This window comes from Pectobacterium araliae, from assembly GCF_037076465.1.
In the GTDB taxonomy this organism is placed as follows: Bacteria; Pseudomonadota; Gammaproteobacteria; order Enterobacterales; family Enterobacteriaceae; genus Pectobacterium; species Pectobacterium araliae.
Map to the genome: position 1 here is coordinate 57,672 of NZ_AP028908.1, position 461,373 is coordinate 519,044.

Annotated in this window: 402 protein-coding genes, 9 tRNA genes, 3 rRNA genes, 9 pseudogenes and 1 riboswitch (2 of these 424 running past the window's edge); of the genes and pseudogenes, 269 read left to right on the plus strand and 154 right to left on the minus strand. The window is 51.6% G+C overall.

Annotated elements, in window-relative coordinates:
- Window positions 1-104: the end of a two-component system response regulator DcuR gene (gene dcuR, locus AACH44_RS00270; RefSeq protein WP_261847432.1), read on the plus strand. 619 nt of this gene lie to the left of the window's left edge; the window shows 104 of its 723 coding nt (coding positions 620-723); the start codon falls outside the window, past its left edge; the stop codon is at window positions 102-104.
- Window positions 105-214: 110 nt separating this feature from the next.
- On the plus strand, window positions 215-1,108 hold the full coding sequence (locus AACH44_RS00275) for a hypothetical protein (protein ID WP_261847433.1): 894 nt from the start codon (window positions 215-217) through the stop codon (window positions 1,106-1,108).
- A gap of 403 nt (window positions 1,109-1,511) precedes the next feature.
- Here AACH44_RS00275 and AACH44_RS00280 read toward each other — a convergent pair whose 3' ends face one another.
- Together AACH44_RS00280 and AACH44_RS00285 are read right to left on the minus strand one after the other, a co-directional pair.
- Entirely contained in the window at window positions 1,512-2,855 is a 1,344-nt protein-coding gene (locus AACH44_RS00280; protein WP_261847434.1) for a 2-hydroxycarboxylate transporter family protein, read from the minus strand.
- Between the two features lie 615 nt (window positions 2,856-3,470).
- The gene (locus AACH44_RS00285; protein WP_261847435.1) at window positions 3,471-4,154 is read right to left on the minus strand and encodes a hypothetical protein; all 684 of its coding nucleotides are present in this window, start codon (window positions 4,152-4,154) and stop codon (window positions 3,471-3,473) included.
- Between the two features lie 892 nt (window positions 4,155-5,046).
- Here AACH44_RS00285 and dppA point away from each other — a divergent pair.
- The 6 genes from dppA to AACH44_RS00315 all read left to right on the plus strand — a co-directional run bounded on the left by dppA (window position 5,047) and on the right by AACH44_RS00315 (window position 10,975).
- Window positions 5,047-6,654, plus strand: coding sequence for a dipeptide ABC transporter periplasmic-binding protein DppA (dppA, locus tag AACH44_RS00290; protein WP_261847436.1), 1,608 nt, complete (start codon window positions 5,047-5,049; stop codon window positions 6,652-6,654).
- A 193-nt stretch (window positions 6,655-6,847) separates the two neighbouring features.
- Entirely contained in the window at window positions 6,848-7,867 is a 1,020-nt protein-coding gene (dppB, locus tag AACH44_RS00295; protein WP_261847437.1) for a dipeptide ABC transporter permease DppB, read from the plus strand.
- A 12-nt stretch (window positions 7,868-7,879) separates the two neighbouring features.
- Entirely contained in the window at window positions 7,880-8,782 is a 903-nt protein-coding gene (gene dppC / locus AACH44_RS00300) for a dipeptide ABC transporter permease DppC (RefSeq protein WP_261847438.1), read from the plus strand.
- A 13-nt stretch (window positions 8,783-8,795) separates the two neighbouring features.
- Complete coding sequence (dppD, locus tag AACH44_RS00305; protein WP_261847439.1) at window positions 8,796-9,776, plus strand: dipeptide ABC transporter ATP-binding protein; 981 nt, start codon at window positions 8,796-8,798, stop codon at window positions 9,774-9,776.
- Window positions 9,773-10,783, plus strand: a complete 1,011-nt coding sequence (gene dppF / locus AACH44_RS00310) for a dipeptide ABC transporter ATP-binding subunit DppF (protein ID WP_261847440.1) — start codon at window positions 9,773-9,775, stop codon at window positions 10,781-10,783. Before dppD ends, dppF begins: the two co-directional genes overlap by 4 nt.
- Window positions 10,784-10,819: 36 nt before the next feature.
- Window positions 10,820-10,975 carry a type I toxin-antitoxin system SymE family toxin gene (locus tag AACH44_RS00315; RefSeq protein ID WP_261847441.1) on the plus strand — a complete coding sequence of 52 codons (156 nt, stop codon included), beginning with the start codon at window positions 10,820-10,822 and terminating at the stop codon, window positions 10,973-10,975.
- Window positions 10,976-11,039: 64 nt separating this feature from the next.
- Here the strand turns inward: AACH44_RS00315 and AACH44_RS00320 are convergent, their stop codons facing one another.
- The 12 genes and pseudogenes from AACH44_RS00320 to ycjG form a co-directional block, all read right to left on the minus strand.
- Window positions 11,040-11,372, minus strand: a complete 333-nt coding sequence (locus AACH44_RS00320; RefSeq protein WP_261847442.1) for a hypothetical protein — start codon at window positions 11,370-11,372, stop codon at window positions 11,040-11,042.
- Window positions 11,373-11,436: 64 nt separating this feature from the next.
- Window positions 11,437-12,208, minus strand: a pseudogene (locus AACH44_RS00325) (IS5 family transposase); the annotation flags it as partial.
- Between the two features lie 303 nt (window positions 12,209-12,511).
- Window positions 12,512-13,375, minus strand: coding sequence for a YicC/YloC family endoribonuclease (locus AACH44_RS00330; RefSeq protein ID WP_261847443.1), 864 nt, complete (start codon window positions 13,373-13,375; stop codon window positions 12,512-12,514).
- A gap of 98 nt (window positions 13,376-13,473) precedes the next feature.
- Window positions 13,474-14,382: a LysR family transcriptional regulator gene (locus tag AACH44_RS00335; protein ID WP_261847444.1), complete on the minus strand. Its 909-nt coding sequence runs from the start codon at window positions 14,380-14,382 to the stop codon at window positions 13,474-13,476.
- Window positions 14,383-14,586: 204 nt separating this feature from the next.
- Window positions 14,587-15,534 carry an isoaspartyl peptidase/L-asparaginase family protein gene (locus tag AACH44_RS00340; RefSeq protein ID WP_261847445.1) on the minus strand — a complete coding sequence of 316 codons (948 nt, stop codon included), beginning with the start codon at window positions 15,532-15,534 and terminating at the stop codon, window positions 14,587-14,589.
- Window positions 15,535-15,593: 59 nt separating this feature from the next.
- Window positions 15,594-16,415, minus strand: coding sequence for a M55 family metallopeptidase (locus AACH44_RS00345; RefSeq protein ID WP_040032283.1), 822 nt, complete (start codon window positions 16,413-16,415; stop codon window positions 15,594-15,596).
- Between the two features lie 26 nt (window positions 16,416-16,441).
- Window positions 16,442-17,518 (minus strand): P1 family peptidase, encoded by a 1,077-nt coding sequence (locus AACH44_RS00350; protein ID WP_425606615.1) that lies wholly within the window; start codon window positions 17,516-17,518, stop codon window positions 16,442-16,444.
- Window positions 17,519-17,526: 8 nt separating this feature from the next.
- A complete protein-coding gene (locus tag AACH44_RS00355) occupies window positions 17,527-18,426 on the minus strand; it encodes an ABC transporter permease subunit (RefSeq protein WP_261847446.1) in 900 nt (299 codons plus the stop codon).
- A gap of 8 nt (window positions 18,427-18,434) precedes the next feature.
- On the minus strand, window positions 18,435-19,355 hold the full coding sequence (locus tag AACH44_RS00360) for an ABC transporter permease (protein WP_261847447.1): 921 nt from the start codon (window positions 19,353-19,355) through the stop codon (window positions 18,435-18,437).
- A gap of 18 nt (window positions 19,356-19,373) precedes the next feature.
- Window positions 19,374-20,915, minus strand: a complete 1,542-nt coding sequence (locus AACH44_RS00365; RefSeq protein ID WP_261847448.1) for a glutathione ABC transporter substrate-binding protein — start codon at window positions 20,913-20,915, stop codon at window positions 19,374-19,376.
- A gap of 50 nt (window positions 20,916-20,965) precedes the next feature.
- Entirely contained in the window at window positions 20,966-22,837 is a 1,872-nt protein-coding gene (locus AACH44_RS00370; RefSeq protein ID WP_261847488.1) for an ABC transporter ATP-binding protein, read from the minus strand.
- A gap of 44 nt (window positions 22,838-22,881) precedes the next feature.
- Window positions 22,882-23,850 (minus strand): L-Ala-D/L-Glu epimerase, encoded by a 969-nt coding sequence (ycjG, locus tag AACH44_RS00375; RefSeq protein ID WP_261847449.1) that lies wholly within the window; start codon window positions 23,848-23,850, stop codon window positions 22,882-22,884.
- Between the two features lie 242 nt (window positions 23,851-24,092).
- On the opposite strand from ycjG, the gene rph reads away from it, so the two are divergent.
- Both rph and pyrE read left to right on the plus strand, forming a co-directional pair.
- Window positions 24,093-24,809 (plus strand): ribonuclease PH, encoded by a 717-nt coding sequence (gene rph, locus AACH44_RS00380; RefSeq protein ID WP_261847450.1) that lies wholly within the window; start codon window positions 24,093-24,095, stop codon window positions 24,807-24,809.
- Window positions 24,810-24,947: 138 nt separating this feature from the next.
- Window positions 24,948-25,589, plus strand: coding sequence for an orotate phosphoribosyltransferase (gene pyrE, locus AACH44_RS00385; RefSeq protein WP_039474577.1), 642 nt, complete (start codon window positions 24,948-24,950; stop codon window positions 25,587-25,589).
- A gap of 59 nt (window positions 25,590-25,648) precedes the next feature.
- Here pyrE and slmA read toward each other — a convergent pair whose 3' ends face one another.
- From slmA to coaBC, 3 genes are all read right to left on the minus strand, one after another.
- Entirely contained in the window at window positions 25,649-26,245 is a 597-nt protein-coding gene (gene slmA / locus AACH44_RS00390) for a nucleoid occlusion factor SlmA (protein ID WP_005967978.1), read from the minus strand.
- Between the two features lie 124 nt (window positions 26,246-26,369).
- Window positions 26,370-26,828, minus strand: coding sequence for a dUTP diphosphatase (gene dut, locus AACH44_RS00395; RefSeq protein ID WP_015842191.1), 459 nt, complete (start codon window positions 26,826-26,828; stop codon window positions 26,370-26,372).
- The gene (coaBC, locus tag AACH44_RS00400) at window positions 26,806-28,053 is read right to left on the minus strand and encodes a bifunctional phosphopantothenoylcysteine decarboxylase/phosphopantothenate--cysteine ligase CoaBC (RefSeq protein ID WP_425606616.1); all 1,248 of its coding nucleotides are present in this window, start codon (window positions 28,051-28,053) and stop codon (window positions 26,806-26,808) included. Before coaBC ends, dut begins: the two co-directional genes overlap by 23 nt.
- Window positions 28,054-28,235: 182 nt before the next feature.
- Between coaBC and radC the strand changes: the two genes are divergently transcribed.
- From radC to AACH44_RS00430, 6 genes are all read left to right on the plus strand, one after another.
- The gene (gene radC, locus AACH44_RS00405; protein ID WP_261847451.1) at window positions 28,236-28,901 is read left to right on the plus strand and encodes a RadC family protein; all 666 of its coding nucleotides are present in this window, start codon (window positions 28,236-28,238) and stop codon (window positions 28,899-28,901) included.
- 237 nt (window positions 28,902-29,138) lie between these two features.
- Window positions 29,139-29,375, plus strand: coding sequence for a 50S ribosomal protein L28 (rpmB, locus tag AACH44_RS00410; RefSeq protein WP_005967968.1), 237 nt, complete (start codon window positions 29,139-29,141; stop codon window positions 29,373-29,375).
- Between the two features lie 11 nt (window positions 29,376-29,386).
- Window positions 29,387-29,554 (plus strand): 50S ribosomal protein L33, encoded by a 168-nt coding sequence (rpmG, locus tag AACH44_RS00415; protein WP_002208990.1) that lies wholly within the window; start codon window positions 29,387-29,389, stop codon window positions 29,552-29,554.
- A gap of 137 nt (window positions 29,555-29,691) precedes the next feature.
- Complete coding sequence (locus AACH44_RS00420; RefSeq protein ID WP_338659451.1) at window positions 29,692-31,065, plus strand: DUF6880 family protein; 1,374 nt, start codon at window positions 29,692-29,694, stop codon at window positions 31,063-31,065.
- Window positions 31,066-31,090: 25 nt separating this feature from the next.
- A complete protein-coding gene (gene mutM / locus AACH44_RS00425; RefSeq protein WP_261847453.1) occupies window positions 31,091-31,900 on the plus strand; it encodes a bifunctional DNA-formamidopyrimidine glycosylase/DNA-(apurinic or apyrimidinic site) lyase in 810 nt (269 codons plus the stop codon).
- A 53-nt stretch (window positions 31,901-31,953) separates the two neighbouring features.
- Entirely contained in the window at window positions 31,954-32,943 is a 990-nt protein-coding gene (locus AACH44_RS00430; RefSeq protein WP_261847454.1) for a glycosyltransferase, read from the plus strand.
- Window positions 32,944-32,948: 5 nt separating this feature from the next.
- On the opposite strand, the gene coaD is transcribed toward AACH44_RS00430, so the two are convergent.
- From coaD to rfaQ, 10 genes are all read right to left on the minus strand, one after another.
- Entirely contained in the window at window positions 32,949-33,437 is a 489-nt protein-coding gene (gene coaD / locus AACH44_RS00435; protein ID WP_261847455.1) for a pantetheine-phosphate adenylyltransferase, read from the minus strand.
- A 39-nt stretch (window positions 33,438-33,476) separates the two neighbouring features.
- On the minus strand, window positions 33,477-34,754 hold the full coding sequence (gene waaA, locus AACH44_RS00440) for a lipid IV(A) 3-deoxy-D-manno-octulosonic acid transferase (protein ID WP_261847456.1): 1,278 nt from the start codon (window positions 34,752-34,754) through the stop codon (window positions 33,477-33,479).
- 146 nt (window positions 34,755-34,900) lie between these two features.
- Window positions 34,901-35,830 (minus strand): WavQ, encoded by a 930-nt coding sequence (locus tag AACH44_RS00445; RefSeq protein ID WP_261847457.1) that lies wholly within the window; start codon window positions 35,828-35,830, stop codon window positions 34,901-34,903.
- A gap of 1 nt (window position 35,831) precedes the next feature.
- Complete coding sequence (locus AACH44_RS00450; protein WP_261847458.1) at window positions 35,832-36,746, minus strand: hypothetical protein; 915 nt, start codon at window positions 36,744-36,746, stop codon at window positions 35,832-35,834.
- 21 nt (window positions 36,747-36,767) lie between these two features.
- Complete coding sequence (locus tag AACH44_RS00455; protein WP_261847459.1) at window positions 36,768-37,766, minus strand: glycosyltransferase family 8 protein; 999 nt, start codon at window positions 37,764-37,766, stop codon at window positions 36,768-36,770.
- Between the two features lie 18 nt (window positions 37,767-37,784).
- Window positions 37,785-38,807 carry a lipopolysaccharide 3-alpha-galactosyltransferase gene (gene waaO, locus AACH44_RS00460; RefSeq protein WP_261847460.1) on the minus strand — a complete coding sequence of 341 codons (1,023 nt, stop codon included), beginning with the start codon at window positions 38,805-38,807 and terminating at the stop codon, window positions 37,785-37,787.
- 18 nt (window positions 38,808-38,825) lie between these two features.
- Window positions 38,826-39,920 carry a lipopolysaccharide 1,6-galactosyltransferase gene (gene waaB, locus AACH44_RS00465; protein ID WP_261847461.1) on the minus strand — a complete coding sequence of 365 codons (1,095 nt, stop codon included), beginning with the start codon at window positions 39,918-39,920 and terminating at the stop codon, window positions 38,826-38,828.
- Between the two features lie 20 nt (window positions 39,921-39,940).
- Window positions 39,941-40,741 carry a lipopolysaccharide core heptose(I) kinase RfaP gene (gene rfaP, locus AACH44_RS00470; RefSeq protein WP_261847462.1) on the minus strand — a complete coding sequence of 267 codons (801 nt, stop codon included), beginning with the start codon at window positions 40,739-40,741 and terminating at the stop codon, window positions 39,941-39,943.
- Window positions 40,738-41,859 carry a glycosyltransferase family 4 protein gene (locus tag AACH44_RS00475; protein WP_261847463.1) on the minus strand — a complete coding sequence of 374 codons (1,122 nt, stop codon included), beginning with the start codon at window positions 41,857-41,859 and terminating at the stop codon, window positions 40,738-40,740. Before AACH44_RS00475 ends, rfaP begins: the two co-directional genes overlap by 4 nt.
- A 3-nt stretch (window positions 41,860-41,862) precedes the next feature.
- On the minus strand, window positions 41,863-42,933 hold the full coding sequence (rfaQ, locus tag AACH44_RS00480; protein WP_261847464.1) for a lipopolysaccharide core heptosyltransferase RfaQ: 1,071 nt from the start codon (window positions 42,931-42,933) through the stop codon (window positions 41,863-41,865).
- A 355-nt stretch (window positions 42,934-43,288) separates the two neighbouring features.
- Between rfaQ and AACH44_RS00485 the strand changes: the two genes are divergently transcribed.
- Window positions 43,289-43,513 carry a type II toxin-antitoxin system Phd/YefM family antitoxin gene (locus tag AACH44_RS00485; RefSeq protein ID WP_165707390.1) on the plus strand — a complete coding sequence of 75 codons (225 nt, stop codon included), beginning with the start codon at window positions 43,289-43,291 and terminating at the stop codon, window positions 43,511-43,513.
- A complete protein-coding gene (locus AACH44_RS00490) occupies window positions 43,510-43,884 on the plus strand; it encodes a type II toxin-antitoxin system death-on-curing family toxin (protein WP_261847465.1) in 375 nt (124 codons plus the stop codon). The genes AACH44_RS00485 and AACH44_RS00490 overlap by 4 nt, the downstream gene beginning before the upstream one ends.
- Before the next feature lie 2 nt (window positions 43,885-43,886).
- Here the strand turns inward: AACH44_RS00490 and AACH44_RS00495 are convergent, their stop codons facing one another.
- From AACH44_RS00495 to rfaD, 4 genes are all read right to left on the minus strand, one after another.
- Window positions 43,887-45,041 carry an O-antigen ligase family protein gene (locus AACH44_RS00495; protein WP_261847466.1) on the minus strand — a complete coding sequence of 385 codons (1,155 nt, stop codon included), beginning with the start codon at window positions 45,039-45,041 and terminating at the stop codon, window positions 43,887-43,889.
- Window positions 45,042-45,170: 129 nt separating this feature from the next.
- Window positions 45,171-46,154 (minus strand): lipopolysaccharide heptosyltransferase RfaC, encoded by a 984-nt coding sequence (gene rfaC / locus AACH44_RS00500; RefSeq protein WP_261847467.1) that lies wholly within the window; start codon window positions 46,152-46,154, stop codon window positions 45,171-45,173.
- Window positions 46,151-47,254 carry an ADP-heptose--LPS heptosyltransferase RfaF gene (gene rfaF / locus AACH44_RS00505; RefSeq protein WP_261847468.1) on the minus strand — a complete coding sequence of 368 codons (1,104 nt, stop codon included), beginning with the start codon at window positions 47,252-47,254 and terminating at the stop codon, window positions 46,151-46,153. The genes rfaC and rfaF overlap by 4 nt, the downstream gene beginning before the upstream one ends.
- 23 nt (window positions 47,255-47,277) lie before the next feature.
- Window positions 47,278-48,210, minus strand: coding sequence for an ADP-glyceromanno-heptose 6-epimerase (gene rfaD, locus AACH44_RS00510; protein ID WP_039474610.1), 933 nt, complete (start codon window positions 48,208-48,210; stop codon window positions 47,278-47,280).
- Window positions 48,211-48,452: 242 nt separating this feature from the next.
- On the opposite strand from rfaD, the pseudogene AACH44_RS00515 reads away from it, so the two are divergent.
- Window positions 48,453-49,009: pseudogene (locus tag AACH44_RS00515) on the plus strand (aminotransferase class I/II-fold pyridoxal phosphate-dependent enzyme); the annotation flags it as partial.
- A gap of 97 nt (window positions 49,010-49,106) precedes the next feature.
- Window positions 49,107-49,385: pseudogene (gene tdh / locus AACH44_RS00520) on the plus strand (L-threonine 3-dehydrogenase); the annotation flags it as partial.
- Between the two features lie 50 nt (window positions 49,386-49,435).
- On the opposite strand, the gene AACH44_RS00525 reads toward tdh, so the two are convergent.
- Entirely contained in the window at window positions 49,436-50,383 is a 948-nt protein-coding gene (locus AACH44_RS00525; protein ID WP_261847469.1) for a divergent polysaccharide deacetylase family protein, read from the minus strand.
- Between the two features lie 2 nt (window positions 50,384-50,385).
- Window positions 50,386-51,687: a murein hydrolase activator EnvC gene (gene envC / locus AACH44_RS00530; protein ID WP_261847470.1), complete on the minus strand. Its 1,302-nt coding sequence runs from the start codon at window positions 51,685-51,687 to the stop codon at window positions 50,386-50,388.
- Between the two features lie 244 nt (window positions 51,688-51,931).
- Here envC and AACH44_RS00535 point away from each other — a divergent pair, with 244 nt between their 5' ends.
- The 6 genes from AACH44_RS00535 (at window position 51,932) to AACH44_RS00560 (ending at window position 57,187) form a co-directional block, all read left to right on the plus strand.
- The gene (locus AACH44_RS00535; protein ID WP_011091810.1) at window positions 51,932-52,363 is read left to right on the plus strand and encodes a rhodanese-like domain-containing protein; all 432 of its coding nucleotides are present in this window, start codon (window positions 51,932-51,934) and stop codon (window positions 52,361-52,363) included.
- Between the two features lie 224 nt (window positions 52,364-52,587).
- Window positions 52,588-53,058, plus strand: a complete 471-nt coding sequence (gene secB, locus AACH44_RS00540) for a protein-export chaperone SecB (protein WP_014913761.1) — start codon at window positions 52,588-52,590, stop codon at window positions 53,056-53,058.
- Complete coding sequence (gpsA, locus tag AACH44_RS00545) at window positions 53,058-54,077, plus strand: NAD(P)H-dependent glycerol-3-phosphate dehydrogenase (RefSeq protein WP_261847471.1); 1,020 nt, start codon at window positions 53,058-53,060, stop codon at window positions 54,075-54,077. Before secB ends, gpsA begins: the two co-directional genes overlap by 1 nt.
- A gap of 221 nt (window positions 54,078-54,298) precedes the next feature.
- Window positions 54,299-55,120 carry a serine O-acetyltransferase gene (cysE, locus tag AACH44_RS00550; RefSeq protein WP_261847472.1) on the plus strand — a complete coding sequence of 274 codons (822 nt, stop codon included), beginning with the start codon at window positions 54,299-54,301 and terminating at the stop codon, window positions 55,118-55,120.
- Between the two features lie 282 nt (window positions 55,121-55,402).
- A complete protein-coding gene (gene pagP, locus AACH44_RS00555) occupies window positions 55,403-56,041 on the plus strand; it encodes a lipid IV(A) palmitoyltransferase PagP (protein ID WP_261847473.1) in 639 nt (212 codons plus the stop codon).
- Between the two features lie 246 nt (window positions 56,042-56,287).
- Entirely contained in the window at window positions 56,288-57,187 is a 900-nt protein-coding gene (locus AACH44_RS00560; protein WP_261847474.1) for a carboxylate/amino acid/amine transporter, read from the plus strand.
- Here the strand turns inward: AACH44_RS00560 and metR are convergent.
- Window positions 57,093-58,028 carry an HTH-type transcriptional regulator MetR gene (gene metR, locus AACH44_RS00565; protein ID WP_261847475.1) on the minus strand — a complete coding sequence of 312 codons (936 nt, stop codon included), beginning with the start codon at window positions 58,026-58,028 and terminating at the stop codon, window positions 57,093-57,095. The two genes, AACH44_RS00560 and metR, sit on opposite strands and share 95 nt — an antisense overlap.
- A 104-nt stretch (window positions 58,029-58,132) precedes the next feature.
- On the opposite strand from metR, the gene metE reads away from it, so the two are divergent.
- The 3 genes from metE (at window position 58,133) to AACH44_RS00580 (ending at window position 64,929) form a co-directional block, all read left to right on the plus strand.
- Window positions 58,133-60,397 carry a 5-methyltetrahydropteroyltriglutamate--homocysteine S-methyltransferase gene (gene metE, locus AACH44_RS00570; protein ID WP_338659452.1) on the plus strand — a complete coding sequence of 755 codons (2,265 nt, stop codon included), beginning with the start codon at window positions 58,133-58,135 and terminating at the stop codon, window positions 60,395-60,397.
- A 546-nt stretch (window positions 60,398-60,943) separates the two neighbouring features.
- Entirely contained in the window at window positions 60,944-62,566 is a 1,623-nt protein-coding gene (locus tag AACH44_RS00575; protein WP_261847477.1) for a methyl-accepting chemotaxis protein, read from the plus strand.
- A gap of 707 nt (window positions 62,567-63,273) precedes the next feature.
- On the plus strand, window positions 63,274-64,929 hold the full coding sequence (locus AACH44_RS00580) for a methyl-accepting chemotaxis protein (RefSeq protein ID WP_261847478.1): 1,656 nt from the start codon (window positions 63,274-63,276) through the stop codon (window positions 64,927-64,929).
- A 178-nt stretch (window positions 64,930-65,107) separates the two neighbouring features.
- On the opposite strand, the gene AACH44_RS00585 is transcribed toward AACH44_RS00580, so the two are convergent.
- Complete coding sequence (locus AACH44_RS00585) at window positions 65,108-65,935, minus strand: dienelactone hydrolase family protein (RefSeq protein WP_338659453.1); 828 nt, start codon at window positions 65,933-65,935, stop codon at window positions 65,108-65,110.
- A gap of 326 nt (window positions 65,936-66,261) precedes the next feature.
- On the opposite strand from AACH44_RS00585, the gene udp reads away from it, so the two are divergent.
- A complete protein-coding gene (gene udp / locus AACH44_RS00590) occupies window positions 66,262-67,032 on the plus strand; it encodes a uridine phosphorylase (protein ID WP_261847480.1) in 771 nt (256 codons plus the stop codon).
- Between the two features lie 150 nt (window positions 67,033-67,182).
- Complete coding sequence (locus tag AACH44_RS00595; protein ID WP_261847481.1) at window positions 67,183-67,965, plus strand: tyrosine-protein phosphatase; 783 nt, start codon at window positions 67,183-67,185, stop codon at window positions 67,963-67,965.
- Between the two features lie 74 nt (window positions 67,966-68,039).
- Here the strand turns inward: AACH44_RS00595 and ppc are convergent, their stop codons facing one another.
- Window positions 68,040-70,679 carry a phosphoenolpyruvate carboxylase gene (gene ppc, locus AACH44_RS00600; RefSeq protein ID WP_261846875.1) on the minus strand — a complete coding sequence of 880 codons (2,640 nt, stop codon included), beginning with the start codon at window positions 70,677-70,679 and terminating at the stop codon, window positions 68,040-68,042.
- A gap of 558 nt (window positions 70,680-71,237) precedes the next feature.
- On the opposite strand from ppc, the gene AACH44_RS00605 reads away from it, so the two are divergent.
- The 10 genes from AACH44_RS00605 to AACH44_RS00650 all read left to right on the plus strand — a co-directional run bounded on the left by AACH44_RS00605 (window position 71,238) and on the right by AACH44_RS00650 (window position 87,137).
- Window positions 71,238-74,987, plus strand: a complete 3,750-nt coding sequence (locus AACH44_RS00605) for a DUF4132 domain-containing protein (RefSeq protein ID WP_261846874.1) — start codon at window positions 71,238-71,240, stop codon at window positions 74,985-74,987.
- Window positions 74,988-75,056: 69 nt separating this feature from the next.
- The gene (locus AACH44_RS00610) at window positions 75,057-76,166 is read left to right on the plus strand and encodes an AAA family ATPase (RefSeq protein WP_338659454.1); all 1,110 of its coding nucleotides are present in this window, start codon (window positions 75,057-75,059) and stop codon (window positions 76,164-76,166) included.
- 184 nt (window positions 76,167-76,350) lie between these two features.
- The gene (locus AACH44_RS00615; protein WP_338659455.1) at window positions 76,351-78,915 is read left to right on the plus strand and encodes a DUF5682 family protein; all 2,565 of its coding nucleotides are present in this window, start codon (window positions 76,351-76,353) and stop codon (window positions 78,913-78,915) included.
- Window positions 78,912-80,051 carry a VWA domain-containing protein gene (locus AACH44_RS00620; RefSeq protein ID WP_338659456.1) on the plus strand — a complete coding sequence of 380 codons (1,140 nt, stop codon included), beginning with the start codon at window positions 78,912-78,914 and terminating at the stop codon, window positions 80,049-80,051. Before AACH44_RS00615 ends, AACH44_RS00620 begins: the two co-directional genes overlap by 4 nt.
- Window positions 80,048-82,120: an SWIM zinc finger family protein gene (locus AACH44_RS00625; protein ID WP_261846870.1), complete on the plus strand. Its 2,073-nt coding sequence runs from the start codon at window positions 80,048-80,050 to the stop codon at window positions 82,118-82,120. Before AACH44_RS00620 ends, AACH44_RS00625 begins: the two co-directional genes overlap by 4 nt.
- Window positions 82,121-82,414: 294 nt before the next feature.
- Window positions 82,415-83,602 carry a sugar transporter gene (locus AACH44_RS00630; RefSeq protein WP_261846869.1) on the plus strand — a complete coding sequence of 396 codons (1,188 nt, stop codon included), beginning with the start codon at window positions 82,415-82,417 and terminating at the stop codon, window positions 83,600-83,602.
- Window positions 83,603-83,633: 31 nt separating this feature from the next.
- Window positions 83,634-84,536: a CDF family cation-efflux transporter FieF gene (gene fieF / locus AACH44_RS00635; protein ID WP_261846887.1), complete on the plus strand. Its 903-nt coding sequence runs from the start codon at window positions 83,634-83,636 to the stop codon at window positions 84,534-84,536.
- 207 nt (window positions 84,537-84,743) lie between these two features.
- Window positions 84,744-85,706 carry a 6-phosphofructokinase gene (gene pfkA, locus AACH44_RS00640; protein WP_005976493.1) on the plus strand — a complete coding sequence of 321 codons (963 nt, stop codon included), beginning with the start codon at window positions 84,744-84,746 and terminating at the stop codon, window positions 85,704-85,706.
- 60 nt (window positions 85,707-85,766) lie between these two features.
- Complete coding sequence (locus AACH44_RS00645; RefSeq protein ID WP_261846868.1) at window positions 85,767-85,997, plus strand: hypothetical protein; 231 nt, start codon at window positions 85,767-85,769, stop codon at window positions 85,995-85,997.
- A gap of 210 nt (window positions 85,998-86,207) precedes the next feature.
- A complete protein-coding gene (locus AACH44_RS00650) occupies window positions 86,208-87,137 on the plus strand; it encodes a LysR family transcriptional regulator (RefSeq protein ID WP_261846867.1) in 930 nt (309 codons plus the stop codon).
- On the opposite strand, the gene AACH44_RS00655 is transcribed toward AACH44_RS00650, so the two are convergent.
- From AACH44_RS00655 to AACH44_RS00670, 4 genes are all read right to left on the minus strand, one after another.
- Window positions 87,124-87,855, minus strand: coding sequence for a DUF6250 domain-containing protein (locus tag AACH44_RS00655; protein WP_261846866.1), 732 nt, complete (start codon window positions 87,853-87,855; stop codon window positions 87,124-87,126). The two genes, AACH44_RS00650 and AACH44_RS00655, sit on opposite strands and share 14 nt — an antisense overlap.
- Entirely contained in the window at window positions 87,855-90,626 is a 2,772-nt protein-coding gene (locus tag AACH44_RS00660; RefSeq protein WP_261846865.1) for a Tat pathway signal sequence domain protein, read from the minus strand. The genes AACH44_RS00655 and AACH44_RS00660 overlap by 1 nt, the downstream gene beginning before the upstream one ends.
- Before the next feature lie 4 nt (window positions 90,627-90,630).
- Entirely contained in the window at window positions 90,631-92,901 is a 2,271-nt protein-coding gene (locus tag AACH44_RS00665) for a TonB-dependent receptor (protein WP_338659458.1), read from the minus strand.
- Between the two features lie 80 nt (window positions 92,902-92,981).
- Window positions 92,982-93,989 (minus strand): ABC transporter substrate-binding protein, encoded by a 1,008-nt coding sequence (locus tag AACH44_RS00670; RefSeq protein WP_261846863.1) that lies wholly within the window; start codon window positions 93,987-93,989, stop codon window positions 92,982-92,984.
- 445 nt (window positions 93,990-94,434) lie between these two features.
- On the opposite strand from AACH44_RS00670, the gene AACH44_RS00675 reads away from it, so the two are divergent.
- The 6 genes from AACH44_RS00675 (at window position 94,435) to AACH44_RS00700 (ending at window position 99,670) form a co-directional block, all read left to right on the plus strand.
- Window positions 94,435-95,295, plus strand: a complete 861-nt coding sequence (locus AACH44_RS00675; RefSeq protein WP_261846862.1) for an energy transducer TonB — start codon at window positions 94,435-94,437, stop codon at window positions 95,293-95,295.
- Window positions 95,296-95,305: 10 nt separating this feature from the next.
- Window positions 95,306-96,022 carry a MotA/TolQ/ExbB proton channel family protein gene (locus tag AACH44_RS00680; RefSeq protein WP_261846861.1) on the plus strand — a complete coding sequence of 239 codons (717 nt, stop codon included), beginning with the start codon at window positions 95,306-95,308 and terminating at the stop codon, window positions 96,020-96,022.
- A gap of 1 nt (window position 96,023) precedes the next feature.
- On the plus strand, window positions 96,024-96,425 hold the full coding sequence (locus AACH44_RS00685) for an ExbD/TolR family protein (RefSeq protein ID WP_261846860.1): 402 nt from the start codon (window positions 96,024-96,026) through the stop codon (window positions 96,423-96,425).
- 21 nt (window positions 96,426-96,446) lie between these two features.
- Complete coding sequence (locus AACH44_RS00690) at window positions 96,447-98,054, plus strand: ABC transporter permease (RefSeq protein ID WP_261846859.1); 1,608 nt, start codon at window positions 96,447-96,449, stop codon at window positions 98,052-98,054.
- Between the two features lie 17 nt (window positions 98,055-98,071).
- A complete protein-coding gene (locus AACH44_RS00695) occupies window positions 98,072-98,815 on the plus strand; it encodes an ABC transporter ATP-binding protein (protein ID WP_261846858.1) in 744 nt (247 codons plus the stop codon).
- 111 nt (window positions 98,816-98,926) lie between these two features.
- Entirely contained in the window at window positions 98,927-99,670 is a 744-nt protein-coding gene (locus tag AACH44_RS00700; protein ID WP_261846857.1) for a DUF2461 domain-containing protein, read from the plus strand.
- Window positions 99,671-99,679: 9 nt separating this feature from the next.
- On the opposite strand, the gene AACH44_RS00705 is transcribed toward AACH44_RS00700, so the two are convergent.
- On the minus strand, window positions 99,680-100,459 hold the full coding sequence (locus tag AACH44_RS00705) for a lysozyme inhibitor LprI family protein (protein ID WP_261846856.1): 780 nt from the start codon (window positions 100,457-100,459) through the stop codon (window positions 99,680-99,682).
- Window positions 100,456-101,346, minus strand: coding sequence for an HTH-type transcriptional activator IlvY (ilvY, locus tag AACH44_RS00710; protein WP_261846855.1), 891 nt, complete (start codon window positions 101,344-101,346; stop codon window positions 100,456-100,458). The genes AACH44_RS00705 and ilvY overlap by 4 nt, the downstream gene beginning before the upstream one ends.
- A 203-nt stretch (window positions 101,347-101,549) precedes the next feature.
- Here ilvY and ilvC point away from each other — a divergent pair, with 203 nt between their 5' ends.
- Window positions 101,550-103,028: a ketol-acid reductoisomerase gene (gene ilvC, locus AACH44_RS00715; protein WP_137740782.1), complete on the plus strand. Its 1,479-nt coding sequence runs from the start codon at window positions 101,550-101,552 to the stop codon at window positions 103,026-103,028.
- Window positions 103,029-103,124: 96 nt separating this feature from the next.
- Here the strand turns inward: ilvC and AACH44_RS00720 are convergent, their stop codons facing one another.
- Complete coding sequence (locus tag AACH44_RS00720) at window positions 103,125-103,778, minus strand: NADPH-dependent F420 reductase (protein ID WP_261846854.1); 654 nt, start codon at window positions 103,776-103,778, stop codon at window positions 103,125-103,127.
- Between the two features lie 101 nt (window positions 103,779-103,879).
- Between AACH44_RS00720 and AACH44_RS00725 the strand changes: the two genes are divergently transcribed.
- On the plus strand, window positions 103,880-104,767 hold the full coding sequence (locus AACH44_RS00725) for a LysR family transcriptional regulator (protein ID WP_261846853.1): 888 nt from the start codon (window positions 103,880-103,882) through the stop codon (window positions 104,765-104,767).
- A 41-nt stretch (window positions 104,768-104,808) separates the two neighbouring features.
- Here AACH44_RS00725 and putP read toward each other — a convergent pair whose 3' ends face one another.
- Window positions 104,809-106,293 (minus strand): sodium/proline symporter PutP, encoded by a 1,485-nt coding sequence (putP, locus tag AACH44_RS00730; protein ID WP_261846852.1) that lies wholly within the window; start codon window positions 106,291-106,293, stop codon window positions 104,809-104,811.
- A gap of 196 nt (window positions 106,294-106,489) precedes the next feature.
- Between putP and putA the strand changes: the two genes are divergently transcribed.
- Window positions 106,490-110,452 carry a trifunctional transcriptional regulator/proline dehydrogenase/L-glutamate gamma-semialdehyde dehydrogenase gene (gene putA / locus AACH44_RS00735; RefSeq protein WP_338659459.1) on the plus strand — a complete coding sequence of 1,321 codons (3,963 nt, stop codon included), beginning with the start codon at window positions 106,490-106,492 and terminating at the stop codon, window positions 110,450-110,452.
- 77 nt (window positions 110,453-110,529) lie between these two features.
- Here the strand turns inward: putA and ppiC are convergent, their stop codons facing one another.
- The gene (gene ppiC, locus AACH44_RS00740) at window positions 110,530-110,811 is read right to left on the minus strand and encodes a peptidylprolyl isomerase PpiC (protein ID WP_010294655.1); all 282 of its coding nucleotides are present in this window, start codon (window positions 110,809-110,811) and stop codon (window positions 110,530-110,532) included.
- 160 nt (window positions 110,812-110,971) lie between these two features.
- Between ppiC and rep the strand changes: the two genes are divergently transcribed.
- Window positions 110,972-112,993 carry a DNA helicase Rep gene (gene rep / locus AACH44_RS00745; RefSeq protein WP_261846850.1) on the plus strand — a complete coding sequence of 674 codons (2,022 nt, stop codon included), beginning with the start codon at window positions 110,972-110,974 and terminating at the stop codon, window positions 112,991-112,993.
- Window positions 112,994-113,011: 18 nt separating this feature from the next.
- Here rep and ppx read toward each other — a convergent pair whose 3' ends face one another.
- Together ppx and rhlB are read right to left on the minus strand one after the other, a co-directional pair.
- Window positions 113,012-114,508, minus strand: a complete 1,497-nt coding sequence (gene ppx, locus AACH44_RS00750) for an exopolyphosphatase (RefSeq protein WP_261846849.1) — start codon at window positions 114,506-114,508, stop codon at window positions 113,012-113,014.
- A 6-nt stretch (window positions 114,509-114,514) separates the two neighbouring features.
- Entirely contained in the window at window positions 114,515-115,804 is a 1,290-nt protein-coding gene (rhlB, locus tag AACH44_RS00755) for an ATP-dependent RNA helicase RhlB (RefSeq protein WP_039363256.1), read from the minus strand.
- A gap of 239 nt (window positions 115,805-116,043) precedes the next feature.
- On the opposite strand from rhlB, the gene trxA (AACH44_RS00760) reads away from it, so the two are divergent.
- The 18 genes from trxA (AACH44_RS00760) (at window position 116,044) to AACH44_RS00845 (ending at window position 132,795) form a co-directional block, all read left to right on the plus strand.
- Entirely contained in the window at window positions 116,044-116,370 is a 327-nt protein-coding gene (trxA, locus tag AACH44_RS00760; RefSeq protein ID WP_107168973.1) for a thioredoxin TrxA, read from the plus strand.
- Between the two features lie 488 nt (window positions 116,371-116,858).
- The gene (rho, locus tag AACH44_RS00765) at window positions 116,859-118,118 is read left to right on the plus strand and encodes a transcription termination factor Rho (RefSeq protein WP_025919665.1); all 1,260 of its coding nucleotides are present in this window, start codon (window positions 116,859-116,861) and stop codon (window positions 118,116-118,118) included.
- Window positions 118,119-118,332: 214 nt separating this feature from the next.
- Window positions 118,333-119,430 carry a UDP-N-acetylglucosamine--undecaprenyl-phosphate N-acetylglucosaminephosphotransferase gene (wecA, locus tag AACH44_RS00770; RefSeq protein ID WP_261846848.1) on the plus strand — a complete coding sequence of 366 codons (1,098 nt, stop codon included), beginning with the start codon at window positions 118,333-118,335 and terminating at the stop codon, window positions 119,428-119,430.
- A 21-nt stretch (window positions 119,431-119,451) separates the two neighbouring features.
- Window positions 119,452-120,498, plus strand: a complete 1,047-nt coding sequence (gene wzzE, locus AACH44_RS00775; RefSeq protein WP_261846847.1) for an ECA polysaccharide chain length modulation protein — start codon at window positions 119,452-119,454, stop codon at window positions 120,496-120,498.
- A 67-nt stretch (window positions 120,499-120,565) separates the two neighbouring features.
- Window positions 120,566-121,696 (plus strand): non-hydrolyzing UDP-N-acetylglucosamine 2-epimerase, encoded by a 1,131-nt coding sequence (gene wecB / locus AACH44_RS00780; protein ID WP_261846846.1) that lies wholly within the window; start codon window positions 120,566-120,568, stop codon window positions 121,694-121,696.
- A 43-nt stretch (window positions 121,697-121,739) separates the two neighbouring features.
- Window positions 121,740-123,002, plus strand: a complete 1,263-nt coding sequence (wecC, locus tag AACH44_RS00785; RefSeq protein WP_261846845.1) for a UDP-N-acetyl-D-mannosamine dehydrogenase — start codon at window positions 121,740-121,742, stop codon at window positions 123,000-123,002.
- Complete coding sequence (rffG, locus tag AACH44_RS00790) at window positions 122,993-124,066, plus strand: dTDP-glucose 4,6-dehydratase (RefSeq protein ID WP_261846844.1); 1,074 nt, start codon at window positions 122,993-122,995, stop codon at window positions 124,064-124,066. Before wecC ends, rffG begins: the two co-directional genes overlap by 10 nt.
- Before the next feature lie 37 nt (window positions 124,067-124,103).
- A complete protein-coding gene (gene wecD / locus AACH44_RS00795) occupies window positions 124,104-124,835 on the plus strand; it encodes a dTDP-4-amino-4,6-dideoxy-D-galactose acyltransferase (protein WP_261846843.1) in 732 nt (243 codons plus the stop codon).
- 4 nt (window positions 124,836-124,839) lie between these two features.
- Complete coding sequence (gene rffA / locus AACH44_RS00800; protein WP_261846842.1) at window positions 124,840-125,970, plus strand: dTDP-4-amino-4,6-dideoxygalactose transaminase; 1,131 nt, start codon at window positions 124,840-124,842, stop codon at window positions 125,968-125,970.
- Between the two features lies 1 nt (window position 125,971).
- The gene (gene wzxE, locus AACH44_RS00805) at window positions 125,972-127,222 is read left to right on the plus strand and encodes a lipid III flippase WzxE (protein WP_261846841.1); all 1,251 of its coding nucleotides are present in this window, start codon (window positions 125,972-125,974) and stop codon (window positions 127,220-127,222) included.
- Window positions 127,219-128,304, plus strand: a complete 1,086-nt coding sequence (locus AACH44_RS00810) for a TDP-N-acetylfucosamine:lipid II N-acetylfucosaminyltransferase (protein WP_261846840.1) — start codon at window positions 127,219-127,221, stop codon at window positions 128,302-128,304. Before wzxE ends, AACH44_RS00810 begins: the two co-directional genes overlap by 4 nt.
- The gene (gene wzyE / locus AACH44_RS00815; RefSeq protein ID WP_261846839.1) at window positions 128,301-129,692 is read left to right on the plus strand and encodes an ECA oligosaccharide polymerase; all 1,392 of its coding nucleotides are present in this window, start codon (window positions 128,301-128,303) and stop codon (window positions 129,690-129,692) included. The genes AACH44_RS00810 and wzyE overlap by 4 nt, the downstream gene beginning before the upstream one ends.
- Window positions 129,689-130,438 (plus strand): lipopolysaccharide N-acetylmannosaminouronosyltransferase, encoded by a 750-nt coding sequence (wecG, locus tag AACH44_RS00820; protein WP_261846838.1) that lies wholly within the window; start codon window positions 129,689-129,691, stop codon window positions 130,436-130,438. Before wzyE ends, wecG begins: the two co-directional genes overlap by 4 nt.
- Before the next feature lie 298 nt (window positions 130,439-130,736).
- Window positions 130,737-132,128, plus strand: a complete 1,392-nt coding sequence (gene thrP, locus AACH44_RS00825) for a bifunctional threonine/serine APC transporter ThrP (RefSeq protein WP_261846837.1) — start codon at window positions 130,737-130,739, stop codon at window positions 132,126-132,128.
- Window positions 132,129-132,267: 139 nt separating this feature from the next.
- Window positions 132,268-132,344, plus strand: a tRNA-Arg gene (locus AACH44_RS00830).
- A 116-nt stretch (window positions 132,345-132,460) separates the two neighbouring features.
- A tRNA-His gene (locus AACH44_RS00835) sits at window positions 132,461-132,536 on the plus strand.
- 52 nt (window positions 132,537-132,588) lie between these two features.
- Window positions 132,589-132,675: transfer RNA gene (locus tag AACH44_RS00840), tRNA-Leu, on the plus strand.
- Window positions 132,676-132,718: 43 nt separating this feature from the next.
- Window positions 132,719-132,795, plus strand: a tRNA-Pro gene (locus AACH44_RS00845).
- A 121-nt stretch (window positions 132,796-132,916) separates the two neighbouring features.
- Here AACH44_RS00845 and AACH44_RS00850 read toward each other — a convergent pair.
- Window positions 132,917-134,218, minus strand: coding sequence for a histidine-type phosphatase (locus tag AACH44_RS00850; RefSeq protein ID WP_261846836.1), 1,302 nt, complete (start codon window positions 134,216-134,218; stop codon window positions 132,917-132,919).
- 248 nt (window positions 134,219-134,466) lie between these two features.
- On the opposite strand from AACH44_RS00850, the gene purB reads away from it, so the two are divergent.
- The 6 genes from purB to AACH44_RS00880 all read left to right on the plus strand — a co-directional run bounded on the left by purB (window position 134,467) and on the right by AACH44_RS00880 (window position 139,988).
- Complete coding sequence (gene purB / locus AACH44_RS00855; RefSeq protein ID WP_261846835.1) at window positions 134,467-135,831, plus strand: adenylosuccinate lyase; 1,365 nt, start codon at window positions 134,467-134,469, stop codon at window positions 135,829-135,831.
- 9 nt (window positions 135,832-135,840) lie between these two features.
- Entirely contained in the window at window positions 135,841-136,383 is a 543-nt protein-coding gene (locus tag AACH44_RS00860; protein ID WP_261846834.1) for a GNAT family N-acetyltransferase, read from the plus strand.
- Complete coding sequence (locus AACH44_RS00865; protein WP_261846833.1) at window positions 136,380-137,171, plus strand: amino acid ABC transporter substrate-binding protein; 792 nt, start codon at window positions 136,380-136,382, stop codon at window positions 137,169-137,171. Before AACH44_RS00860 ends, AACH44_RS00865 begins: the two co-directional genes overlap by 4 nt.
- Before the next feature lie 139 nt (window positions 137,172-137,310).
- The gene (locus AACH44_RS00870) at window positions 137,311-137,982 is read left to right on the plus strand and encodes an amino acid ABC transporter permease (protein ID WP_261846886.1); all 672 of its coding nucleotides are present in this window, start codon (window positions 137,311-137,313) and stop codon (window positions 137,980-137,982) included.
- 9 nt (window positions 137,983-137,991) lie between these two features.
- Window positions 137,992-138,753, plus strand: a complete 762-nt coding sequence (locus AACH44_RS00875) for an amino acid ABC transporter ATP-binding protein (protein ID WP_261846832.1) — start codon at window positions 137,992-137,994, stop codon at window positions 138,751-138,753.
- A 77-nt stretch (window positions 138,754-138,830) separates the two neighbouring features.
- Entirely contained in the window at window positions 138,831-139,988 is a 1,158-nt protein-coding gene (locus tag AACH44_RS00880; protein WP_261846831.1) for a M20 peptidase aminoacylase family protein, read from the plus strand.
- 58 nt (window positions 139,989-140,046) lie between these two features.
- On the opposite strand, the gene AACH44_RS00885 is transcribed toward AACH44_RS00880, so the two are convergent.
- From AACH44_RS00885 to AACH44_RS00915, 7 genes are all read right to left on the minus strand, one after another.
- A complete protein-coding gene (locus tag AACH44_RS00885) occupies window positions 140,047-140,847 on the minus strand; it encodes an amino acid ABC transporter ATP-binding protein (RefSeq protein WP_338659460.1) in 801 nt (266 codons plus the stop codon).
- A 42-nt stretch (window positions 140,848-140,889) separates the two neighbouring features.
- Window positions 140,890-141,999 carry an amino acid ABC transporter permease gene (locus AACH44_RS00890; RefSeq protein ID WP_261846830.1) on the minus strand — a complete coding sequence of 370 codons (1,110 nt, stop codon included), beginning with the start codon at window positions 141,997-141,999 and terminating at the stop codon, window positions 140,890-140,892.
- A gap of 10 nt (window positions 142,000-142,009) precedes the next feature.
- Window positions 142,010-143,233 (minus strand): amino acid ABC transporter permease, encoded by a 1,224-nt coding sequence (locus tag AACH44_RS00895; RefSeq protein WP_261846829.1) that lies wholly within the window; start codon window positions 143,231-143,233, stop codon window positions 142,010-142,012.
- 122 nt (window positions 143,234-143,355) lie between these two features.
- Window positions 143,356-144,408, minus strand: coding sequence for an amino acid ABC transporter substrate-binding protein (locus tag AACH44_RS00900; protein WP_261846828.1), 1,053 nt, complete (start codon window positions 144,406-144,408; stop codon window positions 143,356-143,358).
- 270 nt (window positions 144,409-144,678) lie between these two features.
- The gene (locus AACH44_RS00905; protein WP_261846827.1) at window positions 144,679-145,440 is read right to left on the minus strand and encodes a sulfite exporter TauE/SafE family protein; all 762 of its coding nucleotides are present in this window, start codon (window positions 145,438-145,440) and stop codon (window positions 144,679-144,681) included.
- Window positions 145,441-145,515: 75 nt separating this feature from the next.
- Entirely contained in the window at window positions 145,516-146,841 is a 1,326-nt protein-coding gene (locus AACH44_RS00910) for an MmgE/PrpD family protein (protein ID WP_261846826.1), read from the minus strand.
- A gap of 76 nt (window positions 146,842-146,917) precedes the next feature.
- Window positions 146,918-148,270: an MmgE/PrpD family protein gene (locus tag AACH44_RS00915; protein ID WP_261846825.1), complete on the minus strand. Its 1,353-nt coding sequence runs from the start codon at window positions 148,268-148,270 to the stop codon at window positions 146,918-146,920.
- Between the two features lie 462 nt (window positions 148,271-148,732).
- Between AACH44_RS00915 and AACH44_RS00920 the strand changes: the two genes are divergently transcribed.
- Window positions 148,733-149,383 carry a GntR family transcriptional regulator gene (locus AACH44_RS00920; RefSeq protein ID WP_261846824.1) on the plus strand — a complete coding sequence of 217 codons (651 nt, stop codon included), beginning with the start codon at window positions 148,733-148,735 and terminating at the stop codon, window positions 149,381-149,383.
- A 591-nt stretch (window positions 149,384-149,974) separates the two neighbouring features.
- On the opposite strand, the gene hemY is transcribed toward AACH44_RS00920, so the two are convergent.
- Genes hemY through hemC form a run of 4 tightly spaced genes read right to left on the minus strand, consistent with a single transcriptional unit; the run spans window position 149,975 to window position 153,997 of the window.
- Window positions 149,975-151,168, minus strand: a complete 1,194-nt coding sequence (hemY, locus tag AACH44_RS00925) for a protoheme IX biogenesis protein HemY (RefSeq protein ID WP_261846823.1) — start codon at window positions 151,166-151,168, stop codon at window positions 149,975-149,977.
- Between the two features lie 2 nt (window positions 151,169-151,170).
- Window positions 151,171-152,295 (minus strand): uroporphyrinogen-III C-methyltransferase, encoded by a 1,125-nt coding sequence (gene hemX, locus AACH44_RS00930; protein ID WP_261846822.1) that lies wholly within the window; start codon window positions 152,293-152,295, stop codon window positions 151,171-151,173.
- A gap of 23 nt (window positions 152,296-152,318) precedes the next feature.
- A complete protein-coding gene (gene hemD, locus AACH44_RS00935; RefSeq protein ID WP_261846821.1) occupies window positions 152,319-153,059 on the minus strand; it encodes a uroporphyrinogen-III synthase in 741 nt (246 codons plus the stop codon).
- Window positions 153,056-153,997 (minus strand): hydroxymethylbilane synthase, encoded by a 942-nt coding sequence (gene hemC, locus AACH44_RS00940; protein WP_338659461.1) that lies wholly within the window; start codon window positions 153,995-153,997, stop codon window positions 153,056-153,058. Before hemC ends, hemD begins: the two co-directional genes overlap by 4 nt.
- A gap of 333 nt (window positions 153,998-154,330) precedes the next feature.
- On the opposite strand from hemC, the gene AACH44_RS00945 reads away from it, so the two are divergent.
- Both AACH44_RS00945 and AACH44_RS00950 read left to right on the plus strand, forming a co-directional pair.
- A complete protein-coding gene (locus tag AACH44_RS00945) occupies window positions 154,331-156,889 on the plus strand; it encodes a class I adenylate cyclase (protein WP_261846819.1) in 2,559 nt (852 codons plus the stop codon).
- 48 nt (window positions 156,890-156,937) lie between these two features.
- Window positions 156,938-158,110, plus strand: a complete 1,173-nt coding sequence (locus tag AACH44_RS00950; RefSeq protein WP_261846818.1) for an MFS transporter — start codon at window positions 156,938-156,940, stop codon at window positions 158,108-158,110.
- 34 nt (window positions 158,111-158,144) lie between these two features.
- Here the strand turns inward: AACH44_RS00950 and cyaY are convergent, their stop codons facing one another.
- The gene (cyaY, locus tag AACH44_RS00955) at window positions 158,145-158,465 is read right to left on the minus strand and encodes an iron donor protein CyaY (RefSeq protein ID WP_261846817.1); all 321 of its coding nucleotides are present in this window, start codon (window positions 158,463-158,465) and stop codon (window positions 158,145-158,147) included.
- Between the two features lie 77 nt (window positions 158,466-158,542).
- Between cyaY and lptM the strand changes: the two genes are divergently transcribed.
- From lptM to AACH44_RS01015, 13 genes are all read left to right on the plus strand, one after another.
- Window positions 158,543-158,710: an LPS translocon maturation chaperone LptM gene (lptM, locus tag AACH44_RS00960; protein WP_425606620.1), complete on the plus strand. Its 168-nt coding sequence runs from the start codon at window positions 158,543-158,545 to the stop codon at window positions 158,708-158,710.
- Window positions 158,711-158,787: 77 nt separating this feature from the next.
- Window positions 158,788-159,612, plus strand: coding sequence for a diaminopimelate epimerase (dapF, locus tag AACH44_RS00965; RefSeq protein ID WP_261846815.1), 825 nt, complete (start codon window positions 158,788-158,790; stop codon window positions 159,610-159,612).
- Window positions 159,609-160,313, plus strand: a complete 705-nt coding sequence (locus AACH44_RS00970; RefSeq protein WP_261846814.1) for a DUF484 domain-containing protein — start codon at window positions 159,609-159,611, stop codon at window positions 160,311-160,313. The genes dapF and AACH44_RS00970 overlap by 4 nt, the downstream gene beginning before the upstream one ends.
- Window positions 160,310-161,245, plus strand: coding sequence for a tyrosine recombinase XerC (gene xerC / locus AACH44_RS00975; RefSeq protein ID WP_261846813.1), 936 nt, complete (start codon window positions 160,310-160,312; stop codon window positions 161,243-161,245). Before AACH44_RS00970 ends, xerC begins: the two co-directional genes overlap by 4 nt.
- On the plus strand, window positions 161,245-161,961 hold the full coding sequence (gene yigB, locus AACH44_RS00980) for a 5-amino-6-(5-phospho-D-ribitylamino)uracil phosphatase YigB (protein ID WP_261846812.1): 717 nt from the start codon (window positions 161,245-161,247) through the stop codon (window positions 161,959-161,961). The genes xerC and yigB overlap by 1 nt, the downstream gene beginning before the upstream one ends.
- Window positions 161,962-162,039: 78 nt before the next feature.
- A complete protein-coding gene (gene uvrD, locus AACH44_RS00985) occupies window positions 162,040-164,202 on the plus strand; it encodes a DNA helicase II (RefSeq protein WP_338659462.1) in 2,163 nt (720 codons plus the stop codon).
- 246 nt (window positions 164,203-164,448) lie between these two features.
- On the plus strand, window positions 164,449-164,928 hold the full coding sequence (locus AACH44_RS00990; RefSeq protein ID WP_261846810.1) for an Hcp family type VI secretion system effector: 480 nt from the start codon (window positions 164,449-164,451) through the stop codon (window positions 164,926-164,928).
- 15 nt (window positions 164,929-164,943) lie between these two features.
- On the plus strand, window positions 164,944-165,666 hold the full coding sequence (locus tag AACH44_RS00995; protein ID WP_261846809.1) for a hypothetical protein: 723 nt from the start codon (window positions 164,944-164,946) through the stop codon (window positions 165,664-165,666).
- 68 nt (window positions 165,667-165,734) lie between these two features.
- Window positions 165,735-165,995: a DUF2645 family protein gene (locus tag AACH44_RS01000; RefSeq protein ID WP_338659463.1), complete on the plus strand. Its 261-nt coding sequence runs from the start codon at window positions 165,735-165,737 to the stop codon at window positions 165,993-165,995.
- A gap of 277 nt (window positions 165,996-166,272) precedes the next feature.
- Window positions 166,273-167,019, plus strand: coding sequence for a cyclase family protein (locus AACH44_RS01005; protein WP_261846885.1), 747 nt, complete (start codon window positions 166,273-166,275; stop codon window positions 167,017-167,019).
- A gap of 189 nt (window positions 167,020-167,208) precedes the next feature.
- Entirely contained in the window at window positions 167,209-167,265 is a 57-nt protein-coding gene (ysgD, locus tag AACH44_RS21135) for a YsgD/CorL family protein (protein WP_349814568.1), read from the plus strand.
- A gap of 166 nt (window positions 167,266-167,431) precedes the next feature.
- A complete protein-coding gene (corA, locus tag AACH44_RS01010; RefSeq protein WP_261846807.1) occupies window positions 167,432-168,382 on the plus strand; it encodes a magnesium/cobalt transporter CorA in 951 nt (316 codons plus the stop codon).
- 186 nt (window positions 168,383-168,568) lie between these two features.
- Window positions 168,569-169,627, plus strand: a complete 1,059-nt coding sequence (locus tag AACH44_RS01015) for an AbrB family transcriptional regulator (RefSeq protein ID WP_338659464.1) — start codon at window positions 168,569-168,571, stop codon at window positions 169,625-169,627.
- Here AACH44_RS01015 and rarD read toward each other — a convergent pair.
- Both rarD and AACH44_RS01025 read right to left on the minus strand, forming a co-directional pair.
- Window positions 169,593-170,522 carry an EamA family transporter RarD gene (gene rarD / locus AACH44_RS01020; protein ID WP_261846805.1) on the minus strand — a complete coding sequence of 310 codons (930 nt, stop codon included), beginning with the start codon at window positions 170,520-170,522 and terminating at the stop codon, window positions 169,593-169,595. The genes AACH44_RS01015 and rarD overlap by 35 nt on opposite strands.
- A 97-nt stretch (window positions 170,523-170,619) precedes the next feature.
- Window positions 170,620-171,108, minus strand: a complete 489-nt coding sequence (locus tag AACH44_RS01025; RefSeq protein WP_261846804.1) for a thioesterase family protein — start codon at window positions 171,106-171,108, stop codon at window positions 170,620-170,622.
- 238 nt (window positions 171,109-171,346) lie between these two features.
- On the opposite strand from AACH44_RS01025, the gene pldA reads away from it, so the two are divergent.
- From pldA to rhtC, 3 genes are all read left to right on the plus strand, one after another.
- Window positions 171,347-172,213, plus strand: coding sequence for a phospholipase A (gene pldA / locus AACH44_RS01030; protein ID WP_261846803.1), 867 nt, complete (start codon window positions 171,347-171,349; stop codon window positions 172,211-172,213).
- A gap of 82 nt (window positions 172,214-172,295) precedes the next feature.
- A complete protein-coding gene (gene recQ / locus AACH44_RS01035; RefSeq protein WP_261846802.1) occupies window positions 172,296-174,122 on the plus strand; it encodes an ATP-dependent DNA helicase RecQ in 1,827 nt (608 codons plus the stop codon).
- Between the two features lie 50 nt (window positions 174,123-174,172).
- On the plus strand, window positions 174,173-174,796 hold the full coding sequence (rhtC, locus tag AACH44_RS01040) for a threonine export protein RhtC (RefSeq protein WP_261846801.1): 624 nt from the start codon (window positions 174,173-174,175) through the stop codon (window positions 174,794-174,796).
- 56 nt (window positions 174,797-174,852) lie between these two features.
- On the opposite strand, the gene rhtB is transcribed toward rhtC, so the two are convergent.
- On the minus strand, window positions 174,853-175,473 hold the full coding sequence (rhtB, locus tag AACH44_RS01045) for a homoserine/homoserine lactone efflux protein (RefSeq protein ID WP_261846800.1): 621 nt from the start codon (window positions 175,471-175,473) through the stop codon (window positions 174,853-174,855).
- A gap of 132 nt (window positions 175,474-175,605) precedes the next feature.
- Here rhtB and pldB point away from each other — a divergent pair, with 132 nt between their 5' ends.
- Window positions 175,606-176,643, plus strand: a complete 1,038-nt coding sequence (gene pldB / locus AACH44_RS01050) for a lysophospholipase L2 (RefSeq protein ID WP_261846799.1) — start codon at window positions 175,606-175,608, stop codon at window positions 176,641-176,643.
- 48 nt (window positions 176,644-176,691) lie between these two features.
- Window positions 176,692-177,492: a sugar/pyridoxal phosphate phosphatase YigL gene (gene yigL / locus AACH44_RS01055; protein ID WP_261846798.1), complete on the plus strand. Its 801-nt coding sequence runs from the start codon at window positions 176,692-176,694 to the stop codon at window positions 177,490-177,492.
- A gap of 98 nt (window positions 177,493-177,590) precedes the next feature.
- Here yigL and glpT read toward each other — a convergent pair whose 3' ends face one another.
- Window positions 177,591-178,940, minus strand: a complete 1,350-nt coding sequence (gene glpT / locus AACH44_RS01060) for a glycerol-3-phosphate transporter (protein WP_261846797.1) — start codon at window positions 178,938-178,940, stop codon at window positions 177,591-177,593.
- Window positions 178,941-179,254: 314 nt separating this feature from the next.
- On the opposite strand from glpT, the gene glpA reads away from it, so the two are divergent.
- Genes glpA through glpC form a run of 3 tightly spaced genes read left to right on the plus strand, consistent with a single transcriptional unit; the run spans window position 179,255 to window position 183,382 of the window.
- Window positions 179,255-180,922, plus strand: a complete 1,668-nt coding sequence (gene glpA / locus AACH44_RS01065) for an anaerobic glycerol-3-phosphate dehydrogenase subunit A (protein ID WP_261846796.1) — start codon at window positions 179,255-179,257, stop codon at window positions 180,920-180,922.
- A complete protein-coding gene (glpB, locus tag AACH44_RS01070; protein ID WP_261846795.1) occupies window positions 180,912-182,174 on the plus strand; it encodes a glycerol-3-phosphate dehydrogenase subunit GlpB in 1,263 nt (420 codons plus the stop codon). The genes glpA and glpB overlap by 11 nt, the downstream gene beginning before the upstream one ends.
- The gene (gene glpC, locus AACH44_RS01075; protein ID WP_261846794.1) at window positions 182,171-183,382 is read left to right on the plus strand and encodes an anaerobic glycerol-3-phosphate dehydrogenase subunit GlpC; all 1,212 of its coding nucleotides are present in this window, start codon (window positions 182,171-182,173) and stop codon (window positions 183,380-183,382) included. The genes glpB and glpC overlap by 4 nt, the downstream gene beginning before the upstream one ends.
- Window positions 183,383-183,892: 510 nt before the next feature.
- Here the strand turns inward: glpC and AACH44_RS01080 are convergent.
- Window positions 183,893-184,678 carry an NAD(P)H-dependent oxidoreductase gene (locus AACH44_RS01080; RefSeq protein WP_261846793.1) on the minus strand — a complete coding sequence of 262 codons (786 nt, stop codon included), beginning with the start codon at window positions 184,676-184,678 and terminating at the stop codon, window positions 183,893-183,895.
- An 83-nt stretch (window positions 184,679-184,761) separates the two neighbouring features.
- Between AACH44_RS01080 and AACH44_RS01085 the strand changes: the two genes are divergently transcribed.
- The 3 genes from AACH44_RS01085 (at window position 184,762) to gntR (ending at window position 187,338) form a co-directional block, all read left to right on the plus strand.
- Window positions 184,762-185,133, plus strand: a complete 372-nt coding sequence (locus AACH44_RS01085; RefSeq protein ID WP_261846792.1) for a winged helix-turn-helix transcriptional regulator — start codon at window positions 184,762-184,764, stop codon at window positions 185,131-185,133.
- 349 nt (window positions 185,134-185,482) lie between these two features.
- Window positions 185,483-186,178: a pirin family protein gene (locus AACH44_RS01090; RefSeq protein ID WP_261846791.1), complete on the plus strand. Its 696-nt coding sequence runs from the start codon at window positions 185,483-185,485 to the stop codon at window positions 186,176-186,178.
- A gap of 164 nt (window positions 186,179-186,342) precedes the next feature.
- On the plus strand, window positions 186,343-187,338 hold the full coding sequence (gene gntR, locus AACH44_RS01095) for a gluconate operon transcriptional repressor GntR (protein WP_261846884.1): 996 nt from the start codon (window positions 186,343-186,345) through the stop codon (window positions 187,336-187,338).
- Window positions 187,339-187,347: 9 nt separating this feature from the next.
- Here gntR and AACH44_RS01100 read toward each other — a convergent pair whose 3' ends face one another.
- Window positions 187,348-187,860 carry a gluconokinase gene (locus tag AACH44_RS01100; protein ID WP_015842039.1) on the minus strand — a complete coding sequence of 171 codons (513 nt, stop codon included), beginning with the start codon at window positions 187,858-187,860 and terminating at the stop codon, window positions 187,348-187,350.
- Window positions 187,861-188,018: 158 nt separating this feature from the next.
- Between AACH44_RS01100 and AACH44_RS01105 the strand changes: the two genes are divergently transcribed.
- Entirely contained in the window at window positions 188,019-189,395 is a 1,377-nt protein-coding gene (locus tag AACH44_RS01105) for a GntP family permease (protein WP_261846790.1), read from the plus strand.
- A gap of 215 nt (window positions 189,396-189,610) precedes the next feature.
- On the opposite strand, the gene AACH44_RS01110 is transcribed toward AACH44_RS01105, so the two are convergent.
- Complete coding sequence (locus AACH44_RS01110) at window positions 189,611-190,204, minus strand: YhgN family NAAT transporter (protein WP_261846789.1); 594 nt, start codon at window positions 190,202-190,204, stop codon at window positions 189,611-189,613.
- Window positions 190,205-190,494: 290 nt separating this feature from the next.
- Here AACH44_RS01110 and asd (AACH44_RS01115) point away from each other — a divergent pair, with 290 nt between their 5' ends.
- Both asd (AACH44_RS01115) and AACH44_RS01120 read left to right on the plus strand, forming a co-directional pair.
- Window positions 190,495-191,598: an aspartate-semialdehyde dehydrogenase gene (asd, locus tag AACH44_RS01115; protein ID WP_261846788.1), complete on the plus strand. Its 1,104-nt coding sequence runs from the start codon at window positions 190,495-190,497 to the stop codon at window positions 191,596-191,598.
- A gap of 91 nt (window positions 191,599-191,689) precedes the next feature.
- Window positions 191,690-192,193: a GNAT family N-acetyltransferase gene (locus AACH44_RS01120; RefSeq protein WP_261846787.1), complete on the plus strand. Its 504-nt coding sequence runs from the start codon at window positions 191,690-191,692 to the stop codon at window positions 192,191-192,193.
- A 276-nt stretch (window positions 192,194-192,469) separates the two neighbouring features.
- Here AACH44_RS01120 and AACH44_RS01125 read toward each other — a convergent pair whose 3' ends face one another.
- The gene (locus AACH44_RS01125; RefSeq protein WP_261846786.1) at window positions 192,470-194,188 is read right to left on the minus strand and encodes a LytS/YhcK type 5TM receptor domain-containing protein; all 1,719 of its coding nucleotides are present in this window, start codon (window positions 194,186-194,188) and stop codon (window positions 192,470-192,472) included.
- A 366-nt stretch (window positions 194,189-194,554) separates the two neighbouring features.
- Between AACH44_RS01125 and glgB the strand changes: the two genes are divergently transcribed.
- The 5 genes from glgB to glgP all read left to right on the plus strand — a co-directional run bounded on the left by glgB (window position 194,555) and on the right by glgP (window position 204,136).
- A complete protein-coding gene (glgB, locus tag AACH44_RS01130) occupies window positions 194,555-196,732 on the plus strand; it encodes a 1,4-alpha-glucan branching enzyme (RefSeq protein WP_261846785.1) in 2,178 nt (725 codons plus the stop codon).
- Entirely contained in the window at window positions 196,733-198,709 is a 1,977-nt protein-coding gene (glgX, locus tag AACH44_RS01135) for a glycogen debranching protein GlgX (RefSeq protein ID WP_261846784.1), read from the plus strand.
- 159 nt (window positions 198,710-198,868) lie between these two features.
- Complete coding sequence (gene glgC, locus AACH44_RS01140; RefSeq protein ID WP_261846783.1) at window positions 198,869-200,146, plus strand: glucose-1-phosphate adenylyltransferase; 1,278 nt, start codon at window positions 198,869-198,871, stop codon at window positions 200,144-200,146.
- A 28-nt stretch (window positions 200,147-200,174) separates the two neighbouring features.
- Window positions 200,175-201,614, plus strand: a complete 1,440-nt coding sequence (gene glgA / locus AACH44_RS01145) for a glycogen synthase GlgA (RefSeq protein WP_261846782.1) — start codon at window positions 200,175-200,177, stop codon at window positions 201,612-201,614.
- A 74-nt stretch (window positions 201,615-201,688) separates the two neighbouring features.
- Window positions 201,689-204,136: a glycogen phosphorylase gene (gene glgP / locus AACH44_RS01150; protein ID WP_261846781.1), complete on the plus strand. Its 2,448-nt coding sequence runs from the start codon at window positions 201,689-201,691 to the stop codon at window positions 204,134-204,136.
- A gap of 88 nt (window positions 204,137-204,224) precedes the next feature.
- Here the strand turns inward: glgP and AACH44_RS01155 are convergent, their stop codons facing one another.
- The 8 genes from AACH44_RS01155 to glpD all read right to left on the minus strand — a co-directional run bounded on the left by AACH44_RS01155 (window position 204,225) and on the right by glpD (window position 212,189).
- Window positions 204,225-204,491 (minus strand): type VI secretion system PAAR protein, encoded by a 267-nt coding sequence (locus AACH44_RS01155; protein ID WP_261846780.1) that lies wholly within the window; start codon window positions 204,489-204,491, stop codon window positions 204,225-204,227.
- Window positions 204,492-204,579: 88 nt separating this feature from the next.
- A complete protein-coding gene (locus AACH44_RS01160; protein WP_338659465.1) occupies window positions 204,580-205,449 on the minus strand; it encodes a hypothetical protein in 870 nt (289 codons plus the stop codon).
- 12 nt (window positions 205,450-205,461) lie between these two features.
- On the minus strand, window positions 205,462-206,046 hold the full coding sequence (locus AACH44_RS01165) for a hypothetical protein (RefSeq protein ID WP_261846778.1): 585 nt from the start codon (window positions 206,044-206,046) through the stop codon (window positions 205,462-205,464).
- 21 nt (window positions 206,047-206,067) lie between these two features.
- Complete coding sequence (locus AACH44_RS01170) at window positions 206,068-206,655, minus strand: hypothetical protein (RefSeq protein ID WP_261846777.1); 588 nt, start codon at window positions 206,653-206,655, stop codon at window positions 206,068-206,070.
- A 123-nt stretch (window positions 206,656-206,778) separates the two neighbouring features.
- Window positions 206,779-207,150 carry a hypothetical protein gene (locus tag AACH44_RS01175; protein ID WP_261846776.1) on the minus strand — a complete coding sequence of 124 codons (372 nt, stop codon included), beginning with the start codon at window positions 207,148-207,150 and terminating at the stop codon, window positions 206,779-206,781.
- Between the two features lie 114 nt (window positions 207,151-207,264).
- Window positions 207,265-208,161 carry a DUF4123 domain-containing protein gene (locus tag AACH44_RS01180; RefSeq protein WP_338659466.1) on the minus strand — a complete coding sequence of 299 codons (897 nt, stop codon included), beginning with the start codon at window positions 208,159-208,161 and terminating at the stop codon, window positions 207,265-207,267.
- Window positions 208,154-210,121: a type VI secretion system tip protein VgrG gene (tssI, locus tag AACH44_RS01185; RefSeq protein WP_338659467.1), complete on the minus strand. Its 1,968-nt coding sequence runs from the start codon at window positions 210,119-210,121 to the stop codon at window positions 208,154-208,156. The genes AACH44_RS01180 and tssI overlap by 8 nt, the downstream gene beginning before the upstream one ends.
- Window positions 210,122-210,686: 565 nt before the next feature.
- On the minus strand, window positions 210,687-212,189 hold the full coding sequence (gene glpD / locus AACH44_RS01190; RefSeq protein ID WP_261846773.1) for a glycerol-3-phosphate dehydrogenase: 1,503 nt from the start codon (window positions 212,187-212,189) through the stop codon (window positions 210,687-210,689).
- Window positions 212,190-212,573: 384 nt separating this feature from the next.
- Between glpD and glpE the strand changes: the two genes are divergently transcribed.
- The gene (glpE, locus tag AACH44_RS01195) at window positions 212,574-212,897 is read left to right on the plus strand and encodes a thiosulfate sulfurtransferase GlpE (RefSeq protein WP_261846772.1); all 324 of its coding nucleotides are present in this window, start codon (window positions 212,574-212,576) and stop codon (window positions 212,895-212,897) included.
- 42 nt (window positions 212,898-212,939) lie between these two features.
- Here glpE and AACH44_RS01200 read toward each other — a convergent pair whose 3' ends face one another.
- From AACH44_RS01200 to rbsK, 4 genes are all read right to left on the minus strand, one after another.
- The gene (locus AACH44_RS01200; protein WP_261846771.1) at window positions 212,940-214,238 is read right to left on the minus strand and encodes an MFS transporter; all 1,299 of its coding nucleotides are present in this window, start codon (window positions 214,236-214,238) and stop codon (window positions 212,940-212,942) included.
- A 1-nt stretch (window position 214,239) separates the two neighbouring features.
- On the minus strand, window positions 214,240-214,722 hold the full coding sequence (locus tag AACH44_RS01205) for a YhcH/YjgK/YiaL family protein (protein ID WP_261846770.1): 483 nt from the start codon (window positions 214,720-214,722) through the stop codon (window positions 214,240-214,242).
- A gap of 84 nt (window positions 214,723-214,806) precedes the next feature.
- Window positions 214,807-215,730 (minus strand): dihydrodipicolinate synthase family protein, encoded by a 924-nt coding sequence (locus AACH44_RS01210; RefSeq protein WP_261846769.1) that lies wholly within the window; start codon window positions 215,728-215,730, stop codon window positions 214,807-214,809.
- Between the two features lie 44 nt (window positions 215,731-215,774).
- Window positions 215,775-216,986 (minus strand): ribokinase, encoded by a 1,212-nt coding sequence (rbsK, locus tag AACH44_RS01215; protein WP_261846768.1) that lies wholly within the window; start codon window positions 216,984-216,986, stop codon window positions 215,775-215,777.
- Window positions 216,987-217,308: 322 nt separating this feature from the next.
- On the opposite strand from rbsK, the gene glpG reads away from it, so the two are divergent.
- The 4 genes from glpG to malQ are packed head-to-tail and all read left to right on the plus strand — an operon-like array spanning window position 217,309 to window position 223,569.
- Complete coding sequence (gene glpG, locus AACH44_RS01220; RefSeq protein ID WP_261846767.1) at window positions 217,309-218,142, plus strand: rhomboid family intramembrane serine protease GlpG; 834 nt, start codon at window positions 217,309-217,311, stop codon at window positions 218,140-218,142.
- 24 nt (window positions 218,143-218,166) lie between these two features.
- Window positions 218,167-218,925, plus strand: coding sequence for a DeoR/GlpR family transcriptional regulator (locus AACH44_RS01225; RefSeq protein ID WP_005969330.1), 759 nt, complete (start codon window positions 218,167-218,169; stop codon window positions 218,923-218,925).
- 42 nt (window positions 218,926-218,967) lie between these two features.
- Window positions 218,968-221,472, plus strand: coding sequence for a maltodextrin phosphorylase (malP, locus tag AACH44_RS01230; protein ID WP_261846766.1), 2,505 nt, complete (start codon window positions 218,968-218,970; stop codon window positions 221,470-221,472).
- A gap of 12 nt (window positions 221,473-221,484) precedes the next feature.
- Window positions 221,485-223,569, plus strand: coding sequence for a 4-alpha-glucanotransferase (gene malQ / locus AACH44_RS01235; protein WP_261846765.1), 2,085 nt, complete (start codon window positions 221,485-221,487; stop codon window positions 223,567-223,569).
- 96 nt (window positions 223,570-223,665) lie between these two features.
- Here the strand turns inward: malQ and nfuA are convergent, their stop codons facing one another.
- Both nfuA and gntX read right to left on the minus strand, forming a co-directional pair.
- Window positions 223,666-224,241, minus strand: a complete 576-nt coding sequence (nfuA, locus tag AACH44_RS01240; RefSeq protein WP_039304954.1) for a Fe-S biogenesis protein NfuA — start codon at window positions 224,239-224,241, stop codon at window positions 223,666-223,668.
- Between the two features lie 60 nt (window positions 224,242-224,301).
- Window positions 224,302-225,003 carry a DNA utilization protein GntX gene (gntX, locus tag AACH44_RS01245; RefSeq protein WP_261846764.1) on the minus strand — a complete coding sequence of 234 codons (702 nt, stop codon included), beginning with the start codon at window positions 225,001-225,003 and terminating at the stop codon, window positions 224,302-224,304.
- Window positions 225,004-225,103: 100 nt separating this feature from the next.
- Between gntX and bioH the strand changes: the two genes are divergently transcribed.
- The 13 genes and pseudogenes from bioH to AACH44_RS01305 all read left to right on the plus strand — a co-directional run bounded on the left by bioH (window position 225,104) and on the right by AACH44_RS01305 (window position 237,045).
- On the plus strand, window positions 225,104-225,871 hold the full coding sequence (bioH, locus tag AACH44_RS01250) for a pimeloyl-ACP methyl ester esterase BioH (RefSeq protein ID WP_261846763.1): 768 nt from the start codon (window positions 225,104-225,106) through the stop codon (window positions 225,869-225,871).
- 305 nt (window positions 225,872-226,176) lie between these two features.
- A complete protein-coding gene (acrD, locus tag AACH44_RS01255; protein WP_338659468.1) occupies window positions 226,177-229,287 on the plus strand; it encodes a multidrug efflux RND transporter permease AcrD in 3,111 nt (1,036 codons plus the stop codon).
- Window positions 229,288-229,610: 323 nt separating this feature from the next.
- Window positions 229,611-230,090: an Hcp family type VI secretion system effector gene (locus AACH44_RS01260; protein WP_044205422.1), complete on the plus strand. Its 480-nt coding sequence runs from the start codon at window positions 229,611-229,613 to the stop codon at window positions 230,088-230,090.
- A 30-nt stretch (window positions 230,091-230,120) separates the two neighbouring features.
- Entirely contained in the window at window positions 230,121-230,822 is a 702-nt protein-coding gene (locus AACH44_RS01265; protein WP_044205425.1) for a hypothetical protein, read from the plus strand.
- 60 nt (window positions 230,823-230,882) lie between these two features.
- On the plus strand, window positions 230,883-231,221 hold the full coding sequence (locus tag AACH44_RS01270; RefSeq protein ID WP_226310964.1) for a hypothetical protein: 339 nt from the start codon (window positions 230,883-230,885) through the stop codon (window positions 231,219-231,221).
- A gap of 111 nt (window positions 231,222-231,332) precedes the next feature.
- Window positions 231,333-231,491: pseudogene (locus tag AACH44_RS21140) on the plus strand (efflux RND transporter permease subunit); the annotation flags it as partial.
- Between the two features lie 99 nt (window positions 231,492-231,590).
- On the plus strand, window positions 231,591-231,851 hold the full coding sequence (locus AACH44_RS01275) for a hypothetical protein (RefSeq protein WP_338659469.1): 261 nt from the start codon (window positions 231,591-231,593) through the stop codon (window positions 231,849-231,851).
- Entirely contained in the window at window positions 231,848-233,149 is a 1,302-nt protein-coding gene (locus AACH44_RS01280) for an alkaline phosphatase (RefSeq protein ID WP_338659470.1), read from the plus strand. The genes AACH44_RS01275 and AACH44_RS01280 overlap by 4 nt, the downstream gene beginning before the upstream one ends.
- A 12-nt stretch (window positions 233,150-233,161) precedes the next feature.
- Window positions 233,162-233,641: a hypothetical protein gene (locus tag AACH44_RS01285; protein WP_261846760.1), complete on the plus strand. Its 480-nt coding sequence runs from the start codon at window positions 233,162-233,164 to the stop codon at window positions 233,639-233,641.
- 8 nt (window positions 233,642-233,649) lie between these two features.
- Window positions 233,650-234,342, plus strand: coding sequence for an ABC transporter ATP-binding protein (locus AACH44_RS01290; protein ID WP_338659471.1), 693 nt, complete (start codon window positions 233,650-233,652; stop codon window positions 234,340-234,342).
- The gene (locus AACH44_RS01295) at window positions 234,339-235,736 is read left to right on the plus strand and encodes an FtsX-like permease family protein (protein WP_338659472.1); all 1,398 of its coding nucleotides are present in this window, start codon (window positions 234,339-234,341) and stop codon (window positions 235,734-235,736) included. The genes AACH44_RS01290 and AACH44_RS01295 overlap by 4 nt, the downstream gene beginning before the upstream one ends.
- 212 nt (window positions 235,737-235,948) lie before the next feature.
- On the plus strand, window positions 235,949-236,494 hold the full coding sequence (locus tag AACH44_RS01300) for a carbapenem self-resistance protein CarG family protein (protein ID WP_338659473.1): 546 nt from the start codon (window positions 235,949-235,951) through the stop codon (window positions 236,492-236,494).
- Window positions 236,491-237,045, plus strand: coding sequence for a carbapenem biosynthesis protein CpmH (locus tag AACH44_RS01305; RefSeq protein ID WP_338659474.1), 555 nt, complete (start codon window positions 236,491-236,493; stop codon window positions 237,043-237,045). Before AACH44_RS01300 ends, AACH44_RS01305 begins: the two co-directional genes overlap by 4 nt.
- Before the next feature lie 73 nt (window positions 237,046-237,118).
- On the opposite strand, the gene kduI is transcribed toward AACH44_RS01305, so the two are convergent.
- The 4 genes from kduI to AACH44_RS01325 form a co-directional block, all read right to left on the minus strand.
- Window positions 237,119-237,955, minus strand: a complete 837-nt coding sequence (gene kduI / locus AACH44_RS01310) for a 5-dehydro-4-deoxy-D-glucuronate isomerase (RefSeq protein ID WP_261846755.1) — start codon at window positions 237,953-237,955, stop codon at window positions 237,119-237,121.
- Between the two features lie 12 nt (window positions 237,956-237,967).
- Entirely contained in the window at window positions 237,968-238,924 is a 957-nt protein-coding gene (gene kdgT, locus AACH44_RS01315; RefSeq protein WP_261846754.1) for a 2-keto-3-deoxygluconate transporter, read from the minus strand.
- Between the two features lie 311 nt (window positions 238,925-239,235).
- On the minus strand, window positions 239,236-240,024 hold the full coding sequence (locus tag AACH44_RS01320) for an IclR family transcriptional regulator (RefSeq protein ID WP_261846753.1): 789 nt from the start codon (window positions 240,022-240,024) through the stop codon (window positions 239,236-239,238).
- A 356-nt stretch (window positions 240,025-240,380) separates the two neighbouring features.
- A complete protein-coding gene (locus AACH44_RS01325) occupies window positions 240,381-242,714 on the minus strand; it encodes a Tex family protein (RefSeq protein WP_338659475.1) in 2,334 nt (777 codons plus the stop codon).
- Between the two features lie 316 nt (window positions 242,715-243,030).
- On the opposite strand from AACH44_RS01325, the gene AACH44_RS01330 reads away from it, so the two are divergent.
- Window positions 243,031-244,314, plus strand: coding sequence for a citrate synthase (locus tag AACH44_RS01330; RefSeq protein WP_261846751.1), 1,284 nt, complete (start codon window positions 243,031-243,033; stop codon window positions 244,312-244,314).
- Between the two features lie 117 nt (window positions 244,315-244,431).
- On the opposite strand, the gene AACH44_RS01335 is transcribed toward AACH44_RS01330, so the two are convergent.
- Window positions 244,432-246,099, minus strand: coding sequence for a methyl-accepting chemotaxis protein (locus AACH44_RS01335; protein WP_261846750.1), 1,668 nt, complete (start codon window positions 246,097-246,099; stop codon window positions 244,432-244,434).
- A gap of 315 nt (window positions 246,100-246,414) precedes the next feature.
- Window positions 246,415-248,130, minus strand: a complete 1,716-nt coding sequence (locus AACH44_RS01340) for a lysophospholipid acyltransferase family protein (RefSeq protein WP_261846749.1) — start codon at window positions 248,128-248,130, stop codon at window positions 246,415-246,417.
- 174 nt (window positions 248,131-248,304) lie between these two features.
- On the opposite strand from AACH44_RS01340, the gene greB reads away from it, so the two are divergent.
- The 3 genes from greB to envZ all read left to right on the plus strand — a co-directional run bounded on the left by greB (window position 248,305) and on the right by envZ (window position 251,064).
- Window positions 248,305-248,787 (plus strand): transcription elongation factor GreB, encoded by a 483-nt coding sequence (gene greB / locus AACH44_RS01345; protein WP_261846748.1) that lies wholly within the window; start codon window positions 248,305-248,307, stop codon window positions 248,785-248,787.
- Between the two features lie 199 nt (window positions 248,788-248,986).
- Complete coding sequence (gene ompR, locus AACH44_RS01350; protein WP_005969424.1) at window positions 248,987-249,706, plus strand: two-component system response regulator OmpR; 720 nt, start codon at window positions 248,987-248,989, stop codon at window positions 249,704-249,706.
- Window positions 249,703-251,064 (plus strand): two-component system sensor histidine kinase EnvZ, encoded by a 1,362-nt coding sequence (gene envZ, locus AACH44_RS01355; protein WP_261846747.1) that lies wholly within the window; start codon window positions 249,703-249,705, stop codon window positions 251,062-251,064. Before ompR ends, envZ begins: the two co-directional genes overlap by 4 nt.
- 170 nt (window positions 251,065-251,234) lie before the next feature.
- Here the strand turns inward: envZ and pckA are convergent, their stop codons facing one another.
- The 5 genes from pckA to AACH44_RS01380 form a co-directional block, all read right to left on the minus strand.
- The gene (pckA, locus tag AACH44_RS01360; protein WP_261846746.1) at window positions 251,235-252,854 is read right to left on the minus strand and encodes a phosphoenolpyruvate carboxykinase (ATP); all 1,620 of its coding nucleotides are present in this window, start codon (window positions 252,852-252,854) and stop codon (window positions 251,235-251,237) included.
- 197 nt (window positions 252,855-253,051) lie between these two features.
- Window positions 253,052-253,921, minus strand: a complete 870-nt coding sequence (gene hslO, locus AACH44_RS01365) for an Hsp33 family molecular chaperone HslO (protein ID WP_261846745.1) — start codon at window positions 253,919-253,921, stop codon at window positions 253,052-253,054.
- Window positions 253,922-253,991: 70 nt separating this feature from the next.
- Complete coding sequence (gene hslR / locus AACH44_RS01370; RefSeq protein WP_261846744.1) at window positions 253,992-254,402, minus strand: ribosome-associated heat shock protein Hsp15; 411 nt, start codon at window positions 254,400-254,402, stop codon at window positions 253,992-253,994.
- Between the two features lie 12 nt (window positions 254,403-254,414).
- The gene (yrfG, locus tag AACH44_RS01375) at window positions 254,415-255,101 is read right to left on the minus strand and encodes a GMP/IMP nucleotidase (protein ID WP_261846743.1); all 687 of its coding nucleotides are present in this window, start codon (window positions 255,099-255,101) and stop codon (window positions 254,415-254,417) included.
- A gap of 98 nt (window positions 255,102-255,199) precedes the next feature.
- Window positions 255,200-257,392 carry an intracellular growth attenuator family protein gene (locus AACH44_RS01380; protein ID WP_261846742.1) on the minus strand — a complete coding sequence of 731 codons (2,193 nt, stop codon included), beginning with the start codon at window positions 257,390-257,392 and terminating at the stop codon, window positions 255,200-255,202.
- Window positions 257,393-257,830: 438 nt separating this feature from the next.
- On the opposite strand from AACH44_RS01380, the gene nudE reads away from it, so the two are divergent.
- On the plus strand, window positions 257,831-258,388 hold the full coding sequence (gene nudE, locus AACH44_RS01385; RefSeq protein ID WP_261846741.1) for an ADP compounds hydrolase NudE: 558 nt from the start codon (window positions 257,831-257,833) through the stop codon (window positions 258,386-258,388).
- A 99-nt stretch (window positions 258,389-258,487) separates the two neighbouring features.
- On the opposite strand, the gene mrcA is transcribed toward nudE, so the two are convergent.
- Window positions 258,488-261,043 (minus strand): peptidoglycan glycosyltransferase/peptidoglycan DD-transpeptidase MrcA, encoded by a 2,556-nt coding sequence (gene mrcA, locus AACH44_RS01390; RefSeq protein WP_261846740.1) that lies wholly within the window; start codon window positions 261,041-261,043, stop codon window positions 258,488-258,490.
- A 111-nt stretch (window positions 261,044-261,154) separates the two neighbouring features.
- Here mrcA and pilM point away from each other — a divergent pair, with 111 nt between their 5' ends.
- The 12 genes from pilM to trpS all read left to right on the plus strand — a co-directional run bounded on the left by pilM (window position 261,155) and on the right by trpS (window position 271,420).
- A complete protein-coding gene (pilM, locus tag AACH44_RS01395) occupies window positions 261,155-262,006 on the plus strand; it encodes a type IV pilus biogenesis protein PilM (protein ID WP_261846739.1) in 852 nt (283 codons plus the stop codon).
- Window positions 262,007-262,008: 2 nt separating this feature from the next.
- Window positions 262,009-262,578 carry a PilN domain-containing protein gene (locus tag AACH44_RS01400; RefSeq protein ID WP_261846738.1) on the plus strand — a complete coding sequence of 190 codons (570 nt, stop codon included), beginning with the start codon at window positions 262,009-262,011 and terminating at the stop codon, window positions 262,576-262,578.
- Window positions 262,571-263,158, plus strand: a complete 588-nt coding sequence (locus AACH44_RS01405) for a hypothetical protein (protein ID WP_261846737.1) — start codon at window positions 262,571-262,573, stop codon at window positions 263,156-263,158. Before AACH44_RS01400 ends, AACH44_RS01405 begins: the two co-directional genes overlap by 8 nt.
- The gene (locus AACH44_RS01410) at window positions 263,155-263,529 is read left to right on the plus strand and encodes a DUF2531 family protein (protein ID WP_261846736.1); all 375 of its coding nucleotides are present in this window, start codon (window positions 263,155-263,157) and stop codon (window positions 263,527-263,529) included. Before AACH44_RS01405 ends, AACH44_RS01410 begins: the two co-directional genes overlap by 4 nt.
- Before the next feature lie 61 nt (window positions 263,530-263,590).
- Window positions 263,591-264,865: a DNA uptake porin HofQ gene (gene hofQ / locus AACH44_RS01415; protein ID WP_261846735.1), complete on the plus strand. Its 1,275-nt coding sequence runs from the start codon at window positions 263,591-263,593 to the stop codon at window positions 264,863-264,865.
- A 351-nt stretch (window positions 264,866-265,216) separates the two neighbouring features.
- On the plus strand, window positions 265,217-265,738 hold the full coding sequence (aroK, locus tag AACH44_RS01420; RefSeq protein WP_005969451.1) for a shikimate kinase AroK: 522 nt from the start codon (window positions 265,217-265,219) through the stop codon (window positions 265,736-265,738).
- Window positions 265,739-265,789: 51 nt separating this feature from the next.
- Window positions 265,790-266,875 carry a 3-dehydroquinate synthase gene (aroB, locus tag AACH44_RS01425; RefSeq protein ID WP_261846734.1) on the plus strand — a complete coding sequence of 362 codons (1,086 nt, stop codon included), beginning with the start codon at window positions 265,790-265,792 and terminating at the stop codon, window positions 266,873-266,875.
- A gap of 149 nt (window positions 266,876-267,024) precedes the next feature.
- On the plus strand, window positions 267,025-268,041 hold the full coding sequence (locus AACH44_RS01430) for an SPOR domain-containing protein (RefSeq protein WP_261846733.1): 1,017 nt from the start codon (window positions 267,025-267,027) through the stop codon (window positions 268,039-268,041).
- 79 nt (window positions 268,042-268,120) lie between these two features.
- Complete coding sequence (gene dam / locus AACH44_RS01435) at window positions 268,121-268,933, plus strand: adenine-specific DNA-methyltransferase (RefSeq protein WP_261846732.1); 813 nt, start codon at window positions 268,121-268,123, stop codon at window positions 268,931-268,933.
- Window positions 268,934-269,044: 111 nt separating this feature from the next.
- A complete protein-coding gene (rpe, locus tag AACH44_RS01440; protein ID WP_261846731.1) occupies window positions 269,045-269,722 on the plus strand; it encodes a ribulose-phosphate 3-epimerase in 678 nt (225 codons plus the stop codon).
- Window positions 269,715-270,419 carry a phosphoglycolate phosphatase gene (locus AACH44_RS01445; RefSeq protein WP_261846730.1) on the plus strand — a complete coding sequence of 235 codons (705 nt, stop codon included), beginning with the start codon at window positions 269,715-269,717 and terminating at the stop codon, window positions 270,417-270,419. The genes rpe and AACH44_RS01445 overlap by 8 nt, the downstream gene beginning before the upstream one ends.
- On the plus strand, window positions 270,416-271,420 hold the full coding sequence (gene trpS / locus AACH44_RS01450; protein WP_261846729.1) for a tryptophan--tRNA ligase: 1,005 nt from the start codon (window positions 270,416-270,418) through the stop codon (window positions 271,418-271,420). The genes AACH44_RS01445 and trpS overlap by 4 nt, the downstream gene beginning before the upstream one ends.
- A 72-nt stretch (window positions 271,421-271,492) precedes the next feature.
- On the opposite strand, the gene AACH44_RS01455 is transcribed toward trpS, so the two are convergent.
- The 8 genes from AACH44_RS01455 to nirB form a co-directional block, all read right to left on the minus strand.
- Window positions 271,493-272,950, minus strand: a complete 1,458-nt coding sequence (locus AACH44_RS01455; RefSeq protein ID WP_261846728.1) for a M20 family metallopeptidase — start codon at window positions 272,948-272,950, stop codon at window positions 271,493-271,495.
- Window positions 272,951-273,043: 93 nt separating this feature from the next.
- Window positions 273,044-273,913, minus strand: a complete 870-nt coding sequence (locus tag AACH44_RS01460; RefSeq protein WP_261846727.1) for a transporter substrate-binding domain-containing protein — start codon at window positions 273,911-273,913, stop codon at window positions 273,044-273,046.
- A 100-nt stretch (window positions 273,914-274,013) separates the two neighbouring features.
- Window positions 274,014-274,778: an ABC transporter ATP-binding protein gene (locus AACH44_RS01465; protein ID WP_261846726.1), complete on the minus strand. Its 765-nt coding sequence runs from the start codon at window positions 274,776-274,778 to the stop codon at window positions 274,014-274,016.
- A complete protein-coding gene (locus AACH44_RS01470) occupies window positions 274,775-275,509 on the minus strand; it encodes an ABC transporter permease (protein ID WP_261846725.1) in 735 nt (244 codons plus the stop codon). Before AACH44_RS01470 ends, AACH44_RS01465 begins: the two co-directional genes overlap by 4 nt.
- Window positions 275,509-276,225, minus strand: coding sequence for an ABC transporter permease (locus AACH44_RS01475; protein ID WP_338659476.1), 717 nt, complete (start codon window positions 276,223-276,225; stop codon window positions 275,509-275,511). Before AACH44_RS01475 ends, AACH44_RS01470 begins: the two co-directional genes overlap by 1 nt.
- A gap of 537 nt (window positions 276,226-276,762) precedes the next feature.
- Complete coding sequence (gene cysG / locus AACH44_RS01480; RefSeq protein ID WP_261846724.1) at window positions 276,763-278,142, minus strand: siroheme synthase CysG; 1,380 nt, start codon at window positions 278,140-278,142, stop codon at window positions 276,763-276,765.
- A gap of 55 nt (window positions 278,143-278,197) precedes the next feature.
- Entirely contained in the window at window positions 278,198-278,566 is a 369-nt protein-coding gene (gene nirD, locus AACH44_RS01485) for a nitrite reductase small subunit NirD (RefSeq protein ID WP_261846723.1), read from the minus strand.
- Complete coding sequence (gene nirB / locus AACH44_RS01490; RefSeq protein WP_261846722.1) at window positions 278,563-281,133, minus strand: nitrite reductase large subunit NirB; 2,571 nt, start codon at window positions 281,131-281,133, stop codon at window positions 278,563-278,565. The genes nirD and nirB overlap by 4 nt, the downstream gene beginning before the upstream one ends.
- Window positions 281,134-281,767: 634 nt before the next feature.
- On the opposite strand from nirB, the gene AACH44_RS01495 reads away from it, so the two are divergent.
- The 7 genes from AACH44_RS01495 (at window position 281,768) to ppiA (ending at window position 289,352) form a co-directional block, all read left to right on the plus strand.
- On the plus strand, window positions 281,768-282,922 hold the full coding sequence (locus AACH44_RS01495) for a mandelate racemase family protein (RefSeq protein WP_261846721.1): 1,155 nt from the start codon (window positions 281,768-281,770) through the stop codon (window positions 282,920-282,922).
- Between the two features lie 101 nt (window positions 282,923-283,023).
- Window positions 283,024-284,634, plus strand: coding sequence for an ABC transporter substrate-binding protein (locus AACH44_RS01500; RefSeq protein ID WP_261846882.1), 1,611 nt, complete (start codon window positions 283,024-283,026; stop codon window positions 284,632-284,634).
- A 132-nt stretch (window positions 284,635-284,766) separates the two neighbouring features.
- Window positions 284,767-285,807 (plus strand): ABC transporter permease, encoded by a 1,041-nt coding sequence (locus AACH44_RS01505; RefSeq protein ID WP_261846720.1) that lies wholly within the window; start codon window positions 284,767-284,769, stop codon window positions 285,805-285,807.
- A complete protein-coding gene (locus tag AACH44_RS01510; RefSeq protein WP_261846719.1) occupies window positions 285,804-286,727 on the plus strand; it encodes an ABC transporter permease in 924 nt (307 codons plus the stop codon). Before AACH44_RS01505 ends, AACH44_RS01510 begins: the two co-directional genes overlap by 4 nt.
- Entirely contained in the window at window positions 286,699-287,586 is an 888-nt protein-coding gene (locus AACH44_RS01515) for an ABC transporter ATP-binding protein (RefSeq protein ID WP_425606621.1), read from the plus strand. Before AACH44_RS01510 ends, AACH44_RS01515 begins: the two co-directional genes overlap by 29 nt.
- Before the next feature lie 44 nt (window positions 287,587-287,630).
- Window positions 287,631-288,407 carry an ABC transporter ATP-binding protein gene (locus tag AACH44_RS01520; protein WP_261846880.1) on the plus strand — a complete coding sequence of 259 codons (777 nt, stop codon included), beginning with the start codon at window positions 287,631-287,633 and terminating at the stop codon, window positions 288,405-288,407.
- A 375-nt stretch (window positions 288,408-288,782) separates the two neighbouring features.
- Window positions 288,783-289,352, plus strand: coding sequence for a peptidylprolyl isomerase A (gene ppiA, locus AACH44_RS01525; protein WP_261846718.1), 570 nt, complete (start codon window positions 288,783-288,785; stop codon window positions 289,350-289,352).
- 84 nt (window positions 289,353-289,436) lie between these two features.
- Here ppiA and pelZ read toward each other — a convergent pair whose 3' ends face one another.
- From pelZ to AACH44_RS01550, 5 genes are all read right to left on the minus strand, one after another.
- Window positions 289,437-290,714 carry a pectate lyase PelZ gene (gene pelZ / locus AACH44_RS01530; protein ID WP_261846717.1) on the minus strand — a complete coding sequence of 426 codons (1,278 nt, stop codon included), beginning with the start codon at window positions 290,712-290,714 and terminating at the stop codon, window positions 289,437-289,439.
- A gap of 162 nt (window positions 290,715-290,876) precedes the next feature.
- Complete coding sequence (pelC, locus tag AACH44_RS01535; RefSeq protein ID WP_261846716.1) at window positions 290,877-292,001, minus strand: pectate lyase PelC; 1,125 nt, start codon at window positions 291,999-292,001, stop codon at window positions 290,877-290,879.
- A 704-nt stretch (window positions 292,002-292,705) separates the two neighbouring features.
- Window positions 292,706-293,833: a polysaccharide lyase gene (locus tag AACH44_RS01540; protein WP_261846715.1), complete on the minus strand. Its 1,128-nt coding sequence runs from the start codon at window positions 293,831-293,833 to the stop codon at window positions 292,706-292,708.
- Window positions 293,834-294,380: 547 nt separating this feature from the next.
- Entirely contained in the window at window positions 294,381-295,505 is a 1,125-nt protein-coding gene (gene pelA / locus AACH44_RS01545) for a pectate lyase PelA (RefSeq protein ID WP_261846714.1), read from the minus strand.
- A 926-nt stretch (window positions 295,506-296,431) separates the two neighbouring features.
- Window positions 296,432-297,607, minus strand: coding sequence for an MFS transporter (locus AACH44_RS01550; RefSeq protein WP_261846713.1), 1,176 nt, complete (start codon window positions 297,605-297,607; stop codon window positions 296,432-296,434).
- 83 nt (window positions 297,608-297,690) lie between these two features.
- Between AACH44_RS01550 and AACH44_RS01555 the strand changes: the two genes are divergently transcribed.
- Entirely contained in the window at window positions 297,691-298,191 is a 501-nt protein-coding gene (locus AACH44_RS01555) for an Lrp/AsnC family transcriptional regulator (RefSeq protein ID WP_261846712.1), read from the plus strand.
- A gap of 147 nt (window positions 298,192-298,338) precedes the next feature.
- Here the strand turns inward: AACH44_RS01555 and AACH44_RS01560 are convergent.
- A pseudogene (locus AACH44_RS01560) lies at window positions 298,339-298,422 on the minus strand (helix-turn-helix domain-containing protein); the annotation flags it as partial.
- Window positions 298,416-298,520 (minus strand): annotated as a pseudogene (locus tag AACH44_RS01565) (type II toxin-antitoxin system RelE/ParE family toxin); the annotation flags it as partial. The pseudogenes AACH44_RS01560 and AACH44_RS01565, both read right to left, overlap by 7 nt.
- A gap of 614 nt (window positions 298,521-299,134) precedes the next feature.
- On the opposite strand from AACH44_RS01565, the gene AACH44_RS01570 reads away from it, so the two are divergent.
- Together AACH44_RS01570 and argD are read left to right on the plus strand one after the other, a co-directional pair.
- The gene (locus AACH44_RS01570; protein ID WP_261846711.1) at window positions 299,135-299,710 is read left to right on the plus strand and encodes an aminodeoxychorismate synthase component II; all 576 of its coding nucleotides are present in this window, start codon (window positions 299,135-299,137) and stop codon (window positions 299,708-299,710) included.
- Between the two features lie 120 nt (window positions 299,711-299,830).
- Window positions 299,831-301,057 (plus strand): bifunctional acetylornithine/succinyldiaminopimelate transaminase, encoded by a 1,227-nt coding sequence (gene argD / locus AACH44_RS01575; protein ID WP_261846710.1) that lies wholly within the window; start codon window positions 299,831-299,833, stop codon window positions 301,055-301,057.
- A 122-nt stretch (window positions 301,058-301,179) separates the two neighbouring features.
- On the opposite strand, the gene crp is transcribed toward argD, so the two are convergent.
- Entirely contained in the window at window positions 301,180-301,812 is a 633-nt protein-coding gene (gene crp, locus AACH44_RS01580; protein WP_004090925.1) for a cAMP-activated global transcriptional regulator CRP, read from the minus strand.
- A gap of 374 nt (window positions 301,813-302,186) precedes the next feature.
- On the opposite strand from crp, the gene AACH44_RS01585 reads away from it, so the two are divergent.
- Window positions 302,187-302,594 (plus strand): OsmC family protein, encoded by a 408-nt coding sequence (locus AACH44_RS01585; protein ID WP_261846709.1) that lies wholly within the window; start codon window positions 302,187-302,189, stop codon window positions 302,592-302,594.
- A 113-nt stretch (window positions 302,595-302,707) separates the two neighbouring features.
- On the opposite strand, the gene AACH44_RS01590 is transcribed toward AACH44_RS01585, so the two are convergent.
- The 3 genes from AACH44_RS01590 to AACH44_RS01600 all read right to left on the minus strand — a co-directional run bounded on the left by AACH44_RS01590 (window position 302,708) and on the right by AACH44_RS01600 (window position 304,931).
- Window positions 302,708-303,577 carry a phosphoribulokinase gene (locus AACH44_RS01590; RefSeq protein WP_261846708.1) on the minus strand — a complete coding sequence of 290 codons (870 nt, stop codon included), beginning with the start codon at window positions 303,575-303,577 and terminating at the stop codon, window positions 302,708-302,710.
- A gap of 83 nt (window positions 303,578-303,660) precedes the next feature.
- Window positions 303,661-303,897, minus strand: coding sequence for a YheU family protein (locus AACH44_RS01595; RefSeq protein WP_261846707.1), 237 nt, complete (start codon window positions 303,895-303,897; stop codon window positions 303,661-303,663).
- Window positions 303,894-304,931 carry a hydrolase gene (locus tag AACH44_RS01600; RefSeq protein ID WP_261846706.1) on the minus strand — a complete coding sequence of 346 codons (1,038 nt, stop codon included), beginning with the start codon at window positions 304,929-304,931 and terminating at the stop codon, window positions 303,894-303,896. The genes AACH44_RS01595 and AACH44_RS01600 overlap by 4 nt, the downstream gene beginning before the upstream one ends.
- 106 nt (window positions 304,932-305,037) lie before the next feature.
- On the opposite strand from AACH44_RS01600, the gene AACH44_RS01605 reads away from it, so the two are divergent.
- The gene (locus AACH44_RS01605; protein WP_261846705.1) at window positions 305,038-305,640 is read left to right on the plus strand and encodes a LysE family translocator; all 603 of its coding nucleotides are present in this window, start codon (window positions 305,038-305,040) and stop codon (window positions 305,638-305,640) included.
- A 66-nt stretch (window positions 305,641-305,706) separates the two neighbouring features.
- Here the strand turns inward: AACH44_RS01605 and AACH44_RS01610 are convergent, their stop codons facing one another.
- A complete protein-coding gene (locus tag AACH44_RS01610) occupies window positions 305,707-307,620 on the minus strand; it encodes an ABC transporter ATP-binding protein (protein WP_261846704.1) in 1,914 nt (637 codons plus the stop codon).
- A gap of 125 nt (window positions 307,621-307,745) precedes the next feature.
- On the opposite strand from AACH44_RS01610, the gene kefG reads away from it, so the two are divergent.
- The 4 genes from kefG (at window position 307,746) to slyD (ending at window position 311,066) form a co-directional block, all read left to right on the plus strand.
- Complete coding sequence (gene kefG / locus AACH44_RS01615; RefSeq protein WP_261846879.1) at window positions 307,746-308,297, plus strand: glutathione-regulated potassium-efflux system ancillary protein KefG; 552 nt, start codon at window positions 307,746-307,748, stop codon at window positions 308,295-308,297.
- Window position 308,298: 1 nt separating this feature from the next.
- Window positions 308,299-310,110, plus strand: a complete 1,812-nt coding sequence (gene kefB / locus AACH44_RS01620) for a glutathione-regulated potassium-efflux system protein KefB (protein ID WP_010297021.1) — start codon at window positions 308,299-308,301, stop codon at window positions 310,108-310,110.
- Between the two features lie 62 nt (window positions 310,111-310,172).
- Window positions 310,173-310,367 carry a YheV family putative zinc ribbon protein gene (locus AACH44_RS01625; RefSeq protein ID WP_261846703.1) on the plus strand — a complete coding sequence of 65 codons (195 nt, stop codon included), beginning with the start codon at window positions 310,173-310,175 and terminating at the stop codon, window positions 310,365-310,367.
- 120 nt (window positions 310,368-310,487) lie between these two features.
- Entirely contained in the window at window positions 310,488-311,066 is a 579-nt protein-coding gene (slyD, locus tag AACH44_RS01630) for a peptidylprolyl isomerase (protein ID WP_261846702.1), read from the plus strand.
- A 91-nt stretch (window positions 311,067-311,157) separates the two neighbouring features.
- On the opposite strand, the gene AACH44_RS01635 is transcribed toward slyD, so the two are convergent.
- On the minus strand, window positions 311,158-311,376 hold the full coding sequence (locus AACH44_RS01635; RefSeq protein ID WP_261846701.1) for a SlyX family protein: 219 nt from the start codon (window positions 311,374-311,376) through the stop codon (window positions 311,158-311,160).
- Between the two features lie 282 nt (window positions 311,377-311,658).
- On the opposite strand from AACH44_RS01635, the gene fkpA reads away from it, so the two are divergent.
- The 6 genes from fkpA to AACH44_RS01665 all read left to right on the plus strand — a co-directional run bounded on the left by fkpA (window position 311,659) and on the right by AACH44_RS01665 (window position 320,416).
- Window positions 311,659-312,477, plus strand: a complete 819-nt coding sequence (fkpA, locus tag AACH44_RS01640; RefSeq protein ID WP_261846878.1) for an FKBP-type peptidyl-prolyl cis-trans isomerase — start codon at window positions 311,659-311,661, stop codon at window positions 312,475-312,477.
- Between the two features lie 362 nt (window positions 312,478-312,839).
- The gene (locus AACH44_RS01645) at window positions 312,840-315,380 is read left to right on the plus strand and encodes a TonB-dependent siderophore receptor (RefSeq protein ID WP_261846700.1); all 2,541 of its coding nucleotides are present in this window, start codon (window positions 312,840-312,842) and stop codon (window positions 315,378-315,380) included.
- Between the two features lie 127 nt (window positions 315,381-315,507).
- Window positions 315,508-318,222: a M16 family metallopeptidase gene (locus tag AACH44_RS01650; RefSeq protein WP_261846699.1), complete on the plus strand. Its 2,715-nt coding sequence runs from the start codon at window positions 315,508-315,510 to the stop codon at window positions 318,220-318,222.
- 53 nt (window positions 318,223-318,275) lie between these two features.
- A complete protein-coding gene (gene trxA, locus AACH44_RS01655; protein ID WP_261846698.1) occupies window positions 318,276-318,602 on the plus strand; it encodes a thioredoxin in 327 nt (108 codons plus the stop codon).
- Between the two features lie 17 nt (window positions 318,603-318,619).
- Window positions 318,620-319,489 carry a hypothetical protein gene (locus tag AACH44_RS01660; RefSeq protein ID WP_261846697.1) on the plus strand — a complete coding sequence of 290 codons (870 nt, stop codon included), beginning with the start codon at window positions 318,620-318,622 and terminating at the stop codon, window positions 319,487-319,489.
- 81 nt (window positions 319,490-319,570) lie between these two features.
- The gene (locus AACH44_RS01665; RefSeq protein WP_261846696.1) at window positions 319,571-320,416 is read left to right on the plus strand and encodes a hypothetical protein; all 846 of its coding nucleotides are present in this window, start codon (window positions 319,571-319,573) and stop codon (window positions 320,414-320,416) included.
- Window positions 320,417-320,695: 279 nt separating this feature from the next.
- On the opposite strand, the gene AACH44_RS01670 is transcribed toward AACH44_RS01665, so the two are convergent.
- Window positions 320,696-321,205: an RNA polymerase sigma factor gene (locus AACH44_RS01670; RefSeq protein ID WP_261846695.1), complete on the minus strand. Its 510-nt coding sequence runs from the start codon at window positions 321,203-321,205 to the stop codon at window positions 320,696-320,698.
- Between the two features lie 309 nt (window positions 321,206-321,514).
- On the opposite strand from AACH44_RS01670, the gene AACH44_RS01675 reads away from it, so the two are divergent.
- The 7 genes from AACH44_RS01675 (at window position 321,515) to AACH44_RS01705 (ending at window position 332,634) form a co-directional block, all read left to right on the plus strand.
- On the plus strand, window positions 321,515-324,085 hold the full coding sequence (locus AACH44_RS01675; protein ID WP_261846694.1) for a TonB-dependent siderophore receptor: 2,571 nt from the start codon (window positions 321,515-321,517) through the stop codon (window positions 324,083-324,085).
- Between the two features lie 24 nt (window positions 324,086-324,109).
- On the plus strand, window positions 324,110-326,815 hold the full coding sequence (locus AACH44_RS01680; RefSeq protein ID WP_261846693.1) for a M16 family metallopeptidase: 2,706 nt from the start codon (window positions 324,110-324,112) through the stop codon (window positions 326,813-326,815).
- A gap of 279 nt (window positions 326,816-327,094) precedes the next feature.
- Window positions 327,095-328,081, plus strand: a complete 987-nt coding sequence (locus AACH44_RS01685) for a FecR family protein (RefSeq protein ID WP_338659477.1) — start codon at window positions 327,095-327,097, stop codon at window positions 328,079-328,081.
- Between the two features lie 284 nt (window positions 328,082-328,365).
- The gene (locus AACH44_RS01690; RefSeq protein WP_261846691.1) at window positions 328,366-330,126 is read left to right on the plus strand and encodes an ABC transporter ATP-binding protein/permease; all 1,761 of its coding nucleotides are present in this window, start codon (window positions 328,366-328,368) and stop codon (window positions 330,124-330,126) included.
- Between the two features lie 280 nt (window positions 330,127-330,406).
- Complete coding sequence (gene exbB, locus AACH44_RS01695) at window positions 330,407-331,345, plus strand: tonB-system energizer ExbB (protein WP_425606622.1); 939 nt, start codon at window positions 330,407-330,409, stop codon at window positions 331,343-331,345.
- Between the two features lie 3 nt (window positions 331,346-331,348).
- The gene (gene exbD, locus AACH44_RS01700; RefSeq protein ID WP_261846689.1) at window positions 331,349-331,789 is read left to right on the plus strand and encodes a TonB system transport protein ExbD; all 441 of its coding nucleotides are present in this window, start codon (window positions 331,349-331,351) and stop codon (window positions 331,787-331,789) included.
- On the plus strand, window positions 331,786-332,634 hold the full coding sequence (locus AACH44_RS01705; protein WP_261846688.1) for an energy transducer TonB: 849 nt from the start codon (window positions 331,786-331,788) through the stop codon (window positions 332,632-332,634). Before exbD ends, AACH44_RS01705 begins: the two co-directional genes overlap by 4 nt.
- A gap of 159 nt (window positions 332,635-332,793) precedes the next feature.
- On the opposite strand, the gene pmrB is transcribed toward AACH44_RS01705, so the two are convergent.
- Genes pmrB through eptA form a run of 3 tightly spaced genes read right to left on the minus strand, consistent with a single transcriptional unit; the run spans window position 332,794 to window position 336,175 of the window.
- Window positions 332,794-333,867, minus strand: a complete 1,074-nt coding sequence (gene pmrB / locus AACH44_RS01710) for a two-component system sensor histidine kinase PmrB (RefSeq protein ID WP_261846687.1) — start codon at window positions 333,865-333,867, stop codon at window positions 332,794-332,796.
- Complete coding sequence (gene pmrA, locus AACH44_RS01715) at window positions 333,864-334,532, minus strand: two-component system response regulator PmrA (protein ID WP_261846686.1); 669 nt, start codon at window positions 334,530-334,532, stop codon at window positions 333,864-333,866. Before pmrA ends, pmrB begins: the two co-directional genes overlap by 4 nt.
- On the minus strand, window positions 334,529-336,175 hold the full coding sequence (gene eptA, locus AACH44_RS01720) for a phosphoethanolamine transferase EptA (protein ID WP_261846685.1): 1,647 nt from the start codon (window positions 336,173-336,175) through the stop codon (window positions 334,529-334,531). The genes pmrA and eptA overlap by 4 nt, the downstream gene beginning before the upstream one ends.
- A 178-nt stretch (window positions 336,176-336,353) precedes the next feature.
- On the opposite strand from eptA, the gene AACH44_RS01725 reads away from it, so the two are divergent.
- From AACH44_RS01725 to AACH44_RS01915, 39 genes are all read left to right on the plus strand, one after another.
- A complete protein-coding gene (locus tag AACH44_RS01725) occupies window positions 336,354-337,076 on the plus strand; it encodes a helix-turn-helix transcriptional regulator (protein ID WP_261846684.1) in 723 nt (240 codons plus the stop codon).
- A complete protein-coding gene (gene tusD / locus AACH44_RS01730; RefSeq protein WP_261846683.1) occupies window positions 337,076-337,465 on the plus strand; it encodes a sulfurtransferase complex subunit TusD in 390 nt (129 codons plus the stop codon). The genes AACH44_RS01725 and tusD overlap by 1 nt, the downstream gene beginning before the upstream one ends.
- A 9-nt stretch (window positions 337,466-337,474) precedes the next feature.
- The gene (gene tusC, locus AACH44_RS01735; protein ID WP_261846682.1) at window positions 337,475-337,834 is read left to right on the plus strand and encodes a sulfurtransferase complex subunit TusC; all 360 of its coding nucleotides are present in this window, start codon (window positions 337,475-337,477) and stop codon (window positions 337,832-337,834) included.
- Window positions 337,835-337,851: 17 nt separating this feature from the next.
- Window positions 337,852-338,139 carry a sulfurtransferase complex subunit TusB gene (tusB, locus tag AACH44_RS01740; protein ID WP_261846681.1) on the plus strand — a complete coding sequence of 96 codons (288 nt, stop codon included), beginning with the start codon at window positions 337,852-337,854 and terminating at the stop codon, window positions 338,137-338,139.
- Between the two features lie 131 nt (window positions 338,140-338,270).
- Window positions 338,271-338,645: a 30S ribosomal protein S12 gene (rpsL, locus tag AACH44_RS01745; protein WP_005969567.1), complete on the plus strand. Its 375-nt coding sequence runs from the start codon at window positions 338,271-338,273 to the stop codon at window positions 338,643-338,645.
- A 96-nt stretch (window positions 338,646-338,741) separates the two neighbouring features.
- The gene (gene rpsG / locus AACH44_RS01750) at window positions 338,742-339,212 is read left to right on the plus strand and encodes a 30S ribosomal protein S7 (protein ID WP_009111198.1); all 471 of its coding nucleotides are present in this window, start codon (window positions 338,742-338,744) and stop codon (window positions 339,210-339,212) included.
- Window positions 339,213-339,308: 96 nt separating this feature from the next.
- Complete coding sequence (gene fusA, locus AACH44_RS01755; protein WP_261846680.1) at window positions 339,309-341,423, plus strand: elongation factor G; 2,115 nt, start codon at window positions 339,309-339,311, stop codon at window positions 341,421-341,423.
- A 69-nt stretch (window positions 341,424-341,492) separates the two neighbouring features.
- The gene (gene tuf / locus AACH44_RS01760) at window positions 341,493-342,677 is read left to right on the plus strand and encodes an elongation factor Tu (protein WP_261846679.1); all 1,185 of its coding nucleotides are present in this window, start codon (window positions 341,493-341,495) and stop codon (window positions 342,675-342,677) included.
- 203 nt (window positions 342,678-342,880) lie between these two features.
- A complete protein-coding gene (gene bfd, locus AACH44_RS01765; RefSeq protein ID WP_261846877.1) occupies window positions 342,881-343,075 on the plus strand; it encodes a bacterioferritin-associated ferredoxin in 195 nt (64 codons plus the stop codon).
- 72 nt (window positions 343,076-343,147) lie between these two features.
- A complete protein-coding gene (gene bfr, locus AACH44_RS01770) occupies window positions 343,148-343,621 on the plus strand; it encodes a bacterioferritin (RefSeq protein WP_261846678.1) in 474 nt (157 codons plus the stop codon).
- Between the two features lie 308 nt (window positions 343,622-343,929).
- Window positions 343,930-344,241, plus strand: coding sequence for a 30S ribosomal protein S10 (gene rpsJ, locus AACH44_RS01775; RefSeq protein WP_001181005.1), 312 nt, complete (start codon window positions 343,930-343,932; stop codon window positions 344,239-344,241).
- Window positions 344,242-344,273: 32 nt separating this feature from the next.
- Window positions 344,274-344,903: a 50S ribosomal protein L3 gene (rplC, locus tag AACH44_RS01780; RefSeq protein ID WP_014701620.1), complete on the plus strand. Its 630-nt coding sequence runs from the start codon at window positions 344,274-344,276 to the stop codon at window positions 344,901-344,903.
- A 10-nt stretch (window positions 344,904-344,913) separates the two neighbouring features.
- Window positions 344,914-345,519, plus strand: coding sequence for a 50S ribosomal protein L4 (gene rplD, locus AACH44_RS01785; protein ID WP_005970278.1), 606 nt, complete (start codon window positions 344,914-344,916; stop codon window positions 345,517-345,519).
- Window positions 345,516-345,818 (plus strand): 50S ribosomal protein L23, encoded by a 303-nt coding sequence (gene rplW, locus AACH44_RS01790; protein ID WP_225085986.1) that lies wholly within the window; start codon window positions 345,516-345,518, stop codon window positions 345,816-345,818. The genes rplD and rplW overlap by 4 nt, the downstream gene beginning before the upstream one ends.
- A gap of 17 nt (window positions 345,819-345,835) precedes the next feature.
- Complete coding sequence (gene rplB / locus AACH44_RS01795; RefSeq protein WP_005970276.1) at window positions 345,836-346,657, plus strand: 50S ribosomal protein L2; 822 nt, start codon at window positions 345,836-345,838, stop codon at window positions 346,655-346,657.
- Window positions 346,658-346,673: 16 nt separating this feature from the next.
- A complete protein-coding gene (gene rpsS / locus AACH44_RS01800; protein ID WP_004929772.1) occupies window positions 346,674-346,952 on the plus strand; it encodes a 30S ribosomal protein S19 in 279 nt (92 codons plus the stop codon).
- Window positions 346,953-346,966: 14 nt separating this feature from the next.
- Window positions 346,967-347,299, plus strand: a complete 333-nt coding sequence (gene rplV, locus AACH44_RS01805) for a 50S ribosomal protein L22 (protein WP_005970275.1) — start codon at window positions 346,967-346,969, stop codon at window positions 347,297-347,299.
- A 17-nt stretch (window positions 347,300-347,316) separates the two neighbouring features.
- Window positions 347,317-348,018, plus strand: a complete 702-nt coding sequence (gene rpsC, locus AACH44_RS01810) for a 30S ribosomal protein S3 (protein ID WP_005970274.1) — start codon at window positions 347,317-347,319, stop codon at window positions 348,016-348,018.
- A gap of 12 nt (window positions 348,019-348,030) precedes the next feature.
- Window positions 348,031-348,441 (plus strand): 50S ribosomal protein L16, encoded by a 411-nt coding sequence (gene rplP / locus AACH44_RS01815; protein ID WP_005970273.1) that lies wholly within the window; start codon window positions 348,031-348,033, stop codon window positions 348,439-348,441.
- Entirely contained in the window at window positions 348,441-348,632 is a 192-nt protein-coding gene (gene rpmC, locus AACH44_RS01820) for a 50S ribosomal protein L29 (RefSeq protein ID WP_005970272.1), read from the plus strand. Before rplP ends, rpmC begins: the two co-directional genes overlap by 1 nt.
- On the plus strand, window positions 348,632-348,886 hold the full coding sequence (gene rpsQ, locus AACH44_RS01825) for a 30S ribosomal protein S17 (protein ID WP_005970270.1): 255 nt from the start codon (window positions 348,632-348,634) through the stop codon (window positions 348,884-348,886). The genes rpmC and rpsQ overlap by 1 nt, the downstream gene beginning before the upstream one ends.
- A gap of 163 nt (window positions 348,887-349,049) precedes the next feature.
- Window positions 349,050-349,421 carry a 50S ribosomal protein L14 gene (rplN, locus tag AACH44_RS01830; protein WP_000613954.1) on the plus strand — a complete coding sequence of 124 codons (372 nt, stop codon included), beginning with the start codon at window positions 349,050-349,052 and terminating at the stop codon, window positions 349,419-349,421.
- Window positions 349,422-349,431: 10 nt separating this feature from the next.
- On the plus strand, window positions 349,432-349,746 hold the full coding sequence (rplX, locus tag AACH44_RS01835; RefSeq protein ID WP_005970267.1) for a 50S ribosomal protein L24: 315 nt from the start codon (window positions 349,432-349,434) through the stop codon (window positions 349,744-349,746).
- 14 nt (window positions 349,747-349,760) lie between these two features.
- The gene (rplE, locus tag AACH44_RS01840; RefSeq protein ID WP_005970265.1) at window positions 349,761-350,300 is read left to right on the plus strand and encodes a 50S ribosomal protein L5; all 540 of its coding nucleotides are present in this window, start codon (window positions 349,761-349,763) and stop codon (window positions 350,298-350,300) included.
- 13 nt (window positions 350,301-350,313) lie between these two features.
- A complete protein-coding gene (gene rpsN / locus AACH44_RS01845) occupies window positions 350,314-350,619 on the plus strand; it encodes a 30S ribosomal protein S14 (RefSeq protein WP_010286114.1) in 306 nt (101 codons plus the stop codon).
- A 33-nt stretch (window positions 350,620-350,652) separates the two neighbouring features.
- Entirely contained in the window at window positions 350,653-351,045 is a 393-nt protein-coding gene (rpsH, locus tag AACH44_RS01850; RefSeq protein WP_005970261.1) for a 30S ribosomal protein S8, read from the plus strand.
- A 12-nt stretch (window positions 351,046-351,057) separates the two neighbouring features.
- Window positions 351,058-351,591 carry a 50S ribosomal protein L6 gene (rplF, locus tag AACH44_RS01855; protein ID WP_005970259.1) on the plus strand — a complete coding sequence of 178 codons (534 nt, stop codon included), beginning with the start codon at window positions 351,058-351,060 and terminating at the stop codon, window positions 351,589-351,591.
- 9 nt (window positions 351,592-351,600) lie between these two features.
- The gene (gene rplR / locus AACH44_RS01860) at window positions 351,601-351,954 is read left to right on the plus strand and encodes a 50S ribosomal protein L18 (protein WP_010286111.1); all 354 of its coding nucleotides are present in this window, start codon (window positions 351,601-351,603) and stop codon (window positions 351,952-351,954) included.
- Between the two features lie 14 nt (window positions 351,955-351,968).
- Entirely contained in the window at window positions 351,969-352,469 is a 501-nt protein-coding gene (gene rpsE, locus AACH44_RS01865; RefSeq protein ID WP_005970257.1) for a 30S ribosomal protein S5, read from the plus strand.
- Between the two features lie 5 nt (window positions 352,470-352,474).
- The gene (gene rpmD / locus AACH44_RS01870; protein WP_004846568.1) at window positions 352,475-352,654 is read left to right on the plus strand and encodes a 50S ribosomal protein L30; all 180 of its coding nucleotides are present in this window, start codon (window positions 352,475-352,477) and stop codon (window positions 352,652-352,654) included.
- 3 nt (window positions 352,655-352,657) lie between these two features.
- Window positions 352,658-353,092 carry a 50S ribosomal protein L15 gene (gene rplO / locus AACH44_RS01875; RefSeq protein ID WP_261846677.1) on the plus strand — a complete coding sequence of 145 codons (435 nt, stop codon included), beginning with the start codon at window positions 352,658-352,660 and terminating at the stop codon, window positions 353,090-353,092.
- A gap of 7 nt (window positions 353,093-353,099) precedes the next feature.
- The gene (secY, locus tag AACH44_RS01880) at window positions 353,100-354,431 is read left to right on the plus strand and encodes a preprotein translocase subunit SecY (RefSeq protein ID WP_005970255.1); all 1,332 of its coding nucleotides are present in this window, start codon (window positions 353,100-353,102) and stop codon (window positions 354,429-354,431) included.
- Between the two features lie 33 nt (window positions 354,432-354,464).
- The gene (rpmJ, locus tag AACH44_RS01885) at window positions 354,465-354,581 is read left to right on the plus strand and encodes a 50S ribosomal protein L36 (protein WP_002227352.1); all 117 of its coding nucleotides are present in this window, start codon (window positions 354,465-354,467) and stop codon (window positions 354,579-354,581) included.
- 146 nt (window positions 354,582-354,727) lie between these two features.
- Entirely contained in the window at window positions 354,728-355,084 is a 357-nt protein-coding gene (gene rpsM / locus AACH44_RS01890; protein ID WP_005970252.1) for a 30S ribosomal protein S13, read from the plus strand.
- A 16-nt stretch (window positions 355,085-355,100) separates the two neighbouring features.
- Window positions 355,101-355,490 carry a 30S ribosomal protein S11 gene (gene rpsK, locus AACH44_RS01895; RefSeq protein ID WP_002919257.1) on the plus strand — a complete coding sequence of 130 codons (390 nt, stop codon included), beginning with the start codon at window positions 355,101-355,103 and terminating at the stop codon, window positions 355,488-355,490.
- Between the two features lie 30 nt (window positions 355,491-355,520).
- The gene (gene rpsD, locus AACH44_RS01900; protein WP_010286047.1) at window positions 355,521-356,141 is read left to right on the plus strand and encodes a 30S ribosomal protein S4; all 621 of its coding nucleotides are present in this window, start codon (window positions 355,521-355,523) and stop codon (window positions 356,139-356,141) included.
- A gap of 25 nt (window positions 356,142-356,166) precedes the next feature.
- Window positions 356,167-357,156 (plus strand): DNA-directed RNA polymerase subunit alpha, encoded by a 990-nt coding sequence (locus AACH44_RS01905; protein WP_005970247.1) that lies wholly within the window; start codon window positions 356,167-356,169, stop codon window positions 357,154-357,156.
- A gap of 40 nt (window positions 357,157-357,196) precedes the next feature.
- The gene (gene rplQ / locus AACH44_RS01910) at window positions 357,197-357,589 is read left to right on the plus strand and encodes a 50S ribosomal protein L17 (RefSeq protein WP_261846676.1); all 393 of its coding nucleotides are present in this window, start codon (window positions 357,197-357,199) and stop codon (window positions 357,587-357,589) included.
- 207 nt (window positions 357,590-357,796) lie between these two features.
- Window positions 357,797-358,009: an alternative ribosome-rescue factor A gene (locus AACH44_RS01915; RefSeq protein ID WP_261846876.1), complete on the plus strand. Its 213-nt coding sequence runs from the start codon at window positions 357,797-357,799 to the stop codon at window positions 358,007-358,009.
- A 31-nt stretch (window positions 358,010-358,040) separates the two neighbouring features.
- Here the strand turns inward: AACH44_RS01915 and mscL are convergent, their stop codons facing one another.
- From mscL to def, 5 genes are all read right to left on the minus strand, one after another.
- Complete coding sequence (gene mscL / locus AACH44_RS01920; protein WP_261846675.1) at window positions 358,041-358,454, minus strand: large-conductance mechanosensitive channel protein MscL; 414 nt, start codon at window positions 358,452-358,454, stop codon at window positions 358,041-358,043.
- A 90-nt stretch (window positions 358,455-358,544) separates the two neighbouring features.
- Window positions 358,545-359,921: a Trk system potassium transporter TrkA gene (gene trkA, locus AACH44_RS01925; protein WP_261846674.1), complete on the minus strand. Its 1,377-nt coding sequence runs from the start codon at window positions 359,919-359,921 to the stop codon at window positions 358,545-358,547.
- A 56-nt stretch (window positions 359,922-359,977) separates the two neighbouring features.
- Window positions 359,978-361,267, minus strand: coding sequence for a 16S rRNA (cytosine(967)-C(5))-methyltransferase RsmB (gene rsmB, locus AACH44_RS01930; RefSeq protein ID WP_261846673.1), 1,290 nt, complete (start codon window positions 361,265-361,267; stop codon window positions 359,978-359,980).
- A 67-nt stretch (window positions 361,268-361,334) separates the two neighbouring features.
- On the minus strand, window positions 361,335-362,282 hold the full coding sequence (gene fmt / locus AACH44_RS01935; RefSeq protein WP_261846672.1) for a methionyl-tRNA formyltransferase: 948 nt from the start codon (window positions 362,280-362,282) through the stop codon (window positions 361,335-361,337).
- A gap of 23 nt (window positions 362,283-362,305) precedes the next feature.
- Window positions 362,306-362,818, minus strand: a complete 513-nt coding sequence (gene def, locus AACH44_RS01940; protein WP_107168834.1) for a peptide deformylase — start codon at window positions 362,816-362,818, stop codon at window positions 362,306-362,308.
- 128 nt (window positions 362,819-362,946) lie between these two features.
- On the opposite strand from def, the gene dprA reads away from it, so the two are divergent.
- The 6 genes from dprA to AACH44_RS01970 are packed head-to-tail and all read left to right on the plus strand — an operon-like array spanning window position 362,947 to window position 366,754.
- Entirely contained in the window at window positions 362,947-364,068 is a 1,122-nt protein-coding gene (gene dprA / locus AACH44_RS01945; RefSeq protein WP_261846671.1) for a DNA-protecting protein DprA, read from the plus strand.
- A complete protein-coding gene (locus AACH44_RS01950; protein ID WP_137742153.1) occupies window positions 364,040-364,513 on the plus strand; it encodes a DUF494 family protein in 474 nt (157 codons plus the stop codon). The genes dprA and AACH44_RS01950 overlap by 29 nt, the downstream gene beginning before the upstream one ends.
- A 20-nt stretch (window positions 364,514-364,533) precedes the next feature.
- Window positions 364,534-365,091 (plus strand): DNA topoisomerase family protein, encoded by a 558-nt coding sequence (locus AACH44_RS01955; protein ID WP_261846670.1) that lies wholly within the window; start codon window positions 364,534-364,536, stop codon window positions 365,089-365,091.
- On the plus strand, window positions 365,084-365,653 hold the full coding sequence (tsaC, locus tag AACH44_RS01960) for an L-threonylcarbamoyladenylate synthase type 1 TsaC (protein ID WP_261846669.1): 570 nt from the start codon (window positions 365,084-365,086) through the stop codon (window positions 365,651-365,653). Before AACH44_RS01955 ends, tsaC begins: the two co-directional genes overlap by 8 nt.
- Before the next feature lie 19 nt (window positions 365,654-365,672).
- On the plus strand, window positions 365,673-366,500 hold the full coding sequence (gene aroE / locus AACH44_RS01965) for a shikimate dehydrogenase (protein WP_261846668.1): 828 nt from the start codon (window positions 365,673-365,675) through the stop codon (window positions 366,498-366,500).
- Window positions 366,497-366,754 carry a DUF1488 domain-containing protein gene (locus AACH44_RS01970; protein WP_261846667.1) on the plus strand — a complete coding sequence of 86 codons (258 nt, stop codon included), beginning with the start codon at window positions 366,497-366,499 and terminating at the stop codon, window positions 366,752-366,754. The genes aroE and AACH44_RS01970 overlap by 4 nt, the downstream gene beginning before the upstream one ends.
- Here the strand turns inward: AACH44_RS01970 and AACH44_RS01975 are convergent.
- Window positions 366,739-367,287 carry a gamma carbonic anhydrase family protein gene (locus tag AACH44_RS01975; protein WP_261846666.1) on the minus strand — a complete coding sequence of 183 codons (549 nt, stop codon included), beginning with the start codon at window positions 367,285-367,287 and terminating at the stop codon, window positions 366,739-366,741. The two genes, AACH44_RS01970 and AACH44_RS01975, sit on opposite strands and share 16 nt — an antisense overlap.
- 489 nt (window positions 367,288-367,776) lie before the next feature.
- On the opposite strand from AACH44_RS01975, the gene AACH44_RS01980 reads away from it, so the two are divergent.
- From AACH44_RS01980 to aceK, 10 genes are all read left to right on the plus strand, one after another.
- Window positions 367,777-369,318, plus strand: a 16S ribosomal RNA gene (locus tag AACH44_RS01980).
- 73 nt (window positions 369,319-369,391) lie between these two features.
- Window positions 369,392-369,468, plus strand: a tRNA-Ile gene (locus AACH44_RS01985).
- Between the two features lie 42 nt (window positions 369,469-369,510).
- A tRNA-Ala gene (locus AACH44_RS01990) sits at window positions 369,511-369,586 on the plus strand.
- Window positions 369,587-369,796: 210 nt separating this feature from the next.
- Window positions 369,797-372,704, plus strand: a 23S ribosomal RNA gene (locus tag AACH44_RS01995).
- A 133-nt stretch (window positions 372,705-372,837) separates the two neighbouring features.
- Window positions 372,838-372,953, plus strand: a 5S ribosomal RNA gene (gene rrf, locus AACH44_RS02000).
- Together the 16S, 23S and 5S rRNA genes with 2 tRNA genes alongside form the textbook arrangement of a ribosomal RNA operon.
- Before the next feature lie 142 nt (window positions 372,954-373,095).
- On the plus strand, window positions 373,096-373,467 hold the full coding sequence (locus AACH44_RS02005) for a YjaA family stress response protein (RefSeq protein WP_261849440.1): 372 nt from the start codon (window positions 373,096-373,098) through the stop codon (window positions 373,465-373,467).
- 137 nt (window positions 373,468-373,604) lie between these two features.
- Window positions 373,605-374,534 carry a homoserine O-acetyltransferase MetA gene (gene metA / locus AACH44_RS02010; protein ID WP_261849439.1) on the plus strand — a complete coding sequence of 310 codons (930 nt, stop codon included), beginning with the start codon at window positions 373,605-373,607 and terminating at the stop codon, window positions 374,532-374,534.
- Window positions 374,535-374,819: 285 nt separating this feature from the next.
- Window positions 374,820-376,418, plus strand: a complete 1,599-nt coding sequence (aceB, locus tag AACH44_RS02015) for a malate synthase A (RefSeq protein ID WP_261849438.1) — start codon at window positions 374,820-374,822, stop codon at window positions 376,416-376,418.
- 31 nt (window positions 376,419-376,449) lie between these two features.
- Complete coding sequence (aceA, locus tag AACH44_RS02020; RefSeq protein ID WP_261849437.1) at window positions 376,450-377,757, plus strand: isocitrate lyase; 1,308 nt, start codon at window positions 376,450-376,452, stop codon at window positions 377,755-377,757.
- Between the two features lie 48 nt (window positions 377,758-377,805).
- Window positions 377,806-379,575: a bifunctional isocitrate dehydrogenase kinase/phosphatase gene (aceK, locus tag AACH44_RS02025; RefSeq protein ID WP_261849445.1), complete on the plus strand. Its 1,770-nt coding sequence runs from the start codon at window positions 377,806-377,808 to the stop codon at window positions 379,573-379,575.
- On the opposite strand, the gene AACH44_RS02030 is transcribed toward aceK, so the two are convergent.
- From AACH44_RS02030 to iclR, 4 genes are all read right to left on the minus strand, one after another.
- Complete coding sequence (locus AACH44_RS02030) at window positions 379,568-380,497, minus strand: phosphatidate cytidylyltransferase (RefSeq protein ID WP_425606640.1); 930 nt, start codon at window positions 380,495-380,497, stop codon at window positions 379,568-379,570. The genes aceK and AACH44_RS02030 overlap by 8 nt on opposite strands.
- Window positions 380,497-381,156: a lysophospholipid acyltransferase family protein gene (locus tag AACH44_RS02035; protein WP_261849435.1), complete on the minus strand. Its 660-nt coding sequence runs from the start codon at window positions 381,154-381,156 to the stop codon at window positions 380,497-380,499. Before AACH44_RS02035 ends, AACH44_RS02030 begins: the two co-directional genes overlap by 1 nt.
- A gap of 4 nt (window positions 381,157-381,160) precedes the next feature.
- Window positions 381,161-381,817, minus strand: coding sequence for a CDP-alcohol phosphatidyltransferase family protein (locus tag AACH44_RS02040; RefSeq protein ID WP_261849434.1), 657 nt, complete (start codon window positions 381,815-381,817; stop codon window positions 381,161-381,163).
- Window positions 381,818-381,914: 97 nt separating this feature from the next.
- Window positions 381,915-382,748, minus strand: coding sequence for a glyoxylate bypass operon transcriptional repressor IclR (gene iclR, locus AACH44_RS02045; RefSeq protein ID WP_261849433.1), 834 nt, complete (start codon window positions 382,746-382,748; stop codon window positions 381,915-381,917).
- Between the two features lie 241 nt (window positions 382,749-382,989).
- Here iclR and metH point away from each other — a divergent pair, with 241 nt between their 5' ends.
- The 3 genes from metH to foxA all read left to right on the plus strand — a co-directional run bounded on the left by metH (window position 382,990) and on the right by foxA (window position 390,417).
- A complete protein-coding gene (gene metH, locus AACH44_RS02050; protein WP_338659595.1) occupies window positions 382,990-386,625 on the plus strand; it encodes a methionine synthase in 3,636 nt (1,211 codons plus the stop codon).
- A gap of 550 nt (window positions 386,626-387,175) precedes the next feature.
- Window positions 387,176-388,132 (plus strand): helix-turn-helix transcriptional regulator, encoded by a 957-nt coding sequence (locus AACH44_RS02055; RefSeq protein WP_261849432.1) that lies wholly within the window; start codon window positions 387,176-387,178, stop codon window positions 388,130-388,132.
- Window positions 388,133-388,320: 188 nt separating this feature from the next.
- Entirely contained in the window at window positions 388,321-390,417 is a 2,097-nt protein-coding gene (gene foxA / locus AACH44_RS02060; RefSeq protein WP_261849431.1) for a ferrioxamine B receptor FoxA, read from the plus strand.
- A gap of 73 nt (window positions 390,418-390,490) precedes the next feature.
- On the opposite strand, the gene AACH44_RS02065 is transcribed toward foxA, so the two are convergent.
- A complete protein-coding gene (locus AACH44_RS02065; protein ID WP_261849430.1) occupies window positions 390,491-391,945 on the minus strand; it encodes an anion permease in 1,455 nt (484 codons plus the stop codon).
- A gap of 323 nt (window positions 391,946-392,268) precedes the next feature.
- On the opposite strand from AACH44_RS02065, the gene AACH44_RS02070 reads away from it, so the two are divergent.
- A complete protein-coding gene (locus AACH44_RS02070; RefSeq protein WP_261849429.1) occupies window positions 392,269-393,915 on the plus strand; it encodes a Na/Pi cotransporter family protein in 1,647 nt (548 codons plus the stop codon).
- Window positions 393,916-393,957: 42 nt separating this feature from the next.
- Here the strand turns inward: AACH44_RS02070 and lysC are convergent, their stop codons facing one another.
- Window positions 393,958-395,328, minus strand: a complete 1,371-nt coding sequence (gene lysC, locus AACH44_RS02075) for a lysine-sensitive aspartokinase 3 (RefSeq protein ID WP_261849428.1) — start codon at window positions 395,326-395,328, stop codon at window positions 393,958-393,960.
- Window positions 395,329-395,442: 114 nt separating this feature from the next.
- Window positions 395,443-395,635, minus strand: a riboswitch (Lysine riboswitch).
- Window positions 395,636-395,836: 201 nt separating this feature from the next.
- Between lysC and pgi the strand changes: the two genes are divergently transcribed.
- The gene (gene pgi, locus AACH44_RS02080; protein ID WP_261849427.1) at window positions 395,837-397,486 is read left to right on the plus strand and encodes a glucose-6-phosphate isomerase; all 1,650 of its coding nucleotides are present in this window, start codon (window positions 395,837-395,839) and stop codon (window positions 397,484-397,486) included.
- Window positions 397,487-397,529: 43 nt separating this feature from the next.
- Entirely contained in the window at window positions 397,530-397,877 is a 348-nt protein-coding gene (locus AACH44_RS02085) for a DUF4156 domain-containing protein (RefSeq protein WP_261849426.1), read from the plus strand.
- A gap of 49 nt (window positions 397,878-397,926) precedes the next feature.
- Here the strand turns inward: AACH44_RS02085 and epmB are convergent, their stop codons facing one another.
- Entirely contained in the window at window positions 397,927-398,973 is a 1,047-nt protein-coding gene (epmB, locus tag AACH44_RS02090; protein WP_261849425.1) for an EF-P beta-lysylation protein EpmB, read from the minus strand.
- Window positions 398,974-399,013: 40 nt separating this feature from the next.
- On the opposite strand from epmB, the gene efp reads away from it, so the two are divergent.
- The 3 genes and pseudogenes from efp to AACH44_RS02105 all read left to right on the plus strand — a co-directional run bounded on the left by efp (window position 399,014) and on the right by AACH44_RS02105 (window position 400,358).
- Window positions 399,014-399,580, plus strand: coding sequence for an elongation factor P (gene efp, locus AACH44_RS02095; protein WP_261849424.1), 567 nt, complete (start codon window positions 399,014-399,016; stop codon window positions 399,578-399,580).
- 178 nt (window positions 399,581-399,758) lie between these two features.
- Entirely contained in the window at window positions 399,759-399,890 is a 132-nt protein-coding gene (locus AACH44_RS02100; protein ID WP_261849423.1) for an entericidin A/B family lipoprotein, read from the plus strand.
- A gap of 162 nt (window positions 399,891-400,052) precedes the next feature.
- A pseudogene (locus AACH44_RS02105) lies at window positions 400,053-400,358 on the plus strand (DMT family protein).
- A gap of 32 nt (window positions 400,359-400,390) precedes the next feature.
- Here AACH44_RS02105 and blc read toward each other — a convergent pair.
- From blc to frdA, 5 genes are all read right to left on the minus strand, one after another.
- Window positions 400,391-400,975, minus strand: a complete 585-nt coding sequence (gene blc / locus AACH44_RS02110; RefSeq protein WP_261849422.1) for an outer membrane lipoprotein Blc — start codon at window positions 400,973-400,975, stop codon at window positions 400,391-400,393.
- A 122-nt stretch (window positions 400,976-401,097) separates the two neighbouring features.
- Window positions 401,098-401,454: a fumarate reductase subunit FrdD gene (gene frdD / locus AACH44_RS02115; RefSeq protein ID WP_005972985.1), complete on the minus strand. Its 357-nt coding sequence runs from the start codon at window positions 401,452-401,454 to the stop codon at window positions 401,098-401,100.
- Window positions 401,455-401,468: 14 nt separating this feature from the next.
- On the minus strand, window positions 401,469-401,864 hold the full coding sequence (gene frdC, locus AACH44_RS02120; protein ID WP_261849444.1) for a fumarate reductase subunit FrdC: 396 nt from the start codon (window positions 401,862-401,864) through the stop codon (window positions 401,469-401,471).
- 13 nt (window positions 401,865-401,877) lie between these two features.
- Window positions 401,878-402,615, minus strand: coding sequence for a succinate dehydrogenase/fumarate reductase iron-sulfur subunit (locus AACH44_RS02125; protein WP_261849421.1), 738 nt, complete (start codon window positions 402,613-402,615; stop codon window positions 401,878-401,880).
- Complete coding sequence (gene frdA, locus AACH44_RS02130) at window positions 402,608-404,404, minus strand: fumarate reductase (quinol) flavoprotein subunit (protein ID WP_261849420.1); 1,797 nt, start codon at window positions 404,402-404,404, stop codon at window positions 402,608-402,610. The genes AACH44_RS02125 and frdA overlap by 8 nt, the downstream gene beginning before the upstream one ends.
- A gap of 474 nt (window positions 404,405-404,878) precedes the next feature.
- Here frdA and epmA point away from each other — a divergent pair, with 474 nt between their 5' ends.
- Entirely contained in the window at window positions 404,879-405,856 is a 978-nt protein-coding gene (gene epmA, locus AACH44_RS02135; RefSeq protein ID WP_261849419.1) for an elongation factor P--(R)-beta-lysine ligase, read from the plus strand.
- 51 nt (window positions 405,857-405,907) lie between these two features.
- On the opposite strand, the gene mscM is transcribed toward epmA, so the two are convergent.
- From mscM to rsgA, 3 genes are all read right to left on the minus strand, one after another.
- A complete protein-coding gene (gene mscM, locus AACH44_RS02140) occupies window positions 405,908-409,222 on the minus strand; it encodes a miniconductance mechanosensitive channel MscM (RefSeq protein ID WP_261849418.1) in 3,315 nt (1,104 codons plus the stop codon).
- Between the two features lie 54 nt (window positions 409,223-409,276).
- Entirely contained in the window at window positions 409,277-410,233 is a 957-nt protein-coding gene (asd, locus tag AACH44_RS02145) for an archaetidylserine decarboxylase (RefSeq protein ID WP_338659478.1), read from the minus strand.
- Between the two features lie 144 nt (window positions 410,234-410,377).
- Window positions 410,378-411,427 carry a small ribosomal subunit biogenesis GTPase RsgA gene (rsgA, locus tag AACH44_RS02150; RefSeq protein WP_261849416.1) on the minus strand — a complete coding sequence of 350 codons (1,050 nt, stop codon included), beginning with the start codon at window positions 411,425-411,427 and terminating at the stop codon, window positions 410,378-410,380.
- Between the two features lie 184 nt (window positions 411,428-411,611).
- Between rsgA and orn the strand changes: the two genes are divergently transcribed.
- Entirely contained in the window at window positions 411,612-412,154 is a 543-nt protein-coding gene (gene orn, locus AACH44_RS02155) for an oligoribonuclease (protein ID WP_261849415.1), read from the plus strand.
- 193 nt (window positions 412,155-412,347) lie between these two features.
- Window positions 412,348-412,423, plus strand: a tRNA-Gly gene (locus AACH44_RS02160).
- A 741-nt stretch (window positions 412,424-413,164) separates the two neighbouring features.
- On the opposite strand, the gene AACH44_RS02170 is transcribed toward AACH44_RS02160, so the two are convergent.
- Window positions 413,165-413,392: a hypothetical protein gene (locus AACH44_RS02170; RefSeq protein ID WP_261849443.1), complete on the minus strand. Its 228-nt coding sequence runs from the start codon at window positions 413,390-413,392 to the stop codon at window positions 413,165-413,167.
- A gap of 208 nt (window positions 413,393-413,600) precedes the next feature.
- On the opposite strand from AACH44_RS02170, the gene AACH44_RS02175 reads away from it, so the two are divergent.
- The gene (locus AACH44_RS02175; RefSeq protein WP_261849414.1) at window positions 413,601-413,762 is read left to right on the plus strand and encodes a YnfU family zinc-binding protein; all 162 of its coding nucleotides are present in this window, start codon (window positions 413,601-413,603) and stop codon (window positions 413,760-413,762) included.
- 335 nt (window positions 413,763-414,097) lie between these two features.
- Here AACH44_RS02175 and AACH44_RS02180 read toward each other — a convergent pair whose 3' ends face one another.
- On the minus strand, window positions 414,098-414,316 hold the full coding sequence (locus AACH44_RS02180; RefSeq protein ID WP_261849413.1) for a cold shock domain-containing protein: 219 nt from the start codon (window positions 414,314-414,316) through the stop codon (window positions 414,098-414,100).
- A 282-nt stretch (window positions 414,317-414,598) separates the two neighbouring features.
- On the opposite strand from AACH44_RS02180, the gene cspF reads away from it, so the two are divergent.
- From cspF to AACH44_RS02195, 3 genes are all read left to right on the plus strand, one after another.
- Window positions 414,599-414,811, plus strand: a complete 213-nt coding sequence (cspF, locus tag AACH44_RS02185) for a cold shock-like protein CspF (protein WP_261849412.1) — start codon at window positions 414,599-414,601, stop codon at window positions 414,809-414,811.
- Window positions 414,812-414,913: 102 nt separating this feature from the next.
- Window positions 414,914-415,057 (plus strand): YnfU family zinc-binding protein, encoded by a 144-nt coding sequence (locus tag AACH44_RS02190; RefSeq protein ID WP_338659596.1) that lies wholly within the window; start codon window positions 414,914-414,916, stop codon window positions 415,055-415,057.
- Between the two features lie 157 nt (window positions 415,058-415,214).
- Window positions 415,215-423,797 (plus strand): glycoside hydrolase family 94 protein, encoded by an 8,583-nt coding sequence (locus AACH44_RS02195; RefSeq protein ID WP_261849410.1) that lies wholly within the window; start codon window positions 415,215-415,217, stop codon window positions 423,795-423,797.
- 19 nt (window positions 423,798-423,816) lie between these two features.
- On the opposite strand, the gene AACH44_RS02200 is transcribed toward AACH44_RS02195, so the two are convergent.
- A complete protein-coding gene (locus AACH44_RS02200) occupies window positions 423,817-424,050 on the minus strand; it encodes a hypothetical protein (RefSeq protein WP_261849442.1) in 234 nt (77 codons plus the stop codon).
- Window positions 424,051-424,428: 378 nt separating this feature from the next.
- Between AACH44_RS02200 and AACH44_RS02205 the strand changes: the two genes are divergently transcribed.
- Window positions 424,429-424,683 carry a hypothetical protein gene (locus AACH44_RS02205; protein ID WP_261849409.1) on the plus strand — a complete coding sequence of 85 codons (255 nt, stop codon included), beginning with the start codon at window positions 424,429-424,431 and terminating at the stop codon, window positions 424,681-424,683.
- 99 nt (window positions 424,684-424,782) lie between these two features.
- On the opposite strand, the gene AACH44_RS02210 is transcribed toward AACH44_RS02205, so the two are convergent.
- Window positions 424,783-426,204, minus strand: a complete 1,422-nt coding sequence (locus AACH44_RS02210) for an MFS transporter (protein WP_261849408.1) — start codon at window positions 426,202-426,204, stop codon at window positions 424,783-424,785.
- Window positions 426,205-426,278: 74 nt separating this feature from the next.
- Between AACH44_RS02210 and AACH44_RS02215 the strand changes: the two genes are divergently transcribed.
- The gene (locus AACH44_RS02215; protein ID WP_261849407.1) at window positions 426,279-426,938 is read left to right on the plus strand and encodes a TetR/AcrR family transcriptional regulator; all 660 of its coding nucleotides are present in this window, start codon (window positions 426,279-426,281) and stop codon (window positions 426,936-426,938) included.
- Between the two features lie 45 nt (window positions 426,939-426,983).
- Here AACH44_RS02215 and AACH44_RS21145 read toward each other — a convergent pair whose 3' ends face one another.
- From AACH44_RS21145 to AACH44_RS02230, 3 genes are all read right to left on the minus strand, one after another.
- Entirely contained in the window at window positions 426,984-427,211 is a 228-nt protein-coding gene (locus AACH44_RS21145; RefSeq protein WP_425606623.1) for a hypothetical protein, read from the minus strand.
- Between the two features lie 25 nt (window positions 427,212-427,236).
- Window positions 427,237-427,512 carry a toprim domain-containing protein gene (locus AACH44_RS02225; RefSeq protein ID WP_425606641.1) on the minus strand — a complete coding sequence of 92 codons (276 nt, stop codon included), beginning with the start codon at window positions 427,510-427,512 and terminating at the stop codon, window positions 427,237-427,239.
- A gap of 419 nt (window positions 427,513-427,931) precedes the next feature.
- A complete protein-coding gene (locus AACH44_RS02230; RefSeq protein ID WP_261849406.1) occupies window positions 427,932-428,819 on the minus strand; it encodes a LysR family transcriptional regulator in 888 nt (295 codons plus the stop codon).
- A gap of 141 nt (window positions 428,820-428,960) precedes the next feature.
- Here AACH44_RS02230 and AACH44_RS02235 point away from each other — a divergent pair, with 141 nt between their 5' ends.
- Window positions 428,961-430,142, plus strand: coding sequence for an MFS transporter (locus AACH44_RS02235; RefSeq protein WP_261849405.1), 1,182 nt, complete (start codon window positions 428,961-428,963; stop codon window positions 430,140-430,142).
- Between the two features lie 257 nt (window positions 430,143-430,399).
- Window positions 430,400-430,475: transfer RNA gene (locus tag AACH44_RS02240), tRNA-Gly, on the plus strand.
- A 536-nt stretch (window positions 430,476-431,011) separates the two neighbouring features.
- Here AACH44_RS02240 and AACH44_RS02250 read toward each other — a convergent pair.
- Complete coding sequence (locus AACH44_RS02250; protein ID WP_261849404.1) at window positions 431,012-432,004, minus strand: AraC family transcriptional regulator; 993 nt, start codon at window positions 432,002-432,004, stop codon at window positions 431,012-431,014.
- 62 nt (window positions 432,005-432,066) lie between these two features.
- On the opposite strand from AACH44_RS02250, the gene AACH44_RS02255 reads away from it, so the two are divergent.
- Window positions 432,067-433,296, plus strand: coding sequence for an MFS transporter (locus AACH44_RS02255; RefSeq protein ID WP_261849403.1), 1,230 nt, complete (start codon window positions 432,067-432,069; stop codon window positions 433,294-433,296).
- A 679-nt stretch (window positions 433,297-433,975) separates the two neighbouring features.
- On the opposite strand, the gene AACH44_RS02260 is transcribed toward AACH44_RS02255, so the two are convergent.
- Together AACH44_RS02260 and AACH44_RS02265 are read right to left on the minus strand one after the other, a co-directional pair.
- On the minus strand, window positions 433,976-434,260 hold the full coding sequence (locus AACH44_RS02260; protein ID WP_425606642.1) for a TA system antitoxin ParD family protein: 285 nt from the start codon (window positions 434,258-434,260) through the stop codon (window positions 433,976-433,978).
- Between the two features lie 76 nt (window positions 434,261-434,336).
- Window positions 434,337-435,986 carry a YwqG family protein gene (locus AACH44_RS02265; RefSeq protein WP_261849401.1) on the minus strand — a complete coding sequence of 550 codons (1,650 nt, stop codon included), beginning with the start codon at window positions 435,984-435,986 and terminating at the stop codon, window positions 434,337-434,339.
- A 335-nt stretch (window positions 435,987-436,321) separates the two neighbouring features.
- On the opposite strand from AACH44_RS02265, the gene AACH44_RS02270 reads away from it, so the two are divergent.
- Genes AACH44_RS02270 through AACH44_RS02280 form a run of 3 tightly spaced genes read left to right on the plus strand, consistent with a single transcriptional unit; the run spans window position 436,322 to window position 438,936 of the window.
- Entirely contained in the window at window positions 436,322-437,341 is a 1,020-nt protein-coding gene (locus AACH44_RS02270; RefSeq protein ID WP_261849400.1) for an ABC transporter substrate-binding protein, read from the plus strand.
- 15 nt (window positions 437,342-437,356) lie between these two features.
- Complete coding sequence (locus AACH44_RS02275; protein ID WP_261849399.1) at window positions 437,357-438,121, plus strand: ABC transporter permease; 765 nt, start codon at window positions 437,357-437,359, stop codon at window positions 438,119-438,121.
- Complete coding sequence (locus tag AACH44_RS02280) at window positions 438,118-438,936, plus strand: ABC transporter ATP-binding protein (protein WP_261849398.1); 819 nt, start codon at window positions 438,118-438,120, stop codon at window positions 438,934-438,936. The genes AACH44_RS02275 and AACH44_RS02280 overlap by 4 nt, the downstream gene beginning before the upstream one ends.
- 208 nt (window positions 438,937-439,144) lie before the next feature.
- Here the strand turns inward: AACH44_RS02280 and AACH44_RS02285 are convergent.
- A pseudogene (locus AACH44_RS02285) lies at window positions 439,145-439,423 on the minus strand (LysR family transcriptional regulator); the annotation flags it as partial.
- Between AACH44_RS02285 and AACH44_RS02290 the strand changes: the two are divergent.
- The 10 genes from AACH44_RS02290 to AACH44_RS02335 all read left to right on the plus strand — a co-directional run bounded on the left by AACH44_RS02290 (window position 439,388) and on the right by AACH44_RS02335 (window position 450,486).
- Window positions 439,388-440,026, plus strand: coding sequence for a LysE family translocator (locus AACH44_RS02290; protein ID WP_338659480.1), 639 nt, complete (start codon window positions 439,388-439,390; stop codon window positions 440,024-440,026). The pseudogene AACH44_RS02285 and the gene AACH44_RS02290 sit on opposite strands and share 36 nt — an antisense overlap.
- A gap of 177 nt (window positions 440,027-440,203) precedes the next feature.
- Window positions 440,204-441,253, plus strand: a complete 1,050-nt coding sequence (locus tag AACH44_RS02295) for an NAD(P)-dependent alcohol dehydrogenase (protein WP_338659481.1) — start codon at window positions 440,204-440,206, stop codon at window positions 441,251-441,253.
- Between the two features lie 210 nt (window positions 441,254-441,463).
- A complete protein-coding gene (locus tag AACH44_RS02300; protein WP_261849395.1) occupies window positions 441,464-442,006 on the plus strand; it encodes a LemA family protein in 543 nt (180 codons plus the stop codon).
- Window positions 442,007-442,010: 4 nt separating this feature from the next.
- Window positions 442,011-444,071 (plus strand): DUF2207 domain-containing protein, encoded by a 2,061-nt coding sequence (locus AACH44_RS02305; protein WP_338659482.1) that lies wholly within the window; start codon window positions 442,011-442,013, stop codon window positions 444,069-444,071.
- A 63-nt stretch (window positions 444,072-444,134) separates the two neighbouring features.
- Entirely contained in the window at window positions 444,135-445,847 is a 1,713-nt protein-coding gene (locus tag AACH44_RS02310) for a DUF6138 family protein (RefSeq protein ID WP_338659483.1), read from the plus strand.
- A 64-nt stretch (window positions 445,848-445,911) separates the two neighbouring features.
- On the plus strand, window positions 445,912-446,838 hold the full coding sequence (locus tag AACH44_RS02315) for a D-2-hydroxyacid dehydrogenase (protein ID WP_338659484.1): 927 nt from the start codon (window positions 445,912-445,914) through the stop codon (window positions 446,836-446,838).
- Between the two features lie 447 nt (window positions 446,839-447,285).
- Window positions 447,286-447,361 (plus strand) — tRNA-Gly (locus tag AACH44_RS02320).
- Between the two features lie 229 nt (window positions 447,362-447,590).
- Window positions 447,591-449,399 carry a tyrosine-type recombinase/integrase gene (locus AACH44_RS02325; protein ID WP_338659485.1) on the plus strand — a complete coding sequence of 603 codons (1,809 nt, stop codon included), beginning with the start codon at window positions 447,591-447,593 and terminating at the stop codon, window positions 449,397-449,399.
- A gap of 152 nt (window positions 449,400-449,551) precedes the next feature.
- A complete protein-coding gene (locus AACH44_RS02330) occupies window positions 449,552-449,779 on the plus strand; it encodes a hypothetical protein (RefSeq protein ID WP_261849391.1) in 228 nt (75 codons plus the stop codon).
- A 224-nt stretch (window positions 449,780-450,003) separates the two neighbouring features.
- Window positions 450,004-450,486: a hypothetical protein gene (locus tag AACH44_RS02335; protein ID WP_261849441.1), complete on the plus strand. Its 483-nt coding sequence runs from the start codon at window positions 450,004-450,006 to the stop codon at window positions 450,484-450,486.
- A gap of 239 nt (window positions 450,487-450,725) precedes the next feature.
- Here AACH44_RS02335 and AACH44_RS02340 read toward each other — a convergent pair whose 3' ends face one another.
- The gene (locus AACH44_RS02340) at window positions 450,726-450,983 is read right to left on the minus strand and encodes a helix-turn-helix domain-containing protein (RefSeq protein WP_261849390.1); all 258 of its coding nucleotides are present in this window, start codon (window positions 450,981-450,983) and stop codon (window positions 450,726-450,728) included.
- Window positions 450,984-451,402: 419 nt separating this feature from the next.
- Between AACH44_RS02340 and AACH44_RS02345 the strand changes: the two genes are divergently transcribed.
- The 5 genes from AACH44_RS02345 to AACH44_RS02365 all read left to right on the plus strand — a co-directional run bounded on the left by AACH44_RS02345 (window position 451,403) and on the right by AACH44_RS02365 (window position 458,918).
- On the plus strand, window positions 451,403-451,921 hold the full coding sequence (locus AACH44_RS02345) for an Hcp family type VI secretion system effector (protein WP_338659294.1): 519 nt from the start codon (window positions 451,403-451,405) through the stop codon (window positions 451,919-451,921).
- A 112-nt stretch (window positions 451,922-452,033) separates the two neighbouring features.
- Window positions 452,034-453,884 (plus strand): type VI secretion system tip protein VgrG, encoded by a 1,851-nt coding sequence (locus tag AACH44_RS02350; RefSeq protein WP_338659486.1) that lies wholly within the window; start codon window positions 452,034-452,036, stop codon window positions 453,882-453,884.
- A gap of 25 nt (window positions 453,885-453,909) precedes the next feature.
- Entirely contained in the window at window positions 453,910-454,353 is a 444-nt protein-coding gene (locus tag AACH44_RS02355) for a DUF1795 domain-containing protein (protein ID WP_261850220.1), read from the plus strand.
- Window positions 454,346-458,599, plus strand: a complete 4,254-nt coding sequence (locus AACH44_RS02360) for an RHS repeat-associated core domain-containing protein (protein WP_338659487.1) — start codon at window positions 454,346-454,348, stop codon at window positions 458,597-458,599. Before AACH44_RS02355 ends, AACH44_RS02360 begins: the two co-directional genes overlap by 8 nt.
- A 1-nt stretch (window position 458,600) precedes the next feature.
- Window positions 458,601-458,918, plus strand: a complete 318-nt coding sequence (locus tag AACH44_RS02365; RefSeq protein WP_261850199.1) for a hypothetical protein — start codon at window positions 458,601-458,603, stop codon at window positions 458,916-458,918.
- A 69-nt stretch (window positions 458,919-458,987) separates the two neighbouring features.
- Here the strand turns inward: AACH44_RS02365 and AACH44_RS02370 are convergent, their stop codons facing one another.
- Both AACH44_RS02370 and AACH44_RS02375 read right to left on the minus strand, forming a co-directional pair.
- The gene (locus AACH44_RS02370; protein WP_261850200.1) at window positions 458,988-459,323 is read right to left on the minus strand and encodes a type I toxin-antitoxin system SymE family toxin; all 336 of its coding nucleotides are present in this window, start codon (window positions 459,321-459,323) and stop codon (window positions 458,988-458,990) included.
- Between the two features lie 78 nt (window positions 459,324-459,401).
- Window positions 459,402-459,734 carry a helix-turn-helix domain-containing protein gene (locus AACH44_RS02375; protein ID WP_100675298.1) on the minus strand — a complete coding sequence of 111 codons (333 nt, stop codon included), beginning with the start codon at window positions 459,732-459,734 and terminating at the stop codon, window positions 459,402-459,404.
- An 86-nt stretch (window positions 459,735-459,820) separates the two neighbouring features.
- On the opposite strand from AACH44_RS02375, the pseudogene AACH44_RS02380 reads away from it, so the two are divergent.
- Window positions 459,821-461,373: pseudogene (locus AACH44_RS02380) on the plus strand (CHC2 zinc finger domain-containing protein) (it continues 314 nt past the right edge of the window).

A 461,373-nucleotide genomic window follows, 5' to 3' on the forward strand; every position in this document is an offset into this window, starting at 1 on the left:
ATATTCTGACCACCAATATCCTGTACGGCTCAACCGGGAGACCGGTTTACCTGTATCGCCTGTTGCCGGAAAAGCAGGACTCGCTGCGTCAATACTGTGAATAAGTAGCGGTGAATAATTAGCAGTAAATAAGGTAAACAGAAACGAGGCGGGAGCGATCCCGCCTTGTGCTATACACAATTCAGTGACGATGAAACCAAATGGAGTTGGTTGAGTGGAACACGATAAATTTATGCAATATGGCCGTGGGTTGGGGTTATGGCGTAACCCACGGGAAAATATTAAGCCCGAACCAACAAATTACTTCAGGGATGACCCGATTTACCTCATGCCGTCAAAAGGGGAATGGGTTAATCAAATTCAAGAGTGTAAAAAAGAAAATAACCCATTAGAGAACGGTGTATTTATCTGGACAGAAATTAAGGGTACAGGTCACGCTTTTGTCTCAGTGCATGAGGGTAATAATGCTTCTGTGTTCACTTATGGTCGATTCGGTAGACGGTCTGGTGTTGCCGGGGCTGTCGGTGATGGCATCTTAAATTTTTTGCAGTTTGAAGATGCGCGGACATATTACCGAGAAGAGCTGTACAAGATGGAAGCGAAAGCATTCGTTATTACAGATGCAGATCCTAAGATTGCCCGATTGTACTTTGAAAAGCTATGGCGCTCAGGTGGCAAGGTGAAAGAAACCATCAAGATGGGGGAAAGCACTAAAAGAAACGGTCGAACAATCGATCAATATGATGTTACAGGCGTGAACTGTACAACCCATGCAACAAAAGGCGTGAAGATTGCGGGATCACAGGTATTTGAGGGAGGATATACGATTAACTCTCAGATACAGATTAATTACGAAGAAGATTTCGCCGTTCCGGTATCGCTACAGCGGTATTTAGAACGAAAAAACACTGAATCATCGATGCTTGTTGTTGATATGACCAGTGAATTTAGAAAGCAGTACCCGAATACCGACAACTACACATCGATAAGCGAAGATACTGCGTTAAGAGTCGTCTCCGAGACTGTTTCTGGTATAGGTAAAATTTCACCTTATTCTGGTGGTACTATCGGTGGGTTATTAGATGGGGCACACGATGTTAACAAGTAAATGCAAGACGTTTATTCGATGGTTTAGTATTTGCCTTGTCTCTTTTTTTTATTTGATAAGCATTGCTCTTTTTTCTTTTGGACATGTTCAAGATAAGGAAAGAATGGCTTTTTTATCTGATAAAACAGTGTCAGTTGAATACCATTTTGCGATACTGGCTGATATGAGAGAGTCTATGGATTCCATGTATTCAGCCACACTAATTGGTTTCCCAATTAGTGTGATCCTGATTCTGATCCTTTTCAAAAAGGTTAGGTAGTTGCGGTAAGCCAAACCATTACTAATGGCTGTTGCCAGAAAAGCAGGACTCGCTGCGTCAATACTGTGAATAAGTAGCGGTGAATAAACAAAAACGCTACGGCAATGACCGTGGCGTTTTTGTTATTGGGGGGTTGTGGTTGAGTTAAGCAACCCAGCCCAGTAGCAGCGTTGCGGCGATGACGGTAGAGGCACCGCCGATACGGGTGGCGATCTGTGCGAACGGCATCAGAGACATACGATTAGAGGCAGACAGAATGGCGACGTCACCTGTACCACCCAGCCCGCTGTGGCACGTGGTTACGATAGAAGCCTCAATCGGGTACATGTTCAGATAAGGTGCAACCAGGAAGCTCACCAGCGCCATGGACAGCACCACAGAACCACAGACGATGACGTAACCCACGGAGAATACCGCGACGACGCTCTCTAGTGGAATATACAGCATACCAAGCCCGATCATCAGCGGCCACACCAGAGAACTGGATACGAACTTGTAAACGCTGTGCGCACCCGTTTCCATAACGGCAGGGATAATGCGTCCATATTTGCAAAAGACGGCGATCAGAATCATCAGCACCGGACCAGGGATGTGTATCAGTCTTTCAAACAGGCCGCCGACGATGAAGAAGGCGCAAATCATCAGCAATCCACCGCCCATCAGGTGAAAATCGACCGGTTTTGGCGCGTCGTTTACGGTAAACATCGCGTTGTCTTCGTCACTGCGAACCAGACGGCCTTCACCGTTCAGATCCTTGCGACGCATCCCCAGGCGGGACAGCACACCCGCACACAGAATGGCGAAGATGTTACCAACGACGGCTGCGGGGGCTAACTGAGCGACATACACATCCGGGCTTTGTCCCAGGATCGCAGAATAGGCTAAGGATAACGGCAGGATGCCTTCGCCAATACCACCGCCGATGATGGGCACGATAATGAAGAAGAAGGTGTGATAAACGCTGTAGCCGCACAGTTTACCAACCAGCAAACCGGTTGCCAGCGCGGTTGCGGTGCCGATAACCAGCGGGACGAACATGCGCACCATTCCCTGAATCAGGATTTTGCGGTTCATGCCCAGAATACTGCCGACCACCAGACAGGCGATGACGAAATAGAGGAAGTTCGCCTCTTTCATCAGCAGGTGTACGGTTTTCATGGTGTTGTCATTGAATAAATTAAAATACACCATAATGGAAGGCACCATCAGGCACAGAATCGCCGGGCCGCCAATATCTTTGAATACGGGAATATTGCTGCCGATATGCGCCAGTAAAAAACCCATTGTCATGATGACGGCGAAACCGCCAATCATGTTTTTAGGCAAATATCCTTCATAGGCAGCGATAGCAACAACAGCGGTAATCGCCATAAAAAGTGCAACGGGAACGGAGCCAATTTTCTTTTTAAAGAAGTCGCCGATAAACGATGACGGTGTTTCCAGAGCGAGATCGTTCTCACATAAAATATCAGTTTCAGTTTTTTTCATTATATTCACCCTGTAGGACTGTTGGTACAGAAAGAAATTACATCCCTGCCGTGTCATACTGTTAAGATATTGATAGTGCGTCATTATCGACGTAGATTATTGCCTTTTTTATCACCCGTATCGGTGTGATTATCGAGCATTGCTCATGCCATTGGCGGTGGAATGTTTATTATCAGAAAGCAGAAAAATACACTTTTTTGTTTTTTATCAATCATTAACAAAAAATAAAGAATGATGGATATTATTTAACAATAAATGACTTCTGAGGGTAATCTAGCATGATGAAATGTTAAAAATAATACGTTAATTACGTATTTGTGAAGTTATCAGCAACTTCATTTTAAATAACTTACGTCATTTTTTTGTAATTAAAATTATTTTTATGAAAGAGAAGGGGAATTAAACCAGAGGAAAAGGTGAGTTATAACGTGAAAATATCACTTTATGAGAATAAGTAAATAGTGTGGTTTAATTTTGGTGAAAATATTTATTTAACTAAAATAGCCAATTAATTATTGAGCAATATCATTTTCTCGCAGGTATATAAAGGGGTAGCCCGTGAGGGCGGTGATGTCAGCAAAGCATGAAGGGACAACTGTCGGGTAGGTTGATACACTATATTTTCAGACGATAAACATCATTAAAACGGACGTTCATTCCACCGCATTGACCGTTATCCTCCACGATCAAATAGCCGTTAATCAGTTGCATCACGCCGCTACATTCAAACTCTTCACTTGAATCGCCCCATTGAAGCCGATTACCGTTTGGTATGGCAGTGGCTGAAATATTACCCAAATGAATAATCTCGCCACCATAACTTGATCTTCCGCCATACCAGGTGGTATTGCCTTTAAGACGGAGCGTATTATTTTTCCCGCGGGTAATCTTTATCGTGGTGTCATAATAACGCCACGATCCGAGCCAGGCATTGATGCCTGCCGTTTTTATCGCTTGTTTTTCAAGATAAGAGGAGCGCATCCAGCCAACAAATTCGGACTTCTGACCAAAATACCCTACACAGGACCAGCCGTTCTTTTCCTGTGCCACGAGCACCTTGTCACCATGGATCAGATAGGCTTTATTCTGGCAAACCGCTTTTTTCTCTGGGCATCCTTCCCTTAGGTAATCATCGTAGAAGTGTACTTTATCGCCATGCGGCGCAGTAATTTTAGCGACAGAGTATTGGCCTGGATAAGTAGAAAATCCGCCATTACGGCACGTTTCCATCTCATAATCCTCCCCCGCAAAACAGGAGAATGAGGTGTATAAAGACAAAACGGCCACCATTCCTTTCATCGCTCAGTTTTCCTTGTCAACAATACGACCAATACAACAATAGCTATTGCTGTTTTAACTCATTTTATCAAAAGCTACATCTGGTAGAGATACGTGTTGCACAGAATAATGTGTGTTTTTGGTTTGTCGAAAAGGGGAAAGCAAAGTTTTTTCATGTAGCGTAGATAGTCATTTTCCTACTTATGGCGTCATGCTAAATATCAGAATTTCTTATCATCCGTCAGAGTTTTTACCTGTCGTTAACGTTTTTAACAAAAAATAGTGCTCAGATCTTGGACATGTAAGACCAGATAACTATAGTTTTTTTAATGGTGATAATTTCTTTTAGTCGGCAATGTACTGGGTTTTATCACTGTTTTTTGAAGAAATGGCAAAATATAAACCTTTAATTATTTGATAAGACTGTATTTTTAATTTTAATAAAATGTAAGTAAATTTTGTAAATCCTTACACCTTATATTGACGTCACCGTCATCTGTTGAGAAATTGAAGTCGTCATAGGGATATAAGGAGGAAAGCAGCGGTTTGCCTGAATGATTCTACGTCTTCATCCAGCATCCGTGAGCGGGTTGTGGCGTTTCAAGGTATAGGTTGTAGTTATTATGACTCTATCCAATAGCGTGACGACGGCTTGTTCTGGTGACCATGATTCCTCCCCCAGTATTTTAATTTTGCCTTCGGGCGACAGGGTACAGACCGCAGCACATAAAAATACAGGTCTGGCCAACCATACCCCATTGATTTCGAGATGCAGGACAGAACATCTGCGTTGTTAATATCTGTGTTTTTAGCGATCGTGTTTTAACAATCGTGTTTTAACAACAGAGTTAACGCAATGCAGCTTGGCGTCGGACGGGTATAACACAACATCATCTACAATGGAGCATAAGTAATGGAAAAATCCCTGGTTAAATCAAGGGTGTTGAAGTTCGGCCTTGGCTTGCTCGCCATGTCCGTCGCGGCAGGTGTTCAGGCAAAAACGCTGGTTTACTGCTCAGAAGGCTCCCCAGAAGGCTTTAACCCACAGCTGTTCACCTCTGGAACAACCTATGATGCCAGCTCAGTACCGATCTATAACCGTCTTATTGATTTTAAGTCGGGGACTACCGAGCTTGAACCCAGTTTGGCAGAAAAATGGGATATTAGTGAAGACGAAAAAACCTACACTTTCCATCTGCGCAAAGGCGTGAAATGGCAAGACGGTAAGGATTTCAAACCTTCCCGCGAATTCAATGCCGATGACGTGATTTTTACCTTCATGCGTCAGCAGGATGCCAACCATCCGTACCATAAAGTGTCTGGCGGTAGCTATGAATACTACCAAGGTATGGGTATGCCGGAACTGGTCAGCAAAATTGAAAAAGTAGACGACTATACTGTCCGCTTCGTGCTGAACCGTCCTGAAGCGCCGTTCCTGGCAAACCTGGCCATGGACTTCGCCTCCATCATGTCAGCGGAATACGCTGATAACATGCTGAAAGCCGGTACGCCGGAGAAAATCGACCTGAGCCCGATCGGTACTGGCCCGTTCCAGCTACAGCAGTACCAGAAAGATTCCCGTATTCTGTACAAAGCTTTTGAAGGTTTCTGGGGCGCCAAGCCGAACATCGATCGTCTGGTCTTCTCTATCACGCCGGATGCTTCGGTACGTTATGCCAAGTTGCAGAAAAATGAATGTCAGGTCATGCCATATCCTAATCCGGCCGATATTGCGCGCATGAAGGAAGACAAGAACATTACGTTATTAGAACAACCGGGTCTGAACGTCGGCTATCTGGCTTACAACGTTGAGAAAAAACCGCTGGATAACGTGAAGGTTCGGCAGGCGCTGAACTACGCGGTTAACAAGTCAGCTATCATTGAAGCGGTCTATCAGGGGGCGGGGCAGGCGGCGAAAAACCTGATCCCGCCGACCATGTGGGGCTATAACGATGATGTGAAAGACTACGCCTACGATCCTGAGAAGGCCAAGGGCTTGCTGAAAGAAGCGGGCGTGGCTGACGGTTTCTCCATCGATCTGTGGGCGATGCCGGTACAACGTCCGTACAACCCGAACGCACGTCGTATGGCGGAGATGATCCAGTCCGACTGGGCGAAAGTCGGCGTGAAAGCCAAGATTGTGACCTACGAGTGGGGCGAGTACCTGAAGCGCGCCAAAGATGGCGAACACCAAACCGTGTTGATGGGATGGAGCGGCGATAACGGAGATCCAGATAATTTCTTCGCCACCCTGTTTAGCTGCGATGCCGCCAAGAATGGTTCTAACTATTCTAAATGGTGCTACAAACCGTTTGAGGATCTGATCCAACCGGCGCGTGCCATTTCCGAGCATGAAAAACGGATTGAGTTGTACAAGCAGGCGCAGGTGGTGATGCAGGATCAGGCACCGGCGTTGCTTGTCGGTCATTCAACCGTGTATGTGCCCGTGCGTAACAATGTCAAAGGCTATGTTATCCAGCCGCGTAGCGTACATGATTTCCAGCGTGTGACGTTGGATTAATTCAGCTACCAAATTTTCATGGATATTGAAAACCCCGACCTTGCGGTTTCTCGTTAGAGGAGCCGTGGAGGCGGGGTTTCTTGCCCGTTAAATTTACACGACGTTGAAAATCGCGCGTGGCGATTTTTTATCGGTGAGCAATGATAAGCCTGATGGCCAATGAGCCAACGGGCATGAATAGAGAGTTCGGGATATGTTGCAGTTCATACTCCGGCGTTTGGGGCTGGTTATCCCAACGTTTATTGGTATCACCCTGTTGACGTTTGCCTTCGTGCACATGATTCCGGGCGACCCGGTGATGATTATGGCGGGGGAACGTGGTATTTCCGCCGAGCGCCATGCGCAATTACTGGCTGAAATGGGGCTGGATAAGCCGCTTTGGCAGCAATACCTCCACTATATCGGCGGTGTGTTGCAGGGCGATCTAGGGATCTCCCTCAAGAGTCGCATCCCCGTGTGGGAAGAATTTGTTCCTCGCTTCAAAGCGACGCTGGAACTGGGTATTTGCGCGATGCTGTTTGCTATCGCGGTTGGGATTCCGGTTGGTGTGCTGGCTGCGGTTAAACGCGGTTCTATTTTCGATCATACCTCTGTTGGCCTGGCGCTGACGGGTTACTCCATGCCTATCTTCTGGTGGGGCATGATGCTGATTATGCTGGTCTCCGTTCAACTCAACCTGACGCCCGTCTCGGGGCGTATCAGCGATACGATTTTCCTCGACGACAGTATGCCGCTGACTGGCTTTATGCTGATCGATACCCTGTTCTGGGGTGAGGAAGGCGATTTTATCGACGCGGTTGAACACATGATCCTGCCTGCTATCGTACTGGGCACCATTCCTCTGGCGGTGATTGTGCGTATGACGCGCTCCGCGATGCTGGAAGTGCTGGGAGAGGACTACATTCGCACTGCTCGGGCTAAAGGATTGAGCCGCCTGCGCGTGATTGTCGTGCACGCGTTGCGTAATGCGATGCTGCCAGTGGTGACGGTGATTGGTTTGCAGGTCGGCACCATGCTGGCTGGGGCGATCCTGACGGAAACCATTTTCTCCTGGCCGGGGCTGGGACGGTGGTTGATCGATGCGTTGCAGCGTCGTGACTATCCGGTGGTTCAGGGCGGTGTGCTGCTGGTGGCAACCATGATTATTCTGGTTAACCTGCTGGTGGATGTGCTCTACGGCGTGGTTAACCCACGCATCCGTCACAAGAAATAAGGGGAGGCTAAGATGACACAAGTCACTGAACCGGTTGTAAACAGCGCGCCGAAGCCGATGACCCCGTTACAGGAATTCTGGCACTATTTTAAACGTAACAAAGGGGCGGTGGTTGGCATGGTGTATGTCGTGCTGATGCTGATTATCGCCATTGGCGCCAATGCGTTGGCTCCGCACTTACCTGCCGAGCAGTTCCGCGATGCGCTGCTTCGTCCGCCGGTCTGGCAAGAAGGTGGCAGTTGGCAGTTCATTCTGGGGACGGACGACGTCGGGCGTGATGTCCTGTCCCGCCTGATGTATGGCGCGCGCCTGTCGCTGCTGGTCGGCTGCCTGGTGGTGGCGCTGTCGCTGGTGCTAGGTGTGGTCTTTGGCCTGCTGGCCGGGTATTTCGGCGGTGTAGTTGATGCGCTCATCATGCGTATTGTCGATATCATGCTGGCACTGCCAAGCCTGCTGTTGGCGCTGGTGTTGGTCGCGGTATTCGGACCTTCGATTGTGAACGCCTCGCTGGCGCTGACCTTCGTGGCATTGCCGCACTATGTCCGGTTGACTCGTGCGGCGGTGCTGGTGGAAGTCAACCGCGATTACGTCACCGCTTCACGCGTGGCGGGGGCGGGCTCGGCACGCCAGATGTTCGTCAACATTCTTCCTAACTGCTTGGCACCGCTGATTGTGCAGGCATCTCTTGGTTTTTCTAACGCCATTCTCGATATGGCTGCTTTGGGTTTCCTCGGTATGGGCGCACAGCCGCCAACGCCAGAGTGGGGCACCATGCTGTCGGACGTTTTGCAGTTTGCGCAAAGCGCCTGGTGGGTGGTGACGTTCCCCGGTCTGGCAATCTTACTGACGGTATTGGCGTTTAACCTGATGGGGGACGGCTTGCGTGACGCTCTCGACCCCAAACTCAAGCAGTAGTAGAGGTAGAGAGATGGCGTTGCTCAATGTAGATAAACTGTCGGTTCACTTTGGCGATGAGGGTCTGCCGTTTCGTGCGGTCGATCGTATCAGCTACCAGGTTGAACAGGGTCAGGTCGTCGGGATTGTCGGGGAATCCGGCTCTGGTAAATCTGTCAGCTCGCTGGCAATTATGGGATTGATTGATTACCCCGGCAAAGTGATGGCCGACAAGCTGGAATTTAACCAGCGTGATTTAACAAAAATTTCTGAAAAAGAACGGCGTAATCTGGTGGGTTCTGAAGTCGCGATGATTTTCCAGGATCCGATGACCAGCCTGAACCCGTGCTACACCGTGGGCTACCAGATCATGGAAGCCATCAAGGTACATCAGGGCGGTAACCGTAAAACCCGTCGTCAGCGTGCGATTGACCTGCTGACGCTGGTCGGGATTCCCGATCCAGGTTCGCGCCTCGATGTATATCCACACCAGCTCTCTGGCGGGATGAGCCAGCGCGTGATGATCGCGATGGCGATTGCCTGTCGGCCGAAGCTGCTGATTGCCGATGAACCCACCACCGCGCTCGACGTGACCATTCAGGCGCAGATTATCGAACTGCTGCTTGAATTGCAGCAGCGCGAGAACATGGCACTGATCCTGATTACGCATGATTTGGCACTGGTGGCCGAAGCGGCACACCACATCATCGTGATGTATGCTGGGCAGGTGGTGGAATCAGGCAAAGCGGCGGATATTTTCCGTGCGCCCCGCCATCCGTACACTCAGGCGCTGCTGCGTGCGCTGCCGGAGTTTGCCGTGGATAAAGCCCGTCTGGCATCGTTGCCGGGTGTAGTGCCGGGGAAATATGATCGCCCGAACGGCTGTCTGTTAAACCCACGCTGCCCCTATGCACAAGACCGCTGCCGTCAGGAAGAACCTGCACTGCGCGATATTCCTGGTCGTCAGGTGAAATGTCATACACCGCTAGATGATGCGGGGAGGCCGACCCTATGAGTGAACTGAATGCCACATCGCAGCCGTACTTGCTGCATGCGATCGATTTGAAAAAGCACTATCCGGTGAAAAAGGGCTTTTTCGCGCCAGAGCGGATGGTAAAAGCGCTGGATGGCGTGTCCTTTACGCTGGAGCGCGGTAAAACGCTGGCGGTGGTGGGGGAATCCGGCTGTGGAAAATCCACGCTGGGTCGCCTGCTGACGATGATCGAAACCCCGTCAGAGGGCGAACTGTACTATCAGGGGCAGGATCTGCTGAAACCGGATCCGGCGGCGCAGAAATTGCGGCGGCAGAAGATCCAGATCGTCTTCCAGAATCCTTACGGATCGCTCAACCCGCGTAAGAAAGTCGGCCAGATCCTGGAAGAACCCCTCCAGATCAACACTGAACTGTCGAAAGCAGAACGCCGTGAAAAAGCGCTGGCGATGATGGCGAAAGTCGGGCTGAAAACGGAGCATTATGACCGCTATCCGCATATGTTCTCCGGCGGCCAGCGTCAGCGTATCGCTATCGCTCGTGGGTTGATGCTGGACCCAGACGTGGTAATTGCCGATGAACCGGTTTCGGCTCTGGATGTGTCGGTACGTGCGCAGGTACTGAACCTGATGATGGACTTGCAGCAGGATATGGGGCTGTCTTACGTCTTCATCTCGCACGATCTGTCCGTGGTCGAACATATTGCTGACGAAGTGATGGTGATGTATCTGGGCCGCTGTGTTGAGAAGGGCAGTAAAGATGCCATTTTCAATAATCCGCGCCACCCTTATACGCAGGCGCTACTTTCCGCAACGCCGCGCCTGAACCCAGATTTACGCCGCGAGCGCATCAAGCTGACCGGTGAGCTGCCTAGCCCGCTGAATCCACCGCCGGGCTGCGCATTCAATGCCCGCTGTCAGCGCTGCTTCAGCACCTGCACCCAGTTCCAGCCGCAGTTGAAAACCTACGGCGAACAGCAGGTTGCCTGCTTTGCTGTCGATCAGGACGAAGAAGGTATAGCAGTCGCCTAATTTGCCTTCGACTCACCCACGCTGCTTTTCTGGGGCGTGGGATACGCTTCGCATAATGGCAAGCCTAACCCGCCATCGGCGATTAACCTCAAAGGCCGCGGGCTGGAAGAGTCGGGTTTCATGACCGGGATGCCGATAACGGTGACGGTTGAGCGTGGAAGGATAGTGATTGAGACCGAGATTAACGTCTGATCGTTGAACTAAATAGCAGGTAAAAAATAGCCGGAAGGATCGTGGGATCACTTCCAGACTTTATCTATTTATTCATCAGATTATTAACTTCATCACTGGTTAGACTAAAAATATCTATAGATTTATCATTTATACTTAAATCAAAATCACTATTTAGATTAACTAACCATTTATAAAAATCGAGAAAATAAATTTCATTATCTTTTGTTAACTCCATAAATCCATTATCCATATGAGATAGTTCTAAAGATTCAAGAATACTAAAAAATTCATCTTTATTTTCGAGTAAATCAGACACCTCAACCCGCATTAACATTTTTATTAGGGATAGCTCATCTGATATATCCATTATTGTTGACATATTAGAGTAAACGCTTTTTATATCAATTAGTTTCATATAATTACGGTTTTGTTGAATAAATCAGAGTCAGCCGGTAGGATGGCTCCCGCTGGAACCCTTGTTATGCGATCCGAATGCTGTCCGGCATACCCAACAACGTCATCCGGTTTAGCGCTTTGACCATCGCCAGCGCTTCACCTACCTGTCCACAGGCTCAGATGACCACCCAGTAACGTTTTGATGCGGAACATCGCTGTTTCTGCCACTGAACGGCGGTGATAACCTACTTTCTTTTTCCAGACGTCATTGCTACCGCCCAGGTGCTGATTCGCCACGGCATGGTTACGTTCATGGTACTTGTCGGGCCAGTATTGTGCACCGTTTCTCGGTGGGATGAGCGGCCTGATTTTTTTCTTCATCAGGGCATCATGGCAGTAAAAGACATCGTAAGTTCCATCTACTGAGGCTTGTTTGACTTTGCGGTGAGTCTGGCTTATTAACGCGGGGAGTGCCTGCACGTCAGTAGTTCCACTGAGAGATAAATCGGCACAGATAATCTCATGCGTTACACTGTCTGTTGCCAGATGGAACTTTCTCCATACTCTGCGCTTATCTGCCCCATGTTGCCGAACCTTCCATTCCCCTTCACCGAATACCTTCAGTCCGATAGCGTCAATCACCAGATGTTCAATCTCACCGCGTGTTGGTGTTTTAATGCTGATATTAACGGTCTTTGCACGTTTGCTGACCAGTGAATAATCGGGGCAAGCGAGAGCCACTCCCATCAACTGAAAAATAGAGTCAACGAAGCCCTGCAACGCCCGTAACGAAAGGTTAAACACGCGCTTCATCATCAGAACAGTGGTGATAGCCATATCGGTGTAGTGGCGTGGGGGTTTTATCTGCTTCCCGGTATCTGAGGTAAAGCCCGTTGCCGTCCGAGCGTCCTTCAAACCGCTCTCCGGTCTTTATCCAAGCGCGGATCTGCATGTCGGTTAGTTTTGGCATTATGAGTACCTGAACGTTTAATAATGGGGTGTACCCAAAGCACTGCGAATTTTCTTTAATGGGTACACCTCTGTGTACACGGTAATCATGCGCTTTGTTGCTTCTTCATGATAGCCTGTGATAACAAAAAAGCCTGCAATATCGCAGGCTTCTTGGTTTTTTGATAGTGGGTGATTTTTCGTAAATTGTTACTCGATATTCTGGATCTGTTCCCGCATTTGCTCGATCAGTACTTTCAACTCAATGGCTGACGCGGTGACGTCGGCGTTGATGGATTTCGAGGCCAGCGTGTTCGATTCGCGGTTGAATTCCTGCATCATGAAGTCGAGGCGGCGGCCGACGGCTTCTTCTTTTTTCAGGATTTTGTAAGTTTCTTTGACGTGAGCGTCGAGGCGGTCGAGTTCTTCCGAGACGTCGACGCGCTGCGCCATCAGAACCAGTTCCTGTTCCAGACGGTTATTTTCCAGCTGTACCTGCGCATCTTCCAGCTTGCTTTGCAGACGCTCGCGCTGCCATAGCAGGATGTTCGGCATCTGGGCGCGCACTTTGACGACTTCGGCGCTGACGCCAGCCAGACGCTGTTCGATCATCCCTTTCAGCGCATCACCTTCGCTTTCACGGGCGGCGATGAAGTCATCCAGCGCACCTTCCAGTGCTTTCAGCAGTTCGGCGCTGATGGCGTCCAGATCCTGCTCTTCTGCTGACATCACGCCCGGCCAGCGTAGGATATCAACCGGGTTGATTTCCCCTTCGTCGCTCTGCATTTTGACCCAATTGGCGGCATTAACCAGCTGTTTCGCCAGCTTTTCGTTCAGGATCAGCGCACTTTGTGCGCTCGGGTCGAGCTCAAAACGCAGGTTGCATTCGATTTTGCCACGGGTCAAACGGGCGCGGATACGCTCGCGAGCGACGGGTTCGAGGCTGCGGAATTGTTCCGGTAAACGAAGATAGGTTTCCAGATAGCGCTGGTTAACGGAACGCAGTTCCCAGGCTGCGCTTCCCCAGTTGCCCTTGATCTCTCGGCGGGCGTAAGCGGTCATGCTGCGAATCATTGGTGCATACCTGTAAAGCAAATGATGAGAAGGATTATAGCGTTGAGTCCCGCGCAGGGGATAGGAAAAACCGTCCGTGGCGTAGCGTCTGTCGTGAATCAGGCGGCGTAAAGCAGGGTCTCGTGTTGTCTGGCGATGTCGCGACAGCGATTTTTCATCATCTGTTTCAGTTGCAGCGTCGCCTGTGACTGTGGGTTGTCGCGGCGGCTGATTAGCGTGACTTCAAAAGGCAGCGGCTGATCGATAGGGACGATCTTGAGCTGGTCGGCATAGCGACAGGCGGTAAAGAGATCGACAATGCCCGCACCGCCGCCCGCCAGCACCATGTCGGCAATCACCGAGTAGGTTTTGATGTAGAGCGAAGCGGCGGGCTGTAGTGCCTTATCGCGTAACGCACGGTGTACCACCTGACCGAGCGGATCCTGATGCTGCATCATCAGCAGATTGTTGTTGCACAGCCATTCCAGCGAGACAGGGCCATTTATCGGGCTGTCTTTCGGCAACAGGGCAACCATTGTGGACTGGAACAGCGGTTCTGCCAGCAGCTCAGGTGGCACCTGCTGACCAAAGATCAGCGCGAAATCGAGCTGGTTTTGCAGGATGTTCTGGCACAGCGTGCTGAAGTGTTCAGTAACCAGTTCGACGTTAACCGAGGCTGCCTGCTTATGAAATTCTACCAGCGTCGGTGCGACGACCATCTGCCCGAACGCATGTGCCGCGCCCAGCCGTACGGAGTGTGCCTTACTGGTTTTGATTTGTTCGGTGAGTGAACTGAGGCTTTGCAGATGGCTGAAAAGTTCCTGTACTTTCGGTATCAGGCGCAGCCCTTCTTCAGTGGCGATCATGCCCTGTGTGCGACGTTCAAACAGGGAAAAACCGAGTTGCTGTTCTGCGTGATTTAAGACCCGGCTGACATTGGGCTGAGAGACGTTGAGTAAACGGGCGGCACCGCTGATGGTACCTGCCTGAACAATGGCCTGGAAGATTTCAATATGGCGTAATCGCATGGTTGCAGGCTCCGGCTGATGCTTTCTGAAGAGCATCGTATGAGTAATAACCAAAAAGTCTGCAATTATTACGCCAGGTTATAAGGTCGTGATGAATGGTCGATAGATACGCGATGAGAGCACTTTTTGCACTATTCTGACGCCCGATTATGGTGCAATGCACCGATATCGGGCGTTTTGGTTCTGTTGCGATGCGCTGGCAAGTTAGCGATAGATATCGGCGACGGGGGCTTCTCCCACGTAGCCATAGCCGCGATACATGCCTTCGCTGTTAAACGGCAAGGCGATGTTGCCGACTTTATCGACGGCAATCATCCCGCCGCTGCCGTCCATTTGCACGAGTTTCTCCATGACTACGCGTTCGCTGGCTTGCTGTAGCGTGAGTCCGGCATATTCCATCAGCGCTGAGACATCATAGGCGGCGACGGCACGCATAAAGACTTCGCCTGTACCGGTGCAGGAAACGGCCACCGTCTGGTTATTGGCGTAGCAGCCTGCGCCGATGATGGGGCTATCGCCCACGCGTCCGGCCTGTTTGTTGGTCATGCCGCCTGTTGAGGTTGCCGCCGCGAGGTTGCCCGCGCTGTCGAGTGCTACCGCGCCCACGGTGCCGAATTTACGGTCGGGATCGATAGGGTCGTTCTGACCATCATGATCGAGGATGACGCGGCCTGAGCCTGCCTGTGCGTTATGAAGCTGCTGACGGCGTTCATCGGTGGAGAAAAATGTCGGATCAACCCTTTCCAGACCGTTCTGCTGTGCAAATGCCTCCGCGCCGTCGGCGGTAAACATCACATGGGGGCTGGCTTCAAGTACGGTACGCGCGGCCAGAATCGGGTTACGGATATGGCTGACACAGCTCACCGCACCCGCATCCAGCGAGCGTCCGTCCATGATGCTGGCGTCCAGTTCGTGGGTTTCCGCGTGGGTGAAGACCGAACCGTGCCCAGCATTGAACAGCGGGCATTCTTCCAGTAAACGGACGGCTTCTGTCACAGCATCCAACGCGCTGCCGTTTTCAGCCAGAATGCGTTGTCCGCTGGCGACAATCTCGGATAGCGCGGCCAGATAGCGCTGCTCTTTTTCAGCGCTCATGGCCGAGCGGGTCAGCGCACCTGCGCCACCGTGGATCACAATCACGGGTTTCGTCATGCGATAAAGTCTCTTTTCAAGCGGTTTACGCCCCGAAATAGGGGGCGGATAAACTGGAATCAGTTTTGCGTCGTCGCCAGATAGGAAAAGGCACCCAACAGGCTGGTGATTTCCCGCATGCTCTGCGCCGTATAACCTACGGTTATGGCATCCAAACGTTCAACGCTTGGCAGCAGACAGAATAGATCGGCCAGTACCGGTTTTGCCACCATCAGTTCAAGACGGTAGGGAGCCTGAATCCGTGAGTTCAGTGTCCGGTGCGCTTTTTCCACCGCCGCTTTGGCTGCATCACGAATCACCTGACGGGCCTGCTCGGTGCTGAGGGATTCCGCTGCATGCTGTGAAATGGCGCGTTTGACGCAAGCGTAGTCAGTTGCGGGGTAGTAGCGGGCGATCCAATTCTGGAGCGTGTCGTCTCCGCTGACCAGCCAGAGCGGTGTCTTCTGTTCCACGCCTGCGGCGGCGTAGATATCACTCTCACCCATGATTTCACCGTTGATGCGCACGCGGTAGAAAGCACGACCGTTGATGGTATGTGACAGCACGCCAAACTCACCCGCCGCGCTGTGATAGCCGATGAACATCAGGCCATCGAATTGCTGCTGCTCTAGCCCTTCAACCATCGAATAGCCGCGCGGTTTGCCCTGTACCAGCCGGGCACGGGCGTCGATATTCTCAGCGCGTAGGTTGACCATGGCCGCATGGCTGTCGGCGACCACCACCTCTGTTGCGCCACCCGCGAATGCGCCGTCGATGGCGGCATTCACTTCCTGTTCCATCAGGCCGCGTGCCAGTTGGTATTCCGCGGTGCCGGGGCTGCACTGTTCCGGGCGCATCACGCCAGCGATACCTTCAATATCAGCAGAGATAAACACTTTCATAGTCAGTTTCCTACGGGAGAATTTGCTTATGGATAAAGAGTTGCAGCCAACCGATCCAACGCCTGTGGCAGCGTCGGGCGATGATGGCCGCGAAAACCGGTCACGGCGTCAGCCTGAAGCATGGCGTCGAGCACCGCGTGTTCTGTGGCGTCGGCGGCGGCGCTTAACAGCGGTTCAAGCTGCGCATCCTCCGGCGGCTGTGGCTGTGGGCAGGTGGAGAACGCGACGGCGATGTCGCCGGAACCGTGTCCCCAGTAGCTGCCGAGCCGACCTAATCCTGCACCAGCACGCTTGGCGATGCGTTTAAGCTGGCGGGCATCGAGCGGCGCATCCGTTGCCATGATGATGATGATCGATCCCGCGTCTTTCTGCGGTGCGAGTTCTGGCAAAATAGGCGCGATGGCATTCCCCATCTGCACGCCGTCCAGCGTCAGCGCGGAAAGTGTGCCGAAATTTGCCAGCACCAGCAGGCCGAGCGTGGCGTTTAACTCGGGGATCAGACGCGATGCGGTGCCGATGCCGCCTTTCAGGCTAAAGCAGCTCATACCGCGCCCTGCACCGACGCTGCCGCGTGCGAAGCTATCCGCTGCGCCGTCCAGCGCTAGCCGCGCCATAGGTTCCGTCACGGCTAGCGCCTGAATGTCGTTCAGCCAGCCGTCATTGCACTCCAGCGCCAGCGGGTTAACCGTCGGCAGCGTGCGCCCTAGGTCGGGGTTACGGGAAATCGCGTCGCGCACCAGCGTGGTAAACAGTGTGCCAGTTGCCAGCGTGTTGCTGAGTAAAATGGGCGTTTGCAGCAGTCCCAGTTCCTCAATTTGCACCAGCCCAACGGGTTTAGCGAAACCGTTTAGTACCGCCGCGCCACAGGGCAGGGGCTGGGCGAACAGGTTCACGCCGGGCGGCACAATCGCTGTAACGCCAGTTTGTACTTCCCCTGCTGCCAGTGTGCAGTGGCCGACGCGCACGCCTGCCACATCGCTGATGCGGTTATGCAGTCCACTGGCTGAGCGCGGCGTACCCAACTGCCGCGTCATTTTCCAGCGTTGTAGCAACAGCGCCTGCTGCTGCTGGTGATAGTCATTCATCGGATGATCGCCGTGCATCGCCTTCCTCAGCTTTTTAATTTGGGATCGAGCGTATCACGCAGCGCATCCCCGAGCAGGTTAAACGCCAGCACGGTGAAGAAGATTGCCAGACCGGGGAACACGCTGACGTGCCACGCGCCAGCCATCATCAGGCTGCGGCTCATTGCCAGAATATTGCCCCATTCCGGTACGTCCGGCTCTGGGCCGAGGCCGATGAAGCTCAGCCCCGCGGCAGTCAGGATGCTGGTGCCAATACGCATGGTGAAATAGACGATCACGTTAGGCAGCGTGCCGGGCAGAATGTGGCGCATCAATATGATGCGATCGGGCGCACCGGCGCAACGCACGGCTTCTACATAGGCCGCCTGTTTCAGCGACAGCGTGGAGGCGCGCACGATGCGGGCGAAGACCGGTACGCTGAAGACGGCGACGGCGATAATCACGTTATTCAGGCCAGGACCGAGGATGGCGACGACGGCAATCGCTAGCAGCATGCCGGGGAAGGCGAATAGCACGTCGGAACCACGCATGATCAGCGTATCTACCCAGCGGCCGTAGTAGCCTGCCAACAGACCAAGCACGATGCCGACCAGCATGCCCAGCGTGACGGAAAAGATACCGATATATAACGAGATACGTGCACCGTAGATGATACGGCTCATCACATCGCGCCCCAGATCGTCGGTGCCCATCCAGTGCGCCGCCGAAGGTGGTGAAGCCAGCGCCATCCAGTCAGGCTCCATCGGGTTCCACGGTGCCAGCCAGGGGGCAAAAATGGCAACCAGTACCAGCAGCAGGACAAAGCTGCTGGACACCAGCGCCATCGGGTTACGGATAAAGACCTGAACGAAATCGCGCCACGGCGAACGTATCGTCTCTTCATCAAGCGTGGCAACGGCCACGACGGGTTCGGAAGGGAGGTTCATCGTGTCTCCTAACGTAGGCGAATCGCCGGATTGACCACCGCGTACAGCAGGTCCACCAACAGGTTAATGACAATAAATTCAAACACGAACAGCATGACCAGTGCCTGAATAACCGGCTGATCCTGCGTCTTGATCGATTCAATCAGCAGCCAACCCAGACCCGGCCAGCTAAACACGCTTTCGACCACGATGGAACCACCGAGCAGGAAGCCGAATTGCAGCCCAAGCATGGTGATGACTGGAATCAGCGCGTTACGCATCACGTGCTTCCAGGTGACTAGCCGATTGCGCAGCCCCTTGGAGCGTGCGGTGCGGACGTAGTCTTCCTGTGCAACCTCCAGAAACGCGGAGCGGGTGAAACGTGCCATAACGGCCGCTACCGATGCCCCGAGCGTCAGCGCGGGCAGAATGATGTCGCTGGGCTGATTAAAACCGCTGACGGAAAAGACGCCGAACGGCATAGCCACAAACTGAATCAGCAACAGGCCGAGCCAGAACGGCGGCATGGAAATTCCACCGACAGCGAAACTCATCAGCGTCCAGTCTTGCCATTTCCCCCGCTTGAGCGCGGAAACCACGCCAATAAGCAGGCCGAGTAGCACCGACCAGACAAATCCTGCCAGCGCCAGCCACATGGTGGGCATAAAGCTCTTGCTGATGACGTCGATGACGGGTTGCTGGGTGCGGTATGTCACACCCAGATCGCCGCTGAACAGGCCGCCGAGCCACTGGACATACTGCTGCGGCAGCGGATCGTTCAACCCTAGTTGCTGGCGGGCGGCTTCCACTGCCTCAATGGTCGCGTCAGCGCCAGCGTAAATACGTGCCGGGTCACCCGGCAGCAGTTTGATAAAACCGAACACTAACAGGGAGACCACCAGCAGAACCGGGATCATTTCCAGCAAACGTCGGACGATATAAGCAAACATGGCGTTCTCCCTGACCGATTACTTAAATTCAGCCTGATCGAAGATCAGTGAGCCATCTGCCAGCATGTACACGCCGTCGAGGTTCTTGGTTTTACCGACGATGTTGTCTGGTGAACCCAGGAAGACTACCGGTGCATCCTGCCAAATCTGACGTTGTGCATCAGCGTAAGCGGCGGCACGTTTGTCGGCATCGGCTGTCGCTAACCCGGCGGTAATCGCTTTATCCGTGACCGGATTGCTGTAGTAGGAAACGTTATACGCAACCGGAACCCAGGATTCTGTCGCGAACAGCGGACGCAGCGCCCAGTCAGCATCACCGGTAGACGGAGACCAGCCGTTATAGAACAGGTCAAATTCGGCATCTTTCGGGTCTTTCACGCCGAACAGTTTGGCGTTACGCATCCCAGAATCCATCGGGGTGACGGTGACTTTGACGCCGACCTGCTCTAACTGCTGCTTGAAGAACTGCGCGCTACGGATATAGTCGGTGCGGTTCGTCGTCCACAGTTTCAGGCTCAGACCGTTGGCGTAGCCCGCTTCTTTCAGCAGCGCCTTGGCTTTTTCCGGGTTATAGGTGTAGTTCGGTGAGGTCTGGCGTGCGAAGAACTGCACGTCTGGTGCCATCGCAGAGGAGGCCGGAACGCCCATGCCAGCAAAGCCCACTTTCAGCCAGATATCGCGGTTGATAGCGTAGTTGAGTGCCTGACGCACGCGGATATCATTCAGCGGTGGGCGCAGGTTGTTCATCGCCAGCCAGAATTGATAAATACTTGGGTCGCGCTGAATCGCCAGCTTGCTGTCACTTTGTACGGTGCCGATCAGGTCGGAAGGCAGCGGATACACCGCATCGACCTGACCGGATTTCAGTGATGCTACGCGGGTGGAATCTTCTGGCGTCGGGTAGAAGGTCACGCTGTCGACTTTCGGCCAGCCTTTCTGCCAGTAGTTGTCGAATTTCACCAGCTTCACGTCTTTACCCTGCTGCCATTCGGTGAACTTGAACGGGCCAGTCCCGACTGGATGCACGCGCAGCTGTGCTTCGTCTGGGTATTTCTTCAGCGCTTCTGGGCTGTGTATAACGGCAGACGGGTGCGCCAACGTGTTCACAAAGGCACCGAAAGATTTGTTCAGCTCGATTTTGACCTGCGTTGGCGACAGCACGGTAACGGTTTGCACCATGTTAAACAGGCTGTTGCGTTTTAAGCCTTTGCTCTGATCCGCCAAACGGTCGAGGTTGGCTTTAACGGCGTCGGCGTTGAACGGTGCGCCATCCTGAAAGGTGATGCCTTCGCGCAGCGTAACGACGAACTCGGTGGCGGTGTCGTTACTGGTATAACCCGTCGCCAGACGCGGCACCAGCTTCATTTTATTATCGAACTGGAACAGACGCTCGAAGATGCCGCTCTGAATGGAGTAGCTCAGCGTGTCCGACGTATCGTGCGGATCGAGCCCGGTGATATCGGCATAGATGGAAATGCGAAGGTCTTGCGCCTGGGCAACAGCCGCCAGACACAGTGAGAGCCCGAGGGCAACGGCGGAGCGGCGAACGAATGGCTTCATGGTTATCTATCCTGGTCAGCAATGAACGTGTGTTGTGAATATGTCGTGTTTCAGGCTGCCGATTCGTTGTCGGCGACCCAGTGCTGCGGCGCAACCTCTCGGTAGCGCGTTTTGGCGACGGTCTCGCCTGCTTTACGCAAAGGCGAGGGGATTTCGCTGTCGTCAAACTGGCGTGTGCCGCGACGGGTTGGATCGGCAATCGGGACCGAAGCCAACAGGCGGCGGGTATACGGGTGCTGCGGGTCGTTAAACACTGACTGGCGCGGGCCGATCTCTACAATCTGGCCGAGGTACATCACCGCAACACGGTTGGCGATGCGCTCGACGACGGCCATATCGTGCGAGATGAAAATCCACGACACGCCGGTTTTCTTCTGGAGATCCATCATCAGGTTGACAACCTGCGCCTGAATCGACACATCGAGCGCCGAAACGGCTTCGTCAGCAATGATGACCTGCGGCTGTAGCGCCATGGCGCGGGCGATCGCGATACGCTGGCGCTGCCCACCGGAAAATTCGTGCGGGTAACGACGAGCATGTTCTGGCAGTAGGCCGACGCTTTTTAACAGCGCCTGCACCTGTGGTGTGGCTTCTTCCAGCGATTTCACCAACCCGTGCAGCAGCAGCGGTTCCGCAATGGTGAAGCCGACCGTCAGGCGCGGATTGAGCGAGGCGTACGGGTCTTGAAACACCATCTGCATTTCCCGACGTAGCGGCTGGAAATCACGCTCTTTCATCTGGGAAATTTCGTTGCCCTGAAAATGAATGCTTTCGGCCTCGCTCTGTACCAGACGCAGTAGGGCACGTCCGGTCGTCGATTTGCCGCAGCCGCTTTCGCCGACGATCGCCAGCGTTTCGCCCGGCCAGACGTTGAAATCGATCTGCTCTACCGCGTGAACGTGGTGGGTCACCGTAGATAAAATCCCGCTGCGTATGGGGTAATAGACGCGCAGCCCGCGAATATCTAACAGCGGCTCGGCATCATAGCGGGCGGTGACTTGTTCAATATGGTCTGGGTCGGCGGCTTGTCCCAACAGCGGGAAACGTTTCGGCCACAGGCTATCGCGCATGTCGCCCAGTTTGGGTACGGCGGCCAGCAGCGATTGGGTGTATGGGTGCTGCGGTGCAGCGAAAATCTGTTCGACAGTGCCTTGCTCTACGATTTCGCCGCGATACATGACGACCACGCGATCGGCGATTTCTGCGACTACGCCCATATCGTGGGTAATAAATAGCACCGCCATGTCGCTCTGCTGTTGCAGGTCACGCAGGATTTGCAGAATGCGTGCCTGCACGGTGACATCCAACGCGGTGGTCGGTTCATCGGCTATCAACAACTGCGGATCGCAGGCCAGCGCCTGTGCAATCATCACGCGTTGGCGCATCCCGCCGGACAGCGAGTGCGGGTAGCTTTTCATCACACGATCGACATCGGCAATACGCACCTTGCGCAGCAGCTCACGGGCTTTTTTATCTGCGCTGGCGGCATCGCAGATTTTGTGGTCAAGCAGCGCTTCGGTAAGCTGATCGCCGACTTTCAGTACTGGGTTGAGTGAGGTCATCGGTTCCTGAAAAATCATCGCGAGATCGCGACCGCGCAGCTTACGGCGTGCTTCTGCTTTCATGCGCAACAGGTCATGCTGTTGACCATCGCGGGCGGTGAAACGGAGCGCACCGCGTTCAATGTTGGCAGAATCCGCCAGCAGCCCCATCACGGTAAGTGACGTCACGGACTTGCCTGAGCCACTTTCACCGACCACGGCGACCACTTCCCCTTTATTCACGGTAAAGGAAATGCCTTTTAGCGCCTGATGCGTGCCGGAACGGCCGCTAAAGCTGACGCTCAGATCGTCGATTTCCAGTACAGGTCTGGGGGCGTTACCGGGTGCTGTGGCGGCACCCGCGTGCATGATATCCGTCATGGTCACTCCGGTTGGTGGTTTTAGGGTCGCTTCGGTTGAGTGCGTCATAGCCAGATTCGGCCAAAGTTATAAGTCAGATAAGGCGAGCTGTCGGCTGCCAGCCAGATAGGGCCGTCAAGATCGACATGTTCGGCGTCTGCCGCGATCGGCAACGCGGCTTCCATTGCCATTGATGAACCCAGCATGCAGCCGACCATAATGCGCAGGCCATGGAATCTCGCCTCACGTACCATTGCCAGCGCCTCGGTCAGTCCGCCACACTTATCCAGCTTGATGTTGATCATGTCATAACGACGGCGCAGCCCGACGATGTCACCACTGTGGCGGCAGCTTTCATCTGCGCAGATGGGAATTGGATGGGCAAAGCGCTGTAAATCCTCATCCTTGCCGACAGGAAGCGGTTGTTCGATCATCGCGACCTGATAAGGCAGCAGAGCCTGGGATAGGCTGTGTAAATCTAACCCACTCCAGCTCGCTCTCGCGTCGATAATCAATCTGGCGTTGGGCGCAGCGGCACGAATGGCGGCAATCCGCTCCAGAATCAGTTCACGATCCAGCTTGATTTTCAGCAGCAGGGCGCCGTGGGAAACCGCATTGGATGCGGCGGCGGCCATTTTTTCCACGCTGTCGAGCGCCAACGTTTGCGCACAGACCACGGATGCCGGTGGACGAATGTCGAGGTGTTGCCACAGCGTCTGTTTTTTCAATGCGGTGTTGAGCCGCCACAGCGCACAGTCCAGCGCATTTCTGGCCGCACCCGGCGATAAGTCCTGCTGGAGCTGTTCGATGGTGAGGCCATGTTCTATCGCCTCATGGATCGCAGAGAGCTGGTGGCATACGCTGTCAGCGGACTCACCATAATAGGCGGCGGGCGTGCATTCGCCTTGGCCAATAAATCCTTTTTCTTCCAGCGAGACGCGGATAACGGTGACCACATGACGTGTGTCGTTATCGGCCGTGATGGGGCGAGCCAGTGGCAGATTGACGGTTTCAATGTGCATATGCCGCATCATGATCTTTTCTCATTCACGCTCAAGGGATGAACGGACTATTTCATGATGCATCATCACTGACGAATACTTGTTTATGAGTAGGGTATAACCTCAGGTTATACCATAAGGATAAGGTATGACTGGTGAAGAATTAACCGTTGATGTTGCAAATTTATCGCTACTGGCACAGGGTAAAATTAGGCAGCGCGCCGCCAAAGCCGTATAATGTGCGCCAGTTTTCATTGACCCGCCGGAGATGAGCCATGCGCCCAACAGGCCGAAGTGCACAGCAAGTACGCCCCCTTACATTCACCCGCCATTACACGAAGCACGCCGAAGGTTCCGTTTTGGTCGAGTTTGGCGACACCAAAGTGTTATGCAATGCTACGGTAGAAGAGGGTGTTCCGCGCTTTCTGAAAGGCCAGGGGCAAGGATGGGTCACCGCCGAGTACGGTATGTTGCCGCGTGCGACGCACAGCCGCAACGCGCGTGAAGCAGCCAAAGGCAAGCAAGGTGGGCGGACGCTGGAGATCCAGCGCCTGATTGCGCGTTCTCTGCGTGCAGCGATTGATCTGAAAGTGCTTGGTGAATACACCATTACGCTCGACTGCGATGTATTGCAGGCGGATGGCGGCACGCGTACAGCCTCTATCAGCGGTGCTTGTGTCGCACTGGCCGATGCGTTGAACCAGATGGTTGCCAACGGTAAGCTGAAAAAGAGCCCGATGAAAGGCATGGTGGCGGCGGTTTCCGTCGGCATCGTGAACGGCGAAGCGCTGTGCGATCTGGAATACGTGGAAGATTCTGCTGCGGAAACTGACATGAATGTGGTCATGACCGAAGACGGTCGTATGATTGAAGTGCAGGGGACGGCCGAAGGCGAGCCGTTCAGCCACGAAGAATTGCTCACCCTGCTGGCGTTAGCCCGAGGGGGAATTGATACCATCGTTCAGGCGCAGAAAGCGGCCTTAGCCGATTGATTTGTTTAAGCGATAAGCGACCAGATGGTCGCTTTTTTTATGGCGTGCCATCCTTGCGTGCCATCGCAAGCGATGTTGAAAATTTTTTATGTCTGACCAATTTTATTCTGAACAACAAGTAAGACGAGGAGATGCCGTATGAAAGCCTACCAGCGCCAGTTTATTGAGTTTGCACTCAGCAAACAGGTATTGAAGTTCGGCGAGTTTACGCTGAAATCCGGGCGTATCAGCCCCTATTTCTTTAACGCCGGGCTGTTTAATACCGGGCGCGATTTGGCTTTACTGGGGCGTTTTTATGCCGAAGCGTTGGTTGATTCCGGTGTGGCGTTCGATCTGCTGTTTGGGCCGGCTTACAAAGGCATTCCGATTGCCACCACCGCAGCGGTAGCGCTGGCAGAACACCACGATCGCGACCTGCCGTACTGCTTTAATCGCAAAGAAGCTAAAGACCATGGCGAGGGCGGTAGTCTGGTCGGTAGCCCATTGCAGGGCCGCGTGATGCTGGTGGATGACGTGATTACGGCGGGTACGGCGATTCGTGAATCGATGGAGATCATCGGTGCGCATGGTGCGACGCTGGCGGGGGTGATGATTGCATTGGATCGTCAGGAACGCGGTCGTGCTGACCTGTCTGCGATTCAGGAAGTTGAGCGCGACTACCAGTGCACGGTGATTTCGATTATTACGCTGACGGATTTGATCGCTTATCTGGCGGAAAAACCGGAGATGGCAGCGCACCTGGATGCGGTGAAAGCCTATCGTGAGCAGTACGGGATTTAACGTTGTGAGTCAGGAACCCGCCAGAAATATCGGGCGGGTTTTAATACCTAAGGGCGCGTTTAGTTCAGCTGTGCGGCTAACAGCGGCCAGCGGGTATCGAATTCCTGCGTCGGACGATAGCGGAATTCTGAGCGAATGAAGCGCGACAGCATCCCTTCGCAAAACGCTAACAGCTGGCTAGCCAACAGCGTTTCATCATGCTGGAAACCTTTGCCATCGCGTAGCTTATGCTCGCGCAACACCTGACGCAGTTGTGATTCAATACGCTCAAACAGCTGGTTAATACGCCCCTGCAAGCGATCCTGTTCAAACATCAGCGCGTGGCCGGTCATGATGCGCGTCAGACCTGGATTCCGTTCCGCAAACCCTAAAATCAGCAGCAAAATCAGACGAAGACGATTAAACGTTTCCTTTTCGTCTTGCAGAATCAGGTTAATACGGGTGGTCAGGCTATCCTCAATAAATTCAATCAGGCTATCAAACATCCGCGTTTTACTGGGAAAATGCCGGTAGAGTGCCGCTTCGGACACGCCGACGTTCGCAGCCAGTTTTGCCGTGGTGATGCGTTGGCTACCGTCGCTGGATTCCAGCATCTGCGCCAGCGCCTGCAAAATTTCCTCGCGGCGATTCCTTTTTGTATTTTCTTTTTCTGCCATGTCTGAAAAAACCCTTGCTAAATATTTGACTGACAAGCACCCGTTAGCGCCACAGTCGCCATTTCCTGTTGGATAGGTGCTGTGGCTTATAGGAATTTTTTAACTATAGGGTGGCTGGAGCGCGTTAGCTACGGCCAGAGTGGCCGAAGCCGCCTTCTCCACGTTCGCTGCTGACGAAATCTTCGACCAGATTAAATTCCGCCTGAACGACGGGCACAAAAACCATCTGTGCGATGCGCTCGCCCGGTTCAACCGTAAACGTTTGTTGACCGCGGTTCCAGACGGAAACCATCAGTTGCCCTTGATAGTCTGAATCGATCAAACCAACCAGATTCCCCAGCACCACGCCATGCTTATGGCCTAGCCCGGAGCGAGGCAGGATCACCGCCGCCAGTCCGGTATCGGCAATATGAATTGCCAGCCCAGTTGGAATCAGGGTTGTTTCCCCTGCTTTGAGTTCAATCGCCTGATCCAGACAGGCACGCAGATCGAGCCCAGCAGAACCCGGTGTAGCGTAGGTTGGTAACGGGAATTGTTGTCCAACACGTGGGTCAACAATCTTAACGTCGATTTTTTTCATCATAACGGCTGATAATCTCGTCGATTAATTTTTGGCCAAGAAGACGTTTGTCACACTGTGGCAACGGCGTGTCTCCATTTTGCCAAAAAAGGTGTAACGCATTGGTTTCACTGTTAAAACCATGCCCAGAAAGAGAGACGTTGTTCGCACAAATCAGGTCCAATTTTTTACGCACCAGTTTCTGCCGAGCGTATTCTTCCACATTCTGGGTTTCGGCAGCAAACCCGACAACATAAGGACGATTTTCCGTCATGGCTGCGACACCGGCGATAATATCTGGATTTTTGACCAAAGTGAGAGTCATTTCATCGCCCTGCTGATTCTGTTTTTTGATCTTCTCATCGGCGATATGTTTGGCGCGATAGTCGGCAACCGCAGCGCAGCCGATAACAATGTGCTGCTGGGCCGCGTGTTCCATCACTGCGTGTTCCATCTCCAACGCGCTACCGACATCAATACGCGTGACGCCCTGCGGGGTAGCGAGCGAAACCGGGCCGCTCACCAGTGTGACATTCGCGCCACGGGCTGCTGCGGCCTGTGCGATAGCAAAGCCCATTTTCCCAGAGCTGTGATTGGTGATAAAGCGAACCGGGTCCAGCGCTTCTCTCGTCGGCCCGGCGGTGACCAGAATGTTCAGATGTTGCAGATCGTTGATGGCAGAAAAATGACGCTGTGCTAACCCGACAATGTCCATAGGGTCGATCATGCGGCCCGGCCCAACATCGCCACATGCCTGACTGCCGCTATCTGGCCCCCAGATCGGTAAACCTCGGGCGGCCAGCGTGTGCAGGTTATCCTGCGTGGACTCTGCGCGATACATCTGCTGATTCATCGCAGGGACAACGGCGATAGGGGCGGATGTCGCCAGACAGATCGTGGTCAGCAGGTCGTTCGCCATGCCAGCGGCGACGCGGGCGATCAGATCGGCGGTCGCGGGAGCGAGAATGACTAAATCAGCCCATTTTCCCAGCTCGATGTGGCCCATTGAGGCTTCCGCGGCGGGGTCAAGCAGGTCGTCTGATACGGGATAGCCAGAGACGGCTTGTAGCGTCAGTGGCGTGATGAAAGCTTTAGCGGCAGATGTCATGACAACCCGCACATCGGCTCCGCCATCGCGCAGGCGTCGTACCAGTTCCGGGCACTTGTATGCAGCAATCCCGCCACTGATACCCAGTACGATTCGTTTGCCAGAGAGTGCATTCAGGCTGGAAAATTCCGTCATCATCATGGTCCGATTGAAAGTCAGAAGAGCCGCTATTTTACCATAACCTTGCGGTTAGATAAGAATCTTAAGGCTGTTGCTCTGTTTCCCTAAGAAGATTGCGAGGCGCCTCGCAGCCTGTTATCGCAGGCATCGTCCTGTTTTTACGGGTGTGACATGATGCCGTCGAGCGTTACAGGGAGAGGCTGATGGCGTGGGAAAAGGGGTTGGCACCGCGTGAAAAACTGGTGCGTTTAGGGGCGGAATCGCTGACGGATGCGGAACTGCTGGCAATTTTTTTACGCACAGGGCTACCCGGTGTGCATGTGATGCAGTTGGCAGAGAGTTTGTTGGCGCAGTTTGGGTCGTTATATCAACTGATGATGGCCGAACAATCTGCGTTTCATAGCGCTAAAGGCGTCGGAATATCAAAATATACTCAGCTTAAGGCGATAGCAGAGTTGTCGCGGCGGTTGTTTTTCTCTCGTTTGGCGAAAGAGGACGCGATGCTAAACCCAGAAGCAACTGGTCAATATCTGCAGTTGCTACTGTCGCGACGTGAACGCGAGGTTTTTTTAGTCCTGTTTTTGGATAATCAACACCATGTTATTCGCCATCAGGAGATGTTTGTTGGTACGATTAACAGCGTGGAAGTACACCCGCGTGAAATTGTGCGTGAAGCGCTAAAGGCGAATGCAGCCGCGCTGATTTTGGCGCATAATCACCCGTCGGGAAAAGCGGAGCCGAGTCAGGCTGACCGTGCGATAACCGAACAGATTGTCAAAGCGTGCTTGTTAATGGAGATCCGCGTGCTCGATCATTTAGTGATTGGGCATGGTGAATACGTTTCTTTTGCCGAGCGTGGCTGGATTTAACAGATATTTCCGCGATCCAATGGGATCTTTAGCTGTTCGGGACTTGAGCACATACGCTTCAGAGCGTATACTACGCCACCTTTGAGAATCTTGGGTGTGGCGTTAAGAGCCTATCTCAGCAGGTTTATCCTGATGACAGAGTCTTTTCAGTGAAGTTGCTGAGATGGGCTCTAAAGCCTGACGAGGCGGCCAAACCCTATACGAAGCTCGAGCTGATTTGATTTTTGGAGAATAGACATGTCCCGAGTCTGCCAAGTTACTGGCAAGCGTCCGGTGGCCGGGAACAACCGTTCCCACGCACTGAATGCGACCAAACGCCGTTTTCTGCCGAACCTGCATTCACACCGTTTTTGGGTTGAAGGCGAGAAGCGCTTTGTAACACTGCGTGTATCTGCTAAAGGTATGCGTGTTATTGATAAGAAGGGTATTGAGACGGTTTTGGCCGATCTGCGTGCCCGTGGTGAAAAGTATTAAGGAACTGAATCATGGCTAAGGGTGTTCGCGAGAAGATCAAGCTTGTTTCTTCTGCTGGTACTGGTCACTTCTATACCACTACGAAGAACAAACGTACTAAGCCGGAAAAATTGGAACTGAAGAAATTCGATCCCGTTGTCCGTCAGCACGTTCTCTACAAAGAAGCTAAAATTAAGTAATTTTTGCTCCTTTATGAAAAACCCAGCTAAGGCTGGGTTTTTTTTGAATTTATTTTCTCATTCTTCCTCTTGTATCCCTTTTTGCATTATGCCAATTTCCTGGGCTCTGGTTTCTACAACCATCCGGTAATTAAAATATGGACTCGACATTGCACCAGCGTTTGTTAGCGACACCACAGACGCAGCTTTTACTTTTGATCGAAGCGATTTATGGTTTAGATCCAAAGGTAGACCAGCGTATTGAAGCGCTGTTGTATCGGCAGGATACAGTGAAGCAGGAAAAATTGCTGAAAGAACGTATTGCATCTATTACTCGTGGTAAACGATTTATTGATTATTATCAGAGTCATGGTTTTGCTATGGAGCTTGAGGCACTGGTTGGTGATATCGCCTATCTGATCGACGACGCACCGAAAAAGGCATTTGCGCTGATTGATGCGTTGATGTCTACACACTCCCGGGTCTACGAGCGAGCGGATGACTCAAATGGGGATATTGGTGGGGCATATGCAGCAGCGCTGTCGGTATGGATTAAGGCTGCAAGCCAGTGGCGTTTGCAAGGCGGAAAGACACGGAATTGGCCTGATGAGGTAAAAAAACGACATGATGAGAATGATTATGCCGTGTGGGATGGTGTGATCGCACAAAGTGCAACGTTACTCACAGAGCCTGAGTTACAGCAACTGGCGCAGGATTTTGAACATGAATATGCTGCCGCTCTGATCAATGCGTCTCACGAGGAATATAACTTCCGTGCCGCGCACGCCACGATAGGCATTTCTGGCGTAGCAGAGGCGTTGAAAGACGTTGCGCTCTTTGAACGTTCCATACTTCTGGGCTCTCCAGAACCTAACGAACTACAAAAGCTCCACATTGTGGAGTTTTGTCTGTCGATTAATGAAGCACAATCGGCGCTGAAATGGCTACTGGAACCTTTCCAAAATCATACTGAAGTCCGACGTCAGGCTCTGCTGGATCAAGCTTACAGTCAGCTTGGCGATCAAGATGCGCTTCTGGCGCTACGGCGTGGAGCCTATCAGCAGCGCCCAGATTATCCGCGATTACAAGCGTTGCTTGCTGTCTTGCAAGATGAAACAGAGAAGAAAACCTTACTGGATAAGGCAAGTACCCATGCGTTGGCGATGGAAGATATTGAGGCCAAAATTGGCACGCTAATGGCACTGAATGACTATGAGCAAGCGGCGGCACAATTACTTGCTTATCGGGACTCACTCAATGTTTTCTTCGGTGTATTGTTAAATTGGGCAGATCAATTCCATGATGCAGAATGCGCTTTGGCTGAAATCATTTGCTATCGCTTATTGCTCGACGATATTTTATCTTCTGGGCGAAGTAAGGCCTATGATCATGCCGCGATATATTATCGTAAGTTGGATAAGCTGGCGTCTCGGGTAACGAGCCATGCACCATTATTGGAGTGGTCGGAGTATCAGGAACAGCTTAAACAGCAGCATGGCCGAAAATATTCATTTTGGCAGCGTTTGCAATAATTGAGAGACTCCCCAGAGAGAGAATATGCCTGAATTACCTGAGGTTGAAACCAGTCGTCGGGGCATTTCACCGTACCTTGTCGGTCATACCATCCTTTATGCAGAAGTGAGGAATACGCGCCTGCGCTGGCCGGTATCAGCTGAGGTTCTGTCACTAAGCGACGAGGCAGTGCTAAGTGTGCGTCGACGGGCAAAATACCTGCTGATTGAACTCACTCGCGGCTGGATTATCGTGCATCTTGGTATGTCCGGCAGCCTACGGGTGTTGCCGGAATATACCGAACCGGAAAAGCACGATCATGTTGATTTGGTGATGGACAGCGGTAAAGTGTTGCGTTACACCGATCCCCGGCGTTTTGGTGCCTGGTTGTGGACGGATAATCTAGAAACCTGCTCGGTCTTGGCGCATCTAGGGCCGGAGCCATTAGAGGCAGAATTCTCCGCTGATTATCTCTATCAGGCGTCACGAAATAAAAAAACGGCCATCAAACAGTGGATTATGGATAATAAAGTGGTCGTTGGCGTAGGCAACATTTATGCGAGTGAATCGCTGTTTGCTGCGGGTATCCACCCTGATAGAACTGCCGGATCGTTAAATGAAAACGATGCCGCTGTATTGGTTCGTGTGATTAAACAGGTGCTACAGCTTTCGATTGAGCAGGGTGGCACGACGCTGCGTGACTTTTTGCAATCAGATGGCAAACCCGGTTATTTCGCTCAGGAACTGCGAGTCTATGGCCGTAACGGTGAACCTTGTCGGACATGCGGAACGCCGATAGAAAGCGCAAAGCATGGACAGCGCAGCACATTCTTTTGCCGCCGATGTCAGCGTTAATATTATTTAATTCAGCTTTTTTCGCTTAAATATAAGGTGCTTTAGAGGGCATTATGAGTCGTGTGGATATTAGTGTCATTGTTCCTATTTATAACTGTGAAGAATACATCGAACCTCTTTTTTCATCGTTGCTTGCTCAAGATAATGTCGCTTTCGAAATTATTGCGGTAAATGATGGTTCCACAGATGACAGCCTTCTGAAATTGAATGAGATAGGCAAGTCGGTTACGAATTTGATTATTGTCAGTCAAGAGAATAAAGGGTTGTCTGAGGCGAGAAATACAGGAATTCGGCACGCCAATGGCGAGTGGATTGCATTCGTTGATGGTGATGACTGGTTGGAGAAAAGTACGCTATCGACATGGCTTGAAAAAGCGAGGGAACAACAGCTCGATCTCTTGATAGGCAACGGTTTTAAGTTTAATGAAAATCCAGAACAAGAAGTAAAAGAGCCTATTCAGACGAAGCAACCATGGGGCGAGGTAATCAGTGGAGAGGAGTGGATCATCCGCAGTGTAGAAAATAACGAATGGTGTCACTTTGCCTGGTTGCAACTGATACGTCACGATATCATTTCATTGAATAAGTTAAGTTTTATCTCGGATATGATGCATGAAGACATTCTATGGACGGCGAATTTAGCGCTGGTAGCTAAACGAGTGGGCTTCTGTGAGAAGGTTGGTTATGGTTATCGAATTGGTAATACGAATTCGATCACAAAATCAGTGTCGATTGAGAAAATATCACGCAGAGCAAAAAGTTATATCGACATCATGCAGGGTCTGATTGCTCTTGCTAACCTGAAAAAAGACAACGTTATTTTAAATAGAGCATTAATTCGTCATGCCAATCGAGAGAGTCGCCACTTGTTTGGGCTTTTACGTAAAAAAATATCATCTCATGCTATTCGGAAACAATTAGCCCAGAAATTTATTGCTACGGGCATTGGTCGAAATTTATTCAAGGAAATGGGCTCATTTAATGATTTTTGGTATGCCCTACGTTTTAATCTTACTGTTTGTCTATTTTCAAAGAAAAAATAGCTTCCCTACAGATCCTTCGATAATTTGCTGTGTAGTGCACTAACGATGGCGTCGGGTAAGAAATGTGATACATCACCGCCGTGACGAGCGACTTCTTTGACCAGAGAGGACGAAATAAACGACCATTCTTCCGATGGCATCAGGAAGACGCTTTCAAGTGTCGGCATCAGGTGGTGATTCATTTTCGCGAGCTGGAGTTCATATTCGAAATCGGCAACGGCTCGCAAACCGCGCACAAGAATATTCGCTTTTTGCTGCTGCGCGAAGTGCACCATGAGATCGCTAAAACCGATGACTTCGACGTTCGACAAATGTTGTGTTGCACCCTTTGCCAACGCCACGCGCTCATCCAGTGTGAAAAGCGTATGTTTGCTCGGACTGGCGGCGATAGCCAGCACCACATGATCGAACATCCGTGATGCACGCGTCAGTAAATCCAAATGACCATTGGTTAATGGATCGAACGTGCCAGGATAAATCGCTTTGGTCGTCATCGCGTTAGCCCTTCATTCACTGTCTTGGTGGTCACTGTTTTACTGGGCTCTCTGGGGCAAATAAGGTTCCAGCAGCGTTAGCAGCATCTGTAATGCGCCTTGGTTTTGGTGTAACACTTCCACGGCGTGTCGACCATAGTAGAGGCGATAGTCTTCGTCAGCGAGCAGTTTCCCGACTTCTTTTCCAAGTGAGTCTGCATCGGTAACGGTAATCAGTCCGTCAGCCTGGTCTAGTTTGTTGCAGATATCTTTGAAATTGAACGTGTGTGGCCCCATCAATACTGGGATAGCATGCGCTGCCGCTTCTAGCGGATTATGTCCACCTCGTTCAACCAAACTCCCACCGACAAAAGCCAGGTCGGCGATGCCGTACAACAGCATCAGTTCGCCCATGGTGTCCCCAATGACGACCTGTGTATTTGCTGGAGGCTGTTCACCGCTGCTGCGCAGCGTGTAGGTGAACCCCAAATTTTCTGCCAACATCTGTGTGGTGGAGAAGCGTTCTGGGTGACGAGGAACAAGAATCAGTAATAAATCGGGATAGGTACCAAGCAACTGGCGATGTGCGGCCAGAACAATGGCTTCTTCACCTTCATGCGTACTGGTCGCTATCCATACTGGACGGTGTGGTGCCCATTGTCGGCGTAATGTAATCGCTCGTGCAGCGAGCTCTGGTGTCACGGAAATATCAAATTTCAGGCTACCGGTTACTTTCAGGCTTGAGCGTTTCAGGCCAAGATCGATAAATCGATTCCCGTCTTCCTGATTTTGTGCGGCGACGAGCGTGATGCCTTGCAAGATATGCCGCGTTAGCTTACCGATCTTTTTGTAACCCGCAGCAGAGCGTTCTGATAGTCGGGCATTCGCAATGACTAGCGGAATTTCGCGTTTATGCAGCTCCGCGATCAGATTTGGCCATAGTTCGGTTTCCATAATGATGACGATTTTTGGACGAACCTGATCAAAGAAGCGTTTCAGCGCACAGGGCAAATCATAAGGCAGATAAACGTGATAGACCGTGTCGCCAAAAGCGGAACGCACGCGTTCAGAGCCCGTGGGTGTCATTGTCGTTACCGTGATCGGCAGATTAGGGTAACGATGACGCAGGGCTCTCACTAAGGGAATGGCGGCCAGCGTTTCACCCACCGAGACCGAATGCAGCATGATACCGTCTGGTTTAACCTTCTCTGCACAAAAACCGTAACGTTCACCCCAACGCCGACGATAGGCCGGTGCCTTTCGGCCACGAAGCCACAGGCGAAGCCAAATCAACGGCTGGATGAGGTACAGGATGATGGTGTAGAGAGTTTGTAACATAAGATCTACTGTTATCGGTTATCGGTTATCGGTTATCGCTGGGGGGATTTTATCGGGTTCGATGAGCTAGAGCTATATTTTATTGTTTCGTTACTAATCAGACTATGCTCAGCAAGTTACACTATCTTAATAACTATCGTTTAGTTTTATTTAGCTGAGCCAATGAGGTTATCATCGATATTAAAATAACTTTTTATTTCCCGCAGGCATATTTCAACATTTTTTTCACAATTACTATGTTCAGAAATAATATGTTCTAAAACTTTGTGTCGTGTTTCAATAGCCCATTGACGCTGTGCATCATTCAACCCATAAGCAATACCATATCGATCTGTTATATTTGGATACCACTGTTCAATAGATGTAGTGTCATCGGGAACGACTATCGACTCACACCCACATAATACTGCAAAAATCGAATAGGCAGTATAATCGTCATAACAAATGAATTTTTCAGAACGTCTAAATATTTTTGCTATTTCTTTGTGCGTTAATCCATCTAAGGGAATTGAGTTTTTATCATGAATGAATTTTTTATTTGTGCCTTTTCGGATCATATGACAGGACGGAATATCTCTTTCTTCATTGTTTTTAGAATTATATAAATCTATAGGGTAATAAATTACTTTTAGTTCATTTTGAGATGTTCTTGAACCGGGGTAGAAAAAATCATCAATGGCAGAGTTAAATTTGAAATAAAGCTCATTAGGAGAGTAATTTATTTCATTTGTATGGAATCCAGGTTGATGTAATAGCCAGCGGACTACATTTTTAATTCCTAGAGGGTTATCGTTTATTATTTCAGGATATATAACTACACTATTTTTCGGCATGCTGTATTTATGCCAAACTGGAGTATCCCAGATTTTATTTGTTTGATATTTTTCATCTTTTTTATTAGGGCATATTTTGCTGAAGATGTCTCTGAGAAAGGCTGCTTTACGCTTCTTGGTAGATATCTTAACAAGATAAGCATTGCATTTTTGGGTTTGATTTAGTAAATGGCACAAACGGTGAAGAACAATAGCTCCCCCATTATTCTCATCATAACTCGGTGCATAAATGAAGACTATCATTTTAGCTGTTTATCCTATACTGAGTATGTGTAGATTTAAAATTATCTAAAATATCTATTTTTGAACGTGGATGCGTACCCGTCAGTGTAAACTCAACAAGATTTTTTGTTTTTAAAAAACTATTTTTAAATCTAATTAAATCTTTTATGAGAATTAGTAATGTACTAAATACAGATTTTTTTTGATATTTTAATCGAATAAAATATTTAAAATAAAATATTTCCATATCTCTGAATTTATTGTTTTTTTCTTTCGGATCAAAATTTGAAAAAGAATGAATTATCTGGCTTTTACAATACATATTGATACTGATGCCTTTATCAATCATTAAGCCTATTTCTCTGAATAGATCAGAATCAATGCCATAGAACGCTAGTCTTTCCTCAAATGGGGCACCCCGAAATTTTATTATTTTTTTTATGAATTTTTGTGAAATTGTTACGCCGGACATCGCAGAGTTTATTTTATTTTTTACTTTCCCCTCTGAAATTATTTTTTTGCTACCGTCTTCATGAGGATAAATTTGAATAGGGTTACTTTCTATTTCTGTTACTATTTTAGGTATTAATATATCTGCATCATCATAATGTGATAAATTAGATAGAAATTCTTTTGGTAAGATTGAATCTTGATCAAGAATTGATATTAGATCAAAGTTATTTTTTTTAATAAAAAAATTATAAATTTTAGATAACGCTAAATTTCTAATGTCTTGATATATTTCCACGCTAACTTTTTTTTCCTGACATACCAGTAGGAAATGTGAAATATCTTTCTCATCCAATAATGTAGGACCATTATTCCAAATGCAAATATTCAATTCGACACTTTCAAGATGACACTCTAGTATCGATTTTAATGTATCAGACTCATTGAGTTTGGCATTGTATATGATCACTACGGATGTTATTTTCATATCTATTCCACTTAAATATTGTTAATGATTATTTTTCTTTTCTGTGACGTATTTTATTCGACTTATTATCCCTTTTATCCATTTTCCTTTCTTAAACTCGTGTTTAGATTTTTTCTTCCATTGGATCGGCGTGGCTGCCTTAACAAGAGGGATATCATGCCATGTTGATTGATTATATGCAGTGGTGAAGTAAATAGTGGAGGGATATTGTCCCCATTCGCTCCATGGCTTTGTTGTACCAACATAATGAATAAATATACTGTCATCATTAATTATTCTTTTATAAGCGCAATGACTTTTATCTTTTAATTCGCTTTTTATACTGTAAATGCAGTTGAATTTTCTAGGGAGAATAACCGTTTTTTCATAAAGCAAAATATTTAATGCATCTTGATCAGGATATTTTAGTTCTCTATTCTCTTTCAGAAAGAAAAGCGTTTTTTTTGTCAGACTATTTTCTGACCAATTTTTCAACTGAGTGAACATAACGCCAGAATTAAAATAGGATTCTTTTATTTCTGGTTTTCCCAATCTGACTGCACATTGTGTTCGGGTCTCTTCGATATCTGGAACAATAGCGCAAATAGCAGCATCAAAATTGAGTTGATACAGCGTTTTTATACTTCCCTTACATATAACATCGGCATCAAGATAAAGCAGTGTAGTGATCTTATCGTCCAGATAATCAAAGGCAACAAGTCGAAAATAGGCTGAGCATGGCCATTTGTTATCAGGTAAATCGTTCAGTAATTGCGTATTAATTTTATATAAATGAATGTCGACATGAAATTTATTCGCCATAGATTCAAATCTATGAATTATTTCATCATCAATATAATCGGTGAAAAAATGAAAGGCTAAGGGGATTTCATTATTAATAATCACAGATGTTGCAGAAATAGCTGCACCAAACATGAAGTTTTTGTCTATACCATAAGCAATATTAAACGTGTTTTCACCGTTCTTATGGATTATGAAACTTATCTCTTTGTCGATAATCGTTTCTTTATGGAAATACATATTCATTCTCTATTTATATTATCGATTAGATATTTTTTTTAAGAAATATTTAAAGTAAATAATTAATGATGAAAGAAATTTCCCTTTATGTGATATGTGTTTTGCACAATATCTTAATTGATTAGCCGAAGTCGCTTTTTCCAGTGGCAAATCACTCCATGGAGAAGACTCCTTCGCACTATAAAAATATCGTGAACTAGGATATACCGCCCACTCATGCCACGGCTTAGTTGGTCCGATGTAATGAATAAAAACCGTCGTGTCAGTTATGGGGTGGGGGTAGGTTTCGCCCGTCTTGCACTTCAATTCGTAATTAAGGCTAAACTGTGTATTGTATTTTTTATCCAGAAACAGAATATGGCCGGGCAAGAGCATGTTTAGAATATCTTGATCTGGATAAGAGATCCTGCTTGCGATTTTAGGATCTGACAGCATGGTCATTGTTTTGGTTGTGATGTTGCTGCGATGCCAATTATTCAGATTGATGAGTAAAAAGCCAGAGTTGAAATAACCATTTTTTATTGCTGGCGTTTCTAGACGATTAGCACATTTTTCCCACCACGAGCTTTTACCTTCAGTGACCGCGGCGATGATATAATCATCTATTTTGAGGGCGGATAACTCCTGAAGCGAACCATTACAAATGATATCTGAATCCAGGTAAATGATTTTATCGAGCTGATTATAAAAATAATCAGTGGCAATAAAACGAAAGTAAATAGCATAGGACCAGTTTTTTGTACTCGGTAGAGATTTTAACCAGTCACAATTAACCACGTAGAGTGTAATTGACGTATTGTATTGTTTAGCTAACGAATTAAATTTATCTCGATTATCGTCATCGAGGGTATCTGTGAAAATATGAAAAGCCAATGGCAGACTAGGATTCTTTAGCAAAATCGATGCTATCGATACTGCACAACCAAATAGAAAATTTTTATCCGTACCAAAAGCAATATTCAGCGGGGCTTTATCGGGATGTGAATGGGAGTGTGAAAAATCAACGGTTTTTTTTACCACATCATCTTTTTTGAAATACATAGCAGACCCAGCCGAAAATTAGTGGATAATCTGATGATTAATAACAGATTTGATGATTTTTTTTATCGATAGATAGTATGTTTCATCATAAAACGATTGTATGGATAATTTTATCTGTTCTGATGATGGGATCGGTCCCCGCTCAATAATAGTTTGCAGTGTATTGCGAAGGGCATCGACGCTACCTGGTGGGTAAAGTTCTCCATTCACACCATCGTTGATGATATCTTCTGGTCCGGAAGGGCAATCGCTGCTGATACAATAAATACCGTATGACATGGCTTCAAGCAACGTCATTGGGAGCCCCTCGAAAGAGGAGCTCATAACGAACGCTGAAATCTGTTTTATGTTCTGCTGAATATATTCCCATGGCTTTGCCTGCCATCCGTGCCAGTAAATATGGGCCGCTATTCCTTTCTCATGCACATAGCTTTTGCAGATATCCGCATCAGACCCATCACCAATAAAATGGCATTCCCAATCACCTTTCAGCCCAGAAAAAGTATCCAACATATCTTTGAGGCGTTTTTGCCCTTCAAATTTCAATCGTCCGACATAAATAAAAACGGCCTTTTCTGCCTCTGTGGGGCGGGGAATCACCACGGATTGTGGTGTCACTGGGTTGAAAATAACAGCGACACGATCAGCAGGAACGCCACGATCGACTAACTGTTGTTTGATGCCAGAGCTGATAGCGAGATGATAATCTGCGTTCAGTACCTGTTCTGAATGCTTTTTATGGTCAAGTGAGTAATGCATCCAGGAAATCAGAGGCAGCCTTTTCTTACTCGTGCGTATCGCTTGCGCCGCGATTCGGCATGAAGGAGAGTCAAAAGCGATGACGGCATCTGGCTGATGTTGCTTAATGTAATGCGCCAATGCGTTGGAATGGCTTAGGCGACGCAGAAATGAAATCTTGATACCTGAACGGTGGAAAACACATTTCTTTCCCGTCAGCCACGTTTTATCCATACGATCATCGCGGCACAAAAAATACAAGGTGGTGTCGTTTTTTGTCTCGGCATCATTTTCCAGAAAGCCGGTAACTTTTTTTAGTACGGTCTCAATTCCACCAAAGCCTGATACGGCTTCGCCAACAAAAAGTATGTTCATCACATTAACCTGACGGTGAATTACAGCGCTTTACGTTCCGTTCTTTCACGTATTTTTTCTGCTTTAGTACGCGCATGGTGGAATAAAGACTGCTCTTGTTGCAGCGTTGTTCGGAGTGCTTGCCGATCAAAATAGATCTTTAAAAAATACAACAGATCGTTTTTCGTTAGTCCAATGTCCAGCGAGGAAAAATAGAGACCAATAAGATCTTTATTCCGCCAGCGGAGAGGGACGCTATGGCGAATTTGTGCCCGGTGTAGATCAATGATAGAAATTTTAAACTGCGTGTCCGTTGGTTGATAAGGCAAATGCAGTAAAAAATGGCAGATATAACAGTCACGATGATTAACGCCGCTCGCGTGCATGCCACGTACCATTTCTGCCACGCGGCGAATGAGGCGACGTTTTTCCTGCACGGAGGGGGGGTTATCTCGCCAACCAGCGCAGTAGTCCTCCAGGCTGATTGTGGGATTCAGATCTTCTGTGATAATGAAGGAGTGTCGGCGTAGTGGATTGATTCCGCGTTGGCCGAAGCCGACACCTTTCATGGTGTCCACACCCCGTTCAGCCAGACGATGGATGGCGTTCCACTCGCGATCGGCACCGAGCACTGGCAATCTTAGCGAGAGTATGTTTTTTACAGCCTCTTTGAACGCGGTGCCACGGTGTATCTTGATAAAATATGTTCGTGATTCTAACGTGAAACGTAACGTCCTGCGGCTTTCCAGCGCACGAAATACCTCGCCATCCAGTTTCTCTACTTCCTCAAAAGGATCTTTATTTCGCCATAGAGAGGCGAAAGGTTCGCGTAATTCAATCATGACGGCTCACCTGTTATCAGTTCAGCGGCTTTCTCCGGCAAACTGTAAATATCTTCGTTATCCGCGAAATGGCGCGCCTGTTGCGCCCATTGCGATAGGGTATCCGGTTGATTGAGCGCATCCAGCAACGCGTTATTGAGCGTAGTTTGGCTGAACGGAGAGGGGATGACTCGCCCTGCCTGTGCCTTGTCGATGTAGAACGCGTAGCCGCAGACATCCGTCACGAGCACCGGCAATCCAGCCGCAATAGCTTCGAGTAACACGATCCCTGCGGCTTCCTGATAGGCAGGATGCAGTAGAAGATCTGCCGCAGCCATGAAATCGGGCACGTCGTCGCGTCCTGCAAAAAAGCGCACACGATCGCCAATACCGGATTGCTCAGCAAGCAACTGATAGCGCTTAGGTTTGTCCTGACCTACCACCAGAAAAACGACGCGCTGACGCAATGGTTCCGGCAAACTGGCAATCGCTAGCAGACTACGTTCTACGCCTTTACGTTTAAAATCGGAACCGACCTGAAGCAGGACGATGGCGTTTTCATCGATCTCCTGTGATTGGCGGAACGTGTGGCGAATCGTCGGGGGCTGATGATCGTATTTTCTGTCCAGTGCAATGCCCGGTGGCAGAATGAAGAAACGTTCGTCTTGTGTGCCGTAATGTTTTTTGAAGTCAGCAATTTGTCGCTGGGTCAACATTAGCATTTTTGTATGGCTATCGCGTTTGAATACGGCGTTTTCAAACGCGGCGTAGTGCCGATAGCGCGGCGTTAAGCGGTAGAACCCCCCTTTTTCTTGCGCCACTTTTTCCGCATAACACACATCGGCGGCGTAATAAAAATCCAATCCCGGCATTTTGTTGAAGCCAACCAGACGGTCAACGGGATGCAGCGCAAGATGGTGTTGTACCCACGTTACATAGCGCGCATGGCGTGTATGGTTACTTAGCCCAGATTGGGGAACGAGGATAATGTCCAGATTCGAAGGTTTATTGCCCTGCCATGACAGCACATAGACACGGACACGATGTCCTTTGCTTACGCAGGCCTGAGCAATATTTAGGAAATCACGCTGTAATCCGCCGAACGGGAAATATTTATACAGGCAGATGGCAATATTCATGGCTTATTCCTTATCTCCCGTACCAACCGCTGCGAGCTGTGCAGCTATTGCCTGAATGACATCGTGCGCAGGGATGCAAGAAAGGTACTGCTGTGTTCTGTCGAGGTGTCTTCTTTCCGGCATGGCTTGATAATCTCCTGCCCAGATGACAACGCTATCGTTTGACCAAGGGCGCCATTTTTTATGATCGGTTGGGCCAAACAGACATACCAGCGGCGTATTAAGCGCGGCGGCCATGTGCATGGGGGCGGAATCGACACCGATGTAAAGTGCCGCTTTGTCAATCAGCGCGGCCAGTTCTAAAAAGCTGGTTTTACCTGCTAGTGTGATATCCGGTTTGTGGCGGCTCTGAGCGTGGATATCATGCACGACACGAAGATCGTCCAGTGATGGGCCACAGGTGAGGACAACCTCGAATCCATGTGTTTTCAGGTAATCAACAACCTGAGCAAATTTGTCGTTATCCCAACATTTGAAGCGCTGTCTGGCGGTCGGCTGGATCACAATGTAGCGCTGATTTTGTAGTTGTGGGGCAAGGCTGAATACGCGGTCTGTATCTTCCTGTCTGTAGTACAACGACATCCGATCCGGTTGCTGTTGATCAGGTAGAGCTAATGGAGAGAGTACGGCGCGATTTTGCTCGATAATATGCTCTCCCTGCGGTTGCACGCAGGTGCTGAAAAACAAACGCCAGATTTTGCCTTTCAGTTTATTGCCGCGATCGAGAGCAATGCTACGCCCTCCTAGCGATTTTACTAATAACGCAATAGGCCACTGGTCAGCCAAATTCACGATCAAGTCATAGTTATTTTTCTTCAGCGCCCGCCTGATTGCCGCATAATTGCTGATTTTCTCTGCAAGCGTCTTCGTTTTTCTCTTCAGCCCGTAAAGCTGATGTATCTCCGGGTTTGCGGAGAGAATCGGCATCGTATCCTGATATAGCAATACGTCGATTTTGGCATCAGGATAATTGGCTTTTAGCGTGCTGATGAGCGGAGTGGTCAGCAGCATATCGCCATGATATCTGAGCTTTACTACAAGAATCCGGTGATAGGGGATGATGCGTTGACTCACTCGTTTTCCTTCATGTAATCAAAAGTTATGATTTTTACAGGCACGCTACCGCCTTTGGCTCAACAGCTACCAAAAGACTGATCTTATCCATGTGGCGCAACAGCATGGATAGCTAATTTTTCCGCTATGGTACTAAAACCCATCTCCCTCTCACAGTAGTAATTAATATTATACCCGTCATCTTGAAAGCTGTGCAGAGGTTGCCTGCCGCGTAGGTTTCCTACCACAACTGGTTTTTTGTTGTCATGGTCTCTCGTTTGTCGAAAAGATGTTTAACGCATTAAATTGACAGTTACATCAACTTAATTGTACAACTGAGTTGATATTAACCCGAGACAGTTTAAAGGAACATTCTATGTTGACCCTGACCTTCTCTGATGTTCGCCAGAAATTTGCCAAAGTACTGGATACGGCTATCACGCAGCCAGTGACCATTACCCGTCGTTCAGCGCCAGATATGGTGGTCATCACTGCGGCACAGTTTGCAGAGTTGCAGCAGGCTAAATTTGAGGCTTCTCTTGCCAAGGTAATGAGTAAGCCAAAGAATCAGGCGCTGTTTAAGGATCTTGCTGATAAATGATCTTCTTCTTAACCGTTGAGCAGGTCATCGCCATTCACGACAGTCAGTTAGAAACGTATGGTGGTTTGGCAGGGTTTAGGGATATTGGCTTGGTGGAAGGCATGGTTGCCCGCGTTGAGAACCTTCACACATATCAGAATGAGAACGATCTGTATGTGCTTGCCGCATCTCTGTTGCTTTCTATAGCACGCGGGCATGGCTTTAATGATGCCAACAAAAGAACCTCAGTCGCATCGGCTATGGTGTTTCTCGATATGAATGGTTCATCAATCACGCCATCAGAAGACTTTGCTGATTTCGTGGTAATGGCAGCGCAAGGGTTTTACGATGTGCATACCGTAGCGGAAACATTGAAAAAACTCGCCGATTAGGATCATCGCGGCTTTAGCCATTTTCCGGTTAGCGTTGTGCCGAGGCAAAACGCCATCAGCCACGCGATCAGCATGTCCCGTGAATAGAGAATGACGTCGCTAAGTCCATACATAATCAGGGCGAAAAGCAGAGCGGCGGAGAGATGGCTGCGTAGAACAAAAAATGAAAAATAAAATAAAGAGGCATAGAGCAACACAAGCAATATTGCTCCCGGTAATCCCTTAAGGGAGAAGGCATCAATCACTTCGTTATGCAGATGGATATCCAAATATCCGACGGCACCAGATAGCTCAGACTCTTGTTTTGCTTGTGCAATAATATGCTCCGCACGTTGTTCGGCAGATTGCCCCAATAATGCTTCTTCTCCTGCTTCGACACCGGATTGGTACATGGCGATTCGCGCACCCACTGATGTTTTGCTGTTATTCATGCTATAGCTGTGTACGTCGTTGAACAGGTCGTTGACGCGTTGATGAATCGTCTCCTGAAACAGGAATAAGCATAGAAGAAGTGTTGCCACTGAACCAATTAACGCTTTGACAAACAATTGTTTATTGTGTCTGACTTCTGACAATAAAATGGTTGCGCCAACAATAGGGTAGACAAATATAGCTGCCCGGGTTTCTGTCAGCAGAATGGCGACAGTGACTAATAGAAAATGTCCCAGATAGAGATAATATTTATAGGTTGAATCGAGCTTCAGCAGCGCCTGTGCACTTAACGCGCCAATAAAAGTAAGAAAATAGGCGGCGCTGGTTGCCGTGCCAAATACCAACCCAATGCGATGCATTCCACTGAACAGTGACTGATAGAACGCATAACCTAACGCTAATACACAAATCGCGATGATGCAGAAGAGCGACTGTTTTTGTTGTTTCTGCGTGATATGCAGTGCCGTCAGAAGGATAAATGCGCCCAAAATACCCGCGTGCGCAGATGTCTTGTAGGCGTTATACACATAGGGGAAAAGGCTATCGGGTTGATAATAGTGGTGATACCAAATGAGGTTGGTTATACCGATAGCGAGCAGGCAAAGTGGAATAAGTAAACGCCGCTTAGCGACTACGATAGTTCTTAGGTGTGTCGCTACATAAAAAACAGACAGCAAGCCAGTGAGATAAAAAAGCCACCCGGCAAGAATGCTACTAAATGGCATAATGGCTAATGTGAGTAAACAGCTGGGGAAAACCGCTTTAAGCGCGACAGCCGAACTTATGCTGGGCGTTTTTCCCAGTTCGTACCTTAATTCATTGAGCATGTATTTGTTCACAGTCGGGAGCGGATATCACTCGCCTGATGCAGGTAATTCTATCAGCTTCTCTAATTTCTGATGGATGAGACTAGCGGGAATTGTCTCCATTTTCTGTCTTTCAGACATTTCCACCACTTGGTTCATCCCGTAACCGCCAATCAGCCCTGGGTCGGTTGGCCCGTATAAGGTGATATTCGGACGATCTAGTGCTGCCGTCAGGTGGCTAAGCCCGGTATCGACGGAGACAACCGCGCTGGCGCCCGCGAGTACCTCGGCAACCTGTTGCAGCGTAAGACGTGGTAAGACTTCAACGTGCGGAAAGCCTTCCGCCAGCCGTAATGCACGCTGGTGCTCATGATCTGCTCCCCAGGGGAGTTTGATGCGTAGCCCGCTCGGTGCTAAGAGGGCAATCAGTTCACGCCAGTGCGCTTCCGGCCAGTGTTTTTCATCCCGCGTGGTGGCATGGAGAAACACCAGATAGCGATTGGCATCGGCGGGTAACTGGGAGAGAAAGCGCTGGGCAATCGCATAATCGCCGCGTTCGGTGGGTTTTCTATAGCCTAAACTCGCGGCAAACAATCCGCGTACGCGCTCGACGGCATGTTGTCGGCGGCTTATTGGGTGGCGATAGTTATAAAACCAGCTTGCCAGCGGCTCACGCGCGCTCTTGCAATCTAATCCGTGTTTCTTTCCGTTGGCGAGCCGCGTCACCAGCAGCGCGCTTTTAATCAACCCTTGTGCGTCAATGACCGCATCGTAGCGATATTGACGTAGCTGACGCGTAAACTCTGCACGTTCCTGACGTATCGGAGCGCTGAACCAGCTTTTGCGCCAGCGGCGGATCGCGACTGGAATCACGCAGGAAACCGCCGGGTGCCAACTGGGGATTTGCGCGAAACCTTCTTCAACCACCCAGTCAAACTGGATGCCGGGAATAGCCTGCATTGCGTCGGTTAAGGCTGGCAAGGTGTGCAGCACATCGCCCATTGACGACGTTTTTACGATCAGCACTCTCATGCCTCTGCTCCCGGAACCTGATTTTCTCCCGAGATGAGATTTTCTTTTGGAACAAGGCGTTCTCTCGAAACAAGATAGTTATCCAGTGCGCTGAGTACGCGTTCGGGCTGAATGTCGATCAAACTCTGGTGATAACCCTGTTCGGCATCCCCTTTGCGTACCCGGTGATAGCCGGTAATCAATCGAATCACCTCGGCTTGATGAGACAGCGGTGGGGTAAAATCAGGGCTGCTTGGACCGTAAAGTGCGACAAGAGGACGATGAAGCGCTGCGGCAACGTGCATGAGCCCTGAGTCATTGCTGACGATGGCGTGGCAGGCGGCAATGAGCACCACCGCCTGTTCCAACGAGGTTTTCCCCGCCAGATTAGCGCAATACTGACGTGCGTCTTCCGTCAATCCCTGAAGGATATCGTCACAGGCGGAATGATCATTGGCGGAACCGAACAGCGCTATCTGGTAGCCGCGTTCAATCAGTGTCTGTGCCAGCGCAGCATAGTGATAATGCGGCCAGCGCTTGGCGGGGCCGAATTCGGCACCGGGGCAAAAACCGATGATGGGGCGCGTATCGCTGAGATCAAAGGTCTGCGTCATGTCCGCAATTTCGGTCTGATTGACCTGTAATTGCGGCCACAGTAATGGTTGCGGCAGATCCTCAGCACGGCGGATACGGCTACGGTCATAGGCTAATGCAGCGTAACGCTGAACCATCAGCGGAAAGGCGGCTTTATCCAGCACGCGTATGTCGTTCAACAGCCCGTAACGCATCTCACCGCGCCAGCCCGTGCGCTGTGGAATATTGGCAAAGAACGGCACCAGCGCGGATTTAAAGGAGTTGGGCAGCACGTAAGCGCGATCGTAGCCTTCATCGCGCAGCGAGACGCCCAGACGGCGGCGTTCGCCTAGCTCAAGTGCGCCGTGACCTAACGGCATGGCTAACGCCTGATTGACTTCCGGCATTCGTGCCAGCAGAGGACGGCACCAGGCCGGCGCCATCACGTCAATGACCGCTTCCGGGTGTTCAGCCTTCAACGTGCGATAAAGGCTGTGCGACATCATCATATCGCCGACCCAGGAAGGGCCGATGACCAAAATTTTCATACCGCTTATGAATCCTTATCCGATTAAACGGTACGGTTCAGCCAGGCCATATATTCCGCCACACCTTCGGCGACGGTTTTGAACGGCTTGTCATAGCCTGCGGCACGCAAATTGGTGAGGTCGGCTTGTGTATAAGCCTGATAGCGGCCTTTCAGCTTCTCGGGGAACTCGATGTATTCCACGCTGCCTTTTTGATGGAAGGCGAGGGTGGCGTCCGCGACAGCCTGGAAGGATTCGGCACGACCGGTACCGCAGTTGAAGATGCCGGAAACCCCGTTTTGCCAGAACCACAGGTTGACGGCGGCGACATCACCGACGTAGATAAAGTCACGTTGGAAGTTCTCGCTACCGGAGAACAGCTTCGGATTTTCGCCCTGATTAATCTGGTTGTTCAGATGGAACGCTACGCTCGCCATGCTGCCTTTGTGGCCTTCGCGTGGTCCGTAGACGTTGAAATAGCGGAAACCGCAGATCTGCGATTCAGCTTCTGGGAGAATTTCACGCACGTACTGGTCGAACAGGAATTTGGAGTAACCATAGACGTTCAGCGGCTGCTCGTATTGACGCTCTTCGATAAAGTTATCGTTACGACCGCCGTAGGTGGCGGCAGACGAGGCATACAGGAACGGAATGTTGCGATCGAGGCAATAGTGCAGCACGTCTTTAGAATACTGATAGTTGTTATCCATCATGTATTTACCGTCCCACTCGGTGGTGGAAGAGCAAGCACCTTCATGGAATACCGCATCGATATCGCCCAGATCGTCGCCTGCAACGATGCTGGCGATGAAATCTTCTTTATCTACGTAATCTGCGATGTCCAGATCGACCAGATTGGCGAACTTGGTGCCGTCTTTCAGGTTATCGACAACCAGAATGTCCCGATATCCGATGTCATTCAGAGATTTTACGATATTGCTGCCGATAAAACCGGCACCGCCAGTAACGATAATCATGGGCGCGACCTTTATTAATCTTGCTGGTGAGGCACCGCGCCCCACACTGTTTATGACCGCTATAATAGCATTTCATTTTACCGCAAGCAGCCAGAGCTTAATTTATCCCGTGTTGCTCCCGCGTTTTTAAGATGATTCAGGCCGTGACGAAGCCAGCATTTTCAGACGGTTTACCCCGCATTTCTGACCACATCCGCTAGCTTAAAAACCATAAAGCGATCTTTTTATGGGAGAGTAACGCTATGCCTGCCGCGTTTTATCAACAAGTTACTACACAAATCATGGCTGCACGTACCGAGGGCGTATTCAAGGAAGAAGGCATCATTACCTCTGCGCAGCAGGCTGAAATCGAGGTGATGGGCAGCAACCGCTTGCTCAACTTCTGTGCCAATAATTATCTTGACCTGGCGGGCAGCCCTGAGCTGATTGCCGCGGCAAAAGCCGGATTGGACAGCCACGGTGTTGGCATGGCATCGGTGCGTTTCATCTGTGGAACGCAGGATATCCACAAATAGCTGGCGGATTTTCTGGGAATGGACGACGCGACCGCTATGCCAATAACGATATGAGCCAGTTGGAAGCACAGTTGCAACTGGCAAGAGCGGAAGGGGCAAGACACGTGATGATCGCCACCGACGGCGTGTTCTCGATGGATGGTGTAATTGCTGATTTGCGGGAGATTTGCGATCTGGCCGATCGTTATGATGCGCTCGTCATGGTTGATGATTCCCATGCGGTAGGAGTTGTCGGTGAACATGGGCGCGGCACGCATGAACGCTGCGGGGTGATGAATCGCGTCGCTCAAGGTGCTGGATTTGCTGGAAAAGAGCGGAGAACGGCGTGATCGTCTGCGGGCAAACGTCTGGGTGTGATCATCTAAGGAATCCGTCATGAAAGCGATGAATCACGGTGAGCGCATCGCCATGCTGGGCATCTCGCATGAATCGATGTCGATTGACTGGGGGGATATGATTTTTAATGGACTGTTTATCAAAGGGATCTATGGACGGGAAATGTTCGAAACCTGGTAAAAAATGTCGGCACTGATTCAGTCTGGACTCGATTTATCACCGATTATCACCCACCGCTTCCACATTGATGCGTTTCAGAAAGGGTTCGATGCGATGCGTTCGGGTCAATCAGGCAAGGTTATTCTCAATTGGGATGAAGAGTAATCTTGCCACAGTGAATCCGCGTGGCAGCAAAAGGGAACGTGCGCTGGAGATTACGGCTGTTTGTGCGTTTCGGTCTCGGCTGGGGCAATCCAGGTCTGCCAGCGGTGCTTAATAAACAGCACGGGTGCGCTTTCCTGAATACTGCTGCTCACCAGTTTGAAGAATACATCGTTCTTCACCGGTTCCGGCGGCTGTTTGACCCGACACTGCGGTATGCCACGGAACGGATTACGCGGTTTGGTTGGCGGCTGTGGCTGAGGTTCATACTGCCGTGTCGGCTCATTAAGCAACTGGCTGGGGCGGACTAAGACAATATCGGCATCCAGCGTGGGCAGCATCTGCTGCAAGACGCGGATGGTTGAAGGATGCGGATGTCCGATAGCGATGGCAGAACCACTGCGGCGGGCGATTTGCACCGCGCGGGTAAACTGTTTACGAATCTCGGCTTCGTTTTGCGAATCATCCAGAAAGACTTTGCGTTTGATGACTTTGACGCCGGTTCCCGCCGCAGCCTGACTCGATTGGCTGCTGCCGATCGTCATGCTGTCAAGGAAATAGAGTTGGTAGGCGCTCAGCGCCTGCATCACTTTTTGCATACCGGGCAGGCTGGCGGTCATCGCGCTGCCCATATGGTTATTTAACCCCACGGCGTAAGGCACGTTATTGACCGACTGGCGAATGATGCGCTGAATTTCGTCGCTGCTCATATCTGGGCGTAACGTGTCACGCTCCAGCGGTTGCTTGCTCATTGGCGCCATCGGTAGGTGGATTAGCACTTCGCGCCCTTGCTGGTGGGCTTTGGTTGCCATCTCACGGGCATACGGTGCGTTGGGCAATACTGCGACGGAAATTGCCGTAGGCATCGCCAGAATTTGGTTCTCATTATGCGGGCGATAGCCGAAATCATCGATCACGATGGAAAGCTTGCCAGCCAGCGCTAAAGGAGAAAGAGAGAACAGGCTCAACGCCAATAACGGTATTTTGGTTAAATAAGACAAGACTATCTTCCCAGCCAAGGTTGTGGATTGACCGCCTGACCTTGGCGACGAATTTCAAAATACAGTCCAGGCTTACTCTGCCCACCGCTGGTGCCGACTAGCGCAATGGCTTGACCGGCCTTGACCTGAGCGCCAACGGAAACCAATGCGCTTTGGTTATAGCCATACAGGCTCATATCACCTTTACCATGCTGCACAACAACGACCAACCCGTAGCCCTGTAGCCAGTCGGCCATCAGCACGGTGCCGTCGGCGATGGATTTCACTTCAGTCCCTTCCGGTGCGGTAATCACCAGACCTTTCCAGCGTAGTTCACCCTGTAACGGCTCGCCGAAGCGATGCTCGATACGGCCGTTAACCGGCCATATCGCTTGCCCAGAAGGCCGTCCTAAACCACCAGTGCGTGCCATAAGTGAGCGTTCACCTTCAGTGGGCTTGTAGCTGTTGCCGCTGCGTTTGGCTTGCTCTTCTTTGGCGCGAACCTTGGCGGCCTCGCGTGCTTCCCTTTCGGCGCGGGCTTTCGCTTCTCGCTCAGCGCGTGCAATTTGATCGCGTAAGCGGGTTTCATTCTGGCGCAGTTCCGTCAACTGCTGCTGATCTTTTTCCAGCGAGCTTTCCAGCGTCGACAGCGTTTTTTTCCGGTCGGACTGGGCCTGTTCCAGCGTTTGCTGTTGCTGTTGTTGGCCACTTAATAGCGTTTTTTGCTGCGTCTGTTTTTGTTCCAACTGACGTTTTTGGTTAGCCAGTTCCACGCGGGTTTGCTGCAATTCGTTGATAGATTTCTGCCGTGCTTCATTTAGGTAGCCGAAGTAAGCGAGAATGCGCTCATTGCGCTGGCTTTCTTCCCCGCTCAGCATGAGTTGCAGCGCACTGTGCTGGCCTTGTCGGAAGGCGGCATCCAACTGACGGGAGAGCAGCGTTTGTTGCTTATCTTGCTGAGCTTGCAGTTTGGCGATAGAGGCACTGAGGCTGGTTAATTCTTTATTGAGCGTAGACAGTGTATTGCGCGTTTCATGCAGTTGACGGCTGGCCTGAGAGATGGACTGTTCCTGCTTTTTCAACTGCTGAACTAAGGTATTGCGCCGTTGCTGCTGTTGTTGGACGCTTTTTTCTTTCGCGGCGATATCTTGTTGCAGGGTCTTAAGCTGAGCCTGATTGTCTTCCGCTTGGCCGAGCGCGGGCAACAGCAAAACGCCAACGCAGAACGCGCTGACGCAGCGGGTGAGTAGCCTGTGTAATGCGGATAACTGGCGATCGGCGCTACATGCTACTCGACTCTGTACAAATAACGCGTTTTTACTCATATCGATAAATTATTCCACGATGAACAGCGGCTTACCAGTTGTCTCTTGTCTGATTTCTATTTCCAGACGTGACAAGCATGGCACAAAGGCGCATGTCTATGCGCATCAATGATAGATAAATGGAAAGCGCGCCGCAGATTCGATACGCTATGTTGGCTTACTGGCTGTAATTGCCGTATCGCGCAGGTATACTCAGGAACCTTATATTTTTGTTGCTTAACTGATCCGGGAGTCGTTACACCCCATGCAAGAGATTATGCCATTCGTTAGCAAGAACCCTATTTTAAGCATCGCCTGGGTTGCGCTGTTGGTTGCGGTAATTGTACTTACTGTGAAGAGTAAACTGTCGAACGTGAAAGAAGTCGTTCGTGGTGAAGCGATCCGACTGATTAATAAAGAAGATGCTGTCGTCGTTGATATCCGTAACCGTGATGACTATCGCCGTGGCCATATTGCCAGCGCATTTAACCTGTTGCCGAACGACATTAAAAACGGCAGCGTAGGTGAACTTGAAAAACATAAGTCGCAGCCGATTATCGTGGTCTGCGCCAACGGCCTCTCTTCACGCGAAGCGGCCGATAATTTGCACAAAGCCGGTTTTGAGCGTGTGCAGGTACTGAAAGACGGTTTGGCTGGCTGGAGCGGTGAGAATCTGCCTTTAGTCCGCGGTAAATAAAACGGTTTGTGGTAAAACTATCCGCATCGTGCCATGTGCGTCAGTCTCATAGGCTGTGAAGATGGCAACGATTTGGCCGGATAACCGACAGGCTGATTGCAGTACGACATTGATTGCAAGTACAACAGTGATTGCAGTTCGACAATGACAAAAATGTGCTGACGTCCGCCCACTTATGACGACGGAAGACGTCAAGAAAATCTAACAAAAGGGTATTACTTAACATGTCTGAACAAAACAACACAGAAATGGCTTTCCAAATCCAGCGTATTTACACCAAAGACATCTCTTTTGAAGCGCCGAATGCGCCTCAGGTGTTCCAGCAGGAGTGGCAGCCAGAAGTAAAACTGGATCTGGATACGGCCTCTAGCCAACTGGCTGATGACATCTACGAAGTTGTTCTGCGTGTGACCGTAACCGCTTCTCTGGGTGAAGAAACGGCGTTTCTGTGTGAAGTTCAGCAAGGCGGTATCTTTACCGTTGGCGGTATCGAAGGTACCCAACTGGCGCACTGCCTGGGCGCATACTGCCCGAACATTCTGTTCCCTTACGCGCGCGAATGTATCACCAGCCTGGTTTCTCGCGGTACTTTCCCGCAATTGAACCTGGCACCGGTTAACTTTGATGCGCTGTTCATGAATTACCTGCAACAGCAGACCGAAGGTGAAGGCGCTGCGCAGCATCAGGATGCCTGATGAACGCGTCTGACGCTTCCATGACGGTCATCGGTGCCGGTTCATACGGCACCGCATTGGCCATTACGCTGGCGCGTAATGGCCATCGAGTCGTGCTGTGGGGTCACAACCCTACGCATATTCAGGCGTTACAAGCTTCTCGCTGTAATCAGGCATTTCTGCCAGATGTGCCTTTCCCTGATTCGCTACAGTTGGAAACCAACTTGGCGCAGGCGCTCGCCGCCAGCAGAAACGTGTTGGTTGTTGTGCCGAGCCATGTATTTGGTGATGTTCTGCGTCAGTTGAAACCTCACTTGCGTGCCGATGCGCGTATCGTGTGGGCGACCAAAGGGTTGGAAGCGGAAACGGGGCGCCTGTTGCAGGATGTCGCACGCGAAGCGTTGGGCGAAACTATCCCGCTTGCGGTGGTCTCTGGCCCGACATTTGCCAAAGAGTTAGCGGCGGGTATGCCAACGGCGATTGCGCTGGCATCAACAGACAGTGAGTTTGCTGACGACCTGCAACGGCTACTGCATTGTGGGAAGAGCTTCCGTGTTTACAGCAACCCGGATTTTATCGGGGTGCAGTTGGGCGGTGCGGTGAAAAACGTCATTGCTATCGGTGCAGGTATGTCTGACGGCATTGGGTTTGGTGCTAATGCACGTACCGCTTTGATTACTCGCGGATTGGCGGAAATGACTCGGCTTGGCACGGCATTGGGTGCGGACCCGACCACCTTTATGGGGATGGCAGGGCTTGGCGATCTGGTGCTGACCTGTACTGATAATCAGTCCCGTAACCGACGCTTCGGGATGATGCTGGGGAAGGGAATGGACGTGCAGAGCGCGCAGGATAGCATTGGTCAGGTTGTTGAAGGGTATCGCAATACGAAAGAAGTCTTGGCATTAGCACAGCGCTACGGCGTTGAAATGCCGATTACTGAGCAACTCTGGCAGGTGCTGTATTGTGGGAAAGATGCCCGAGAGGCGGCGCTGAGCCTGTTGGGGCGCACGCGTAAAGACGAAACCGCCAGGTTATAAACACGTCGTTCCATACTCTAAATAATTCGAGTTTCAGGAAAAAACGCTAGCGTTTTTAATAATGTACATGCAACTCTAAGTATGACGAATCTATGCTGGGCTTCCTAATCTTGGGGGCTCATAGTATCTTCATTTTCTTGTAGACGAGCGGTAGTGCTAATAAGCCTGTCGCTTTAGAACAGATAGGCGTTGTGGTGTGTGGTATCCCGGAGAGTAAGGCAATGTCGACAGAAGAATTGGAACTGGTCTGGAGTAATATCAAAACAGAAGCGCGCAATCTCGCGGACTGTGAACCGATGTTGGCCAGCTTTTTTCATGCCACACTGCTGAAGCACGAGAATTTAGGTAGTGCACTGAGCTACATGCTGGCGAACAAGCTAGCTAATTCGATTATGCCCGCGATCGCGATTCGTGAGGTGGTAGAAGAGGCCTATCGTGCCGATCCGCAGATGATTGTGTCTGCCGCTCGTGATATTCGGGCTGTCTGCCAGCGCGATCCGGCGGTGGATAAATACTCGACACCGCTGCTCTACCTGAAAGGGTTTCATGCATTACAGGCTTATCGCATTGGTCACTGGCTTTGGGCGCAGGATCGTAAGGCGCTGGCAGTTTATTTCCAGAATCAAATCTCAGTTTCTTTCGGTGTCGATATTCACCCGGCAGCCAGAATCGGCTATGGGATCATGCTCGATCATGCAACAGGCATTGTGATCGGCGAAACCGCTGTGGTTGAAAATGATGTCTCCATTCTGCAATCCGTCACGCTGGGCGGTACGGGTAAAACCAGCGGCGATCGTCACCCTAAAATTCGTGAAGGCGTAATGATCGGTGCAGGCGCTAAAATTCTGGGGAACATCGAGGTTGGCTGCGGCGCGAAAATTGGTGCTGGCTCTGTCGTGCTGCAATCCGTTCCACCACACACGACGGCGGCAGGGGTTCCGGCGCGTATCGTCGGTCGCCCGGAAAGCGATAAACCTGCGATGGATATGGATCAGTATTTCAACGGCATCAATCGCGGTTTCGAATACGGCGATGGTATCTAACCTCGCGGCATAGGTTTTTCATTACCCTCTGTTGAATATAAACCACCGACAAATAAGGTGGTTTTTTGTTATTCCAGCTAAGAAACGTCTGAAAGCAACGCGTGATTCTCTATCTATTTAAGCACTGCCGCTGTTTATCCCTTCATAATAGGTCGTTTTAGTTTTCCGTCTATATAGGCAGATTACGTGAACTAAACTATATATTTTGGTAACCATCAGAATAGTTTTGTCTGGATCACCTTTGTTTGAATGGAATCGTGACGCTGTTACAGAGAACCTTATATGCATTTGAAGCGAACGTTAATCACGTTGAGTTTGATTACACTACCCATTATCCCTTTTTCGAGTTACGCAGTAGAAAGCATAAATAATACCGGCAGCATGGAAAACCCTGCATCTGCCGCGGTGGGTTCTACTGATTCTGTGTCGAATAAGCAGGATGAAAGTTGGTGGCAGAGAAGTAAAAATAACCTGTCTACGACCTGGAATGCACCGCAGAGTCACGATATTTATATCCCTGCTATCACCTGGCATAACCGCTGGACGTACGATAAAGAAAAGACTGACAGATATAATGAAAGGCCGTGGGGCGCGGGTTACGGTGTTTCTCGCCTGGATCAGGATGGAGATTGGCACGGGCTTTATCTCATGGCGTTCAAAGACTCCTATAATAAATGGGAGCCTATCGGTGGCTATGGTTATGAAAAGCGTTGGCGACCCACCCGCGATCAGGATTTTCAACTAGGTCTGGGCTTTACGGCGGGTTTCACGATGCGTGATAATTGGAAATATATCCCGATCCCTGTATTGTTGCCTTTGGCGTCAATAAGTTATAGCAAACTTTCTTTCCAGGCGACATATATTCCCGGAACCTACAATAACGGTAATGTTTTCTTTGCCTGGTTCAGGTGGCAGATTTAATTCTTAGATTAACGAGCCTCTTTTTTTACAAAACGAGGCTCTGTTTATTCTGTAGAACACGGCATTAATGAAAGATATTGAATAGAGCGCGTGTTATCTGGATAAAGGTATTTAACGTCACATCTTTTCTTCTCTGAGCTTACTTTCTGTTTGCTTGTTATTTGTCCTGATGTAAACCATATTGACTGATGTTCATTCAGCCATCTCCGCTACAATGACGATACTTTTTTCTCAGTGGATGCTGTCGTGCCATTACTTATTATCACCACGATCTTGTGGGCATTTTCATTCAGTCTGATTGGCGAATATCTGGCCGGTCAGGTTGATAGCTGGTTTTCTGCGATGTTCCGCCTGACGGCAGCAGCAGTGGTATTTTTGCCGTTCTTACGCTGGCGAGGCTACGCGCCGCGCGTCATTTTCTTGTATATGTTAGTGGGCGCTTGCCAACTGGGTATCATGTACCTGTTCGTATTTCAAGCTTACCTGTACCTAACTGTACCTGAGTTTTTACTCTTTACGGTGATGACGCCGCTGTACGTCACGCTGATTTACGATCTGCTTGCCCGACAGCGCCTGCGCTGGGGCTACGCGATGAGCGCGCTTCTGGCAGTATTCGGTGCAGCCGTAATCCACTATCACGGCGTGAGTGAGCATTTCTGGTGGGGATTCCTGCTGGTGCAGGTCGCTAACGTGTGTTTTGCCGCAGGTCAGGTTGGCTATAAGCGTCTGATGGAGATTCACCCTGTGCCGCAACACTGCGCGTTTTCCTGGTTTTATCTGGGTGCGGCGATCGTGACGATCACCGCGTGGCTGCTCTTCGGCAATATGGCTAAGCTGCCCACCACAACTTTGCAGTGGGGTGTGCTAGCCTGGCTGGGAATTGGTGCTTCAGGCCTGGGTTATTTTATGTGGAACTATGGCGCAACCCAGGTGGATGCCGGAACTCTCAGCATAATGAATAACTTTCACGTGCCGGCTGGACTACTGGTCAACTTCGCTATCTGGCACAAAACGCCAGACTGGCTGAGCTTTATCGTGGGGACTGCAATCATTACGTCCTCGCTGTGGGTACACCAGCATTGGGTCGTGAAGCATCCTTCACGAACGGTAAATGATCACAAGCGTGCTGGCGCGCCGAACGAATAAACGCATCAATGACCGGTTGGCGCTGTTCTCCGTCGCGGACGGCGGCGTACAACCGGCTCCACAGCCCATCCCCCAACGATTTAGTTACAATCAGCCCCTGACGCTCGAAGCTTTCCACCACCCAGTGGGGTAGCGCGGCGATGCCCATACGGGCGGCGACCATCTGAATCAACAGCAGCGTATTGTCCACGCTTTTCAGCGCAGGACTGACGCCTGCGGGTTGTAAGAAGTGACGCCAGACGTCCAGCCGCTGCCGTTGTACCGGATAGATCATCAGGGTTTCTGCGCTGAAATCTTCCGGTTCGATTTTCTCTTTTCCTGCTAGCGGATGGTCAGGAGCCAGTACCAGTCTGACTTCAAAATCAAACAGCGGTGAATAGTGCAGCCCGCTGCGCGGCATGATGTCGGAGGTCATAACCAGATCTAATTCGCCTTGCTGGAGCGCTGGTTGAGGATCGAACGTGACGCCTGATTTAAAATCCATCGCCACCTGTGGCCAGTGCTGATGAAACTCGTCTAGCGCAGGCGTCAGCCACTGAATACAGCTATGGCACTCAATGGCCAGACGCAGCGTGGTTTGGTGCGGCTCATGGCACGACTGCAACGCCTGCTGGATTTGCGGTAACACCTGTTCTGCCAACTGCAACAGAATTTCTCCCTGAGGCGTAAAGCGCAACGGCTGGCTTTTACGCACGAATAGCCTGAACCCAAGGCGCTGTTCCAGATCGCTGAACTGGTGGGATAACGCCGATTGGGTTTGGTGAAGTGCAGCGGCAGCGGCGGCTAACGATCCGGTATTGCGCAGTGCTTGCAGCGTTCGCAGGTGTTTAAATTCGATCATGAGAGTCCTTCACAGTGACAGTGAATAAATTGCGCTTGTGATTACTACAGTACCTGCGGATTATGGATGTGTAAACATCTGGACGGCTAAATGAGGAATTAACGATGGCGATTGTGAATCACACACTGGGTTTTCCGCGTGTTGGACTACGCCGTGAACTGAAAAAAGCGCAGGAAAGCTATTGGGCAGGTAACGCGACACAGGAAGAGTTGCTGACCGTTGGACGTGAGCTGCGTGCGCGTCATTGGCAACAACAGAAGGATGCTGGCGTTGATCTGCTGCCAGTGGGTGATTTCGCCTGGTACGACCATGTGCTGACCACGAGTCTGCTGCTGGGTAACGTACCTGCGCGTCATCAGAATGAAGACGGCTCGGTCGATCTGGACACGCTGTTCCGTATTGGCCGTGGACGTGCGCCAAGCGGTCAGCCTGCCGCTGCGGCAGAAATGACCAAATGGTTTAACACCAACTATCACTACATGGTGCCGGAATTCACTCAAGGGCAGCAGTTCAAACTGACCTGGACGCAACTGCTGGATGAAGTGGATGAAGCGCTGGCATTGGGCCATAAAGTTAAACCTGTTCTATTAGGCCCGGTTACCTACCTGTGGCTGGGCAAAGTGAAAGGCGAACAATTCGACCGTCTATCACTGCTGCAAGACATTCTGCCAGTTTACCAACAGGTGTTGGCTGAGTTGGCGAAGCGCGGCATTGAATGGGTGCAGATTGATGAGCCTGCGCTGGCGCTGGAACTGCCGCAAGAATGGCTGGCTGCGTTTAAACCCGCTTACGACGCGCTGCAAGGTCAGGTGAAACTGTTGCTGACGACCTATTTCGACAGCGTTAGCCAGAATTTGGAAACGATCAAAGCGCTGCCCGTTCAGGGGCTGCATATCGATCTGGTTCACGGTAAGGATGATGCCGCTACGCTGAATGCTCAACTGCCTGCTAACTGGGTTTTGTCTCTGGGGGTGATTAACGGCCGTAACGTCTGGCGTGCTGACCTGAGCAGCTGGTTTGAGCGTTTGCAACCGCTGGTGGGAACGCGGGATCTGTGGCTGGGAAGCTCATGCTCACTGCTGCATAGCCCGATCGATCTGAGCGTGGAAGTACGTCTGGATGATGAAGTGAAGAGCTGGTTCGCCTTCGCGATTCAGAAATGTGCGGAACTGTCGCTGCTGTCTCAGGCACTGAATAGCGGTAATGGTCAGGCACTGGACGCCTACAGTGCACCGATTCGCGCTCGCCGTACCTCGACGCGCGTGAATAATGCCGCTGTTGCGCAGCGCTTGGCGGCTATCACCGCACAGGACAGCCAGCGTCAGAATGTGTATTCCGTGCGTGCCGATGCTCAGCGCGAGCGCTTTAATCTGCCAGCATGGCCGACCACCACGATCGGTTCTTTCCCGCAAACCACCGAAATTCGCGGCCTGCGTCTGGATTTCAAACAAGGTCGTTTAGATAGTAATAACTACCGCACCGGCATCGCCGAGCACATCAAACAAGCTGTAGCTGAGCAAGAGCGTCTGGGTCTGGACGTGCTGGTGCACGGTGAAGCTGAACGTAACGACATGGTGGAATATTTCGGTGAGCATCTGGATGGGTTTGTCTTTACCCAGAATGGCTGGGTGCAGAGCTACGGTTCTCGCTGTGTGAAACCGCCGGTTATCATTGGTGATGTGAGCCGTCCGGAAGCGATCACTGTTGAATGGGCGAAATACGCACAGTCTCTGACCGACAAGCCGATGAAAGGCATGCTGACAGGTCCGGTGACCATCCTGTGCTGGTCCTTCCCGCGTGAAGATGTGACGCGTGAAACCATTGCCAAGCAGATTGCGTTGGCACTGCGTGACGAAGTGGCCGATTTGGAAGCCGCAGGCATTGGTATCATCCAGATTGACGAACCGGCACTGCGTGAAGGTCTGCCGCTGCACCGATCTGACTGGGATGCTTATCTGGCATGGGCAGTGGACGCCTTCCGTCTGAATGCCGCCGTAGCGAAAGATGATACGCAAATCCATACTCACATGTGTTATTGCGAGTTTAACGACATCATGGATTCTATCGCCGCGCTGGATGCAGACGTGATTACGATTGAAACCTCTCGCTCCGATATGGAATTGCTGGAGTCGTTTGAAGAATTCGAATACCCGAATGAAATCGGTCCGGGCGTTTATGATATCCACTCTCCGAACGTACCGAGCGTGGAATGGATGGAAGATCTGCTGAAGAAAGCGGCGCAGCGTATCCCAGCGGAACGCCTGTGGGTGAACCCAGACTGCGGTCTGAAAACCCGTGGCTGGCCGGAAACGCGTCAGGCGCTGGCGAATATGGTTCAGGCAGCACAACGTCTTCGTGAAACCCGGTAATAGTTAATGGCTTATGACATCAGGGAGGCTATGGCCTCCCTGATTTTTTGTACACTATCACGAATAGATAAAATACACGCTATTTTGCTTTTTCTCCCGATGACTCATTATTTCTCACTGCAAATATCTTCCCTTCCTAAAAATTAACTATATTGTCTTTTCTTTAATAAAGTCGCCGCGTTATCCCCATTATTTCCTGCGTCAACTGGTAGGTTGTTTTTCAAAAATGAATATTCATCCACTATCTATGTCTCTATTTTTAGCAGGATTGAATCGACACGGTCATAAAGCTAGAGAATATTGTGCCGATAAGGTAAGCGGCATGGAGGCGGATCAGGATGTACCAATAGAGCGAAGGTTTTTTATTTTTAACGTTTTATTTATGTTGAAAGTGCACCTGTAATTACTCTCTTGTGGGTAGATTAAATATACTCATAAAGCATATATCTTTCCCCGGAAAAATATTATTTCCCCACGCTACGACGTTATTAAACGGCGTGCCGTGTGTAGTAGTCATTATTATTTATTACCTAAAAGGAGTGAGATGTGAACGTAGCGAATTGGCGTATTGGCTATCGATTAGGAGGCGGGTTTACCGTCCTGATTCTGATGTTATTTGCCGTGAGTCTATTTTCCCTGTCTAAACTATCCGGTTTTCAGGATGGTGCCAGAGAAATCGTCAAGGACGTTTATCCACAAACGGTAGATGCCAATAATCTTATCGATAATGTGAATGGTCATTTTGTCGCCTATTTGCAGATGATGTTGGTATCCGGTCAGGAACAGCGTCAGGGATATGTCGATCAGATTATGGCGTACCGCAAAGAAATTGGCCGCCTGCTCGACAATCTGGAAAAAAATGCCTCAGGAGAGCGTTCTCACAAGCAAGTTGACGCCATCCGCATTCTACGTGCCGAGTTCATCAAATCCGGCGATAAAATTATTAGTGATGCGCTGGCGGGTAATAACGATGTTGCGGTAGAGGAATTCAATACCAGGCTGAACGTGATTCAACGTAAGTACCGTGATTCTGTGAAGCAGTTGGTGAATTATCAGGATGATGCGATGAATACATCTGTCGAAGCCATGGCGGAGGTATACAGCAGTACTCGCATCATTTTGCTATTTATTTTAGCGTTGGGTGCAGCTTCTGGTGCATTGATTGCCTGGTTGATCACGCGCAGCGTAACCCGCCCAATAGAGCAGGCTTTGCAAGTGGCTGACCGGGTGGCGCAGGGCGATCTGACTTCACGCATCACGGTGGCTAGCAAAGATGAAACCGGATTGCTGCTGCAATCGTTGGATCGTATGAATACCAGCCTAAGCGCGATTGTCGGCCAGGTGCGTGACGGCGCAGAAACTATCTCGACAGCGGCATCGCAAATCACCGCAGGGAATCAGGATCTGTCATCGCGCACAGAGGAGCAGGCCAGCTCGCTGGAAGAAACGGCAGCCTCAATGGAACAGCTGACCTCTACCATTAAGAACACGGCGGAAAACACCCAGCAGGCGACGGAGATTGCGAATAAGGCCACGGGTGCCGCGAAAAAAAGTGGTGATGTCATGCTGTCCGTGACGCAGAAAATGCGCGGTATTCGCGATTCATCTCAGCGTATGGCAGAAATCATTGGGGTGATTGACGGTATTGCGTTCCAAACCAACATTCTGGCACTGAATGCGGCGGTTGAAGCCGCGCGGGCGGGCGAACAAGGGCGAGGTTTTGCGGTGGTGGCAGGAGAGGTTCGCTCGCTAGCACAGCGCAGCGCGACAGCCGCGCGGGAGATTAAGGATTTGATCGATGATTCCGTAAGCAAAATTCATGAAGGTATGGATCTTGTCGATACCGCCGAAGAAACCATGGGAGGGTTAACGTCCCATGTGAAGGACGTGCACAACATTATCACTGAAATTTCACAGGCCAGCCGCGAACAGAGTGATGGAATTAACCAGATGAATCTGGCGATTGGGCAAATTGATACTACGACCCAGCAGAATGCAGCGTTGGTTGAAGAATCAGCGTCTGCGGCCTTGTCTCTGCAAGCGCAGGCCTCCGTTCTGGCGCAAGCGGTAAGCGCGTTTAAAATACAGTCGTATAGCCGTGGTGATGCTGAGTCTTATGCACCAAAGACGGTGAGCACCCCAATGCTGGTGCTGGCAAATAAAGCGTAAATTTACGCTTATCGTTTGGCTGCTTGCAGCGGCCCCAACGGGACGAGGCTCATGGATGAGCCGGGTAACGAACGCAGCTAACGCACATGCAACTTGAAGTATGATGGGTATAGAGTAAATACGTTTTTTACTCTGCTTATTCAGGCGGTTGTCCTTTTTTAAGAAAAATTCCATCTGTTTATTTTTAATATCAAATAGGTCTGACTATCATTTAATGTAGTTGAGGCATTATTTTTGTTAATTATTGTTAAATTAATCTGTGATTTTTCCGATCGAAACTTAAATTTTGATAGTTTAAATCTATTTATTATATGTTTTTGAATGATTTAAACGATCAATTTGTAAAGTTCAGAAACATGTTGCCGATAAAGTGAATAACACAGGAACGGCTATGGATGCACGAATACGGAGAGGGAAGGTCATCATCTCACCTTGATAACGTCTCCGCAGTCTTATCAATCGTATTTGTACCACTGTTAGATTTATTGCCACTTTTGCACCTCAACACCTGAGGAAGATTATTTGACTTTTGATCGTACCTCTCATGCTGAGAGCGTGCGTAAAAATGCCTGCCTCAAGGTATCTCGGGTATGCCAGAAGGAACCGCTTTTTCCTTCGGATAGCCAGCCATTTTCTGCCCTGTGGTTCATCAAGTTGCGACATGCGCGCAACTGACCTTGCTATGCATTACCTAAAAGGAGTGAGACATGAATGTAGCAAACTGGCGTATTGGCTATCGATTGGGGGCTGGATTTGCCATCCTGATTCTGATGTTGTTTGCCGTAAGTCTTTTTTCCCTGTCTAAGCTATCCAGTTTTCAGGACGGTGCCAGAGGCATTGTCAAAGACGTGTATCCACAAACGATTGATGCCAATAACCTCATCGACAATGTCACGAGTATTCTGGTGGCGTATCAGCGGTTGATGCTGGTTTCGGGTGAGGAACAGATCCAGACCAACGTGACTCGCGTGAATGAGTTCCGTCAGGAAATTGGTCGCCTGCTGGATAAACTAGAAAGCCAAACGGTTGAAGATCGTTCGGTTAGCCAGATACGTGCGATACGTGTGATACGTAACGAGTTTCTGAAATCTGGCGATAAAATCATTAGCGATGTGGTTGCGGGCAATCGGGAAGCGGCGATCGAAGAGTTCAACAACAACCTGAACGTGGTTCAACGCCAATACCGTGATGCGGTGAAGCAATTAGTGAATTATCAGGATGATGCGATGGACACCTCTGTTGAAGCCATGGCTGAGGTATACGGCGAGACGCGTATTATTCTGCTGCTCATTCTGGCATTAGGTGCCTTATTTGGCGCATTGATTGCCTGGTCGATCACGCGCAGCGTAACCCGGCCAATACAGCAGGCTTTGCAAGTGGCAGACCGAGTCGCGCAGGGTGACCTGACCTCACGTATTACTGTTACCAGCAAAGATGAAACGGGACAACTGCTGCAATCGTTGGATCACATGAACACCAGTCTGAGCACGATTGTCGGGCAGGTACGTGACGGGGCGGAAACCATCTCGACGGCGGCTTCGCAGATTGCCGCAGGTAATCAGGATCTGTCTTCGCGCACCGAAGAGCAAGCCAGCTCGCTGGAAGAAACGGCGGCGTCGATGGAACAGCTGACCTCGACCATTAAGAACACGGCGGAAAACACCCAGCAGGCAACAGACATCGCGAACAAAGCCTCTGGTGCGGCGAAGCAAAGCGGCGACGTTATGGTTTCCGTGACGCAGAAGATGCGCGGTATTCGTGATTCATCCCAGCGTATGGCGGAGATCATTGGTGTGATCGATGGGATTGCCTTCCAGACCAATATTCTGGCACTGAACGCGGCGGTTGAAGCGGCGCGTGCGGGCGAACAAGGGCGTGGTTTTGCGGTGGTGGCAGGTGAAGTGCGCTCTCTGGCACAGCGTAGTGCAACGGCCGCGCGTGAGATCAAGGATTTGATCGACGATTCCGTGAGCAAAATCCAGGAAGGCATGTCGCTGGTGGATACAGCTGAAGAAACCATGGGCGGATTAACCGGCTACGTGCAGGATGTAAATGAGATCATCAGTGAAATCTCGCAGGCCAGTCGTGAGCAGAGCGACGGGATTAACCAGATGAATTTGGCGGTTGGGCAAATTGATACCACGACCCAGCAGAATGCGGCTCTGGTTGAAGAATCAGCCTCTGCGGCACTTTCCTTGCAAGCACAGGCTTCCGTGCTGGCGGAAGCGGTGAGTGCGTTTAAATTGCTGCCGTATGGCAACGACAAAACGGCTTCTTATGCAGCGGCTCCAACACGCACCCCAACGCTGTCTTTAGCACCTGCGAAAGATCAAGGCAACAATGGCGACTGGACGACGTTCTAAGGCGGCCTCTGTAACCAGGTAACGGTTAATGCCGATCGCGTCGATATGGATGCCGGAGGAAACACGGAGATGAGGTCCCCGCAGGGATGCCTCACTCCGTGGTAGCCCCGGTTTCTCGATGGCTAACATCGGCATGAACCGATCACCGATGGTTTTTTTTAGAAATAGTGTGATGGCGTTATGCTACGCCGTTTTTCTGGAACCATGCCAGCATCCGTTGCCAGCCGTCACGAGCGGATTCTTTATGATAGCTGGGGCGGTAATCGGCATGGAAAGCATGACCCGCATCGGGGTAGACGATGATTTCTGCCGTCGCATTCGCGGCGCGTAGTGCCTGTCGCATGATATCCACTTTTTCCAGCGGAATACTCGCGTCTTTTGCCCCATATAACCCCAACACGGGGGCTTCCAATTCCGTTGCGATATCGACCGGATGTTTGGGGCTATTCAGCGTTTTCTCTCCGGTAAGTTTGCCATACCAAGCTACGGCTGCTTTGAGCTGCGGATTATGCGCGGCGTAGAGCCAGGTAATGCGACCGCCCCAACAAAACCCCGTTATTGCCAGCTTACTGGCATCGCCGCCCTGTTTAATCGCCCAGTTGGCGGCGCGATCGAGATCGGATAACACCTGTGAATCGGGAACCTTATGTACCAGCTCAGTCAGAATTTGCTGAATATCTTTATAGTGGCTGGGGTTGCCCTGACGAAAATACAGCTCTGGCGCGATGGCCATATAGCCCTGCTTAGCCAGCCTGCGGCAAACATCCTGAATGTGTTGATGAACGCCGAAAATTTCCTGCACGACCAGGACGATAGGGAGCGGTCCATCGTGATTCACGGGTCTGGCGATATAAGCAGGTAGCTGTTCCCCCTGAGAAGGAATGGTGGTTTCACTGGCAACGATACCGACAGAATCCGTTGTAATGATGGAGAAGCCCTGTGGTTCTACCGCCGGGGATAACCCTTGAGGAAGGTGTTTGAAGGTCGTCTGTTCATCAGTCTTCATTACGCGCTCTCCTGTTACCGGTCTGCCGAGTTTCATGTGAAAGAGGAATGTCATGATAAATACCATCAATGATTAAAGAATCTACACTAGAAGACAATTAATCGGCAAAAATGAATTCCTCACCCAATAAATAGTGATTTAAATCACATCTTTTATGTATGTTGGTTATCGTTTCTTTTCCATAGGTGATAAGCATCACTTAAAAAAGCGCCATGATGCGCTAGAGTCTTTTATTAGACGGATGCTTACAGACTGCGACAAGCAGCATAGATGAGGCGTTCGGCACGATTTCTCTGAATACCCAATTGGTTGCCCGGGAGGCAGTTATGTCTACATCTGATGTGTTCCATCTTGGTCTGGTCAAGAACGATTTACAGGGTGCGACGCTGGCTATCGTGCCCGGCGATCCTGAGCGTGTTGAGAAAATTGCTCGCCTGATGGATAACCCGGTACATCTGGCATCACACCGTGAATTTACCTCCTGGCGTGCAGAGCTGGACGGCAAGGCCGTTATTGTTTGCTCGACCGGTATCGGTGGCCCATCAACGTCAATTGCGGTAGAAGAATTGGCGCAGCTCGGCATTCGCACTTTCCTGCGCGTGGGTACGACAGGGGCGATTCAGTCCGGCATCAATGTCGGTGATGTGTTAGTGACCACCGCCGCCGTCCGTCTTGACGGTGCGAGCCTGCACTTCGCGCCAATGGAGTTCCCTGCCGTGGCGGATTTCGGCTGTACTACCGCGCTGGTGGAAGCCACGAAAGCGTCGGGTGCCGCGTTGCACGTGGGCATCACGGCGTCTTCCGACACGTTCTATCCTGGCCAGGAACGTTATGACACCTTCTCTGGCCGCGTGGTACGTCGCTTCCGCGGTTCGATGGAAGAGTGGCAGAGCATGGGCGTGCTGAACTATGAAATGGAATCTGCCACGCTGTTGACCATGTGCGCCAGTCAGGGGCTAAAAGCGGGGATGATCGCGGGTGTGATCGTGAACCGTACCCAGCAGGAAATCCCGGATGCGGCGGCCATGAAACTGGCTGAAACCACCGTCATCAAGGTGCTGCTGGATGCGACACGCCGTCTGTTAGCCGCTGAATAAGCACAAAAAATTGGTGGTATTTTGGGCTGGTCATCGCAGAGGCCAGCCCTTATCCTAACAACTTGTTCTGGTTTATTGGGTTAACCTGCGACACGCTCTGCGTGTGTAATACGGTTGCCTTGCTCGCCTTTCAACCTCGCAAGGAGATGTATGACCGAACCAACGTTGCTTCACCCCTCTTTATTACCGCTGCATGGCGGAATCAATTTCCGTGATTTAGGTGGAAACCGGGCTGCTGATGGACGGCTTATCCGACACGGTAAACTGTTTCGCTCCGGTTCGCTGGATCTGCTGAGTCAGGCGGATTGTGAACACCTTGCTGGCGTGCCGATTTCTCACGTGGTGGATTATCGGGATGCTGATGAAATTGCGCAGAAGCCCGATGTACTGTGGACTGGGGCCAATTATCACGCTTATCCGGCCAATCCGTTACGCCACGAAGTGACGGCCAACCTGGATTCGCTGGGGTCCGATGTGCTGGCGGCATTTGATTCCCGTGCGTTTATGTTAGAACTCTATCGCCGTTTGCCCTTCAATAATTCTGCCTATAAGCAACTGGTGTCGCTGCTATTACGGCCAGATGAGGGCGGGCTGGTACAGCACTGCGCGGTGGGAAAAGATCGCACCGGTATCGGGTCGGCGCTGGTGATGTTTGCTCTGGGTGCCGATGAACAGACCGTGATGGAAGATTACCTGCTCACAGACACGACGCTGACGCCCTTCCGCCAGCAGCTACTGACACATCTGTCGGCAACGCTGAATGAGAAAGCGCTGGGACAGTTCTCTTATGTGCTGTCGGTGCAGGAAGAGTTCATTGTGACGGCATTGAAGGCCATCTACGAACGACACGGTTCGATCGATAGCTGGCTTGAAGTGGAATACGGTCTGGATAATCGTGCACGGAACTATTTGCAGGATAAATATCTGGCGTAAGGTTTTTGGTTTTAGGCCGGTCAAATGACCGGCCTGTGTTTTTGCTGTCTGTTTAGCTTTTGCTTCCTGCGCAACTAACCCGTATTACGCATGCCCGCTGCGACACCCGCGATGGTGACCATCAACGCCAGCTCCAGATCGGCATCCGGTTGTTCCTGTTGGCGTGAGCGATGCAGCAGCTCGGCTTGCAACACGTTCAGAGGATCGGTGTAGACGTTACGCAGTGCGATTGACTCGGCGATCCACGGCAAATCTGCCATCAGATGATCGTCGTTGGAGATCGCCAGCACAATACTGATGTCGGCGGCCAACTGATCGCGCAACTGTTTCCCTAACGGCCACAGCTTATCTTCTACCAGACGCTGATCGTAATACTCCGCCAGCCACAGGTCGGCTTTGGCGAACACCATCTCCAGCATGCCGATACGCGTCGAGAAGAATGGCCAGTTGCGACACATTTCTTCCAACTGCCCCTGCTTGCCGTCATCCACTGCTTTCTGCAACGCGGCACCTGCACCGAGCCATGCTGGCAGCATCAAGCGGTTCTGCGTCCAGGCGAAAATCCATGGGATTGCACGCAGGCTTTCCACACCGCCGTTCGGGCGACGCTTGGCCGGGCGTGAGCCCAACGGCAGTTTACCCAGCTCCAGCTCCGGCGTAGCGGCGCGGAAGTACGGAACGAAATCTGGGTTTTCACGCACGTATCCCCGGTACATATCGCAGGACACACGGGACAGCTCATCCATTACCTCGTGCCATTCCTGTTTTGGTTCCGGCGGCGGCAGCAGGTTGGCTTCCAGAATCGCACCGGTATACAGCGACAGGCTGCTGATGGTGACTTCCGGCAGGCCGTATTTAAAGCGGATCATCTCGCCTTGTTCCGTCACGCGCAGGCCACCTTTCAGGCTGCCCGGTGGTTGTGACAACAGTGCGGCATGAGCCGGTGCGCCACCGCGACCGATGGAACCTCCACGTCCGTGGAACAGCGTGAGTGCGATGCCGGCTTTCTCACAGGTTTTGATCAGCGCATCTTGCGCGCGGTACTGCGCCCAGGAGGCAGCCATCACGCCAGCGTCTTTCGCCGAGTCGGAATAACCGATCATCACCATCTGCTTGCCCTGAATAAAGCCGCGATACCAGTCAATGCTCAGCAACTGCGTCATGACATCGTCGGCGTTGTTCAGGTCATCCAACGTTTCAAACAGCGGGGCGACGGGCAGAGCAAACGGGCAGCCGGCTTCTTTGAGCAACAGTTGAACGGCCAGCACGTCGGAAGGCGTGCGCGCCATTGAAATAACGTAAGCGGCAATAGAACCCTGTGGCGCTTTCGCGATCACCCGACAGGTATCCAGTACTTCTTTAGTCTCTGCACTCGGTTCCCAGTAGCGCGGCAGCAGCGGGCGCTTGGAGCTAAGTTCGCGGATCAGGAATGCCTGCTTATCGGATTCTGACCAGCTTTCATAATCGCCCAGACCCAGATAACGGGTAATTTCGGCCAGCGCGTCGGTGTGGCGGGTGCTTTCCTGACGGACATCAATGCGTACCAGCGGTACACCGAAGCAGCGCACGCGGCGCAGCGTATCCAGCAGGCGACCGTCGGCGATGATGCCCATGCCGCAGGTTTTCAGCGATTGGTAACAGGCGTGGAGCGGTTCCCACAGCTGTTCGTTGGTAATCAGCAGATCTTTAGGCGGCAGGCGCTCTTCACCTGTCAGGCGCGCTTCCAGATAGCTCAGCGTACTGCTCAACTGTGAACGCAGTGACTTCATGATGGCGCGGTACGGTTCCTGTACCTCGCTCCCACCAGCCAGCTCCAGCAGCTCCGGTGTACACTCGGACATCGACAGCTCGGAAACCAGAACCTGAATATCACGCAGGAACAGATCGGCGGCTTTCCAGCGGCTGAGCAACAGCACATGGCGAGTGACTTCTGCTGTGACGTTCGGGTTACCGTCGCGATCGCCGCCCATCCAGGAGGTAAAACGCACCGGTACGGCATCAACGGGTAGACGGTAGCCGAAAGCCTGTTCCAACTGCTCATCCAGTTCACGTAAAAAGGCGGGTACGCCTTCCCACAGGCTGTTTTCCACTACGGCAAAACCCCATTTGGCTTCATCTACCGGGGTAGGGCGAATTTTGCGAATTTCATCGGTATGCCAGGACTGTGCGATCAGCTGGCGAAGACGGCGCATGATCTGATTGCGCTCATAATCAGCCAAATCGTTGTGGTCGAGCTGCTTGAGGCAGGTATTCACTTCCACCAGTTTGTGGATCAGCGTACGGCGGGTAATCTCGGTTGGGTGTGCGGTCAGCACCAGCTCGATCGACAGCGATTCTACCGCGTCACGGATATCGCGTTCGGTCAGATCTTTATTTTCTTTTAAGCGCGCAAAGGCGTTGGAAAGCTGTGCCGGATTACTCGCGGCTTCGCCGTGCGGTGAAATCGTATGATATTGCTCAGCGGTATTGGTCAGGTTAAGGAACTGGCTGAATGCGCGGGCAACGGGCAACAGTTCATCGTTAGACAGGTTTTGCAGTGTGGTCAGCAGTTCCTGACGATGTTTTTCATTACCTGCGCGAGATGACTTTGACAACTTGCGGATTGTTTCGACTTTATCAAGGATGTTTTCACCCAGTGCTTCCTTGATCGTATCGCCGAGTAGTTTGCCGAGCATACTGACGTTACTGCGCATTGCGGAATATTGTTCGTTCATAGTTACCCTGACCCATCCCTACCATTTTTGTAAGTTTATTTCACTTGACATATTTTGATGTACTGCCTCCATCTAGCCACGATAAGGCGGATTCGTCAATTGACGATTCTTTCTTCTCCCTATTCTTTGTACTTGCATTGAGGCGGACTTGGCAATTTGTGAAATTTAATTACAGCGGCGTGGATATTAGGTGAACTTATATCCTAAATAATCCGAGTTGCGTGACAAAACGTTAGCGTGTTGAACCACGCGATGTGTTGACCGTTTAGAGCCGCGTAACGCGGCAACTGAGCGCATCCTCAGAAGCATGCTGGGATCAGTGGCTGGGAGAGTGAGAGCAAAACCCACCCGAATTATTGAGGATATATTGCGCTATTTTAAATCTATTCTATTTTTATCTGAAATTTTTGATAAGAATTAGATTGACTGGTTTTATTCGCTATAAAAGTAATGATACGCAAAATAAATGTTGGTAGAAAAATATGAATTTTAAAATTGAGAATAATCACAATTCATGATAAAAAATCACTGTTTATCTATACATAATTAGGTGTCGGCATGATAAAGAAATTTTTTGATCTTTTGCCATTTTTTGGTAATAAGGATGTTTCACCAATGGAAAAATTGTTGCAAGAGTCTCTATTACCGCTTGGAGAGCTTAATAACACGTTGCCAAAAAAACTGTTTCATTATGTCATGACTGGCGCTGAACCTGAGGTGATTTATACCTTAAATCAGTTGGATGCCGATAACGCAGCGGTACTCTTGGATAAACCCGGTACGGTTGATTGGTGGTATGTTCAAAATAATAATTTTAATTCTAGTGAATATAATAAAATAATAAGACAAGCGATAAATTCACGCTATAAGCTCTATGCTGAAGTAGGTAAAGCACTAACCAATGAACAAGTTATACGCTTCGCTAAAATTTTATCTACGGCATGCCAAAATAAAAATATAAAAATCATAACGAGCGACGTGCCAAGCTGGATGCTTTACTTGCTGTGTGATGCGCTGTCTACGACGTTAAAAATCACCTCCAATGAGAAGTTAAAATTAACGCACCGAACGGGTTGGCGTATTCAGCTTCTTGCCGATCTGCTTGTTAGTGAGCAGGGCCATGATCAGGGTGAATCTATTTTATTTGCGATCTTTGATAGGGCGGAAATATCTGACTATTATAGTGCGCAATTGAATATTTTCTTTGAGCTTCCTGATTTGCATACCTATATTGAAGAGCATGCGCAATTTGTTCGCACGAAATTGGTGGAGAAACTGTCTGCATCTGGCCTGATTCAGTTCCTGAAGTATTTATCCGAGCGTGAAGCATTGCGTATTTTATTCTCAGATGTCATTGTTAAATCAGCCATAGATCAGCGAAAAACAATACGTAATGAAGCGGAACCGCTGCTGAATATTCTCCCTGCTAGCGATGTCAAAACGCACCTGAGTGATATCTTGTTTAACGGAACGCCAAAACAGCGATCTCAGGCTGCCGACCTCTTTGCTCGTCAGGGTAAAAATAAAGATATTTTAGCGCATGCGTTGCAGTTGGAAAAAAGTAAGGCGGTGATAAAAAGTATCGAAAGTGCCATTACACGTTTTGCCGTTGTTGATACGGCACAAAATATTGAATTCCCTGATGTACCTGAGTTAACACTGCTTGCCGACACGCCATTGCCTGAAAGTGCAAAAAACATTCTGGTTGAAAATCTGGCTGAAATGCTGGAAAAAGCAAAAATAAATGCAGAAAAAGAAATCGCAGAAAATAAACTGAGCGCAAACAAATACAAGTGGGCGCAAGAATATTATAAAAAAATAAACGCCGTCAGTGTTGAACATTGCCATGGTTTGGTTGATAGACTTAATCTGGGGAATAGTGGAAAAACGCTATCTAATGAAGATGTCAACATTATTAAGTATAAGAGTCGCCTTATTTCTCTTCCTGAGTTTACTTTTTATCATGCGATGAGAATTATTTTTGGCAACAGCCAGGCGAACTTCAATCTTAGCACCGCTCGAATAGAAAACGAAGCGCCAGCGCATGTTGTCGCCGCATTGGAGTTACGACAGATTGAAGGCGTTTTGCAAAAGTTGGGGTGCCGTGAATCCGCACGAATCGTCGCTTCACTCTGTTTAGAGTCCTATAACGATGGGGTGAAACTGTTCCCTAAACCGGAACAGCTGTGGCCTTTTTTCTCTCAATATCCAGAGTATATTGCCGAAGCATTGGGGCTGTTGCCGAATAAGAGCAAAAGTCAATATAGTCAATTTGAATTAAGCCATGCTTTCGCATTACTTGATAAATTCCCTATTATTCCCGCACAGTTTATTCCACGCATTATGGAACTGGCATTAGGTGAAAATAAAACCTTCCGCGTGAGTGCGCAGAAATTGCTTGAAAGATTACCGAATGTGCATGTGAATGCACAGGAAAGTTTGCATTCCGCGAAACAAGAAATCCGTATTACCACGATCGAATGGCTGGCGCGGATAAAAAGTAAAGACAGTATCGCTCCGCTGTATGCGTTGTTAAAAAAAGAGAAAAGAGAAACGGTTCGTGCAGCATTGCTGGCGGCATTAGAGCAGTTTGGTGAAGATATCTCGCCCTATTTGTCCGAAAAAATATTGCATGAAGAAGCCCTGAAGGGATTGAAAACGAACCCGCCTGCGAGCATGAGTTGGTTTGATTATAACGCGATACCGCCATTGAAATGGGAAAACGGCAAGACCGTTCATGCCGACATCATCAAATGGTGGATTATTCTGGCGGTAAAATTAAAAATGCCTGCGGGTAATACGTTATTACAGCGCTATGTCGGTTTATTAGCCAAAGAGAGTCAGCAGAAATTCGGTCATTTTATTTTACATACGTTTATTGCTCAGGATGTGAAGAACCCACCGCTGGAAGAAGCGATGTTGGAAGCGCATAAAGAGGCACCGGGACGTTTAAAATACTATCAACGTTATCTTGAACTTTACCCTGAGTATTACCAAAAGTATGCGAATTACACGCTGGAGCAGACGACAGAAGAAATAAAGAATGAAGTCTTGCGACGCTATTTAGGATCGGCAATCAGTGAGAAAGGCATGCTGGCGTTGACTTGCCATATTGAAGGCCATGTTGCCGTCTCGGCATTACGAAATTATATGCGCGATCATTACCAGCGCCGTTCACAGATTGAAGCGATGATCAGCGCGATGGCGATGAGTGACGATCCGCTCATTATTCAATTATTACTCTCACTGTCACGTCGCTACCGTACTGCGGCGATCCAGGACAAGGCGCGTGAATTAGTCAAAGAGATTGCCGAGCGCAATGACTGGACTGCCGACGAGCTGGCTGACCGCACGATCCCCACTGCTGGGATGGATGAAACAGGAACGTTAGTGCTGGAATATGGCGAGAGAACCTTTACCGCTCGCATGGATAGCAAGCAACGTTTGGTGCTCCTGAACCCAGAAGGGAAAGAAATTAAAGCCCTGCCTGCCGCACGTAAAACGGATAATGAAGAGCAGATAAAAGAAGCGAAAAAGCTGTTCTCGTCGAGCAAAAAAGAGCTGAAGCAGGTGATCGACCTGCAAACTGCACGTTTGTATGAATCGATGTGCGCCCAGCGGCAATGGCCAAGTGAGGACTGGCAGATGTACATCATGATTCATCCGGTGATGCGACCGCTGATCGAGCGCTTAGTGTGGCAAGAAGTGAAGGGGGAGCACGTGCTCAATACCTTCAGGCCAACGGATGACGGCTGTTTAATTAATCTTGAAGATGATGAGGTTGAATTATCAAGCGGTACAGTGATTCAGCTTGCTCATGCGGCGGTGGTGGATAACGACACGCGTGAAGCCTGGCTTGCGCATTTTAACGACTATAAAGTGACGTTCTTGTTCTCGCAGATGGTACATACCGTGCCAGAGCTCGATCTCAAACAGGTCGAAATTGAGGATAGAAAAGGGTGGTTGACCGATACGTTCACGCTGCGCGGCATCTTAACCAAGATGGGATATCAGCGTGCGCCAGCGGAAGATGGTGGGTCGTTTAGCCACTATTACAAACATTTCAGTAGCCTGGATTTGTACGTGAATATTGGATTTAGCGGCAGCTACGTGCCAGAGGAAAATATTCCGGCGGTATTGTTTGATTTGAGCTTTGAGAAAAATCAGCAAAACTACTGGGATCGCAATAATCTGGCATTGCAGGACGTTCCGCCTATCTTATTGGCAGAAAGCTATGCCGATTATCTGAAAGTCGCGCAGGCCTGCTCGGGGTACGATGCCGACTGGGAAAACAAAACGCCTTGGTAATCTGTTTATGGAGCCAGTACACATTGTGCTGGCTTCGTTCATTATTTTGTGGCGAACAGGGACACGAACATGGAAAAACACCCATCGACAGCCAACGATGTGCTGCGTCAGCATGCCGAAATTCGCTTTGCGGATGAATTAGCACGCCTGACTCAAGCGGACGAAAATAACCCGAAACCGCAGGGGTGGCTGCGCTCGCCCCGTGCGGTGCGTCAGTTTATTTTAGGTGATGAAGCCTTAGGGATTTCCGCGAAATTTTTTGGCGATAATGCACTGGTCGATCGCGCGATTGTGACGCTGTTGGGGAAACAGGGATTGATGCTGGTTGGTGAACCCGGAACGGCAAAATCCATGCTATCGGAGCTATTTGCTGCGGCCATTTCGGGTGATTCAGGCCTGACAATTCAAGGCACGGCGGGAACGACCGAAGATCATATTAAGTATTCATGGAACTATGCGCTGTTGCTTGCTGAAGGCCCTACTAAACGGGCGCTGATCGGTTCACCGCTCTATCAGGGGATGATGCAGGGCAGGATTGTCCGTTTTGAGGAGATCACCCGCTGCCCGCCGGAAATACAAGATGTCCTGGTCTCTTTGATGTCTGAAAAACAGCTGATGATCCCTGAAATGGGTGAACAAGGGCGGATCAGTGCTAAACCCGGCTTTAACCTGATTGGCACGGCGAACTTGCGCGATCGCGGCGTACATGAAATGTCAGCCGCATTAAAACGGCGCTTTAACTTTGAAACCGTGAGGCCGATTCAAGACCCTGAGTTCGAGATCGAATTGATTCAAACGCAACTGACGCGTGAATTGGGCGAACTGGCTGCGCTTGTCACTGTGCCGCCGAGCGTCATTGAACTGCTGGTGACCACCTTTCAGGAACTTCGCTCCGGTAATACGCGCGACGGTGGCAGCACCAAAACGCCGGATGCGGTGATGTCGAGTGCGGAAGCGGTCAATATTGCCTACGCCTCCGCGCTTGAGGCGCATTATCTGGGCAATAGCACGCTGAATGCGGGCGCCATCGCACGCCAGATTATCGGCGTGGTATTAAAAGATAACCCTGACGATGCGAAACGTATGCGCTACTACGTGGATAATGTGGCGCGGGAACGGGCAAAAAGCAGCGACGACTGGAAAGCGTTTTACGATGCCTCGCGGCAGTTTTGGAAGTAAGGCCGTGGCCTAATGCTCGTCACTCTTGAGCCTCATCGTAGGAGAAACACAGGGATGATATTCCCGCAGGGACCCCTCGCCCTGTGGTCGCTCCGTGTACCTCGGCTCTTAAACGATCGGCATTAGGCTGTAGTCCATTGTTACTGATTACTTCACGGACTCTTTTTCATGAGGAAACGCGCCAGTGAGTCTTTCGAACATCGTACTGCCCGCACGGATGAAACAGGCGCTGGCAACATGGGATTTTTTGCAGTCGCAGCAGATCTATTTTGCGCCGGTTCGCCACCATAGCCCCGCTTGTGCCTACGGCCTGCTGTCATTGATTGACGATATCCATCCCGATCACATTCTGATTGAGGCCCCGGTCAGTTTTAATCACCTGTTGCCCGATTTGCTTCACCCTGATGCGAAACCCCCTATCGCGGTGATGGGGCAGGCTGACGTTCAGTCCCGTGAGCCGCAAGAGGGCGAAACGCCGCAAGCGACCACGCGTAGCGCTTTTTTCCCTTTTTGTGACTACTCGCCCGAGTGGGTTGCGCTGCACGCCGGGCAGCGTCACAACGCGACACTGCGCTTTATTGATTTGCCGTGGGCTGAGCAAAGCGCGATTGAAGAACGTCAGAACGATGTCAGCCAAAGCCTGCAAGCAGAACGCTATCTCGCCCACAGCCAGTTTATTTCGGCACTCGCCAGGAAATGCTACTGCCGCGATCACGATGATTTATGGGAACATTTATTCGAATTACGTTCGATTGAGGCGCTGACCGACTGGCAAGCGCTGTTCCGCGATACGCTGGTCTGGTGTGCGTTGGCACGATTGGATTATGAGCCTCAGGTTTTGGAAGCAGAGGGATCGGCACAGCGTGAGGCGCATATGCTCGCCGCTATCATGCAGGTTCGTGCTGAACATCCAACGGGGAAAGTTCTGGTGGTGACCGGGGGTTTTCATTCGCTGGCGCTGCTCGAAGGGCTGTCTCACGATGGTCAATCACTCAATGCCTTCACGGATGCCGCGCAAAAGCAGTACCAAAAACAGTTGAAGCAGGCGGAAAACGATAGCGCGTGGTTAATCCGCTATAGCTTTGACCGATTAGATGCGCTCAATGGCTATGCCTCCGGCATGCCCGCGCCCGCGTACTATCAGCGAAGCTGGCAAATGCTCATGGCGCAGCGAGGCGATAGGCAGGCAGAAAAGGCGTTGCCGCCGCTCACGACTCAGGAATACCGCAATAACATGGGGATGCGTTTTTTGTCTGAGGTTGCCAGCATGCTCCGGGCTAAAGCGTTTGACGATCCCCCCAGCTATATCACGGTAAAAAATGCGGTAGAGCAGAGTGTTCGCTTAGCAGCATTGCGCGGGCATGAAGGCCCCGGTCGTTACGATCTGCTGGATGGGCTACAAAGTAGCTTTATCAAAGGCAGCATCGATGATGCGCAGAGTGAACTGTGGCTTGAAATTCAAAAAACATTTTCTGGCCATGCGCTAGGACAGATTCCGGCAGGTAGCGCGACGCCATCGCTGGTTGCTGAAACTTATCGGTTAGCGAAATATCACCGCTTTAAACTCGATGACACGCTGGTCAAACTAAGCCGCCTGGATATCTATCGCAACCCGCAGCATCGCGCACGTAGCCGTTTTCTGCATCTGCTGAGCTTCCTTGAAGTCGGCTTCGCGACGCGCAGTAACGGCCCTGATTTTTTGGGCGGTCATCATCTCGATCTGCTATTTGAAGAGTGGCACTATGCGTGGACTCCCTCGACCGAAGGGCGGTTGATTGCGCTCTCGGAGAAAGGAAGCCAGCTCGAAGCGATTGCGATCGATAAATTAGTCTATCTGGAAAAGCAGTTAGAGGAACAGGGGCAGAATCGGTCGAGTAAAAATGCGGTGCATGTGCTGATTCAGGCCGCGCTATTAGGGCTACAGTCACGTTTAGCCGGGCTATTTCGTTTATTACATGACGATATACACAACGATTTCCGCTTAGATTCACTCGTTGAATGTGGGCATAGCCTGATTCATCTCTGGCGCGGGCGTGATTTTCTTGGCTTACGCCATCAGCCTGAATTAACGCAACTCTTGTTTAAGCTGGTTCCACAGGCGCTGTTTTGTTTACCGACTCTCACCGCAGGCGATGAATCCCAGCAGGAAACGCATTTTACGGCACTGCTTGCCTTGCGTGAGCTGATTGAATTTATGCCTACGATCGACCCCTCCAGTACCGCCAACCGCGATTTTTACCACCAATTGAAGCAGATTGCCCCAGCGTTAAAAGGCGTGCCGTTATTAAAAGGGGCGGTTGATGCGCTGCGCTATCTCGGTGATGACATTGATGAGCGTGCCCTTGAGGACAACCTATCGAACGTCTTTAGCCAGGGGGGCGATCCTGAGCAGGCGGTTCGCTACTTTGTGGGGCTAATGCGCGCGGCGCCTGAGCTGATTATCAAGACGCCGCGTTTAGTCGATAAGCTAAATAGGCTGATTTCGCAGTGGGATGATGACCGTTTCCTGCATGTGTTGCCCGACCTGCGCTTTGCCTTCAGCCAACTGACCCCGAAGCAGAATGCGACATTAGCGAGTTATATCGCCGAGCAATGCGGTTTCTCTGAGCCGGATATGCACCTTTGGCAAGCGGATTTCACGGAGCGGGAGATGCTACAGACGATACAGTTAAATCAACAGCTGCAACAACAGCTGGCGGAAAACGAACTCCTGTCATGGTACGAAACCGAGAAAGGGCCAGCCCGATGAGTGCGCATGATGATAAAGAAAAAAATGGCAAACGTTGGCGCTTGATTCTGGGCCACTATGCCGATGAAGCATTAGGTCAGGCGGCGTTTGATGCGCAGGATCTGAAGGTGGAACGCACGCTGGATTACCTCTATCGCCGTGAATATCAGCGCCGTGGCCTCAAGCAGGAAGGTGGACGCCACGGCTCGTTGGATCAGTCTCAACTGACGGCGGTGAACTGGCTGAATCAGGCGCGTAAATTATTCCCCAGCAGCACGTTTGAGCGGATGCAATCGCAGGCGATTGAACGCTATGAAATAACACATTTATTCAACGACCCACAGGCTCTGCAAACGATGGAACCTACGCCCGTGCTGGCTAAGGCGTTATTGAGTTTACGTGGACGGATGAATGAACAGACGCGTGAAGCGGTACGCGACATTATTCGTAAGGTGGTAGATGAGATATTACGCACGCTGAGGCCAACCTTTACGAATGTGCTTACCGGCCGTCGTCATCGCTTCCGGCGTTCGCCGATCGCCAGCAGTCAAAATTTCGACTGGCGTGCCACGATTGCGGCCAATCTTAAGCATTTTGATCGTGATAAAAATCGTCTGGTCATTGAAACACCCCATTTTAATTCACGCATGCAGCGGCATATGCCGTGGGATGTGATTCTGTGCGTTGACCAAAGTGCGTCGATGTCCAGTTCAGTGATGTATGCGGCGGTCTGTGCCAGCATTCTGGCGGCATTGCCTGCGGTACGGGTATCGTTGATTGTGTTTGATACACAGGTGGTGGATTTGTCGCACCTTGCCCACGATCCGGTTGAGGTACTGATGACGGTTCAACTCGGAGGCGGGACGAATATTGCGAAGGCCATGCAGTATTGCGAACAGCGCGTACAAAACCCGAAACGTACTATCGTGGCGTTAATCAGTGATTTTGAAGAAGGTGGCGCGCTGAGTCACCTGCTCAGCTGCGTGCAGCGTATGCACAGCCAGCAAATCACGCTGTTAGGGCTGGCGGCACTGGATGATGCGGCACACCCGGTCTACGACGCCGCCATCGGGCAAAAATTGGCCGATCGCGGTATGCAGGTTGCCGCGTTAACACCGGAGCATTTTGCGCAATGGCTGGCGGAGGTGATGCGATGAACTGGCAACGCCTCTACCTGAATTATGATGAAGACGCGCTGAGCGTTTTTGCCAATGTCGGTTTACTGCGCCGAGCCAAAAAAGATCTGGCGGGTGATAAGGTGACGTTGGTGACTGACGCCGGGCAAGAAGGGCATTTTGCCAGCGATGGTCAGAAAGTGGTGCTTGATGCGCAGGGGATACACACTGCACGGTGCGATTGCCCGGCTACCGGCTGCTGTAAGCACATTTTGGCGGCGGTGCTGTGGCTACAAACCCATGCTGAACGGGATGCGGATCAAACAGCTGCCCTCTCTGAGGAAACGGTAACACCACCGATAGATGTGCTTGCCGAGATCTTACTGCTCGATCCTGCTGTCTTAATGAAGCAGGTCGGCAAAGTGCAAACGCGGCATGCGGCGCGATTTGTACAAATGTGGGCGGAAGAGTCGGTGAGGACGGAACTGCTGCCAAACCAGCTTAAAATTTACCTGCCAATGCTGGAAAGCCCCGTGATCTATCTGGCTGGAACGGGGTTGACTGGCATGCTGTCGGATTTCTTACGTGAGAAGCAGCCAGCCTTGCATCTTGCTGCCATTGCCCGTCTCTTTGCAGAAAATCAGCGCGTCTGGCCGTGGCCAGCGGAGTGTTTCGCTCAGGAATCAAATGAAAGGGCGTTAAATGCGGATGAGCAAGCGCTGATTGCTATGCTGAAGGCGTTTATCCATGACGTCCTGAATCAGGGGCTGTCGCACATCAGCAAAAGCAGTGCGCGGCAGCTTCATTTGCTGAATATGTCCGCCCGTGCAGAAGGATTACCGCGATTGGCGGGCTACCTGCGCACGCTGAGCGGACAGGTTAGTTTATTAGCGGAAAGGCATTACAGCCTGGAAGAACGTGATGTCCTGCTGTTTATTGCCCGTCTGTCGGCGTATTTATACCAGCTTGAGCAGGCGAGCCCTGAACGTTTGCTGTTGCTGCGTGGGCAGGTGCGGCGGCAGTATCAACAGCAGCCTGAGGCGTTATCGCTTGTGCCGTTAGGGGCGCAGTGGTGGGTGACTGAGGGCGGTGCGCGCGGTGCGACCTTTTCGTTTTGGGAGAGTGAAAACCAGCAATTATTGCATTGCACGCAAGCGCGAGCCGATTACCACGATGTGACGTTCAGCCAGCAGGGTGTGTGGCAGGGACAGGCCATGTGGAAACAACTGGGCGAGCAGATCATGCGTGCCCCGTTTACGCTGCACCACCCGCGTTTTTCTGACGAGGGTAAATTGGCCGCGGGCGGTGAAAGTTTCGCGAACCTTGAGGGCACGCCGTGGCCTGCTGCGTCATATGAGCAGTGTAAATCGACGGGAGGCATTGCCGATTGGTCGCAGCTGTTTCGCTACTTTGAGCAAGAGAATCAGGACTACCCATTGCCTCTGCTGCTGCATGTGCATCGCTATGAACCTGTCGTCTGGCATGAAGTTGAACAGCGTATCGTCTGGCCAGTTTTTGACGACGCGGGTAATGCTCTTTACCTGAGTCTCAACTGGAAAAAGGCACAGCACCAGCGGATAGATAGGCTCAAGCAAGCCACTCAGCAAAAGTGGGAGATTGTGGCGGTGTTGGTGCAGCCTCGCCGCCGTGGGAATGATATTGACCTACAGCCTTATTCTCTGTTGGTAAGGGATGGCGGCACGGTGAGGGCGTTCTGTCTGGACTTTCAGACCATCAAAAGCGAGAAGAAAGCACAGGGCTTTATTAGCTATATTCAAACGATGCTGGCTGAGAAGAAGCAGAAAAAAACGGTGCAGCGTCCACCGCTTACGCTGGCACAGCGAATTTGCCAGCCGATCCTGGATGTGTTGGACGCACAGGCTTGCACCGGGCGGCGGCAGTTAACCACAACGCAAAGAGAGCAGTTGCAACATGCCATGAAAACCGCCAATGAGCTGGGCTTAACGCTTGTTGAGCGTGCGTTGTCGCAGTATATCGTGCAGCCTCAACCGGAGGTTGATCGTCTGCTGCGGGTCGTCTTTCTTTGCGACAGGCTTCAGCGTTTTCAAAACGGGTTGCCGATTGTGTTACGTCACGCTTCATCGGCGTAACGCTCCTTCCCCCGACCGAGGCAGGATAGTAATAGAGCAAGAAAAGGCACGAAAAAAGACAGCGTAAGGGAGTGGTAACGCGTAGAATATGAGCATCAAAAATGATGCTCATGAATGTTCCCTTACCTGTCTTCAGGCTTTTGGCTGACATCCTCATAAAAGCACGCTGAAACATCGTTGGCCGCTCGCCATTACATGGCGATGTCATACTTTCCCTGTACCATTGCTCCACCGCGTTAGCCTCTGCCGTGACAGGGGGCGCATTCTTTTATTTTAACTTTTGATATCAATACCATGACCCGTTCTCCTCGTTCGACCGCCTGGTTACGTGTCGTCAGCCTTTCTCTGGCGGCATTCATTTTTAACACCGCTGAGTTTGCTCCTGTCGCGCTGTTGTCAGACATCGCCGCCAGCTTTTCCATGAGCGCCGCACAAGTTGGGCTGATCATTACGATTTACGCCTGGGTGGTTGGGCTGATGTCGCTGCCCTGCATGCTGTTATCCAGCGATATGGAACGACGCAGCCTGCTGATCAAAATCTTTATCCTGTTCGCCATCAGTAACGTGCTATCCGGCCTGGCCTGGAATTATTGGGTGCTGGTTATGGCTCGTATCGGCGTCGCGCTGTCGCATGCGGTGTTCTGGTCGATTACGGCATCATTGGTGGTACGTCTGGCGCCTGCGGATAAAAAAGCGCAGGCGTTGAGCCTGCTGGCGACTGGGACGGCGCTGGCGCTGGTACTGGGGTTACCGCTAGGGCGTGTGGTCGGGCAGTATCTGGGCTGGCGCGTAACGTTTGTCCTTATTGGCCTGATCGCTGCGGTGATTATGCTGGGTCTGATGAAGCTCCTGCCGGTGTTGCCGAGCAGTAATTCTGGTTCGCTAAAAAGCTTGCCTCTCCTGCTGAAGCGCCCTGCGCTGCTGTGTGTATACGGCCTGACGGTCATGATCGTAACGGCGCACTTTACCGCCTACAGTTATATTGAGCCGTTTATCCAGAAAGTGGCGTTGTTGAGTGAAAACTTCACCACCATCCTGCTACTGGTTTTTGGTGGTGCTGGCATCATTGGCAGCATGTTGTTTAGCCGCTACAGCAGTCAGTATCCGGCGGGTTTCCTGATTGTCTCGTTCGCGTTTCTGGCGGTGTGTTTGCTGCTCTTGCTACCGCTGTCATTCAGTGGCTGGAGCCTGTCGACGCTGTGTATCGTCTGGGGAATCGCCATTATGGCGCTGAGCCTGGGTATGCAGGTTAAGGTGTTGACGTTGGCATCGGACGCCACCGACGTGGCGATGGCGCTCTATTCGGGGATTTATAATATTGGGATTGGCGGCGGTGCGCTGCTCGGTAATCAGGTCATTATCCATCTTGGTCTGCCCGATATCGGTTACATGGGGGCGGCGATGGCGGTGCTGGCGACGATGTGCTGTATTTTCACGTTTGTTCGCTATTCCCGTGTGTTAAAAACGTCATTAACGAGCTGAATTCGGGCAACAGACCTTCTGTGAGGGCATGATGAATCCACACTATGCACGTTTGGTGACGCTGGCGGCGGTGAGTGCGACGGCTGTGGCGCTGGTGCTGTTTGTGATGAAAGTGTTCGCCTGGTGGCATACCGGTTCGGTAAGCCTGCTGGCGTCGCTGGTCGATTCGTTGGTGGATATTGCCGCGTCGCTGGTGAACCTGCTGGTGGTACGCTATTCGTTGCAGCCAGCGGATACGGAGCACGCGTTCGGTCACGGCAAGGCGGAATCGCTGGCTGCGCTGGCGCAGAGCATGTTTATTTCCGGTTCGGCGCTGTTCCTGATCCTGACGGGGCTGCAACATTCTCTGGAGCCGCAGGCGTTGCACGCGCCAGAAGTCGGCATGTGGGTGACGCTCATTGCGCTGTTGGCTACGCTGATGCTGGTCTCGTTCCAGCGCTGGGTGGTTAAATGCACGCATAGTCAGGCAATACGTGCGGACATGCTGCATTATCAGTCCGATCTGTTGATGAACGGTGCGATTCTGCTGGCGCTGGCACTCAGTTGGAAAGGCATTACGCGTGCCGATTCCCTGTTTGCGTTGGGGATCGGCGGCTATATTTTATATAGCGCATTACGTATGGGATATGACGCGGTGCAATCGCTGTTGGATCGCGCGCTGCCGGAGGACGAGCATCGCGCTATTGCTGAGGTGATTGCGAACTGGCCGGGCATTCGCGGCGCACATGCATTGCGCACCCGACGTTCTGGACCAACGCGCTTTATTCAGCTACATCTGGAAATGGATGACGCCCTGCCGCTGGTTCAGGCACACCAGATTGCCGCCGATCTGGAACAGGCATTACGTCAACAGTTTCCGGGAGCCGACATTATGATCCATCAGGATCCGGTTTCCGCCGTGCCGGAAAACCAGCGTGGTAGGTTGGCAATGTAGGTGACGGTATTTTCAGCATTTTGTGTTAAAAACGTGATAGGCCATGAAAATTTATGCACAATATAGCCTGACCTGAATCAATTCAGCTTCGGGTGTTTGTTATAATATGCTAATAAAAGAATAAGGCGTTGCTGCCTGCTTTAGGGCAGTGGTGAATTTACGATAGAAGAATCCTGCAAAATTACATCTACAAGTCCAGAGGTTGTCATGATTAGAAGAATCGGAGTGTTGACGAGCGGTGGCGATGCACCAGGTATGAATGCGGCAATTCGGGGTGTGGTTCGTGCTGCATTGTCGGAAGGGCTGGAAATTTACGGCATTTATGATGGCTATCAGGGCTTGTACGAAGATCGCATGGAGCAGTTGGATCGCTACAGCGTATCGGATGTGATTAACCGTGGCGGTACGTTCCTCGGTTCAGCGCGTTTCCCACAGTTCCGTGACGAGGCAGTGCGTCAGGTGTGTGTAGAAAACATGAAAAGACGCGGTCTGGATGCGCTGGTCGTTATCGGCGGTGACGGTTCCTACATGGGGGCCAAGCGTCTGACGGAGATGGGTTTTCCCTGTATCGGCTTGCCCGGCACGATTGATAACGACGTTGCGGGAACGGACTACACCATTGGTTACTTTACCGCGCTGGAAACCGTGCTGGAAGCGATTGACCGCCTGCGCGACACCTCTTCTTCTCACCAACGTATTTCCATTGTTGAAGTCATGGGACGCCACTGCGGCGACCTGACACTGGCGGCGGCAATTGCAGGTGGCTGTGAATTCATCGTCCTGCCGGAAGTGCCGTTTAGCCCGGAAGATCTGGTTTGCGAAATCAAAGCGGGCATCGAGAAAGGCAAAAAGCACGCGATTGTGGCGATTACCGAGCTGGTGTGTGACGTTGATGAACTGGCGAGATACATTGAAAAAGAAACGGGGCGTGAAACCCGTGCCACCGTACTCGGTCACATTCAACGCGGTGGCTCGCCGGTCGCGTATGACCGTATTCTGGCTTCTCGCATGGGCGCGTACTCTATTGAACTGCTACAGCAGGGCTACGGTGGCCGCTGTGTCGGTATCCAGAATGAAAAAATGGTGCACCATGACATCGTTGATGCCATCGAGAACATGAAGCGTCCGTTCAAAGGCGACTGGCTGGAGACAGCGAAAAAATTGTTCTGATCCCGAAAGTTAATGTTCTCTGTCTCTTAGTCCATTTTATGCGGACGCCGAGACGGTTTCGTGCGCGATAATGTCGTTATTTTCATGCTACCCCGTAGCACGCGCCCGACACGGGGCGGCTTAAGCGCCGCTCGCCCCGTGACCCCTTGGCTTTTGGCGCGAATTATGCCGCTACGCGGTGCCTTCGTCGGTATCTGGCTTAACGGACCGCTTGCGACACGTTCCCGACGTGGCGCAAGCTTTCGCCGCGTCCCTGCGGCTCATCCTAAGCCCGCTATCTCCTCAGCATAATTTTTTACGCCGGATAACGGCAAAACTCGCGATGCCTCTGGATTGGTGTGTAAGAGACTGAGCTAGGCACCGGAAATGAGTTATTTCCCCTAACATCGGCCGCTGTAGATATATAACTAGCAAGAATATAAACATCGGTTTTATTATTTTTTCTGCACGGCCAGACCTGTTAGCCTGAAAATTCCTTCCGTCCTGATGACACGCCGTGCCATGAATATCGATCTTCGCCAACTGCGTCACTTTATTGCCCTGATTGAGCATCGCAATTTTACGTCGGCGGCACAGGCGATGAAGCTGTCCCAATCCGCCTTTAGCCGTAGTATCCAATCTCTGGAACAGACGATTGGCACGCGTTTAATCGATCGCATGAACCAACTGGAGCCAACGCCGAAAGGGTTGGTGGTGCTGGAACACGCGCGTCGCCTGATTAACCAGACGCACGATCTGTTTAACGATATCCAGCAGTTCAATGAAAAAGAAGCGGGCGAAGTGAATTTTGGCTGCGGCCCGGCACCGGCCGCCTGGCTGATGCCGCAGGTGATCGGGGCTTTCTCTCAGCTGTACCCTAAAGTGCGGATGGTCTTTCGCGTTGATAACTGGCAGGCGCTGGGTCATCGCCTCATGGCCGAAGAGCTGGATTTTATCGTGGCGGATATGCGCAACTTTGAATTCGATACCCGCTATCGGGTACAGCCGTTGAGCCAGCATCGCTGGGGCTTTTGTTGCCGTAGCGGGCACCCGCTGGCCGCGCAGGAAGCGATTACCGTCGAGCAATTCTTCTCCTACCCGCTGGCGGCCACGATCCGCCCGCCCAACCTCCACCGTGCGCTGGTGCAACTGAGCGGTAAACTGGATATTCGCACCAATATTGAGTGTGAGAATGGTTACAGCCTGCTAGAGGTGGTGCGCCATTCTGATGCCATCGGAACAACCAATCATTTCAGTGAGCCCGATCGGCACGGCCTTCATATGTTGAAGATCGCGGGTCTGGACGACAACACCGACGAATTCTACACCCACTACGGCATCATTTATCTGGCGGATGCCCGGCTGTCTTTGCTGGCGCGTAAGCTGATCGACACCTTCGTGCAGGTCGATAGCGACCTGCACGGCGTGCCAGTGTCGCTTACAGCGGGGTAATGCTGAATTCGCTGATTTCCTGACGTGAAAATACCGTCCGAAAGCCGAAATAGCCCGGAGCGGGCGTGTTCGGGTAACTGGCGCGGAAATAGAGCACGTCATCGACCCAGAAACGCGTTTCCCGCCGATCCACTTCAATCACGATACGATAGCGATGATGAGGGCGCAGCAGATGCGCGGCATCGGTGTATTCGCCAAGCAGCAGGCGCTCGCCGTGGCCGTCGTAGTAACGAAAGCGCGTGGTGCTGTTCCAGTTGCCGCCCATGCCGACATAGTACAGATTCAGGCTGTCGTATTCGTTGAGCTTGCCGTGCCGGGTAAACAGGTTCGGATTATGCAGGTCGCGCGCGGCCCAGAACTGGTTGAGGTCGGACACGCGGTCATAGGGACAATCCGCGACCAAAATCTCCCGCGTAAAGGCGATGCGATAGGTGCCTGAGAGCGGCGCATCCAGCCAGATCGTCAGCCCGGCAGCGCTTTCCAGCGTCAGACGCTCAGGCGTGGTCTGGAGCGTCGTGCGGTCAGGATCTTCCTGCTCTATCTGCCAGCGTAACGGCTGACCCTCTGTATCGGTGGACCAGATAAGCGCTGAACGGTGGGGCGACGCGATGATAATGTTATGTGTGTCGCTTGTCTGTGGTGACAGCAGGAGCGTGTTTTCAATACAGCTAGGGTCAATCATGATGATGTCCTGTAACGTGCCGCCGGGTGGCGGCATTAAGAAGAAGCGGGAATGTCATCCAGCAGAGCCAGCAGGGCGATGGCGGTTAATCCCCATTGAGCGACGGCGTTGGTCGCCAGATTGGTTGCCTCGGTACTGCCGGAATGTTTATCAATGGTGGAATTGATCACCGGTTCGTTGATGGGGGAGAGCACGTCAGGCGGCGTCAGGCGTCGCTGCGTGAGCGTTGGGTTGGCTATGCCGCCGCTGCCCGCGGTAAATTCTGCCCAGGCGCGCTGCGCCAACGTGCGATCATTCAGTTGCCGCGCGGCATAAGCGGTCAGCCGGGCATGGCCTTGCGCTAAATTAAGTTTCCTCACTGTCTTGCCGAGCCGTGCGCTTAACGCAACGGGGTCGTTATAGAACCGACAGTAGTCGAGCCATGCGCGCGTAAAGGCCGGATCGGGCAGCACCTCAACCAGCTCACTACAGATCTCTGTCAGACCAAATACTGCGCTGAGGTGCGAAATCTCGATTTGCTCCGTAGGCGCGGGAATAAATCGCCCTGTATCGGGGTCGATGGCTGCGCTGCCAGTGAAAAAGCCGTGTGGCTGGGCGGCTAGCGTTTGCATGCTGTTGAGCAGGCGTTCACGTATGGCCGGATCGCCGTGGCGTTCCCAGGCTGTAAGCCAGGCCGCGGAGACGGCACCCCAGTCGGTGCCGAACCCTAGGCTGATATGATTGGGGCTGGCAGGATGTGTCTGGCCGATTTTGCGGCCGGGCAGCACCGTGTTTAGCGTGCGCAGCGCGTCAACCTGCTCATCCATCAGTTCACCGATGCGCTCATCGGCGGTGAGGTAGTAGAGAAAACGGCGGTTAGCGACGGTAGAAATACGCAACTGTTTGGCGCTGTCGCCCCAGTGGCGGACATTGTGCCGTGACCCCAGCGGGCTAAATTGCCCCAAATGGTGCACGTCAACTTCACCCGTGTGGCGCGTCATGGCTTCAGCCATGCGAAAGACCTCTGCGCGCCCGCTGTGCAGAAAGTAATACCAGAGCCACAGATCGGTACTCAGTTCCGAGTTATCCCACGCATAGCCGCCCACATCGTAACGCCAAACGTGACGGTCGCTGTCATAGGTATGCATGACATCGCCGAAATCCCAGAAGCCATACCATTTGCGCTGCTCGACCTCCTGCTGGTAGGCGTCGAAATACGCCCCCAACTGCTTCTCTAACTGGTTTCGGGCTGGTGTGGCGGCGGAGGCGGGCGCCCACATCGATCCAAATGCCTGTGCGCGGTACAAGTCCTGTGCGTCCGCGACCAGCAGCGGCGGTTGCTGCATACGTCGTGCTCGCGTCACCAGATTTTCCGCATCGGGCGTCGCGGGCAGCACATCAATAAACAGTTCGCTAGTGCGTGCCACGCCGACGGCCGAGCCGAAGTCCGGTTCGTAATCTTCATAAGTGATTGCCAGCCCTTCACGCTGTTTGTCATGGGTATCCTGACCCAGGCCGTCATGATAAAAGCGCATATCCATCGGTTCTGCCCACGGTGACCACAGCCAGAGAGTGACGGTTGCCACGTCGGTGTGGGCATTGTCGATTTCCAGACAGGCGGGGTAACTCTGCCAGAAATTGCGCAGGCCGAATGCTACGCCGCCGGTTGGCGTGCCCAGATAGCCGACGCCTGCTGCCCGTTCGCCCGTGGCGGAAAGCAACCAGCCTTGTCCGGCCTCGGTGCGTTTATGGATCTGAAAACCATCGGGATGGTGCTGGGTCAGGCGGTAGCTGCCAAACGCGGGAATGTAATCCAGACGTTTGCCAACCTCCGGCGAAAAATCGGCGATCGGCGGTGTCGCTCTCCCAGCGAGCTGTGCCGCGATAACGGCTGCACCGGGATCGCGGCGTAATCCGCTCAGACCGCGTACCGCTTCACGAAAAAGTCCACCGTGATCGGAAACGAAGCGTACATGGCGATCGTGCAGTTCCCCCTGTAGCGGCACATCGAACGCCAGCCCAAGCCCTTTCAGGCTAAGCCGATCGTCGTCGTTGTCATAGACAAGGGTATGGACCACGCGCAGCGAATCGGTATTTGCATAGCTATACAGCCGAATAATAAAGGGGATGCGCTTACCCCCCGGCTGTTGCGCATGGTGCGTACCGCGTAGCGCAATCACCGTGCGCTGCGACCCGCTTTGCTCTACGGTAGCCGTGTCGATCTCACCCTGATACGCTTCCTGTGTCAGCGTGCTATCCGTTTCCGTTCCACGCTGCATACGCAACACTAGCCTGCCGTTGGTTAACGCCAGCCGATTATCCCGCCAGATTTCTTCGATCAGGCGAGAGCCTGAACGTGGAATCACGCAACGAATATGGCCGGTATCGATTGTCCAGCCGCGCGCGTGTTCGCTGACCATCTCTAACCCTGTCGGCGTGTCCTTAGCGGAAATCGGGCGCAGCGTCAGGCCCTTTTCTGGCGCGGTATCGCCGCCCAGGGCATGCGCCGACCATTTAATCGAACCGTCTGGCCAATGGGCGAGCGGCCAGCTTTGCAGGTCATAGGCTTGCTGCTGTGCATTGTGCAACGCGAAATGGTTATCGTTATGCACCGCCCCTGGCGGCCAGGGAACGCCCCAGGTAACGCCCGTAAATGAACGGGGAGTCATCCCGTCCAGCCAGCGCAGGCTGACCTGCGGTGCGGCTCCGACAGCGCGGTTGGACGCCGCCGCCAAAGGCGCAGCGGCAGAGCTCCAAAACGGTGCCGACAGCGCCAGCAACGTGCTGTCACGCAGGAAGCGTCGGCGCGAGTAAGTCGTCTTGTCCATGACGTTAACCCTTGAAGTCGTAGCCGACGGATATGCCGACCATGCGCGGTTCGCCAATCACGCCCGTTGTGGCGCTGGAGCCTCTGACGGAACGGTAGTAATCCTTATCCAGCGCGTTTTTCACCCACAGCGACACGTTCCAGCGGTTGTCGCCTTGCTTGCCGCTCAGTCCGCTAGACAGGTTCAGTACACCATAAGCCGGAATTCGGTTGCTTTCGGAATCGTCCAGCGTGCCGTAGGCCCAGCTCCGCCATGACCATTGACCGGAAACCGAGGCTTGCAGATTGTTTGGCGTATCCCACTGATAACGCACGCGTGTGTTGTAGCTCAGCGTGGGGGATTTGAAGACGCGCTTTCCAGACATATCGCACGAGACCGCGGAAATTTCTGCCGGGCAGCGGGCGTTAGGGAAGTTCAGATAACTGGCATCCAACAGCGTACCGGCCAGACTGATGCTCAGGCCATCAAGCGGGCGCAGCGTCAACTGAGATTCCCCGCCGCGTGAGCGGAATTTCCCGGCGTTAATCAGGTAGCTGGTATCCGTTTCTTCGTCATAGGCGTTATTCTGGAAATCTTCGACAACGCTCCAGAACAACGCGGTATTCCATTCCACTTTACGCTGTAGCCAGTGGGTTTTGACCCCCAACTCCGCCGAGCGGGTTTTCTCTGGAGCGACGTACAGCGAGTCGATCCCCAGTTGCTTTGCCGCCCCAGATGACACGTTCAGACCACCGGATTTTTCCCCGTAGCCGAGTGTGAGGTAAGGGGTGACGTTCGGTGCCGCGAACCAGTTCAGACTGATAGAGCCAGAAGGCAGGTGGTTGGTTTGTGAGAGTGGGCCAGAGTCAAAGGTGGCGCGGTTTTTGCGAATGAACGTTCCTTCTTTTTTCTCATAGGTCTGGCGCAGGCCGACAATGACGTCCAACTTATCGGCAGCGTGCCAGGTTCCGCGACCATAGACGGAATAAACAGTGTCATCTAACGTGCCAAAGCGCTGAACGTTAATGCCCTGATAGCCATTGCCTACCCACGTCTGTACGCGATTGTCGTCGTAGTAGCGACTGTTTGCCTCGGTATCGAGGTTTTCTCCCCAGTAATCGACGCCCAGTGAATAATCAAACGTATTGCCTTTGGGTGAATCCAGCCAAAAACTTTGTGACCAGACGCGATCGCGCACGTCAGCGCCGCTATCGCGATAGAGTGGGATATTCCAGTTATCCGCCGTGCTGGGCAACACGCGGAAATAGCGCAGTGATGACAGAGAATTAACGCTATAGCTGCTTTTCAGCTTCCAGTTGGCCTCTACCGAGCCGCCGCCCTGTGCGACACGAATGACGTTTTCGTCATCCATCGCGACCTGACGACCACCGACGACCTTGAGGCCAGTTTGTTCTGCGCGAGTGCGAAAAGCATCGGTTGCGCTCACCAGCACCGAAACGGGGCGCTGGGTAGAATCGCTGTAATCGCCAGTGATTCTGAGGTTAAAACTGTCATTAGGCTGATAGAGCAACTGGCCGCGCACGCCGTTACTGGTACTGCCTCCGAGTTTATGGCCATTTTCGATATTCGTGACGTTTCCACCGCGTTCGGTACGGGACAGGTTGATACGGCCTGCCCAATGGTCGCTGAGTGGCCCGGAAGCCATCAGTTTGGATTGCAGGTAGTCGCGTTGTCCGAACGATTGCTCCAGTGAATATTCGGGTGTGAAAGTGGGTTTGCGGGTGCGAATGTCAATCGCGCCGCCGGTCGTATTAAAGCCATAGGCGGCGCCCTGTGCCCCTTTCAGTACGCGGGTGCTGTCGATATCCAGCAAATCGTTAGAGATGACACCGGGGCGGGATAAGTAGACGCCATCGACAAACAGCCCCACGCTACCCGGCATACCGATGTTGGTTCCGCTCTCGCCACCATCACCAATCCCACGAATGGTTACGGTCGTATCCATCACATCGACGGTATCGACATCCAGACCCGTTACGAGCTGTGACAGATCCTCAAAGCGATACACCCGCTCTTCTTCGAGCGTTTTGCCGTCGATCACCGATGCCAGCGTGGTCGGCGGTTGAACAGGCGCACGCTGGGCGTTAACTTTCACACGTTTCAGTTGGACGGGGGCGGCGGCGGCGGCTTCCGTGCGGGGCGCATTATCCGTTGCGATCTGCGGGTCGGCTGCTCGCGCCATCGCGGGGAGCGTTAAAACGCAGCTCATTACAATGCCCGATGTTATTTTATGCTGGTGTTTTTTTAAATACTGTTGGTGTCTTTTAAAATACATAGCGTTTTCCGAATTGAGTCAATAGGCTACCAATTGCCGTAAATTTCACGGCAATACGCGAGTTATAATTTGGGGGTAAATTACTGCGTTGCTTTTAGATAAGCATCATCCAGCCATTTATCGACATCAAACGGTTGTCGAATAAGACGCGATTCATAGGCCAAGGTGACAGCACGTTTTAATTTTTCCACGAAAGCGGTATCCAATTCTGGCGAAAGACGCTCAGTTAATGGCGGTAATGTATCCCACTCGACACGTAATATATTTTCCGGGTAACCTGACTGGGTCGCTAATAGCTGAATAAATTCATCCTTATTTTTATTGTCGCTGGCCCAGTTTGCCGCTTCTCGCTGAACCTTGACTAAGCGCCGCAGAATATCTTCGTTGCCTTTGGCAAATTTCTCATCCACCAACAGGAAGCCGCTGAGCTGGCCCGCCCCGTTCAGGTCGCTGCTGGAGAGTGGAATATCTGCCAGCCCTTTATCCCGCAAGGAAAGTGTATTGCTGCCGCCCCAGGTAGCATCAATCTGTCCGGCCGCTAATGCCGCGCTGGCGGCGGTGAAATCGAGATTAATTAGCTTAACGTCAGACGGTTTCAGGCCTTGCGAATCAAGCGCGCTGACGAAGGAAAGTTCACCTGCTGTTCCACGAAAGATCCCGATGCGTTTGCCTTTTAGGTCGGCAATTTTTCCAATGCCAGAGCCTTTTGCCACCGCCAGATAGTGATTGATGCCGCGTGACGCTGCCGCGATCACCCGGGTATCCAGACCGCGAGAACGACCGATAATACTGGCTAAATCGCCCAGATAGGCGACATCGACCTGATGGTTGCCAAACGCTTCATTAATGATGGGGCCAGCGCCTTTGATGAACGTCCAGCGCACGCTGATTCCATCTTTGCTAAATTCGCGCTCCAGCAGTTTTTGACTGTGGATGACATCAAGCAGACCACCGCCGCTGGGTTTTGTCCCCGCGCCAATGTCTGGCGCGGCAATACGAATTTCAGTGATTGCGGAGGTGATGCCTGACCAGGCCATACCCATTGCCAATACGCTGGTCACTAACCATTTTCGTCCTGATGTCGTCATTATTTTTACCCGCCAGTAATGAAATCGATGAATAGAAATTGTGTTATTGCGCCTGTTTCGAACGGCGTCATATGGTTGCAGAACCACATTTAAAGGCTTGGCAATAAACTGACTAATACAAAAAAAGCATTATTATTTTTAATAAATAGCTAAATCAGCATTCACCGTCTATTTCGCCGTTATGCAGCGAACGAAAAAAAACTATTCCAACTATGCATTAGCCTAGCAGGACTTATTGCCTTTAGTTTGTCATTAAACAATGGATGCGATTATCTTTCCGATGAAATAGATAATTAAATGAATATCGATATACAGATACATACGTTGACTTTATTAAGCTCTCGGGAAGAATCGATTATTCCACCGCTATTTCAGGTCATCTATCCATGACGCCTGCAATGTGAATTATGTCGGGTATAAATAAACACGGTCAGGAGCACTTACCATGACGGAATTACTCTATGCGGGAGCGGCGCCAGGATCCCGGTCTTATTCACCGGAGCCGACTCCGCATGCCAGCCGGGTGAGCGGCGTCGTGCAGCCGCGCTTGCCGACGTTGAATACGACGGTGTCATCCCAGCCAGAACGCTGGCTGGCGGTGATAGCGACGTTGCTATTGCATGCGGCAGTGCTGGCGTTATTCAACAGCGCGTCGACACCGCCCGTTACGGTGCCTGCTCGACCGCAGCCTGTCAGCGTTGAACTGGTTTCTACGGTAACAGAACCTGTGGTGCAAGAGGTTGTTCCGGTTGCCGAACCTGAGACACCGACGCCACAACCGCTAGACGCACCGACGATAACCGAGCCGCTCGTGGATGAAAGTGCATTACTGCCTCCTGCACCGGAAAAAAAAGTGCCGGAGAAAAAATCTGAACCTGTACCGAAAAAGACACCGGTGAAAAAGAGCGCTCCCGCGCCTAAACCGACGCTGCAACCCCAGACGGAAACCGCATCGACCGTTGTGCCAGCAACGCCTGCGCCGGTAGCGCAAAAGGCGGCGGTACAGCCCGTCGACGCACCGTTAACGCCGCCGCTGGCCAATGCTGATTACCTGCATAACCCTCCGCCGTCTTATCCCGACGTAGCGATTAGCCGTGGTTATGAAGGCACGGTGCTGCTGAATGTGCAGGTACGTGCTGACGGTAAGGTACAAACCATTCGTATTCATCAATCGAGCGGCTACCCGTCGCTGGACGAGGCGGCCAGAGACACGGTGGTGCGCTGGTCTTTCGTTCCCGCACGGCGCGGCAATCAGCCAGTTAGCGGCTGGGTGGTGGTTCCTGTCGATTTTTCGTTGAACTCATGAGGTATTGGTTATGACGCTCGGACACATTGAACTCTTTTCTGCAGAAGGCGCCGTGGTTCTGTTGCTGCTGTTATTTTCTCTCGTCACCTGGGGGCTGGGGTTGCTGAAGTTTGTCCAATACCGATTGGCACAACGGCGCGATCGGCGTTTCCGAGCGGCTTTCTGGCAGCAGGATGATGTCAGTCAAACGTTAGAAACCAGCGCTAAACAGCCCGGTTCGCTGGCTAATCTGGCACTGGCTGCCGTTAAAGCGCCGGAGCGGATTAGCAGCCAGCTGGCTTTGAATATTCATCTTCCCGATCGGGTTGAGCGCGCGCTGCAACAGCAGATTCAGCGCGAACGCCGCTCGCTGGAAAGCGGGTTGGCGGTGTTGGCCAGTATTGGCAGCACATCACCGTTTATCGGCCTGTTTGGCACCGTGTGGGGCATTATGGCAGCGTTGCAGGAGATTGGGCTTTCTGGTTCTGCCAGTCTCGACACGGTTGCGGGGCCGATTGGCAACGCGCTGATCGCCACCGGCATCGGGATTGCGGTCGCGGTTCCTGCCGTGCTGATCTACAACTACTTTTTACGCCGTCTCAAGCTGGCTGTCGCGGATATGGATGACTTCGCCCATGATGTCTACAGCGTGATGCAGGCGAACGATTTTCACGTCAGTGCGTTTCAGGCTAGCACGGAGCCACCTTCCGCGGCTTTCTCTGTAAAGAGTCTGAGAGAGGTGGTGTGAGATGGCGTTTACCTCGCGTAATGACGATGACGTCATGAGTGAAATGAATATCACACCACTCGTGGATGTCATGCTGGTATTGCTGGTGGTGTTTATCGTTACTGCACCGATGCTGACCAATGCCATTCCTATTCAGCTACCGAAAACGGCAGCGGTAGCCCCGGCCGATCGTGCCGATCCGATTGTTATTAGTATTGATGGTGCGCAGCGCGTCTTCATTAATAAAGAAAGCCTGGCACGCGAACAACTGGTGCCGCGCTTGCAGCAGGCGAAAGCGAGTAACACTGATTTAGTGGTGCAGGTACAAGCGGATAAAGAGGCCAATTACGGTGAGGTAGCGGCGCTGCTGGCTGATGTCGAGCATGCGGGGATTACGCGTTTATCTCTGCTGACGCAAAAATAACCTAGCCGGATATCGACGATCATGATGCCCAAATACGCACTGCGAATACGTTCCGCTTCTGATGCTTCGCTGACCGCCACGCTGTCGGCGGGATATTCCGCATTGGTCATTTCATTGATTGTGTCGCTCGTCGTGCCGCTGCTGGTTCTCGCTGGCTGGTGGCTTGCCAGTCGGCATGGATGGATGTCTGAGCAGATACTGCCTTCTCCGCTGGCGGTTATTGATAGTGCGCGGGATTTTATTCCCGAAGAACTGATTCACCAGTTACCTATTAGTCTGATGCGGCTTGCGATGGGGTTTAGCGGTGGGATCGCGCTGGGTCTGGTACTGGGCAGTCTGTTCGGCTTGCATCGACGCCTGAATGCGCTGTTTATGCCACTCTTCACCGTCATCGCTCAGATTCCGACATTGGCCTGGATACCGCTTTTGATGTTGTCACTAGGGATTGGTGAAGCGCTGAAACTGGTGGTGTTGGTGAAATCGGTAACGGTGCCAGTGACGCTTTATACCTGCGCCGGTATCCAACAAACACCACAAAAGTTGCATGAAATGGCACGTAGCCTGCGTTTACCGCCCGTCGCCTTCCTGCGTTACCTGATTCTGCCTGCCATGTTGCCGTATGTGATGACGGGGATTCGGCTGGCGTTTTCTACCGGATGGGTCGCCTTGATTGCGGTCGAGTTGCTGGCATCCAGCGAAGGGCTGGGCTATCTGCTGGTACAAAGCCGCCAACTGTTCATGCTCGATCTGGTGTTTGTCTGCATTTTGATTATTGGAATACTGGGATTTGCCGGGGAACGCGTGCTGCTGAAGCTGGAGCGCCGCTGGATTCACTGGCCTGCGCCGGTGCTGGGGCGCGATAGCCTGAGCACTGTGCTGCCGAGCCTGTCGCTGACGCCGTGGTTAGCGCCAGTGGTACTGGTTGCGTTGTGGCAGGTTAGCAGTACGCGCGAGTGGGTGAACGTGGCGTTTCTTCCCGCGCCGAGCGGTGTGATTGATGCACTGTGGTCGGGGTTGGCTCAGGGGGGGCTGTTGGCTGACCTGAATGCCAGCTTGCTGCGTGCGCTACAGGGCTTTGTGCTGGGAAGTGCGATCGGTGCGCTGGTCGGTGCGTTACTCGGCAATTGGCGTATTGCTGACAGGTTGTTTAATCCGGCACTGTCTGCACTGCGCTGTGTGGCGCTATTCGCCTGGTTGCCGCTGATCACGGCCTGGTTCGGTTTAGGGGAGAGCGCCAAAATCGTGTTTATCGCCGTGGCGGCGTTCTTTCCTGTGATGCTGGCAACCCGCCAGGGCATTGCGCAGCTTCCCCCTGCGCTATTGGAAGTGGCGCAGGTTCTGCGTCTGACGCCAGTGCAGACGCTTCGCACGCTGATACTGCCCAGCGTCTTGCCACCGCTGTTTTCCGGCCTACGGTTGGCGCTGATGCATGCGTGGACGGGCGCGATTGGCGCAGAATATTTCATGCCGTCGGGCGAGGGGCTGGGCGGCATGATGATTCGCGCACAACAGTTGCTTGAATCCGATCGCATCATGGCGGGTGTGGTGCTGATTGCGATCGTCGCCGCGCTCTTTTCCCGCTTGATGACCTTATCTGAACGGCGGCTGACCCGCTGGCGCTTTGCGTGACCGTTAACGGAGAATCTATGTCCCTGCATTTTCAGCATATTACCAAGTATTTTACCGTCAACGGCGCACCGCTGACGGTGTTACAGGACATCGATCTGTCGCTGCTCGCGGGCGAACTGGTTGCGGTCATCGGCGCCAGCGGCTGTGGTAAATCGACGCTGCTGCGCTTAGCGGCGGGGATTGATACCACCGAACGTGGGCGCATTCTGATTGGCGATCGGTCTGTGCGCGGTATTCCCGACGATGTCAGCCTGGTATTTCAGGAACCGCGCCTGTTTCCGTGGCTCACGGTGACGGACAATATCCGCCTCGGTATGCTTAACCTCAACCTTTCCGCTGCGGACGCGGCGCAGCGTATTACACACTATCTTCAGATTATGGGGCTGGAAGGCTTTGCCGACGCGTGGCCGCACCAGCTATCGGGCGGAATGGCGCAGCGTGTGGCGATCGCTCGTGGGCTGGTATCGACGCCGCGTATTCTCTTGCTGGATGAACCTTTCGGCGCGCTTGATGCGCTGACCAAACAGCAGTTGCAGGAACGTCTGGCGGAGATTCGCCGACAAACGGATTTGACGATATTACTGGTGACGCATGATGTGGAAGAGGCCGTTTTTCTGGCCGACAGGGTGGTGGTGATGTCACCTCGGCCGGGGCGGGTTAGTGCGATTCTGCCGGTCAATCTGGCTTATCCTCGCGATCGAACCAGCACCGCGTTATTGGAACAACGGCAAGCGGTTAGTCAGGCACTGCATCAGGCTTAACCGTTGGGAACACGTCAGGGCGGCGAAGTGACCTTTCCGCTGACGATGGCGTTTCGCTACTGACGGCGTTATCTTTATGCCATCTGACAGCAACCGAGATGGCATTTCTCTATGGCAACGCAGTTCACGGGTTTTTCTCAAACGGGTTTAACGTTTCTTCAGCAGGTGCGGCAGAACAACGATAAAGCGTGGTTTGACGAGCATCGCGTGGTTTACGATGAGCAACTGGTTGCGCCGTTCCGCACGCTGGTGGATGAACTCAGTCTGGCTATGTTGCAGATTGACGACCATTTTGAAACGCGTCCTGCCATCGGCAAAACGCTCTCTCGTATTCACCGCGATACGCGCTTTTCTCACGATAAATCACGCTACCGCAGCCACATGTGGTTGACGTTCAAACGGACACGCAAAGACTGGACGGACGCACCGGTGTATTTCTTTGAAATCACGCCGGATACCTGGCGCTACGGGTTGGGCTATTACAGTGCGACACGCAATACGATGGATCTGTTCCGCCAGACGCTGCGCGGTAATCCGTTGCAGTTTCTTGAGATGGCGAGCTGTCTGGGAAATACCTTCACGCTAGAAGGGGACAGCTATAAGCGCCCGTTGATTAAAGAGCAGGAGCCGGAACTGGCTGACTGGTATAACCGCAAATCGTTTGCGGCGATATGCACCCGACAGGATATGGAAGCGCTGTTTTCCGGTGACCTGGTGGCCGTTCTGTCACAGGGGTTTACCCAGCTTGAGCCGCTTTATCATTACCTGATGAACATCGAAACCATGAAGAAAGCCGCGCAGGAAGCGGAGTCCACTACGCGGGCGTTTTCGGCGGATAAATGGTTTGAGCGTTAGAGATAAGCGTTACTGCGTTTTCTCTCGTCCCAGTAAGTAATTAAACAGGTAACCTTCTTCCTGATTGCTGCCGAAGGTAGCGATTTGCAGATGATCATCGTCAACGCAGGTGAGCAGTATTTTCACCTGCTGGCCGAAGCTGCTCTCGCCTTTGCCAATCGCTTGCACATCACTCATCTGACGGGCGGTGAAGGAAGAATCATCCAGCTTGTTACCGTAGCGAAATGCAATGGAGGCGCCGCCCTCAATCTTGCCACGCTGATTGGTTATGGTCAGGCTGACGGCGTGGTAGGGCGCTTTCTGATCGTACATTTCCCGAAAATAATCCCCCAGATCGCGGTACTCCTCGGCGGAAAGCCCGGACATTACGTACTCATAGCTGAACGACCCATGGAAGCAGGCCGTGCTTTTCACGGGGGTAATCGGTGAAGGCAGCGCGTGCTGCGCGATGTCATTCAGGTAGCGTAGCCGATTTAACTGCTGCTGATAGCGCTGGCGCAGACAGTCTTCATCTTTGCACTGGTCGCGCGTGGTCAGCCAGCTGCGCTGAAACTGGTTGAGCGTTTTTCCCCACGGTGCGCTGTTGCTGTACGCCGTCAGGAACGCGCGAGAGGCTTTCCATGCTTGTGCCAGTTCTTCATCTAACTGCCCGAGCAACGGGCTGGCGCAAATCAACGTTTCCTGCGTCGAGGCGGCTTTTTCGCAAGGGAAACTGGCGGCGTGCGCAGGGTTGCTGAGTGAGGCGAGTGCCGCTCCTGCTGCGAGGATGGCAGTGAAAGCTGTCTTCATGGTGTGTCCTGTAATATGTCCCAAAAGGCGGCAATCAGCGGTTCGCCAAGCCGTTTTTTCTGTACGCAAACGCCCAGCTCAAGCGGCTCCATCACCTGTTCGACAAAGACAGAGACGCGGTTACGTACCGGCTCCGGGCTGTTTTCCAGCACCACATTGGGAATGAGCGCGATGCCACAGCCTAGCGCAACCATCGATACCATCGCTTCATGCCCGGAGATGGTGGCGTAAATCTGTGGGTTGGTGATGTGATTGCGGCGGAACCACTGATCGATGCGCTTACGCACCGGGCCGTGTTCCGGCAGGATGAACGGAATCTGCGACCAGTCCGGTTCGGATTGGCGTACCAGCGACTGAACCGGGCAGGGAAGCGCCGGGATAATCATCGCCAGAGGCAGTTCATCGAGCGGCATGAAGTCAACGCTTGCAGGCAGCGCTTCGGGGCGTCCTGCAATTCCCAAATCCCCATCGTTCGACTGAATTTTCTCAACGGCATCGGCGGCATCGCCGGTTGTCAATTTGATTTCCACCTGCGGATGCAGTGCCCGGAAGCGATCCAGAATCGGTGGCAGGTGGCTGTAAGCGGCAGTGACGGAACAGAAAATCCGCAGTTCACCGCTTAATGACGGTCCGTGCGGGTCTATCGTGTGGCGTAGCTGCTGGTATTGCAGCAGTGTTTGTTGAGCGAAGAGCTTAAGGTGATCTCCGGCATCGGTGAGCTGCACGGTACGGTTATCGCGCAGAAACAGCGTCTGCCCTAAATCCTCTTCTAACCGCTGAATTTGCCGCGACAGCGTGGACGGACTGATGTGCATTGCCTTGGCAGTACGACCAAAGTGTCGGCTTTCTGCCAGATGCAGGAATAATTTGAGATCACGTAAATCCATGCGATGCAGGCCTCGTTTTTTATCTTACAGCCGTTTTTTATCTTGCAGCCGTTTTTTATCTTGCAGATAGTGCAATATGACGTTGCTAATATATCAATTTAAGCAACGCAATTCCTGTCATATGATGGGGTCATAGTGAATTCCCATCTGGCGGGAATCCTTTTCTGAATAATAGACAAACAAAACCGTACACGGAGCACAACATGGCTAACTATTTCAACACATTAAACCTGCGTCAGCAGCTGGATCAATTGGGCAAGTGCCGCTTTATGGGGCGTGATGAATTTGCCGATGAGGCGAGCTACCTGAAAGGGAAAAAAGTGGTGATCGTCGGCTGTGGTGCTCAGGGTCTGAACCAGGGTCTGAACATGCGCGATTCTGGTCTGGATATCGCTTATGCCCTGCGTGCGGAAGCGATTGCCGAAAAACGTGCATCATGGCGCAAAGCGACCGAAAACGGCTTCACCGTGGGTACTTACGAAGATCTGATCCCGCAGGCCGATCTGATCGTTAACCTGACGCCAGACAAACAGCACTCTGCTGTGGTTCAGGCGGTACAGCCGCTGATGAAACAGGGCGCAGCGCTGGGTTACTCTCACGGCTTCAACATCGTTGAAGTGGGCGAGCAAATCCGTAAAGACATCACCGTTGTGATGGTGGCACCGAAGTGCCCAGGTACGGAAGTGCGTGAAGAATACAAACGTGGTTTCGGCGTACCGACGCTGATCGCGGTTCACCCTGAAAACGATCCGAAAGGCGAAGGCATGGCCATCGCCAAAGCCTGGGCGGCGGCTACTGGCGGCCACCGTGCTGGCGTTCTGCAATCTTCTTTCGTTGCAGAAGTGAAATCTGACCTGATGGGTGAGCAAACGATTCTGTGTGGTATGTTGCAGGCTGGTTCTCTGCTGGGCTTTGACAAACTGGTTGCTGAAGGCACCGATCCTGCGTATGCAGAAAAACTGATTCAGTTCGGCTGGGAAACCATCACCGAAGCGCTGAAGCAAGGCGGGATTACGCTGATGATGGATCGCCTGTCCAACCCAGCGAAACTGCGTGCTTACGCGCTGTCTGAGCAACTGAAAGGCATTATGGCTCCGCTGTTCCAGAAACACATGGATGACATCATCTCCGGCGAATTCTCCAGCGGCATGATGGCTGACTGGGCGAACGATGACGTGAAACTGCTGACCTGGCGTGAAGAGACCGGTAAAACGGCGTTCGAAAATGCACCGCAGTTCGACGGTAAAATTGCTGAGCAGGAATACTTTGATAACGGCGTGCTGATGGTCGCGATGGTGAAAGCGGGCGTTGAGCTGGCGTTTGAAACCATGGTCAGCTCCGGCATTATTGAAGAATCAGCTTACTACGAATCACTGCATGAGCTGCCGCTGATCGCCAACACCATCGCACGTAAGCGTCTGTATGAAATGAACGTGGTTATCTCTGATACCGCAGAATACGGTAACTACCTGTTTGCCAACGCCGCCGTTCCGTTGTTGAAAGGTGATTTCATGGATTCACTGCAACCGGGCGATCTGGGCAAAGCAGTCGCTGGCACCGAAGTGGACAACGCGCAACTGCGTGATGTTAACGAAGCCATCCGTAACCACCCAATCGAAACCGTAGGCCACACGCTGCGCGGCTACATGAAAGACATGAAGCGTATCGCTGTCGCAGGTTAATATTCGCTTCTACGTTTAGCGAAACGCGATAATTTCTATGCTGCCCCCTCTTCTGGGTGCAGCATTTTTTTATCCGCGGTTATCCCATAGCTTGCGTTATTTCCGTTGCGTATCGACGGTGCTTTCGCGTGAGGCAAGTGCCAACGCAGTGGTTAATTCCGCTTTTGTCATCCGTATACAGTAAGACGGCATGTTCCTTTCAAAACGCCATCCTTCAGACAATTTTCCCGCATCGACGGCATCAAACCCGAAGGCATCATAGAGTTCGGCCACAATGGTTTTATCCTGCTCGTCGTCACCCGCAAGTGGTAGCGCCCGGCGGTTGGCGGAGCCCGCAGGTAAACCATCACTTTCAAGCTGCGTCATGGGAATGGCATTAAACGCTTTGGTGATCGTTGTTCCGGGTAAATAACGGGACAGTAGTTCGCTGGTGGTGGTGGTGCGCGTATCAAGTGCGGCTACCTTACCATCTCGTTCGGTATAGTAGTTGACGGCATCGATGACGGATTTTCCCTGTAAAGCCTGTACAGGGAGTTTATCGATGGCGGTAAAGGGAACAGCGATAACGATAATATCGCCAAAGCGCGCGGCCTGAGTGGCGGTGCCGATATCGCAGCCGATCATGGGACGGAGACTGAATAGTGACTGGGGATCGCGCGAGTTGCTGAGCATGACTTGATGACCATTCTGAAGCGCTAATTTAGCGATTGCCCGCCCAACAAAGCCCGCACCAATAATGCCAATTTTCATCTTTTTCTCCTTAATGCTTTTGAGAAGAGAATCTTAATTGCCTACAATTTGAAGATAAATTGTGATTTTAAGCGAAAACAAACAACAAATATGAGTGAATCATGGATCGACTGACCAGCATGAACATCTTTGTCAAAGCATCGGAATTGGGGTCGTTTGCCGCTGCGGCAGAGGTGCTGGGCATCTCACCCCAGATGGTGGCGAAGCAGGTGGCATGGCTCGAAACGCGGCTTGGCGTTCGGTTACTGAACCGTACTACGCGGAGGCAAAGCCTGACGGATATTGGTCTGCGCTATTATGAGCGTTGTAAGGTTGTGCTTGCCGAAGCGGAAGATGCTGATGCCGTCGCCCGTGAAATGCAGGTGACACCTTCGGGCATTATTCAGGTTAACGCGCCCGTTACCTGGGGATCGCATCTGCTCGCGCCGTTTATCACGCACTATCTCGCACGCTATCCCGACACGCAAATTGCGCTGACGCTGAACGATCGTATGGTTGACCCGATAGAAGAGGGGTTTGAAGTTATCATTCGCATCGGTGAATTGGCTGATAGTTCAATGGTGGCTTGGCCACTTCAGCCTTACTCATTGATCGCTTGCGCATCGCCTGACTATCTGGCGCGTGAAGGCGTGCCAGATACGCCATCGAGTCTCGCACGTCACGCGTGCCTTATTTATGGCGTGCGCACGGCGGCGACGTCTTGTCGGTGGGTATTTCAGAAAGACGGTAAGACGGAAGAAATCAGGCCGGAAGGTCGGCTTTTTGCTAATGACTGGAATGCGCTGCTGCATGCCGCGATAGAGGGATATGGGATCACGCTTGGGCCAGAGGCCGTGTTACGTAAGGAAATTGACCGTGGGCGTCTGGTACAGGTGCTGTCTGACTATAATGGGCCTGCTCGCCCTGTTCATGTCATGGTGCCGATGGGACGGCGGGCCGCGGTTAAAATTAAAACCTTTGTCGATGCTGTCAGAATCCATTTTGGGTAAAGAAACCCGTGGCACAGGGAACGAGGCCACGGGCGTGATGACTAAACGGACTGGTATTCCGCTTCTGCCTGCTTGAAGCGGTCGGTAACCGCTTTTGATGGCGCTTTACCCAGCAGGCTGACGATGAAAATGGTCAGGCAGTTGAAGATAAAACCGGGGATGATTTCATACAGACCCAGCCAGGCATACTGCTTCCAGATCAGTACCGTTGCCGCGCCCACGATCATACCGAGCAGTGCACCGTTGCGCGTCATACGCGGCCACAGCAGAGAAATCAAAATCACCGGACCGAAGGCGGCACCGAACCCTGCCCAGGCATAGCTCACCAGACCGAGTACACGGTTTTCAGGATTAAGCGACAGCGCGATAGCAATGATTGCGACGAGTAGCACCATCGCACGTCCGACCCATACCAGCTCTTTCTGACTGGCATTTTTGCGCAGGAAGGGCTTGTATAAATCTTCGGTGATGGCGCTGGAACACACCAGTAGCTGGCAGCTCAGTGTACTCATCACGGCCGCTAGAATCGCAGACAGCAGCACGCCGGCAATCCACGGATTGAACAGCAGCATGGACAGTTCGATAAAGACGCGCTCGCTGTTTTGCGCCACGTTGCCCGCCTGATCCGGGTTATTATTAAAGTAGGCGATACCGAAGAAACCGACCGTCACGGCACCGGCCAGACACAGAATCATCCAGGTCATACTGATGCGGCGTGCGCTGTGAATGGTGTGGTGTGAATCCGCCGCCATAAAGCGCGCCAGAATGTGCGGCTGGCCGAAATAGCCCAACCCCCATCCCATTAACGAGATGATGGCAACAAAATTGAGCCCTTTGAACATATCCAAATTGGCGGGGTTTTTCGCTTCAATTACCATCAGCGAGCTATCGACGCCCCCAAGTGACAGAATGACCATCACCGGTGTCAGAATCAGAGCGAAAATCATCAGGCTGGCCTGAACGGTATCCGTCCAGCTTACCGCCAGAAAGCCGCCGATAAAGGTATAGGCGATGGTGGCCGCTGCGCCTGCCCATAATGCGGTGCCGTAGCTCATGCCAAAGGTGCTTTCAAACAGACGCGCTCCTGCGACCACGCCGGATGCACAATAAATGGTGAAGAAAACCAGGATCACTAACGCGGAGATGACACGCAGTAATTTACTGTTATCTTCAAAACGGTGGGTGAAATAGTCAGGCAGCGTGAGCGCGTTGTGGTTGATTTCGGTGTGTACGCGCAGGCGTCCGGCGACCCATTTCCAGTTCAGGTAAGCGCCTAACGTCAGGCCGATAGCGATCCAGCTTTCTGATATTCCAGAAATGAAAATGGCGCCCGGTAACCCCATGAGTAGCCAGCCGCTCATATCGGAGGCGCCAGCCGACAGCGCGGTTACCACGCTTCCCATTCGACGTCCGCCCAGAATGTAATCGCCAAAATTATTGGTGGCGCGATAGGCAAACAGGCCGATGAGAACCATCCCGAAAATATACACCAAAAAAGTCACCAGCATGGGTGTGCTAATTGTCATTCAACTCTCCACATTCTTTTTCGTGCCGCTGTCGCGGCGACGCTGTGTTTTATCGTCATCACTCAGGCCGGAACGAGGTCTGAAGGTGATAAGAGGTTGCAACCGTTCCATTTGTTAACAAGGTTGCACAAAGTTGCAACATGGTTGATATTGGCGCTATCCCGATGTGCATCTTCTCATAACAGGAGTGGATTCTATGGGCTCTACCACGATGGGTGTAAAACTCGATGAGGAAACGCGCGAACGCATCAAGGCGGCAGCACAGCGTATTGATCGTACACCGCACTGGCTGATCAAACAGGCTATTTTCCATTACCTCGAACGCCTCGAAAGTGGCCTCGACACTCCTGAAATACCGCAATGGGCGAACGTCAGCCACATTGAAGCGGAAGAGATTATGCCGCAATCTCAAGAAGAAGAAACCCACCCACCCTTTCTTGATTTCGCCGAGCAGGTGCTTCCCCAGTCCGTTATCCGCGCCGCCGTGACTTCTGCTTATCGTCGCCCCGAAAGTGAACTCGTACCTATCTTGCTGGAACAGGCAAGACTTACCGATGAATTGTCGCAATTAACGCAGAAACAGGCTTATCGGCTGGCAGCAAAAATACGTACTCAAAAAGCCGGAAGCGGGCGTGCGGGTATTGTGCAAGGGCTGCTACAGGAGTTCTCACTTTCTTCACAGGAAGGCGTGGCGCTGATGTGTTTAGCCGAGGCGCTGCTGCGTATTCCTGATAAATCTACACGCGATGTGCTAATCCGCGACAAGATCAGTCGGGGAAACTGGCAGGCGCATCTCGGCCACAGCCCGTCGCTTTTCGTGAATGCCGCAACCTGGGGACTGCTGTTTACTGGAAAGCTGGTGGCGACACACAACGAAGCGTACCTGTCTAATTCGCTGAACCGCATCATTGGCAAACGCGGTGAACCGCTCATTCGCAAAGGCGTAGATATGGCCATGCGGCTGATGGGAGAACAGTTTGTCACGGGGGAAACCATCGGTGAAGCGCTGGCGAATGCCCGTGAGCGAGAGGATAAAGGCTTCCGTTACTCTTACGATATGTTAGGCGAAGCGGCACTGACGGAACACGATGCTACTGCCTATCTGACAGCCTATCAGCAGGCGATTCATGCTATCGGCAAAGCCTCGAACGGGCGGGGTATTTATGAAGGGCCGGGTATCTCCATCAAGCTGTCGGCGCTGCACCCGCGTTATAGCCGGGCGCAGTACGATCGTGTGATGGAAGAACTCTACCCGCGTTTGTTGGCGCTGACGCTGCTGGCGCGCCAGTACGATATTGGGATCAATATTGATGCGGAAGAAGCCGATCGACTGGAGATCTCACTCGATCTGCTAGAAAAACTCTGCATGGAATCGCAGTTGGCGGGGTGGAACGGTATCGGGTTTGTCATTCAGGCTTATCAGAAACGCTGCTCGTATGTGATAGACGCGCTGATTGAGCTGGCACAACGTAGCCGCCGCCGGCTGATGATTCGTCTGGTGAAAGGCGCGTACTGGGATAGTGAAATCAAACGGGCGCAGGTTGACGGGCTGGAAGGCTACCCGGTCTACACGCGCAAGGTCTATACTGATGTGTCTTATCTGGCCTGTGCCCGTAAGCTACTGGCCGTGCCGAATCTGATTTACCCGCAGTTCGCCACGCACAATGCGCAGACGCTAAGTGCGATCTACCACATGGCGGGCAACAATTACTATTCCGGTCAGTATGAATTCCAGTGCCTGCACGGCATGGGGGAACCGCTCTACGATCAAGTAGTGGGTGCGGTTGCCGATGGTAAATTGAACCGACCGTGCCGCATTTATGCCCCGGTCGGAACCCATGAAACGCTGCTGGCCTATCTGGTGCGACGTCTGCTGGAAAACGGCGCGAATACCTCGTTTGTTAACCGCATTGCAGATAGCTCAATGGCGCTGGAAACGCTGATTGCCGATCCGGTTCGCGGCGTAGAGGCGCTGGCAAAAGTGGAATGGATCATGGGTGCACCGCATCCCAAGATTCCTCTGCCGCGCCAGCTATATGGGCAGGAAAGGCAAAATTCGAGCGGGCTGGATCTCTCGAATGAGCATCGACTGGCTTCGCTTTCCAGCGCGCTGCTGAATCATGCGTCACCGCCGTGGTTCGCCGCGCCGATGATTGAGGGGGAAAGCGGGGCAAGCGAAGAAAAATCTGTCGTGAATCCGGCGGATGTACACGATGTGGTGGGCTATGTCCGTGATGCTTCCGTGGCAGATGTTGAATTGGCGGTCGAAGCAGCGGTGCATGCCAGCGCCATCTGGTTTGCGACGCCCCCCACAGAGCGAGCCGCGATATTGAATCAGGCCGCTTCGCTGATGGAAGAGCAACTGCAAAGCCTGCTGGGGCTGTTGGTTCGGGAAGCGGGGAAATCCTTCAGTAACGCGATTGCGGAAGTGCGCGAAGCGGTGGATTTCTTGCGCTATTACGCGAGTCAGGTGCGAGACACTTTCACCAATGATACCCATCGTCCTCTGGGGGCAATCGTCTGCATTAGTCCGTGGAGTTTCCCGCTGGCAATCTTTACCGGACAAATTTCTGCTGCGCTGGCGGCAGGAAACAGCGTATTGGCGAAACCGGCAGAACAAACGCCGCTGATTGCAGCGCAGGCGGTGCGTATTTTACGGGAAGCGGGTGTCCCTCTGGGCGTGCTACAACTGCTGCCTGGACAGGGAGAAACGATTGGTGCGGCATTGGTGAACGACGAGCGGGTACGCGGCGTGGTGTTTACGGGTTCGACGGCCGTGGCAAAAATCCTGCAACGCAGCATCGCTGGCAGACTCGATCCACAAGGGCGTTTGACACCGCTGATTGCTGAAACGGGTGGTCTGAATGCCATGATTGTCGACTCTTCTGCACTGACGGAACAGGTAGTGAATGATGTTATTGCCTCTGCGTTTGACAGCGCCGGACAGCGTTGCTCGGCGCTGCGCCTTTTGTGTCTGCAAGACGATATCGCGGATCGCACGCTGGCTATGCTGCGCGGTGCGATGGCGGAATGTCGAATGGGGGATCCTGAACGGCTATCGACTGATATCGGCCCGCTGATTGACGCGGAAGCGAAAGAGAACGTGGAGCTGCATATCCAGACGATGCGGGAGAAAGGCCATACGGTATTTCAGGCAGCGTATCCGCAGGATGAGGAGACGTGGCGGCACGGGACGTTTGTGAAACCGACCCTGATCGAACTGGGCAAGATAGACGAGCTGAAAAAAGAAGTTTTTGGTCCAGTTTTACACGTCGTTCGCTATCAAAGCCAGCAGTTGGATGCCGTGATTGAGCAGATCAACGCGGCGGGTTATGGCCTGACGCTGGGCGTACATACGCGCATTGATGAAACTATTCAGCGTGTGACGAACAGGGCACAGGTGGGTAACCAGTATGTGAACCGCAATATGGTGGGTGCTGTTGTCGGCGTTCAACCGTTTGGCGGAGAAGGCTTATCGGGAACCGGGCCAAAGGCAGGCGGACCGCTTTACCTATACCGCTTATTGGCGCATCGGCCGGACAACGCGCTTGCAGCAGGATTCACCAAGCAGAATCGTGAGCAGGCTTCTGTCCGAACCTCGCTGCTGGCGGGACTACTGGCGTTGGAAGACTGGGCGATTAGCGGTGAACGTCACGATCTGGCAACGCTGTGTCAGCGCTATAAAGAGCATAGTGTTAGCGGAATAACGCGACAGTTGTCCGGTCCGACAGGGGAAAGTAATGCGTATACCTTGTTGCCACGTGAGCGGATTCTATGTCTGGCCGATAATGAGGAAGACCGTTTGATTCAGGCGGCAGCGGTGCTGGCAACGGGTGGAAAGCTGCTATGGCCGGAAGGCGAGCAGGAGAAAGCGCTCTATGCCCGTTTGCCAGAGGACGTTCAGTCGCGCATTCGGTTCACGCCTGACTGGCAACGGCATGATGAGGCGTCTTTTCATGGTGTGATTTATCATGGGGATGCCGATCGGTTACGGCAGGTAAGCGAAGCGCTTGCAGAACGTGATGGCCCGATTATCCTGCCGTTAGGCTATACGCAGGGCGACACCCACGTTCAACTGGAGCGACTGCTGACCGAACGTTCCCTGAGTATCAATACCGCCGCCGCAGGCGGTAACGCCAGCCTGATGGCGATAGGCTAATAAAACACTCAATAGAAAAAGCGCGCCAAACCAGAAGGTTGGCGCGCTTTTTATGTTCAGGGCGTCGATGTGACGACTTAGTTACGGTACAGCACTTTGATTACATGGTAGCCAAACTGGGTTTTTACTGGACCGAACGGTTTCAGCAATTCGCAGGAAAACACGGCCTTATCGAACGCTGGCACCATGTCGCCTTTACGAAACTCACCGAGATCGCCACCGTTACGTTTTGACGGGCAGGTTGAGTGCTTCTGTGCCAGTTTCTGGAAATCTGCACCTTTTTCCAGTTGCGCAAGAATGTCATTAGCTTCCTGCTCAGTATCGACCAGGATGTGTAGGGCTGCTGCGGTATTTGCCATGTTATTACCTTTTTTGCAAAAGAGATTCCTGCGCGCAATGTAACATTTGCAACGCAAGATGTGGACTGCGATGTGCTTTCCTTAATAACAAATCCGTGGTCAAGATCGATACGGCTTTCTGCTACAATCGCCTTCCGTTTTATGAGTGAGCAAGATCGTTATGCGCTTAAACCCCAGCCAACAACATGCCGTCGAATTCGTCACCGGACCTTGTCTGGTTCTGGCGGGCGCAGGCTCAGGCAAGACCCGCGTGATCACCAATAAAATTGCGCACCTGATTCGCCAGTGTGGTTATCAGGCTCGGCACATTGCCGCCGTGACGTTTACCAACAAAGCGGCGCGTGAAATGAAGGAACGCGTGGCACAAACGCTGGGGCGTAAAGAAACGCGTGGGCTAATGATTGCGACCTTCCATACGCTGGGGTTGGAGATCATCAAGCGTGAATACGCCGCGCTGGGGATGAAATCCAATTTCTCCCTGTTTGACGATCAAGACCAGATGGCGTTGCTGAAAGAGCTGACGGAGCAGTGGTTGGAAAACGATAAGGCGCAGCTGCAACAGCTGATCTCGACGATCTCAAACTGGAAAAACGATCTGATCGATCCTGCTGGTGCAGCGGCGACTGCGCGATCCGAACGCGACAAGCTGTTTGTGCATTGCTACGCGCTTTATCATGAACACCTGCGTGCCTGTAATGTGCTGGATTTCGACGATCTGATTTTGCTGCCCACGCTATTATTGAAGCGGAATGCCGAGGTGCGTGAACGCTGGCAGAACCGCTTACGCTACCTGCTGGTGGATGAATATCAAGACACCAACACCAGCCAGTATGAGCTGGTTAAGCTGTTGGTCGGCTCCCGTGCGCGTTTTACCGTCGTCGGGGATGACGATCAGTCGATTTATTCCTGGCGTGGTGCGCGCCCGCAGAATCTGGTGTTGCTACAGCAGGATTTCCCGGCGCTTGACGTGATCAAACTGGAACAGAATTACCGCTCATCCGGGCGTATTCTGAAAGCAGCCAATATTCTCATCGCCAATAACCCGCACGTCTTTGAAAAGCGCCTGTTCTCGGAGCTGGGTTACGGTGATGAACTCAAAGTCATTACCGCCAACAACGAAGATCACGAAGCGGAGCGGGTCGTGGGTGAATTGATTGCCCATCACTTTATTAAAAAGACCCAGTATGGCGACTATGCCATTCTGTATCGTGGCAACCATCAGTCGCGCCTGTTTGAAAAGATGCTGATGCAGAACCGTATTCCTTATCGCATTTCCGGTGGCACGTCTTTTTTCTCTCGACCTGAAATCAAAGATTTACTGGCTTACCTGCGCGTTCTGACCAACCCGGATGACGACAGTGCCTTCTTACGCATCGTGAACACGCCCAAGCGAGAGATTGGCCCAGCGACGATGAAAAAGCTGGGCGAGTGGGCAGGACAACGCAATAAGGGTCTGTTCAGCGCGAGTTTTGATCTCGGGTTGAGCCAGTCTTTGACTGGGCGTGGGCTGGAGTCCCTGCAACGGTTTACGCAGTGGCTGGCGGAGATTGCCCGTCTGGCGGAGCGTGAGCCTGTGGCAGCCGTGCGCGACCTGATTCATGGCTTGGACTACGAAAGCTGGCTCTACGAAACCTCGCCCAGCCCAAAAGCCGCAGAAATGCGGATGAAGAACGTCAATCAGCTATTTAGTTGGATGACGGAAATGCTGGAAGGCTCCGAGCTGGATGAACCCATGACGTTGACGCAGGTGGTGACGCGCTTCACGCTGCGGGACATGATGGAGCGTGGTGAAAGTGAAGAGGAACTGGATCAGGTGCAACTGATGACGCTGCATGCGTCCAAAGGACTGGAGTTTCCGTACGTCTTTTTGGTTGGGATGGAGGAGGGTCTGTTGCCGCACCAGAGCAGCATTGATGAAGACAACGTCGACGAAGAGCGCCGTCTGGCATACGTGGGAATTACACGCGCCCAACGCGAGCTGTTCTTCACGCTATGTAAAGAACGCCGCCAGTATGGCGAGCTGGTGCGCCCCGAACCGAGCCGCTTCCTGCTTGAACTGCCGCAGGATGATGTGGTGTGGGAAACGGAAAGAAAAGTCGTTAGCGCACAAGAGCGTATGCAAAAAGGTCAGACGAACGTCGCCAATATCCGGGCGATGCTAGCGAAGGCAAAAGGGGAATAACCCCCCCTTAACTATCTGTTAAATTGTCGTTTCTTCCAGCATCAGCGGCCAGTGTACGTAGCTTTGCCAGCGGCTTTCCTGTTCCAACATTTCTGCCCGTAACGGATGTTGAGCCAGCCAGCCAGTAGGCAGAATCAAACGCAATGTTTCACCTTCTACGCGCAACCGCACTGCTGGCAGCGTGTCATCGCGGCGGCGGCTGGCAAAAATAATTGCCAGACGCAACAGGCGGCACAGGCGCTGTGCCTGGTTGACCGATAGCGCATTTTGCTGACTGAGCGGCATTAAATCGACAGGGTTAATCTGGTTTTGCAGGAGTGTGGCTAACAGCTTTTTCTGGGCGGGCGTAAAGCCGGGGAGATCGCTATGGCGAATCAAATAGGCTGCATGCTGGGGTGACTGGCGAAAATCAATGCTCAAACCGATTTCGTGCACCAGACAGGCGCTGCGCAGTAACTCACGACATCGGTTATCTAACTGCCAGTCACGGGCAACCTGTTGCAGAAAGTTATCTGCCAGCGTACTGACGCGTTTAGCCTGTTCGGTATCCAACAGATAACGGCGTTGCAGCGTCTCTAGTGTGCGGTGGCGGATATCCTGATCGACAGGCAGATTCAACATGCCATAGACCAGCCCCTCACGCAGTGCGCCTCCGGCCAACGTCATCGTTTTGATGTCGAGTTCCTGAAAGATCGCCATCAGAATGGCTAACCCACTGGGGAAAACCAGTGCACGTTCCAGCGTTAGCCCTTCAATTTCCAATTCTTCCAGCTTATCGCATTGAATCGCATGCTCTTTAAGCTGTCTGAGCTTCGGCAGAGTAATGTATTCATCCATTCCCTGCGCGACCATAATTTCCTGTAGCGCTTGTACCGTACCGGAAGCACCGACGCAGATTTGCCACCCTTGCTCGCGTAGAGAAGCCGCGACAGGACGCAGCATTTCACGCGCCGCCTGTTCCGCGCGTTCAAAGTTACCGGCTTCGAGGTTGCGGTCGCTGAAATAGCGATCCAGCCACGTGACGCATCCCATCGGGAGGCTGAACAACTGAGTCGTTTTTGCACCGACGCCTGTTGCCAGTTCGGTGCTACCACCGCCAATATCCACAACCAGACGCGCATCTGGGCCGCCCGTGGTATGTGCTACGCCTTGATAAATCAAGCGTGCTTCTTCTTCACCGCTGATAACCTGAATCGGCAAGCCCAGAATTTCCTGAGCCCGTTGCAGAAACTCGTCAGCGTTCGTTGCCAGCCGCAGGGTTGCGGTCGCGACGACGCGCACCTGATCCTGCGGAATGTCCTGCAACCGTTCGGAAAACAGTTGTAGACACTGCCAACCACGCTGCATCGCTTCCTGCGAGAGCCGACTCTGCTTATCCAGCCCTGCTGCAAGGCGGACCTTACGCTTTATTTTCGCCAGCGTCTGAATGCTGCCTGCGGCTTCCCGGGTGACCAGCATATGGAAGCTGTTCGAACCGAGATCGATGGCAGCGTAAAGTGAAGAAGAGCTCAGCATCAACGGTTAGTCCGCTCGTTTACGGTTATTACGGGGCGCTCCGCTGCGGCGTGGCGCATTGTGTCTGCGCGGGCCATTATTAGAACGCGGTGGGCGTGTTAAACGCTTCGGCGCAGGTAAATCGCTCATTAGCGCGTCACTGTTGTATTTACTGACCGGGATACCGTGACCGATGTAAGTTTCGATAGCCGGGAGATTCAGTGCGTACTCTTCGCAGGCCAGGCTGATAGAGAACCCGCTTTGCCCTGCACGGCCAGTACGGCCAATACGGTGAACGTAGTCTTCGCAGTCATCCGGCAGGTCGTAGTTGAAAACGTGGGTCACCGAAGGAATATGCAAACCGCGTGCTGCAACGTCCGTTGCCACCAGAATATCCAGATTACCTTGAGTAAATTCTTCCAGAATACGCAGACGCTTTTTCTGTGCCACGTCGCCCGTCAGTAGCCCAACGCGATGGCCGTCGGCAGCCAGGTGACCCCAGATGTCTTCACAGCGATGCTTGGTATTCGCGAAAATAATGCAGCGGTCCGGCCACTCTTCTTCCAACAGCGTCTGGAGCAGGCGCATTTTCTCTTCGTTGGACGGATAAAATAGCTCTTCTTTAATGCGGTGGCCGGTTTTCTGTTCCGGTTCGACTTCCACGTACTCTGCGTTATTCATCTGTTCAAACGCCAGTTCACGCACCCGGTAGGAGAGCGTAGCGGAAAAGAGCATATTGAGGCGCTGTGCTGCGGCTGGCATACGACGGAACAACCAGCGAATATCTTTGATGAAGCCGAGATCGTACATGCGATCCGCTTCGTCCAACACGACTACCTGAATCGCGCCCAGATTAATATGGTTTTGTTTGGCATAGTCGATCAGACGACCAGTGGTGCCGATCAAAATATCAACGCCGCTTTCCAGCACTTTAAGCTGTTTGTCGTAGCCGTCGCCACCGTAGGCTAAACCTAATTTTAGCCCAGTAGCATGAGACAGCGCTTCTGCGTCAGAGTGAATCTGGACAGCCAGTTCACGCGTTGGTGCCATAATTAAGGCACGTGGTTGATTGGTTTGACGCTCTGCGTTTGCAGGGTGTGAAAGCAAATAATGGAAAGTAGACGCAAGAAAAGCCAGCGTCTTGCCGGTACCGGTTTGCGCCTGACCCGCAACATCACGCCCTGACAAAGCTAATGGCAGAGCTAACGCCTGAATAGGCGTACAGTTATGAAACCCTTTACTTTCAAGAGCTTCGATAACCTGCGGGTGCAGGGCGAAGTCGGAAAACTTCTGTTCAGTTAAGTGTGTTTTGCTCATAGTGTGGTAGAATATCAGCTAACTATTGCTTTACGAAAGCGTATCCGGTGAAATAAAGTCAACCTGTTGTTGGTTAATGCGAGACCAACAAGATATGCCCTTCATTTTTCAAGTTATAGGTGTATAGGTGTATAGGTGTGGTATTGAATGACTTGACGTTTCACTGGGCCTTGCTCTTGCACGTTTTGTCCTGCACCTTGAAATCTATTGGGTATATAAATAATCCTGTGGAGTAAAATATGAGCGATAAAATAATTCACCTGACTGATGACAGCTTTGGTACGAAAGTATTGCAGGCTGATGGCGCTATCTTGGTTGATTTCTGGGCTGAGTGGTGTGGTCCTTGTAAAATGATCGCTCCTATTCTGGATGAAATTGCCGAAGAGTTTGAAGGTAAACTGACGGTGACCAAGCTGAACATTGATGAAAATCCTGCAACTGCACCGAAATATGGTATCCGTGGCATTCCTACACTGTTGCTGTTTAAAAACGGCGAAGTCGCGGCGACAAAAGTCGGCGCACTGTCCAAAGGGCAACTGAAAGAGTTCCTGACGGCAAACCTGTAATTAGCTTGCCCCCTTGAAAGGGGGTTGCCGATGAGCGCGATCGGTCAATATGCAATTCTCATATTGACTGCTTGCTGCTCGTCGGGAAGCGTGTTAGATTCTTCACCACTGCATATCGTACTTGCCTATGTTTAAGTCCTTAGGCTTAAGCCTGAAAGTTAGAGTCTAAAGCATTATTCTGTGTCGAAATCGAAAGAACATTGTTTTACAAAGTCTTTTTTGCAAAATAATTGTTTAACACATTTGTGATCCGATTTGGGCAGTCTACGAGTTTTACAATAATTGGTTTTATGTGTCTTCGATCTCCTGCCGTTGATTTATGCGGATATCGTTTATGCGGATGTCGTTTTGCGCGGATTTAATGCGCTTCAGGTGTGAAACCAGACAGGAATCCGGTGGTTGAAGGCTGTTATAGAGGCACGGATGATCCTGCCATACCATTCACGTTACTAGTTCGAGATTTACCCCGAGTTAAAGAACCCACCACTATGAATCTTACCGAATTAAAGAATACGCCAGTTTCTGAGTTAATTACTCTTGGCGAAAATATGGGGCTGGAAAATCAGGCCCGCATGCGTAAACAGGATATTATCTTCGCGATTCTGAAGCAGCATGCCAAAAGCGGCGAGGATATTTTTGGCGATGGCGTGCTGGAGATTCTGCAGGATGGCTTCGGCTTTCTCCGCTCCGCAGACAGCTCCTACCTCGCAGGCCCCGATGATATCTACGTTTCTCCCAGCCAAATCCGCCGTTTCAACCTTCGCACTGGTGACACCATTTCTGGCAAGATTCGCCCGCCGAAAGAAGGTGAGCGCTATTTTGCCCTGCTGAAAGTTAACGAAGTTAACTACGACAGACCTGAAAACGCCCGTAACAAAATCCTGTTCGAAAACTTAACACCACTGCATGCAAACTCTCGTCTGCGTATGGAACGGGGTAACGGTTCGACAGAAGATCTGACGGCGCGTGTGCTAGATCTGGCTTCACCGATCGGCCGTGGTCAACGTGGTTTGATCGTTGCACCGCCGAAAGCGGGTAAAACCATGCTGCTGCAGAACATCGCGCAGAGTATTGCTTACAACCATCCTGACTGTGTGCTGATGGTGCTGCTGATTGACGAACGTCCAGAAGAAGTGACTGAGATGCAGCGTCTGGTGAAAGGTGAAGTGGTTGCATCAACGTTTGACGAACCCGCTTCCCGTCACGTTCAGGTTGCTGAAATGGTGATCGAGAAAGCGAAGCGTCTGGTTGAGCATAAGAAAGACGTTATCATCCTGCTGGACTCCATTACCCGCTTGGCGCGTGCTTATAACACCGTTGTTCCGGCGTCGGGTAAAGTGTTGACTGGTGGTGTGGATGCTAACGCCCTGCATCGTCCGAAGCGTTTCTTCGGTGCTGCGCGTAACGTTGAGGAAGGCGGTAGCCTGACCATCATCGCCACCGCGCTGGTTGATACCGGTTCTAAGATGGACGAAGTGATTTACGAAGAGTTTAAAGGTACAGGTAATATGGAACTGCACCTGGCGCGTAAAATCGCAGAAAAACGCGTGTTCCCGGCGATTGACTACAACCGTTCCGGTACGCGTAAAGAAGAATTGCTTACGACCTCTGAAGAATTGCAGAAGATGTGGATTCTACGCAAAATCATCCATCCAATGGGCGAGATCGATGCGATGGAATTCCTCATCAACAAGTTGGCGATGACGAAAACCAACGATGAATTCTTCGATATGATGAAACGTTCATAAATCCGGGCGTTCATCTATTACGGATAACTCGGGGAACGCCACGCTGGGTCGTGGCGTTTTTTTATCCCCTATCCCCTAATTGGTCGGATGTGAATGTGTTGTCTGCGGGAAAGGTGCAGCTACCACTTCAATTTGTACTGGCGATCAACATGGGCGATAGGATATAAGGCGTAAACCGAGTCTATACTGAACAGCTACAGCGCAGCTGTTAACGGTGAACTTACTCACTATGAGTACCGAATTACTATTTATTTTCTTGTTTTCTTTGGGCTTTCTTTTTTTTGCTCGCGGCATTGCGGGTAAAATAGGACTTGTCGATCGTCCCAATTACCGTAAACGCCATCGGGGTCTTGTGCCTCTGGTCGGCGGCATTTCTGTGTATGCGGGTATCTGTTTTACCTACTTTATTACCGATCAATACATCCTCAACTTCCGTCTTTATCTGCTATGCGCAGGTGTGCTGGTGTTTGTCGGCATGCTGGACGATCGTTTTGATATCAGCGTGAAAATTCGTGCCGTTGTGCAGGCGTTTGTCGCGGTGGTGATGATGGTCTTTGCTGGCTTGACGATACACAATCTAGGGCACATTTTCGGTCCATGGCAGATGGGGCTAGGGCCGTTTGGCTATCTGGTTACGTTGTTTGCCGTTTGGGCTGCGATCAATGCGTTCAACATGGTCGATGGGATCGATGGGCTGCTCGGTGGATTATCCAGTGTCTCATTTGGGGCGATGGGGATTTTGTTGTATCTGAGCGGCCATACGAATCTGGCATTGTGGTGTTTCGCCATGATCGCGGCGACCTTACCTTACATTTTGCTCAATCTCGGCATGTTTGGACCACGCTACAAGGTATTCATGGGCGATGCAGGTAGCACGATGATTGGCTTCACGGCTATCTGGCTCTTGATTCAGACGACGCAAGGCCCGCAGCATCCGATTAATCCGGTTACGGCACTGTGGATTATCGCTATCCCGCTGATCGATATGATCGCCATTATGTATCGACGTTTGCGTAAGGGAATGAGTCCGTTCTCGCCTGATCGGCAGCATATTCATCATTTAATGATGCGAGCCGGTTTTTCTTCCCGTCAGGCGTTTGTGCTGATTACGCTTGCTGCCGCCTTGTTAGCCGTGGTCGGCGTCTTGGGAGAATATTTCTTTTCCGTACCTGAGTGGGTCATGTTGGCATTATTCTTGCTTGTGTTTTTACTGTATGGCTACTGCCTGAAACGAGCATGGCGGGTCGCCCGTTTTATCAAGCGAGTCAAACGCCGTATGCGGCATTCCGATGAGCAAAAGCAGTCATCCTGACCAAATAACTTTGGGGAAGTAATGAAATCAGAGAACTTGTCTAGTGGGAATGCGTTGATTGATAACGAACTGGATATCCGTGGTTTATTTCGCCAGTTGTGGCGTGGGAAAGTTTGGCCGATAGCGATTGGTCTGCTCTTTGCCATCGTCGCATTAGGCTACTCCTACCTGGTGAAACAGGAGTGGAGTGCGACAGCGATTACCGACAAACCAACGGTCAATATGTTAGGAGGGTATTATTCGCAGCAGCAGTTCCTGCGTAACCTCGACGCGCGATCTTTTTCCACCCCTCCGGCTGAACAACCGCCTATTTCAGCAGATGCTTACGGTGAGTTCATTATGCAATTAGCGGCCTATGACACTCGCCATGATTTCTGGTTGCAGACCAACTATTACAAGCAACGTCTGGAAGGTGATGCCAAGGCTGATGCAGCCCTGCTAGATGAAATGGTCAACAATATTCAGTTTACGGCGCGCGATGATGGTAAAAAAACCAATGATTCCGTTAAGTTAGTGGCTGAAACTTCTGCGGATGCGAATACGTTGCTCCGCCAGTATGTGGCCTTTGCCAGCCTGCGTGCTGCCAGCCATCTGAATGAAGAAATTAAGGGGGCTTGGGCTGCCAGAACCATTTTCATGAAGTCGCAGATCAAGCGTCAGGAAGCGGTAGCAAAAGCGATTTACGATCGTGAAGTGCGCAGCGTTGAACTGGCGCTGAAGATCGCACAACAGCAAGGTATTAGCCGTAGTCAGACGGATACACCGGCTGATGAAGTCCCCGCATCGGAGATGTTTCTGCTTGGCAGGCCGATGCTCCAAGCCCGACTGGAGACGCTACAGACCAGCGGTCCTCACTACGAACTGGATTACGATCAAAACCGTGCGATGTTGGCAACGCTGAACGTTGGGCCAACGCTTGAAGCCGCTTTCCAGACGTATCGCTATTTGCGGACGCCGGAAGAACCGGTAAAGCGTGACAGCCCGCGCCGGGCATTTCTGATGGTGATGTGGGGTGCGATTGGTGCGCTCATCGGGGCGGGTATTGCCTTGGCTCGCCGTCCGCGCTAACTGGCTTGCTGATTTGCATTGGATGCTCAGTGAGCATCTGCGTCTAACCTGATTAAAGAGATTCAATGTGAAAGTGTTGACTGTTTTCGGCACCCGGCCGGAGGCCATTAAAATGGCGCCGCTGGTTCATGCCTTGGCTCAGGATGGAGCCTTTGAATCGAGAATTTGCGTAACAGCCCAGCACCGAGAGATGCTGGATCAGGTGCTGCGTTTGTTCGATATTACGCCGGATTACGATCTGGATATTATGCGACCGGGGCAGGGACTCAGTGAGATCTCCTGCCGGATTTTATCGGGGCTTGAACCCGTTATGGCGGAGTTCAAACCGGATCTCGTGTTGGTACACGGCGATACCACTACGACGTTGGCAACCAGTCTGGCGGCTTTTTATCAGCGTATACCGGTCGGTCATGTAGAAGCGGGTTTGCGCACGGGTAACCTGTATTCGCCTTGGCCGGAAGAAGCCAACCGTAAGCTGACGGGACACTTGGCGATGTACCACTTTGCCCCGACGGAGAATTCCCGACAAAATTTGCTGCGTGAGCACTTGTCCGATCGACATATTTTTGTCACGGGCAATACGGTGATTGACGCGTTGTTTTGGGTGCGTGACCGAATCGTCGGCGACGCGACGCTACGCCGCAGTCTCGATGAAAAATATGCCTTTTTGGATGACAACAAGAAGCTGATTCTGGTTACCGGGCATCGACGTGAAAGTTTTGGCGGCGGTTTTGAGCGCATTTGTAGCGCGCTGGCAGATATTGCCCTGCGACACCCCGAAGTGCAGATTGTGTACCCTGTTCACCTGAACCCTAACGTTAGTGAGCCGGTGAACCGTATCCTGAGCGGTATTGATAATGTGATGCTGATTGCACCGCAGGACTATCTGCCTTTTGTGTATTTGATGAATCGCTCTTACATGATTTTGACCGACTCGGGTGGCATTCAGGAAGAAGCCCCGTCGCTAGGCAAGCCGGTATTAGTGATGCGCGATACGACGGAACGGCCGGAGGCGGTGGAAGCGGGTACAGTTAAACTGGTCGGTACGGAAGTGGCGAGTATTGTCGATGCGGTGTCTATGCTGTTGACGGACGAAGAGGCGTATCAGGCAATGAGCCACGCTCATAACCCCTTTGGTGATGGTCAAGCCTGTCAACGCATCGTTGATGCTTTAAAAAATCGCCAGGAGCGATTTTAAACGTCGCTATGCGACGGCCCGACATAAAAATTATGGTGATACTATGAGCTTTACTACCATTTCCGTCATCGGTTTGGGCTACATCGGTTTACCCACCGCTGCGGCCTTTGCGTCACGCCAGAAAAAAGTCATCGGTGTCGATGTGAACAAACTGGCGGTCGAAACCATTAATCGCGGCGAAATCCATATCGTCGAACCCGATTTGGGTACGTTGGTCAAGGTCGCGGTAGAAAATGGTTACCTTCAGGCGATGACGAAGCCTGTACCGGCCGATGCCTTTCTCATTGCCGTTCCTACCCCTTTCAAAGGCGATCACGAGCCCGATCTGGCCTATGTTCAGGCGGCAGCGGCGTCCATCGCGCCTGTTCTGAAGAAAGGCGATCTGGTGATTCTGGAATCGACTTCCCCCGTGGGAGCGACGGAACAAATGGCCGAGTGGCTGGCCGATGCGCGCGCGGATTTGACGTTTCCGCAGCAGGCCGGGGAAACGGCGGATATCAATATTGCCTATTGTCCTGAACGTGTACTACCCGGTCAGGTTGTGGTGGAACTGATTAAGAACGATCGCGTTATTGGCGGTATGACGCCCGTGTGCTCTGCTCGCGCGAGCGAACTGTACAACATCTTCCTCGAAGGTGAGTGTGTGGTTACTAACTCCCGCACCGCCGAAATGTGTAAGCTGACCGAAAACAGCTTCCGCGACGTTAACATTGCTTTTGCCAATGAACTCTCGCTGATTTGTGCCGAACAAAACATTAACGTATGGGAACTTATCCGATTGGCAAACCGCCACCCTCGCGTCAATATCCTGCAACCCGGTCCTGGCGTTGGCGGGCACTGTATTGCGGTCGATCCTTGGTTCATCGTGGCGCAGAATCCGCAGCAGGCGCGGTTGATTCATACCGCTAGACTGGTGAACGATGGCAAGCCGCTCTGGGTGGTGGATCGCGTAAAAGCGGCTGTGGCGGATTATCTGGTGCAAACGGATAAACGTGCGAGTGAAGTTACGGTTGCCTGCTTTGGGTTGGCGTTCAAGCCCGATATCGACGATCTGCGCGAAAGCCCTGCGGTAGGGATTACCTCCATGATTGCACAATGGAATACGGGTGTGACGTTAGTCGTCGAACCGAATGTCAAACACCTGCCGTCCGTGTTGGCCGGGCAGGTAAAATTGGTCGATACCCTCAGCGCATTAAAAGAAGCCGATGTGCTCGTGATGCTGGTAGACCACCATCAGTTTAAAGCGATTAACCCAGAAGATGTGAAACAACAGTGGATCATTGATACCAAAGGAGTATGGCGTTGAAACGTATTTTAATTACCGGTGGAGCCGGGTTTATTGGTTCAGCATTGGTCAGAGTCATTCTGACTGAAACTCAGGACAGTGTCGTTGTGGTCGATAAACTGACCTATGCGGGGAACCTGTCTTCGCTGGCACCGGTTGCCGATAGTGAACGTTTTGCCTTCGAGCGGGTGGATATCTGTGATCGCGCTGAACTGGATCGCGTCTTTGCGGCCTACCAGCCCGCGCTGGTGATGCATCTGGCGGCAGAAAGCCACGTCGATCGCTCTATCGATGGCCCGGCGGCGTTTATCGAAACCAATATTGTTGGCACCTATACGATGCTGGAAGCGGCGCGCCACTACTGGCAGAACCTGGCTGATGCCGATAAGAAGGCGTTCCGTTTTCACCATATCTCTACCGATGAAGTGTTTGGTGACCTGCACGGGACGGACGATCTGTTTACCGAAACCACGCCTTATGCGCCAAGCAGCCCTTATTCCGCATCGAAAGCCTCCAGCGACCACCTTGTTCGCGCCTGGCTGCGTACCTACGGGTTCCCGACGGTTATCACCAACTGCTCGAATAACTACGGCCCTTACCATTTCCCTGAGAAGCTGATTCCGCTGGTGATCCTGAATGCGGTCGCGGGCAAACCGTTACCCGTTTACGGTGACGGCGCGCAAATCCGTGACTGGCTGTTTGTCGAAGACCACGCTCGCGCACTGTACAAAGTGGTGACGGAAGGCGAAATCGGTGAGACGTACAACATCGGTGGCCACAACGAACGTAAAAATATCGAAGTGGTGCAGACGATTTGTGCGCTGCTGGAAGAGCTAGCACCGAATAAGCCTGCTGGCGTGGCGCATTATCGCGATCTCATTACCTACGTGAAAGACCGTCCAGGCCACGATATGCGTTATGCGATCGATGCTGGGAAAATTGAACGTGAACTGGGCTGGCGTCCAGAAGAAACGTTTGAGACAGGCATGAAAAAAACGGTCAGTTGGTATCTGAATAACGAGAAATGGTGGCGCAGCGTGCAGGACGGTTCCTATACCGGCGAGCGCTTAGGGCTGAACGACTAAATTTCGTGGTATATGGCAGAAAAGAGAGGGCGAAACGATGACCCATCCGGTATCAGCAGGACAGGGAGAGATTCGCGCCACGGTTGAGCTGCTGGGCTGGGAGAGCGAGTTCTTTCAGATTGGCAGCGGTAAGCTGAATTTTTCGCCTTCTGCGCCTGTGTTGACGCCCGATGCACTGAATGCATTTGCGCTGACGCAGGCCAAAATTGCGGCGGACAATCTGGGATTGGCGGATGCATTGGCCGACCTCGGTTTCCGATTGGTGGAAGGCGAGGTCGATCTCAGTCTTTCACTGGAACGGGCTACCGTAGTGATGCCGCTACCGCGCTGGCGTGAAGCCTCGCTTGACGATATTCCTGTGCTGAGGGACGCGGCATCACGTGTTTTTGCACTGAGCCGCTTTCGTTCCCCGTGGTATCAGCCGGAAGATAGTGGGCGCTTCTACGCGCAGTGGATGGAAAATGCCGTGCGTGGCACGTTCGACCACTGCTGTTTACTGGTGGAAGATGCTGTCGGTACTCCACAGGGATGGGTCACGCTACGTAGAATGGATGACACGGATGCACGTATCGGGCTACTGGGCGTTTGGCCGGGTGTTACCGCACGGGGCATTGGTTCACAGCTGATGGCGTTGGCGGAAGCGTGGTGCCGACAACAAGGTTTGATACGTCTTCGGGTCGCGACGCAGGTTGGTAATGTGGCGGCGCTTCGTCTTTATCTTCGCCGTGGTGCCACGATTGAGGACACGGCGTATTGGTTATACAGGTAATTACATGATTCCATTTAATGCGCCACCGGTTGTTGGTACGGAACTGGATTATATGCAGGCTGCCATAAGCAGCGGTAAATTGTGCGGTGATGGTGGCTTTACCCGCCGCTGTCAGCAGTGGCTGGAGCATTACTCCGGCAGTAAAAAAGTCCTGCTCACACCTTCCTGCACGGCTTCGCTGGAGATGGCGGCGATTTTGCTGGACGTTAAACCCGGCGATGAAGTGATCATGCCGAGCTACACGTTTGTTTCCACCGCCAACGCCTTTGTGTTGCGCGGTGCGAAGATCGTGTTTGTCGATATCCGCCCGGATACCATGAACATTGACGAAACGAAGATCGAAGCGGCAATTACGGAAAAAACGCGCATTATCGTGCCCGTTCACTATGCAGGCGTGGCCTGTGAAATGGACGCGATTATGGCGCTGGCGAAGAAATACGATTTATATGTCGTGGAAGATGCCGCGCAGGGCGTGATGTCCAGCTACAAAGGCCGCGTTCTTGGCTCTATCGGCCATATCGGCTGTTTCAGCTTTCACGAAACCAAAAACTACACTTCGGGCGGTGAGGGCGGAGCCACGCTGATTAATGACGCCAGGTTGGTGGAACGCGCGGAAATCATCCGTGAAAAAGGCACCAACCGGAGCCAGTTTTTCCGCGGACAGGTGGACAAATACACCTGGCGGGATATCGGTTCAAGCTACCTGATGGCGGATATTCAGGCTGCCTACCTCTGGGCCCAGTTGGAAGCGGCGCGTCCGATCAACGAACGTCGGCTGAAACTGTGGCAGAACTACTACGCGGCCTTTAAATCGCTGGCTGATGCCGGGCGACTTACCCTGCCGACCGTGCCAGCTAATGGCATTCATAACGCGCACATGTTTTATATCAAACTGCGCGATCAGGACGACCGCAACGCGTTTATCAATTACATGAAAGAAGCGGAAATCATGACGGTCTTTCATTATATCCCGCTGCATAGCTGTCCGGCGGGTCTGAACTTCGGTCGTTTCTCTGGTGACGATCGCTACACGACGCAGGAAAGCGAACGGCTGGTGCGTTTACCGCTGTTCTACAACCTCTCGGACGTCAATCAGCGGACCGTTATCAATACCATTCTGAGCTTCTTCTCCTGATATGTCGTTGGCGAAAGCATCGATATGGACGGCAGGTTCCACGCTGATAAAAATCGGCGCGGGGCTGGTGGTCGTCAAACTGCTGGCGGTCACGTTTGGCCCCAGCGGTGTGGGAATGGCGGGGAATTTCCGCCAACTTATTACGGTGTTAGGTGTGTTAGCCGGTGCCGGGATCTTTAACGGTGTCACTAAGTACGTCGCAGAGTATCAGCAACAGCCGGAACGACTGAAGCCGCTGCTCGGTACGTCTGTCACGCTGGTGTTGGGGTTCTCCACCTTTCTGGCAATGCTCTTTCTGGTGGCCGCAACGCCTATCGCCAATCTGTTGTTTGGGCATGATGACTATCGCGATGTGGTACGTGCGCTGGCGTTTATCCAGATGGGTATCGCCTACGCCAACTTGTTTCTGGCGATCCTCAAAGGCTATCGGGATGCGATAGGCAACGCGCTGGCTGTTATCGGGGGTAGCTTGATTGGGCTGGCGGCCTTTTGGCTCTGCCTGCGGCTGGGTGGCTATGTTGGTGCGCTCGCAGGGCTGGCGCTGGTGCCTGCATTGTTGGTGATTCCGGCAGGCATTATGCTATTACGGCGTACACCGCTGGCGCTGGCATCGCTAAAACCGGCGTGGGATCGCGTCATCGCCGGACAGCTGGGCAAATTTACGCTCATGGCGTTGATGACGGCGGTGACGCTGCCCGTTGCGTACATCATGATGCGTAACCTGCTGGCGGCACATTACAGCTGGAACGAAGTGGGTATTTGGCAGGGTGTCAGCAGTATTTCCGATGCTTATCTGCAATTTATTACCGCTTCTTTTACCGTGTATCTGTTGCCGACGCTCTCGCGCTTGACGGATAAGTCTGCACTGGCGCAGGAAATTGTTCGTTCGCTGAAATTTGTGCTGCCCGTCGTGGCGGGCGTCAGCTTTTGTGTGTGGCTGCTGCGAGATGTTGCCATCTGGCTGCTGTTCTCCAGCGAGTTCACGGCAATGAGAGATCTCTTCGTTTGGCAATTGATAGGCGATGTAATGAAAGTGGGCGCTTACGTCTTTGGCTATCTGGTCATTGCGAAAGCGGCGCTGCGCTTTTATCTGCTCACGGAAGTGAGCCAGTTTCTCCTGTTGACCGGTTTTTCTCACTGGTTGATTCCGCTTTATGGCGCACAAGGCGCAGCGCAGGCCTATATGGCAACCTACCTGGTCTATTTTTTGCTTTGTTGTTGCGTATTCATTATTTACCGTAGGCGAGCATGACGACACTGATTCATGTATTGGGATCTGATATCCCGCATCATAACCAGACCGTTTTACGTTTTTTTAACGACGTACTGGCGACGGAACTCCCCGAGCATCAGGTTCGGCATTTTATCGTGGCTTCTCACGACGGCATTTCGCCGGCCGATTTTCCTGCATTGCGTATCGAAACCTGCGTGGATAAAAAAACGCTGGCTGAAGCGGTTATCGCCAGAGCGAAAGCGAACCGTAAGATGCGCTTTTTTCTGCATGGGCAGTTTAACCCCACGCTGTGGCTGGCGCTGCTGCGCGGGAAAATCAAATCTGAGCAGGTTTACTGGCACGTTTGGGGCGCGGATTTGTATGAAGAAGCGAGCAGCCTGAAGTATCGTCTGTTTTATCTGCTGCGACGGATGGCGCAAAAGCGTGTCGGACACGTGTTTGCCACGCGTGGCGATCTGGCGTGGTATCAGCAGCGTGCGCCTCGCGTGCCGACGTCATTGCTGTACTTCCCTACACGGATGGATCCAGCGCTAACAGGCATGCAGGTGGATAAACCACTTGCTGGGCCGATGACGATTCTGGTCGGCAATTCTGGCGATCGCACCAATCGTCATCAGGAAGCGTTGCAGGCGATTCACAAGCAGTTCGGGAGCAATGTGCGGGTTATTGTGCCAATGGGTTACCCTGCGAACAACGCGTCTTACATCGCACAGGTGGAAAAGGACGGTTTGGCGCTGTTCGGTGTGAAAAATTTCCAACTGCTGAAAGACCAACTGGCGTTTGATGATTATCTCAACATGCTGCGCACCTGTGATTTGGGCTATTTTATTTTCGATCGCCAGCAGGGGATCGGGACGTTATGCCTGCTCATTCAGTTTGGTGTGCCGTTCGTGATCAGTCGGCAAAACCCGTTCTGGCAAGACCTGACGGAACAAGGTCTACCCGTGCTGTTTTACGGTGACCAGATGGATGAAGCGTTGGTGCGCGAGGCGCAGCGACAACTGGCATCAGTCGATAAGCACCAGATTGCGTTCTTCAATCCCAATTATCTACAAGGCTGGCGCGATGCGCTGGCGTTGGCAGCGGGAGAACCGACATGACGTTGGGGCAATTTGGTGGGCTGTTTGTCGTCTACCTGATTTCCGTCATTTTTATCCTGAGCCTGACCTGGATGGAGTTTCGCCGGGTGCGTTTTAATTTTAACGTGCTATTTTCCCTACTCTATTTATTGACGTTCTATTTTGGTTTTCCGTTTACCTGTGTGCTGGCGTTCCGGTTTGGCGTTGACGTTGTCCCTGTGCAGTACCTGCTGCAGGCGATGCTGTCCGCGACGGCATTCTATGCCATCTATTACGTCAGCTATAAGACGCGACTGCGCCAGAAAAGCGCTGTGCCGCGCGCGCCACTCCTGACCGTGAATCGGGTTGAAGCTAACCTAACCTGGCTGCTGCTGGCGTTGATTGCGGTCGCGACCGTCGGTATTTTCTTTCTCAACAACGGTTTCCTGCTGTTTAAGCTGCGTACTTATAGCCAGATATTTTCCAGCGATGTGTCTGGCGTGGCGTTGAAACGCTTTTTCTACTTTTTCATTCCGGCAATGCTGGTGGTGTATTTTCTGCGTCAAACGCAGCGGGCGTGGTTCCTGTTCCTCGTTGGAACGGTCGCTTTTGGAATGCTGACGTATGTGATTGTCGGTGGCACGCGCGCGAATGTGATCATCGCCTTCGCTCTGTTTCTATTTATTGGTATCCAGCGCGGCTGGATTACGCTCTGGATGTTAGTCGCCGCTGGCGTGTTTGGGATTGTCGGGATGTTCTGGCTGGCGCTGAAACGCTATGGGCTGGATGTCAGCGGCGATTATGCTTTTTATACCTTCCTCTATTTAACGCGTGACACCTTCTCACCTTGGGAAAATCTGGCGCTGCTGTGGCAGAACTATGACAAGATTGAATTTCAGGGATTGGCTCCGATTGCCCGTGATTTTTACGTCTTTATTCCTTCCTGGCTCTGGCCGGACCGCCCGAATCTGGTGTTAAACAGCGCCAACTACTTCACTTGGGAAGTATTGAATAATCACTCTGGGCTAGCGATATCCCCCACGCTGTTGGGCTCGCTGGTGGTAATGGGCGGCGTATTGTTTATCCCGCTGGGGGCGATCGCCGTGGGGCTGGTTATCAAGTGGTTTGACTGGGTGTACGAGCTAGGGAAGAACGATAGCAATCGCTATAAGGCTGCTATCTTGCAGGCGTTCTGCTTCGGTGCTGTATTCAATATCATTGTGCTGGCGCGTGAGGGTGTCGATGCCTTCGTGTCACGCGTGGTGTTTTTCTGTCTGATTTTTGGCCTGTGTCTGCTCGTGGCGAAGTTGCTTTACTGGCTGTTGGAAAGCGCCGGACTCATCCGGCAGCGTCTGATGCGCGTACGTGCCACGCCGCTAGCACCGACACCCAGCACCGTACAGGATCCTGTGATAAAGGAGCAGATATGACAGTGTTGAAAACGACAGGGGCCATTCCTCGGTATACTATTCGTGGTTTGCCCATTCATGGTTTTCGTAATATGGCGCAGTTTGTTGACTATCTGTTTGCAGGCGAGCGGGTTGAAACGGGTACGCTCGTCGCGATTAACGCTGAGAAAGTGTTAACGGCGGAAAAAGACGTGGCGCTGCGCACGTTGCTCGATCGCGCAGAGTACAAGTATGCGGACGGTATCAGCATTGTGCGTTCCATACGGCGCAAATATCCAGAGGCTGACGTCGCACGTATTGCGGGTGCAGACCTGTGGGAAGCGCTGATGGAACGGGCAGGCAAACAGGGAACGCCGGTGTTTCTGGTGGGGGGCAAGCCTGATGTGTTGGCACAAACGGAAGCGAAACTGCGGGCACAGTGGAACGTGAATATTGTCGGCAGTCAGGATGGCTATTTTACGCCGGAGCAGCGCGATGCGTTGTTTGAGCGCATTCGTGACAGCGGCGCACAAATTGTTACCGTCGCGATGGGGTCACCACGGCAGGAAATCCTGATGCGCGATTGTCGCCACCACTACCCTGATGCGCTGTATATGGGTGTCGGTGGCACGTACGACGTCTTTACTGGACATGTGAAACGCGCTCCGCTCGTGTGGCAAAATTTAGGGTTGGAATGGCTGTATCGCTTGTTGTCCCAGCCGGGTCGTATTTTTAGGCAGTTTAAGTTATTGAAATATATTGTCTATCACTACAGTGGTCGCCTGTAGCTTCACTGAGTTGGTGCGTTTAACGCGCCAACCTTGCTCCACAACCTTTCCTCACAATATATAAACCTGATTTCTTATTCCTATTCGATTTTAATTGTCTGTTTACTCGTCAATCAGAAATACAGAATTCTATCTTTGGCGTATTCATCATCCTTGATATGTTATTCAAACCCACATTACGGTATTTTCATGGCCGCCAATTTGAGGCGAGGAACATTTTTTTCATAGATAGCATTTCTGAAATAAGAACAATAACCGACAACAGTCGGGATAAGCACAACATAAAGACAGAGGATATATGGCAGAAGATATAAAGCAGGAGAAACTCCATCGGGGGTTGGAAGCCCGGCATATTGAGCTGATTGCGCTGGGTGGCACGATCGGTGTCGGGCTGTTTATGGGCGCCGCCAGCGCGCTGAAATGGGCGGGGCCATCAGTCTTGTTGGCCTATATTGTTGCTGGGATTTTCGTTTTCTTCATCATGCGCTCAATGGGCGAAATGCTCTATCTGGAGCCGGTCGCGGGATCGTTTGCCGTCTACGCACATAAATACATGAATCCCTTCTTCGGTTATCTCACCGCGTGGGGCTATTGGTTTATGTGGATGGCGGTCGGGATTTCGGAAATTACCGCCATTGGCGTATATGTTCAGTATTGGTTCCCCGATTTACCGCAGTGGATACCCGCTATTGCCGCGGTGGCGCTGGTGGCGGGCGCAAACCTTGCGGCAGTCAGGCTGTATGGCGAAATCGAATTCTGGTTCGCAATGATAAAAATAACCACGATCATCGTGATGATCGTGGTTGGTGTTGGCATTATTTTCTTTGGCTTTGGTAACCACGGTCAGGCGACCGGATTCAGCAACTTGACTGAACACGGTGGCTTCCTGGCCGGAGGCTGGAAAGGCTTGCTGTTCGCACTCTGTCTGGTGGTAGCGTCCTATCAGGGTGTTGAGCTGGTGGGCATTACGGCAGGCGAGGCGAAAAATCCACAGGTGACGCTGAAGCGTGCGATCAATAACATTCTGTGGCGCATTCTGATTTTCTATGTCGGCGCGATCTTCGTTATCGTCACCATTTTTCCCTGGAATGAAATCGGTACGTCCGGTAGCCCGTTCGTATTGACGTTTGCCAAAATCGGTATCACGGCGGCGGCAGGTATCATCAACTTTGTGGTGCTGACGGCCGCGTTGTCTGGCTGTAACAGCGGCATGTATAGCTGTGGGCGTATGCTGTATTCGCTGGCTAACAACCGTCAGCTTCCTGCCTGGCTAGGTAAAGTGACGGCCAGTGGTGTACCGGCGGCAGGCGTCATGGTTTCTATTCTTTGTCTGGTGGCTGGGTCGCTCCTGAATTACGTTATCCCTAACCCGGAAAAAGTCTTTGTTTATGTGTATAGCGCCAGCGTGCTGCCAGGCATGGTGCCGTGGTTTGTGGTGTTGATCAGCCAACTGCGTTTTCGTGAGCAGCATCGTGCTGCGCTGGCCGCACATCCGTTTAAATCGATACTGTTCCCGTGGGTAAACTACCTGACGATGGCATTTTTGCTGTGTGTGCTGGTGGGAATGTATATAAATATCGATACGCGGATGTCTTTATTGGTCGGTATCGCCTTTTTAGCCGTGGTTAGTCTGTGCTATTTTGCGCTGGGATTGGGCAAAAAAACGTCGCTGGCAGGGGGTAAATCGTAGTGTTTAGGGGCGGGAAGCGCGGATTTGTACGTTATTTAGCTTGAAATGAACAAAGCATAAGCAAACGCATCATTTCGATAAAAAAGCACTAGACAGCCAGTCGCTAAGTCCGTAATATCCCGTCCCGCAACGGCGCTAAGCGCCCGTAGCTCAGCTGGATAGAGCGCTGCCCTCCGGAGGCAGAGGTCTCAGGTTCGAATCCTGTCGGGCGCACCATTATATTCTGTATGAAGTATGTTGTGTGCAAGAGCTGCGGTGGTACACTTTTTTTCGTAAAGAAAGTATCCCGTAAAAAGGAAGTACCGCGTAATAAGATGTAAAATGTGGTGATGGTGGCTATAGCTCAGTTGGTAGAGCCCTGGATTGTGATTCCAGTTGTCGTGGGTTCGAGTCCCATTAGCCACCCCAGATTTAGCAGTAAGTTAGCGATTTTTCGTTAATAAAATAGTTTGTGAGTTATGCGAAGGTGGCGGAATTGGTAGACGCGCTAGCTTCAGGTGTTAGTGTTCTTACGGACGTGAGGGTTCAAGTCCCTCTCTTCGCACCACACAAACTGAGAACATCAGTGATGTTCACAAAAGCAGTACATTCGGCGAGTAGCGCAGCTTGGTAGCGCAACTGGTTTGGGACCAGTGGGTCGGAGGTTCGAATCCTCTCTCGCCGACCAATTAAAAAAAAAGCACATCGAAGGATGTGCTTTTTTTTCGTTTGTAATTAGCCTTTTCTTGTAAAACCCTGGCGGGTTCACCCACCCGACAGGGTATTGCTGTTCCTGATGAGATCGTGAGCTATGGCGCGTAATACACCGTCGCTAACGCGCTGCTATCGATACTTTTCCGCATTGATTCCAGCGTGGTATCAAAAGGACACAGTGTGCCTTGTTCTGTCCGCTGACAGTGCTGAGCGGTAAACTCTTCTTTCAGTAATGGCTGTTGCTCGCCTAGCGGCGTCAGTGAACGAATCTGATCCAACGACTGTGTTTGGAAATAAATACGCACAAAACGCTGCTGAGTCGTGGTATCGCGCCAGCGTTCGAAGACCAGACTGCCCGCTGGCGGAATGTTATCGGCGGTATCACCGGGTAGCAGCCAGTGAAACTGCAACAGTGTGCGCAGATAGGCGACGTTGGTATCATGCGCAACATACAACAAATAAGGTGCTGTCGGCGGCTCGCCTTGTGCTGTGTCCTGTTCTTCTTGTGTCCCTTGCGCGAGTGCCTGTGCGATTTGCTGCATCAATAGCGAACCGCCGCGCTGTGCGATATAGGGAACATCATTAGTGACGTCGTATTTAGCGGTCATTGGAGCCATCAAGGGTGTGAGATCCTGCGTGTTGCGCGCATGACCGAAGGCAACCTGTGCTAGCGGCAGGTTTTCGCTATATTCCAGCAGGAAAACCTCGCTCATATTCGCCAGCGTATTGAGACCGCTGATAGACGTCGAACCGTCTTTATCCTGTTTGAGCGCCCACGGTTTATCAAACACCGGGCAGGGTTTGTCTGCTGCGCATACGACCTGCTTCAACAGTTTGATACTGGGCTGAAGACGCTGATAGGCGGTATCCAAGTCGCCTCCCATCGCTTTCAACACCTCGGCCTTTGCCCGTTCGGGGTCAAGTGTGCCAATCCCCATTTTATCGCCGTGGAACAGCGGATCGTGCTTTTCATCCACAACGGCATGGGTGACAACGCCACAACCGGGAAACATGCCGTCCATATAGGCCTGCGCGGTTGCGCGAGTGCGCTGTAGCGGGCTGGCAAGCACATAAATTTGCTGTTCTGGCGGGCAACCCGAAGCGAACAGATGCTGTTGACGATAATATTCGCCCTCATAGCGGCCTTTTAGCACGGTGGCGGCGTAGCCATGTCCGGTTAACTCGCCATCTCTTGTTACCCACAGCGGCCATTGTCGTGCCGTGCCGGATTCTAACGCGGTCGTGTTGGACTCTGTCGGGGGGCGAACGCCATGGCGGCTGACTTCAACCACCTTCTCCAACTGGTAGCGATCCTGAGCCTGGGTAGAGAACGTTGAAATAATAGGTATGACAATCAATAAAATACGGAGCATTCGCGATGAGTGGTGAGAAAGCATGATAATCCTTCGTCAGCAGTGATACGAACAGGGGATTTCATTGTAGAGAGGGGAAAGTGACAAGTGGGTTTCTTTGCCTAAGGAAGAGTGTTAGCGAACATTTCCAGATGCATACTTTGCAATCAAACTTTTCGTTCTAAGATAGACCCGAAAGGTATAAGGCGCATAATTTCCGCATGTTATATTTTTAAAAATTAAAAAGACGACATAAAACCCCGCCTGATAAATCCAACACTAACGAGTTAATTATGGCATCACATCTTATTGATTTTCTTCTTATAGGGAATAATTTTGGCACGCCTGAAATGCGCGGTGTTTGGTCTGAGCATAACCGCCTGACTAAACAGGTCGAAGTAGAAGTTGCCCTGGCGCTTGCCGAGGGTGAGCTGGGTGTCATTCCACTGGATGCGGCAAAAACCATTGCAGAGAACGCTGACGCAAGCACGCTTAACGTTGAAGAGATTGCAAAAGATGCCGCGCGCATGAAGCACTCTCTAATGCCGACGATTGCCGCGATTCAGAAACAGTGCGGCGCTGCGGGTGAGTTTATTCACTACGGCGTGACCACGCAGGATATTGTCGATACCGCAACCGTGTTACAACTGAAACAATCTTTTGATATTGTCGTCAGAGATACACAATTGTTGGCCGTTGAGCTGAAACGTCTGGCGAAGAAATACCAACATACGCTGATGGCTGGCCGTACCCACGGTATGCAGGCGCTGCCCACCACGTTTGGCTTCAAACTGGCTGTTTGGCTGGATGAGTTTATCCGTCACCTTGAACGTCTGGGTGAAATCAAAGAGCGTGTTTTGGTCGGCAACATCAATGGGGCCATTTGCACCTATGCCTCTTTTGGCGAACAAGGGCCGGAAATCGAGCGTTTGACGCTGGATAAACTGGGGCTGAATACGCCGAATATCGGCTGGCAGTCTGCCCGCGATCGCTTCTCCGAATATGCCTCCGTTACGGTTCTGATCAGCGGTACGCTGGGCAAAATCGGCAACGAACTGTATAACCTGATGCGCACCGAGATTAACGAAATCGAAGAGCCGTTCTCTGAAGGGAAGATCGGTTCTACCACGATGCCGCATAAACGTAACCCTGCCGCGTTGGAAGGGCTTGCGAGCCTGACGGCTCCGCTGTTTAAGAGCGCCGCGCTGATTCATGAATCCATGAAAGTTGAACATGAGCGTGATGCAATGAGCTGGCGTGCAGAGTGGATCGCGCTGCCGGAAATCAATATCTATCTGTCCGCTCAGCTTCAGAACGCGCTTGGCATTCTGCGTGGCATGTCTGTTAACGAGAAGCAGATGCTGGCGAACCTCGATTTGCAAAATGGCCTGCTGTTATCCGAGAAAGTGATGTTCGAGATTGGCAAACGTCTCGGTAAGCAGACCGCCCACCATTTGGTTTACGAATGCTCTATGCAGGCATTTGAGCAGAATCAGTCTTTTAAATCGGTACTGCTGGCTCATCCGGTGCTTTCCGAACAGGTGACGGCCGCCGATCTGGACGAATGGCTGAATCCGGCTAACTACGTCGGCAGTGCGCCGCAGAAGGTTGATGATGTGATTCGCTATGCGGATAACTCCGGCCTGTTGCCAGCATAAGGTGAAACCATGAGTATCGTATTTCGTCAGGCTACGCTTGCGGATGATGAAACTTTTTTGGCGCTGGCGCTGGCGGCGTTTGAGCCGATTCGTCAGTTAGGTATCAATTTTTCTGCTGCCCATGCGGATATTGGCATGGTGCGCACGCATATCGCCTCACACGGTGTGTATGTGATGGAAAAAGGCGGAGAGATGGTGTCGTCATTTACCATCCGCTATCCGTGGGGGCCGGAGCCAGGCCCGTTCGGTCTACCGCATTTGGGCTGGTTTGCGACGCACCCTGGCTATAAAAAACAGGGATTGGGTAAGCAAATGATGAGCTGGTTGGAAGAAGAAATTCTGATTAACCAGCTCAAAGCACCGGCGGTGTCGTTGGGCACTGCGCAAAACCACCCATGGCTGATTGAGATGTACAGAAATTATGGTTTCAAGGAAGTCGGGCAGACGAATCTGGGAAAAGGACACCTGACCATCTGGATGGAAAAAATCCTTGATAACCCATTATATGACCAGTGGAAAGATAAAAACTCAAAAAGAGAGGCAGTAAAATGATGAAAAAAGTAACGTTGTCTGTTCTGGCGCTGACGACCGCCTTTCTTGTTGCCGGCTGTGATTCTGGGAAGAGCGGCACCGAGCAGGAAAAAGTATTGAAAGTGGGTTCAACAGGCCAGAGTTATCCAAGTGGTTTTAAGCAAGATAACAAGTTGGTTGGGTTTGACGTTGAAGTGACAGAAGCGATTGCTAACGATCTGAACTACAAAGTTGAGTGGGTTACCGCTGATTTCAGTGGCTTGATGGGGCAATTGGAAGCGAAAAAGCTGGATACCGTGGCAAACGTGGTCGCCATTACCCCTGCGCGTCAGGAAAAATACAATTTTGCCCAGCCGTACAGTTTCTACGGCAGCCAGATTGTGACGCACAAAGACAACACAGACATTAATACATTGGCCGACCTGAAAGGGAAGACGGTTGCCGGGGTTCTGGGCTCTAACCACGTTAACAACCTGAAAAAAGCCTTTGCCGATGGCAGCGTAACTATCCGTACCTATGAAACGCGTGATGGCGCGATGAATGATGCACTGTCTAAACGTGTTGAAGGCTACGTGAATTCACGTCCGATTCTGTTGGCTGAAATCAATAAACGTAACCTGCCATTCAAGCTGGTTGGCGAACCGCTGGTGATTGAAAAAGTCAGCTTCCCGTTCCATAAAGACGAGAAAGGCGATGCGCTGCGTAAACAGTTCGATGCGCAATTGACGAAAATGCGTGAAGATGGACGTCTGAAATCTATCTCCGAGAAATATTTTGGCGAAGACATCACGGTATCACCGGCTAAATAACCTCGCGCTGTCATCTCGGTTGAGTTGTCATTTCGCTTGATGACTTGTTATGTCGCCAGATGATTCGTTATAGCGTCAATAGTCATAACCCCGTTCCACCGGCGCAGTATGGCCGGTGGAAGCATTAATGGTATTACTTATGAATATCGATCTTGCCTACCTGTTAAAGGTCTTTCCCCAGGTATTAATGTATCTGCCAACCACGCTGTTCCTTGCCGTGGTGTCGATGTTTTTTGCTATGATTCTCGGCCTTATTCTGGCGTTAGTCCGTGAAAGCAAGATCGTCGCGGTAGTAAAAATCGTCGAACTGTATATCTCGCTGTTCCGCGGCATTCCGTCGCTGGTTCAGTTGTTTATTATCTATTTCGGCCTGCCGCAGCTATTCCCCGGCTTATCCAATTTGGATGCGATGACGGCTGCGATTATCGGTTTTAGCCTGAAAACCTCCGCTTATATGGCAGAGATTTTCCGTGCGGGTCTGGCCTCGGTGGATTTCGGCCAGACGGAAGCGGGTCTATCCATTGGCATGAGTAAAGCGCAGGTCTATCGCCGCATTGTGTTGCCTCAAGCCATGCTGAATGCGCTGCCAGCGACAGGTAACACCTTTATTTCCCTGATTAAAGATACCTCGGTGGCCTTTGCGCTGGGCGTCTCCGAACTGTTCGCAGAAGGCAAAATGATTGCTGCTGAATCTCTGCGTTTCTTTGAGACCTTCCTGGTTGTGGGTCTGATTTACTGGATGGTGATTGTGGTTTACGCCTGGCTGCAAAAGCAGTTGGAGAAGAAACTGAATCACTCGCTACAGCGCTAAGGGGCTGACATGATCAGTGTAAAGAATCTTTCTAAACGCTTTGGCGATCAGGTGGTGTTGGACAACATTAGTCTGGATATCGCGAAAGGCGAAGTGGTGGCGATTATTGGTCCATCAGGTTCGGGTAAATCCACGCTGCTGCGCTGTCTGAACCTGCTGGAAACGCCAGAGTCAGGCACGATCGAGATTGGTGAGCAAACGCTGGATACGCGTCGTTACTCTTCTAAAGCGGCTTATGCGCTGCGTCGTCAGACGGCGATGGTGTTCCAGAATTACAATCTGTTTAAGAACAAGACGGCGCTGGAGAATGTGACGGAAGCGCTGATTGTTGTGAAAAAAATGCCGAAGAAGCAGGCGGATGAAATCGGTCTGGCGCTGCTGGAGCAGGTCGGCCTGTTGCCGCAGGCGGCACAGTATCCGGTGACGTTGTCTGGCGGGCAGCAGCAGCGCGTGAGTATTGCCCGTGCGCTGGCGGTCGATCCGAAAGCCATTTTGTTTGATGAACCGACCTCGGCGCTGGATCCGGAAAGGGTACACGAAGTGCTTCAGGTGATTCAGAAGCTGGCGAAGAATGACACCACGATGGTGATCGTTACCCATGAAATGCAGTTTGCGAAAGAAGTGGCCGACCGGGTGATCTTCATGGCGGATGGTCACATCGTTGAGGAAGGCCCCGCGGAGCAGGTGATTAGCTTCTCGGACAACCCGCAAACCCAGCGTTTCCTGCGTCAGTTGACCAAGCTGCCTGAGCCGCTTGAGTACGATATTTAACGCATACGTAGATACACCTGCACGCCTGAACAAGGCCGCCCTGCCAGACGGGGCACGATAATGTGGAGCAAGAATTGATGAGAACAGCACCTCAGCACGAGCCTCTGGCTCAGTTTATTCAGGCGTTTCGCCACGATTTACACCGCAACCCTGAATTGTCGAATCAGGAGTTCGAAACCACGAAGAAGATTCGTGCGGTATTGGAAAAAGAAGGGATTCGCGTCCTCGATTTGCCGTTGAAAACCGGTCTGGTCGCGGAAGTCGGTGGCCTACAGGATGGTCCACTGGTTGTGGTGCGTTCGGACATCGACGCCCTGCCGATTGAAGAAGAATCCGGCGTAGAGTTCACGTCACTCAACAAAGGGGTGATGCATGCCTGCGGCCATGATTTTCACTCTTCTGCTGCGTTGGGCGCGGCGATTCTGCTGAAGAAAATTGAGCCAGAGCTGAAAGGCACGGTGCGGATTTTGTTCCAGGCGGCTGAAGAAACAGGGCTGGGCGCACCGGAAGTGATTGCCGTAGGCGCGTTGGACAATGCGGTCGCGATTTTCGGTATTCACAATGATCCGACGCTGCCCGTTGGCGTCATCGGTGGGAAAGACGGTGCACTGACGGCGGGCGTTGACCGCTTTGAGATCAAGATCGCAGCGAAAGGCTGTCACGCCGCGAAGCCGCATGAAGGCAACGATCCGATTATCATTCTGGGTCAGCTGATTTCTGCTGTACAAACCATCATCAGCCGCACGGTGTCGTCCGACAATAACGCGGTGGTGTCGATTACGCAGGTACATAGCGGCAGCACCTGGAACGTTATCCCAGACACGGCCTATGTTGAAGGCACGGTCAGAACGTTCAATCAGGCCGCGCGTGATTTAATTGAACAGCGTTTCCGTCAGATCGTTGCGGGTATCGCCAGCACCTTTGGCGCGGAAATCGAGTTCCTGTGGCACGCAGGGCCGCCATCGGTGATTAATACGCCAGAGTGGGTTGAGTTTGCGCTGAATGTGGCAAGTGACGAAGGGTTTGAAGCGCGTCGCGTGGAAGCCAGTCCGATTGGTGAAGATTTCGCATTTTATCAGCAGAAACTGCCGGGTACGTTCATGATGGTCGGCTCCGGCGGACCGTATGCGCTGCATCATCCGAAATTCCGTGTCGATGACAGCGCGCTGTTCCCGACCGCGCACTATCTGTATCAGGTCGCAAAACAGAGTCTGGAACAGCTCTCTGCCCGTTAATCTCCTTATTCCTCACGTTATCCGCGTCGATTCCCTCGGCGCGGATATTTTTTGCCTATTAATGGCTCAGGATCTGATCCAGAAACTGGCGCGTGCGCGGGTGTGATGGCGTATTGAAGAAGTCCTGCGGTGGGGCGGATTCCACAATGCTACCGTCGGCCATCAGAATGACCTTATCGGCTACCGTCTTGGCAAAGCCCATCTCATGAGTGACGACGATCATCGTCATACCGGATTCCGCCAGATCGAGCATCACATCCAACACTTCTTTAATCATCTCCGGGTCTAGCGCAGACGTGGGTTCGTCAAACAGCATGATTTCCGGCTGCATACACAGCGCCCGAGCAATGGCCACGCGCTGCTGCTGACCGCCAGAAAGCTGGAGCGGAAATTTATGCGCCTGATTGGCGATATGCACTTTCTCCAGATAGTGCATCGCCAAATCGATGGCTTCCTGCTTCTTACGCTGTTTGACCAACGTTGGGCCGATCGTCAGGTTATCCAGCACGCTCAGGTGGGGAAACAAATTGAACTGCTGGAACAGCATACCGATACCGGAACGTATACGGTTGATGTTCTTGATGTTGTCGTTAACTTCGATGCCATTCACGCGGATATGGCCGTCGTGGTGCTCTTCCAGTCGGTTAATGCAGCGGATAAGTGTAGATTTGCCGGAGCCGGAAGGGCCGCAAATCACCACGCGTTCGCCTTTCTGCACGTTCAGCGTCACGTTATTCAGCGCCTGAAACGCACCGTACCACTTGCTGACAGCGTCGATCTCAATAATGACGTTGTTGTTTGTAACGATACTGTTTGTAACTGCATTGTCTGTAACGAAAGTGTCTGCGGATAAGCTCATGATAACAAAGCTCCTGTCGGTGTTTTCATCAACGGCTATCGCTTAACCGTGATACGTTTCTGGGTTACGGCTGGCATCGATGCGTTTTTCCACCCACAGCGCGTAGCGTGAGAGCAAGAAGCCAAACAGCAGATAGATAGCCGAGATGAAAAGGTACGTTTCAATGTAATAACGCCGCCATAGCGGGTCCTGCATCACCGAACTGGTGGCGGTGAGGATGTCGAACAGCCCGATAATGATGACAAACGACGTGTTCTTCATCGCGGCGATAATATGGTTGGTCATGGCGGGCAGGCAGATGCGCAGCGCCTGCGGCAGGATGATTTTGGTCGTGGTGTGCCAATAGCTGAGGTTGAGCGCCATCGCCGCTTCATATTGCCCGCGCGGAACAGACTGTAAACCGCCACGAATCACCTCAGCCTGATAGCAGGCGAAAAACAGCGCGATACCGATGATGATGCGCAGCAGCTTGTTGATTTCCATGCCTGCGGGCAGGAACAGCGGGAAGACATTAACGGCGACGAACAGAATCGTGATGAGCGGCACGCCGCGCAGACCCTCGATAAAAATAACCGACAAACCGCGCAGAAAAGGCAGTGGTGAACGCCGCCCCAGCGCCAGCAAAACCGAAACCGGCATACCGATGACAACCGTGCCGCTAAACAGCAGAATCGTCAGCGGTAAACCGCCCCATTCGCTGGAAGGTACATGAGATAAGCCAAACACGCCGCCGGACATCAGGATGGCGATGGCGGCCACTGCGACGACCCACAGCGGTAAGAGGATGCGTGAATGCCAGAAGCGCGGCATCAGCGACAGGCCAAGCGCCAGAAACCAGATTCCCATCGCCAGCACCAGACGCCCGTGTTGGTCGTAAGGATAAAGGCCAAACAGGATGGGGCGATGCTTTTCCACGATCACCGCCCAGCAGGCGCCCGCAGCCGCACGACACACCTCTGGGTCAGTGGTGTACCACACGGCATCGAGAATGCCCCAGTGCAGCAGTTTATTGCCGACGTTCCACATCAGCACAGCCAGTAGCAGCGTGAGTGCGGTTTGCGGCACGCTGCTGAACAGGTGACGACGCAGCCACAGCAGCGGCGTGCGCAAGCGGGTAGGAACGGCAGAGAGTGACAGTGCCGGAAATAACATACGGTGATCCTCAGCGCTCTTTGATGGCGACAACGCGGTTAAACAGGTTCATCAGCAGCGATGTCGCGACGCTGACCGTCAGGTAAACCACCATCATGATGGCAATCACTTCGAGCGCCTGACCGGTTTGGTTCATCAACGTGTTGCTGATATTCGCCAACTCTGGGTAACCGACCACGACCGCGATCGAGCTGTTTTTCGACAGGCTCACATATTGGCTGGTCAATGGCGGAACGATGACGCGCATAGCCTGTGGAATGATGATGTGGCGCATCATGTGCCACGGCGAAAATGACAGCGCGCGTGCCGCTTCCAGTTGGCCTTTGGGGATAGACTGAATGCCTGCCCGCACGATTTCTGCGATAAACGCAGAGGAATAGAGCGCAATGCCAAGCAGCAGCGCAGTGAATTCAGGGCTGACGGTAAAGCCACCGCGGAAGTTAAAGCCGCGCAGGATAGGTCGGTCAAGCTCTGCTGGAGCGCCAGAAAGCCACCAGACCAGAAGCGGTAATCCGATGAGCGCGGCCAGCGTCAGACGACCTGTAGGCAGAGAACGTCCTCGGCTTTCCCGAGCATAGCGTGCTGTGCGGTTCAGGATCAGACTAATCAGTGCGGCGGCGAGTAGGGCGATTCCACTCAATAACCAGCCGTGATGCGCGGCGGGGATGGAAAAAGATAGCCCGCGATTGGTCAGAAATCCCAGGCTACCCAGCTCAATGGCATCCCGTGGCGAGGGCAGGTTGCGGATCACTACTGACCAGAAAATCACCTGCAAGATCACCGGAATATTGCGCATCAGCTCGATGTAGCCCCCAGCGAGTCGCGCCAGCAGCCAGTTACGGGAGACGCGGGCGATACCGACGGAAAAACCCAGCAGCGTGGCAAGCACGATGCCGCATAACGTGACGTACAGAGTATTGAGTAAACCGACGCCAAGTGCGCGCAGATAGCTGTCTCGCGGGGTAAACGCGATGCGCTTTTCACCAATCTCAAACTGTGCAGCGTGGTCGAGAAAGCCAAAGCCTGTCGCGATATTCTGTGAACGCAGGTTTTCGACCACGTTGGCATACAGCCAGTAGCTGAAAGCGACAATCAGGAGGCCGAGCAGGCACTGATAAAGCCAGGCACGCAGCGTTTTGCTGTCAAACGCGTTCAACAGACGACGGGAATCAGATAGCGTTCCCAGCCACGGTGGTGCAGAGCCTGACGACAGCATCTTGTTTGGTGGTTTCATTACTGGCGGTCTTTTCTTCTGGTCATTACCGAGTGGAACACGCTGCCGATGACGGCGATGCGTGAATGCGGAGGCATGGCATCAGCCGACGATTGCCGCGCTGACGCCCGTTGCGTGGTGAATTAGCGAATAGGCAAGCCGTAGAGCAGTCCACCCTTCGTCCAGAGATTATTCAGGTCGCGCTCCAACGGTGCAGGTGTGTCTGGCCCGAAATGACGGTTATAAATATCGCCGTAATTCCCTACCTGCTTAATCAGGTTGTAAGCCCACTGGTTATTTAGCCCCAATTTCTGACCATAATCCCCGGTGACCCCAAGCAGCGCCTGTTCATCTGGGTCTATTGACTTGAGTTTGCTGTCCACGTTCTGCTGGCCGATGTCCATCTCTTCCGCGTTGAACGTGGCGTATACCACCCATTTCACAATGTCGTACCACTGGTCATCACCCTGACGAACCGCCATCGCCAGTGGTTCTTTTGAGTAAATCCCCGGTAAAATCACGTGATCAGCGGGTTTCTCTGCATCAAAGGTGCGCACGCCGGGCAAGGCCACTTTGTCACGGGCGATGACGTCGCAGCGCCCAGACAGGTAGGCCGCCACGTACTCTTTATTATTCTCGATGACCACCGGGGTGTAATGCAGATTGCGTGACGCAAAAATCTGCGCGACGTTGCGTTCGGTACTGCTACCCGGCGTGATGCAGACGGTCGCGCCATCTAAATCTTCAACCTTCTTCACATTGGCGCTGGTACGCACCATAAAGCCCGTACCGGTATAGAAGGTCGGCGGCGCGAAGTTCAGACCTAGCGAGGTATCGCGCGATAAATCAGCAGTGATATTGCGTGACAGCACGTCCACTTCACCCGACTGAATCGCCGGGAAACGCTGTGCGGTAGACAGGGCGGCAAAACGTACTTTGCTGGCATCGCCAAAAATAGCGGCGGCTAACGCACGGCAATAATCGACGTCCAGCCCGGTCCATTGCCCTTTACTATCAATCGCGGAAAAGCCGTGACGTGCCGGATGCACGCCGCACACCAGCTCGCCGCGTGCTTTAATCTTTTTGAGCGTCTCGCCGTTTCCTGCGTCAGCGGCATTGGCGTGTGCGATAGGTAGCAGAAGCCCCCCTAACGTCAGCGCTGTGGCGGTCGTCAACGAGAGTAATTTTCTCAGCATAAGTATCCTCAGAATAGTCGGTGTTGTTGTATACCCGTCAGATTTCAAGCTGCCTGCAACTCGAATGATCTATGGGCTAATTGGTTGTAATTATTTGTTTTTATTGTGATGCGTTCTTTTGTATACAAATGTTCTCAATGTTGCCTGCAAATGGCAAATAGCATATTTCTCTATCTAAAGCTGAATAGTGGATATAGCCCTGGCGGGGATGACGTGAAGGGGAAAAGAGAGCAGTGCCTTGCTGTGTCAGCAAGACACCGATGAAAGGGATTAGTGGGCGAGCAGACCTTGTACGCCTTGCCAAATGAGCTGGGCGCTGAGGATCAGCATGGTAAGGCGAAAGGTGGTGCGGAAGAGTTTTTCGGGCAAATTATCCAGCAGGCGTGTACCCAACCAGGTGCCCAATACACCGCTGATAATCATTGCAGCCAGCATTGGCAGCCAGTTGTGATAGGCAAATCCCATCATTCCGAATGCCACTATCTTTAGGCCATGTTGTAACACCATGCAGAGCGCATGCGTGGCAATAAGCGGCTTTTTAGTTACCCCTTGCGAACTGATCAACCCAGCGACCATTGGGCCTGTTGCGCCGACGATCATCGTGCCAAGGCTGGTGAGAGCCCCGCCCAGAATGAAGAACAGCCGATTAACCGGTTTTGGCGTGGTGCGTTTACGAAAAACCGACCACAGAATGAAAAGAGCCAGCGCGATTTTTGCCACGTTGTCCGGGATCCACACCGCAACAGGGGCACCCACTGCGATGCCAATGACGCTACCGATAAAAAACCACAGCGCCAGCGGCCAGACGATATACAGACGCTGGATCAGGCTACGGCTGAGGTTGGAGCCTAGCTGGACGATACCGTGAACCGGTAGCAGGCTGCTGACTGGCATACCCAGCCCCATAATGGCAAGCAGCGTGACGCCACCACCCAGTCCCAGCGCTGCCGTTAACGCCGATGTCAGAAAACTGCAAAAAATCAGCACGCCAGCAAAGAGCGGTGAGATGTCGGGTGGAACAAGATCTAGCATGGTGGAACCCATCGCGTGGTAGAGCACATGATCATGCCTGATGCGATCAATACGTATCAAGCATCCTTTCCGGCGTTAACGATAATTGTCGTGTAGCAGCCGTTGATATAATGCCAGTGCCTCGGCGTGCGGCAAAGCCTGACTGGCGCAGTCGATAAACTTCTCCGCAATCAAATTGTCCGGCAACGGATTCTCTGCACTGGAGCCTAGCGCACCCGCCACACGACGATGATAGGTATGTCCGTTGTGCGTCACCAGCGTGATGTGTGCGGTATGTGTGGTGTTTTCGTCATGACAGATCAGTTCAACGCGAGTCATTAGCGATTGTGTCGTGGGATCGTGCAGCGCCGCCTCGTCAATAAAATCGTCCAGTGTCAGTTTCCCTTGTACCCAGGCGCGAGCGATGCAGTAGTGCAGGCTGAATTTCCCTGCCAACGGCGTATCCGGCGCGGGAATGTTGATGTGTGGGAAGCGAATAGGGTGGATAGCAACCTGAATATGTTCCAGCGATTCGGGGAGCAAACTGGTTTCCTCGCGCAGTGCCAGCAGGCCATCTAGCGGGGCCAGAATGGCGTAGCAGCAAGGGAAATATTTAAAATTATTCCCTTTTACGGGATCGAGAATATGGGAGGGTGCAGACCATGGCTCGGTTAACGGCGTGGTGTCATAGTTCTCATTGGCACGGTTGTAGACGTTGAAATAGCCGTGGTGATGTTCAAACGCGGTATCACCCGCGCTGTATCCTTGACGTGCCAATAATACCGCCATGACGGCGCTGCGGTTGGCATGACCGACCGCCAGCGATTTCGTCTGGCTACCAAAGTTGGATTTGATGCCAGAAGCCAGTGATGCGGTAATCGCAAAGGCGGTCGCTGTTTCTGCTTCGCTAAGCTTCAACAGCACCGCACAGGCGGCGACGCCCGCGAAGATGCCGACTGAGGTTGTCGGGTGCCAGCCGTTGCGATATTGGAAAGGGCTGACGGCTTTGCCCATGCGTACCGCCGTTTCATAGCCGCACAGATAGGCGTGCAGGATGGCTTTTCCATCGGCTTCCTGCTCATCAGCCAGTGCCAGCAGCGCGGGAAGCACGGCAACGGAAATATGCCCGTGCAGCCAGGAATTGGAATCGTCGAAATCGAGTAAATGTGCGGATGTGCCATTTAGCAATGCGGCATCCAGCGCGTTGAGTGTGAGATCCGTACCGAAAACCCGACTTTTCCCCACGGCGGCGTAAGGGATTATCACCGCCCTGAGTTTTTGCGCCCCGTCCTGAATCCCCCCGGCGAGCGTGACGCCCAGCGTGTCAATCACCGCGGTTCGTGCGTGTGCCAATACGTCGGCAGGGAACGTCTGACGAGAAAATTCCAGCAGATTATGGGCAAGCTGGCGGGCAATGGTCATGAAAGTATCCTGTTATTATCGTGAGGCTTTTTATGTCGAATGGTTTATGGCGGACTTTATGGCGAACTACAGCGCGTCAGCCTGCCAGAAGCTCTGTGAGCACCGCGAGCGAACCCGGTTGCTCAAAGTGGAAGGCTGCCTGATAGAGCCGATCGCTACGGGCTTCCCCTAATACAGGAAGGGTCAGCGTGTCGAACTTGGCGCGCAGTTCGGCGTCGGTCAGCGGGTTTTGTGGATGGCCGCGATACACGTCGGTTTCTGCATGCAGTGTTTCTCCGTCCTCCAGTTCGATGTCGATAAACGCGGAGCTGGCCGATTGCCCCTCGACCGCGTCGATCTGCAAACGCGACAGCAATTGGCGCGGTGCTGGGTCGTCAACGGTGTGCTGTGTGAAGTCTGTATCACTGAGACGGTAACCGCTCAGTGCCAGCGCAATACAGTGCGGTATGCTGAATTTGCTCTCCAATGGCGTTTGTGGGTTGGCGATCCCCGCGTTCACCATCCCCATCGGGTGGACGTTGGCATGAATACGGGCGATAGCACGGCCTTTCAACTGCGGGTAGAGCTTCAGCGCCGTTTCGATGGACGCGTGGGTTCCCCGACAGCTGGCATACAGCTTGTAGCCGTTACCTAATAGCTCCCAACTGTCGCCAAAATCGAGTGGCGGGATGACGGCACTACCGTCCTGCACAAAGGTTTTCACCCAGCCATCGGTTTCATAAAAGTGATGGGCGGCGATAAAGCCTTCATCCGCCAGTTCTGCTGCGGTAATGCCGTCCATTGCTGCTTTGCCTGCATGGAACGGTTTACCGTGCGTACCGGATGATTTTTGCAAGCCTCCCATCATGGTTGCGGCTGCCCCCAGTGCATTGGCAATGGCGTTGGGCTCAAGACGCAGAATGGAAGCGGCGACGGCTGCTGCCCCCGCACGCCCAACAATTGACGTTGGGTGAAAACCGCGGCGTTGCAGGTTGCGGCCTACGCCGGGCACCCAGCCGCCTCCCAGTTTAGACATCACTTCAAACCCGGTGATGAAAGCGATAAGCGTGGTGCGTTCATCTGCGCCATAGTGTTGCGCCATTGCCAACGCGGTAGACCAGCAAGGGCCACTAGGATGCCCCGCACCCGCCGGATGGGTATCGTCATAATCGGCGGCATGAGAAAGTGTGCCGTTGATCAGCGCGGCCAGTGCGGGTGTGGTTTTCGTGCCGAGGATGACTTGCGCATGGCCCTGTGCCTGCCAGCGTTGTGCCACGCGCTGAACCGCGCTGGCCGCGTTGTCTCCTACCGCACCAATAGCGACGCCCAGATAATCAATGAGCGCTCGCTTAGCCTCATGCCAGACGGCATCGGGGATTGTCATCGTGGGTGCGGTGTGAATAAACTGGCTGAGCGTGTTGCCGCGAGGAAGCGTCGGTGTCGCTGACATCGTAGGGACTCCTTAGACAAAACGCGATGACATGGCCAGTACCGCCGAACGGGTCTTGGGATGCGCGTTTTGCCTTGTTGAATGCATTTGTATACAGTGTGTGACGAAAGCATATTCAATCGCTCATTCAGTGACAAAGACGCTTTTTCGCTAAGCTAAGCACAAAATATGCGATACGACCGCTTGATAAAGGCAGGGCGTCGGGCAAACTTGAATTTTTCTCAATACATGACGATCCGTGGCGCCGCGAGAACGCAAAAGTCGCCGTAAAGGTGGGGTAATGCCGATCGTTTACGCATCGAGATACACGGGGAAACACAGGGGTGAGGCCTCCCTGCGGGAACCTCCCCCCTGTGTTTCCCCTAACAACGGGCTTAAGTGACCAGTATTAGTAAAGGTGGGGGCGTTTTACCCACCTGCGCGTGGCTTCGTACTGACCGTCACACCATATATCAAGGGATTATGAACTTAACACTTAATGACAAAGCGCTGGCGCTGTCGCCGTTCGAGATACTGATTAGCGCAATCGAGAAAGGCGAACTGCTGCCTGGTGAACGTTTGCAGGAAACACGGTTGGCGCAGCAATTTGGGCTCAGCCGCACACCGATTCGTGAGGCGCTGCACCGGCTTGAAGCGCTGGGATTGGTGGAACCGGGTCCTCAGCGCGGGCTGATGATTGCGCAGATCAGCTATGAGCGACTGCGTCAGCTTTTTGCCGTGCGTGAAGGGTTGGAACGGTTGGCGATGGAACTGGCCGTGGCATCTGCTTCAACGGAAGAGCTGGAGCTGTTGCAGGATATGGTTGAGGTGGAAAAGACGCTCACAGACAGTCGGCAGTTGCACGATCACAACCGCCTTTTTCATCGGCAGATTTACCGAGCAACCCATAATCCCTATCTGAACGAGATGTTGGAAAATCTGCGTATTCATCTGTCGCTATTACGCGGAACCACCTATGAGTCGATGGAGCGTACCGCAGAGGCGCGGCGTGAACATCAGGCGATTGTGGAAGCATTAGTACGGCGTGATAAGGGTGCGGCACAAGAGGCAGCCTGCCAGCATATTCGTAACGGCTATCGCGCACGGTTAAGCATGCTAAATCAGCAGCTTTGACAGGACTGTCGGAAAAACACGACACGTGGGGGAATTTGCTGTCGCAAAAAAGAGACACTTAATTTATTGATTAATAGTGATTAATATTTTATTTGATAAATTCGTCTCTTAATGGAGACAGTTTTTGTGAGTTCGATCTCGTTTTTACTCCCCAGTACGTCTTTGATTTTCTCTCAGTGAATAAATAAAAATGGTATTTATTATTAGCGGGTTATCATGAATTCATGCTGTGTTTATAATAAAATTATGCATGTTGGCATAATTTGTGCTTAAATAAGCGGGTAGATGCTCATTCCACCTTCTATGTTTGCTTCGGCTTCATAATCCTGGGAATGACGCAGAGCCAATTTGAGGTGCCTATCGTCCAACTCCAGATGAAGATGCAAATCTCCATCGGGCTTTCCGGACATAACGTTGAGTGAGGCACCATTCTGTTGTCTGACAGACCTGATATTTTCAACGCTTACCGTTTATCGGTAAGCGTTTTTTTTCGTCTGGTGAAAATGCATGCTCACAGCAAACTATCGAAACATAAAAAGTCATAAAGCTCCAGAAAGGAGCTTTATGACAGGGGTTGGGAGCGAAATATGGTTAGTCGGCAGGTTGCTGTAGCGTGAGCAGCAGTCCTTCACGCCGCATTTGTGCCGCTTCATCCGGTAGACGCAACCGATCGAGTGCATCGGCACGCCAGGCGTAATCATAAGCGTCCGGGCGCAGTTCCAACGCGGTGCGGAAGGCATCGCTGGCCTGTTGCCATTCACCGTGTTTCATCAGCAGTTGGCCTAACGTGCTGTTTAACAGCGGCGTTGCGCCATGTTGCTTGATGTACTGATGCAGTATTTTTTCCAACTGCTCTGGATTTCCGGCTTTGAGACGCGGCATCAGCAAGATCAAACGTTCGTCATACTGACGTTTGAGTCCATCGAGAATGATCTTCTGAGCAGTATCATGGTCGTCACACTCGATCAGATGCTCAGCCATCGCGATCTGAAGTGGGATCTCATGACGTACTTTGCGGCTCTGATTATTCCACCATGATTTCAGCTCTTCGCTGCCGCCATCCGCCATCGCCTGGTTCATCAGGCCGATATAAGCTTGTTGTTGCAGGTCCAGCAAACGTGCTTCAGGGTATAGATTGGTCTTGCGCATCGCAGGCAGAATATCCAGCAGCGCGCCATAGGCGTGAGTGCGCAGGAAGGCCTGTTCTGCTAAACGCAGCACTTCAGGGTGGCGAGGTGCGACTTCCAGCAATTTGTCCACGCCGTGACGTGCAGCATGATCTTCATTGCGCGCGAGCTGAATACGTACTCGGGTAATCTCTACCGGAAGCTGGTCGGTATCTGCCACTTCGGCGGCGCGCTCCAGATATTGCTTGGTGCGGAATTCGTCACCGCGCTGCTGCGCGGCTTCGGCTGCCAGCAGGTAGTTAACCACGGGCTGCTCGGCATGGTCGGCATTGCGGGTCAGCAGTTTCTCTACCTGTAAATAATCCCCCTCGGCCAGCTTGAGTAGCGCGGCTTTGGTTTGTTTTCTGGCACGGCTGCGTTTGCGACCGAGGAACCAGCCGCGTGTGCGGGAGCCGGTGCGAAAGAGTCGACGCAGCACCCACTCCACGGCCAGAAAAGCGAGGAAAAATAGCACCAGCATGATAACCAGAGCGGTCACGCTGGTTTGAATGTCATAGTCCTCCGTCTGAATCAGGACGTAGCCTTGGTGACCTGCGACGATCGGACCGATCACAACGCCAGCGATCAGGATCAGGAAAAGCAATAAGACTTTCAGCATGCTCACTCTCCCTGCTGTGTGGCTGGCGCTTGAGCCAGTAGGTTACGAACGCGCGTTTGCATCAATTTTTCCAACAGCGCCTGACTTTGTAATTCGGCAGGGACATCCAGTGAAACCGACTGCTGGCTTAAGGTATCGAGCTGATCCAAAAAGGCCTGTGTCTCGGGGGCGGTGGTATCGAAGTAGGCGCGAACCCAAGTTGCGGCCGTTTCCAGTGACTGTTTGTACACTTCGTTCTGGTGACGAGGAATGGCCTGTGCGGCAACCAATAGGCGTGAACGGATGTTCTCACGCAGATACACGTCCTGATTCGGTGCCAGTAGGGGTTCTGCGGCGCTGTCACGGCGGCGAATGGTGATGAAATCAGCCATGAAGTTGTGCCAGCTTTTGCTCAGATTCTGGCGCCACTCGCTCAATGAAGCGGACAGCTCCGTGCTGTTAGCGTCCATCGGCGCTTCATCGGTGTTGTTGTCGGCGAGCGGCAAGTTGTCCAACTGGTCGGTGAGCTGGTTCACTTTCAGGATGATGCCATCAAAATCCACCTGGCTCACGCCTGCCAGTGTGCCGATATCGTTGGTTAATGCTCGGCGGATTTCTATCAGGCTGGGATCGTTCATTTCCGCGAGGCTGGCATCCGCGCTTTTCAGCAATGCGCCTGCGGTGGTGACATCTTTGTCGCTCCACAGCTTACGTCCTGCCAGTTTCACCAGAAAATCGGCCTGAGCGATCAGCCAGGTATTGGTGTCGTGGCTGGAAAGTGCTGCCAGCTTATCGCGTAGCGCGTCTGATTGGCGCGTCAGCGCCTCAAGACGTTGTGTGGCGGTGTCTTGCACTTTACTTTGCTGCTGTTGAGCATCCAGCCATTGCTGTTGTTCCTGCTTATGCTGCTGTTGCAAAGCGTTTAGCTGTGATTCCAGACGTTGAAGCGAGGCCGTTTCTCTCTGTGCCTGCTGGTGGCCGTGATAATACAAGCCAGCGCCTATTGCCAGTGCAATCACGATGGCGATCGCCCCAAGTATGGCACCACTGCGCTTGGGCTGTGGTACGGGATCTTGCTGCTGATGAGCGGGTTCAACCCGTTCAGCAACCTCGTCGGATGGAGCTGTGGGGGTATTGTGTTCCGTCATAATGGTACATCCCATGATCAGGTTTATTGTAGTGCGCGCACGAGCGCATCGTTATCGGCGTTATCGGCCACCCGGATAGCATGCCAGCCGAGCTGACGCGCCTGTTCTGCCAGTCGTTCGCTGACGACGATCAACTGGCAGCCAAGTAGCCAGGAAGCCCGATAGTAATCAGGTACTAAAGTATAGATCCGTTGTAGCATTTCTCCGCTGGTAATCACCAGTTTGTCGATGCCTATTTGCTGCCAGTGGCGGCTTTGTTCCAAGCCATCATAGTGAACATCTCTGCGCTGATAGCATTCACAGTAGGTGATCAGTGCGCCCCGCTCAGTTAACGTTTCTCCCAGTAATTCCCTTCCACCATTGCCCCGCAATAAAAGTGCACGTTTTCCTGCAACATCTTGCAGCTCAGGGAGTTGCAAGAGCGTTTCGCTGGTTTCACGTTCAGGCGGATAGGTGACTGGGTGTGCGCTTATTTTATGTAGCGCCAGTGCCGTGGTACGGCCAATGGCATAATAAGCGAGGTGGGCAGGCCAACTGATGCCCGTGCGTGCCAATATGGGATCGGCGTAATGGATCGCGTGTTGTGAAAGCGCAAACACCAGATCGTCGGCGCGTAGGGCTTGTAATTGTGCAGGCAGACCAGCGAGTTCTCGTCCCGGCGAAAACTCGATCAGCGGACTGTGCCAGGCGTGATAGCCGAGCTTTCTTAAACGGGTCACCAGTTGTTCGCCAGTTGGTGACGGACGGGTAACCAGAATCGTCATGATGAGCTTGACCCATGATAAACAGCCTGAAGGATGGCGCTGGCCCCTTTTGCTAACAGCTCTTCAGCCAGAGCAATCCCGACTTGTTCGGCGTCGGAAACGCTTCCTCTCCGTTCACCGACGATCATCTGGCTGCCATCCGGTGCGCCAACCAGCGCACGCAGCCACAGCGTATCGCCTTCCAGCTCGGCGTAGCTGCCAATTGGCACCTGACAGCCGCCTTCAAGGCGCACATTCATGGCACGTTCCGCCAGAACACGTGCCGCGGTAGCGGTGTGATTGAGTGGGGCAAGGAGTTGGCGAATACGCTCGTCATTCAAACGGCATTCGATGCCGATGGCACCTTGTCCGACAGCGGGTAGTGATGCTTCTGGGCTCAACGCACTGCGGATGCGCTCTTCAAGGCCGAGGCGTTTCAGACCCGCGACAGCAAGAATAATGGCGTCATACTCGCCGTTGTCCAATTTGGACAGACGCGTGCCGACATTGCCGCGCAAATCGCGAATCACCAGATCGGGACGTCGGGCGCGCAGTTGGCACTGGCGGCGCAGGCTGGAAGTGCCGACGCAGCTGCCTTCCGGTAATTGTTCGAGGCTGTCGTAACGGTTGGATACAAATGCGTCGCGTGGATCGTCGCGTTCGCAAATGGTGGTTAGGCCAAGGCCATCAGGAAACTCAACAGGGACATCTTTCATGGAGTGAACGGCGATATCGGCACGTCCTTCGAGCAGCGCTAATTCCAGCTCTTTAACAAACAATCCCTTACCACCAACCTTTGCCAGTGGCGTATCCAGAATGATGTCGCCGCGGGTTACCATCGGTACGAGCTCCACGAATAAATCGGGATAGAGATGGTTCAAACGTTGCTGAACATATCGTGCTTGCCATAAGGCCAGCGGGCTTTGTCGGGTGGCAATTCTAATAATATTGGCTAACATGCTTGATACCGTTTTTATCATTTTCCGCCATCGTATCACTGATGGCGCGTTGGTGTCAGGTTGTGGGCATTAGCGGCGCGCCTTTAAAACGGTCTGAAATTCGGGTGCCGCAACGATAGAGAGGAGACCGTGCTGATGCAGTCGGGTAGAGAAATTAATAATAAAGCAAGATAGGTAAGTCTAACTTTCTTTACTTTCTTTACGCCCAATCAGCAAGGTGTTAAATTGATCACGTTTCCAGCAATAACTTGCCAAACATTCTTCTAATTTTATCATTGGCGAGTTTGGAACACGGGGTTTTTCTAGGCACTGGGATAAATCAGGCGAAGCGTCTTGTACTTCTACATCGAGACTTTGAAGCAAAGACTGGATGCGATCAACCAACTGCGTGTTGACCGTGCTCTGGGAGCAATGAAACCCGCTTTTCAGCAGGTTTACAGTCTTCTGCCCATTTTATTACATCATCATCACCCGTTGATGCCCGGCTACCTTGAAGGCAAGGTGCCTCACGGTATCTGCACTCACACGCCTGATGAAAAGCAACAACAGTACCTTGATGGCATCGAATTGCGTTGGGGTCAGTTTGACCGCGTTCATCCACAGGGCGAACTGCCGATCACGGGCATCTATTCAATGGGGAGCACCTCGTCTATCGGGCAGAGCTGTAGCTCCGATCTCGATATCTGGGTATGCCACCAATCCTGGCTGGATAGTGAAGAGCGTCAACTCCTACAGAAAAAATGTACGCTGCTGGAGCAGTGGGCTGCGGCACAGGGCGCTGAGGTCAGCTTCTTCCTGATGGATGAAAGCCGCTTCCGCCATAATGAAAGCGGTAGCCTGAGTGGTGAAGACTGCGGCACCATGCAACACATCCTGCTACTCGACGAATTTTACCGCACCGCTGTGCGCATGGCGGGTAAACGTATTCTGTGGAATATGGTGCCAGTCGAAGAAGAATCCCACTACGACGACTATGTGCTGTCGCTGTACTCACAGGGAGCGCTGGCACCGAACGAGTGGATGGATTTAGGGGGCTTAAGTACGCTGTCGGCGGAAGAGTATTTCGGTGCGAGCCTCTGGCAGCTCTATAAAAGTATCGATTCCCCGTATAAAGCCGTGCTGAAAACGCTGCTGTTGGAAGCCTATTCCTGGGAATACCCGGATACCAGCCTGCTTTCGACTGAAATTAAAAAACGCCTGCATGACGGCGAGATCGTCTCTTTCGGTCTCGATCCTTACTGTATGATGTTGGATCGCGTCACGCACTATCTGACGGCGATCAACGATCCCACGCGTCTCGATCTGGCGCGTCGATGTTTCTACTTAAAAGTGTGTGAAAAGCTCTCCAGAGAAAAAGCCTGCGTTGGCTGGCGTCGCCAGATCCTGAGCCAACTGGTACAAGAGTGGGGCTGGAGTGATGAACATCTGGCGATGTTGGACAACCGCGCTAACTGGAAAATCGAACAAGTACGCGAAGCGCATAACGAACTGTTGGATGCGATGATGCAGACCTATCGCAACCTGATCCGCTTTGCCCGTCGTAATAATCTGAGCGTCAGCGCCAGCCCGCAGGATATCGGTGTGTTGACCCGTAAACTGTACGCTGCGTTTGAAGCGCTGCCGGGTAAAGTTACCCTGCTGAACCCACAAATTTCGCCCGATTTGTCGGAGCCGAATTTAACCTTCATTTATGTTCCGCCGGGTCGGGCGAACCGTTCGGGTTGGTATCTGTATAATCAGGCACCGTCGATGGATGCGATCGTCAGCCATCAGCCGCTGGAATATAACCGCTATCTGAACAAACTGGTGGCGTGGGCGTATTTTAACGGCCTGTTGACGCCAAGCACGCGTCTGTACATTAAAGGCAACGAGCTGTGCGACATCACGCGCCTGCAAGCGCTGGTGGACGACGTCGCCAGCCACTTCCCGCTGCGCCTGCCTGCACCGACGCCGAAAGCGCTGTACAGCCCGTGTGAAATTCGTCATCTGGCGATTATCGTTAATCTGGAACACGATCCGACCGCGGCTTTCCGTAATCAGGTCGTGCATTTCGATTTCCGCCATCTGGATGTGTTCAGCTTTGGCCAACAGCAGCAGTGCCTGGTTGGCAGCATCGATCTGTTGTATCGCAACTCATGGAATGAAGTACGTACCCTGCATTTCAGCGGCGAGCAGGCGGTGTTGGAAGCGCTGAAAACCATTCTGGGCAAAATGCATCAGGATGCGGCGCTGCCGGAATCACTGGAAGTGTTCTGCTACAGCCAGCACCTGCGCGGGCTGATTCGTACCCGTGTGCAGCAGCTGGTGTCCGAATGCATTGAACTGCGCCTGACCAGTACGCGTCAGCAGGAGCCAGGGCGTTTCAAAGCCGTGAAAGTGGCGGGTCAAACCTGGGGTCTGTTCTTTGAGCGGCTGAGTGTATCGGTGCAGAAGCTGGAAAATGCAGTCGAGTTTTATGGCGCGATTTCCAACAACAAGCTGCAAGGCCAGCCGGTTCAGGTTGAAACCAACCACGTGCATTTACCGCCGGTGGTCGATGGCGTCGCCAGCGAAGGGATCATCCAATTCTTTTTTGAAGATGTGGCGGAGAATCAGGGTTTTAATATCTATATTCTCGATGAGTCAAACCGTGTTGAGGTGTATCACCACTGTGAGGGCAGTAAAGAAGAGCTGGTGCGTGATGTCAGCCGTTTCTATTCGTCTTCACACGATCGCTTTACTTACGGTTCCAGCTTTATCAATTTTAATCTGCCGCAGTTCTACCAAATTGTACAATTGGATGGCCGCACGCAGGTCATTCCGTTCCGCAGCAGCGCGCTTTCTCATCTGTGCATTACGCCCGTAGTGGGGGATGAGGTAATGACAACGAAGCAGCGGCTACAAATCCTCTAGTAACGCTCTGATACTCGGCTTTCAGCGTATTCAGGAAGGGATGTATTGATGGATTCGTTGCAACGCCGAAATTTGATACTGCTGGCGCTCGGGCAAGGGCTGACCGGCAGTATTATTTCCCTGATGACGCTGTGTTCTACGTTGGTTGGCGTATCGATGACGCCTGTTCCTTTGTTGACCACACTACCGATTACCGCGACGGTGTGTGGCGCGGCGCTGATGATCTACGCCGTTTCCTCATTGATGACAAAATATGGCAGGCGCAATGCGTTCATCATCGGTACGCTGCTGGGGCTGGTGGGCGCGCTGTTGGCGGCGCTGGCGATTGTGCTACACAGTTTCCCCCTCTTTGTTTTTTCGACATTTGTTTTGGGGATGTCCTGCGCTTTCAATCAGTATTATCGTTTCGCCGCTGCTGAAATTTTTACCGATAATCAGCGGAAAAACCGCGCGATCTCATGGGTGATCAGCGGTGGTATTTTGGGGGGCTTTCTCGGTCCGTTCGCGGCTAGCCACTCTTCTCAGCTCTTTGCCTCGTACTCGTTTCTCGGCAGTTTTATTGCAGCGGCGTTCATCTGCATTGTGACATCACTGCTGTTACTTGGCCTTAAACTGCCCCCGATGCCGATTGTGACGCCCAGCGCCCAGCGTAGCGAACCGCTGGCGTCAATCCTGAAAAGCCGGGCATTTGTGTTGGGAACGGCAAGCTGTTCCGTCGGATTTGTGGTGATGACGTTATTGATGAATTCAGCGCCGCTGGCGATGCACCAGCACCATTTTTCCGTTGGTCATAGCGCGACGGTGTTGCAATGGCATTTTGTCTCAATGTACGCGCCAGCACTACTATTAGTGCTGCTAGCACAACGGTTGACGCCAGTTCAGGTGGTGGCGATCGGCATGGTGTGTAACGTGGTTGGTGTAGCGGTTGCGCTGAGTGGTTTGACGTTCTGGCACTTTCTTTTTGCGCTGATGTTGTTTGGCATCGGGTGGGCGTTTATGTTCAACGGCGGGACATTCATGCTGAACGCGTTTACCCATTCCGTGCATAAATCCCGTTTGCAGGGGATTAACTCGCTGGTGATTTACCTGCCTAACGCGCTGGCCTCGTTGTCTGCGGGTAGCCTAATGGCGCTGACCAGCGGCTGGCCTTTGGTCAATATGGTGGGTATCGGCATGCTGTTGTTGCTGGTTCTGGGGCTGATTGTTCTGGGGCGGCACTGATGTGTGGAGCGCCGCGAGGTCGTTGAAAAGGCCGTTACCCGAAGTGAACGGTTTCCCCGGCCTGTGCCGAGCAGGCGGATGATAACAATGTGAAAAAATCTTCACCGCTGCGATTACATACCCACCGTTCCGTCTGAAGGGTGAAGTGGTAGCCACCCGCTTTGGTCGCAAGCCAGATTTGGTGTAGCGGCTCCTGCCGATTAATCACGATTTTGCTGCCGTTCTCAAAACTTAGCGTCATCACGCCGCCGTTGATTTCGTAATCGATGTCGGCATCACCCTCAAACCGATCCAGCGTTTCTTCCAACTGAAGCATGAGTTCGTCGGCTAATTGGTGGAACTCGCTATCGTTCATTTTCGATTCCTATTGATTTTCATGATCCACCTGCGATTATAGAGAGCATAAGAGTATTAATGACAGGTCTTAACGTAATGAAAAACGTATTTCGCCCACTTCTTCTGGTGTTATCAGTGGTGAGTTTACTCGGTTGCGGCCTGAAGGGGCCGCTTTATATGCCAACCGATAGTCAGTCCGGCGCGTCAACGACTCAGCAAAATGAGAACCAGCCGCCACAAAAGAAACCGTCAATGCGTCCTTAATGTGTGACGACAACAAATAATAACAGGTCACGTATATGTTTATCGCGCCCGGTTAAGTAAGCGGGGGAGTCAGGATAATGCAGTTCGCTAAGATGCACGGATTAGGCAACGATTTCATGGTTGTTGATGCCGTTACGCAAAACGTTTATTTTTCACCCGAACTGATTCGCCGTTTGGCGGATCGGCATTGTGGTGTGGGGTTCGACCAATTATTGGTGGTCGAACCGCCCTACGATCCTGAACTGGATTTTCACTACCGCATTTTTAACGCGGATGGCAGCGAAGTGGCGCAGTGCGGTAATGGCGCCCGCTGCTTCGCCCGCTTTGTTCGCTTGAAAGGGTTGACCAACAAGCGTGATATCGCCGTGAGTACGCAGACGGGCCGGATGGTGCTGTCGGTGACGGACGATGAGCTGGTGCGCGTCAACATGGGTGAACCGAATTTTGAGCCGCAACAGGTGCCTTTTCGTGCAGTCAAAGCGGAAAAAACTTACATCATGCGTGCGGACGAACATACGGTGCTTTGTGGCGTGGTGTCGATGGGCAACCCACACTGTGTGATTCAGGTTGAAGATGTGGACACGGCAAAGGTGGAAACGCTGGGGCCGCTGCTGGAAAGTCACGAGCGCTTTCCTGAACGTGCCAACATCGGCTTTATGCAGATCGTCGATAGCCAGACAGTCCGTTTACGCGTATACGAGCGCGGCGTGGGAGAAACGCAGGCGTGTGGTAGCGGCGCGTGTGCGGCCGTGGCGGTCGGTATCCAGCAGGGATTATTGTCCGCGAACGTTCGCGTATCGCTGCTGGGCGGAGAGTTGGATATTCAGTGGGATGGGCCGGGACATCCGTTATTCATGACCGGACCTGCAACGCATGTCTACGATGGATTTATTCATTTATGAAGAATGTCGAGGAACAGGCAGAACGCGAGATCGCACTCAGTGACGAGATGGTTTTGCAGTTCCTGCAACAAAATCCTGATTTTTTTATCCGTAATGCGCGTCCCGTCGAACAGATGCGCATTCCTCACCCCGTACGGGGAACCGTGTCGCTGGTGGAATGGCAGCTGGCACGCCAGCGTAATCACATTACTCAGCTTGAGGAAGAAATCACGCTGCTGATGGAGCAGGCGGGCGCGAACGAAGTGCTGTTCAATCGCCTGCTTGGATTACAAACCGAGTTGGCATCGGCGGATAGCCTGACAGATATGTTGGATCGGTTGCAGCGCTGGGCGCGTCAGCTTGGTCTGGCGGGGGCAACGGTGCGTTTGTTTAGCGACAAATGGCGTATCGGTGCACCTTCTGGTTTTACTCACCTTGGGCTTAATCGCTCCACGTTTGAACCGTTGCGCATTCAGCGTTTCGGACAACAGAACCATTACCTTGGCAGCCTGAATGGGCCGGAATTGTTACTGTTGTTGCCACAGGCTCGTCAGGTTGGTTCGGTCGCACTGTCCTTGATGGGCAATCATCACGATTTAGGCGTGCTGATTTTCAGCAGTCGTGACAGCCACCATTATCAGGATGGCATGGGAACCGTACTGCTTCAGCAAATGGCCATGATGCTGCCAGCGATGCTGACGCGCTGGGTTGAGCGGGTATGAGCCGACAACCCGCAGCATCAGAGTCGCCTTCCTCTTCTCTTTTACAAACAGATGTTGATGCTTTCCTGCGCTATCTGAAGGTAGAACGGCAGTTAAGTCCGTTGACACTGACCAGCTATTCGCGCCAGTTATCTGCGGTTATCACGATCCTCTCCACTGCGGGTATGGTCGATTGGCACAAGCTGGACGCTTCTGGCGTGCGCGCTGTCGTGTCCCGCAGTAAGCGCGATGGGTTGCATTCAGGAAGCCTGGCGCTACGTTTATCGGCACTGCGTAGTTTTCTTGACTGGATGGTGTCACGCGGGGTGCTGGTAGCAAACCCGGCTAAAGGGGTATCCACGCCGCGTGCCGGACGCCCATTGCCTAAGAATATGGATGTGGATGAGGTGAATCGCCTGCTGGAGATCGATCTGGATGATCCCCTTGCGGTACGCGACCGCACGATGCTGGAAGTGATGTACGGCGCAGGGCTGCGTTTGGCGGAATTGGTTGGCATGGACTGCAAGCATATCGACTTGGCAAGCGGTGAAGTCTGGGTGATGGGGAAAGGCAGCAAAGAGCGCAAATTACCGATAGGAAAAACGGCGGTAACCTGGCTGGAACGCTGGCTGGCGCTGCGCGAACTGTTTGGTTCGCAGGATGACGCCGTGTTTGTTTCCAATCAGGGGCGACGCATTTCGATGCGCAACGTGCAAAAGCGTTTTGCTGAGTGGGGCGTTAAGCAGGGCGTTAATAGCCATGTTCACCCGCATAAGCTGCGCCATTCCTTTGCGACGCACATGCTGGAATCCAGCGGTGATTTACGAGCGGTACAAGAGCTGCTTGGCCACGCTAACCTGACCACGACGCAGATTTACACCCATCTTGATTTTCAACATTTAGCCTCCGTGTACGATGCCGCGCATCCACGCGCCAAACGAGGGAAACCCTGATGCATTTTTACCGATCTCTTGGTCCAATCCGTGCGATCACGTTTGATTTGGATGACACACTGTACGACAACGCGGACGTCATTCGGCGCACGGGACAAGAGTCAATCCTCTTCCTGCAACAGTACCATCCTGCACTTCATGACTTTCAGGCGGATGATTTTCAGAACTTACGCCAGACCTTGCTGGAGCGCGAGCCAGATATCTATCACGATGTCACCGAATGGCGTCGTCGTGCGGCAGAACTGGCAATGTTAGAACGTGGACTGAGTGCCGCAGAAGCTAAGGATGGCGCAAAAGCGGCAATGGAAAATTTTGCCCACTGGCGCAGTCAGATTACGATTACCGAAGAAACCCACCAGACGTTGGCGGCGTTAGCCGAGAAAGTGCCGCTGGCGGCGATCACCAATGGCAACGCGGAACCACAACGGTTTGGCCTCGATCGCTATTTTTCTTTCATCCTGCGCGCTGGCCCGCACGGTCGCGCCAAGCCGTTTGATGACATGTACCATCTGGCGGCGCAAAAACTCAACCTGCCTGTGCATGAGATCCTGCACGTGGGTGACGATCTCACGACCGATGTCGCAGGGTCGATCCGCTGCGGTATGCAGGCCTGCTGGATTAACCTGCGTGAAGGCAGCCTGACGCAGATTGGCGATGCCCGATTGCTGCCGCATATTGAAATTTCGCGGTTGGCATCGCTGTCGGCATTGTTATAATCACGGCATTAGTCTGTATAAATCACCAGTGGAAATGCCCCTTATGCGGTGTTTCCCGCCACCGGATAACCCGTACCTATGGACGTTTCTGATCTGCTCGATGGCCTCAACGACAAACAGCGTGACGCGGTAGCCGCGCCGCGCAGCAATTTATTGGTGCTGGCGGGGGCAGGCAGCGGCAAAACGCGGGTACTGGTACATCGCATTGCCTGGCTGTTGTCCGTCGAAAACTGTTCACCGTACTCCATCATGGCGGTGACGTTTACCAACAAAGCAGCGGCGGAGATGCGTCACCGTATCGACCACCTGATCGGCACCAGCCAAGGTGGTATGTGGATTGGTACTTTCCACGGGCTGGCACACCGCCTGCTGCGTGCGCACCATATGGATGCCAATCTGCCGCAGGATTTCCAAATTCTGGATAGCGACGATCAGCTGCGCCTGCTGAAACGGCTGATTCGAGCGCTGAATCTGGATGAGAAACAGTGGCCACCGCGTCAGGCGATGTGGTTCATCAACGGGAAGAAAGATGAAGGCCTGCGTCCGCAGCACATTGAAAGCTACGGTAACCCTATCGAGCAAACGTGGCAGCGTGTGTATCAGGCCTATCAGGAGGCGTGCGATCGCGCCGGGCTGGTGGATTTCGCCGAACTGCTATTGCGTGCGCACGAGCTGTGGCTGAACAAGCCGCATGTGCTGAACCACTATCGTGAGCGTTTTACCAATATTCTGGTGGACGAATTTCAGGATACCAACCGCATTCAATACGCCTGGATTCACATGCTGGCGGGTGATAGCGCCAAGGTGATGATCGTTGGGGATGACGATCAGTCAATTTACGGCTGGCGCGGGGCGCAGGTTGAAAATATTCAGCTGTTCCTGAAGGATTTTGCTGGTGCAGAAACGATCCGTTTGGAGCAGAATTATCGCTCGACCAGCAATATCCTGAAAGCGGCGAATGCCCTGATTGCCCACAACGGCGGGCGGCTTGGCAAGAATCTGTGGACGGACGGTGTCGAGGGCGAACCCATTTCGCTTTACTGCGCATTCAACGAATTGGATGAGGCGCGTTACGTCGTCAACCGGATTAAGGCCTGGCAGGAAAATGGCGGTGCACTGAGCGATAACGCCATTCTTTATCGGAGCAATGCCCAGTCGCGCGTACTGGAAGAGGCGCTGTTGCAGCAGAGTATGCCGTACCGCATCTACGGCGGAATGCGTTTCTTCGAACGGCAGGAAATTAAAGATGCGCTGGCTTATCTGCGCTTAATCGCCAATCGTAACGACGATGCGGCGTTCGAGCGTGTGGTGAATACGCCAACGCGCGGTATTGGCGATCGCACGCTGGACGTGGTGCGCCAGACGGCGCGCGATCGACAACTGACGCTGTGGCAAGCCACGCGGGCGCTATTGCAGGATAAGGTGCTGGCCGGGCGTGCGGCGGCATCGCTGCAACGCTTTATCGAATTGATCGATGCGCTGGCCTATGAAACGTCTGAACTGTCGCTGCATGTGCAAACTGATCGGGCGATTAAAGATTCTGGCCTGTGGAGCATGTATGAGCAGGAAAAAGGTGAAAAAGGGCAGGCGCGGGTAGAAAACCTGGAGGAACTGGTGACGGCCACGCGCCAGTTCAGCTATCAGGAAGAAGATCAGGATCTGATGCCGCTTCAGGCTTTCCTGTCGCATGCCGCGCTGGAAGCAGGCGAAGGTCAGGCTGACGCCAATCAGGACGCCGTGCAGCTTATGACGCTGCACTCGGCGAAAGGGCTGGAGTTCCCGCAGGTGTTTATCGTCGGCATGGAAGAAGGTATGTTCCCTAGCCAGATGTCGCTGGATGAAGGTGGACGTCTGGAAGAAGAGCGTCGTCTGGCTTATGTTGGCGTCACACGTGCGATGGAAAAGCTGACGATAACCTACGCTGAATCTCGCCGTTTATACGGCAAAGAAGCCTACCACCGACCTTCCCGGTTTATCGGCGAACTGCCGGAAGAGTGTGTTGAAGAAGTGCGGTTACGTGCCAGTGTTTCTCGTCCGGTCAACCATCAACGCCTTGGTACGCCAATCACGCAGAATGACAGCGGCTATAAGCTGGGGCAGCGGGTTCGTCATGCGAAATTCGGCGAAGGCACTATCGTGAATCTGGAAGGCAGCGGCGATCACGCCCGTCTTCAGGTGGCGTTTCAGGGGCAAGGTATTAAATGGCTGGTCGCCGCCTACGCCAGACTGGAAACGGTGTGATGATAATTTAGACAATATTGCAGAATAGGAATAGATAACAAGCTTGTTCATATCATTCTCGTTTTTTAGTGACATTCGAAATGTCAATTCCTCTTATTCCATATTGGGCAATGCTCGATGTGGAATAGAGAAATAATGTGAAATGATAAGCGAGTCTCAAGTAAATCCCTTTACTTTTATCCGAATAAAGAGTAATTGATTGTTATCGTTCAAGATGAACGAAATGAAAAAAGCTAAGGAATAGTTATGGCGAATAATATATACGTTACTATTAAAGGTAAAAGACAAGGTTTGATTTCTGGCGGTTGTGGTACAACTCATTCCATTGGTAATAAATATCAGATAGGACATGAAGATCAGATATTTGTGTTACAATTTGATCATACTATTACTCGTTCCGATAATGCACATCACCATCCTGCTAAATTTTGTAAACCCATTGATAAATCATCTCCATTGCTTGGTATTGCAATTTCTGAAAATGAAGAACTTGAGCTTCTGTTTGATTTTTACCGTACAAGCTCAAATGGTGCTCAGGAAAAATATTATTCCATTCAATTGATTGGCGCATCACTGACCAACGTAACAGTTTCTTATCCACATGCTTTGACTCATGCAGATAATCAACCAGAAGAAATGATCTCTATTGCTTATCGAAACATTGACTGGAAGCATCATAGTGCAGGGACGACTGGTTATAGTATTTGGGAAGAACGTATATATTAATGATGAGATAATTATATGCAGGAACAATTTCCTAAAAACGATAGGATTTGTAATATCTCTACGGTTCGGTTTAGAAAATGGGATGAAGTTGATGTGTTATTTTGGAAGCTAAGTAAGAACGATCCTGATAGGAGGAGTGGTGAATTCTACTCCAATGCTTACAAAGATGCTTATATTCAATACAATAAAGAATTAATTATACAAACTGCGAATTTTGTTGGAATTCCTCCTGAATTATTGGGGGGCGTTGCTTGGATTGAGGTGGGTGGGAAACCGGAGGAATACAAACCCATCATTATGAACTGGCGGGAGCAATTTAGCTTTGTGCCGGGGATAAAACCTGCGGATCATACCTCTGTTGGTTCCGTGGCTATGCAAATTCGAGTCGCAGCGAGAACGCTGGGGTTGGACCCCAGTGCATTAACAACTCGCGATCAGTTAGAGTTATCTGCTTGTTTGATGGAAGACGAGTTCAACCTTCGTCTTGTTGCTCTGCATCTAAGAGATGTGATCCTCTATGACTACCCTGAGGCGGCGAGCCTTCATCCAACAGATATTCAGTACAAGATGGCAGGAATTCGATATAACCGAGGTATTGAAAGGAATAAGGATGACTTTGTTAGGTACATCAATGCGAATACGCAAAGAGGTGATCCTGACTGGCACTACGTTTCCTATGGTGAACGGTTGCTACAGATTCGCCCCCATCTGCATCGCCTATTGGGTACGTATCAATGAAAGGACATAAAAGAAGACTGGTTGAGGTACTATCCGTCATAGGCTATTTTCTTATGGTGTGTTTCTTTATGAATATTCTCAATATTGGAGAATATGATTGGATGTTACATTCTGGTGAGTCTCTATGTAATTTGCCTTTAGATGACGATACGAAAGACATCACTGCTCCTGTGTTGATTATTTTTTTTGGAGCACCGCTTTTGATTGCGCTAATTCGTGATGTTTTTTTGAAGGATCTCTTCAAAGTGGCGATTTATTTCACAGGGTTGATTGCGGTGATTGGCTATTGGTGGTGGATTTTCTGGGGGAAATACAGTATTTGCATCTGATAGCCGTAATAATAACGTCTATACCCGCCATATTTTAAGTTGCATGTGCGTTGGCTGGGCAAATTCGTTGCCGACGAATTTATCCTTCGCTGGCCGTGTTATTCGGCCTGATGACCCCACCCCTTCGGGGTCAGCACAAGTGCTGTTCAAAAACGCCTTGCCGTTTTTGTCCTAAAACTTGAATTATTTAGGGTATATAACAGGGTGAATGGGGAAAGGTTGTTGGAATTCCATTGGGAATGGTCTGACAAACAGGATGCATTCATAATATGTAATGATGACACTAGACCAGATTATTGCCGAGTTACAGAAGAAAGAATGGGTCGATCTCACGCATACGGTGACGGAGTCGATCCCTATTTTTAGCGCGTTTGAAGGCGTGTTGCAGCGCAAAACCTTATTCAACGTTGAAGAGCATGGCTTTTTCGCTCAATCCGTGACGTTTGCCACGCAGACGGGGACGCATATTGATGCGCCGGGGCATTTCGTGGCGGGTAAGCGTTATCTGGATCGGATTGATAATAAAGAGCTGTTGCTGCCAATCGTGGTGCTTCATAAGCAAGACGCCGTTGCGCACGATCCCGATTATCGCCTGTCGGTTGATGACATTCTGGCGTTCGAGCGTGAACATGGGGAAATCCCCTCAGGAAGCTTCGTTGCGTTTGCCAGCGGCTGGAGCACGCGCTGGCCTGATCTTGATGCCTTTGCAAATAAAGACGAGCAGGGAAATAGCCATACGCCAGGGTGGTCGCTTGAGGCACTGACGTTCCTGTTTGAAGAGCGCGGGATTAGCGCGGTGGGGCATGAAACGCTGGATACGGATTCCGCCGCTGATTTCCGTCGCAATAACGGGCTTATCGGCGAGTTCTTCGTGCTGAACCAGAATGCCTGGCAGGTTGAGGTGCTGAATAATCTGCATCAACTGCCGTCTACCGGCGCTTATATTCACGTGAGCTACCCTAATTTCGCTGGCGCACCCGGCTTCCCCGTCCGCGCCATTGCCTATCTGCCAGACAACGCCTAATGTATAGACGCGGTTCCTTTTTGTTTCGGGGTAACCGCGCTTCTTATTGATTTAATGAATGATTTTCTTACTTTCACTTTATCCGTTTGGCCAATATTTTACAGCGTGTTTCAGCCACGGTTTTAAAGTTGAAGTCTTTTTCATCTCAGCGTAACATGCGCGCATCATTATTCTCGGAGGACTAACGCCTTGGACACACCCAGTCGATACTGGCTCACTAACCTGTTCATTAGGTACAACTTCTAAGGCTATCTTCCTCTGCTGATACCCTTCGTGGTTGTCAGCGATGCTGTTTTTGTCGCTACGAGTCAGATCCGTCGAACGGACTGAAACCTGCTGGTGACGCCTCACCTCTGTTTCTGTGCTTCAATCGCGTTGTCCATCTCTGCTACTGAAAGGGGAGCTATGGCCCATGCTGAGCGCATTTAAACTGGATAATTGCCGTTTATCTCGTCTGGAACTGGATGACTCCGATGATCTCACTACGTCAATTTGGGTCGATTTGATCGAACCGGAAGACGATGAGCGTGAAAAAGTACAAACCGAGCTAGGACAAAGCCTGGCAACCCGTCCGGAACTGGAAGACATTGAAGCGTCGGCGCGTTTTTTTGAAGATGAAGACGGCCTGCATATTCACTCCTTTTTCTTCTTTGAAGACGCGGAAGATCACGCGGGTAACTCGACCGTGGCATTTACCATTCGCGATGGCCGTTTGTATACCTTGCGCGAGCGTGAGCTACCTGCGTTCCGCCTGTACCGCATGCGAGCCCGTAACCAAACGCTGGTAGACGGCAATGCTTACGAACTGCTGCTCGATCTCTTTGAGACGAAAATTGAGCAGTTGGCGGACGAAATCGAAAATATCTACAGCGATTTGGAATCACTGAGCCGCATCATTATGGAAGGGCGTCAGGGAGACGAGTACGATGATGCGTTGTCTACGCTGGCGGAACAGGAAGACGTGGGCTGGAAGGTTCGCCTGTGTTTGATGGATACTCAACGTGCGTTAAACTTTCTGGTGCGTAAAGCCCGCTTGCCATCCGGCCAGTTGGAGCAGGCGCGTGAGATTCTGCGCGATATCGAATCTCTGCTGCCGCACAACGAATCGCTGTTCCAGAAGGTTAACTTCCTGATGCAGGCGGCGATGGGCTTTATCAACATCGAACAGAGCCGGATTATCAAGATCTTCTCGGTGGTCTCCGTGGTGTTCCTGCCACCGACGCTGGTGGCGTCCAGCTACGGGATGAACTTCGAATTCATGCCAGAACTGAAGTGGTCGTTTGGCTATCCGGGCGCGATTGTGCTGATGATTCTCGCTGGACTGGCGCCGTACCTCTACTTCAAACGTAAGAACTGGCTCTAAATCTGTCCGAATGCGCCTGATGGGATTGACCATCAGGCGCATCGCGTTTCTTCCCTTCAATGCAAAATTCCTTTCCTACTTGATAGTTTGCGACCTTACTATTCCTGTTTATTCTCCAACTATTCTGTTTAGAATGGTAAATCGCTCTTTTCTTCTTAATTTATCTTCTAAAAACAGGTCGTGTGCATGAAAGGGATGTCACCGTGGGTGCAATGGGGGATCCTGCTGTCGGTCTCATTAATTCTGGGGTTTGGGTTACAGATTTACCACGTTCCCGCCGCGCTGTTGCTGGGCCCGATGATGGTTGGCGTAGCGATGGGGCTAAATGGTGCGACGATTCGCATCCCGCCCGTCTGTTTTGCGGGCAGCAATGCGGTTCTCGGCTGTTTGGTCGCGCAAAGCCTGTCTTTTTCTATCCTGACCCCTTTACTGAACGAATGGCCGCTGGTGTTGTTCATTCTGTTGGCGACGCTGGCTGCCAGCGGATTATCTGGCTGGCTGTTGGTCAAATTTAGCGAGTTGCCAGGAACGACCGGAACCTGGGGGGCATCGCCGGGCGGTGCCTCTGCGATGGTCGCGATGGCTGGCGAATTCGGTGCGGATGTGCGGCTGGTCGCCTTCATGCAATATTTACGTGTGTTGATGGTGACCGCTTCTGCGGCGTTCGTGGCACGCCTGAGTTTGGGTGATGACGCGGCGGAGAATAGCGCGATGCTGGTCTGGTTGCCTGCACTGGACTGGCGCTTTCTGGCGACGCTCGGGGTGGCATTCGGTAGCGCCTGGCTAGCAAGGCGCTTACGTATTCCATCAGGGGCATTACTGGGGCCGATGATTATCGGTTCGATGCTGCATGCCAGCGGCACATTACAACTACAAACGCCGGAATGGCTGCTGGCATTGGCTTATGCTGTGATTGGTTGGAGTGTGGGTTTATGTTTCACCCGCCCGATCTTTTTGCTGGCGATACGCACGTTGCCTCACATGATGGCGTCGATTGTCGGATTGATGCTGTTGTGTGGCGGAATGGCATGGATGGTGACGAAAATGATGCCGATGGATATGCTGACCGCTTTTCTGGCGACCAGCCCTGGCGGGCTGGATTCGATTGCGATTATCGCCGCAGGCAGTCGAGTCGATATGGCGTTTGTTATTGCCATGCAGACGCTGCGGCTGTTTTCGACGTTGTTGTTCAGCCCGATCTTATCGCGCTTTATTTCCCGTCGTGTTGAGGCAGGGACGTTGTAGCTGGCGTGCGCCGTAGCTTACGCTGCGTATAAAGCGCATCCAGAATGAATAGCGCCAGCGCGCCCCAAATGAAGGCAAAGGTAATCAGTTTGTCACTGCTGAATGTTTCACCGTAGAACACCACTGCCAGTATGAACATGAGCGTGGGGCCGAGATACTGGAAAAAGCCGAGCGTTGACAGCCGCAGGCGCATCGCCGCTGAGGTGAAAAACAGCAACGGCACGGTGGTGACGATACCGGCAGAGAGTAGTAGCAGATTCAGCGACCAAGGGTTAGCAGTCAGATGGCTGCTTGGCGTATCGGCAATAAAAAACAGATAAATGACCGCTACCGGCAGCAGCCACAGCGTTTCGATCAGCATGCCGGTTTGCCCGTCGATGCCAATCTTTTTACGCAGCAAACCGTATAACGCGAAGCTGAATGCCAGCCCGAGCGCGATAATCGGCAGCGATCCGAATGTCCACAACTGAACCAGTACGCCAGTCACCGCGAGCAGTACCGCCAGCCATTGCAGACGACGAAAACGTTCCCCTAGAAAGATCATGCCTAGCATGACGTTGACCAGCGGGTTGATAAAATATCCCAGACTGGCTTCCAGCATGTGATGGTTGTTGACCGCCCAGATATACAACAGCCAGTTCCCGCCGATAAGTACCGCTGTTAATGCCAGCAGAAACAGATGCTTGACGTTGCGGCAGGCATGGTTCACCTGGCGCCATTTCCGACCGACCGTCAGCAGGATCAGCATAAAGAAGAATGACCAGATAATACGGTGCGTCAGTATTTCATTGGGTGGAACATGCTCAAGCAGCTTGAAATAAACGGGAGCAATTCCCCAAATGAAATACGCACCGAGGGCGAAAAATATCCCCTCACGGGTTTGTTGCGCGTTCATGGGTGACTCGATAAGGACGGCGGGAAAACACTAAGTCTACCCAAAACCGTGAGCGCTTTCACGTAAAGTGTTAATGACAATCTTTGCCAACGACATGCTATCCGACAATATAGGTTGCGGTGGCACTGGCCAGATGTGAACCCTGTTCGTTATGCAACTCTGCGCGCGCGACGGCGATTTTATTACCACCGCGCAGCAGCGTGCTGGTAATGGTGAAATGCTCCCCGTAGCCGGGGCGTAGATAATCGACCCGCATGTCAATGGTTCCCATGCGTGCGAGTCGGTGATGAAACTCCTGATCGCTGATCGTCTCATGGCGTAGCAGCGTGTTGCCAACGCACACCAATCCGGCAGCAACGTCCAACCCCGCCGCAATCACGCCGCCATGCAGAATTTTTTGTGCCGCATTGCCGATGAGCTTCTCCTGTCGGGCGAATGTCAGGACGGCTTTTTCAGCGTCAAAATGCTGTAGCTCAAGGCCTAGCTCAATGTTGAAGGGCATCTTGTAAATGAAGATCTCACCAACGAGCTGGCACACGGTATCTCTGGTTAAGGTCGTTCCCTGAAATGATGATGCGTTCGCCATAATCGTTCCCCGCCCGAAGAATAAGATATATGTGTTAAAGGTAGTTAATTTGATGCCATCGGGTTGTGTAAATGTTTATTTTATTCGCCTATTTTGTTTCTTGCCAGAAAAGGTCTGGAAACGTGTGCTTGGTGATTCAAATGTCACCGAACTGTGTAGAATGGCGGGCTGCATTGTGGAAATATCCATTACTCATTGGTTAAAACGAGCGTCGTATAAAAAATGTCGGAGAAAATGAATGCGTAAAATAGTACTCGTACTGGCGTCATTACTGACGGCACAGGCTCATGCTGAAGACACAACCAATGCGCCTGCGCCGAATCAACCGGCGGTACGTGGCAGTATTATCGCCAGTCTGTTACAAGAGCACGACACCCCGTTTATTCTCTATCCTTATGAAAGCAACTACTTACTGTATACCTATACCAGCAACATCAATAAAACGGCGATACAGAGCTATAACTGGGGCGATGAGGCACGTAAAGACGAAGTGCATTACCAACTGAGCCTTGGGTTCCCGATCTGGCGTGGCATTTTGGGGGGAAACTCGTTATTGGGGGCGTCTTATACGCAGCGCTCTTGGTGGCAGTTGTCTAACAAAAGTGAGTCTTCTCCGTTCCGTGAAACCAACTATGAGCCACAGGTCTTCCTGGGCTGGGCTACCAACTACACATTAGCAGGCTGGACGCTGCGGGATGTGGAAATGGGCTTTAATCACCAGTCTAACGGCCGTTCCGAACCGACGTCACGCAGTTGGAACCGCGCTTATATGCGCCTGATGGCACAGAACGGTAACTGGCAACTTGATGTGAAACCGTGGGTACGTCTCTCCGACAGTGAGGACGATAACCCGGATATCACCAAATACATGGGTCATTACCGCTTACGCGTCGGCTATGTGTGGGGTGACAGCGTGTTTAGCGCGGAAGGACGTTATAACTGGAACAGCGGCTACGGCGGTGGTGAACTGGGCTGGAGCTACCCGCTGACGCGTCATGTCCGTTTTTACACCAAGGTGTTTAGCGGCTACGGTGAATCCCTGATTGACTACAATCATCGTCAGACCCGCTTCGGTGTTGGGGTGACGCTGAACGACATGTTCTAACGTTCGTGTGATTTAGCGATTGCAGTTTTACCCGACGGCGCTGAAAATAGCGCCTGTTTGATTTCATTGAATTGGGGAAGGCGTGTCTACGGCGGAAGTATTGAATAAGGAAGCGCTGGCGGTTCAGGTTCTGCGGGACACGTTCGGCTACCAGCAATTCCGACCGGGTCAGCAGGAAATTATCAGCGCGACGCTCAGTGGGCAGGATTGTCTAGTCATTATGCCGACAGGTGGCGGTAAATCGCTGTGCTACCAAATCCCTGCGCTGGTGATGGACGGGCTGACGCTGGTGGTGTCTCCGTTGATTTCACTGATGAAAGATCAGGTCGATCAGCTTCAGGCCTACGGTGTTTCGGCAGCGTGCCTTAATTCGACGCAGACGCGCGAGCAGCAGCTTGAGGTGATGGCGGGTTGCCGTACCGGTCAGATCAAACTGCTTTATATCGCACCCGAACGCCTGACGACGGACAGCTTCCTCGATCACCTTGCCCACTGGCAGATCGCATTGATCGCCGTGGATGAAGCACACTGTATTTCCCAATGGGGACACGATTTTCGCCCCGAATATCGCGCACTGGGGCAGATTAAACAGCGTTTTCCTCACCTTCCTTTCATTGCACTGACCGCCACCGCCGATGAAACCACGCGGAATGATATCGTTCGTCTGTTGGATCTCCAGTCGCCGCTGATTCAGATTAGTAGCTTTGATCGCCCGAATATTCGCTACACGCTGGTGGAGAAATTCAAACCGCTCGATCAGCTCTGGATGTTCGTACAGGGGCAGCGTGGCAAAAGCGGCATCATTTACTGTAATAGCCGCTCCCGCGTGGAAGACATCAGCGCGCGTTTGCAGGCGCGTGGGCTGAGCGCAGGCGCTTATCACGCTGGGTTGGACAATGAACGGCGTGCTCAGGTGCAAGAAGCGTTCCTGCGTGACGATCTCCAGGTAGTGGTCGCGACCGTCGCCTTTGGTATGGGTATCAACAAACCTAACGTGCGGTTCGTGGTGCATTTCGATATCCCGCGCAACATCGAATCTTACTATCAGGAAACAGGGCGAGCCGGGCGTGATGGCCTCGCCGCCGAAGCCGCGCTGTTCTACGATCCGGCGGATATGGCGTGGTTGCGTCGTTGTCTGGAAGAGAAGCCCGCTGGGCCACAGTTGGATATCGAACGTCATAAGCTCAATGCGATGGGGGCGTTTGCCGAGGCACAGACCTGCCGCCGTCTGGTGTTGTTGAACTATTTTGGTGAAGGGCGTCAGCAGGCGTGCGGCAACTGCGATATTTGTCTCGATCCGCCGAAGCGCTACGACGGGTTGGTTGAGGCGCAAAAGGCGCTTTCCTGCGTATATCGAGTCGGGCAGCGTTTTGGTTTGGGGTATATCGTCGAGGTGCTGCGCGGCGCAAATAACCAGCGTATTCGTGACTTCGGCCATGACAAACTGCCGGTCTACGGCATTGGTAAAGATAAATCACAAGAACATTGGGTCAGCGTACTGCGCCAGCTGATTCATCTGGGTTTACTGAACCAGAATATTACGATGCACTCTGCCGTACAGCTTACCGAATCTGCGCGTCCGGTATTACGGGGAGAAGTACCGCTGCAACTGGCCGTGCCGCGTGTGATTAACCTGAAACCCCGTACGAATCAAAAATCGTATGGCGGAAATTACGACCGTAAGCTGTTTGCCAAATTGCGCAAACTGCGTAAATCCATTGCGGATGAAGACAATATTCCGCCTTATGTAGTGTTCAGCGATGCCACACTGCTGGAGATGTCGGAACTGATGCCGATCACCGCAGGTGAACTGCTGAATATCAACGGGGTCGGCCACCGCAAACTTGAACGCTTCGGTGCGCCTTTCATGAACATGATCCGCGATCATGTCGATAATGATGATGAGTGACGCTCTGGCGAGCGTCTTGTCTGAGTGTATTTAAAAACAGGAAAACTAACATGCTGATGCTATTTCTGACGGTGGCGCTGGTGCATTTCATTGCACTGATGAGCCCTGGACCAGATTTCTTTTTCGTTTCACAAACTGCGGCCAGCCGTTCGCGCCGTGAAGCGATGATGGGTGTGTTAGGTATTTCTCTGGGCGTGGTGGTCTGGGCGGCTATCGCGCTGTTGGGGCTACATCTGCTGTTGCAAAAAATGGCCTGGCTGCATACCGCCATTACCGTCGGCGGCGGGGTATACCTGTGCTGGATGGGCTGGCAGATGCTGCGTTCCGCACGGCGTAAAGCACAGTTGGAAACCACGCAGGAGACGGCGATTGTGCTGCCTCAGCGTGGTAAAACGTTCATGCGTGGGCTGCTGACGAATCTGGCGAACCCAAAAGCGCTGATCTATTTCGGCAGCGTGTTCTCGCTGTTTGTCGGCGACAGCGTCGGCAGCGGTGCGCGTTGGGGTTTGTTCGCGCTGATCTCGATTGAGACGCTGCTCTGGTTCAGCCTGGTCGCGATGGTTTTTGCTCTGCCGACAATGCGTCGCGGCTATCAGCGTTTGGCGAAATGGGTGGATGGCGTGGCGGGCGTGCTGTTTACCGGTTTCGGCCTGCACCTGATTTTCTCTCGCTAACTTTTCCCTTTGAATGATCGGTGTGCGCCGCTAGCCGATACGGCGCACTGCCTTAATCAGGCCTTTCTCGCGGTGGCAAGTAACGCGCCGACCAGCACGAACAGCGATCCAAATATCCGGTTGAGCGTCTTCATCTGCCGTGGGCCTTTCAGCCATCCGGCGATACGCGTGGCCAGCGTGGCGTAGCCAATCATCACGATGATATCGACCACCACGGTCGTGATGCCCAACACCAGATACTGCGCGGCCTGCGGTTGGTGGGGAATAATGAACTGTGGAAAGAGCGCCGCCAGAAACACGATGCTTTTCGGGTTGGTCAGATTCACCAGCACTGCGCGCTTAAACAGTTTGCGGCGTGGCATCGCGCTGGCGAGTGCCTGAAGATCCAATGCACCCGCGGCGCGCCACTGCTGAATCCCCAGCCAAATCAGATACGCCGCGCCCAGCCATTTCAGTATATCAAAAGCCAGTACCGACTGGTTCAGCAGTGCGCCTAGCCCGATGCCGACCAGCACGATATGAATCGCCAGCCCGACCTGCAAACCACAGATCGAGGCCGCTGCGCCGCGATAACCGTGGCTGATGCCAGTGCTCATGGTATTGATGGCACCTGAACCGGGCGACAGGCTAAGAATAAGCGTTGTGAGTAAGTAGGTTAACCACCAATCCAATGTCATGAAATGCTGCTCCTGAACCACGTTCTGTATTACGAGAGTCTGTCTGTTTTTTATGTCACAATACGCTCGTGCTCTACTGCTTGTCATGTTCTTCCGCTAGCTTTGTTTTCCCTGCGTCACCGGAGAGGTGTGATGATTCAACGCCCTAATACGTTGTTTACGTCGGAACGGTTAACGCCTGAATCGTTAGTGACAAATCTGCTCACGCGAGAAGCGCAGTTTGCCGCCTTTGCGACCGGAGAATTACTGGATTTCTGGCGTCAGCGCGAAGAGGGCGAGTTCTCTGGCGTAGACGATGTGCCGATCCGATTTGTTCGTTTTACCGCGCCTCAGCACGACAAGATTGTCGTTGTCTTTTCTGGCCGTATCGAAAGCTATGTCAAATACAGCGAAGTGGCTTACGATCTCTTTCATCGCGGCTATGATGTACTCATCATGGATCATCGTGGGCAAGGGCGGTCTGGACGGATGTTGCAAGACGGCCACCGTGGACACGTGCTGCGCTTCAGTGATTATGTCGATGATGCCGAAACACTGTGTCAGCAGCACATTGACGTTAAGCGATATACTCGGCGGTTTGCGTTAGCGCATTCAATGGGCGGCGCGATTCTGGCACAGCTTCTGGCTCGCCAACCTGCGTTATTTGATGCGGTGGCACTGTGCGCACCAATGTTTGGCATCCGTTTGCCGCTTCCTCACTGTGTGGCTGGATGGATCGTTGATTGGGCGGAGCGTCGCCCAGCGATACGTGATTATTACGCGATTGGCACCGGGCAGTGGCGTCCTTTGCCTTATCGGATGAATGTGCTGACGCACAGCCGTGAGCGGTACCAGCGCAGTATTCGCTTTTATGCGGATTCGCCGGATTTGCGCGTAGGCGGGCCGACTTACCATTGGGTACGTGAAGCGCTACAGGCGGGAAAGCAGTTACTGGCACAGGCGAGCGCCATCACTACGCCGCTCCTGCTATTGCAGGCGCAGGAAGATCGCGTGGTCGATAACCCTAGTCAGAAGACGTTTTGTCAGGCACTGGTGCAGAACGGAAACCCTAATTCTGACGGCGTGTTGCAAGTTATCGGCGGTGCGCGGCATGAAATTCTCTTTGAAACGGATAACCTCCGCGCTCAGGCATTTGCGCTGATTTTTTCGCACTTTGCGCGTTATCATTAATTTTTGCGGCGTGTGCCGCCAATACACCAGAAGTGAGATCTCATCGTTATGTACCATGTCGTTGCGTCCGATTTAGATGGCACACTGCTGTCACCCGACCACTCGCTGTCCCCGTATGCGAAAGAAACTCTCAGGCTGCTGACGGAGAAAGGGATTCACTTTGTGTTCGCTACCGGACGGCACCACATGGATGTCGCGCAGATCCGCGATAACCTCGGCATCAGTGCGTTTATGATTACCTCGAATGGCGCGCGTGTGCACAACTCGCAGGGCGAACTGATTTTCAGCCACAATCTGGATCAGGACATTGCTCGTGACCTTTACAGCGTCGTACACAATAACCCCGATATGCTGACGCACGTTTACCGTGATGATGAATGGTTTATGAACCGTCCGCGTGCGGAAGAAGAGCGTTTCTTCAAAGAGTCGATCTTTAAATACAAGCTGTTTGAACCTGCATTACTTGAGACCGATGGCGTCAGCAAGGTGTTCTTTACCTGCGATTCCCACGAGCAACTGTTACCGCTGGAAGAAGCGATCAACGCGCGTTGGGGCGATCGCGTCAACGTGAGTTTTTCGACGCTCACCTGTCTGGAAGTGATGGCGGGCGGCGTATCTAAAGGCCATGCGCTGGAACAGGTGGCGAAGATTATCGGCTTCTCGCTCAAAGAGTGCGTGGCGTTTGGCGATGGTATGAACGACTACGAAATGTTGTCGATGGCGGGTAAAGGCTGCGTGATGCAGAACGCGCATCAGCGCCTGAAAGATTTACTGCCGGATCGCGAAGTGATTGGCACTAACGCGGATAGCGCGGTGCCGAATTACCTGCGGGAATTGTTTCTGAAGTAATTCATCGCCAAGGCCGGTAGCGACGTACTGGGGGAGGCAGTTGGATAGGATGATGCGCGGCGTAGCAGGTACGCCGCGCAGACAATACACGTTAAAGGTTAAGCGCGGTTGGCTAATTCTGCTTTATGCTTTTTCTCATTCAGCATAACAACAACCAGCAGAAGTACCGCCATAATGCTGCCGCCGATCATCACCATGAAACCGCCGTCCCAACCGAAGAAGTCAACGGTGTAGCCAACGATGGCGCTGGCGGCAACGGAGCCACCGAGGTAGCCGAACAGACCAGTGAAGCCCGCTGCCGTACCTGCCGCTTTCTTCGGTGCCAATTCCAGCGCGTGCAGGCCGATAAGCATAACCGGGCCGTAAATCAGGAAGCCGATGATGATCATACACGCCATGTCCACACCCGGATTACCGGCTGGGTTCATCCAGTACACGATAGTTGCTATTGTCACCAGCGTCATGAAGAACACGCCCGTTGCACCGCGGTTACCTTTGAAGACCTTATCAGACATCCAGCCGCACAGCAGCGTACCCGGAATACCCGCATATTCGTACAGGAAGTAAGCCCAGGAAGACTTATCCAGCGCGAAGTGCTTAACTTCCTTCAGGTAAGTCGGTGACCAGTCGAGGATGCCGTAACGCAGCAAGTAAACGAAGACGTTGGCGATAGCGATGTACCACAGCAGTTTGTTCGGGAAAACGTACTGCATGAAAATCTGCTTAGCCGTCAGTTCTTCTTCGTCTTTTTCATTATAGTCAACTGGATAGTCGTTTTTATACTCTTCAACTGGCGGTAAACCACAGGACTGAGGAGTATCACGCATTAAGGCAAACGCAATCAGCGCAACCAGAATCGCGGCGAAAGCTGGCATGTAGAGTGCCGCTTTCCAGTCGTTAAACCAGGCCATACCCAGCAGGAACAGCAGAGGTGGCAGCCCGCCGCCGACGTTGTGAGCACAGTTCCATACCGACACAATGCCGCCACGTTCTTTTTGTGACCACCAGTGAACCATGGTGCGCCCGCACGGTGGCCATCCCATTCCCTGGAACCAGCCGCACAAGAACAGCAGGACGAACATGACGGCAATGCTGGATGTTGCCCACGGTACAAAACCCATGAACAGCATAACGGCAGCGGCCAGAATCAGACCAGCAGGCAAGAATACTCGCGGGTTGGAACGGTCAGATACCGAACCCATGATGAATTTGGAAAAGCCGTAGGCGATGGAGATACCGGACAGTGCAAAGCCAAGATCGCCGCGCGAGAAGCCCTGTTCAATCAGATAAGGCATTGCCAGGGTGAAGTTTTTGCGTACCAGATAGTAAGCGGCGTAGCCAAAAAAGATCCCCATGAAAATCTGCCAGCGTAAGCGGCGATAGAGGGGATCGACACGATCCTGCGACACGCGTGGCTGGTGGGCTGCGGGCCTAAAAATACTCAGCATAGATATCTCCAATGCGAAAAAAAACGATAGCTTTTTTGTTCTATTACGAACGTTATTGTAAGGGGATAGCGTGCAAATGAGTGTGATTCATGACGCTAATGTTACACTTTTATGAAACTGTGACGATTTTTGCGCTCATGTTAACAGAATTGGAAAATTACACTGTGTGGTTTTAGTGATGTAAATCACACTTATTGTTTTTAAACTCCCATTTATTTTCGTTTAGTGTTCGTTTTTGCTCTTTATCAAACATTAACCCTTCTTTTTGTGTCCCAATAGCAACATACATACCCTCCGCCTGAAGTGAGAGCAGAATGAAAAACACGGGGAACTGGCGTGAAACTGACGTGGTTGTCATCGGCGGTGGCGCAACGGGGGCGGGTACGGCACGGGATTGTGCCCTGCGTGGACTGCGCTGCCTGTTACTTGAACGTTATGATATTGCGACCGGAGCGACCGGGCGTAATCACGGCTTATTACACAGCGGTGCCCGCTATGCGGTAACCGATGGCGAGTCTGCCCGTGAATGTATTGAAGAGAACCAGATTCTCCGGCGGATCGCTCGCCATTGCATTGAACCTACTGATGGTCTGTTTATCACCTTGCCGGAAGACGATCTCGGCTGGCAGGCGCAGTTTATCACTGCCTGTCAACAGGCAGGGATTGGCGCTCAGGCGTTGGATCCGCAGGAAGCGCTACGGCTGGAGCCAGCGGCAAACCCTACATTGACTGGTGCGGTTCGCGTGCCGGATGGCTCTGTCGATCCTTTTCGCCTGACGGCGGCCAACATGATCGATGCCTGCGAGCACGGCGCGGAAGTGCTGACCTATCATGAGGTCATCGGGCTGATTCGTCAGGGCGATCGTATTACCGGTGTGCGCGTTTTCGACCATAAAAAAGGTGTAGAAACAGAAATCTATGCACAGGTGGTGGTCAACGCGGGCGGTATTTGGGGGCAACATATTGCGGAATATGCCGATCTGCGTGTGCGCATGTTCCCGGCAAAAGGCGCGCTGTTGATTCTTGGCCACCGCATCAACAACATGGTGATCAACCGCTGTCGCAAACCGGCGGATGCCGACATTTTGGTGCCGGGCGATACCATTTCGCTGATTGGCACCACTTCAACTCACATCGATTACGATCAAATCGACAACATGCTGGTGACGCCTGCTGAGGTGGAAACGCTGATGCGGGAAGGCTCAATGCTGGCACCGAAGTTGGCGAGCACGCGCATTCTACGTGCCTATGCAGGCGTCCGCCCGCTGGTTGCCAACGATAGTGACCCTAGCGGGCGTAGCGTGAGTCGCGGCATTGTGCTGCTTGACCATGCCAGCCGTGACGGGCTGGAGGGATTTATTACCATCACTGGTGGCAAGCTGATGACCTATCGTCTGATGGCAGAATGGGTGACTGACGCGATCTGCAAGAAACTGGGTCATGACGTAGCTTGCTCAACGGCACAGACGCCGTTGCCCGGTTCTGAATCGCTGGAGGATGTGAAAACCGCGCCTCATGCTTTATCTGCGTATCCTGCGGCAAAACCGCTCTCTGCGCCGTTGCGCGGTTCGGCGATTTATCGCCACGGTGAACGTGCCGGGCGAATGCTATCCGGTGAACGTTTGGATCGTAGTCTGGTGTGCGAATGTGAGGCCGTGACGGCAGGGGAAGTGCGCTACGCCGTGGAATCGTTGCAGGTGAACAACCTGATTGATTTGCGTCGGCGTACTCGTGTTGGCATGGGAACTTGTCAGGGTGAGTTGTGCGCCTGCCGCGCGGCGGGGTTGTTGTGCCGTCTGGGGACTGCGACGCCGGAGCAATCGCTCACGCAGCTCAGCCAGTTTTTGAACGAACGCTGGAAAGGGATTCGCCCGATTGCCTGGGGCAATGCGCTGCGCGAAAGTGAGTTTACCAGTTGGATTTATCAGGGATTGTGCGGCCTGACGGCCAGCGACAGTCAGGAGGATCGTCATGCGCTATGACGTTGTGATTATCGGTGGCGGACTGGCGGGATTGACCTGCGGCATTCGTTTAGCGGAGCAGGGAAAACGCTGTGCGATTGTCAGCGCGGGGCAGAATGCGCTGCATTTTTCTTCCGGTGCGCTGGATTTACTTTCCCATCTCCCTGACGGACAGCCCGTGAGCCAGCCGCTTGATGCGTTGAATGAGTTGGCGCGTCAGGCTCCTCATCACCCGTATTCCCGTATAGGCGCGACGGCGCTAGCGACTTTGTTGCCACAGGCTGAGGCGCTGCTGGAACGTAGCAACATCACTCTGCTGGGCGACCATCACCACAATCACTGGCGTATGACGCCGTTAGGTAAGTTTCGTGCATGTTGGCTAAGTCCGGTTGATGGCGTCACGCGTGGTCTGCCGGATTCCTGTTTTGGCGACAATCCACTCATCGCCGGGATTGAAGGCTTTCTGGATTTTCAGTCTCGTATTGTGGCTGGCACGCTTCAGACGCAGGGTGTTGCGGCACGTAGCGATGAGCTCAAGCTGCCGGTGTTGGATCGGTTACGTCAAAACCCCAGCGAATTCCGTGCGGTAAATATCGCCCGTGTGCTGGATCGACCGGAAAATCGCGCGACGCTGGTGGAAGAGTTGTCGCTTCTGGCCAACGGCAACGATGCCATCATCATGCCTGCCTGTCTGGGATTGGACAGCCCCGAGATCGTGCGTGAACTCGCTGATGCATTAGGTAAACCGGTGCTGCTGCTGCCGACCTTACCGCCGTCGGTACTCGGATTGCGCTTGCATCAGGCGCTGTCGCAGCGTTTCCGCCAACTGGGTGGCATGGTGATGCCGGGCGATCGCGCGGTGCGTGCATCGCTGTCGCCGCAGGAGATCGCTGTTCATAGCCACCACCACCGTGATATTCCGCTGCGGGCGAAGCATGCGGTGTTGGCGAGCGGGAGTTTCTTTAGCAATGGGTTGGTAACACAGTTCGATCGGGTGGCTGAACCCGTCTTCGGGCTGGACATTCGGTTTGCTGACCAGCGCGAGGGGTGGAGCCAGCAGGACGTGTTTGCGCCGCAGCCTTATATGCAATTTGGCGTGATTGTCGATGAGCATCTGCATCCGCATATCGGGGGAGAAACGGTCAATAATCTGTATGCGATGGGTGCGGTGCTGGAAGGTTTCGACCCTATTGTGCAGGGATGCGGGGCGGGGGTTTCCTTGCTCAGCGCACTTCATGTTGCCGAACAGATTCTGAAGGAGGGCAATCCATGAGCCTGCTTAGCGATAACAGTTTTGAAGATTGCATCAAATGTACCGTCTGTACCACGTACTGTCCGGTGTCGCGTGTGAATCCGCTTTATCCTGGCCCGAAACAGGCCGGGCCGGACGGTGAACGCCTGCGGCGTAAAGATCCGGCGCTGTACGACGATGCGCTGAAATACTGCACCAACTGCAAACGCTGTGAGGTGGCGTGCCCGTCGGATGTCAAAATTGGCGACATCATTCAGCGTGCGAAAGCGACGCACAGCAGTCACAAGCCAACGCTGCGCGATGCAATTCTGAGCCACACTGACTTCATGGGGTCGATAGCCACGCCGTTTGCACCGCTGGTGAATACGGCTACCAGCCTGAAGCCGGTGCGCCAACTGCTGGATAAGGCGTTGAAAATCGACCATCGTCGCCAACTGCCGAAATACTCGTTCGGCACCTTCCGGCGCTGGTATCGCCAACAGGCGGCAAAGCAGCAGACCTATGATGAACAGATCGCTTACTTCCACGGCTGCTATGTGAACTACAACCATCCACAACTGGGTAAAGATCTGGTTCAGGTCTTTAACGCGATGGGTATTGGCGTTCAGTTGCTGAATAAAGAGAAATGCTGCGGTGTGCCGCTGATCGCCAATGGTTTTCACGACAAGGCGAGGAAGCAGGCGCATGCGAATATCAAATCGCTGGATGAGGCGATCAATCAGAAATCCCTGCCGGTGGTCGCGACGTCATCCAGCTGTACGTTCACGCTGAGGGACGAGTACCCGCATCTGCTGGGCGTGGATAACAACCACGTGCGTGATGGCGTTGAACTGGTGACGCGTCAACTCTATCGCCTGTTGGAAGAAGAAGGGCGAACGCTGCCGCTGCGTAAATTGCCGCTGCGGGTGGCGTATCACACGCCCTGCCATCTGGAACGTATGGGCTGGACGGCGTATACCTTAGCGCTGCTGCAACGTATTCCCGGTCTTGAACTGGTGATGCTGGATTCCCAGTGCTGCGGCATTGCAGGCACCTACGGTTTTAAAAAAGAGAATTACGCGACCTCACAAGGCATTGGCGCTCCGCTGTTCCAGCAGATTGAAGAAAGCGGCGTTGATATTGTGGTGACGGATTGCGAAACCTGTAAATGGCAGATTGAGATGTCGACCAGCAAAAAGTGCGAACATCCGATCACCCTGTTGGCAAGGGCATTAGCGCAGCCAGAGTAGCAAACAGAAGGGGAGCAAAACGGGCTGTTCTTCCGTCCGTATTGAGAATAAGAATTTATCGCAAAAAGAACTTTACAAGTGCGAATGATAATGATTATTATTGCTGTGCGTTCTGGGGAACGGTGTCATGTGCCTGCGTTAATGGCGTTTATGACGATCCAGCTTCCCTGTGAAGGCACGACATTGCTCACATTGCTTCCAGTATTATTTAGCCAGCTCGGGTGCTGGCTTTTTTTTTGCCTGCCTTTCATCGACAAGCCTTCGTGATTATCTGAGCCTCGTTGTTTTTGTGGTCGACGCCATTAGCCTCTCTATTATTTAAACTATAAACAGCACTGGCGATGTCTATGAAGAGCGAGCATTGATGATTTCTTCCTGAATACGTGATCTGCGACTGCATCGCTAAGAAATCAATGAATTAGTGAAAAGCTGGCGATTGATGGGTGCCTCATACCTTTTTGAAACAAAATGCGGGTGTAGTGCTAAAAAATAATGGTCAGGCACCATTCTCTAAAAAGAACCCGTTTTCCAGTTATCTCGGGCGTGACGTACAAACGGGCTGTACTCTGGTGCGTCAGGTTTCAATGTCATATCATCATTAAAATCTTCTTTTTTATTAAAGGGAATGATCGGCCACTCACTCAGGTTGGTGAGCCTGTTTTCAAAGACCTGCACTTTCTTATTAAGGCTCTCCTGCTGTTTTTCTTTCGCTGTCCCATCCAGTCCTCCGCGCACGCCATGAATAAGGTAGGGTTCGAGCACGGTATAGCCTATATAGTGCAAGGCATGTATGGGGGGCCATAGCATTAAACGCATGTCACCATCTCGTCCGTTATACCCGCAAGCATTTGCAGAAGCGCCGGCTGAGACAGTAAGTAAAGCGCGTTTCCCCTTCATGACCCCATTTTCATGTCGATGCTGACTGTCATAAATTCCACCATAGACAAATATCCGATCCATCCACCCTTTCAGGATTGCTGGCATACCAAACCACCAGAAAGGAAAATGAAGCAGTAAAAGGTCGGAACGTTTTAATAGCTCAATATGCCTGGCGACGTCTTCTGGCAACTTCTGCATGTTCCAGTGATGCCGCTGTTCACGAAGCGTGTCAAACTTCTCGAATCCTTGGCGATCAGGGTAAAAGTTCTTCCCCTCGCATGGATCAAAATTTTCACTATATAAATTGATTGACTCAACAATAGAGCCTTGTTTTTCAAATATTCCAGCCGCTATTGAGGCCAAGTGAGTGTTAAATGAGTGAGATTCGGGATGGGCAGTGATAATCAGAACATTCATGATAATTCTCCGTGAATATGGTTCACTGCCATAATGTTTTCTTTAAATTCAGGATGCAATTACGCACCTTTAGGTAACCATATATGGCATATCCAGGAAATGTTTACTCAGATAAGTGCTCTGCACGTGATGCTCTGGCCCTGATTTCGGGAAAATGGGTGATGCTTATTCTCCCCGCATTAGCAGCGCATCCGATGCGCAACGGAGAACTGATGAGGAAAATTGAAGGTATTTCACAAAAGGTTCTAACTCAGACTCTACGGCAGCTTGAGCGGCATGGCTTAGTTAACAGGAACGTTTACGGTATAAAACCTGCCTGTGTGGAATATAGCCTTACCAAAGTTGCCGGTTCACTTGTCGACACACTTGCTGCGCTCGACCACTGGGCCGAAATTAACTTCCCTGAACTTGACACTGCTAGGATCAAATACGATCAAGAAAACAGTAGGATTTAATTACGAAGGTGTAAAACCAATACGAGCTCATATTGAGACTGCCAGAAACATGGAGCTAATTTACGACATAAAAATTAGCACGGGAAAATAGATTCGTTTTCGTTTGATAAAGAAAACATATATCTCTATTTCCGCTGGTAGCATTTATTGGTCTCTGGTGACAGCGAGAGTTAATCATTTGCTGATACCGTGCCCGTGTAAATTATCCCGAGTAAAGTTGGACGCCTGTACAACATTTCGTCGTGGGTTTTCCGTTCTGATTTTTCGAACAGCGCGGTGAGTTTTTTGCGCTATCTTATTTACCGTCGCCCGTTACACTTTCCTTATCAGAAACGCAGGAGGAAAGAACATGATCTATCTACGTCAAGCGCAAGATCGCGGGCATGCCAATCACGGCTGGCTCGACAGCTGGCATACATTTTCATTTGCCGATTATTACGATCCTGATTTCATGGGATTCTCAGCACTGCGCGTGATTAACGAAGACGTTATCGAAGGCGGTCAGGGTTTCGGCACACATCCGCATAAAGATATGGAAATTCTGACCTATGTGTTGTCTGGTGCGGTTGAACATCAGGACAGCATGGGAAATAAAGAACAAGTGCCCGCGGGCGAATTCCAGATTATGAGTGCGGGCACGGGCATTCGTCACTCGGAATACAATGCCAGCAAGGATGAACCGCTGCACCTGTATCAAATCTGGATTATCCCGGAAAAAACTGGACTGACGCCGCGTTACGAGCAGAGGCGCTTTGATGTGCAGCAAGGGCGTCAGTTGGTGCTGTCCCCGGATGCGCGTGAAGGCTCGCTGAAGGTCTTTCAGGATATGACGCTGTGGCGTTGGGCGCTGAAAGCACAGGAACAATCGGTGTATCAGATTCAGGCTGACCGTCGCGTTTGGGTTCAAGTGGTGCGCGGCAGTGTTGAGATTAACGGCCAGAAAGCGGAAAACGGCGATGCATTTGCGGTCTGGGATGAAGCGGCTATTTCTGTACACGCCAGTGCAGACAGCGAAATTCTGCTGTTTGATTTGCCGCCGGTATAACGACGACTAAGAAATCATAGAGAAGCCCACGTAAGAAAGGACGCGGGCTTTTTATTCTCTTCACATCCCCGCGTTATCCTTCAGATTCAACGCCTTTGTCTTTACTTTCTTTATGCTTTTTTTGCTAGACTTAGATTACTGTTTTTCTGGCATTTTTAGCGATGATGAAGAAGAAAAGACCCGTTCTCCAGGATGTTGCCAACCGCGTTGGGATTACCAAAATGACGGTAAGTCGCTATTTACGTAATCCTGATCAGGTGTCCGCCGCGTTGCAGGAAAAGATCGCGATTGCGTTGGATGAGCTGGGCTATATCCCCAATCTCGCGCCGAATATGCTCGCCAGCTCGACCAGCCGGGCGATTGGCGTGCTGCTGCCGTCATTAACCAATCAGGTTTTCGCTGAGGTATTGCGTGGGATTGAACACACAGCGGAAGCGCACGGTTACCAGACCATGCTGGCGCACTATGGCTATCATCCTGACAGAGAAGAACAGCGTCTGACTTCACTGCTGTCGTATCACATTGACGGGTTGATTCTCGCCGAACGTACCCACACGCCGCGCACGCGTCAGATGCTGGACGTTGCGGGCATTCCGGTAGTCGAGCTGATGGATTCTGTCTCCCCTTGTCTGGATATGGCGGTCGGGTTTGATAACGTTGAAGCTGCGCGCCAGATGACGCTGCGCATGGTGGCGCTGGGGCATCGTCACATCGTCTATCTCGGCGCGCGGCAGGATGAGCGTACCCTTATGCGCTGCCGAGGCTACGAGCAAGCGATGTGGGAAAGCGATCTCAAAAGCTATTGTGTGATGAGCGAACGAGCTTCTTCCTATTCGCTTGGTGGTGAGCTACTGCGGCAGACGCAGGCGGAATATCCGCAGGTCGATAGCGTATTTTGCACCAATGACGATTTAGCCGTCGGCGCGATGTTTGAATGCCAGCGGCAGGGGTTGCGCGTGCCGGAAGATGTCGGCGTCGCCGGTTTCCACGGGCATGACATTGGGCAGGCGATGGTGCCGAAGCTGGCTAGCGTGCTGACGCCGCGTGAGCACATGGGGCGCGTCGGCACTGAGCAACTGCTGGCTCGTCTGCGGGGCGAGCCAGTAGAGCAGGAAATGGTCGATGTCGGCTTTACTGTGCTGGACGGTGAAAGCCTCTAAGCGGCGGTGTTAGCCTGCCGCACGAAGTGCTTCAACGCAGCGCTGCACGACTTCCTCTCGGGTGCCGTCAATATCGACCTTCAGTACATCTGGCTCATCGCTGCCCGGTTCTTCCAGCGCATCGAACTGGCTTTTCAGTAGATCTGTCGGCATGAAATGGCCTGCTCTGGCCTTGTGACGTTCCAGAACCAGTTCAAAACTGCCTTTCAAATAGATAAACACCATCTTTTCGTTCCCTTCGCGCAGGCGGTCACGGTAACGCTTTTTCAGCGCGGAACAGACGATGATGCCCGTCTCGTTTTTGTGCGCCAGACTGTAGGCGACATCGCTCAGTCGTTCTAACCACGGCGCACGGTCGTCGTCATTCAACGGCGTGCCGCTGGCCATTTTCTGGATGTTGGCACGTGGGTGTAGATCGTCACCGTCGATAAATTTTGCCTGAATGGCGCGGCCAAGTTCAGCGCCAACTGAGGATTTTCCACTGCCTGATACGCCCATCAGAATAATGCTTCGACCTGACATAATTTGATCTCTATCTCAAAATGTAAATTAAATGGTGTTTGATAGTTCCTGATTTTAACATGTTACCCGTATCATGTTACCGGTATCAAATGATGATGTGATACGCCTCACAAACAATCAGCCAATTTTGGCCCGGTGTCTAAGAGAGATGATTAACGATGACAGAAATAACATCCGCCTATAGCGCCAGTGTGCTATTAACCATCGCCGCAGGTGCGGTCGCACTGTTACTGGTGCTGATTATGCGCTTCCGCATCCACGCTTTTCTGGCGCTAACGCTGGTGAGCCTGATCACGGCACTGGCAACGAACACCCCTTTTGAGAAACTCGTTCCTACTCTGCTCAGCGGTTTTGGTAGTACGCTGGCATCCGTTGCCCTGTTGGTTGGTCTGGGGGCAATGATTGGTCGCCTGCTGGAAGTGACCGGTGGCGCAAATGTGCTGGCGGATACGCTCATCAATAAATTTGGTGAGAAACGTGCGCCTTTCGCGCTGGGGCTTGCCTCTCTGCTGTTCGGCTTCCCGATCTTTTTCGACGCCGGATTAATCGTGATGCTGCCGATTATTTTCAGCGTAGCAAAACGTTTTGGCGGTTCAATACTGACTTATGCGTTCCCTGTTGCGGGCGCGTTTGCCGTTATGCACGCCTTGCTGCCACCGCATCCCGGTCCGGTTGCTGCCAGTGAACTGCTGGGTGCCAACATTGGCCTGCTGGTACTGGTGGGTGCCGTGATTGCTTTCCCCACTTGGTATTTTGGCGCTTATCTGTTCGGCCTGTGGGCAGGTAAAAAATTCCATTTGCCGTTGCCGTCAACATTCTTGACCGAAGTAAAGGCAGATGAGAACCATACGCCGCCCCCGTTCAGCGTGGTGATGTGGGTACTGCTGCTGCCGCTGATCCTGATTTTCCTCGATACCGGATTGAATACCCTGACGGTAATGGGCGTGATCAGTGGCGATAGCAGCTTGGTGCAGTTCCTGCGTATGTTGGGGAAAACGCCGATTGCGCTACTGATTACCGTCCTGTTCGCCATGATTATGTTTAGCGGCCAGCATAGCCGTAAACACCTTGAGAAAATCTGTGAAGGCGCACTGGGTCCGGTATGTTCGATTATTCTGGTAACGGGTGCGGGCGGGATGTTCGGTGGTGTGCTGCGTTCCAGTGGTATTGGTGACGCGCTGTCGGGCGCGCTGGCGGATACTGGCATGCCAGTGATTGTAGCGGCGTTTGTGGTATCTGCTGCACTGCGTGTGGCACAGGGTTCTGCGACGGTGGCACTGACGACCACAGCGGCGCTGATGGCACCTGCGGTGGCCGCGGCGCCTGGCCTTAGCCAATTCGATATTTGCTTTATCGTGGTGGCGATTGCGGGTGGTGCAACCGTGTTGTCGCATGTGAACGATTCAGGCTTCTGGCTGGTTGGCCGTTTCCTCGAAATGGATGAGAAAACGACCCTGAAAACCTGGACGGTGATGGAAACGTTGCTCGGCACCATCGCGTTCCTGATAGCGCTGGTGGGGAGTATTCTCCTCTAACGTTCCTGCGCGGAGGGCGTTAAGCAAGCCTGACGCGCGGTGATAATGGATAGATCGTAAAGACGCTGTAAATACATCCCTGTACGCTCGGATTGCGCCATCCCTGGCGCAAACGCTTTACTCTTCTATTCCATTATCACCGTTTTCATTCTGAGAATCGTTTTGTAATGATTAGAGTAGAGCTTCGTTATCTGCATGATGGCGAAGCGCTATTTCTATAACTTCATATAAGCCCGCACGCCGTCGAGGAACATCTGCGTCGATAGCATCACCAGAATTAACCCCATCAATTTCTCCAGCGCACTCACGCCTTTCTCACCCAGCAAACGCAAGAACACATCTGACATCAGCAGGATGATGAAAGAGATCATCCAGGCGATAAACAGTGCCAGCGTCAGGTGGGGTAACTGATCGGGATACTGGTGGGAAAGCAGCATTAGCGCCGCGAGAATCGACGGCCCCGCGACCAGCGGAATCGCCATTGGCACCAGAAACGGTTCTTCTCCGGCTGGCAGACCGCTGCTGTTGCCTTCCTGCGAGGGGAAAATCATCCGAATCGCGATAAGGAACAGCACGATACCACCAGAAATGGATACGGTTTCGGTACGCAGGTTCAGGAACGCCAGAATGTGTTCACCCGCGAACAGGAAAATCAGCATCAGCCCAAGCGCAATCAACATTTCGCGGATCAGCACCACACGTCGACGTTTAGGATCGAGGTGCTTGAGTACGGACATGAAAATAGGCAAGTTGCCGAGTGGATCCATAATGAGCAACAGTAGCACCGTTGCGGAGATCATTTCTGTCATGTTGGTTGTTGCTCCAGTTACCTGACGGTGGCAGCGATATGATGTATTGGTCGCGATCTTTATCGTGAGTCAGGTTGATGATATTAGAATGACTGCTGAAAAATGCCGTACTATCGAATAAATTCACTTGCGACTTGATGTACATTTTGTAAGGCTGAATGACACAATTATTTACGGGTTTACGACACGACACGCGCAACTTCTGCGGCAGATCACTGAGTCAGCAATAACCAAGCGCTATCGACGTTAGCCAGAATTCTTTTTGTTACCCCCAAAGCAGGACAGTTACCATGAAAAATGTTGGTTTTATTGGCTGGCGCGGTATGGTCGGCTCGGTTCTCATGCAGCGCATGGTGGAAGAACGCGACTTTGATGTGATTCACCCGGTATTCTTTTCAACGTCTCAGCACGGCGAACCGGCACCCGCACTGGGCGGTCATCAAGGCGTGTTGCAGGATGCTTATAATATCGAAGCCCTGCGCGCGCTGGACATCATCATTACCTGTCAGGGCGGCGATTATACCAATGAAGTTTACCCAAAGCTGCGAGAAAGTGGCTGGCAGGGTTACTGGATCGACGCCGCATCCTCACTGCGTATGAAAGACGACGCGATTATTATTCTGGATCCGGTGAACCACGGGGTGATTCAACAGGGTCTGGATAAAGGCATTAAAACCTTTGCTGGTGGTAACTGTACCGTCAGCCTGATGCTGATGTCATTGGGCGGTTTGTTTGCTAACAATCTGGTTGAGTGGGTTTCTGCTGCGACGTATCAGGCGGCGTCTGGCGGCGGTGCGCGTCACATGCGTGAACTGCTGGCTCAGATGGGCGCACTGTACGGCGAAGTGGCGAAAGAGTTACAGGACCCAGCTTCTGCGATTCTGGATATCGAACGTAAAGTGACCGCGCTGACCCGTAGCGGTTCGCTGCCGACGGATAACTTCGGCGTGCCGTTGGCGGGTAGTCTGATTCCGTGGATCGACAAACAGCTGGATAACGGCCAGAGCCGTGAAGAGTGGAAAGGTCAGGCGGAGACCAACAAGATTCTTAGCACCAGCAGCGTAATTCCGGTTGACGGTCTCTGCGTACGCGTCGGTGCACTGCGCTGCCACAGCCAGGCGTTCACCATCAAACTGAAGAAAGATGTGGCGCTGCCGGAAATCGAACAACTGCTTGCCACCCATAACGACTGGGTGAAAGTGGTGCCGAACGATCGCGATATTACCATGCGTGAACTGACCCCTGCTGCGGTAACGGGCACGCTCTCTACGCCGGTAGGTCGTCTGCGTAAGCTGAACATGGGGCCGGAATACCTGTCCGCCTTCACGGTCGGCGATCAGCTGCTGTGGGGAGCCGCTGAACCGCTGCGCCGTATGCTGCGCATCCTGCTGTAATTATCTTGCTATAGTTCTCCTGCTTTTCTGGCGCAACATCGGTTGATGTTGCGCTGGTTTTATACTCACGTTATATCGGAAACAGAAATGAATGAATACCGACAGTGAAGAGAAAATACCGCAGGTATTGACTTGGAGAAATCAGAAATTCGTTGTAACAACGAATAACGATCTACTGGATATTGATGCCATACATTGCTATTTAACGCGTTCAAGCTGGGCAACGGGCATTGATATTGATACCGTTCAGGAATCCCTTGCTAACAGCCTTAATTTCGGGTTATTCACTGAAAGTAAGCAGATTGGGTTAGCACGTGTAGTGACGGATTTTGCGACTTTCGGTTATCTCTGTGATGTTTATGTACTGGAAGAATATCAGCAGCAAAAATTGGGAAGCTGGTTAATGGAATGCTGCCTTGACCACCCAGTGCTTAAGCGGCTGCGGCGTATTATGTTACTGACATCAACTGCACCATGGCTCTATGAAAAAGCAGGATATTCTCCGGTTAACAAAGAAAACTATGTCTGGGCGATTACTCGTCCTGATATGTATCAATCAAAGATCCATCCGGCTTTAGTAAACCCGTCAGATTAAGAGTCGTACCCCTCTATTAAGCATTGTTTCAGGCAATGTTCTTATCTCTGTCAGACCCTGCTCCTCGCTACGGTAACGCGTTTATCGGCGAAATTAGCCCTGCAACTCTGTCGTACGATAAATAAATCTATAATATTGGGTGTTAAGTTCATTTTTATGGGATAAGCCCCAATATGACGGATTTAAGCGTACGTGATCGACTGCGCAATACGTGTTTTTCACCAATTGCGATGATTCAGTCTGACGTCACCAACCCGCAACGCCTTTATCTCCCCATCACGCTACACTATCCAACTGTTCCAACGCCTTACGCGCTGAGATCAACGGGACGCGTACTTCGACCCGCGTGAATTTATCCGCCTCGCTGACTACGGTGATGCCATAGCGGTTGCCATAACGCGCTTTGATTCGGCGATCGACCAAGTTCATGCCTAATCCATCGCCACCGCTGCGGGGTTGGTAGGTGCCTGCGTTATCTTCCACTGACAGTTCCAGCGTATTGGCGTGCAGGCGTCCGCTGATGTGGATATGCCCGTTTTCAATCATTTGCGAAGTGCCGTGCTTAATTGCATTTTCGACAATCGGTTGCAGAGAAAATGCGGGTAGTCGCGCCTCACGCAGCGCCTCCGGCAGCGAAATCTCTACCGTCAGGTGATCGGCAAAGCGCGCTTTTTCGATTTCCAGATAGGCGTTGACGTGCTCCAGCTCGTCATTGAGCGACACTTCATCATTACTGCGCTTAAGATTTTTACGGAAAAACGTCGACAGAGACAGCACCAGTTGGCGGGCGTGAGCAGGATCGCGTCGTATCACGGCGGACAACGTGTTCAGCGCGTTGAACAGAAAATGCGGATTGACCTGCGCATGCAGTAGCTTGATTTCTGACTGTGCCAGCAGCTGTTTCTGCTGTTCAAAACGCCCGGTCAGAATCTGTGCAGAAAGCAGGTGGGCAATCCCTTCCCCGAGCGTACGGTTAATGCTGGAAAATAGCTTATTTTTGGGCTCATAAAGCTTGATTGTGCCGACAATGCGCTGATCTTCGCCACGCAGCGGGATCACCAGCGTGGAGCCCAGTTTGCAGTGTGATGACACTGAACAGGTATAAGACACCTCGTTACCGTCCGCGTACACCACCTGATTGTTGTCTATCGCCCGACGCGTGTGTGATGACGTGATAGGGGCTCCGACGTTGTGGTGGTCATCGCCCAGCCCGATAAACGCCAGTAGTTTGTCGCGATCGGTAATCGCCACGGCACCCACACCCAGCTCTTCATACAAAATACGGGCTACGCGCATACTGTTTTGTGGGTTGAACCCCTGACGCAGCGCTCCTTCAGCGCGGGCGGCGATTTGCAGTGCTTTGGCGGAAAACGCAGAGGTGTATTTTTCAAAAATAGCGCGTCGGTCGAGCAGAATGCGCATAAACATGGCGGAACCGATGGTATTGGTGATCATCATCGGTAGCGCAATGTCTCTCACCAGTTCAGCGGCATTATCAAATGGACGGGCAACCAGCAGGATAATCGCCATTTGCAGTATCTCCGCAACCAGCGCGGTCAGGCCGACGACGAGGGGCTTAAACAGCAAATCGATACGGTTGCGGCGTGCCAGATAGCGATGCAGCAGCCCACCGAGCAGACCTTCGGCAATGGTCGATAACATACAGGCCAGCGCGGTCATGCCACCCATCGAATAGCGGTGTAATCCGCCCGTTAACCCGACGAGAAAGCCAACAGAAGGACCGCCCAGCATGCCACCGAGCACGGCGCCTGTCGCGCGAGTATTGGCAATGGAATCGTCTATATGCAGCCCGAAATAGGTTCCCATAATGCAAAATACAGAAAAAACCAGATAGCAGACCAGCTTGTGCGGCAGGCGGATAGTGACCTGCATCAGTGGGATGAACAGCGGGGTTTTACTGAGCAAATAAGCGATCACCAGATAAACACACATCTGCTGTAACAGGGAAAGAATCAGATCAACCTGGCTAACCATGGGCGGAGTCTCATCATACACAATCGCCAAATTGTACTGCTTTTTGCGAGTGGACGAATCGATCTTTAAACAAAAGATGCTAATTACTCCTGCCATAACTTATTCATATAAATATAAACAGAAAATGTCGAGCAATTCCCAGTTCTTTTCTGGTTTCTTGACTACGCTAAAGAACAGGGCGTAATGCGAGAACCCTTTCATAGTATTCATTATTTTTACATGTTGCCGTCATTCGTTAGCAAGCTAATAACTCATTATTTTTATTGGGTTTTATCGAAAGTAAAGTTTGGGAAAAATATAAGCGGCGCATAACGTTTTATATCGCTTATTTATTTAATTCAAATGGTTAATCAGAGGATGAATACCATGTCAGCGTTTTCTGATGCGATTAATTCACTTATTTCCGGGCATTATGCCGATCCATTTTCGCTGTTAGGTATGCATCATTCCTCCGAAGGTCTTGAAGTTCGAGCATTGCTGCCGGATGCGCAGGCAGCGTGGGTTGTGGATGCCAGCAATGGACGAAAAATCGTCGAGCTGGAACGTGTAGACGAGCGCGGTTTTTTTTGTGGCCAGGTGCCGCGCCGGAAACAGACTTTTCACTATCAATTAGCCGTGACCTGGCGTGAAGAAACCTGGGTGATTGAAGATCCTTATCGTTTTGGCCCGCTGTTGCAGGATATGGATATTTGGCTGTTGGCCGAAGGCACCCATCTGCGCCCTTATGAGCGGTTAGGCGCCCATCTGGAAACGCTGGATGGGGTTGAAGGCACGCGCTTTGCCGTCTGGGCACCCAATGCGCAGCGTGTTTCAGTGGTGGGAGAATTCAACTTTTGGGATGGTCGGCGGCACCCGATGCGGCTGCGCAGGGAAAATGGCATTTGGGAGCTGTTTCTGCCCAATGTGAAAGCGGGGCAGCTCTACAAATATGAAATGATCGACAGCCACGGCAGCGTCCGGCTGAAGGCCGATCCGTATGCGTTTGAAGCGCAGATGCGCCCAGATACCGCGTCGCTGATTACACCGCTGCCTGAGAAAGTTCCGACCAACGAGGTTCGCCGTGAAGCGAATAGCCTGCGTTCCCCTATCTCCATTTATGAAGTCCACCTCGGTTCCTGGCGGCGGCATGCGGATAACAACTTCTGGCTGAGCTATCAGGAACTGGCGAAGCAACTGATTGATTATGTGCAGTACATGGGCTTCACACATGTGGAGCTGATGCCGATTAACGAACACCCGTTCGATGGCAGCTGGGGTTATCAGCCGCTGGGGTTGTATGCGCCAACGCGCCGCTTCGGCACCGCGCAGGAGTTCAGGGCATTTGTTGATGCGCTCCATGATGCGGGTATTAACGTTTTGCTGGACTGGGTGCCGGGGCATTTCCCCGGCGACGAATACGGTTTGGCACAGTTTGACGGCACCGCGCTGTATGAATATGCCGATCCGCGCGAAGGTTATCATCAGGATTGGAACACGCTGATTTACAACTATGGCCGCCATGAGGTGCGTAATTATCTGGCGGGTAATGCGCTGTTCTGGATGGAACGTTATGGTATCGACGGGCTACGAGTCGATGCCGTAGCTTCTATGATTTACCGCGACTACAGCCGTAGCGAAGGCGAATGGGTGCCTAACCATTACGGCGGTAAAGAAAATCTCGAAGCGATTGCATTCCTGCGTTACACCAACCACATGTTGGGTCATGCTGCACCAGCGGCTATCACGCTTGCCGAAGAGTCCACCGATTATCCAGGTGTCACGCTGCCGCCGGACTGCAACGGCTTAGGATTTCACTACAAGTGGAACATGGGCTGGATGCACGACACGCTGGCCTATATGCAGCAAGATCCGGTTCATCGCAAATATCACCACGATTTGCTGACATTCGGTATGTTGTACGCCTATAGCGAGAATTTCGTGTTGCCGCTGTCTCATGACGAAGTGGTACACGGTAAACGTTCGTTGCTGGATCGCATGCCCGGCGATGTCTGGCAGAAATTTGCCAATTTACGCGCGTATTACGGCTTTATGTGGGCCTATCCCGGCAAGAAGCTGCTGTTTATGGGCTGCGAATTTGCGCAAGGGCGTGAGTGGAACCACGATGCTAGTCTGGACTGGCATCTGCTGGATGAACCGGAAGGATGGCACCGCGGCGTTCAGGCGCTGGTGCGCGATCTCAACCATTACTATCGCCAGCAGCCGTCGCTGTATCAGCTGGATTTTCAGCCGCAGGGCTTTGAATGGCTGGTGGTGGATGACAGGGAAAACTCGGTCTTTGCCTTTGTCCGGCGTGATGAACAGGGCAATGAAGTGCTGGTTGTTAGTAATTTTACGCCGGTTCCACGTCACGGCTATCGGATTGGCATCAACCAGCCAGGTGGCTGGCGTGAGGTCATCAATACCGATTCTGTCCACTACAACGGTAGCGATCAGGGCAATGTTGGGACGATTTACAGCGAGGAGTGGGGCAGTCACCAGCGCCAGCATTCCCTTGTTCTGACCATTCCACCGCTTGCCACGCTGTACTTGGTGAAGGAGGTGTAAATGGCGGAATTGCAGACGGGCAAGCCGACGCCGCTTGGAGCCAGTTTTGATGGGCAAGGCGTGAATTTCGCGTTGTTTTCGGCGGATGCCGAGCGGGTTGAACTGTGTGTGTTCGACGAGCGTCAGCAGGAACAGCGGCTCGAACTGACCGCACGCAGCGGTGATATTTGGCATGGCTATCTTCCCGATGCACAGCCGGGCTTACGCTACGGTTTTCGGGTCGATGGGCCGTTCGAGCCGTCACAGGGTTTACGCTTCAATCCGCATAAACTGCTGTTAGACCCGTGCGCTCGCCAGCTTGATGGCTGGGTGGTGGATGACGTTTGTCTGCAAGGCGGGATTGATCAGCGCGATGAACGCGATAGCGCTGAGATCATGGCGAAGTGCGTGGTCACGGTTGAGGATTACGACTGGCAGGGTGACCAACATCCGCAAACGCCCTGGCGTCAGACGGTAATTTACGAGGCACACGTTCGCGGGTTGACGCAACGGCACCCCGATATTCCCGAAGACATTCGCGGTAGCTATGCGGCGTTAGGCCACCCGGTGATGATTGACTATCTGACGTCGCTGGGCATCACGGCGCTGGAATTGCTCCCAGTGCAGCAGCATGCCGATGAACCACGACTTCAGCAACTGGGGCTGCGTAATTACTGGGGCTATAACGTGTTACTGCCGTTTGCGGTGGATAACAGTCTGGCTACTGGCGACGACGCGCTGAATGAATTTCGCGATGCGGTGAAAGCGCTGCATCGCGCAGGGATTGAGGTCATTTTGGATGTGGTGTTCAACCACAGCGCCGAACTGGACGTCAAAGGCCCCACGCTGTGCCAGCGCGGCATCGATAACCGCAGCTATTACTGGCTGAGCGAAAACGGCGAATACTATAACTGGACCGGCTGCGGTAATGTGCTGCGCCTGAATCATCCGGCGGTGATTGACTGGGTGATGGACTGCCTGCGCTTCTGGCGCGAGGTCTGCCACGTTGACGGTTTTCGTTTCGATCTGGCAACGGTGCTGGGGCGTACTCCAGATTTTACCGCTGCCGCACCGCTGCTGTCTGCCATGAAAAACGATAGCCGCTTACAGGGCTGCAAGCTGATTGCTGAACCATGGGATATCGGACATGGCGGCTACCAACTGGGTCAGTTCCCGACACCGTTTGCCGAGTGGAGCGACCGCTATCGTGATGACATGCGCCGTTTTTGGCTGCATGGTGATATTTCTCTCGGTGCATTTGCCCGCCGCTTTGCGGCCTCCAGCGATCTCTTCCAGCAGCATGACCGCCTGCCTTACGCCTCCATCAATAAACTGACGGCTCATGACGGCTTTACGCTACGTGATGTGGTGAGTTTCAACCACAAGCACAACGATGCTAACGGCGAGGGCAACCGTGACGGTACAGACAGCAATTTCAGCAACAACCACGGCACGGAAGGGCTGGAGGCGGATGACGACATCCTCCAACGCCGACTCGCTAGCCAGAAGGCGCTGCTGACGACGCTGATTTTGTCGCAGGGAACGCCGATGCTGCTGGCGGGCGATGAACAGGGTCACAGCCAGCAGGGCAACAACAACGCCTACTGCCAAGACAATGAATTGACCTGGCTGCACTGGGAAAACGTCGATCGGGGCTTGCGTGAATTTGTCGCTGGGTTGATCCAACTGCGCCGCACTATCCCGGCATTACAGCAGGAAACATGGTGGCAAGAAGGGGATGGCGCGGTGCAGTGGCTGAACCGAGAAGGGCAACCGTTGACGCCGCAGCAGTGGGAGCAAGGAGAGCATCAGCTACAGATTTTACTTTCCGGTCATTGGCTTGTGCTGGTCAACGCCAGCCTGCATGCCGGTGCGTTCATTTTGCCAGAAGGCCACTGGCAGGTTTCACCGCCGTTTGATGAGACGAACCCGCCTGAAGGCGGGGTGTGGCACGGACAAGCGCAGGCGGTAGGCGTCTTGATAAAACAGACCGCCTAAGCGCAATACTGGTCACTTAAGCCGGTTATTAGGGGAAACACAGGGGGAGGTTCCCGCAGGGATACCTCACCCCTGTGGTCGCCCCGTGTATCTCGATGCTTAAACGAGCGGTATTTCCGCCTGAGCGCAAGCCATTAAAAGAATAATCAGGAGATAGCCATGGTGAACAACGATAAGCATGACCCTCTGATGTTGGCAAGACAGCTCCCTCTGAAATCCGTGGCATTAATTTTGGCCGGAGGCCGTGGAACGCGGCTGAAAGGGCTGACGGCATTGCGTGCCAAGCCCGCCGTCCATTTTGGCGGCAAATTTCGCATCATTGATTTTGCGCTCTCTAACTGCCTGAATTCCGGCATACGTCGTATTGGCGTGATTACGCAATATCAGTCGCATACGCTGGTGCAGCACATTCAGCGCGGCTGGTCATTTCTGAATGCGGAAATGAACGAGTTTGTCGATTTACTCCCCGCACAGCAACGCCATTCTACCGATCACTGGTATCGGGGAACGGCGGATGCCGTTTGTCAGAATCTCGACATTATTCGGCGCTACCGTGCGGAGTATGTGGTGATCCTCGCGGGCGATCACATCTACAAGATGGACTACTCACGTATGCTGATTGATCACGTGGAGAAAGGGGCTGAATGTACGGTCGCTTGCCTGCCCGTACCGCTGGAAGAAGCCAATGCTTTTGGCGTCATGAGCGTGGACAAACAGCATCGCATCCTCGATTTTGCCGAAAAACCGGATAACCCGACGCCGATGCCGGATAACCCGGATATGGCGCTCGCGAGCATGGGGATCTATGTTTTTAATGCGGACTATCTTTATCAACTGTTGGAAGCGGATCGCAACGCACCGGATTCTAATCATGATTTTGGCCAGGATCTGATCCCGAAGATTGTCTCACAGCGTTTGGCCTGGGCGCATCCGTTTACCCTGTCGTGCGTCACATCGGGTGAAGATGAGCACCAGTATTGGCGGGATGTCGGCACGCTGGACGCTTACTGGCGCGCCAATCTCGATCTGGCGTCAGTGACGCCGGAACTGGATGTGTACGATCTGCACTGGCCGATTCGTTCCGCCATTGAATCGTTGCCGCCCGCCAAATTTGTTCAGGATCGCTCCGGCAGCCATGGCATGACGATGAACTCGCTGGTATCCGGGGGCTGCATTGTTTCCGGTTCGGTTGTCACGCATTCGGTGTTGTTCCCGCGGGTGCGGGTCAATTCATTTTGTAGTATCGATTCGACGGTGATCCTGCCGGATGTCAACGTGGGACGCTCCTGTCGTTTACGCCGTTGCGTGATTGACCGTGCCTGCCACCTGCCGGAAGGCATGGTGATTGGTGAAAATGCGGAAGAGGATAGCCGCCGTTTTTACCGATCGGAAGAAGGGATCGTTCTGGTCACGCGATCGATGTTGGAAAAGCTGTAAACGCCATCGGCATAAAATGGGAGTCATAATGCGGGTCTTACATGTTTGTTCAGAGCTGTTTCCACTATTGAAAACCGGCGGTCTTGCGGATGTGGCAGGTGCGTTGCCCAGCGCGCAAATTGCGGCGGGCATGGATGCCCGCGTCATCCTGCCTGCCTTCCCCGATTTAAAAAAAGGGATCGCCGATATACAAATTGTGCGTGAGCTGGATACGTTTGCCGGACATGTCACTCTCCTGTTCGGCCATTTTAACGGCGTCGGTATTTATCTGATTGATGTGCCTGAACTGTATGAACGCGCGGGCAGCCCTTATCACGATCCGGCACTTTATGCTTACGCCGATAACTATCTGCGGTTTGCGCTGCTGGGGTGGATGGGGTGTGAAATGGCGTGCGGGTTGGACCCCTATTGGCGGCCCGATATTGTGCATGCTCATGACTGGCACGCGGGGTTGACCTGCGCCTATCTGGCAGCACGTAACCGTCCGGCGAAATCGATCTTTACCGTTCACAATTTGGCTTATCAAGGGCTGTTTGATGCCCGACATATGGCGGATCTCCATTTACCGAGAGATTTCTTTCAGGTGTACGGGCTGGAGTTTTACGGCCAGATTTCTTACCTCAAGGCAGGGTTGTTCTACGCCGACCACATTACGACTGTGAGCCCGACCTACGCGCATGAGATTACGCTGCCAGCCTATGGTTATGGTATGGAAGGCTTGCTACAGGCGCGTGAAGAAGAAGGGCGGCTGTCTGGCATTCTCAATGGCGTTGATGAGACGATTTGGAATCCGGCGCACGATCCTTTACTCACCAGCCATTACAGCCGCGATGCGCTAGCGGACAAAGCCGAAAATAAACGACGCCTGCAAACGGCGATGGGGCTGAAAGTTGATGACAAGGCGCCGGTTTTTGCCATCGTCAGTCGCCTGACCAGCCAGAAAGGACTCGACATTGCATTAAGCGCGATACCCGATCTGCTAGAGCAGGGCGGGCAACTGGTGGTGCTGGGCGCAGGAGATGCTGATTTGCAGGAAGGTTTTCTGGCCGCCGCAGCCGAATATCACGGTCAGGTTGGTGTACAGATTGGCTATCACGAAGCCTTCTCGCACCGCATTATTGGCGGCGCGGATGTCATCATGGTGCCCAGCCGATTTGAGCCCTGCGGGTTAACGCAGCTCTATGGCCTGAAGTATGGCACGTTGCCGCTGGTGCGCCGAACGGGTGGGCTGGCGGATACGGTATCCGACTGCTCGCTGGAGAATCTGGCAGATGGTCTGGCAAGCGGGTTTGTCTTTAACGATTGCAACGTAGGATCGCTATCCCGCGCGATTCGTCGTGTGTTCGTGTTGTGGTCCCGGCCTACACTATGGCGCTATGTGCAGCGTCAGGCGATGGCGATGGATTTTGGTTGGCAGATTTCTGCTCAGGCTTATGGTGCGCTCTATCAACGCTTGTATACCCACTAGTTTCCTGTGGCGCGTCATCCGCGTGCAATCTGAAAACGACAGGGTAGGATAACACTCACTTGGGAATGAATATTATGAACTCGCCGTTTATCTATACTTCACCAACGATCAGTGTGGAAGCGCTGAAACACTCTATTGCTTACAAGCTCATGTTTACCGTGGGGAAAGATCCCTCGATTGCGAATAAACATGACTGGCTGAATGCCACACTGTTGGCCGTGCGCGACCGGATGGTCGAACGCTGGCTGCGCTCGAACCGCGCCCAGCTTTCGCAGGATGTGCGGCAGGTGTATTACCTGTCGATGGAATTTTTACTGGGGCGAACACTGTCGAACGCGCTGCTGGCGATGGGGTTGTATGAAGATCTGAAAGCGGCGCTGGATGGCATGGGGTTGGAACTGGACGATCTACTACAGGAAGAAAATGACCCCGGCTTAGGCAACGGCGGTCTGGGGCGTCTGGCGGCGTGCTTCCTGGATTCGCTGGCGACGATGGCGTTGCCGGGGCGCGGCTACGGTATCCGCTACGAATACGGCATGTTCAAACAGAATATCGTTAACGGCAAGCAGGCGGAATCGCCGGACTACTGGCTGGAATACGGTAATGCGTGGGAATTCCCGCGCCACAGCACACGTTATAAAGTGCGTTTCGGCGGCCGAATCCAGCAGGAAGGCAGCAAGCTACGCTGGCTGGAAACGGAAGAAGTTATCGCGTGTGCTTACGACCAAATCATTCCCGGTTTTGATACGGACGCTACCAATACACTGCGTCTATGGGGCGCGCAGGCCAGTAACGAAATCAATTTAGGTAAATTCAATCAGGGCGACTATTTTGCGGCGGTGGAAGATAAAAACCACTCGGAAAACGTGTCGCGCGTGCTGTATCCCGATGATTCCACCTATTCTGGCCGCGAGCTGCGTTTGCGTCAGGAATACTTTCTGGTTTCCGCAACGGTGCAGGACATCCTCAACCGCCATTGGATGATGCATAAGACCTATGCCAATCTGGCGGAAAAATTCGCCATCCACCTGAACGACACGCATCCGGTGCTGGCGATCCCAGAGCTGATGCGTTTGCTGATCGATGAGCATAAATTCAAGTGGATAGAAGCGTGGACCGTGGTGAGGAAGGTCTTCTCCTATACCAACCACACGCTGATGCAGGAAGCGCTGGAGACCTGGCCGGTTGATATGCTGGGTAAAATTCTGCCGCGCCACCTGCAATTGATTTTCGAAATTAACGAACATTTTCTGGAGTACGTGCAGAAAGAAGTTCCCGATGACAACGAACTGCTGGCACGGGTTTCCATCATTGATGAAAATAACGGGCGTAAAATACGGATGGCGTGGCTGGCGGTGATCGCCAGCCATAAAGTGAACGGCGTATCGGAACTGCATTCGGATCTGATGGTGCAGTCCTTGTTTGCTGACTTCGCCCGACTCTTCCCCAACCGTTTCTGCAATAAAACCAATGGCGTAACACCGCGCCGCTGGCTGGCGCTGGCCAACCCGCCGCTCTCTAAGCTGTTGGATGACACCATCGGGCAGACCTGGCGTACCGATCTGAGTCAGTTGAGCGAACTGAAACAACACATCGATTACCCAGCGTTTGTGCAGAAAATCCGTAAGGTGAAACTAAAGAACAAAGTACGGTTAGCGACCTATATGGCGGAAAGTCTGAACATTGTGGTTAACCCAGAATCGCTGTTTGATGTGCAGATTAAGCGTATTCATGAATACAAACGGCAATTGCTGAACGTGTTGCACGTCATCACGCTCTATAACCGGCTCAAGGACGACCCTGAGGTTGAACGTGTTCCGCGTGTTGTCATCTTTGCGGGCAAGGCGGCATCGGCCTATTACATGGCGAAGCACATCATTAACTTGATCAACGACGTCGGGAAAGTGATCAACAACGATCAGGCTCTACACGATAAGCTGAAGGTGGTTTTCATCCCGAACTATAGCGTGAGCCTGGCGCAGCTGATCATTCCGGCGGCGGATCTCTCCGAACAGATCTCGCTGGCGGGAACGGAAGCATCCGGCACCAGTAATATGAAGTTTGCACTGAATGGCGCGCTGACGATCGGCACGCTGGATGGGGCGAATGTCGAAATGCTGGAACATATTGGTGAAGAGAATATGTTTATCTTCGGTAATACGACTGAGCAGGTCGAAGCGCTACGCCAGAACGGCTATAACCCACGGCAATATTACGATCAGGATGAAGAGTTGCGCCGTGTGTTGACGCAAATTACCACTGGCGTCTTTAGTCCTGACGATAGTCGACGCTACAGCGATCTGTTTGATTCACTGGTGAATTTTGGCGATTACTACCAGCTATTGGCAGACTATCGCAGCTATGTGGATACGCAAGATCGGGTGGATGAGCTGTATGCGAAAAAGGACGAATGGGCGCGCTGTGCCGTCCAGAATATTGCCAACATGGGTTATTTCTCGTCTGACCGCACCATCGGCGAATATGCAGAAGATATCTGGAACATCAAACCGATACGGCTGTGATGAGAGAAGGGCTTCTCCATTGAGAGCGAATTTTTAAAAAGACAACAGGCGTTCAATGAACGCCTGATTACTAAGGCTGAGGGATACATCAGCCTATACTTACACTTCCTCCGCCAACTAATACGCCACCACAACTTACGCCATCCCCAGAACGTACCGCGGGTTTGCCATCAACGAATACCGTTGATGAACCGCCGATGATGCTCCTACTATGACCGTGAGGAGCCAGAGGATCGCCCTGACGAGCCAACGGCAAACCGTCAACCTTAACCGTTGATGAACCCGCGGCGACAGGTGTCGGTGGATGGCTCCCATGCCCAGTGTCGTTATCGCCTAATTTAACTGCATTGCCCATATTGCGTTCCTTTTCGTAGGGTACTTTCTATTGCAAATACGATTTTCTCATTCACCGCGGTGCTGTTTTTTTAGCTTCTCTGTGGCATTCAAACAGGGTTGATTACAGCGTCATGTTGCCTGCTTGCTATTCCTATATTTTCACTGTTTTTAACGTCATCATTTTTAGAAAATAACCGGTGCCATATTTTTCTATCGGGGATCTTGTTATATTTCTCTACGTTTAACTCGCTATCAGGAAATGGCGCGGGGATGGATTTTATATGCGGAATGTTATGAATGACTTTAAGTTCGCCGTCAAATTTATCTGCTTCTTTCTTTTCCTGTATACTTTCTGGGATTAACTCTGCGTGGCGTAATGCTTGCCATGTGAAATCGATACAGCTATTTGCTGCTCCGTTATAATAGAGACTAAAATAGTTATTAGATTTTTTAAATGCGGTTTCTCCAAATTCTTTTAATTTTTCGTATTGGTATTTTTTGACTTCTATTTCTCTACTGTAATAGGGGTTTTCGTAGTGAATATTATCATGTTTAGTAACAATTCCCTTTCCTATCACACCTGACTTTATGGGGGCAAATCCATAAGAATCAGGTTCTTGATTTTTATCAGAGATAATTGATATTTTAAACCACATATGACCAGCCATTGACACTATTCTTTCCTTAGTGGTTTTATCAAGATCTGGATTTCCATAATCATCATTTAATGGTGTTCCTGGATAGGCTGTATAAATCGTAACAGTATATCTAGGTTCTAAAGAATCAATGAGTTCATCTACAAACTCTTTCCTGGCATGCGGTGGCGGGCATGTGGCACAAGCCTGGCCCGCATTATAGTTCACGTTTTTATCAGGGGATGCAAACTGTTCAATTTCTTGTTTTTTTTGTTCTACAGTGAGCCCCTCTTTTTTTGAAATATATTCAAGTAGCTCTTCAGTTTTATTTTCTGGCTTCATATAAAATCCTTTTTATTTTAAAAATCGCTGCTCTATATATATAGAATAAGTTAAATCATTTTTCTTCAATTCATTGTCGTCATTTAACATGTTAATGTGAATTCGGTATTGTCCATACTGTTTTATTTGATCCGTGATATAAAAAAACAAACTCTCATTTTCTATGGTATAAAAATCGAAATTTATCATTGTTTTTCTTTCAATTAACTCTTCAGTAAGATCATTTCTTATTTTATATAATTCGAAGTTAATTATCGGATTTTTATTTTCTTTTAATGTGTCAATAATACTATCGATTCCATTTTTTAAATCTTCATTTTTTACTTTTAATAATATATGTGGTGATGGTGATGATGCAGGAAATAAATATAAGATCTTTGGTTTTTGTTGAGGGGTATCCCAAAATATGAAATCGAAAGTCTCACCTTTTTTAAATAAATTTATATCTTTTTCTATCGAGTAAGTCTTATCTCCAATATAATTTGGTTTGGGGTTAAGGAAAAAATAAGGGTCATAAGAAGATGGCTTCATCCACTGATATAGCCACGTTCCTCCTATGCCGAGTAGAATTCCGATAAGTAGTAATATTTTTTTCATTTTTATATCACACCTTTTTATCTATTTAACAAAATATGTTTTTATCGTTATAAAATAATGTAACCCGCTTATTTTTAATTCTGGCCAGTCTCCAAGTACTTTCACTTTCAATCTATATTGATCATATGTAAAATCATCGCCGCTTAGGTCAACAAGGTCAAATCCACTAGCAGACGCAGAATTGTTTTTTTTATGTATTTTATCAAAAACTAAGCTTTCTGATAGATCGCTATTTACTCTATATATTTTCACTTCAAAAATAGAGGTGTCACCAATGTCTCCAATTGGTCCTTCTTCTAAAAAAAGATAATGTTTGAAAAAGTTAATATTTTTATCTTTGTCTTTATCTATGCGTAATACTATATGGGATGATGGTGGTGAAATAGGGAATAAATAAAATAACTTTGGCTTGGGTAATGGTGCTTTCCAGAAAATAAAATCTATAGAATCCCCCTTTTTATATAATTCAATAGGGATGTCTATGGGGTGGCCCTCTGATATTTTAGGCGATAAGAAAAAATAAGGATCAGAAGATGGCTTCATCCACTGGTATAGCCACGTTCCGCCTATACCGAGTAGAATTCCGATAAGCAGTAATATTTTTTTCATTTTTTAACGACTCCATGTCTACAAATTACAGATAAAAACGATAATTAGTTGAGTTCGATGTAATAGAGTTATTTTAAGGTTTTCTAATGATCAGTATTAATGTTTATTTTCCTCACCGCAAGTTCACTCATGATGAGCTTGTTTTTTATGCAGATACCGTAAGGTCAATGAACCAAAGAGTGGAATGCTTAACATAATAAGAAAAAATAAAAACGAATATATATAATCAAAATCTGTGACTTTAATAGAAAATATGAAAATAATGATTGTGACCATAGCGATATAATACTTTTTCATTATTAAACGCAAGAAGATAGAAACAACACTACAAGTTATTGTGTAGCTTGCGAAAATAATCCATGCTGCAAAATCCCAGCTATTAAAAAAATACGTATCCACATCCCTCTCACCGCAAAAAAAAGCATATGCAAATGCTAACGATAACCAAAAAAGTGTGGGTATTAAAAATATCCCAATAGTAGATGATTTTTTCATTACATATCCCTATATGATAGAATGAGAGAAAAAAGTCCTTTCACCAAAATTACCACATTTCATATACCCACTCAACCATGGATAAATACGATGCTTCAGTCAAGCCGATCCCTCTCAGGAAGAATATTCGCCCAGAACACGTTTACATAAATCACTAACGCGATAGTAACCAGGCAAATCTTCACCGCTCAAAGTATCTGCCCAAAACGTAGGGGCTTGTTCTAATGAATAATAATCCTTTTCTATTAACAAATGAAGTAACTCACAAATTGAGCGGTCATCATCAATGTTATGCTCTTTACAAAAATAATAACACTCACTGACAATAGATTTTACTGAGAAAGTTGTAGAGTTTTCCTGAGCGTCTTTGTAAAAATAAAAATCCTGTTCAGGATCACGCTGGTTACTGTCGTGAGAAACGTGATGTATTTTTTCTTTATATTTAACAAGTGTTTTAGAAAATATTTCATTAATATATCTAACTTCAGAATAGTCATTGAGAATATCAAGCTGTGACTGACTAAATTTTAAAAATTTCATTCTGCTCTTAGCCGTGAGAGGAAACTGAGCACGAACGGAATGAAAAACCTCTTCTCGTATCACTCCATCATAAATGGTCGCAATTTTTTCAATTGGTCCCATGAAGCAGAATAACTCCCACTCCGTCATCACATCGCAAAAAGACCAAATATTTCTCGGATCATAAAAACGGAAAAATACGGGTTTTTCTTCATTAGGGATCTGTACATGTAGATATTTGCGTAAATGTTGCCGCAATGCTTTCATTTCAGATGTTGTTTCCAACAGGATACCCCAAGGCGTTCTCCGTCGATTCAGCCAGTGGAAGACCGTGTCATCGACTTGCACCAGATGCGGAGCCAATCGTCCAATCTCTTCCGGTACGGGCTCTGCGTATAAACTGGCATGTGGGGGATCGAATTGTTCCAGCATCGAAAATAATTCGGGTTCTACCGCAGCATCTACTATTGCCCAGCGTGTTATCTCACTCACTTTTTTTCTCCTTTGCCGGACAGTGCGCCACAAACATCGTCCCGGCGGCGGCGGCCGCTTTCAATATCGCCGGATCGGCAGGGAGCGATACATCGCCCGGGCTGCCGCCTGAATTCAGGTTAATAGCCGGTCCTTTGATGTCCACCCCTCCGGCGTGGATAACCACAAAGCTGCCTCCGACCCTGAGCGTTAATTTGCTGCCGCTTTGCAGTGTCAGATCGCCGTTGCTGTCTACGCTGAATACGCCGCTGATTTTTTGCGTCAAATCCCCTTTAACCTGTATGCCCCGATCGCCTTCGGTCAGTGATAAATGATTGCCTGTGGTTTTATGATCCTGATTGCCTTCCACCGTGACTTTACGATCGTTGGCGACCACCAGTTCTTCATCATGTCCGATGCTGGTCGTGCGGTTATAGTCCACGCGCTCATCTTTGGAATTGAGCACCCGCACTGCCATATTTTTCTGGGCGTGGAGGAAGATCTCTTCGTTATCGGTCGCATCCTCAAAGCTAAGTTCGTTAAACCCTTTTCCTTTGTGAGTTTTAGAGCGCAGCGTGGTACGCGTTTTGTTTGCGGGAAGGGGATAAGGCGTTGGGTTGGTAACATGGAAAGTACGTCCGGTCACAATCGGCTGATCCGGGTCACCTTCAAGGAAGCTGACGATCACTTCATGGCCGATGCGCGGGATCGCGATCATCCCGTACTGCCCACCGGCCCAGCCCTGACTCACCCGCACCCAGCACGAACTCTGGTCGTTGCTCGCGCCGTATCGGTCCCACGGGAATTGCAGTTTTACCCGACCGTACTGGTCACAGTAAATCTCTTCCCCTGCCGGACCCACCACCGTCGCAATTTGCGGGCCATCCACCATCGGTTTGTACGGCATCACGGCACGCCACGTTGTCGTGCCTTTCACCACTGCAAAGCTGTTGCTCATCGTCGTCGGTTCGCCGCCGCTTTCTTCTTCCAGCGCCTGCGGCTGCTGCCCGACGTGCGTCACGCTCACCGTCTGCCATACTGCGTTCAGCGCCGCATTCGGATGATCCGTCAGCGTGAAGGTGTTGCCCGGCATCAGCCCCGCACAATTGGATTCCCCTTCGCTCGTCACCGCCCCTGAACGCAGTGCATCCAGCCGGTATCCGCTGAACGCCTTGCCGCTCGGATCGTGCTTATAACGCCCCGGATAGTCGTAATGCTGATAACTTTCGCGCTGGTGCGCCAGCTCGCTGCTCATTTTCTTGTGCGACAGCCCGTAAGCCGGTGTCCTGAAACTGTAGTCTTTCAGCTCGACTTCGGCCGTACTCACCCGCTCTGCGTAGTGGAAACGCCGGACATATTCGCCCTCGCTCAGCCCCTGAGTCGCCAGATTGAAGAACAGCTCCGGGCCTTTACTGAGCGCCCCCGCATCATCGGCAAAGACCACGCGGTGTTTCCCCTCTTCGTATTCGTGGAAGAAATACAGCCCTTCTTCCGCCGCCAGACGGGTGATAAACGCTAAATCGCTTTCCCGATACTGCACGCAGTATTCCCGTGGCGCGTGTTCATGGCGCAGCGCAAAGGCGTAGTCGGTAATCCCCGCTTCTCCCAGCAGCGCACCGATAATCGCCTCCGGCTTTTGTGCCTGAAAGATGCGGGCATTGGTACGCAACCCCAGCCGCCACAGTGCCGGGCGGACGTCCATCTGATAGCGCGTGCGCCGGAATCCGGTATCACCCTGCGTGAAGCCGCTGACAATCCCGCTGACCCGGCGCTTCAGTTCGCCTTCATACCAAATCATCAGCTCGCACGGCTGATCCAGCACCGCGCCGAAATCGATATCCGGCAACGCGCTCGCCAGACTCAGCGACAGGCTGAAAGGCCGGTTCAGCCCCTCATCCAGCCTGAAATCCACTACCGCAAAGGTGCCTGCTTCTAAGGCACCGACCTTTACGGTGAACTGTAATCCTGTACTGTTTGCCACCGGTCCTCTCCTTCTTCCTTCTTCCTTCGCCGTTGCCATGGCTACCGCACACCCCGGATTCTCCCAGAGCGGCACATCACAATCCTGATTAAAATGAAAACCCGAGCTGTGGTCTGAGTCTGCGCGCACCACAGTTCATGTTGATAAAAACATCACGTCAGAGAAAAACGCAGAAAATTTAGGGTGAATTGAGATACGGTGTATTCACGTCGTGGGAGACAACAAAATTGTAGGGTTGAAGCGGTGTGAATAATGAAAACGTTCCATGTGGCATCCTTAGCGTTATTCCTTTTAAAAAAGTACGCGTAAAGGATAACAAGATATTCGCAGAGCGAATAGCACAAAAAAGAACCGAAAATAAGCAAGGTCATTGATTAATAATGAAATAATTAATTTATTATTAATTAGATAGAGAACTAAATGGTGATGTAATTATTTGATGGCTGGGTACGATAAGAATATGTTGCTGATGCTTGATGCCTACTATTCATTATAGCCGGAAGACTTTTATCATGGGAAAGCTTCTCGACCAGGAAGCCTGATCGAGAAGTAGAGGCTGGAACAATTAACCCGCTTTTGCCATTTGCTGTTGGCGGTAGCCTGCCAGCCAGTCGCTGATGCGTTGTTTCTGGGCGTCATCAAAGCGCATGCCCAGTTTGGTGCGGCGCCAGATGACGTCGTCCAGCGTAACAGCCCATTCTTTTTCGACCAGATAGCGCAGTTCCGCTTCGTACAGGTCGTATCCGAAATCTTCACCCAGATCGCTGAGGCCTTTTACGTTTGCCAGAATCAGTTCGCTGTTTGAACCGTAAGTGCGGCTGTAACGGCGCGTCAGTGATTCAGGCAGATTGAAGCGGCGACGCAGCGCGGCGGCGTAGTCATCACGCGTGCCAGCGATATCGCCACCCGGCAGTACCGCACCTTTCGTCCAGGCTTTACCCGCTTGCGGGTAGTATTTGTGCAGTTTGTCCAGCGCGTGCTCTGCCAGTTTGCGGTATGTCGTCAGCTTGCCGCCAAACACGGAAAGCAGTGGAGCCTGACCGTTATCATCATCCACTGACAGCGTGTAGTCACGGGTAATCGCCTGTGGAGAATCCGATTCGTCATCACACAGCGGACGCACGCCAGAGTAAGTCCAGACGATATCGTCACGCGTGAGCTGCTGTTTGAAATGGTCGTTATACACATCCAGCAGATAACCCACTTCGCTATCATCAATCTTCACATCATGTGGATTGCCTTTGTATTCCACGTCGGTGGTGCCGATGATTGAGTAGTCATCCTGCCACGGAATGACGAACACAATACGGTGATCTTTGTTTTGCAGAATGTACGCCTGCGGCTGGTTGTGGACTTTTGGCACCACGATGTGGCTGCCTTTGATCAAACGGATGCCGTAAGGCGATTTCAGCTGTAGGCCGTCATCAAAGAATTCTTTCACCCACGGACCCGTGGCGTTCACCAGACCTTTGGCGCGCCAGGTGAAGGTTTCACCCGTTAGTGAATCAACCGCATCCACAATCCACACGCCTTGCTCACGGCGAGCGCGGGTGACTTTGGTGCGGGTACGGACTTCACCGCCGCGTTTTGTCACTTCCTGCGCGTTTAACACCACCAGACGCGCATCGTCCACCCAGCAGTCCGAATATTCAAAGCCTTGCTTCAGCTCAGGCTTAAGCACCGAATCTGCGCCGAATTTCAGGCCTTTACTGGCAGGCAGGCTGACGCGTTTGCCAATGTTGTCGTACATGAACAGACCGATGCGAATCATCCAGGCCGGACGCAGGTGCGGCTGATGGGGCAAACGAAAGCGCATCGGGAAAATAATGTGCGGAGCCATTTTCAGCAACGTTTCACGCTCAGACAGCGCTTCGCTGACCAAACGAAACTCATAGTGCTCAAGGTAACGCAGGCCACCGTGAATCAGCTTGGAGCTGGCGGAGGACGTGGCACAGGCAAGATCCTGTGCTTCCAACAACAGGACCGATAAACCTCGCCCAGCCGCATCTGCGGCGATGCCTGCACCGTTAATTCCGCCGCCGATAACGATGAGATCTTTGGTTTCCACGTTTCTTCCTCCACCCTCGAATAAATCAAAATGTTCGTTTTCGAGCATTATAATAATCGAAAACAAACAAATCAGCCAATGGTTAACCAAATAAAAACATTTATGCGTGATGAAGCTAACAATATGATGATAATTGTCACATTAAAGTAAGGGGTATTAAGCTAATACAGACCACTTAAGCCCGTGTATCTCGGTGCGTAAACGATCGGCATCAGGGTATTGGGCTGGGATTGTGCTGTTTTGTCGTTATTATCCACATTAGCGAAGCCCCGCTTTTTCTTAATAACCTTATAATCATATAGGTTTTATGCCGCCAAAGGCGGGTTACAATGACGCCAGTTGTTACTAACATCCTGTCTATTATTAACAAGGTTGTCACTTTCGATGGAACAATTTGAAGCTATTAGTATTGAGCAAGCCCATTCCCGCTGGCAGGAAGGCGGCGTTGTCGTTGATATTCGTGATCCACAGAGTTTTTCCACTGCCCATGTTCCCGGTGCGATGCACCTGACGAATGAGAGCCTGACTGACCTTGTGCGCGGCGCTGACTTCGATGCGCCGGTCATGGTGATTTGCTACCACGGCATTAGCAGCCGCAATGCTGCGCAGTATCTGATTAGTCTGGGATTTGATTCGGTGTACAGCATCGATGGGGGTTTTGAAGCCTGGCAACACCGTTACCCGCAGGATGTGTTACCACCCGTGTGAAAGTGGAAACCTGCTGCGTTTGAAGGCGCAGCAGGCGAACCATTATTGTTCCGCTGGTAACGGTTTTTTGACAAATACGCCGTAGCTGATAGCACCTAGCATAAGTAAACTAGCGCCGAAGATAAACACGTTGGTGAAAGCGCCTGTCATATCAAGAATGATACCCGTGACGATGGGGGCACTGGCCGCGCCGAGAAAACCACCGAAGTTCTGGATAGCGCCAAGGGAGGCAACCTGTGCTTTTGGGGCGATATCGGTCGCGAGTGTCCAGATCACGCCAGAAGGCATCTGAGAAAAGAAATATCCCAGGGAAAGCAGCGCGATACATAATGTTGTGTCACTGACGAACGGCACGGGAGCGACGAAACACGCCGCGAGAGCTGCACCGCATACAATGGGGATTTTGCGCGCGGTAATGGTGTTGGTACCGCGACGAATCAGACGATCCGAAATTATCCCTCCGCACAGCACGCCCAAAATACCGGCCATGAACGGAATCGATGCGACCCAACCTGTTTTCATCAAGCTGAATCCAAGAGAACGCTCCAGATAACTGGGTAACCAGGTGAGATAGACCCAAATGGTAAACATGATGGAGAAATTGCCCAGAATCATGAACCAGGTTGTCCTGTGTTTGAATAGAGAGCCCCAGCTCGCTTTTGGCACGTCTGGCTTTTGCGTTTCTGCCGCTTCGACGGGGCCATGGATTTCAGCTTCTTCCTGTGGCGTGGGGTTGCGGTAGAGCTTCATCCAGACCAGCAGGAGCGGAATACCCGCCAACCCAATGGCGATAAACATGCCACGCCAGCCCAGCGTTAACAACAGAATGGTCAGAATCGGTGGTGCAATGGCGTTGGCGATTTGAGAACCCGTATTGATGATGGCGGTGGGTAGGCCGCGTTCATTACTTGGGAACCAACGGTGGGTGATTTTAATTCCAGAGGTGAAGAATGGTGATTCAGACACCCCGAGTAACATACGCAGGCCATAGAACATGGCGTAGCCATTGACGAACCCGGCCAGAATAGTGAACCCAGACCAGAGGCCGAGCGCCCAGGAGAACATTTTTTTCGGGCCGAACTTATCGACCAGCCAGCCAGCAGGCAGGTTAGCGATGGCATACGGCCATAAGAATGCAGAGAGCAGGAGTCCCATCTGTGTGGAACTGAAGCCAAACTCTTTTGAAATGGTGGTGTTGGCGATACTGAGATTAGCGCGGTCAAGATAATTCACCACGGCAGCAATCAGTAATATGAAGATAATATTCCAACGCAGACGAGATATTTTCTGCGAAGGTGGCGTCACCGCAGCAGGTGTAGATGAGGCAGTTGTCTGTTTCATTTTATTTATTTTCCGTGAACAGGCTGAGGTGAATCTTGATTACCGCTTTGCGGATAAAAGATTCGCCGTGCGTTTGACAACAAGGGCGATGTAAATCTTCGGGGAAAAATACGGCAAACATTCCGGGTAGCAGATGAATAAAGGATTCGTTTCGCGTGTCGGTATAAAACACAATGTCGTTTTGTGCCGCTTTATTTTCGATAACCGTATGCTCTTTGGCTCCACGCGCTACACCAATACTCTCTTCTCCAGAGATGAGGTATTGAATATCAACAAAATTAAAGTGTGACTCTGCACGCATTTGTGCAACTGGCACCGTAGCGGTTTCTTGCAGCAGGCAAAACATTTTGTCTGGAATAATATCGTATTTTCCAGGTGCTAATCTGGAGAAATCGGTTTGGTTAATATAGTTAATTCCTTCTTGAATAATAGGATGCAGGGCATGTTTTTCCTGCGCCCAATCACGCTGATCGCAAATAATCATGATAAAATATTCCCCTGTAAATGCGGTTTTTATATAGGGTAACGAGAAGCGCTATTTATTCCCGTTACCCCTAGACGCTTATTCTTATCGTGTAATTTTTTTCTGGTAGTGTTCTGTTCCGTGCCGAATTTGATCGAGAATGACGGTCAATCCCCAATATTTCTCCAGTACGTCATCTTTATTGACGCGACACTGAATGCTGGTAAAGGTGCCGAGGCGTTGGTGGTAAACCTTGGCATTTTTCGGGTAGCCTAAGGTTTCAGTCACGGCGGCCAGAGATAGGAAGTCGGCCAGTTCTTCTGCCAGCGCAGGGTTCTCTTGATGATGGTGATATAACCATACATAAAGTTCAGGATGGAAATTGGTGAACACGCCGCTAAAGCCGCGTGAACCCGCTTTCATCGCGGGGAACGCGATAGCGGCATTGGCGTTAATGATATTGAGCGGCGTTCCCTGCACCAAATCCACACGGCGGGTGACGGTAGCCAGGTCACAACTGACGTCTTTTAGCACCACAAAACGGCCTGTATTGGCGCAATAAGTCAGCTCTTCATCACTCAATAGCCGACGATAAGGTGCTGGGCATTCGTATAGGCCGAGTGGAAGCGTCTCCGGCAGGGCGTCCAACAGATGATTCAGATTGGCAAAGAAGGTATCGCTGCCCGCTTTCTGTGGATCGAGATGATTAGTGACCAGCACCAGTGCGTCGATGCCGGTTTCCGCCATCGCAGAAAGCTCTTCAACCTGTGCGTCGAGATCGTCGCTGATATGGCCGGAGGCAATCACCGGTATACGGCCTTGTACGTGTTCCACCACAAAGCGCGCCACGGCCACGCGTTCTTCTAACGAGAGAAACTGCATTTCGCTAGACTGACATACGGCGAACAGCGCATCGACGTTTTTGTCTATGTACCAGTCAATGAGCTTCGCCAGACCGGGATAATCGACGTCGTTCTGCTCGGTAAACGGAGTCAGCATGACAGGGACGATACCATCAATTGTTTTCATTTATTTATTCTCCAAAAAACAGCGGTTGCGGGCGGTTTTCCGCGTTAGCGTTGCGATAAACGTGCAATAACTTGTTGATGTTCAGGCATGTTAGAGGCTCCTTCACGCTCAACGGCAAGGGAGGCAAAAGCCGATGCGTATGTGGCGGCCTGCACCAGGTTCTGCCCATTAGCGAGCGCGGCGGCAAACGCGCCGTTGAATGCATCCCCAGCGCCGGTTGTATCGACCCCTAGCGCCGGAAAGGCAGGAATATGCTGGAACTGCTTGCCGTCCAATAACAGCGCACCGCGGGAACCCATAGTGATAATCACGCGTTTGGCTCCCATGGCCGCGATTTTCAGCGCCGCTTGTTTGGCATCGTCAACGTCGTGAATATCAATGCCGGATAAAAGCGAGGCTTCCGTCTCGTTAGGCGTGATGACGTCGAGATAATCCAGATAGGGCAGGATCTCGCTGGAGTAGGGCGCGGGGTTAAGAATCACTTTCTTGCCCAACGTATGGGCCAGCTTGATCGCGTTCAGTGTTGCAGAAAAGTTATTTTCTAACTGCACCAGCAGCACGTCTGAGGTGGTGAGCTCTGACGCAATGGCGGCCACTTCGTCATCAGTAATGGTTTGGTTAGCACCGGGGTGGATGGCGATCATGTTTTCGCCGTTTTGCTGCGAGACGTAAATGATCGCATTACCCGTGGGTTCGCTGTCTGACTGGTACAGCTTGAAGGAGTGAATGTCTGATGCCGTAAAATGATCGTAGGCAAACTGGCTAAATTGGTCGGTACCCACTTTAGCGATGAAATAAACCTGTGCACCTGCCCGACTGGCAGCCATTGCCTGGTTAGCGCCTTTGCCCCCTGGGCCGATCGCGCTGCCCTGAGCCATGATGGATTCGCCGCCCTTGGGAAAACGCATCACTTTGGCGACGATATCAACATTGAACGATCCTAAAATACACACCTTGCCGTTCATCGAGTTTCCTTTCTGTTTGCTGGTTTGATGTCTGTTCTGTTTTTCTAACCGCTTCAGCAGCACTTCGAAATTCTCGCCAGACGGGGCGATTAATTCGGACTGTAAGAGACGTCGTACGATGATGGCTCCGCCGTAGCAGCGCTGAATCAGGTTCAACCGTGCCAGTTGATTCAAATCACTGCGGATAGTTTCTTTGCTAACGGCAAAGGACGTTGCCAGATAATCGACGCTGGCGCGTTCATGTTTGGCCAGATAGGCCAGAATCTGATTACGTCTTTCTTCTAGAAACATGCTTACCTCAGTTGTTGGTTATGAGCCTAAAGGAGAGTCTGCGGCTAAAAAGTGACTACTGTCATAGGATAATAGGTGAATCGGAAGTAAACGGAAGTTAGTAGAATGTTATCAGTCAGGAAGGGTGTTTTTACTTTTTCGACTCGGTCATGATGGCGCTCGTTGGCTGCTTATTCTCTAACGATAGGGGTGAAAATCAGGGTCAGAGAGAGAGGAATCGCAGGAAGTCGAGTGAGTGCCAGTGTGACGCAAATTTTTCCGCCCCTGCCCGGGGGGCAATATGATATTTTTAGGTAAATCTATTCGCTACGGATACACACCCATGCCAATCCGCGTTATTGCTCTTTCCAACCCGCGTCTGGCTCAGGCATTTGTCGATTACATGCGTACGCAGCAGATCCATCTGGAGATGCGGTCTCAAGGGCATGAAGCTGAGCTGTGGCTAGACGATGAAACACAGCTGAGAAATGTTCAGGAAGCGCTGGAGATTTTTCTGCGTGACCCGACAAACCCACGTTATCTGGCGGCCAGTTGGCAAACGGGAACGATGGACTCCGGTATTCAATACCAACGCTATTCTTTCCTGCAAACGTTGAAACAAAAGGCTGGGCCGCTGACGCTATCCGTGATGGTGGTGACGATTGCGGTGTTTATCCTGATGCAGATTTCGGGCTATGAGAGCGTGATGACCTGGCTGGCATTTCCCGCCGAAGGGCAGCAGGCACAGCTATGGCGCTGGTTCAGTCATGCTTTGTTGCACTTTTCCCTGCTGCATATTTTGTTCAATTTGATGTGGTGGTGGTATCTGGGCGGGCCAGTTGAGAAAGTGTTGGGAACCGGCAAATTGCTGGTCATCACGCTGGTTTCCGCGCTGGTCAGCGGCTGGGCGCAGTCTTGGTTTAGCGGCACCTATTTTGGTGGCCTGTCTGGCGTCGTTTATGCTCTGATGGGCTACGTCTGGCTACGAGCGGAAAGAGAGCCTGACGGTTATTTGGCTATGCCGCGCAGCCTAATGGCCTTTGCTTTACTGTGGTTGGTTGCCGGATATTTCGATATTTTAGGGATGTCGATCGCGAATGCAGCGCATGTGGCAGGGCTGATTGTCGGGCTATTGATGGCCTTTTGGGACACGTATAATAAAACAAACCCCCGGTAAATCGGGGCGTCTTAGGGGATAAATGTGAAGCAGACACAACGGCATGACGCCATCATTGAACTGGTGCGTCGGCAGGGGTATGTCAGTACTGAAGAGCTGGTGGATCATTTTGCGGTGAGCCCGCAGACCATTCGTCGTGATTTGAACGATCTGGCCGAGCAAAATAAAATTCATCGCCACCACGGTGGGGCGGCCTTGCCGTCCAGTTCAGTGAATACGGCCTATCATGACCGTAAAATGATGTGGTCGGATGAAAAAGCACGCATTGCCCGTCGGGTGGCGAGCCAGATTCCAGACGGTGCGACTCTGTTTATTGATATCGGCACTACGCCCGAAGCGGTGGCCTATGCGCTGATGCAGCATAAGGATCTGCGCGTGGTCACCAATAACCTGAATGTGGCAACGCTACTGACCGCAAAAGAGGATTTTCGCCTGATTTTGGCCGGTGGCGAAGTCCGCACCCGAGATGGCGGTATTATGGGGGAAGCAACGCTCGATTTTATCTCTCAGTTCCGCCTGGATTTTGGCATTTTGGGCATCAGTGGTATTGACATGGATGGGTCATTACTGGAGTTTGATTATCATGAAGTGCGCACAAAACGGGCGATTATTGAAAATTCTCGCTGTGTGATGCTGGTGACGGATCATTCCAAATTTGGCCGTAATGCGATGGTGAATTTGGGCAACATGGACTTGATCGACTACCTTTTTACCGATCAGTCACCACCACCCAGCGTACTGAAAATTATTGAACAACATAAGGTACAGTTGGAGTTGTGTTGAACCCGATGTGCCTTTTCCATGACGGACAAAGGAGGAGGCACGATGTCAGATTCTGCAAAGAAATCAGGTTCTTCAACGCGTTCAGTGGCTGTAAATAAGTCAGATTTTTTGACTCAGCCTGCTTCTTTTAATCACTTTGCTCTCGCCTTTGATGCAGCACAGTTTGCCGCCGCGCTGCTTCGCCAACAGCGGCTCGGTGGCGTCGCTTCCCTGAAAGCGATGACACCGGTGCAGTGCTGGCGTGCCGTCAGCCTCGCGCTAGCGGAACAGCTGCTGATGCATCCTGCACCGCCAACCTCTTCTCCTGACCCTACGCCTCAGCGCCATGTGAACTACCTGTCGATGGAGTTTCTGCCTGGTCGTTTGACGGGCAACAATCTGCTGAATCTGGGATGGTATGATGCCGTAGCCGACGTACTGGCAGAGCAGGGGCTGAACCTGAGCGATGTACTGGAGCAGGAAACCGATCCGGGTTTAGGCAACGGCGGGTTAGGCCGGCTGGCATCCTGCTTTCTGGATTCGATGGCGACGGTGGGGCAGCCTGCAACGGGTTATGGTCTCAATTACCAGTATGGCCTGTTTCGTCAGCATTTTGCGCAAGAGCAGCAACAGGAAACGGCTGATGACTGGCAGCGTGATACCTATCCCTGGCTTTTACCGCGCGCTGAGCTGGCGGTAGAGGTTGGGTTTGGTGGACGCCTGCAACCCCAGACCGATGGTAGCCTGCGCTGGCTGCCGGATACGGTTTTCCGAGGTGAAGCCTGTGACCTGCCGGTGGTTGGTTATCAAAACGGCGCCGCGCAGCCGCTGCGTTTGTGGCGTGCGACGCATCGCGATCCGTTTGATTTATCCTTATTTAATGAAGGTCACTATTTGCGCGCGGCGCAGGCGGGGATTTCCGCTGCCAGTCTGACCAGCGTGCTATACCCTAACGATAATCATGCGGCGGGCAAACGTCTGCGTCTGATGCAGCAGTATTTCCACTGTGCCTGTTCGGTGGCTGACATCCTGCGTCGTCATCTTAGCGCGGGGCGTGCGCTGTCTGCGCTGCCAGATTATGAGGTCATCCAGCTTAATGATACCCATCCGACGCTGGCGATCCCGGAGTTGATGCGCCTGCTGCTGGATGAACATCAGCTATCTTGGGACGACGCTTGGTCGATAATCGGACGCACCTTTGCCTACACCAATCATACGCTGATGCCGGAAGCGCTTGAGCGCTGGGACGAACGGCTGTTTGGCCGATTGCTACCTCGTCACCTGTCGATTATCCGGCAAATTGATGCGCAGTTTAAGGTGTTGGTCGAGCAAAAATGGCCCGGCGATCGACAGATATGGGCGAAGCTTGCCATCCGCCACCAGCGCCAGATTCGCATGGCAAACCTGTGCGTCGTCAGTTGCTTTGCGGTCAACGGCGTGGCGGCGTTGCATTCGGAACTGGTGGTGAAAGACCTGTTCCCTGAATACCATCAGTTGTGGCCGACCAAATTCCACAATGTCACCAACGGTATTACGCCGCGTCGTTGGCTAAAGCAGTGTAACCCGGCGCTGTCTGCGTTGATTGATGACACGCTGCCTATCCCATGGGTGAATGATTTGCCTGCGCTGCAAGGGTTGGAGCCCTACGCGGATGATGCCGGTTTTCGTGAGCGTTATCGACAAATCAAGGCCGATAATAAAACGCAACTGGCGAGTTATCTCCGCCAACAGTATGACATTGTGGTCGATCCACTGGCGCTGTTTGATGTGCAAATCAAGCGATTGCATGAGTACAAACGCCAGCATTTGAATCTACTTCATATTCTCGCGCTATATCGTCAATTGCGTGACAATCCGCATCTGGATATAGTGCCGCACGTCTTTTTGTTCGGTGCCAAAGCGGCACCGGGTTATGTCTTAGCAAAAAATATCATTTATGCCATTAATCGGGTCGCTGCGGTCATTAATCAGGATCGCCGCGTTAACGATCGCCTAAAGGTGATCTTCCCGGCGGACTATCGTGTCTCTCTGGCTGAACGGATGATTCCTGCTGCGGATGTCTCTGAGCAGATTTCGACGGCAGGTAAGGAAGCATCTGGCACTGGCAATATGAAACTCGCGCTGAATGGCGCGTTGACCGTCGGCACGCTGGACGGGGCAAATGTAGAAATGGCGCAGCAGGTCGGTGAGGACAATCTGTTCATTTTCGGCCATACCGTAGAGCAGGTCAAAGCGTTACAGGCTCAGGGCTATGAACCGTCAGACTATCTTGCTGCGACACCTCTGCTACGCGAAATACTGAATGAGTTAGCGAGTGGTGCATTCAGCCGTGGGGATAAAAACGCGTTTGCCCCACTGTTGGATAGTCTGCTGAAGCTGGGCGATCCCTATATGTTAATGGCCGATTTTGCACCGTATTGTGAGGTGCAGCAGCGTGTTGATGCGCTTTATCGTGAGCCGGATGAATGGACGCGTCGCTGTGTGCTGAATACCGCCAGAATGGGGATGTTCAGTTCGGACAGGGCGATTCATGATTACCAGACGCGTATTTGGCAAGCGCATCATTAGGAAAAGGAGAGGATGTTCAAGGTGGATAAACTGGCAAGCCAGCAAACCGGCATCGCGGAAAGCTATACCGATGCCTATGGCAAAGAGCACATTGTTGCTGCCGCAGTCAGAAACCAGATTCAGGCGATGATGGATGTTTCTGATAGCGGCAATGCGCCCCTGCCGCCTGTCCGTGTCTTTTTGCAAGGCCGAGATGCGGTCATCGAGCTTGCTGGTCACGGTGAATTCTTCTGGACGTTGATGTATGAAAACGGCGGTCAAATTCAAGGGCAGATAACCGGTGGTTCAACGCTGGCTTTGCCGGGCGTGCTGCCGCTGGGCTACCACTACCTGACGCTGACTCAGGCAGACCAGCGCTGGAGTTGTCGGGTTATTGTTGCACCACATCGCTGCTATGAGCCTGAAGCTTTACAGCAGGGAAAACGCTGGTGGGGCGTGACCGTACAGCTTTACACCTTGCGCTCGCACAACAACTGGGGGGTAGGGGACTTTGGCGATCTACGCCAACTGGTAGAACAGATTGCCCGCCGTGGCGGTGCCTTTGTGGGGCTGAACCCACTGCATTCGCTGTACCCGGCGTTAGCAGAGGCGGCGAGCCCTTACAGCCCATCGTCCCGCCATTGGTTGAACATTATTTATATCGATGTCAATCGGATTGATGATTTCCAGCAGAGTGGGGAAGCGCAGGCGTGGTGGCAGCGTGAGGAGACGCAAAGCGCCATCGCAGCGCTGCGGGCGGGGCGCTGGGTCGATTATGAACCGGTTACGCAGCTTAAGCTGGCTGCTCTGCGGCTGGCATACCGCTATTTTACTACCCGCAGTACGCTGGACCCGCGCATTAGTGCGTTTCGTCAGTTTGTTGTCAGCGGTGGACAAAGTCTGCAACTTCAGGCGACGTTTGATGCGTTGCAGGCTTACCTGAAAAAACAGGGTGAAAATTATGCGGATTGGCACCAATGGCCTGCCAGTTATCATGATGTACACAGTGAAACGGTAAAAGCATTCCGCCGTGAAAACAGCGATGAGATTACGTTCTATAGCTGGCTGCAATGGGTAGCATATGAGCAGTTAGCAGACTGCTATGCGCACAGTAAACAGCTTGGCTTGCCGTTAGGCTTGTATCGTGATTTGGCCGTCGGTGTCGCACAAGGTGGTGCAGAAACTTGGGACGAACGACAGCTCTATTGCCTTGATGCCTCTATCGGCGCACCGCCCGATCCGCTTGGGCCACAGGGACAAAACTGGCAGCTTGCGCCGATGAACCCCACCATGATGCAGCTTCGAGGCTATCAACCTTTTATCGATGTCTTACGCAGTAACATGGCGCACTGCGGTGCGTTACGCATCGATCATGTGATGGCGCTCTTGCGCCTGTGGTGGATACCGAAGGCGGAGTCGGCGGGCAACGGGGCTTACGTACATTATCCGGTCGACGATCTGCTAGCGGTGCTGGCGCTGGAAAGTCAGCGTCATCGCTGCCTGATTATCGGCGAGGATTTAGGCACGGTGCCGCCGGAAATTGTCAGCAAACTGCATGATTACGGTATCTATTCCTACAAAGTGCTGTTCTTTGAAAAGGACGAGGAGAACCGCTTTCGCGCCCCTGAGGATTACCCGCGTCAGGCGATGGCAACCATCACTACCCACGACCTCCCGACGCTGCGCGGCTACTGGCAAACTGTGGATTTATCGCTGGGGAGAGAACTAGGACTTTACCCGGAAGAGGCGTTGTTGCAGGAGCAGATGCAGCAACGTGAGAAAGCGAAGCAGGGGCTGCTCAACGCGTTGCACGAATTTGGGCTATTGCCGCAGCGTGTTGGCCGCAACTCGGCGCTAACGACAATGGGCGCACCACTGAGCCGTGGCGTTCATCGCTATATTGCTGATAGCGCCAGCGCACTGGTCGGGTTTCAACTGGAAGACTGGTTGGATATGGCCACGCCAGTCAATGTACCTGGCACCCACCGTGAGTACCCCAACTGGCGACGCAAGCTCACGCGTCCGCTGGAATCGATCTTCGCCGATCGCTGCCTTGAACGACTGGTTCGGGATGTGGATTTACGTCGTGGCGCGCCGATGAAAGAACAAAAAGTGTAAAACAGAACAATGCAACGCCTCCTGTATTAGGGAGGCGTTGGCAGAATATATCAGTGGGGAAATGGGATGCAGGAAACTGAATAGTACGAGTGAAACTTAATAATAAGAGTGCTCGCCACGCTGGTGTTCGGTGAGGTCTCTCACGCCTTTCAGCTCTGGGAAGGTTTGCAGCAGTTCTTTCTCGATCCCTTCTTTCAGCGTGACGTCGACCATAGAACAGCCGTTACAGCCACCGCCAAATTGCAGAATCGCCAGACCGTCATCGGTAATTTCCATCAGCGTCACGCGGCCGCCGTGGCCAGCCAGCTGTGGGTTGATCTGCGATTGCAGCACATATTCCACACGTTCCATCAGCGGGGCGCTGTCGTCCACTTTACGCATTTTGGCGTTCGGCGCTTTCAGTGTGAGCTGGGAACCTAATTGGTCGGTCACGAAGTCGATTTCAGCGTCTTCCAGATAAGGCGCGCTAAGCTCGTCCACATAAGCGGAAATCTTTTCAAACTTCAGTACGGTATCGCTGGCTTCTACGGCATCCGGTGGGCAGTAGGAGACACCGCACTCGGCGTTTGGCGTACCTGGATTGATAACAAATACGCGAATCTGTGTGCCTTCTTCCTGTTTTGCCAACAGTTTCAGGAAATGCTCCTGAGCAGCATCGGTAATACGGATCATAATAGTAAGCTCGATAGTTGACTGCACTTATCGGTTATAATACGCCCATCCTCCCCTTAACTACAAGGTTCGGTACAAACACCAGACCTGAACGCCCACCGCACCCTGAGCGAGCAATAGCCTGCTAATTTCAGCGGCGGTACTGCCCGTCGTGACGACATCATCCAGTAAAACCACCTGCTGCCCGGACAGCGAGATATCGCAGGAAAATGCGCCCCGTAGGTTTCGTCGTCGTGCGCTGGCGTTGAGCGTTTGCTGCAACGGTGTGCGTCGGGTGCGCTGCAAGTCACGTGGATCGTAAGCGCAGTTCAGCCAACGGGCGAGAGGGCGGGCGAGCAACTCGGTCTGGTTAAAGCCACGACGCCACTGGCGGTTCCGGTGCAGAGGAACGGTGAACAGGCGGTCGGGGCGGAACAGCGGAACCTGCCCGGTGAGCTTTCGCTCGCGGTAGGCCATCTGCCAGCGTAATAACAACTGTCGCGCAAGTACCGCCGCCAGCTCGGTTTTACCCGTAAACTTGAAATGCTTAAGCAGCGCGTTGAGCGGCGGTGCGTAGTCGCTGACAAAAGTCATCGATTGCCAGGGCGGTGGATTTTGCAGGCAGCGCCCGCACTGACGCGTGGTGTCGCCTGCGGGCAAGCCACAGCGCGGGCAGCAGGTGGGCAAACGGGGTAAATGGCGCTGACAGTACGAACAAATTCCCTGCTGGTTGTGACGAAGCGGCAATAAACATAGCCAGCAGCGTGCGGAGATGGTTAACATTGTTTTCCTTAAAGATCATTTTCCCTAAATACGGTTTTCCCTGAAATATATTGACCCTCATGCAAGCGTTAAGGGGTTCCCTGAGAAAGGAAGATAACGGATGGCAGCGTTGTATTGGCAGACCGAAGGCGCAGGAAATACGGATCTTGTGTTGCTGCACGGATGGGGATTGAATGCGCAGGTATGGCAAAGCATTATTGCGCGACTCGCCCCGCATTTTCGCCTGCATATGGTCGATTTGCCGGGCTATGGCAGAAGTCAGGCATTCGGTCCGATGTCGCTAAGCGACATGGCGGACTACGTGCTGGCGCAGGCACCGGAGCGTGCCGTCTGGCTGGGGTGGTCGCTGGGCGGACTGGTTGCCAGTCAAATTGCGTTGATCGCCCCTGCTCGGGTGGAAAAGCTGATTACCGTGGCGTCGTCGCCCTGTTTCAGCGCACAAGAGGGCTGGCCGGGCATTAAACCGGACGTATTACAGGGGTTTCAGCAGCAGCTCAGTGAAGATTTCCAGCGTACGGTTGAGCGGTTTTTGGCGTTACAAACGCTGGGAACGGAGAGTGCACGGCAGGATGCTCGGTTGTTAAAAAGCGTGGTGTTGGAACAACCGATGCCGTCAGTCGAGGTGTTGAACGCTGGGCTGGCAATCCTGCGTGAAGCCGATTTACGCCAGCCGTTAGCCGATTTAGCTGTGCCGTTCCTGCGGCTTTATGGTGCGTTAGACGGGCTGGTGCCACGCAAGGTGGCTGGGTTGTTGGATGATCAGTGGCCGAACTCAACGTCGGTGGTGATGCCAAAGGCCGCACATGCGCCGTTTATCTCGCATCCTGATGCCTTCTCCGAGCAGATAATTGCGTTCGCTCAGGCGTAGCCGACGATAATTTACATTTTCTCCTCAATTTCTCCACGATTTAACCGATGTTGGCAGTTAAGGTAATTTGGCACCTTATGCGCTAATGCCGATCGTTTACGCATCGAGATACACGGGGCGACCACAGGGGTGAGGCCTCCCTGCGGGAACCTCTCCCTGTGTTTCCCCTAATAATGGGCTTAAGTGACCAGTATTATCCTGAGCGCAGGGTTTTTCTCTGGGGTTAGTGAATCTATTCCGGTTGATAATAAGTAGGCTGCTCGTGAAGCAGCCACGTCAAAATATGGCTGAGGAGTGTAGGAGAGATGGCGAATTTTTTTGTCGACCGTCCTATTTTTGCGTGGGTGCTGGCTATCCTTCTCAGCCTGTGCGGTATGTTGGCAATCAAATCATTACCGCTAGAACAGTATCCCGATCTGGCGCCGCCCAGCGTAAGGATCACGGCTAACTACCCCGGTGCATCGGCACAGACGTTGGAAAATACCGTCACACAGGTTATCGAGCAAAGCATGACCGGGCTGGATAACCTGATGTACATGTCCTCGGACAGCAGCAATACCGGGCAGTCTCGCATTATGTTGACCTTTGAGGCAGGCACAGACCCCGATGAAGCGCGTCAGCAGGTGCAAAACCAGCTTCAGTCCGCTACCCGTAAGCTGCCGCAGGATGTGCAGCAGCAGGGCGTCACCGTCAGTAAAACGGGTGATACCAATATCCTGATGGTCGCGTTTGTCTCTACCGATGGCAGCATGGACAAACAGGATATCGCCGATTACGTCGCAACAAATATTCAGGAGCCGATCAGCCGTATCAGCGGGGTGGGCGAGGTCGATTCCTATGGGTCGCAGTATGCGATGCGCATCTGGCTGGATCCAGCCAAACTGATGGATTATGCGCTGACGACCAGCGACGTGGTGCGGGCTATCGAATCGCAGAACAGTCAGGTCTCGGTAGGGCAAGTCGGCGGCGTGCCGTCGGTGGATAATCAGGCGCTGAACGCCACGATCAATGCACAATCTTTGTTACAGACGCCGCAGCAGTTTCGCGATATCACGTTGCGGGTCAATCAAGACGGTTCTGCGGTGACGTTAGCCAATGTCGCGGAAGTAGAGCTTGGTGCAGAGCGCTACGATTTTCTCAGCCGTTTCAACGGTCAGGCAGCCTCCGGTCTGGGCGTAAAACTGGCGTCTGGCGCGAATGAGCTGGAAACCGATAAACGCGTCAGAGAACGTATCGAGGAGCTGTCGCAGTACTTCCCACACGGGCTGGAAGCCAAAATCGCCTTTGAAACCTCCCCTTTTGTTAAAGCCTCGATCACCGATGTGGTGAAAACGCTGTTTGAAGCGGTACTGCTGGTCTTTCTGGTGATGTACCTGTTCTTACAGAATTTTCGCGCCACCCTGATTCCCACGATTGCCGTGCCGGTGGTGTTGCTCGGTACGTTTGCCGTGCTGTATGCCTTCGGCTTTAGCCTGAATACGCTGACGATGTTCGCGATGGTGCTGGCGATTGGCTTGCTGGTGGATGATGCCATCGTGGTGGTGGAAAACGTGGAGCGAGTGATGAGCGAGGAAGGGCTCTCGCCACGCGACGCGACGCGAAAATCGATGGGGCAGGTGCAAGGCGCGTTGGTCGGGATTGCGCTGGTGCTGTCCGCCGTATTTGTGCCGATGGCTTTCTTTGGCGGCACCACGGGGGCGATCTACCGCCAGTTTTCCGTCACGATTGTGACGTCAATGGTTCTGTCCGTGTTGGTGGCGATGACGCTGACGCCCGCGCTGTGTGCGACGTTGCTCAAGCCGCTCGCCAAGGGGCAACACCACGGCCGTAAAGGGTTCTTCGGCTGGTTTAACCGCAGCTTTACCCGCACGTCGCTGAAGTATGAACGCGGTGTCGGCAAGATATTGATCAGCAGCGGGCGATGGCTGCTGCTGTATATGGGTATTATCGGGATTATGGCTTTCCTGTTTTTCCGGCTGCCAACCTCATTTTTGCCGCAGGAAGATCGGGGCGTGTTCACGACGCAAGTGCAGCTTCCACCGGGTTCGACGCAGCAGCAGACCCTACAGGTGGTCAACAAGATCGAGCAATATTATCTCACGCAGGAAAAAGACACCGTGACGTCTGTGTTTTCCACCATCGGCTCGGGGCCGGGTGGAAATGGGCAGAACGTCGCGCGGCTGTTTGTGCGCCTTAAAGACTGGAATGAACGCACGACGCCGGAGAGCAGCTCGTTTGCTGTGATCGAACGCGCGACCAAAGCCTTTCGCAAGATTCAGGAAGCGCGGGTGTTCGCCAGCAGCCCGCCATCGATTAACGGGCTGGGGAGTGCCGCGGGTTTCGGTATGCAGCTACAGGATCGCGGTGGGCTGGGGCACGACGCACTGATGGCGGCGCGGGATCGGTTGTTAAGTATGGCCGACAGCAATCCTGAGCTGACGCGTGTGCGTCACAATGGTCTGGACGACAGCTCGCAGCTGCGGATTCATATCGATCAGCGCAAAGCGCAGGCGCTGGGCGTGTCGGTGGATGACATTAACAGCACGCTGAAAACGGGCTGGGGATCGACCTATGTGAATGACTTCCTTGACCGTGGTCGTGTGAAAAAAGTTTACGTTCAGGCGGCGGCGACGTTCCGCATGCTGCCGGACGACGTCAGTAAATGGTATGTGCGCAACAACAGCGGCGGAATGGTGCCGTTCAGCGCCTTTGCGCAAACCGTCTGGGAAACCGGATCGCCGCGCCTTGAGCGTTACAACGGTTATTCCTCGCTGGAGATTGTTGGCGAGGCGACGCCGGGCGTCAGTACCGGTACGGCGATGAATATTATGGAATCGCTGGTGGGGCAACTGCCGGAAGGCTTTGGATTGCAATGGACGGGCATGTCGTTGCAGGAGCGGTTGAGCGGGGCGCAGGCACCGGCGCTGTATGCCATTTCGCTGCTGGTGGTGTTCCTGTGTCTGGCCGCGCTGTATGAAAGCTGGACGGTGCCGTTCTCCGTCATGCTGGTGGTGCCGATGGGCGTGCTGGGGGCGCTGGTGGCAACCTGGGCACGCGGTCTGGAAAACGATGTCTATTTTCAGGTTGGGCTACTGACGGTGGTCGGGCTATCAGCGAAGAACGCCATCCTGATCGTGGAATTCGCCAACGAAATGAACCAGAAAGGGAAGGATCTGGTTGAGGCCACGCTGGAGGCCTCCCGCCAGCGACTGCGGCCGATATTGATGACGTCACTGGCGTTTATTTTCGGCGTCCTACCGATGGCGACCAGCAGCGGTGCAGGCTCAGCCAGTCAGCATGCGGTGGGGACGGGCGTGATCGGTGGCATGCTAGCCGCCACCTTCCTCGCCATCTTCTTCGTGCCGCTGTTCTTTGTCGTCGTGCGCCGCCGCTTTCCGCCGAAGGAGAAGGCATGATGGAGCTATAGTGGTTGCCTTCGTCATTAATAAAGACGAGTAATGCACTTGTCTGACTACTCTCTTAACGGTGCGTGGTCAGACAACAATTTTATCGTCTGTGTGTGATGCAATTAACCTGAAACTGGCGAGTACATTCATTACAGCGTGCTACCAAATAAATAGGTGTGAAATTATTTATTCAATATTTCATACTCATGATAATTAAATATGCGACTGCTAAGTAAAAGCAGTAATGATATTATCTTTGATCTTTAAAATATTCTATGATAGAAATTTATTTAGGATGTATTAACTTTCAATGGAATGAATAGGAGTCGTAAATGGCTAGTGTTATCTATTTAAAAATTAACGGTGAGAGACAAGGCCTCATATCGGCAGGCGCATCCTCGGTAGATTCGATTGGTAATAAATATCAATCAGGGCATGAGGATGAAATTTTCATATATGAGTTAATGAATCAATTTACGCGACTGGAAAATGTATCTCTTCATCCTGTTGATATAAGAAAACCAATAGATAAATCCACACCGCTTTTAGCTCAGGCTTTGAATGATAAAGAAAAATTAAATTGCGAATTTTTATTGTATAGAACGTCATCCTTGGGTGGGCATGAAGTTTTTTTTAAAATATCTTTAAAAGATGCGATTGTTAACGATATTCGTTATTTTTATCCCCACTCATTGACGGATAATGATGGTCAACCTCAGGAAAATGTATCATTTAAATTTTCATCAATAACATTGGAGCATGTTATTGCTCGTACGAGTAGTTATATGCTATGGAGTGATTCAATTTATTGATTTTTAGAAATCCAAGGACGGATAAAGTAAATGAGTAAGCGATCAGAAATATTGGATGTCAATCAGGTAATATCAGCGAAGTATGGTATCATTTACACCGAAATATTAGGTTGGATAGACTTGGGGCATGCATCAGGTGATGACATCAGGAGTGTTTTGTCTCAAATGGAATTAGGTGAAAGTAAGCTCGATAAGTTTTATCATATTCGTTATGAACAAAACATGTTCGTTAAACGAAAGCTGGCAGGTACTGCTAAGTACAGTCTTTGGAAAATACGCCGAGGACGCTTACTATCTGAACGCCATAGTATCGCTCTTGCTATGATGATGAGAACGGGCATAGCATTTGAAGGAATGCAAGATAGTTGGCCTTTTAGCTGGGCTACAGACAGTGGCTTTAGTGGAGAAGACCTCGTGTCTGATTTGCTTGGGTTTTATCGAGCAATCCATGGTAAAAATTATCTTTCTGACTTAAAACCTGTTAGCAAGAATGAGTCAATTAAACGATGGGATTATTATGGCGCTGTTGGCAACTTTAAGAATAAAGGGTTTAGGCCTTTGTTGTTTCCTGATCCATCAAAATCACCAAACGCAAGGCCTTATCTAGGTGAATTACCCAGTTTTATGAAATCAGTGAAGCCATATTCAAATTTCGATTCTGGTGATGTCGTAATTGTAAATGACAGTGATTTTGGAGTATATTTAAACAATAAGAGGGTCTATGGGGATTAATAAGGGTATTGTTTTTTTTTTGCTTTTATGGCGATGGCAATATGTGCATTAATTAAACTAATGACTATTGATAGTCTTTCTTATACAAAGGAAAATTGGTTTTATGACCATTTCTTCTCAATGGAAGTTATAAGGGAGGCTCCCCTTGTCTCTCAGAATTATTACATAACCTATTCAGCCCATGATGGTAACAAACCTGAGACAAATATAATATTTTTTATGGGTACAGTTGACCAATTAAAATTGGAAAGCTATTTAATAGCTAAAGGATTTATTCCTGAAAATATTGATGCTAATACTATCCGCTGGCGTTCGCTGTCTTATAGTGAATATGACGTTTATCTGAGTGTCTACCCTGATAAAAAAGAAATTATTATGGCGGCAGTCGCTCTTGATTAGGGGAAATATAACGACAGTGCTGGTTTTTGCTTTTATCCCCGTCATACTTGAAGTTGTCGGTTCTCTGAGTTTTCCTGCTTACCCTATATTCTAAATAATTTAAGTTACGCGATAGCGACCAGCAGCGGCGTGGGCTCAGCCAGTCAGCATGCGGTGGGGACGGGCGTGATCGGTGGCATGCTAGCCGCGACCTTCCTTGCCATCTTCTTCGTGCCGCTGTTCTTTGTCGTCGTGCGCCGCCGCTTTCCGTTAAAGGAAAGAGCGGAGTAGGTTAGATATAAGTGAAATAATTTATGGTGAAATTCATCAAACTGTAAAAAAAGATAACTACGTTATGTCCTGCTAAATGACGCAACCAAGGACATAACAATGAAAGCTCGCTGGTTACTGCCTTTACTGGTTTCTGCTGCTTTACCGGGGATGGTGAAGGCTCAGGCTATTTATCCCATTGACCGCGCCACCATGCTAGCAGGCGGAAAATTCGATTTTAAAGTCGAGTTTGATGAAGTACTTAAGCCAGAAGATATCCGTATTCTGATCAACGGCAAGGATTACCAGCAGGTGCTGGGCAAAACGGCATCGTTTGTTGAGCGTGAAGATGGCGGCAACGCATCCTGTCCAAAGGGGTGACGGAAGGGAAAGCCGACGGTCGTCTGGCAATTGATGACCTGCAATATATGGCGTTTGCCGGTACATCCAGTACCGACTCTATCGCGGCCGACAGCGCCAACACCATGAGCGCCTACATGACCGGTCACAAATCCGGTGTGAATGCGTTGGGTGTGTACGTCAGCCGTAGTAAAAATTCACTGGATCACCCGAAGCAGGAAACGCTGGGTGAGCTGCTGACCCGTTCGACCAAGATGTCTGTCGGTGTCGTCAGCGATGCGGAACTTCAGGATGCGACGCCAGCCGCTGTGGTTTCTCATACCCGCCGCCGTGCGGATAAAGCCGAAATTGTCGAGATGTTCTACAACGTGCAGCCGACAGTCATGCTGGGCGGCGGTTCAGCCTACTTCCTGCCGAAAAGTACACCGGGATCAAAGCGTAAAGACGAAACCAACTACGTTGAGAAATTCCAGCAGGCGGGTTACTCACTGGTGACCGATGCGGATTCACTGAAGAAAAACGCATCACAGGCCACCAAGCTACTGGGGCTGTTCCATACCGGCAACATGGATGGCGTGATAGATCGTCGTTTCCTGAAAAATGACGTCGCCAAGAAATTCCCGAACCAGCCTGACCTGACGGACATGACGCAGGCGGCGCTGGATGTGCTGTCCAAAAACCAAGACGGCTTTTTCCTGATGGTGGAATCCGCGCTGATCGACAAAGCCTCTCACCCGCTGGATTGGGAACGCGCTTTCACTAACACCATCATGCTGGATCAGTCTGTGGCGATCGCCAAGAAATTCGCCGAGAAAAACCCAGACACGATGATCATCGTAACAGGTGACCATACGCACGGCCTGTCTATTATCGGTACGATCGATGACAGCAAACCAGGCACTGAGATGCGTGAGAAAGTCGGCGTGTATGAAGACGCAGGCTACCCGAACTATAAAGACGCCAACAAAGACGGTTACCCGGATGACCTGAACGTTTCTAAACGTCTTGCCGTGTTCTTCAACAATTTCCCAGATTATTACGAAACGTTCCGTCCGAAGCTGGATGGCCAGTTCGTTCCTGCTATCAAGAACGAAAAAGATGAATACGTTGCCAACAAAGCCTACGAGAAAGTGCAGGGTGCGGTATTCCGCGAAGGGATTCTGCCACGTTCTTCCGATACGGGCGTTCATGCCGTTGACGATATGGTGATTCAGGCGAGTGGCCCAGGTGCCGAACGTATCCGTGGCTATATGGAAAACACCGATCTGTTCCGCGTGATTGTCGATGCACTGGCGGTAAAACCGCAAGACAAAAAGTAATCCTACGACGCTATGAATAATGCGAAATGCAGCAAAGCGGGGGCAACCCCGCTTTTATTCTCTTGGTTGCGTGCGGTGCTGGTGATCCTCCTCCTTGGTGGCATCGCACCCGTGAACGCCACGCAGTCTGAACTCTCCTTCGATAAGCTGTATGCCTCTTACGGCGTGCTGGGTCTGGAATTCTCCAATGACGTCAAAGCGCTCTCCGGTAAACGGGTCACGATGCGTGGCTTTATGGCACCGCCGCTCAAGGCGGAGTCACAATTCTTTGTATTAACCAAAATGCCGATGGCGCTGTGCCCTTTCTGTTCGTCTGATGCGGACTGGCCTGAAGATATCGTTGTTGTCTACCTCGCCAAACGTCAGACCTTCGTACAGAACAACACCATGATTGAAGTCGAAGGCGTGCTGGAGCACGGATCGTGGACCGATCCCGAAACGGGGTTCGTCAGCCTGTTGCGGCTGCGTGAAGCTACGTTTGATACCCTTTAGGAGTGCCGATGGCTGAGTTATTGATTCAACACCTGAGTGTGACCTTCCCTGATACGTCCGAGGCGGTGCTGGATATTCCCGCGCTGTCGATTCGTTCTGGCGAACGCGTGGCGGTGATGGGGCCTTCTGGCTCCGGTAAGACCACGCTGGTGAATGCCATCACTGGGATGGATCACAGTGGAACGGGCTGTGTGCAGTGGGAAAAGCAGGATATCTGGCAGATGAACGAAGCGGAACGGGATCGTTGGCGGGCACAATACATCGGGTTAGTGATGCAGGACTTCCATCTGTTCCCCGGTTTGAATGCGCTGGAAAATGTCCTACTGCCCGCGCAGTTCCACCACTGGCGGATCCCTGCGGCGCTCAGGCAGCGGGCAGCGGATTTGCTGACGCAGGTCGGGCTTGATACCGCGAAACGGCCGATTGAAGTGTTATCACGCGGTGAGAAGCAGCGGGTTGCCGTCGCAAGAGCCTTACTTAGCAAGCCAGACATCATCATTGCCGATGAACCCACCGCCAGTTTGGATGCACAGAGCGGTGAGCAAATTGCCGATCTGCTGGTGACGCTGGCGCGCGAAAGTCGCGCAACGCTTATCGCCATTACGCACGATGCGCGTCTGGCTTCACAGCTGTCGCGCTGTATTCAACTGGAAAAAGGACGCCTGGTGGCGGACAAGCCCTATCAGGAGGATCGTGCATGATTCCATGGCGTCTAATCTGGGTCGACTGGCGTCGGCTCTGGCCGGGTGTACTGGTTGTGGTGTTGCTGATCGCGGTGGCGACAGCGTTAAGTATTTCAGTAAGTTTGCAGGAAAGGGCGCTGCGCATGGGCAGCGCCAAGGCGGCTGACCGTTTCGATCTGGTGATTGGGGCTCCGGGAAGTGAAACCCAACTCGTGCTGTCGTCCGTGTTCCTGCAACCGTCGGCGCTGACGCTGATTCCCGCGCAGGTGCTGACCGATCTGGAAAAGAACCCGCTGGTTGCCTGGGCAGCACCAGTTGCGTTTGGTGATTTCTATCAGGGGATGCCGATTGTCGGTACCACGCCGCCGCTGGTCACGGATAACGGTAAGCGACAACTCACCGCCGGACGTGTGTTCAACGACGGCTTTGAAGCCGTGGTGGGGGCGCAAACGGGGCTGACGGTTGGGAGTACATTTAGCCCAATTCATGGTCAGGTGGGTACGGAAGGCGCGCACGCGCACGATGACGTTATCTATACCGTGGTTGGTGTGTTGCCTGCGGACGGCAGCGCATGGGATAAAGCGATTCTGGTTCCGGTGAACGCCGTATGGCGGGTGCATGGTATCCATCCACCGCATGGTGCGGACGATGATCACGACCATAATGAGCATGAGGGTGAGCATGACGGCCATGCACATGATCATGATGAAACCGCACATGCGGAAGGCGAGCAGCATGCCGATGAGCATCACAACAACGTTCATCCAGCGGAAGGCGCGGAAAATGATGATCATCATGCTGCTGTCGCTCAGCCGGTAACGGCTCCACACGATGACGAGCACGGCGAAGCAGAAGCTCACGGGCACGCGCATCAGGCTGGTTTGCCCGCGATTGTCGTTAAACCGAAAACGATCGCGGGAGCCTATCAACTGCGTTCGCTGTATCGCAGTAACTCGACGCTGGCAGTGTTCCCCGGTGAGGTGCTGGTGAAGTTATACTCGATGCTGGGTGATATCCGCGAACTGCTGACCTATGTTTCGCTGGGGACTCAGGGATTAGTGGGCGTGGCCGTGGCGATGGTGGCGGTTATCCACCTGCGGCAGCGGCAGAAACAGATCGGCGCACTCCGTGCCTTTGGCGCACCGCACTACGGTATTTTCACGCTGATTTGGAGCGGGTTGATGTCGCTGGTGAGCGTCGGCGTGCTGCTGGGCGTCGGTCTGGGCTACGTTGCCGCACGCGGTATTGCAGTGGTGATGAGCGAGAAAAGCGGCTTTGTGCTGCCAGTGACGTTGGAGTGGGAAGATATCCACTTCGTCCTGCTCCTGTTACTGGTTGCCGCTGTCGTCCTTACGATCCCGGCGATACTGTCTTACCGACAGTCTCCCGCAACGGCGCTGCGAGGGGAATAAATGCGTCGACTCATTAGCTAAGCTGTGTTGGCATCGGGCGCGTTGTTTTGGCGTTCGATGCTGTCTTTTCTCCCATCTATAGACCCCGCTTGAATCGCTAAGACGATGAAAAGTCTATTCTATGGCTAGCTCAAACCGTAGGCAGAGGCATATACTTCGGCGGCGAATAAATAAATGGTGTTCCCTCCTCAGTACGGTCAACACGGATTGTTATGTTAAAGAACGGTTTTATCTTTTCAGGGCTGTGTTTAGTGCTCTGTGCTATCAGCAGCACGGCTACTGCACTATCCCCAGTGGCATTGAAAGACGGCATCAACCGAGTAGATCTCAATCAGGACGGCGGGAAGGATTATGTCGTCGTCGCCCAGTTTGACAATAATACCTCGCACCCCAATCTCGGGATGACTTTCTTTGTACTACGCCCGGACGGCGGACACAGCATTATGCCAGTTACCAACAGCAATACGTTTACCTGGTTTGATTATCGGCTATCCGCTGCGGCGGATTTTTTAGTACAGGATAATCGGTTGTTCCTGTCTGGAAAGCATTACTTTCTGGTGACGGCAAAGAAGCAAGGGGAAAACGTCTTTGATCCCACGAAAGTCCTTTTAACGATTTACGACTTTAAAGCCTCGCGGGACGATCCGGGTGTACCGCTCTATGAATGGTCAGAACGAAAGCGAGTAATAACGCAAGATACCTACCAATCCGTTGATGAAGCTTACAAGGAAGTGGATGAGGTGATGTTGGCAAAATGAAAATGTCCTCACTAATCACATTAGGGCTACTGTTTCCCCTCGCTACACTGGCACAACTTAGCGAACTGGATTACCAGCAACGCGTGCAAGATTTTTTTGATGCGGAGTCGCCGCTGTGTCTGGGTGAGAAGCAGTGGCCGATACATAGTCCTAAAGGCGACGCGCCTTGGAACAGCGGACGTTTGCACGCATTGGTCGATGCGGGTCTGGCCTACGCCACGCCGGAAGGAACCAGCACGATATATCGTTTATCGCCCATAGGGGATAAAAACTGGCGTCAGTACGGTGACTTGTGTTACGGCAGGATGCAGGTGGCGAGCATTGAGAAAATCGATCGCGTGAATCAGGAATTGACGGTGGTGTATTTCACTTATCGTTTAACGCCACTGGAAGACTGGGCACATAACCGGGCGTTACGCTTTGCCTTTAGCGAGCTGGATAATCTGGTTGGTGGCGTAGGGACCACGCGCTATTCGGCTACCATTCGTGAAGCGTTGGGTGGGGCGGCGAAATTGCAGGATTACCCTGTGCCAGTAGAGCTGGATTACTGATATTAAATAAAAAAACAGGGTGAACGCGGTTCACCCTGCTGCATTTTCCGCTATCGGCGCAATGCCAGAGGGATTAGCGCAAATCCAACATCGCGATATGATCCATATCGTCAAACGTCAGATTTTCGCCGATCATGCCCCAGATAAAGGCGTAGTTTTTGGTACCGACGCCAGTGTGAATCGACCAACTCGGGGAGATCACCGCCTGTTCGTTATGCATCACCAGATGACGCGTTTCATGCGGTTCACCCATCATATGAAAAATAATGGTGTCTTCCGCCATGTCAAAATAGAAGTAAACTTCCATTCTGCGTTCATGGGTATGCGTTGGCATTGAATTCCAGTTGCTGCCTTCTGCCAGACGCGTTAATCCCATGCTCAGTTGGCAGGTCTCGACCACTTCCGGCACCAGATATTTGCAAATCGTCCGTTTGTTGCAGGTTTTGACGTCTCCCAACGGCGCTTTTATCGCGTCATCCTGTGTGATGATACGCGTCGGGTAAACGGCATGTGCCGGGGCGCTGTTATAATACAGTTTTGCTGGTTTAGTCTTGTCGAGGCTGCTAAAGGCTAAGGCCTTAGCACCCTTGCCAACATAGAGCGCTTCCTCATTGCCAACCTGATAGCTTGTGCCGTCGATAACGATTTTTGCCGGACCACCGATATTGATCAGCCCCAGTTCGCGTCGCTCAAGAAAATAGTTCACGCCAAATTGTTTGCCGATGCCGTCATCAAACGTTATCTCACCATCCACTGGCATGATCCCGCCTACCACAATACGGTCAATGTGGCTGTAAGTCATGGTGTAGTGGTTTGGCGTAAATATTTTCTCAATGAGAAATTTCTTCCTCAGTTCGGTGGTATCAAGCGTTTTCGCATGCTCACTGTGTACACTTTGTCTTACGTCCATTTTGCTACCTTTTTATGCGTGTTTAGGTGAAAAGCGTTTTGCCCATAATGCCGTAATGATGGGCACCAATACTGACGTCACGATCACACTGGTGGCGACCAACGCTGTCGCCTGTTGAGCGACTGGTGCGAATTCTGGCGCCATATTTGCGATCAACAGGGGCGTCGCGACGGAGGCACCTGCGCTGCTGGATGCGGCTATGCCTGCGGTTCCATTACCGCCGCCGATAAATTTGTCCGCCAGAATCAATGGAATACCGGTAACAATAATCACCAATACGCCGAGGAAAATACCAGCGAACCCCGTTTGTAGAATCACCGATAAATTAATCGTATTGCCCAACGCAAAGGCGAAGAAAGGGATCAGCGTTTGTACTGAGTTGCCGAACAGCTTTCTCAAGTCCGAGTCCAGATTACCCAACGTAAAACCAATCAGGAAAGGCAGTACGGCACCGACAAATAGCTGGGGTTCAAAGGTCGCGATACCGCTGGCACCCAGAATGACCATGGTCATTAACGGGCCGGATTCCAGAGACATCAGCACGAAGGCTCCCGCTTCTTCTTTCGAACCGTACTGGTTCATCAATGCGGCGTACAGCCCACCGTTCGTCATGTCCATTGACGCGACCAGCGCAAGCACGGAGATTCCGGCCAGCAAACCATTTTGGATGCCATCACCCGGTAAGAACGTACCCGCGATCAGCGCCACAATCCAGGCGGTGGCGAGTTTGGTCACCACCAGAACGCCCGATTTTTTCAGCATCGTTCCCGTCGCTTTAAGCTCAATAGACGCGCCCATGCAGAAAAACCAGACGGCCAGAATCGGGATCGTGCCAGTAATCATACCGTTGCTGAAAGAACCTAAATATTTCCCAGCCCCCGGCGTAAAGGTATTACAGAATGCGCCCAAAAAGAGCGGAACCAGCATTAATCCCCCAGGGATTTTATCAATAGCTTGTTTGATTTTCATAACAGTCCTGATTGTAAAAATAGAAATGTGTTCATCCCGCCGTCAATAAAGACAGAGATTGTTTGTATAACGTCATCAATAGAAGGGAAACTCTATTTCATTAATTATTGAAGATGGTCGTCCTTATTATAAAGTTGATCATTCATATTTTTCAGTATCTTAATATTTAGCGTTGTGATGTTTTTTTAGTGATAGAAAACCTTTCCGTAATGCTTAGCAAGCTTTTACAGATAATGATGTCGTGACTATCGCCATGAAAATCTCAATGAATTATGAATTGAAATTCACTATGGATATTTAATAAAAATATATTATCTACTATCAATATTCCTACTGTTGATATGAGCAGTGATCGCTTTGCTGGTTTTAATCAGGCTTGCCAAATGTTTCTCTTTTTTTCCATTAGCATATTGCGATTGCATCCCGTTAACGCCGATGGCGGCGATGACTTCACCGTCCTGATTAAAAATCGGTGCAGCCATACAACAAATTTCTTCTATATCTTCACCATCGTCTATTGCCCAGCCTTGTTCCTTAACGGTCTTTAGGTGTTGTAGAAAATCGTCTTTATTGGTAATTGTCCGAGGCGTTAAATATTCAAACGTACAATCGGTAATCAGTGATTCAATTCTTTCCTCTGGTAGCCACGCTACGAGTACTTTTCCGAGAGACATACGGTTAAAAATAATTTTCTTACCTTCCCAGGATGTTTTGACAATCGCTTTGGGAGATTCTACTTTACTCAGGAAGAAGCCATTATCGCCGTCCAGAATACCAAGATGGCAGGTCAATTCCGTCTCTTTGACCAATTCATGCATAAAATTAATCGTATCTTTACGCAGATCAATATTTTTTATTACCAGCCCGCCCAGCTCAAATAGTCTCAACCCCAAAACATAACGTCCGTCGGCGCGCTGGCGTAATAGCTGTGTGACCACCAGCACTTCCAATAGATGATGTACGCTGCTTTTGGGGATAGACAAATCAGTACATATCTCAGTGAAACTGGCTTCGTCATGTTTAGCGATGTAGTCAATAATCATCACTAAACGGACGGCTGCCGGCGCTTTACTGTGTTCGAGCTGTTGGAATATATTCATGATGTTCTATATATAAAACTATGGTTTCCTATATAGAACAATAATAATGCAACGGTAATTTATTTACCTAGATACAGATCACAAAACGATCTCAAATAGGTTGAATATTTCAATATAAATGAAATGTAGTTTTATTAGGGAAACAAAATAGCGATATTGGGGCGGGGAAAAGAAAGATTCCTGACCTTATTTTCATAAGACAAGGAATTTTTTAAATAATAATAGAATGGCGATTAGCTAATACGGGTCACTTAAGCCCGTTATTTGGGGAAACACACGGGGAGGTTCCCGCAGGGATGCCTCACCCCTGTGGTCGCCCCGTGTATCTCGATGCTTAAACGATAGGCATGAGGTGATTAACGTTTTTTAAAGGCGGCGGCCAGTGCATCACCCATTGCGCTGTTGCCTGTGACAGGAGTGCTAGCGGGACGAGGTCGTGATTTACCGGCTGGCTGACGCGATGAGGTATTGCTATCGCCACGCGGATTGCCACCGCCACGGCGCGACGCGGTGTCACCCGGTTGCTCATCAAGCCGCATCGTCAGCGCGATGCGCTTACGTTGCAGATCCACTTCCATCACTTTCACTTTCACGATATCGCCTGCTTTCACCACTTTGTGTGGATCGTCGACGAAATGGTCGGCCAGCGATGAAATATGGACCAAGCCATCCTGATGGACGCCGATATCCACAAACGCGCCAAAGTTGGTGACGTTGGTGACTGCGCCTTCCAGAATCATGCCCGGCAGCAGATCGTTTAAGGTTTCCACGCCGTCAGCGAAGCTGGCCGTTTTGAACTCAGGGCGCGGATCGCGACCCGGCTTTTCCAGCTCTTTGATGATGTCTGTCACCGTTGGTACGCCGAAACGCTCGTCGGTGAAATCCGACGGTTTCAGGTTACGCAGCGCATTGGGATTCCCCATTAGCTCCTGCAACGCCTGCTCGGTTGCAGCCAGAATACGCTCCACAATCGGATAGGCTTCCGGGTGAACGGTAGAGGCATCCAGTGGGTTATTGCCGTGGTTGATGCGCAGGAAGCCCGCGCACTGTTCAAAGGCTTTTGGCCCCAGACGGCTGACTTTCAGCAGTTGTTCGCGGTTATGGAAGCGGCCATTCTCATCACGCCAGGTCACAATATTTTGCGCCATCATGCGCGTCAGCCCGGCGACACGTGTTAACAGCGCCACGGACGCCGTATTGAGATCAACGCCGACGGCGTTTACGCAGTCTTCGACCACCGCATCCAGCTTCTTCGCCAGCAGGCTTTGGCTTACGTCATGCTGATACTGACCCACGCCGATGGATTTCGGATCGATCTTCACCAGTTCCGCCAGCGGATCCTGCAAACGACGGGCGATAGACACCGCACCACGCAGCGAGACATCCAGATCGGGGAATTCCAGCGCGGCTAGCTCGGACGCGGAGTACACCGATGCGCCCGCTTCGCTGACGATCACTTTCTGTGCGTTGATATTCGGGAACTGCTTCTGCGTGTCGAGGAAGAAGCGCTCGGTTTCACGCGAGGCGGTGCCGTTACCAATCGCCACCAGTTCAACCTGATGTTTGAGGCACAGTGCCGCGATGATTGGAGCCGCTTTAGCCGCCTGACCGGTATGCGGATAAATCGTGTCGGTCGCGACCAGCTTGCCAGTGGCATCCACTACCGCGACTTTTACGCCGGTTCGCAGGCCGGGATCGAGACCCATGGTGGCGCGCATGCCCGCCGGAGCGGCCATCAGCAGATCGTGCATGTTGCGGGCGAAGACGTTAATCGCCTCGTCTTCAGCTTTTTCACGCACGCTGCCCATCAATTCGGTTTCAAGGTGCAGCAGCACTTTAATGCGCCACGTCCAGCTAATGACGGCACGTCGCCAGCTGTCTGCCGCGGCATTTCCTAAACGCAGATTCAGGTGGTCGATAATAATCTGTTCGCAGTAGCTTTCACGCGGCGCTTCTTCGTGCTGTGGATCGGCATTCAACGCCAGTTGCAGCACGCCTTCATTACGACCGCGGAACATCGCCAGTGCGCGGTGTGAAGGTACCTGAGCAATCGGTTCGTGATGATCGAAGTAATCGCGGAACTTCGCGCCTTCTTCCTCTTTCCCTTCTACGACGCGGGAAACCAGATGGGCATTTTTCCACAGATAGTTACGCACTTTTGCCAGCAGCGTGGCGTCTTCTACAAAGCGTTCCATCAGAATGTAACGTGCGCCGTCCAGCGCCGCTTTCACGTCTGCCACGCCTTTATCGGCATCGACATAAGCCTGTGCCGTCAGCTCCGGCTCCTGGCTCGGGTCTTGCCATAGGCTATCGGCCAGTGGTTCCAAACCGGCTTCAATCGCGATTTGTCCACGCGTGCGGCGTTTAGGTTTGTACGGTAGATAGAGATCTTCCAGCTCGGTTTTGCTCAGCGTGCCGTTAATGGCGGTGGCGAGTTGTGCCGTTAACTTGCCCTGCTCATCGATGGATTTCAGAATCGTCTGGCGTCGGTCTTCCAGTTCACGCAGGTAACCGAGGCGTGTTTCGAGCTGGCGCAGTTGAGTGTCATCCAGTCCACCAGTCACTTCTTTACGGTAACGGGCGATAAAAGGGACGGTATTTCCTTCGTCCAGTAGGCGGACTGCCGCGTCTACCTGCTCCGTTCGCGCCTGCAATTCGCTGGCGATAATGTGGCTTAATGAATCATTCATAGGTCTGATATCAATCGTCATCAAGTGAATTAAATAAGTGGGGACAGTTATACGGATTGAGCGTGCAAAATGCCAGCCGCTGCCGTCTGGAAAACGCGGATGATCTCGCGTTGCTCAGTGCAACAAAATTTACCTATATCAATATTCCGTCAGATTCTTGCAATCCACTCACGATTTTAGCGTATGACATACATTGGTCTCATGTCGTTGTAAATTGAGCGTTGCTTTAATCAGGCTATGTAGCACGGAATGATCTATCCAGAAGGCCGTGAGAGCGAACGGGAACACCACCATGATTCAGGCAGGAGAAGAGTTCATGACAGTCAGAACGTACACGTTGACGGCAGAAGGGCAGGCGAGTATTGCGCTGGAAGTGCGTTCCGGCGTATTGGGGAAAGAGGCGGTGGATATTCGCCCACTCGGTGAACACGGGCTGTGCAGTTATGATCCTGGCTTTGCCAATACGGCAGGATGTGAGTCGGCGATTACCTATATTGATGCAGTGAATAGCGTGTTGCTACATCGGGGCTTCCCTGTCGAACAGCTTGCTGAGCAGTGTGATTTTACTGAAGTCTGTTACATCCTGCTGCATGGCGACGCGCCTTCGGCGGAAGCGTATGCGAAATTTGCTGACAACATCACCCGCCATACGCTGGTTCATGAGCAAATTAGCCGGATGTTCAGCGGCTTTCGTCGCGATTCCCACCCGATGGCGCTGATGTGCGCGGTGGTGGGCGCGCTGGCCGCGTTCTATCACGATGTATTGGATATTGATAACGCGGAGCATCGCGAGCTAGCGGCGGTGCGGCTGCTGTCGAAAATGCCGACGCTGGCGGCGATGTGCTACAAATATTCCATCGAACAGCCGTCCGTGTACCCCCGTAATTCGCTTTCCTATACGGGCAACTTCCTGCACATGCTGTTTTCGATTCCGGCAGAGAAATATGAAGTGAATCCGGTGCTGGAACGGGCGATGAACCGCATCCTGATTTTGCATGCCGATCATGGTCAGTGCCCGTCTACGATGGCGGTTAGAGCGTCTGGCTCTTCCGGTGCGAATCCATTTGCCTGCATTGCCGCCGGGCTGGCATCGATGTGGGGGCCGCTGCACGGCGGGGCGAACGAAGCCTGCATGCGCATGCTGGAAGAGATTAAAACGGTCGATCGCGTGCCTGAATTTGTACGACGCGCGAAAGACCGCTGTGATTCATTCCGCCTGATGGGGTTCGGTAACTCGGTCTACCAGCATTTCGATCCGCGTGCAGCGATTCTGCGTAAAACCTGTTACGAAGTGCTCAATGAACTCGGCACGGAAGACAGCCTGTTGCAGGTGGCGATGGAGCTGGAACATATCGCCATGACCGATGCCTATTTTCTGGAAAATAAACTCTACCCGAGCGTCGATTTCTATACGTCGGTCATTCTGAAAGCGATGGGACTACCGCCATCCATGTTTACGGTCATTTCTACCGTTGGCAGGACGATCGGTTGGATTGCGCATTGGGATGAGATGCATAAGCAGGAAGACATCAGCATTTATCGCCCGCGCCAAATTTATACCGGGCAGCCGCGTCGGGACTATGTTTCTAAAAAGGTGTAATGGTTTCCACAAAAACCCACAAAGTTTCCCAAAGTGACTCTTGTCGAGGAAAAAATGACGTGATTGTCACCATGATGCTAATACTGGCATCATGGTGAGTGCGGACAGGGAAAGGCGCTAGAATTTTTCCCAGTTATCCTGTGTGTTGCCGACTGGCGCAAGGATTAAACGGGTGGGCTGTGTCGTCTTCACCATCTGGGCGGGTCGCGCCGCTGGCATGTCTCGCAGGTGGAAATGGTTCATCAGTGTCACCAGATGGGACGACTGTTCGCGTAGGCTGGTTGCTGCATTGGCGGACTCTTCCACCAGCGTCGCGTTCTGCTGGGTAACCTGATCGAGTTGGTTGACGGCATCATGAATTTGCGCAATGCCGGACTCCTGCTCCTGCGTGGTTGTCCCGATCTCGCCGATTAACGTTGCGGTGTTGCGTGCCTGACTGACTAGCTCATCAATGGTGCTACCCGTTTCTTCGACCAGACGGTTGCCCGATTCGACTTTTTCGACGCTGGTATTGATCAGTGTCGCAATCTCTTTCGCGGCAGAGGCGGAGCGCTGTGCCAGTGAACGAACCTCTCCGGCGACGACGGCAAAACCACGACCCTGTTCGCCAGCGCGTGCGGCTTCAACTGCCGCATTCAACGCCAGAATATTGGTCTGGAAGGCGATACCGTCAATGACGCCGATGATATCCCGAATTTTATGCGAACTGGCGGAGATCTCTTTCATCGTCACGACGATATCGCTAATGGCTTCACCGCCTTTCGTTGCCGTTTCGCTGGTTTGGCTGGCGAGGCGGGTGGCGTTACGCACGGTATCTGCATTCTGCCGAATCGCCTGACTCATCTGCTCCATTGAGGCGGCGGTTTGCTGCAAACTGGCTGCCTGCTCTTCTGTGCGTTGGCTGAGGTTTTCACTGCCAGCAGCGATCTGGCTGGAGCCAGAAGCAATCGCTTCACTGCTTTGTCGTACCTGTTCGACGATATTGCCCAGGCTATGGCTCATGTGATGCATGGTGGCTAACAGGCTGCTGTGGTCACTCGGTTTTATATCGATGTCGACGGCAAGATCGCCCTCGGCTACCTGTCGGGCAACGTGGGTGGCGTACAGCGGTTCGCCGCCCAACTGTTTTTTCAATGTACGGGTGATCAGCCATGCCACGACAGCAGCCATCGCGGTGGCCGCCAGAGAGAGAATCAGCATGATAACGCTGCCGGATTGCGCATTATTCTGCGCACGGCTGACAATCTCATTGGTATCCTGCTGTTGTGAGGCTGTCATCGCATCCAGCACGTTGAATAGCGCGTTTTGCGCGGTTTGCATCTCGTTAAGAATAATGGCGCTACCCTGCTGGCGCAGTTGTGGGTCGGTGGATTGCACCAACTCCATGGCTTTCAAAAAAGCCGCAAGGTACGGTGGACGTGTGTCCTGAAATTGTTTCAGCAGTGCGCGGGTGCCTTCGGTATCTAACTGTTGGCCGAGTTTTTTCAGATTGACGGTGTTGCGGGCGATTTGTTCGTCAACAAACTGTTTTTCCTGCCGAATTTTCTCGGGGGCGGTGCTCAGTGCAATGTTGCGGATAAGACGGGCATTGGCATCAAAACCGGCTTTAACCTCTTGAATGAGCAGCATGTTGGCTAACGTGGTGCCGGAAAGCCGATTGATGTCGTTACCCAGCCCAACCAGCTGGAGTCGTCCGAAGAATGCGACCAGCAAACTGATGATGATAACCAGAGTAAATCCCATACCCAACATGTTACCGAGTTTGATTCTGTTCAGCATATTCATAAACATCCTTAATTTTTTGACATGCTATGAAGGCATAACGGAGGGGGCTTGCTATCGTAACCGATGCAAGTAATGACAAGGAATTATAGCTATGTTTCGCATTTTCGGGATACATCAATAACTCCCGTCCTCAAAAACATATCGATAAGAATATCTGTAATATCGGCAGGAAAAGCGTTCAGTTGATCACGTAAATTACGGCAAGTGGGATTTCGTATGAAATGTGTGATCTGAGAGACAAAATGTGTGCGGGTATGGTGTTGATGAATAGATGTGTGGTGCGTTAACCCCTTTAGAGGCTAACGCACCGAGCGATCAAGAAGCGCTATCGCTGGTAAAAGGGGCGATATAGCGCTGATAGCGTGACGCTTTCAACTGCTTCAGATCGACGAGCACCAGACCGTCGATGCAGTTATTGAAATCGGGATCGATGCCAAAGTCGATAAACCGCACGCCTCCCGGCTCACACAGCTCCGAATACTGCTTGTAGAGCGTGGGGATCGCACAGCCCATGTTGCTGAGCATGCTTTTCAACCGCGTGAGATCCTGCTGGTAGTCTGTGCCTTCAAACTGCTTCAGCACGTCAGGCAGCGAGGCCGGATACGGGCGACGCGAGGTTGCCAGCGGTTGATCGGGCGTGAAGTGCAGGCGATAAAAAGCAACCAGCAAATCGCGTGCATGCGGCGGCAAGGTGCCAGAAAGCGATACCGGGCCGAACAGATAGCGGTGTTCCTGATAGCGTGCCAGATAAGCACCAATACCCAGCCAGAGATAATCCAGTCCGCGTTTACCCCAATATTTGGGTTGAATAAAGCTGCGTCCCAGCTCAATGCCTGACGCCAATATCGGGTCCATTTCATCGCCGTACTGGAATAGACTATGGCTATAGAGGCCGCTTTTTCCTTTTTCGGCGATCAGGCTTGCCGTCGAGACAAAACGATAGGCACCAACAATCTCCAGTTCACGATCGTCCCACAGGATCAGATGCAGATAGTCATCATCGTAGCTGTCCAGATCGCGGCGCTGGCCGGAACCTTCGCCGACGGCGCGGAAGGCGATTTCCCGCAAACGTCCGAGTTCACGCAACAGCGGTACATAATCCTCTTCACCGCGCCGGTACAGATAGACCACTTTGCCATCCGGCGTGGTGCCCAGCGTTTCACACTCTGACAGCGCACGTTTCAACAGCACGCGATCTTCGGCCAGCGCGATGGGTTTTTCACTCGCAAAGCAGCCGGGTTTTCCTTGTCCTAATCGGTAAACGTGTCGTCGGAAGCGGGCAGCCAGATCGTTGGCGTTCCATTCGCCTTGGTTCCAGGACGTATAAGGAATTCTGGCACCGATGCGTAGTTTGAGGGTTTGGTCGCGCTGACCAAACATTTCTCTGACTAGCAGGAGGGTGGACAGCGGGCGATAAACCATGGAGGAGAGGTAGAACAGCGTACTATTGCGCCCGCCGATATGGATGGGCACGACGGGCGCGCGGGCTTTGCTCGCCATGCGGATAAAACCATTATGCCAGTGACCGTCGCGAATACCTTGCAGGCTGACGCGTGAAACCTCACCTGCCGGAAACACGATGATCGCGCCGTCACTTTCCAGATGTTGCTGGATGGCGCTGATTTGCTGACGTTTGGTGCGGTTATTGAAGTTATCGACGGAAAAAAACAGGTTTTTAAGTGAAGCGACATAAGAGAGGAGTTGGCTGGCGACGATGCGGACATCGGGCCTGACGCTGGCGACGGTACGCAGTAGCGCCAGACCGTCCAGCGAACCAATCGGGTGGTTGGCAACCAGTACCACTGGCCCCTGACTGGGGATATTTTCTAAATCCCCTTCGACCATTTCACAATTGAAGTTGAAGTAATCAAGAATCTGTTCGACCAGATCCAACCCTTTCAAATGGGGGTAACGCCGGGCAAATTGCTGCATTTCATTTTCAAATAGCAGAGAACGCAAAACCGTTTTCTGCCAGGGTGGTGTATGGCGATGCGGGGCAAGATCTTGCAGAATGGCGTCTAAGCTAAACATAAATCGTTCTCCGTAGCTCTCCGTGGCTAAAAGTACGGGATAGAAATGACATATTTATGTCTGTTGATAGATTATTAGCCAAAATTGTAAATCTGTGTAATGAACGTGTGATTTTTTGCGTGCGGAGAGAGTGAAGAACGTGGTACGCACTAAGCGCCTAACGGGGTTAACGACTTGAAAACCAATCTGATTACCCGCGAGGGGTATGACAAACTGCGGGCAGAGCATGAGTATCTCTGGAATGTAAAGCGCCCGGAAATTACCAAAATTGTCTCCTGGGCGGCCAGCCTGGGAGATCGCTCAGAAAATGCGGACTACACCTATAACAAGCGTTTATTGCGTCAGATCGACAGGCGTGTGCGTTACCTGAGAAAATGTCTGACGGAATTGAAAATCGTTGATTATTCGCCGCAGCAGGATGGCAGCGTGTTCTTTGGTGCCTGGGTTGAGATCGAGAATGAACAAGGTGATGTGAAGCGCTTGCGGATTGTCGGCCCGGATGAGATCTACGGTGATAATAAAGACTATATCTCGATTGACTCCCCGATGGCGCGTGCCATGCTGAAAAAAGCGGTTGATGAGGAGTTTACCGTGAATACCCCGCATGGCCCGCGCGAGTGGTTCGTCAATTCGATTGATTACGTTAAATCGTCATAAACGACAATCTTCGCTAACCACAACCTGTGTAAATCGCCGATGATTTTATGACTGACTGCACAGGAAATGATTGATTACACGAATTTTAATATGCTTTGTAACAATTTTGCCTAGAATGTATACCAGAAACGACTGTCAGTAATTCGTGTGTTTCTGAACAATAGCAGCGTCGGCGCTATTACGCCTTTGGAGAAAGAGAATGCAAGAAAACTATAAAATTCTGGTTGTAGATGACGACATGCGTTTGCGTGCGCTGTTAGAACGTTATTTGACCGAACAGGGTTTTCAGGTACGTAGCGTAGCCAATGCTGAACAAATGGATCGTTTACTGACTCGAGAATCCTTTCACCTCATGGTGCTGGATCTGATGCTGCCGGGCGAAGATGGGTTGTCCATCTGCCGTCGTTTACGTAGCCAGAGCAACCCGATGCCGATCATTATGGTGACGGCGAAAGGGGAAGAAGTGGATCGTATCGTTGGGCTGGAAATTGGTGCGGACGATTATATTCCTAAACCTTTCAACCCGCGTGAACTGCTGGCTCGCATCCGTGCGGTGCTGCGCCGTCAGGCAAACGAACTGCCGGGCGCGCCGTCGCAGGAAGAAGCGATTATCGCGTTTGGCAAATTCAAGCTGAACCTGGGCACGCGCGAAATGTTCCGCGATGACGAACCGATGCCGTTAACCAGCGGTGAATTTGCCGTGCTTAAAGCGCTGGTAAGCCATCCGCGTGAGCCGCTGTCACGCGATAAGCTAATGAATCTGGCGCGTGGTCGCGAATACAGTGCGATGGAGCGCTCCATCGACGTACAAATTTCTCGCCTGCGCCGCATGGTGGAAGAAGATCCGGCGCACCCGCGCTATATTCAGACCGTATGGGGTCTTGGCTACGTATTTGTCCCGGACGGCAGTAAGGCATGATGCAATGGCGCTTTTCTCCGCGCAGCTCATTTGCACGGACGTTGCTACTGATTGTCACGTTGTTGTTTGTTAGTTTGGTCACCACCTATCTGGTGGTGCTCAACTTTGCCATTTTGCCGAGTTTGCAGCAGTTCAATAAAGTGCTGGCATACGAAGTGAGAATGCTGATGACGGACAGTCTGCAACTGGAAGATGGCTCCACGCTTGAGGTGCCGCCTGCGTTCCGACGTGAGATTTACCGTGAATTGGGTATATCGCTGTACACCAATGCAGCGGCGGAGGAAAGTGGCCTGCGCTGGGCGCAGCACTATAAATTTCTGAGCGATCAGATGGCGCAACAGCTGGGCGGCCCGACGGATGTGCGGGTCGAGGTCAGCAAAAACACGCCCGTGGTGTGGCTGAAAACTTGGCTATCACCGGATATCTGGGTGCGTGTTCCTCTCACTGAAATTCATCAGGGCGATTTCTCGCCGCTCTTCCGCTATACGCTGGCGATTATGCTGCTGGTGATTGGCGGTGCCTGGCTATTTATTCGAGTGCAAAACCGACCGCTGGTTGAGCTGGAACATGCCGCTTTGCAGGTCGGTAAAGGCATTATTCCACCGCCGCTGCGTGAGTACGGGGCTTCTGAAGTGCGTTCCGTGACCCGCGCTTTTAACCAGATGGCCTCTGGCGTGAAGCTGCTAGCCGACGATCGCACGCTGCTGATGGCGGGCGTCAGTCATGATCTGCGCACGCCGCTGACGCGCATTCGTCTGGCAACTGAGATGATGGGCAAGGAAGATGACTATCTGGCGGAGTCGATCAATAAGGACATTGAAGAGTGTAATGCGATTATTGAGCAGTTCCTCGACTACCTGCGTACCGGTCAGGAAATGCAGACGGAAGTGGCTGACCTGAACGCGATTATGGGCGAGGTGGTGGCCTCGGAGAGCGGCTATGAACGCCAGATTGACAGCGAGTTTGCTACTGGGGAGTTACTGGTGCGCATCAGCTCGCTCTTAATAAAACGGGCGGCGCTGAATCTGGTGGTGAATGCGGCGCGTTACGGTAACGGCTGGATCAAGGTTAGTACCGGACGTGAGCTACAGCGTGTCTGGTTTCAGGTAGAAGATGACGGGGAAGGTATCGCGGCCGATCAATTACAGCATTTGTTCCAGCCATTTGTTCGCGGCGACAGCGCACGAACCACCAGCGGAACAGGGCTGGGCTTGGCGATTGTGCAGCGTATTATCGATGCGCACAATGGCGTGTTGGATGTTGGCACGAGCGAACGTGGTGGGCTGTGCGTCCGCGCGTATCTGCCGCTGCTTTCGGAAGCCGCGGTAGCGGATAACGGTGCCGCGAAAGAGTCATAAGTATTATGGGCAGTCTCAGTATTAAGAGGAAAGGCGTAATTCCGCGTCTTCAGACCGTTGACAATCTATTTTCCGAATGGAAACGGTTACTACTGCTCGACAGTCCCTGTAGCAATCTTAAAAGGCACGGATTCCGCGCCTTTTTCGTTATGCGTTTTCCTGCAAGCCGTTTACCGCTTCGGTCCGGCTTTCACCAGCGCTGCACCTGCTGGTGCATCGGTGTATTTATCGAAGTTGGTGATAAAGCGCTGTGCCAGATCGTCCGCTTTTTCCTGCCACTGTTCAACGCTCGCGTAGGTATCACGCGGGTCGAGAATGTCAGGGTTGACGCCGGGCAGCGAGGTTGGAATTGCCAAATCGAACACTGGCAGTGTCTGCATTTCTGCATCATCAATGCTGCCGTTCAGAATGGCGTCAATAATCCCGCGCGTATCCTTGATTGATATACGCTTGCCGCTGCCGTTCCAGCCCGTGTTCACCAGATAGGCCTGCGCGCCTGCCGCCTTCATACGTTTCACCAGCACTTCCGCGTACTGTGTTGGGTGCAGCATCAGGAAGGCGGCGCCGAAGCAGGCGGAGAAGGTTGGTGTGGGTTCCGTTACACCACGTTCAGTTCCCGCTAGCTTGGCGGTAAAGCCGGACAGGAAGTGGTACTGCGTCTGATCGGACGTCAGGCGGGAAACGGGTGGTAACACGCCGAACGCGTCCGCCGTCAGGAAGATCACTTTGGTCGCGTGACCCGCTTTGGAGACCGGTTTAACGATGTTGTGAATGTGGTAGATCGGGTAAGAAACGCGGGTGTTCTCGGTTTTGGAACCGTCGTTGAAGTCCACGTTGCCGTCTGCCAGCACGGTGACGTTCTCCAGCAGCGCATCGCGTTTAATGGCGCCGTAAATATCCGGCTCCGCTTCTTTGGATAGCTTGATGGTTTTGGCGTAGCAGCCGCCTTCAAAGTTAAAAACGCCGTCGTCGTCCCAGCCGTGCTCGTCATCGCCAATTAACTGGCGTTTCGGGTCGGTGGACAACGTGGTTTTTCCCGTACCGGACAGGCCGAAGAAGACCGCGACATCGCCTTTTTCGCCGACGTTTGCCGAGCAGTGCATCGAGGCGATGCCTTTCAGCGGTAGCAGGTAGTTCATGATGGAGAACATCCCTTTCTTCATTTCGCCACCGTACCAGGTGCCGCCAATCAGTTGGATGCGCTCCGTCAGGTTAAAAGCGACAAAGTTCTCGGAATTCAGCCCCTGTTCCTGCCAGTTCGGGTTGGTGCATTTTGCGCCGTTCATCACGATGAAATCCGGTTCGAAACCTGCCAGTTCTTCATCGCTCGGGCGGATAAACATGTTTTTGACGAAATGCGCCTGCCAGGCCACTTCCGTCACGAAACGCACGCTGAGACGACTGTCTGGATTGGCACCACAGAAGGCATCGATGATGAACAACCGCTTGCCGGACAACTGCGTGGTGACGAGCTGTTTCAGGTGTGTCCAGGTTTCCTGGCTCAATGGGTGGTTATCGTTCTTACCTTTGCCTTGATCGGACCACCACACGGTGTCGCGGGTCACGTCATCACGCACGATGTATTTGTCTTTCGGGGAACGGCCGGTAAAGATGCCAGTATCAACGGCTATCGCACCCAGTTGGGTTTCGATGCCGCGTTCATAGCCTTGTAGGGTAGGAGAGCGTTCTTCTTCAAAAAGCAGTTCATAGCTGGGATTGTAGACAATCTCGCGGACATCATGGATTCCATAAGCCGTCAGGGCTTGCGGGGTAATACCGTTGATCTGCATGTTGCTACTCCTCAAGTTATAGTCATACTACTGAACATTGTAGGGAGTGAGCTTATTTTAACCGCGATAGCAATCATAAAATTAAATAAATTCATTATTAACTTTGCTTATTTAGAGTGTTTTAAAAATAATCACGGTGGTTTACTGGTGGGAAAATAAGCAAAATAAAACGGATACTTCCGTACCCGTTAAAACGATTAATGCAACAGATTTCCTGATGAATCGTGCCGGATCGCGCGGATGTCCAGCGAATTAAACAGGTAGTGCGTACCGCAATAATCACAGTTCATGTCAATTTCACCGTCCTGCTCGATCATCTCATTTACTTCCTGATCGGACAGCGTCATTAATGCATCTGCGCAACGATCGCGCGAGCAGTGACAGCGGAATTCGACATCCTGCGGTTCATACACGGTCACCTCTTCCTGATGGTAAAGGCGGTACAGCACCTCGTTAGCAGGCAGAGAAAATAGCTCTTCGGCTTTGACCGTTGTGGTGAGCTGTGCCAGATGATCGAAATCATTGCGGTCGGCATCCTGCGCAGGTAATACCTGGAGTAACATGCCAGCGGCGGCCTGCTTGCCCTCGTGCTCGGCGGTACGGATAAACAACCGCGTTGGTAATTGCTCGGACTGCTGGAAATAGCTTTCCAGACATTCGGCAACGGTTTCTCCTTCTAAACCAACCACGCCTTGATAACGCTCACCGTCGGTTGGCGTAATCGTAATGACCAGATAGCCATTGCCGACCATCTCTTTCAGCGAACTCCCCGGTGCGATATCCCCTTGCAGACGGGCAACGCCGCGCATCTGCTGCTGGTGGTTGCCGTTAATCACCGCCAGTTTCAGCGGGCCATCACCCTGAAGCTGCACGGTAATATCACCACTAAACTTCAGCGTTGCCGTCAGCAGGCTGGTAGCAACCAGCATCTCGCCCAGCAGCGTTTGTACCGCAGAGGGATAGTCGTGGTTAGTCAAAATACGTTGATACGTCTCGTTAACTGTCACCAATTCGCCACGGACGGCATAATTTTCAAATAGATAACGATGTAGTTGGTCGTGAGCCATGATGTTTTTCTCGTTGTAGTACGCGATGAGTAGTACGGCGAGCGTCGAGTCTTCTTTGAAGGGCGGCGCATTATTCCTGATCGCTGTATTTAAATTTAATCAGATCGCGGCGCTCTTTTTTATCAGGGCGGCGATCGGGGTGTGGCATCGTCAGCGCATTCATTTTTCGCGCCTGCGTCACCTTTTCTCGCTTCTCAATGCTGGCTGCCGTTTCCTGATATAGCGCCTGCGCCTCTGTCGCACTTCTGCGCTGGCCGCTGACGGCCATAATGATCACGGTGCGTTCATCATTGCCCTGACGCAGTTTAATCTCAGCATTCAGTTCGACCTGTTTGCTCGGCTTACCGCGTTGACCGTTATAGTGCACTTTGCCACCGTCGATCATCTCGCGGGCTATTGCTCGTGTTTTATAGAAACGGGCGGCCCAGAGCCATTTGTCCAGACGAACGGCGTCGTCGGCCTGCTCGGTAGCTTTCACCATAAATCCTCCTGATTACCCTGCGTTAACGGAGTGACGCAGAGCCGGTAGCAGCGCAAGATAGTCGTTCATTGACGGATGTTGCAGGAACGCCTTTTCCTGCTGGCCGGAGTCTGGGTTACGCACACCCAGACAGTAATGGATGCCGAAGGTTTTCGCAGCATCCAGAATCGGTTCGCTGTCATCCACGAACAGGGTTCTGGCAGGATTGAAACCAGTTTGCTGCTGTACGGCTTGCCACAAGCGCTGATTCTCTTTTGGATACCCATAAGTATGGGTGGAAAGCAATAAATCAAGGTGCTGATCCAGCCCGGTATGTTCGATTTTTACCGCCAGACTGTGTGGGTGGGCGTTGGTCAGCAGAATCGTCTCTTTACCGCATTCGCGCAGCGCCGCTAAAAATGGTGTGGTGTCATCGCGCAATCGAGCGCGTGTGCCGATATCCGTCGTCATTTGATAGATATCCAGCTCCAGACGCTCCGTCCAGTAATCAAAACAGTACCAGTTCAGCGTGTGTTGAACGGCCCGGTACTCCTGCTCGATAAGCTGATGCGCCTGTTCAAGGCTGATCTGACGTTTTTCACTGAGCGACTGCGGCACCAACTGAAGCCAGAAATAGCTGTCAAACGCCAGATCGAGCAGCGTGCCATCCATATCCAGTATCACTGTGTCGATGTCATGCCAGTTAACGTGAGGGTTCATAACGACTCCAGATGTCGCGCCGTGCTATAGGGATAATGCAGCAGAAGACGCGCAACGCTATTGTGACAACCGTCATTGTGACCATCGTGACGGGAAACCTATTCCGCTAGGTTAGCATAATCACAAGGAGGGCACGATGCCGTTAGTGGGGAAGCCGGGGGGGGATTATCCGCGGATGAATTCGTCATCATATTGAAGCGTGAGGCGTAATAGCGCTGAATATCAGTAACCCGTTTCTGGCTTCTGCGCATTTTAATACCGGTCAGAACTGCATTAACGATAAACATCACGGAAAAAAGCAGTAGCAGTAGGCAACTGCCGAGATAGCGCCAGACAGTAATGACATCGGGTTCGCTGTGCAGGCTGATGTGCTGCGTCCCGTTGGCATCGGTATTGAGCTGAGTGATGACGCCGGTGGCATTAAACGGCGTATGCAGCAGCATCGCCGAAAGCCGCTGGAGTTCCTGCCATTGCTCCGATGGACGATATTCATTGAGTGGCATCGGAGGGAGCGAGTGGTTAACGAACTGTCGGCCCTCATCGCTGCGAATCAGGAATCCACCGGGTGGTGGGCTGTTCAGCGACTCAGTTGCGTTATTGATTTCCTGATAGAAGAATTTATCGGTGGAACTGTTGACCAATGACTCCAGCGTTTCTGCGCTGACGGCGGGCAGCACCACATTCATGCCTTTCAACTTGCCGGAATCGGCATCTTTTACCAACGTATTCCAGTTTTTGACATCGCTCAGATTCACCAAGGCATTTTTCAAGCGGGAGCAATCATTTTCCTGTTTACATAAATCCTGTGTTCTCAGGACGACGTCAGAGAAGTTCTTCATCAGAATCAGCCCTGACTTCTGGATCGTGGACGCTAATTGAGAATTGACCTGACCTTCTTGATCCGCTTGCGGATGGAGCTGGCTGTTGACGGATTTAAGCAAGGCGGACGTTTTTTCGATCGTCTCGGATTCTGGCAGCGGTAACGGCGCGGCTTTGTTCCAGTAAATAGCGGAACAGTCGAAAGGACTGAAGGCATAGGACGATGGTGCGGAAACGGGGTGAATGCCTGCGGGCACATAGCACATCCCACTGCCGTGAACCGCCAGCGTGTCGCCAATGCGGAGCTGAGCTTTTTCCAGATCGCTGACCTGCGTGACCTCAATGCGCTGTGCGCCTTGAAGCCAGGCCAGGCTGAGTTTTAACGGTAGTTCGAGCGGCACGTTAGTGACGAGCAACATCAGGCTGAGCAGTGAACCCGCAGCCAGCACCAGATTCCTGCCCCAGCGCTGTAGCGGAAAACATTTCACTTCATCGTGCAGCGAAAGGTGCTCACCTTGACGAATCACCTGGCGGTTGAGATAGATATCTACGTCCGTTTTCCGCCCCAGATCCTGCGTGATATAAGGCTGCCAGTGCGGTGGGTAGATCAGATCGATATTGCCGAGTGAGATGTTGCCGAGTGGCCCCTGATTGGATTCGCCAAACAAACCCAAGCCTTGTGGCGTGCCATGAAAGCAATGCACATCCCGCAATTCCTGAGAGGACGGCGACCGGAAAAGTTGCCATAAGCTCCAACCTGCCAGCAATGTCGACGTGCCGATCAGCCAAGGGAGGAAGGCGATAGGGCTATTCAGGCTGATGAACAGGAGAAAAAAAGACAGGCAGAGCACGGCTGTTTCTTTCAGCCCTCTGGAGTGGTGTATGACGTGTTCTTCACGCGTTTCTTTGCGGATGGTGACCAGTTCCGAATGCTCACTGCCCTCCTGACGGATAGAGGCATTTGGCACGGGAATTTCAGCCGGTAACGGGGCTAGCGGACGATCGTCGAGGCATTCTGTTAGCGTATGGCCGTTTAGGGAAATGACCAGCGGGATCGAGCGTGTCTTAATCAGCTCGACGGTATTATTTTCGGTAATGAACTGTTCCCAACTGGGCGGCAGATGAATTTCTTGGGTATCAATATAGTAGCGCCACTTATTCTTAACATCGGAGCTCAGGCCGTAGCGTGTAATGGTGTGGGTGATAGGGTACACCCGATTACTTTGCAGAGATCGCGGCAGTTTTGGCTGCGCATTCGGGATATCAAGCGGTGTGGTTTGTTGACTGTTTTCCTGAGCCAGATAACGCTCAATAGCGATCCGTTCATCTTCAGTTAACCGACGGGGAAGCGATTGCGAAACAGATAAAGGCGGAGCGGGCAGGAAACGGCGTCGCATACGGTAGCCGACAAGACCTCCGATAACGATCAGACAGGCAAGCAATATCGCCAATAGGGTAAATATTGTGCTCATGTCATCTCCATTCCAAAACGCGATGCTCCTTGTTCCTCTCGGAGTTTAACAAAATTATACAATCGATGATAACCCGTATGGCATTGTTTTCTTAGATTAATAACGTAATTGTGAATGGAATTAATTGTATAAGGTGATGATAGTAACAAGCAAGAAGCACCTCTTGAATGAGGATAATCCTATTTTTTTTAAAATTATTGACTTGGGCGGTTGTTTCTCATATAGGATGTGTCCTGCATGTTGCCCACACGTAAATTCATCTTCACGATAGTTGCAGCGAAGGCGGCTGTTAACGCACAATGTGGGCAGAATCAAAAAAGAATATTTACGATCTCTTCTTATTCAACAGCATGTCGTGTTCAGGTTGCGATAAACGCAGTCCCTCATGCGTGTTGGGGGGGAAGGCGCCGTTCTGGTCGTAACTCTCTGGGGGCATCAATGAGTCATAACCTGAAAAAACCTAAAATCCTCAAGGTGGAAACGGTAGCGCGTTCGCGCTTGTTCAATGTGGAATCCGTCGATCTTGAATTTAGCAACGGGGTACGCCGGGTTTATGAACGGATGCGCTCAAGCGGTCGGCAGGCGGTGATGGTTGTCCCAATCATTGATGATGAACTGTTGCTGATCCGCGAATACGCCGTCGGCATTGAGGAATACGAATTGGGTTTCCCTAAGGGACTGATCGATCCCGGTGAAACGGTTTTTGAAGCGGCTAATCGCGAACTGATGGAGGAAGTCGGTTTTGGTGCGGAAAAGCTGGAACTGCTGGCGACGTTAACCATGGCACCCTCCTATTTTTCCAGTCAGATGAATATTGTAGTGGCGCACGGGCTATACTCGCAGAGCCTGGAAGGCGATGAACCGGAGCCCCTGCCGCAGGTTCGCTGCCCGGTAGGCAATATGATGTCGCTACTGCAAGAGCCCGATTTCCGCGAGGCACGTAATGTGAGTGCGCTGTTTCTGGCTCACGACTGGCTGCGTCGTACACCCCGCTAATTTTTAATAAACCAACCTGTTTTTCATAAGCCAACATAGCAAAAAAGAAGGCGCAGTTTCCTACGCCTTCTTTGCTTTGTCTGATGCTATCAACGTTGGCTAGAATAATTCTTCGCTTTGTCCGTTATCCATCAGTGTGGTACCGACTTCATGCACTTCATATTCTTTCGGCTGTGTACCGTCAATGAAGTATTCGGAACGGCTATTCCCGCCACCGTTAGACAACTTACCGCTGCTGCGGTCAATGACCACACTGACGATGCCTGGCGGCGGCGTCAACGGTTGCTCAGGTACACCATCCAGCGCGGCTTTCATGAAATCATCCCACGCAGGCTGCGCCGATTTCGCACCACCTTCATAACCGGAGATCTGGTCTTTGATGGCGCCAGATGCGCTGCTGGCCCCAAGATCGCGGCGGTGATCGTCGAAACCGATCCAGACCGAGGTCACCAGATTTGGGCCATAACCGGAGAACCAGGCATCTTTAGAACTGTTCGTTGTACCGGTTTTACCGCCGATATCACGACGTTTTAAATCACGACCTGCGCGCCAGCCTGTTCCCATCCAACCCGATTCACCAAAGACGTTACTGTTCAACGCGTCTTTAATCAGGAAAGACAGCGGTGTGTTGATCACGTGCGGTGCATACGGCTGCGCTGCGCTTTGCTGTGCGGCCTCTGGTGTGACCGGCTCCAGCTCTGGTTGTGGCAAGCCTGGTGGCGGCGTTTCGTTTGATGTGGCAACATCTTCAACGTTAGTGGTTGCCAACACCGGTGAGCGTGGCGTTTCACCGTAAACCAGCGGCAGATTACAGGTATCGCAAACCACTTTTGGTGCAGCGGTAAAGACTGTGCCGCCCGCTTCGCTCTCTATCTTACTAATCAGATAGGGATCGACCAGATAGCCGCCGTTTGCCATGACGGCATAACCACGTACAACCTGTAGCGGCGTAAACGAAGCCGCACCCAACGCCAGCGATTCGGTATGGACGATATTCTGCGCCGGGAAACCGAAGCGTTGCAGGTATTCTGCCGCATAGTCGACGCCCATCGCACGCATGGCGCGCACCATGACCACGTTTTTAGATTGACCTAACCCCTGGCGCAAACGGATTGGGCCGTCATAGGTTGCTGGGGAGTTTTTGGGACGCCAGTCAGATCCTGCGCCCGCATCCCAACGGGTGATCGGTACGTCGTTCAGAATCGTTGCCAGCGTTAAGCCTTTGTCCATCGCTGCGGTGTACAGGAACGGTTTGATGTTGGAACCAATCTGACGCAGTGCCTGTGTCGCACGGTTGAATTTGCTTTGGTTAAAGTCAAAACCGCCAACCAGTGCTTCTATCGCACCATTTTTCGGGTTAAGCGAGACGATAGCAGAGTTGACGTCCGGCACCTGCGCCAGCCACCAGTCATCGTTCACTTTACGCACCCAAATCTGCTGGCCTGCCTGCACCACATCCGTTACGCGTTTTGGCGTTGGTCCTTGTTGCGTATCAGAACGATATGCGCGCGCCCAGCGCATGCCCGTCATCGGCAAGGCAATGTTGCTGCCATCAGACAGGATCGCAATCGCGTTGTCAGCCGTGGTGCTGGTGACAATGGCCGGAGAGAGCGGGCCGTAGACTGGCAGCGCTTTCAGAGCCGCAATCATCTTCGCCTGATCCCAGACGCCTTCGCCTACTTTCCACAGGACTTTACTTGGGCCGCGGTAACCGTGGCGCATGTCATAGGCGAGAATATTATTACGCAATGCATCCTGTGCGGCCGTTTGCAACTTTTTGGTGACTGTCGTGTAGACCTTATAACCGTCGTTATACGCATCTTCACCGTAGCGTTTGACCATCTCCTGCCGTGCCATTTCCGCGACATACGGTGCGGAGAACGAAATTTCAGGCGCGTGATAATTCGCGACCAGTTTTTCGTTACGTGCCGCATCGTATTGCGATGGCGTGATGTAGTTTTCATCCTTCATTCGCGCAAGGACAACGTTGCGACGGGCAACGGCGCGGTCGTAGGAATAGAGCGGGTTGAACGTTGATGGCGCCTTCGGCAGGCCGGCGATCATCGCCATTTCGCTTAGCGTCAACTGGTCAACAGGACGACCAAAGTAAACCTGTGCCGCCGCGCCAACGCCATAGGCGCGATAGCCGAGGTAAATTTTGTTCAGATAGAGCTCAAGGATTTCATCCTTGGTCAGCAACTGCTCAATACGAATAGCCAGAAACACTTCCTTGATCTTACGAGTCAGGGTGCGTTCTGGGCTCAGGAAGAAGTTCCTGGCGAGCTGTTGCGTAATGGTACTCGCCCCTTGAGAGGCGTGACCAGAGGTGAGCGCGATAGAAGCGGCACGGATGATCCCGACGGGGTCGACACCGTGGTGATCATAGAAGCGGCTGTCTTCGGTCGCGATAAAAGCGTGTACCAACTCAGGGGGAATCTGGTTCAGCTTGAGCGGGATACGGCGTTTTTCACCAAATTGAGCGAGCAGCTCGCCATCGGCGCTGTAGACCTGCATTGGCGTTTGCAGCCGAACGTCTTTCAGCGTGGCGACATCGGGCAGTTGGGGTTCGATATAGCGGTACAAACCATATATCGAGGCAGCTCCCAGCAGAATGCAAGAGACTGCAAGGATGAATAGATACTTTACGAACTTCACCTGGGATTTTCCATTCAGTAGCGTTTGGACAGTTTATAAACAATCGGGCGCTAGTATAAAGGTAAGCCAGCACTGTGGATATGTTTATTGGATAAGGAAATCGGGTTGAACATGGCTTATCACATCTGGCGGGTTGGCGTAGATATACAAAACGGCTTCATACGTGCGCTGGCGGTTCAATGCCGTCGCGATGGCTGGCAGCTTCGCCACTGGTGGCAATGTCCGCTACCAGACGATACGTTGCGCTCAGGTAGTCTACACCATACTGAGACGCTTTGTGAGGTCTTACGAACATGGCGTCGTTTACTGCCTAGCCACATTTCGCTACGGGTGGGGTTTCCCGCTCAGCTGACTTTACAACAGCATTTACCGCTGCCTGACCGGCGTCTACAGGAGCCGGAGCGGAGCCTCTACATCGAAACCCTGGCGGCGCGTAAGCTACCGATCAGCAGTGAATCGCTGGCGATAGACTATCGGGAAGATCCGCAGATGCAGGGGGCGCTGCTAGTGACCGCCGCACGTCGACAGGAAATTGATAAATGGCTGGTATGCCTGAATAACGCAGAGCTGCGCCCTGATGTGCTTGAGATCTCAACCTGTGCGCTTCGAGCGATGGCGCAGCGATCTGGGCTTGACGCTAACCGTCTGTTGCTGCATCGCCTGGTGGATGGCTGGCTGTGGGTCTCTCCGTTGAACCACGCCTTTCACTCAGGCGTGATACACCTTGATGAGCTGAATGACGAGACAGATATCTTATCAGTAGTAAGCACTCGCTATCAGTATGATGTCGCTGATATAGCCTATTACTCTAGCGTCTCACCTGATTTACCCAGCCCGCAGACCGATGTACTACAGACGTGGTCGCCGTTAACGGTGTTTAACCACATACAGCCGCCTCTGCCGAGTTTCCCCTCGGCTTTTGCGATCGCGGGTGGGTTGGCGTTGCGTCCTGAGGATGTCTGACTATGCTGCTGATTAATCTTTTACCCTGGCGCAAAATCCGGATGCGCCAGCGGGCACGCCGTTGGTTAGGGCTATTGTGGCTACAGACAGGGTTGATGCTATGTCTTATCGCCGCGAGCTATCTGTTTTGGCAGCACAAACAGCAACGTGCACAGGATGAACTCAATGTAGCGGTGGCCCAGCAACAGCAACTGATGGCGCTGTATCAGCAAACACATCAGGCGCGGGAAACACTACGCCGCTATCAGGCGCAAGAACACGCTGAGGTGAGAGTCCGATATGACAATCGTCGTAACCTCCACTTGCTCGATCAGCTTGCAGGCATGATGCCTGCACGCCTGTGGCTGACGGAAATGGCCGACCGCGGCTCGCATCTGCTGCTTTCCGGCGTGAGTGAAAATTATCACGATATCATTACGCTACAGCACGCGTTATTACGCCATGCTTCCGTCGAACGCGTACAACTGCTCCAGACGTCCCGAGAGCGTGGTGTGAATACTGGGCTGCGCTTTTCCTTTCAGGCCAACTGGCGCGATGCAGACGCTTCCCCGCGGGAGGAAGGCCATGATTAATCAAACGATGTTGATTGACGTCGTGATGAATCAGCCTGGGCTAGTGAATAAACCACTCTGGCAGCAGTTGGCGCTTCAATTGGCGTTTGTCGCCGCTGCTGGGCTGCTATCTGGTTGGTTCCTCATCGGTGAAGTACGGCAGACGGTAATTGGCATAGAAGAGCAAACCGTTCAGGCGCGTCTGGATAGACAAGATGTCCAGCAAAAGCTTGACGCGATGCCGTTACTGTCGGTGCTACGCGAGCAATTAGCGGAGAAAACCGCGCAAGACGATCCCTTTCAGCCTGACAGACTGGCACAGCTTATCGTTGAGCCTCTGTCACAGGCAGGGGCTTCGCTTCTATCCTGGCAGCCCGCTCCGCCTCACGCAGGGGGCTCTCATCAGGAACGTTGGCAATTGGCATTTAGTGCGAATTACACGGGCGTGTTGCAGGTGCTTCGTGAACTGGCGGCGTTACCTTATGTGCTGCGAATAACGCAACTGACCGTAAAACCTGATGCCGTTCCAACGGCGGCGTCGTCAGAATTACCACGGTTACAGGTTGAGCTGTCGCTAATCAGGCCGGAGGGAATGCTATGAGTCATATCTCGATCCGTATCGCATTGATATTGCTCTTAGTGCCTCATGGCGTGCAGGCAGAAACGCTTGCAGAACGCATCGATCCTTTTCAACCTCTGGCGGCTGCGCGTTGTCTGCCCTCAGCGACGCCACCGTGGCAGCTAAAAGGCGTGATTGGCTCTGGCGAGCGCTGGGTTGGCTGGCTAACTCAGCCGGAGGTCGGTTGGATCAAGCTGACAAGTGGCGAAACGATTCCCCCTGGATACTGGCTAGTCAGCCAATTGGATAAATCAGGTGCCAGGCTTGTTCTGACCGCGAGGGAGGCCGGTTGTGACGGCCAGCAGGCGAGCCTGTTGCTGGCTTCACCATTTATTAATAAGCCAAAAGAATAGGTGAAATTTGCCTATCGACCCGAATTTTTAACAACCGCGTATCCCGATAACAAGGAAGGTTATGAACATAAAAATGTTATGTCGCGTGGCGACGTTGAGTTGGCTGCTGCTTCTCGCTGTGCCATGTCAGGTCGGTGCTGAGCCTTCAGTATCGATGGCTTTTGAGGATTCGCCACTATCCCGGGTGTTACAGGCGTTAGCCGATTACCAGCAACTTAATGTGGTGATTGCGCCGGGTGTGACGGGAAATCTTAGCCTGAGGCTGGCAGAGGTTCCCTGGCAGCAAGCGCTGGATATTGTATTGCGCATGGGGAAACTCAGCGTAGAGCGAAACGGTAACGTGCTGCTGGTTTTCCCTGCCGAACATCTTGCATCCCAACAGAGGGAAAAAGATGAACGCACGGCGGCGCTAGCGCAGAAATTGCCGCTGCACAACCTTTCTGTGGCATTGCAATACGCTGATGTCACCGATGTTGCGGCGAGCGTTCAGGCCCAACGTGGGACGCTGCTGTCTACACGTGGCAGCGTAACCGTGGATAAACGGACGAATACGTTATTGATTCGTGATACGGAAGACGCACTGGCACAGCTCGAACCGTGGGTGAAGGAACTTGATCTGCCCTTGGCGCAGGTACAGTTGGCAGCGCATATTGTCACTATCAGCAGTGAACATTTACAGGCGTTGGGCGTTAACTGGGGACTGGGGGAAGGTGACACGACGAACAAGGCGCTCAGGTTGAACAATTTTAATGTTAGCCTGCCAGTGGACACGCCAGCGGTCAATGCGGGGTTCCATTTGGCGCGACTGAATGGTCGTCTGCTGGATTTGGAGTTAATGGCGCTGGAGCAGGAAAGCCAGGTTGAAATTATCGCCAGCCCTCGCCTGTTTACCGCACACCAGCAGACCGCCAGTATTAAACAGGGAACGGAAATTCCGTATCAGGTCTCCAGCGGTGCCAGCGGATCGACATCTATCGAGTTCAAAGAAGCGGTACTCGGTATGGAAGTGACACCCGACATTCTGCGTGCTGGCCGGATTACGCTGAACCTGAAAATCAGTCAGAACATGCCGGGACAGACGATTAAGCAGGGCGATAACGGTGAAGCGTTAGCGATCGATAAACAAGAAATTCAAACGCAGGTGACCGTCACCGACGGAGAAACCATCGTATTAGGTGGTATTTTCCAGCAGCAAAAAAAGAACAGTGACAGACAGGTGCCAATATTGGGTGAGGTTCCCGTATTTGGTCATCTGTTCAGAAACCATACTCAGCAGCATACGCGACGAGAATTGGTCATTTTCATTACGCCGACGCTGATACCTGCCTCATCGTGAGCAAACCTAGGCTCGCTCTGATGTTATTGGGAGATTTTTTTCGGATAGGGAGCAATATTTTTGTCACGTTCAATGCTTATGAGTTTGACGCTGCGGCGGATTTAGCTTACAAGGGTTAGCGAATTGAGCACTGAAGTGTTGTTCCACCGAAAATGTCGATAAAACATACTGCATTGACCCTCTGTGGTCGATGTGACATTTTATTCGGTTGCCAAACTACCCTGAGTCTTGAGATAATTTTTTGTCTGATTCTCGCACTATCGCTCATGAGGTTTCAGTTTAGGTCCCGCCGCTGGGTTGATTGGCGGGGCGGGTTATCATTAACGAATTGTCTTAGTAATACCAAAAAACATGGCAGAGAAACGCAATATCTTTCTGGTTGGGCCTATGGGTGCCGGCAAAAGCACTATTGGCCGTCAATTAGCTCAGCAACTCAATATGGAGTTTTTCGACTCTGATCAAGAAATTGAGCGACGCACTGGGGCTGATGTAGGCTGGGTATTCGATGTGGAAGGCGAAGAAGGCTTCCGCGATCGTGAAGAGAAAGTCATTAATGAATTGACGGAAAAGCAAGGCATCGTACTGGCGACAGGCGGTGGCTCAGTCAAATCACGTGAGACGCGTAATCGTCTTTCCGCGCGCGGCGTTGTCGTTTATTTGGAAACGACAATCGAGAAGCAACTAGCTCGCACGCAGCGTGATAAGAAACGTCCGTTACTTCAGGTTGAAACCCCTCCACGTGAAGTATTGGAGGCGTTAGCGAAAGAGCGGAACCCGCTTTATGAAGAAATCGCTGACGTTACCATTCGGACTGACGAGCAAAGTGCCAAGGTCGTTGCTAACCAGATTATCAATATGCTGGAAAGCAACTAAGCGCATACCTTATCCGCATAGAGCGGACCCTGAACGGGTTGTTTAACGAGCATGGAAAGAATTACCGTAACACTAGGGGAACGCAGTTATCCCATTACGATAGCCGCCGGATTATTTGATGATTCGGCATCTTTTATGCCGTTGAAAGCGGGGGAACAGGCCATGCTGGTGACTAACCAGACGTTGGCTCCTCTGTATCTTGACCGCGTTCGTGGTGTGCTGGAAAACAATGGCGTGCATGTCGATCAGGTTATCTTGCCTGATGGCGAGCAGTACAAATCGTTGGCCGTACTGGATCAGGTTTTTACCGCGCTGCTGGCAAAGCCACATGGTCGTGATACGACGATTGTGGCGTTGGGTGGCGGTGTCATCGGCGATTTAGCTGGTTTTGCCGCAGCCAGTTATCAGCGCGGCGTCCGGTTTATTCAAGTGCCGACAACGCTGTTATCACAGGTAGATTCTTCCGTCGGTGGTAAAACCGCCGTCAATCACCCGTTGGGTAAAAACATGATTGGGGCGTTTTATCAGCCCGTATCGGTTGTGATCGATTTGGATTGCCTGAAATCCTTACCCGCACGGGAATTGTCATCCGGGCTGGCGGAAGTCATTAAATACGGCATTATTTTGGATCGCGAATTCTTCCTTTGGCTTGAAGACAATATTGAAGCCATGCGTGAGCTACGACATGACGCGCTGGCTTACTGCATTCGACGCTGTTGTGAAATCAAAGCGGCAGTGGTCGCCGCCGATGAACGTGAAAGTGGCATGCGTGCATTGCTCAATTTGGGCCATACTTACGGGCATGCCATTGAAGCTGAAATGGGCTACGGCAACTGGCTTCATGGAGAAGCGGTTGCGGCAGGCATGGTGATGGCTGCACATACTGCACGTCGCCTCGGGCAATTCTCCTCTGCGGACATCGAGCGCATCACGTCTCTGCTGGTTCGTGCTGGCCTGCCAGTGAACGGCCCGACGCAAATGACGCCTGAAGCCTATCTTCCTCACATGATGCGTGACAAGAAAGTGCTTGCCGGTGAGCTACGCTTGGTGTTGCCAACCGCGATTGGTCAATCAGAAGTTCGTGGTGGCGTTGCACATGACATGGTGTTGGCCTCAATAGCGGATTGCCAAGCCTGATGCGTAATGCTAGCCAGTTATGAAAGATAAGTATTAACGACAGACACGCCCTAATGGGTTATGGTTAATAGAATACAATGCGTTACGATTCAATGATTCGCCTTGACGACCGTATGGCGGATTCGAGTTTTTTAGTGGGGAGATGTTAAATGGATGAGTTCAAGCCGGAAGATGAGCTGAAGCCTGATACCAGTGACCGTCGCTCTACTCGTCAGCAAAAAAGCAGCAACTTCACGGTACCTAAAATCGCGCTTTCCAGACAGCACCTGATGATTGGCATCGGGATTGTTGTGTTGGTGCTGTTGATTGTGGGTATTGGCTCCGCTTTGCAGGCTCCTTCTCAGCCACAAACGCCACAGACGCAGAACCAAGCGGGTGGAGAGCGGAATATCGATCTCTCTTCATCGTCTTCTATGACACAGAACGCGCAACTTTCTTCACCGGGCGAGAATCCTACGGCGGTTCCCGGCGATGTGGGTCATGGTCAAACACCCGCGCAGGTCTCTTCCCAAGCGCCGATATCACCCCAAACATTAAGTGCCCCACCGATTGCTGGTACGCCGACAGATGCACACGTTCAACCACCGGTGGCTGGGCAGCAGCGTATTGAGCTGCCGGGTAATATCACCGATGCCTTGTCGCAACAGCAAGGGCACGTGAGCGAATTTTCTCAGGGAGCATCAGGAAATTCGACGTTGCCGACGGCACCTGCAACGGTAGCGCCAACGGGAAAAACACCTGCGGCGTCCTCAGTTAAAAATACGCACAATACGACGTCGACACATGCTAACAACGCTAAGCCCGCCGCGAACAGTGCGCCAAAAACGCCAGTAGTGAACAAGCCTGCTGCTAACGCAAAAGCGGCGCCAGCGACGGCTAGCCAGAACGTTTCCGTACAGAATGCGCCAGCCAGCCACTTTACTTTGCAACTGAGCAGCGCTTCACGCTCGGATACGCTGAAAGCCTACGCAAAACAACATAACCTCGCCCATTCATGGGTGTATGAAACCAAACGAGACGGAAAATCCTGGTATGTGTTAGTGACCGGAGTCTATGCTTCTTCTGGGGAGGCGAAACAGGCGATTGCCGCGCTACCCGCAGAGGTACAAGCGAAAAAACCATGGGTTAAGCCGATCCGTCAGGTGAAGCAGGACTTGAATAAGTAACACCAATTTTAGCCCTGATGTGCTGTCTGACACAGAGTACAATCCGCGGCTCTGAAACGTATGAGTAACTAACGACGGCATGAAGAAGAACCGCGCTTTTTTAAAATGGGCTGGTGGTAAATATCCGCTGGTAGAAGAAATTCGTCGCTATTTACCCGCAGGAGACTGTCTTATTGAGCCTTTTGTTGGCGCAGGTTCCGTGTTTCTGAATACGGAATACGAGCGCTACATACTGGCTGATATTAATAGCGACCTGATTAATCTCTACAATATCGTTAAATCGAATGCAGATGAGTTTGTTACCGACGCCCGTAAACTTTTTACGGATGAGGTCAACACGTCAGAGACATTTTATCTGCTGCGTGAAGAATTTAACCTTTGCGGCGATGCCTATCGGCGCGCGCTGCTGTTCCTCTATTTGAATCGCCACTGCTATAACGGCCTGTGCCGTTACAACATGCGCGGTGAATTCAATGTTCCTTTCGGGCGTTACAAGAAGCCCTATTTTCCTGAAGAAGAAATTCGCTGGTTCGCCTTCAAAGCGCAAAATGCCATTTTCGTCTGCGAGCATTATCAGGACACGCTGGAAAAAGCAGAGAAGGGATCGGTTATCTATTGCGATCCACCTTATGCACCGCTGTCTGCGACCGCGAATTTTACGGCCTATCACACCAATAACTTTAGCCGTGCCGACCAGCAAAGTTTGGCGCAATTGGCGCGTCGTTTGTCAGTAGAAAGCCAGATTCCCGTGCTGATTTCCAATCATGACACGGTGCTGACCCGTGAATGGTATCAGGAAGCCGTGCTTTATGTTGTTAAAGCGCGCAGAACCATTAGCCGTAATATTTTAGGGCGTAGTAAAGTAAACGAGTTATTAGCCCTATATCGGTAATACCGTTTGGGCAAACAGAGCGCGGTGAATCGGTTAATGCCGTCTGAAAGGCGTCATTAGCCGGGAAGAGGTTACCCGCAGGCATTCAGACTTTACCGTTTGGAGACATGAATGAAACCGTTTTTAATCGCGCCGTCTATTTTGTCGGCTGATTTTGCCCGTCTTGGTGAAGATACCGCTAACGTATTGGCTGCCGGGGCTGATGTGGTCCATTTTGATGTCATGGATAACCACTATGTGCCAAATTTGACGATTGGTCCGCTGGTTCTGAAATCTCTGCGTGATTACGGCATTACCGCGCCGATTGACGTTCACCTGATGGTGAAACCGGTTGATCGTATCATCCCGGATTTCGCCAACGCGGGTGCCAGTTTCATTACCTTTCATCCCGAAGCCACGGATCATCTCGATCGTTCATTGCAGCTGATTAAAGATCACGGCTGCAAAGCCGGCTTGGTGTTTAACCCCGCGACCCCGCTCAGTTATCTCGATTATGTCATGGACAAAGTGGACATCATTCTGCTGATGTCGGTTAACCCTGGATTCGGCGGTCAATCTTTTATCCCTGGTACGTTGGATAAGCTGCGTCAGGTTCGTCGCTTGATCGACGACAGCGGTTACGACATTCGACTGGAAGTTGATGGCGGGGTAAAAGTGGAGAATATCGGTGCGATTGCGGAAGCTGGCGCGGATATGTTTGTGGCGGGATCGGCTATTTTTGGTCATCCAGATTACCGTACCGTTATTGATCAAATGCGTAGTGAGATTTCAAGGACGAAACATGACTGACTTAACCGCGATTCGCGGGTTGGCTTTTGATTTGGACGGTACGCTGACTCACAGCGCACCGGGTCTGGCGGCGGCTATTGATCGGGCATTAGTGGCACAGTCATTGCCTGCTGCGGGCGAAGCCCGCGTGGCAACCTGGATTGGCAACGGTGCTGACATCATGGTTGAACGGGCGCTGCGTTGGGCGGGGGTTGAGCCGACGGGCGTGCGTTTGCAGGAAACGCGTGAGCGGTTTGATAGCTATTATGCGCAAACGGTGGATAGCGGCAGTACACTGTTCCCGCAGGTAAAAGAGACGCTGGCGCAGTTGGCACAGCAAGGCGTTCCGATGGCGGTGGTGACCAATAAACCCACGCCGTTTGTTGCGCCGCTGCTGTCAGGATTAGGGATCGGCGACTATTTTTCACTGATCATCGGTGGTGATGACGTCATCGTGAAAAAACCTCACCCCGCGCCGCTTTATCTGGTGCTGGGTAAGCTGGGATTACGCGCTAGCGAACTCTTGTTCATCGGTGATTCCCGCAATGATATTCAGGCCGCGCAGGCGGCGGGTTGTCGCAGTGTCGGCATGACGTATGGTTATAACTACGGTGAAGCGATCGAGCTGAGTCAGCCGGATGTCGTTCTGGATCGCTTTGCCGATATTTTGCCTCTGATCGGGCAGTCTTCTTTACACAATCAGGAACCCTTAGTATGAGCAAACCCATTGTATTTAGCGGTGCGCAACCGTCTGGTGAATTGACCATTGGTAACTACATGGGGGCGTTACGTCAGTGGGTCAACATGCAGGACGATTATGACTGCATCTATTGCATTGTGGATCTCCATGCCATCACGGTACGTCAGGATCCGAAGGCGCTGAGAAAAGCGACGCTGGACACGCTGGCGCTGTATTTGGCCTGTGGCATCGATCCGAAAAAGAGCACCATTTTCGTTCAGTCCCATGTGCCTGAGCACAGCCAACTGAGCTGGATACTGAACTGCTACGCGTATTTCGGCGAACTGAGCCGCATGACGCAGTTCAAGGATAAATCCGCGCGCTATGAAGAGAATATCAACGCAGGCTTGTTTGATTATCCTGTGCTGATGGCGGCGGATATCCTGCTGTATCAAACGAATCAGGTGCCGGTCGGTGAAGATCAGAAGCAGCATCTGGAACTAAGCCGTGACGTTGGCCAGCGCTTCAATAGTCTGTATGGCGACATTTTCAAAGTGCCGGAGCCATTTATTCCGAAATCGGGCGCGCGCGTGATGTCTCTGCTGGAACCGACCAAGAAGATGTCCAAATCTGACGATAACCGTAATAATGTCATCGGGCTGCTGGAAGATCCGAAAGCGGTGGTGAAGAAAATCAAACGTGCGATGACGGATTCCGATGAGCCGCCAGTCATTCGCTATGATGTGAAGAATAAAGCCGGAGTATCGAACCTGTTGGACATTCTGTCTGGCGTGACAGGAAAAACGATTCCTGAGCTGGAGCAAGAGTTTGACGGCCAGATGTATGGTCACCTGAAAGGCGCGGTGGCGGATGCCGTATCCGGTATGCTGTCTGAGCTGCAAGAACGTTATCATCGCTACCGTAACGATGAGGCTTTCCTGCAACAGATCATGCGTGAAGGGGCTGACAAAGCCAGCGCTCGCGCTCAGGAAACGCTGAAGAAAGTTTACGACGCTGTTGGTTTTGTTTCCCGCCCGTAAGTCTTAATCACCGTCAGGAGGGGAACCTCCTGACGGTGTCTTGTCACTTCTCAATCCCTTCGAATTCGCGTCTTACCCCTGTGGGATCGGCGGAAACACGTCGTCTGGAATCGGGTTCTCAAACGGTGTGTGCTGCAACCTTTCCTGATGGTCGGCTTTTGCCTGAGCAATCAGTTCAGGCGTGACCAGCAGATCGATAGCCAGTGATGCCATCGCTTTTGCCGCATATTCCATGCCTTTGTGTGCAGCACCGGTTTTCCCCTGCGCAACCAACTGCCACGAATGCGCCGGTGTACCGATAGCATAGGTAGCGCTGCGGATCTGCACGGTTGGCACCACCCAGCTAACCGTTCCCACATCGGTAGAGCCGATGAAGGCTTCATTCGGGCTATACAGCGGATAAATACCGTCGTGTAGCGTTAAGCCCGGTTGTGGTTTGACGCCGAAACGCGCGTAAGATTCGGCGATGTCTTCGGCGCTCAGCGCCGTCTGGAACATCGCGGCGACTTTCCGGTCTTCATCATCGAACGGTATCGGACCGAGCGCCAGCAGATGTTCGTGCATACGTGCTTCCAGCGGCGGATTTGCCAACAGGTTGGCATCTCCGCTAATCACTTCGCTGCTGACCTCCGTTTCCGTCATCAGCGCCGCGCCTTCGGCAATTTTCTTCACGCGTTTGACTAACTGGTGCAGTTCCGGCAATTGACGTGCACGTACAAGGTAACGCACGGTAGCATTAGCCTGTACAACGTTTGGCGCATGACCGCCGCTGTCGGTAATCGCGTAGTGAATGCGTGCGGAAGACGGCATATGCTCGCGCATGTAGTTCACGCCAACATTCATTAATTCAACGGCATCCAGCGCGCTGCGCCCCAAATGTGGGCTGCTGGCAGCATGAGCAGCGCGACCTTTGAAGTAAAAATTCAGTTCGTTGCAGGCCAGTGATACCGGGCTGTTAACACCCGTGAAGGTCGCTGGATGCCAGCAGAGGGCGATATCAACGTCATCAAAAACGCCTTCCTTGACCATAAAACCTTTAGACGACCCGCCTTCTTCCGCAGGGCAGCCATAAAAACGTATGGTTCCAGCCAGCGCGTGTTTTTGCAGGTAATCTTTCACTGCCGTCGCTGCCTGTAGCGCCGCGGTGCCGAGCAGGTTATGCCCACAGCCGTGGCCGTTGCCACCGTTTTCCAGCGGCTTTGGCTCAGCGACATTCGCCTGCTGGCTCAGGCCCGGCAGCGCATCGTATTCACCCAGAATGGCGATGATGGGTAGACCTTCGCCGAATTCCCCCAACAGCGCGGTCGGCATGTCGGCGATGCCTTTCGTCAGACGGAAGCCTTCTGCCTTCAGGATGGCCTCATGTTGTGCTGCTGAACGATGCTCTTCGTAGTTCAGTTCTGGCGTATCCCAGATACCATCGCTCAGCGTACAGAATTGCTGCCGTTTCGTGGCAATCAGGTCGCAGATCGCTTCCACGGTCTGGTGATTGACGGCAGGCAGCGTTCCTTCAGTGTGTGTTGCATTCATTCGTGGTGTGCTCGTTTGATTACTCTGATGTATTTGCGAGTGGCATGTCATAGCCAGTTGGCGATGACATGCGATTCAACTAAAGGGTCATACTCAGAGCGGTGTGGTGTCCATACCGAACCATTTTTCGCTCAGCTTTCTGATGGTGCCATCTTGCTTGGCCTGATCGATCGCCTTGTCGAACATGGCTTTCAGCTCAGGATCGCTTTTACGCAGGGCAACGGAGGAGCCACTACCCAGAATGCCGCCGATGAACTGTGGGCCTGGCGTTACTATGTCGGCATTACCCGATTTTTCCGAAATGCTTTTCAGGTAAGGTGCGGAAGCGATAACGAGATCCACTCGGCCCGCTTTCAGATCCAGATCGTGTTCTTGTGTGGTTTTATATTCGCGTACCTTCATCATACCTTTCATATGTTTATCTAAAAAGGCGCTGGCGATAGAAGCCGACTGCACGCCGATGGTTTTACCTTCCAGCAGCGGTTTCAGCTTATCAATCTCAGCCTTGGCTGTGGCTTCGTCAGCTGGGTTAATGGAGAAACGTTGGCCTGCGTCTGGGAAATCTTTGGCGAGTGAACTGGATTTCAGCACGGCGAAAGTCTGCCCTGACTGCGTGTACGGCTGGCTGAAATCGATCACCTCACGGCGTTTTTCCGTCGCAGACATACCAGAAATGATCGCGTCGAATTTACCCGCATTCAGTGCTGGAATGGTGCTGGTGAACGGCTGAACCATGATCTCGCATTTCACCTGCATGTTGTCGCAGAGCACTTTATACAGTTCGATCTCCATGCCATCGAGCGTACCGTCTGGCTTGGTGAAGTTATACGGGTGGTAAGCCCCTTCGGTTGCGATGCGGACGGTCGTCCATTTCTTCTCTTCTGCTGAAGCGGTGAATGAGGCAGCCAGCGTTCCTGCCATACACAGCGAGCAGGCGAGCAGTGTGAGTTTTGATTTGATCATGATGGTTTCTCCCGGCGTGTTATATCGTTATATTTTGTTTATTCCCGCCGAGTTTCGCGGCAGAGGTAGACGTCTGCGCACGAAATTAGCGGGGCAGTGTTTACCAACTGGCAATAAATTGCCGGAAGCGAGCCGACTGGCTGGCGGTGAAAACGTGTTCCGGCGTTCCCTGTTCTTCAATTTCCCCCTGATGGAGGAAGACGATGCGGTTGGAGACTTCACGGGCAAAATCCATTTCGTGAGTGACAACCAGCATGGTCATCCCTTCATCCGCCAGCGTGCGCATCACGCGCAGCACCTCGCCCACCAACTCTGGATCGAGTGCAGAGGTTGGCTCATCGAACAGCATCACTTTTGGCTCCATCGCGAGCGCACGGGCAATCGCGGCGCGCTGCTGCTGACCACCGGACAAATGTGCGGGATAGTAGTGGCGCTTATCCGCCAAACCGACCTTCTCTAGCAATTGCTCGGCGTGCTCTACACACTCCGCCTGTGGACGCTTTAAGACGTGCACGGGGGCTTCGATAATGTTTTCCAGCACGGTCTTGTGTGACCACAGGTTGAAATTCTGGAACACCATGCCTAGCTGAGTACGAATTCTGTCGATCTGTTTGAGGTTCGACGGACGGTTCTGTCCTTTACGGTTCGGCTTCATTTCAATCGCTTCTCCGCCGACGATAATCTCGCCCTGATCGGGAAGCTCAAGCAGGTTGCTACAGCGCAGTAACGTCGATTTACCTGAACCGGACGATCCCAGAATTGAGATGACCTCCCCCTGATTGGCCTCAATCGAAATCCCTTTCAGGACGTCCAGAGAACCGAAGCTTTTATGAATGTTGCGCAGGCTAATGGCGGCTGTCGTCATTGCAGATCTCCCAATTTCTTAATTTTTTTCGCTGCCGGTTGCGCACCCGGCGCACGGAGATGAGGGGTAAGCGTAAATTCTGTCCACATCAGTAAACGTGTCAGAATAAGGTTAATAAACAGATAAATAGCACCAGCGACCAGGAAGACTTCTAGCGCCCGGTAGGTTTCTGCGATGAGGCGTGCGGCGATCCCGGTGATTTCCATCAGCGTAATGATAGAAGCCAGCGAGGTCGATTTGACCATCGAAATCAGCTCATTGCCGTAAGCGGGAAGCGCCTGACGTATTGCCAGCGGGAACACGATACGCTTGAAAATCATGAACGATGGCATACCGCAGGCGCGTGCAGATTCGATCTGGCCGACGGGAACGGACTGCAATCCGCCACGGATAATTTCACTGGCATAGGCACCGGTACACAGGCTGAGCGACAGTAGCGCGCACCAGTGGGGTTCCCGCAGGAACGGCCAAAGCAGGCTTTCCCGAATCCAAGGGAATTGCCCCAGCCCGTAGTAAATCAGGAACAGCTGCACCAGCAGCGGTGTGCCGCGGAAAAACAGTACGTAGGTTCGGGCAATTGAGCGCAGTACGGCAAAAGATGATAGCTGCATCAGTGCTAAGCCCAGCGCCAGAAAGAAGCCCAGAAAGACCGAACTGACCGCCAGTTGCAGGGTTAACGGGATACCGGGAATAATCTCCAGAAACGTGTCGTACAGAAAAGGAAAATCCATCAGCGTTTCACACCCCGGGAATAATGAGATTCAGCACGGCGCATAATCCAGCCGGAACAGATTGAGATAAGTAGGTACAGCAGCGCGGCCGCCATGAAGAAATCGAATGGTTTACCGGTAGAACCGGCGCCGGTTTGCGACTGCGTCATCAGTTCTGCGACACCGGTAACGGAAACCAGCGCAGAGGTTTTCAGCACTAACTGCCACACGTTGCCGAGTGGGGGGATCGCGTGGCGCAGCAGGAGCGGTATGATGATACGGCGCAGGCGCAATAGCGTTGGCATTCCGCACGCTTTGGCGGCCTCAATTTCCCCTTTGGAAACGGCGTAGAACGCACCGCGATAGACTTCCGTCTGCTGCGCACCAGAGGAAATGCCGACGGCGAAGACGCCAGCGAGGAAACCCGGAAAGCCAAAGAACTCATTGCTGCCAAACAGCCTGGCGAGCAGGGTTAACGCGGAACTGCCGCCGAAATAAAGCAGATAGATGATGAGCAGATCGGGGATGCCACGGATGAGAGTGGTGTAGCCATCGGCCAGATAGCGCACGGGGCGATTGCCGCAAATTTTTGACCAGGCACCGATCGTGCCGATCACCGCCCCCAGCAGGAAGCCGCCGATCGCCAGTGCGAGCGTCATTCCTGCCCCAATCAGTAATAATTTTCCCCAGCCGTGTTCACCAAAACTGATGAGCTGCCAGAACGTAATGTCTTCCACAAGTGACTCCAAACTGCCTGTTTTTGGCAAATTTTATTCTTAGCAAATCGTGTTCTTAGCACGTTTTGTTGGTAATAAAAGATTGCTCCGTTATACAGAACGGTGTTTGTGATGAGAGGGCTACACACGCTGTTCAGGAACGAGAGCAGTAATGCACAATGGTATTAACTCGATGATGTACTCATTCTATGGAGTACGAATTCGATGAAACACGATGGTTTGACGATGAAATCGGTTCGATAAGAACGATTCAGAAGTCGTGTCGCGAATCTATTAGAAAGCTAAGCAATACTCGAGCCACGTTTCACGTAAACGATAATTGATTATTTATTCATATACTCTGCTTATTAATGGGTTTTACTTTAGTCAAAATAAGACAGATATGGCCTGTGGTAAAGCATTAAAGTGATATTTTGTAAGGGGGTGTGTTCAAAATAGTGCATTGTTATGCTATTTGGCGGGGCGTTGCATTATGATGGTGCAATAACCGCTATCCGGCAGGACGGATAGCGGGTGAGTAGGAGAATGGGGAGAGGATTATGCTGTCTGGTCAGAGAACCAGCTCAATTTTTCTCGTAGGCCGACGACGTTGCCGATGATGATCAAACTCGGGCTGCTGGCCTGTTGGGCTAATTCGCTCAGTTGTGAGAGCTGTCCACTCAGAACGCGCTGTTTGGTCGAGGTGCCGTTTTCGATAATCGCGACAGGCACGGTTTCCGGTAGTTGCTGCTCGATGAGCTTATTTTGAATGTGTTCAGCCTGCTGAAGCCCCATGTAAAACACCAGCGTTTGTTTTTCTGCTGCGAGGCTGGTCCAGTCCAGATCGGTGTCGTGCTTGACGTGTCCGGTGATCAATCTGACGCCCTGCGAGTGATCGCGATGGGTGAGTGGGATTCCGCTGTAGGCTGAGCAGCCTGACGCCGCAGTAATGCCGGGAACGACAGAGAAGGGTACGCCCGCCTGTTGCAGGTGTTCCAACTCTTCAGCACCGCGGCCGAAGATAAACGGGTCGCCGCCTTTTAGCCTGACGACGCGGTGGCCTGCGCGTGCCTTTTCTTCTAGCAACTGATTGATTTGATCTTGAGGAACGCTGTGATAGCCAGAGGCTTTACCGACGAAGATACGCTCAGCGTCGCGGCGTGACAGGTTGAGAATCTCTTTCGATACCAGCCGATCGTAAACGACGATGTCAGCCTGCTGGAGATGCTGTAGCCCTTTCAGCGTAAGTAATCCTGCGTCGCCCGGCCCGGCGCCGACCAGCGTCACCTCACCCCGGTCATCAAGCGGCGCGGAGAAAAGCAGTTCCGTGAGTTGTTGAACGCGTTCGTTGTTTTCATTGGCCAGCGCCTGTGCCAGCCTATCGTGTACGAAGAGCTTTTCCCAGAAGCGACGGCGCGCGCTCATATTGCGGAACCGGCTTTTGACCCGACTGCGCAATTCGCCTGCGTATGTCGCCAGCTTACCGAGATTTTGCGGCAGAATACTTTCCAGTTTTTCCCGTAGTAGTCGAGCCAATACTGGTGCGGCACCGCCAGAAGACACCGCGACCATCAGCGGTGAACGATCAATGATCGACGGCATAATGAAGCTGGCGCGTTCTGGTGAATCAACCACGTTACAGAAAATCCGGCGCTCACTGGCGCTGGCATAGACATGGTTATTGATGTCCTGATCGTCGGTGGCGGCAATCACCAGCCATACCTCGTTCAGCAAGCAGGGATCGAAGGTGCCGTGTACCAGCGTTAATTGCGCATCCTGCTCCCACGCTCGAAATTGATCGTTAAAATCGAGCGCATTGACGGTAACCACTGCGCCAGCATCCAGCAATAGCCGGGCTTTGCGCTCGGCTATTTCACCGCCTCCTACCAACAGACAGGGTTTATCATGCAACTGACAGAATATCGGTAGGTAATCCATGCAACGCCTCTTGAAGACTCAGATAGTGGTGTGCCCTGTGGTCCAGGGCACCGGCCTACGGTAATGGCTGGCTATTATTAACCGCTACATCACTGTTTGCGATGGATATTTGCACATTACCGTTTGTTACCTGAGTAGCATAAGTGGCAACAGAATAGGCTTCATCTTCCAGGCAGAAGCCGTCATAAAGGCGGAAATGCTGTTTTTTCAATGGGCTTGCGACCCAAAGATCGTCCTGATGCTCGGCCACTATCCCACGGCTTAATACACTCGCTTGGGCGAAGGGATCGATATTGCTGATGGCGTAAACTTGCTCGTCGTTACGTGGCCGGAATACGGCGATTTGCTGCCGATCGACCAGCGCACAAACGCCGGTGCCAGGCAGGATGTCGTCTAACTTACATACCGTCGTCCACTGGCTCATGCGTTTTCCTCCTCTAGCTCACTGTTTTTTTCCTGATTAATTTGTTTCACCGGAATACGCTCGGCAGGACGCGCCGGACGGTGTTGTTGACGTTCACTCACCATTTGCACGTTCGGGTCACGTACTGGGCTGTTAATGAAGTGGGCAAAGCGTTTCTGTGCTTCTGGATCTTCCAGCGTCGCCTGCCATTCGCAGAGGTAGCCTTCTCGCAGCCGTGCGATATCCGCTTCAAGCTGATCGTTAATGCCCAACTTGTCTTTCACAATCACATTGCGCAGATAGTCGATACCGCCTTCGAGATTATCCAGCCAGACGGACGTGCGTTGGAGCTTATCGGCTGTACGGATGTAGAACATCATGAAGCGGTCCAGATAGCGGACTACCGTTTCGCGATCTAAGTCGGCTGCCAGCAGGTCGGCGTGGCGTGGTTTCATCCCGCCGTTGCCGCAGACATAGAGGTTCCAGCCTTTTTCGGTGGCGATAATCCCCACGTCTTTACCCTGTGCTTCTGCACATTCCCGCGTACAGCCGGAGACGCCAAATTTCATTTTGTGCGGCGTGCGGATGCCTTTGTAGCGGTTTTCCAGTTCTACGCCAAAGCCTACGCTGTCGCCGACGCCAAAGCGGCACCAGGTGCTGCCGACGCAGGTTTTTGCCATACGTAGCGCCTTGGCGTAAGCGTGGCCGGTTTCAAATCCGGCTTCGATGAGCTGAGCCCACACGTCAGGCAGATCGTCTTTCTGTACGCCAAAGAGCGCCATGCGCTGAGATCCGGTCATTTTGGTGTACAGGTTGTATTGCTTCGCGATGCGTCCAATGGCGATCAGGCCATCCGGCGTGATCTCTCCGCCAGCAGAACGTGGGATCACGGAATAGGTGCCGTCTTTCTGGATATTGCCGAGGAAGTTATCATTGGAATCCTGCAACGGCGTGTGCTGTGGTTTGAGTACGTATTCGTTCCAGCAGGAAGCCAATAGCGATGCAACGGTTGGTTTACAGACTTCACAGCCGTAGCCTGAACCGTGTTTCTCCAGCAGTTGATCGAACGTTTTGATTTTTTCGATTTGGATCAGATGGTACAGCTCTTGGCGCGAATAGGCGAAGTGCTCACATAAATGATTGTTGACTTCAATCCCTTGCTTGCTGAGTTCCGCGTGCAGTACCTGTGTCAGCAGTGGAATACAGCCGCCGCAGCCCGTACCGGCTTTGGTGGTTTCCTTCAGTGCGGCAACGGTATGACAGCCGCCGTTAATCGCCTTGATGATGTCACCTTTGGACACGTCAAAGCAGGAGCAGATTTGTGCGCTTTCCGGCAGTGCATCGACACCCAGCGTCGGTTTCGCACTACCCGCCGTCGCAGGAAGAATCAGCGCTTCCGGGGAATCTGGCAGTGGGATTTTGTTCAGCATGAATTGCAGCAGGTTGCCGTAATCCCGCGTGTCGCCGACCAGTACCGCACCCAGCAGCGTTTTATTGTCAGCGCTGACGATCAGACGTTTGTAGGTTTCTTTGTTTTCATCCAGCCACATGTAGCTGCGTGCGCCCGGCGTATGGCCGTGTGCATCACCAATTCCGCCGACATCGACGCCCATCAATTTGAGCTTGGCACTCATGTCGGCACCCTGGAATCGGTTCTCATGCCCTAATAGGTGGTCGACGGTGACCTGTGCCATTTTGTAGCCGGGCGCAACCAGACCAAATGGTCTGCCCTGCCAGGCGGCACATTCGCCGATGGCGTAAACGTCAGGGTCAGAAGTTTGACACCAGTCGTTAATGGCGATACCGCCGCGTGGACCGATTTCCAGCGCACACTGGCGCGCCAGTTTGTCCTGCGCTCGGATACCAGTAGAGAACACGATAAAATCGACTTCCAGCGTACTGCCGTCGGCAAACACCATCGTCTTGCGACTTTCCAGACCGGAATGCTGAATGGCCTGCGTATTCTTGCTGGTATGCACACGCACACCCATGTTTTCAATCTTGCGTTGCAGCAGGGTGCCACCCTGTGCATCTAACTGCTCGGCCATGAGCACGGGGGCGAACTCAATGACGTGGGTTTCCACGCCAAGGTGTTTCAGCGCACCAGCCGCTTCCAAACCCAATAGACCCCCGCCGATCACCGCACCGCGTTTGCTACGGCGGGCGCAGTTTTCGATGGCGTTCAGATCTTCAATGGTGCGGTACACGAAACAGTCTTGCCCGTTTGATCCTTTAATGGCAGGAATCCAGGGGTAGGAGCCGGTGGCCATGATGAGCTTGTCGTAATACACGGTACGGCCGGAATTGGAGTGAATGGCTTTTTCACTGCGGTTGATGGTGATGGCGCGTTCACCAAGCAGGACGTTAACGCCATTCTTTTCGTAATAACCTTCTCGTACTAAAGACAGCTCTTCTACCGTATGGTGAGCGAAGTAAGAAGAGAGGTGGACACGATCGTAAGCGACGCGGGGTTCTTCACAAAAGACGGTAATCTCGTAGGTGGACGTTGGAGCTTTATCCAGCAACTCTTCGATAAAACGGTGGCCAACCATCCCGTTACCGATAACAGCGAGTCTGACTTTGTTCATTTTTGCCTCAAAATTGCTTCTTCTGAGGTTACCTTATCGCGCTACAAAGGCCGCTTATTGATGTATATCAAGTTGTCTTTTATATACTACTTTATGAGTATCTCGATGATTTTACTCATTTTTTATTAAGCCTTGGTTTTTGCTGGAGTTTTAGTTGCGGGTAAACATGAGATCTATAGCACGCTTTTGGTCAGAAGCCGACTGATTAGCGGCCAATCCGCTATCAGGGTAATCGTCCCCCTCATCAATCAGTCACGTTCCTGAAGGCGTAAAAATAAAACTAAGGGATTATCCATCCATTTAATAAGGATATGAAATTTTCTGGTGATAGTGCTCACAGCTTTATGTGCAAACGCACAGTTATCCGCGACATAATTTCTTCATATGAAAGAAATTGCCTAATGACTAACGGCGTCACAACCTTAATAATTAAAAATAAAACGCTATTTTTTTTTAATTAATACGATATTTCTTTTTGTGACGCCGATCGCCTTATAAGGTCGAACCAGAAAGCGTTATATGCTTTTTATCGACCCATCCCAGCATAGTCAGTGAAGTGATTCTTTAATAGTTATGTGGTTCACATTCGCAATCGTATACATGAGTTGTGTTAAACATCAAAGCAGGTAACAACGTGAAAATAGAATCAATTGATGTCACCGTCTTCACTTATCCCACACGTCGGGTTTCTGACAGTGCGGGCCATTCACACCCGGGAGCCGAGAACCAGGCCAAGATGGCGCTGTTGACCATCACAGCAGATGACGGCCAAAAAGGTTACGCTTTCGCTCCGCCGGAAGTGATTCGTCCCCATATCGTTAATGCTTTCTTCCGCAAAGTGCTGATCGGGCAGAACCCGTTCGATCGTGAGCGCCTGTGGCAGGATCTGGTGCACTGGCAACGCGGTAGCGCCAACCAACTGACCGACCGCGCGCTGTCGATTGTGGAATCCGCACTGTGGGATCTGCAAGGGCGTGTGTTGAACATGCCCGTGCATAAACTGCTCGGCGGCTACCGTGAAAAAGTCCCCGCTTACGGCAGCACCATGTGTGGTGATGAGCTGGAAGGCGGTTTATCTACGCCAGAGGAATACGGCCAGTTCGCAGAAAAGCTGGTGCAGCGCGGCTATAAGGCCATCAAATTACATACCTGGATGCCGCCAGTGTCATTCGCGCCTAGCCCGAAAATTGACGTACAAGCTTGTGCGGCAGTGCGTGAAGCGGTCGGCCCGGACATCTGCCTAATGCTGGATGGCTATCACTGGTACAGCCGCAGCGAGGCACTGTACATCGGCCGTGAACTGCAAAAGCTCGATTTCACCTGGTTTGAAGAGCCAATGGAAGAACAGAGCATGGCATCCTACAGCTGGCTGACCAAGAGTCTGGATATCGATGTTATCGGGCCGGAAAGCCTGTCAGGTAAATATTTCAGCCGTGCTGACTGGGTTAAGGAAGGCGCATGCGACATTTTACGCGCGGGCGTGCAAGGCGTCGGCGGTCTCTGGCCGTGTATGAAGGTCGCGAGTCTGGCTGAATCTTTCGGTATGGACTGCGAAGTTCATGGTAACGGTGCGCCAAACCTCAACGTTGTGGGAGCGATCAAAAACTGCCGCTGGTATGAGCGTGGGCTGCTGCATCCTTTCCTCGATTACGATGAACCTGCTGCGTATCTGAATTCGATTGTCGATCCGATGGATGACGAGGGCTTTGTGCATCTGCCGCAACGTTCGGGACTGGGCGAAGATATTAATTTTGACTGGATTGAGGAGCATACCCTAAGTAAAGAATAGCTTTGTGTTCTATATGGATAGTTTTGTTCGACCTGAAAGATAGCCTTACCTAAAAAATAAAAAGTTGTCGTCTTCCATGCTCCCACACCTGGAGAATAATGATGAAAGCACGCGCAATACTCCGTACCCTGCTGTTAGGTTCACTCTGTATGGCCGCAACGCCGGCCATTTTATCGGCAAAAACCCCTGACGATCAGCTGATCGTGGGGATGAACATGAACAACATGCTCTCACTCGACCCGGCCGCCATGACCGGTAACGAAGTGGTGGGCATCATAGTTAACCTCTATGACTCTCTGGTGGTGCTCGATCCTGCCAACCTGAGTAACATCCTGCCTTCTCTGGCGAAAACCTGGAGCGTCAATGATGCGGGCAACGTCATTACTTTCAATCTGGTCGATAACGCCAAATTCCATTCCGGTAACCCTGTAACGGCACAAGATTTCGCCTGGTCGATGAAACGTCTGCTTAGCCTCAACATGGCTCAGGCGACGACGTGGAAATCCTACGGCTTCACGGCGGAAAACGTGGAGAAAATGATCCGTGCCAAAGATGATCACACCGTTGAAATTGAGCTGCCGAAGCCAAACGACCCCAAGCTGGTGATCTATTCGCTGGCGACGTTAGGTAGCGGCTCGGTGCTGGACAGTAAAACAGTCATGAAGCATGAGAAAAACGGTGACTGGGGCAATGGCTGGCTAACTACGAACGAAGCGGGTTCTGGCCCATTCAAGCTGGACGTGTGGCAGGCGAAAGATGTGCTGCGCATCAGTAAGGTTGAGAACAGCTGGCAGGGCGACGCGAAAATGCGCCGCGTGATTTTCCGCCACATGACGGAATCACAGGCGCTGCGTCTGATGATTGAAAAAGGCGACATTGACGTGGCCTCTGGCATGTCGGTGCCAGATATTAATGCGTTGAAACAAGACAAAGACGTCGTGGTTGATGAGGTGAAAAAAGGCACGCTGTACTACGTTGCCATGAGCCTGAAAAACGAATACTTCGCTAAGTCAAAAGTGCGCGAAGCGGTTCGCTACTTGATTGACTACGATGGCGTTAATAAGACGGTGATGCCTGGCTATGGCTTCTATCATCAGCGCCCTATCCAGAAAGGGATGGATGCGACGTTGCCGGATCCTGGCTATAAGCTGGACGTGCCACGCGCTAAGGCGCTGCTGGCCGAAGCAGGTTACCCGAATGGATTTGAAATCACGCTACGTGTTCTTTCCGATCAGCCGTTCCTTAATCTGGCGACGTCGGTGCAGTCCACGCTGGCGCAGGCGGGCATCAAAGCCAAAATCATCTCCGGCACCGGTAATCAGGTTTACGGCGCGATGCGCGATCGTAACTTCGATATGCTGGTTGGCCGCGGCGGTGGCGGCGTCGATCCGCATCCTCACTCCAGCCTGCGTTCCGTTGTCTATAACCCCGATAACAGCGACGAAGCCAAACTGACCAACTTCCAGGGCTGGCGCACCTCTTTCTACGACAAACCCTTGAACGACATGATCGATCAGGCACTGTTGGAGAAAGATCCTCAGAAACAGAAGCAGATGTATATCAACGTGCAGAATCGTTATGAAGAACTGTTCCCGGCCATTATCCCGGTGTCGCAGATGATCGATTCTGTGGTGTTGCGTAAGGACGTAAAAGGCTATGTGCCGCATCCGTCCTCCACGACGCATCTGCGCGAGGTCTATAAGCAGCGCTAGTGTCCACACGTTAAACCGGATGATTAGCCGATACGTCCCCGGTTAATCATCCCGCTCAGATACGTTAAAAAGAGATGACCGCGTGAGTGGGGATTTGCTGTCGCCGCTCACCGGGATATCAGGAGAAAGAACATGGTTTTCTCTGATTGGATCAAGCCGGGTGGAGTACTGCGTCGTTTGGCAAAGCGTCTGTTTCAGGTGATCGTCACGCTGTTCGGGTTATTAATCCTGACCTTCGTGATCGGCCGAGTGATGCCAATCGATCCAGTCCTGGCTATTGTCGGGCAGGATGCTGACCAAAGTACCTATCAACAGGTTTACCAACAGCTGGGGTTGGATAAGCCACTGTATGTCCAGTTTTTTATTTACTTCAATTCACTGATGCATGGGGATTTGGGCAATGCTCTCCTGACTGGGCGACCGGTTATGGATGACATTATCCGTGTGTTCCCTGCCACCATCGAACTTGCCACCATGGCGATTATCGTGGGAGCAGGTCTGGGTGTACCGCTAGGCGTGCTGGCTGCGGCGCGACGTGGTAAGTGGGCGGATTATGTGGTGCGTTTTATCAGTCTGGCCGGTTATTCCACGCCGATATTCTGGGTCGGGATGATGGGGCTGCTGGTGTTCTATGCCTGGCTGAACTGGGTTGGCGGTGCCGGACGGGTTGATATGGCCTACGACGGTTTGGTGGAGAACCGTACCGGCCTGCTACTGGTGGATTCGCTGTTGGCAGGCGAATGGGATGTGTTCCGCAGCGCGCTAAACCATCTGGTGCTGCCAGCCACGATCCTCGGTTTCCACTCGCTGGCCTATATCAGCCGTATGACGCGCAGTTTCATGCTGGCGCAGCTTTCGCAGGAATACATCATTACTGCGCGAGTGAAGGGGCTGTCTGAGTTTCGTGTTGTCTGGGCACATGCGTTTCGCAATATTCTGGTTCAGCTTCTGACGGTGGTAGCGCTAGCCTATGGCTCGCTGCTGGAAGGGGCGGTATTGATCGAAACGGTCTTCTCATGGCCGGGATTTGGTTCTTATCTGACCGGTAGTCTGCTGCTAGGGGATATGAACGCGGTGATGGGATGTGTGTTGCTGGTGGGGTTGATCTTCGTGACGCTTAACCTGCTGTCGGACATGTTGTATCAAATCTTTGATCCGAGGACGAACGCATGAATATTTCCTCTGAGCCGTCTGTCAGCCGTGGGTCGGTAATGCGGACACCAACGGAAAAACGCGCGAGCCGCCTGCGGTTACGTGGCGCGCGAATCGGCGGGTTTCTCTTGACGATGCTGCGCAATCCGCTCACCGCAATTGGTTCTGCGATTGTGTTGATGTTGATGCTGGTTGCTATCTTCGCGTCGTGGATCGCCACGCACGACCCGTTGGTACAGGATTTGGCCAACGCGCTACAGGCACCGAGTGCGGCACATTACTTTGGTACTGATGAGTTTGGGCGCGATGTATTTAGTCGTCTGGTTTATGGTTCACGTATCACCCTGTATATCGTGGCGCTGGTGTCGGTCACCGTTGGGCCAATCGGGCTGGCGCTGGGCGTGGTGGCGGGGTATTACGGTGGCATTGTTGACACCATCTTGATGCGCATCACCGATATCTTTATTTCGTTCCCCAGTCTGGTATTGGCGCTGGCGTTCGTGGCGGCACTCGGCCCTGGTCTGGAGCATGTGGTGATCGCGATCACGCTGACGGCCTGGCCGCCGATTGCTCGTCTGGCAAGGGCGGAGACGCTGTCGCTGCGTCACGCGGACTTTGTTTCTGCCGTGAAGCTGCAAGGGGCTTCTTCTATCCGCATCTTGCTGTACCACATTGTACCGCTGTGCCTGCCATCGGTGATTATTCGTATCACCATGAATATGGCGGGCATCATTCTGACAGCGGCGGGTCTGGGCTTTCTGGGGTTGGGAGCACAGCCGCCCGATCCTGAATGGGGTGCGATGATCTCTGCGGGTCGTCGTTACATGATGGAGTGCTGGTGGTTAGTAACTATTCCGGGGCTGGCAATTTTGATTAACAGCCTGGCGTTCAATTTCCTTGGAGACGGCCTACGTGACATCCTCGATCCCAGAACTGAATAAGTCTTCTCAACGTGTGCCGGGAAGCTCACCCCTGATGGAAGTGGAAAATCTGCGGGTAGGCTTCGTGAACCGTGGCGTTGTGACGGATGCCGTGCGCGGCGTCTCCTTTACGCTGGGCTGCGAAAAGCTGGCGATTGTCGGCGAATCTGGCTCCGGCAAATCGACGGTTGGGCGCGCGCTGTTGCAACTGCACCCGCATAGCGCGCGGATTACGGCAGATAAACTGCGCTTCGGTGATACCGATTTGCTAAAAGCGGATGAGGCGCGGATGCGTCAGATTCGCGGCAAACGCATATCTATGATTATGCAGGACCCCAAATACTCGCTGAACCCCGTGGTGTGCGTCGGCGATCAGATTGCCGAAGCCTATCTGGCACACCATAAGGTGTCGCACCGCGAGGCGAAGGAAAAGGTCATGGCGATGCTGGACGTGGTGCGCATTCGTCAGCCGGAACGTGTCTACAATCTGTATCCCCACGAAATCTCGGGCGGGCAGGGGCAGCGCATCATGATTGCGATGATGCTAATTACCGAACCCGAAATCGTGATCGCCGATGAACCCACTTCGGCGCTGGATGTGTCCGTGCGCTTGCAGGTGTTGGCGATGTTGGATGATCTGGTGAGTGAGCGTGGTCTGGGGCTGATTTTCATCAGCCACGACATCAATCTGGTGCGCAGTTTCTGCGATCGGGTACTGGTGATGTATGCCGGGCGCGTCGTGGAATCCATCGCCGCCGCCGATCTGGATAACGCACAGCACCCGTATACGCGCGGGCTGCTGAATTCGCTGCCAGATATCGACCACCGACGCCCGCGTTTGCCGGTGATGAATCGCGATCCTGCCTGGATCAACGGATAAAGGGGATAATCATGGTAACTGAAGCAATGAGTCAGCGTCAGCCGATGATCGAAGTGAATAACCTGAATCTCTCTTTCGGTCAGGGTAGTACACAGAATCAGGTGCTGTACGACGTGAACCTCACGGTCAACGATGGCGATATCTTTGGTCTGGTGGGGGAATCAGGTTCAGGAAAAACGACGGTGCTGAAGTGTCTGGCCGGATTGTTTAACCATTGGGAAGGCACGTTGCACATTGACGGGAAGAAGCTGGCGCATCGGATCGATCGGGCGCGCTGTCGCCGGGTGCAGATGGTGTTTCAGGATCCGTATGGGTCGCTGCATCCCCGTCATACGGTGGAAGCGATTCTGGAGGAGCCGCTATCGATCCACCGTTTTGACGATCGTGACGATCGCATCGATACGCTGTTGGAGAAGGTCGGTCTGGGAACAAATTTCCGTCGCCGCTATCCGCATCAGCTGTCGGGTGGGCAACGCCAACGCGTGGCGATTGCTCGGGCGCTGATTCTGGAACCGAGAGTTCTGCTGCTGGATGAACCCACCTCGGCGCTGGACGTGTCGGTGCAGGCGGAGATACTCAATCTGCTTACGGAGTTGCACCAGCAGGAAAAGCTGACTTACCTGATGGTGACGCACGATTTGGGCGTGATTTCCCACTTGTGCCATAAAGTGGCGGTGATGCAATACGGCAAGATACTGGAAACGCTGGAAACCGACGATCTGACCAATAATGTGCCGAAGGATGCCTATACCTCGATGCTGGTGGACGCCAGCCGTCAGTACAGCCGCGATCTGGCCGTGCGTTCGGAGCGAATGGGCTAGGTGTGCAGTGCGACGATAATCGTCATGAGGGCCGGGCAATAGGCCTCCCACCGTTGACAAACCTATTTGTCGAGTGAAAACGGGAGTAACGGAATAGAAGAGTAAAGCGTTTGCGCCATGGATGGCGCAAGCCGAGCGCACAGGGACGTGTTTACCGCGTTTTTACGATCTATCCGTTGCTCCGCTCTACGGACGCTGTCAGCAACCTCAGGGCCGAGCAATCAGCTCTTTTTTTATTTATGCACAGGTTTTCGCTCACAGTTAGTTACGAACAGACTTTTATACGTAAAAAAAGGTAAATGGGTAGCGTTGAAGAGTGCGGATACTTACAATCGTTACGCTTTCTGTAGTCGGCCTCTTCAAAAAGGAATTCTCATGTTCAAACGTACTCTGGTTGCTGCGGCGGCCCTTATTTCACTGACGGCATTTTCCTCAGCCTTTGCGGCCTCTGGCACCACTCATGTGCTGTTGGCGACGTCCGCAGGCAATATCGAACTGTCTTTAGATAATCAAAAAGCACCGGTTTCGGTAAAAAATTTCGTCGAGTACGTTAACAACGGTTTCTATAACGGGACGACATTTCATCGTGTGATACCTGGTTTCATGGTGCAAGGCGGTGGTTTCTCTGGCGAAATGAGCCAAAAAGCGACCAATGCACCGATCAAAAACGAAGCTGACAACGGCTTGCGTAACCAGCGTGGCACCATCGCGATGGCGCGAACGGCTGACAAAGATAGCGCGACGAGCCAATTTTTTATCAACATCGCGGACAACGCCTTCCTCGATCACGGCCAGCGTGATTTCGGCTATGCCGTGTTTGGTAAAGTAGTGAAGGGTATGGACGTCGTGGATAAGATTTCTCAGGTGCCAACGAAAAACGTGGGACCTTACCAGAATGTGCCGACGACGCCGATCGTCATTCAGTCGGCAAAAGTACTGCCCTGATTGGTGAGATAGATAAGTAAAGAACCGAGAATATAAAAGGCCACGAAAGTGGCCTTTTACGATCTTAACGTCTCAGCGAGTGCGTTACTCCAGCGCTTTAGCCATCTGCTGTAGCCAGGCATCCACGCCCGTGCTTGGCACGTTAAGTTGACGATAAGTAGCCGTTGCCACGGGGTAGCCGCCAACCTCTTCCTGGCTGTTCACGAAGCGACCTTTCCGCTGTTTGACATTGTCCACGATACGCTTATCGACGGCGTCACGATCTTTGGGGCGCGCGCCTGCGCTTTGTAGTACCTGATTGGTGACCGTGCTGGCCGCTGACGCTGTTAAGCCCGCAGGCCAAATAGGGGACACCTTGAGTAAAGTTATCCCACTGCCTGATGTTTGCGGAGCGGCTTTGCCGTTTGCATCGTAAGCAAGGTTATCTGACATCCAGACATCGCCGGAACTGTTGCTTCCTACCAGCCCTAAACCTGCTTTGGTATTCGCGCCGTAGTGCATCACGTTACCTGCAACGGAGACGCGTGGGCTGGCGGGCATGGTTTTCCCTTCCCACTCTCCTTTGACTCCACCAACGCGAATACCCCAAATACCGGGATTGTAGATCAGATTATTGACCATGACGCCTGTTGAGCCTGCCTTGAACCAGGCATTGCGCTCGTTATTGTGGGCGTACAGGCTGCCGACGATCGCCACGTCAGTCACGTTATCGTGAACCAGCGTACCCATCGAGTGAATACCTTTGGTGTGGGCAGAATCGTATAAGCCCTCTGCAACGATATTATTCGAGAGCGTGATACGGTGTGCGGTGCTCTGTGGGCCGTCATCGCGTGGGCCAGAAATAGACAGATTTTCGTCTGTCCCCCAGGCGAAACTTGAGTGATCGATGACAACGTTGTGAGCATTTGCGCCGTTGATGGAAACATCGCGTTCAAAGCCGCTTTTCTTACCCGTACCGGCATCACCGATGCGAAAACGAAGATGTTGCATGAGCACATCATGGGTGCTAATTCCCATCCCGCCGCGAATAATCGTGATACCGGGAGAAGGGGCGGTCTGGCCTGCGATGGTGACAAACGGTTCGGTTAGTCGAAGGTCACTTTTGTTCAGGTCGATAATACCGCCAACCTCGAAAACGATAATGCGTGGCCCTTTGGCGGCGAGCGCTTCCCTGAGTGAACCGGCTCCAGAAGAAGCCAGCGTGGTGACGCGAATGACGCGCCCACCACTGCCTGCCACGGTATCCGTTCCGAATCCTTTCAACTCTGGTGCTGCTGGTGTGGCGGCGCTAGCTGTCGGTATACCAACACTAAATACGGTGCCAGCGCTGAACAGTGCGGCGAACAGAAGAGAACCTTTCATTTCATTTCCTTGAATATTAACGATAAAAATGAGCGAGCCTTTAGGACTCGCTCAAGTGCGACCCGAACGATAGACCGACGGGTGTTAAGCGTGCTTGTCGGTTCCTGTTAGTACAGGACAATGAGGGTAGGAGCCTGAAGTCCGCTTATTGACTCTTTTCGGCTAGTTGCAATTTGCTGCCGTCAGCACCGCAAGGTTTTTGTTCACGCCAGCATAGTTTGCCAGCTTGTCCTTCACGCACTGTGGCGACACGGTAGAGTAACTGTAAGGAACAGCAGCGAACGTGCCAGTGTTTTTCCAGTCTTCAGCATTCACGTAGGGTTTGGAATCTTTATCCCAGGTGATGTTGTATTTCGCGAAGTCGGCCGGGCTCATGACGTTGTTATTACGCAGCTCCCAGGTTCCGAAGTTGGAACCGTCATAGCGTGAGGTCACCGGGTTTTTCGCATTTTCGAACCAGTTACGTTCTATCAGCGCAATCCCTTTCTGGCGCACGTTCAGGCCAGAGCTGGTGATACCGGTATACAGGTTATTGTAAGCGTGAACCTGGCCACCACGTTGCAGCGGAAGACGAGCGTTAACATCGCTGTAAATATTGTGATGGTAAGTCAGATCACGACCCGTATCGCTGCTGCTGAAGCCGCTCAGCCCCACTTTTTTGATACCGTGAATGTAGTTGTACGAAATTGTCACGTTGGTAGACGCTTTCTTGATATCAATCGCCGATTCAAATGTGGTGTCACCGTCTTTTGTGCCTGCGCATTCAAAGTTTTTGGCGAAGATTTCGTTGTGGTCAATCCAGACGTTTGGCGTGTTATCGATACGAATCGCATCACCGTCCTGCGCGCCGCCCGGCATGTAACCAAAACGCATATTACGGATGACAACATCGGATGATTTCGTCAGCCAAATCCCAAAGTTGGCGGAAGAACCATTGGTGCCGATGATGGTAATTCCTTTGGTAAATTCTTTGATTTCCACACCGCGTGCGTCTTTCTTCCACTGAGCGCAAATGTCGTTCTCAGCAGCGTTGATCAGCGCATCTTCATTACCGTTATAGGTGATAACGAGCGGGTAAGCTCCACCTTTGACTTTCTTGCCTTTGGAGTCCAGCTTCGCCGCTTCGATAATATCAATGATATCCTGCATGGAACGTGCAGTTTTGTTCACGGCACCGGCCACGTTACCACCGTCAGTGGTCGCATAGCCCCCCGTATTTGCCGCCATTGTCGGTTGGGCCGCAAGTAATAACAGCCCAGCGGCTGTAGAAGGCAGTAGGTATTTCATTCAGGTACTCTCCTTGGAATTGAATTTTTTTGGTATTTATGATCCACATAACCCAGATTATATTATTGGGTTGTTTCAATAAAAATGAAAGCCAGGTTTATTGAAAACCCAGTTAAGTGTTATCATAAAAACTGAATAATTCAATATTTAGATATTAAATCTATCGGTTAAATAACACAGATAGATTTTGATGATTAATAAGCCTCTATTTTAAATGGTAATATTTTCATTTTTTCTGAAATAAATACATCTGAAGTTTTTATTAAAAATGAAATTATATTTTGTTTTATTCCCCTGTTATTGGCGCGATTTGATAAAAGTGACAAATGTGAGCGACATCAATAAATAAGTAAAATCTCCATCACTGAGATGATGTCGTCATCAATATTTGATGCCGATCAAATTATAAATTAATCACGCGCTGATTAATGATTGTTATTTTTATCGTTTAATCCTTAATTAAAGTAGGGCTTTCTTAATCAATAAGTAAAGCTATTTATTTTTTATTGAATAATTAGTATGTTATTTAATTGATGCTTATTTTAGAATACATATCCATGTTCGCGCCTGAGTTTCCATAAAAAATAAGCGAGCTCTAAGAGCCCGCTCGGGTATAACCCTGTCTCAGCGTGAAGAGTCACGGCTGTGGGATATTCAGGCTTATTGTTTCCTGTCTTGATATGACGGAAAAAGCCTGACCATGTTTACTTGCAGTTAGCGGCTGTCAGTACTGCCAGGTTTTTACCTGCGCCAGAATAGTTTGCCAGTTTATCCTTCACACACTGCGCCGAAACTGGAGTGTACTTATAGGAGACGGTAGGGAATTTTCCTGTAGTCTTCCAGTCATCCGCATTGACGTGAGGGGAGGACGGTTTGCCCCAGGTGATTTTGTATTTAGCGAAGTCGGCTGGGCTCATGACATTGTTATTACGCAGATCCCAGGTACCAAAGTTGGAACTGTCGTTACGTGCTGTCACTGGGTTCAGCGCATTTTCGAACCAGTTGCTTTCGATGAGGGCTTTCCCTTTCTGACGAACGTTAAAGCCAGAGCCAGTGATGCCGTCATACAGGTTGTTGTAGGCGTGAACCAGGCCACCACGCTGTAGCGGCAGACGTGAATTAACATCGCGATAGATATTATGATGGTAAGTCAGGTTACGAGCCGTCGTATCCGAACTACTTGAACCGCTCAGACCGACTTTTTTGATGCCGTGGATGTAGTTGTAGGACACCGTGACGTTGGTTGACCCTTTCTTGATATCAACCGCTGATTCAAAGGTGGTGTCATTGTCTGGCGTACCGGCGCATTCAAAGTTCTTGGCAAAGATCTCGTTGTGGTCGATCCAGACGTTCGGGGAGTTATCGATACGAATAGCATCGCCGTCTTGCGCGCCGCCCGGCATATAGCCAAAGCGCATGTTACGTACCACGACATTCGAAGAGTTCACAATCCAGACACCGAAGTTGGCGGATGAGCCATTAGTGCCCTGAATAGTAATGCCTTTGGTGAATTCTTTGATTTGTACGCCGCGAGCGTCCTTACTCCACTGGCCGCAGATATTCTTTTCGGCCGCTTTGATTAATGAATCTTCATTACCGTTATAGGTGATGATGAGCGGGTAAGCACCGCCTTTGACTTTCTTGCCTTTTGAGTCCACTTGCGCGGCTTCAATAATATCTACAATCTCTTGCAGAGAACGTGCCGTTTTTTTCACGGCGCCAGAAACATCGCCACCATCGGTGGTGGCATAGCCGCCCGTATTGGCGGCCATCGCTGGCTGAGCAGCGAGTAATAACAATCCAGTGGCTGCCGTAGGCAATAGGTATTTCATTATGACTGTCTCCTTGGAATAGAATTTTCATGGGCATTTATTGCTCCATATGCCCGATGTAGCAGGTACATATTTTTCAACAAAAAGGAATATCAATGTTGATGAAAAACCAAGGGAAGTGTGGTCAAAAAATAAGGTCAATTCAAGGGTGAAATGTTAAATGTATTACAGTGGAAACATTTTGTAATGACGATGATTGAATGATTTGTATTTTATGGGAAATAATATTCCTTTAAAAGAATTGAAAATCAGTAGGTTATTATTTACATGAATGCTTAATGTTCTTTGGTTTCTAAATATATATGCTTTTAAATTGCTACTTTTCTTGTGGCGATCGCGGTGGCTAACGTAATAATTTATCTTAAGTCAGAATATAATATCACGGCGTATTCAGTTTTGTTTTTGTCATGAATGGATTTTATATTGCATTTTAGTTTGCTAAGAAATAATTATTATTAATTGCTATGTGTTGTGAAAAATGAGCGAGCACCAAAGTGCCCGCTCAGGAAGACCCTGGCGCAGAGTGAATACGCCGGGCTTAACGTATTTATTTACAGTTGGCGGCTGTCAATACGGCCTGGTTTTTACCTACGCCAGCATAGCTCGCCAGTTTATCCTTCACGCACTGTGCGGAAACAGGGGAATAGCTATACGGGACGGCAGGGAATTTGCCTGTGCTTTTCCAGTCATCTGCATTGATGTGCGGTGTGGACGGTTTACCCCAGGTGATGTTGTATTTAGCAAAATCAGATGGGCTGGTAATGTTGTTGTTACGGAGTTCCCAAGTACCGAAGTTGGAATCGTCATTACGTGCGGTCACTGGGTTGAGCGCATTTTCGAACCAGTTGCTTTCGATCAGTGCGATCCCTTTCTGACGGACGTTAAAGCCTGAACTTTTGATGCCGTCATACAGGTTGTTATAAGCATGCACCTGGCCACCACGTTGCAGCGGCAGACGTGAGTTAACATCGCTGTAAATATTGTGATGGTAAGTCAGATTACGACCCGTATCCGTGTTGCTGGAACCACTCAAACCTACCTTTTTCACGCCATGGATATAATTGTACGACACCGTGACGTTGGTTGATGCTTTCTTGATATCGACAGCCGATTCAAACGTGGTGTCGTTATCTGGCGTACCAGCACATTCAAAGTTTTTCGCGAAAATTTCGTTGTGATCGATCCAGACGTTCGGTGAGTTATCAATACGGATAGCATCGCCATCTTTCGCGCCACCCGGCATATAGCCGAAGCGCATATTACGCACCACGACGTTAGAAGAGTTCACGATCCAGATCCCGAAATTAGCGGAAGAACCGTTGGTTCCAAGGATAGTGACCCCCTTGGTGAACTCTTTGATTTCCACACCGCGTGGATCTTTGCTCCACTGTCCGCAGATGTTAGCTTCGGCGGCTTTGATCAGCGCATCTTCATTACCGTTGTAGGTAATCACGAGCGGGTAGGCTCCACCCTTGACCGCCTTACCGCTTGAGTCTTTTTTCGCAGCTTCAATGATATCGACGATCTCTTGCAGAGAGCGTGCGGTTTTTTTCACAGCACCGGAAACGTCGCCGCCGTCAGTGGTGGCATAACCTCCCGTATTTGCCGCCATTGTTGGTTGGGCTGCAAGCAGCAATAGTCCAGCGGCTGCAGAAGGCAGTAGGTATTTCATTGTGTACTCTCCTTGACATAGAATTTTTTGGGTATTTATCACTACACACCCTGTGTAATAAAATGGTTGTTTCAACAAAAATGAAATTAAAGTTTGTCTATAAAGACGAGCTAAGTGTTAACAGAAAAAATAAACAATACAAGATGGGGTGTTAAATATATTAATTAAATAACAGAGGAAAAATGACGTGATTTGTGATTGCAACTTTCAAATAGAAACTGATTTCTATTTAAGTGTTTTAAATTCAAATGGTTGCATTTTTTAATTCTTGTTTTTTTAACTAAAAATTCTTTATTTTTCATCCGGTTGATGTGTGGGATTTATTCGCTTGCGGGGCAGTTGTGATCGCCGTCAAAAATTAAAAAAATAAATTTTAGAAGAAAGGCTGTGAACTTATTGAACAAAGTTAAAAAATCTAATTAATTCATAATGGTTTTTTTGTTTGTTATTTTTTTGTTAAAAATGATTTCAGAGTGATCGTTTTCTACAAAAGGAAAATAATAAATAAGGCCTATTAATAAAGCTGTTTATTGAGGGAATAAATCATTTGTGATCGATAAAATTATTATCATGCTACTCAAGTTGATAGGGCAGTGATCTCTTTGCTTTTGATGGTATTGCAGGAAAAGAAAACGTATTTGTTCTGGGGGAGTATCGGTAGTGACTCCAATTAGTAGAACATATATTTTTCTATGAAGGCTCCTATCACTTTTTCATGTACTTCAATTGAACACCTATTTCAACTAATTGGATACATTACCAAACTATCTTTCGATGGTGAAATTAGGCTGCATCCGACTTTTTCTCAGAAGATTATGTAATTGAGGGACACAGCCTAGTCCGAGAGACATGGAATCCACTATGAGCCAACAGCGGACGTCCCATTATCGAAAAGGACGTCCAATTCAGCTATTGCCCGTCCATTGTCAACATGAGCTTGCGTGCAGAGCAAATCCCTTACGGGCACTTAGCCATGCGAGAAAAGCCAAGCCGAGCGCGATAAACGACAGAATTGCACCCGCCCAATTTGGTGAGACCAAGCCAAATCCGGCAGCAATGGTGGCTCCGCCTGCCCATGCACCCAGTGCATTTCCGAGATTAAACATGCCAATATTAACGGAAGCTGCCATTGTAGGCGCGCCAGCATGGCTGGCACGATCCATGACCAGTTTCTGAATAGGAGAGACGGTCGCAAAACCAAACGCTGCCATAAGGAATATGGAAGCGCCGGCTACGAACTGATTTTCTATGCCTCCCCAAAAAACAAGTAGAACTATTCCCTGAGCGGCCAGTGTTACGAAAAGCGTGCCGAAAAGTGAACGGTCGGCGAAACGCCCTCCAATCCAGTTTCCTACGGCCAGTCCCAGACCGAACAGAACCATAAGCCACGCAACACCTGTGGCAGAGAAACCAGCTACCCCCGTCATCATTGGTGCGATATAGGTGATTGAGGTGAAAAATGCGGCCGGACCGAAGATCGTAATTCCCATAACCAGCAGAACCTGGGGATCAACAAAGGCACGCATTTCGGTCATTAAGGCGATGGGTTTTCCCTTTTCAATATGCGGAATGAGCGAGGCGATAGTGGCGATCGTAACCAGTCCTATGCCTGCAATAACCCAAAAGACCAAGCGCCAGTTGAAAGCCTGAGCCAGCCAGGTCCCTACGGGTACGCCAACAAGATTAGCTACGGTTAAACCCGAAAACATAAACGCTATTGCGCTTGCCTGCCGTCCAGGCGCGACCAGTGATGCTGCGATAATGGACCCGATACCGAAGAAGGCGCCATGATTGAAGGATGTAATGACGCGCCCCGCGATGGCCATTGGCAGTGTTGGTGCTAATGCGGTGATCACGTTTCCAAGGGTGAAAATAACGGCCAGCGATATCAGCATGGCTTTACGCGGTATCCTCGCACCCAGCACCGTCATAAGTGGGGCACCGATAAAAACACCCAGTGCATAGGATGTGGCCATTGTACCGGCTGACGGTATACTAACCTCGAAGTCGGCCGCTATCTGCGGAAGAATTCCCGCGATAACGAACTCTGTAAGACCGATACCGAATGCGCCGGTGGCGAGTGCTAATAGGGCAAGGGGCATTGAAACTCCAAATTATGTGTTTAACTGAATGTCATTAGGTAAAATGGATTATATTCATATTTTAATTCAGCACTGGAACCCCTATGAGCGTATATGACAGAAATAAAGATGGTATTCGGCAGACTAGGCATAAACCTGCAGATCTTGATGCTATTGACCGAAAAATATTAAGCGCACTGGCAGAGAATTCGGGGCGCAGTTACACCGAGCTGAGTGAAATTGTGAATTTATCGGCTCCTGCAGTACATGATCGGGTAAAACGATTGAAACGTGATGGGGTCATCAAGGGAACGGTAGCGGTTCTCGACGGTTGCAAGCTTGGTAGAACGTTACTTACGTTTCTTGTAGTAGATACCAGCAGCTATCAGGCGACGCGAGCGCTTCTTCAATTCACCAGTAGACGCGAAGTTGAAGAACTCCACACTGTTGCAGGTGATGGGTGCGTTCTGATAAAGGTACGGGCTGTAGATACCGAGTCGTTGGAAAATTTTTTGATGGAAATCAAGAGTGTCGATGGGGTGAGATCGGTACGTAGTTATATTGCACTCTCCACATTTCTCGAACGTGGCCCCTCACCTGATTGAACGGGAATATTTTGGGGCTAATGCCAGAACGTTGACCTGCACCCTATTGACCACAACAAATCACTCCAGCAACTTCCGCATTTGGCACATAGCAGACCGTTAATATGCCTTCCAAAATAACCAGTCCAATAACTCAAACCAACACCTTCAACCCAACACCTTCAACCCATGTTTCTGCACCACGGTAAGCAATTTCAGCGACAACCCACTAGGGCGTTTTACGCCGCTTTCCCTTGTATCACCGCTTCAATAGCTTCACATAGCTCACTATCCTTGATGGCGTGGGATTTAGCTGCTTTAGTAAACCCTTTGGTTTTGAATACACGCATCAGGCCGACATTGACATCCTGTAACCTTAACTATAGCGCTGGGTGCCAGGTTTCGCTCTTTTCCAGTAGAGCCAAAGCGCTCAAGTCTGCAAAACTTTGTCGTATTTTTGACCATGAAAACCTGCTGTCGATGACAGCCACCAATGTTTCCAGTATCGGGATGATACAAGTGGCCTGTGAGAAGCGCCTTCGGGTGGTCACACTGCCAGAGTTATAGGAAAGGAGCGCGATGTAAATCTGCTTAAGCGGCTTAAACAGCGCTTACCCTGTAATTTCACGTTATACCCCTGCGCAAAGGCTCTAACGGTTTTGATACGCGGTAGGACTACCCGATTAAAGGCTATCTGCCGAGTTAACCCGCTGGCTGGACAAGCTGGAAAAAGATGGCCTGATCGCTTTTGAGGGGAAGCGGATTACACCGCATGACCATAGGTATCTTTAGCATTTTGTTAACGTCAATTTCTTGTCATCCCTTTCATGCTGGAGACGGGTACAATAGCTTTTATCGCTTTAGCCCATAAGAAGGTATCGAAAAAATTGCGGGTATAGTAGTGCGGGTATGGAAAGAAAGATTAAATGACATATTCATTATTTATCAATAAGTTAAATTAATTATGCTGCTAATTATCGATAACTACGACTCCTTTACCTACAACCTTTATCAATACTTTTGTGAGCTTGGTGCAGAAGTCGTGGTGAAGCGTAATGATGAACTGACACTGCGTGAGATTGAACGGCTGGCGCCCGAGCGGTTGGTGATTTCTCCGGGCCCCTGTACACCCGATGAGGCGGGCATTTCACTGGCGGCTATCCGTCACTTTGCTGATACGTTGCCTATTCTTGGCGTGTGTCTTGGCCATCAGGCGATGGGGCAGGCGTTTGGCGCGCGGGTGGTGCGGGCGCGGCAGGTCATGCACGGGAAAACCTCAGCAATTGCGCATAGCGATACGGGGATTTTCGCGGGACTAGCTCAGCCTTTGACGGTTACCCGCTATCATTCGCTCATTATTGATGCCGCCTCGCTACCCGATTGCTTTGAGATCACGGCCTGGAGCGAATATGAAGGGAAACGTGACGAAATTATGGGCGTCCGTCATCGCTCGTTGCCGCTGGAAGGGGTTCAGTTTCATCCTGAGAGTATTCTCAGCCAGCAAGGACATCAGCTTTTGGATAATTTCCTTAAAATTTAATCGTGTAGAAAGTTATTCTCTTCATCGGCTGATTTAATATTGCCTGTTATTGATTTTCTATGCATATTTATTGACTATATTTTCATTTCTGACGTAATGGACAGCAGAGTGAGGCAGCAAATGGCAGTAGAGCAGAAAGCAGTGACACGGGATACCCACGATAAGGTTATTTTGCCGGTTTATGCACCCGCGAAGTTTGTACCCGTGAAAGGTAAGGGGAGCCGTGTCTGGGATCAGGACGGCCGAGAATATATCGATTTCTCCGGTGGTATCGCGGTCACGGCGCTCGGTCACTGCCATCCTGCGCTGGTTAATGCGTTACAGCAGCAGGGCGAAAAACTGTGGCATACCAGCAATATTTTCACCAATGAACCTGCGCTACGCCTCGCCAGCAAACTGATCGATGCCACTTTTGCCGATCGCGTGTTCTTTGTTAACTCTGGTGCAGAGGCTAACGAAGCCGCCTTTAAGCTGGCGCGTTACTATGCGGTTAAACGCCATAGTCCGTATAAAACCAAGATCATCGCCTTCTACAATGCGTTCCATGGCCGGACGCTGTTCACCGTTTCAGTTGGCGGACAGCCTAAGTATGCCGATGGCTTCGGGCCTAAGCCTGCCGATATCGTGCACGTTCCGTTCAACGATCTCGCTGCCGTTAAAGCAGTGATGGACGATCACACCTGCGCGGTTGTACTCGAACCCATTCAGGGGGAAGGCGGAATTACCCCCGCTACGCCTGAATTTTTGCAGGGTGTTCGTGACTTGTGCGATCAACATAAAGCGCTGCTGGTGTTTGATGAAGTGCAGAGTGGGATGGGACGTACTGGTAAATTATTTAGCTATATGCACTATGGTATTACGCCGGACATCCTGACGACGGCTAAAGCGTTGGGCGGTGGTTTCCCGATTAGCGCGATGCTGACGACGGAAGAGATCGCTTCAGCGATGACGGTTGGGGTGCATGGAACCACCTATGGCGGCAACCCGCTGGCTTGTGCTGTGGCGGAAGCCGCGCTGGATATCATCAACACGCCAGAAGTGCTATCGGGCGTAGCGGATCGTCACGATCGTTTTGTCAGTGAACTGGAGAAAATCAATCAGCAGTACGGCGTATTTGATCAGGTTCGCGGGATGGGGCTGCTGTTGGGGGCAGAGCTGAAACCGCAGTGGCATGGCCGCGCGGGCGAGTTCCTGGCGGCGGCAACGGCTCAAGGGCTGATGGTGCTGATGGCGGGGCCGAACGTCATCCGCTTTGTACCGTCTTTGATCATTGATGAAGACGATATTGCGCAGGGGATGGAGAAGTTCGCCAACGCTGTCGCGCAGGTCGTTAACGCAGCAAACTGAGTTACGCGCTTAAAAGAGTAGCGATAAAAAACGTAGGGTGGCGGCCACGGATGGCACGCCATAAAAAAAGCGTGAGGCCGAGGCTTCACGCTTTTTTGTTGGTAGGGTACAGCGACAGGGGTTTAGCGAGTGCCGTAAACGACAATCGTTTTACCGTGCGCAGAGATCAGGTTCTGGTCTTCTAACATTTTCAGAATGCGACCCACGGTTTCACGCGAGCAGCCAACGATTTGCCCAATTTCCTGACGGGTAATTTTAATTTGCATGCCATCTGGATGCGTCATGGCATCAGGTTGTTTTGCCAGGTTGAGTAATGTTTGGGCGATACGTCCGGTCACATCAAGGAAGGCGAGGTTGCCGACTTTCTCAGAGGTAACCTGAAGTCTGCTTGCCATTTGCGCAGACAGACGCATGAGGATATCCGGGTTAACCTGAATAAGCTGGCGGAATTTTTTATAGGAAATTTCAGCCACTTCACAGGCGGTTTTTGCCCGAACCCAGGCACTGCGTTCCTGACCTTCTTCAAACAGGCCGAGCTCACCAATAAAATCGCCCTGATTAAGGTAGGAAAGAATCATCTCCTTGCCTTCTTCATCTTTGATTAGCACTGCAACAGAGCCTTTCACGATGTAGTAAAGCGTTTCTGCTTTTTCACCTTGGTGAATCAGCGTGCTCTTCGATGGATACTTGTGGATATGACAATGGGAAAGGAACCATTCGAGAGTTGGGTCTGTCTGCGGTTTGCCGAGAACCATTCGCTATCATCCTCTGTTGTAATTCACTGCGCAAATTACAGGGGTCAGAGTTCCCTGTACGGCGTGTTTAACTGCTAAAAAAATAAAATTCAGTCTAGGCAGAATGACGTCAGGGAATATACTGGAACCACTGTACCCTTGATTTTGCGGTTACTGCCTTGCTGCACCGTAAACGTGGTTGGGTATGTCTGGCTACGTCATCATCTTCTTCGTTTCTGGCTTTGTCCAGAAAAGGTCTATTCTATTTTCGTTTTAACACAGCTTTAAGGATGTGTCTTGTGTTGTCTCGCTTCAGCATGACAAAGCTCTGATTAACGCTGGTTTTTGTACAGTAACGGTATAAATTTTCAAAAAATTTTTAGTGGAGAGGCATTATGCAGGCTCGGGTAAAATGGGTTGAAGGCTTAACGTTTTTGGGCGAATCCGCATCAGGGCATCAGGTATTGATGGACGGCAATTCCGGCGATAAAGCGCCGAGCCCGATGGAAATGGTGTTGATGTCCGTAGGGGGATGCAGTGCGATTGATGTGGTGTCGATTCTGCAAAAAGGTCGCAACGACGTGGCGGATTGTGAGGTGAAATTAACCTCAGAACGACGCTCTGAAGCGCCGCGCTTATTTACCCATATCAATCTGCATTTTATCGTGACGGGAAAAGGGTTGACCGATAAAGCCGTCGAACGAGCCGTTGCCCTGTCAGCGGAAAAATACTGCTCTGTGGCATTGATGCTGGGCAAAGCCGTTGAGGTGACGCACAGTCACGAAATTAGAGTGCTGGCCTAATCCTTTTCTCTGGGCACTAATTCTGGTCACTTAAGCCTGTTATAAGGGGAAACACAGGGGGAGGTTCCCATGGGGAGGCCTCACCCCTGTGGTCGGCCCGCGTATCTCGGTGCTTATTCGATGGCTTTCCCTTCTATCAGCCGCTGCACCAGCGGCGCCATGATGAGTTCCATTGCCAGCCCCATCTTCCCGCCAGGAACGACTAACGTGTTGATGTGGGAGATAAACGAACCCTGTAGCATGGCGAGCAGATAGGGATAATCAATATTATCCAACCCTTGAAAATGAATGACGACGAAGCTTTCGTCCAGTGAAGGGATAGACTTAGCGGCAAACGGGTTAGAGGTATCCACGGTAGGCACGCGCTGGAAGTTGATGTGTGTGCGAGAGAACTGTGGCGTGATATAGGTGATGTAGTCTTCCATCGAGCGGACGACGGAATCCATCACCGCTTCACGCGAGTGACCGCGCTCATTGACGTCACGAATCAGCTTTTGAATCCACTCCAGGTTGACGATCGGCACAACGCCGACGAGCAAGTCGACATGCTGCGCCACATTGTTTTGTTCGGTGAACACACCACCATGTAGCCCTTCGTAGAACAGAATATCAGTGGGTTCCGGCATGGGTTCCCACGGTGTGAATGTCCCAGGAACCTGATTGTAGGGAATCGCTTCATCATAGGTGTGAAGATATTTACGCGTCTGGCCGCGACCATGTAAGCCATATTCGATAAACGCTTGTTCCAGCAGGCTGAAATCATTCGCTTCCGGGCCGAAATAGCTGATATGGCGCCCCAAATCACGCGCTTTGCGGATCGCCATGTCCATTTCCGGGCGGGTATAGCGGTGAAAGCTGTCGCCTTCTAACTGGGCTGCTCGTAGATCAAACTGCTGGAAAATCTTACGAAAGGCCAGACTGGTTGTCGTGGTTCCCGCTCCGCTGGAACCGGTAACCGCAATAATCGGATGCTGATGTGACATAAGGCGCGTGACTCCTCAAAAAAGACGTCATTAGTTATCATTGTTAGCATGTTTGGCGCGTTCTTTCACGCCTTTCGCCATGCTCAATAAGGGGCATGCCCTCCCGCATTGAGATGGTTGCGCGGCATAATATTGAGAGTTTCATGCAACTCAGACCACACCAAAACCACCTCGCCGGATTGAAGCTGACGGCGTATATCTTCTACTTTCTGCGCCAGCGACCGCTCCTGTTCGCCGTAATCGGTGCCTTCGCGCAGCACGAAAGATTCGATGATGTTATCCAGCGTTTCTGGATCGAGCTGTTGCCAGGGAATAATCACGCTAGGGTTCCTGAGTTAACGGGTTTCTGAGTAAAAGTGGTGCCTGAAGAAGAATCGGCGGCGCGGTCCAAAAAAGGGCTAAGCCAATGGGGAATGCGCTGTTCCAGCCACATTTCCGGTTTCAGCAACGTTCCTCCGACGAAGCCGACATGCCCACCGTGTTCCGTTAGCTGATACTCAATAGTAGACGGTAACTGCGCTATATCGGGAATGACCTCTGGCGTCATGAAAGGATCGTCCTTCGCGTGGATGATCAGCAGCGGTTTGCGTATTTGAGGCAACAGCGGCAGGGCGCTACAGCGTCGATAGTAGTCAGCGGCATCACGAAAGCCGTGGATACGCGAAGTAATGACGTCATCAAATTCTCGCAACTGGCGGATTCGCTTCAATTGCGGCAACTGAATCGGCAATGTGTCTGGGTAGGCTGCCAGCTTGCGACTGGCGTTTTGTTTCAACAGGTGCAACAGGTAGTGCTGGTAGACGCGGGAGAAGCCTTGTTCCATCCGGCGGCTACAGGGTTCGAGCATCAAAGGGGCGGAAACAATGACCGCAGCGGACAGGGAACAGGCTTCGCCCTGTTGGCCGAGTAAGTAAGCCAACATATTGCCGCCGAGAGAAACGCCGATAGCGGCGGTAGGCGCATTGCCCAGCGTCTCTTGCATCCAGTGTAGAAAATAGCAAGCATCGCTGGTTTCGCCGGAATGATAAATACGTTTCATTCGGTTAGGTTTGCCGCTGCACCCGCGAAAATGCATGATGACGGCCAGCCAACCGCGCTGTTTACAGGCATGTAGCAGGCCATGGGCGTAAGGGCTATGGAAACTACCTTCCAGCCCGTGGAACAGCACCACGCGCGGTTTGTGCCGCGCCAGTTCAGGGGCTTCGCTCCATGCCAGATCGACGAAATCACCATCAGGTAATTCGAGCGCTTGCCAGACTGGCGAGAATTGCGCGTGACGGCGAATCAGGCGCGGTAATAGCGTTTGCAGATGCGGGTTATGTGCGCCGCTCAGCGGACGGAAATGGTCATACATAAAGGATATGAAAATCTTGTTGTCGGCTCTTGTACGATCAATATCACACTGTTAGCTTCAATGCTGCCAGTTGGTACGACATTTGGGTCAGGAGCGCCCACAAATAATGGAACTAAGTTTATTTCTTTCGATGTTGGGGTTTTTGTGGGTGGCGGCCATTACGCCGGGGCCGAATAATATGCTGTTGACAACCTCGGGCGCGAATTTTGGCTTTATGCGTTCGCTGTGGCTGATGGTTGGCATCATGCTGGGGATGCAGAGCATTTTGCTGCTGGTCGCATTCGGTGTCGGTGGGTTGATTCTGATTTATCCTTCGCTGCACTTTATTTTGAAAGTCCTCGGTAGTGCCTATCTGCTGTGGTTGGCGTGGAAAATCGCCACGGCGGCTTACGAACAGTTGGAAACGACTGTTGCTCCCCCTCAGCCGATCCGACTTTATCAGGGGTGGTTGCTGCAATTCCTGAACCCGAAGGCGTGGCTCATGGCGTTGGGCGCGGTTGCCAGCTTTAGCCTGGCGGGTGAAGGTTATAACCAGTCTGTAATCGCCATAAGCGTCGGGATTGTGCTGGTGAATCTGGTTTCCGGCGTCATCTGGCTCGGGTTCGGCACGATGATTGGGCGACTGCTGCGCAGTAAGAAAGCGTGGATTATCTTCAATGTGTCAATGGGGCTGCTGACCGCCGCCTGCGTGCTGTTGATTTGGCATTAATGCTGATCTGGCTCAGATGAAGTAACGAGCGGTTTTCCGCTCGTTACTCCTTTCAGGACACAAATCTTAAAGCGAATCGCTCTGCATCATCTGCTCTAGCTGTTCCTGTGCGTCCAACCAGGACATTTCCGTTTCTTCCAGCTCGATTTTGACTTTGGTTTGTTGTTGCAAGCAGTCAGTCAGTTCGGCCTTGCGGCTGATGTCATAGATGGCGCTGTCCGCCAGTCGTGCTTCCAGCGCCGCCAGCGTTTCCCCCAACTTTTCCATCTGCTGCTCAAGATTGGTTATCTGTTTGCGCAGCGGCTGTGTTTGCGTTCTCAATTCGGCTTCGCGGCGTTTCTGATCTTTTCTGCCCTGCGCACTGTTGGCGGTATTCTCTTTTGGCGTTTCGTCGGCCGCATTTTCCTGACGTTGTAGGCCGACCAGCCACTGTTGGTAGTCTTCCAAATCACCGTCAAAGGGTTCTACTTTCTGGTCGTGTACCAGATAGAGGTCGTCGGTGGTAGAGCGGATCAGGTGTCGATCGTGCGAGACGACAACCAGCGCGCCTTCAAAATCGATTAATGCTTCGGTCAATGCCTGACGCATATCCAGATCGAGGTGGTTGGTTGGTTCGTCGAGCAGCAGGAGGTTCGGGCGCTGCCAGACGATCAGCGCCAGCACCAGACGGGCTTTTTCGCCGCCGGAGAAACGCTCGGTGATCTCCGTGACTTTGTCGCCCTGAAAACCGAAGCCGCCGAGATAGTCGCGAAGCTGCTGTTCCGTTTCCCGTTCTGCCAGACGCACCAGATGCTGCAATGGCGATTCGTCCGCACGTAGAAACTCTAACTGGTGTTGGGCGAAATAGCCGAGTTTCACGCCTTTTGCCAGCCCGATTTCCCCTTTCAGTGGGGCAAGTGTGCCAGCAAGCAGCTTGATCAGCGTGGATTTCCCCGCGCCGTTATGGCCGAGGAGCCCAATGCGGGAACCTGGCACTAAATTAAGTTTGATCGATTCGAGAATCAGTTTGTCGTTGTAACCTGCGCTGACCTTTTCCATCTTCATTAATGGATTGGGCAACGATTCCGGAGCGCGAAAACTGAAGCGGAACGGGTTATCAACATGCGCTGGTGCAATCATCTCCATGCGTTCCAGCATTTTTATTCGGCTTTGCGCCTGCTTGGCTTTGGTCGCCTGCGCGCGGAAGCGGTCAATGTAGTGTTGCAGGTGCGCGACACGCTCCTGCTGGTGCTCATAGAGCGATTGCTGCTGTGCGAGGCGAGTGGCGCGCTGGCGTTCAAACGAGGAATAGTTACCCGTGTACTCGTTGAGCGATTGCTGTTCGATGTGCAGAATTTTGGTCACCACCGGATCGAGGAAATCGCGATCGTGCGAGATTAGAACCAGCGTACCAGCGTAGTTTTTCAACCACTTTTCCAGCCAGATAACGGCATCCAGATCGAGGTGGTTGGTCGGTTCATCCAGCAACAGCAGATCTGAACGACAGATCAGTGCCTGCGCCAGGTTCAGGCGCATCCGCCAGCCGCCGGAAAAGGCGCTGACGGGCTGTTGTAACTGTGGCTGAGAAAACCCTAGCCCGTTGAGCAAGCTTGAGGCTCTGGCCTGAATCGTCCAGGCTTGAATCGCATCCAGCTTGCCGTGCAGTGTGGCAATCGCGTTACCGTCGTTCTCTTCATTGGCGGCCTGTAACGCGGCTTCCAACTGGCGATATTCACGATCGCCGTCAATTACATAGTCCAGCGCGGGTTTGTCCAATGCCGGGGTTTCCTGATTAACCCAAGCCAGTGACCAGTTCTGCGGGAATGTTGCGCTACCACCGTCGGCGCTGATTTCACCTTTCAGTAATGACAGCAGCGTAGATTTACCACAGCCGTTCTTGCCAACCAGACCGACTTTCTGGCCGGGATTAACTGTTGCTGTCGCGTTGTCGATGAGAACGCGTACACCACGTCGAATTTGCAGCGAAGAGAAAACAATCATAAAGCGCCGTATGTTCAGAGTATGTTAAATTATGGACATCTCAGGACACGCGGTGTCCTGTTTTTAGTCGTTGCGCTGCATGGTAACGGAAAACGATTATTATGACGATGCTTTGGAGGGGAATGATGTCGCAGCCACCGAAGATTTTGCTGCTGTATGCCCATCCGGAACCACAGGACTCGGTAGCAAACCGGGTCTTATTGCAACCGGCGCAGCAGTTGGCAAATGTAACTGTGCACGATCTTTACGCACACTATCCTGATTTTTTTATCGATATTCATCACGAACAACAGCTGCTGCGTGAGCATCAGGTCATTGTTTTCCAACACCCATTTTATACTTATAGCTGCCCGGCATTACTGAAAGAGTGGCTCGATAGGGTGTTATCCCGTGGCTTTGCCAATGGGATCGGCGGCAATGCGTTGGCGGGGAAATACTGGCGTTCAGTGATTACGACCGGTGAGCCGGAAGATGCCTATCATGCTGATGGCAACAACCGCTACCCCATGGATGATTTGCTCCGCCCGTTTGAGCTGACGGCCGCCATGTGCCGTATGCATTGGATGCACCCCATGATTGTTTACTGGGCACGTCGTTTACAGCCCGACGTGTTATCGAGTCAAGCCAGAGCTTATGGTGAATGGCTATCCTCCCCCTTATCTGAAGAGGAACGCTAATATGGAGAGTTCCGCGCTACTGACCGCCGGAGTCTTGTTTTTGTTTGTGGCGGTAGTAGCTGTACCGATCGCTGCCCGATTAGGCATTGGTGCTGTACTGGGCTATTTGATCGCTGGGATCGCCATTGGCCCGTGGGGGCTTGGCTTTATTCGCGATGTGGAAGCCATCCTGCATTTCTCGGAGCTGGGTGTCGTTTTCCTGATGTTCATCATCGGTCTGGAACTGAATCCGTCCAAACTCTGGACGCTGCGCCGTTCGATCTTTGGTGTGGGGGCGGCTCAGGTTGGCTTGAGTGCGCTGATTCTCGGTGGGGCATTATATCTGACTGACTTTTCATGGCAGTCCGCGCTGATTGGTGGCGTGGGATTGGCGATGTCGTCAACCGCTATGGCGCTGCAACTGATGCGCGAAAAGGGCATGAACCGCAATGAATCCGGGCAATTAGGTTTCTCCGTTCTGCTGTTTCAGGATTTGGCCGTTATCCCTGCGCTGGCGCTGATCCCCATTCTGGCTGGTGTGCAGGGTGATTTCGGCGATTGGGAGCGGATTGGCCTGAAGGTCGCCGCGTTTCTCGGCATGCTAATCGGTGGTCGCTATCTGGTGCGTCCGCTGTTCCGTTTTATTGCGGCATCCGGCGTGCGCGAAGTCTTCACCGCCGCCGCGCTGTTGCTGGTGCTTGGTTCTGCGCTGTTTATGGAAGCATTAGGGCTTTCTATGGCGTTAGGCACCTTTATCGCCGGGATTCTGCTGGCGGAAAGCGAATATCGGCATGAACTGGAAATCGCTATTGAGCCGTTCAAAGGCTTGCTGCTTGGCCTGTTCTTTATCTCTGTAGGCATGGCGCTGAATCTCGGGATCCTCTACACCCACATCGTGAAGATTATGGTTGCGGTATTGGTGCTGGTGGCGGTGAAAGCGGCTGTACTGTATTTTCTTGCGCGGATTAATCGTATGCGCCGTTCCGAGCGCTTGCAGTTTGCCGGGGTGCTGAGTCAGGGCGGTGAGTTCGCTTTCGTGCTGTTTTCCGCAGCCGCTTCATTCAACGTATTGAAAGGTGAGCAACTACCGCTGTTGTTGGTGACGGTGACGCTATCAATGATGACGACGCCGCTGCTGATGCAGTTGATCGACCGCATTCTGGTACGTCGTTATAACGTGCAGGATGTACCGGATGAGAAACCGTATGTCGAGGATGATGAACCACAGGTGATCGTGGTGGGCTTCGGGCGTTTCGGGCAGGTGATTGGCCGCTTATTAATGGCGAACAAAATGCGGATTACCGTTCTGGAGCGTGATATCAGCGCCGTGAGCCTGATGCGCAGCTATGGTTATAAGGTTTATTATGGTGATGCCACGGAGCTTGAACTGCTGCGCTCGGCGGGTGCGGATAAAGCGCGCTCCATTGTGATCACCTGTAATGCGCCAGAAGATACGATGGAGATTGTACACCTGTGCCAGCAGCATTTTCCAAATCTGGAGATTCTGGCACGGGCGCGTGGTCGTGTTGAAGCCCATGAACTGCTGCAAACCGGCGTGAAACATTTCTCGCGCGAAACCTTTTCCAGTGCGCTGGAGCTAGGTCGTAAAACGCTGGTGACGGTGGGCATGCATCCCCATCAGGCGATGCGTGCGCAACAGCATTTTCGCCGTCTGGATATGCGCATGCTGCGTGAACTGATGCCGCAACTGACGGGGGATGTCGCACAAATTTCCCGTGTGAAAGAAGCACGTCGTGAGCTGGAGGATATTTTCCAGCGGGAAATGCTGCGTGAGCGCCGTCGGCCGAGTGTGTGGGATGAAGACGACGAGTAGGAACCAATAATGTCTACTGGTATAGGTTCTGGGTTCTGGAACGGAGAAGGATTGGATCTATCATGCGTAAACGCTTTATTGCAGGGGCGGTGTGCCCGACGTGTCAGGCTCAGGATACGCTGGCGGTTGGACGAGAAGATGACGTCGAGGTCGTGGTGTGCGTGAAGTGTGGGTATCGCCAGAGTCAGGCAGATGAGCCTGCGGCGGTCGTTGCTCCTCAGGCTAGCGATATTATCGGGATCTTCCGACCGGAATAAGAGATGAGTGTCATGGTGGCATTGTCATCAACCGTTGACGTTTTTTGATTCCAGACGGTACATAGGGACATTTTTCAGCTACAATTTGCGCCAATTTGATTTCCAACGGTAGGAGATATCATGAAAGTAGCAAAAGATCTGGTGGTCAGCCTGGCCTATCAGGTACGTACAGAAGACGGTGTGTTGGTTGATGAGTCTCCGGTGAGCGCGCCGTTGGACTATCTGCATGGTCACGGTTCCCTGATTTCAGGTCTGGAAACTGCGTTGGAAGGTCGTGAAGCGGGCGAAACGTTTGATGTGAACATTGGTTCCAGCGACGCTTACGGCAACTATGATGAAAATCTGGTTCAGCGCGTACCGAAAGATGTCTTTATGGGCGTTGACGAGTTGCAGGTTGGCATGCGTTTTCTGGCTGAAACCGATCAGGGTCCCGTTCCTGTTGAAATCACCGAAGTTGAAGACGATCACGTTGTGGTTGACGGCAACCACATGCTGGCAGGGCAAAACCTGAGTTTCCATGTTGAAGTCATTGCCATTCGCGAAGCGACGGAAGAAGAGTTAGCGCACGGTCACGTTCATGGTGAACACGATCATGAACACGGCGACGGCTGCTGTGGCGGCCATGACCACGATCATGACCATGATCACCAGCACGGTAAAGGCGGCTGTGGTGGCCACGGTGGCTGCGGTTGCCACTAATCAGTTACAGCGCATAAAAAAAACCTCAGGTCGATGAATATCACCTGAGGTTTTTTTATATCTGGCTGTGGTGAACCCCTTTGTGTCAGGTTCAGTAATGCGGCGGCGGCGTTTCTTCCGACTGGGGGGCGACGAGCGACGTTTGCTGATTGCGTAGCCTATCGGTGAGTAAACGGACGTGCTCACGCAGACGGCTAATTTCTCGCTCGTGTTGAATAACCGTTTGGTTAAGTTCTTCTAGGGTTAATTCCTGAAAGGCCTGTCGGCTTTCCAACTGTTCAAGCCGTTCTTCGAGTGCTGATGGTGACATTGGTATTCCCCTTACTTCTTGTTACCTGCGAGTTTGTCAGAAAGCGGAAACTTCTGGTAGTAAAAACGGTCGCAGTAGGGCGCAATGCAGTATCCGAAATAGGGCACATCGTTGCCAGATTGCCTTAGGGTGATACAAATGATGTCAGAAAAGCTTCCTGACGTTTTTTATCAAAGGATTGTCGAGTGCGTCGTTGTGTTGTCTTCGTCCACACAGTTATAGTAGGCGCGAATGTATTTTAATGATGGCTGGAGCGCGTTGCTCCAGATGCTGGAGAAATGGATGAAATCACTGTTTAAAGTAACGCTGTTAGCAACAACGATGGCTCTGGCTCTGAACGCAGGTCAGGTCTTAGCAGCAGATAAGGCGCAGGCATCTGACAATGCTGCGGCAGCCAAATTCAAAAGCGATGAGCAGGCAGCAGCTTATGCGCTAGGTGCATCTTTAGGGCGTTATATGGATAACTCTCTGAAAGAGCAAGAAAAATTAGGTATCAAGCTGGATAAAGAACAGCTGATTGCTGGTGTGCAAGACGCGTTTGCTGACAAGAGCAAGTTGACTGACGAAGAAATCGAGAAAACTCTGCAAGGTTTTGAAGGCAAAGTAAAAGCCGCCGCTGAAACTAAGATGAAGCAAGATGCGAAAGATAACGCAGATAAAGGCACCAAGTATCTTGAAACTTTCGCCAAAGAAAAAGGTGTGAAGAAAACTGAATCTGGCCTTCTGTATCAGGTTGAGAAAGAAGGTAGCGGTAGCGCGCCGAAAGACAGTGATACCGTAGTGGTTAACTACAAAGGTACGCTGGTTGACGGTAGCGAGTTCGACAACTCTTACAAACGTGGTGAGCCGCTTTCTTTCCGTCTGGACGGCGTGATCCCAGGCTGGACTGAAGGTCTGAAGCACGTGAAGAAAGGCGGCAAAATCAAGCTGGCTATCCCACCGACGCTAGCCTATGGCGAAAATGGCGTGCCTGGTATTCCGGCTAACTCCACGCTGGTGTTTGACGTTGAACTGTTGGACATTAAATCTGAAGCTGACCTGAAAGCAGCCGATGATGCGAAAGCTGAAAAACCAGCAGCCGCAGAGAAAACGGCTAAATAACCCATAGATTTTTGATGATAGGGGTAACCGATGCTTTCGTATAATATCTTGAATTATAAGAAGGTATCGGTAGCCAATGTTAGGCCGGCTTGGTAAGCCGGCCTGTTTTTTTTAGTTGTCATACTCATCGTTACTTCTTCCCAAAAGCATTTTCCCCAGGGTTCGCGCCCGTTCTCCTGACGGTGACGTTTCCATTTTTTCTCTGACCGTTGGCAATATTATTTTCATTTGATTGCGGAAAAATAATGCGTCATTCGTTATTCACTCATAAGCCGACACTACTGAGGGATAACATGATTATAGCGGCAAAGAAAACTCGACTTTTCAGACAAAAAAACCTTTTTGCCACCGCTGGGTTTTGCGTGTCGGTTTTGGCCATTCCCCCCTTATTGGCGGCGGAACAAAATACGGTACACGTATCAGATGCAGCCCAGCAGGATGAGTCTCATGTTTATTCGATCGCGTCGGGAACATTAAGCGATGCGTTATTGCAATTCAGCGAGCAAAGCGGCGGATTACAACTGGTGTCTCCTGCCGAATTGACGGAAGGGAAGGTAACATCCGGCCTGAGTGGGCGTTATTCGCCACGTGAGGCGCTATCACGCATTCTGGCGGGAAGCGGATTGGGATACCGTTTTTACAATGCGACAAGTTTTACTTTGTTCAAGTCGGACGAACAAACGAATGTACTGGGTGCGGTACGAGTGGATGGCGTCAACAGTAAGGTCGTCGGCGGCGTCAACGGCAGCACCGACGTAACGGCTACCGAAGGATCGGGTAGCTATACCAGCGGCGCGTTGCGTATCGGCTCTAAGACTTCGCAATCGCTGCGTGAAACGCCGCAGTCCGTCTCGGTAATCACACAGCAGCAGTTGCAAGATCAGAACATCAGTGATTTCAACGGTGCGCTGCGACAAGCCACTGGCGTGACCGTGGTTCAGGATACTTCACTGACCCAGAAATTTTACTCAAGAGGTTGGGAGATCACGACCGTCCAGTTGGATGGTGGGGCTCCCATCAAACTGCCTGCATTGACGGAGTTCAGCCGCTCCAGTGGGGTGACGCCCCTGTTGGATCTTTCCATGTATGATCACGTCGAGGTGCTGCGCGGCGCCGACGGTCTTAACGGCATTGGCACCAGTAAACCCGGCGGCGTGGTGAACCTGACGCGTAAACGCCCGTTGGATCACGGTCAGGTGAGTATCGAGACTCAGGCTGGCTCCTGGGACAATTATCGGACATCGCTGGACGTCACCGGCCCTTTGACCGACGAAGGCTGGTTGCGTGGCCGTGCGGTGGCGACCTGGCAGGAGAAAGATTTTTTCTATGATACCGCCGATGATGAACGAAAACTGCTTTATGGCGTGCTTGAAGCCGATATTACGCCCGATACGCTATTGACCCTTGGCGGCAGTTATACCCGCCAGCGGGCTTTACCCTGGAGCGGGGGATTGCCGCGCTATGAATCGGGCAGAGACGCGCATCTGCCGCGTAGTACCAGCTATGCTCTGCCGTGGAGTCGCTATCGGCTCGATAGCCAGGATCTATTCGCGCAGCTTGAACATCGTTTCGATGATGAGTGGGTTTTCAATGCCAAAGTGACCCGCTTGCAGCAGCGCAGCGCATCGAAATCGGGTGAACGACAAGGACCGGTAGAAGAGCCGGGGACAACATCCTTTAACCAGATTGTACGCAGCCAGGATCAGTCTGAATCGACCCAGTGGCTTGGCGATGCGAGCCTGTCGGGCGGATTCCAGGCATTTGGCCTGCCGCAGAAAGTGGTGCTCGCCACCAGCTACAGCAAGAGCACTTCGAACATTCGAAACTATGATGATTACGATTTCATTGATATCGAAAATCCGTATAACCCGAATGATTACCCTGAGCCGGAAGACCTGAATTTCAATCGCAGCCACGATGATCTACGCGAATGGGTCAGTTCGGTACAGCTTGATCTGGTGCCGTTACCTTTCCTGCCCTCTTTGCACTACATCACGGCAGCGCGCTGGACCCGGTACAACGTAAACTCGCAGGGGCCAGCGACCGACGATATTGATGGCAGTTTTTCAACCGTTCCGATTACCGCCAGAGAGAGCCGTTTCGCGCTGCCCTACCATGCGTTGCGCTACGATCTCACCGATCGGTGGTCGTTGTACGCCAGCTATACCGAACTGTTCGAGTACCAATCTTATTTAACGGATGTCAATTTTAAACAGTTGGATCCCATGACCGGCAATAATAAGGAAGTGGGCGTCAAATACGCCAACGCCGACGGTACGCTCAATGCCTCTTTATCGCTCTATCGTGCGCAACGTAAAGACATCGCAACATACGATGCGCTTAATTGCCCGGACGGGAGAGGGGTCTTTACCTGTAGCACCATTGATGGGTTTCAGGAAAAGAGCAAGGGATTGGATCTGGAGGTTTCCGGGCAATGGCTTCCCGGTTGGGAAACGACGCTCGGCTATACCTATAACAAAAATAAACGCACAGGGGGCTATACCAACAGCTTCGCGGAACAGTTGCCGCTGAACTCCTATACGCCCAAGCACTTATTCAAACTGTGGAACAACGTGCAGTTGCACGGCAATCCATTCCTCGACCGACTTCAGGTCGGTGTCGGTGTGAATGCCCAGAGTAAAAGTTATAACAGCGGCTTTGGCTGCGTGGCGCGTGGCGAGGATGGCACATGTAGCGATAGCGCGCCCTATGAATTTACCCAGGGATTCTACGCCACCGTATCGGCTCGGCTTGGTTATCAGATCAACAATAACTGGAACCTTGCCCTGAATGTCGAAAACCTGTTCGACCGCACCTACTATACCACCACCAGTTCTTCAGAAAGCGGCAACTGGTACGGTGCACCACGCAACTACATGCTCAGCCTGCGAGGTAACTTCTGATGAATACATGGGTAAGGGAAGTGCATGAACGGTGGCTGCTTTCCCTGATATTTCTTCCGTCGCGGCGGTGCCGCATCAATTTTTTTTGTCCTGATATCTCATCAGGTACTTCGCAAGGTAATGCTTTATGACTCAGCCCAACACGACAGGTGTCGAATCCTCTGCTCTGACGCAGGATCGCCTGGATATTCCGTTCCACACCTTTGTACTGGATAACGGTCTGACGGTTAACGTTTATGAGAATCACAGTACGCCATTGGTGTCTTTCAACATCTGGTATCGCGTCGGTGCTAAGGATGAAACGCCAGGTAAAACCGGTTTTGCTCACCTGTTTGAACACCTGATGTTTGCCGGTAGCAAGCACTTTCCCGGTTCATTTATGAACAATCTGCTGGAGGTTGGCGCGACAGAACTTAATGGTACGACTAGTCATGATCGTACCAACTACTATGAAACCGTGCCCGTTGGCGCGCTGGACTATCTGTTATTTGCGGAATCTGACCGCATGGGGCACTTTTTAGAGACTATCAGTCAGGAAGCGCTAGATTTGCAGCGTGGTGTGGTGCTTAACGAAAAAAGCGAAACGGAAGGTGCCCCCTATGGTGGAATGTTCGAGCGTCAGACGCGAGCCTGCTATCCGCTTGGACACCCTTATGCCCATACGGTATTGGGCGATGCAGACGATTTGCGTCAGGCGAGTCTGGAAGACGTGCAGGATTGGTTCCGTACTTATTATACGCCGAACAATGCCGTTATTACGTTGGCTGGCGCTATTGATGTGAGCACGGCGCGAGCAAAAATCGAAACGTACTTTGGCGATATTCCTCCCGGCCCGCCGCTGGCTAGGCCACCGGTCTGGGCGCCCGCCATCACGCCGGGTAAGCGGGAGATTTATGAAGACCGTGTACCTCAAGGCTGCGTCCAGTTCATTTGGAATTTGCCTGCTATTGGCGATGTGCAGACGGATGAATTGATGCTGGTTGCCGATCTGCTTGCAGGCGATCTGTCGGCGCGACTGGTGCGCCGTGCGGTGTATCAGGATCAATTAGCCACTGCGGTTTACGCTTCGGTTCAGCGCGGACAGATTGCCAGCCAATTCAATATCACCGCAGTTGGCCGCCCCGGCCAGTCGCTGGATGTGCTCGAACAGAATATCACGGATGAACTCTATAAATTGATCGAGCAAGGGCCGGAAGAGGATGAGTTACAACGTATTAAAACATCATGGTTTTCTGCCTTTATTAACCAGCATGAAACCAATGGTGCTATTGCTGAATTGCTCTCTTCCAGCCATGTTCAGCTCGGTGCTCCCGACGGTTTTCAGCGCACGCTAGACAATCTGGATAGGTCCTCCGTCGATTCTTTACGCGATGCGATGCAGCGCTGGCTCAACGAAGATCGCTATACCCTTACCGTGCAGCCATTTACGGCAAAGAAAACGAACGCACAGGGGGTTGAACGCCTCCGTTTGCCAGATATCGGGGCTCCGCGTCAGTCCAGTTTGCCGCCATTGCAGCGGGCTTCGTTGACCAACGGTTTGCAGGTCGTACTGGTGGAGCGACGTAGTCATCCACTGGTATCGCTTGGCCTGCTATTCCAGGCAGGTACGGCGCTGGACATCCCCCAAACATTCGGTCTGACTCAACTGACAAGACAGATGCTTAATGAAGCGGGAGCGGGTGAACGAGACAAGTTTGCATTTAGTGAGGCTATTCAGTCGCTTGGGGCAAGTATCGGTGTGGGGGGCGGACAGGATAACAGCGTAATCAGCTTGCGTACCTTGACCTCACGCTTGACGCCTGCACTCGATTTGTTCGCCGATCTCGTTCTACGTCCATGTTTGACTGAACAGGGATTTGAGCATGCGCGCAGCCAACAAACAGAGTATATCGACGCAGAATGTGCCAGCGGTGAGAGCATTATTGCTCGCGTATTGCCTGGGCTGTTGTATCCACGTAACCACCCTTATGCTTCCCCTTCCGAGGGAGGAGGAACGCGCCGTAGCCTGGCGCAGCTTACATTTGAACAGGCAATAGCCTGGCAGCGGCAATGGTTACGACCCGATTTAGCGACACTGCTGATCGTTGGGGATGTGAGTCTGGATGAGATATTACCGTTGCTGGAACAACGCTTTCGCGGTTGGGAACCGGGGGAAGGGAACGTCAGCGTCATCGACAATATTCCATCCGTCGGGCAGCACCGGTTTTTCGTTATCGATATGCCGGGAGCCGAGCAAAGTCATATTACCGCCGCTTCTCTGGTGCCTGGACCCGGTTGGGCGAATGAGGCGGCGTTCAATCTGCTTAATGAAATCGTCAGCCATGGTTTTGGTTCGCGCATTAACATGAATCTACGCGAAGAGAAACACTGGACTTACGGCGTTCGCGGCATTCTGTCGAATACTCATGGGCCGCGATTGCACGGCGTCAGTGTCGCGGTACAGGCCGATTGCACCGCAAACGCTATCGAACAAATACGTCAGGAACTGCGTGAGGTGCTTAGTGACCGTCCTGTTACCGATGAGGAACTGACTCGCGCGAAGTCCAGACACCTGCTGCGTATGGCGGGCATGACCGAAAGCCTGAACCAGTTGGGTAGCCGTGTCGGCCAACTGTTGCGCCATGGCTGGTCGGACGATCATTGGGATCGCTATGCCGAACGGATCGAGAACCTGAGTCGCGGCGATCTCGCCGAGATTGCCGCTAAGGTGATCCACCCGGAGCGTATGACCTGGGTGGTGGCGGGCAATTTGTCGGTCATCCGTGAGCAACTCGAAGGGTTGGGTGAATATACGCAGATCGTTGATGCGGGCGACGATCTGTTTGATCCCCTCGATCAGTAAATTATCTACTACACATGATAGCCGAGTGGCGACATTCGGCTGGAGAAAAGACGATGAGTCAGTTTGTTGTAAACCTGAGCCATGACGATCTGGAAACTCACCTTAAGGCGGGCAGCGGTACTATTCTGGTTGATTTCTGGGCGCCCTGGTGCGGCCCCTGTCTTGCTTATGCACCGATGATCGAGGAGTTGGCTGTTCAGTACCAGAGCCGCGTGATGGTTGCCAAGCTTGATGTGGAGGCCAACCCTGCTGCCAGCGAGCGTTTCAGCGTACGCGGTGTACCGACGCTGATCGTATTCAAAGACGGCGTTGAAGTTGCACGGAATGTGGGCGGACTGAATAAGACCCGACTGAGCCTGCTATTGGACAAGAATTTGTAATGGATAAGGATGTGAGAATGACAACGCAAAAGGCATTTCAGGGCAGCGACTCACTTAAGCAGGCGCTGCTCGAACGTTTGCAAGCGCATCAGGCTGCGGGGCACCTTATCGAAGAATTGGGCGTCTGGGATGGTACTCAAGGCAGCCCCAGCGGCTGCACGGTGCAAGGTGATATCGAGCTGTATCAGACGCAGGTCGGGATATCCAAAGCGTTGGTATGGCTTTACGACTGGCTGTTCATGACCGGCGATCCCACTGACCGGGATGACTTCGTGCTTGACTGGTTACGTAGTATCGAACCGGGCAGCGATCTGCATCCGGTGGAAACTTCTTTTGTTCTGTGGCTGCTCACGGATGACGAATATGGCGCCGGCGCCTTTGGCGCTGGGGCGGAGATCGATACGTTGTTGCAAACGCTGGCCGAATTGCATAAGAGATTGGCCGCTGGCGAGACGCCGCCAGAGCAACAATGGCGGGATTTTCGTGAGAATGCCGTCGCGGCCACCGATCGTGCCGAAGACGATCGGAACCGTGCGCTTTGTTCTCTAATCGAAGTACTGGCATGGCCTGCGGGCAGTTCGTTTACCGCGTTGACCGATGGTTTAGACGCCTGGATATGGGCGCATGATATCCAGTTTACCCAATCGGAAGGTTGGAACGAAGAATGTGATAAGCGTCTGGAGGCGATCGAACAGGCCGCTGAAGAACAAAGCAAAATCGGTGATAACACCTATGACAATGGGGTGTACGACAAACGCTATGCACAGATGTTGGCTGACGCACCAGACCTCAGCCGCATTATTTCGCTGCGAGAGCAATACCTTAAACAGCTCGCCCAGGCTATTCGCCGCCAGTTGCTTGATTTGCTCTCTCAGGCCGCAGTCTGAGAGGCTATATGGTATGTCCGTCAGGCTTGGGCGCTAATCAGGTATAACAATCGTTGTGTAACAATCATCAGTGGGGAATGAATGACAACGCATAATGCATTTCAGGGCAGTCATCAGCTTAAAAAAACGCTACTTGAACGTCTGTTTGCGCATCAGGTCGCAGGGCACATCATTCCACCGACTGGCGCTTGGGACGGCACGCGCGGCAGCCCGAGCGGCTGTACGGTAGAAGGCGGCGTCGAGTTGTACCACTCGCTGGTGGGGACGTCCACGGCGCTGACATGGCTTTACGATGGGTTATCCCTTTCGGGTGAATCGACGGACCGGGACGAATTCGTATTGGACTGGTTACGCAGTATCGAGCCCGGTAGCGATCTGCGGGCGATAGAAGCCGCTTTCGTGCTGTGGCTGCTCGAGGATGATGAATATGGGGTTGCGACGTTTGCCGCAGGGGGGGAGGTCGATGCATTGTTGCAAACGCTCGTCGAGTTGTACAAGACGCTGGCAGTTGGCGATACGCCGCCCGAACAACGGTGGCGAAGTCTGCGTGAACAGGCGGAGAGCATCAGACTGAGCACGGAGAACGATCTGGCTAAGGTGCTTTGTGCTTTGGTCAGCGCACTGGCCTGGCCTGCGGGCAGTTCGCTTACGCTGCTGGTCGATGGTCTTGCTGCCTGGCAATCGGTACATGACATCCACTTTTCCCGAGTGGAGGGGTGGATCGACGAAGCCCCGGATGAGGTAGAACAGACGGATGAAGAACAAAACGAGATAGGCGGCGTATGTTATGACGAGGCTACCTTTAAGGAGCTGTATGCGCAGTGGCAGGCCGATGCTCCGGAAGTTAAGCGCGAGCAGCATACCAAACAGCTCGCTCAGCATGTTCGTAACCAGTTAATTACGCTGCTTTCTCAGGCTGGAGCCTGATGGGGGTACCGTCCCATTCACCGATTCAGCGTGATGAAACAGGTTGTTAGCTGGATTGGTGAGACGGTGGAGAAAGTGGAAAAAGCCATGGCGTCTGCTGGCCGATAATGGGCGTGAACCGCGAGTGTCTTTTGGATAAACCGTAGTGGCTCGTTTGCGATAGGTGGAGGGATGGCTTTTATGCGTATGAGGTTACTGCCCTACCGAGTTATCGCTAATGGGCATCGATACAATCATACGATTGAGTATGTTCGATAATGAATTTGTTACTGGGTGCGGTTATTCTTCTCGCTTTGCTTTCAGGTGTTCTCGGCAATGCAATAGGGCGCGAATGGCATATTTTTCTACCAAGCTGCGGGAAACTCCCAGTTTCTCGGCAATTTCTTCATGTGTCATTCCTTCAATACGACTTAGGTAGAGTACGTCCCGGCATTTTTGCGGTAAATCGGCCAGCGCATTGTCAATCTCGATAATCTGTTGTTTGACGTATAACCCTTCTTCGGGAGATGGTTCATAATTTTCGAACAACTGAATTGCCCCACCCAACAATTGAGTATGTCGTTGTTCGGTGCGCACATGATCGGTAGCCGCATTCAACGCAATTCGTATCAAATAATTACGCGCATCATCATAGGTTGGAAACGTATTCGTCAGACCCAATACACGAAAATACATCTCCTGCGTTAAATCTTGTGCGACGTGTTTTGAACCCGTGCGATAAGCCACAATCCTTTGTAGCATCGAGTGTATATCAACAAAGACATCAACAACGTTATTGCTGGCTAGCACGTCTGTACACTCCCGGAAATGGTGACATATAAAAAATTGACGGGTGCGTCAAAATTTACAAAACATCGCATTAATATAAACAGGTTTAAGTTAGGGGACTAATGCATTTTATGTATATGTTAATCATAAAATAGGCGGAAAGCTGAGCTTACCCCTATGGGGAAGGTGCATTCATGCGTCTTGTAACGCGGCAGGAATAATCCCGTTTCTTATTCGATAGCGATATTCTTTTTATGTGATTGCGGAAAAATAACGCGTCATTCGTTATTCACTCATATACGCCGACATTTCGGGGGAAAGGGGAATAACATGATTATAACGGCAAAGAAAACTCGACTTTTCAGATCAAAAATACTTTTTGCCACGGCCGTACTTTGCGTGTCGGTTTTAACGATATCGCCGTTACTGGCGGCGGAGCAAAATACGACACATCCCGCAGACGCGGTCCGGCAGGATGAATCTCATGCTTATTCCATCGCGTCGGGAACATTAAGTGATGCGTTATTGCAGTTCAGCGAGCAAAGCGGCGGATTACAGCTGGTGTCTCCGGCGGAATTGACGGAAGGGAAGGTGACACCCGGCCTTAGCGGGCGTTATTCGCCGCGTGAGGCGCTATCGCGGATTCTGGCGGGAAGTGGGTTGGGATACCGTTTTTACAATGCGACCAGTTTCACCTTGTTCAAGTCAGGTGAGCAAACGAATGTACTGGGCGCGGTACGGGTGGACGGCGTAGGCAGTGAGGTCGTCGGTGGCATCAACGGCAGCACTGACGTGACGGCCACCGAAGGGTCGGGTAGCTATGCGGGTCAAACCATGTCTATTGGTTCAAAAACACCGCAGTCTATCAAAGAGACCCCGCAGTCGGTCAGCATGGTGACGAGTGCGCAAATGAAGGATGCGCGAGTCACTAACCTGAAAGGTGCTATGGATAGCCTCGCCGGCGTTTCGGTATCGCAGGGCAATCGTTCCGATCAGGTAAAATTCTATTCCCGCGCCCGGGAGATCAGCCGTATCCAGATTGATGGCGGCGCGCCATTGGAGGTCAATTCAAATTCACGTTATTCCCCGGTATTCGACATGTCATTGTATGACCATGTCGAGTTGTTGCGTGGCGCCGATGGTTTGTTCAACGGCAATGGCGAGGCGGGCGGCGTGGTGAATCTGGTGCGTAAACGTCCGCTCGATCACAACCAGATCACGGTGGAATCTTCCGCCGCCTCCTGGGATAACTATCGTAATTCGGTAGATGTGGCCGGACCGCTGGCGTTTGACGGTGCCTTGCGCGGACGTGCGGTGGCGACCTGGGAAAAACGCCGCTTCTTCTATGATGGAGCCAACGATGAAAAAAAGGTCGTTTTCGCCAGCCTGGAAGCCGATGTCACGCCTGACACCCAATGGCGCATCGGGGCCAGCTATACCGACCAAAAAGGCAGGCCCTGGACGGCAGGCCTGAAGAGTTATAAAACCGGGGAGGACCTGCGCTTGCCGCGTAATTTCAGCATCGTGATGCCATGGGAGTTCAGCAATACCAAAAACACCGAATGGTTTACCCAATTGGATCACCGTTTTTCGGATAATTGGTCGACTAATCTCAATTTTACGCAGTCCTATAATCGGGAAGATGGCCTTGGCGCTAGTATATATGGCGTAGTTGATCAGAATGGAGACGGATCGGCGATGGAAGCGAGCGCAATGCGGTCGAAGAGTCGACAGTTGGCTCTCGACGGTACATTAAACGGCGAGTTCGATCTGTGGGGTTTACCACAAAAACTGGTTGTTGGGGGTAATTACAAGCGCCTCAACGGTTCTGGCGACGGCCCCGCGCAATTCTATACTTATCTCGATGACGAGGGTAATGAACGAAATTTCAATATATTCCGTTTTAGGGATACGGATTGGTCAGAGCCGGATTTTAGCGGGGTGGGATCTCTGAATAGCCGCTACAGTGAGCATCAAGCTGGGGGATACGTTGCCGTGACGATCACGCCGTGGAAGCCGCTACATTTTATGACCGGGGTCCGATATAACCAGTATAAAAATGAAAATGACCAAGACGGCCTCCTGCCCCAGAAAATGAATGAAACGGAATTCCAGTTACCCTACTACGCTGTGTCTTATGATCTCGCGCACAACTGGAGCATATATGCCAGCTATACCGATATCTATCAATCCCAGGCCTATATGAAAACGAAAGAGGGTCGCTCGCTGGATCCCCTCACCGGTTCCAATAAAGAAGTTGGCATCAAGTACGGCGACGATAAGCGCAATATTGCGCTTTCGGCCTACAGCTTGACGCAGAAAGGCGGGGCGAGTACGACATCGATAGATCCCGGTGCCTGGTTAATCGGCGATCAAGCATGTTGCTACCGAAATAATAATTCGGTGGAAATCAGTGATGGCTTCGATCTGGAAGTGAACGGCGAAATGCTGGCGGATTGGCAACTCTCTTTCAGTTACACCTATTCCCGCAATAAGTATAAAGGCGAGGATTCCGGTCAGGTCGGCCAGCCGATACGCTCGCAATTTCCCAAGCAGATACTGAAACTGGCGAGCAGTTATCAATTGTCCGGCAACCCTTATCTGGATCGCCTGAAAATCGGCGGTACACTAAAAGCGCAGACAAAAAACTATGCTGTCGGCTCTTCCTGCCAATATGATGACCCGGATTGTGTTAATGAAGTGCCTTTCAAGTTTACGCAGGGATTTTATGCGGTGACATCCGCTTTCGTGAGTTATCAAATCAGCTCGTATTGGGACGTGGCGTTTAACGTCAATAACCTCTTTGACCGCCATTATTATGAAACCATCGGCGATGCACGAGGCGGTAGCTGGTATGGCGAACCGCGTAATTACGCGTTGACGCTTTATGGCACTTTCTAACTCCCTGCATTTGCCGGAGAACGCATGATGATAGATGAGAACCCAACGCCGATGATGACCGATGTTGAGCCGTGGGGCGACGACCTCGAACTCCCTTCCACCACGTTTGTTTTAGCGAATGGCTTGACGGTTATCGTACACGAAAAACACGACATGCCTTTGGTATCGATCGCGATGCTTTATCGTGTCGGTTCACGGGATGAGCCAGCAGGGAAGACCGGTTTCGCACATCTGTTCGAACATTTGATGTTTGGCGGCAGTGAAAACGTACCGGGCTCTGCGGTGGAAAATCTGCAAAAAGCAGGCGCCATCAGATTGAATGCCTCGACAGGACGCGATCACACGACCTATTACGAAACGGTACCGCTCGGTTCGCTGGATTATGCGCTGTTTCTTGAGTCCGACCGTATGGGGCATTTTTTCCCTGCGATTAATCAGACGGTATTGGATCAACAGCGCAATGTTGTGCTTAATGAAAAACTGGAAACGGAAGATGGTACGTACAGTAAGTTGTATGAACGCCGATTAAAAGCGTGTTATCCCCCTGAACACCCTTATGCTCACACCGTATTGGGGGAGGTCGCTGATTTGCAAACCGCGACGCTGGAAGATGTGCGCGACTGGTTTCGTACCCATTATATCCCTTCCAATGCCGTATTGACGCTGGTTGGCGCGATTGATGTCGGGATGGTCCGGCAAAAGGTTGAAACCTATTTCGGCCATATTCCTGCGGGCGAACCCTTGTTCCGTCCGGCCGTCTGGGTGCCTGCCATCCCATGGGGAAGACGCGATGTCTGTCAGGTTAAAGGAAAGGCGGCAAGCCTGATGGTTTGCTGGAATATCCCACCTTATGGCGACAGCGATACCATCCTGTTGTCGGTGGCCGCGAACATGCTAGCGTCAGGCATGTCATCCCGATTAGTCGAGAGGCTGGTTTATCAGGAAAAAATCGCCGAGTCGGTGACAACAACGATCGAATATGCCGCAATGGTCAGCCAGTTTGTTATTACGGTCTCTGCCTGTGAAGGTGCGGAGTTGACTCGTATTGAGGTGCTGATCGACGAGGTTTTGCAGGCGTTTATACATAACGAACAAAACGAAGAAATGTTGGCGCGAGTAAAAATGGAGCAATTATCCGCGTTTGCCGCATCCTACTCTTCGACTTCGTCGATCGCCGATTTGCTTTCTGCGTCCTATGCTATGACGGGGAGTGCTGATGGGTATCGACGTATTATCAATCAGATCCAAACGGCAGCGCTTGTTGATATTCGTCTGGCGGCACAGCGGTGGCTGATGGCGCAGCGTTATGTGCTGGAGATGAGGCCGTTCTCTTACCAGCAGGACGGTTTTCCCCTTCCCGATCGCTCACGCATACCAGAGAGTGTGCCAACGATGCCGATTTCTCTCCCTGTTTTGCAGCATGCCATATTGGATAACGGCATGGACGTGGCGTTGGTGGAGTATCAGGGGCAGCCATCGGTAAATATCAATCTGATATTGCCGAGTATTCATGAAGAGAAGCCTGGGGTTTCCGCATTGACGTTCAGTCTGGTTAATGAGAGCGGTGCCGGCGATCGTGACGCGCTGGCGTTGCACTCGATGCTGCGTAAATGGGGGGCCTCCCTTTATGTGCGTTGGGATACACAGTCCACCAGTATATCGCTTCAGTGCCGTTCGCAGCATTTATCGGCTTCTCTGGGTTTGCTGGCCGATCGTTTTTTTCGAACGACGATACGGGAAAGCGATTTTGAACGCCATATACAGCAGTGGGCGGATAGCCTGAATGCCTATAAACATGAGGCGGATAATATCATCGCTTATGTATTACCTGGTTTGATGTATCCGCCGGGCCACTTGTATCGTGTCCCGGGAGGAATTGAGGCAACCCGCGCGAGCCTTAAGCAGTTGACCTTTAGCCAGTGCCAGGCCTACCTACAGCGCCTTTTGCTGACGCGCAAAGGCAAGATTCTGGTGACGGGGGAGACGTCGTTGGAGAAGATCGTGCCCCTGCTTAATCATTATTTTTCCTCATTGCTGTGTGTTGAGGGTGAGATTAAACCGAAGGACGTCGCGATCCCTACGCGTGTAAATGCACGAGTTTTCCTGATTGATATTCCAAAGGCGGAACACTCGATTATTTTAGCCGCTTCTCTGACGCCAGGAATGGACTGGGAATATGATGCCGCTTTTGGACTCCTTAGTGATGTGTTTGATCGTGGTTTCAGTTCGCGTATCAATAAGAATTTGCGGGAAGATAAAAACTGGACTTATGGTGTGAGCCAGTGGAGCAGCAATTCGGTTGGTTCGAGCATTCAGTGCCTTGAGGTATCGGTACAGGCAGATCGAACCATTCAGGCTATGCAAGAAATTATGAACGAATATTGCGCGTTGAACGGTGAGCGGCCTGTGACGGAAGCGGAATTGCATGAGGCGAAAGCGGCCAGATTGTTAAGTATTGGTGGGATGCTGGAAGGATTCGACGGCATCAATCACATGGTGGAACAAGTACAATGTTATCTATTGCCTGACGATTACTGGCAAAACTATATTGAGCAGCTAAACAAGACTTCTCTGGATGAGGTTAACCAACTGGCGAGGCAATATAAACGCTCGGATACGCTGACATGGATTATTGCGGGAGATATCACGGTATTGCGTGATGGTATTCGTCAACTGAATTTTGGTGATGTACAGGTGATTAATGATATCGGAGAGTCTCTTTACGAATGACTCGCGTTAAAACAAAGCATAGATGATGATGTAGGTATTTTTGACTTATGGAGTATTTAACTACTAAAAAAGTATGTCATGATAGTAGGAATAATAATGCGTTGTAACAGCGTTTTTATGGCCTTTTTCTAGTGAGTCGGATAAAACACGTTTATTGACGAGGAAATTTTTGGTGGGGACGGCGCGGATGCTATCGGTGATGAATGAAAGCGCCTCTGGTGAGACGTTGATTTTTCATGGGGTGACGCGTTATTTAGGCGCGCAATAGCGATGACCAATATGAAGCCGATATCGGATGATAATGATAAAGAAAGCGCGGACACTCAGGCGTTATTCTGGCTGGTGCGTCTGACATCAGGCGATGTAACTCAGGCGGAGTTGGCCGAGTTTGAACATTGGCGAAAAGCCGATCCCGCTAATGAATGTGCTCTGAGCGAGGCGCGCCAGCTTTGGTTGCAATTACGCCAACCTCTTGAAACTAATTATACACCCGTCCTGTCACCCGATCCGGTTTCTGTACCCGTTAATGTCCTTCTTCCCACCAGTATGTCGTGGTACCGGCGCCCAGTGGTGTCGGCCGCCATGGCGTTGGTGCTGATGGTCGGCTGTGCGCAATACTGGGCCACACATTGGCACTATGACGAAATGACGGCCACTGGCGAGCAGCGGACGCTGGCGTTGCAGGATGGTAGCACCATGTGGCTGAATACCGACAGTGCGGCGGATATTCAAGTCAGCACGGATAAACGTTTCATTCGCTTGGCGAAGGGAGATGTGTTTTTCGATGTGGCGCATGATCCGCAGCATCCTTTTATTGTGGATGCGGGTATCAGTCAGATAAAGGTATTAGGGACGGCCTTTGGCGTGCAACGCCGGGGGGATTCGGTTGTCGTCACTGTTGAAAGAGGAAAAGTGCAAGTCAGCGCGGATGATGCTTCATCGGTCGTTATTTTGCCTGATCAACAGGTGCGGGTTGATAATGACGAGGGGATAAAGTTAACGACAACGGTTAATGCTCAACGCGAACTAGCCTGGCATAAAGGGCGTCTGGTATTTGAAAATCAACCTCTCGGCAATATCATTGATACGCTTAAACGCTACGATAAGCGGCTACTGGTTATTGACGCCGCCTCCCTTAGAAAACAACGCCTCAACGCCATTATTGACCTTTCTAATTTGGATGAATGGTATGACACTCTTCACCATTCTCTTGCTATCCGTATCATAAAAATCGGACCTATCGTCTGGTTCAGAGAGAGTCGCTGAAGTGAAACCCTGACGTTTTATTGTGTGATCTGATGTTCTCTTCGTATTGACCCCTGCCTGTTGTCGAATGAAAAACCTGGTTTATATCTTTTTTACCTAAAGTATTGCTGTTTTTCCCTTTCCCGTACGTTTAGTTCAAAAGTCATCATGCGTGATGATTTTGTCTACGCCTTACATTCGCTACCTGGATAGCGTCATCACCAATGGATATTTGCACATGATGTTTTTGAGCACGTTTGGTAAGACTATTGTTCTGTCCCTGATGAAGCTGGGGGGGTATCGCCATGCATGATGCCAAGACATTACAGGTAAAACCGCGAGATTATCGAATATCCCGGCTGTTGTTCGCCCGAATCTGGCGTCTGACTCGCCCATTCTGGATACAAAAGTCGCATTTGCGTTGGTGGGTGCTGATGGTGGCGCTGTTAGCAATGGCGCCCCTATCGTCATGGCTGTTTTATAAACTCTCGTACCTGAATGCGGATATGACCAACGCCATCGTGGCGAAACAACGGGATGAATATACCCGCCTGTTCTGGTTTGTCACGCTGGTGACGGGCATGATGTGGTTGGCGCAGATGGTGATGGATTTTCTCAGCAGCCGCCTGAACGTTATCTGGCGACAATGGCTGACAGACTGGATGATCATGAGGTATTTGCGCAATCGTACCTATTACGATATCGCGGTACGCGAGGACTTGGATAACCCCGATCAGCGGATACAGGAGGATATCGAACCTTTTGTCAGCACCATGGCTGCTATTCCCCGGCGTATTTTGAGCCAATTGATGGGACTGGCGACCGGTGGGGTCATTATCGCGTCGATCAACCCGACAATGATGTGGTATGTAGTGGGTTTCGCCATTTTATCGACCATTGTGACGTTGGTGCTTTATACACCGTTGATCCGTCTGAGTTTTAACAGTACGGTCGCCGAGGCCGATCTGCGTTACGGGATCCTACATGTACGGGATAATGCGGAAACGGTGGCGTTTTATCGGGGGGAAAAAACCGAGCATCAGCAAATTCGTCATCGTTTATCCACTGCGGTCAAAGCAAGACTGGCCATTATTCTTTATCAACTGAAAATGGGAACGCTCAATTATGGACTGGGGCAACTCTGGACGCTGGCGCCTTTTTTTCTTATCGCCCCGTTGTTTTTTGACGGCAAGATTGAATATGGCGATATCGCGATGGCCACGACCGCTGCTTCACAAATGCTGGCCGCATTAACCACCCTAACGGACTTCATCCCCACCGTCACTGATATGGCACCCAGCGCGGTACGTCTGGCGCAAATCCTGGAGCGTTTTGACGCAATGGATGAACAGCAACACCAGGCAGATCAAAATAAGATTGAGATCAAACCAGGAAAACGAATTGCCCTGAACGATATTAGCCTGGAAACGCCGGGAGGTGAGCAAAGACTGGTTCGCCATTTATCACTTGAGGTTCAGCCCGGCCGCTCACTGTTGATCCACGGGCAGACCGGTGTGGGGAAAAGCTCCTTGTTACGCGCGATGGCTGGGTTGTGGCAACGCGGCACTGGAACAATCACCATGCCGGATAAACGTGACTGCTTTTTCCTGCCGCAAAAACCGTACATGATCTTGTCCGATCTGCGTTCGCAATTGCTTTATCCTCATGGCGACGGTTCTATCAGCGATGCCGAACTACAGCGGTATCTGGAACGGGTTAGTCTGCCTACGCTGGTTGATAAGTATGGCGGGTTGGACGAGGTACGCGATTGGGCCAAAGTGCTTTCATTGGGGGAGCAGCAGCGCATTGGTTTTGCCCGAGTGCTGGTGGCGAAGCCGCAATATGTTTTTCTGGATGAGGCAACCAGCGCGGTGGATATTGAGACGGAAAGTACGCTCTATTGCCTGTTAGCGGAGATTGGTGTCACTTTTATCAGCGTCGGTCATCGCCCGAGCATTATGGATTACCATGCGGATGCGCTTTGCCTTTATCCTTCAGGCCAGTGGGATATAAAACCGATTACCATGCTATCTCAGGAAGAGATAGGTTTGATTAAAACCGCCTGACGAGCATTCCTTAACATTCACCCTATTCATGGGGTAACCCTGCGGGCCCCCGCAGGGTAAAAACATTCTCAAGCTCAAAAAATACTCCCGTATTCCTGTGTCAGGAATGACGAATGTGGGCGTAGTGCCTAACGCCTATGGGGATAAGCTCTCAGCATGAAGATATTTTTATTTTTTTATTGATGAAAAATTCCGGGTTGTTCGTTTATTTCTATAACGAATGCCGATTGACGCTTCAACGGGCTGTCTCTGGTATTTTGATTTTGGAAGCTTATGAGGAATGCGTGTGAACATCATTTGTGAAAAATTTTCTGCTGCACGGCTTATCGTACGGCGTGCCGTTTATCTCTGCGTTTCTTTGCTGATTTTGTGTTCAGCCGCCGTGACGACGGTATGGGCAGAAGAGGGCGCGACCTCCTCGCCAGAGGCTTTACTGTCTACTGAACCGGCAACTGCGCTGCCTGCGGCACCTTCTGTTTCTGTTCCGGTGGCTGGCGGGCCTGCGATATTAAATGATTTTTCACCGTTTACGCTTTATCAACATGCAGACAGTATTGTCAAAGCCGTCATTTTTATTCTGGTTGTCGCATCCATACTCAGTTGGACGTTATGGGTGGGAAAAACCTGGGAACTGGCGCTTTATTGTCGGCGGATGAAAAAAAGCCTTGCGCTTCTCTCGGGACAAACGTTTTTAGCTCCCCCGCTGGACACGCCTGCGGCGAGCTGTTCGGATATGGCGAATATCGCCTTGTGCGAATTGGAACAGGTTAAAGACGGTTTGCAGCATCGGAGCGCGACGCCACATCGTAGCGATAATGTCAAAGAGCGTGTCCATGCCCGTATTCTGCGCGTTGAAGCGGCAGAGGTGCGGCGATTGACGCGTGGCGCCAGCGTTCTGGCGACGACCAGTGCGGTAGCACCTTTTATCGGACTGTTCGGTACGGTATGGGGGATCATGCACAGTTTCATCTCTATCGCACAATCCCAGACGACGAATCTCAGCGTGGTGGCGCCGGGCATTGCAGAAGCGCTCTTCGCTACGGCATTAGGGCTGGTTGTGGCGATACCGGCGGTTATTCTCTATAACACCGTCGGGCGTCAGATTAGTGGTTATAGAATACTGCTGGCGGATGCCATCACGTTAACGATGTGCCAGTTGAGTCATGAGCTCGAACGATTGGATGACCAAAAACATCATACTTTGGCTAATGTGGGGTAGATTGTGGCTTTTTCTTCTCAACCTGCGAGCTCCGATGACGATCTCAACGCACTACATGAGATTAACGTCACGCCTTTTATTGATGTCATGCTGGTATTGTTAATCATCTTTATGGTGGCCGCACCGCTGTCGACGGTGAATATTCCGCTCGATCTGCCTTCGACGACACAAACCTCGCCACCAGTGGCGAAACCGCCTTTAATTGTCAGCGTAAAAGCGGATATGACGCTGTACATCGGTGATAACCCTGTTCCCCGCGAAAAATTCAGTGCGATCCTAAATGCTGAAACGCATGGGGATAAAAACGCCCGTGTATTTTTACGTGCGGACAAACGCGTTGATTATGAACGCCTCATGGCGGTGATGGATATGTTGCGTGATGCCGGTTATGCAAAAGTCGCTTTGATTGGCCTTGAGGCTTCGGCTGGAGAACCGGGGAAATGAATGAACGAAAAAAAAATAATCTATTGATTAGTCATAATATTGTTCGCTGGACACTTAGCCCTCTCATTGTTCTGGCCTTGCATGGTTCGGTTGTGCTGTTTTTTTTGCGCTCGCCAGCCCCTTCGACAGAAATTGTCTGGCAACCTCTCCCTGAAGCTGCCCCTATTGTGGTGGAACTGGCTGCGGTATCAGCGACCGTCCAGATAACCAGCATGGAAAGTGTCGCGCAGGCAGTGAAAACGGAAGAAGTCGCTCCTGAACAAAAAGAGCAGCCGGCGTTCATCGATGCAGAAGTTAAAGAGGTGGCCGCCGCTGAGGTTAATGTTGCGGTAGGAGAAAAGCCCAAACTAGAGCCGGAACCAGAACCAATCCACAAGCCCTTGAAGCCAGTTCATAAGCCTAAACCGCGCAAAGAGAAAAAAGTTGAGGTCGCCGAGGTTGCAAAGCAAACGCAGCCAGCCGCTCAGCAGGGAAATAGCAGTGAACAACTTGCGTCGCGTAATCAGGCGTTTCAGGTTGGCGCGGCCAGTAATAATGCCAGCCGTCAGGTCAGAATTAGCTGGGAATCCGAGCTGTTGGCTAAATTACAACGAGAGAAACGCTATCCGGCTTACTCTTTGCGGAAAAAACAACAAGATACTATTTTAGTGAAATTTACTCTTGATAAAGACGGCAATGTATTAAATTCCAATATCATTAAAAGTCAGGGATTTGAATCATTAGAGAACGAATCCATGTCGCTGATTAAAAGAGCGTCGCCCTTGCCAAAACCTCCTGCGACAGCACTGTTCGGCGATAAAGTCGAAATGGTGGTTCCTATCGAATTTTTCATCAGAAATGGATAATTGATATACGTTATATACTCGTCATACTTCAGGTTGCCAGTGCGGTGACCGTGCTACGATGTTCATGACTGAGTATCGTTCTAAAGGGATAATGCTCTGCGTTGTTTAAAATATTAACATTTTGTCCTGAAAGTCGAATGATTTATAGTATAATTAATTTCACGATGTGATAAAAACCACCCGTGCGAGGGCGCCAGAACCTTGCGGCCGATTACTGAGGAAAAATTTCCCATCGTGCAACTGAGCAATGCGCGTCACGATACTCAGCCCGAGGCCGATACCGCCATAGCGGCTGTCCATACGCACAAATGCTTTACTCAATTCACCCACCTTGCTTTCGTCGATCCCCGGACCTTCATCCTCAATCTGTAGTTCAATATGTTGCAGCGTGCTCAGGCTTACGGTGATCTGGCTTGCTTCCGGGCTATAGCGATAGGCGTTCTCTACCAGGTTGCGTAATAGTAACTGGAGTAACGTGGCATCGCCATGCAGAGTGATATCTTCTGGCGGTAATACCCATTTCAGCGTCTGCTGACGCTTTTGCAGCATCTCGGCCAGTTCATCCTGCATAGGAAAAATGACGTCTTGTAGGAACGCGACATTCTGGTGGTGGCCCGCCGAAAATTCCTGTCCGACACGGGCAAGCAGCAAAAGCTGTTCTACCGTCTTCACCATTTTATCAATACGTTTGATGAGCGAACTGCAATCAATCTGATGTTGCTGCTGGTGTAGCTCAAGGTGCAGACGAATTCCGGCTAGCGGGGTTCGTAACTCATGCGCGACATCCGCAGTAAATTGCCTGTCGCGTTTCAACGTTTCGTCTAGACGCTGAAAAAGCTGGTTAATGGTATGCGTGACCGCGGCAACCTCTTTTATGTCACTCTGTTGTGGCAGCGGTTCCAGGTTTTCTGCCGTGCGATCCTGTAATTCTTCCTGTAGGCGGGAAAGCGGACGCGTAATCCAACTGACTGCCTGAAAGCACATGAGCAACGTCAGGATGACCATCACCAGGCTGGGGATACTGAGCGAGGCGATCGCCTCATTGATCTCTTGGTCGATCTGCCTGTTCTGGGCACTGGCACTCAGGGATTTATCAACCAGCAGGCCGATCTGCTCTTCACTTTCGTGCCAGAGCCAGAATACGCTGATCATCTGGCAGACGAGCAGGATGCCGCCCAGTGCCAGCACCAAACGACGACGCATGCTGGTGACGGCGTCGGTATCGCCCTTCATGGTTGTTCCCCTTTGGTCAACAGATAGCCAAAGCCTCGCAGGGTTCGGATTCGGTCTTTCCCTATCTTGTGACGCAGATTATGGATATGCACTTCCAGCGAGTTGGAGGATGGATCGTCGTTCCAGGCATAAATGTCCTGATGAAGAAGTTCTCGGTGCACCTGAGAACCTGCTTTCAACACCAAGCGAGACAGTATCGCAAACTCTTTTGGCGTCAGCACTATCGGCTTTTCGTCCAACCACACTTGTTGATTGTTTAAATCCAATGTGATGTTGTCGACCTGTATCAAGCTGTTGCTTGACCCCTGATTGCGACGAATCAGCGCGCGTACGCGCGCTTGTAATTCCGTCAGTGCGAAAGGCTTGGCGAGATAATCGTCTGCGCCCACATCCAGCCCGCTGACGCGATCGTTGACCTTATCCCGTGCCGTTAAGATGAGTACGGGATGCTGGTAATTATTCTTACGCCAGCGAGATAGCAGGGTGAGCCCGTCTTCATCCGGTAAGCCAAGATCGAGAATAACCAGACTGTAGTGCGCGCTACCGATGAGTGCGTCAGCTTCTTTGGCCGTGTCTGCGCAATCGCAGGCATAACCTTCATGACTCAACGCCAATAATAATCCTTCCTGCAACAGCTTATCGTCTTCAACAATCAATAATTTCATGTTGCCTTATCCCTGCACGGCTGAAGGATATCGAGCTGAGGTTGATATTCTTTCGTAGCGATAGTAAACATCCCCAGTATGGTATGGAAAAGATTATCTTGCGAGTAATCCTGCTGCTTCGCATTCTGACGCAGGCAGGTGTCCTGAATGGCGTGTTGTTGCTGATAACCCGTTGATAACCACATCAACATCGGGATGTGCGTTTGCTGCTTCGGCGCAATAGAGTAGGGCATGCTATGCAGGTAGATGCCGTTTTCACCTAACGATTCGCCGTGGTCAGATAGGTAAACCAGCGAGGTATTAAATTTATCCTGATGCTGTTTCAGTAGGTTGATCGCTTTATCCAGAAAAAAATCGATATACAGGATCGTGTTGTCATACGTATTGGTCAGCGCTTCCTGTGTACAGGTCTGAATCTGATTGGTATCGCACGTTGGAGTAAATTTCTTAAAAGTGTCAGGGTAGCGCTGGTAATAGCTCGGGCCGTGGCTGCCTATCGTATGTAATACGATAATTCCGTCGTTATCGAGCTGATTAATATAGTCTTCGATGCTGTGGAATAACGCTTCATCATGGCATTCGCCGTTGGTGCATAATCCCGGCAGTTTCAGCGATGTCACATCAACCGTTGGCACTCGCGTACAGGCATCTTTGCAGCCGCCATCATTTTCCTGCCAGAGCACGTTAACCTTTGCCCGTTGCAATATATCCAGCAGTCCTTCCTGATGGCTAGCTACGTCACCATGAAAGTTTTGGCGTGGCATATTGGAAAACATGCAGGGAACGGAAACACCTGTTGATGTGCCGCACGATGACGTGTTTTCAAAATAAACAACGTTGTCCTTTGCCAGCAGCGGATTGGTTTCTTTCCCATAGCCTCCTAGCGAAAAATTTTGCGCCCGCGAGGTTTCGCCGACTACCAGAATAATCAGGTTCTTTTTTGCCGTCGGGGATGGTGGTGCGGCTTTGTGGGCGTCCAGACCAATTTGCTCCAGGGGTAAATTAGCCAGGGCGCTATGTTTATGGTAGGACAGGCTGGCCGCCACAATATTGCTGGGCGTAATCGCTTTGACCAACTCTTTGTTATTACGCATGAACGAGGCGTAATCTTTATAAAAGAATGCTGCGACAGATAAAATGGCGAATAACGAAATAATGACGCTGAGAAAACGCAGGCCAATATAGATCGTTGTTGGTTTGGCGGGCTTTATTTTTATCCACATGGCGAGCGCGGCGGGAATGACGCCTATAAAGAATACCCAGGCGACAAGCTGCGGCGTAAGCAGTGAAAAGGACTCGCTGGTTGTTGTCTCCAGGATATTCTGGACCATGGTGCGGTCAATGATAATACCGTAGTTCAGCATAAAGTATTGCGCAGCCGCACCGGAGAGCAGAAAGAAAACAATGATGGCCTTACGCAGATAAGGTATTGCCAGCAGCGTTAAAAGAATATTCAGCACCGCGAAAATCACCACAGGCATGCTGAGAAAAAAAGGAATACTGATCCAGTCTGTCATGTCCAGCAGTTGCAGCGTCTGACGATAGTAGGCGATGTTCTGAACCAGAGTAATAAAGGCAGAAAATATCAGCACGAACGTCATGCTGTTCAGGTGTAATCTGCCCATCGGTATTGGGTTTTTCATACACGTCTCTCGTGATTTCCATTATGGAGAGGAAAGAAGACGCTGACTCTAGCGGGGTTAAATTAATACAACCTTAAGAGGTAGCCCGTTAAATTCAGGGACGCGAGAGTGGACATTTGCTAGACTGTGTCCCCTGTCAATACAAAATAAATAGATGACGTTGAGGGTGGTGTCTGCCATGTCTAATTCGCTTGTCTCTGGCGAATCTTATGAGCTTGATTTGCTGGATGAACGTCCTTTCAGTCAAATGGACTATGAGATCCTGAAATCGTATGAAGCGGTGGTTGATGGCTTGGCCATGTTGATTGGCGAACATTGTGAGATTGTGTTGCACTCGCTTGAGGATCTTAAATGTTCCGCCGTGCGTATTGCGAATGGGGAACATACTGGTAGGAAAATTGGCTCGCCGATTACGGATCTTGCATTGCGCATGCTGCATGACATGGCAGGTGAAGATAGCAGCGTGTCGAAAGCCTATTTTACCCGTGCAAAAAGCGGCGTGTTGATGAAGTCAGTGACGATTGCGATCCGTAATCGCGATCAACGCGTGATTGGCCTGCTGTGTATCAACATGAATCTGGATGTGCCTTTCTCCCAGATCGTGCAGACCTTTATTCCACCTGAAACCCATGATGCCGCCTCTTCTGTTAACTTTGCGTCATCCGTTGATGACTTGGTTGCACAAACGCTGGAGTTCTCTATTGAGGAAATCAATGCGGATCGCAACGTCTCCAATAATGCGAAAAATCGCCAAATCGTCCTAAGCCTGTATGAGAAAGGCATCTTTGATATTAAAGACGCCATCAACCAGGTCGCCGAGCGCCTCAATATCTCCAAGCACACGGTCTACCTTTATATTCGTCAATTCAAAAGCGGCGACTTCAGCGGACACGAACGTTAATGCTGAGTTACTGCTTGCTGGTGACCGGCCCGGCTTATGGCACACAGCAAGCGAGCAGCGCGTTGCAGTTTGCGCAGGCGCTGTTAGCGGAAGGGCACAGGCTGAAAAGTGTGTTCTTCTATCGGGAAGGCGTGCTAAATGCCAACCAACTGACGTCACCCGCTAATGATGAGTTTGATCTTGTGCGCGCCTGGCAGCAGTTGAGTGAAACGCATCAGGTGGCGCTGAATGTCTGCGTTGCCGCGGCGCTGCGACGGGGTGTGACCGACGCGCAGCAAGCCGCTCAGCTCAATCTTGCGGGAGCGAATCTGCAACCCAGCTTTGTTCTGAGCGGTCTGGGTGAACTGGCGCAGTCGGTGCTGACCTGCGATCGGGTTATTCAGTTTTAAGGTAGCGTTATGAAGCGAGTCGCATTTGTTTTTACGCATGCTCCACATGGGAGTGCTTCCGGGCGGGAAGGGCTGGATGCGCTATTGGCGATGTCTGCACTGACGGAAGAGATCGGCGTATTTTTTGTTGGCGATGGCGTACTGCAACTGCTGCCGCATCAACAGCCGGAAAAGATTTTGATGCGTAATTACATCGCAACGTTTGGTGTGCTGCCATTGTACGATATCGAATGTTGCTATCTGTGCGAGACATCTGTGCGTCAGCGTGGGCTGAGTATCGAGACAAACTGGGTTTTGGATGTCGAACTATTAGCGCCGCAAGCATGGCGCAGTAAGCTGGCCGATTATCATTCCATCCTTTCATTCTAGCGACGGATTTCCCCTTTATGCTGCATACGCTCTCACGTTCTCCTTATCACGTTGACCTGGATGCACTTTTACGCAGTTTGGATCAGGGGGATGCCGTGGTCTTATTGCAAGATGGTGTTATCGCTGCGCTGGCTGGTGGAGATATTATTCATCGTCTTCTTGATTCAGCGGTTCTTCTCTATGCGCTCCATCCTGATACGGCGGCAAGAGGAATGACTGAACAAATTTCAAACAATGTGACGCTCATTGACTATAATCAGTTTGTTCAACTGACAGTGGAGCACCCGCAGCAACTCGCGTGGTAACGCCGAATTTTTGTATATTTCTTGACTCCTTCCACTGCCAGCCCTAAAATTCTGCGTCCTCATACTTTGCCTTGCGCAAACATGAGGCGATTTATTACGTGTTTACGAAGCAAAACCCAGGAGCTTTTTGAATGGCAACGATTAACCAGCTGGTACGCAAACCACGCTCCCTGAAGGCTGCTAAAAGCAACGTTCCGGCGCTGGAAGCATGCCCGCAGAAACGTGGCGTATGTACTCGTGTATATACTACCACCCCTAAAAAACCGAACTCCGCACTGCGTAAAGTATGTCGTGTTCGTTTAACTAACGGTTTTGAAGTTACCTCCTATATCGGTGGTGAAGGTCATAACCTGCAGGAACACTCCGTGATCCTGATCCGTGGCGGTCGTGTTAAAGACCTGCCAGGTGTGCGTTACCACACCGTTCGTGGCGCGCTGGACTGCTCAGGTGTTAAAGACCGTAAGCAATCCCGTTCCAAATACGGCGTGAAGAAGCCAAAGGCTTAATGGTTCTCCGTTAAGTAAGGCCAAACGTTTTAACTTAAATGTCAAACTAAACTCGTAGAGTTTTGGACAATCCTGAATTAACAACGGAGTATTTCCATGCCACGTCGTCGCGTCATTGGTCAACGTAAAATTCTGCCGGATCCTAAGTTCGGATCAGAACTGCTGGCCAAATTTGTAAACATCCTGATGGTAGATGGTAAAAAATCTACTGCTGAAGCAATCGTCTATACCGCGCTGGAGACCCTGGCTCAGCGTTCTGGTAAAGATCATCTGGAAGCTTTTGAAGTAGCTCTGGACAACGTTCGCCCGACTGTCGAAGTTAAGTCGCGCCGCGTTGGTGGTTCTACTTATCAGGTACCAGTAGAAGTCCGTCCGGTTCGTCGTAATGCGTTGGCAATGCGTTGGATCGTAGAAGCTGCTCGTAAACGCGGTGATAAATCTATGGCTCTGCGCCTGGCGAACGAACTTTCTGATGCAGCAGAAAACAAAGGTACTGCTGTTAAGAAACGTGAAGACGTTCACCGTATGGCCGAAGCTAACAAGGCGTTCGCTCACTACCGTTGGTAATCCCTTCGCTGTAGTCATGCTAACCAAGCGGGCGCTAAAAATAGCCAACCCGCTTGGGTTAACTAAATTGAACGCCCTAGTAAATAGAGGATACAAATGGCTCGTACAACACCCATCGCACGCTACCGTAACATCGGTATCAGTGCGCACATCGACGCCGGTAAAACCACTACTACCGAACGTATTCTGTTCTACACTGGTGTAAACCATAAAATCGGTGAAGTTCATGACGGCGCAGCTACCATGGACTGGATGGAGCAGGAGCAGGAGCGTGGTATTACTATCACCTCCGCAGCGACTACTGCATTCTGGTCTGGTATGGCTAAGCAGTATGAACCGCATCGCGTAAACATCATCGACACCCCGGGACACGTTGACTTCACTATCGAAGTAGAACGTTCCATGCGTGTACTGGATGGTGCGGTAATGGTTTACTGCGCAGTTGGTGGTGTTCAGCCGCAGTCTGAAACCGTATGGCGTCAGGCAAACAAATATAAAGTTCCACGCATTGCGTTCGTTAACAAAATGGACCGCATGGGTGCGAATTTCCTGAAAGTTGTTGGTCAGATCAAATCCCGTCTGGGCGCGAACCCTGTTCCGCTGCAGTTGGCAATTGGTGCTGAAGAAGGTTTCACTGGTGTTGTTGACCTAGTGAAAATGAAAGCCATCAACTGGAATGATGCCGATCAGGGCGTGACCTTCGAATACGAAGATATCCCGGCTGATATGCAAGATCTGGCTGAAGAATGGCACCAAAACCTGATCGAATCCGCGGCCGAAGCTTCTGAAGAGCTGATGGAGAAATATCTGGGTGGTGAAGAACTGACTGAAGAAGAGATCAAAAAAGCTCTGCGCCAGCGCGTTCTGAACAACGAAATCATTCTGGTAACCTGTGGTTCTGCCTTTAAGAACAAAGGTGTTCAGGCGATGCTGGATGCGGTAGTTGACTACCTGCCATCCCCAGTTGATGTACCTGCGATCAACGGTCTTTTGGATGACGGTAAAGACACGCCGGCTGAGCGTCACGCAAGTGATGACGAGCCGTTTGCTGCACTGGCGTTCAAAATTGCTACCGACCCGTTTGTGGGTAACCTGACGTTCTTCCGCGTGTATTCTGGTGTGGTTAACTCCGGTGATACCGTACTGAACCCGGTTAAATCAGCACGTGAGCGTTTTGGTCGTATCGTTCAGATGCACGCTAACAAGCGTGAAGAGATCAAAGAAGTTCGTGCGGGCGATATCGCTGCTGCTATCGGTCTGAAAGATGTAACGACGGGTGACACGCTGTGTGATCCAGACAACGCCATCATTTTGGAACGTATGGAATTCCCTGAGCCGGTAATCTCCATCGCGGTAGAACCGAAAACCAAAGCTGACCAGGAAAAGATGGGGCTGGCATTGGGCCGTCTGGCTAAAGAAGACCCGTCTTTCCGCGTATGGACTGACGAAGAATCTAACCAGACTATCATCGCTGGTATGGGTGAATTGCACCTCGATATCATCGTTGACCGTATGAAGCGTGAATTCAACGTTGAAGCGAACGTGGGTAAACCACAGGTTGCTTATCGTGAAGCGATTCGTGCGAAAGTTACCGATATCGAAGGTAAACACGCCAAGCAGTCTGGTGGTCGTGGTCAGTATGGTCATGTTGTTATCGACATGTACCCGCTGGAGCCGGGCTCAAATCCGAAAGGTTACGAGTTCGTCAACGACATCAAAGGTGGTGTAATTCCTGGTGAATACATTCCTGCCGTTGATAAAGGTATCCAGGAACAGCTGAAAGCGGGTCCACTGGCTGGTTACCCAGTGGTTGATCTCGGTGTGCGTCTGCACTTCGGTTCTTTCCATGACGTTGACTCGTCTGAACTGGCGTTTAAACTGGCTGCTTCTCTCGCCTTTAAAGATGGCTTTAAGAAAGCAAAACCTGTTCTGCTTGAGCCGATCATGAAGGTGGAAGTTGAAACGCCGGAAGAGAATACGGGTGACGTCATCGGTGACCTTAGCCGTCGTCGTGGTATGCTGCGTGGTCAGGAATCCAACGTTACTGGCGTTGTTATTCACGCTGAAGTTCCGTTGTCTGAAATGTTCGGATACGCCACTCAACTGCGTTCTCTGACCAAAGGTCGTGCTTCTTACTCCATGGAGTTCCTGAAGTATGATGATGCGCCTAACAACGTTGCTCAGGCCGTAATTGAAGCCCGTGGTAAATAAGCCTCAGGGTTAAAACAAAATCCCGTGCTCTCTCCATAGGGGGAGAGCATTTGAGTAAGGAATATCGCCGTGTCTAAAGAAAAATTTGAACGTACAAAACCCCACGTTAACGTCGGTACTATCGGCCACGTTGACCATGGTAAAACAACGCTGACTGCTGCAATCACTACCGTTCTGGCTAAAACCTACGGTGGTAGCGCACGTGCATTCGATCAGATCGATAACGCACCAGAAGAAAAAGCACGTGGTATCACCATCAACACGTCTCACGTTGAATACGATACCCCGTCTCGCCACTATGCGCACGTTGACTGCCCAGGACACGCCGACTATGTGAAAAACATGATCACCGGTGCTGCCCAGATGGACGGCGCGATCCTGGTTGTTGCTGCGACTGACGGCCCAATGCCTCAGACTCGTGAGCACATCCTGCTGGGTCGTCAGGTTGGCGTTCCTTTCATCATCGTGTTCCTGAACAAATGTGACATGGTTGATGACGAAGAGCTGCTGGAACTGGTTGAGATGGAAGTGCGTGAGCTGCTGTCTCAGTACGACTTCCCAGGCGACGATACGCCAGTGGTTCGTGGTTCTGCGCTGAAAGCGCTGGAAGGCGAAGCTGAGTGGGAAGCCAAAATCATCGAACTGGCTGGTTACCTGGATAGCTATATCCCAGAACCAGAGCGTGCGATTGACAAGCCGTTCCTGCTGCCAATCGAAGACGTTTTCTCCATCTCCGGTCGTGGTACCGTTGTTACCGGTCGTGTAGAGCGCGGTATCGTTAAAGTCGGTGAAGAAGTTGAAATCGTTGGTATCAAAGATACGGCGAAATCTACCTGTACTGGCGTAGAAATGTTCCGCAAACTGCTGGACGAAGGTCGTGCAGGTGAGAACGTTGGTGTTCTGCTGCGTGGTATCAAACGTGAAGAAATCGAACGTGGTCAGGTACTGGCTAAGCCAGGTTCAATCAAGCCGCACACTCAGTTCGAATCCGAAGTGTATATCCTGAGCAAAGATGAAGGCGGCCGTCATACTCCGTTCTTCAAAGGCTACCGTCCTCAGTTCTACTTCCGTACGACTGACGTAACGGGCACCATCGAACTGCCAGAAGGCGTAGAGATGGTAATGCCGGGCGACAACATCAAAATGGTTGTTACCCTGATCCACCCAATCGCGATGGATGACGGTTTGCGTTTCGCAATCCGTGAAGGCGGCCGTACTGTAGGCGCGGGCGTTGTTGCTAAAGTTATCGCTTAATCTCTGATAAACTTAATGCATGAAAAAGGCACTTCGGTGCCTTTTTTTACGTCCCAATGATTAAATGGAAATTGAAATAAAAATAATTCCTATTTACAATGACTCGATTGGTTAAAAAATCGCTAGGAGCGATTTCAAATGCTGGTTGTAGTGTCCTGAAAGGTAGTGAAAAGACACTCGCGATAACAATGAGTTATTCTGATATGTATGTTTGTTTGTGCAACGCGATTTCTGACAAAGTCATTCGTAATACTGTTCGTCAGCACCAGCCTCAATCTATGCAACAATTGCGCAAACTCGTGCCTATCGGGACAGATTGCGGTAAGTGTATTCGCCAGGCGCGCGTTATTTTTGAGGAAGAGCAGGCTAAAATTCCTGACATGTATGAAGTAGCATAAAATGTAGGGTCGTTTTTTTGACTCTCTGCTGACCGGTTCTACACTTTAAGAACTGGAGCGGAGGAGCATGTCATGAAAGGCGATAAAAAAGTCATCACACACTTGAATAAATTATTGGGCAACGAACTGGTAGCCATTAACCAATATTTTCTTCATGCCCGCATGTTTAAAAACTGGGGTTTAACCCGTCTTAACGATCACGAATATCATGAGTCTATTGACGAAATGAAACATGCTGATCGCTACATCGAACGAATCCTGTTTCTTGAAGGCATCCCGAATCTACAGGATTTGGGTAAGTTAAATATTGGCGAGGACGTTGAAGAGGTCTTACGTTCTGACCTTCAACTTGAGTTGGATGGTGCAAAGAATCTGCGTGAGGCGATTTCCTATGCTGACTCTGTACATGACTACGTTAGCCGGGATTTAATGATAGAAATTCTTGCCGATGAAGAAGGGCACATCGACTGGTTGGAAACTGAGCTGGATTTGATTACACGCCTTGGTATACAAAACTATCTTCAAGCCCAGCTAAAAGCTGAGTAGCATAGTAGAGGTACAATCCTATATGTTTTATACCTAATGTGGCCGGACTGACTCACATCGTTCCGGCCACATTTAAAATCATTTCATCCTGCTTGTTGCTTCCCCAGCCAATTTACGTATAATGCGCGAGCTTACTGAAACAAGGTAAGCCTGATTCAATCCGAATCAGTGGGCCAATATTCGTTTATTGCGCCCGAAACAATACTCCCGATATGGGGGTTATGTGCTGACGATTACACTCCCCCATCAATCGAAATGGGTGTGAGGAGTAATCATTTACGTTTATAAATAATTGGAGCTCTGGTCTCATGCAGAACCAAAGAATCCGTATCCGCCTGAAAGCGTTTGATCATCGTTTGATTGATCAATCAACTGCGGAAATCGTCGAGACTGCTAAGCGCACTGGTGCGCAAGTACGTGGTCCGATCCCGCTGCCGACCCGCAAAGAGCGCTTTACCGTTCTGATTTCTCCGCACGTCAATAAAGACGCGCGTGATCAGTACGAAATTCGCACTCACAAGCGTCTGGTTGACATCGTTGAGCCAACCGAGAAAACCGTTGATGCTCTGATGCGTCTGGATCTGGCTGCTGGTGTAGACGTGCAGATCAGCCTGGGTTAATCAGGTCATTGAGCGATTGAGAGGTTGAAACAATGATTGGTTTAGTCGGTAAAAAAGTGGGCATGACCCGTATCTTCACTGAAGATGGCGTATCTATCCCCGTAACTGTTATCGAAATTGAAGCAAACCGCGTAACTCAGGTTAAAGACCTGGCTAACGACGGTTACCGCGCTGTGCAAGTAACTACTGGTGCTAAAAAAGCAAACCGTGTTACCAAGCCAGAAGCAGGTCACTTTGCTAAAGCTGGTGTAGAAGCTGGTCGTACCCTGCGTGAATTCCGTCTGTCTGAAGGCGAAGAGTTCACTATCGGTCAGAGCATCAGTGTTGAAATTTTCGCTGACGTTAAAAAAGTAGACGTTACTGGTACATCTAAAGGTAAAGGTTTTGCTGGCACAGTTAAGCGCTGGAATTTCCGTACTCAGGATGCTACCCACGGTAACTCCTTGTCTCACCGCGTTCCGGGTTCTATCGGTCAGAACCAGACTCCGGGCAAAGTGTTCAAAGGCAAGAAAATGGCAGGCCAGCTGGGTAACGAACGTGTAACCGTTCAGAGCCTGGACGTAGTGCGTGTTGACGCTGAGCGCAACCTGCTGCTGGTTAAAGGTGCTGTTCCGGGAGCTACCGGTAGCGACCTGATCGTTAAACCAGCTGTGAAGGCGTGAGGAGATAGCAATGGAATTAGTATTGAAAGACGCGCAAAGCGCGCTGACTGTTTCCGAAACTACCTTCGGTCGTGATTTCAACGAAGCGCTGGTACATCAGGTTGTTGTTGCTTATGCAGCAGGTGCCCGTCAAGGTACTCGCGCCCAGAAGACCCGTGCTGAAGTAACTGGTTCCGGTAAAAAACCTTGGCGTCAGAAAGGTACTGGCCGTGCGCGTTCAGGCTCTGCTAAGAGCCCGATCTGGCGTTCCGGTGGTGTGACCTTCGCTGCTAAGCCTCAGGACCACAGTCAGAAAGTTAACAAAAAGATGTACCGCGGCGCGCTGAAAAGCATTCTGTCCGAACTGGTACGTCAAGATCGTCTGATCGTTGTCGAGACGTTTTCTGTAGAAGCACCGAAAACTAAGTTGCTGGCTCAGAAACTGAAAGAAATGGCACTGGAAGACGTGTTGATCATCACCGGTGAACTGGATGAGAATCTGTTCCTGGCTGCGCGTAACCTGTACAAGGTTGATGTGCGTGATGCAGCAGCAATCGACCCAGTTAGCCTGATCGCCTTCGACAAAGTCGTTATGACTGCTGATGCAGTTAAGCAAGTTGAGGAGATGCTGGCATGATCCGTGAAGAACGTCTGCTGAAAGTACTGCGCGCGCCGCACGTATCTGAAAAAGCATCTACCGCGATGGAAAAAACTAACACCATCGTTCTCAAAGTTGCTAAAGACGCGACTAAAGCAGAGATCGTTGCTGCTGTAGAGAAACTGTTCGAAGTAGAAGTTAAAGGCGTAAACACCCTGGTAGTTAAGGGTAAAGTTAAGCGTCACGGACAGCGTATTGGTCGTCGCAGCGACTGGAAAAAAGCTTACGTCACCCTAAAAGAAGGCCAGAATCTGGACTTCATCGGCGGCGCTGAGTAAGTCGGAGGAGAAAGACAATGGCAGTTGTTAAATGTAAACCGACATCTCCGGGTCGTCGCCACGTTGTTAAAGTGGTTAACCCTGAGCTGCACAAGGGCAAACCTTATGCCCCGTTGCTGGAAAAGAACAGCAAATCCGGTGGCCGTAACAACAATGGCCGCATCACTACCCGTCATATCGGTGGTGGTCACAAACAGGCTTATCGTATTGTTGACTTTAAACGCAACAAAGACGGTATTCCTGCGGTTGTTGAGCGTCTGGAGTATGATCCGAACCGTTCCGCGAATATCGCGCTGGTTCTGTATAAAGACGGCGAGCGTCGTTACATTCTGGCGCCGAAAGGCCTGAAAGCCGGCGACCAGATTCAGTCTGGCGTTGATGCTGCGATTAAAGCGGGTAACACTCTGCCGATGCGTAACATCCCAGTCGGTTCAACGGTTCACAACGTAGAAATGAAACCAGGTAAAGGCGGCCAGTTGGCTCGTTCTGCTGGTACTTACGTTCAGATCGTTGCTCGTGATGGTTCTTACGTTACCCTGCGTCTGCGTTCTGGCGAAATGCGTAAAGTCGAATCCGACTGCCGCGCTACGCTGGGCGAAGTTGGCAACGCTGAGCACATGCTGCGCGTTCTGGGTAAAGCTGGTGCTGCACGCTGGCGTGGTGTTCGTCCTACCGTTCGCGGTACGGCAATGAACCCAGTCGACCACCCACACGGTGGTGGTGAAGGTCGTAACTTTGGTAAGCACCCGGTGAGTCCGTGGGGCCTTCAGACCAAAGGTAAAAAGACCCGCAGCAACAAGCGTACTGATAAATTTATCGTACGTCGCCGTACTAAATAATCTTAGAGGATAAACCATGCCACGTTCTCTCAAGAAAGGTCCATTTATTGACCTGCACTTGCTGAAGAAGGTAGAGAAAGCGGTGGAAAGCGGAGACAAGAAGCCTTTGCGCACTTGGTCCCGTCGTTCAACGATCTTTCCAAATATGATCGGTTTGACCATCGCTGTCCATAATGGTCGTCAGCACGTTCCGGTGTTTGTTTCCGATGAAATGGTCGGTCACAAGCTGGGTGAATTCGCGCCGACTCGTACTTATCGCGGCCATGCGGCCGACAAAAAGGCCAAGAAGCGCTAAGGTAGGAGGAAGAGATGGAAACTATCGCTAAACATTGCCACGCTCGTTCTTCTGCTCAAAAGGTTCGCCTGGTGGCAGACCTGATCCGCGGTAAGAAAGTGTCGCAAGCTCTGGAAGTTCTGACCTACACCAACAAGAAAGCTGCTGGTCTGGTTAAAAAAGTGCTGGAGTCTGCTATTGCTAACGCAGAACACAACGATGGCGCTGACATTGATGATCTGAAAGTCGCGAAAATTTTCGTTGACGAAGGCCCAAGCATGAAGCGCATTATGCCGCGTGCTAAAGGCCGTGCGGATCGCATCCTGAAGCGTACCAGCCACATTACTGTGGTTGTGTCCGATCGCTGAGACTCTGGAGACTAGCAATGGGTCAGAAAGTACATCCTAATGGTATTCGCCTGGGTATTGTCAAACCTTGGAACTCTACCTGGTATGCGAATACCAAAGAATTCGCTGACAACCTGGACAGCGATTTTAAAGTTCGTAAATACCTGACGAAGGAACTGGAGAAGGCTTCCGTTTCTCGTATCGTTATCGAACGTCCTGCAAAAAGCATCCGTGTGACTATTCACACCGCTCGTCCAGGCATCGTGATCGGTAAAAAAGGTGAAGATGTTGAAAAACTGCGCAAAGTCGTAGCGGATATCGCTGGCGTACCTGCACAGATCAATATCGCAGAAGTTCGTAAACCTGAACTGGACGCAAAACTGGTTGCTGACAGCATCACTTCTCAGCTGGAGCGTCGTGTGATGTTCCGTCGTGCTATGAAGCGTGCGGTACAGAATGCCATGCGTCTAGGCGCTAAAGGTATTAAAGTTGAAGTAAGTGGCCGTCTTGGCGGCGCTGAAATCGCGCGTACCGAATGGTACCGTGAGGGTCGTGTTCCGTTGCATACACTGCGTGCGGATATCGATTACAACACTTCCGAAGCGCACACCACTTATGGTGTTATCGGTGTGAAAGTGTGGATCTTCAAAGGTGAGATCCTGGGTGGTATGGCTGCCGTTGAACAACCGGAAAAACCGGCTGCTCAACCTAAAAAGCAGCAGCGTAAAGGCCGCAAGTAAGGAGAGTCGCTGATGTTACAACCAAAGCGTACAAAATTCCGTAAGGTGCACAAGGGCCGCAACCGTGGTCTGGCGCAGGGTACGGATGTTAGCTTCGGCACTTTCGGTCTGAAAGCTGTTGGCCGCGGTCGCCTGACTGCTCGTCAAATCGAAGCTGCACGTCGTGCCATGACTCGTGCTGTTAAGCGTCAAGGTAAGATCTGGATCCGCGTATTCCCGGACAAACCGATCACCGAGAAACCGCTTGAAGTTCGTATGGGTAAAGGTAAAGGTAACGTGGAATATTGGGTTGCCTTGATTCAGCCAGGTAAAGTCCTGTACGAAATGGACGGTGTGCCGGAAGAGTTAGCCCGTGAGGCATTCCAACTGGCAGCAGCGAAACTGCCTATCAAAACCACCTTTGTAACTAAGACGGTGATGTAATGAAAGCAAATGAGCTGCGTGAAAAGAGCGTTGAAGAGCTGAACACTGAACTGCTCGGCTTGCTGCGCGAGCAATTTAACCTGCGTATGCAGGCTGCCAGTGGTCAGTTGCAACAGACTCACCTGGTAAAACAAGTGCGTCACAATATTGCACGTGTTAAGACTTTACTGACTGAGAAGGCGGGTGCGTAATGACCGATAAAATCCGTACTTTGCAAGGTCGTGTTGTAAGCGACAAAATGGAGAAATCCATTGTTGTTGCTATCGAACGTTTCGTGAAACACCCGCTTTACGGTAAATTCATTAAACGTACGACTAAGCTGCACGTACATGACGAGAACAATGAATGCGGTATCGGTGACGTGGTTGAAATCCATGAATGCCGTCCGCTGTCCAAAACTAAGTCTTGGACACTTGTTCGCGTTGTAGAGAAAGCGATTCTGTAATAAAGTAGCGCTCTTCTCTTATGATAAACGGCTCTGCAAAGGGCCGTTTATTTTTTCTACCCATACCAAGGAAGCGGTGTTATAATGCCGCGCCCTCAATTATGGGGTATTTAATGGCCCGAAAGGGTCCTAAAGTAGTAGTTGACATTAGCGGAGCACTAAAATGATCCAAGAACAGACTATGCTGAACGTGGCCGATAATTCCGGTGCACGTCGCGTAATGTGTATCAAGGTTCTAGGTGGCTCGCACCGTCGCTACGCAGGCGTCGGCGATATCATCAAAATTACCATCAAGGAAGCAATTCCTCGAGGTAAGGTGAAAAAAGGCGATGTTCTGAAGGCGGTAGTGGTGCGCACCAAGAAGGGTGTTCGTCGCCCGGACGGTTCTGTCATTCGCTTCGATGGAAATGCTTGCGTTATTTTAAACAATAACAGCGAACAGCCTATCGGTACGCGTATTTTTGGGCCGGTAACTCGTGAACTGCGTAATGAGAAGTTCATGAAAATTATCTCTCTGGCACCAGAAGTACTTTAAGGAGCGAATCATGGCAGCGAAAATCCGTCGTGATGACGAAGTTATTGTGCTAACCGGCAAAGATAAAGGTAAGCGCGGTAAAGTAAAAAATGTCCTGTCTGCTAGTAAGGTCATTGTTGAAGGTATTAATCTGGTTAAAAAACATCAGAAGCCGGTTCCGGCCCTGAACCAACCAGGTGGCATCGTTGAAAAAGAAGCTGCAATTCAAGTTTCTAACCTTGCAATCTTCAATGCGGCAACTGGTAAGGCTGACCGTGTAGGCTTTAGATTCGAAGACGGAAAAAAAGTCCGCTTCTTTAAATCTAATAGCGAAACTATCAAGTAATTTGGAGTAGTACGATGGCGAAACTGCATGATTACTACAAAGACGAAGTAGTTAAAAAACTCATGACTGAGTTTAACTACAATTCTGTCATGCAAGTCCCTCGGGTCGAGAAGATCACCCTGAATATGGGTGTTGGTGAAGCGATCGCTGACAAGAAACTGCTGGATAATGCAGCAGCTGATCTGGCAGCAATCTCCGGTCAAAAACCGTTGATCACCAAAGCACGCAAATCTGTTGCAGGCTTCAAAATCCGTCAGGGCTATCCGATCGGCTGTAAAGTAACTCTGCGTGGCGAACGCATGTGGGAGTTCCTTGAGCGACTGATTTCCATTGCTGTACCGCGTATCCGTGACTTCCGTGGCTTGTCTGCCAAGTCATTCGATGGTCGTGGTAACTACAGCATGGGTGTGCGTGAGCAGATCATCTTCCCGGAAATCGACTACGATAAAGTCGATCGCGTTCGTGGTTTGGACATTACCATTACCACCACTGCGAAATCCGATGATGAAGGCCGTGCGCTGTTGGCCGCCTTTAACTTCCCATTCCGCAAGTAAGGCAGGGTTACTAATGGCTAAGCAATCCATGAAAGCACGCGAAGTTGTTCGTGTGAAACTGGCTGAAAAATACCGCGCTAAACGCGAGGAATTGAAAGCTATCATCTCTGGTGTGAACTCATCCGACGAAGATCGTTGGGATGCTGTTCTTAAGCTGCAGACTCTGCCGCGTGATTCCAGCCCGTCTCGTCAGCGTAATCGCTGCCGCCAAACTGGTCGTCCGCACGCTTTCCTGCGGAAGTTCGGGTTGAGCCGTATCAAGGTCCGTGAAGCCGCTATGCGCGGTGAAATTCCGGGTCTGAAAAAGGCTAGCTGGTAATTGTCACCAATTGAATCACGGGAGTAAAGACAGATGAGCATGCAAGATCCGATCGCGGATATGCTGACCCGTATCCGTAACGGTCAAGCCGCGAACAAAGTTGCGGTCACCATGCCTTCCTCCAAGCTGAAAGTGGCAATTGCCAACGTGCTGAAGGAAGAAGGTTATATTGAAGATTTCAAAATCGAAGGCGACACCAAGCCAGTTCTGGAATTAGAACTTAAATATTTCCAGGGCAAGGCAGTGGTAGAAAGCATTCAGCGAGTAAGCCGTCCAGGTCTGCGCATCTATAAAAGAAAAGATGAGCTGCCAAAAGTTATGGCCGGTTTGGGTATCGCAGTTGTTTCTACCTCTAAAGGTGTTATGACTGATCGTGCAGCTCGCCAAGCTGGTCTTGGTGGCGAGATTATCTGCTACGTAGCTTAATCGGGAGGAAAAATGTCTCGTGTTGCAAAAGCACCCGTCGTCATTCCTGCCGGCGTAGAGGTAAAACTCAACGGTCAGGATGTTTCGATTAAGGGTAAAAACGGCGAGCTGAGTCGTAAGATCCATGATGCTGTTGAAGTGAAACAAGCTGACAACGCTCTGACTTTCGCCCCGCGCGAAGGCTTCGTTGACGGATGGGCCCAAGCGGGTACCACTCGCGCTCTGTTGAACGCAATGGTTATCGGTGTTACCGAAGGCTTCACTAAGAAGCTGCAACTGGTTGGTGTTGGTTACCGTGCTGCTGTTAAAGGCAATGTGGTTAACCTGTCTCTTGGGTTTTCTCACCCAGTAGAGCATGCACTGCCGGCAGGTATTACTGCAGAATGCCCAAGCCAAACTGAAATCGTACTGAAAGGTGCTGATAAACAGGTTATTGGTCAGGTCGCTGCGGAATTACGCGCCTACCGTCGTCCTGAGCCTTATAAAGGCAAGGGTGTCCGTTACGCCGACGAAGTCGTGCGTACCAAAGAGGCTAAGAAGAAGTAAGGTAACACTATGGATAAGAAAGCAGCTCGTATCCGTCGTGCGACCCGCGCACGCCGCAAGCTCCAGGAACTGGGTGCGACGCGTCTGGTGGTACATCGTACTCCACGCCATATTTATGCGCAGGTCATTGCACCGAACGGTTCTGAAGTCCTGGTAGCCGCTTCTACTGTAGAAAAAGCTATCGCTGAACAACTGAAGTCTACCGGTAATAAAGACGCAGCAAGTGCAATAGGTAAAGCTATTGCAGAACGCGCGTTAGAAAAAGGCATCAAAGATGTCTCTTTCGACCGTTCCGGTTTCCAATATCATGGTCGAGTCCAAGCACTGGCAGATGCTGCCCGTGAAGCTGGCCTTCAGTTCTAAGGTAGAGGTGTAAGATGGCTCACATCGAGAAACAAGCTGGCGAACTGCAGGAAAAGCTGATCGCGGTAAATCGCGTATCTAAAACCGTTAAAGGTGGTCGTATTTTCAGCTTCACCGCACTGACTGTAGTGGGTGATGGCAACGGCCGCGTCGGTTTTGGTTACGGTAAAGCTCGCGAAGTTCCAGCAGCGATCCAGAAAGCGATGGAAAAAGCCCGTCGCAATATGATGAATGTCGCGCTGAACAACGGCACCCTGCAGCACCCAGTTAAAGGTGCTCACACGGGTTCTCGTGTGTTCATGCAGCCAGCTTCCGAAGGTACCGGTATTATTGCCGGTGGTGCAATGCGCGCCGTTTTGGAAGTTGCAGGGGTTCACAACGTATTGGCTAAAGCCTATGGTTCCACTAACCCGATTAACGTGGTTCGTGCAACGATTGATGGTTTGGCCAATATGAAGTCCCCGGAAATGGTCGCTGCCAAGCGTGGTAAATCCGTTGAAGAAATTCTGGGGTAATGACCGTGGCAAAGACTATTAAAATTACTCAAACCCGTAGTGCAATCGGTCGTCTGCCGAAACATAAGGCGACACTGCTTGGCCTGGGTCTGCGTCGTATTGGTCATACAGTTGAACGTGAGGATACTCCTGCGGTTCGCGGTATGGTCAACGCGGTTTCCTACATGGTTAAAGTAGAGGAGTAACAGATGCGTTTAAATACTCTGTCTCCGGCCGAAGGTGCTAAACACGCACCGAAGCGTTTAGGTCGTGGTATCGGTTCTGGCTTGGGCAAAACCAGTGGTCGTGGTCACAAAGGTCAGAACTCTCGTTCTGGCGGTGGCGTGCGCCGTGGTTTTGAAGGCGGTCAGATGCCTTTATATCGTCGTCTGCCGAAATTCGGTTTTACTTCTCGCAAAGCGATGATCACGGCAGAAGTTCGTCTGTCTGATTTAGCTAAAGTAGAAGGCGACGTAGTTGACCTGAATACGCTGAAAGCCGCGAATGTTATTGGCATTCAGATTGAATTCGCGAAAGTGATTCTGTCTGGTGAAGTTGCTCGTCCGGTAACGATTCGTGGTCTGCGTGTCACTAAAGGTGCTCGTGCTGCTATCGAAGCTGCTGGCGGTAAAATTGAGGAATAAGTAGCAGATGGCTAAGCAACCAGGATTAGATTTTCAGAGTGCTAAAGGCGGAGTTGGTGAACTGAAGCGCAGACTTTTGTTTGTTATCGGTGCGCTAATTGTTTTCCGTATTGGCTCTTTTATCCCGATCCCTGGTATTGATGCCACTGTGCTTGCCAAATTGCTTGAACAGCAGCGAGGCACCATCATTGAAATGTTTAACATGTTCTCTGGTGGTGCTCTCAGCCGTGCTTCTATCTTTGCTCTGGGTATTATGCCGTATATTTCGGCATCAATTATTATCCAGTTGCTGACGGTGGTTCATCCCGCCTTGGCTGAAATAAAGAAAGAAGGGGAAGCTGGCCGTCGTAAGATTAGCCAGTATACTCGCTACGGTACCTTGGTGTTGGCTATATTCCAATCTATCGGTATTGCTACCGGTTTGCCGAATATGCCTGGAATGCAAGATTTGGTGATAAATCCAGGTTTTGCTTTCTACTTTACCGCTGTTGTAAGTCTGGTTACTGGGACAATGTTCCTGATGTGGCTGGGAGAACAGATTACGGAACGTGGTATCGGTAACGGTATCTCGATCATAATCTTTGCTGGTATTGTTGCGGGCCTCCCGCCGGCCATTGGCCATACCATCGAGCAAGCTCGGCAAGGCGACCTGCACTTCCTCCTGTTGCTGTTGGTTGCAGTTTTAGTGTTTGCAGTAACCTTCTTCGTTGTTTTCATTGAGCGTGGTCAACGTCGGATCGTCGTTAATTATGCAAAACGTCAACAAGGTCGTCGTGTTTATGCAGCACAGAGTACGCATTTACCACTGAAAGTGAATATGGCTGGTGTTATTCCAGCGATCTTCGCTTCTAGTATTATTCTGTTCCCTGCCACGATTGCATCCTGGTTTGGGGGCGGTACCGGTTGGAACTGGCTGACAACTATTTCGCTGTATTTGCAGCCCGGACAACCGCTTTATGTGTTACTCTATGCGTCTGCAATCATCTTCTTCTGTTTCTTCTACACTGCGTTGGTTTTCAACCCGCGTGAAACAGCAGATAACCTGAAGAAGTCCGGTGCATTCGTGCCAGGAATTCGTCCGGGAGAGCAAACGGCGAAATATATCGATAAAGTAATGACTCGTCTGACTCTGATTGGTGCGATGTATATTACTTTTATCTGCCTGATCCCGGAGTTTATGCGTGACGCAATGAAAGTACCTTTCTATTTCGGTGGTACATCTTTATTGATCGTTGTTGTCGTCATCATGGACTTTATGGCTCAAGTGCAAACTCTGATGATGTCGAGTCAATATGAGTCTGCATTGAAGAAAGCAAACCTGAAAGGCTATAACCGTTAATTAGGTGAGCTTGAGAAGTTACGGAGAGTAAAAATGAAAGTTCGTGCTTCCGTCAAGAAATTATGTCGTAACTGTAAGATTGTTAAGCGTAACGGTGTCGTTCGTGTGATCTGCAGTGCCGAACCGAAGCATAAACAGCGTCAAGGCTGATTATCTCGCATATTTTTCTTGCAAAGTTGGATTGAGCTGGCTAGATTAGCCAGCCAATCTTTTGTATGTAGCTGCAACATTATTTGAGTATCCTGAAAACGGGCTTTTCAGAATGGTGTTGCTGTATAAAATTGTAGGAGTGCATAGTGGCCCGTATAGCAGGCATTAACATTCCTGATCATAAACATACCGTAATTGCGTTAACGTCAATTTTCGGTATCGGTAAAACTCGGTCGCAGGCTATTTGTGCTGCCACAGGGATTGCCGAGAATGTTAAGATCAGTGAGCTGTCTGAAGAGCAAATCGATAAGCTGCGTGACGAAGTTGCCAAGTTTGTTGTAGAAGGTGATCTGCGTCGTGAAGTTACCCTGAGCATCAAGCGTCTTATGGACCTTGGTACTTATCGTGGTTTGCGTCATCGTCGTGGTCTGCCGGTTCGCGGTCAGCGTACCAAGACTAACGCCCGTACCCGTAAGGGTCCGCGCAAACCGATCAAGAAATAATCGGGGTGATTGAATAATGGCAAAGGCACCTATTCGTGCACGTAAGCGTGTAAGAAAGCAAGTCTCTGACGGTGTGGCTCATATCCATGCTTCTTTCAACAACACCATCGTAACCATTACTGATCGTCAGGGTAATGCGCTGGGTTGGGCAACTGCCGGTGGTTCCGGCTTCCGTGGTTCTCGTAAATCTACGCCGTTCGCTGCTCAGGTCGCTGCAGAACGTTGCGCAGAGGCCGTGAAAGAGTACGGTATTAAGAACCTGGAAGTTATGGTTAAAGGACCTGGTCCGGGCCGTGAGTCTACTATCCGCGCATTGAACGCGGCTGGTTTCCGCATCACTAATATTACTGATGTGACTCCGATCCCTCATAACGGTTGTCGTCCGCCGAAAAAGCGCCGCGTATAACGCCGCTTTTAGGATTGTTGGAGAAAGAAAATGGCAAGATATTTGGGTCCTAAGCTCAAGCTGAGCCGTCGTGAAGGCACCGACCTGTTCCTGAAGTCTGGTGTTCGTGCGATCGATTCCAAGTGTAAAATTGAACAAGCTCCTGGCCAGCACGGTGCGCGTAAACCGCGTCTGTCTGACTATGGTGTACAGTTGCGTGAAAAGCAAAAAGTTCGCCGTATCTACGGTGTTCTGGAGCGTCAGTTCCGTAACTATTATAAAGAAGCCGCACGTCTGAAAGGCAACACAGGTGCAAACCTGCTGCAACTGCTGGAAGGTCGTCTGGATAACGTTGTTTATCGTATGGGTTTTGGTGCCACTCGTGCTGAAGCACGTCAGATGGTAAGCCACAAAGCTATCATGGTAAACGGTCGCGTTGTTAGCATCGCTTCTTATCAGGTATCCCCGAATGACGTAGTCAGCATCCGTGAGAAAGCGAAAAAGCAATCTCGCGTGAAAGCCGCTCTGGAGCTGGCTGAACAGCGTGAAAAGCCAACTTGGCTGGAAGTTGATGCTGCCAAGATGGAAGGTGTGTTCAAACGTATTCCTGAACGTACCGATCTGTCTGCGGACATTAATGAACACCTGATCGTCGAGCTTTACTCCAAGTAAAGCTTAGTACCAAAGAGAGGACACAATGCAGGGTTCTGTGACAGAGTTTCTAAAACCGCGCCTGGTTGATATCGAGCAAGTGAGTTCGACGCACGCCAAGGTGACCCTTGAGCCATTAGAGCGAGGCTTCGGCCATACTCTTGGCAACGCACTGCGCCGTATTCTGCTTTCATCCATGCCAGGTTGCGCGGTGACCGAGGTTGAGATTGATGGTGTACTGCATGAGTACAGCACCAAAGAAGGCGTACAGGAAGATATCCTGGAAATCCTGCTCAACCTGAAAGGGCTGGCGGTGAGAGTTCAAGGCAAAGATGAAGTTATTCTTACCCTGAATAAATCTGGCATTGGCCCTGTGACTGCAGCCGACATCATCCATGATGGTGATGTTGAAATCGTCAAGCCGCAGCACTTAATTTGCCACCTGACCGATGAAAACGCATCTATTAGTATGCGTATCAAAGTTCAACGTGGTCGTGGTTATGTGCCGGCATCTGCCCGTATTCATACGGAAGAAGATGAGCGCCCGATTGGTCGTCTGTTAGTTGATGCTTGCTACAGCCCTGTAGAGCGTATTGCCTACAATGTTGAAGCAGCTCGTGTAGAACAGCGTACTGACTTGGACAAGCTAGTCATCGAAATGGAAACCAATGGCACGATCGATCCTGAAGAGGCGATCCGCCGTGCGGCCACCATTCTGGCTGAACAACTTGAAGCTTTTGTTGACTTACGTGATGTTCGTCAGCCAGAAGTTAAAGAAGAGAAACCAGAATTCGATCCGATCCTGCTGCGCCCTGTTGACGATCTGGAATTGACTGTCCGCTCTGCTAACTGCCTTAAGGCAGAAGCTATCCACTACATCGGTGATCTGGTACAGCGTACCGAGGTTGAGCTGCTCAAAACGCCTAACTTGGGTAAAAAATCTCTTACTGAGATTAAAGACGTACTGGCTTCCCGTGGTTTGTCTCTGGGCATGCGCCTAGAAAACTGGCCACCTGCAAGCATTGCTGATGAGTAACCAGATCACAGGTTAAGGTTTTACTGAGAAGGATAAGGTCATGCGCCATCGTAAGAGTGGTCGTCAACTGAACCGTAACAGCAGCCATCGTCAGGCTATGTTCCGTAACATGGCTAGTTCTTTGGTTCGTCATGAAATCATCAAGACGACCCTGCCGAAAGCGAAAGAGCTGCGTCGCGTTGTTGAACCGCTGATTACTCTTGCCAAGACCGACAGCGTTGCTAATCGTCGTCTGGCATTCGCCCGTACTCGTGATAACGAGATCGTGGCAAAACTGTTTAATGAACTGGGCCCGCGTTTCGCGAGCCGTGCCGGTGGTTACACTCGTATTCTGAAGTGTGGCTTCCGTGCTGGTGACAACGCGCCGATGGCATACATCGAGCTCGTTGATCGTTCAGTTTCGCAAGCAGAAGAAGTGGCTACTGCAGAGTAATCTGTAAGAGCGTAGAAAAACCGGGGAAACCCGGTTTTTTTATATCTAAAATAAATCATGCTTTCATATAAATACACATGGTAAGTAATTACTTGTGTCTAAGTGAGCTGAAAAATATATCCCGCCTGTTCCTATCTATCCATTTCGACTATATACTCTGCACGTTTTATTGATGTACATATCAACTCGGCTTTCTTAGGAGCAATGATGACCACATGCCGTCATAAACGCGGGAAAATACAGGACAATGCCATTGGGGCATTACTACATGACCCGCTGTTTCGCCAACGAATTGAAGTGAATGAAAAAGGGAAAGGAAGTTATCGTAGAAAAAATAAGCATATGAAGAAAGGTAGTTGGGAGGCCAGTGGTAAGCAATCAAATGATTATTTACCTCTGGCCTTTCTGCTTTTTGCGTAATGAAATCAAGAGTTAATTAGAAACTCAATTTTTACTGTTTAGGTTGTTGTTCTTTCAGCAAGTCGCGAATTTCAGCCAACAGCTTCTCTTCAGCACTCGGTTTCGGCGGGGCTGCAGGCGTATCGTCCTGCTTGCGGCGCATTTTATTCATAAGCTTGATAGCTATAAAAATTGCAAAAGCGACGATGACAAAGTCGAAGATATTTTGAATGAAAGCGCCATAGTTCATGACAACGGCAGGAATTTCGCCTTGCGCATCACGAAGAATGAGGCTGAATTGTTTAAAATCGACACCACCAATCAAAAGCCCTAGCGGCGGCATAATAATATCCGAAACCAGAGAAGAGACTATTTTACCGAAAGCGGCGCCAATAATGACACCGACTGCTAAATCGACAACGTTGCCACGCATGGCAAACTCTCTGAATTCTTTGATGATACTCATATCCGTTCTCCTTGCTAAAAATATAAATTAATTCTAATCAATAGCCGCATCTTTGCCAGATTATCGGTTAATAATAAATCTGCTCTCGTATTACAAAAAGAAAGGGCTTGGTTGAAATAGGCGTTCAACATCAGGTACAAATTTCTTGTCAGCCAAGAACATGATGACATGATCACCTTGTTCAATTTTGCTATTTGTATTGGCAATGATGACGTGATCACCGCGAACAATGGCACCAATAGTAGTACCCGGTGGGAGTTTAATATCTTCGATCATTCTGCCGACCACTTTCGATGTACCCTCGTCACCATGTGCGATGGCTTCAATCGCTTCGGCGACTCCTCGGCGCAAAGAAGATACGCTAACAATATCTGCTTTGCGGACGTGGCTGAGTAGTGCAGAGATTGTCGCCTGCTGTGGGGAAATGGCGACGTCAATAACGCTGCCTTGAACCAAATCGACATAAGCGCGACGCTGGATGAGCACCATCACTTTTTTCGCACCCATACGCTTAGCCAGCATCGCTGACATAATATTTGCTTCGTCATCATTGGTAATGGCGATGAATACATCTATCTGCTCAATGTGTTCTTCGGCGAGTAACTCTTGATCTGAGGCATCGCCATGAAATACGACCGTATTTTGCAGAAGCTCCGCTAACTCTGCCGCACGTTCTGCATTTCGTTCTATCAACTTGATGCTGTAGTCTTTTTCTAGTCGCTGTGCTAACCCTGCGCCGACGTTACCCCCTCCAACGATCATAATCCTTTTATATGGTTTCTCAAGACGCTGTAACTCACTCATGACTGCACGAATGTGTTGAGAAGCTGCGACAAAAAATACTTCATCTCCGGCTTCGATGATAGTGGAACCTTGAGGGCGAATCGGGCGATCGTGGCGGAAAATCGCTGCAACGCGGGTCTCTACATGAGGAATATGTTCGCGGAGTGAAGTTAGGGCATTGCCGACCAGTGGGCCGCCATAGTAGGCATTGACAGCGGCAAGACTCACTTTTCCTTCAGCGAAATTGACAACCTGAAGTGCTCCGGGATATTCGATCAGCTTGTAAATGTTATCGATCACCAACTGTTCTGGGGAGATCAAGTGATCAATGGGAACCGCTTCTGGTAAAAACAGCTGTTCTGATTCACGGATATATTCAGCGGCACGAATACGTGCAATCCGGTTTGGGGTTTTGAAAAGGGAATAGGCAATCTGGCAGGCAACCATATTCGTTTCATCTGAATTGGTCACGGCGACCAGCATATCGGCATCTTCTGCCCCCGCTTCACGCAGCACGCGTGGGTGAGATGCGTATCCTGTAACGACACGCAGATCAAACTTATCCTGAAGCTGGCGTAATCGATTTGCATCAGTATCAACGACAGTGATGTCATTATTTTCACCCGCTAGATTTTCCGCCAGTGTTCCGCCGACCTGACCCGCGCCAAGAATGATAATTTTCATAATACGCCATGCCGTTTATTGATTGCTGTTTGTTGCAGACAATACTGGGTTCAATATCAGTTTTTTACCAGCTTCGCATAAAAGAAACCATCACCACCATCGGCATGGGGAAGCATCTGTATACCCGGCATTTCTCTTGTACCTGTATCAACCAGTTTTGCATCGTCATGGCGAGCTAGGAAATCCGTAACTTGTTGAGCATTTTCTTGCGGTAGGATGGAGCAGGTAGCATAGACCAGTGTGCCGCCGGTTTTGAGATGTGGCCAGATAGCATCAATGATCTCTTTTTGTAGTACAACCAGCTCTTCAATATCTCTGTCTCGGCGCAACCACTTAATATCAGGATGACGGCGAATCACGCCAGTGGCTGAGCATGGCGCATCCAACAGAATGCGATCAAACATACGCCCTTCGCACCATGCATCGGGGTAACGTCCATCGCCTTGTTTTACTTCGGCATGCATTTGTAACCGCAGTAAATTTTCTTTTACCCGGCCTAAACGTGTCTCATCAACATCGACAGCGAGTACATGAGATTTTGGTGCAGCCTCTAAAATATGTGTTGTTTTCCCGCCGGGTGCGGCGCAGAGATCGAGGATCTGCTCGCCATCTTGTGGATCGAGCCAATAGACGCAGCCTTGAGCCGAAGCATCCTGTATCGTTGCCCAGCCTTGTGAAAAACCCGGTAAGAGATCGACGGCACAGGGAGAAGTAAGTCGTATCGCATCGGCGTATTCAGGATGAGGAAACGCTTCGATTCCCTCTTGTGTTAGCAAGTCTAAATACGCTTCTCGTGTATGGTGTAACCGATTCACGCGCAGCCACATTGGAGGGCGTTGATTATTCGCATCAACAACGCTTTGCCAGTGATTTGGATAGGCATGTTCAATACGGGCCAGCAGCCAACTTGGGTGCAGGTAGTGAGACGGGAGTGTTGACTCGCGCTGAATGAGTTCTTCTTGCTGACGTTGGAATTGGCGTAATACGCCATTAATCAACCCCTTGAGCTGTGGTCTCTTTAATGCGACGGCACCTTCAACCGTTTCTGCCAGGGCTGCATGTGGTGGGATGCGGGTGTAGTGTAATTGGTAGATCCCAACCATGATAAGGTAATGCAATGTGCGTTGTTTACCCGTCAGGGGCTTAGCCATCAGTTGTTGAATACACCATTCCAACTGCGGTAAAACGCGTAATACGCCGAAGCAAAGCTCTTGTAAAAGTGCACGATCTTTATCGGAGACTTCACGTTGATGAACCGGTAATAAGGCACTGAGTGATTGCCCCTGATCCAGAACTTGTCCCACCACTTTTGCGGCAATACTGCGTAGATTGTATGAGCTTTTCATGTGTTAACGATGACGTATACGTAAAAGAGAGAGGATATACCGGCATGACGCCGGTATGAAAAATAGATTAGTCCAGCAGATTACCGGGAACGAACCACTCACGACGTGAGTTCAGCAGATCCTGCGCACTCATCACTTTTTTACCCGCAGGCTGCAATTCTTGGATATTCAAGATACCTGCGGCTGTTGCCACCTGAATACCCTGCTTATCTGCCTGTATGATTGTGCCAGGCTGCGAGGCATGTGCTTTGGTGATGACCTCAGCTTTCCAGACTTTCACTGGCTGTTCATCTACGATGAAATAGCTGATTGGCCAAGGATTAAAAGCACGAATACAACGTTCAAGCTGCTCAGCAGATAACTGCCAATTTAGACGAGCTTCTTCTTTGCTGAGCTTTTCTGCATAGGTGGCAAGGGCATCATTTTGTGCTTCAGAAACAGCGCTGCCATCAGCAAGCTGTTCCAGCGTTTCCAGTAAGCCACGTGGGCCAAGCTCCGCAAGTTTATCGTACAACGTTGCGCTGGTATCTTGTGGCAGGATGGGGCATGAAATTTTGTGAAGCATGGCGCCAGTATCGAGCCCAACGTCCATTTGCATGATCGTCACGCCGGTTTCACTATCCCCAGCCCATAATGCGCGTTGGATTGGCGCAGCTCCGCGCCATAGAGGTAACAGAGAACCATGTACATTAATGCAACCGAGGCGAGGCATGGATAACACAGGCTGTGGCAGAATTAATCCATAGGCGACAACGACCATAACATCGGCATCTAACGCCTGAACCATCGCCTGGTTTTCTTCCGGACGCAGGGATTTCGGCTGGAAAACGGGGATGCTATGTTGCTCTGCCAGTACTTTTACTGGACTAGGAGTGAGCTTGTTGCCTCTGCCTGCTGGGCGGTCAGGTTGAGTGAAAATGCCCACGACCTCGTGCCCTGATGATAAAAGCGCGTCAAGGTGACGCGCTGCAAAGTCAGGGGTTCCGGCAAAGATGATGCGTAAAGAATCAGACACGGTGCTTCCTGTCAGGGTGAAAATTATTGGGCTCGGCTATTCTGTTTAGCCAGCTTTTCCAGTTTTTGACGAATGCGCTGGCGTTTAAGCGGGGAAAGGTAATCGATAAACAATTTCCCAACCAAGTGATCCATTTCATGCTGAATGCAAATGGCAAGTAGCTCGCTTGCTTCAAGTTCGAACACATTACCTTCACGATCCAATGCTCGCACTTTTACATGTTCTGCTCGAGGAACCAGTGCACGTGTTTCGGGGATCGACAAGCAACCCTCTTCGATACCCGTATCACCGCTCTTTTCAATCAGTTCTGGATTGATCAGCACTAACCGTTGGTCTCGTTCTTCAGAGACGTCAATCACAATAATACGCTGGTGAATATCCACTTGCGTTGCGGCCAGTCCAATACCTTCTTCTTCGTACATGGTATCGAACATATCATCCACGATACGTTGAATATCTGCATTGACTTCTTTTACGGGTTGCGCAGTGATGCGCAGCCGCTCGTCTGGGAAATGTAATACCTGCAAAACTGACATATATGTTTAGATCTGTATCTGAATAGTGAAAGAGTCTTAGCGTACATTCTAGACATTTCCGGCCTCGATTGACAGCATCAGCACCGAATTGCACCACTTATCTGAACATAGCGGAATAAGGGACGCTGATGCTATCAACGGAAATTTGGCTACGTATGACGGGCGTACGGCAGCTGGGAATCAGACGTAGTCGGGCGATTGCCAAAAAGCTTATTGATCTAAATGATTTAGATAACAATATGTTGAGCGAATTAGGCTTATCTCATGCTCAAATATCCCAATTCTGGGCCTATGATCTCAAGATTCTGGCGGAGACTCTTAACTGGCTGTCTTATCCCAATCACCATATTGTGACGTGCGAAGATGCACTTTATCCCTTTCTGCTGAGCAATATTCGTGATTTTCCGCTGTTGCTTTTTGTTTCTGGTTCTCCTGAATTATTGGCATCGCCACAAATATCGATCGTTGGTAGTCGAGGTAATAGCGCTTACGGCGAGCGCTGGGGATGTTTTTTTGCACAGGAATTTGCTGCAAATGAACTGACGGTGACCAGTGGGCTAGCGATTGGCATTGACGGCATCGCTCATCGGGCTGCCTTAGATGCAGGAGGGAAAACGATAGCAGTGCTGGGGAGTGGGCTAGAGAATATTTATCCCAAGCGTCATGCCAAGCTTGCTGAGCGTATTTGTGGAGATGGCGGTACATTGGTCTCTGAGTTTCCCCTCGCTATGCCGCCTTTCCCAACCAACTTTCCCAGAAGAAATCGTATTATCAGTGGGCTAGGGTTGGGTGTCCTGGTCATTGAAGCGTCTATCCGCAGTGGGTCGTTGGTTACAGCGCGTTATGCTTTGGAACAAGGACGGGAAGTTTTTGCTCTGCCGGGGCCTATCGGTAACCCTATGACTGAGGGGACACACTGGCTGATCCAGCAAGGGGCCAGTCTGGTTACACATCCGAAGGATATTCTTGAGCAGTTGGTGAGTGAATTACAGTGGCTACCGATGCAAAGCGGGCAAACTATTTCTAACGAAGAAGAGGATGGCGAATTGCCATTTGCCGACGTGTTGGCTAACGTAGGAGATGAGGTTACACCTGTTGACGTTGTCGCTGAACGTGCCGGCCAACCTGTGCCAGAGATAGTCACTAAGCTATTAGAGCTGGAGTTAGCAGGGTGGATCGCAGCAGTACCCGGCGGCTATGTCCGATTAAGGAGGGCGGGCCATGTTCGACGTACTCATGTACTTGTTTGAGAGTTACATCCACAATGAAACTGAAATGCGTGTCGATCAGGATACGTTAACTGATGACCTCACCCGCGCTGGATTCCATCGTAACGATATCTATAGCGCGTTGAGTTGGCTGGAAAAATTGGCCGATATTCAGGAAGGACAAACTGCGCCGCTTTATTTGGCGAGCGATGCTCTGGCTATGCGGATCTATACGCAGGATGAGGCGCTGCGTCTGGATGCGGACTGTCGTGGCTTTTTACTGTTCCTTGAGCAAATTCAGGTTCTGAATCTTGAAACGCGCGAGATGATCATCGAACGTGTGATGGCGCTGGAAACGCAGGAATTTGATCTGGAAGATCTGAAGTGGGTCATTCTCATGGTACTTTTCAATGTTCCCGGTTGTGAGAATGCCTATCAGCAAATGGAAGAATTACTTTTTGAGGTCAATGACGGTTATGTGCAATAGCCAGAGGAATAACGGTTCGAATGGCTAAACCTGAATTGTTTACTGAAAAAAAACAGGAAATATGTCCAGACTGTGGGTCAGTGCTGGTTATCCGTTCTGGTCGGCGCGGCCCATTCCTTGGCTGTTCTACATATCCGGAATGTGGGTTCATTCGCCCGCTTAAAGCGCAAGCTGATGGACATATTGTCAAAGTGTTGGATGGACAGCAATGCCCGCTTTGTCAGTCTACATTGGTGCTACGGCAAGGCCGTTATGGGATGTTCATCGGCTGCGGCAATTATCCTGAGTGCAATCATACCGAGACTATCGATCGCCCTGATGAAACGGCGATTCGATGTCCACAGTGTAATGAAGGCACGCTGCTACAGCGCAAATCTCGCTACGGTAAGGTGTTTCATTCTTGCGATCGCTATCCCGATTGCCAGTTTACGTTAAACCATAAGCCAATAGCGGGTGAATGTCCTTCTTGCCATTACGCTTTATTGTTTGAGAAAAAAACGGCACAAGGCATTAAGCTATTTTGCGCCAGTAAATTATGTGGAAAACCGATAGCGGCAGAAGTTGATAAGAATGAGTGATGTATCTGATGAGCTAATGATTCCCGTTTTGCGGGAATTATACAATGAGCAGGTTATTGCGTACCCGACTGAAGCGGTATTTGGGTTGGGATGCGATCCTGATAGTGAAGTGGCGGTTAATCGCCTGCTGGCGTTAAAACAACGCCCCTGGCAAAAAGGGTTGATCCTGATTGCAGCCGATTTTAGCCAACTGTCTCCTTATATTGATGACAGTGCGTTATCCGATGAGCAGAAGGCTGTGATGTTTTCCACATGGCCAGGCCCGGTTACTTGGGTATTGCCAGCAAAACGCACGACTCCGCAGTGGTTAACAGGGCAATTTTTTTCGCTTGCGGTGCGGGTGAGTGACCATCTGCTAGTAAAGGAACTGTGCCAGCGTTACGGTAAACCGTTGGTGTCGACCAGTGCTAATTTAAGTGGCCAACTTCCCTGCCGTACTGCTCAGGAAGTATTGCAGCAGTTTGGCGACGGTTTTCCTGTGCTTTTTGGGGACGTCGGCGGAAGAATGAATCCATCAGAAATCAGAGATGTATTAACCGGCGAGCTCATTCGTCAGGGGTAACGGCAAGTTGGAGGGGAACGTGTCTGAAGTAACGTCTTTTGCAGTTTTTGGCAATCCGATTGCGCATAGTAAATCACCTCGTATACATGAGCTATTTGCTGCACAGACGGGGATAACGTTGACGTACCAACGTGTGTTAGCGCCTTTGGATCATTTTGAGCCGCTGCTGCATCAGTATTTTCGCGATGGTGCTGGTGGTGTAAATGTCACTGCGCCCTTTAAAGAGCGGGCCTTTGCCGAAGCCGATGAGTGTAGCGAGTGTGCTGCGCTTGCTGGGGCGGTCAATACATTGAAGAGATTGAGTGACGGTCGCCTGTTTGGTGATAATACCGATGGCATCGGTTTGCTCAGCGATCTACAACGATTGGCGCTGGTGAAACCTCTGGATCGTGTTTTGCTGGTTGGTGCAGGTGGTGCGGCGCGGGGTGTTATCCAACCCCTGCTGGCCTATGGTTGTACCGTGGTGCTGGCGAATAGGACCTTTTCCAAGGCCGATGTCTTAGCTAAGATCTTCCGTGATATTGGTGATATTCAAGCTGTTGCTCTCGGCGATTTACATGGTCAGTTTTTCGATCTGGTCATTAACGCAACCTCTTCTGGTATGTACGCTAGTATTCCTGACTTACCGCCAGAACTCATTTCTCCAAAAACGTGTTGCTATGACATGTTTTACCTGCCGCAACTGACACCCTTTTTGTCATGGTGCGTACAGCATGGTGCTACCCATTACGCAGATGGTTTGGGAATGCTGGTGGGACAAGCGGCACATGCGTTCAAACTTTGGCATGGTGTGATGCCGGACGTGGAGCCAGTGATTGATTTACTGAAGCAGGATCTCGCTAAATGAATCAAGCGATCCAGTTCCCCGATCGTGAAAGTTGGGATGAGAAGATAATGGCGGTCCGTTTCCCTGTTTTAGTGAATGGCTTTCAGCAGGAATGTCTGATACGTGCTGAACGTCTTCAGCACCGTTACGGAGGAAATAGCCCTGAACAGTGGCTGGCGCTGTTCAGGGAACATCGATGGGATCTTGAAGATGAATTGGAAAAAATGATTGTTGCTGAAGAATGGGATGATGAGGGTTATTACTCATTATCCTGAGTAAGGTATTCATCTTTCCAACGAACATAGTTATTTGCCGAGTAAACCAGCCCCTCTATTTCTTCTTGTGTCAGTGGCCGAATTTTCTTAACTGGGCTGCCAAGATATAGATGTCCTTTCTCTAGACGTTTTCCAGGAGGGACCAAGCTACCCGCACCGATCATGACATCATCCTCAATAATGGCACCATCCAGAAGTATTGACCCCATTCCGACCAAAACCCTATTTCCTATTTGGCAACCGTGCAGCATTGCTTTATGGCCTACAGTAACGTCTTCGCCAATAATAAGTGGATTACCTTCTGGTTTTTTCTCTGAGCAGTGGGTGATATGAAGCACTGCTCCGTCCTGAATATTACTCCTTGCACCAATCGTGATGTAGTTAACATCACCGCGTATGGCGACAAGGGGCCAGATACCGACGTCATCGCCTAGTGTTACCTTGCCAATCACCACGCTGGAATGATCGACCATGACTCTTTCGCCTAAAACGGGAGAAATACCCTTATAACGACGGAATATTTTTGCACTCATCGACAACCTCGTAGTTATTTGCCACATGCTGATTATTCGCATTAACAGACAAAATATCGACAGATATGCCGCGGCGGCAACTGAAAAATGACGCGGATCGTGTAAGATCTCATCGAAAGGGTCGAAAAACGCGCGAATAGAAAAAAAGATCAAGAAAGTTGTTGTGCAACGAAAACAGATCCCTATAATGCGCCTCCATCGACACGGCGCTGTGAACACACAACAGGGTCGATAAAGAAAGAGAAAACGCTTTAAAATAAACGTTGACTCTGAAGGTGGAAAGCGTAACATACGCCACCTCGCGAAGCGGTTAAGGCTGCAACGCACTGCTCTTTAACAATATAATCAGACAATCTGTGTGGGCACTCACAAGACCGTATCTTAACGATATAAAAAGTCTTGAAGAGTGAACAACAGTAAATTCATTACGAATAAACAGTTTTAATTCTTTGAGCATCGCTGACGAGTTCAGCAAATCAAACAAATCTTAAATTGAAGAGTTTGATCATGGCTCAGATTGAACGCTGGCGGCAGGCCTAACACATGCAAGTCGAGCGGTAGCACAGAGGAGCTTGCTCCTCGGGTGACGAGCGGCGGACGGGTGAGTAATGTCTGGGAAACTGCCTGATGGAGGGGGATAACTACTGGAAACGGTAGCTAATACCGCATAACGTCTTCGGACCAAAGAGGGGGACCTTCGGGCCTCTTGCCATCGGATGTGCCCAGATGGGATTAGCTGGTAGGTGAGGTAATGGCTCACCTAGGCGACGATCCCTAGCTGGTCTGAGAGGATGACCAGCCACACTGGAACTGAGACACGGTCCAGACTCCTACGGGAGGCAGCAGTGGGGAATATTGCACAATGGGCGCAAGCCTGATGCAGCCATGCCGCGTGTGTGAAGAAGGCCTTCGGGTTGTAAAGCACTTTCAGCGAGGAGGAAGGCGGTAAGGTTAATAACCTTATCGATTGACGTTACTCGCAGAAGAAGCACCGGCTAACTCCGTGCCAGCAGCCGCGGTAATACGGAGGGTGCAAGCGTTAATCGGAATGACTGGGCGTAAAGCGCACGCAGGCGGTCTGTTAAGTTGGATGTGAAATCCCCGGGCTTAACCTGGGAACTGCATTCAAAACTGACAGGCTAGAGTCTTGTAGAGGGGGGTAGAATTCCAGGTGTAGCGGTGAAATGCGTAGAGATCTGGAGGAATACCGGTGGCGAAGGCGGCCCCCTGGACAAAGACTGACGCTCAGGTGCGAAAGCGTGGGGAGCAAACAGGATTAGATACCCTGGTAGTCCACGCTGTAAACGATGTCGATTTGGAGGTTGTGCCCTTGAGGTGTGGCTTCCGGAGCTAACGCGTTAAATCGACCGCCTGGGGAGTACGGCCGCAAGGTTAAAACTCAAATGAATTGACGGGGGCCCGCACAAGCGGTGGAGCATGTGGTTTAATTCGATGCAACGCGAAGAACCTTACCTACTCTTGACATCCACAGAACTTAGCAGAGATGCTTTGGTGCCTTAGGGAACTGTGAGACAGGTGCTGCATGGCTGTCGTCAGCTCGTGTTGTGAAATGTTGGGTTAAGTCCCGCAACGAGCGCAACCCTTATCCTTTGTTGCCAGCGATTCGGTCGGGAACTCAAAGGAGACTGCCGGTGATAAACCGGAGGAAGGTGGGGATGACGTCAAGTCATCATGGCCCTTACGAGTAGGGCTACACACGTGCTACAATGGCGTATACAAAGAGAAGCGACCTCGCGAGAGCAAGCGGACCTCATAAAGTACGTCGTAGTCCGGATTGGAGTCTGCAACTCGACTCCATGAAGTCGGAATCGCTAGTAATCGTAGATCAGAATGCTACGGTGAATACGTTCCCGGGCCTTGTACACACCGCCCGTCACACCATGGGAGTGGGTTGCAAAAGAAGTAGGTAGCTTAACCTTCGGGAGGGCGCTTACCACTTTGTGATTCATGACTGGGGTGAAGTCGTAACAAGGTAACCGTAGGGGAACCTGCGGTTGGATCACCTCCTTACCAAGAAGATGTGTGTTAAGTGAAGTGCTCACACAGATTGTCTGATGAAAATAACGAGCAGAAATACCTTAATAGGCTTGTAGCTCAGGTGGTTAGAGCGCACCCCTGATAAGGGTGAGGTCGGTGGTTCAAGTCCACTCAGGCCTACCAACTCTTCCATGAGTGGTATCTAAGGTAACTGTAAGTAGAGATGGGGTTATAGCTCAGCTGGGAGAGCGCCTGCCTTGCACGCAGGAGGTCTGCGGTTCGATCCCGCATAGCTCCACCATTAAAAAGACTTCAGAGCGTATTGGAAACAGTATGCTGCGAAGTATTTTGCTCTTTAACAATCTGGAACAAGCTGAAAATTGAAACATGACAGCTGAATGAACATTGATACCTGCGGGTGTCAATGGTGAATCAGTCTGTCAATGAGTCTCTCAAATAATCGCAGCGCGATACGTGACTTTGATTACTCAAAGACACCTTCGGGTTGTGAGGTTAAGCGACTAAGCGTACACGGTGGATGCCTAGGCAGTCAGAGGCGATGAAGGGCGTGCTAATCTGCGATAAGCGTCGGTAAGCTGATATGAAGCGTAATACCCGACGATACCCGAATGGGGAAACCCAGTGTGTTTCGACACACTATCATTAACTGAATACATAGGTTAATGAGGCGAACCGGGGGAACTGAAACATCTCAGTACCCCGAGGAAAAGAAATCAACCGAGATTCCCCCAGTAGCGGCGAGCGAACGGGGAGGAGCCCAGAACCAGAATCAGTTTGTGTGTTAGTGGAAGCGTCTGGAAAGTCGCACAGTAAAGGGTGATAGTCCCGTACACAAAAATGCACAAGTTGTGAGTTCGATGAGTAGGGCGGGACACGTGACATCCTGTCTGAATATGGGGGGACCATCCTCCAAGGCTAAATACTCCTGACTGACCGATAGTGAACCAGTACCGTGAGGGAAAGGCGAAAAGAACCCCGGCGAGGGGAGTGAAATAGAACCTGAAACCGTGTACGTACAAGCAGTGGGAGCCTACTCGTTAGGTGACTGCGTACCTTTTGTATAATGGGTCAGCGACTTATATTCTGTAGCAAGGTTAACCGAATAGGGGAGCCGCAGGGAAACCGAGTCTTAACTGGGCGTTAAGTTGCAGGGTATAGACCCGAAACCCGGTGATCTAGCCATGGGCAGGTTGAAGGTTGGGTAACACTAACTGGAGGACCGAACCGACTAATGTTGAAAAATTAGCGGATGACTTGTGGCTGGGGGTGAAAGGCCAATCAAACCGGGAGATAGCTGGTTCTCCCCGAAAGCTATTTAGGTAGCGCCTCGTGAACTCATCTTCGGGGGTAGAGCACTGTTTCGGCTAGGGGGTCATCCCGACTTACCAACCCGATGCAAACTACGAATACCGAAGAATGTTATCACGGGAGACACACGGCGGGTGCTAACGTTCGTCGTGAAGAGGGAAACAACCCAGACCGCCAGCTAAGGTCCCAAAGTCATGGTTAAGTGGGAAACGATGTGGGAAGGCACAGACAGCCAGGATGTTGGCTTAGAAGCAGCCATCATTTAAAGAAAGCGTAATAGCTCACTGGTCGAGTCGGCCTGCGCGGAAGATGTAACGGGGCTAAACCATGCACCGAAGCTGCGGCAGCGACACTTAGGTGTTGTTGGGTAGGGGAGCGTTCTGTAAGCCGTCGAAGGTGACCTGTGAGGGTTGCTGGAGGTATCAGAAGTGCGAATGCTGACATAAGTAACGATAATGCGGGTGAAAAACCCGCACGCCGGAAGACCAAGGGTTCCTGTCCAACGTTAATCGGGGCAGGGTGAGTCGACCCCTAAGGCGAGGCTGAAAAGCGTAGTCGATGGGAAACAGGTTAATATTCCTGTACTGGGTGTTACTGCGAAGGGGGGACGGAGAAAGCTAGGTTATCCGGGCGACGGTTGTCCCGGTTTAAGCGTGAAGGTGGGTGACTTAGGTAAATCCGGGTCATCGTTAACACTGAGGCGTGATGACGAGTCACTACGGTGATGAAGTAACCAATGCTACGCTTCCAGGAAAAGCCTCTAAGCTCCAGGTAACATCAAATCGTACCCCAAACCGACACAGGTGGTCAGGTAGAGAATACTCAGGCGCTTGAGAGAACTCGGGTGAAGGAACTAGGCAAAATGGTGCCGTAACTTCGGGAGAAGGCACGCTGGCGCGTAGGTGAAGTCCCTTGCGGATGGAGCTGAAGCCAGTCGCAGATACCAGCTGGCTGCAACTGTTTAATAAAAACACAGCACTGTGCAAACACGAAAGTGGACGTATACGGTGTGACGCCTGCCCGGTGCCGGAAGGTTAATTGATGGGGTCAGCCGCAAGGCGAAGCTCTTGATCGAAGCCCCGGTAAACGGCGGCCGTAACTATAACGGTCCTAAGGTAGCGAAATTCCTTGTCGGGTAAGTTCCGACCTGCACGAATGGCGTAATGATGGCCAGGCTGTCTCCACCCGAGACTCAGTGAAATTGAACTCGCTGTGAAGATGCAGTGTACCCGCGGCAAGACGGAAAGACCCCGTGAACCTTTACTATAGCTTGACACTGAACCTTGAGCCTTGATGTGTAGGATAGGTGGGAGGCTTTGAAGTGTGGACGCCAGTCTGCATGGAGCCAACCTTGAAATACCACCCTTTAATGTTTGATGTTCTAACGTGGGCCCCTAATCGGGGTTGCGGACAGTGTCTGGTGGGTAGTTTGACTGGGGCGGTCTCCTCCCAAAGCGTAACGGAGGAGCACGAAGGTTAGCTAATCCTGGTCGGACATCAGGAGGTTAGTGCAAAGGCATAAGCTAGCTTGACTGCGAGAGTGACAGCTCGAGCAGGTGCGAAAGCAGGTCTTAGTGATCCGGTGGTTCTGAATGGAAGGGCCATCGCTCAACGGATAAAAGGTACTCCGGGGATAACAGGCTGATACCGCCCAAGAGTTCATATCGACGGCGGTGTTTGGCACCTCGATGTCGGCTCATCACATCCTGGGGCTGAAGTAGGTCCCAAGGGTATGGCTGTTCGCCATTTAAAGTGGTACGCGAGCTGGGTTTAGAACGTCGTGAGACAGTTCGGTCCCTATCTGCCGTGGGCGTTGGAAGATTGAGAGGGGTTGCTCCTAGTACGAGAGGACCGGAGTGAACGCACCACTGGTGTACGGGTTGTGATGCCAATTGCATTGCCCGGTAGCTAAGTGCGGAAGAGATAACCGCTGAAAGCATCTAAGCGGGAAACTTGCCTCGAGATGAGTCTTCCCTGGGCACTCGATGCCCCTGAAGGGCCGTTGAAGACGACGACGTAGATAGGCTGGGTGTGTAAGCGTAGCGATACGTTGAGCTAACCAGTACTAATGACCCGAGAGGCTTAACCTTACAACACCGAAGGTGTTTTGAGTGATGATGACTCATAGAGACATGTTTTGATATTTAGCTTGTTTTAGTATTGGTTCTGATGGTTGTGCGAGAGCGAGAGCGAAGCATAACGGTTGGAATGAAACAGAATTTGCCTGGCGGCGATAGCGCGGTGGTCCCACCTGACCCCATGCCGAACTCAGCAGTGAAACGCCGTAGCGCCGATGGTAGTGTGGGGTCTCCCCATGTGAGAGTAGGGAACTGCCAGGCATCAAACACGTGGAAAGCCCCTGTCGAAAGACAGGGGCTTTTTGCTATGCGTTGCGTTGAGATATGGGCGATTCGTACCCAATATATTTGCTCACTATTTATACATAGAGATCGACTAGGAATAAGAAATATAGGGAAATAAATGACAATCTTATATATACAGATCCGTAAGAACAAAATGGTTGTGCGTAATCCTGAAACACACCAAGAATTAGGTGATTCCAGTCAGGTTTTCAGTAATGCTCGTCTATTAGTTGCTGATTTTTTTCGTGCAGAGAAGGTGCTTAAAGATTTAGCTCGAAAATTAATAAAACGTAGTTGGTTTAAATTTGGTCAGGATGTACTGGTCATTCATGCTCTTGAAATGAATGAAGGTGGACTGTCTCAGGTTGAGCAACGTATTCTTCAGGAAATAACCGTTTCCACTTCACCAAAAGCTCGGCTCGTTGTGATCGAAAACGTTCGCGTATTAGCCGATGCTGAAGTTATTGAACAAGCAAAGAAAAATAGATAAAACGTATAACGTTTTTTTAGGCACAGTGAAACATTTTCACCTTATGCGTTGAGCGCTCGACATTAGTACGAAAACTCGCTATCTTCGGGCATCTGGATGTCTAAACGTTTAAACGTATGCTTTGAGGATATAAGGTTATGCCAATTCGGGTTCCTGATGAGTTACCAGCCGTTAATTTTCTGCGCAATGAGAACGTATTTGTGATGACGTCCTCTCGAGCTAAAACGCAGGAAATCCGTCCACTTAAAGTGCTGGTTCTGAACCTGATGCCTAAAAAAATCGAGACTGAAAACCAGTTTCTACGCTTGTTATCCAATTCTCCCCTACAGATCGATATCCAACTGTTGCGTATCGATAGCCGAGAATCAAAGAATACGCCAACTGAGCATTTGAATAACTTCTACTGCAACTTTGACGATATTCAGGACGAAAATTTTGATGGTTTGATTGTGACTGGTGCACCGCTAGGGCTCGTCGATTTCTGCGATGTTGTGTATTGGCCGCAGATTGCACGTGTTATCGAGTGGGCAAAAGAGCATGTCACATCCACATTATTCGTGTGCTGGGCTGTACAGGCTGCTCTGAATATCCTCTATGGCATCCCGAAGATGACCCGGAAGGAAAAGCTATCTGGTGTTTACTTGCATCAAACATTACAACCCCACGCTTTGCTGACCCGCGGCTTTGACGAAACGTTCCTGGCTCCACATTCGCGTTATGCAGATTTTCCGGCTGATGTGATTCGGCAGCATACGGATTTGGATATTCTGGTTGAGTCGGAGCAGGCCGGTGCTTACTTGTTTGCCAGTAAAGATAAACGCCTGGCGTTTGTTACCGGGCACCCGGAATATGACGTTCTGACGCTGGCAGGAGAGTTTTTCCGTGATAGCGATGCTGGATTAGATCCAGCGGTTCCGGTTAACTATTTTCCGGATGATAATCCCGAATTGGCACCGAAAGCGAGTTGGCGCAGCCACGGACATCTGCTTTTTGTTAACTGGCTGAATTACTATGTTTACCAGATTACACCTTACGATTTACGCCGGATGAACCCTACGCTGGACTAACTCCCATCTTGATCTTTTTCTCTGAGGCACCGTTAAAGGTGCCTCTCTTTTTTGTCCTAAATTATTTCATTTCTATTAGTTCGTGAAAGCTATTTCTTTTCTTTTTTAATCTTAATATTCATTTTTATCATGTGGTTAAACTTGATTTTCAATAAAAATGGAAATTGTTTTTGATTTTGTTTTTTATTGTATTACGCTTAATTCTGTCGGCTAAGAAATGTACATACTGGTTTGCCGATCTGGCGGTTGTTGATAAATGAAGCGGAATCTGAAAAGGAACCACGAATGATGCAGCAGACGATAAACAGAGAATTGGCGTTTAGTCAGCGTTTTGGCGAAGGTGAGAAGCACATTCTTACGGAAGAGGCGATTGATTTATTAACGGAGCTGGTCGCACATTTTACGCCAGCACGTAATCAGTTACTTGCTGAACGGCAGGTGCAGCAGCGCAATATCGATCGGGGTAAGTTACCTGATTTTATTTCAGAAACGGTTTCCATTCGTGAAAAGGCATGGACAATACGCGGCATTCCCGATGACCTTCAGGATCGTCGCGTTGAAATTACGGGGCCGGTTGAACGCAAGATGGTGATCAACGCATTGAATGCCAACGTGAAAGTTTTCATGGCGGACTTTGAGGATTCGTTGTCACCGAGTTGGGAAAAAGTGATCGACGGGCAAATCAACTTGCGTGATGCCGTACGCGGTACGATTTCCTACATCAATGAAACTGGAAAAATCTACCAACTGAAACCCAATCCTGCCGTATTGATTTGTCGTGTGCGTGGGCTGCATTTGCCCGAGAAACACGTGTCCTGGCAGGGGGAAGCGATTCCCGGCAGCCTGTTTGACTTCGCGCTGTATTTTTTCCACAACTATCAGGAATTGCTGAAGAAAGGTAGCAGCCCTTATTTCTATCTGCCAAAAACGCAGTCATGGCAGGAAGCGGCCTGGTGGAACGATGTCTTCTGCTACACGGAAGATCGTTTTGACCTTCCGCGTGGGACGATCAAAGCGACAGTGTTGATTGAAACACTGCCCGCCGTTTTCCAGATGGACGAAATCCTCTACCACTTACGCGATCATATTGTTGGGCTGAACTGTGGTCGTTGGGATTATATTTTCAGTTATATCAAAACATTAAAGAACCACAGCGATCGCGTTCTGCCCGATCGCCAGTCGGTGACGATGGAAAAACCCTTCCTCAGCGCTTATTCGCGGCTGTTGATCAAAACCTGTCACCGTCGTGGTGCGTTCGCCATGGGCGGGATGGCTGCGTTCATTCCGAGTAAGGATGCGGAACGCAATAACTGGGTATTGAATAAGGTTCGTAAGGACAAAGAGCTGGAAGCAAGTAACGGCCACGATGGCACTTGGGTAGCCCATCCGGGGCTGGCTGATGCGGTGATGGGGGTGTTCGATCGGGCATTAGGTGAACGCCAGAATCAGCTCGATATCCGTCGTGAACACGATGCGCCCATTCACGCCGAAGAGTTGCTGGAGCCTTGTCCGGGAGAGCGTACGGAAGTGGGGATGCGTGCGAATATCCGCGTTGCCGTGCAGTACATCGAATCGTGGATATCTGGTAATGGCTGCGTTCCGATTTATGGGTTGATGGAAGATGCAGCGACGGCGGAAATTTCTCGCACGTCAATCTGGCAGTGGATTCGCCACGGTAAGACGTTGAGTGATGGTCGTGTGATCACCAAAGCGCTGTTTCGTCAGATGCTGGCCGAAGAGATGTTCGTGATTCAAGAGGAACTCGGTGATGCCCGTTTCAGCGGAGGGCGCTTTGATGAAGCGGCTCAGTTGATGGAAAAAATTACCACGCAAGATGAGCTAATCGATTTCCTGACCCTACCCGGCTACGCATTGCTCGATTAATCCTAACTGATAATAAAAAGGAACCTCTGCTATGACGACTTCCCGTACCCAACAAGTCCAGCATATCGAAAAAGAGTGGAAAACCGCCCGCTGGGAAGGTATTACGCGCCCCTACAGCGCAGAAGATGTGATTAACCTACGGGGTTCGGTGAACCCGGAATGCACGCTCGCGCAGCTCGGCGCGGCAAAGCTATGGAACCTACTGCATGGTGACGCCCGCAAAGGCTATGTTAATTGTCTGGGCGCGCTGACGGGAGGACAGGCTTTACAGCAGGCGAAAGCGGGTATCGAAGCGATTTATCTTTCCGGCTGGCAGGTGGCGGCGGATGCCAACCTGGCGTCCAGCATGTATCCCGATCAGTCGCTCTACCCAGCAAACTCCGTACCTGCGGTGATTGAACGCATCAACAACACCTTTCGGCGTGCCGATCAGATTCAGTGGGCGAACCGCATTGAGCCGGGTGATAAGCGTTATACCGATTACTTTCTGCCGATTGTTGCGGATGCGGAGGCGGGATTCGGTGGCGTGCTTAACGCGTTTGAGTTGATGAAGTCGATGATTGAAGCGGGTGCGGCGGCGGTTCACTTTGAAGATCAACTGGCATCGGCGAAGAAATGTGGCCACATGGGCGGCAAAGTGCTGGTGCCGACTCAGGAAGCGGTTCAGAAGCTGGTTGCAGCGCGTCTGGCGGCGGATGTTTTGGGTGTACCCACCTTAGTGGTTGCGCGAACCGATGCGGATGCCGCGGATCTACTGACCTCCGATTGTGATGAGTATGATCGTGATTTCATTACCGGAGAACGCACGGTAGAAGGCTTCTATCGTACCCGTGCGGGGATTGAGCAGGCGATCAGCCGTGGTCTGGCGTATGCGCCTTATGCCGATCTGGTGTGGTGCGAAACCTCAACGCCAGATTTATCGCTGGCGCGTCGTTTTGCCGAGGCCATCCATGCGAAGTTCCCCGGTAAGCTGCTGGCATACAACTGTTCGCCTTCCTTTAACTGGAAGAAGAACCTTGATGACAGCACGATTGCACGCTTTCAGGATGAGCTGTCGGCGATGGGCTACAAGTATCAATTCATTACGCTGGCCGGCATCCACAGTATGTGGTTCAACATGTTTGATCTGGCGCATGCCTATGCGCAGGGCGAGGGGATGAGGCACTACGTAGAAAAAGTGCAGCAGCCTGAATTTGAAGCGATTAAAGATGGTTACACCTTCTCATCGCATCAGCAGGAGGTGGGGACTGGCTATTTTGATAAGGTGACGAACATCATTCAGGGAGGCGAGTCTTCAGTGACGGCGCTGACAGGATCGACGGAAGAACAACAGTTCTGATCCTACCCGGTCAGCGTTTGGCTGGCCGGGTCTCATCTGGAGATCATGATGACGCGTGACCTTGAAAAGCTGGTAGCGCAGACGATCCTGCAAGGGTTTGATGCACAATATGGACGTTTTCTCGAAGTGACGGCAGGGGCGCAGCAGCGCTTCGAGCAGGCTGACTGGCCCGCCGTACAGCAGGCAATGAAACAGCGTATTCACCTATACGATCATCATGTTGGTCTGGTGGTTGAACAGTTGCGCTGTATTACTGGAATCCGCTGCGATGATGCGGATTTTTTGGCACGCGTGAAGCATATCTATACCCGCTTACTACCGGATTATCCGCGTTTTGAGATTGCTGAGAGTTTCTTTAATTCCGTCTACTGTCGGCTGTTTAACCATCGGGAACTGACGCCTGACAAACTGTTTGTTTTCAGTTCTCAGCCTGAACAGCGCTTTCGTGAAATACCCCGGCCTATCGCCAAGACGTTTGTGCCCACTGACGGCTGGCAGAACATGCTGGAAAAGCTGCTGGGTGACGTGCCGCTGCGTTTACCGTGGGAAGATTTGCCGCGTGATATTGCCTATATCGTTGCGTATTTACAGCGCACTTTCCCGGCGGAGCAGCTTGCTCAGTCTACGTTACAGGTAGCGAATGAGCTGTTCTATCGCAACAAAGCGGCCTGGCTGGTGGGGAAACTGTCGCTGTCTGAGGGTGTTTTTCCGTTCCTGCTGCCGATTCACCACAACGAATGCGGAGCGCTATTTATTGATACCTGCCTGACGGCTCAGGCAGACGCCAGCATTGCGTTTGGTTTCGCCCGTTCTTATTTCATGGTGTATGCCCCGCTGCCATCTGCGTTGGTGGCCTGGCTGCGTGACATTTTGCCGGGGAAGACGACGGCGGAGCTTTATCTGGCCATTGGTTGCCAGAAGCACAGCAAAACCGAGTATTACCGCGAATACCTGCATTATATTGCCGAGTCAGAAGAGCGGTTCATTATCGCTCCCGGCGTGAAAGGCATGGTGATGCTGGTGTTTACGCTGCCTTCGTTCGATCGGGTATTTAAGGTCATCAAAGATCGTTTTGCGCCACAGAAAGAGGTGAGCGCGGAGCGGGTCATGGCGTGCTATCAACTGGTAAAAGAGCACGATCGCGTCGGGCGTATGGCGGATACGCAGGAATATGAAAACTTTGTCATCGATAAGCATCGTATTAGCCCGGAACTGCTGGATGAACTTTGGCGTGAGGTACCGGGTAAGCTGGAAGATCTGGGCGATCGGCTGGTGATCCGACATTTGTATATGGAACGCCGGATGACGCCGCTGAACCTTTATTTGGAACAGGCAAACGCACAGCAGTTGCACGATGTGATTGAAGAATACGGTAATGCTATCAAACAGTTAGCTGCGGCAAATATTTTCCCCGGCGACATGCTATTCAAGAATTTCGGTGTTACGCGTCATGGGCGAGTCGTCTTTTATGACTACGATGAAATTTGCTACATGACTGAGGTGAATTTCCGCAAAATACCGCCGCCGCGTCACCCAGAGGACGAACTGGCCGCAGAGCCGTGGTACAGCGTTGCGCCGAATGATGTCTTTCCCGAAGAGTTTCCGCATTTCCTGTGTAGCGACCGCCATATTCGGGCGCTATTTGAGGAAACACACGGCGATCTGTTTTGTGCGGATTACTGGCAGGCATTGCAGCAGCGTATCAGGGACGGGCACATTGAAGATGTTTACGCCTATCGGCGGAGGAAACGTTTTAGCCAACGGAGTGGGCATCAGCCGTCAGAGTATCCGACGGCTGATGTCGTATTGATTAGGTGAAGAAGTAACGCACGATATGGAAAAACACGGGAGCAGCAAAACAGAGGGAATCAATGCGGTCCATCATCCCGCCGTGTCCTTCCAGCATGGTGCCGAAATCTTTTACGCCGCGATCGCGTTTAATGCCAGACATGCAAAGCCCACCGGCAAAGCCAAGGAGTGCAATCACGAAGGCGATGAGAAAAGCCTGCCAGGGGGAAAAGGGTGTGATCCACCACAACCCCATTCCCACCAGACTGGCGGTCAAAATACCGCCGATAAACCCTTCCACTGTTTTATTCGGGCTGAGTTTAGGGACGATGGGGCGTTTTCCCCAGAGTTTACCGAAAACGTATTGCAGTACGTCTGATAGCTGCACCACGATCATGAGAAACAGCAGCAACTTGATATTTTGGTACTCATAACCCGTGATATCCAACATCAGCAGTGCTGGAGCGTGGCTGACACAATAGACGGCGATCATCAGGCTCCATTGAATCTTGGCCGCACGCTCAAGAAAATGCACCGTATCCCCCGCTAATGCCAGACGTGCGGGGACGAAGAGAAATGCGTATACCGGTATCAGAATAATAAAAACACCGTACCACTGTATACCAACCAGCAGGTATTGAAGCGGCAGGATAATGAAGAAGCACCAGAACAGCGCCTCATGATCGCCCCGTCGGGTTGGCATCAATGTGATGCATTCCCGCAGTGCGTAAAATGACATCAGGGCAAATAGGATCGTCGAACCGATAGGGCCAATCATCATGGCTAATACAGAAATAATACACATGAGCCACCAGGCTCGAATGCGGGCATTGAGGTTCATTATGGTGGCGTTTTGCTGACGTTTGGCCAATAGGTAACCGACCAGACTGGCAAAAGTCAGTAATCCGAACAGGCCGCTCAGCAACCATTGCATTTCGTTATCCCAGGCCATCACGCTGATAACTCCTCAAGTGCTTGCTTAGCGCGTTCAAGAAAATCTTGTTTTGACTCCATCTCGGCAACACCCTGTATCGGTTCACCAAATGTGGCATGGCAGATGATAGGAACGACCAGACGCGATCCCTTTGGCATGACGCGGTTAAGATTCTCTAGCCAGACAGGGATCAGTTCTATGTCTGGATACTGTTTTGATAAGTGGTAAAGCCCGCTTTTAAAGCGATTTAATTGGTCGCCATTTCCCCGAGTCCCTTCGGGAAATAGAATCAGTGACTGGTTCTCGCTTAACGTTGTTTTTAGCGGTTGTAGCGGATCTTGTGACAACCGTACTGTATGCCCTTCTTCCGTTTTTTTATTGCGTCGTTCGACCAGAACTGCCTGAAAAATACGCAGAGCCAGATAGCGGCGTAACGGTTTTTTCAGCCAGTAATCGGCAGCCGCGACGGGATGGACGATGGCTCGAAGTTGGGGGGGCAGGCTGGCCCAAATCACCAGCCCATCAAGGTGGCTACTATGGTTGGCATAATAAATTTTGGCACGAACCAGATCGGGCTCACTTCGCCAATGTGCGCGAACGCCAGTGAGGAGCCGACAAACCGTGACCAGAAGTGAACTGACGATTTTTTTGTCCAGCCCAGAGAAAACGTTAACCATAAGATTATCCCTGAATACGCAGTGCACTCATAATCTGTCGAGTGCGATTAATACAGGTGACGGTCGAACCGAGCAGAATCACCGCGAGAGCGGCGATAAAAAGCCACTGTCCATAAGCTGGTACGATCAGGGCGAGTAAGGAAACCAGGGTGAGAATCGCCATACGATGCTGTTTTGCCATTGGTCCGCTGAACCGTTGTGGCAAACCACAGCTTCCACCTAACAAACGGATGTAGGCTGTCAGTACCGCCATCACGGTCGCAGCCCAGGCAAGCGTGGGCGCAAAAGGCCACACGGTAATGCCGTAACCCACCCCCATGATGATCAGAGAATCTGAAATCCGATCGGGCAGATCGTTATAAATAGCACCGACCGGACTGCGCAGTTTACCTTCAACTGCCACCATGCCATCAAGCAGGTTGCACAGCAGACGGCCCTGAATGCCGATAGCTCCAACGAGCAGAAGTAGTCGAGTCGTGGTGTCGTGTTCGGTACGGAAAGCGAAAATAAAGCTGATACTGGCGATGAAAGCAAAGAGAATACTGAAAAGGGAGATGGCGTTAGGGGTAAAGCCCCGCAATTGCAGTGCGCGGGCGAAATAGCTGGCCCAACGTGTCTGTCGAGCCTTGATGGGACGGCGATCCTTGATATCTTGTTCCATGATGTACATTATCCATTGGTGAAACGTATAACCATACTGTAAGTGGATGTAAGAATAAGGGTATTGCAGAGAGCTGCACACTCTTTTATATCCCGTATCACGGTATGCCACTATATTCTTGCATAATCTGCTTCGCGGCTTTGATCACCAGTGCGCCGAGTTCGGTGATGCGGTCGTCCGTGATACGCGAGACAGGGCCAGAAATGGAAATAGCGGCGAACGCTTCATGATGTTCGTCCAGAATACAGGCCGCGATGCAGCGTAGCCCCAGAGCGTGTTCTTCATCATCGAACGAGTAGCCCTGTTTGCGAATCAGTGACAGATTTTCCTTCAGGGCTTGCGGCGAGCTAAACGTGTGAGGCGTATAGCCGTGCAGCCCCTTCTTGTGCAGCAGTTGAGTGACTTGCGCATCAGGTAAATGCGCCAGAAACGCTTTCCCGGCACCGGAAGCATGCATCGGTAATTTACCGCCGATGGGGGCAGACATACGCATCAGCGCCGTACATTGCACCTGATCGATGATGATCGCCTGACTATCGGTCTGATCGAGCACGGCCAAATTGACCGTCTCGCCTGAGTCTTCCATTAATTTGCGTAGTATTGGGTGCACGATGGCCAATAGGTTACGACTTTGCAGAAAGCTGCTGCCGACGATAAACGCGTGTGAGGCGATCGTCCAGAGCCCCAGATCGCCAACTTGACGCACAAAGCCCTGCTGTTGCATGGTGGTGAGCAGGCGGTGGGTCGTAGAATTCGGTAAACCGGCCTGTTGCGCGAGATCGGTTAGCGCCACGCTGCCGTTTGCTTTGGCGATATATTCAAGCAGCGTTAGGCCACGGGTCAGCGATTGAACCTGTCCGGTTGGTTGTGCCGCGGTGCTCGTGCTCGCTCTGGTTTTTTTCCCACGTTTGGCTGGCTCTGGTGGCGTCATAGTGTCGATTCCTTTTTAGAGTAATGGAATTGATTTTCGTTTTTTTACCACAGAATGCAACACTTCTTTCTCTGCGCTTTTTATCGGCAAATGACCTGAAAAAGTCTCATGCTGCATGGCGTTAGTGTGTTCATTACTTATGCTAGGATAGGCACAATATATATCGTATTTATTGGCTGGGAATGGGGTTCGCGTGAGTAATCGGATAGACGAATTGCGGCGTCAGTTGGCGCAACGCATTATGGTGTTGGATGGTGGTATGGGCACCATGATCCAGAGTTATCGCCTACAGGAAGCAGATTATCGCGGCGAGCGCTTTGCTGACTGGCCGAGCGATGTGAAGGGAAATAACGATCTGCTGGTGCTGACCAAGCCGCAGGTGATTAGTGAAATCCATGACGCCTATCTGGAAGCCGGTGCCGACATTCTCGAAACCAACACCTTCAACGCCACCACCATTGCGATGGCGGATTATGATATGCAAGCGCTGTCGGCGGAAATTAACACCGTCGCCGCACAGCTGGCGCGTGCCAGCGCGGATAAATGGACGGCGTTAACGCCGGATAAGCCGCGCTATGTTGCCGGTGTGCTTGGCCCGACCAACCGCACTGCGTCGATCTCCCCCGATGTTAACGATCCGGCGTTTCGTAACGTCAGTTTTGATCAATTGGTAGAGGCGTATCGCGAATCGACCCGCGCACTGATCGCAGGCGGTGTCGATCTGATCATGATCGAAACCATTTTCGATACCTTGAATGCTAAAGCGGCGAGTTTCGCCGTCGAAAGTGAATTTGAGGCCTTAGGGATCGTCCTACCTGTGATGATTTCCGGCACGATCACGGATGCGTCAGGACGGACGCTGTCCGGCCAAACGACAGAAGCTTTTTATAATTCCCTGCGCCATTCCCGCCCGCTTTCCTTTGGTTTGAACTGTGCATTGGGACCGGATGAGCTGCGCCAGTACGTCGCCGAGTTATCCCGTATTTCAGAATGCTATGTGAGTGCGCACCCGAACGCGGGTCTACCTAACGCCTTCGGAGAGTACGATCTGGGTCCGGCCGATATGGCGAAACACATCGGCGAATGGGCGCGGTCCGGTTTCCTGAATATCGTCGGCGGCTGCTGTGGATCGACGCCCGCACACATTGCCGCGATGGCAAAAGTGGTGGAGGGGGTGGCGCCGCGCACGCTGCCGGAGATTCCGGTCGCCTGTCGTTTATCCGGCCTGGAACCGCTGACTATTGATGCCAATACCCTGTTTGTTAACGTGGGAGAACGGACGAACGTCACCGGCTCTGCGCGGTTTAAACGTCTGATTAAAGAAGAAAAATACAACGAAGCGCTGGATGTTGCCCGCCAGCAGGTAGAAAGCGGTGCGCAGATCATCGATATCAACATGGATGAAGGCATGCTTGATGCGGAAGCGGCGATGACACGCTTCCTGAATCTCATTGCCGGTGAACCTGATATCGCCCGTGTGCCGATTATGATCGACTCCTCAAAGTGGGAGGTGGTTGAGAAAGGGCTTAAATGCATTCAGGGCAAAGGCATTGTTAACTCGATCTCCATGAAGGAAGGCGTTGAGACCTTTATTCATCACGCTAAGCTGGTGCGACGCTATGGTGCAGCCGTAGTGGTGATGGCCTTTGATGAAGTCGGTCAGGCAGATACCCGCGCGCGTAAAATTGAAATTTGTCGCCGCGCGTACCGCATCCTGACGGAAGAAGTCGGCTTCCCGCCGGAAGACATTATTTTCGACCCGAACATTTTCGCCGTGGCAACGGGGATCGATGAGCACAACAACTACGCAGTAGATTTCATCGAAGCCTGTGCCGATATCAAGGCGCAATTGCCACATGCGATGATCTCTGGCGGCGTCTCCAATGTGTCCTTCTCATTCCGTGGTAACGATCTGGTGCGTGAAGCGATCCACGCCGTCTTCCTGTATTACGCGATCCGCAATGGGATGGACATGGGGATCGTGAACGCCAGCCAGTTGGCGATCTATGACGATCTGCCTGTTGAACTGCGTGATGCGGTAGAAGACGTGATCCTTAACCGTCGCGACGATGCCACTGAGCGGATGCTCGATCTGGCGGAAAAATATCGCGGCAGCAAAACGGAAGATGAAGGCAGTAAAACGCAGGCGGAATGGCGCGGCTGGGATGTGAATAAACGTCTGGAGTATTCGCTGGTTAAAGGGATTACCGAGTTTATTGAGCTGGATACCGAAGAAGCGCGTCAGCAGGCAACGCGGCCGATTGAAGTGATCGAAGGCCCGCTGATGGACGGAATGAACGTGGTCGGCGATCTGTTCGGTGCGGGGAAAATGTTTTTGCCACAGGTAGTGAAATCCGCCCGTGTGATGAAGCAGGCGGTGGCCTATCTCGAACCCTATATTGAAGCCAGTAAAGATAAAGGTTCGTCTGCTGGGAAAATCCTGCTGGCGACGGTAAAAGGTGACGTCCACGATATCGGCAAGAATATCGTCGGTGTGGTACTGCAATGTAACAACTACGAAATTATCGATCTTGGCGTAATGGTGCCGACGGATAAAATCCTGAAGACCGCGCGTGAAGAGAATGTCGATATCATCGGGCTGTCTGGGCTGATTACGCCGTCGCTGGATGAAATGGTCAACGTGGCGAAAGAGATGGAGCGTCAGGGCTTCACGCTGCCGCTGCTGATTGGCGGCGCGACGACCTCTAAAGCGCATACCGCTGTGAAAATTGAGCAGAACTACAGTGGCCCGACCGTCTACGTGCAGAATGCCTCGCGCTCTGTTGGTGTGGTGTCGGCCCTGCTGTCCAGTACGCAGTATGACGACTTTGTTGCGCGCACTCGTAAAGAGTATGAAACCGTGCGTATTCAGCACGCGCGTAAAAAACCGCGCACGCCACCGGTGACGTTGGACGTCGCTCGTGCTAACGCCTCGGATCTGGATTGGGAAAACTACACGCCGCCAGTGGCGCATCGTCTGGGTGTCCAGGAAGTGACGGCCAGCATCGAAACGCTGCGTAACTACATCGACTGGACGCCGTTCTTCATGACCTGGTCGCTGGCGGGGAAATATCCTCGTATTCTGGAAGATGAGGTGGTGGGCGAGGAAGCGAAGCGCCTGTTTGCCGATGCTAACGCGATGCTGGACGATTTGTCCGCGCGCGGCGCGCTGAATCCTCGTGGCGTGGTGGGTCTCTTCCCAGCAAATCGCGTGGGTGATGACGTGGTGATTTATACCGATGAACGGCGTGAAACGGTGCTGTCAGTTAGCCATCACCTGCGTCAACAGACAGAGAAAACCGACTTCCCGAATTACTGCCTCTCTGATTTTGTGGCACCGAAATCCAGTGGTAAGCCGGATTATCTGGGTGCCTTTGCGGTGACCGGCGGGCTGGAAGAAGATACGTTGGCCGATCTGTGGGAAGCTCAGCACGACGATTACAACAAGATCATGGTGAAAGCGATCTCTGACCGTCTGGCGGAAGCCTTTGCGGAATACCTGCATGAGCGTGTGCGTAAGGTGTACTGGGGTTATACGCCGAATGAGAACCTCAATAGTGATCTGCTGATTCGTGAGAATTATCAGGGTATTCGTCCCGCGCCTGGCTATCCGGCTTGTCCTGACCACACGGAGAAAGTGCAAATCTGGCAGTTGCTGGATGTGGAAAAGCATACCGGTATGAAGCTCACTGAATCCTATGCCATGTGGCCGGGTGCCTCGGTATCCGGCTGGTACTTCAGCCATCCCGACAGCAAATACTTTGCCGTCGCGCAAATCCAGCACGATCAGGTGGAAGATTACGCGGTACGTAAAGGGATGGATGTGAGCGAGGTAGAGCGCTGGCTGGCGCCAAACTTGGGTTATGATGCGGATTAAGTTTCGACGTAAGTCGAGTATGACAATATCAGCCTCGGAGATTTAGCCATTTCAACTATGCCTGTGAGGGGGCGTTTCGTGCGTGATAAGCCACATGATTTCTCTGTGGCACTAGCACCACGCCCGCTCAGGGCGCTCAGTCGCCGCTGCCCTGAGAACCCAGGCTTTTTGGCGGAAATTATGCCGCTTTGCGGTTCCTTCGGCATTCGAGAACGCTAATCGTGCCGCTAGTGACGCGCTCCCAGCGCGGCACTAGCTCTCGCAGCGTCCATGCTGCTCACACGGCGTCCTCGCTCGCCTCAGCATAATTTTTAACGCCACTTGAAAATCAAAACCGGTTAGCACGCAGATGTTTTCTGCTTCTTAGCCTATCGTCATGCAAGATTGATTGTGATGAGAATAGTTATCAGTCTTATTGATGCGATTTCATGGTAATGGTAAGGTGTGCATCAATTAAGCAGAAAGCGCTGTTCTGTTTTCATTCCACGCATTTCCACTAATCGCAGGCCTGATTCTGGGCGTTACACAGGATGAGGGTATCTTCCCGCTTATGCTAAAACGACTCTTTTCCATTGAGGATTTCTTGGATATCGGCGAACGCTACGGGATTGATTACCACTTCCCGCTGCTGTCGTCTTGCCGCGATCGTATGAAAGAAAAGCGTATTGTGGTGCAGGGCGATGTCGAAGAGATGACGCTGTCCTCCGGTATTTGCCTAACGAACTCTAACGTGCGCGTGTTGCAGCCCTACGAATCGACGTCTTTGCACTGCTGCCCGTTTTATACGCTGGTGGTGCTGGAAGGGTGCGTCGCATTGCGCCTGAATGGTAAGGAGTTTGTTGTGCGCTCTGGCATGGCATTCAGTACCCAACTGGGCGATCAGTTAGTCATGAACGCGAGCCATCTTGCCGATCACCATCTTCGTACCGTGTCTTTAGGGATTTTTCCCGCGACATCCGTTTTGGAACCGCTGTTGGGCTTGTTGTTGAACGAATGGAAGCAGAGCGGCAATCCGACATTTTTATGGCAGGTTCCCGGCTATTTGTTGTCTGGTTTGCAACATGCGCTGGAAAATACCCTGCCGGGGTTATCGCGTCAGCTCATGCTGGAAGGCGTGATGCTACAACTGTTGGGACATGGCCTGTCATTCGGGCAACGTGGGGGAGAACGACGCCTATTGCCCCCGCCCGACGAACAGGAGCGGTTGGAGAATGTTCGGCGGCTTCTGGCGCAGCAGCCTGAAAAAGAGTACTCCCTCAATGAACTGGCGCAACTGGCCGCGATGAGCAGCAGCAGTCTGCGCACCAAGTTTCGCCAGACATATGGTCATTCGGTTTTTGACTACCTGCGTGATTGCCGGTTGGAGCTATCCCGTCGCTATCTGGCGCAGGGATACAGCGTTCAGCAGGCTGCCTGGATGTCGGGCTACCAGCACGCGACTAACTTCGCCACGGCTTTCCGGCGACGTTACGGTATCGCGCCGAGCGATGCGCGCATGGTCAGCTAACGGTTCCTTCCTTATCAACCCATTGACCCTTTACGCCTGACTTTTCCACCGTACCGCTTGTCTGGCATTTTCTCGCAGAGTTCCCATTTTGTCATTGCGCATACGTAACCTGTCACTGCGCATAGCTATCGGCAGACCGAAAACAGTAATAATTCTTATTTACAATAATAAGGTCTGTGGAGATTCCCATGTTCAGAAAAACGCGGCTGGCGCTGGTGGTTGGCTGTATTACTAGTGGATTTACGGTATCGGCACTCGCGCAGGATACGCCATCCTCTGGCGATACGTTAGTCGTCACGTCTCAAATGCAACGCGGTGCCACCAAGCTGGAAACGCCCGATATTGAGACTCCTCAGGCTGTTTCTATCATTACGCGCGATCAGATTCAGGAACAAGGCGCGACTAGCGTTCGACAGGCGGTCGGTTATACGCCGGGCGTATTTAACAACCAGATTGGTGCTTCCAACCGTTTTGACTACATGGTGTTACGCGGCTTTTCCGACGGCAGTCTTGATAATGTCTACCTCGATGGACTGAAGATGATGGGAGATACCAACTCTCATAGCTCGTTGGTTATCGATCCCTGGTTCCTCGACAGCATTGAAGTGGTCAGAGGCCCGGCGTCGGTACTCTACGGGCGCTCTTCTCCAGGCGGGATTGTGGCGCTGAATTCGCGCCAGCCGTCGTTCGATCGCAGCGGGCAGATCAAACTGTTTGCCGGTAATAATGCGCAGCGTGGTGCGGCGTTTGACGTGACCGGCCCGCTGGATGATGACGAACGTTTTGCCTTCCGTTTGGGTGGGATGGTGCGCGAAGCCGATACGCAGTTCAAAAAGACTAAAGAGGAGCGCTATGCGATCGCACCTAGCCTGCTGTGGCGAATTTCCGACAAGACGCGTTTGGAGTTTATGGCTTACCTGCAACGCGATCCTGAGGGCGGCAGCCACTCGGGGTTACCGTATGACGGCACCGTAGTCGCGCATAACGGGCAGAAAATCTCGAACACCTTCTATGAAGGGGAAGAGAATTATGAGAAATACGACCGTAAGCAAAACATGGTGGGGTATAACTTTGAGCACGGTTTCGATAGCGGCTGGGCGGTGCGTCAAAAGCTGCGTTACCTGCATACCAAGGTGCATTTGGATCAGGTGTACGCCTATGGTTGGGAGCCGTTGGGTGACAATACGCTGACGCGCTACTACTCGGGTTCCCGCGAGTCGCTGTCTGCGTTGACGTTAGATAACCAACTTGATGGCAGTGTGGATACAGGTGCGGTCAACCACCGTCTGCTGGTAGGGCTCGATTATCAGCAGCGCAATAATAATATGGACTGGCCTTCGGGTTCTTTCCCGGCAATCAATGCGTTTAACCCCGTTTATGGTTCTGGGCCAACAGATATGTCCGGCACGCTGGAAAAACACAAACTTCAGCAAACGGGCATTTATGTGCAGGATCAAATGAGCTGGGAACGTTGGCGCTTAACGCTGGGTGGTCGTCATGACCAGGTAAAAGTAACCCACGTTAATCATACCAATGGCACACATAGTGAACTTGATAAAAACAACTTTAGCTCGCGTGCCGCTTTACTCTATCTGTTTGATAATGGCTTGGCACCGTATGTCAGCTATTCCACGGCCTTTACGCCAACCAGCTTCGCCGATGATAACGGCAACGTGCTGGAACCGATGAAAGGCAAGCAGTGGGAAGCTGGGATGAAATATCAGCCGGAAGGCTCTCAGGATCAGTACAGCCTGTCGGTGTTTCGCATTAATCAGAAGAATGTGGCGACAAAAGTTCAGCCTAATGACCCTTATCGTTCCGTTGGCGAGATCGAATCGGAAGGGGTGGAACTGGAAGCGGTGAGCCATATTACTGATAATCTGCGTTTGCAAGCGGCTTATACCTATACGGATATTCGCTATAAGAAAAGCAGTGTGACTGAGCAAGGAAAACGAGCGGTGTATGCACCGCGCAATCAGGCCAGCGCCTGGGCCAGTTATGATGTGAAACGCGGCCCGCTGGACGGTCTGACCATCGGTTCCGGCGTGCGTTACGTGAACGGTGTGACCTCCGATCGCGCCAATACTCACACGCTGCCTTCTTATACGCTGGTGGATATGGCGGTAGGATACGATCTCTCGAAGGTTGGTCTGAAAGGACTGAGTGCACAGCTTAACGTCAACAACCTGACCGATAAACGCTACGTAGCAGCCTGTAACTCACTGGAGTTCTGTTACTTCGGTGCAGAGCGCAGCGTGGTCGGCAGCGTTTCTTATTCGTTCTGATCGCGCGTGTTGCGGCAATGAAATGAAAAAGCCGGGACAACCCAGCTTTTTCACATCATGTATTCGTTAACGATCAGTACAGGCCAATCGCTTTCCACCATAACAGGCCCGCGCTCATAAAGATCGCCTGATTCACCAGACTGACGACAAAGCCCGTTCGCCACCAGACAGCCGTCGGTACGTAGCCCGCGCCGAACAGGATCGGGCCGCGTGCGTGGGTATATTGTGTTAGTGAACAGTATAAGCTACTGGTAAACGCTAGCATGAATGCCATCGGCACCGCTGGAATATTCAGGTTGATCCCGACACCGAGGAATACCGCAAAAAGTGCGGCGATCTGTGCATTCCCGCTGGCGAAGAAATAGTGGGTGTAGAAATAGGCCGCATTCAACAACAGCAGCACCAAGATCCAGCTTGTTCCCTGCATTAAATGGCCAATATTGCTGCCGATGAGATCGCCAAACCAGTTGGTGAAGCCGAGATTTTTCAACTGATTTGCCATCATCAGTAGGGCGGCGAACCAAATCAATGTATCCCAGGCACCTTTCTCGCTCTTCACATCTTCCCAGCTTAGTACGCCAGTTAACAGCAGAAAGGACAGTCCGACGAAGGAAGCGGTCGTGGCATCTACGCCTAAGCGGTCGCCAAAAATCCACAGTACCAGCAGCAGGATAACGGTGAATGCCATCAGCCATTCGCCACGGCTCATGCTGCCCATCTTTGCCAGTTCGGCGACGGCTAGTTTTGGCGCATCCGGCGTATGGCGAATTTCTGGCTTGGTCAGCCAGTAGACCAGCAGCGGGACAACCGCCAGAGAGATTAAACAGGGCACGAGTGCAGCCAGAAACCAGCTTCCCCAGGTAATGGTTACGCCTGCGTTGGCCGCCAGTTTCACCGCCAGCAGGTTGCCGGTGTAGGCGGTCATAAACAGCGCTGCCGTTACGTCATTAACGTTACCGATGCAGGTAATCAGGAAGGTGCCAATTTTACTACGCGACGCGTCTTCTGGTTTGGAATCGAAGCTGCGTGACAGCGAATCGGCGATCGGATAAATAATCCCACCGCAGCGGGCGGTGTTGCTCGGCATCGCGGGGGACAGCACCAGATCGGCAAAGGCCAGACCATAAGCCAGCCCCAGGGTACGTTTTCCCAACAGTCGGATCATCTGCAAGGCGATACGCCGACCCAATCCCGTTTTGATAAAGCCGCGTGCGATCATGAAGGCCACGACAATCAGCCAGATCAGCGAGCTGTTCAAATCGCTGAGTGCGGTTTGTATTGCCCCGCTGGCCGTTTTATCCCCTGCGGCGTACGTCAGTGCAAAGAGGGTGATACTGATAATACCGATGGCCCCAATCGGGAGGACGTTAGCGACAATACAAACGATCGTGGCGACAAAAATGACGGCGGAGTGCCAGGCGGCTGGATTTAAGCCTGCTGGGGGTTCCATTTGCCAAAAAAAGGCGGCGATAGCAAGAATGACGATCAGTGGGAGCCAGTTCAGTCCATATGACGTTTTTGTTTTCATCCATTTTCCTTACTCAGGGTCAGTAGGATTGTTTGAGGTTATAACCCATAAGAGTTATAGGAATAAAAATAGCATAGCGTTAACCGGACAAGACGTGAGGCGAAATGGTCGACTTATTGATTTAGATTCTGTTTTTTAAATATTGTCAGTTAATTAATTTTTATCATTAGTTGATTATCGAGCGATTTTTCTTTGGAGTGGTCTGTCTCGCAGTACGGTCAGTTAACATCTGGTAAGATAGTGGTTCATTACGTCATCAACACATCGTATCTATTAACATATCGTATCTATCAACATATTGATTAACTGGAGGCGCGGACTTTTTGTTAACACTGCTGAATCTCCTCTCTGCAATTGCGTTACTGGTTTGGGGCACTCACATTGTCCGCACCGGTATCATGCGGGTTTATGGCACTCAGTTACGGCGGGTTCTCAGCGATAGCGTTGAGAAAAAACCGTTGGCTTTTATGGCTGGCATTGGCGTAACCGCGCTAGTGCAAAGCAGTAATGCGACAGCGTTGCTAACGACCTCTTTTGTCTCGCAGGGGCTGGTGGCCTTAGCGCCTGCGTTGGTGATTATTCTCGGGGCGGATGTCGGTACGGCACTGATGGTGCGAATTCTGACGTTCGATCTGTCCTGGCTTTCTCCGCTGCTGATTTTTCTTGGCGTGGTGTTTTTCCTCAGCCGTAAACAGACGCGAGTGGGTCAGATTGGCCGTGTAGCGATTGGGCTGGGGCTGATTCTGCTGGCGCTGGAAATGATCGTCTTGGCCGCAGCGCCGATCACGCAGGCATCGGGCGTGAAGGTGCTGTTTTCATCATTGACGGGCGACGTCATGCTGGATGCGTTGGCGGGCGCGCTGTTCGCAGTGATTACCTATTCCAGCCTGGCGGCGGTGTTGTTGACGGCGACGTTAACGGCAAGTGGTGTGATCTCGCTGGAAGTGGCGATGTGTTTGGTCATCGGTGCCAATCTGGGGAGCGGATTACTGACGATGATGAGCACCTCGACGCAGAATGCGGCGGGGCGACGCGTGGCACTCGGCAGCATGCTGTTCAAGCTGATAGGTTGTTTGGTTGTGCTGCCGCTGGTCGAGCCGCTTTCTCGCTGGCTGACGCGCATTCCGTTAAGTGCTGAAGAGCTGGTGATCTATTTCCACCTGTTCTACAACCTGATTCGCTGTCTGCTGCTGATCCCGCTTACTGGCGTGGTGGCACGCCTGTCCTGTGCGATGATTGCTGATTCGCCTCAGGTCGATCTCCAAATGAAGCCTCGTCATCTGGACACCAGCTCGCTGGACACGCCAGCGCTGGCGCTGACCAATGCTGCACGAGAAACGCTGCGTATTGGTGATGTGCTGGAGCAAATGCTGCGTCTATACCGTGAAGTCTTACAGGGCGACCATATGCAGCGGCGGGAGATTCGTCGGCTTGATGATGATGTTGATATACTGTACACCGCGATTAAGCTTTATCTGGCGCAGATTCAAAAAGATGGGTTGGATGAGCGGGATTCTCAGCGCTGGGCAGAAGTCATCGAAGTGGCGCTGAATCTGGAACAGGCGGGCGATATTATCGAACGCATGGCTGATGACATTGGCAATCATTCATCCGGTGTACGCATGGCGTTTTCCTCACAGGGGCTGGAAGAGTTGAACCACCTGCATGACCAACTGCTGGCGAACCTGCGTTTGGGGCTGTCGGTTTTCCTATCGGAAGATGTCACTAGCGCTAAACGCCTGCGCCGCGCCAAGCATCGTTTCCGCATTATGAACCGCCGCTATGCGCATGCGCATGTCGATCGTTTGCATCAGCACAACGTACAGAGTCTGGAAACCAGTTCGCTCCATTTGAGCCTGCTTGGAGACATGAACCGACTGAATTCACTGTTCTGTGCGGTGGCGTATAACGTCTTGATTGTGCAGCAGGATGGGGATGAAGAGCGCGAAGAATCACCGCTGACGTTGTGACAGAATCTTGTGGGGGTGTTTCCCCCACAAGATAGAAGTAGCTTACTCGAACAGGCTGCGGTGCAGCGTCTGTACCACTCGCTCAGCGTCGTCGCCGGGGACTAGGAAGCACAAGTTGTTGCTGCTGGCACCGTAGCAAATCAGGCGAATACGGAACGGTTCCAGCACGCCAAATACTTCTTTCCCCACGCCACAGGCCTGAGACAGCTTATTGCCGATCAGCGCGACCAGCGATAGATTCTCTTCAACCTCGACCCGACACAGCGATGATAGCTCGGTCAGCAAGGCGCTGGACAGCAGGCTGCCGCCCGTTGAGGTGGAGCCGGTGGTATCAAGCGTTAAGGCCACGTTGACTTCTGACGTCGTGATCAGGTCAACAGAGATGTTGTGACGCGCCAAAATACTGAACACCTCTGCCAGAAAGCCGCGAGTGTGCAGCATGTTGAGGCTATGCAGTGTGAGCAACGTTTGCTTACGACGCAGCGCAAGTGCGCGGAACAGCGGCGGATTTTCGGTTTTATTGCACACCAGCGTTCCGCCTGCTGCTGGATCTTTGCTGGAACCAACGAACACCGGAATATCGCTACGCACCGCAGGCAGCAGCGTGGCTGGGTGCAGGACTTTCGCGCCAAATGTCGCCATTTCAGCGGCTTCTTCAAACATGATTTGGTCGATGCGTTTTGCGGTCGGCACCACGCGTGGATCGGTGGTGTAGATGCCGGGAACATCGGTCCAGATATCAATCTGACTGACGTTGAGTGCTTCGCCCAGCAGCGCCGCCGTATAATCGCTACCGCCGCGACCCAATGTGGTTGTGCGGCCTTTTGCTTCACTGCCGATGAAACCCTGAGTAATCACCAAACCTTGCTCAAGACGCGGCTGCAACAGGCTGCGAGTTAACTCGCCCAGTACGTCGCAATCCGGCTGTGCGCGGCCAAAGTGATCGTCGGTACGCATAATTTTGCGTACATCGAACCACTCTGCTATCACATCGCGCTGGCGCAGGATCTCAACAAACAACAGGGTAGACATCAGTTCGCCATGGCTGACCAGTTCATCGGTCAGTGCGTTGGATGTCGCGAGCGCTGCGGCCTCAGACAGCGTGGTCACGCTGTCCAACATACGATCAATCTCATCGCGAATCACGCTCTGGTTGGTCAGCTTGTCGATGATGGCGTATTGGATCTGGCGGATCTTCGCCAGATGTTCAGCGCGCGTTTCCGGCGTTTGGCCTTCCGCAAGCGCGACCAATAAATTAGTGATACCCGCTGATGCCGATAGCACGACAACGCGCACATTCGGGTTGGATAACACCACATCGGCGCTGCGATTCATGGCGTCAAAGTCCGCCACGCTGGTGCCGCCAAATTTGGCAATAACGGTAGAGTTTGCGGATACTTCAGTTGCAGACATGTCAAAAAACCTCGTGTCAGGGGTAGGCTGTTTTCAGTAAACAGCATTCCATTAATCAGCCTTGGCACAGGGGGAGAGCAGAAGTAGGGGGCAGGCGTAGAAAATCGCTACGATACACCCAGAAGCGCTCCACCTTGCTAAACGTCCATCAGGACGAATCTGGTGACAACCCAGAGGATTCAGCCTCTGTAGTCGATAGGGTGAAAGCCGTATTTCACCGCATCTCGGCGTCGCTCCCCCTCGGATATCATCAGTGGATTACGGTTCCTCCGATACCTTACCTGGGCGACGCGCCTCTTCTGGCTTGCACACCAAGTGCGCAAGTACGGTGCTACAAATAACGGGTTATGCGGTTTCTGTCAATAAACAATCTGTCGGTAAACGACAAGCTGTCAGTAAACGACAGGGCATAAACCGCTTTTAGCAAGAAAAGGGATCTCAATCGGGATTTTAAGGGATACAATCGATTCAGTCACTTTGAACTCATGCTTAGAGAGAAAGTCGCATTATGAAAAATATCAATCCAAGCCAAACTGCCGCCTGGCAGGCATTACAAACCCATTTTGACGCGATGAAAAACGTGCAAATTAGCGATCTGTTTGCACAGGATCGCGATCGTTTCGCGCATTTTTCCGCAACGTTCGACGATCAGATGCTGGTGGATTACTCCAAAAACCGCATCACAGCCGAAACAATGGAAAAACTGCATGCGTTAGCGCGGGAAACTGACCTGTCTGCGGCGATTAACTCCATGTTTTCCGGCGAAAAAATTAACCGTACGGAAGATCGCGCTGTTCTGCACGTTGCCCTACGTAACCGCAGTAATACACCGATTCTGGTGGATGGCAAAGATGTGATGCCGGAAGTTAACGCGGTGCTGGCAAAGATGAAAGATTTCAGCGAACGCGTGATTGGCGGTGAGTGGAAAGGCTATACCGGCAAAACAATTACCGATGTGGTTAACATTGGTATCGGCGGCTCCGATCTGGGACCGTTCATGGTCACGGAAGCGCTGAAGCCTTATAAAAATCACCTCAGCATGCATTTCGTCTCCAACGTTGACGGCACACATATTGCTGAAACGTTGAAGCCACTGAACCCGGAAACCACGCTGTTCCTCGTTGCCTCTAAAACCTTCACCACGCAGGAAACCATGACCAACGCACACAGCGCGCGCGACTGGTTCCTGAAAACGGCACAGGACGGGAAACACGTCGCCAAGCACTTTGCCGCGTTGTCCACCAACGCGAAAGCCGTCGGCGAATTTGGTATCGATACCGACAACATGTTCGAATTCTGGGACTGGGTCGGTGGACGCTATTCCCTGTGGTCGGCGATTGGACTGTCGATCATTCTCTCTCTGGGCTTTGAGAATTTTGAAAAACTGCTCAGCGGCGCGCACGCAATGGATAAGCACTTTGCCTCCACACCTGCGGAGAAGAACCTGCCCGTGCTGCTGGCGCTGATCGGCATTTGGTACAACAATTTCTTCGGTGCAGAAACCGAGGCGATTCTGCCGTATGACCAATATATGCACCGTTTCGCGGCCTATTTCCAACAGGGGAATATGGAATCCAATGGGAAATCAGCCGATCGCAATGGCAACCCAGTGGATTACCAGACTGGGCCGATTATCTGGGGTGAGCCGGGTACAAACGGCCAGCATGCGTTCTACCAGTTAATTCATCAGGGCACCAAACTGGTTCCGTGTGATTTTATTGCACCGGCGGTTAGCCATAATCCATTGAGCGATCACCACAGCAAGCTACTGTCGAATTTCTTTGCACAGACGGAAGCGCTGGCGTTCGGTAAGAGCCGTGACGTAGTGGAAGCGGAATTTGCGGCAGCAGGCAAAAGTGCAGAAGACGTGGAACACGTCGCACCATTCAAGGTCTTTGAGGGCAACCGTCCGACCAACTCGATCCTGCTGCGTGAAATCACCCCGTACAGCCTGGGCGCGCTGATCGCACTGTATGAGCACAAGATCTTTACGCAAGGCGCGATCCTGAACATCTTCACATTCGATCAGTGGGGCGTGGAGCTAGGTAAGCAACTGGCGAACCGTATTCTGCCAGAGCTGGAAAATGACAGTACGATCGACAGCCATGACAGCTCTACCAACGGGCTGATCAACCGCTTCAAGGCGTGGCGTAACTAATCGGGCCTGTGCCCTTTGGTTTTTTAATCGCAAGGAGGAAGAGATGCAGGTTCGTATTTTGTTGGGGCTATCAGCAGCGGCAGTCTTGCTGGCAGGGTGCAGCAGCACTAGCCAACTCAGCGCCGCTGGGCAGGCCGTGACGTTCACGGATACCAAGCCAGGAAGCGAATGCCAACTATTGGGGCAAGTTAGCGGTAGCCAGTCGAATTGGCTGGCGGGCAACCATGGCGACGGTAGTGCTATGCGCGGTGCAGCAAACGATCTGCGTAATAAAGCGGCGGCGCTGGGAGGCAATACCATCTATGGTGCCACCAGCCCAAGCGAGACCTTCTGGTCAAGCTTTGCGCCGCTAGACAGCAAAATGAACGGCAGCGTTTACAAGTGTCCTTAAGCTAAAAAGAAACCCGGTGAGAGCATGGCTCTCACCGTATTCACCACGGTCATTTCTCGGCGTCGTCCTGATGCTGTTGCATGCCTAAATCCAGCGGTGTTTTGCTGGCTTCCCCACCGATTTCCCGCGCCAGACGCGGCACCAGATAGCCAGACACCTTTTTCATTAGCGCTTTGACTAAGACTCGCGCCTCGTTGTCATCCACCAGAAAATGGGCGGCACCCTGTACCTTATCCAACACGTGTAGGTAATAAGGCAGAATACCTGCGTCAAATAATGCATTACTGAGCCGAGCCAGCGTCTCAGCGCTATCATTTACCCCGCGCAGCAGCACACTTTGGTTGAGCAACGTCACACCTGCACGGCGTAAACGCGCCATACTTTGTGTTAAATCAGGATCGATTTCCTGTGGATGGTTAATATGCGTCACCAGCAGCACCTGAAGCGAACTGCGGGACAGACGATCGCACAGCGCATCGGTAATACGGGCGGGGAGCACCACAGGCAAACGGCTGTGAATACGTAGGCGTTTCAGATGCGGGATGAGTTCCAATTCGGTGATAAGCCAATCCAACTCGTGGTCTTTGGCCATCAGCGGGTCGCCGCCGGAAAAAATGATTTCATCCAATTCAGGGTGTTGATGGATATAATCCAGCGCTTGGCGCCAGTTTGCCTTATTGCCCTGATTATCCTGATACGGAAAATGGCGGCGAAAGCAGTAGCGGCAGTTTACCGCACAGCCGCCTTTAACCAGCAGCAGAGCACGATTGTGATATTTGTGTAGTAGCCCGGGAACGACGCTGTGTTGCTCATCAAGTGGGTCATGAGTGAAGCCTGGCGTGACAACAAATTCCTCGCGTGCGGTCAATACCTGAAGCAGCAACGGATCGTCAGGATTCCCTTTTTGCATCCGTGCGGCGAATGCGCGCGGTACACGCAGAGCAAAAAGCCGGCGTGCATCATTGCCTTGTCGCAGTTTAGCGTGATCGTTCAGTGCCAAAAGTTGCAGTAATTCATCAGGATCGGTAATTACGTCCGCAAGTTGCTGCAACCAATCTTCTCTGGAAGGTATATTTAGGGTTACAATGTGTGCCATTTTTTGGCTTCGTACCAGTGTTAAATTGTAGAGGGCCTTTATGGCGACTTATTCTAGCAACGATTTTCGTTCCGGTCTTAAAATCATATTCGAAGGTGAACCGTATGCCGTCGAATCCAGTGAATTTGTGAAGCCGGGTAAAGGCCAGGCTTTTGCTCGTGTAAAAATGCGTCGCCTATTGACGGGCTCTCGCGTTGAAAAAACCTTCAAGTCTACCGACTCAGCAGAAGGTGCAGACGTAGTCGATACCAACATGAACTACCTGTATAACGACGGTGAGTTCTACCACTTCATGCACCCTGAGACGTTTGAGCAGCATCAGGTTGAAGAGAAGACCGTTGGTGATGCGGCGAAATGGCTGCAAGATAACGCAGAATGTATCATTACGCTGTGGAACGGTAGCCCGATTACCGTTCAGCCACCGAATTTCATCGAAGCTGAAATCACCGATACCGATCCGGGTCTGAAAGGCGATACCGCAGGAACTGGTGGTAAGCCAGCAACCCTGAGCACCGGCGCAGTGGTTAAAGTGCCATTATTCGTGCAGATCGGCGAAGTTGTTAGAGTTGACACCCGCTCTGGCGAGTACGTTTCACGCGTTAAGTAATTAATGCGAAAAAGGCCGCCTTCTGTGAGAGCGGCCTTTTGACTTACTCCTCATTTCAGTCTTCCTTTTTTATTCCCCAGCCTTATAAAGTCTTCCACAAGCATCAAAATTGGCTACGCTTAAAAAGCAGTCACTTTCGTACCGTTGAAATCCTACTCTCATAAAGAAGGAATCGAGTATGTTGAAGAAAGCATGTGTTGCCATTTTCTCTCTGGTTATTCTCTCCGCAGTGGTGGGCTGTAATACCACCCGAGGTGTTGGGCAAGATGTGGAAGCGGGTGGGAAGGCTATTCAGCGCAGCACCCAATGATAACGTAAGAAATAAGTCGTAATAACTTTTCCGAGTGGAAGAAAATGCCGTGATGGTGTTTTCTTCCACTCGACGAGGTAATGTGAAAGTGGATCACTCGGAGAAGTAACAATGTCGCCTCTTTTCATTGCTGTCGGCATGCGGACGCTGAGCAATATATTTATGACGTTCGCCTGGTACGGGTGTTTACGCTATTTCAGCAGCCGAACCTGGATAATTGCTGCGTTGATCAGCTGAGGTATCGCATTATCCGAATATCTCTTACAGGTGTCTGCAAATAGGATTGATTATCAGGTTGCCTCTGTGGGTCAATTGAAAATATTGCAGTAAGTGATCAGCCTTTCCGTATTTATCCCTTTCTCTATGTTCATTTTAAAAGAACCGTTCCGCACCGACTATATTTGGGCGGGATTATGTCTGTGGGCGCCGTTTTCTTTATGTTTCGCGATAAGATTATGGGATAGATAGTTTATCTTCGTATTACGACCAATAGGCTCAGCTTACTGATTGACCCAGATCAGCGCCTCTGTCGGGAAGCCGTAGCGTTTGGCCGTGGCAACCAATTTATCCCGCGTCGCAGTATCCAATGTTGGCGTGCGTGAGAGAATCCATAGGTAGTCACGGTTCGGCCCGCAAATCAGAGCGTAGCGGTAGTCATCGCCCAGCTCAATGATGTTGTAACCGCCATAGAACGGCCCGAAGAACGACACTTTTAGCGCACCGCGCTGGGGTGACTCAGTGAAATACGCCTTCCCAATACTTTCTTTCCATTCCTGCGTTTCGACGTTATAGCCGCGATTAATCACTTTGACGCCGCCGTCATCCCGTAGGCTGTAGGTTGCCGTCACGCGTTCCAGATGGCGTTCAAAGCGGTGGTCGAGGCGGGCAATTTCATGCCATGTACCGAGGTAACGACTAACGTCAAAATTTTCTACGACGCTGACGTTATCGGGCGGCGTCACGCTACAAGCAACAGAAAAGAGTGCCACCAGTGTGGCAATGCACGTTTTCCCACATTGTCTGATTTTGAAGAGAAGACTTTTGAATAACGTGGTGTTAAAGCGAATAGCGTTAAAGGGCATCATATTGACGTCTCACCATTTCCATCTTTGTTCCAGTGTAGACGATGGGCGTAGTCTAGCGGGGAAATAAAACGGCCTGCGTTACACAGGCCGTTAAGTACGGTGTTACATTTGCAGCGCTACACCTACAGCGTAACGACGCCGATGACGGTAACCACAGTCAGGATCGCAGCCAGACCGTAAAATACCCATTTCCCAGCAGGAACGTGGATTTTCAGATCGTGCATCGCGTGGTGGATGCGGTGCAGGCCACACCAGAGCGGCAGTACAATCATCAGCAGTAAAAAGACGCGGCCGATGAAGCTCTGGCTGAACGCGGCGATGCGCTCATAGGTTAGCGCATCCGGGAACAGCCCCAGAGGCAGCATCACACCGACCAGCAAGATGATGACCGGAGCAAAGAACGCACTCCACATCCCACCGGCACCGAACAGTCCCCAGAAAGGAGGCTCGTCAGAACGTTTTGGCGTTGGGTTAATCACGTTATTTCTCCTGTTCAGAATAGTAAGGCGATCGCCAGAACGGCTACGGTTACCACGACGGTGACAGCCCACAGCCCTTTAATGATTGGCTCTGGTCCCATTTTCTCGTCTTTAATGACGATGATGCTGGCTTTCGGTGCCAACTCAAACCAGGTTTTGGTGTGCAACGCAGCAGCCAGCAGAGCAACGATATTGATCAGCAGTACCAGCGGATTTTGCAGGAAGCTGACGAAGTTTGCCCAGCCCTCTGGCCCGTTTTTCAGTGCGAAGACGCCGCACATCAGTACGATGCTAAACCAGACAGCAGGGACGGCCGTCCCTTCACGCAACATATAAAAGCGGTAGAACCCCAGCTTTTTCCACCAGGTTGGCGACATGTCGCGAACATACGCTTTACGTTTAGATGTCATCATAGTCCCTCCCTTATTGTGGTTTCAGCATCGCGATCATGAAGTCTTTCGCGCTTTCGACTTTGCCTTGCTGGATAGCCGCGGCAGGATCGACGTGCTTCGGACACACTTCTGAGCAGTAGCCCACAAACGTACAGGACCAGACGCCGTTATTCCCGTTCAACTGCGCCATACGCTCTTTTTTGCCGTGATCGCGGTTGTCCAGGTTATAGCGGTGCGCCAGCGTAATGGCAGCCGGACCGATGAACTCAGGGTTCAGACCGAACTGCGGACACGCCGCATAGCACAGACCACAGTTAATACAGCCGGAGAACTGGTGATACTTCGCCATCTGCGCTGGAGTCTGTTTGTTCGGACCGTCAGCAGGTTTACGAGCGTTGCCGATGATATACGGTTTGATGGCTTCCAGACTCTCAATGAAGTGGGTCATATCGACCACCAGATCGCGCTCGATAGGGAAGTTGCCCAGCGCTTCAACCTTCAGACCATTTGTGTATTCACGCAGGAAGGTTTTACAGGCTAATTTAGGGACATTATTCACCATCATGCCGCAGGAACCACAGATTGCCATACGGCAGGACCAGCGGTAAGAGAGGTCCGGTGCCAGGTTATCCTTGATATAACCCAGCGCATCCAGCAGGGAAGTTTGTGTGTTGTACGGGACATCGAACGTCTCAAAATACGGTTCGCGATCTCGTTCTGGATTATAGCGCATGACTTCCATTTTCAGGGTTTTGATCGTCTCAGCCATTCGCCTGCTCCTTCTTGCTGCCTTCCTGTGCATCACCTTCTGCACCGTATACGCGTTTAGCCGGTGGCAGTTTGGTAATCTTCACATCGCTGTACTCCAAACGAGGTGTACCTTCTGGGTTATAGAATGCCAGCGTATGCTTCAGGAAATTGACGTCATCACGTTCGGTACACCCGTCATCCAGACGTTGGTGTGCACCGCGGGATTCTTTACGGTTGATTGCCGAGTGTGCCATACATTCCGCAACATCCAGGCTGTGGCCCAGTTCAACGGTGTACAGCAGATCGGTGTTGAACACGCTGGAATGGTCAGTGATTTTCACGCGTTTAAAGCGTTCTTTCAGCTCCGCCATCTTATCGACAGTTTTTTGCATCAGGTCGGTGGTGCGGTAAATACCACAGCCTTCTTCCATCGACATGCCCATTTCGTCGCGAATTTTCGCCCAGCTTTCGGTGCCTTCCTGATTCATCAGGTCATGCAGACGCTGTTCGATGTCGCGCGTTTGTGCATCCAGCGCCGTACCGTTGGCTGGTGCTGCTGCCTGCGCACGTTGTACGGCATGTTCACCCGCAACGCGACCAAAGACCACCAGTTCGGCCAGTGAGTTGGAGCCCAGACGGTTCGCCCCGTGCAGACCAACAGAAGAGCATTCGCCGACGGCAAACAGCCCTTTGATGCGGGTCTCGCAGTTCTGATCGGTTTCAATACCGCCCATCGTATAGTGCGCAGTAGGACGGATAGGAATGGGCTCTTTTACCGGATCGACGCCGACATAGGCTTTTGCCAGTTCGCAGATGAACGGCAGACGTTCCTTGAGCTTCTTCTCGCCCAAGTGGCGTAGATCGAGGTAAACCACATCACCCAGCGGGGTTGAAACGGTGCGGCCTGCGCGCCATTCGTGCCAGAATGCCTGCGATACTTTATCGCGCGGCCCCAGCTCCATGTATTTGTTTTTCGGTTCGCCGAGCGGCGTTTCCGGGCCCATGCCGTAGTCTTGCAAGTAACGGTAGCCGTCTTTGTTGACCATGATGCCGCCTTCGCCGCGACAGCCTTCGGTCATCAAAATACCGGAGCCAGGCAAGCCCGTTGGGTGATATTGAACGAATTCCATATCACGCAGCGGAACGCCATGGCGGAACGCCATACCCATGCCATCACCGGTGACGATGCCACCATTGGTGTTATAGCGGTACACGCGACCTGCGCCGCCTGTCGCCAGTACTACAGCGTTGGCGCGGATCTGAATCAGCGAACCTTCCATCATGTTGATGGCAACGAGGCCACGCGCCTGGCCATCATCGACCAAAACGTCGAGGACAAAGTGCTCATCAAAACGTTGGATTTGTGGATATTTAAGGGACGTTTGGAACAGCGTATGCAACATGTGGAAGCCGGTTTTATCGGCGGCAAACCAGGTGCGTTCAATCTTCATTCCGCCAAAGCGGCGAACGTTGACAGAACCATCCGGTTTACGGCTCCAGGGGCAGCCCCATTGTTCCAGTTGAATCATCTCTTCCGGGCAGTGTTTGACGAAGTGCTCAACCACGTCTTGTTCACACAGCCAGTCGCCACCGGATACGGTGTCGTTAAAGTGATAATCGAAACTATCGTGTTCCTGAGTCACCGCAGCTGACCCACCTTCTGCTGCCACGGTATGGCTACGCATTGGGTAGACTTTTGATATCAGCGCTATTTTCAGTTGAGGGTTGGCTTCTGCGGCAGCAATTGCTGCTCGTAGGCCAGCACCCCCGGCCCCGATAATGGCCAAATCAGCGTTAAAGGTTTGCAATGCATTCCTCCAGTTACTTAAGTTAATTAAGTTAAAATAAAAAAATAATATCTATTCATTTCTGTCTTTATATCCGAGCTTAATATCAAACCCGCTTAAAATTGTGCGATAGACCTATAAAGAATAGATAAACCTATAATTTTTGTGTGGGAATAATTATACCGAATTATAGGTAGACGAAATTTGATGTGATCCTGCATTTTGTGGTTTTTTCAGCGTGTTCCGTATTTATTGATAAAAACGTGATCGAAAGGCTTATTTACGGGGAAATAATGCTTTTATTTCTTTAATAACCCTTTTTAGAGGGATATAAGAAAATGATTCACTAGATATAATTTACGGCTGCTACCTCATCGTCTCCTCCCGAAGGGAAGAATATGGATTGCTAAAAACCCGCTGTGGCGCTTTTTCTGCTGGAAATTTGGGCTGAGGCGGGTAGACTGCACCCCCTATTTTGACTTTGGAGTAAGAACCATGAGCGAGACGACAAGTTGGCAACCTAGTGCTTCTGTCGCTAATTTGTTGAAAAGAGCGTCGATAGTTGCAACTGTCCGACGTTTCTTCACCGATCGTGGAGTACTCGAAGTTGAAACACCAGCGATGAGTCAGGCCACGGTAACGGATGTTTTCTTGTGCCCGTTCCAAACGCGTTTCGTTGGCCCCGGTGCTGCGGATGGCATGACGCTGTATTTGATGACCAGCCCGGAATATCACATGAAACGTCTGCTGGCTGCCGGTAGCGGGCCGATCTTTCAACTGTGTCGCAGTTTCCGCAATGAAGAGTCAGGACGACACCACAATCCCGAATTCACCATGCTGGAATGGTATCGCCCTCATTATGATATGTATCGCCTGATGAATGAGGTCGATGATTTGTTGCAGCAGGTGCTGGACTGTGAAAGTGCAGAAATGCTCTCTTATCAACAGGCATTTTTACGCCATTTGGAGATCGACCCCCTGTCTGTTGATAAAGCGCAACTGCGTGAAGCGGCAGAAAAACTTGGGTTGGGCGATATTGCCTGCCGCGAAGACGATCGCGATTCGCTGGTGCAGATGCTGTTTACCTTTGGCGTAGAGCCAAATATCGGCCGGGACAAACCGGCATTTGTCTACCATTTCCCCGCCACGCAAGCCTCGTTGGCAGAGATCAGTTCGGAGGATCATCGCGTCGCCGAGCGTTTTGAAGTCTATTTCAAAGGGATTGAGCTGGCGAACGGTTTCCGCGAATTGACCGATGCGGATGAGCAACGTCAGCGTTTCGAACAGGATAACCGCAAGCGTGCCGCGCGTGGTTTGTCGCAACAGCCGATTGATGAAAACCTGCTGGCAGCGCTGAAACATGGTCTGCCAGAGTGCTCCGGTGTGGCGCTGGGCGTGGATCGTTTGATTATGCTGGCGCTGAATGCCGAGAGATTGAGTGACGTGATTGCGTTCTCCGTAGAGCGCGCGTAGCAGACTTGCAGCAGGGCGGTGCCAAATCTGGCTGCCGCCCGATTTCCTTTCTTATAAACTGCCCGGTGTCCGCTGCCGTGGCGTCAGCGTTTTCCCACTGCGCGACAGATTATCCATTCTTACCTGGAACGGTGGGAAAGGGAGTTCCAGATTGTGCTTACGATAGTTCTCCAGAATCAACTGATGCAGCTCATGGCGCAGTGGCATACGATGCCCCATTTCGGCGGCGAAGACGCGCAGTTCAAAAATCTGAATCCCCTGTTGTAGATCGACGAGGAAGGCTTCAGGCTCTGGTGTATCCAGAATCAGCGAACAACGCTTCACCGCATCCATGAGTAATTCCGTTACTTCCTGACTGTTCGCGTTCGCCGGAGCAGGCACCGTCAGCACGACACGCGTGACGGAATCCGACAGCGACCAGTTGATAAACTGCTCGGTGATAAACGCCTTGTTCGGTACGATGATCTCTTTGCGATCCCAGTCAGAAATGGTGGTGGCACGGGTATTAATCCGCATGACGCTACCCGTGAGATCACGGATCGTGACCGTATCGCCGATACGGATCGGTTTCTCAAACAGGATGATCAGGCCGGAGATAAAGTTAGCGAAGATCTCCTGCAAGCCGAACCCGAGTCCTACCCCTAGTGCGGCAACCAGCCATTGTAGTTTCGACCATTCGATCCCGATCAGTGAGAACCCCATCAGGCAGCCGATCAGCATCAGAATATATTTGCTGATAGTGGTAATCGCGTAACCGCTGCCTGGCGACAGATCCAAGTGTTGCAAGATCGCCAGCTCCAGCAGGGCAGGCAGGTTGCGCACTAACTGCGCGGTAATAATGAAGATCAGAATAGCGATGAGCACCGATCCCAATGTAATCGCCTGCACGCTCTCCACGCCTTTAACCGTGCTGGAGACATCCCACAGGCTGATGTTCTCCAGAAACGCGAAGGCCGAATGAATCTCTGACCACAGGGCGATCACGGAAACCAGTGCGATCAGCGTCAGAATGGATCGCACCAGCTGCAAGGATTTAGCGCTGATGGCGTCCAGATCGACGACAGGCTCTTCGACGGCTTCCGAGCTGCTTTCATGGGACTGAACGTCTTCTTCGCCTTTGGCACGCTGAGCCAGAATCTCCGAGCGCCGCTGTTTGGCACGATCGAAGGCAATGCGACGCCGCTGAATCAGCATCCAACGGCGAATAATGTGGTAAACCACCAGCAGGAAGAACCAGATCGAGACAGAGGTTTCCAGACGGGCTAACAGCGCCTGTGCGGTTGCCAGATAGCCGATGCAGGAGGCCAGCGCGGCAACGAGCGGCATGGCGATCAGAATGTTCCACATCGCCCGGTTAACGGAGTTTTCCCCCGAGCCCTCTTTATCCAGATAGAGCGGAATACCCGCACGTTTTAACCCCGTGGTGACCAAACTCAACGCCATACAGAGCAGGATGAAACAGAGCCGCCCCAGCGTGCTAGAGAACTCGCGATCGTTGAGCTTATCGAAAGTAATCAGCGCCATAATCAGTGGCACGATAAAGGCGATGGAGAGACGATAGTAGCGCATCGCTCTGGCTACGCGCTCCGGCGACCAGCGGAAGTGGACAATGAACAGCCCCTGCGGATGAGAGAATGAGGCACTGATCATCACCAGCCACATCAACGGCACGGTGGCGGTTACGCTATCGCCGATGGCGACGGCAATCGGGTAAGGCCAGGCGTTTTGCAGCCCGTATCCCAACGCAGCCCAGAGCACCGGCAGCGGTAGAGCGGTCAGGATGGACCAGAACACGGTGCGCAGCGTCAGCATAAAGTGATCGAGCGTAACTTTGCCGACACGGCTGCTGGCACGCTCCATAAACGCATGATAGTGACGACGGGAGCTGATACTGAAGCCCACCAGCAGCAGTGCACCCAGCAGCGGCAGCACGGTTTCCTGACTGGTCACCATCATCACTAACGCACTACCCAACTGCGTCAGTGTATCCAACGACAGCAGCCGCGTCAGATCCTGCACCAGCTTGAGCGGATAGGCGAACGTCATAGGCTCAACATCAGCGACCCAGAACAGGTCGCGATGGGCTGCTTCCCGTGTTTCGGTTAGCGCATCCGCCAGTTGGTTATTGGCGACTTTGAGTTTGGTGAGTTCCAATATCTGTGAATCACAGCCGGAGATCAGCGACGTCAGCAGGTCGCGCTGGGTACGCATCTGATCGGTCAGAATACGCAATTGTGCGCTGGTCAGCGGGTCGCCGTTATCTTGCTTGGTATTATCAAGATCTTGCGGTTTGTTGATCAGATCTTCAAAGTGCAGCCGCTGTACACGTAGCTGCGCCATGTCGCTATCCAGCAACTGAGGTTTGGGCATTTCTGGCAGGCGGGCGATCTGTGCGCGTAACGTTTCTCCCAATATCGGTGAAACGCCGAGCCACTGAGCCTGTTCGCGGATGGTACTCAGCGCCTGACGAACCTGAAGCGTGTGTGTCGCAGCCTGACGCTGCTGAGAAGCGATAAGATCCATCCGTTGTGCTTGTTGATTCAGCGCGACGGAGAGTTCGCGGTTAACCTGTAGCTGTTTGCTGATGACGGCGGGTAAATCGCCACTTTGTTCCGCGAGAAGCTCGGTACGTTCTAATGCCTGCTCGGCTTCACGCTGGCGCAGATTGTTGAGTCGGCTGCGTAAATCCTGTTGCAGCAGATCCAGCCTGTCGTGGCGCTTTTTATACAGTTCGACGCGTAACCGTGATAGTTCCTGACGATTGCTGGCTGAAAGTTGCGCCAGTTCCAGTTCGTCTACTCGACTTTTGCGCAGGGCGGATTCGGCCTGAAGCGCGACAAGCTGCGCTTGCCCCAGTGGTGTGGCGGGCGTACCGAGAGACTGAATACGGCGTTCCGCCTCGCTTTGCATGCGGCTGGCTTCAGTTTGCTGTTGCGGAAGCTGACTTAGCGAATCGCCGATTTCACGCAATCGATCCTGTTCCTGCTGGAGCTGACGGGCTTGTTCCAACAGTTGGCTGCTGGTTTGCAGTAGCTGCTGTTCGAGATCGTTGCTAGAGAGACTTTCTGATATCGACGAGGGTTTGCCGTCTTCGGCATTGAGCTGGCGACGCAGTTCTTGAACCAGTTTGGGGAAATCATCAATGACGCGCTGATACTGTGTAGCGCGTTCCTGCGCTTCTTTGCGATCCTGCAAGGTATTCAGTGCAGCCTGGTATTCCTCAACGACTTTCGCCTGATCGGCTGTGCCTTTGTTGGCTTCCGCCTGCTGTAGCTGCTGGCGTAATTGTGCCTCATTGGGCGCAGTGGCAGCCAACGCGGGGGTTGATAATAAACATCCCAGAAGAAAAGTCAGAATCAAACGCACGTTAGCTACCTTTTACAAACAACACTCTTACAAGCGACGAAAGTCGGACGTTATTTACGGTGCATCGGGCTTGTGGCCTGTCTGCACGGTGCCATTTTCTTCCAGTTCGGTGCTTTCAGGGAAGACAACTGGCGCGGGTTCATCCTGACGGGCTTCGGCAAATGGCTCACCCACACGGGTCACACTTAGGGTATTCAGGTGTGCGGCAAACTGGAGATTATTGCCTGCGGCAAACAGGTTAATCACGGTTGAACCGAGCTTGAAGCGACCCATTTCCTCGCCTTTCGCCAACACCACGGCACCTTCTTCACCCGCCTGCGGGTAGGTCCAACGCTTGATGATGCCTTCACGCGGTGGCGTCACCACGCCTGACCACACGGTTTCGATGCTGCCAACAATGGTCGCGCCCACCAGAATTTGTGCTAATGGGCCGAATTCAGTATCAAACAGGCAAATGACGCGTTCGTTACGCGCAAACAGATTCGGCACGTTATCTGCCGTCAGCAGGTTGACGGAGAACAGGTCGCCCGGCACGTAAATCATCTCGCGCAATACGCCGTCGCACGGCATGTGAAGGCGGTGATAATCACGCGGTGAAAGATAAATGGTGGCAAAAAGGCCGTCGCGGAACAGATCGGCCATCATGTAGTTGCCTGCCAGCAGCGTTTCCAGCGTGTAGTTGTGCTTCTTCGCCTGAATCAGCTTGCCGTCGGTAATCGGACCAAACTGTGATAGCACGCCGTCTGCCGGTTGCACCAGGCGGTGCGCATGGGGATCGACGGGACGAATGCCAGAACGCAGCGGGCGAACGAAAAATTCGTTAAACGTGCGATAAGATGCGGTATCCGGTTGCAACGCTTCCTGCATGTTGACGTTGTATTGACGGACAAACAGATCGATCACCAGCTTGGTGAGTTTCCCCGCACGTTTATTTGCTCCCCAGCCCGCTAAGCGGGTCAGCCAGATCTTGGGAAGCCAATACTGTAGTTTGATTTTGATATTATCCAGCACAGTGAGCCTCTTGGGTTAATAGTGCGCCATAAAACAAGCTTTCTGGGGGACACGCTTAGCATTGCCGATGGTAACCCAGAAAGAGAGTAAGCAGATTCACTTACCCTCAAAGGGAGCGCATTGTAACGACGGTCATGATAAATGTCAGTTATCTGTGTCCGAAAAGCCTTTACGCGTTTTTACTTGCGCCATGCTTTCGAGAATCCGGTGATAGTTATCAAAGCGTTCTGCGGCAATATCTCCGCGCTCACGTGCGGCGTTAATGGCGCAGCCCGGATCGTTTTCATGTTTGCAATCGCGGAACTTGCACGAGCCGATGTATTCACGTAATTCAATGAAACCACGCGTAACCTGTTCGGGCTCCAGGTGCCACAAACCAAATTCACGCACGCCCGGTGAGTCGATTACGTCGCCGCCATGTGGGAAGTGGTAAAGTCGGGAGGCCGTGGTGGTGTGTTGTCCCAATCCTGAGTTATCAGACACCTCGTTCACCAGAATACGCGCTTCACCCAACGCAAGTAGCGCGTTAAGCAGGCTGGATTTCCCGACGCCTGATTGCCCCGCGAAAATGCTGATGCGGTCGGTTAACGCCTGCTCTAGTTCGGGAATACCCTGTTGAGTATGGCTGGAAACCATCAACACGCGATATTTGAGCGCACGGTAGATGTCCATCTGTTCATCAACAAACCGGCGGGATTCATCATCCAGCAGGTCAATTTTGTTCAGCACGATGAGCGGTTCGATCTCCAGCGTTTCGCAGGCGACCAGATAGCGATCGATAATATTCAGCGACAGTTCGGGCAAGATCGCTGAAACGATCACGATCTGATCGATATTGGCGGCGATCGGTTTAATGCCATCGTAATAGTCAGGGCGTGTAAGGACTGAATGACGGGGGTGAACGGCTTCCACGATCCCGCTGATGCCAGCGAGTGATTCATGGCCAGGTCGCCAGACGACCCGGTCGCCCGTAACCAGCGATGAAATTGTCCGGCGAATATTGCAGCGGTGCACGACGCCATCGGTGGCTTCTACATCGGCGTGCATGCCAAATCGGCTGATGATAATGCCTTCTTGCGCATCGCCTAGTTGGCTATCTTCCCATTCGACTTTGCTTTCCGTTTTTTTCAGGCGACGCTGGTGGTTTGCGCTAACCCGACGCTGCTGACCTTTCGACAGTTTCTTTTTGCTCACTGAGCCTCACTTAAGACGATTTATCGTTCACTACCGCGGGTTTGTCGCTCGCCGCGTTTGAACGGACTATAATACACCCTATTTGATTTTAATTAACTGATACCACCTTGTCGGTATCCGTGTTGAGGTTGACACTGGTATCCTTGTATCGACGACAGGGCACAATGCAACAGGAACTCCCACGATGGTAGATGAAAATAACCTGATCTGGATCGATCTTGAGATGACCGGCCTGAACCCGGATCACGATCGCATTATTGAGATCGCAACGCTGGTGACGGATGCAAATCTGAATGTGTTGGCCGAAGGGCCGGTACTGGCGGTGCATCAGTCGGATAGCCAACTGGCTCTGATGGATGACTGGAATGTGCGCACGCACGGTGCCAGCGGCCTGACCGAACGCGTTAAAGCCAGCACCACGGACGAACGCGCTGCCGAGCTGGAAACGCTGGCATTTTTACAAAAATGGGTGCCAGCGGGTAAATCGCCGATCTGTGGCAACAGCATCGGTCAGGATCGTCGCTTCCTGTTCCGCTATATGCCAGAGCTGGAAGTCTACTTCCACTACCGCTATCTGGATGTCAGCACGCTCAAAGAGCTGGCACGACGCTGGAAGCCAGAAATTCTGACCGGTTTTAAGAAACAAGGTACGCATCAGGCGATGGATGATATTCGCGAATCACTGGCAGAGCTGGTCTACTACCGTGAAAATTTTCTGCAACTGTAGGTGAAGCGAGAAGGTAGGGTATAGCAGTGCCCCGAACTGCTGATATTTACACCATGATGTCGTTTTTATCAGCAGTCAGATGATTTTTCATTTTCGGGGGCTTGCGGTTAAACGCATTTCTCGTATAATGCGCACCCCATACCGATGAAGAATTTTAATTAAAGAACTTCTACATCGTATGAAGATTTCCCGAGCGGGAATAGCTCAGTTGGTAGAGCACGACCTTGCCAAGGTCGGGGTCGCGAGTTCGAGTCTCGTTTCCCGCTCCAATTTCTTTTCTATAGATGTACATCAAAGTCTGTAGCTCTTTGATTTAACAGGGTAATCGCTCTGTTGAGCATCCAGCGAAATCCGCTGAAAACCACCGTCAACCACGCCGAAGTAATACATAAATTAGTACACGAAAATCGGGTGCGTTACGGATGCAACGCCTGTGCCGCTCGGTACACCTCATCCCGTCACCTCAGTATTTCCCTGTCGTCCCCAGCGTGACGTTGCGATGGCGTCCCATACCCGATACCGCTGTGATAGTGCTTTTCGTTATATCAACGCGTAAATACTCCCACCCAGTCCCGCGCCTCTTCCCGCGTTGAACCCTGACGACGGCTATTCCGGCACGTATTTCACCGTCCGGAACAGTGACTCCACATACGCGTTATCATTAACTCACCCGCGGGCGACTGGCGATGAGTCGTTTTATTATCGAGTTCGGTGACCGCCTGAGCGACCACTTTTAATAGGATGGAAATTACACAAAATTATTTACAGGGTCCTATTTGGATCTATCATAAAAGGCCGGATAACATGGAAGAGATTAGAGGGATATAACAATTTGTCAGAAAAAATATGATTTTCTCTTCTCAGGATAAGCGCTTATTCAAGTTTGAATATGTTATTAAAAAAGCCTGCTGTTAAGCAGGCTATCAAGGGATTTTACTCATTATTTTCATCTGATGATTAGGTAAACCAGAGTACATGATTACATGTGAAGGAGAGAACCAAAATAAATGCTAAAAATATTTCTTAGCTGCATCAAGTATCCCCTGTGAAGTCAATTCCCTGTCAGAAGCCACGTAAATAATGGCATGATCTCCAGTCAATGAAGGAAAACCTGCAGACATTATCTGAAGATGTGTTTCTTCACCATTTGGGTATCCCTGCCTGATAGAGGAAATACCTTTTAGAACGGTCATGACCTTACAGGGTTCGGCATTAAAAAAAACAAGGACTTCTATCATATGCCACCATGGTTCTGTTAGTCTTTTCCATAACGCCACCTCTTCGATACAGGGAATAATTTTTTGCAATAAACCTGCCAAGACTATGTGATATGTGCAAAAGTCTTGCAATTTTCTTTTTTTACATTTTTAAAGCTAAATAAAATTAAAACAAGCACCCACTTGATCAACGGTGTATGGTGACTGTCCATTAAATCAGGAAATGCCCATGTCTGGACGTAAAAACACACAAGCCAATCGTAATCACTTAGTCAAATGCCCATGCCCAAACTGTGCAAGGGAGTCTGAGCATAGTTTTAGTCGTGTCCTGAAAGGATCCCAACTTGCCTGTCCCTACTGCAGTACACTGTTCAAATCGACGCAACGATAGAACAGATGCATATCCAGGTGATAAAGGTTATTTATTTCAAAACCCTGCTCACTTAGTGATGTTAACTGGCAGATGCCATTAAGGTAATATCAAGGGCGTGATGCTTTCGGAGGCTGCCTGGCCTCTTACGCACTTTATTATTTAACAAGCAGTTAGCTTCTGCTTTTAGACTTTTCATGCAGCAGGCCTGCATTTCATCACATCGGTCAGCACACTCATACATGTGCAAAAATATGCTGACCTGATATTAAGAATAAACTGCCTTTCTCTAAATTAATTTATGGATCTGTCTACTCAGGAATAATCCTTCATCGTTGTTGTAGATCCACAAAAATTTATTTATCGCAAAGTATTACGTTTGCAGCCGCTGGGCCTTTGTCACCACTGTGTATTGCGAATTCAACTTTCTGTCCTTCAAATAAGGTTTTAAAGTTGTCGCCGTTAAGCGAAGAAAAATGAACAAAGATATCTTTGCTCCCATCAAGAGGAGAGATGAAACCAAAACCTTTGTCTTCGTTAAACCATTTTACCAGGCCTTTAATTCTTGAGGTCACACTGACTCCCGTCACACATTATAGTATTGATAGTAAACGTATAGTATTAAACGTATAGACTCAAAAGAAGGGGGATGTCAGCGATAACGCCTGATAATGAGGACTGCCCGAAAAATATTTAACGTTCGTTTGTACATCGAACTGATGGAATCCATTAAGGCACGGGAAATTATAATAAGCAAATTATATTTTAGCCGTCCAGCGATCCTGCAAGGAAAATTAAAAGTGACAATATAATTTTTTCAACGTATAGTATTTACGTGTTTTTAATAAGGAATTAACTTGTCCCATAAAATGACAGGAATTGTCAAAAATTTTGACATTCTCAGTGGTAAAGGTCTCATCACCCCTTCAGATGGCCGAAAAGATGTTCTGCTTCACATTTCAGCCGTTAACTCCCGCGAATCAGAATTACTCATCCCAGGAAGCCGTATTGAATTTTGTCGGATCAACGGTCTCAGGGGGCCTGTGGCTGCGAATATTTATCTTTCTTGAATTTCAGTGCATCAAATTAAATAGATTAAAATTTAACCAAATGTGATACGGTGAAGTTCATTCATTGAAAGGTTAATGATTATGTCCATTATCGATTACGCAATGAAACTCTTCAGCGGTGCGTCTACCGCCACTGCCGCCTGCCCTGTTTGTGGACTAAAATCAGCTCAATCGGTGTCAAAAATCCGTCGCAATCAGGCCATGCTTTGCCCCGGGTGTAAGGCTCTGTTTATCTCCCGACGCTAGTTCCGACCGAAAAACCGCAGACAGAGCCCATGTTCTATACTTAAGTTAAACTCCAGCAGCTGTTAAATCCCTGATGCTTTATGCCCATCCTGAGAGAACGTTTCTGAACTGATTTCGCAACTGCTCCTGCGCGCTAACGTCGCATCAGAGCAATGCTATGAAAATGAACCCCAGAGAGTGGTTTAACCGCTCCCGTATTCCGACGAATGCCTCCGAAAACGTTGCGTTTTTGGCGAACGATCCTGCCGGTGAAAGTAATTCGCGGTCAGAACTCTTTTCGACCACCCAGATGGAACGCTACGGTCAGAAGCTGGCGCAGACCCATAAATTATCGCCAGATAAACTTCCTTATTACCTTCTGAAAAGGCTCGGCGACAATGAGGTTGTCATCACGCAAAACTGCTATGAGCTTAACGCGGGTAAAAAGACGAGTATCATGCCCGCCGGGGAGTGGTTGCTGGACAATTATTATCTGATTGAGGAACAAATCCGCACTGTCCGCCAGCACTTGCCGAAAAGCTTTGGTAAGGGTCTTCCATCGCTAATGTCGCCGCTGAATTGTCCACGAATTTACAATATTGCATCAGAGGCCATTGCTCACGGTGATGGCCGCTGGGATACCGCCAGCCTGACCAGCTTTCTCACCGCCTATCAACAGGTGACACCGCTGACATTAGGTGAAGTCTGGGCCTTACCGGGGATGCTGCGTCTGGCGCTGATTGAAAATCTTCGTCGTATCAGCATGGAGGTGATAAAAGCTCAGCAGGACAGAAATCTGGCAGATACGTGGATAACAAGGATTTTCGAATGTGCAGAGAGTGTGCCTGCTGATTTAATCATGGTGGTTGCCGATATGGCGCGCTCCCGTCCTCAGTTAACCAGTGCGTTTGTCGCAGAACTGGTGCGGCGCCTGCAGGGACATGGAAACGCACTGTCGTTACCTCTGACCTGGGTTGAGCAGTGCCTCCGGGAACAGGGGATAACCACCGACGTTCTCATTCATCGCTTCAATCAACAGCTTGCCGCCAGCCAGCTATCCGTCAGTAACAGCATCGCGGGTCTGCGATTACTGAGCGAAACGGACTGGGCTGATTTCGCCGAAGTGATCAGTGTCGTCGAACAGACATTACGCAATGATCCTGCCAGTATCTATCCTCGGATGCATTTCAATACCCGGGATCATTACCGCCACGTTATTGAGATTCTGGCCAGAGACAGTGGTCTCAATGAGCCAGCGGTTGCTAACAGGGTGCTGGCGCTTTCAGGGGAAGCGGCTCCCGACACACTGGAACATCACGTTGGCTATTATCTCGCGGGCGAAGGTCGACAGCAGCTGGAAATTCAACTGTTGGCAGACACCTCTAAGCTCATACGTTTGCGGCACAGTTTCAACAGAATAACCCTGCTGTCATGGCTTGGAAGCCTGGCGTTGTTGACTACCGCAACGACAGCGGCAATATTGGACGAAACTGCCCTGCAGGGCGCAGATTGGCTGCTGATCGCGGTGGCATTGCCTCTTATTATCGCTCTCACTCAGTTAATGAGTGATTTGCTCAGTGACGCAACAGCTCGTTTTCGCGTTCCTCGTCCATTGCCCAGGATGGATTTTTCAAACGGCATTCCCGCTGATAGTGCAACTATGGTCGTCATCCCCTGCATGCTGACTAGCCACGACAGTTTCAGCAAACTTCTCACCAGTCTTGAAGTCTGCTGGCTAGGGAATCAAAACGAAAATCTCAGATTCGCTCTGCTCACCGATTTCGCTGATTCTGAGAATGAACCCTCGCCGGAAAGTAATGCTCTGCTCAGACAGGCGATCGCCGATATGCAGGCGCTTAATCGCCGCTATCCCTCCAGCCGCCCGCGTTTTTATCTGCTACACCGCCAGCCGGAATGGAACCACGCAGACGGAACGTGGATGGGCTATGAACGCAAGCGGGGGAAACTGGCGTTGCTTAACAGCTGGTTGCGTCATCCGGGGATACAATTCGTCAGCGTTGCAGATATGCCTGCTCACCTTTTACCGGATCACATTAAATACGTCATTACCTTGGACAGTGATACGGTGCTACCGCGCGATACGGCGCACAAACTGGTCGCCACGATGGCGCATCCGCTGAATAAGCCAGAGTATGATCCGGTACGCCAGAGGGTTGTCAAAGGATTCGGCATTCTGCAACCCGGTCTTGCGGAGGAGATACCGCGTAATGGTCAGGGACGTTACGCCACCATCCGCAGCAGCGTACCGGGCAATAACCCCTATTCGATGATGTCTTCGGATATCTATCAGGATCTCTTTGGGGAGGGATCGTTCGTGGGCAAAGGGATTTATGATGTCGATATCTTTGTGCTGGCGACCGCCAACACCTGCCCGGAAAATCTGGTTCTCAGCCATGATTTACTCGAAGGATGCTATGCGCGATCGGGTCTGCTGAGTGAAGTGTTACTCTACGAACAGTACCCTAATAATTATCTTGCGGATGTCGCGCGTCGTTCACGCTGGATCCGGGGCGACTGGCAGCTGCTTAACTGGCTGAAGCCACACGTCAGAAAAGCCGATGGAACGCGGGATAAGAATCCGCTGACCGCGCTTTCTTACTGGAAATTACTTGATAATCTGCGTCGCAGTCTGGTCGCCCCCTCTTTACTGGTATTGCTGTTCTTCACCCTGCTTTGGGTACCCAATCCATTTTACTGGCTTGGCGTACTGACGCTGATATGGCTGTTGCCTGCGATCCTCAGCATCGCCCACAACCTTCTGCATAAACCCCCGCGTCGCCGCCTGACGCCGCATCTGTCAATGGTGGGAACTGGCGCGCTGAAGCGTCTGTCAGGTATCGGCCTTAATTTTGCGATACTGCCGCACGAAGCCGGATATTCGCTGAAGGCGATAGCCGTGACGCTATGGCGACTGGGGGTTAGCAAGCGTAACCTCAGCCAGTGGGTGAGCCACAATCCGGCCAGCAATCAGTCCAGCCCCTCTGTTGCTCGTTTTTATCAGGCTATGTGGCTGAATGTTGCAGGTGGCGTGACACTGACAATACTGACTGGACAATGCGCACCGCAACTTCTGGCGATTGCTTTGCCGATCGGTTTGTTATGGTGTCTGGCGCCGCTGCTGATGAGCAGGCTGAGTCGCCAGCCCGTGCGTAAGGTGTTTTCGCCAAATCAGGAACAAAAACAGCTGTTACGCCAGACAAGTCGTGAAATCTGGGCATTTTTTGAGACCTTTGCTACAGAAAAAGAGAACTGGCTTCCACCTGATAACTACCAGGAAATACCGCAACCGACGGTGGCCCATCGTACTTCTCCTACCAATATTGGCCTTTCCCTTATGGCTAATCTGACAGCCTGGGACTTTGGCTACTTGCCCGGTGGAGAGGTGCTCCGGCGCGTGTCGCTCACGCTCGACACGCTGGATAAAATGGAGCACTACCGGGGCCATCTCTACAACTGGTATGACACCCGTACGCTGGCCCCCCTCAGTCCACGCTATGTCTCGAGCGTCGACAGCGGCAACATGGCGGGGCATTTGTTGACACTGCGTGAAGGGTTGTCCGCCATGCGTCATCAGCCTGTTTTAAACACTCAACAGATACTGGCAGGGCTGAACGATACGCTGGATATTCTGGAAAAACAGTGGGGCCAGAACCCGCCTGACAGCCTGCTGCTGCTGCGCAAACACTGCCTGAGCGCGGTGTCGCTACCTCCGCAGGCATTTTTCAGCGAGCTGAAAAAAATGCGCACCCAGTGCAACCATCTGACAGCGCAATGTCATCAGGGGTCTCCCCTCCAGATGCGCTGGGCAGGGCGTCTGGAGTCTCAACTGGTACAGCTTTGCCACGAATGGTCGCTGCTGCTCGGCTGGTTACCCACATCCTGGAACGAACAGACGCTGCCGACTCTGAGCGGGCTTGCCCGTGCGGTATTTACTGGCAAAGGAACACCTCCGGCGTCAGCGACGGAGCAGGCCAAGATGCGACTCAATATTATCAACGAGCTTGAACAGCGACTGTATGAGCATTCCCGGATGGATTTCGCCTTTCTGTACAGCGAAGCAACCTGTCTGCTCAGTGTTGGTTATAACTGTGACACGAATACGCCTGATAAGAGCCATTATGATCTCCTGCCATCTGAAATCCGCCTGACCAGTTTTCTCGCTATAGCGACTAATCAACTGCCTCTTAAAAGCTGGTACGCTCTGGGGCGGCTGTTTACCACGATTGATAATGAAACTGCCCTGATGTCATGGAGCGGTTCTATGTTTGAATACCTGATGCCGAATCTGGTGATGCCCACCTGGCCTGGCAGCCTGCTCGATGAGATGAGTCAGTCGGCGGTTATGCGCCAGATTCACTGGGGGAAAGAACGCGGGGTACCATGGGGCGTTTCAGAGTCTGGTTATCATGCTTTTGATGTTCAGCATAATTATCAGTACCAGGCATTTGGCGTGCCGGGTCTCGGTCTGCGCAGGGGACTCGCCGATGACATGGTTATAGCCCCTTACGCCACATTGCTGGCGCTGATGGTCTCCCCACAGAGAGCCTGTGAGAATCTGTTCAGACTGCAAAAAAATGGCGCACATGGCGAATACGGTTTTTATGAAGCGCTGGATTATACACCCTCACGCCTCGCAACTGGTCAGCTCTATGCGGTGGTTCAGTCCTGGATGGCGCATCACCAGGGCATGGCATTTCAGGCGCTGGCCCATGTGCTGCTTGACGCCCCCATGATTGAGCGATTCATGTCCAGTACGGCCTTCCGGTCAGCGAGTCTGCTGTTACAGGAGCGCGTGCCGGATGCGCTCGATCTCTACAGCCCGCGCCGTCATTTTGAATCTCATGAGGGCCGGGTCAAACCTGTTCGCTATGAACCCCGTATTTTCTATGCCGTGGACACACCAGCCCCGGATATTCAGCTGCTGTCCAACAGCCATTATCATCTGATGTTAACTGCGACCGGAGGGGGTTACAGTCGCTGGAGAAATATTGCTCTTACGCGTTGGCGCAGTGATACCACCCGCGATAACTGGGGTGCATTCTGCTATATCCGCGATACGCAGACGGGCGATGTATGGAGCAATACCTGGCAACCGATAGGCAATGCCAGCGAACACGACGAGGAAGTAATATTTACCGATGCGAGTGCTGAATTCAGACGCACCGTCGGGGGGCTCAGCGTCAAAACTCAGATTGTGATCTCCCCAGAGGATGATATAGAGCTGCGACGGCTTACACTGATTCATCGTGGCCGCCAGCCCCGCGCTCTGGAACTGACAACCTATGCCGAAGTGATACTGGCGCCTGATGCCAGCGATCTGGCACACCCTGCATTCAGCAATCTCTTCATTCAGACAGAGTTAAATCCTGAGCGTGACGCAATTCTTTGCCACCGACGCCCGCGCTCACCGGATGAACTGAGCCCCTGTCTGTTTCACATGATGGTGGTGCATGGCGATAACCGTCATAACGTCTCGTTTGAAACGGACAGGGCAAAATTTCTTGGTCGTGGCAGAAGCCCTGCTGATGCCTTGGCAATAGCGGGCGGAGGGGCGCTCAGCAACACTTCGGGGTCAGTGCTGGACCCTATACTGGCGATACGCCATACCATTATTCTGCCGCCGGGGCAGCCAGTTACGATTGATATCATTTATGGCATCAGCGATACCCGCCAGCAGAGCCTGACATTGCTGGAAAAATATCGCGATTACCCTATCGCCGATCGCGTCTTTGAACTGGCTTGGTCTCACAGTCTGGTGGTATTACGTCAGATGAACGCCAGTGAAGATGATGCCACTTTGTTTAATCGTCTCGCCAGCGCAGTGCTTTACCCTGTCCAGGAATTGCGCGCCGAAGGCCTGGTGATCAGCCGTAACCGACGTGGTCAGTCCGATCTGTGGGGCTGGGCAATTTCAGGTGATCTGCCGATAGTGCTGCTCAGCATTACCAGCGAGGAAAGTATCGCTTCCGTTACCATACTGATTCAGGCACACCGGTACTGGAGACAGAAAGGACTGGAGGTGGATTTGGTTATCCTGAATAACAGCCCCGGGGGCTACCAGCAGGGATTACAAAATCAGATCATGGATTTAATTTATGCCGGGTCTGAAGTAAGTTTGCTGGATAAAACGGGCGGGCTTTTTGTTCGTAATGGCGAGCACCTCTCCGCTGAGGATAAGTTGCTTTTGATGAGCGTGGCCTGCCTGTATCTTGATGACCGTGCGGGTGGAATTTATGAGCAGCTTAACCAGCGTATTCACTCCCTGAAACCTCCGGCCAGAGCATTCATTCCGCATGCTGTGCGCGAACGTAATCAACATACGGACTGGACACCCGATACCCGTCAGTTACGCCATTTCAACGGATACGGTGGATTTTCTCAGGACGGTAGAGAGTATCAGATTGTCCTGCGGGAAAATGCGCTGACACCTGCCCCTTGGTCAAACGTATTGGCAAATTCTCATTTTGGTAGTGTGATTTCAGATGCGGGACAGGCCTATACCTGGTATGAGAATGCGCATGAATACCGGTTGACACCGTGGGAGAACGATCCGGTTAGCGATCGCAGTGGTGAGGCGCTTTACCTGCGCGATGAAGAGAGCGGTGAGTGCTGGTCACCGACGACATTGCCTGTTCGCGGACACGGTGATTACCTGACCCGCCATGGTTTTGGTTATAGCGTCTTTGCCCATCGTGAGAGCGGTATAGACAGCGAGCTGACGGTTCTGGTTGCCGAAGAGGCACCGGTTAAACTGGTGCTCCTGACGCTCAGTAACACTTCTGGACGGACACGCAAACTCTCCGTCACTGGCTATGTGGAATGGACACTCGGAGGATCCCGAACCCGCTCAGCCCCTCACATTGTGACACAGGCGGTCAGTATCTCTGGCGGCTGCGGGGTGCTGGCGAACAACTTTTACGGTGATAACGGTGGCGGGCGTACTGCATTTTTTGCTGTCAGCGGTAATGACTGTTCGCTGACGGGTGACCGCAGGGAGTTTATCGGCCGTAATGGTTCCTTGCACGATCCGTCTGCTATGAAACTGCGCAGGCTTTCAGGTAAGACGGGAGCCGGTCTGGATCCCTGCGGCGCGGTACAATCGTCTGTCACATTAATTGACGGGGATCAGAGGACATTTATTTTGGTCCTCGGCGCAGATGAGAATCATGTCCGCGCTCAGGAGACGCTTGCCCGTTATCTGAATGAAGATACGGTCCGCCAGGAGCTGAACCGGGTTCATAAACGCTGGCACAATGTGCTCGATAAAATCGTGGTTAACACCCCCGACACTTCCGTAAATTTGCTGGTCAATGGCTGGCTACTGTATCAGACAGTAGCCTGTCGCCTTATGGCTCGCAGTGGTTACTATCAGTCTGGTGGTGCTTTTGGTTTTCGCGATCAACTGCAGGATACGCTGGCACTGAGTCATGCTGATCCGAGCCGGATGCGCGAACAGATAATACTGTGCGCATCACGGCAATTTATCGAGGGAGATGTGCAACACTGGTGGCACCCTCCACACGGCAACGGTGTTCGTACCCGCTGTTCTGATGACTACCTGTGGCTTCCGCTGGCCGTTTGCCACTATGTGGAAACGACAGGCGATAAGGATGCCCTGGAAATACGCATCCCTTATCTAGAGGGGCGTCCGCTCCAGCCTGGCGAAGAGTCCGTCTATGACACGCCAGTCATTAGCGGCACTGAAGAGACACTCTGGTTACACTGCGTCAAAGCTATTCAGCATGGGCTGAGGTTCGGAGAGCATGGCCTGCCGCTTATGGGGGCAGGCGACTGGAATGATGGGATGAATCGGGTCGGCATTGAAGGCAAAGGGGAAAGTGTCTGGCTTGGCTTCTTCCTGTACGAGGTTTTGCAGCGTTTCGCCCTCCTGGCCGAGTGCAGGCAGGACGACAGCATCGCCTCGATGTGTCGTTCGCAGGCCTTGCGACTGCAAAAAAATCTCGACGTCCACGCCTGGGATGGCGAATGGTTCCGGCGCGGGTATTTTGACGATGGCACTCCCTTGGGGGCAAAAGCCTCGCAAGACTGCCGGATTGATGCTATTGCGCAAAGTTGGTCTGTATTGTCTGGGGCAGCAAGCCCGAGTCGCTGCGCACAGGCCATGCAGGCGCTGGATAAGCACCTTGTGGATAACGAGGGTGGATTGATTAAACTTTTAACTCCCCCTTTCGATGGACATGGCCCGAATCCGGGTTACATTCAGGGGTATCTTCCCGGCGTGCGGGAAAACGGAGGGCAGTACACCCACGGTGCCATCTGGACAGTTATGGCATTCGCCCGGATGGGGAATACAGAACGCGCCTGGCAACTCTGGTCAATGATCAACCCGATAAACCATACGCTGAATGCAAACTCGGTCGAGATTTATAAAGCCGAGCCTTATGTCATGAGCGCTGATGTCTACAGTGTCGCTCCCCATACCGGGCGTGCAGGATGGAGCTGGTATACTGGTTCCGCAGGCTGGGCCTACCGTCTTCTTACCGAGGAATTACTGGGGATAAAACGTTCTGGCACCGCCTTTACTGTTCATGCCCGGCTGCCGGATGCGTGGCCGTCTTGTGCTATGACATATCAATATGGCGAAAGCCATTATCAGATTAGTGTTTCACGCGGCGACGGAGAATATAGGGTTACACTGGATGGCGCTCTCCTGCCCAGTGACAGAATCCCGCTGCTGGATGATGGACAAAACCATACGGTTGAAATCATTCAAAACTGACACTGACTCAAAACGCGCATTAACATCTGCCGTTAATGCGCTGATTGTCTCTGAGAACATCAATCGCGGTCTGCATGGCGACTTTGTCATCCCGCCTTTTTTGCCTATCCTGCATCACCTGAAGGTACTCAAGCAAGGTTCGGGTATTAATCGGTCGGCCCTGTTTACCCACAGCCAGCACGGCTTTGCCAAGGATAATTTTCACTGGCGGCAACTGTGCAGGGTACCAGTCAAGAGTGTCTTCTGATTTCATCATAAATTTCTCATGGAAGGGTAGTGTATCATAAATCAGACATTCATTTTTCTTTTCAACGGTAGTGATGTGATGGATACCCTTTCCTAAGGTAGTCAGTGCCATGGTCTTACCCAGCAATAATGGACACGCGACTAAGTGAGTAAACTCTCAATCAGAGGTGACTCACATGACAAAGTCCATACCAACCAGCAAGAAGCCCCGTAAGCCACACACGCCTGAATTTCGTGAGGAAGTCCTGAAGCTTGCCGAACGCATCGGCGTGGTGGGGTGCCTATTTTTTGAATAATTAGGAAATGAAATGATCCAAAATATGAAAGTGACAGAACCAAGTCTGCCTCATACCCCTAACAAGCGAGGGATTTCCACTGGGTCACCGTGCTGCTGGCTTGTGCATGTGGTTTGATCGCCGCCAACATCTACTATGCACAGCCACTGATCGGCCCGATCAGTGCAGGGTTGAACCTCTCAGAAGAGGCCACCGCCCTGATCATTACCTTGACCCAAGTTGGTTACGGGATCGGTTTACTGTTCGTCGTTCCGCTCGGTGATCTTTTTGAGAACCGTCGCCTTGCACTGACAATTCTTGCTATTGGCGCAGTTGGACTTCTTATTTCAGGTTTTGTTACTTGATTGGAGGCTTTGCTTGCTGGTGCCTTGCTCATAGGGCTCGGTTCGGTGACGGTGCAGATCCTGGTTCCCTATGTTGGTTGCCACTAACATCCGGGCGTGTCAGTCGGCAGGTCTGAGCATTAGCCGGAACAAGGCAAGGCTGGTGGCTGTCGCCGTCAGGTTGTAAAGCGTGGCCCAGGCCAGGGCTACGCCGTGCTGCGAGGCTGTGTCGCCCGCTTGATGTGCCAATTGTCCGAACAGGATCGTGCCGACAATCGTCACGCCCAGCGCATTGCCCAGGGTCTGCAACGTGCTCACCAGGCCCGATGCAACGCCTGCCTGAGCATCCTCGACTCGAGCCAGGATGCTGCCGAGTGCCGCAGGAATCGCTACGCCCTGACCGAATCCGTTGAGCACCAGTGCCAGTACCAGCCAGGGTAGCGCATGTGGAGCAGCCGCACCGACCGTAGCAGCCAGCGCCAGCCCGGCAATGAAAACCAACAAACCGATGATCAGCACCTTCTCACCCAGCGCGCCACGCAGGCGTGGTCCGAGCAGCGAGCCGGCGAAGAACGCCACGGCGGACGGAGTGAACACCATACCTGCCGCCAGCGGTGAGAGATGCAAGCCAGCCTGCAGCAGCAAGGTCAACGAGAAGAAGAACGAGCTGATGGCCGAGTAGAAGAGGAAGAAGCCAAATGTACCAGCCAGGAAGGGCCTGTTGCGAAGCAAGGTGACATCGAACATGGGCATACCGCCTGCACGCTGCAAGCGGCGCTCATGACAAAGAAACCATGCCCACAGGCCGAACGATCCAAGTGGCAGACTCCACGACCACCACGGCCAGCTGTACTCACGGCCCAGCATGAGGGGAACCAGCAGTAGCGCGACGCCGGCCAGCGCGGCGAGCGTACCGGCCGAGTCCAGGCGTACACGGATGCGCGGGGTCGCCGGCAGGACGCGCAGACCGACTATGATGGCGAGCAATCCTATGGGAACATTTATCAAGAACACCACGCGCCAGCCGATTACGCTGGAGGTCAGTTCAATCAGCCAGCCTCCGAGCAACTGGGACACCGTGGCGGCTATACCCTGGACGGCACCAAGAATGGCGAAGGCTCGTGCGCGCTCAGCGCCGTCGAACAGCAGGCGAATTGATGCGAGCACCTGCGGCATTAATAACGCGGCACCCGCCCCCTGGGCGATGCGCGCCAGGATCAGGCCATTGGCGTTCGGACTCAGTCCGCAGCCGAGCGAAGCGATGGTGAAGACGGCCATGCCCCACAGGAACATGCGCCGCCGACCCAGCATGTCCCCTAGGCGGGCACCTGTCATCAGGCCGATGCCATAGGCTGCGGCGTATCCCACGAGCACCAGTTGCAGTTGCACTTCGGTTGGTGTCAGCCGCAGGCGAATGTCCGGGATCGCTACATGGACGATGAACAGATCAAGAATGACGACAAAGTTGCCGCTCAGCAGAATGGCCAATGCCCACCAGCGCCGGTGCCGGGGCAACGCAGAAATGGAATTAGAACTGGACATCGGGATCATCCGATATAAATATATATGATCGTATATATACACTAGCTGGCAGCAGCACGCCAAGGAAAACCATCATGAATGAACGCACCCCAACCGTTTCCCGGCAGGATGGCCGCCGTCTGCGCGGCGATCGCTCGCGCAGCCTGATCCTTGCGGCGTCGATCCGTATGGCCTCGAAGGAGGGGCTGGAGAGCCTGACCTTCGGGCGTGTGGGCAGTGCTGCCGGCATGAGCAAAAGCAATATCCAGGTGCTGTTTGGCAGCCGGGAACAGCTTCAGATGGCCACGCTGGACGAGGCGATGGCGCACTATCGTGCATGCGTTGTCGAACCAGCAATGGCCGAGTCTTCACCGTTGGCTCAACTGACGGCACTGATCGATAACTGGTACCGATTTGTGAGCCGACTCGAACTGCCGGGAGGTTGCTTTCTCAACGCCGTCAGCAGCGAGTTCCGTTGTCGGCCGGGGTCGATCCGCGAGTGCATCGAGCGCTACCGCCAGGCAAAGCGGTTACGTTTTCGCGACTTGGTCGCACGCGCACAGGCCGCCGGTGAACTGGGAGCCGATCTGGATGTGGACGATCTCGTCTTCCGGTGGATAGCCTGCGAAGCTGCCGCTAACGTGGCTATTTTTATGCAGGACGAGGACGAGTTCACTCGTGCGCATGCGGCCGCTCTGGCACCGCTGTGCGGGAAACGCAGTGTGGCAATGCCGAACGCTGCAGATACTGCGTAAAAAAGCGCCCTGCACGGGGGCACCTGGGCTCTGGGGAGTCAGGGATCAGGCGAACTGCAGCCGTACGATAGGTAGGTGTTCGCGGTGTTCTGCCTGCCACAGATCGTAGGCTGCCTGCTCGGCAAGGTATTGTCGCGCGCTACCGAGACCGGCCAGTGCGCCCAGCAGGCAGCCAAAGGCGTTGGAACGGTCGCTGAGCACGACGAGGGACGTTTTCCCAGACGAGCGTGGCAGGGGGCTGACGGTTTTCGATGCGGGTTTGGTCGATGACATTGGCAAGCTCCACGTAGCTGAGGGTTTAGGCGCCGGGAACGGCATCGATGATCTCGCTGGCGATCAGTTCGCCCTCCCAGTCAGCGTCAGTGGCGATGACCAGTTCGGTCGCTTTGCTCAGCAGGGCTTTGACGGCTTTGAATTGCGATGCTGTCTTTGATTTGACTTCGACACGACAGTGTTCGGGAATGATAGGTAACTGCTCGATGGACCAGCGCTTGTACTGCTCGCCATAGGCTTCAGGCGGAGCGGCTTCAACGAGGTGTCCGATGCACCAGGTTACGGTGATGCCTGAACCGATGAGGCACCCATACCTCTTTGGGTTGCCTCAGTACACGCCCGATATCTTTGCCTTGGGAGGGCTTTTCACATAGAAATAGCTTCATTGAATTCTCTCGGCACGTGAATCATGCCGTCGAGTATTCCCAACTGAAGACGTTAACGTTATAAAAAATACGGATTGCGAACCAACGCATTGGCACTGTCATATGGGGATTGTGGTTGTGTGTCGTGTGCCGGTTTATGGCAAGTCGATGCTGGCAGAGGATGCGACTATTGAGCCCCATTTGCGCAGAGCATCCCTAAGCATGTTTCGCTACAGCCTTCAACGATAGCAATCGTTGGGCAGTAGATGTGTTTTCTGCCGATGTCGATGGTGTTGCATTGCCGCTGAAACAGGCTTTGTGAATCGGCCGAATCGCTATGTCGGCTTTCCCTCAGTCAAAACGGAAACAAGTTCTCGGCGATAAAATCTACAAATGCCCTGATTTTCGGCGATAGGTGACGGCTCGACGGCCACAGTACATGGAAGACCATACATTCGCGGTTGTACTCGTCCAACACGGTGACCAGCTTACCTTCCTGCAACTGCTGACGTACCGCAATCTCTGGAAGGCAGGCGATCCCCAAACCTTGCTCGGCAAAGCACACTTGCGGATCGAGGGTGTTGGTCACCATGCTGATCGGCAATTCAATAGCCGACGTATTAGCAGCGCGTGTCAAAGGCCAGGCGTCCAGTTTTCCCGTACTTGGGAAGCGATATAGCAAGCATGCGTGATTGGTTAGATCTGCAGGTTCGTTCGGGAAGCCCACCTGACTGAAATAGCTCGGTGCGCCGACGATCACTTTGCGACAGGAGCCAAGACGGCGCGACATTAAGCGGGAATCACGAGGCTCACCGGTGCGAATCACCGCGTCGAAGCCTTCTTCAATGACGTCTACCAGGCGATCTGAATAGTCGAAGTCCAGCTCAATGTCCGGGTAGAGCCGCTTGAACGTAGCGAGCTTCGGCATGAACCGTGTACCGACTGAGGGCAGGCTAATGCGTAGCTTGCCTCTCGGAGCACTCTGGGTCTGTAGAAGTTCAGCTTCTGCCGACTCCACTTCGCAGAGGATGCGGCGGCAGCGCTCCAGGAATAGCGCACCTTCTGGGGTCAGGTTGATGGTGCGGGTGGAACGATGGAACAACCGCACACCCAGACGTTCTTCTAGTCTAACGATCGCCTTGCTGACGGCCGATGCCGAAATTCCGAGTTGCCGGCCTGCGGCAGTGAAGCTGAGGGTTTCCCCTGCGTGAACAAACACATTCAGCGCCCCCAAGTTATCCATGCACACTCCTATTGATGACGTTAAAGTCATAAGTATTATGAAATTTAGCCTATTTTTCATTTATTTGCGATAAGCGATACTGCCAGGGAGCATTCAGGCGTGCCAATCGGTTGCGCGAAAATAGAGAAGAAAGGGCCTTAAATGACAACGAATACCGTGATCGGAAGTGCAGAAAAAGTACCGTTAGGCGCATTGCTGGGTTTGGCGATGGCAGCCTTCATCACCTTGCTTACTGAGATCATGCCGGCGGGATTACTGTCCTCCATCGCTCAGGGGCTGAACGTCTCAGAAAGCCTTGCGGGACAGTTCATCACTGCCTACGCCGTGGGCGCATTGGTCGCCGCGATCCCCATCACGACACTGACGCAAGGCGTGCGTAGGCGTCCACTGCTTCTGATTGCGATCCTCGGGTTCGCGGTTGTCAATCTTGTCACTGCGCTCTCCGACAGCTATGGCGTTTCTCTCACGGCGCGTTTTTTCGCTGGTGTCTTTGGCGGTATCGTCTGGTCTTTGTTGGCCGGCTATGCTGTGCGCATGTCACCGGCTCATCTCAGTGGTCGAGCAATCGCAATTTCCGGTGCTGGTGGGACCATCGCATTGGTGCTCGGCGTTCCACTTGGCACGTGGTTAGGCCGGTTCATCGGCTGGCAAGGTGCCTTTGGGTTGATGACAGCTCTGGCGCTACTGCTCATGGTCTGGATCGTTGTAATCGTTCCAGATTTTCCTGGCCAAGTGAAGGAAAAGCGCCAGGCACTTTCCAGTGTCTTCCTGAAAACCGGCATACGCTCTGTTTTGTTGGTGGTCTTCACCTTTGTCGTTGCCCACAACATTCTCTACATCTACATCGAGCCTTTCCTAGTGCCTTCGGACTTGTCCGCCAAGGTAGATATGGTGCTGTTTGTCTTTGGGACTGGGTCGATTGTTGGTCTCTGGTGTGTCGGTGCGTGGGTCGATCGTCAGTTGCAATGGCTTGCCGTGGGAAGCATTACTGTCTTCGCCTTCGCTTCTCTGTTGCTCGGCCTTTGGGGCGATAGCCCACAGATTGTTTACCTATCCATCATGGCTTGGGGGTTAGCCTTCGGCGGATTTGCCACGATCACCCAGACGGCATTGTCCCGTTTCGCGGGTGACTCAGTGGATGTTGCGCAGTCCGTGTACACGACGGCTTGGAATACTGCTGTTGCTGGCGGCGGCGTAGTTGGAGGGCTTTTGCTTGAGCGGATTGGCGTCGCATCGTTTGCTTGGATCGTCATCGGCATTCTTGCCATTTCGCTGTTGGGTACGGTCTTTGCCATGAACAGAGCGTTGGTGAGTAATAATTGACACTGGAGTTTGAGGTGCTTGAGCCTAGGTTGATAGACGGGCATTGGAAAAAATTTAGGGTTGAGCTTGCCATAAGAAGAATTCTGGTCCATAATGCTGTCCATCCTATGTAGGGATGAAGGGAAAAACCTTTAGTAATCAAAAGGTTAGAGTCTAATTTCTGGGCTCGTCTCCCGCTACAAGTTTTATCATTGCTTGTCACCATACAAGCTGTGTGTAGTAATCAGACGTAACGCCTGTTGTCGTCTGTCCGATATGCGGGAATAGCTCAGTTGGTAGAGCACGACCTTGCCAAGGTCGGGGTCGCGAGTTCGAGTCTCGTTTCCCGCTCCAATTTGTGATCTGTAGACTGCTATTGAAGTCTGCAAGTCGTTGAAAATAGGACCTTCGGGTCCTTTTTTCGTTCCAGCGAAGTCTACTGGAATCCGTCTACATCCACGCTTTTTTAGTCCATTTTTTAGTCCATAAAAAACGGGTGCGTGGGGTTCCGTATTCTTGCTGGGTCGGAGCGAGCCATGGGTCGAGGATCTAGCCTAACTCTTCAGGTTAGGAGCTGGAACTATGGCACTATCAGACATGGCGGTTCGCCAAGCCAGGGCAACAGGCAAGGCCTATACACTTGGCGACATCGATGGTCTCTCCTTGGCTGTGACCGACGGTAATGCCTTCAACTAATTGAAGGCATTACCGAGAGAAGTATGCCGCATACCTGTAATATGTATTGCGAGTATTACTCTCATATTACAGCGCAGTTATTATCTGATGATGATGTCACGCCGATAGCTCCTGATGTTGAATGACAAGAAGTATTCGACAGATTAAATAGCATTAGCTTAAGTCATTATGAGTATTTAACTTCCACCCTTCGCTCATTGCCGCCGCAAAGCTCCTGGCGGATATCCGTTGATACGCTTAAACGCTCTGCTAAATGCTGCATGCGAGGCATAGCCCAGCCGTTGGGCTACAGTGTCAATGGATAGCTTGTCGCGAATAATCCAGTGACCTGCCAGGCGTATTCGCACCTCTGTTGCATAGCGCAGGGGGGGGATGCCAATGGTTGCCTTAAATCGTTCTGCAAAAACAGAACGTGACACATGCGACTGGGCAGCAAGTTCAGCAACAGACCATTCCCGACCTGGATCGCGGTGAATTGCCAGAATAGCTCGTGCTAGTCGTGGGTCACGTAGTGCCGCAACCAGCCCGGCCGCGTTTTCACAACCACTTTCAATCCATCCGCGTACGATCATTGCGGCTGCAACCTCGGCGAGTCTCGCCAGAATGCCAGCGAAACCAATGCGTCCGGAGCAGATTTCAAACTTCATAGCGCCCAGGATTGGAACCAATCCAGGATAGCGCTGTTCATCTGCTTGAACCACTATGGCTTCTGGCATCAGTTTTCCCAGACCCTGCATTCCACCGAGATCGAACTCCATACAGCCATAAAACAAAACCGTACTTGGTGTCGGATGCGTACTCGGGCAGGTATTAATCCCGCTGACGGCTTCACCTAAGGGTGCAGAGCCTAATGTGTCGATGTTCTGAAATGAGCTCCTGACATCTGACAAAAGTTGATGTTCCTCACCCCGTGGGATGAATACCACGCTCCCTGCTTTTAGCTCATATAACGCACCGTCGTTTGTGCGTAGCAGGGCAGTGCCAACCGCGATGTAATGGAAATAGGCATGTCCCGGTTTGTCATTAAAGCCAACTCCAAATTCGGGACCAGTCTGCACACGGCGATACTGAACGCCGCGCAGGCGCATTCCGAGCAGCAGTTCACTGATGAGATCGGATGACAGGGCAAAATGTTCTTTCGCATTCATAATCGGAGTTTCAGGTAAAAAAACAAGACGTAGCATCATAGATCGTCCAGACCTTCAACTCTAGACTTTGGACTACAATTTTTTACCTAGAAGACTGTGTAATGAAAAATGAAGTAACTGATGCTGCTGCACCCGCGGGTGCACATAATGTGGAGTCGAAAGAACCCGCGTGGATGGCCGTGATCTCACTAGCGATGGGCGTGTTCGGCTTGCTGACAGCGGAATACCTCCCTGCCAGCCTGTTGACACCCATGGCTACCGATCTCGGTGTAACGGAAGCACTGGCTGGTCAGGCTGTGACGGTAACGGCTGTTGTGGCCCTGTTTGCTGGGCTGCTGATTCCCCGTCTGACGCGCCGTTTTGACCGGCGAAAAGTTCTGCTTTGTTTTACCTTGCTGATGATTGCCTCGAACCTGCTAGTTGCGCTTTCATCCAGTCTGGCCGTTCTGCTCGTTATGCGTATTCTGCTTGGAATTGCGTTGGGTGGGTTCTGGAGTATGGCGGCGGCCGTAGCCATGCGGCTAGTCCCAGCAAAACTCGTCCCACGAGCCCTCTCAATTATTTTCAGCGGTATTGCCATCGGTACCGTGGTTTCGATCCCGCTGGGGAGCTATTTGGGTGGGCTTTATGGCTGGCGTAGCGCCTTCTTTGCAGCAACGGTACTAGGAGGGCTGACATTGCTCTTCCAGATTTTTACTCTTCCCAGTATGGCACCGCGCAAAGTGATGACAACGGCATCTGTGATGGATTTACTCCGCCGCCCCGGTATTGCGATGGGAATGACGGGATGTGTGATTGCTCATACGGGCCAGTATGCGCTGTTTACCTACATTCGTCCGGCTCTTGAAAACGTTGCTCACCTTGATGTGGATCGCTTGTCTTTGATGCTGCTTGGATTTGGTATCGCTAATTTTATCGGTACGCTGCTGGCTGGGTGGTTAATGGAGAGAAGCCTTCGTCTAACCCTGATACTAATGCCAGCAATTGTGGGTTTAGCGGCCTTAAGCATGATCTTACTTCCTCTTCAGGAGACAGGGCTGATGTTGTTCGTCGCGTTGTGGGGGCTGGCGTTTGGTGGCGTACCCGTGGCATGGTCAAACTGGGTAGCCCGAGCTGTCCCCGATCAGGCTGAAACCGCCGGAGGCATGGTTGTCGCAGCAGTTCAATCTTCAATCGCTGCTGGCGCGGCGTTGGGAGGCTTACTCTTTGGATTCAGTGGCGTAACAGGCGTTTTCATTACCGCGGGTTGTATAATGCTCTTCGCTACTCTTGTTATTGGGCTGAAGGTGCGGGTTGAAATATCAAGGCATGGACAGGTTATTGAAGTCTAAGATTGTCAGGGCTGCTACAGCAGCCCTGTGCCGAAGCAGACATTGCCTCTTTGCTGAAATTTAGCTTGATTGCATCCCTCAATCTACAGTATTTAACTCCGTCTAGCTTTCTGACCCCAACCGTTAGGCCCGAAACGTGTACCCTCGCTGTTCAGTAGAGATTACCGATCTGGCGATTAGCGGAGTCGTGCTGACGGCCCAACGGTATAGTTACTTCTACGTTGGAGTCACCAAACGCAGTTGGCAGAAGCGGTGGGCTGAACATAAACGTGCCATTACAAATGATAGTCCGTTGCTTTTTCACAGGAAATATCGCGAAGAAATGCAGAATGGGTGTGTCACCTATTTACATCATAAGGTCATGGAGATCACTAATGACCTTGAGCAATTATATGAGGCCGCAACACTACAAGATGTCTTCACACAGCTCAGTGCTAAATCCTGAGCCTGTATCACGCAGCATCGACGACAGTCACCATTATTAACAATCAGTTGGTCATTGTCGTTGCACTCATTTGATGAATAAAACATCCCAGCCTTGCGTAAGTGGGGCTGACTTGATTGGGAATGAGTTATCAAAAGTATTTTGACGTATTGGTCGCTCTCTGGTTGTCAGTTTCCTGAATAAGAAGACTGTTCAAGATAAAAGGAGCGGCTGAGGTTGGTTATTTAATAAGTTTTAAGTCAGTTTTTTTGTGGCGTTTTTGGTCATCATAGGAATTTCATGTGAACCGAGGCTCAATAAATATATTTCAATTTTAGCGTCAACCCAGCGGTAACTCAGAAGATATTGCTGGTTACTTATATGAAATTTATGTACCCAAAGATAATTTAGGTTACCTTTTTTGCGCTCGCCAATTTTAGCCTGGTACTCTACTTGCTTTGGCACACTTCGGCTCATTGCTTCTGCATGCACTTTCACTTCTTCCACAAAATCATCATCTAGGCGGATGCTTGTTGCAATGTGCAATCTTTTTATTTGGCAATCCGCAAGATGGTTATACCTTGCCTCTGCGAGCGTTTTTACGAAATGCACGTCCTCAATAATCGCAGACCATGAATATTCGGTCGAAGCGTTGCGCCGCAAGGTCAGTGCGATGGATGATGAAGTTCAGTATGCCGTCATCCCACTGGAATTGCCCATCCAGACAGACCTGAAACAGCACCAGCCAGTCTTGTGCGTCGCCACCCAATTTCTGTGCTGCCTGCAACTCTGGTAATTCATGCTGGCTGAAACCACAGCCGTTGACTCGGGCAATGCCCTGATATTCAGGCAGCGGGGTCTCAGATGGAAAACCCGACGGTAGCATGTCGTTCTCGGTCATCCAGGCCAGTTGCTCTTCAGTGGTTTTGCTACCAGGCAACAGATTGAGTTCCCCCAACTGCCGTAGTTGCCAGGCGTAATACTGTGCAAAGCCAAGGCGGGATAGCGCATCGTCGTATGCATCATCATCCAGCGCTGCCTGCTGTTCCAGATTCAGGCGTGAGCAGAGTATGGAACCAATATGAGGATTTTGGCGTAATGCGTAAAAACTGGGTACGGTAACGCTGGCTCTGGGATGCAGCTTGAATGCGGGTTTCTGTCCAAGCGTCTTCTCGTCATTGAAAGCCAGTTCGGCAAAGCGTGTTCCACTGCTCAGGCTTGCCGTGTTCTGTACATAGATCACTTTTCCTCTGGTCGTCAAAGGGCTGCTTCCGCATTCCAGAAAGAAGAATAACGTGCCTTCGTGCGGCAGGTAGTCCTGTAAGAGAGCTAACGCACCGCAATCTACCTGTGCAATGAATTCCAGTGGTACACGATAGGTCTGTGTGGTTTCGTCCCAGGGGAAAATGCAAACGTCTTTCTCGTCATCACCTGCTTGCCAGCACGCTTCATATTCGAGCAGCGTGTCTTTGGCAACACCCACACAAGGATAAGGCACATCATCTGGCAAATCCGGCAGGCCGCCGAGTCGGTGGTTACCCAATTCGGTATGGTCATCTTCTGCACCATGATAGAAATCGACGCTGCTGCGTAAGGTGCCAGCTACGGCATGGGCGATGGGGGCGATGGCTTTAGCCGAGAGCAGTGCATCCACAAGGTGCTGTCTTGTTGGGGAGTTTTCCGCCAGCAGCGGGAGCAGGGCAGGATCTAGCGTTATAGGAGGGTAGGCTGGTGTCTCTGCGATGCTTTTCTGCTTTGCTTTCACATCGTTGCCCTGTGTTGTTGCCGCTTCTGCTCCCTTCGCTTGCAGGTGGCTGTGATATGCCGTTTCTGGTGTGGCAGTGACAATTCGCAGGCTGCGCAGCGCGGTTTCTATTGTGATGAAGTGCTCTTGTTGCTGTTCCAGCGGGCAATATCCCCCAGCGAAAAGGCAAACGGTGTCAGTTAAGCGGATAAACGCGAACAGGTAAGCGAAGCCGTAAACCCCTTCGGCCGTCATTAACAATGCGCTGTCGTTTCCAAGGGCTAACGTTTTCTCTTCAAGCCAGGTGAGCGTCCCATAGATTTTTCCGCAGAAGGTGCGATATCGCTCGGTCTGTCCCGTTTCTGTTTTGTGCAGTAATTCCCTATCGACCGGATAAATATCCAGCACGACGAGACTGTCGTCAGTGGGGTACTGCCCGAGCGTCCCCTGCCCGATTTGCTCAACGGAAGTGAAACGCGGGGGGAAATCGATGGATAAAACATCCGTGTGTATGGTTGGCATGACAATCCCTAACGCAGAAAAAATATCGCTTTTGATGTGGTTTTTTATGATGCCACATTTGTCTGCCCCCACAAGAGTGCGATGTCCTGACTGCTGATGACGTTGCATCACTCATAATGCATTTTTGTAACGTTCTGCCTTTTTTTGGTGCGCGCACGCCGGTCAGAACGGCGTATTTACTGCATTTTCACGGTATCAGGAATCATGGCACGACCTGTGCTTAGTCTTATATACCGTCTTGTGTACAAGATGGGGCGGCTCAGGCAATCGACCTGATCGGTTTTTTAGGCTGGTGATGATCAGCTGTTGTTAGCTCACCGTTGAAGGGGAACACCATGAAAAATAACAATGACAAGATCGATCGTAAACGCAGGCAGTTAATGAAGTGGTCAGCGGTTAGTGCGAGTGCGTTGACGTTAAGCAGCTTGCTGCCGGGAATCGCTTTCGCCGCAGAAGGTGAGGAGATTCGTATTGGTTACTGGCCGATTGTGGGCGGCTTGCCTTTATATGTGGGCGTTGAACGCGGCTTTTTCAAAGAGGCTGGATTGAATGTTCGCGCGGTGAAATTCGCCAGCCCACAGCAGGTTGTTGAGGGGATGATCACGGGACGTATACACGGCTGCGCCAACGGTACGGCGACTGGCGCGTTGGGATTAGGAGAGATTACTTCCCCCGGTCTGTTCAAGATCATTTGCTCGAACCCTTCTAACCACAAGATGGTATTGGATGAGTTTCTGGTGCCGCTAAACAGCGACGTAAAAAGCATTTCGGAACTGAAGGGCAAACGTATCGCTTGTGGGCCGGGTATTCAGAATGTGGTTATGACCAAAATCATTCTGGAAAAAAATGGCTTTACGGCGGACGAACTGCGCGTGACGGAGTTGCCCGTCGGGCAACATGTGGCGGCGCTAGCCGCGGGGCAGATTGACGGGGTTTATACGCTGGAACCTACGGGAACGGTGGGTCGGATGAAAGGACTGTCGCGTACCTTGGAAACGGGAGTGATCTCACGCTATGTGCTCGGTAACCCCGATGCACCGTGGTTTGGCGGTGCGGCGGCGTTAAATAGCGGTTTTATCGAAAGTCGAGCGGCAGAGGCGAAGACCTTCACACAGGCCTATGCCAAATCGGTGCAGTTTATTCAGCAGAACCCAGAAGCGGCTCGCGAACATATTACCGGATACACCAGTATTGAAGCCGAACTGAGTAAAGAGGTGCCGTTGCCGGGGTTTGTCATGTACGACGAGCTAAAAGGCGACAATCTGGCGTGGTTCCAGAAGTTTTATGACGTGTTCACCGAGAGAAAAATCTTTCGGCAGCCGGTGGATGTTAGCCGTCTGATTTATCAGCCTTAAGGGAGGTGCGTGATTATGCGTGAGCATTGGACGTCTAAATTACTACCCGCTGTCGGCCCGATTCTGCTGTTTCTCTTTTGGCAATTGGCGGTCAGCGCGAAATGGTTGAACCCCATTTTATTGCCATCACCGATCGATACGTTGAGCTATATGTTCCAGTCCTTCGCGGATGTCAGCATGCGGACGGATATCGGTGCGACGCTATACCGTACACTCGCCGCATTTGGCTTTGCGGCACTGATTGGCGTACCGCTGGGCGTTATTCTGGGCAGCAATGAAAAGATTTATCGCAGCCTGGAGTTTCTGATCGACTTTTTCCGCTCGACGCCATCGTCAGCGCTGATCCCGCTATTTTTGCTGATTTTCGGGATAACCGATGCGAATAAAATTGCGATTTCAGCTTTTGCAGCCGTGCTGGTGATTCTGTTCAACAGCGCCTATGGCGTGATGAATGCTAAGAAAACCCGCTTGATGGCGGCGCAGGTTATGGGGATCTCCCGCTGGCATATTTTTAAGGACATCATGCTGCTGGAAAGTTTGGCGCAAACCTTTGTTGGCCTGCGTACCGGCGTGTCGATGGCGCTGGTGATCGTGATTGTTGCTGAGATGTTTATTGGATCGGAAACGGGGTTAGGGCACCGCATCATTGATGCGCAGCAGGTGTTCAATATTCGGGATATGTACGCCTCTATCCTGATTACTGGCGCGCTGGGGTATCTGCTTAACGTGCTGTTTTTAATCGCAGAAAAACGAATTGTTCACTGGAGTGGCAAAGCATGATGACACCTCGTACCGCGCAAGTGGAAAAACCGGATACCGCGTTGCCGCCTTATCCGGCACCGAACACGCACGTCACCATTCGCGGCTTGAACAAGTCGTTTGCGGGTCAGCCGCTTTATACCGATCTGAATCTGGATTTACCGCGCGGCAAGATCGTATCGATTTTCGGGCCGAACGGCTGTGGCAAATCGACACTGATGAATATGATTGCCGGACTGATTCCCGTCGATAGCGGCGATATCCTGTTTGACGGCAAAACGCTGTCAGAAACCCGAATTGGGTATGTGTTTCAAAACTACCGTGATGCGCTTTTTCCCTGGATGAGCGCCTGGAAGAATATTGCCTATCCGCTGGTGCGCAGTGGGATGAGCAAACACGATGTGCAGACGCGGATGGATGAACTGATTGCGATGTTTGATATTCGTTTTGATCTTCAACGTTACCCGTATGAACTTTCGGGCGGGCAGCAGCAGACGGTGTGTATTATGCGGGCGCTAGCGACGGGGCCGGAGGTGATGTTTCTGGACGAGCCGTTCTCGGCGCTGGATTTTGAAATGACACTGTTCATCCGCGACAAGCTGCAAGAGGTTCAATTGGCGACGGGGGTGACGATGGTGATTGTGTCACACGATTTGGAAGATGCGGTGTTTCTGGCGGACGAAATTCTGCTGCTGACGCGTCGGCCAACGACGGTGTCGGAGATTGTTCCTTTCGATTTAGTGCGTCCACGTGGTGCCGAGGCGATGAGCGATCCAGAGTTTATTCGCGTCAAGGCGCATACGCTGGAAGTATTCAAACGCGAAATGGCGGCATAGGGAACACCGATCGGTGTCAGTCTCCCAACTGGCAATATGTTTGGGAGACTGACAGCGAAAATCTACTCTTCACTCAGCGAACGCGGTTCGTGTTCTTTTCTTAATATGCCCTGTCACCAGCCCCACGAGGGACGCTGCGATAATCATGTTGAGTGTCGTGAAATTGGCTTCACGGGAATGTACTGTCATTGTGCTTCCAATAGGGGGGTTAACAAGGCTCTTCAATCCCGGAAAGGCAGAGAGAAACTTCCTTCATGAGCCAGGTATGAAATCGTGCGTATTTTTCATTTTGCTCAAGGGGGACGGGCGATAACAAGTAATAAGCAGAACCATCTCGCGCAAATCCATACGGTGCATGCAATTGTCCGCTACCTATTTCATCCTGCACCATCAGAAAAGACGCCATTGCCATCCCTAACCCTGAAACTGCCGCCTGAATGCACAGGTAAAAGTGCTCATAGTCCGCTCTGGTACTGCCTTTGAGATTTCCGTCGCCACTATCACCATTTTGGCGGTGATCAGCCCGGAGCCTGATTTTGCGATGGTGACCCGCAACAGCTATGCGTTTGGCTCGCGCGCCGGACTACTCAGCGCATTTGGCATTGCCTGCGGCGTCCAGATTCATGTGATGTATGCCGTTTTTGGCATTGCAATATTCATTGTTAACTCCCCGATGGTGTTTATGGCGATGAAGATTTTTGGAGCGTCATATCTGATTTACCTAGGGTATAACTCATTAACCAACACGAGAAAAATAACGTTTGAGCAGGCTGCTGGTCATGTGCCGTCGTCGCTTGCTGCATTTCGTATGGGGTTTCTCACCAATGCCCTTAACCCGAAAACGATGCTGTTTGTGGTCGCTACCTATACTCAGATCGTACAGCCCGGCAGCCCAATGAGCCATAATTTTGGCTACGGGTTATTTATGTCGGTAGCGCACTGGGTCTGGTTCAGTCTTGTTGCGCTGTTTTTTGCCGCACCGGCTATGCGTCGTCGGTTACTCGATCGTCAACATCTGATCGATAAAGGGATCGGCATTGCCCTGATCGTATTAGGTGCTTCTCTGGCGTTTACCAAAATTACCCTCTAGAGGCCATGATGGCGAAATGATGAATTCGATAAACTGTACATAAAGAAATGGAGAATCAGGCAAGAAAACAGTTGGAATGCTATACCTGTTTGCTGGGGGAATTGAGGAAAATAGTCTGTTTCTCAACGTCATCAGTTTCTCAACATAATCGGTTTCTCAACAGAAAAGGAAATAGCCATGCTTGTACACGCGTATGGAGCCCATGCGGGCGACAAAGCTCTTGAGCCGTTGAAGATTGTGCGACGTGCACCAGGAGCTCACGATGTTCAGATTGAGATTGCGTACTGCGGTATCTGCCATTCGGACCTGCATCAGGTGCGTGCGGAATGGGCAGGCACCCAGTTTCCCTGCGTTCCCGGCCATGAGATTGTTGGGCGGGTGTCTGCGGTCGGGGCGCATGTTTCGGCCTTTAAGGCGGGCGATCTGGTGGGGATTGGCTGCATCGTAGACAGCTGTCGACACTGCGAAGAATGTGATGATGGCTTAGAAAACTACTGTGACGGTATGGTCGGCACGTATAACGGTCCGACAGCAGATGAGCCCGGCTGGACGCTTGGCGGTTATTCTCAGCAAATCGTCGTGCATGAGCGCTATGTGTTGCGCGTCCGTCATTCTGAGACGGAGCTGGCTGCCGTCGCGCCGCTGCTGTGCGCAGGGATTACCACCTATTCGCCGTTGCGGCATTGGAATGCCGGGCCGGGTAAAAAAGTGGGTGTTGTGGGGATCGGCGGGCTTGGCCACATGGGGATCAAACTGGCACATGCTATGGGGGCCTATGTCGTTGCGTTCACGACGTCCGAATCTAAACGCGACGCTGCAAAAGCGTTGGGCGCAAACGAGGTTGTGGTGTCTCGTCACGCAGAAGAAATGGCAGCGCACGCGGGCAGCTTCGATTTAATCCTCAATACCGTTGCTGCGCCGCACGATCTGGATGCATTTTTGGTGCTGCTGAAACGCGATGGTGCGCTCACGCTGGTCGGTGCGCCTGCGTCACCGCATCCTTCTCCCAACGTGTTCAACCTGATCATGAAACGCCGTACGGTGGCAGGATCGATGATCGGTGGCATTCCTGAAACACAGGAAATGTTGGATTTCTGCGCTGAACACGGGATTGTGTCAGATATTGAGCTGATCCGCGCTGACGAGATCAATGAGGCCTACGAGCGGATGCTCAAAGGCGATGTGAAATATCGCTTCGTCATTGATAATGCGACACTAAATGCCTGATTAGCTTGATTCCCACAGCACCTGTTTTCCGGCGCTGTGGGAACGTTATTAAACCATTCATCACGCCTTCTCTACATCGTGAGAAAAGCCAATCCATCGTCATTTCCTGTCACCAACAGCGTCTGGATGCGGTATTATTCATCGTCACTATTCATTGTTACACCAACGCGTTGATTTTCCTTCTCTATCACAGCGAAAAGACAGTCTAAAATGGAAATTTATCTTGGTTTAGCTCTGGTTGGTCTGGTGTTTATCTGGGCGATTTTTACCTACAACCGGTTGATCTCTCTGCGACGTTTTAAAGATGAAGCCTGGAGCGGTATTGCGGTACAACTGAAACGCCGTCACGATCTGGCTCCTAATCTGTTGACGTTAGTTAAGCGTTACGCACAGCATGAAAAAGATCTGCTGGAAGCGATTTCTCGTCAGCGCACCAGTCAGGCTGGCAGCACCCGCCACATTGCTCAGAATGAACGAGAATACTCAGGGACGCTGGGGCGTTTTTTTGCTCTGGCAGAAGCCTATCCTGACCTGAAGGCCAACCAAAACTTCCTCGCCTTGCAGCAATCGCTTTCTGAAATTGAAGAACAGCTTCAGATGTCGCGCCGCTATTTCAATGCCACGGTGCGGGATTTGAATATTCAGGTGGAATCCTTCCCCAGCTTGTTAATCGCAAAACTGTTCCAGTTTAAAACCGAACCGTTCTTTGAACTGGAGAATCTTGCAGAAGGCGATGTTCCACGGATGGAGTAACGTGATGGCAAGGTTATGGAGGGGAGTGCGCTGTTGCAGCTGGCTCGTTTTACTCTGCTGGAGTGTTCTGGTTCAGGCAAACGCCTCGGATCGGACGTTTTACCCAGGAATCAGTGTTGCACCCAGTGCGAGTTTGTATCAACGGGGCATGGGCGAACGTATTTTACTGTTTGATTCGCAGGCTCGTTTTCAGATGGATGGCTCTATGCAGGTGGAGGAGACCATTCAGGTGCAATCGAACGGTGAGCAGATCAAACGGGGGATATTTCGCACGCTCCCGCTGGTCTGGCACCGGCAGGACGGCAGCACGTTTCTCCTGCAATATCACGTTAAGCAGGTACTGCGTGATGGTGTGCCTGAAAATTACATCCTTGAACAAAATCATGAGCAACTTAAGGTATTAATTGGCAGTGCCGATCGTTTGTTACCGCCCGGAATATATCGTTACCGTATCCAGTATCAGGTGAGTAACCATTTTAGTCGGTTTCCTGAGTGGGATGAGCTGTACTGGAATGTGACGGGCAACGGTTGGAGTTACCCCATCAATAACGTCCGTTTTCGTCTGTACTTACCCGAACAAGACGCATTTCTTACGCCTGAGGGTAAAGACGCTCGTTTGCGCTCCATCGATGTGTATACCGGTCAGCCCGGCGAGAAAGGTCATAATGCGCGTATTTTAGCGGCTGGTAGCATTGAGACTCTTGCCCCGCTGGATAGTGGAGAAGGGCTAACGGTTGTCTACACGTGGCCGCGCAGCATTCTGGCTTCGGCTCCTGCACCACAGGAAGACTCGCTGTTGGGGCATTGGCTTTCGCCCACGCTGAAAAGTGGAATACTGTGGTTTCCTCCCTTCCTGATCGTGGCTTACTACCTGTTTTGGTGGGGTAAACATATCACTCCCCTTAGCTTAACTAAACCTGCGGTCATGCCGTTGTATAACGTTCCCAATGGTATTTCGCCCGGCTATGTGCGTTACCTCTGTCAACGAACCTACGATAACGTCGCTTTCTCCAGTAATGTATTGGATTTGGTCGCCAAGCGTGCAATCGCCCTCACAAAAACCATCCAGAAGCCGAGAAAAACCCACAGTGGCATGACGCCGCAGCGAGAAGAACAGTGGCTCACTCGCTTACCTGACAGCGAGTCTCACAAACTGACGCCTGAGGATAAACAGCTCCTCAGTACCTTGTTTCCCGGCAAGACGAGGAAACTGGATATTACGGTAACTAGCATGCGTTCAGTCCCGATGCAGAAGGCGCGTAAGGCGCAGGAGGAACATTATGAAAAAATGCACCCGACGCTGTTTTTATCGATTGCAGGCGCAGTGAAAGTGGGCATCGCGCTAAGTTTGTTGGTTCCGGTGCTATATGGTTTGTTCTTCAATCTCTGGGCGGCGGTGAGTACGATGATCTGTCTGCCTTTCCTGCTGTTCAGCACGATGTTGTGTCTGCAATTATTGAAATACGCACGCTATTCCGCGCTGCTAAAGAATAGTGAGAAAAGTAAAGCCTCGCTTTTTCTGGTGGTGGCCGGGTTTCTCTTTACGCTGCCTTTTGGCCTCGGACTGTTTCGCTTACTGACCTCATCTCAACTGCCAGATGACTATCAGGGAGCCTTATTGGTCAGTCTGTTATTGTGCCTGGGGTTCTTCTGCATCGTACCGCGTTATACCCAAAAGGGGCTGGATGGTTTGGCTGTCGCTAAAGGGATGACCCTGTACCTCCGTGCCGCAGAAGAACGCCGTTATGAAACGTTGTATCCGCCTGATGAGCGAGTGACTCATTTTGAACGTATGTTGCCTTATGCGCTGGCATTGGGCGTGGGGGACACCTGGGCTAATACATTCGCTCAGTATCTGAAACTCCATCGCATGACCTCTGATGTCTTTTCCCACACGCAGTGGGATGGGTTGTCCCAGTTCAACAACGCATGTAGCGCTTCGTCAAAGACGGTTGTGTATTCCGGTTCTGGTGGTGGAGGCGGTGGCAGTTCCAGTGGTTCCGGTTCCTCCGGCAGGGGATCGTCGGGGGGCGGCTCTGGCGGTGGTGGCGGAGGAGGATGGTAAATATCATCAATACTGATTTTTTGGCTAACGTTTCATCTGCGATAAATAAGGAAAAAAAGAAAAATGACGGATAGCCATTCAAACGAAACCGCGGGATCACTACAACACGAACTGCCTTTGCGGGATGAATCGCTCAAGGTCATCAGCGAATGGTTTGAGGCGCTGGAGAAAAGGGGCGATGTTGATAACGTCGTATCGCGAACCACGCTGCAAGCTGGTATTTATAACGATGTGATACTGGATTATGCGCCGGGCCGGACGTCGATATCCTCTGAAGTGAAAAGTGATGCTGATGGGCTGTCTCCCGGTAGTCGAATCGGGGCGTTGAGCGTCGCGCAAATACAGAAAGAGGTGGTTCCGGTACTGGCTCAGGCTATTGCCCGATGGGTCGAGAAACTGGCAGATACTGCGGTGATTGATTATCGGTTTTGCTTCCGTGCCGTGTTTCCAGCAACGGAAGGTCGCTTGCTGATTACGCTATTTACGTTCACCAACGAGGCGAAAAAACAGCAGCTACTTGAGTCTATTCACGCTTATATCGATCGGCACCTTACCCATGGCAGTGCGCCGACAGACGAGTTGCAAACCTTCTTTCTGGCTCGTCACTTACTTGATGACCAACTCTTTCCCTCGCAGGATATCCGCTGGATCATGACGCAGTTTGAACACATTCAGCAGCGAAACGCAGGGCATGCGGAATTGTCGGAGCATCGGCGCAGGATTGTCCGCGCATTAAGAACGTGGGTCGATCAGCAATTTTTGTTGCACTATTGCGATGTGTCCAAACCCGAATATTTCTTTGAACCAGATATCTATACCCTCAAGCCCGGTATTGCACTGGATTTACAGGATGCACAAACGCTTCACCCCGTTGAGTTAGTGCTCTATGCGGCAGTCATGATTCTGCGTTATGAACCTTCCTACAGTAAGTCCCAGGCACTGGAATATCTGAATATCGCGAAGCAATTGGGTTCCCCGCGTGCGGTCAGCATGATGGAAGAAGGAAGCGGCGCGTTTGAACAAGAACAAATCAATCTGAAAAATGAGTGGGTGGAATGCGTGGCGAATGATGTGTTTTCTACCATCACGGTGCGTGTTCGTCAGGAAAGCGCCGAAGCGTATGAACAGGTGCTGCGTTTCATTACACGTTTACTGACGCTCGGTTTTCCGAAGAGTTACAAGATTGTTCTGAAATCGTCGGTGCGCCAGTATCTTCCCATCAAAGGGCTGGCAAAATCGGATACCCACCGCTTTTTTGCTAACGCGTTGCAGTATGCATCGGCTTCTCCGCTTCTTGAGGACTATACGCGGGCTGCGATTGAGACATTTGAATGGTACGCCGATTCGGAAGGCGAGAAGTGCTGTATGCCGGGAAGCTATGCGGTGTTTGGGTTGGGGCTGACCGATGCAGGGTATTTCCCGCTCGTAAAAGAGTATATGGAAAGCGTGGATGACGAGCACCAATCGGTACACGATGGCTTTATTCGTACGTTTTTCGATAAGCATGGCGTGACGGTACAAAACGTGGCGACGCTGGTTGCCTGTCTGAGCCATGCGACGGAAAGCCTCAAGCTGAATATGCTGCCTGCACTAGAAGATGATGTATTGTTCGGGCAACTGGTCGAAGAAGTGCGGATGCGAAAACCTGCTGTGATAGAACATATTTTGTACCTCATCTGGGGCAATGCCAAGAAGCTCGCCGCACTGGTGAAAAAATCGGAAGCGAAGCGCGGCGCGTTATTGACGTCGCTTATTCAGGCTTCGGCCGAATCCTAAACGTAATGACGATAACGCTGGGTGAGGGTATATGTTGTGCCTCATCCTATGGAGGAACGTATTGATGACCGCTGTTCTGCTGCTGGACTCGCGCGCTGATGAAATCGGCTCTGTCTTACACCATGCTGCACCGGAGCTTGAGCTGATGCTGTCAAACGGTACGGCAGAACAGGCTGCGAGCTGCCCGATTTGGCTGGGGGAACCAGACACTGCAGCGGCATTGCTGGCTCAGGGAGCCAAACCGAAATGGCTACAGTCTACCTGGGCAGGGTTCAAACCGCTGTTGGCCGATGGGTTACCACGTGATTACCGTTTAAGCCGCGCCGTTGGGGTGTTTGGGCAGCCGATAGCAGAATATGTGATTGCCTATATGCTCAGGCATGAGCTGCGTTTGGGGGAGCGGCAAATCAGTCAGGAAGAACGGCGATGGGATCACCGCTTGCCAGGATCGCTGGCGGATAAAAATGTGCTGATCGTTGGTGCGGGAGAGATTGGCTGTGAAGTCGCGGGCTTCCTACGGCCTTTTGGCGTTGAACTGTACGGCATCGTCAGTACGCCAAGGCATCGGACTGATTTTAAAAAGATGATGAATTTGGCTGAGCTACCTGTCGCGATACCGGAGGCCGATTACGTCATCAACCTGCTGCCAGATACGTCGGCGACGACCGACATCTATAATGCCAATCTGTTTGCTGCTATGAAGCCTTCGGCGCTGTTTATTAATGTAGGGCGCGGTAGCGCGGTAGTCGATGATGACTTACGGGCGGCGCTATGTGATGCGCAAATTGCAGGCGCGGTACTGGATGTATTCAGACAAGAGCCGCTACCGTACAACCATCCGTTCTGGAATACGCCGAACCTAACATTGACGGCACATATTGCCGGACCGATGGTGCCGGGGCTGATGGGACGATTATTTCTGGATAATCTTGCTCGTTTCCATGCCGATGATGTACTGCGTGGAGAGGTGGATTTTAGCCGCGAGTATTGAACGCTAAATTAATTACCGTCATATCGATATGGGGGTTGATATCCTGACAAGGCATCTCGCACGTTTCGCCCCTGGTGATGGCACGGCTTCGGAGATCCACCAACGGAACTGGAATAGCAACGGATATAACCAAATATAATTAATAATATCAGGTTCCCGAAATGCTAAGCGGTGTAATGAAAGATCGCTGATGCCTGAGTGGTTGGTCTGTGGAAGCTGGTTCAGAGCTTGCTTCCACTGCGTGGTACTGGCTGAAACCGCACCGAGCGGTTTTCAGTGAAAAGGGCTTGCCACGTTAAGTTGATTGGTACATAATGCTGACCGTTGAATCGTCAAGTGAGTAAATAGTGATTAAATTCATTATGTTACATGTAATTTGACAGGGTTTAAATCAGTTCTACTCTCAGCGCTGTTTTCTGAAGTAAAAGATAATAAATCCGATTCTATGCGGGAATAGCTCAGTTGGTAGAGCACGACCTTGCCAAGGTCGGGGTCGCGAGTTCGAGTCTCGTTTCCCGCTCCAATTTGTGATCTGTAGACTGCTACTGAAGTCTGCAAGTCGTTGAAAATAGGACCTTCGGGTCCTTTTTTCGTTCCAGCGAAGTCTACTGGAATCCGTCTACATCCACGCTTTTTTTAGTCCATTTTTTAGTCCATAAAAAACGGGTGCGTGGGGTTCCGTATTCTTGCTGGGTCGGAGCGAGCCATGGGTCGAGGATCTAGCCTAACTCTTCAAGTTAGGAGCTGGAACTATGGCACTATCAGACATGGCGGTTCACCAAGCCAGGGCAACAGGCAAGGCCTATACACTTGGCGACATCGATGGTCTCTCATTGGCTGTGACCGACATGGGCAGTCGGTCTTGGCACTTTCGCTATTCTTGGGCTGGCAAGCAGAAACGTATGTCCTTGGGGACTTACCCTGAGGTCGGTTTGGGTGAAGCGCGAACGCTGCGCGATCAGGCTCGTGCCCTGCTTGCCAAGGGCATCAACCCCAAGCTCGATCGTAAGCATAAACGGCAGTCTGTACGACTTGCCGATGAGCACACATTCAAGGCTGTGTTTCTTCAATGGGTTGAGCATCGAAAGCTAGAACTCAAAGAGGGGCGCAACAGCACCTTGTCGCAAATCCTGCGTATCTTTGAGCGTGATGTGCTGCCAAGCCTGAGTAAGCTATCTATTTACGACGTTCGTCGTGCCGACTTGCTGAACGTGCTCTCCAAGATTGAGCAGCGTGAGGCGTTCACCACCGCAGAGAAAGTACGCTCCTGGCTCAATCAACTGTTTCGCTTTGCGCAGGTGAAAGTCGAAAGACTGGAGAGCAATCCGGCATCTGACTTGGATGTGGTTGCTGTTCCTGCTCCACCTGTTGTTCACAATCCTTTCTTGCGTTTACCTGAGCTACCCGAGCTTCTGCAGAAAGTGCGACGTTATCGTGGGTCGATCACGACGCAACTTGGAATCCGCTTGTTGCTGCTGACGGGAGTGCGTACAGGTGAGTTACGGTTGGCGACTCCGGAGCAGTTCGACTTGGAACAAGGGCTGTGGATTATTCCTCCGGAAGTGGTCAAGCAGTTGCAGACTGATATACGCAAGAAAGGCAAGCGACCCCAGGATATTCCCTCCTATATCGTACCGTTGTCTATTCAGGCGATTGAGATCGTTCGCTACCTGCTCGAAGAGGTTAGGCCAGCACAACGATATCTTTTCTCGCATCGTAGCGATCTGAAAAAGCGTATCAGCGAGAACACGTTGAACGGTGCCCTCAAGCGCATGGGCTATCAGGATTTGCTCACTGGTCACGGCATCCGTGGCACGATCTCCACTGCACTCAACGAAGTGGGCTACCCCAAAGTTTGGGTGGACGCCCAGCTTTCGCATTGCGATCCCAACCAGGTGAGCGCAGCTTACAACCATGCACTCTATGTCGAGCCCCGACGCAAGATGATGCAGGACTGGGCGGATCGGTTGGACTTGCTGGAGCAGGGAGAAGTAGAAGCGGCCAGTCAGCATCTGACCATTCGCATTGATGGTGTGCCCGTTCTGGATGAAAGCAATGGAGCAGAGGCAATGCTGAAAGATGTGTCACCTGTTATCGGTGGCATTACGCCTCACCGCTTGTCTGCTGTGCCGGCACGCCCTGTGCCTGAACCTGTCGTTGAAATCCCTGTTTCTGACCTGCAGCGTGAGCGGATGGAAATGCTTGCAGCTTATGAAGCACCGCACAACTTGCCAGTCGTTCAGTTTGCCAAACTGGCTGGCAAATCCAAGGAGCAGATTAATCGAGAAATCAAGGCGGGCAAGTTGTTGACAATCAGCCTTGGGAACCGTGGGCAGAGGGTGCCTGAGTGGCAGTTGGTGCCGATGAAACTCAAACTGACGCAGGTTATGATAAAGCAGCTTCCTCATGCTGAGGGATGGGAGATATATCGCTTGTTAACCGAACCTCATTTTGATCTGGATGATTGTGCAGCCATTGATATTGTTACACCGAACAATATGGGCAATGTTGTACAGGTGTTACTGCCATCACAAGCACTTGAGTTTGACAGAAAGGTGTGAGGAGACTTGTGGGGCGCTCGGCTAAGCTATACGCCCTTTGGTCTGGATGAGGGGGGATCGATCATAACGACGCTCGAAGGCACTATATTTATTTACGGTAAATCCAGCTAATGGATAAGATGTGCGTCTAACTACACAACGAGCGATGTCCTATGAAAGATTCTCCTGTGTTAAAACTTCAAGATATGGCTGGCTCAAGCTCTACCAATATTGAAGATTTGCTCTCAAGAGCAAAAATGATATCAGTGAAACTTGGTTTGAAAGATATTTCAGAATGGCTGGAATACGAGCTAAATGGTTATCCTAGCTACGATTTGTTGCCTGGCTATAGAGTTCTAGCAGGCACTCCCATTCGAGCCTTTAATCCTTATGTGGGGTGAATACCTTGTAATCTTGGTAATGTAGCTGATCAATATCAAGAAATGTATGTCTCACTAACCACGGTTCATATAAATAATCCTGTGTCGATGCTGGTTGAATATTCTAAAAGTGAATCTACGCTTTATACGGACACTTGCCTGCATTTATGGCTGATTTTCTACAGAAGACCACTAGTTCCAATTTTCGACTGTGCTGGGAAATAAATCAAACGCAAATCACTAAAATGATATCAAATATCAGATCTAAGATATTGGATTGGTCGTTGTTACTTGAGGGCAAAGGTATTTTTGGTGATGGATTGTTGTTTTCAATAGAAGAAAAGAGGGAGGCGCAGAGCGTGACTTATAATAATACGATTAATAATCATGGTAATGGAATGACCGTAATTGGTGACGTTAATAATGATAAGGGCGTCGTCGGTGGTGCTGTTAGTCATGTAAAACAGAAAAATATTAATGCTGAATTCAGCATTCTTGAGCGCCAACTCAAAGAACATGGTATTGAGGATTCTGATATTCAAGAACTCAAGCAGGTTGTTGAACAGATTCCCAAACCGTCTTCCAAAGAAGAGGTTGAGAAAGGCTTTGGGGCGTGGATCGGTAAGATGACAGGTAAAGCATTTACAGGGGCAATAAAAATTGCTGGAGCAGCAGCACCTGCACTGCTTACTAACTACATCTGCCATCACTATGGTATTCCCGTATAAGTTCCTATCAGTATGAAGAAGAAGTATGCCTAGGTCATTTATTTGCATACCTTTCTTATGTGATAGTGCCTTAATGATGTGGGTTGTCTCTCTGTCGATGCGAATGCATTGTTGTTAATAATGCTTTTGTTATTTTCTGGAAATAAGTAGTGTCGCTGATTTTGTTGGGTAGAGGCATCCCTTGTTTTTCATAATCATTAAATTGATGCAACGCTTATTTCCCTGGTGTGGAACGCAAGTCAATCAACTATTCCTAGTTTTCTTTCCAGTTTATTGCCATCATCATCAAAATACCGACTAGGCCAGATTTCGGCGGGTTCCACGCCGAGTGCATTGGCAATCAGTTGTTCGCCTTTCGGCCAGGAGCGTGTGAGTGCGTTGGCGAGAGTAGATGAGCTTAGCCCGGCTTGTCGGGACAAAGTCGCCAGTGTGGTGTGCTTTTTGCGAAGGCCTGCGATGATATCGGCGTTGTGCCAGTCCTGCTTGTTCATTGTCATATGAAGTAACCCTGAGTCTTACTGCTGGTGGCGATTCAGACAGGGTTTGCACTGCCGGGTATTTGGTCCAAAATTAATATTTTCAGTTTATTCTTTGGGAGATTAATAGTCATAACCTTCCAAAGAGACCGCAGCCTAAAAAACTAACAAAAATTATCAGAATAAACGCGAATCTCAGGCCATTTCTTGCGCAGATCGCAGAACAATCCAACTGTCTGGGTCAGTTTTACAAAGAATCATCATTGTTTCGTGGGGTGCTGAGCAACTTCTTGCTCAAATTTGGCTTAGTAAAAATTTGAGTTAAATAAATTCATAGTAAAAACAATTAGATAAAAATTGGCATGGGAATTGCTATACGGAGTGTGAAGTTATTCAATCCGTTTAACAACACAGTCCGTTCAACAACAAGGAGCATTACTATGCCAACTCCATGCTATATCAGCATCGAAGGGAAAACCCAGGGCAACATCACCGCAGGGGCGTTCACCTCTGATTCCGTCGGCAACATCTACGTGCAGGGCCACGAAGATGAAATGCTGGTACAGGAATTCAAACACGTCGTCACCGTACCAACCGACCCGCAGTCCGGTCAGCCATCCGGCCAGCGTGTGCATAAACCGTTCAAGTTCACCGTGGCGCTGAACAAAGCCGTTCCGCTGCTGTATAACGCGCTGTCTACCGGTGAAATGCTGCCCACTGTGACCCTGAAGTGGTATCGCACCTCCGTGGAAGGCAAGCAGGAGCACTTCTTCTCTACCGTGCTGACCGACGCCACCATCGTGGACATCAACTGCCAGATGCCACACTGTCAGGACCCGTCCAAACTGGACTACACCCAGTTAATCGAAGTGTCGCTGGCTTACCGCAAAATCGACTGGGAACACACCGTTGCCGGCACTTCCGGTTCTGATGACTGGCGTGCGCCGGTCGAAGCGTAATCCTGTTGTATTCAACCCGGGCTTGTCCCGGGTTTTCTGCGTGTACTGTCCTGAGGTCTGATTCTCCAGACCTGAGTGCAGACAACACGATGTTCAAAGCGAGGGAATCAACGTGGCAAACAGTACAGGATTACAGTTCACGGTAACGGTCGGCGCCCTGCCTGCCTCGACCTTTGCCGTGGTGGATTTTCAGCTCAGCGAGGCACTGAACCAGCCGTTTGCCCTGTCGCTGAATCTGGCCAGCCCGTTGCCCAGCATCGACTTTGGTGCAGTACTCGACCAGCCCTGTGAGCTGCTGGTGTGGTACGAAGGCGAACTGAAGCGCCGGGTCAGCGGCATGGTCAGCGCCTTTGCCCAGGGCGACACCGGCTTTCGTCGCACCCGCTATCAGGCAGAAGTACGTCCCGCGCTGTGGCGGCTGGGGCTGCGTACCAACGCCCGTATTTTTCAGGCGCAAAAGCCGGAGGCGATTATCGGTACATTGCTGGAAGAGTCCGGCATTACCGATTATGCCTTTGCACTGCGTCACGACCACGCCCCGCGCGAATACTGCGTGCAGTATCGGGAAAGCGATTTGGCGTTTGTCACCCGACTGGCGGCAGAGGAAGGGCTGTATTTCTTCCATGAGTTTGAAGAGAGTAAACACCGCGTCGTTTTTGCGGATGATGCAGGCGCACTCAGCAAAGGCCCGGAACTGTTCTTCAACCTTGCGACACAGGGCCTGAGCGAAGGCGACTATGTACGTCGTTTCCGCTATGCCGAGGCCGTCAGTACCGCCGAAGTCGCGCTCAAGGATTACAGCTTCAAAACCCCCACCTATGGTCTGCTGCACAGCAAGATGGGCAGCGAGCTAGAACACCAGCGCGAAAGTTATCAGCACTTCGACTACCCCGGCCGCTTCAAACAGGACCCAAGCGGCAAGGCCTTTACCGGCTACCGGCTGGATGCGTTAAGAGCAGGAGCGATGACCGGCTCTGGCGAATCGAATGCCGCGATGCTGATGCCGGGCAGCAGTTTTACCCTGACGGAGCATCCTAACCCGACGCTGAATAGTGGCTGGCAACTGGTTGCCATTACCCACAGCGGGCAGCAACCGCAGGCGCTGGAAGAGGAAAGCGGCGGCGAACCCACCACCTACAGCAACAGCTTTGAGGTTATCAGTGCCAAATCGACCTGGCGCGCCGACCTGCCGTACAAACCGATGGTCGATGGCCCGCAGATTGCCACCGTGGTCGGCCCGGCGGGGGAAGAAATCTACTGTGACGAATACGGCCGCATCAAACTGCAATTTCCGTGGGATCGCTACGGCGCCAGCGACGACCAGAGCTCCTGCTGGGTACGCGTCAGTCAGGGCTGGGCAGGTGGTCAGTACGGGCTGATAGCCATCCCGCGTATCGGCCACGAGGTGATTGTCAGCTTCCTCGAAGGTGACCCGGACCAGCCGATTGTCACCGGCAGAACCTTCCACGCCACCAATCCGTCGCCGTACCCGCTGCCCGCCAACAAGACGCGCACCTCACTGCGCACTTCAACGCACAAGGGGGCCGGGTTCAACGAACTGCGCTTTGAAGACCAGGCCGGGCAGGAAGAAGTGTTCATCCATGCTCAGAAAGACATGAACACAGTAGTGCTGAACAACCGTAAGACCACCATCACGGCTGACCATGAGGAAAGCGTGGGCGGTAATCAGGCGGTGTCGGTGGTGAAAGACCAGTCCACCGAAATCCAGGGGCAACAGGGCATCGCCATCAGCGGCGGTCGCAGCACGGTCATTGGTGACACGGAAGCACAAGATGAGGCGCACGACAGCCTACAGGTGAAAAACAACATTGCCATCCAGTCGCAGAAGGGGGGCATCCTGATAGCGACGGACAAGGGCTTTATTGGTATCGGTGCAGACGGGGTCATCAACATCAAGGGCACTCACATTGTCATCAATGGCCAGCAAATCGACCTGAACTGAACAACAAGAACAAGGACACGTGAACATGTACCAGATGAACGAAGGCACGCTGGCTATTCCTGCGCAGTGGCGTGATGAATCCCTGCACGTTTTTGTCCTGCCGGATGAAACCACTAACCTGGTGGTGAACCGCACCCCGACGGAACCCGGTCAGGCAGCGGAAACGGTTTATGAAAAAACGCTGGAACAGTTTTCTACCCATCTCACGGGTTACAACGAGGTGCTGTCCTGGGAACTGACGCTGGCAGGCGTGCCCGCTCCCGCACTGGAATACACCTGGCAGTCACCGGAAGGGAAAATGCATCAGGTAGTGGTGATGCAGGTGCGGGGTAACCTGTTGCTGACGTTCACCATTACCGCTGCCGAGGTGCTGAGTGATGCCCGTAAAGCGGAGCTGCTGGCCGTGATTGAGACGTTTAATGCGGCTGAACCTGCCACAGCGGAGGATAAGGCTGGCCGCCATGCGTGATGAAATCCTCTCCCGTATTGCACGGGTGGGCGCGATGCACGCGGGCAATCGACCGACGTTACCGCCTGATTTACCGGCACCCGGCAGCGGCTCGCCGCCGACCTCACCGGGCAAGGCTATCAAACACAGCAGCTTTCTGGGGGCGCTGCTTGGTGCGGTGGCTGGGGCGCTGGTCGCCGCCGTCGCGTTTGCCGCTGCCTCTGCTGTCGTTGCCGGCCTGGTATTGTTAACCGGGGTAACGGGCGGAGCAGGACTGGCTCTGGTTATCGGTGCAGCCAAACTGGCGCTTGGATTCGGGGCTGTATTCGCGTTGAGTGGCTTAATCTCCGATGTCAGTCGAAAGACCGCTGCCATGGTAGACAGTGTCATGCCTGCGTCGGGTATGGTCAAAGGTGGTTCAAAGACCGTGTTTGTCGAGGGCAACCCAGTGTCCCGCGCCGAAATCGATGCGGTGCTTTGCGATAAACATAACGGCCCGCAACTGATTGCCCAGGGCAGTGAAACCGTGTTCGTTGAGGGCTACCATGCCGCACGGGTGGGGGATAAAACTGTGTGCGGCGCGACCCTCAAAGAGGGGGCTTCAACAGTGTTCTTCGGCTCCGGTCAGGCTTCGCCGCTCAAGGTTCAGGATGAGTTCAGTGGCTGGCAGAAGGCGCTGATACTCGCGGTGGAGTTTCTGGTGCCCCCCAGCCGGGGCCTGTTTCGGGGACTGGGCAAACTCTTCACTAAAGGGCCGATGGCGGTGCTGAGGGGCATGCAGGCCGGGGCATCATTCGCCCTGAAAGGACTCCGTAGTGCCGTAGAGTGTGCCAAAAATGGTTTTAAGAACAGTAAAGGACTGGCGCGTGTCACCGAATCCGTTCGCGGCTTCCTGAAAGACCCCGTCTATATCGCCAGTGGCGAGGTCATTGAAAAACGCCTCGATCTGGAACTGGGCCAGACCATTCCTCTGTTGTTTGAACGCACCTACCGCTCTGGTAGCCCCCACACTGGCTTGCTGGGACACGGCTGGCACGATAGTTGGAGTGAAGTCGCGACCCTCAGCGACGATAACGGTGACCCCCATGTCACCATTACGCTGGCGCAGGGCTACGATATCGACTTTACTTTCGGGCTCGGTGCCACCGTGGTGTACTGCGCCGAATACCCCGAATTTAAACTGGTCAAGCAGCATAACGGTTTTCACCTGTGGCACCGCGACAGCCAGACCTGGCGTGCCTTTACCGTCAAGCAGGGCGACCAGTTGCTGTTGTCGGCCATTACCGACAACCACCAGAATCGTATCGACTTTCTCCGCGACCCCAAAGGCTACCTGCGTAAAATACGGCACAGCGACAGCATCGAGCTGTTGCTGGTGTGGCAGGGTGAGTTTCTGCGTCAGATACAGCGCATTGATGGCGGCCAGAAAACCATGCTGGCCGAATACCGGCAGGACGAACAGGGGCGACTGGTCGAGGCGGATGCCGCCCATGCCTATCACCTGTTTTACGAGTATGACAACCATAGCCGTCTGACTCGCTGGCACGACAACGATAAAACCTGGGCGCATTATGAGTATGACCTTCAGGGGCGGTGCATTTACACCACCTGTGCTGACGGCTACCTGACCGCCGGTTTTGAGTACCTGACCGACCGCGTGGTGATGACTGACGGACAGGGCCAACGCAGTGAATATGGCTTCAATGACCTCTACCTGATGGCCTGGGAGAAATCCCCACTCGGCCATGTCACCCATTATGAATACGATGACGTCGGCAACCTGCTGCGGGAAATCTCTCCGGCAGGGCGGGTGGTGGAATTTGCCTATCTGGATGATACCGGGCTGGTCAGTACCTTTACCGACGGCAGCGGCCACCAGTGGCACTACCAGTATGACGACCATGAGCGGCTTGTCGGGATTACCGACCCGCTCGCGCGCCACTGGGCGTGGCAGTACGACAGCACCGGTAATCCGCAGAGCCTGACCGGGCCGGACAACAGCGAAGTGTGTTTTGCCTGGAACCGTTACGGCCTGCTGACTGAAGTCAGCGACCAGAACGGTCAGGTACAGGCCAGCCTGTTTTATGACCACCGGCAGCGCCTGATGAGTGCCACGGATGCAGAATCCCGCACTCAGCAACTGCGCTACGACCCGCAGGACCGACTCACAAGCTGGACGCGCCCGGACGGTTCAACCTACCGCCTCGGTTATCGCCGTGCAAGCTGGAAGCTACCGGAGCAACTGCTGCGCCCGGATGACAAGCAAGAGCAACGCCAGTACGACAAACATAACAACCTGCTGAACTACACCGACGGTAACGGCGCAGTATGGGCACAAACCTATGGCGCGTTCGACCTGCTGACCTCACGCACCGATGCGGCAGGCCGCACCTGGCAGTATGAGTACGACAAAGAAAGCCAGCAGCTTGTCTGCGTTACGGCACCGGACGGCAACCGCTGGCAGTGGTGGCTGGATGCAGACGGACGTGTCATACGTGAACGTGACATGGCGGGGACGGAAACCCACTATGGTTACGATGAAGACGGTCACTGCATCAGCCTGCGCAACGGCGAAGGAGAAACCCGCCACTTTCTGTACGACGGGCGTGGACTGCTGATAAAAGAAACCGCGCCGGACGACACCCTGCACTACCGCTATGACGCGGCAGGTCGGCTGACTGAAGTCACGTCCGCCACCAGTCATATCCAGTTGGCGTATGACGAGCGCGACCGTGTGGTAGAGGAGTACAACAGCGGTTCGGTCATCCGACGCCACTATCAGGACGCATCGCACACCGTTACCCGCAGCCTGTACTGGGACGGTGAAGAGGACAGTGCGGCACTGACCAGCACCTTCCGCTATAGCGCGACGGGTGAACTGCGCCAGGTACAGTTGCCGGATGGCGCGGAGTTAACGCTGGCTCATGATGCCGCCGGACGTGAATCTACCCGCCACAGCAATGGCGGTTTTACACAGCAGCGTGAATACGACGCCATGGGCTGGCTGACGCGGGAAATGAGTGGCCAGTCGGTGGACGGTCGCCTGCACCCCACCCAGACGCGGGAATACCTCTACGACGGTGCAGGCAACCTGACCGGCACCCGACGCAACCGCGAAGCGGCTGGCTATCAACTCGATGCCAGCGGACGGGTGCTGTCAGTACTGAGCGGTGGCGCGGGGCGCAGCATCAATACTGAAGAACAATACCGCTACACCCGCAGTGGCCTGCCACAGGACGCCACCCGCCTGACCGACTGGCAGGCCGGACGCCTGACCCAGCAGGATAACACTCACTACCAGTACGACAAGGCCGGACGGCTGATACGTAAACAGGTGGTGCAGCCGGGCTACCGGCCGCAGGTGTGGCACTACCGCTGGGACAGCCGTAATCAGCTTAGAGTCGTGGACACGCCGACAGGAGAACGCTGGTACTACCGCTACGACCCGTTCGGACGACGTATCGGCAAACGCTGTGAGCAAACGCAGGACGAACTCCGCTACCTGTGGGACGGCGACCAGATTGCCGAAGTGCGGCACTATCGTGACAACCAGCTTATCAGCCGCCGCCACTGGGTACATAACGGCTGGGAGCTGCTGGTACAACAGCGGCAAAATACAGACGGCAGTTGGGAAACGGACTTTGTCACCAGCGGCCATAACGGCGAACCGCAGGCCATTTTTAATCCGCAAGGCGAACTGCGCTGGCAGGCTCCGCGTACCAACTTATGGGGCCAGCGCTATACCGATAATATTGAAAAACTCGATCCGGGACTGGCGTTTGCCGGGCAATACCGTGACGCTGAAAGCGGCTTGTGCTATAACAGATTTCGGTACTATGACCCGACGGGTGGATGCTATGTCTCGCCTGACCCGATAGGGCTGGCGGGGGGAGAGAACCTGTATGCTTATGCGCCGAACCCGCTGATGTGGATCGACCCGCTGGGGCTTGCTAAGTGTTCAACCGACAAAACTCGCGTTCGTCATTATACAAACAGGAAGGGGTCTAACGGAATTATGGATAGTGGGGTTATAAAGGCTCAGGATAATAACCGTGTATATGTTGAACCAGCTAAAAATAAACCATTAAGCCCTAAAGATGCAGAATCAAAATATCAAATAAAGCCAGGAAAAGGACGAGACTATATAGAGACAGATGTACCAAATGACTCATTGGAATGGATCACTAATCCTCGCTATCACCGTGAAGAACTTACGATTAAAAGTGATGTTAAACTGGATAATCCTCAGGTATTTAGGAGAAAGTGATATGTTAAAAGAAAACGAAAAAATAACCTTCTCTGGTTCGGAAATTATCGAGGCTATTAAAGAGGTTAACTATATCCTAATTTCACTAAATAAAATAGGTAACCACTATTACAACGAGGCTGAAATATCAAATGAAAGGGTGATTGAGTATAAACTGGAAACTGCTGATTTTATTGATAGAAATGAAATTTGCACAAAACTAGCTAATATAAGAAAAATATTGTCAGAAAAATTTAATGATGAACTTGGCACTGACGATATGGATGATATCGAAAGGGCTACTGAAGAAACCATATACTGGGAAAAGCCAGGGGACTAATGAGTAGGTCGGGAGAATATTATTAATGTTCTCCCGGCCTCATTTTACTTGTCGCTCATTTATAGTTATTTACAGCTTAATCATTCCCCGCCAGTTCCAGCCCGCCGGGAAAACGGTAAGCCAGTGCGTAACAGCGTATTCATCGAACGGCGCAATACTCAGCGCTTGCAGGTCTTGCCAGAGTGCGCGGATATCCTGCGTGGTGATGACAATACAACCCGGCATGATGCGCAGCTTCAGCGGCTGTCCGGTACTGAACCCGGCTTCCTTCAGCCAGTGGCCGCTGAGGTTAATCGCGGGCGTGTCGTGGTTGCCCTTAATCGGTCGATAGTCAACACGGGTAAAACGCTCGTGCTGAGAGATTTTAAAAACGGTGGTATCTGGCGTAGAATGCGCGTCAGCCATGGTAACTACTCCTTTTAGTTGCTTGTGGTTAGCGGCGTTGGTGTGTTGCAATCACGCCAGCGCCGCGTCAGTTCAGACTCAGCCTAATAAGCGCTTTGCCTGATGTTTTAAAATCATGGCATCCAGAATCGATGTGACCGACTTCTGTTCTTCCTCATCCATCTGCTTAACGGCTTCAAACTTCAGCTTTAACTCATCCTGCGGTTCGCGTTCGCCTTCCTCGAAAATCAGCCAGTCAGCCGACACGTTAAAGGTGACGGCAATACGCTTGAGAATGTCTAAAGAGGGCTGCGCCTCACCGGACTCGTAGCGGCGAACCTGCGTCAAATGAATCCCCACTTTGTCAGCCATCTGTGGCTGAGTCAGCCTGTGTTGCTTGCGCAGTTGCAGAAAACGGGTTGAAAAGCTCATCCAGAACATCCCCTGATAATTACCGGTATCGTTCATTTAATAGTATCCAATAAGGTCATTGACAAGGTTTTATAAGGAACATTTTTATGGCACGCATCCCCGAATCCGAGTTGCAGCACCTGAAAGCCGCCGTGCCGTTAGTGGATGTGGTGCGCTCGCAGGGGCGGCAGGTGTTCAAGCGCGGTAAAGACGTCGTGGTGCTGTGTCCGTTCCATCAGGAGAAAAACCCGTCCTGCGTTATCAGCTCGGACAAAAATCTCTATCACTGCTTCGGCTGTGACGCAGGCGGCTCGGTGCTGGACTGGGTGATGAAAACGGAAGGCTTAAGCCTGCACCGGGCGGCTGACCGTCTGCGCGGTGAGCTGGGTGTGGTGCCTGCGGCAGCGCCGTTGCCGACTGTTGGTGATATCGCGGATGAGCAGGAAAGGCAGTCACTGCTGAGCCGGGTGGTTGAGTTCTATCACCACACGCTGCTGAACGCGCCGGAGGCTATCGCCTATCTGGAAAAGCGCCGCCTCAACCATCCTGAGTTAGTCGCGCAGTTCCGCTTAGGGTTCGCTAATAGGACGCTGGGCTACCGTCTGCCCGCGAAGAAGCTGAAAGACGGCGCAGCGGTCAGAGGCCAGTTGCAGGCCATCGGCGTGATGCGCTCATCCGGCCATGAACATCTGGCGGGGTCGTTAGTCGTTCCGGTTATCGATATGAACGGTCAGGTGCGGGAGATGTACGGTCGTAAGGTGGGCAGTGAGTTACGCAAAGGCACGCCGCTGCATCTGTATCTGCCGGGCGCACATGGCGGGGTGTGGAACGAGCAGGCACTGGTTGCCAGTAAAACGGTCATCTTATGTGAAGCGCTTATCGATGCGATGTCGTTCTGGGTGGCGGGCTACGGCGGCGTATGCGCTGAAACTGCTCCAGTCGGACGGAGAGTTAACCATCGCCAGTACGGGTAAGGATGATACGACGGGAAACCTTGTCACCAAGCAATACACGGTAAAAGGTCCCGTCATGTTGATGCTGACCACCACGGCCATCGACGTGGATGAAGAACTGTTAAACCGCTGTCTTGTTCTCTCGGTGAACGAGTCCCGTGAACAGACTGAGGCAATCCACGCCTTGCAGCGGCATAAACAGACGCTGGAAGGGTTGCTGATGGAGAACGAGAAAGGCTATCTCACCGAACTGCACCAAAACGCCCAGCGGTTACTGAAACCGTTAAAGGTGGTGAACCCGTTTGCCTCACAGCTTACGTTCCTGAGCGACAAGACGCGCACGCGCCGTGACCATATGAAATACCTGACGTTAATCCAGTCTATCGCGCTGTTGCACCAGTATCAGCGGGAAGTGAAGACGGTGGAGCACCGAGGAACGGTCATCGAATATATCGAGGTTGAACGGTCGGATATCGTGCTGGCCAACAAGCTGGCGCATGAAATCCTTGGTCGCACACTGGATGAAATGCCGCCACAGACGAGGAAGCTGCTGCTGCTGATACAGGGCTGGATAAAAGAGAGCGGCCAGCCGAAAACGGAATACCACTTCACCCGCAAACAGCTACGGGACGCGGTGCAGTGGGGCGATACGCAACTGAAAATCCACCTTGCCCGGCTGGTTGAACTGGAATACCTGATGCTGCATA

Coding starts and splice junctions, on each gene's coding strand:
- envZ (WP_261846747.1), top strand. CDS start 249,703: ATGATGCAATGGCGCTTTTCTCCGCGCAGCTCATTTGCACGGACGTTG.
- ppc (WP_261846875.1), bottom strand. CDS start 70,679: ATGAACGAACAATATTCCGCAATGCGCAGTAACGTCAGTATGCTCGGC.
- AACH44_RS02340 (WP_261849390.1), bottom strand. CDS start 450,983: ATGACAATGAACAAGCAGGACTGGCACAACGCCGATATCATCGCAGGC.
- AACH44_RS01550 (WP_261846713.1), bottom strand. CDS start 297,607: ATGCCCCTTGCCCTATTAGCACTCGCCACCGGCGCATTCGGTATCGGT.
- AACH44_RS01540 (WP_261846715.1), bottom strand. CDS start 293,833: ATGAAATACCTATTGCCTACGGCAGCCACTGGATTGTTATTACTCGCT.
- AACH44_RS01090 (WP_261846791.1), top strand. CDS start 185,483: ATGATCTATCTACGTCAAGCGCAAGATCGCGGGCATGCCAATCACGGC.
- rarD (WP_261846805.1), bottom strand. CDS start 170,522: ATGAACGCGCAACAAACCCGTGAGGGGATATTTTTCGCCCTCGGTGCG.
- AACH44_RS01275 (WP_338659469.1), top strand. CDS start 231,591: ATGAAAGCTCGCTGGTTACTGCCTTTACTGGTTTCTGCTGCTTTACCG.
- AACH44_RS02235 (WP_261849405.1), top strand. CDS start 428,961: ATGACAACGAATACCGTGATCGGAAGTGCAGAAAAAGTACCGTTAGGC.
- rplR (WP_010286111.1), top strand. CDS start 351,601: ATGGATAAGAAAGCAGCTCGTATCCGTCGTGCGACCCGCGCACGCCGC.
- AACH44_RS00605 (WP_261846874.1), top strand. CDS start 71,238: ATGATAAAGAAATTTTTTGATCTTTTGCCATTTTTTGGTAATAAGGAT.
- AACH44_RS01725 (WP_261846684.1), top strand. CDS start 336,354: ATGTCTAATTCGCTTGTCTCTGGCGAATCTTATGAGCTTGATTTGCTG.
- tusB (WP_261846681.1), top strand. CDS start 337,852: ATGCTGCATACGCTCTCACGTTCTCCTTATCACGTTGACCTGGATGCA.
- rpmG (WP_002208990.1), top strand. CDS start 29,387: ATGGCTAAGGGTGTTCGCGAGAAGATCAAGCTTGTTTCTTCTGCTGGT.
- lptM (WP_425606620.1), top strand. CDS start 158,543: ATGAAAAACGTATTTCGCCCACTTCTTCTGGTGTTATCAGTGGTGAGT.
- AACH44_RS00970 (WP_261846814.1), top strand. CDS start 159,609: ATGAAGAATGTCGAGGAACAGGCAGAACGCGAGATCGCACTCAGTGAC.
- AACH44_RS02255 (WP_261849403.1), top strand. CDS start 432,067: ATGAAAAATGAAGTAACTGATGCTGCTGCACCCGCGGGTGCACATAAT.
- epmB (WP_261849425.1), bottom strand. CDS start 398,973: ATGGCACACATTGTAACCCTAAATATACCTTCCAGAGAAGATTGGTTG.
- AACH44_RS02360 (WP_338659487.1), top strand. CDS start 454,346: ATGCGTGATGAAATCCTCTCCCGTATTGCACGGGTGGGCGCGATGCAC.
- AACH44_RS00670 (WP_261846863.1), bottom strand. CDS start 93,989: ATGACGACATCAGGACGAAAATGGTTAGTGACCAGCGTATTGGCAATG.
- rpsQ (WP_005970270.1), top strand. CDS start 348,632: ATGACCGATAAAATCCGTACTTTGCAAGGTCGTGTTGTAAGCGACAAA.
- AACH44_RS02200 (WP_261849442.1), bottom strand. CDS start 424,050: ATGAAATCAGAAGACACTCTTGACTGGTACCCTGCACAGTTGCCGCCA.
- AACH44_RS00350 (WP_425606615.1), bottom strand. CDS start 17,518: ATGCACGGCGATCATCCGATGAATGACTATCACCAGCAGCAGCAGGCG.
- AACH44_RS00650 (WP_261846867.1), top strand. CDS start 86,208: ATGAATATCGATCTTCGCCAACTGCGTCACTTTATTGCCCTGATTGAG.
- AACH44_RS01905 (WP_005970247.1), top strand. CDS start 356,167: ATGCAGGGTTCTGTGACAGAGTTTCTAAAACCGCGCCTGGTTGATATC.
- rpsK (WP_002919257.1), top strand. CDS start 355,101: ATGGCAAAGGCACCTATTCGTGCACGTAAGCGTGTAAGAAAGCAAGTC.
- glpA (WP_261846796.1), top strand. CDS start 179,255: ATGAAAAACACGGGGAACTGGCGTGAAACTGACGTGGTTGTCATCGGC.
- AACH44_RS02305 (WP_338659482.1), top strand. CDS start 442,011: ATGGCAAGGTTATGGAGGGGAGTGCGCTGTTGCAGCTGGCTCGTTTTA.
- AACH44_RS01025 (WP_261846804.1), bottom strand. CDS start 171,108: ATGGCGAACGCATCATCATTTCAGGGAACGACCTTAACCAGAGATACC.
- AACH44_RS01125 (WP_261846786.1), bottom strand. CDS start 194,188: ATGGTTAGCCAGGTTGATCTGATTCTTTCCCTGTTACAGCAGATGTGT.
- pelA (WP_261846714.1), bottom strand. CDS start 295,505: ATGAAATACCTACTGCCTTCTGCAGCCGCTGGACTATTGCTGCTTGCA.
- AACH44_RS01380 (WP_261846742.1), bottom strand. CDS start 257,392: ATGAGCACAATATTTACCCTATTGGCGATATTGCTTGCCTGTCTGATC.
- uvrD (WP_338659462.1), top strand. CDS start 162,040: ATGGACGTTTCTGATCTGCTCGATGGCCTCAACGACAAACAGCGTGAC.
- wecC (WP_261846845.1), top strand. CDS start 121,740: ATGAGCTTTACTACCATTTCCGTCATCGGTTTGGGCTACATCGGTTTA.
- AACH44_RS02190 (WP_338659596.1), top strand. CDS start 414,914: ATGAAACTCTTCAGCGGTGCGTCTACCGCCACTGCCGCCTGCCCTGTT.
- AACH44_RS01680 (WP_261846693.1), top strand. CDS start 324,110: ATGATGATAGATGAGAACCCAACGCCGATGATGACCGATGTTGAGCCG.
- rpsC (WP_005970274.1), top strand. CDS start 347,317: ATGGGTCAGAAAGTACATCCTAATGGTATTCGCCTGGGTATTGTCAAA.
- rfaF (WP_261847468.1), bottom strand. CDS start 47,254: ATGAAAATTTTGGTCATCGGCCCTTCCTGGGTCGGCGATATGATGATG.
- pckA (WP_261846746.1), bottom strand. CDS start 252,854: ATGCAGATCAACGGTATTACCCCGCAAGCCCTGACGGCTTATGGAATC.
- AACH44_RS02195 (WP_261849410.1), top strand. CDS start 415,215: ATGAAAATGAACCCCAGAGAGTGGTTTAACCGCTCCCGTATTCCGACG.
- AACH44_RS00705 (WP_261846856.1), bottom strand. CDS start 100,459: ATGAAGACAGCTTTCACTGCCATCCTCGCAGCAGGAGCGGCACTCGCC.
- rpsN (WP_010286114.1), top strand. CDS start 350,314: ATGGCTAAGCAATCCATGAAAGCACGCGAAGTTGTTCGTGTGAAACTG.
- pfkA (WP_005976493.1), top strand. CDS start 84,744: ATGATTAGAAGAATCGGAGTGTTGACGAGCGGTGGCGATGCACCAGGT.
- AACH44_RS00655 (WP_261846866.1), bottom strand. CDS start 87,855: ATGCCGCCACCCGGCGGCACGTTACAGGACATCATCATGATTGACCCT.
- rpsJ (WP_001181005.1), top strand. CDS start 343,930: ATGCAGAACCAAAGAATCCGTATCCGCCTGAAAGCGTTTGATCATCGT.
- exbB (WP_425606622.1), top strand. CDS start 330,407: ATGCGTGTGAACATCATTTGTGAAAAATTTTCTGCTGCACGGCTTATC.
- AACH44_RS01585 (WP_261846709.1), top strand. CDS start 302,187: ATGCAGGCTCGGGTAAAATGGGTTGAAGGCTTAACGTTTTTGGGCGAA.
- AACH44_RS01465 (WP_261846726.1), bottom strand. CDS start 274,778: ATGACGACAGCCGCCATTAGCCTGCGCAACATTCATAAAAGCTTCGGT.
- iclR (WP_261849433.1), bottom strand. CDS start 382,748: ATGACGCCACCAGAGCCAGCCAAACGTGGGAAAAAAACCAGAGCGAGC.
- tusC (WP_261846682.1), top strand. CDS start 337,475: ATGAAGCGAGTCGCATTTGTTTTTACGCATGCTCCACATGGGAGTGCT.
- ppiC (WP_010294655.1), bottom strand. CDS start 110,811: ATGGCAAATACCGCAGCAGCCCTACACATCCTGGTCGATACTGAGCAG.
- AACH44_RS01300 (WP_338659473.1), top strand. CDS start 235,949: ATGTTAAAGAACGGTTTTATCTTTTCAGGGCTGTGTTTAGTGCTCTGT.
- AACH44_RS01340 (WP_261846749.1), bottom strand. CDS start 248,130: ATGTTTAGCTTAGACGCCATTCTGCAAGATCTTGCCCCGCATCGCCAT.
- metH (WP_338659595.1), top strand. CDS start 382,990: ATGGTGTTGGATGGTGGTATGGGCACCATGATCCAGAGTTATCGCCTA.
- AACH44_RS01665 (WP_261846696.1), top strand. CDS start 319,571: ATGACAACGCATAATGCATTTCAGGGCAGTCATCAGCTTAAAAAAACG.
- rsmB (WP_261846673.1), bottom strand. CDS start 361,267: ATGAAAAGCTCATACAATCTACGCAGTATTGCCGCAAAAGTGGTGGGA.
- AACH44_RS00685 (WP_261846860.1), top strand. CDS start 96,024: ATGGCGTTTACCTCGCGTAATGACGATGACGTCATGAGTGAAATGAAT.
- metE (WP_338659452.1), top strand. CDS start 58,133: ATGGCGATTGTGAATCACACACTGGGTTTTCCGCGTGTTGGACTACGC.
- hslO (WP_261846745.1), bottom strand. CDS start 253,921: ATGGCTCACGACCAACTACATCGTTATCTATTTGAAAATTATGCCGTC.
- kduI (WP_261846755.1), bottom strand. CDS start 237,955: ATGGACGTAAGACAAAGTGTACACAGTGAGCATGCGAAAACGCTTGAT.
- AACH44_RS02250 (WP_261849404.1), bottom strand. CDS start 432,004: ATGATGCTACGTCTTGTTTTTTTACCTGAAACTCCGATTATGAATGCG.
- rffA (WP_261846842.1), top strand. CDS start 124,840: ATGATTCCATTTAATGCGCCACCGGTTGTTGGTACGGAACTGGATTAT.
- AACH44_RS00880 (WP_261846831.1), top strand. CDS start 138,831: ATGAGAACAGCACCTCAGCACGAGCCTCTGGCTCAGTTTATTCAGGCG.
- AACH44_RS02355 (WP_261850220.1), top strand. CDS start 453,910: ATGTACCAGATGAACGAAGGCACGCTGGCTATTCCTGCGCAGTGGCGT.
- rplC (WP_014701620.1), top strand. CDS start 344,274: ATGATTGGTTTAGTCGGTAAAAAAGTGGGCATGACCCGTATCTTCACT.
- kefB (WP_010297021.1), top strand. CDS start 308,299: ATGGAGAGTTCCGCGCTACTGACCGCCGGAGTCTTGTTTTTGTTTGTG.
- rplO (WP_261846677.1), top strand. CDS start 352,658: ATGCGTTTAAATACTCTGTCTCCGGCCGAAGGTGCTAAACACGCACCG.
- rpsE (WP_005970257.1), top strand. CDS start 351,969: ATGGCTCACATCGAGAAACAAGCTGGCGAACTGCAGGAAAAGCTGATC.
- AACH44_RS01970 (WP_261846667.1), top strand. CDS start 366,497: ATGAATCAAGCGATCCAGTTCCCCGATCGTGAAAGTTGGGATGAGAAG.
- rfaP (WP_261847462.1), bottom strand. CDS start 40,741: ATGATTGAATTACGCGAACCTTTCGCCTCTCTATGGCGAAATAAAGAT.
- AACH44_RS00365 (WP_261847448.1), bottom strand. CDS start 20,915: ATGAAGCCATTCGTTCGCCGCTCCGCCGTTGCCCTCGGGCTCTCACTG.
- lysC (WP_261849428.1), bottom strand. CDS start 395,328: ATGTCTGCAACTGAAGTATCCGCAAACTCTACCGTTATTGCCAAATTT.
- pilM (WP_261846739.1), top strand. CDS start 261,155: ATGGCTTATCACATCTGGCGGGTTGGCGTAGATATACAAAACGGCTTC.
- AACH44_RS00620 (WP_338659456.1), top strand. CDS start 78,912: ATGAGTGCGCATGATGATAAAGAAAAAAATGGCAAACGTTGGCGCTTG.
- AACH44_RS01165 (WP_261846778.1), bottom strand. CDS start 206,046: ATGAAAAAAATATTACTACTTATCGGAATTCTACTCGGCATAGGAGGA.
- AACH44_RS00495 (WP_261847466.1), bottom strand. CDS start 45,041: ATGCCATTTAGTAGCATTCTTGCCGGGTGGCTTTTTTATCTCACTGGC.
- ycjG (WP_261847449.1), bottom strand. CDS start 23,850: ATGATGCGGCATATGCACATTGAAACCGTCAATCTGCCACTGGCTCGC.
- AACH44_RS01605 (WP_261846705.1), top strand. CDS start 305,038: ATGGAACTAAGTTTATTTCTTTCGATGTTGGGGTTTTTGTGGGTGGCG.
- AACH44_RS02055 (WP_261849432.1), top strand. CDS start 387,176: ATGCTAAAACGACTCTTTTCCATTGAGGATTTCTTGGATATCGGCGAA.
- ilvC (WP_137740782.1), top strand. CDS start 101,550: ATGGCTAACTATTTCAACACATTAAACCTGCGTCAGCAGCTGGATCAA.
- AACH44_RS00665 (WP_338659458.1), bottom strand. CDS start 92,901: ATGTATTTTAAAAGACACCAACAGTATTTAAAAAAACACCAGCATAAA.
- nfuA (WP_039304954.1), bottom strand. CDS start 224,241: ATGATCCGTATTACCGATGCTGCTCAGGAGCATTTCCTGAAACTGTTG.
- rho (WP_025919665.1), top strand. CDS start 116,859: ATGAATCTTACCGAATTAAAGAATACGCCAGTTTCTGAGTTAATTACT.
- rplN (WP_000613954.1), top strand. CDS start 349,050: ATGATCCAAGAACAGACTATGCTGAACGTGGCCGATAATTCCGGTGCA.
- wecG (WP_261846838.1), top strand. CDS start 129,689: ATGACAGTGTTGAAAACGACAGGGGCCATTCCTCGGTATACTATTCGT.
- AACH44_RS02230 (WP_261849406.1), bottom strand. CDS start 428,819: ATGGATAACTTGGGGGCGCTGAATGTGTTTGTTCACGCAGGGGAAACC.
- rpsL (WP_005969567.1), top strand. CDS start 338,271: ATGGCAACGATTAACCAGCTGGTACGCAAACCACGCTCCCTGAAGGCT.
- AACH44_RS01650 (WP_261846699.1), top strand. CDS start 315,508: ATGACTCAGCCCAACACGACAGGTGTCGAATCCTCTGCTCTGACGCAG.
- AACH44_RS00610 (WP_338659454.1), top strand. CDS start 75,057: ATGGAAAAACACCCATCGACAGCCAACGATGTGCTGCGTCAGCATGCC.
- AACH44_RS02375 (WP_100675298.1), bottom strand. CDS start 459,734: ATGAGCTTTTCAACCCGTTTTCTGCAACTGCGCAAGCAACACAGGCTG.
- AACH44_RS01160 (WP_338659465.1), bottom strand. CDS start 205,449: ATGAAGCCAGAAAATAAAACTGAAGAGCTACTTGAATATATTTCAAAA.
- AACH44_RS02005 (WP_261849440.1), top strand. CDS start 373,096: ATGACAATCTTATATATACAGATCCGTAAGAACAAAATGGTTGTGCGT.
- pmrB (WP_261846687.1), bottom strand. CDS start 333,867: ATGAAGGGCGATACCGACGCCGTCACCAGCATGCGTCGTCGTTTGGTG.
- envC (WP_261847470.1), bottom strand. CDS start 51,687: ATGAGTAAAAACGCGTTATTTGTACAGAGTCGAGTAGCATGTAGCGCC.
- yigL (WP_261846798.1), top strand. CDS start 176,692: ATGTACCATGTCGTTGCGTCCGATTTAGATGGCACACTGCTGTCACCC.
- AACH44_RS00455 (WP_261847459.1), bottom strand. CDS start 37,766: ATGTATTTCCATAAAGAAACGATTATCGACAAAGAGATAAGTTTCATA.
- AACH44_RS02345 (WP_338659294.1), top strand. CDS start 451,403: ATGCCAACTCCATGCTATATCAGCATCGAAGGGAAAACCCAGGGCAAC.
- AACH44_RS01455 (WP_261846728.1), bottom strand. CDS start 272,950: ATGAATGCAACACACACTGAAGGAACGCTGCCTGCCGTCAATCACCAG.
- AACH44_RS00430 (WP_261847454.1), top strand. CDS start 31,954: ATGAGTCGTGTGGATATTAGTGTCATTGTTCCTATTTATAACTGTGAA.
- metA (WP_261849439.1), top strand. CDS start 373,605: ATGCCAATTCGGGTTCCTGATGAGTTACCAGCCGTTAATTTTCTGCGC.
- AACH44_RS00360 (WP_261847447.1), bottom strand. CDS start 19,355: ATGTTTGCTTATATCGTCCGACGTTTGCTGGAAATGATCCCGGTTCTG.
- blc (WP_261849422.1), bottom strand. CDS start 400,975: ATGATGCCCTTTAACGCTATTCGCTTTAACACCACGTTATTCAAAAGT.
- trxA (WP_107168973.1), top strand. CDS start 116,044: ATGAGCGATAAAATAATTCACCTGACTGATGACAGCTTTGGTACGAAA.
- waaB (WP_261847461.1), bottom strand. CDS start 39,920: ATGAACATACTTTTTGTTGGCGAAGCCGTATCAGGCTTTGGTGGAATT.
- efp (WP_261849424.1), top strand. CDS start 399,014: ATGGCGACTTATTCTAGCAACGATTTTCGTTCCGGTCTTAAAATCATA.
- wecD (WP_261846843.1), top strand. CDS start 124,104: ATGACCCATCCGGTATCAGCAGGACAGGGAGAGATTCGCGCCACGGTT.
- AACH44_RS01950 (WP_137742153.1), top strand. CDS start 364,040: ATGTTCGACGTACTCATGTACTTGTTTGAGAGTTACATCCACAATGAA.
- AACH44_RS00850 (WP_261846836.1), bottom strand. CDS start 134,218: ATGCTTTCTCACCACTCATCGCGAATGCTCCGTATTTTATTGATTGTC.
- AACH44_RS00695 (WP_261846858.1), top strand. CDS start 98,072: ATGTCCCTGCATTTTCAGCATATTACCAAGTATTTTACCGTCAACGGC.
- AACH44_RS02310 (WP_338659483.1), top strand. CDS start 444,135: ATGACGGATAGCCATTCAAACGAAACCGCGGGATCACTACAACACGAA.
- corA (WP_261846807.1), top strand. CDS start 167,432: ATGCTGAGCGCATTTAAACTGGATAATTGCCGTTTATCTCGTCTGGAA.
- AACH44_RS01000 (WP_338659463.1), top strand. CDS start 165,735: ATGAATATTCTCAATATTGGAGAATATGATTGGATGTTACATTCTGGT.
- pagP (WP_261847473.1), top strand. CDS start 55,403: ATGCATTTGAAGCGAACGTTAATCACGTTGAGTTTGATTACACTACCC.
- AACH44_RS00595 (WP_261847481.1), top strand. CDS start 67,183: ATGACCGAACCAACGTTGCTTCACCCCTCTTTATTACCGCTGCATGGC.
- AACH44_RS01260 (WP_044205422.1), top strand. CDS start 229,611: ATGGCTAGTGTTATCTATTTAAAAATTAACGGTGAGAGACAAGGCCTC.
- AACH44_RS01080 (WP_261846793.1), bottom strand. CDS start 184,678: ATGAATGTTCTGATTATCACTGCCCATCCCGAATCTCACTCATTTAAC.
- AACH44_RS00630 (WP_261846869.1), top strand. CDS start 82,415: ATGACCCGTTCTCCTCGTTCGACCGCCTGGTTACGTGTCGTCAGCCTT.
- AACH44_RS02300 (WP_261849395.1), top strand. CDS start 441,464: ATGGAAATTTATCTTGGTTTAGCTCTGGTTGGTCTGGTGTTTATCTGG.
- AACH44_RS01505 (WP_261846720.1), top strand. CDS start 284,767: ATGGTTTTCTCTGATTGGATCAAGCCGGGTGGAGTACTGCGTCGTTTG.
- bioH (WP_261846763.1), top strand. CDS start 225,104: ATGGCAGCGTTGTATTGGCAGACCGAAGGCGCAGGAAATACGGATCTT.
- AACH44_RS01285 (WP_261846760.1), top strand. CDS start 233,162: ATGAATAATGCGAAATGCAGCAAAGCGGGGGCAACCCCGCTTTTATTC.
- AACH44_RS01005 (WP_261846885.1), top strand. CDS start 166,273: ATGACACTAGACCAGATTATTGCCGAGTTACAGAAGAAAGAATGGGTC.
- dprA (WP_261846671.1), top strand. CDS start 362,947: ATGCTATCAACGGAAATTTGGCTACGTATGACGGGCGTACGGCAGCTG.
- AACH44_RS02100 (WP_261849423.1), top strand. CDS start 399,759: ATGTTGAAGAAAGCATGTGTTGCCATTTTCTCTCTGGTTATTCTCTCC.
- AACH44_RS00660 (WP_261846865.1), bottom strand. CDS start 90,626: ATGGACAAGACGACTTACTCGCGCCGACGCTTCCTGCGTGACAGCACG.
- xerC (WP_261846813.1), top strand. CDS start 160,310: ATGAGCCGACAACCCGCAGCATCAGAGTCGCCTTCCTCTTCTCTTTTA.
- AACH44_RS01085 (WP_261846792.1), top strand. CDS start 184,762: ATGGCATATCCAGGAAATGTTTACTCAGATAAGTGCTCTGCACGTGAT.
- mscL (WP_261846675.1), bottom strand. CDS start 358,454: ATGAGTATCATCAAAGAATTCAGAGAGTTTGCCATGCGTGGCAACGTT.
- AACH44_RS00285 (WP_261847435.1), bottom strand. CDS start 4,154: ATGAAAGGAATGGTGGCCGTTTTGTCTTTATACACCTCATTCTCCTGT.
- rpsG (WP_009111198.1), top strand. CDS start 338,742: ATGCCACGTCGTCGCGTCATTGGTCAACGTAAAATTCTGCCGGATCCT.
- pgi (WP_261849427.1), top strand. CDS start 395,837: ATGAAAAATATCAATCCAAGCCAAACTGCCGCCTGGCAGGCATTACAA.
- orn (WP_261849415.1), top strand. CDS start 411,612: ATGGTAGATGAAAATAACCTGATCTGGATCGATCTTGAGATGACCGGC.
- AACH44_RS00445 (WP_261847457.1), bottom strand. CDS start 35,830: ATGATAGTCTTCATTTATGCACCGAGTTATGATGAGAATAATGGGGGA.
- gntR (WP_261846884.1), top strand. CDS start 186,343: ATGAAGAAGAAAAGACCCGTTCTCCAGGATGTTGCCAACCGCGTTGGG.
- AACH44_RS01690 (WP_261846691.1), top strand. CDS start 328,366: ATGCATGATGCCAAGACATTACAGGTAAAACCGCGAGATTATCGAATA.
- kefG (WP_261846879.1), top strand. CDS start 307,746: ATGTCGCAGCCACCGAAGATTTTGCTGCTGTATGCCCATCCGGAACCA.
- AACH44_RS02030 (WP_425606640.1), bottom strand. CDS start 380,497: ATGGCCTGGGATAACGAAATGCAATGGTTGCTGAGCGGCCTGTTCGGA.
- rbsK (WP_261846768.1), bottom strand. CDS start 216,986: ATGTTTCTAGAAGAAAGACGTAATCAGATTCTGGCCTATCTGGCCAAA.
- rpsD (WP_010286047.1), top strand. CDS start 355,521: ATGGCAAGATATTTGGGTCCTAAGCTCAAGCTGAGCCGTCGTGAAGGC.
- rpmJ (WP_002227352.1), top strand. CDS start 354,465: ATGAAAGTTCGTGCTTCCGTCAAGAAATTATGTCGTAACTGTAAGATT.
- AACH44_RS00920 (WP_261846824.1), top strand. CDS start 148,733: ATGAACTTAACACTTAATGACAAAGCGCTGGCGCTGTCGCCGTTCGAG.
- AACH44_RS01445 (WP_261846730.1), top strand. CDS start 269,715: ATGACTGACTTAACCGCGATTCGCGGGTTGGCTTTTGATTTGGACGGT.
- rpmC (WP_005970272.1), top strand. CDS start 348,441: ATGAAAGCAAATGAGCTGCGTGAAAAGAGCGTTGAAGAGCTGAACACT.
- fusA (WP_261846680.1), top strand. CDS start 339,309: ATGGCTCGTACAACACCCATCGCACGCTACCGTAACATCGGTATCAGT.
- AACH44_RS01625 (WP_261846703.1), top strand. CDS start 310,173: ATGCGTAAACGCTTTATTGCAGGGGCGGTGTGCCCGACGTGTCAGGCT.
- AACH44_RS01105 (WP_261846790.1), top strand. CDS start 188,019: ATGACAGAAATAACATCCGCCTATAGCGCCAGTGTGCTATTAACCATC.
- AACH44_RS00885 (WP_338659460.1), bottom strand. CDS start 140,847: ATGAGCTTATCCGCAGACACTTTCGTTACAGACAATGCAGTTACAAAC.
- dam (WP_261846732.1), top strand. CDS start 268,121: ATGAAGAAGAACCGCGCTTTTTTAAAATGGGCTGGTGGTAAATATCCG.
- AACH44_RS01175 (WP_261846776.1), bottom strand. CDS start 207,150: ATGAAAAAATCATCTACTATTGGGATATTTTTAATACCCACACTTTTT.
- AACH44_RS01110 (WP_261846789.1), bottom strand. CDS start 190,204: ATGACAGAAATGATCTCCGCAACGGTGCTACTGTTGCTCATTATGGAT.
- AACH44_RS02365 (WP_261850199.1), top strand. CDS start 458,601: ATGTTAAAAGAAAACGAAAAAATAACCTTCTCTGGTTCGGAAATTATC.
- AACH44_RS00340 (WP_261847445.1), bottom strand. CDS start 15,534: ATGACGAAACCCGTGATTGTGATCCACGGTGGCGCAGGTGCGCTGACC.
- nirD (WP_261846723.1), bottom strand. CDS start 278,566: ATGAGCCAGTGGACGACGGTATGTAAGTTAGACGACATCCTGCCTGGC.
- rhlB (WP_039363256.1), bottom strand. CDS start 115,804: ATGAGCAAAACACACTTAACTGAACAGAAGTTTTCCGACTTCGCCCTG.
- fieF (WP_261846887.1), top strand. CDS start 83,634: ATGAATCCACACTATGCACGTTTGGTGACGCTGGCGGCGGTGAGTGCG.
- AACH44_RS00320 (WP_261847442.1), bottom strand. CDS start 11,372: ATGAAACTAATTGATATAAAAAGCGTTTACTCTAATATGTCAACAATA.
- putP (WP_261846852.1), bottom strand. CDS start 106,293: ATGACAATTAGCACACCCATGCTGGTGACTTTTTTGGTGTATATTTTC.
- AACH44_RS01705 (WP_261846688.1), top strand. CDS start 331,786: ATGAATGAACGAAAAAAAAATAATCTATTGATTAGTCATAATATTGTT.
- hemY (WP_261846823.1), bottom strand. CDS start 151,168: ATGCTGAAAGTCTTATTGCTTTTCCTGATCCTGATCGCTGGCGTTGTG.
- AACH44_RS02315 (WP_338659484.1), top strand. CDS start 445,912: ATGACCGCTGTTCTGCTGCTGGACTCGCGCGCTGATGAAATCGGCTCT.
- frdC (WP_261849444.1), bottom strand. CDS start 401,864: ATGACATCTAAACGTAAAGCGTATGTTCGCGACATGTCGCCAACCTGG.
- AACH44_RS00860 (WP_261846834.1), top strand. CDS start 135,841: ATGAGTATCGTATTTCGTCAGGCTACGCTTGCGGATGATGAAACTTTT.
- metR (WP_261847475.1), bottom strand. CDS start 58,028: ATGATCGAATTTAAACACCTGCGAACGCTGCAAGCACTGCGCAATACC.
- wzyE (WP_261846839.1), top strand. CDS start 128,301: ATGACGTTGGGGCAATTTGGTGGGCTGTTTGTCGTCTACCTGATTTCC.
- nirB (WP_261846722.1), bottom strand. CDS start 281,133: ATGAACAAAGTCAGACTCGCTGTTATCGGTAACGGGATGGTTGGCCAC.
- AACH44_RS02210 (WP_261849408.1), bottom strand. CDS start 426,204: ATGTCCAGTTCTAATTCCATTTCTGCGTTGCCCCGGCACCGGCGCTGG.
- rplW (WP_225085986.1), top strand. CDS start 345,516: ATGATCCGTGAAGAACGTCTGCTGAAAGTACTGCGCGCGCCGCACGTA.
- dppD (WP_261847439.1), top strand. CDS start 8,796: ATGGCGTTGCTCAATGTAGATAAACTGTCGGTTCACTTTGGCGATGAG.
- AACH44_RS02175 (WP_261849414.1), top strand. CDS start 413,601: ATGTCTGGACGTAAAAACACACAAGCCAATCGTAATCACTTAGTCAAA.
- AACH44_RS01600 (WP_261846706.1), bottom strand. CDS start 304,931: ATGTATGACCATTTCCGTCCGCTGAGCGGCGCACATAACCCGCATCTG.
- AACH44_RS01120 (WP_261846787.1), top strand. CDS start 191,690: ATGAATACCGACAGTGAAGAGAAAATACCGCAGGTATTGACTTGGAGA.
- AACH44_RS01590 (WP_261846708.1), bottom strand. CDS start 303,577: ATGTCACATCAGCATCCGATTATTGCGGTTACCGGTTCCAGCGGAGCG.
- rplX (WP_005970267.1), top strand. CDS start 349,432: ATGGCAGCGAAAATCCGTCGTGATGACGAAGTTATTGTGCTAACCGGC.
- AACH44_RS02330 (WP_261849391.1), top strand. CDS start 449,552: ATGAAAGATTCTCCTGTGTTAAAACTTCAAGATATGGCTGGCTCAAGC.
- AACH44_RS02270 (WP_261849400.1), top strand. CDS start 436,322: ATGAAAAATAACAATGACAAGATCGATCGTAAACGCAGGCAGTTAATG.
- AACH44_RS02295 (WP_338659481.1), top strand. CDS start 440,204: ATGCTTGTACACGCGTATGGAGCCCATGCGGGCGACAAAGCTCTTGAG.
- AACH44_RS00810 (WP_261846840.1), top strand. CDS start 127,219: ATGACGACACTGATTCATGTATTGGGATCTGATATCCCGCATCATAAC.
- AACH44_RS00890 (WP_261846830.1), bottom strand. CDS start 141,999: ATGTTATTTCCGGCACTGTCACTCTCTGCCGTTCCTACCCGCTTGCGC.
- AACH44_RS00580 (WP_261847478.1), top strand. CDS start 63,274: ATGAATGTAGCAAACTGGCGTATTGGCTATCGATTGGGGGCTGGATTT.
- AACH44_RS02035 (WP_261849435.1), bottom strand. CDS start 381,156: ATGGTTAACGTTTTCTCTGGGCTGGACAAAAAAATCGTCAGTTCACTT.
- AACH44_RS01290 (WP_338659471.1), top strand. CDS start 233,650: ATGGCTGAGTTATTGATTCAACACCTGAGTGTGACCTTCCCTGATACG.
- cyaY (WP_261846817.1), bottom strand. CDS start 158,465: ATGAACGATAGCGAGTTCCACCAATTAGCCGACGAACTCATGCTTCAG.
- rplV (WP_005970275.1), top strand. CDS start 346,967: ATGGAAACTATCGCTAAACATTGCCACGCTCGTTCTTCTGCTCAAAAG.
- AACH44_RS00485 (WP_165707390.1), top strand. CDS start 43,289: ATGTTGACCCTGACCTTCTCTGATGTTCGCCAGAAATTTGCCAAAGTA.
- coaBC (WP_425606616.1), bottom strand. CDS start 28,053: ATGATGATGACGGAATTTTCCAGCCTGAATGCACTCTCTGGCAAACGA.
- AACH44_RS01265 (WP_044205425.1), top strand. CDS start 230,121: ATGAGTAAGCGATCAGAAATATTGGATGTCAATCAGGTAATATCAGCG.
- AACH44_RS01100 (WP_015842039.1), bottom strand. CDS start 187,860: ATGTCAGGTCGAAGCATTATTCTGATGGGCGTATCAGGCAGTGGAAAA.
- hemX (WP_261846822.1), bottom strand. CDS start 152,295: ATGACGGAACACAATACCCCCACAGCTCCATCCGACGAGGTTGCTGAA.
- yigB (WP_261846812.1), top strand. CDS start 161,245: ATGCATTTTTACCGATCTCTTGGTCCAATCCGTGCGATCACGTTTGAT.
- gntX (WP_261846764.1), bottom strand. CDS start 225,003: ATGTTAACCATCTCCGCACGCTGCTGGCTATGTTTATTGCCGCTTCGT.
- AACH44_RS01510 (WP_261846719.1), top strand. CDS start 285,804: ATGAATATTTCCTCTGAGCCGTCTGTCAGCCGTGGGTCGGTAATGCGG.
- aroK (WP_005969451.1), top strand. CDS start 265,217: ATGGCAGAGAAACGCAATATCTTTCTGGTTGGGCCTATGGGTGCCGGC.
- AACH44_RS02325 (WP_338659485.1), top strand. CDS start 447,591: ATGGCACTATCAGACATGGCGGTTCACCAAGCCAGGGCAACAGGCAAG.
- AACH44_RS01015 (WP_338659464.1), top strand. CDS start 168,569: ATGAAAGGGATGTCACCGTGGGTGCAATGGGGGATCCTGCTGTCGGTC.
- waaA (WP_261847456.1), bottom strand. CDS start 34,754: ATGTTACAAACTCTCTACACCATCATCCTGTACCTCATCCAGCCGTTG.
- glpG (WP_261846767.1), top strand. CDS start 217,309: ATGCCAATCCGCGTTATTGCTCTTTCCAACCCGCGTCTGGCTCAGGCA.
- gpsA (WP_261847471.1), top strand. CDS start 53,058: ATGAACGCGTCTGACGCTTCCATGACGGTCATCGGTGCCGGTTCATAC.
- glpT (WP_261846797.1), bottom strand. CDS start 178,940: ATGCTGAGTATTTTTAGGCCCGCAGCCCACCAGCCACGCGTGTCGCAG.
- AACH44_RS01410 (WP_261846736.1), top strand. CDS start 263,155: ATGAGTCATATCTCGATCCGTATCGCATTGATATTGCTCTTAGTGCCT.
- rplD (WP_005970278.1), top strand. CDS start 344,914: ATGGAATTAGTATTGAAAGACGCGCAAAGCGCGCTGACTGTTTCCGAA.
- wzzE (WP_261846847.1), top strand. CDS start 119,452: ATGAAATCAGAGAACTTGTCTAGTGGGAATGCGTTGATTGATAACGAA.
- AACH44_RS00900 (WP_261846828.1), bottom strand. CDS start 144,408: ATGCTGAGAAAATTACTCTCGTTGACGACCGCCACAGCGCTGACGTTA.
- dut (WP_015842191.1), bottom strand. CDS start 26,828: ATGATGAAAAAAATCGACGTTAAGATTGTTGACCCACGTGTTGGACAA.
- AACH44_RS00905 (WP_261846827.1), bottom strand. CDS start 145,440: ATGCTAGATCTTGTTCCACCCGACATCTCACCGCTCTTTGCTGGCGTG.
- glgA (WP_261846782.1), top strand. CDS start 200,175: ATGCGGGTCTTACATGTTTGTTCAGAGCTGTTTCCACTATTGAAAACC.
- fkpA (WP_261846878.1), top strand. CDS start 311,659: ATGAAATCACTGTTTAAAGTAACGCTGTTAGCAACAACGATGGCTCTG.
- bfr (WP_261846678.1), top strand. CDS start 343,148: ATGAAAGGCGATAAAAAAGTCATCACACACTTGAATAAATTATTGGGC.
- pelZ (WP_261846717.1), bottom strand. CDS start 290,714: ATGAAAGGTTCTCTTCTGTTCGCCGCACTGTTCAGCGCTGGCACCGTA.
- AACH44_RS01610 (WP_261846704.1), bottom strand. CDS start 307,620: ATGATTGTTTTCTCTTCGCTGCAAATTCGACGTGGTGTACGCGTTCTC.
- AACH44_RS01335 (WP_261846750.1), bottom strand. CDS start 246,099: ATGAATATGCTGAACAGAATCAAACTCGGTAACATGTTGGGTATGGGA.
- glpB (WP_261846795.1), top strand. CDS start 180,912: ATGCGCTATGACGTTGTGATTATCGGTGGCGGACTGGCGGGATTGACC.
- rph (WP_261847450.1), top strand. CDS start 24,093: ATGCGCCCAACAGGCCGAAGTGCACAGCAAGTACGCCCCCTTACATTC.
- ilvY (WP_261846855.1), bottom strand. CDS start 101,346: ATGGATTTACGTGATCTCAAATTATTCCTGCATCTGGCAGAAAGCCGA.
- hemD (WP_261846821.1), bottom strand. CDS start 153,059: ATGACGATTCTGGTTACCCGTCCGTCACCAACTGGCGAACAACTGGTG.
- AACH44_RS21145 (WP_425606623.1), bottom strand. CDS start 427,211: ATGTCATCGACCAAACCCGCATCGAAAACCGTCAGCCCCCTGCCACGC.
- rfaC (WP_261847467.1), bottom strand. CDS start 46,154: ATGAGAGTGCTGATCGTAAAAACGTCGTCAATGGGCGATGTGCTGCAC.
- slmA (WP_005967978.1), bottom strand. CDS start 26,245: ATGGCAGAAAAAGAAAATACAAAAAGGAATCGCCGCGAGGAAATTTTG.
- AACH44_RS01330 (WP_261846751.1), top strand. CDS start 243,031: ATGACAGTCAGAACGTACACGTTGACGGCAGAAGGGCAGGCGAGTATT.
- AACH44_RS02065 (WP_261849430.1), bottom strand. CDS start 391,945: ATGAAAACAAAAACGTCATATGGACTGAACTGGCTCCCACTGATCGTC.
- AACH44_RS01675 (WP_261846694.1), top strand. CDS start 321,515: ATGATTATAACGGCAAAGAAAACTCGACTTTTCAGATCAAAAATACTT.
- AACH44_RS01405 (WP_261846737.1), top strand. CDS start 262,571: ATGATTAATCAAACGATGTTGATTGACGTCGTGATGAATCAGCCTGGG.
- purB (WP_261846835.1), top strand. CDS start 134,467: ATGGCATCACATCTTATTGATTTTCTTCTTATAGGGAATAATTTTGGC.
- pmrA (WP_261846686.1), bottom strand. CDS start 334,532: ATGAAATTATTGATTGTTGAAGACGATAAGCTGTTGCAGGAAGGATTA.
- eptA (WP_261846685.1), bottom strand. CDS start 336,175: ATGAAAAACCCAATACCGATGGGCAGATTACACCTGAACAGCATGACG.
- AACH44_RS02280 (WP_261849398.1), top strand. CDS start 438,118: ATGATGACACCTCGTACCGCGCAAGTGGAAAAACCGGATACCGCGTTG.
- AACH44_RS00725 (WP_261846853.1), top strand. CDS start 103,880: ATGGATCGACTGACCAGCATGAACATCTTTGTCAAAGCATCGGAATTG.
- AACH44_RS02215 (WP_261849407.1), top strand. CDS start 426,279: ATGAATGAACGCACCCCAACCGTTTCCCGGCAGGATGGCCGCCGTCTG.
- trkA (WP_261846674.1), bottom strand. CDS start 359,921: ATGAAAATTATCATTCTTGGCGCGGGTCAGGTCGGCGGAACACTGGCG.
- rffG (WP_261846844.1), top strand. CDS start 122,993: ATGGCGTTGAAACGTATTTTAATTACCGGTGGAGCCGGGTTTATTGGT.
- yrfG (WP_261846743.1), bottom strand. CDS start 255,101: ATGAACCCTCACGTTAACTGGCATGACATCGACACAGTGATACTGGAT.
- AACH44_RS00995 (WP_261846809.1), top strand. CDS start 164,944: ATGCAGGAACAATTTCCTAAAAACGATAGGATTTGTAATATCTCTACG.
- malQ (WP_261846765.1), top strand. CDS start 221,485: ATGTTCAAGGTGGATAAACTGGCAAGCCAGCAAACCGGCATCGCGGAA.
- AACH44_RS00990 (WP_261846810.1), top strand. CDS start 164,449: ATGGCGAATAATATATACGTTACTATTAAAGGTAAAAGACAAGGTTTG.
- AACH44_RS01460 (WP_261846727.1), bottom strand. CDS start 273,913: ATGATCAAATCAAAACTCACACTGCTCGCCTGCTCGCTGTGTATGGCA.
- AACH44_RS01155 (WP_261846780.1), bottom strand. CDS start 204,491: ATGGGCAATGCAGTTAAATTAGGCGATAACGACACTGGGCATGGGAGC.
- rfaD (WP_039474610.1), bottom strand. CDS start 48,210: ATGATTATCGTTACTGGCGGTGCCGGTTTTATCGGCAGCAATATCGTA.
- rep (WP_261846850.1), top strand. CDS start 110,972: ATGCGCTTAAACCCCAGCCAACAACATGCCGTCGAATTCGTCACCGGA.
- glgC (WP_261846783.1), top strand. CDS start 198,869: ATGGTGAACAACGATAAGCATGACCCTCTGATGTTGGCAAGACAGCTC.
- AACH44_RS01660 (WP_261846697.1), top strand. CDS start 318,620: ATGACAACGCAAAAGGCATTTCAGGGCAGCGACTCACTTAAGCAGGCG.
- glgB (WP_261846785.1), top strand. CDS start 194,555: ATGTCAGCGTTTTCTGATGCGATTAATTCACTTATTTCCGGGCATTAT.
- AACH44_RS00370 (WP_261847488.1), bottom strand. CDS start 22,837: ATGACGGATATCATGCACGCGGGTGCCGCCACAGCACCCGGTAACGCC.
- rplE (WP_005970265.1), top strand. CDS start 349,761: ATGGCGAAACTGCATGATTACTACAAAGACGAAGTAGTTAAAAAACTC.
- bfd (WP_261846877.1), top strand. CDS start 342,881: ATGTATGTTTGTTTGTGCAACGCGATTTCTGACAAAGTCATTCGTAAT.
- tusD (WP_261846683.1), top strand. CDS start 337,076: ATGCTGAGTTACTGCTTGCTGGTGACCGGCCCGGCTTATGGCACACAG.
- dppF (WP_261847440.1), top strand. CDS start 9,773: ATGAGTGAACTGAATGCCACATCGCAGCCGTACTTGCTGCATGCGATC.
- asd (WP_261846788.1), top strand. CDS start 190,495: ATGAAAAATGTTGGTTTTATTGGCTGGCGCGGTATGGTCGGCTCGGTT.
- AACH44_RS01305 (WP_338659474.1), top strand. CDS start 236,491: ATGAAAATGTCCTCACTAATCACATTAGGGCTACTGTTTCCCCTCGCT.
- thrP (WP_261846837.1), top strand. CDS start 130,737: ATGGCAGAAGATATAAAGCAGGAGAAACTCCATCGGGGGTTGGAAGCC.
- AACH44_RS00450 (WP_261847458.1), bottom strand. CDS start 36,746: ATGAAAATAACATCCGTAGTGATCATATACAATGCCAAACTCAATGAG.
- AACH44_RS01520 (WP_261846880.1), top strand. CDS start 287,631: ATGATCGAAGTGAATAACCTGAATCTCTCTTTCGGTCAGGGTAGTACA.
- AACH44_RS00345 (WP_040032283.1), bottom strand. CDS start 16,415: ATGAAAGTGTTTATCTCTGCTGATATTGAAGGTATCGCTGGCGTGATG.
- hslR (WP_261846744.1), bottom strand. CDS start 254,402: ATGGTGAAAGCTACCGAGCAGGCCGACGACGCCGTTCGTCTGGACAAA.
- rpe (WP_261846731.1), top strand. CDS start 269,045: ATGAAACCGTTTTTAATCGCGCCGTCTATTTTGTCGGCTGATTTTGCC.
- dppB (WP_261847437.1), top strand. CDS start 6,848: ATGTTGCAGTTCATACTCCGGCGTTTGGGGCTGGTTATCCCAACGTTT.
- AACH44_RS00875 (WP_261846832.1), top strand. CDS start 137,992: ATGATCAGTGTAAAGAATCTTTCTAAACGCTTTGGCGATCAGGTGGTG.
- AACH44_RS00720 (WP_261846854.1), bottom strand. CDS start 103,778: ATGAAAATTGGCATTATTGGTGCGGGCTTTGTTGGGCGGGCAATCGCT.
- rhtB (WP_261846800.1), bottom strand. CDS start 175,473: ATGACATTGGATTGGTGGTTAACCTACTTACTCACAACGCTTATTCTT.
- tsaC (WP_261846669.1), top strand. CDS start 365,084: ATGAGTGATGTATCTGATGAGCTAATGATTCCCGTTTTGCGGGAATTA.
- aroB (WP_261846734.1), top strand. CDS start 265,790: ATGGAAAGAATTACCGTAACACTAGGGGAACGCAGTTATCCCATTACG.
- AACH44_RS00895 (WP_261846829.1), bottom strand. CDS start 143,233: ATGAAACCACCAAACAAGATGCTGTCGTCAGGCTCTGCACCACCGTGG.
- AACH44_RS01205 (WP_261846770.1), bottom strand. CDS start 214,722: ATGATTATTTGCGATCAGCGTGATTGGGCGCAGGAAAAACATGCCCTG.
- secB (WP_014913761.1), top strand. CDS start 52,588: ATGTCTGAACAAAACAACACAGAAATGGCTTTCCAAATCCAGCGTATT.
- hofQ (WP_261846735.1), top strand. CDS start 263,591: ATGAACATAAAAATGTTATGTCGCGTGGCGACGTTGAGTTGGCTGCTG.
- ppx (WP_261846849.1), bottom strand. CDS start 114,508: ATGCTGAGCTCTTCTTCACTTTACGCTGCCATCGATCTCGGTTCGAAC.
- mutM (WP_261847453.1), top strand. CDS start 31,091: ATGCCTGAATTACCTGAGGTTGAAACCAGTCGTCGGGGCATTTCACCG.
- rplF (WP_005970259.1), top strand. CDS start 351,058: ATGTCTCGTGTTGCAAAAGCACCCGTCGTCATTCCTGCCGGCGTAGAG.
- AACH44_RS01170 (WP_261846777.1), bottom strand. CDS start 206,655: ATGAAAAAAATATTACTGCTTATCGGAATTCTACTCGGTATAGGCGGA.
- AACH44_RS01210 (WP_261846769.1), bottom strand. CDS start 215,730: ATGAAAACAATTGATGGTATCGTCCCTGTCATGCTGACTCCGTTTACC.
- AACH44_RS00870 (WP_261846886.1), top strand. CDS start 137,311: ATGAATATCGATCTTGCCTACCTGTTAAAGGTCTTTCCCCAGGTATTA.
- AACH44_RS00915 (WP_261846825.1), bottom strand. CDS start 148,270: ATGTCAGCGACACCGACGCTTCCTCGCGGCAACACGCTCAGCCAGTTT.
- AACH44_RS00535 (WP_011091810.1), top strand. CDS start 51,932: ATGCAAGAGATTATGCCATTCGTTAGCAAGAACCCTATTTTAAGCATC.
- AACH44_RS01555 (WP_261846712.1), top strand. CDS start 297,691: ATGAGCGTATATGACAGAAATAAAGATGGTATTCGGCAGACTAGGCAT.
- AACH44_RS02040 (WP_261849434.1), bottom strand. CDS start 381,817: ATGGAACAAGATATCAAGGATCGCCGTCCCATCAAGGCTCGACAGACA.
- AACH44_RS00335 (WP_261847444.1), bottom strand. CDS start 14,382: ATGCGATTACGCCATATTGAAATCTTCCAGGCCATTGTTCAGGCAGGT.
- AACH44_RS01295 (WP_338659472.1), top strand. CDS start 234,339: ATGATTCCATGGCGTCTAATCTGGGTCGACTGGCGTCGGCTCTGGCCG.
- trxA (WP_261846698.1), top strand. CDS start 318,276: ATGAGTCAGTTTGTTGTAAACCTGAGCCATGACGATCTGGAAACTCAC.
- AACH44_RS00700 (WP_261846857.1), top strand. CDS start 98,927: ATGGCAACGCAGTTCACGGGTTTTTCTCAAACGGGTTTAACGTTTCTT.
- AACH44_RS01430 (WP_261846733.1), top strand. CDS start 267,025: ATGGATGAGTTCAAGCCGGAAGATGAGCTGAAGCCTGATACCAGTGAC.
- udp (WP_261847480.1), top strand. CDS start 66,262: ATGTCTACATCTGATGTGTTCCATCTTGGTCTGGTCAAGAACGATTTA.
- coaD (WP_261847455.1), bottom strand. CDS start 33,437: ATGACGACCAAAGCGATTTATCCTGGCACGTTCGATCCATTAACCAAT.
- AACH44_RS01955 (WP_261846670.1), top strand. CDS start 364,534: ATGGCTAAACCTGAATTGTTTACTGAAAAAAAACAGGAAATATGTCCA.
- AACH44_RS02275 (WP_261849399.1), top strand. CDS start 437,357: ATGCGTGAGCATTGGACGTCTAAATTACTACCCGCTGTCGGCCCGATT.
- crp (WP_004090925.1), bottom strand. CDS start 301,812: ATGGTTCTCGGCAAACCGCAGACAGACCCAACTCTCGAATGGTTCCTT.
- AACH44_RS00585 (WP_338659453.1), bottom strand. CDS start 65,935: ATGAAGACTGATGAACAGACGACCTTCAAACACCTTCCTCAAGGGTTA.
- def (WP_107168834.1), bottom strand. CDS start 362,818: ATGTCAGTTTTGCAGGTATTACATTTCCCAGACGAGCGGCTGCGCATC.
- AACH44_RS01325 (WP_338659475.1), bottom strand. CDS start 242,714: ATGAATGATTCATTAAGCCACATTATCGCCAGCGAATTGCAGGCGCGA.
- AACH44_RS01270 (WP_226310964.1), top strand. CDS start 230,883: ATGACTATTGATAGTCTTTCTTATACAAAGGAAAATTGGTTTTATGAC.
- AACH44_RS00355 (WP_261847446.1), bottom strand. CDS start 18,426: ATGAACCTCCCTTCCGAACCCGTCGTGGCCGTTGCCACGCTTGATGAA.
- AACH44_RS02125 (WP_261849421.1), bottom strand. CDS start 402,615: ATGGCTGAGACGATCAAAACCCTGAAAATGGAAGTCATGCGCTATAAT.
- glpE (WP_261846772.1), top strand. CDS start 212,574: ATGGAACAATTTGAAGCTATTAGTATTGAGCAAGCCCATTCCCGCTGG.
- AACH44_RS00950 (WP_261846818.1), top strand. CDS start 156,938: ATGGATTCGTTGCAACGCCGAAATTTGATACTGCTGGCGCTCGGGCAA.
- pldB (WP_261846799.1), top strand. CDS start 175,606: ATGATTCAACGCCCTAATACGTTGTTTACGTCGGAACGGTTAACGCCT.
- AACH44_RS02170 (WP_261849443.1), bottom strand. CDS start 413,392: ATGATAGAAGTCCTTGTTTTTTTTAATGCCGAACCCTGTAAGGTCATG.
- argD (WP_261846710.1), top strand. CDS start 299,831: ATGGCAGTAGAGCAGAAAGCAGTGACACGGGATACCCACGATAAGGTT.
- AACH44_RS01400 (WP_261846738.1), top strand. CDS start 262,009: ATGCTGCTGATTAATCTTTTACCCTGGCGCAAAATCCGGATGCGCCAG.
- AACH44_RS01685 (WP_338659477.1), top strand. CDS start 327,095: ATGAAGCCGATATCGGATGATAATGATAAAGAAAGCGCGGACACTCAG.
- AACH44_RS00280 (WP_261847434.1), bottom strand. CDS start 2,855: ATGAAAAAAACTGAAACTGATATTTTATGTGAGAACGATCTCGCTCTG.
- rpmB (WP_005967968.1), top strand. CDS start 29,139: ATGTCCCGAGTCTGCCAAGTTACTGGCAAGCGTCCGGTGGCCGGGAAC.
- AACH44_RS00490 (WP_261847465.1), top strand. CDS start 43,510: ATGATCTTCTTCTTAACCGTTGAGCAGGTCATCGCCATTCACGACAGT.
- malP (WP_261846766.1), top strand. CDS start 218,968: ATGTCAGATTCTGCAAAGAAATCAGGTTCTTCAACGCGTTCAGTGGCT.
- AACH44_RS01570 (WP_261846711.1), top strand. CDS start 299,135: ATGCTGCTAATTATCGATAACTACGACTCCTTTACCTACAACCTTTAT.
- AACH44_RS00420 (WP_338659451.1), top strand. CDS start 29,692: ATGGACTCGACATTGCACCAGCGTTTGTTAGCGACACCACAGACGCAG.
- AACH44_RS02085 (WP_261849426.1), top strand. CDS start 397,530: ATGCAGGTTCGTATTTTGTTGGGGCTATCAGCAGCGGCAGTCTTGCTG.
- acrD (WP_338659468.1), top strand. CDS start 226,177: ATGGCGAATTTTTTTGTCGACCGTCCTATTTTTGCGTGGGTGCTGGCT.
- AACH44_RS00910 (WP_261846826.1), bottom strand. CDS start 146,841: ATGACCATTGCCCGCCAGCTTGCCCATAATCTGCTGGAATTTTCTCGT.
- foxA (WP_261849431.1), top strand. CDS start 388,321: ATGTTCAGAAAAACGCGGCTGGCGCTGGTGGTTGGCTGTATTACTAGT.
- rplB (WP_005970276.1), top strand. CDS start 345,836: ATGGCAGTTGTTAAATGTAAACCGACATCTCCGGGTCGTCGCCACGTT.
- rplP (WP_005970273.1), top strand. CDS start 348,031: ATGTTACAACCAAAGCGTACAAAATTCCGTAAGGTGCACAAGGGCCGC.
- dppC (WP_261847438.1), top strand. CDS start 7,880: ATGACACAAGTCACTGAACCGGTTGTAAACAGCGCGCCGAAGCCGATG.
- nudE (WP_261846741.1), top strand. CDS start 257,831: ATGAGTCATAACCTGAAAAAACCTAAAATCCTCAAGGTGGAAACGGTA.
- pldA (WP_261846803.1), top strand. CDS start 171,347: ATGCGTAAAATAGTACTCGTACTGGCGTCATTACTGACGGCACAGGCT.
- dppA (WP_261847436.1), top strand. CDS start 5,047: ATGGAAAAATCCCTGGTTAAATCAAGGGTGTTGAAGTTCGGCCTTGGC.
- AACH44_RS02335 (WP_261849441.1), top strand. CDS start 450,004: ATGATATCAAATATCAGATCTAAGATATTGGATTGGTCGTTGTTACTT.
- AACH44_RS00680 (WP_261846861.1), top strand. CDS start 95,306: ATGACGCTCGGACACATTGAACTCTTTTCTGCAGAAGGCGCCGTGGTT.
- kdgT (WP_261846754.1), bottom strand. CDS start 238,924: ATGAAAATCAAACAAGCTATTGATAAAATCCCTGGGGGATTAATGCTG.
- ppiA (WP_261846718.1), top strand. CDS start 288,783: ATGTTCAAACGTACTCTGGTTGCTGCGGCGGCCCTTATTTCACTGACG.
- glgX (WP_261846784.1), top strand. CDS start 196,733: ATGGCGGAATTGCAGACGGGCAAGCCGACGCCGCTTGGAGCCAGTTTT.
- aceB (WP_261849438.1), top strand. CDS start 374,820: ATGATGCAGCAGACGATAAACAGAGAATTGGCGTTTAGTCAGCGTTTT.
- rpsH (WP_005970261.1), top strand. CDS start 350,653: ATGAGCATGCAAGATCCGATCGCGGATATGCTGACCCGTATCCGTAAC.
- AACH44_RS00625 (WP_261846870.1), top strand. CDS start 80,048: ATGAACTGGCAACGCCTCTACCTGAATTATGATGAAGACGCGCTGAGC.
- AACH44_RS00675 (WP_261846862.1), top strand. CDS start 94,435: ATGACGGAATTACTCTATGCGGGAGCGGCGCCAGGATCCCGGTCTTAT.
- secY (WP_005970255.1), top strand. CDS start 353,100: ATGGCTAAGCAACCAGGATTAGATTTTCAGAGTGCTAAAGGCGGAGTT.
- putA (WP_338659459.1), top strand. CDS start 106,490: ATGGGCTCTACCACGATGGGTGTAAAACTCGATGAGGAAACGCGCGAA.
- glpC (WP_261846794.1), top strand. CDS start 182,171: ATGAGCCTGCTTAGCGATAACAGTTTTGAAGATTGCATCAAATGTACC.
- rplQ (WP_261846676.1), top strand. CDS start 357,197: ATGCGCCATCGTAAGAGTGGTCGTCAACTGAACCGTAACAGCAGCCAT.
- aceK (WP_261849445.1), top strand. CDS start 377,806: ATGACGCGTGACCTTGAAAAGCTGGTAGCGCAGACGATCCTGCAAGGG.
- AACH44_RS00865 (WP_261846833.1), top strand. CDS start 136,380: ATGATGAAAAAAGTAACGTTGTCTGTTCTGGCGCTGACGACCGCCTTT.
- AACH44_RS00330 (WP_261847443.1), bottom strand. CDS start 13,375: ATGATTCGCAGCATGACCGCTTACGCCCGCCGAGAGATCAAGGGCAAC.
- pyrE (WP_039474577.1), top strand. CDS start 24,948: ATGAAAGCCTACCAGCGCCAGTTTATTGAGTTTGCACTCAGCAAACAG.
- AACH44_RS00690 (WP_261846859.1), top strand. CDS start 96,447: ATGATGCCCAAATACGCACTGCGAATACGTTCCGCTTCTGATGCTTCG.
- AACH44_RS02265 (WP_261849401.1), bottom strand. CDS start 435,986: ATGCCAACCATACACACGGATGTTTTATCCATCGATTTCCCCCCGCGT.
- rpsS (WP_004929772.1), top strand. CDS start 346,674: ATGCCACGTTCTCTCAAGAAAGGTCCATTTATTGACCTGCACTTGCTG.
- rhtC (WP_261846801.1), top strand. CDS start 174,173: ATGCTGATGCTATTTCTGACGGTGGCGCTGGTGCATTTCATTGCACTG.
- AACH44_RS01470 (WP_261846725.1), bottom strand. CDS start 275,509: ATGGATTTTCCTTTTCTGTACGACACGTTTCTGGAGATTATTCCCGGT.
- AACH44_RS01200 (WP_261846771.1), bottom strand. CDS start 214,238: ATGAAACAGACAACTGCCTCATCTACACCTGCTGCGGTGACGCCACCT.
- AACH44_RS01635 (WP_261846701.1), bottom strand. CDS start 311,376: ATGTCACCATCAGCACTCGAAGAACGGCTTGAACAGTTGGAAAGCCGA.
- AACH44_RS01500 (WP_261846882.1), top strand. CDS start 283,024: ATGAAAGCACGCGCAATACTCCGTACCCTGCTGTTAGGTTCACTCTGT.
- waaO (WP_261847460.1), bottom strand. CDS start 38,807: ATGTATTTCAAAAAAGATGATGTGGTAAAAAAAACCGTTGATTTTTCA.
- slyD (WP_261846702.1), top strand. CDS start 310,488: ATGAAAGTAGCAAAAGATCTGGTGGTCAGCCTGGCCTATCAGGTACGT.
- radC (WP_261847451.1), top strand. CDS start 28,236: ATGGCGTGGGAAAAGGGGTTGGCACCGCGTGAAAAACTGGTGCGTTTA.
- wzxE (WP_261846841.1), top strand. CDS start 125,972: ATGTCGTTGGCGAAAGCATCGATATGGACGGCAGGTTCCACGCTGATA.
- dapF (WP_261846815.1), top strand. CDS start 158,788: ATGCAGTTCGCTAAGATGCACGGATTAGGCAACGATTTCATGGTTGTT.
- pelC (WP_261846716.1), bottom strand. CDS start 292,001: ATGAAATACCTACTGCCTTCTACAGCCGCTGGGCTGTTATTACTTGCG.
- cysG (WP_261846724.1), bottom strand. CDS start 278,142: ATGGATTACCTACCGATATTCTGTCAGTTGCATGATAAACCCTGTCTG.
- cysE (WP_261847472.1), top strand. CDS start 54,299: ATGTCGACAGAAGAATTGGAACTGGTCTGGAGTAATATCAAAACAGAA.
- glgP (WP_261846781.1), top strand. CDS start 201,689: ATGAACTCGCCGTTTATCTATACTTCACCAACGATCAGTGTGGAAGCG.
- trpS (WP_261846729.1), top strand. CDS start 270,416: ATGAGCAAACCCATTGTATTTAGCGGTGCGCAACCGTCTGGTGAATTG.
- aceA (WP_261849437.1), top strand. CDS start 376,450: ATGACGACTTCCCGTACCCAACAAGTCCAGCATATCGAAAAAGAGTGG.
- AACH44_RS01975 (WP_261846666.1), bottom strand. CDS start 367,287: ATGAGTGCAAAAATATTCCGTCGTTATAAGGGTATTTCTCCCGTTTTA.
- AACH44_RS00475 (WP_261847463.1), bottom strand. CDS start 41,859: ATGAATATTGCCATCTGCCTGTATAAATATTTCCCGTTCGGCGGATTA.
- AACH44_RS01915 (WP_261846876.1), top strand. CDS start 357,797: ATGACCACATGCCGTCATAAACGCGGGAAAATACAGGACAATGCCATT.
- AACH44_RS02370 (WP_261850200.1), bottom strand. CDS start 459,323: ATGGCTGACGCGCATTCTACGCCAGATACCACCGTTTTTAAAATCTCT.
- AACH44_RS01320 (WP_261846753.1), bottom strand. CDS start 240,024: ATGAATATATTCCAACAGCTCGAACACAGTAAAGCGCCGGCAGCCGTC.
- ompR (WP_005969424.1), top strand. CDS start 248,987: ATGCAAGAAAACTATAAAATTCTGGTTGTAGATGACGACATGCGTTTG.
- epmA (WP_261849419.1), top strand. CDS start 404,879: ATGAGCGAGACGACAAGTTGGCAACCTAGTGCTTCTGTCGCTAATTTG.
- hemC (WP_338659461.1), bottom strand. CDS start 153,997: ATGTTAGCCAATATTATTAGAATTGCCACCCGACAAAGCCCGCTGGCC.